General features: G+C 58.2%; 356 protein-coding genes, 8 tRNA genes, 2 rRNA genes and 8 pseudogenes (2 of these 374 running past the window's edge). 160 read left to right on the top strand and 214 right to left on the bottom strand.

The genetic code is table 11. From position 1 onward, the window contains the following. From msrP to AC1MEW_RS08200, 5 genes are all read right to left on the bottom strand, one after another. Positions 1-353, bottom strand: the 5' end (the start) of a protein-coding gene (gene msrP, locus AC1MEW_RS08220) for a protein-methionine-sulfoxide reductase catalytic subunit MsrP (protein WP_480425992.1). Its footprint begins 661 nt before the window's first position; only the first 353 of its 1014 coding nucleotides appear in the window; the start codon lies at positions 351-353; its stop codon lies beyond the left edge, outside the window. Positions 354-411: 58 nt separating this feature from the next. Further along, a complete protein-coding gene (gene pssA, locus AC1MEW_RS08215) occupies positions 412-1266 on the bottom strand; it encodes a CDP-diacylglycerol--serine O-phosphatidyltransferase (RefSeq protein WP_201198011.1) in 855 nt (284 codons plus the stop codon). 145 nt (positions 1267-1411) lie between these two features. Beyond that, positions 1412-2428, bottom strand: a complete 1017-nt coding sequence (gene ilvC / locus AC1MEW_RS08210; protein ID WP_007948647.1) for a ketol-acid reductoisomerase — start codon at positions 2426-2428, stop codon at positions 1412-1414. Between the two features lie 48 nt (positions 2429-2476). Beyond that, positions 2477-2968 (bottom strand): acetolactate synthase small subunit, encoded by a 492-nt coding sequence (ilvN, locus tag AC1MEW_RS08205; RefSeq protein ID WP_003176102.1) that lies wholly within the window; start codon positions 2966-2968, stop codon positions 2477-2479. Between the two features lie 2 nt (positions 2969-2970). After that, positions 2971-4695 carry an acetolactate synthase 3 large subunit gene (locus tag AC1MEW_RS08200; protein ID WP_201198012.1) on the bottom strand — a complete coding sequence of 575 codons (1725 nt, stop codon included), beginning with the start codon at positions 4693-4695 and terminating at the stop codon, positions 2971-2973. A gap of 401 nt (positions 4696-5096) precedes the next feature. On the opposite strand from AC1MEW_RS08200, the gene AC1MEW_RS08195 reads away from it, so the two are divergent. Beyond that, entirely contained in the window at positions 5097-5519 is a 423-nt protein-coding gene (locus tag AC1MEW_RS08195; protein WP_201255802.1) for a DUF4124 domain-containing protein, read from the top strand. 21 nt (positions 5520-5540) lie between these two features. Here AC1MEW_RS08195 and AC1MEW_RS08190 read toward each other — a convergent pair whose 3' ends face one another. From AC1MEW_RS08190 to mrcB, 3 genes are read right to left on the bottom strand one after another with little or no spacing between them, the layout of a single operon-like run. Continuing rightward, the gene (locus AC1MEW_RS08190; RefSeq protein WP_322269660.1) at positions 5541-5876 is read right to left on the bottom strand and encodes a YqcC family protein; all 336 of its coding nucleotides are present in this window, start codon (positions 5874-5876) and stop codon (positions 5541-5543) included. Continuing rightward, on the bottom strand, positions 5876-6613 hold the full coding sequence (locus AC1MEW_RS08185; protein WP_323570331.1) for a tetratricopeptide repeat protein: 738 nt from the start codon (positions 6611-6613) through the stop codon (positions 5876-5878). Before AC1MEW_RS08185 ends, AC1MEW_RS08190 begins: the two co-directional genes overlap by 1 nt. A gap of 16 nt (positions 6614-6629) precedes the next feature. Further along, positions 6630-8954, bottom strand: a complete 2325-nt coding sequence (gene mrcB / locus AC1MEW_RS08180; RefSeq protein ID WP_323570330.1) for a penicillin-binding protein 1B — start codon at positions 8952-8954, stop codon at positions 6630-6632. A gap of 117 nt (positions 8955-9071) precedes the next feature. On the opposite strand from mrcB, the gene AC1MEW_RS08175 reads away from it, so the two are divergent. The 4 genes from AC1MEW_RS08175 to AC1MEW_RS08160 all read left to right on the top strand — a co-directional run bounded on the left by AC1MEW_RS08175 (position 9072) and on the right by AC1MEW_RS08160 (position 12466). After that, positions 9072-10628, top strand: coding sequence for an AAA family ATPase (locus tag AC1MEW_RS08175; protein WP_201198017.1), 1557 nt, complete (start codon positions 9072-9074; stop codon positions 10626-10628). Between the two features lie 90 nt (positions 10629-10718). After that, positions 10719-11063 (top strand): pentapeptide repeat-containing protein, encoded by a 345-nt coding sequence (locus tag AC1MEW_RS08170; protein WP_201198018.1) that lies wholly within the window; start codon positions 10719-10721, stop codon positions 11061-11063. Positions 11064-11376: 313 nt separating this feature from the next. Then, entirely contained in the window at positions 11377-11649 is a 273-nt protein-coding gene (locus AC1MEW_RS08165) for a TfoX/Sxy family protein (RefSeq protein WP_007971093.1), read from the top strand. A gap of 16 nt (positions 11650-11665) precedes the next feature. Then, positions 11666-12466, top strand: a complete 801-nt coding sequence (locus AC1MEW_RS08160) for a Crp/Fnr family transcriptional regulator (RefSeq protein WP_201255800.1) — start codon at positions 11666-11668, stop codon at positions 12464-12466. Positions 12467-12690: 224 nt separating this feature from the next. On the opposite strand, the gene AC1MEW_RS08155 is transcribed toward AC1MEW_RS08160, so the two are convergent. The 4 genes from AC1MEW_RS08155 to AC1MEW_RS08140 are packed head-to-tail and all read right to left on the bottom strand — an operon-like array spanning position 12691 to position 16237. Beyond that, positions 12691-13542 (bottom strand): ChaN family lipoprotein, encoded by an 852-nt coding sequence (locus AC1MEW_RS08155; RefSeq protein ID WP_480425986.1) that lies wholly within the window; start codon positions 13540-13542, stop codon positions 12691-12693. A 21-nt stretch (positions 13543-13563) separates the two neighbouring features. Further along, on the bottom strand, positions 13564-14331 hold the full coding sequence (locus AC1MEW_RS08150; RefSeq protein ID WP_322269666.1) for a heme ABC transporter ATP-binding protein: 768 nt from the start codon (positions 14329-14331) through the stop codon (positions 13564-13566). Beyond that, entirely contained in the window at positions 14331-15314 is a 984-nt protein-coding gene (locus AC1MEW_RS08145; RefSeq protein ID WP_201205030.1) for a FecCD family ABC transporter permease, read from the bottom strand. The genes AC1MEW_RS08150 and AC1MEW_RS08145 overlap by 1 nt, the downstream gene beginning before the upstream one ends. 50 nt (positions 15315-15364) lie before the next feature. Beyond that, positions 15365-16237: a heme/hemin ABC transporter substrate-binding protein gene (locus AC1MEW_RS08140; RefSeq protein WP_480425983.1), complete on the bottom strand. Its 873-nt coding sequence runs from the start codon at positions 16235-16237 to the stop codon at positions 15365-15367. 164 nt (positions 16238-16401) lie between these two features. On the opposite strand from AC1MEW_RS08140, the gene AC1MEW_RS08135 reads away from it, so the two are divergent. Beyond that, positions 16402-16719 carry a Rieske (2Fe-2S) protein gene (locus tag AC1MEW_RS08135; protein ID WP_201198022.1) on the top strand — a complete coding sequence of 106 codons (318 nt, stop codon included), beginning with the start codon at positions 16402-16404 and terminating at the stop codon, positions 16717-16719. On the opposite strand, the gene sfsA is transcribed toward AC1MEW_RS08135, so the two are convergent. Next, on the bottom strand, positions 16716-17429 hold the full coding sequence (sfsA, locus tag AC1MEW_RS08130; RefSeq protein ID WP_201198023.1) for a DNA/RNA nuclease SfsA: 714 nt from the start codon (positions 17427-17429) through the stop codon (positions 16716-16718). The genes AC1MEW_RS08135 and sfsA overlap by 4 nt on opposite strands. After that, on the bottom strand, positions 17429-18601 hold the full coding sequence (locus AC1MEW_RS08125) for a pyridoxal phosphate-dependent aminotransferase (RefSeq protein WP_201198024.1): 1173 nt from the start codon (positions 18599-18601) through the stop codon (positions 17429-17431). The genes sfsA and AC1MEW_RS08125 overlap by 1 nt, the downstream gene beginning before the upstream one ends. Before the next feature lie 332 nt (positions 18602-18933). Between AC1MEW_RS08125 and dksA the strand changes: the two genes are divergently transcribed. The 16 genes from dksA to AC1MEW_RS08045 all read left to right on the top strand — a co-directional run bounded on the left by dksA (position 18934) and on the right by AC1MEW_RS08045 (position 39935). Next, entirely contained in the window at positions 18934-19377 is a 444-nt protein-coding gene (gene dksA / locus AC1MEW_RS08120; protein ID WP_008153293.1) for an RNA polymerase-binding protein DksA, read from the top strand. A 113-nt stretch (positions 19378-19490) separates the two neighbouring features. Next, the gene (gluQRS, locus tag AC1MEW_RS08115; RefSeq protein WP_201198025.1) at positions 19491-20378 is read left to right on the top strand and encodes a tRNA glutamyl-Q(34) synthetase GluQRS; all 888 of its coding nucleotides are present in this window, start codon (positions 19491-19493) and stop codon (positions 20376-20378) included. A gap of 77 nt (positions 20379-20455) precedes the next feature. Then, positions 20456-20632: a hypothetical protein gene (locus AC1MEW_RS08110; RefSeq protein WP_003176118.1), complete on the top strand. Its 177-nt coding sequence runs from the start codon at positions 20456-20458 to the stop codon at positions 20630-20632. Continuing rightward, positions 20616-23570: a sensor histidine kinase gene (locus AC1MEW_RS08105; protein ID WP_201198026.1), complete on the top strand. Its 2955-nt coding sequence runs from the start codon at positions 20616-20618 to the stop codon at positions 23568-23570. Before AC1MEW_RS08110 ends, AC1MEW_RS08105 begins: the two co-directional genes overlap by 17 nt. A gap of 22 nt (positions 23571-23592) precedes the next feature. Next, on the top strand, positions 23593-25026 hold the full coding sequence (locus AC1MEW_RS08100) for a sigma-54-dependent transcriptional regulator (protein ID WP_201198027.1): 1434 nt from the start codon (positions 23593-23595) through the stop codon (positions 25024-25026). Positions 25027-25762: 736 nt separating this feature from the next. Next, positions 25763-27163 carry a polynucleotide adenylyltransferase PcnB gene (locus tag AC1MEW_RS08095; protein ID WP_201198028.1) on the top strand — a complete coding sequence of 467 codons (1401 nt, stop codon included), beginning with the start codon at positions 25763-25765 and terminating at the stop codon, positions 27161-27163. Between the two features lie 3 nt (positions 27164-27166). Further along, positions 27167-27652 carry a 2-amino-4-hydroxy-6-hydroxymethyldihydropteridine diphosphokinase gene (folK, locus tag AC1MEW_RS08090; protein ID WP_201255797.1) on the top strand — a complete coding sequence of 162 codons (486 nt, stop codon included), beginning with the start codon at positions 27167-27169 and terminating at the stop codon, positions 27650-27652. 379 nt (positions 27653-28031) lie between these two features. After that, the gene (gene panB, locus AC1MEW_RS08085; protein ID WP_201198030.1) at positions 28032-28832 is read left to right on the top strand and encodes a 3-methyl-2-oxobutanoate hydroxymethyltransferase; all 801 of its coding nucleotides are present in this window, start codon (positions 28032-28034) and stop codon (positions 28830-28832) included. Further along, positions 28829-29689, top strand: a complete 861-nt coding sequence (panC, locus tag AC1MEW_RS08080; protein WP_201198031.1) for a pantoate--beta-alanine ligase — start codon at positions 28829-28831, stop codon at positions 29687-29689. The genes panB and panC overlap by 4 nt, the downstream gene beginning before the upstream one ends. Before the next feature lie 196 nt (positions 29690-29885). Beyond that, positions 29886-30266: an aspartate 1-decarboxylase gene (gene panD / locus AC1MEW_RS08075; protein WP_201194633.1), complete on the top strand. Its 381-nt coding sequence runs from the start codon at positions 29886-29888 to the stop codon at positions 30264-30266. Positions 30267-30673: 407 nt separating this feature from the next. Then, positions 30674-32338 (top strand): glucose-6-phosphate isomerase, encoded by a 1665-nt coding sequence (gene pgi / locus AC1MEW_RS08070; protein WP_201198032.1) that lies wholly within the window; start codon positions 30674-30676, stop codon positions 32336-32338. A gap of 172 nt (positions 32339-32510) precedes the next feature. Beyond that, entirely contained in the window at positions 32511-34448 is a 1938-nt protein-coding gene (gene acs, locus AC1MEW_RS08065; protein ID WP_480425977.1) for an acetate--CoA ligase, read from the top strand. A 50-nt stretch (positions 34449-34498) separates the two neighbouring features. Continuing rightward, the gene (locus AC1MEW_RS08060) at positions 34499-35371 is read left to right on the top strand and encodes an oxygenase MpaB family protein (protein ID WP_480425975.1); all 873 of its coding nucleotides are present in this window, start codon (positions 34499-34501) and stop codon (positions 35369-35371) included. A 189-nt stretch (positions 35372-35560) separates the two neighbouring features. Further along, a complete protein-coding gene (locus AC1MEW_RS08055) occupies positions 35561-36577 on the top strand; it encodes a class I SAM-dependent rRNA methyltransferase (protein ID WP_480425973.1) in 1017 nt (338 codons plus the stop codon). A 119-nt stretch (positions 36578-36696) separates the two neighbouring features. Further along, a complete protein-coding gene (locus tag AC1MEW_RS08050) occupies positions 36697-39639 on the top strand; it encodes a DUF748 domain-containing protein (protein WP_480425971.1) in 2943 nt (980 codons plus the stop codon). After that, complete coding sequence (locus AC1MEW_RS08045; protein WP_201198037.1) at positions 39639-39935, top strand: DUF2845 domain-containing protein; 297 nt, start codon at positions 39639-39641, stop codon at positions 39933-39935. Before AC1MEW_RS08050 ends, AC1MEW_RS08045 begins: the two co-directional genes overlap by 1 nt. A 194-nt stretch (positions 39936-40129) precedes the next feature. On the opposite strand, the gene AC1MEW_RS08040 is transcribed toward AC1MEW_RS08045, so the two are convergent. Both AC1MEW_RS08040 and AC1MEW_RS08035 read right to left on the bottom strand, forming a co-directional pair. Then, positions 40130-40483: a BON domain-containing protein gene (locus tag AC1MEW_RS08040; protein ID WP_201198038.1), complete on the bottom strand. Its 354-nt coding sequence runs from the start codon at positions 40481-40483 to the stop codon at positions 40130-40132. Between the two features lie 356 nt (positions 40484-40839). Next, complete coding sequence (locus AC1MEW_RS08035; protein WP_480425968.1) at positions 40840-41256, bottom strand: pilin; 417 nt, start codon at positions 41254-41256, stop codon at positions 40840-40842. A gap of 225 nt (positions 41257-41481) precedes the next feature. Here AC1MEW_RS08035 and pilB point away from each other — a divergent pair, with 225 nt between their 5' ends. The 5 genes from pilB to yacG are packed head-to-tail and all read left to right on the top strand — an operon-like array spanning position 41482 to position 46093. Beyond that, positions 41482-43182, top strand: a complete 1701-nt coding sequence (pilB, locus tag AC1MEW_RS08030) for a type IV-A pilus assembly ATPase PilB (protein ID WP_201198040.1) — start codon at positions 41482-41484, stop codon at positions 43180-43182. A 2-nt stretch (positions 43183-43184) separates the two neighbouring features. Further along, on the top strand, positions 43185-44402 hold the full coding sequence (locus AC1MEW_RS08025; RefSeq protein WP_201198041.1) for a type II secretion system F family protein: 1218 nt from the start codon (positions 43185-43187) through the stop codon (positions 44400-44402). 1 nt (position 44403) lies between these two features. After that, positions 44404-45276, top strand: a complete 873-nt coding sequence (locus AC1MEW_RS08020; RefSeq protein WP_480425966.1) for a prepilin peptidase — start codon at positions 44404-44406, stop codon at positions 45274-45276. Continuing rightward, positions 45273-45896, top strand: a complete 624-nt coding sequence (gene coaE, locus AC1MEW_RS08015; protein ID WP_480425964.1) for a dephospho-CoA kinase — start codon at positions 45273-45275, stop codon at positions 45894-45896. Before AC1MEW_RS08020 ends, coaE begins: the two co-directional genes overlap by 4 nt. Continuing rightward, positions 45893-46093: a DNA gyrase inhibitor YacG gene (gene yacG / locus AC1MEW_RS08010; RefSeq protein ID WP_201194621.1), complete on the top strand. Its 201-nt coding sequence runs from the start codon at positions 45893-45895 to the stop codon at positions 46091-46093. The genes coaE and yacG overlap by 4 nt, the downstream gene beginning before the upstream one ends. A 22-nt stretch (positions 46094-46115) precedes the next feature. On the opposite strand, the gene AC1MEW_RS08005 is transcribed toward yacG, so the two are convergent. The 3 genes from AC1MEW_RS08005 to AC1MEW_RS07995 all read right to left on the bottom strand — a co-directional run bounded on the left by AC1MEW_RS08005 (position 46116) and on the right by AC1MEW_RS07995 (position 47548). Continuing rightward, positions 46116-46331, bottom strand: a complete 216-nt coding sequence (locus AC1MEW_RS08005) for a hypothetical protein (RefSeq protein ID WP_201198044.1) — start codon at positions 46329-46331, stop codon at positions 46116-46118. Between the two features lie 63 nt (positions 46332-46394). Next, a complete protein-coding gene (locus tag AC1MEW_RS08000; RefSeq protein ID WP_201255795.1) occupies positions 46395-47084 on the bottom strand; it encodes an energy-coupling factor ABC transporter permease in 690 nt (229 codons plus the stop codon). Continuing rightward, positions 47081-47548 (bottom strand): FAD/FMN-containing dehydrogenase, encoded by a 468-nt coding sequence (locus AC1MEW_RS07995; RefSeq protein ID WP_480425961.1) that lies wholly within the window; start codon positions 47546-47548, stop codon positions 47081-47083. Before AC1MEW_RS07995 ends, AC1MEW_RS08000 begins: the two co-directional genes overlap by 4 nt. 487 nt (positions 47549-48035) lie before the next feature. Here AC1MEW_RS07995 and AC1MEW_RS07990 point away from each other — a divergent pair, with 487 nt between their 5' ends. The 12 genes from AC1MEW_RS07990 to AC1MEW_RS07935 all read left to right on the top strand — a co-directional run bounded on the left by AC1MEW_RS07990 (position 48036) and on the right by AC1MEW_RS07935 (position 59625). Beyond that, a complete protein-coding gene (locus tag AC1MEW_RS07990; RefSeq protein WP_242486279.1) occupies positions 48036-48782 on the top strand; it encodes a methyltransferase domain-containing protein in 747 nt (248 codons plus the stop codon). A 13-nt stretch (positions 48783-48795) separates the two neighbouring features. Next, positions 48796-49713, top strand: coding sequence for a class I SAM-dependent methyltransferase (locus AC1MEW_RS07985; protein ID WP_347340448.1), 918 nt, complete (start codon positions 48796-48798; stop codon positions 49711-49713). Then, positions 49710-50855 (top strand): M50 family metallopeptidase, encoded by a 1146-nt coding sequence (locus AC1MEW_RS07980; RefSeq protein ID WP_480425958.1) that lies wholly within the window; start codon positions 49710-49712, stop codon positions 50853-50855. The genes AC1MEW_RS07985 and AC1MEW_RS07980 overlap by 4 nt, the downstream gene beginning before the upstream one ends. 10 nt (positions 50856-50865) lie before the next feature. Beyond that, positions 50866-51021 (top strand): 3-thiaglutamate biosynthesis pearlin carrier peptide TglA, encoded by a 156-nt coding sequence (gene tglA, locus AC1MEW_RS07975; RefSeq protein WP_201255792.1) that lies wholly within the window; start codon positions 50866-50868, stop codon positions 51019-51021. Positions 51022-51085: 64 nt separating this feature from the next. Then, the gene (locus tag AC1MEW_RS07970; RefSeq protein ID WP_480425956.1) at positions 51086-52000 is read left to right on the top strand and encodes an MbnB/TglH/ChrH family RiPP precursor modification enzyme; all 915 of its coding nucleotides are present in this window, start codon (positions 51086-51088) and stop codon (positions 51998-52000) included. Continuing rightward, the gene (locus tag AC1MEW_RS07965; RefSeq protein WP_201255790.1) at positions 51990-52796 is read left to right on the top strand and encodes a hypothetical protein; all 807 of its coding nucleotides are present in this window, start codon (positions 51990-51992) and stop codon (positions 52794-52796) included. The genes AC1MEW_RS07970 and AC1MEW_RS07965 overlap by 11 nt, the downstream gene beginning before the upstream one ends. 3 nt (positions 52797-52799) lie before the next feature. Then, a complete protein-coding gene (locus AC1MEW_RS07960) occupies positions 52800-55241 on the top strand; it encodes a lantibiotic dehydratase (RefSeq protein WP_480425954.1) in 2442 nt (813 codons plus the stop codon). Then, the gene (locus AC1MEW_RS07955; RefSeq protein ID WP_201255788.1) at positions 55238-56518 is read left to right on the top strand and encodes an MFS transporter; all 1281 of its coding nucleotides are present in this window, start codon (positions 55238-55240) and stop codon (positions 56516-56518) included. The genes AC1MEW_RS07960 and AC1MEW_RS07955 overlap by 4 nt, the downstream gene beginning before the upstream one ends. A 367-nt stretch (positions 56519-56885) precedes the next feature. After that, positions 56886-57512, top strand: coding sequence for a DUF1780 domain-containing protein (locus tag AC1MEW_RS07950; RefSeq protein ID WP_008154887.1), 627 nt, complete (start codon positions 56886-56888; stop codon positions 57510-57512). Next, positions 57509-58036 carry an MOSC domain-containing protein gene (locus tag AC1MEW_RS07945; protein WP_480425951.1) on the top strand — a complete coding sequence of 176 codons (528 nt, stop codon included), beginning with the start codon at positions 57509-57511 and terminating at the stop codon, positions 58034-58036. Before AC1MEW_RS07950 ends, AC1MEW_RS07945 begins: the two co-directional genes overlap by 4 nt. Before the next feature lie 56 nt (positions 58037-58092). Continuing rightward, positions 58093-58266 carry a DUF3094 domain-containing protein gene (locus tag AC1MEW_RS07940; RefSeq protein ID WP_007938396.1) on the top strand — a complete coding sequence of 58 codons (174 nt, stop codon included), beginning with the start codon at positions 58093-58095 and terminating at the stop codon, positions 58264-58266. A gap of 60 nt (positions 58267-58326) precedes the next feature. Then, on the top strand, positions 58327-59625 hold the full coding sequence (locus AC1MEW_RS07935) for an NAD(P)/FAD-dependent oxidoreductase (RefSeq protein ID WP_323570325.1): 1299 nt from the start codon (positions 58327-58329) through the stop codon (positions 59623-59625). Between the two features lie 150 nt (positions 59626-59775). Here the strand turns inward: AC1MEW_RS07935 and AC1MEW_RS07930 are convergent, their stop codons facing one another. The 8 genes from AC1MEW_RS07930 to rluD form a co-directional block, all read right to left on the bottom strand. Then, positions 59776-61401 (bottom strand): methyl-accepting chemotaxis protein, encoded by a 1626-nt coding sequence (locus AC1MEW_RS07930; RefSeq protein ID WP_201198047.1) that lies wholly within the window; start codon positions 61399-61401, stop codon positions 59776-59778. 151 nt (positions 61402-61552) lie between these two features. Further along, a tRNA-Pro gene (locus tag AC1MEW_RS07925) sits at positions 61553-61629 on the bottom strand. Positions 61630-61726: 97 nt separating this feature from the next. Next, positions 61727-61802 (bottom strand) — tRNA-Lys (locus tag AC1MEW_RS07920). 5 nt (positions 61803-61807) lie between these two features. After that, a tRNA-Pro gene (locus AC1MEW_RS07915) sits at positions 61808-61884 on the bottom strand. A gap of 9 nt (positions 61885-61893) precedes the next feature. Continuing rightward, positions 61894-61969: transfer RNA gene (locus AC1MEW_RS07910), tRNA-Asn, on the bottom strand. A 298-nt stretch (positions 61970-62267) separates the two neighbouring features. Next, on the bottom strand, positions 62268-64832 hold the full coding sequence (gene clpB / locus AC1MEW_RS07905; RefSeq protein WP_201198048.1) for an ATP-dependent chaperone ClpB: 2565 nt from the start codon (positions 64830-64832) through the stop codon (positions 62268-62270). Positions 64833-64963: 131 nt separating this feature from the next. Continuing rightward, positions 64964-65689 (bottom strand): peptidoglycan editing factor PgeF, encoded by a 726-nt coding sequence (pgeF, locus tag AC1MEW_RS07900; protein ID WP_480425947.1) that lies wholly within the window; start codon positions 65687-65689, stop codon positions 64964-64966. Next, positions 65686-66648, bottom strand: coding sequence for a 23S rRNA pseudouridine(1911/1915/1917) synthase RluD (gene rluD / locus AC1MEW_RS07895; RefSeq protein ID WP_201198050.1), 963 nt, complete (start codon positions 66646-66648; stop codon positions 65686-65688). Before rluD ends, pgeF begins: the two co-directional genes overlap by 4 nt. A 151-nt stretch (positions 66649-66799) precedes the next feature. Here rluD and AC1MEW_RS07890 point away from each other — a divergent pair, with 151 nt between their 5' ends. The 4 genes from AC1MEW_RS07890 (at position 66800) to AC1MEW_RS07875 (ending at position 71116) form a co-directional block, all read left to right on the top strand. Further along, positions 66800-67822 (top strand): outer membrane protein assembly factor BamD, encoded by a 1023-nt coding sequence (locus AC1MEW_RS07890; RefSeq protein WP_201198051.1) that lies wholly within the window; start codon positions 66800-66802, stop codon positions 67820-67822. A gap of 138 nt (positions 67823-67960) precedes the next feature. Continuing rightward, a complete protein-coding gene (locus tag AC1MEW_RS07885) occupies positions 67961-68194 on the top strand; it encodes a PP0621 family protein (RefSeq protein WP_201255787.1) in 234 nt (77 codons plus the stop codon). Beyond that, on the top strand, positions 68184-69773 hold the full coding sequence (locus AC1MEW_RS07880; protein ID WP_480425944.1) for a sensor histidine kinase: 1590 nt from the start codon (positions 68184-68186) through the stop codon (positions 69771-69773). The genes AC1MEW_RS07885 and AC1MEW_RS07880 overlap by 11 nt, the downstream gene beginning before the upstream one ends. 2 nt (positions 69774-69775) lie before the next feature. Then, entirely contained in the window at positions 69776-71116 is a 1341-nt protein-coding gene (locus AC1MEW_RS07875; RefSeq protein ID WP_480425942.1) for a sigma-54-dependent transcriptional regulator, read from the top strand. A gap of 130 nt (positions 71117-71246) precedes the next feature. On the opposite strand, the gene thiO is transcribed toward AC1MEW_RS07875, so the two are convergent. Genes thiO through AC1MEW_RS07840 form a run of 7 tightly spaced genes read right to left on the bottom strand, consistent with a single transcriptional unit; the run spans position 71247 to position 78041 of the window. Beyond that, a complete protein-coding gene (gene thiO, locus AC1MEW_RS07870; RefSeq protein WP_201198055.1) occupies positions 71247-72347 on the bottom strand; it encodes a glycine oxidase ThiO in 1101 nt (366 codons plus the stop codon). Between the two features lie 56 nt (positions 72348-72403). Then, positions 72404-72805 carry a type IV pilin protein gene (locus tag AC1MEW_RS07865; RefSeq protein ID WP_201198056.1) on the bottom strand — a complete coding sequence of 134 codons (402 nt, stop codon included), beginning with the start codon at positions 72803-72805 and terminating at the stop codon, positions 72404-72406. Between the two features lie 15 nt (positions 72806-72820). Further along, the gene (locus tag AC1MEW_RS07860; protein ID WP_480425939.1) at positions 72821-75931 is read right to left on the bottom strand and encodes a pilus assembly protein; all 3111 of its coding nucleotides are present in this window, start codon (positions 75929-75931) and stop codon (positions 72821-72823) included. Next, a complete protein-coding gene (locus AC1MEW_RS07855) occupies positions 75918-76400 on the bottom strand; it encodes a pilus assembly PilX family protein (RefSeq protein ID WP_322269687.1) in 483 nt (160 codons plus the stop codon). The genes AC1MEW_RS07860 and AC1MEW_RS07855 overlap by 14 nt, the downstream gene beginning before the upstream one ends. 11 nt (positions 76401-76411) lie before the next feature. After that, positions 76412-77125: a PilW family protein gene (locus AC1MEW_RS07850; protein ID WP_201198059.1), complete on the bottom strand. Its 714-nt coding sequence runs from the start codon at positions 77123-77125 to the stop codon at positions 76412-76414. Then, positions 77122-77571 carry a type IV pilus modification protein PilV gene (pilV, locus tag AC1MEW_RS07845; protein WP_201198060.1) on the bottom strand — a complete coding sequence of 150 codons (450 nt, stop codon included), beginning with the start codon at positions 77569-77571 and terminating at the stop codon, positions 77122-77124. Before pilV ends, AC1MEW_RS07850 begins: the two co-directional genes overlap by 4 nt. Beyond that, positions 77568-78041 carry a GspH/FimT family pseudopilin gene (locus AC1MEW_RS07840; protein ID WP_201198061.1) on the bottom strand — a complete coding sequence of 158 codons (474 nt, stop codon included), beginning with the start codon at positions 78039-78041 and terminating at the stop codon, positions 77568-77570. Before AC1MEW_RS07840 ends, pilV begins: the two co-directional genes overlap by 4 nt. Before the next feature lie 129 nt (positions 78042-78170). Between AC1MEW_RS07840 and AC1MEW_RS07835 the strand changes: the two genes are divergently transcribed. After that, positions 78171-78728, top strand: coding sequence for a GspH/FimT family pseudopilin (locus AC1MEW_RS07835; protein ID WP_201255785.1), 558 nt, complete (start codon positions 78171-78173; stop codon positions 78726-78728). On the opposite strand, the gene ispH is transcribed toward AC1MEW_RS07835, so the two are convergent. From ispH to murJ, 6 genes are all read right to left on the bottom strand, one after another. Next, the gene (gene ispH, locus AC1MEW_RS07830) at positions 78697-79644 is read right to left on the bottom strand and encodes a 4-hydroxy-3-methylbut-2-enyl diphosphate reductase (protein ID WP_201255784.1); all 948 of its coding nucleotides are present in this window, start codon (positions 79642-79644) and stop codon (positions 78697-78699) included. The genes AC1MEW_RS07835 and ispH overlap by 32 nt on opposite strands. Before the next feature lie 236 nt (positions 79645-79880). After that, positions 79881-80318, bottom strand: coding sequence for an FKBP-type peptidyl-prolyl cis-trans isomerase (gene fkpB / locus AC1MEW_RS07825; protein WP_201194680.1), 438 nt, complete (start codon positions 80316-80318; stop codon positions 79881-79883). A 7-nt stretch (positions 80319-80325) separates the two neighbouring features. Then, positions 80326-80838 carry a signal peptidase II gene (gene lspA, locus AC1MEW_RS07820; protein ID WP_054051366.1) on the bottom strand — a complete coding sequence of 171 codons (513 nt, stop codon included), beginning with the start codon at positions 80836-80838 and terminating at the stop codon, positions 80326-80328. Next, positions 80831-83662, bottom strand: a complete 2832-nt coding sequence (gene ileS, locus AC1MEW_RS07815) for an isoleucine--tRNA ligase (protein ID WP_201255783.1) — start codon at positions 83660-83662, stop codon at positions 80831-80833. Before ileS ends, lspA begins: the two co-directional genes overlap by 8 nt. Further along, on the bottom strand, positions 83663-84613 hold the full coding sequence (ribF, locus tag AC1MEW_RS07810) for a bifunctional riboflavin kinase/FAD synthetase (RefSeq protein ID WP_201198065.1): 951 nt from the start codon (positions 84611-84613) through the stop codon (positions 83663-83665). A gap of 129 nt (positions 84614-84742) precedes the next feature. Then, positions 84743-86281, bottom strand: coding sequence for a murein biosynthesis integral membrane protein MurJ (gene murJ / locus AC1MEW_RS07805; RefSeq protein ID WP_322269694.1), 1539 nt, complete (start codon positions 86279-86281; stop codon positions 84743-84745). A gap of 252 nt (positions 86282-86533) precedes the next feature. Here murJ and rpsT point away from each other — a divergent pair, with 252 nt between their 5' ends. Further along, a complete protein-coding gene (gene rpsT / locus AC1MEW_RS07800; protein WP_008154937.1) occupies positions 86534-86812 on the top strand; it encodes a 30S ribosomal protein S20 in 279 nt (92 codons plus the stop codon). Positions 86813-86996: 184 nt separating this feature from the next. Here the strand turns inward: rpsT and AC1MEW_RS07795 are convergent, their stop codons facing one another. From AC1MEW_RS07795 to rplU, 5 genes are all read right to left on the bottom strand, one after another. Then, positions 86997-87461, bottom strand: a complete 465-nt coding sequence (locus tag AC1MEW_RS07795; RefSeq protein WP_480425934.1) for a CreA family protein — start codon at positions 87459-87461, stop codon at positions 86997-86999. Positions 87462-87473: 12 nt separating this feature from the next. Further along, the gene (gene proB / locus AC1MEW_RS07790; protein WP_201205034.1) at positions 87474-88592 is read right to left on the bottom strand and encodes a glutamate 5-kinase; all 1119 of its coding nucleotides are present in this window, start codon (positions 88590-88592) and stop codon (positions 87474-87476) included. 124 nt (positions 88593-88716) lie between these two features. Beyond that, a complete protein-coding gene (gene cgtA / locus AC1MEW_RS07785; RefSeq protein WP_201198068.1) occupies positions 88717-89940 on the bottom strand; it encodes an Obg family GTPase CgtA in 1224 nt (407 codons plus the stop codon). A 195-nt stretch (positions 89941-90135) separates the two neighbouring features. Further along, positions 90136-90411, bottom strand: coding sequence for a 50S ribosomal protein L27 (gene rpmA / locus AC1MEW_RS07780; RefSeq protein WP_046048788.1), 276 nt, complete (start codon positions 90409-90411; stop codon positions 90136-90138). Between the two features lie 34 nt (positions 90412-90445). After that, positions 90446-90760, bottom strand: coding sequence for a 50S ribosomal protein L21 (rplU, locus tag AC1MEW_RS07775; RefSeq protein ID WP_201198069.1), 315 nt, complete (start codon positions 90758-90760; stop codon positions 90446-90448). Positions 90761-91000: 240 nt separating this feature from the next. Here rplU and AC1MEW_RS07770 point away from each other — a divergent pair, with 240 nt between their 5' ends. The 3 genes from AC1MEW_RS07770 to AC1MEW_RS07760 all read left to right on the top strand — a co-directional run bounded on the left by AC1MEW_RS07770 (position 91001) and on the right by AC1MEW_RS07760 (position 92942). Further along, positions 91001-91969, top strand: coding sequence for a polyprenyl synthetase family protein (locus AC1MEW_RS07770; protein WP_201198070.1), 969 nt, complete (start codon positions 91001-91003; stop codon positions 91967-91969). Positions 91970-92136: 167 nt separating this feature from the next. After that, entirely contained in the window at positions 92137-92478 is a 342-nt protein-coding gene (locus AC1MEW_RS07765; RefSeq protein WP_201198071.1) for a zinc ribbon domain-containing protein YjdM, read from the top strand. A gap of 206 nt (positions 92479-92684) precedes the next feature. Continuing rightward, a complete protein-coding gene (locus AC1MEW_RS07760) occupies positions 92685-92942 on the top strand; it encodes a PA4570 family protein (protein WP_201198072.1) in 258 nt (85 codons plus the stop codon). Positions 92943-93058: 116 nt separating this feature from the next. On the opposite strand, the gene bamJ is transcribed toward AC1MEW_RS07760, so the two are convergent. The 3 genes from bamJ to AC1MEW_RS07745 all read right to left on the bottom strand — a co-directional run bounded on the left by bamJ (position 93059) and on the right by AC1MEW_RS07745 (position 94840). Beyond that, positions 93059-93676 (bottom strand): BamJ family beta-barrel-assembly machinery protein, encoded by a 618-nt coding sequence (bamJ, locus tag AC1MEW_RS07755; protein WP_201198073.1) that lies wholly within the window; start codon positions 93674-93676, stop codon positions 93059-93061. Positions 93677-93796: 120 nt separating this feature from the next. Further along, on the bottom strand, positions 93797-94108 hold the full coding sequence (locus tag AC1MEW_RS07750; protein ID WP_201198074.1) for a DUF6482 family protein: 312 nt from the start codon (positions 94106-94108) through the stop codon (positions 93797-93799). 243 nt (positions 94109-94351) lie between these two features. Further along, positions 94352-94840 (bottom strand): TIGR00645 family protein, encoded by a 489-nt coding sequence (locus AC1MEW_RS07745; RefSeq protein ID WP_201198075.1) that lies wholly within the window; start codon positions 94838-94840, stop codon positions 94352-94354. Positions 94841-95000: 160 nt separating this feature from the next. Here AC1MEW_RS07745 and AC1MEW_RS07740 point away from each other — a divergent pair, with 160 nt between their 5' ends. Continuing rightward, positions 95001-96830: a hypothetical protein gene (locus tag AC1MEW_RS07740; protein ID WP_201255782.1), complete on the top strand. Its 1830-nt coding sequence runs from the start codon at positions 95001-95003 to the stop codon at positions 96828-96830. A gap of 6 nt (positions 96831-96836) precedes the next feature. Here AC1MEW_RS07740 and AC1MEW_RS07735 read toward each other — a convergent pair whose 3' ends face one another. Both AC1MEW_RS07735 and AC1MEW_RS07730 read right to left on the bottom strand, forming a co-directional pair. Beyond that, complete coding sequence (locus tag AC1MEW_RS07735) at positions 96837-97166, bottom strand: PA4575 family protein (protein ID WP_201194570.1); 330 nt, start codon at positions 97164-97166, stop codon at positions 96837-96839. Between the two features lie 341 nt (positions 97167-97507). Beyond that, positions 97508-99946, bottom strand: a complete 2439-nt coding sequence (locus AC1MEW_RS07730; protein ID WP_322269698.1) for a Lon protease family protein — start codon at positions 99944-99946, stop codon at positions 97508-97510. 279 nt (positions 99947-100225) lie between these two features. On the opposite strand from AC1MEW_RS07730, the gene AC1MEW_RS07725 reads away from it, so the two are divergent. The 5 genes from AC1MEW_RS07725 (at position 100226) to AC1MEW_RS07705 (ending at position 104081) form a co-directional block, all read left to right on the top strand. Beyond that, on the top strand, positions 100226-100714 hold the full coding sequence (locus tag AC1MEW_RS07725) for a DUF3015 domain-containing protein (protein WP_201198079.1): 489 nt from the start codon (positions 100226-100228) through the stop codon (positions 100712-100714). 93 nt (positions 100715-100807) lie between these two features. Further along, the gene (locus AC1MEW_RS07720; RefSeq protein ID WP_323570239.1) at positions 100808-102661 is read left to right on the top strand and encodes an Lnb N-terminal periplasmic domain-containing protein; all 1854 of its coding nucleotides are present in this window, start codon (positions 100808-100810) and stop codon (positions 102659-102661) included. Between the two features lie 113 nt (positions 102662-102774). Further along, positions 102775-103080 (top strand): chorismate mutase, encoded by a 306-nt coding sequence (locus AC1MEW_RS07715; protein WP_322269700.1) that lies wholly within the window; start codon positions 102775-102777, stop codon positions 103078-103080. A gap of 79 nt (positions 103081-103159) precedes the next feature. Further along, positions 103160-103516 carry a hypothetical protein gene (locus AC1MEW_RS07710; protein ID WP_201256700.1) on the top strand — a complete coding sequence of 119 codons (357 nt, stop codon included), beginning with the start codon at positions 103160-103162 and terminating at the stop codon, positions 103514-103516. A gap of 70 nt (positions 103517-103586) precedes the next feature. Beyond that, entirely contained in the window at positions 103587-104081 is a 495-nt protein-coding gene (locus AC1MEW_RS07705; RefSeq protein ID WP_201256699.1) for a GreA/GreB family elongation factor, read from the top strand. Positions 104082-104185: 104 nt separating this feature from the next. Here the strand turns inward: AC1MEW_RS07705 and ettA are convergent, their stop codons facing one another. Then, positions 104186-105850 (bottom strand): energy-dependent translational throttle protein EttA, encoded by a 1665-nt coding sequence (ettA, locus tag AC1MEW_RS07700; RefSeq protein ID WP_201198083.1) that lies wholly within the window; start codon positions 105848-105850, stop codon positions 104186-104188. 286 nt (positions 105851-106136) lie between these two features. Between ettA and AC1MEW_RS07695 the strand changes: the two genes are divergently transcribed. Both AC1MEW_RS07695 and glyA read left to right on the top strand, forming a co-directional pair. Next, positions 106137-109985 (top strand): sensor domain-containing protein, encoded by a 3849-nt coding sequence (locus tag AC1MEW_RS07695; protein WP_201256698.1) that lies wholly within the window; start codon positions 106137-106139, stop codon positions 109983-109985. Positions 109986-110246: 261 nt separating this feature from the next. Then, the gene (gene glyA / locus AC1MEW_RS07690) at positions 110247-111500 is read left to right on the top strand and encodes a serine hydroxymethyltransferase (protein WP_123509173.1); all 1254 of its coding nucleotides are present in this window, start codon (positions 110247-110249) and stop codon (positions 111498-111500) included. Between the two features lie 8 nt (positions 111501-111508). On the opposite strand, the gene AC1MEW_RS07685 is transcribed toward glyA, so the two are convergent. After that, on the bottom strand, positions 111509-111631 hold the full coding sequence (locus tag AC1MEW_RS07685; protein ID WP_480425924.1) for a hypothetical protein: 123 nt from the start codon (positions 111629-111631) through the stop codon (positions 111509-111511). 148 nt (positions 111632-111779) lie between these two features. Here AC1MEW_RS07685 and AC1MEW_RS07680 point away from each other — a divergent pair, with 148 nt between their 5' ends. From AC1MEW_RS07680 to AC1MEW_RS07670, 3 genes are all read left to right on the top strand, one after another. Beyond that, entirely contained in the window at positions 111780-113093 is a 1314-nt protein-coding gene (locus tag AC1MEW_RS07680) for a C4-dicarboxylate transporter DctA (RefSeq protein WP_201198085.1), read from the top strand. 67 nt (positions 113094-113160) lie between these two features. Further along, complete coding sequence (locus tag AC1MEW_RS07675) at positions 113161-113865, top strand: FadR/GntR family transcriptional regulator (RefSeq protein WP_201256697.1); 705 nt, start codon at positions 113161-113163, stop codon at positions 113863-113865. Between the two features lie 24 nt (positions 113866-113889). Beyond that, the gene (locus AC1MEW_RS07670) at positions 113890-114579 is read left to right on the top strand and encodes a GntR family transcriptional regulator (RefSeq protein WP_201256696.1); all 690 of its coding nucleotides are present in this window, start codon (positions 113890-113892) and stop codon (positions 114577-114579) included. Positions 114580-114677: 98 nt separating this feature from the next. Here the strand turns inward: AC1MEW_RS07670 and yjiA are convergent, their stop codons facing one another. From yjiA to AC1MEW_RS07655, 3 genes are all read right to left on the bottom strand, one after another. Further along, positions 114678-115649 carry a GTPase gene (gene yjiA / locus AC1MEW_RS07665; protein WP_201198087.1) on the bottom strand — a complete coding sequence of 324 codons (972 nt, stop codon included), beginning with the start codon at positions 115647-115649 and terminating at the stop codon, positions 114678-114680. 163 nt (positions 115650-115812) lie between these two features. Next, a complete protein-coding gene (locus tag AC1MEW_RS07660; RefSeq protein WP_007895266.1) occupies positions 115813-116010 on the bottom strand; it encodes a YbdD/YjiX family protein in 198 nt (65 codons plus the stop codon). A 15-nt stretch (positions 116011-116025) separates the two neighbouring features. After that, a complete protein-coding gene (locus AC1MEW_RS07655) occupies positions 116026-118092 on the bottom strand; it encodes a carbon starvation CstA family protein (protein WP_323570238.1) in 2067 nt (688 codons plus the stop codon). Between the two features lie 159 nt (positions 118093-118251). Between AC1MEW_RS07655 and AC1MEW_RS07650 the strand changes: the two genes are divergently transcribed. Beyond that, entirely contained in the window at positions 118252-118620 is a 369-nt protein-coding gene (locus tag AC1MEW_RS07650; RefSeq protein WP_322269706.1) for a PilZ domain-containing protein, read from the top strand. 124 nt (positions 118621-118744) lie between these two features. Here AC1MEW_RS07650 and radA read toward each other — a convergent pair whose 3' ends face one another. From radA to AC1MEW_RS07635, 3 genes are read right to left on the bottom strand one after another with little or no spacing between them, the layout of a single operon-like run. Continuing rightward, positions 118745-120112 carry a DNA repair protein RadA gene (gene radA / locus AC1MEW_RS07645; RefSeq protein ID WP_123404825.1) on the bottom strand — a complete coding sequence of 456 codons (1368 nt, stop codon included), beginning with the start codon at positions 120110-120112 and terminating at the stop codon, positions 118745-118747. Between the two features lie 45 nt (positions 120113-120157). Next, positions 120158-120712 carry an ankyrin repeat domain-containing protein gene (locus AC1MEW_RS07640; protein ID WP_201198090.1) on the bottom strand — a complete coding sequence of 185 codons (555 nt, stop codon included), beginning with the start codon at positions 120710-120712 and terminating at the stop codon, positions 120158-120160. Between the two features lie 60 nt (positions 120713-120772). Then, positions 120773-122314, bottom strand: a complete 1542-nt coding sequence (locus AC1MEW_RS07635) for a catalase (RefSeq protein ID WP_322269708.1) — start codon at positions 122312-122314, stop codon at positions 120773-120775. 287 nt (positions 122315-122601) lie between these two features. Between AC1MEW_RS07635 and mscL the strand changes: the two genes are divergently transcribed. Beyond that, complete coding sequence (gene mscL, locus AC1MEW_RS07630) at positions 122602-123015, top strand: large-conductance mechanosensitive channel protein MscL (RefSeq protein WP_201198092.1); 414 nt, start codon at positions 122602-122604, stop codon at positions 123013-123015. A 45-nt stretch (positions 123016-123060) separates the two neighbouring features. On the opposite strand, the gene AC1MEW_RS07625 is transcribed toward mscL, so the two are convergent. Further along, positions 123061-123837 (bottom strand): ferredoxin--NADP reductase, encoded by a 777-nt coding sequence (locus AC1MEW_RS07625; RefSeq protein WP_201198093.1) that lies wholly within the window; start codon positions 123835-123837, stop codon positions 123061-123063. A gap of 336 nt (positions 123838-124173) precedes the next feature. On the opposite strand from AC1MEW_RS07625, the gene AC1MEW_RS07620 reads away from it, so the two are divergent. Both AC1MEW_RS07620 and AC1MEW_RS07615 read left to right on the top strand, forming a co-directional pair. Next, the gene (locus AC1MEW_RS07620; protein WP_201256620.1) at positions 124174-124887 is read left to right on the top strand and encodes an autoinducer binding domain-containing protein; all 714 of its coding nucleotides are present in this window, start codon (positions 124174-124176) and stop codon (positions 124885-124887) included. A gap of 174 nt (positions 124888-125061) precedes the next feature. Beyond that, complete coding sequence (locus AC1MEW_RS07615; RefSeq protein ID WP_201256619.1) at positions 125062-126186, top strand: methyltransferase; 1125 nt, start codon at positions 125062-125064, stop codon at positions 126184-126186. 78 nt (positions 126187-126264) lie between these two features. On the opposite strand, the gene AC1MEW_RS07610 is transcribed toward AC1MEW_RS07615, so the two are convergent. The 3 genes from AC1MEW_RS07610 to AC1MEW_RS07600 all read right to left on the bottom strand — a co-directional run bounded on the left by AC1MEW_RS07610 (position 126265) and on the right by AC1MEW_RS07600 (position 128958). After that, complete coding sequence (locus tag AC1MEW_RS07610) at positions 126265-126432, bottom strand: DUF2474 domain-containing protein (protein ID WP_201198096.1); 168 nt, start codon at positions 126430-126432, stop codon at positions 126265-126267. Positions 126433-126508: 76 nt separating this feature from the next. Further along, complete coding sequence (gene cydB, locus AC1MEW_RS07605) at positions 126509-127516, bottom strand: cytochrome d ubiquinol oxidase subunit II (protein ID WP_201198097.1); 1008 nt, start codon at positions 127514-127516, stop codon at positions 126509-126511. Between the two features lie 2 nt (positions 127517-127518). After that, entirely contained in the window at positions 127519-128958 is a 1440-nt protein-coding gene (locus tag AC1MEW_RS07600) for a cytochrome ubiquinol oxidase subunit I (RefSeq protein WP_480425918.1), read from the bottom strand. Positions 128959-129511: 553 nt separating this feature from the next. On the opposite strand from AC1MEW_RS07600, the gene AC1MEW_RS07595 reads away from it, so the two are divergent. The 3 genes from AC1MEW_RS07595 (at position 129512) to AC1MEW_RS07585 (ending at position 131455) form a co-directional block, all read left to right on the top strand. Beyond that, positions 129512-130750 carry an MFS transporter gene (locus AC1MEW_RS07595; protein ID WP_480425916.1) on the top strand — a complete coding sequence of 413 codons (1239 nt, stop codon included), beginning with the start codon at positions 129512-129514 and terminating at the stop codon, positions 130748-130750. A 124-nt stretch (positions 130751-130874) separates the two neighbouring features. Then, on the top strand, positions 130875-131153 hold the full coding sequence (locus AC1MEW_RS07590) for a type II toxin-antitoxin system RelE/ParE family toxin (RefSeq protein WP_201256618.1): 279 nt from the start codon (positions 130875-130877) through the stop codon (positions 131151-131153). A 14-nt stretch (positions 131154-131167) separates the two neighbouring features. Beyond that, positions 131168-131455 (top strand): HigA family addiction module antitoxin, encoded by a 288-nt coding sequence (locus AC1MEW_RS07585; RefSeq protein ID WP_201256617.1) that lies wholly within the window; start codon positions 131168-131170, stop codon positions 131453-131455. A gap of 6 nt (positions 131456-131461) precedes the next feature. On the opposite strand, the gene AC1MEW_RS07580 is transcribed toward AC1MEW_RS07585, so the two are convergent. Both AC1MEW_RS07580 and AC1MEW_RS07575 read right to left on the bottom strand, forming a co-directional pair. Further along, positions 131462-132013, bottom strand: a complete 552-nt coding sequence (locus AC1MEW_RS07580) for a DJ-1 family glyoxalase III (RefSeq protein WP_480425913.1) — start codon at positions 132011-132013, stop codon at positions 131462-131464. Between the two features lie 67 nt (positions 132014-132080). Then, positions 132081-132539: a DUF4879 domain-containing protein gene (locus tag AC1MEW_RS07575; protein ID WP_201256615.1), complete on the bottom strand. Its 459-nt coding sequence runs from the start codon at positions 132537-132539 to the stop codon at positions 132081-132083. A gap of 206 nt (positions 132540-132745) precedes the next feature. On the opposite strand from AC1MEW_RS07575, the gene AC1MEW_RS07570 reads away from it, so the two are divergent. Both AC1MEW_RS07570 and trmA read left to right on the top strand, forming a co-directional pair. Then, positions 132746-134041 carry an NCS2 family permease gene (locus AC1MEW_RS07570; RefSeq protein WP_480425910.1) on the top strand — a complete coding sequence of 432 codons (1296 nt, stop codon included), beginning with the start codon at positions 132746-132748 and terminating at the stop codon, positions 134039-134041. Beyond that, positions 134038-135117: a tRNA (uridine(54)-C5)-methyltransferase TrmA gene (gene trmA / locus AC1MEW_RS07565; protein ID WP_201198103.1), complete on the top strand. Its 1080-nt coding sequence runs from the start codon at positions 134038-134040 to the stop codon at positions 135115-135117. Before AC1MEW_RS07570 ends, trmA begins: the two co-directional genes overlap by 4 nt. A gap of 57 nt (positions 135118-135174) precedes the next feature. On the opposite strand, the gene AC1MEW_RS07560 is transcribed toward trmA, so the two are convergent. Further along, entirely contained in the window at positions 135175-135621 is a 447-nt protein-coding gene (locus AC1MEW_RS07560; RefSeq protein WP_322269713.1) for a DUF2442 domain-containing protein, read from the bottom strand. Next, entirely contained in the window at positions 135618-136046 is a 429-nt protein-coding gene (locus AC1MEW_RS07555) for a DUF4160 domain-containing protein (RefSeq protein WP_480425907.1), read from the bottom strand. Before AC1MEW_RS07555 ends, AC1MEW_RS07560 begins: the two co-directional genes overlap by 4 nt. 240 nt (positions 136047-136286) lie before the next feature. Between AC1MEW_RS07555 and AC1MEW_RS07550 the strand changes: the two genes are divergently transcribed. The 3 genes from AC1MEW_RS07550 to AC1MEW_RS07540 all read left to right on the top strand — a co-directional run bounded on the left by AC1MEW_RS07550 (position 136287) and on the right by AC1MEW_RS07540 (position 138674). Next, positions 136287-137198 (top strand): LysR family transcriptional regulator, encoded by a 912-nt coding sequence (locus tag AC1MEW_RS07550; RefSeq protein WP_480425905.1) that lies wholly within the window; start codon positions 136287-136289, stop codon positions 137196-137198. A 175-nt stretch (positions 137199-137373) separates the two neighbouring features. Beyond that, entirely contained in the window at positions 137374-137814 is a 441-nt protein-coding gene (gene aroQ, locus AC1MEW_RS07545) for a type II 3-dehydroquinate dehydratase (protein WP_201198106.1), read from the top strand. 5 nt (positions 137815-137819) lie between these two features. After that, on the top strand, positions 137820-138674 hold the full coding sequence (locus AC1MEW_RS07540) for a shikimate dehydrogenase (protein WP_323570236.1): 855 nt from the start codon (positions 137820-137822) through the stop codon (positions 138672-138674). Positions 138675-138729: 55 nt separating this feature from the next. Here the strand turns inward: AC1MEW_RS07540 and AC1MEW_RS07535 are convergent, their stop codons facing one another. Then, complete coding sequence (locus AC1MEW_RS07535) at positions 138730-139407, bottom strand: TetR/AcrR family transcriptional regulator (RefSeq protein WP_201198108.1); 678 nt, start codon at positions 139405-139407, stop codon at positions 138730-138732. Between the two features lie 102 nt (positions 139408-139509). Further along, positions 139510-141411: a 3-dehydroshikimate dehydratase QuiC gene (gene quiC, locus AC1MEW_RS07530; protein ID WP_480425902.1), complete on the bottom strand. Its 1902-nt coding sequence runs from the start codon at positions 141409-141411 to the stop codon at positions 139510-139512. A gap of 328 nt (positions 141412-141739) precedes the next feature. Here quiC and AC1MEW_RS07525 point away from each other — a divergent pair, with 328 nt between their 5' ends. Continuing rightward, positions 141740-143056, top strand: a complete 1317-nt coding sequence (locus AC1MEW_RS07525; RefSeq protein WP_480427197.1) for an MFS transporter — start codon at positions 141740-141742, stop codon at positions 143054-143056. Positions 143057-143176: 120 nt separating this feature from the next. On the opposite strand, the gene AC1MEW_RS07520 is transcribed toward AC1MEW_RS07525, so the two are convergent. Both AC1MEW_RS07520 and AC1MEW_RS07515 read right to left on the bottom strand, forming a co-directional pair. Next, a complete protein-coding gene (locus AC1MEW_RS07520) occupies positions 143177-144055 on the bottom strand; it encodes a DMT family transporter (protein ID WP_201256611.1) in 879 nt (292 codons plus the stop codon). Between the two features lie 228 nt (positions 144056-144283). Then, positions 144284-145060: an IclR family transcriptional regulator gene (locus AC1MEW_RS07515; RefSeq protein ID WP_480425900.1), complete on the bottom strand. Its 777-nt coding sequence runs from the start codon at positions 145058-145060 to the stop codon at positions 144284-144286. 272 nt (positions 145061-145332) lie between these two features. On the opposite strand from AC1MEW_RS07515, the pseudogene AC1MEW_RS07510 reads away from it, so the two are divergent. The 3 genes and pseudogenes from AC1MEW_RS07510 to AC1MEW_RS07500 all read left to right on the top strand — a co-directional run. Next, positions 145333-145512, top strand: a pseudogene (locus AC1MEW_RS07510) (aldo/keto reductase); the annotation flags it as partial. Between the two features lie 214 nt (positions 145513-145726). After that, on the top strand, positions 145727-146626 hold the full coding sequence (gene ypfJ, locus AC1MEW_RS07505) for a KPN_02809 family neutral zinc metallopeptidase (RefSeq protein WP_201198117.1): 900 nt from the start codon (positions 145727-145729) through the stop codon (positions 146624-146626). Continuing rightward, positions 146627-147586 (top strand): alpha/beta hydrolase, encoded by a 960-nt coding sequence (locus AC1MEW_RS07500; RefSeq protein WP_201256608.1) that lies wholly within the window; start codon positions 146627-146629, stop codon positions 147584-147586. Positions 147587-147701: 115 nt separating this feature from the next. On the opposite strand, the gene AC1MEW_RS07495 is transcribed toward AC1MEW_RS07500, so the two are convergent. The 3 genes from AC1MEW_RS07495 to AC1MEW_RS07485 all read right to left on the bottom strand — a co-directional run bounded on the left by AC1MEW_RS07495 (position 147702) and on the right by AC1MEW_RS07485 (position 149835). Further along, entirely contained in the window at positions 147702-148295 is a 594-nt protein-coding gene (locus AC1MEW_RS07495; RefSeq protein ID WP_201198119.1) for an HAD family hydrolase, read from the bottom strand. Continuing rightward, positions 148292-149161, bottom strand: a complete 870-nt coding sequence (gene tesB / locus AC1MEW_RS07490) for an acyl-CoA thioesterase II (protein WP_201198120.1) — start codon at positions 149159-149161, stop codon at positions 148292-148294. Before tesB ends, AC1MEW_RS07495 begins: the two co-directional genes overlap by 4 nt. A 104-nt stretch (positions 149162-149265) precedes the next feature. Then, positions 149266-149835, bottom strand: a complete 570-nt coding sequence (locus tag AC1MEW_RS07485; RefSeq protein ID WP_201198121.1) for a GNAT family N-acetyltransferase — start codon at positions 149833-149835, stop codon at positions 149266-149268. 86 nt (positions 149836-149921) lie between these two features. Here AC1MEW_RS07485 and AC1MEW_RS07480 point away from each other — a divergent pair, with 86 nt between their 5' ends. Together AC1MEW_RS07480 and AC1MEW_RS07475 are read left to right on the top strand one after the other, a co-directional pair. Continuing rightward, positions 149922-150842, top strand: a complete 921-nt coding sequence (locus tag AC1MEW_RS07480; RefSeq protein ID WP_201198122.1) for a histone deacetylase family protein — start codon at positions 149922-149924, stop codon at positions 150840-150842. Positions 150843-151125: 283 nt separating this feature from the next. Beyond that, a complete protein-coding gene (locus tag AC1MEW_RS07475) occupies positions 151126-152367 on the top strand; it encodes a TIGR03862 family flavoprotein (RefSeq protein ID WP_480425896.1) in 1242 nt (413 codons plus the stop codon). Positions 152368-152502: 135 nt separating this feature from the next. Here AC1MEW_RS07475 and rhlE1 read toward each other — a convergent pair whose 3' ends face one another. Together rhlE1 and yedA are read right to left on the bottom strand one after the other, a co-directional pair. Further along, on the bottom strand, positions 152503-153837 hold the full coding sequence (rhlE1, locus tag AC1MEW_RS07470) for an RNA helicase RhlE1 (RefSeq protein WP_201256606.1): 1335 nt from the start codon (positions 153835-153837) through the stop codon (positions 152503-152505). A 65-nt stretch (positions 153838-153902) separates the two neighbouring features. Then, positions 153903-154829 (bottom strand): drug/metabolite exporter YedA, encoded by a 927-nt coding sequence (gene yedA / locus AC1MEW_RS07465; protein ID WP_201198125.1) that lies wholly within the window; start codon positions 154827-154829, stop codon positions 153903-153905. A gap of 165 nt (positions 154830-154994) precedes the next feature. Between yedA and AC1MEW_RS07460 the strand changes: the two genes are divergently transcribed. Next, positions 154995-155447: an Lrp/AsnC family transcriptional regulator gene (locus tag AC1MEW_RS07460; RefSeq protein ID WP_201256605.1), complete on the top strand. Its 453-nt coding sequence runs from the start codon at positions 154995-154997 to the stop codon at positions 155445-155447. A gap of 123 nt (positions 155448-155570) precedes the next feature. On the opposite strand, the gene AC1MEW_RS07455 is transcribed toward AC1MEW_RS07460, so the two are convergent. The 3 genes from AC1MEW_RS07455 to AC1MEW_RS07445 all read right to left on the bottom strand — a co-directional run bounded on the left by AC1MEW_RS07455 (position 155571) and on the right by AC1MEW_RS07445 (position 157604). Next, positions 155571-156182, bottom strand: coding sequence for a 3'-5' exonuclease (locus AC1MEW_RS07455; RefSeq protein WP_054052626.1), 612 nt, complete (start codon positions 156180-156182; stop codon positions 155571-155573). Positions 156183-156204: 22 nt separating this feature from the next. Further along, a complete protein-coding gene (locus AC1MEW_RS07450) occupies positions 156205-156684 on the bottom strand; it encodes a LabA-like NYN domain-containing protein (RefSeq protein ID WP_201198127.1) in 480 nt (159 codons plus the stop codon). A 137-nt stretch (positions 156685-156821) separates the two neighbouring features. Continuing rightward, positions 156822-157604, bottom strand: coding sequence for a DUF2076 domain-containing protein (locus AC1MEW_RS07445; protein WP_480425892.1), 783 nt, complete (start codon positions 157602-157604; stop codon positions 156822-156824). Between the two features lie 177 nt (positions 157605-157781). On the opposite strand from AC1MEW_RS07445, the gene AC1MEW_RS07440 reads away from it, so the two are divergent. Both AC1MEW_RS07440 and AC1MEW_RS07435 read left to right on the top strand, forming a co-directional pair. Beyond that, entirely contained in the window at positions 157782-158456 is a 675-nt protein-coding gene (locus tag AC1MEW_RS07440) for a YciC family protein (RefSeq protein ID WP_480425890.1), read from the top strand. A gap of 73 nt (positions 158457-158529) precedes the next feature. Then, positions 158530-159609, top strand: coding sequence for an endonuclease/exonuclease/phosphatase family protein (locus AC1MEW_RS07435; RefSeq protein WP_201256603.1), 1080 nt, complete (start codon positions 158530-158532; stop codon positions 159607-159609). 74 nt (positions 159610-159683) lie between these two features. Here AC1MEW_RS07435 and AC1MEW_RS07430 read toward each other — a convergent pair whose 3' ends face one another. The 5 genes from AC1MEW_RS07430 to AC1MEW_RS07410 all read right to left on the bottom strand — a co-directional run bounded on the left by AC1MEW_RS07430 (position 159684) and on the right by AC1MEW_RS07410 (position 165598). Then, positions 159684-160517 (bottom strand): ABC transporter ATP-binding protein, encoded by an 834-nt coding sequence (locus AC1MEW_RS07430; RefSeq protein ID WP_480425888.1) that lies wholly within the window; start codon positions 160515-160517, stop codon positions 159684-159686. Further along, positions 160505-161308, bottom strand: a complete 804-nt coding sequence (locus AC1MEW_RS07425) for an ABC transporter permease (RefSeq protein ID WP_201191962.1) — start codon at positions 161306-161308, stop codon at positions 160505-160507. The genes AC1MEW_RS07430 and AC1MEW_RS07425 overlap by 13 nt, the downstream gene beginning before the upstream one ends. Positions 161309-161317: 9 nt before the next feature. After that, positions 161318-162304, bottom strand: a complete 987-nt coding sequence (locus AC1MEW_RS07420) for an ABC transporter substrate-binding protein (RefSeq protein WP_322269728.1) — start codon at positions 162302-162304, stop codon at positions 161318-161320. A gap of 397 nt (positions 162305-162701) precedes the next feature. Continuing rightward, complete coding sequence (locus AC1MEW_RS07415; protein ID WP_201256601.1) at positions 162702-164072, bottom strand: aspartate aminotransferase family protein; 1371 nt, start codon at positions 164070-164072, stop codon at positions 162702-162704. 32 nt (positions 164073-164104) lie between these two features. Continuing rightward, positions 164105-165598, bottom strand: coding sequence for an aldehyde dehydrogenase (locus tag AC1MEW_RS07410; protein ID WP_480425885.1), 1494 nt, complete (start codon positions 165596-165598; stop codon positions 164105-164107). 228 nt (positions 165599-165826) lie between these two features. Between AC1MEW_RS07410 and AC1MEW_RS07405 the strand changes: the two genes are divergently transcribed. Continuing rightward, the gene (locus tag AC1MEW_RS07405) at positions 165827-166756 is read left to right on the top strand and encodes a LysR family transcriptional regulator (protein ID WP_322269729.1); all 930 of its coding nucleotides are present in this window, start codon (positions 165827-165829) and stop codon (positions 166754-166756) included. A 77-nt stretch (positions 166757-166833) separates the two neighbouring features. On the opposite strand, the gene AC1MEW_RS07400 is transcribed toward AC1MEW_RS07405, so the two are convergent. Both AC1MEW_RS07400 and hrpB (AC1MEW_RS07395) read right to left on the bottom strand, forming a co-directional pair. Then, positions 166834-167805: an IS110 family RNA-guided transposase gene (locus tag AC1MEW_RS07400; protein ID WP_480423023.1), complete on the bottom strand. Its 972-nt coding sequence runs from the start codon at positions 167803-167805 to the stop codon at positions 166834-166836. Positions 167806-168074: 269 nt separating this feature from the next. Then, positions 168075-170225: pseudogene (hrpB, locus tag AC1MEW_RS07395) on the bottom strand (ATP-dependent helicase HrpB); the annotation flags it as partial. A gap of 68 nt (positions 170226-170293) precedes the next feature. Here hrpB (AC1MEW_RS07395) and AC1MEW_RS07390 point away from each other — a divergent pair. From AC1MEW_RS07390 to AC1MEW_RS07375, 4 genes are read left to right on the top strand one after another with little or no spacing between them, the layout of a single operon-like run. After that, complete coding sequence (locus AC1MEW_RS07390) at positions 170294-172654, top strand: hypothetical protein (protein WP_480425882.1); 2361 nt, start codon at positions 170294-170296, stop codon at positions 172652-172654. After that, positions 172638-174740 (top strand): integrase, encoded by a 2103-nt coding sequence (locus tag AC1MEW_RS07385; RefSeq protein ID WP_480425880.1) that lies wholly within the window; start codon positions 172638-172640, stop codon positions 174738-174740. Before AC1MEW_RS07390 ends, AC1MEW_RS07385 begins: the two co-directional genes overlap by 17 nt. Further along, the gene (locus AC1MEW_RS07380; protein ID WP_480425878.1) at positions 174737-175363 is read left to right on the top strand and encodes a hypothetical protein; all 627 of its coding nucleotides are present in this window, start codon (positions 174737-174739) and stop codon (positions 175361-175363) included. Before AC1MEW_RS07385 ends, AC1MEW_RS07380 begins: the two co-directional genes overlap by 4 nt. Next, positions 175341-176804: a tyrosine-type recombinase/integrase gene (locus AC1MEW_RS07375; protein ID WP_480425876.1), complete on the top strand. Its 1464-nt coding sequence runs from the start codon at positions 175341-175343 to the stop codon at positions 176802-176804. The genes AC1MEW_RS07380 and AC1MEW_RS07375 overlap by 23 nt, the downstream gene beginning before the upstream one ends. A gap of 494 nt (positions 176805-177298) precedes the next feature. On the opposite strand, the gene AC1MEW_RS07370 is transcribed toward AC1MEW_RS07375, so the two are convergent. The 5 genes from AC1MEW_RS07370 to AC1MEW_RS07350 form a co-directional block, all read right to left on the bottom strand. Continuing rightward, positions 177299-178330, bottom strand: coding sequence for a serine/threonine-protein kinase (locus AC1MEW_RS07370; RefSeq protein ID WP_480425874.1), 1032 nt, complete (start codon positions 178328-178330; stop codon positions 177299-177301). Then, positions 178327-178785, bottom strand: coding sequence for a hypothetical protein (locus AC1MEW_RS07365; RefSeq protein WP_480425871.1), 459 nt, complete (start codon positions 178783-178785; stop codon positions 178327-178329). The genes AC1MEW_RS07370 and AC1MEW_RS07365 overlap by 4 nt, the downstream gene beginning before the upstream one ends. Before the next feature lie 312 nt (positions 178786-179097). Beyond that, positions 179098-179649 (bottom strand): hypothetical protein, encoded by a 552-nt coding sequence (locus tag AC1MEW_RS07360; protein ID WP_480425869.1) that lies wholly within the window; start codon positions 179647-179649, stop codon positions 179098-179100. 21 nt (positions 179650-179670) lie between these two features. Next, complete coding sequence (locus AC1MEW_RS07355; RefSeq protein WP_480425867.1) at positions 179671-179976, bottom strand: DUF7693 family protein; 306 nt, start codon at positions 179974-179976, stop codon at positions 179671-179673. A gap of 128 nt (positions 179977-180104) precedes the next feature. Further along, complete coding sequence (locus AC1MEW_RS07350; protein ID WP_480425865.1) at positions 180105-180830, bottom strand: hypothetical protein; 726 nt, start codon at positions 180828-180830, stop codon at positions 180105-180107. A 644-nt stretch (positions 180831-181474) separates the two neighbouring features. Here AC1MEW_RS07350 and AC1MEW_RS07345 point away from each other — a divergent pair. After that, complete coding sequence (locus AC1MEW_RS07345; RefSeq protein ID WP_480425863.1) at positions 181475-181702, top strand: AbrB/MazE/SpoVT family DNA-binding domain-containing protein; 228 nt, start codon at positions 181475-181477, stop codon at positions 181700-181702. A gap of 134 nt (positions 181703-181836) precedes the next feature. On the opposite strand, the gene AC1MEW_RS07340 is transcribed toward AC1MEW_RS07345, so the two are convergent. Further along, a complete protein-coding gene (locus AC1MEW_RS07340; protein ID WP_480425861.1) occupies positions 181837-182067 on the bottom strand; it encodes an AbrB/MazE/SpoVT family DNA-binding domain-containing protein in 231 nt (76 codons plus the stop codon). A 251-nt stretch (positions 182068-182318) separates the two neighbouring features. Between AC1MEW_RS07340 and AC1MEW_RS07335 the strand changes: the two genes are divergently transcribed. Beyond that, positions 182319-183014 (top strand): 3'-5' exonuclease, encoded by a 696-nt coding sequence (locus AC1MEW_RS07335; protein WP_480425859.1) that lies wholly within the window; start codon positions 182319-182321, stop codon positions 183012-183014. A gap of 376 nt (positions 183015-183390) precedes the next feature. On the opposite strand, the gene AC1MEW_RS07330 is transcribed toward AC1MEW_RS07335, so the two are convergent. Together AC1MEW_RS07330 and AC1MEW_RS07325 are read right to left on the bottom strand one after the other, a co-directional pair. Then, entirely contained in the window at positions 183391-184083 is a 693-nt protein-coding gene (locus AC1MEW_RS07330; protein ID WP_480425858.1) for a hypothetical protein, read from the bottom strand. A 10-nt stretch (positions 184084-184093) separates the two neighbouring features. Beyond that, positions 184094-184840: a hypothetical protein gene (locus tag AC1MEW_RS07325; protein WP_480425856.1), complete on the bottom strand. Its 747-nt coding sequence runs from the start codon at positions 184838-184840 to the stop codon at positions 184094-184096. 851 nt (positions 184841-185691) lie between these two features. Here AC1MEW_RS07325 and AC1MEW_RS07320 point away from each other — a divergent pair. The 3 genes and pseudogenes from AC1MEW_RS07320 to AC1MEW_RS07310 all read left to right on the top strand — a co-directional run bounded on the left by AC1MEW_RS07320 (position 185692) and on the right by AC1MEW_RS07310 (position 189502). Beyond that, positions 185692-186633: a LysR substrate-binding domain-containing protein gene (locus AC1MEW_RS07320; protein ID WP_480425854.1), complete on the top strand. Its 942-nt coding sequence runs from the start codon at positions 185692-185694 to the stop codon at positions 186631-186633. A gap of 80 nt (positions 186634-186713) precedes the next feature. Continuing rightward, positions 186714-188264, top strand: a complete 1551-nt coding sequence (locus AC1MEW_RS07315; RefSeq protein WP_480425852.1) for an EAL domain-containing protein — start codon at positions 186714-186716, stop codon at positions 188262-188264. Positions 188265-188649: 385 nt separating this feature from the next. Then, positions 188650-189502 (top strand): annotated as a pseudogene (locus AC1MEW_RS07310) (IS5 family transposase). A gap of 20 nt (positions 189503-189522) precedes the next feature. On the opposite strand, the pseudogene AC1MEW_RS07305 reads toward AC1MEW_RS07310, so the two are convergent. Then, a pseudogene (locus AC1MEW_RS07305) lies at positions 189523-189821 on the bottom strand (transposase); the annotation flags it as partial. A gap of 1024 nt (positions 189822-190845) precedes the next feature. Between AC1MEW_RS07305 and AC1MEW_RS07300 the strand changes: the two are divergent. After that, positions 190846-193413, top strand: coding sequence for an autotransporter outer membrane beta-barrel domain-containing protein (locus tag AC1MEW_RS07300; protein ID WP_480425850.1), 2568 nt, complete (start codon positions 190846-190848; stop codon positions 193411-193413). Positions 193414-193557: 144 nt separating this feature from the next. Then, positions 193558-194414 (top strand): annotated as a pseudogene (locus AC1MEW_RS07295) (IS5 family transposase). Positions 194415-194465: 51 nt separating this feature from the next. Here AC1MEW_RS07295 and AC1MEW_RS07290 read toward each other — a convergent pair. From AC1MEW_RS07290 to AC1MEW_RS07280, 3 genes are all read right to left on the bottom strand, one after another. Continuing rightward, positions 194466-194831, bottom strand: coding sequence for a histone-like nucleoid-structuring protein, MvaT/MvaU family (locus tag AC1MEW_RS07290; protein WP_480425848.1), 366 nt, complete (start codon positions 194829-194831; stop codon positions 194466-194468). A gap of 257 nt (positions 194832-195088) precedes the next feature. Then, complete coding sequence (locus AC1MEW_RS07285; RefSeq protein ID WP_480425846.1) at positions 195089-195691, bottom strand: hypothetical protein; 603 nt, start codon at positions 195689-195691, stop codon at positions 195089-195091. A gap of 116 nt (positions 195692-195807) precedes the next feature. Continuing rightward, entirely contained in the window at positions 195808-196107 is a 300-nt protein-coding gene (locus AC1MEW_RS07280) for a hypothetical protein (RefSeq protein WP_480425844.1), read from the bottom strand. 285 nt (positions 196108-196392) lie between these two features. Between AC1MEW_RS07280 and AC1MEW_RS07275 the strand changes: the two genes are divergently transcribed. Then, positions 196393-197612 (top strand): IS3 family transposase gene (locus AC1MEW_RS07275; RefSeq protein WP_480425842.1). Its coding sequence is split into 2 segments (ribosomal slippage): positions 196393-196738 and positions 196738-197612, totalling 1221 coding nucleotides; the frame shifts between segments, so codons are not numbered across the junction. 157 nt (positions 197613-197769) lie between these two features. Here the strand turns inward: AC1MEW_RS07275 and AC1MEW_RS07270 are convergent. From AC1MEW_RS07270 to AC1MEW_RS07250, 5 genes are all read right to left on the bottom strand, one after another. Next, a complete protein-coding gene (locus AC1MEW_RS07270; RefSeq protein ID WP_480425840.1) occupies positions 197770-197997 on the bottom strand; it encodes a hypothetical protein in 228 nt (75 codons plus the stop codon). Positions 197998-198049: 52 nt separating this feature from the next. Then, positions 198050-198451, bottom strand: coding sequence for a DUF6957 family protein (locus tag AC1MEW_RS07265; RefSeq protein WP_480425838.1), 402 nt, complete (start codon positions 198449-198451; stop codon positions 198050-198052). A 65-nt stretch (positions 198452-198516) separates the two neighbouring features. Further along, complete coding sequence (locus tag AC1MEW_RS07260) at positions 198517-199245, bottom strand: metallophosphoesterase family protein (RefSeq protein ID WP_480425836.1); 729 nt, start codon at positions 199243-199245, stop codon at positions 198517-198519. 15 nt (positions 199246-199260) lie between these two features. After that, positions 199261-199653: a hypothetical protein gene (locus tag AC1MEW_RS07255; RefSeq protein WP_480425834.1), complete on the bottom strand. Its 393-nt coding sequence runs from the start codon at positions 199651-199653 to the stop codon at positions 199261-199263. 209 nt (positions 199654-199862) lie between these two features. Beyond that, positions 199863-200411, bottom strand: coding sequence for a hypothetical protein (locus AC1MEW_RS07250; protein ID WP_480425832.1), 549 nt, complete (start codon positions 200409-200411; stop codon positions 199863-199865). A gap of 386 nt (positions 200412-200797) precedes the next feature. On the opposite strand from AC1MEW_RS07250, the gene AC1MEW_RS07245 reads away from it, so the two are divergent. Beyond that, positions 200798-201187, top strand: a complete 390-nt coding sequence (locus AC1MEW_RS07245; protein ID WP_480425830.1) for a hypothetical protein — start codon at positions 200798-200800, stop codon at positions 201185-201187. A 116-nt stretch (positions 201188-201303) separates the two neighbouring features. Here AC1MEW_RS07245 and hrpB (AC1MEW_RS07240) read toward each other — a convergent pair whose 3' ends face one another. From hrpB (AC1MEW_RS07240) to AC1MEW_RS07225, 4 genes and pseudogenes are all read right to left on the bottom strand, one after another. Beyond that, positions 201304-203838, bottom strand: a complete 2535-nt coding sequence (gene hrpB, locus AC1MEW_RS07240; protein ID WP_480425828.1) for an ATP-dependent helicase HrpB — start codon at positions 203836-203838, stop codon at positions 201304-201306. A gap of 99 nt (positions 203839-203937) precedes the next feature. Next, positions 203938-204360, bottom strand: coding sequence for a hypothetical protein (locus AC1MEW_RS07235; protein ID WP_480425826.1), 423 nt, complete (start codon positions 204358-204360; stop codon positions 203938-203940). Positions 204361-204412: 52 nt separating this feature from the next. Continuing rightward, entirely contained in the window at positions 204413-204700 is a 288-nt protein-coding gene (locus tag AC1MEW_RS07230; protein WP_480425824.1) for a hypothetical protein, read from the bottom strand. 459 nt (positions 204701-205159) lie between these two features. Then, a pseudogene (locus tag AC1MEW_RS07225) lies at positions 205160-205552 on the bottom strand (DEAD/DEAH box helicase); the annotation flags it as partial. Between the two features lie 361 nt (positions 205553-205913). Between AC1MEW_RS07225 and AC1MEW_RS07220 the strand changes: the two are divergent. Both AC1MEW_RS07220 and AC1MEW_RS07215 read left to right on the top strand, forming a co-directional pair. Then, on the top strand, positions 205914-206333 hold the full coding sequence (locus AC1MEW_RS07220) for a polyribonucleotide nucleotidyltransferase (RefSeq protein WP_201198132.1): 420 nt from the start codon (positions 205914-205916) through the stop codon (positions 206331-206333). Between the two features lie 29 nt (positions 206334-206362). After that, positions 206363-207256, top strand: coding sequence for a cation diffusion facilitator family transporter (locus AC1MEW_RS07215; protein ID WP_201256597.1), 894 nt, complete (start codon positions 206363-206365; stop codon positions 207254-207256). On the opposite strand, the gene AC1MEW_RS07210 is transcribed toward AC1MEW_RS07215, so the two are convergent. Next, positions 207253-208338, bottom strand: a complete 1086-nt coding sequence (locus AC1MEW_RS07210; protein WP_480425821.1) for a DUF6515 family protein — start codon at positions 208336-208338, stop codon at positions 207253-207255. The two genes, AC1MEW_RS07215 and AC1MEW_RS07210, sit on opposite strands and share 4 nt — an antisense overlap. A gap of 415 nt (positions 208339-208753) precedes the next feature. Between AC1MEW_RS07210 and AC1MEW_RS07205 the strand changes: the two genes are divergently transcribed. Both AC1MEW_RS07205 and AC1MEW_RS07200 read left to right on the top strand, forming a co-directional pair. Then, complete coding sequence (locus AC1MEW_RS07205; RefSeq protein WP_007937367.1) at positions 208754-209233, top strand: Lrp/AsnC family transcriptional regulator; 480 nt, start codon at positions 208754-208756, stop codon at positions 209231-209233. 182 nt (positions 209234-209415) lie between these two features. Next, on the top strand, positions 209416-209622 hold the full coding sequence (locus AC1MEW_RS07200) for a DUF2788 domain-containing protein (protein WP_201191946.1): 207 nt from the start codon (positions 209416-209418) through the stop codon (positions 209620-209622). Here AC1MEW_RS07200 and AC1MEW_RS07195 read toward each other — a convergent pair. The 4 genes from AC1MEW_RS07195 to AC1MEW_RS07180 all read right to left on the bottom strand — a co-directional run bounded on the left by AC1MEW_RS07195 (position 209617) and on the right by AC1MEW_RS07180 (position 216116). After that, on the bottom strand, positions 209617-210258 hold the full coding sequence (locus AC1MEW_RS07195) for a pseudouridine synthase (RefSeq protein ID WP_480425818.1): 642 nt from the start codon (positions 210256-210258) through the stop codon (positions 209617-209619). The two genes, AC1MEW_RS07200 and AC1MEW_RS07195, sit on opposite strands and share 6 nt — an antisense overlap. A gap of 75 nt (positions 210259-210333) precedes the next feature. Continuing rightward, positions 210334-211833 (bottom strand): AMP nucleosidase, encoded by a 1500-nt coding sequence (amn, locus tag AC1MEW_RS07190; RefSeq protein WP_201191944.1) that lies wholly within the window; start codon positions 211831-211833, stop codon positions 210334-210336. A 179-nt stretch (positions 211834-212012) separates the two neighbouring features. Beyond that, positions 212013-213659 carry an acyl-CoA dehydrogenase family protein gene (locus AC1MEW_RS07185; RefSeq protein ID WP_201256678.1) on the bottom strand — a complete coding sequence of 549 codons (1647 nt, stop codon included), beginning with the start codon at positions 213657-213659 and terminating at the stop codon, positions 212013-212015. Between the two features lie 72 nt (positions 213660-213731). Then, the gene (locus tag AC1MEW_RS07180) at positions 213732-216116 is read right to left on the bottom strand and encodes a 7TM diverse intracellular signaling domain-containing protein (protein WP_480425816.1); all 2385 of its coding nucleotides are present in this window, start codon (positions 216114-216116) and stop codon (positions 213732-213734) included. Between the two features lie 370 nt (positions 216117-216486). Between AC1MEW_RS07180 and AC1MEW_RS07175 the strand changes: the two genes are divergently transcribed. The 4 genes from AC1MEW_RS07175 to AC1MEW_RS07160 all read left to right on the top strand — a co-directional run bounded on the left by AC1MEW_RS07175 (position 216487) and on the right by AC1MEW_RS07160 (position 220034). Beyond that, positions 216487-217284: a hydroxymethylpyrimidine/phosphomethylpyrimidine kinase gene (locus tag AC1MEW_RS07175; protein ID WP_415771602.1), complete on the top strand. Its 798-nt coding sequence runs from the start codon at positions 216487-216489 to the stop codon at positions 217282-217284. Positions 217285-217316: 32 nt separating this feature from the next. Further along, the gene (thiE, locus tag AC1MEW_RS07170; RefSeq protein WP_201198138.1) at positions 217317-217940 is read left to right on the top strand and encodes a thiamine phosphate synthase; all 624 of its coding nucleotides are present in this window, start codon (positions 217317-217319) and stop codon (positions 217938-217940) included. Positions 217941-217971: 31 nt separating this feature from the next. Beyond that, the gene (hemL, locus tag AC1MEW_RS07165) at positions 217972-219255 is read left to right on the top strand and encodes a glutamate-1-semialdehyde 2,1-aminomutase (RefSeq protein ID WP_480425813.1); all 1284 of its coding nucleotides are present in this window, start codon (positions 217972-217974) and stop codon (positions 219253-219255) included. Between the two features lie 224 nt (positions 219256-219479). Then, positions 219480-220034 (top strand): tetratricopeptide repeat protein, encoded by a 555-nt coding sequence (locus AC1MEW_RS07160; protein ID WP_201198140.1) that lies wholly within the window; start codon positions 219480-219482, stop codon positions 220032-220034. Positions 220035-220213: 179 nt separating this feature from the next. Here the strand turns inward: AC1MEW_RS07160 and AC1MEW_RS07155 are convergent, their stop codons facing one another. Then, positions 220214-220543, bottom strand: coding sequence for a DUF1820 family protein (locus AC1MEW_RS07155; protein WP_007894425.1), 330 nt, complete (start codon positions 220541-220543; stop codon positions 220214-220216). Positions 220544-220678: 135 nt separating this feature from the next. On the opposite strand from AC1MEW_RS07155, the gene miaB reads away from it, so the two are divergent. From miaB to lnt, 5 genes are all read left to right on the top strand, one after another. Next, positions 220679-222007 carry a tRNA (N6-isopentenyl adenosine(37)-C2)-methylthiotransferase MiaB gene (gene miaB / locus AC1MEW_RS07150; RefSeq protein ID WP_322219108.1) on the top strand — a complete coding sequence of 443 codons (1329 nt, stop codon included), beginning with the start codon at positions 220679-220681 and terminating at the stop codon, positions 222005-222007. A 206-nt stretch (positions 222008-222213) separates the two neighbouring features. Further along, positions 222214-223218 carry a PhoH family protein gene (locus AC1MEW_RS07145; protein ID WP_201198142.1) on the top strand — a complete coding sequence of 335 codons (1005 nt, stop codon included), beginning with the start codon at positions 222214-222216 and terminating at the stop codon, positions 223216-223218. Further along, complete coding sequence (gene ybeY, locus AC1MEW_RS07140; protein ID WP_201198143.1) at positions 223211-223705, top strand: rRNA maturation RNase YbeY; 495 nt, start codon at positions 223211-223213, stop codon at positions 223703-223705. The genes AC1MEW_RS07145 and ybeY overlap by 8 nt, the downstream gene beginning before the upstream one ends. Positions 223706-223710: 5 nt before the next feature. Then, positions 223711-224550: an HlyC/CorC family transporter gene (locus AC1MEW_RS07135; RefSeq protein ID WP_027924283.1), complete on the top strand. Its 840-nt coding sequence runs from the start codon at positions 223711-223713 to the stop codon at positions 224548-224550. 14 nt (positions 224551-224564) lie between these two features. Continuing rightward, positions 224565-226088 (top strand): apolipoprotein N-acyltransferase, encoded by a 1524-nt coding sequence (gene lnt / locus AC1MEW_RS07130; protein ID WP_480425809.1) that lies wholly within the window; start codon positions 224565-224567, stop codon positions 226086-226088. A 129-nt stretch (positions 226089-226217) separates the two neighbouring features. On the opposite strand, the gene AC1MEW_RS07125 is transcribed toward lnt, so the two are convergent. Both AC1MEW_RS07125 and AC1MEW_RS07120 read right to left on the bottom strand, forming a co-directional pair. Next, on the bottom strand, positions 226218-226979 hold the full coding sequence (locus tag AC1MEW_RS07125; protein ID WP_201198145.1) for a YdcF family protein: 762 nt from the start codon (positions 226977-226979) through the stop codon (positions 226218-226220). 106 nt (positions 226980-227085) lie between these two features. Next, entirely contained in the window at positions 227086-227406 is a 321-nt protein-coding gene (locus AC1MEW_RS07120) for a hypothetical protein (protein ID WP_201198146.1), read from the bottom strand. Between the two features lie 281 nt (positions 227407-227687). Between AC1MEW_RS07120 and leuS the strand changes: the two genes are divergently transcribed. The 5 genes from leuS (at position 227688) to AC1MEW_RS07095 (ending at position 233806) form a co-directional block, all read left to right on the top strand. Beyond that, positions 227688-230294, top strand: a complete 2607-nt coding sequence (gene leuS / locus AC1MEW_RS07115; protein WP_323570299.1) for a leucine--tRNA ligase — start codon at positions 227688-227690, stop codon at positions 230292-230294. 87 nt (positions 230295-230381) lie between these two features. Further along, positions 230382-230987: an LPS-assembly lipoprotein LptE gene (locus tag AC1MEW_RS07110; protein WP_201198148.1), complete on the top strand. Its 606-nt coding sequence runs from the start codon at positions 230382-230384 to the stop codon at positions 230985-230987. A 39-nt stretch (positions 230988-231026) separates the two neighbouring features. Continuing rightward, the gene (gene holA / locus AC1MEW_RS07105; RefSeq protein ID WP_201205038.1) at positions 231027-232064 is read left to right on the top strand and encodes a DNA polymerase III subunit delta; all 1038 of its coding nucleotides are present in this window, start codon (positions 231027-231029) and stop codon (positions 232062-232064) included. A gap of 193 nt (positions 232065-232257) precedes the next feature. Continuing rightward, complete coding sequence (gene arfA / locus AC1MEW_RS07100; RefSeq protein WP_056744572.1) at positions 232258-232422, top strand: alternative ribosome rescue factor ArfA; 165 nt, start codon at positions 232258-232260, stop codon at positions 232420-232422. 61 nt (positions 232423-232483) lie between these two features. Then, positions 232484-233806: a lytic murein transglycosylase gene (locus AC1MEW_RS07095; protein ID WP_480425805.1), complete on the top strand. Its 1323-nt coding sequence runs from the start codon at positions 232484-232486 to the stop codon at positions 233804-233806. Positions 233807-233899: 93 nt separating this feature from the next. On the opposite strand, the gene AC1MEW_RS07090 is transcribed toward AC1MEW_RS07095, so the two are convergent. The 13 genes from AC1MEW_RS07090 to AC1MEW_RS07030 all read right to left on the bottom strand — a co-directional run bounded on the left by AC1MEW_RS07090 (position 233900) and on the right by AC1MEW_RS07030 (position 246495). Beyond that, positions 233900-234850, bottom strand: a complete 951-nt coding sequence (locus AC1MEW_RS07090) for a S66 peptidase family protein (RefSeq protein WP_480425803.1) — start codon at positions 234848-234850, stop codon at positions 233900-233902. 175 nt (positions 234851-235025) lie between these two features. Further along, complete coding sequence (gene lipA / locus AC1MEW_RS07085; protein WP_131063091.1) at positions 235026-236051, bottom strand: lipoyl synthase; 1026 nt, start codon at positions 236049-236051, stop codon at positions 235026-235028. 1 nt (position 236052) lies between these two features. Beyond that, entirely contained in the window at positions 236053-236700 is a 648-nt protein-coding gene (lipB, locus tag AC1MEW_RS07080) for a lipoyl(octanoyl) transferase LipB (protein WP_201198151.1), read from the bottom strand. Beyond that, positions 236700-236975: a DUF493 domain-containing protein gene (locus AC1MEW_RS07075; protein WP_201191917.1), complete on the bottom strand. Its 276-nt coding sequence runs from the start codon at positions 236973-236975 to the stop codon at positions 236700-236702. Before AC1MEW_RS07075 ends, lipB begins: the two co-directional genes overlap by 1 nt. Positions 236976-237061: 86 nt before the next feature. Continuing rightward, positions 237062-238219, bottom strand: a complete 1158-nt coding sequence (locus AC1MEW_RS07070) for a D-alanyl-D-alanine carboxypeptidase family protein (protein WP_201198153.1) — start codon at positions 238217-238219, stop codon at positions 237062-237064. Between the two features lie 185 nt (positions 238220-238404). Next, positions 238405-239418: a septal ring lytic transglycosylase RlpA family protein gene (locus AC1MEW_RS07065; RefSeq protein WP_201198154.1), complete on the bottom strand. Its 1014-nt coding sequence runs from the start codon at positions 239416-239418 to the stop codon at positions 238405-238407. Further along, entirely contained in the window at positions 239418-240428 is a 1011-nt protein-coding gene (gene mltB / locus AC1MEW_RS07060; protein ID WP_201191913.1) for a lytic murein transglycosylase B, read from the bottom strand. Before mltB ends, AC1MEW_RS07065 begins: the two co-directional genes overlap by 1 nt. Before the next feature lie 17 nt (positions 240429-240445). Continuing rightward, complete coding sequence (gene rodA / locus AC1MEW_RS07055) at positions 240446-241549, bottom strand: rod shape-determining protein RodA (protein ID WP_201205042.1); 1104 nt, start codon at positions 241547-241549, stop codon at positions 240446-240448. A 31-nt stretch (positions 241550-241580) separates the two neighbouring features. Beyond that, positions 241581-243476 (bottom strand): penicillin-binding protein 2, encoded by a 1896-nt coding sequence (mrdA, locus tag AC1MEW_RS07050; protein WP_201198155.1) that lies wholly within the window; start codon positions 243474-243476, stop codon positions 241581-241583. A gap of 10 nt (positions 243477-243486) precedes the next feature. Continuing rightward, the gene (gene rlmH / locus AC1MEW_RS07045) at positions 243487-243954 is read right to left on the bottom strand and encodes a 23S rRNA (pseudouridine(1915)-N(3))-methyltransferase RlmH (RefSeq protein WP_003185785.1); all 468 of its coding nucleotides are present in this window, start codon (positions 243952-243954) and stop codon (positions 243487-243489) included. Between the two features lie 9 nt (positions 243955-243963). Next, a complete protein-coding gene (gene rsfS, locus AC1MEW_RS07040; protein ID WP_131063098.1) occupies positions 243964-244458 on the bottom strand; it encodes a ribosome silencing factor in 495 nt (164 codons plus the stop codon). 74 nt (positions 244459-244532) lie between these two features. Then, positions 244533-245222: a nicotinate-nucleotide adenylyltransferase gene (gene nadD, locus AC1MEW_RS07035; RefSeq protein ID WP_201198156.1), complete on the bottom strand. Its 690-nt coding sequence runs from the start codon at positions 245220-245222 to the stop codon at positions 244533-244535. A gap of 1 nt (position 245223) precedes the next feature. Further along, a complete protein-coding gene (locus tag AC1MEW_RS07030; protein WP_480425798.1) occupies positions 245224-246495 on the bottom strand; it encodes a glutamate-5-semialdehyde dehydrogenase in 1272 nt (423 codons plus the stop codon). Between the two features lie 188 nt (positions 246496-246683). Between AC1MEW_RS07030 and AC1MEW_RS07025 the strand changes: the two genes are divergently transcribed. Both AC1MEW_RS07025 and AC1MEW_RS07020 read left to right on the top strand, forming a co-directional pair. Next, positions 246684-247379, top strand: a complete 696-nt coding sequence (locus tag AC1MEW_RS07025; protein WP_480425796.1) for a DNA-3-methyladenine glycosylase — start codon at positions 246684-246686, stop codon at positions 247377-247379. A gap of 141 nt (positions 247380-247520) precedes the next feature. Next, a complete protein-coding gene (locus tag AC1MEW_RS07020; RefSeq protein WP_480425794.1) occupies positions 247521-248837 on the top strand; it encodes a bifunctional DedA family/phosphatase PAP2 family protein in 1317 nt (438 codons plus the stop codon). A gap of 101 nt (positions 248838-248938) precedes the next feature. Here AC1MEW_RS07020 and AC1MEW_RS07015 read toward each other — a convergent pair whose 3' ends face one another. The 3 genes from AC1MEW_RS07015 to AC1MEW_RS07005 are packed head-to-tail and all read right to left on the bottom strand — an operon-like array spanning position 248939 to position 250615. Further along, positions 248939-249529, bottom strand: coding sequence for an LON peptidase substrate-binding domain-containing protein (locus tag AC1MEW_RS07015; protein ID WP_480425793.1), 591 nt, complete (start codon positions 249527-249529; stop codon positions 248939-248941). A 10-nt stretch (positions 249530-249539) separates the two neighbouring features. Beyond that, positions 249540-250256 carry an LrgB family protein gene (locus AC1MEW_RS07010; protein WP_201191900.1) on the bottom strand — a complete coding sequence of 239 codons (717 nt, stop codon included), beginning with the start codon at positions 250254-250256 and terminating at the stop codon, positions 249540-249542. Continuing rightward, positions 250253-250615 (bottom strand): CidA/LrgA family protein, encoded by a 363-nt coding sequence (locus AC1MEW_RS07005; protein WP_201191898.1) that lies wholly within the window; start codon positions 250613-250615, stop codon positions 250253-250255. The genes AC1MEW_RS07010 and AC1MEW_RS07005 overlap by 4 nt, the downstream gene beginning before the upstream one ends. A 196-nt stretch (positions 250616-250811) precedes the next feature. On the opposite strand from AC1MEW_RS07005, the gene AC1MEW_RS07000 reads away from it, so the two are divergent. The 3 genes from AC1MEW_RS07000 (at position 250812) to AC1MEW_RS06990 (ending at position 253766) form a co-directional block, all read left to right on the top strand. After that, a complete protein-coding gene (locus tag AC1MEW_RS07000; RefSeq protein ID WP_201198161.1) occupies positions 250812-251267 on the top strand; it encodes a MaoC family dehydratase in 456 nt (151 codons plus the stop codon). A 111-nt stretch (positions 251268-251378) separates the two neighbouring features. Continuing rightward, positions 251379-253097, top strand: coding sequence for a C13 family peptidase (locus AC1MEW_RS06995; protein WP_201255362.1), 1719 nt, complete (start codon positions 251379-251381; stop codon positions 253095-253097). A gap of 27 nt (positions 253098-253124) precedes the next feature. Then, on the top strand, positions 253125-253766 hold the full coding sequence (locus tag AC1MEW_RS06990) for an oxidoreductase (RefSeq protein WP_201198163.1): 642 nt from the start codon (positions 253125-253127) through the stop codon (positions 253764-253766). 72 nt (positions 253767-253838) lie between these two features. Here AC1MEW_RS06990 and AC1MEW_RS06985 read toward each other — a convergent pair whose 3' ends face one another. The 5 genes from AC1MEW_RS06985 to AC1MEW_RS06965 form a co-directional block, all read right to left on the bottom strand. Then, positions 253839-254810 (bottom strand): IS110 family RNA-guided transposase, encoded by a 972-nt coding sequence (locus tag AC1MEW_RS06985; RefSeq protein WP_480423023.1) that lies wholly within the window; start codon positions 254808-254810, stop codon positions 253839-253841. A 275-nt stretch (positions 254811-255085) separates the two neighbouring features. After that, positions 255086-255370 (bottom strand): YceK/YidQ family lipoprotein, encoded by a 285-nt coding sequence (locus tag AC1MEW_RS06980; protein ID WP_201198164.1) that lies wholly within the window; start codon positions 255368-255370, stop codon positions 255086-255088. Further along, positions 255363-255995: a flavin prenyltransferase UbiX gene (gene ubiX, locus AC1MEW_RS06975; RefSeq protein ID WP_201198165.1), complete on the bottom strand. Its 633-nt coding sequence runs from the start codon at positions 255993-255995 to the stop codon at positions 255363-255365. The genes AC1MEW_RS06980 and ubiX overlap by 8 nt, the downstream gene beginning before the upstream one ends. Continuing rightward, positions 255992-257341, bottom strand: coding sequence for a UDP-N-acetylmuramate:L-alanyl-gamma-D-glutamyl-meso-diaminopimelate ligase (gene mpl / locus AC1MEW_RS06970; RefSeq protein ID WP_201198166.1), 1350 nt, complete (start codon positions 257339-257341; stop codon positions 255992-255994). Before mpl ends, ubiX begins: the two co-directional genes overlap by 4 nt. Positions 257342-257561: 220 nt before the next feature. Then, positions 257562-259475, bottom strand: coding sequence for a sigma-54-dependent Fis family transcriptional regulator (locus AC1MEW_RS06965; RefSeq protein WP_480425788.1), 1914 nt, complete (start codon positions 259473-259475; stop codon positions 257562-257564). Positions 259476-259946: 471 nt separating this feature from the next. Between AC1MEW_RS06965 and exaC the strand changes: the two genes are divergently transcribed. From exaC to darG, 14 genes and pseudogenes are all read left to right on the top strand, one after another. Continuing rightward, on the top strand, positions 259947-261467 hold the full coding sequence (exaC, locus tag AC1MEW_RS06960; RefSeq protein ID WP_201191888.1) for an acetaldehyde dehydrogenase ExaC: 1521 nt from the start codon (positions 259947-259949) through the stop codon (positions 261465-261467). Positions 261468-261764: 297 nt separating this feature from the next. Beyond that, a complete protein-coding gene (gene eat, locus AC1MEW_RS06955; RefSeq protein ID WP_201198169.1) occupies positions 261765-263135 on the top strand; it encodes an ethanolamine permease in 1371 nt (456 codons plus the stop codon). Positions 263136-263353: 218 nt separating this feature from the next. Further along, a complete protein-coding gene (locus AC1MEW_RS06950; RefSeq protein ID WP_322269749.1) occupies positions 263354-264748 on the top strand; it encodes an ethanolamine ammonia-lyase subunit EutB in 1395 nt (464 codons plus the stop codon). Between the two features lie 8 nt (positions 264749-264756). Further along, positions 264757-265581, top strand: a complete 825-nt coding sequence (gene eutC / locus AC1MEW_RS06945; protein WP_201198171.1) for an ethanolamine ammonia-lyase subunit EutC — start codon at positions 264757-264759, stop codon at positions 265579-265581. Between the two features lie 116 nt (positions 265582-265697). Further along, on the top strand, positions 265698-266159 hold the full coding sequence (locus AC1MEW_RS06940) for a GNAT family N-acetyltransferase (protein WP_201198172.1): 462 nt from the start codon (positions 265698-265700) through the stop codon (positions 266157-266159). 349 nt (positions 266160-266508) lie between these two features. Beyond that, positions 266509-267165, top strand: coding sequence for a DedA family protein (locus AC1MEW_RS06935; RefSeq protein WP_201198173.1), 657 nt, complete (start codon positions 266509-266511; stop codon positions 267163-267165). Positions 267166-267171: 6 nt separating this feature from the next. Beyond that, positions 267172-267984, top strand: a complete 813-nt coding sequence (locus AC1MEW_RS06930) for a M90 family metallopeptidase (protein ID WP_201198174.1) — start codon at positions 267172-267174, stop codon at positions 267982-267984. 113 nt (positions 267985-268097) lie between these two features. After that, positions 268098-268625, top strand: coding sequence for an inorganic diphosphatase (ppa, locus tag AC1MEW_RS06925; protein ID WP_008153565.1), 528 nt, complete (start codon positions 268098-268100; stop codon positions 268623-268625). Positions 268626-268852: 227 nt separating this feature from the next. Next, positions 268853-269599 carry a S24 family peptidase gene (locus tag AC1MEW_RS06920; RefSeq protein ID WP_201256079.1) on the top strand — a complete coding sequence of 249 codons (747 nt, stop codon included), beginning with the start codon at positions 268853-268855 and terminating at the stop codon, positions 269597-269599. 653 nt (positions 269600-270252) lie between these two features. Then, positions 270253-270462 (top strand): annotated as a pseudogene (locus AC1MEW_RS06915) (winged helix-turn-helix domain-containing protein); the annotation flags it as partial. 117 nt (positions 270463-270579) lie between these two features. Then, positions 270580-271172 (top strand): annotated as a pseudogene (locus AC1MEW_RS06910) (restriction endonuclease). Positions 271173-271336: 164 nt separating this feature from the next. Continuing rightward, positions 271337-271918, top strand: coding sequence for a DarT ssDNA thymidine ADP-ribosyltransferase family protein (locus AC1MEW_RS06905; protein WP_480425783.1), 582 nt, complete (start codon positions 271337-271339; stop codon positions 271916-271918). Beyond that, positions 271915-272559 carry a type II toxin-antitoxin system toxin DNA ADP-ribosyl transferase DarT gene (gene darT, locus AC1MEW_RS06900; RefSeq protein ID WP_480425781.1) on the top strand — a complete coding sequence of 215 codons (645 nt, stop codon included), beginning with the start codon at positions 271915-271917 and terminating at the stop codon, positions 272557-272559. The genes AC1MEW_RS06905 and darT overlap by 4 nt, the downstream gene beginning before the upstream one ends. Next, positions 272556-273641, top strand: a complete 1086-nt coding sequence (darG, locus tag AC1MEW_RS06895; RefSeq protein WP_480425779.1) for a type II toxin-antitoxin system antitoxin DNA ADP-ribosyl glycohydrolase DarG — start codon at positions 272556-272558, stop codon at positions 273639-273641. Before darT ends, darG begins: the two co-directional genes overlap by 4 nt. Before the next feature lie 245 nt (positions 273642-273886). Here darG and AC1MEW_RS06890 read toward each other — a convergent pair whose 3' ends face one another. Genes AC1MEW_RS06890 through AC1MEW_RS06865 form a run of 6 tightly spaced genes read right to left on the bottom strand, consistent with a single transcriptional unit; the run spans position 273887 to position 284100 of the window. Then, the gene (locus tag AC1MEW_RS06890) at positions 273887-274702 is read right to left on the bottom strand and encodes a YfaP family protein (RefSeq protein WP_201198184.1); all 816 of its coding nucleotides are present in this window, start codon (positions 274700-274702) and stop codon (positions 273887-273889) included. Positions 274703-274705: 3 nt separating this feature from the next. Beyond that, on the bottom strand, positions 274706-276325 hold the full coding sequence (locus AC1MEW_RS06885) for a DUF2300 domain-containing protein (RefSeq protein WP_480425776.1): 1620 nt from the start codon (positions 276323-276325) through the stop codon (positions 274706-274708). A gap of 1 nt (position 276326) precedes the next feature. Beyond that, positions 276327-280901 (bottom strand): alpha-2-macroglobulin family protein, encoded by a 4575-nt coding sequence (locus AC1MEW_RS06880; RefSeq protein WP_480427193.1) that lies wholly within the window; start codon positions 280899-280901, stop codon positions 276327-276329. Then, complete coding sequence (locus AC1MEW_RS06875; RefSeq protein ID WP_201198186.1) at positions 280898-281548, bottom strand: DUF1175 domain-containing protein; 651 nt, start codon at positions 281546-281548, stop codon at positions 280898-280900. The genes AC1MEW_RS06880 and AC1MEW_RS06875 overlap by 4 nt, the downstream gene beginning before the upstream one ends. Further along, positions 281533-283257 (bottom strand): DUF2138 domain-containing protein, encoded by a 1725-nt coding sequence (locus AC1MEW_RS06870; RefSeq protein ID WP_480425774.1) that lies wholly within the window; start codon positions 283255-283257, stop codon positions 281533-281535. The genes AC1MEW_RS06875 and AC1MEW_RS06870 overlap by 16 nt, the downstream gene beginning before the upstream one ends. Before the next feature lie 51 nt (positions 283258-283308). After that, the gene (locus tag AC1MEW_RS06865) at positions 283309-284100 is read right to left on the bottom strand and encodes a YfaP family protein (RefSeq protein ID WP_201198188.1); all 792 of its coding nucleotides are present in this window, start codon (positions 284098-284100) and stop codon (positions 283309-283311) included. A 529-nt stretch (positions 284101-284629) separates the two neighbouring features. On the opposite strand from AC1MEW_RS06865, the gene AC1MEW_RS06860 reads away from it, so the two are divergent. The 4 genes from AC1MEW_RS06860 (at position 284630) to AC1MEW_RS06845 (ending at position 289787) form a co-directional block, all read left to right on the top strand. Next, the gene (locus AC1MEW_RS06860; protein ID WP_056743654.1) at positions 284630-284872 is read left to right on the top strand and encodes an exodeoxyribonuclease VII small subunit; all 243 of its coding nucleotides are present in this window, start codon (positions 284630-284632) and stop codon (positions 284870-284872) included. Then, the gene (locus tag AC1MEW_RS06855; protein WP_201198190.1) at positions 284869-285756 is read left to right on the top strand and encodes a polyprenyl synthetase family protein; all 888 of its coding nucleotides are present in this window, start codon (positions 284869-284871) and stop codon (positions 285754-285756) included. Before AC1MEW_RS06860 ends, AC1MEW_RS06855 begins: the two co-directional genes overlap by 4 nt. 91 nt (positions 285757-285847) lie before the next feature. Next, complete coding sequence (gene dxs / locus AC1MEW_RS06850; protein ID WP_201198191.1) at positions 285848-287746, top strand: 1-deoxy-D-xylulose-5-phosphate synthase; 1899 nt, start codon at positions 285848-285850, stop codon at positions 287744-287746. Between the two features lie 157 nt (positions 287747-287903). Then, complete coding sequence (locus tag AC1MEW_RS06845; protein WP_480425771.1) at positions 287904-289787, top strand: TonB-dependent receptor domain-containing protein; 1884 nt, start codon at positions 287904-287906, stop codon at positions 289785-289787. A gap of 150 nt (positions 289788-289937) precedes the next feature. Here AC1MEW_RS06845 and AC1MEW_RS06840 read toward each other — a convergent pair whose 3' ends face one another. The 12 genes from AC1MEW_RS06840 to nrdR form a co-directional block, all read right to left on the bottom strand. Beyond that, the gene (locus tag AC1MEW_RS06840; protein ID WP_480425769.1) at positions 289938-290738 is read right to left on the bottom strand and encodes a cobalamin-binding protein; all 801 of its coding nucleotides are present in this window, start codon (positions 290736-290738) and stop codon (positions 289938-289940) included. After that, positions 290738-291157, bottom strand: a complete 420-nt coding sequence (locus tag AC1MEW_RS06835) for an MFS transporter (protein WP_201198194.1) — start codon at positions 291155-291157, stop codon at positions 290738-290740. The genes AC1MEW_RS06840 and AC1MEW_RS06835 overlap by 1 nt, the downstream gene beginning before the upstream one ends. Then, positions 291154-291771 carry a GTP cyclohydrolase II gene (ribA, locus tag AC1MEW_RS06830; protein ID WP_201198195.1) on the bottom strand — a complete coding sequence of 206 codons (618 nt, stop codon included), beginning with the start codon at positions 291769-291771 and terminating at the stop codon, positions 291154-291156. Before ribA ends, AC1MEW_RS06835 begins: the two co-directional genes overlap by 4 nt. Before the next feature lie 252 nt (positions 291772-292023). Next, positions 292024-292758, bottom strand: coding sequence for a substrate-binding periplasmic protein (locus AC1MEW_RS06825; RefSeq protein WP_480425766.1), 735 nt, complete (start codon positions 292756-292758; stop codon positions 292024-292026). Between the two features lie 22 nt (positions 292759-292780). Further along, positions 292781-293284: a phosphatidylglycerophosphatase A family protein gene (locus AC1MEW_RS06820; RefSeq protein WP_201198197.1), complete on the bottom strand. Its 504-nt coding sequence runs from the start codon at positions 293282-293284 to the stop codon at positions 292781-292783. Beyond that, positions 293281-294246: a thiamine-phosphate kinase gene (gene thiL / locus AC1MEW_RS06815; protein ID WP_480425764.1), complete on the bottom strand. Its 966-nt coding sequence runs from the start codon at positions 294244-294246 to the stop codon at positions 293281-293283. Before thiL ends, AC1MEW_RS06820 begins: the two co-directional genes overlap by 4 nt. Positions 294247-294272: 26 nt before the next feature. After that, positions 294273-294773 carry a transcription antitermination factor NusB gene (gene nusB / locus AC1MEW_RS06810; RefSeq protein WP_007944234.1) on the bottom strand — a complete coding sequence of 167 codons (501 nt, stop codon included), beginning with the start codon at positions 294771-294773 and terminating at the stop codon, positions 294273-294275. After that, complete coding sequence (gene ribH, locus AC1MEW_RS06805; RefSeq protein WP_003185938.1) at positions 294770-295246, bottom strand: 6,7-dimethyl-8-ribityllumazine synthase; 477 nt, start codon at positions 295244-295246, stop codon at positions 294770-294772. Before ribH ends, nusB begins: the two co-directional genes overlap by 4 nt. Positions 295247-295337: 91 nt before the next feature. Continuing rightward, a complete protein-coding gene (gene ribBA, locus AC1MEW_RS06800; protein WP_123509922.1) occupies positions 295338-296429 on the bottom strand; it encodes a bifunctional 3,4-dihydroxy-2-butanone-4-phosphate synthase/GTP cyclohydrolase II in 1092 nt (363 codons plus the stop codon). 16 nt (positions 296430-296445) lie between these two features. Beyond that, positions 296446-297108: a riboflavin synthase gene (locus AC1MEW_RS06795; protein ID WP_201198199.1), complete on the bottom strand. Its 663-nt coding sequence runs from the start codon at positions 297106-297108 to the stop codon at positions 296446-296448. 46 nt (positions 297109-297154) lie between these two features. Beyond that, positions 297155-298288 carry a bifunctional diaminohydroxyphosphoribosylaminopyrimidine deaminase/5-amino-6-(5-phosphoribosylamino)uracil reductase RibD gene (gene ribD, locus AC1MEW_RS06790; RefSeq protein ID WP_201198200.1) on the bottom strand — a complete coding sequence of 378 codons (1134 nt, stop codon included), beginning with the start codon at positions 298286-298288 and terminating at the stop codon, positions 297155-297157. Continuing rightward, a complete protein-coding gene (nrdR, locus tag AC1MEW_RS06785) occupies positions 298285-298749 on the bottom strand; it encodes a transcriptional regulator NrdR (RefSeq protein ID WP_003228656.1) in 465 nt (154 codons plus the stop codon). Before nrdR ends, ribD begins: the two co-directional genes overlap by 4 nt. A gap of 117 nt (positions 298750-298866) precedes the next feature. Between nrdR and AC1MEW_RS06780 the strand changes: the two genes are divergently transcribed. From AC1MEW_RS06780 to trxA, 3 genes are all read left to right on the top strand, one after another. Next, positions 298867-299331 (top strand): hypothetical protein, encoded by a 465-nt coding sequence (locus tag AC1MEW_RS06780; RefSeq protein WP_201198201.1) that lies wholly within the window; start codon positions 298867-298869, stop codon positions 299329-299331. Continuing rightward, a complete protein-coding gene (locus AC1MEW_RS06775; RefSeq protein ID WP_201198202.1) occupies positions 299328-299984 on the top strand; it encodes a class I SAM-dependent methyltransferase in 657 nt (218 codons plus the stop codon). The genes AC1MEW_RS06780 and AC1MEW_RS06775 overlap by 4 nt, the downstream gene beginning before the upstream one ends. 197 nt (positions 299985-300181) lie before the next feature. Next, positions 300182-301054, top strand: a complete 873-nt coding sequence (gene trxA / locus AC1MEW_RS06770) for a thioredoxin (RefSeq protein ID WP_149660947.1) — start codon at positions 300182-300184, stop codon at positions 301052-301054. A 30-nt stretch (positions 301055-301084) separates the two neighbouring features. Here the strand turns inward: trxA and AC1MEW_RS06765 are convergent, their stop codons facing one another. Continuing rightward, positions 301085-301435: a hypothetical protein gene (locus tag AC1MEW_RS06765; RefSeq protein WP_201198203.1), complete on the bottom strand. Its 351-nt coding sequence runs from the start codon at positions 301433-301435 to the stop codon at positions 301085-301087. 135 nt (positions 301436-301570) lie between these two features. On the opposite strand from AC1MEW_RS06765, the gene AC1MEW_RS06760 reads away from it, so the two are divergent. From AC1MEW_RS06760 to AC1MEW_RS06740, 5 genes are all read left to right on the top strand, one after another. Next, on the top strand, positions 301571-302161 hold the full coding sequence (locus AC1MEW_RS06760; RefSeq protein ID WP_480425759.1) for a DUF2796 domain-containing protein: 591 nt from the start codon (positions 301571-301573) through the stop codon (positions 302159-302161). 156 nt (positions 302162-302317) lie between these two features. Further along, positions 302318-303028, top strand: coding sequence for an ABC transporter ATP-binding protein (locus AC1MEW_RS06755; RefSeq protein WP_201198205.1), 711 nt, complete (start codon positions 302318-302320; stop codon positions 303026-303028). 1 nt (position 303029) lies between these two features. Further along, a complete protein-coding gene (locus AC1MEW_RS06750) occupies positions 303030-304295 on the top strand; it encodes an ABC transporter permease (RefSeq protein WP_201191833.1) in 1266 nt (421 codons plus the stop codon). An 11-nt stretch (positions 304296-304306) separates the two neighbouring features. Next, positions 304307-304819, top strand: a complete 513-nt coding sequence (locus tag AC1MEW_RS06745; protein WP_322269770.1) for a DUF3299 domain-containing protein — start codon at positions 304307-304309, stop codon at positions 304817-304819. 233 nt (positions 304820-305052) lie between these two features. Then, positions 305053-305751, top strand: coding sequence for an OmpW/AlkL family protein (locus tag AC1MEW_RS06740; protein WP_201198207.1), 699 nt, complete (start codon positions 305053-305055; stop codon positions 305749-305751). Between the two features lie 205 nt (positions 305752-305956). On the opposite strand, the gene AC1MEW_RS06735 is transcribed toward AC1MEW_RS06740, so the two are convergent. Together AC1MEW_RS06735 and AC1MEW_RS06730 are read right to left on the bottom strand one after the other, a co-directional pair. Further along, positions 305957-306886: an NAD-dependent epimerase/dehydratase family protein gene (locus AC1MEW_RS06735; RefSeq protein WP_201256267.1), complete on the bottom strand. Its 930-nt coding sequence runs from the start codon at positions 306884-306886 to the stop codon at positions 305957-305959. Next, positions 306879-307763 (bottom strand): sugar nucleotide-binding protein, encoded by an 885-nt coding sequence (locus AC1MEW_RS06730; protein ID WP_201198209.1) that lies wholly within the window; start codon positions 307761-307763, stop codon positions 306879-306881. The genes AC1MEW_RS06735 and AC1MEW_RS06730 overlap by 8 nt, the downstream gene beginning before the upstream one ends. Positions 307764-308109: 346 nt before the next feature. Here AC1MEW_RS06730 and AC1MEW_RS06725 point away from each other — a divergent pair, with 346 nt between their 5' ends. Then, on the top strand, positions 308110-312426 hold the full coding sequence (locus AC1MEW_RS06725) for a DEAD/DEAH box helicase (protein WP_480425755.1): 4317 nt from the start codon (positions 308110-308112) through the stop codon (positions 312424-312426). Between the two features lie 135 nt (positions 312427-312561). Here AC1MEW_RS06725 and AC1MEW_RS06720 read toward each other — a convergent pair whose 3' ends face one another. Continuing rightward, positions 312562-314688: a mechanosensitive ion channel family protein gene (locus AC1MEW_RS06720; RefSeq protein ID WP_480425753.1), complete on the bottom strand. Its 2127-nt coding sequence runs from the start codon at positions 314686-314688 to the stop codon at positions 312562-312564. A gap of 310 nt (positions 314689-314998) precedes the next feature. Between AC1MEW_RS06720 and AC1MEW_RS06715 the strand changes: the two genes are divergently transcribed. The 5 genes from AC1MEW_RS06715 to AC1MEW_RS06695 all read left to right on the top strand — a co-directional run bounded on the left by AC1MEW_RS06715 (position 314999) and on the right by AC1MEW_RS06695 (position 320396). Continuing rightward, on the top strand, positions 314999-316201 hold the full coding sequence (locus AC1MEW_RS06715) for an MFS transporter (RefSeq protein WP_480425751.1): 1203 nt from the start codon (positions 314999-315001) through the stop codon (positions 316199-316201). Positions 316202-316413: 212 nt separating this feature from the next. Continuing rightward, a complete protein-coding gene (locus tag AC1MEW_RS06710) occupies positions 316414-317340 on the top strand; it encodes a DUF72 domain-containing protein (protein WP_201198212.1) in 927 nt (308 codons plus the stop codon). Beyond that, positions 317337-318134 (top strand): endonuclease/exonuclease/phosphatase family protein, encoded by a 798-nt coding sequence (locus tag AC1MEW_RS06705; RefSeq protein WP_480425748.1) that lies wholly within the window; start codon positions 317337-317339, stop codon positions 318132-318134. The genes AC1MEW_RS06710 and AC1MEW_RS06705 overlap by 4 nt, the downstream gene beginning before the upstream one ends. Continuing rightward, entirely contained in the window at positions 318131-319423 is a 1293-nt protein-coding gene (gene clsB / locus AC1MEW_RS06700) for a cardiolipin synthase ClsB (protein WP_322269774.1), read from the top strand. Before AC1MEW_RS06705 ends, clsB begins: the two co-directional genes overlap by 4 nt. Further along, positions 319410-320396 (top strand): lysylphosphatidylglycerol synthase domain-containing protein, encoded by a 987-nt coding sequence (locus tag AC1MEW_RS06695; RefSeq protein WP_201255378.1) that lies wholly within the window; start codon positions 319410-319412, stop codon positions 320394-320396. Before clsB ends, AC1MEW_RS06695 begins: the two co-directional genes overlap by 14 nt. A 111-nt stretch (positions 320397-320507) precedes the next feature. Here the strand turns inward: AC1MEW_RS06695 and AC1MEW_RS06690 are convergent, their stop codons facing one another. From AC1MEW_RS06690 to AC1MEW_RS06680, 3 genes are all read right to left on the bottom strand, one after another. Then, on the bottom strand, positions 320508-321266 hold the full coding sequence (locus AC1MEW_RS06690; RefSeq protein ID WP_201198216.1) for an alpha/beta hydrolase family protein: 759 nt from the start codon (positions 321264-321266) through the stop codon (positions 320508-320510). Then, positions 321256-322365 (bottom strand): DUF3182 family protein, encoded by a 1110-nt coding sequence (locus AC1MEW_RS06685; RefSeq protein WP_480425745.1) that lies wholly within the window; start codon positions 322363-322365, stop codon positions 321256-321258. Before AC1MEW_RS06685 ends, AC1MEW_RS06690 begins: the two co-directional genes overlap by 11 nt. A 318-nt stretch (positions 322366-322683) precedes the next feature. Next, on the bottom strand, positions 322684-323679 hold the full coding sequence (locus AC1MEW_RS06680; RefSeq protein WP_201255377.1) for a GlxA family transcriptional regulator: 996 nt from the start codon (positions 323677-323679) through the stop codon (positions 322684-322686). A gap of 101 nt (positions 323680-323780) precedes the next feature. Between AC1MEW_RS06680 and AC1MEW_RS06675 the strand changes: the two genes are divergently transcribed. The 10 genes from AC1MEW_RS06675 (at position 323781) to AC1MEW_RS06630 (ending at position 333116) form a co-directional block, all read left to right on the top strand. Continuing rightward, a complete protein-coding gene (locus AC1MEW_RS06675) occupies positions 323781-324335 on the top strand; it encodes a cysteine hydrolase family protein (protein ID WP_201255376.1) in 555 nt (184 codons plus the stop codon). Positions 324336-324609: 274 nt separating this feature from the next. After that, positions 324610-325191 (top strand): YjfI family protein, encoded by a 582-nt coding sequence (locus AC1MEW_RS06670; RefSeq protein ID WP_201198220.1) that lies wholly within the window; start codon positions 324610-324612, stop codon positions 325189-325191. Positions 325192-325215: 24 nt separating this feature from the next. Continuing rightward, complete coding sequence (locus AC1MEW_RS06665; protein WP_201255374.1) at positions 325216-325914, top strand: PspA/IM30 family protein; 699 nt, start codon at positions 325216-325218, stop codon at positions 325912-325914. A 163-nt stretch (positions 325915-326077) separates the two neighbouring features. Next, positions 326078-326641: a rhomboid family intramembrane serine protease gene (locus AC1MEW_RS06660; RefSeq protein WP_480425742.1), complete on the top strand. Its 564-nt coding sequence runs from the start codon at positions 326078-326080 to the stop codon at positions 326639-326641. Between the two features lie 72 nt (positions 326642-326713). After that, the gene (locus tag AC1MEW_RS06655) at positions 326714-327748 is read left to right on the top strand and encodes an ion channel (RefSeq protein WP_480425740.1); all 1035 of its coding nucleotides are present in this window, start codon (positions 326714-326716) and stop codon (positions 327746-327748) included. Further along, positions 327735-328409 carry a DUF2491 family protein gene (locus AC1MEW_RS06650; protein ID WP_480425738.1) on the top strand — a complete coding sequence of 225 codons (675 nt, stop codon included), beginning with the start codon at positions 327735-327737 and terminating at the stop codon, positions 328407-328409. Before AC1MEW_RS06655 ends, AC1MEW_RS06650 begins: the two co-directional genes overlap by 14 nt. Before the next feature lie 14 nt (positions 328410-328423). Beyond that, entirely contained in the window at positions 328424-328852 is a 429-nt protein-coding gene (locus AC1MEW_RS06645; RefSeq protein ID WP_201255370.1) for a DUF350 domain-containing protein, read from the top strand. A gap of 19 nt (positions 328853-328871) precedes the next feature. After that, positions 328872-329606, top strand: a complete 735-nt coding sequence (locus tag AC1MEW_RS06640; RefSeq protein WP_201255369.1) for a DUF1190 domain-containing protein — start codon at positions 328872-328874, stop codon at positions 329604-329606. Positions 329607-329618: 12 nt separating this feature from the next. Beyond that, complete coding sequence (locus AC1MEW_RS06635) at positions 329619-330776, top strand: glutathionylspermidine synthase family protein (RefSeq protein ID WP_480425736.1); 1158 nt, start codon at positions 329619-329621, stop codon at positions 330774-330776. 135 nt (positions 330777-330911) lie between these two features. After that, the gene (locus AC1MEW_RS06630) at positions 330912-333116 is read left to right on the top strand and encodes an OsmC domain/YcaO domain-containing protein (protein ID WP_322269780.1); all 2205 of its coding nucleotides are present in this window, start codon (positions 330912-330914) and stop codon (positions 333114-333116) included. Between the two features lie 69 nt (positions 333117-333185). Here the strand turns inward: AC1MEW_RS06630 and AC1MEW_RS06625 are convergent, their stop codons facing one another. Together AC1MEW_RS06625 and AC1MEW_RS06620 are read right to left on the bottom strand one after the other, a co-directional pair. Continuing rightward, positions 333186-333713 carry a single-stranded DNA-binding protein gene (locus tag AC1MEW_RS06625; RefSeq protein ID WP_010467282.1) on the bottom strand — a complete coding sequence of 176 codons (528 nt, stop codon included), beginning with the start codon at positions 333711-333713 and terminating at the stop codon, positions 333186-333188. 9 nt (positions 333714-333722) lie between these two features. Next, the gene (locus AC1MEW_RS06620; protein ID WP_201190756.1) at positions 333723-335120 is read right to left on the bottom strand and encodes an MFS transporter; all 1398 of its coding nucleotides are present in this window, start codon (positions 335118-335120) and stop codon (positions 333723-333725) included. Positions 335121-335311: 191 nt separating this feature from the next. Between AC1MEW_RS06620 and uvrA the strand changes: the two genes are divergently transcribed. Next, complete coding sequence (gene uvrA, locus AC1MEW_RS06615; protein ID WP_201198226.1) at positions 335312-338146, top strand: excinuclease ABC subunit UvrA; 2835 nt, start codon at positions 335312-335314, stop codon at positions 338144-338146. Between the two features lie 140 nt (positions 338147-338286). Here uvrA and bfr read toward each other — a convergent pair whose 3' ends face one another. The 52 genes from bfr to AC1MEW_RS06355 form a co-directional block, all read right to left on the bottom strand. Next, positions 338287-338751 carry a bacterioferritin gene (bfr, locus tag AC1MEW_RS06610; RefSeq protein ID WP_123359019.1) on the bottom strand — a complete coding sequence of 155 codons (465 nt, stop codon included), beginning with the start codon at positions 338749-338751 and terminating at the stop codon, positions 338287-338289. 155 nt (positions 338752-338906) lie between these two features. After that, a complete protein-coding gene (locus tag AC1MEW_RS06605) occupies positions 338907-340355 on the bottom strand; it encodes a catalase (RefSeq protein ID WP_201255366.1) in 1449 nt (482 codons plus the stop codon). 242 nt (positions 340356-340597) lie between these two features. Further along, positions 340598-340984 carry a 50S ribosomal protein L17 gene (rplQ, locus tag AC1MEW_RS06600; protein ID WP_201190750.1) on the bottom strand — a complete coding sequence of 129 codons (387 nt, stop codon included), beginning with the start codon at positions 340982-340984 and terminating at the stop codon, positions 340598-340600. 42 nt (positions 340985-341026) lie between these two features. Next, the gene (locus AC1MEW_RS06595) at positions 341027-342028 is read right to left on the bottom strand and encodes a DNA-directed RNA polymerase subunit alpha (protein WP_003186012.1); all 1002 of its coding nucleotides are present in this window, start codon (positions 342026-342028) and stop codon (positions 341027-341029) included. A gap of 22 nt (positions 342029-342050) precedes the next feature. Next, complete coding sequence (gene rpsD, locus AC1MEW_RS06590) at positions 342051-342671, bottom strand: 30S ribosomal protein S4 (protein WP_003210056.1); 621 nt, start codon at positions 342669-342671, stop codon at positions 342051-342053. A gap of 18 nt (positions 342672-342689) precedes the next feature. Further along, on the bottom strand, positions 342690-343079 hold the full coding sequence (gene rpsK / locus AC1MEW_RS06585) for a 30S ribosomal protein S11 (protein ID WP_002555466.1): 390 nt from the start codon (positions 343077-343079) through the stop codon (positions 342690-342692). 30 nt (positions 343080-343109) lie between these two features. Next, entirely contained in the window at positions 343110-343466 is a 357-nt protein-coding gene (rpsM, locus tag AC1MEW_RS06580) for a 30S ribosomal protein S13 (protein ID WP_003186020.1), read from the bottom strand. A gap of 130 nt (positions 343467-343596) precedes the next feature. Further along, complete coding sequence (gene rpmJ / locus AC1MEW_RS06575) at positions 343597-343713, bottom strand: 50S ribosomal protein L36 (protein ID WP_002555468.1); 117 nt, start codon at positions 343711-343713, stop codon at positions 343597-343599. Between the two features lie 27 nt (positions 343714-343740). Beyond that, the gene (secY, locus tag AC1MEW_RS06570; RefSeq protein ID WP_003228718.1) at positions 343741-345069 is read right to left on the bottom strand and encodes a preprotein translocase subunit SecY; all 1329 of its coding nucleotides are present in this window, start codon (positions 345067-345069) and stop codon (positions 343741-343743) included. Continuing rightward, entirely contained in the window at positions 345070-345507 is a 438-nt protein-coding gene (rplO, locus tag AC1MEW_RS06565) for a 50S ribosomal protein L15 (RefSeq protein ID WP_007896782.1), read from the bottom strand. A gap of 3 nt (positions 345508-345510) precedes the next feature. Continuing rightward, positions 345511-345687 carry a 50S ribosomal protein L30 gene (gene rpmD / locus AC1MEW_RS06560; RefSeq protein WP_003186033.1) on the bottom strand — a complete coding sequence of 59 codons (177 nt, stop codon included), beginning with the start codon at positions 345685-345687 and terminating at the stop codon, positions 345511-345513. 2 nt (positions 345688-345689) lie between these two features. Continuing rightward, positions 345690-346190 (bottom strand): 30S ribosomal protein S5, encoded by a 501-nt coding sequence (rpsE, locus tag AC1MEW_RS06555; RefSeq protein WP_003186035.1) that lies wholly within the window; start codon positions 346188-346190, stop codon positions 345690-345692. A gap of 3 nt (positions 346191-346193) precedes the next feature. Next, a complete protein-coding gene (gene rplR / locus AC1MEW_RS06550) occupies positions 346194-346544 on the bottom strand; it encodes a 50S ribosomal protein L18 (RefSeq protein WP_003186037.1) in 351 nt (116 codons plus the stop codon). Between the two features lie 10 nt (positions 346545-346554). Then, a complete protein-coding gene (gene rplF / locus AC1MEW_RS06545) occupies positions 346555-347088 on the bottom strand; it encodes a 50S ribosomal protein L6 (RefSeq protein ID WP_003176412.1) in 534 nt (177 codons plus the stop codon). Between the two features lie 12 nt (positions 347089-347100). Then, positions 347101-347493: a 30S ribosomal protein S8 gene (rpsH, locus tag AC1MEW_RS06540; protein WP_003186040.1), complete on the bottom strand. Its 393-nt coding sequence runs from the start codon at positions 347491-347493 to the stop codon at positions 347101-347103. A gap of 208 nt (positions 347494-347701) precedes the next feature. Continuing rightward, entirely contained in the window at positions 347702-348007 is a 306-nt protein-coding gene (gene rpsN, locus AC1MEW_RS06535) for a 30S ribosomal protein S14 (RefSeq protein ID WP_003176414.1), read from the bottom strand. A gap of 13 nt (positions 348008-348020) precedes the next feature. Beyond that, on the bottom strand, positions 348021-348560 hold the full coding sequence (gene rplE, locus AC1MEW_RS06530; RefSeq protein ID WP_003176415.1) for a 50S ribosomal protein L5: 540 nt from the start codon (positions 348558-348560) through the stop codon (positions 348021-348023). 20 nt (positions 348561-348580) lie between these two features. After that, positions 348581-348895, bottom strand: a complete 315-nt coding sequence (rplX, locus tag AC1MEW_RS06525; RefSeq protein ID WP_003176416.1) for a 50S ribosomal protein L24 — start codon at positions 348893-348895, stop codon at positions 348581-348583. 11 nt (positions 348896-348906) lie between these two features. Next, positions 348907-349275, bottom strand: a complete 369-nt coding sequence (gene rplN, locus AC1MEW_RS06520; protein ID WP_002555479.1) for a 50S ribosomal protein L14 — start codon at positions 349273-349275, stop codon at positions 348907-348909. A 23-nt stretch (positions 349276-349298) separates the two neighbouring features. Beyond that, positions 349299-349565 carry a 30S ribosomal protein S17 gene (gene rpsQ, locus AC1MEW_RS06515; protein ID WP_003176419.1) on the bottom strand — a complete coding sequence of 89 codons (267 nt, stop codon included), beginning with the start codon at positions 349563-349565 and terminating at the stop codon, positions 349299-349301. Positions 349566-349567: 2 nt separating this feature from the next. Continuing rightward, entirely contained in the window at positions 349568-349759 is a 192-nt protein-coding gene (rpmC, locus tag AC1MEW_RS06510; protein WP_008030901.1) for a 50S ribosomal protein L29, read from the bottom strand. Further along, on the bottom strand, positions 349759-350172 hold the full coding sequence (gene rplP, locus AC1MEW_RS06505) for a 50S ribosomal protein L16 (protein WP_045057467.1): 414 nt from the start codon (positions 350170-350172) through the stop codon (positions 349759-349761). The genes rpmC and rplP overlap by 1 nt, the downstream gene beginning before the upstream one ends. 12 nt (positions 350173-350184) lie before the next feature. Next, the gene (gene rpsC / locus AC1MEW_RS06500) at positions 350185-350871 is read right to left on the bottom strand and encodes a 30S ribosomal protein S3 (protein ID WP_003176422.1); all 687 of its coding nucleotides are present in this window, start codon (positions 350869-350871) and stop codon (positions 350185-350187) included. Positions 350872-350884: 13 nt separating this feature from the next. Further along, positions 350885-351217 (bottom strand): 50S ribosomal protein L22, encoded by a 333-nt coding sequence (gene rplV, locus AC1MEW_RS06495; protein ID WP_003210077.1) that lies wholly within the window; start codon positions 351215-351217, stop codon positions 350885-350887. A gap of 13 nt (positions 351218-351230) precedes the next feature. After that, positions 351231-351506, bottom strand: a complete 276-nt coding sequence (rpsS, locus tag AC1MEW_RS06490; RefSeq protein WP_002555486.1) for a 30S ribosomal protein S19 — start codon at positions 351504-351506, stop codon at positions 351231-351233. Between the two features lie 16 nt (positions 351507-351522). Further along, positions 351523-352347: a 50S ribosomal protein L2 gene (gene rplB / locus AC1MEW_RS06485; RefSeq protein WP_201190748.1), complete on the bottom strand. Its 825-nt coding sequence runs from the start codon at positions 352345-352347 to the stop codon at positions 351523-351525. Positions 352348-352361: 14 nt separating this feature from the next. Next, positions 352362-352661, bottom strand: coding sequence for a 50S ribosomal protein L23 (gene rplW, locus AC1MEW_RS06480; RefSeq protein ID WP_002555488.1), 300 nt, complete (start codon positions 352659-352661; stop codon positions 352362-352364). Next, on the bottom strand, positions 352658-353260 hold the full coding sequence (rplD, locus tag AC1MEW_RS06475) for a 50S ribosomal protein L4 (RefSeq protein ID WP_007896707.1): 603 nt from the start codon (positions 353258-353260) through the stop codon (positions 352658-352660). Before rplD ends, rplW begins: the two co-directional genes overlap by 4 nt. A gap of 12 nt (positions 353261-353272) precedes the next feature. Beyond that, entirely contained in the window at positions 353273-353908 is a 636-nt protein-coding gene (rplC, locus tag AC1MEW_RS06470; RefSeq protein WP_003186059.1) for a 50S ribosomal protein L3, read from the bottom strand. An 80-nt stretch (positions 353909-353988) separates the two neighbouring features. Continuing rightward, entirely contained in the window at positions 353989-354300 is a 312-nt protein-coding gene (gene rpsJ, locus AC1MEW_RS06465) for a 30S ribosomal protein S10 (RefSeq protein WP_003186070.1), read from the bottom strand. A 141-nt stretch (positions 354301-354441) separates the two neighbouring features. Beyond that, entirely contained in the window at positions 354442-355635 is a 1194-nt protein-coding gene (gene tuf / locus AC1MEW_RS06460) for an elongation factor Tu (RefSeq protein WP_201190746.1), read from the bottom strand. Between the two features lie 30 nt (positions 355636-355665). Continuing rightward, the gene (fusA, locus tag AC1MEW_RS06455; protein WP_201190744.1) at positions 355666-357771 is read right to left on the bottom strand and encodes an elongation factor G; all 2106 of its coding nucleotides are present in this window, start codon (positions 357769-357771) and stop codon (positions 355666-355668) included. Positions 357772-357801: 30 nt separating this feature from the next. Then, positions 357802-358272 carry a 30S ribosomal protein S7 gene (gene rpsG, locus AC1MEW_RS06450; protein ID WP_002555493.1) on the bottom strand — a complete coding sequence of 157 codons (471 nt, stop codon included), beginning with the start codon at positions 358270-358272 and terminating at the stop codon, positions 357802-357804. 118 nt (positions 358273-358390) lie between these two features. Then, positions 358391-358762, bottom strand: coding sequence for a 30S ribosomal protein S12 (rpsL, locus tag AC1MEW_RS06445; RefSeq protein ID WP_002555494.1), 372 nt, complete (start codon positions 358760-358762; stop codon positions 358391-358393). Between the two features lie 216 nt (positions 358763-358978). Further along, a complete protein-coding gene (rpoC, locus tag AC1MEW_RS06440; protein ID WP_201190742.1) occupies positions 358979-363178 on the bottom strand; it encodes a DNA-directed RNA polymerase subunit beta' in 4200 nt (1399 codons plus the stop codon). 64 nt (positions 363179-363242) lie between these two features. Continuing rightward, positions 363243-367316: a DNA-directed RNA polymerase subunit beta gene (rpoB, locus tag AC1MEW_RS06435; RefSeq protein ID WP_201198229.1), complete on the bottom strand. Its 4074-nt coding sequence runs from the start codon at positions 367314-367316 to the stop codon at positions 363243-363245. Positions 367317-367535: 219 nt separating this feature from the next. Beyond that, positions 367536-367901, bottom strand: a complete 366-nt coding sequence (gene rplL, locus AC1MEW_RS06430) for a 50S ribosomal protein L7/L12 (RefSeq protein ID WP_008145490.1) — start codon at positions 367899-367901, stop codon at positions 367536-367538. A gap of 80 nt (positions 367902-367981) precedes the next feature. Further along, positions 367982-368482 (bottom strand): 50S ribosomal protein L10, encoded by a 501-nt coding sequence (gene rplJ, locus AC1MEW_RS06425; RefSeq protein ID WP_010467255.1) that lies wholly within the window; start codon positions 368480-368482, stop codon positions 367982-367984. Positions 368483-368680: 198 nt separating this feature from the next. Further along, positions 368681-369376, bottom strand: a complete 696-nt coding sequence (gene rplA / locus AC1MEW_RS06420; protein ID WP_128872506.1) for a 50S ribosomal protein L1 — start codon at positions 369374-369376, stop codon at positions 368681-368683. Beyond that, the gene (gene rplK, locus AC1MEW_RS06415; RefSeq protein WP_042561349.1) at positions 369376-369807 is read right to left on the bottom strand and encodes a 50S ribosomal protein L11; all 432 of its coding nucleotides are present in this window, start codon (positions 369805-369807) and stop codon (positions 369376-369378) included. Before rplK ends, rplA begins: the two co-directional genes overlap by 1 nt. A gap of 117 nt (positions 369808-369924) precedes the next feature. Next, positions 369925-370458, bottom strand: a complete 534-nt coding sequence (nusG, locus tag AC1MEW_RS06410) for a transcription termination/antitermination protein NusG (RefSeq protein ID WP_054052239.1) — start codon at positions 370456-370458, stop codon at positions 369925-369927. A gap of 9 nt (positions 370459-370467) precedes the next feature. Continuing rightward, the gene (secE, locus tag AC1MEW_RS06405) at positions 370468-370836 is read right to left on the bottom strand and encodes a preprotein translocase subunit SecE (protein ID WP_008145488.1); all 369 of its coding nucleotides are present in this window, start codon (positions 370834-370836) and stop codon (positions 370468-370470) included. Between the two features lie 45 nt (positions 370837-370881). Further along, positions 370882-370957 (bottom strand) — tRNA-Trp (locus AC1MEW_RS06400). A gap of 53 nt (positions 370958-371010) precedes the next feature. Continuing rightward, positions 371011-372204, bottom strand: a complete 1194-nt coding sequence (tuf, locus tag AC1MEW_RS06395; protein ID WP_007896619.1) for an elongation factor Tu — start codon at positions 372202-372204, stop codon at positions 371011-371013. 84 nt (positions 372205-372288) lie between these two features. After that, a tRNA-Thr gene (locus AC1MEW_RS06390) sits at positions 372289-372364 on the bottom strand. 26 nt (positions 372365-372390) lie between these two features. Next, a tRNA-Gly gene (locus AC1MEW_RS06385) sits at positions 372391-372464 on the bottom strand. A 24-nt stretch (positions 372465-372488) separates the two neighbouring features. After that, a tRNA-Tyr gene (locus tag AC1MEW_RS06380) sits at positions 372489-372573 on the bottom strand. Between the two features lie 143 nt (positions 372574-372716). Then, entirely contained in the window at positions 372717-373157 is a 441-nt protein-coding gene (locus tag AC1MEW_RS06375) for a hypothetical protein (RefSeq protein ID WP_201255365.1), read from the bottom strand. Positions 373158-373165: 8 nt separating this feature from the next. Beyond that, positions 373166-373915, bottom strand: coding sequence for a pantothenate kinase (locus tag AC1MEW_RS06370; RefSeq protein ID WP_480425727.1), 750 nt, complete (start codon positions 373913-373915; stop codon positions 373166-373168). Next, on the bottom strand, positions 373905-374864 hold the full coding sequence (gene birA, locus AC1MEW_RS06365; RefSeq protein ID WP_323570335.1) for a bifunctional biotin--[acetyl-CoA-carboxylase] ligase/biotin operon repressor BirA: 960 nt from the start codon (positions 374862-374864) through the stop codon (positions 373905-373907). The genes AC1MEW_RS06370 and birA overlap by 11 nt, the downstream gene beginning before the upstream one ends. Before the next feature lie 136 nt (positions 374865-375000). After that, positions 375001-375116 (bottom strand): 5S ribosomal RNA (gene rrf / locus AC1MEW_RS06360). A 173-nt stretch (positions 375117-375289) separates the two neighbouring features. Further along, positions 375290-377500 (bottom strand): 23S ribosomal RNA (locus tag AC1MEW_RS06355) (it continues 681 nt past the right edge of the window).

Here is a 377500-nt window from a genome sequence, read left to right as displayed (position 1 = left end):
CATGGCTCGGTCTTCAGCGCGCCAGCATTGGCCGCCGGATCACCTTTGTCAGTGCCGAACTCATAGAAGTTGTTGTAGTGGGTTGCATCCTTGAACGGTGTGATCGCTTCATCCTTGACGTTGACCGCCCCCCACTTTGTAGAAGGAAGCTTTTCGGCGAACCAGGACGGCGCCTTGCCAGGCTCGACGTCGGCGTAGCGCGCAGCATCGCCAGCATTGGCCCATCGAGGAAGGCTGCTCACGGCCAAGCCGGCCACGGCAGCACCGAGCACATTGCGACGAGAGAGATAGAGGGATTCAGGCGTCACGTCCGACTCATGACAGTCAGACGCTTTGGGGAATTTGATCAGCATGGCTACTCCGCAGCATTGGAGGACAGATGCACCAATAGACTGCGGAGTATGAGGGAAATTACACGTTTTTATTCCGACGAAGACGTAACAGGTATTGAACCGGGCCTGAGGCCGCATACCCGAGGAACACCAGCAACAGAATGCGCGGCGGATCACTGAATACAACGGCAAACACCAACACCACGGCAAGGATCGCCACAAAAGGCACACGCCCTTTCAAGTCCAGCTCTTTGAAGCTGTTGTACTTGATGTTGCTGACCATCAACATACCGGCGGCCGCCACCATCAGCGCCACCAGAAACGACATCTTGGAACCCTGGATGCCGTAATCGCTGAATGCCCAGACGATCCCAGCAACAACACCCGCCGCCGCCGGACTGGCCAGGCCAATGAAGTAGCGCTTGTCCGCCGTACCAACCTGGGTATTGAACCGGGCCAGACGCAACGCCGCGCCCGCCACATAGATGAAGGCAACCATCCAGCCGACCTTGCCCATGTCACCCAGGGCCCAGCCGAATGCCAACAATGCCGGTGCGACACCAAAGGCGACCATGTCCGACAACGAGTCGTACTCGGCACCGAAAGCGCTCTGGGTATTGGTCATCCGCGCAACCCGACCGTCCAGACCATCGAGCACCATGGCGACGAAAATCGCGATGGCGGCGAACGCAAAATACTTGCTGGCACTGACCGAGTCACCGGCGCTCAATGCAGCCTGTGCACTCATCGAGTTGATGATGGAATAGAACCCCGCGAACAGATTCGCAGTGGTGAAAAGATTCGGCAGAAGATAGATACCACGATGCCGGACTTTACGACCTTCAGCGTCATGCCCTTCTTCGATGTGCTCATCGATGGGCAGTAGACTTTCGGCGTCAGGAGCCTGGTTTGGCTCTTCGGGACGTTCGCTCATGGACATTACCTTGCAACAGGATGGAAAGTTTTCGACAGGTGTCTGGGACGACAGTTCGGCCACAAACGATGCAGCTTTATACCAGAACCGGTGACCCAAACGAAAAAACGCGGCCTAGGCCGCGTTTCTCGTACAAGCGTGCGACTTAGTTTTTGGCTTTGTCGACGATCTTGTTGGCACCGATCCACGGCATCATGGAGCGCAGTTGCTCGCCGATGATTTCGATACCGTGAGCGGCGTTGTTACGACGCTTGGCGGTCATCGAAGGATAGCCGGTAGCGCCTTCGCTGATGAACATCTTGGCGTATTCGCCGTCCTGAATACGTTTCAGGGCGTTACGCATAGCCTGACGGGATTCGGCGTTGATCACTTCCGGACCAGTCACGTACTCGCCGTATTCAGCGTTGTTGGAGATCGAGTAGTTCATGTTGGCGATACCGCCTTCGTACATGAGGTCAACGATCAGCTTCAGTTCGTGCAGGCATTCGAAGTAGGCCATTTCCGGCGCATAGCCAGCTTCAACCAGGGTTTCGAAACCGGCTTTAACCAGTTCAACGGTACCGCCGCACAGTACGGCTTGTTCGCCGAACAGGTCGGTTTCGGTCTCGTCCTTGAAAGTGGTTTCGATGATGCCGGTACGACCGCCACCAACGCCAGCAGCGTAGGACAGCGCAACGTTTTTGGCGTTGCCCGAAGCATCCTGGTAGATAGCGATCAGGTCAGGAATACCGCCGCCCTTTACGAACTCGGAACGTACGGTGTGGCCCGGTGCTTTCGGCGCGATCATGATCACGTCGAGGTCAGCGCGCGGAACAACCTGGTTGTAGTGGATCGCGAAGCCGTGGGAGAAGGCCAGGGTGGCGCCTTTCTTGATGTTCGGCTCGATTTCGTTCTTGTACAAAGCAGACTGGAACTCGTCCGGGGTCAGGATCATGACCAGGTCGGCAGCCGCAACAGCGGAAGCAACGTCAGTCACTTTCAGGCCGTGAGCTTCGGCTTTGGCAACAGTGGCCGAACCTTTACGCAGGCCGACAGTAACGTCAACGCCGGAGTCTTTCAGGTTGCACGCTTGAGCGTGGCCCTGGGAACCGTAACCGATGATGGCAACTTTCTTGCCCTGGATGATCGACAGGTCGCAGTCTTTTTCGTAATAAACTTTCATGAAATTCCCCTATATATCCAGGCCGTTCAGGCCATTCGCTAATTTGGTTTAGATGCTGAGTACTTTGTCGCCGCGGGCGATACCGGTTACGCCGCTACGGACGGTTTCCAGAATCGAGGCGGTGCCGATGGACTGAATGAAGCTGTCGAGCTTGTCGCTGGTACCGGTCAATTGAACGGTATACACGCTGGCGCTGACATCTACGATCTGCCCACGGTAAATATCGGTAGTGCGCTTGATCTCGGCGCGCTGGGCGCCGGTGGCCTTGACCTTGACCAGCATCAGTTCGCGCTCGATGTGAGCACTCTCCGACAGGTCGACCAATTTGACCACTTCAATCAGCTTGTTCAGGTTCTTGGTGATCTGCTCGATAACTTCATCGTGGCCGACAGTGGTCAACGTCAGGCGCGACAGGGTCGGGTCTTCGGTTGGTGCCACAGTCAGGCTTTCGATGTTGTAGTTGCGCTGCGAGAACAGGCCGACTACACGAGACAGAGCGCCCGGTTCGTTTTCCAGAAGCAAGGAAATAATGTGCCGCATGATTAAGTACGCTCCGTCTTGCTCAGCCACATATCGCGCATGGAGCCGTCTTTGATCTGCATCGGGTAGACGTGCTCGCTGGTGTCGACCGAAATATCGAGCACCACCAGGCGATCCTTCATGGCAAACGCTTCCTCCATCTTCGACTTCAATTCTTTCGAGTCGGTGATGCGCATGCCTACGTGACCATAGGCCTCTGCCAGCTTGACGAAGTCAGGCAACGACTCCATGTAGGAATGCGAGTGACGACTGCCATAGCTCATGTCTTGCCACTGGCGAACCATACCCAGAACACCGTTGTTCAGGATGACGATTTTGACCGGCAAACCGTATTGCAGACAGGTGGACAGTTCCTGAATGTTCATCTGGATACTGCCCTCGCCTGTCACGCAGACGACGTCGGCATCCGGGAAGCTCAACTTGATACCCATGGCCGCCGGGAAACCGAAGCCCATGGTGCCCAGGCCACCGGAGTTGATCCAGCGGTTAGGCTTGTCGAACTTGTAGTACTGCGCCGCGAACATTTGATGCTGACCCACGTCGGAGGCTACAAAGGCATCGCCCTTGGTCACTTCGCACAGGGTTTCGACCACGGTTTGCGGCTTGATGATGCTGCCGTCGCCCTTGTCGTAAGGGAACAGGCCGCGGTCACCGCGCCACTCGTCAACTTGCTTCCACCAACTGGCAACGGACTCCTTGTTCGGGGTCTCGCCGATTTCCTTGAGGATCGCGACCATTTCGGTCAGGACGCTCTCGACCGGACCAACGATAGGCACGTCGGCCTTGATGGTCTTGGAGATCGAAGCCGGGTCGATGTCGATGTGAATGATCTTGGCATTCGGGCAGAACTTCGCCGGGCCGTTGATCACACGGTCATCGAAACGTGCGCCGACTGCCAGGATCACGTCAGCATGGTGCATCGCCAGGTTGGCGGTGTAGCTACCGTGCATGCCGAGCATGCCGATGAACTGACGGTCGGTGCCAGGGTAGGCACCCAAACCCATCAGGGTATTGGTCACTGGCAGGTTGAGCATCTTCGCCAATTCGGTCAGCGGCGCGGAGCCGCCACCCAGAATCACGCCGCCGCCGGCGTACATCACCGGACGCTTGGCCGCCAGGAGCATTTCTGCTGCCTTGCGAATTTGCCCGGAGTGACCGCGAACGGCTGGGCTGTAGGAACGCAGCTTGGCTTTTTTCGGGAAGATGTATTCGAACTTCTCGGCCGGGTTGGTCATGTCTTTCGGAATATCGACAACGACCGGACCAGGACGACCGGATTGCGCCAGGTAGAACGCCTTCTTCATGACTTCCGGGATTTCCGAAGCGTGCTTGATCATGAAGCTGTGCTTCACGATCGGCCGGGAGATACCGATCATGTCGGTTTCCTGGAACGCGTCGGTACCTACCATGTTGCTAGGCACCTGGCCGGAAATGACCACCATCGGAATGGAGTCCATGTAGGCCGTGGCAATACCGGTGATGGCGTTGGTTGCGCCCGGGCCGGAAGTCACCAGTACCACACCGGCTTTACCGGTGGCACGGGCATAACCGTCAGCCATATGGGTCGCAGCCTGTTCGTGACGAACCAGGATGTGGGTCACTTCCGGTTCTTTGAACAGGGCATCGTAGACATGAAGAAGAGCACCGCCCGGGTACCCGTAGATATATTTGACGCCTTCGTCACGCAAAAAGCGGACGAGCATCTCACCGCCAGATAAAAGCTCCACGTTGTTCACCTCTAAAACGCCAGAATACCGTCCACACACAAGGGGACGGGTCTTAATAGGTTTACTTCTCGGCAGAGCATGAGCGACGGTGGTCGCCGACTACGTCAGCACTGACTGAGCAAGTATTGGGATCGTCCCAAGTGTTGCGGGCCTTTCCCACCCAGCGCGAGGTAACGCGTTGCGGGTGTAACAGGTCGGCGCGGGTATGCGCCTCATGATCTACCGAGTGGGTCTGCTTCTGGCAGTCCCTCTACAGCGGACTTTGGATTCTTCTGTTTCGTCCTCTGCAAGTCAAGCCGTCTATGTGCTTTATTGTGAGTAAGCACATGAGAACGCAAGAAAAAACCCGTAAACCGCAAGTGTGTTAGCTTCAATTGCGCAACTTATGACAAGGAAATGGCATGCGAACGTTCTTCTTCACCGCCAGTCTGCTGATCACCCTGAGCCCTTTGTGCATGGCGGCTCAGATCTACAAGTGGGTGGATGCCCAAGGGGTGACCCACTTCGATGCCCAGCCACCTCAAGGACAGCAAACCACCACCGTGGTCACGCCCGCTCCGCCTGTCGGCAAACCCACCGCACCCGCACGCAGTAGCGCCATTGGCGATCAACAGGCCATCGATAAGACAGTGAAAAAGCAGGTCGCCGAGCAGCAAGCCCAGCTCAAGACATTCTGCGAGCAGGCTCGAACGAACCTCGCTCAACTGCAGAACAACCCGCGACTACGGGAGGATGTCGACGGCGAGATGCGCCGCCTGACTGACGAACAACGTCAGGAGCGCACCACCGAAGCACAAAAACAAATTACGCAGAACTGCCAGTAACCACCCTACAAGGGATCGGCATTAGCGGGAGGCAACGATCAGTTGATCGAACTCTTTGAGCAGGACCTGCAGATACCGATCCTTGCCCTGGATATTGCGGGAGGCAAAGACCATTTCGGCCATTTCCTGAATCCCTGACGCATTGGGCAACGGCAGATCCTGTTCGAGGATCACTTTCATGCGCGGCAAGAAGATCCATTGCAGCCATTGCTCAAAGTCCAGGGTGTCGACCGAGAACGGCTCGACACTGGACAGTGCTTCAGCACTGGGCGAGACCTCGTCCCACCAGCCCTGAATCCGCAGCTCACGTTCGATCAGCAGCAACTGCTCGGCAATTTTCGGGAAACGTGCATCCATCACAGCGCAACCTTGGCCTTCTGACGGGCCAGTGTGGCGCCAGCGGTATCACCCTGCTTTTCACGAGCTTGAGCGATCAGTTCCCACAGGTTGGCCTGCAGATCCGGACGGCCACTGGCAAAGGTCAGACCACGACGAGCGAACTGCTCGGCTTGTGGTGCATCGCCTTGAGCCATACGCACCTGCGCCAGACGATAAAGCACTTGCGGCTCACGCGGAGCTACTCGCTGGGCGCGCTCCAGGCTGGAGGACGCACCGTTGAGGTCGCCACTGGCCTGTTGCTGTTGAGCGGTAGTCAGAAGAGCCAATACCGGCCCATCCAGTTGCTCGTCGGCAGACAAGCCGCCACCGGTGCTTGCCGACGGAATCCCGCTCGGGGTCGATGGCATGCTGTAGCTGCCCTGATTGATTGGCGCGGACTGAACCGGCGAGGTATCAATCGGACCCGGCGTGATCGGGCCCGGCGTGATCGGCGAAGTGCTGATCGGGGCCGAAGTCACGGCGCCACCACCCGGTACCATCACCACTACGCCGCTATCACCTTGCGGGATGGCCTGGGGCTGACCTTGCACCGGACGTTTTACTGTCGTCTTGCGGAAACCGCCATTCGCCTGAATCCGCTCACTGTTAGATACAGCGCTGCCGGAGTCCACAACCGGAATCGAACCGCGCTGTACGGTGGAGCAACCGCTGAGCAAAGCCACGGCGGTAACCGCTGGAATCAACCACTTATTCACTTGAAACCCTCTTTGCTTAATTCATCCAGCCCTTGACCCAATCCATCACCGTTTCACCGGAAGCAGGGGCTTGACCACCACAAGCGGCGCCGGGAGGCGGTTCACTGCCGCGAATATACGGCATCTGCACCGCACCTGGGCAGTTGGCATCAGAGCCTTGCCCGGTGCGCGAATCTACCCAGGCCTGAACAATGTTGTCCGGCTGCGGCATGTCCAGCGGCAGCGGATCGGCCTTGCGCATGAAACTGGTCCAGACCTGCAACGCACCGGTAGCGCCGGTGAACGGTGTCTTGCCGTTATCGTCGCGACCCAGCCAGACCACCGCCAGCAGATCCTGACTGAAACCGGCGAACCAGCTGTCCCGCGAATCGTTACTGGTACCGGTCTTGCCCGCCAGCGTCAGGGTTTTGGGCAGCACGTTATAAACCGAGCTACCGGTACCTTCACGCATGACGCGCTGCATGGCGCTCTGGATCAGGAAAATAGAGGCCGGATCGAAACGCTGCTGAATCTGGAACGGATAACGTTTAAGTGGCTCGCCTTCGGCAGTCAGCACGCTGCGAATCCCGCGCATCGGCGTATTGAACCCGCCGTTGGCCAGGGTCTGATACATGGTTGCCACTTCCATCGGCGTCAGACCACCCGCGCCCAACAGCATCGACGGGAACGCCGGGAACTCTCGACTCACGCCCAGGCGCGCCAGGGTCTTGAGGACGTTCGGTACACCCAGCTCCAACCCGAGACGCGCAGTCGACAGGTTGTAGGAATGCGCCAACCCTTGATACAGGAACACCGTGCCGTGGGAACGTCGGTCATAATTCTGTGGTTTCCAGACCTGACCGTCTGCGCCTTTCACCGAGAAGGATTCATCCGATAGCCAACTGGTCAAGGTGTACTGGCTTGGTTTCTCAAGAGCAGTCAGATAAACCGCAGGCTTGATCAACGAGCCGATCGGGCGTACCGCATCCAAGGCACGGTTGAAACCGGCAAAACTCGCCTGACGGCTGCCGATCATGGCCTGGACTTCGCCGGTTTCCGGATTGGTCACGACCATGGCCGCTTCGACATCATCCGAACCTTTGCGCCCGGCCAGTCGTTTAAAGGTGTCGTTGACCGAGGCTTCGGCCTTCATCTGCAGGATCGGGTCGAAACTGGTGAAAATCCGCAGGCCTTCTTCGGTCAAGTCTTCGTCGCGATAGTCTTCACGTAACTGACGCTTAACCAGATCGATAAAGCCCGGGAACGAACTGTCCGCCAGTTTGCCGCGAGTCGTCACGCCCAGCGGCATGGCCTTCGCGGCAGCGACTTGTTCGGCAGTAGCAACGCCTTGTTGCTCAAGCACATCAAGCACCAGGTTGCGCCGCTCAAGCGCCCGCTCCGGGTTGCGACGCGGGTTGTAATAGGACGGCCCCTTGACCATGCCCACCAGCAACGCGACTTGATGCAGTTTCAGTTCGGACAACGGCTGCCCGAAGAAGAACTGACTGGCCAGGCCGAAACCGTGCACCGCTCGCTGGCCATCCTGACCGACGAACACTTCGTTGAGGTAAGCCTCAAGAATGTCCTGTTTGCTGTAATGCAGCTCAAGCAACATCGCCATCATGGCTTCGGTGAGTTTGCGGGTCAGGCTGCGTTCGCTGGTCAGGTAGAAGTTTTTGACCAACTGCTGCGTCAGCGTGCTGCCACCCTGGGTCATCTTGCCGCCAGAGGTGTTGACCCAAATAGCTCGGGCAATCGATTTGGGAGACACACCCCAGTGGCTGTAATAATCCCGATCTTCCACCGCGACCAGGGTGTCGAGCAGGTACGGCGGAACCTGATCGAGCTTGATCAGAATGCGGTCTTCGAGGTTTTTCGGGTAAATCCCGCCGATCATCAGCGGTTCCAGCCGCACCACAGAAAGCTTCGAACCGTTGGTCGCCGAGAGTTCGGCCACATAGTCACCGGAGAACCGCACCCGTACGGGCTGGGGCTTCTCCATACCTTCATAAAATTGGAAGCCACGGGTGTTCAAGTCGACGGTATTGCCGCTGACCGCTGCTGCGCCGGGACCGTTGCTCACAGCTTCGCGCCGGTAGCCCAAGGCGTCGAGTTCGGTGAGGAAGTCGTCCTTGCTCAGCTTCTGGCCGGTAAACAGCTCCAGCGGGCGCGCATACACCTTGGCCGGAATGGTCCAGCGCTTGCCGGAAAACTTCTCCTGAACGATGGCGTCCAGATAAACCGCGAACCCGGCAAGCACGACAAGGCCGACCAGGCTGAGTTTAAGGGCCCAGCCCAGCCAGGGGCGCAGGCCGCTGGACGGTGGTTTTTTTTTGCTGCGAGGGGATCGAGTACGAGTCATGGCGGCGGATTATACGCACTTTATTCATACTCAACAGGAGCCTGCCAAGGTTTGCGTCCGGCGGAGTTGCGGCCATAATGGCGACCTTGAATTTCCCCCGACTCTGAAGGATCGCCTGTGAGCCAGTCCCTGATCGCCGCCCTGCAAAACCCGGCCCTCTACCCGCATCCCGTCGATGGGTTCCAGGTTATCGAGACCCATATCTCCTGGGTCATCCTCACGGGTCCCTTTGCTTATAAAGTGAAGAAACCGGTGAACTTCGGCTTCCTCGACTTCACCAACCTCGATGCTCGCGAACATTTCTGCGGTGAAGAACTACGCCTGAACCAGCGTCTGACCAATGATTTGTATCTTGAAGTGTTGCCGATCACCGGCAGTGCCGAAGCCCCACAACTGGGCGGTGACGGCCCGGTTGTCGAATACGCGCTGAAAATGCGCCAGTTCCCGCAAAGCCAATTGCTCAGCACCCTGCAAGCCAACGGCGAACTGACCACCGCGCACATCGACGAGATGGCCGCGCAAATTGCGCAGTTCCACCTCACTGCGCCGAAAGTACCTGCCGAACACGAAGCAGGCACCCCGGACAGCGTCATGGCACCGGTACGCCAGAACTTCGAACAGATCCGCCCGTTCCTCAGCGACAAGGCTGATCTGTTGCAACTCGACGCCCTGCAAGCCTGGGCCGAAAGCAGCTTCGAGCGTCTGAAGCCGCTGTTTGCCCAACGCAAGGCCGACGGTTTCATTCGCGAATGCCACGGTGACATTCACCTGGGCAACGCCACCGTGATCGACGGCAAGGTCGTGATCTTCGACTGCATCGAGTTCAACGAGCCGTTCCGCTTCACCGACGTCTACGCTGACACCGGCTTCCTGGCAATGGACCTGGAAGACCGCGGCCTTAAGAGCCTGGCGCGCCGTTTCATCAGCCAGTACCTGGAACTGACCGGCGACTATCAGGGCCTTGAGCTGCTCAACTTCTATAAAGCCTACCGTGCACTGGTTCGCGCCAAGGTCAGCCTGTTCAGCATGCCGGCCGAGGCCGATCCGGTGCAGCGCGCCACCACCCTGCGCCAGTACCGCAACTACGCCAACCTGGCGGAAAGCTACAGCACCATTCCTTCCCGCTTCATGGCCATCACCCACGGCGTTTCCGCTGTCGGTAAAAGCCGTGTGGCCATGCGTCTGGTGGAAGCACTGGGTGCCATTCGCCTGCGTTCCGACGTAGAACGCAAACGTCTGTTCGGCGAGCAGACCGTGCCGAACGATCCACAGGCCGGCATTTATAGTGCTGACGCCAGCTCAGCGACCTACACCCGCCTGCATGAAATCGCTGACGTAATCCTGCGTGCCGGTTTCCCGGTGGTGATCGATGCCACCTACCTCAAGCGCGACCAGCGTGACGGCGCGGCAAAAATTGCTGAAGCGACCGGCGCACCCTTCCTGATTCTGGATTGCAACGCACCGCAAGCCGTAATCGAGAGCTGGCTGGCCCTGCGTCAGGCAGACAAAAAGGATCCGTCCGACGCCAATCTGGCCGTTATCGCCGACCAGCAAGGCACCCGCGAAGCACTGACGCCGGCCGAGATTCTCTGCAGCAAGCGTGTTCAGACCAATGAGAGCGGGACCCTGGACGCTGTCGTGGCGCAGATTCGCCAGCGCCTGCCGGGCTTGTAAGAAATTTTTCAGCCGTGGAGCCTTCGCTGGCTTCACGGCTGTCAAATAGTGGCACTATACTGGCGTCATAAAACCAACAGGTGATTTGACATGAGCCAGCCGAAACTTCTCGACACCCCGCTTTATGCCTTGCTGCACAAAGACGACATCACAGGCTTCAACAAGCAACGCCCCCTCGATGGCCCGATTGACATGGTCAGTGGCGATTTCCGTGGTCTTGATCTGCGTGAGCTGAACGCCGATGGCATCGACTTCACCGATGCGTACTTCCGTTCCGCCGACTTGCGTGGCATCGACTTCCGCAATGCCTCGCTGGAAGGTGCAAGCCTGGCCCATGCGCAAATCTCCGGCGCCTACTTCCCAACAGAGCTGAGTGCCGACGAAATCCTGATGTCGATGAATTTCGGGACACGCCTGCGCTATCGCACCCGCTAACATCCGCATCGCCTACCTGACACGACACGCCCCCCTGTGGGAGCGGGCTTGCTCGCGAAAGCGGTTTAACCTTCAACATTCATGTCGACTGACACTACGTCTTCGCGAACAAGTCGAATCGTCGCACCGCCGCTCCCCACAGTTATTTGCGCTGCCCTCCTCTACTGCATTCGCAGCCCCTTCGAACGCTTCAGGACCTTGCCTCTTAGAAGCGTTTGCGTCGAAACCGACCAAACAATCACGCTTTTCCTACTGATGGCTACACTCCTCAAAGGCTCGCCCACGCACCGTTCGGCCGTCGCAAGGAGGCTTGATGAATGATGAACTGCAACACCTGAAGAATCTTGGCAAGACGTCAGCGCAGTGGCTGCATGCCGTGGGCATCCACAGCGCCTCGGACTTGCGTCGCCTGGGGGCGGTGGATGCTTATCGGGCCGTGCGTACGCGTGGGTTCCGGGCGTCCAAGGTGTTGCTGTATGCAATTGAAGGCGCCCTGATGGACGTGCACTGGAACGACATCCCCGCTGAACGCAAGGAAGCGCTGAACAAACAACTGGAAGCCATTTCTTCACGCCACAAGAATTGAACAGGCGCCCATCGCCATGTACTTGCTCGGGGAACAACCGGCTTACGCCGACACACTGATCAATCGACTGCAAAACATTCCCGCCCGGTTGCTGAACGGTTTATCGCCCTGCGGCCCGGCGCTGGAGTTTTCGGCCGTCGACGACCTCGCCACGCTATTGCCCGGCAATCAGTTGTTCCTGTTGGACAACGGTTTGCTACATGGCTGCGTCGACAACCGAGCCTTGTTCTATTTGCATGAAGGCGATCTGGTCGGCCTGCGCCAAGGCGTTGAACTGCCACATTGCCGCTTGCGTAGCGATGGTCCGCTGTCCTTGATTCCCTACCTGCGATCCGAGGTTTTTCAGCACATCTATGCCGATTCGCAGCGTTCGGAGTTGTTCCTGCAATATCTGGTCGGCCAGACCGCCCTGCTATCCGACGCGGTTGCCCACCTGAAACAACCGGAATTTCGTAGCACCAACGGCTTTCAGCGCGTTGCCGCCGGCGAAGTACTGATTCAGCAGGGCGACGAGGCAGACCATGTATTCGTCATCATCGAAGGCCATGCCGAAGCGTTTGTCGACGGGCATAAAGTCGGCGATGTGCCCAAGGATGAGATTTTCGGTGCCATGGCGGTGTTCACTGGCGAGAAGCGCAACGCCAGTGTGATCACCAGCGAACCGAGCACGGTAATGTTGATTCCCAAGGATCAGTTTCTGAGCCTGACCCAAAGCAATCCGAAGATTTCCCACAGCCTGATCGAGAGCATGGCGCGGCGCATTGACTTGCTGAACAAGCAGATTACCCAGTTGAGTTCACTTAAAAATCCAGGCTAAACCCAACGATTACAGGGCCTGCTGGCTGATTGAAAATAAATGAGAAAACAGCGGTTGACTTGGTAATGAGAATCGCTATGATTATCACAACTGGTCGCGAGACTGGTCGATTTTCTGAAAAGCCCTTGGTTCGGACTCTCAGATTATCTCCTCATCAGGCTAATCACGGTTATTTGACCCGGCTCTTGCCGGGTCTTTTTTTGCCTGTAGAAAAGTCGCCGACGCTACTTGCCCATCTGCTTACGCATCTCTTCGCAATAATCCGGTGCCGGCGTGGCGGGCGTGTACCAGACGTAATCAGCCATCGCCAACGTGACCTCACTGCCCTGCTGCGCCAGCATCAGCACGGTTGGCGCTTCGGGTTCGCCCAAATCCAGTATATGAAGCGGTACACCGACATCCTTGCGCGCATGATACGCACCGGCAAACAGCAGCGAAGGCTCGGGGGCGACACGTAAACGCTCAGCCATTCGCCGGTCACGTTGCTGCTGCACCGCCAGCATTGCTGGCATTTGGGATTTTGGAAGCAGTCCGCAATGGGAGCCGCTGATTTGCGCCAGTAACTCGTCCTTGACCGAAGGTGCGTTAGAACGCGAACCGCTCAACCCAGGCGGCTGGGCATAAAAGGCACGGACTTCGTTGTCACTCAGATTGGCCGCCAGCAGTGGATAAGGCTGTCCCAGGGCGAAACGCACTATCGGCCCATACAAATCCCAGTCCCAACCCGACTGCCAGGCCAACGCGCCAGGCAAGTCGATCGGCGGTGTTGAAGCATTGCGCACGTCATCGACGCGCAGTTGTTGATCCGGCGTGAGCATTTCCAACAGCAGACTGCCTTGGGGACGTCTCTGCCCCAGCGTCTGGAGCAGCCACAATTGCAGTTGATGGTGATCGCGATTGTCATGCTGCTCGCCGACGATCACCCGCTCAGGCTTGGCCAGCCGTGCGACCAATTCTGGTGCCGTCAGTGACTGGCCCGTGCGCAAGTCAACAATCCGGCCGGTGATCGGTGGTGGTGCCGAAACGTGCTGACAAGCACTCAGCAGAAGTACGGCCAGCAGCAAAATCCCACGCATGCTCTCACCTCGATGAACGACTCAGCGGGCGATGATCAGCGGATGCCCACGCTCCGGGTGCGGCTGCACCAATACTTCCAGCCCGAACACCGCTTTGAGCGACTCCGGACGCAGCACCTGCTCTGGTGTATCCAGCGCCACCGGGCGCCCGCCTTCGAGCAGCAACAGACGATCACAATAACGCGCCGCCAGGTTCAGATCATGCAGGATCACCAACACCGCGGCACCGCGATCAGCAAACTCGCGCACAGCCTGCAACGTGGTGTGCTGATGCAGTGGATCGAGCATCGAGGTCGGCTCATCAAGCAGTAAGGTCTGCCCCGCCTCGCCGGGCCAGAGCTGCGCCAGCACCCGGGCCAGATGCACTCGCTGACGTTCGCCGCCGGACAGCGCCAGGTAACTGCGACCGCTCAAATGCCCGGCATCGGCGGCGCCCAACGCGGCGGCAACAATTTCGTCATCGCGCACCCGACCGCTTTGATAAGGCAAACGCCCCATGCCGACCACTTCCTCGACACGAAAGCCGAAGTCGAGGGTCGACACTTGCGGTAGTACCGCCAATCGCTGCGCTCGCTGGGCACCCGTGCAGTGGCTCAGCTCACGCTCATCGAGCCAGACGCGTCCTTCGTCAGGACGCAATTCACCGCACAACGCGCCGAGCAAGGTGCTCTTGCCAGCACCGTTCGGCCCCAGCACACCGAGGACTTCACCCGGCTTGAGTTCCAGTGTGATGTCCGTCAGCACCGTTTTGCTGCCTCGGCGGATCTTCAGGTTTTCTGTGCGCAACATCAGGCACGCCTCCTGAGCAGCAGAATCAGAAAGAACGGCGCGCCAATGAACGCCGTGACAATACCAATCGGCAACTCGGCCGGCGCCAGGGCCAGTCTCGCCACCAGGTCAGCGAACAACAACAGACTCGCCCCCGCCAGCACCGAGGCCGGTAACAGCACCCGATGATCAGGACCGGCCAGCAGCCGCACCAGATGCGGCACCACCAGCCCGACAAACCCGATCATCCCTGCTGCCGCCACCGCCGCGCCGACACCCAGCGCGGTGCAGAACACCAGTTCACGCTTGAGCCCTTCGACATCAATGCCCAGGTGACCGGCCTCCGACTCGCCCAGCAACAATGCATTCAAGGCCTTGGCCCTGCGCGGCAACCACAGCGCCACACCAGCCGTCACCAGCAGCAATGGCCAGAGCCGCGAATAACTGGCGCCGTTGAGGCTGCCCAGGTTCCAGAAAGTCAGCGTGCGCAGGGTCGCATCGTCCGCCAGATAGGTGAACAAACCCACCGCCGAACCGGCCAGCGCCGTTAACGCAATACCGGCCAGCAGCATGGTCGCGACGTTGGTTTGCCCGTTACGCCGGCCGAGTCGATACACCAGCGCGGTCACGCCGAGCCCGCCAAGAAACGCGCACAACGACAAAAGATAAGGCCCGAAGGACTCGGGCAAGCCGCCAAACGCCGAACCACCGACAATCGCAATCGCCGCGCCCAGTGCGGCGCCGCTGGAAACACCGACCAGCCCCGGATCGGCCAATGGGTTGCGAAACAGACCCTGCATTGCCACGCCAGACAAGGCCAGCACACCGCCCACCGCCAAACCGAGCAGGGTTCGCGGCAGGCGAATCTGCCCAAGAATCAGTTCAGCCTGCTCCAGACCGTCCGGGGCAATCGGCACACCGATCAACCGCAGCGCCGCACGCAACGTGTCGAGCAACGGCAAGCTCACCGGCCCCAGCGCCAACGACAGCCAGATCGCCAGCAAACACAGCAGACTCAAGCCAATAAACAGTGTGCGGGGTTTAACCAAAGTGGTCATTGGTCACTCGCGCCGAGATATAAACCGTCAGACAACTTTTTCAGCGCCTCGGGCAACCGCGGTCCGAGCCCGCCCACCAGTAAAGTTGGATCGAGTTCCATCACGCGGCCGTCCTTCGCGGCACGGGTCGAGGACAAGATGGGGTTTTCCTTGAACAATGCTGCGCGGGCCGCATCGCCGGTCAGCGCACGATCGGCGAACACCAGCACTTCAGGGTTCAGGCTGGCCAAGGACTCGTTGGAAAAAGGTTTATAACCGGTATGCGTCGCCAAGTTGTGGCCGCCGGCCTGTTGCAGCAACCAATCGGCGGCGGTGTCCTTGCCGGCGATCATTGGATTGCCGCCCGCATGGCCGAGCAACAACAGCACACCCGGCGATTTCTGTTTGAGCTGCGCCTCGGTGATCCGGAGCTTTTGCTGATCCAGTTTCTGTTGATACGCCAGGAATGCCTGGGTCGCCTGGTCTTCTGCGCCGAGCAACTTGCCCAGATGCTGCAAGTTGCCCTGCAAGGCAGGCAAATCCGGCTGAGCCGAGAACAATTCGACCTGAACACCGGCACTGCGAATCTGCGAAAGCACCGGCGGTGGACCCATTTCTTCGGTGCCGATGAGCATCTGCGGGCGTAAGCTCAAGATGCCTTCCGCCGACAATTGCCGCTGATAGCCAATGCTCGGCAGGGCCTTCAAAGAATCCGGATGCTGACTGGTGGTATCGACGCCCACCAGTTTTGACTCGCCACCCAAGGCACTCACCCACTCCGACAAGGCGCCACCGGCACTCACCCATCGCTGCGGCAGTTCGGCCGCTGCCGCCTGGTGGCTGACGATGAGTCCGACACACAAGGCGACAACGCGGGTACTCAGACGCATAAACGGCTTCCTTAAAGGGTTTTCCCGGGCATCAACCTGACAGGCCAAGTATCCTCGACATCCGGCAAGCGCCCCCATGGGCGGGCGGCCATTTGATAATTGTTTGCATTTGCGCGTCAAGTCCGGACATATCCAGTCACGAACCGCGACACTTGAGGATAGACATGAAGTTTCTTTGCCAGGGCCTGGAGTTGGCCGATGCCAGCAGCCGCGGTTTCGACATCGACGGCCAGAAGCTCTTCGCCGTGCGCCGGGGTGGTCAGGTTTACGTCTACATCAACCGCTGCCCGCACCGTGGCGTGGGGCTGGAATGGAAACCCGACCAGTTTCTGGACCCCAGCAACAGCCTGATCCAGTGCGCCACCCACGGCGCACTGTTTCTTATCGAGGACGGCGAATGCGTCGCCGGCCCCTGCGCGGGGCAATCCCTGACCGTCGTTCCCAGCCGCGAAGACGCGCAAGGGATCTGGATCAGCCTTTAACCGTTGAGCAATACGTCCAGACGCCGGTCAACCAGCATCTCTTCGTGGCTGATACGCACGCCATAAGCCAGCACCTCAACGCCGCACGCCACCGCTTCACGCAACGCGGCGGCGTAGGCCGAATCGATTTCTTCTGCCGGACGCACGGCGTCGATGCCGCTGAGATTGACGCAATACAACTGCACCGCGCGAATCCCGTCCCGGGCCAGATGCGCCAGTTCCCGCAAATGCTTGGCCCCGCGCTGGGTCACCGCATCGGGAAACGCCGCCACTGGCGTACCGTCAAAGCCCAAAGTGACACTTTTGACTTCCACGTACGCCGGCCCGTTCGGGTAATCGAGACGGAAATCGATGCGGCTGTTTTCCTGCCCATAGGCCACTTCGCGTTTCAGCTCGGTAAAACCGTTCAACTCAGTGATCACGCCGGCACGCAACGCCTCTTCGATCAAGCCATTGGCTCGCCCGGTGTTCACGCAAAACAACCGCCCTTGCGGGGTTTCACCGATTTCCCAGGTGCCGGGTAATTTGCGCTTCGGGTCGTTGGAGCGGCTGAACCAGACCTGCCCGCCCTCGACCTGGCAATTGAGCATCGAGCCGGTGTTCGGGCAGTGAATCGTCAGCAACTCGCCGCTAACGGTTTCGATATCGGCGAGAAAACGCTTGTAACGACGGATCAGACGACCTTCTTCAAGGGGAGGATGAAAACGCATCAGCCTTGCCAGCTCTTCAAGCCGCGAGCGATCCGTTCCACCGCTTCCTGCAAGCGCGGCAGGCTTTGGGTGTAGGCAAACCGCACGTGATGCCCGGCCTGATAACGCCCGAAGTCCAGGCCCGGGGTAATCGCCACGTGCTCGGTTTCGAGGAAGTGTCGGCAGAACGCGAAGGCATCACCGCCGAACTGGCTGATATCGGCGTACAAGTAGAACGCGCCCTCAGGTTCCACGGCGATGCCAAAACCGAGCTCACGCAAGGCCGGCAAGAGGAAGTCGCGACGACGACCGAATTCGGCGCGGCGCTCTTCCAGAATGCTGATGGTCGCCGGTTCGAAGCAGGCCAACGCGGCGTACTGGGCCATGCTCGGGGCGCTGATGTAGAGGTTCTGGGCGAGCTTTTCCAGTTCGCCGACCGCTGCTTGCGGCGCCACCAGCCAACCGAGGCGCCAGCCGGTCATGCCGAAATACTTGGAAAAACTGTTCAGGACAAAGGCGCTGTCATCGACTTCCAGCACGCTGGCCGCGTCGGTGCCGTAGGTCAGGCCGTGGTAGATCTCGTCCACCACCAGATGGCCGTGGCGCTGCTTGATCGCAGCCGACAGCCCGGCCAGCTCATCGCGGGTCAGGATGGTCCCGGTCGGATTGGCCGGCGAAGCCACCAGGGCGCCGACGCTGTCATGGTCCCAATGCCGCGCCACCAGGTCCGGGGTCAGCTGATAACGCACGTCCGGACCGACAGGAACAAGCTGCGCCGCGCCTTCCACCAGCCGCAGGAAGTGCCGGTTGCACGGGTAGCCCGGGTCCGCCAGCAGCCAGTGTTTGCCTGGGTCGACCAGCAAAGCGCTGGCCAGCAGCAACGCGCCGGAACCGCCCGGCGTCACCAGAATTCGCTGTGGATCGATGTTCAGCCCGTAACGCTGCTGATAAAAGCCCGAAATGGCCTCGCGCAGTTCGGGAATGCCCCGTGCCGCGGTGTAACGGGTCTTGCCCGCCGTCAGCGCAGCCTGGCCGGCCTGGATGATCGGCTCGGCGGTGGTGAAGTCCGGCTCGCCGATTTCCAGGTGGATCACGTCGTGACCGGCAGCCTGCAGTTCATTGGCCCGCGCCAGCAGCGCCATGACATGGAACGGTTCAATCGCACGACTGCGGGCACTGTAGGACTGAGCCATTAGCCTTCCTTCAACGGGTAAAAGAATCGATTCTACCCAACCACTGGAACGAGCGAGAACCTAAAGCGGTCAGAGCCGTTATAACTCTGGCCTGAACGACTCAAGCGTGCGCGCCAGGTTTGACTAAAATCAATATTTGATCAGGTCTCCATCACCACCAGACAAGGCTTTGCAATCATTTGCAAGCACCGCGGGTCACCCCCTCGACATCCGGGAGTAGCGCGGCCCGATTTGATCTGGTAAGTTCGCCCGCTTGCAGCCGCAGGGCCGGCAGGTGTCGGTGATGGAGCAATCCTGCGCAATGGATTACAAGAGTAGAGGCGGTCTATTTCATGTCCACCCAAGCAAAGCAACAACAAAACCAGTCGATCAGCGGCTTCGAACCCTACAAAGAAGTAAAGGGCGAAGAGTACATGGGCAAGCCCATGCGCGCTCACTTCACCAAGATCCTGAATAAGTGGAAACAGGACTTGATGCAGGAAGTCGACCGTACGGTTGATCACATGAAAGACGAAGCGGCCAACTTCCCTGACCCGGCAGATCGTGCCAGCCAGGAAGAAGAATTCAGCCTTGAATTGCGCGCCCGTGATCGTGAGCGCAAGTTGATCAAGAAGATCGACAAAACGCTGCAATTGATCGAAGACGAAGAATATGGCTGGTGCGAGTCCTGCGGCGTCGAGATTGGCGTCAAGCGACTGGAAGCCCGCCCTACCGCCGACATGTGCGTTGACTGCAAGACCCTGGCGGAAATCAAGGAAAAGCAAGTCGGCAAGTAATCTCGACTTGAACGAAAAACGGAGCGTGCGAACGCTCCGTTTTTGTTTCTGAAATTCGGCACAGCACCGAACCCTGTGGATCGCGCACGATCAGACGACGTACCATCGCCCTCATGAATGTCTCTCCCTACATCGGCCGTTTCGCCCCCACGCCCAGCGGCCACTTGCACTTCGGTTCGCTGGTCGCTGCACTCGCTTCGTACCTCGACGCCCGTTCTGTGGGTGGCCGCTGGCTGATGCGCATGGAAGACCTCGACCCACCTCGGGAAGAACCCGGCGCCCAAGCCGCGATCCTCAACGCGCTGGAACGCTATGGTTTCGAGTGGGATGGTGAACTGGTTCGTCAAAGCGACAGGCACGACGCCTATGCCGAAGTGCTCAATCGTCTGTTCAGTCATGGCCTGGCCTACGCTTGCACCTGTTCACGCAAACAATTGGAGCCGTATCACGGCATCTATCCGGGCCTGTGCCGCAATGCCGGGCATGGCGCTGAAGACGCGGCCATCCGCCTGCGGGTGCCGGAGCTCGAATACCATTTCATCGACCGGGTGCAAGGCGAGTTCCGCCAGCACCTGGGTCGGGATGTCGGCGATTTCGTGATTCGCCGCCGCGACGGGCTCTATGCCTATCAACTGGCCGTGGTGCTCGATGATGCCTGGCAAGGCATCACCGACATCGTGCGCGGCGCCGACTTGCTCGACTCGACACCACGCCAGCTCTACCTGCAAGAACTGCTCGGCCTGCGGCAACCGCGTTACCTGCACGTGCCGCTGATTACTCAGCCGGACGGTAACAAGCTCGGCAAATCCTACCGTTCGCCGCCATTGGCCGACGATCAGGCCACGCCACTGTTACTGCGGGCATTACGCGCGCTGGGGCAAAATCCGGGCAGCGAACTGGCTTACGCCACGCCTCGGGAAGTACTGAATTGGGGCATCGCCCACTGGGATGCCGCAAAGATCCCGCGCACACTGACCCTGCCCGAAGCGCAACTGCAGTGATGGCACTTGCAGTAGCGCCGCCATCCGTTACCATCGCCGCACGTTTTCGGGCACGCGCCTAAAAAAGAGAGGCCGGGATGTACATCTATCGCTTGGTCCTGCTTTTGGTAGTGGGGATTTATCTGTTCTCCCCGGCCATCATGGATTGGTGGATCGACGCCACTGGCGCCTGGTATCGCCCTTATCTGCTCTGGCTGATTCTGATCGTCGTGACCTTCATCCTGCAGAGCCAAAAAGATGCCGATGAGCTTTAGCCTGACCCAGATGATCCTGATCAGCGCCGCGTACCTGGCGGTGCTGTTCGGCGTCGCCTGGATCAGCGAACGGGGCATGATCCCCCGGGCGATCATTCGCCACCCGCTGACTTACACCCTGTCGCTGGGGGTTTACGCCAGTGCGTGGGCGTTCTACGGCACCGTGGGCCTGGCCTATCAGTACGGCTACGGCTTTCTATCGAGCTACCTCGGGGTGTCCGGCGCATTTTTGCTGGCGCCGGTGTTGCTGTATCCGATCCTGAAGATCACTCGCACCTATCAACTGTCGTCACTGGCGGACTTGTTCGCCTTCCGCTTCCGCAGCACCTGGGCCGGCGCGCTGACGACGATCTTCATGCTGATCGGCGTCCTGCCGTTGCTGGCGTTGCAGATTCAAGCGGTGGCCGACTCCATCGGCATTCTCACTCGCGAACCGGTGCAACACCGCGTGGCCCTGAGTTTCTGCGCACTGATTACCCTGTTCACGATCTTCTTCGGCTCGCGCCACATTGCGACCCGGGAGAAACACGAAGGCCTGGTATTCGCGATTGCCTTCGAGTCGGTGATCAAGCTGATCGCCATCGGCGGCGTTGGCCTTTATGCGTTGTACGGCGTGTTCGACGGCCCGCAACAGCTGGAAGTCTGGCTGTTGCAAAACCAGACCGCCCTCGCCGCCCTGCACACGCCTTTGCAGGAAGGCCCGTGGCGTACGCTGCTTTTGGTGTTCTTCGCTTCGGCGATTGTGATGCCGCACATGTATCACATGACGTTTACCGAAAACCTCAACCCGCGCTCACTGGTCAGTGCGAGCTGGGGCTTGCCGCTGTTCCTGCTGCTGATGAGCCTGGCCGTGCCGCTGATTCTCTGGGCCGGACTGAAACTGGGCGCTACAACGAGCCCGGAATATTTCACCCTCGGTGTCGGCATCGCCGCCAATAACAAGGCCTTGGCGCTGTTGGCTTATGTCGGCGGTTTATCGGCGTCCAGCGGGCTGATCATTGTTACCACCCTGGCGTTGTCCGGGATGGCGCTCAACCATTTGGTGCTGCCGCTGTATCAGCCGCCGGCCGAAGGCAACATCTACCGTTGGCTGAAGTGGACCCGCCGGGCGCTGATTGTCGCGATCATCATGGCCGGCTACGGCTTCTACTTGCTGTTGGGCGCCGAGCAAGACCTGGCCAACCTCGGCATCGTCGCCTTCGTCGCCACTTTGCAATTCCTGCCGGGCGTACTGTCGGTCCTGTACTGGCCGACCGCCAACCGCCGCGGCTTCATCGCCGGTTTGCTGGCGGGGATCCTGGTGTGGATGGTGACCATGCTGATGCCGCTGGTAGGCAATCTGCAGGGTTTCTACATTCCACTGCTGAACATGATCTACGTGCTCGACGACACCAGTTGGCACATGGCGGCGATTGCCTCGCTGGCCGCCAACGTGCTGATGTTTACGCTGATCTCGCTGTTCACCAACGCCAGCCCGGAAGAGGCCAGCGCCGCCGAAGCCTGCGCCGTGGACAACGTCCGTCGCCCGCAACGCCGGGAACTGCACGCGGCTTCGCCACAAGAGTTCGCCACGCAACTGGCCAAACCCCTGGGCGCCAAGGCTGCGCAAAAAGAAGTCGAACAGGCCCTGCGCGATCTCTATTTGCCATTCGACGAACGCCGACCGTACGCCTTGCGTCGTTTGCGTGACCGGATCGAAGCCAACCTTTCCGGCCTGATGGGGCCGAGCGTCGCCCAGGACATGGTCGAAACCTTCCTGCCTTATAAGGCCGGCGGCGAAAACTACGTCACCGAAGACATCCACTTCATTGAAAGCCGTCTCGAGGATTACCACTCGCGCCTCACCGGCCTGGCGGCTGAACTCGATGCCCTGCGCCGCTACCACCGTCAGACCTTGCAGGAACTGCCGATGGGCGTCTGTTCCCTGGCCAAGGATCAAGAGATCCTGATGTGGAACAAAGCCATGGAGGAGTTGACCGGGATTGCCGCGCAGCGCGTGGTCGGTTCGCGCCTGAGCACCATTGGCGATCCGTGGAAAGAATTGCTGCAAGGCTTCATCAACCTGCCAGACGAACACTTGCACAAACAGCACCTGGCACTCGATGGCCAGACCCGCTGGCTGAACCTGCACAAAGCGGCGATCGACGAACCGCTGGCACCGGGCAACAGTGGCCTGGTGCTGCTGGTGGAAGATTTGACCGAAACCCAGATGCTTGAAGACAAACTGGTCCATTCTGAGCGGCTGGCGAGCATTGGCCGACTGGCGGCCGGGGTGGCCCATGAAATCGGCAACCCGATCACCGGTATCGCCTGCCTGGCGCAGAACCTGCGCGAAGAGCGCGAAGAAGACGCCGAACTGACGGAAATCAGCGGGCAGATTCTGGAGCAGACCAAACGCGTGTCGCGCATCGTCCAGTCGTTGATGAGCTTCGCCCACGCGGGTAGCCATCAGCACAGCGACGAGCCCGTCTGTCTGGCGGAAGTCGCGCAGGATGCCATCGGCCTGCTGGCCCTGAACCGGCGCAATTTCGAAGTCCAGTTCTACAACCTGTGCGACCCCGATCACTGGGTCGAAGGCGATCCCCAGCGGCTCGCCCAGGTGTTGATCAACCTGCTCTCAAACGCCCGCGACGCCTCGCCGCCACACAGCGCGGTACGGGTCAAAAGCGAAGCCGGCGAACACACGGTCGATCTGATCGTGGAAGACGAAGGCAGCGGTATTCCGAAGAACATCATGGATAGATTGTTCGAACCTTTCTTCACCACCAAGGATCCTGGCGAAGGCACCGGTCTGGGCCTTGCACTGGTCTATTCCATCGTTGAAGAGCATTATGGACAAATCACCATCGACAGCCCGGCTGATGTTCAAAGCCAACGCGGCACCCGTATTCGGGTGACTTTGCCGCGTCATGTCGAAGCGACGTCCGCTGTGAACTGAGACCGTCGAGAGTATCGAATCAATGCCGCACATTTTGATCGTCGAAGACGAAACAATTATCCGCTCCGCCTTGCGCCGCCTGCTGGAACGTAATCAGTACCAGGTCAGCGAAGCCGGATCCGTGCAGGAAGCACAAGAGCGTTTCAGCATTCCCACGTTTGACCTGATCGTCAGTGACCTGCGCCTGCCTGGCGCGCCGGGCACTGAACTGATCAAGCTCGGTCAGGGCACTCCGGTGCTGATCATGACCAGTTACGCCAGCCTGCGTTCGGCCGTCGATTCCATGAAGATGGGCGCGGTGGACTACATCGCCAAGCCTTTCGATCACGACGAAATGCTCCAGGCTGTTGCGCGCATCCTGCGTGATCGCCAGTCGGCGCCAGCCGCGGGTGAACCGGTGGTCGGCAAAGCCGCCAACGGTGCCGCGAAACCGGGCGTCGATAACAGCAACGGCGAGATCGGCATCATCGGCTCCTGCCCACCGATGCAGGACCTGTACAGCAAGATCCGCAAAGTCGCGCCCACCGATTCCAACGTCCTGATCCAGGGCGAGTCCGGCACCGGTAAAGAACTGGTGGCTCGCGCCCTGCACAACCTCTCCAAACGCGCCAAGGCACCGATGATTTCGGTGAACTGCGCCGCCATTCCGGAAAGCCTGATCGAGTCCGAGCTGTTCGGCCACGAAAAAGGTGCGTTCACTGGCGCCAGCGCCGGGCGTGCCGGGCTGGTCGAAGCGGCGGACGGCGGTACCTTGTTCCTCGATGAAATCGGCGAACTGCCACTCGAAGCCCAGGCTCGCTTGTTGCGCGTGCTACAGGAAGGCGAAATTCGCCGGGTCGGTTCGGTGCAATCGCAGAAAGTCGATGTACGCCTGATTGCCGCGACTCACCGGGACCTCAAGAGCCTGGCGAAAATCGGCCAGTTCCGTGAAGACCTTTATTACCGTCTCCACGTGATTGCATTGAAACTGCCGGCCCTGCGCGAGCGCGGTGCCGACGTCAACGAAATCGCCAATGCGTTCCTGGCGCGGCAGAGCGCGCGGGTCAACCGCACCGATCTGAAGTTTGCCCCGGATGCCGAGCAGGCGATTCGTCATTACACCTGGCCGGGTAACGTCCGCGAGCTGGAAAATGCTGTCGAACGTGCGGTGATTCTGTGCGAGAGCCCGGAAATCTCCGCCGAGTTGCTGGGCATCGACATCGAACTGAGCGATCTGGACGACGACGATTTCATCGGCCTGGCCCCGCAACAGGGCAGCGCCGCTAACGCCAGCCACGAGCCGACCGAAGACCTGTCACTGGAAGACTACTTCCAGCACTTCGTCCTCGAGCATCAGGACCACATGACCGAAACCGAACTGGCCCGCAAGCTCGGGGTCAGCCGCAAGTGCCTGTGGGAACGCCGTCAACGCCTGGGCATTCCACGGCGCAAGACCGGGGTGGCCAGCGAGAGCTGAACGTCACCTGTCAGGTGTGCGGGTAACACGTGACATTGTGAAAAAACTGTTACCGCAGCTTTTTCACGTAACAGAAGCCGGGGCTTACGGTAACGAAGCCCCGGTTTTTTTTGGCCCTGAAAAACCTCACCAAGCAGCCTAACCCCTTGTTTTGCTAGGCTTCGCAAAAGTTGGCACGCACCCTGCTATATGTTTAGTACAAGAACAATAACAAGCAATGCACAAGACAATAAAAATAAGACGAATCGACTCACGCACAATAAAAACAAGACGGCGAGAGGCGCAGCTAACTGATTCTTTTGGAGAGGCGTTGTATTTGGGGCGTGCCCCACGACCAGGCCGAGAACAACAAAAACTGTCCTAAGACAGAGCCTGAACTGGTTGGATCGCAAGATCACTGCAACACAGCGACCAAAGCAATCCGTTTGCTCTTGGCTCCCGATTGGGAGGGTCATGAAGGAAAATCTTCATGACGAGGGCACTTAACAAAAACAAAAAGCCCGAAACCAATAATAAAAATAGAGCATGCAACTACTTCTTGGGGAGCTTCGGCTCCCCTTGTAGTTTCTGCGATTTCTGAAAAGCCCACGCCAGAGCCTTCGCTTCAAGGCCTCGGAGCAATCCTCATCAGGCTGGCGCAGCTTCCTACACCATCCCCCGACTAAATGCTAGAATCCCGGCCCATCATGCGGTCATTCTTCGTTATGGCCGAACATTCCTTCAAACAGTGCATCCCATGCTGAAGAAGTTGTTCCAGTCATTCCGTTCTCCCAAGCGTCATACGCAACACATCCGTAGTACGCCTGAAGTGCTCAACAGCGGCCAACATTCGCTGCAGAAGGCACAATTCAGCCGTTACGCGGTGAACATCGTCGAACGCCTGCAGAACGCCGGTTATCAGGCTTACCTGGTCGGCGGCTGTGTGCGTGACATGTTGCTCGGCATCACGCCAAAAGATTTCGACGTCGCCACCAGCGCCACTCCTGAACAGGTACGTGCCGAATTCCGCAATGCGCGGATCATCGGTCGTCGCTTCAAACTGGTGCACATCCACTTTGGTCGCGAAATCATTGAAGTCGCGACGTTCCGCGCCAATCACCCGCAAAACGATGAGGAGGAAGACAGCAACCAGTCCTCCCGCAACGAGAGCGGGCGCATTCTGCGCGACAACGTCTACGGCACTCTGGAAGAAGACGCGCAACGCCGCGACTTCACCATCAACGCGCTGTATTACGATCCGGTCAGCGAACGCATTCTCGACTACGCCAACGGCGTACACGACATCCGCAATCACCTGATCCGCCTGATCGGCGACCCACAGCAACGCTACCAGGAAGACCCGGTACGGATGCTGCGGGCCGTGCGTTTTGCCGCCAAGCTGAATTTCGGTATCGAAAAACACAGCGCCGCGCCGATCCGCGATCTGGCACCGATGCTGCGCGAGATTCCGTCGGCCCGTCTGTTCGAAGAAGTGCTCAAGCTGTTCCTCTCCGGCCACGCCGCGGACACCTTTGAGATGCTGGTCGACTTGCAGTTGTTCGATCCACTGTTCCCGGCCAGCGCCGAAGCCTTGGAATACAACCCGACGTACACCCACACGTTGATCAGTGAAGCACTGATCAACACCGACCTGCGGATCAAGCAGAACAAACCGGTCACCCCGGCGTTCCTGTTTGCTGCACTGCTGTGGCCGGCCCTGCCGGGCCGTGTACTGCGTCTGCAAGAGCGCGGCATGCCGCCGATTCCGGCGATGCAGGAAGCGGCTCACGAGTTGATTGCCGAACAGTGCCAGCGCATTGCGATCCCAAAACGCTTCACCATGCCGATCCGCGAGATCTGGGACATGCAGGAGCGTCTGCCACGCCGTAGCGGCAAGCGCGCCGACCTGTTGCTGGACAACCCGCGATTCCGCGCCGGTTACGACTTCCTGCTGCTGCGTGAAAGCGCTGGCGAGCAGACCGACGGCCTGGGCGAATGGTGGACGGATTATCAGGACGCTAACGACAGCGAACGTCGCGACATGATCCGTGACCTGAGCGGCAAGGATGACGGCACCGGTGCGCCACGCAAGCGTCGTCGCAGCGGCGGCGCCAAGCGCAAACGCGCGGCCGGCGCTCCGAGCACCACGAGCGAGTAATCCATGGAACGCATCTACATCGGCATGGGCAGCAATCTAGCTGACCCCGCCGAACAATTGCGCAGCGCCGTCGAAGCGCTGGCGCAGTTGCCGCAGACCGAACTGGTCGGGGTTTCCGCGTTTTATCAAAGCGACTCATTGCTGCCCGGCCAACCGCGCTACACCAACGCGGTTGCCGCGCTGCACAGCACGCTCGCGCCGCTGGAGCTGCTCGATGCGCTGCAAGCCATCGAGAATGGCCAGGGTCGCGAACGTCTTGAACGTTGGGGGCCACGCACGCTGGATCTCGACATCGTGCTGTTCGGCGATCGCCTGATCGACGAACCTCGCCTCAAAGTCCCCCACTACCACCTGCAAGAGCGAGCCTTCGTCCTGTATCCACTGGCCGAACTGGCGCCTGCGGATCTGCGGTTGGCGGATGGCCGCGCGCTGACCGAGTTGCTGGCGGCGTGCCCGTTTGTCGGGCTGGAACGCCTCTCCAAAAACTGACGAAAAATACCCTGTGGGAGCGGGCTTGCTCGCGAATGCGGTGTGTCATTCAGCATCTATGTTGACTGACCCACCGTATTCGCGAGCAAGCCCGCTCCCACATTGGTTTTGTGTTGTTCATGAGATTCGCGGCGCACCCGCGCTAGCTGAATCGCATCAGTTACCCCGGTAACACCCCAACCGTAACAACGCGGTAACACACACAATTGACTTCCCGAGTCCTCCTCACGACTATAGGCGTCCCGCTGCCGCCAACGCGGCGCTAAAGGGCGCAATCCAGGCCTTATAAGCACGACAAAAGACCGTGCGCCTGAGTAAATGAAGAATCACGCGCGTTACTCGCAGTAGTTTCCATAGCGCCTGAACGAGGATTTTTTACATGCCAGCCATCACCCTGACCACGCTCCAGAGCCTCAAGCAGAAAGGTGAAAAAATCACCATGCTGACCTGCTATGACGCGACCTTCGCCCACGCCTGCAACGAGGCCGGTGTTGAAGTGCTGCTGGTGGGCGACTCCCTCGGCATGGTTTTGCAAGGTCACGACAGCACCCTGCCGGTGACCACTGCGGAAATGGCCTACCACGTGGCTGCCGTCAAACGCGGTAACTCCGACGCCCTGATCCTCGCCGACCTGCCGTTCATGGCCAACGCCACCCTTGAACAAACCATGATCAACAGTGCCACGCTGATGCAGGCCGGCGCCCACATGATCAAGGTCGAAGGTGCCTTGTGGCTGGCGGACTCCATCCGCCTGCTCGCCGAGCGCGGCGTGCCGGTGTGCGCCCACATGGGTCTGACCCCGCAGGCGGTGAACATCCTGGGCGGTTACAAAGTCCAGGGCCGCAGCGAGAACCAGGCACGGCAGATGCGTGCTGACGCCATCGCACTGGAGCAGGCCGGCGCCGCCATGCTGTTGCTTGAATGTGTACCGAGCGAACTGGCCCAGGAAATCACCCAAGCCGTGGGTATTCCGGTGATCGGTATCGGCGCCGGTAGCGCCACCGATGGCCAGGTACTGGTACTGCACGACATGCTGGGCCTGTCCATCACTGGCCGCGTGCCGAAGTTCGTAAAGAACTTCATGGCCGGTCAAGTCAGCATTCAAGCGGCGCTGAGCGCTTACGTCACTGAAGTCAAAGCGACGACTTTCCCTGGCATCGAACATGGATTCTCTGCATGAACACCGTAAAAACCGTCCGCGAACTGCGGGCCGCCGTGGCCCGTGCCCGCGGTGAAGGCAAGCGCATCGCCTTCGTACCGACCATGGGCAACCTGCACAGCGGTCACGTCGCACTGATTACCAAAGCCTCCCAACGGGCGGACTTCGTGGTCGCGAGCATTTTTGTCAACCCGCTGCAATTCGGCGCTGGCGAAGACCTCGACAAGTACCCACGCACGTTGACGGCCGATCAGGAAAAACTGCTCCAGGCCGGCTGCCACCTGCTGTTCGCCCCAACCGTCGAAGAAATGTACCCCGACGGCATGGCCGGCCAGACCCGTGTCAGCGTTCCGCAACTGTCCGAAGGCTTGTGCGGCGCCAGCCGTCCTGGGCACTTCGAGGGCGTGGCGACGGTGGTCAGCAAACTGTTCAACATGGTTCAGCCGGACCTGGCGATCTTCGGCCAGAAAGACTTCCAGCAACTGGCGGTGATTCGCGCGCTGGTGCACGACTTGAACATGCCGATCCAGATCATCGGCGAGCCGACCGTAAGGGCTGCCGATGGCCTGGCCCTGTCGTCGCGCAATGGCTTTCTCAATGAAGAACAGCGAGCGATTGCGCCAGTGGTGTATCGCACGCTGTCGTCGATGGCCGACGCCATTAAACAGGGTGATCGCGATTACCCGGCGCTGATCGACTCGCAGATTAAACAGCTCGAAGCGGCTGGCTTGCGGGCCGATTACCTGGAAATCCGCCATGCGCTGACCTTGCGTCAGGCCACTGCGCAAGATCGGGATCTGGTGATTCTGGTGGCGGCGTTCCTCGGGACTACGCGGTTGATCGACAACCTGCACCTGAACCTCGACGCGCCAGCCTAAACACCGCAATACCCCTGTGGGAGCGGGCTTACTCGCGAATGCGCTGGGTCATTCAGCATTGATGTTGGCTGACCCAGCGCATTCGCGAGCAAGCCCGCTCCCACATTTGATCTGCGGCGATTTCCACATCGTATTGATGCCCCTCAAGCCTTCGGGCAAACTGCCCGCCGTTCGATTCCGACCTGGGAAAACACTCATGCACGCCATCATGCTCAAAGCCAAGCTGCACCGCGCCGAAGTCACTCACGCAGTACTCGATTACGAAGGCTCTTGCGCCATTGATGGCGAATGGCTGGACCTGTCCGGCATCCGTGAATACGAACAGATCCAGATCTACAACATCGACAACGGTGAACGCTTCACCACCTACGCGATTCGTGGTGAAGAAGGTTCCGGCATGATCTCGGTCAACGGCGCCGCGGCGCACAAGGCCAAGGTTGGCGATCGGGTCATCATTTGCGCTTACGCTCACTACAGCGAGGCCGAACTGCTCAACTTCAAACCGCGCATGCTTTACATGGCGCCGGGCAATGAACTGAGCCACACCAGCAATGCCATTCCGGTCCAGGTCGCCTGATAACACCCAGTTAAGCGTGAAGCTGAACCTGTGGCGAGGGAGCTTGCTCCCGTTGGGCTGCGAAGCGGCCCCTCTCTCTACCTGAAAAGCAGGGGACTGCTGCGCAGTCCAGCGGGAGCAAGCTCCCTCGCCACAGGTTACTGATCGCTCGCTCGATCTCTTAACTGACCCGCATTACCCTTGGGAGCATTCCGTTTGTCGGGGCGTTTCCTGTTTCAATGTTAAAAAAGTACAGAAAACGAGTCATACAAAGCGAAGACAGATCCACACGCGAGGTTTACTGTTACCGCCCTGCGCTATTTAATCGTCTCCAAGCAGATTGACCGGACGTAACCCACCCTGTGGTCGGGACATTCCGGGATCTTCAATGTCTTAAAGGCAGTTCAAGTAAAAGGAAAACCGCAGCGATGGCGTATTACCGCACTCCTCACGACGTTACCGCTCTGCCCGCCTGGCAAGCGTTGAAAGACCACCGCCAAGCCATGCAGGATTTCAGCATGCGCGAGGCCTTCAATGCCGACCCGCAGCGCTTTACTCAATTCACCCTCAGCAGCTGCGGTCTGTTTCTCGATTATTCGAAGAACCTGATCACCGCCGAGACCCGTAACCTGCTGGTGGGCCTGGCCAACGAAGTCGATCTCAAGGGCGCTATCAAAGCGCTGTTCGACGGCGAAATCGTCAACTCCTCCGAAGGTCGACCAGCGCTGCACACCGCTTTGCGCCGCCCAGTGGGCGACAAGTTGTCGGTCAACGGCGTCAACGTGATGCCTGAAGTGCACAAAGTGCTGAACCAGATCACCGACCTCGTGGGCCGCATCCACGATGGACTGTGGCGCGGTTACACCGAGAAGCCGATCACTGACGTGGTGAACATCGGCATCGGTGGCTCGTTCCTCGGCCCTGAACTGGTGTCCGAAGCGCTGCTGTCCTACGCCCAGAAAGGCGTGCGTTGCCACTACCTGGCAAACATCGACGGCAGTGAGTTCCACGAACTGACCATGAAGCTGCGCGCCGAGACCACGCTGTTCATCGTCTCGTCGAAATCCTTCAACACCCTCGAAACCCTGAAGAACGCTCAGGCCGCACGTGCCTGGTACCTGGCGCAGGGTGGTTCGGAAGCCGAGCTGTATCGTCACTTCATTGCGGTGTCGAGCAACAATGCCGCCGCCGTGGCCTTCGGTATCCGCGAAGAAAACATCTTCCCGATGTGGGACTGGGTCGGCGGGCGTTACTCGCTGTGGTCGGCCATCGGGTTGCCGATTGCCCTGGCCATCGGCATGTCGAACTTCAAGGAACTGCTGTCCGGTGCCTACACCATGGACCAGCATTTCCAGAGCGCACCGTTCGAACAGAACATGCCGGTACTGCTGGCGTTGCTCGGTGTCTGGTACGGCAACTTCTGGGGCGCGCAAAGCCACGCGATCCTGCCGTACGACCACTACCTGCGTAACATCACCAAGCACTTGCAACAGCTGGACATGGAATCCAACGGCAAGAGCGTGCGTCAGGACGGCACCCCGGTGTCTACCGATACGGGCCCGGTCATCTGGGGCGGCGTCGGCTGCAACGGTCAGCACGCTTATCACCAGTTGCTGCACCAAGGCACCCAACTGATTCCGGCTGACTTCATCGTGCCGATTGTCAGCTTCAACCCGGTGTCCGATCACCACCAGTGGCTGTACGCCAACTGCCTGTCCCAAAGCCAGGCACTGATGCTCGGCAAGACCCGCGCCGAGGCCGAAGCCGAGTTGCGTGACAAGGGCATGGCCGAAGACGAAGTACAGAAGCTTGCACCGCACAAGGTGATCCCGGGCAACCGCCCGAGCAACACCATGGTGGTCGAGCGCATCAGCCCGCGTCGTCTCGGCGCACTGGTGGCGCTGTACGAACACAAAGTTTTCGTGCAAAGCGTGGTCTGGGGCATCAACGCCTTCGACCAGTGGGGCGTGGAGCTGGGCAAAGAGCTGGGCAAAGGCGTCTACAACCGCCTGGTCGGCAGCGAAGAAACCCCGGCTGACGATGCTTCGACCCAAGGCCTGATCAACTACTTCCGCGGTCGTCACCGCGGCTAACCCTGTGGGAGCGGGCTTGCTCGCGAATGCGGCGGGTCATTCAGCTTAAACGTTGACTGACACACCGACTTCGCGAGCAAGCCCGCTCCCACATTGGTTTTGTGTCTGGCTTGAACCCTTTCGTCTCTCGGCGCATCTTTATCTTGTCGCAAAACAAGAATAAGGAACCGTCATGTTCGATATCAGCACGTTCCCCAAAGCCGATGCCGTGCGCCGGGCTGCCCAATTGAGTCAGGACGACTACCAGCGCCTGTACCGACAATCCATCGAACACCCCAGCACCTTCTGGGCCGAACAGGCCACGCGCTTTCTCGACTGGAGCAAACCGTGGCAAACCGTCCAGCGCTATGACCTGAAAACCGGTGAAGCGAGCTGGTTCGCCGGGGGCCAGTTGAACGTCAGTTACAACTGCATTGACCGTCACCTGGAAAAACGGGGCGATCAGACCGCAATCATTTGGGAAGGTGACGACCCGGTCGAATCCGCCCAGATCACCTACAAAAAACTCCATCACAACGTCTGCCGCCTGGCCAACGTACTGAAAAGCCGTGGCGTGAAGAAAGGCGATCGGGTGTGCATCTACATGCCGATGATCCCCGAAGCTGCCTACGCGATGCTCGCCTGCGCGCGCATCGGTGCCGTGCATTCGGTGGTGTTCGGCGGTTTTTCTCCAGACTCCGTGCGCGACCGCATTCTCGACGCCGACTGCCGCACCGTGATCACCGCCGATGAAGGCGTGCGTGGCGGTAAATTCGTGCCGCTCAAAGCGAACGTCGACAAGGCTCTGCAAAGTTGCCCGGACGTCAGCACCGTGATCGTGGTCGAGCGCACCCAGGGTGACGTGAACTGGGTCGAAGGCCGTGACCTCTGGTATCACCAGGCCCTGCGCGACGTCAGCGACGATTGCCCGCCCGAACCGATGGACGCTGAAGACCCGCTGTTCATCCTCTACACCTCCGGCAGCACCGGCAAACCAAAAGGGGTGTTGCACACCACCGGCGGCTACCTGCTGCAAGCGGCGATGACCTTCAAGTACGTGCTCGACTACCGCGACGGCGAAGTCTTCTGGTGCACCGCCGATATCGGCTGGGTCACCGGCCACAGTTACATCGTCTACGGGCCGTTGGCCAACGGCGCGACCACGCTGATCTTCGAAGGCGTGCCGAGCTACCCGAGCAGCTCGCGCTTCTGGCAGGTCATCGATAAACACCACGTGAATATCTTCTACACCGCGCCGACGGCCCTGCGCTCGCTGATGCGTGAAGGCCCCGAACCGTTGAAGGAAACGTCGCGCCAGAGCCTCAGATTACTCGGCAGTGTCGGAGAGCCGATCAACCCGGAAGCGTGGGATTGGTACTTCAACGTGGTCGGTGAGCAACGCTGCCCGATTGTCGACACCTGGTGGCAGACCGAAACCGGCGGCATCATGCTCAGCCCGCTGGTCAGCGCCCAACGAATCAAACCGGGCTGCGCCACCCAACCGATGTTTGGCGTACAACCGGTATTGCTCGACGAGCACGGCAAGGAAATCAAAGGCGCCGGCAGCGGCGTGCTGGCGATCAAATCCAGCTGGCCGGCACAGATTCGCAGCGTCTACGGCGACCCGAAACGCATGGTCGAAACCTACTTCAAACCCTACCCCGGCTACTACTTCACCGGCGACGGCGCGCGACGCGACGAGGACGGCGACTACTGGATCACCGGGCGTATAGACGATGTGATCAACGTGTCCGGGCACCGCATCGGCACCGCCGAAGTGGAAAGCGCCCTGGTGCTGCACGACAGCATCGCCGAGGCGGCGGTGGTCGGTTACCCCCACGACCTCAAGGGCCAGGGCATCTATGCTTTTGTCACGCCCATGAACGGCGTCGAGCCCAACGACGAACTGAAGAAAGACCTGCTGGCTCACGTCAGCAAGGAAATCGGCAGCTTCGCCAAGCCAGACCTGATTCAATGGGCGCCAGCCTTGCCGAAAACCCGTTCGGGCAAGATCATGCGGCGGATTCTGCGCAAGATTGCCTGTAATGAGCTGGACAGTTTGGGCGATACCTCGACACTCGCTGACCCAAGCGTGGTGCAGGGCCTGATCGATAAGCGGCTGAACACATAACCCTAGCGCGGCCACTAATGGCCGCGCCTTTTTTCCACCACTGAGTCGCCATGGAATTCATCCGTACCCGCATCGAAACCCAGCTCATGAGCTTGACCGGTCTGTCCTTGGGCAAGCTCGATCTGGAGAACCCAAAGGGCGATCCCGGGCTGTTCGGCCCCGACTCGGTGAGTTGGCAAGTTCATGGCGATTTCAGCAGCATGCTGATCGGCGGCATCAGTGCGCTGATGCTGCAAGCCCTGCATCCGCTGGCCCTGGCCGGGGTCTGGGACCACTCGAATTTTCGCGAAGACATGATCGGCCGATTGCGCCGCACCAGTCAGTTCATCGCCGGGACCACGTTCGGTTCGCGCAAGGACGCCGACTGGCTGATCGAGAAAGTCCGGACCATTCACCTGCAAGTGGTCGGCACCGCACCGGATGGTCGGCCTTACGCCGCCAGCGATCCGGATTTGCTGACGTGGGTGCACGTGGCCGAAGTCAGCAACTTCCTTGCTGCGCATTTGCGTTACCGCAACCCGAACCTGTCCCTGGCGGATCAGGACCGTTACTACGGCGAAATCGCGCTGGTTGCTGAACGACTCGGGGCTCGTGACGTGCCGCGCAACCGTAAGGAAATGGCCGAGTACCTTGAGCGAATCCGCCCACAATTACTGTGCGATGAACGCAGTCGTGAAGTCCTGCGATTGCTGTTGAACGCGCCCTCCCCCAGCCGCCTGGCCAAACCGTTTGGCGGTTTGATGATGCAGGCCGGGATCGACCTGCTGCCGGACTGGGCCAGTGACATGCTCGGCGTCAGCCAGAGCCCGCTGCAACGCAAACTGATCCGCGCCAGCGTCAAACGCAGTGCGCCGATGCTGCGCTGGGCCATGCGCAATGGCTCAGTGCAGCGGGCCAAGCGGCGGATGGGGTTGTTGAACTAACCGCTAACCTTGTGGCGAGGGGGCTTGCCCCCGTTGGGCTGCGAAGCGGCCCCAAAATATAGAGTGTTACTAAAATTTTGCCAGTGCTGCGCACTGGAACGGGGGCAAGCCCCCTCGCCACAGGATGCACCTCGTCCACACCAAGCTGTTAAACTCCCGCGCCAAATTCCCTCCTGCAAGGCGCCCAGCATGTCTTCCTTGATTCAGGCGCTGCGCGCCGCCCTCGACCATCGCCAGGACCTGCTTGCCGAACTGCATCAGCAGGGCACCGATTGCTATCGCTTGTTCCATGGCAGCCAGGAAGGCGCCGGCGGCCTGACCATCGACCGTTACGGCCCACAATTGCTGGTGCAAAGTTTTCACCAGTCGCTGGAACGCGATGACTTGCTGCAACTGCACGAAACGATCAATCAACAACTGGGCCTCGACACCCTGCTGGTTTACAACGACCGCTCCCGGGGCAATTCGCGCATCGACCGCGAAGACACCGTCTACCGCGCCGACGAAGCCGCCCTGCAAGACCTGGTCGGCCACGAATGGGGCCTCAACTATCGGGTTCGCGGCCGTCACGCCGGGCAGGACCCACTGCTGTTCCTCGACCTGCGCAACACCCGCGGCTGGGTCAAGGAGCACAGCAAAAACAAAAGCGTACTGAACCTGTTTGCCTACACCTGCGGCGTCGGCCTGAGTGCGGCGGCGGGTGGCGCGAGCGAGATCTGCAACCTGGACTTTGCCGAGGGCAACCTGGCCGTCGGCCGCGAAAACGGTCTGCTCAACCCGCAGTTACCAACCATGGAATTCACCCAGTCCGATTACTTCCCGGCGATCCGTCAATTGGCCGGCCTGCCGATCAGTCAGCGTCGCGGGCAGAAACTGCCTAGCTATCAACGCCTGGAACAACGTCAGTACGATCTGGTACTGCTTGATCCTCCGGCCTGGGCCAAGAGCGCGTTCGGCACCGTCGACCTGCTGCGCGACTATCAGAGCCTGCTCAAGCCGGCACTGCTGACCACCGCCGACAACGGCGTGCTGATCTGCTGCAACAACCTGGCAAAAGTCAGCATGGACGACTGGCGCGACCAGGTCCTGCGGTGTGCGGAGAAAGCCGGGCGGCCGGTGCGAGAGTGGTCGGTGATGACACCGGGCGGCGACTTCCCGTCGATGGATCAGCAGCCACCGCTGAAAACCCTGATCCTGCAACTCTGATCCTTCAGGAAAAAGTTCCTGCAAAAGAATCTGAACAATCCTGAATAGCGGCAAGTACTTCTGAACCGAAAACGCGTGCCATACTCCAAGGCACTCCGATCAGACAAATGAAGCCGCACATGCCCAAAGGATTGATTCGCGCTATCGGCGCCTTGCTGACTGCCCTGGCCCTCTACAGCCTGCTGGGGTTTCTGATTTTGCCGGGCATCGCCTTGCGGATCGCCAACCAGCAACTGGCCAACTACGCCACGATGCCCGCGCATATTCAGCGGATCGAACTCAACCCTTTCAGCCTTGAAGTCACTCTGTGGGGCCTGGTCATCGGTGAACCGGGCAAGGAACAGGTCGGCTTTGAACGTCTGTACGCCAACCTGCAGATCGACAGTCTTTGGACCAAGGCTCTGCACTTGTCCGATATCGAACTGGACAAACCCAAGACCGAAATCCTTTTCGGCAAGGACGGCAAACTCAATCTGCTCGGTCTGTTCAAACTACCCGCCAGCGAACCGACCCCGGCCGATCCGAACGCCAAGCCGTTTCCGCTGCGGGTAGAGCGAATCAAACTGGCCGGCGGCTATGTACACTTCCAGGATGCGCGCCCAAGCGAGCCCATCGAATTCCTTTACGACAAACTCGATTTCGAGCTGAATAACCTCAGCACCCTGCCCGATGATAATGCCGACATGACCCTGGTCGCGGCCGGCCCGGAAGGCGGGAAAATCGACTGGAGCGGCAATTTCAGTCTGATCCCGATCGCCTCCGAAGGTAAGTTGAAAGTCACCGACGGCCAGATGAAAGTCTGGTGGCCATACGTACGCGATGCGCTGCCGCTGGCACTGCAGAACGGCGTCCTGAATCTGAGCACCGACTACAAGCTCAACCTGGACAAGGGAACCGAACTGCTGCTGAGCAACGTTGTGGTCAGCGTCGCGCCTTTTGCTATCAACGCGCCGGACGGTCGGCCGCTGGTGAAACTCGAACGCCTGGACGTCAGTGACACCACCGTGGACCTGGCCAAGCAGCAAGTCGTCGTCGGCAAGATCCGCAGCAACAAACTCGAAACCTGGGCGGCCCTGGAAGCCGATGGCCAACTGGACTGGCAGAAACTGTTCGCCAGCCAGCCGTCCAAGGCAGCGGTAAAAGCTAAAGCCGAACCGACAAGCACTCCAGCAGCAGCCGATTCACCCAAACCTGAACCGGCGCCACCGAGCAAACCTTGGCAGGTGCTGCTCAAAGACGTGCAACTGCGCGACTACCAAGTGCATCTGGCCGACCGCAAAGCACAACCGGCGGTGGCGCTGGAAGTCGGCCCGCTGAACCTGGATTTGCAGAACTTCGATAGCCTCAATGGCTCGCCTTTCAACCTCAAGCTCGACACCGGCGTGGGCAAGCAAGGCAAGATCACGGCCGACGGCCAGGTCAATCTGGCGCCGGTCAGTGCCAAGCTGAAAGTGCAAACCAAAGACATCGACCTGCGAGTCGCCCAGTCCTACATCACCCCATTCATTCGCCTGGAACTGCGCAGCGGCATGCTCGGCAGTGACCTGGCAGTGGACCTGAAAAGCACCGATCCACTGGCGTTCAGCGTGACCGGGCGGGCCCAGGTCGATCAACTGCACACCCTCGACACCCTGAAGACCCGCGACTTCCTCAAGTGGCAGCAACTGGTGCTCGAAGGCCTGAACTATCAGCACGGCAACAGCCTGTCGATCGACAAGGTCAACCTGTTCCAGCCCTATGTGCGTTTCATGATCAACGATGACCGCACCACCAACATCGATGACTTGCTGATTCCGCAACCCGCCGATTCCGGTGCAAAAAGTGCTGCGGCCAAACCGGCGGCCAGCAAAGACAAGCCGATGGGCATTCATGTCGGTGGCATTGCCATCAATGACGGCTCGGCGAACTTCGCCGACTTCAGCCTGACCCCGAACTTCGCCACTGCCGTTCAAGAGCTCAACGGAGCGATCGGCACCATCGACAGCCGTCAGGCGAAACCCGCGAGTGTCGACGTCAAGGGCAAGGTCGATCGCTATGCGCCGGTGACCATCAAGGGTGCGGTCAATCCGTTCGACCCGATGGCCAGCCTCGACATTGCCACCAGTTTCAAACGTGTTGAGCTGACCACCCTGACGCCTTACTCCGGCAAGTTCGCCGGCTACCGCATCCGCAAGGGCCGGCTCAATCTCGACCTGCATTACCTGATCACCAAGGGCCAACTGAAGGCCGAAAACAAGGTCGTGGTCGAACAACTGCAACTGGGCGAGAAAGTCGACAGCCCGGACGCCACGAGCCTGCCGCTGAAACTGGCGATCGCTTTGCTCAAGGACGTCGACGGCAAGATTTCCATCGAGTTACCGGTGACCGGCGACCTGAACAACCCGCAGTTCAGTGTGATGCCAATTGTCTGGCAGACCCTGCGTAACCTGATCGTGAAGGCGGCCGCCGCGCCGTTCAAACTGATTGGCGGGTTGATCAGTGGTGGCGGTTCGGAAGACCTCGGTACCGTGTCGTTTGCACCCGGCTCCAGTGACCTGAGCAAGGACGCCGAAGCGTCACTGATCAAACTCTCCGGCGCGCTCAAGGAACGTCCGGCCCTGCGCCTGGAAATCGAAGGCACCGCTGCGCAGAGCAGCGATGGTCCGTTGATTGCCGAGCAACGACTGGAACGCGAATACCAGTACAACTACTACAAAATGCTCCAGCGTCGCGGCGACAAAGTCCCGGCCCAGGCGTCCTTGCTGCAAGTGCCGGATGGCGAGAAAGGTCCGCTGCTGGAAGGGATTTACCGCACACGCCTCAAGACCCAACCGCCGGCTGAATGGAAGGACCTTGGCAAGGAAGAACGCACCGCCAAAATGCGCGCCGACGTGATCAAGTTCTGGAGTTCCAGCGACGTGCTGCTGCGTCAACTGGGCCAGGAACGGGCCAGCAGCATCAAGGACTTCCTGGTGGACAAGGCGCAAATGGCCGACGACCGCGTGTACTTCATCGACGCCAACCTGGGTGAAGCGCAAAGTGACGGTCGGGTGATTACACCACTGCACCTGGACGCCGAGTGATGATCAGACCATTGCTGATCGGCCTGGCCCTGGCGATGGCTGCCAGTCAGGCCAGCGCAGCCGATACCCTGCGCTGTGGCAGTCAATTGGTCAGTGTGGGGGACAGGTCCGGCGAGGTGCTGCAAAAGTGTGGCGAACCGGTCAGCCGCGATCTGCTGGGCTACAAAAAAAGCGCCAACCGACGGGAAGAGTTTCAGGTCGAGGAATGGACCTACGGACCGAATGGCGGGATGTATCAGTACCTGCGGTTTGAGGGTAATCGATTGAGAGCGATCAGCAGCAAACGCGGTAACTGAAGATCAAAAGATCGTCCGAAGGCTGCGATCTTTTGCTTTTGCGACGCTCACAATAGAACAGGCCTGCGACACGAATGTCGCAGGCCTGTAATGACCACATCCTTGTGGCCGTTCGCATGAACTCTCAGATGCGGCAGACGTATTGCTCGGCCCGCCTACCGCGCCCTCTCCCAGTCCAGGCGAGAAGTCTTGCCTTACTCGGCTTTCAGGCCGTCAGCGGAAACCGCTTTGACGCCTTTGATTTTCTTGGTGATGGCAACAGCGGTGGTCTTCTGAGCTGCGGTAACGGCTACAGTCGACGACAGCGATACAACGCCTTTGTTGGTTTCAACTTTGATGTCGGTGCCTGGAATGCCTTTTTCGGTGACCAGGTCGCTTTTGACTTTGGTAGTGATCCAGGTATCGGACGTAGCGCCTTCAGCCTTGGTCATTTCACCGGCCGCCAGAGTCATCGGGGCTTGAGTGGTGGTGGTCTGAGCGAATGCAGCGTTGGCCATGGTCAGGGTCAGCGCGGTTGCAGTAGCAGCAGCGATAGCGAACTTCTTCATACGAGTAACTCCTGTTTTTCTAGAAAGTCTGCTGCATGTCTTCTCAGCAGGGTTACTGGGTATATTGCGAACGCTGTGCCAACGTCGAATAACAAATTAACTTTATATAAATCAACAAGTTATAAAAACAGGCTATTTTCGCAATCATGCAAAATGCATGAAGATGAAATTCTGTACATGCAACTTGCCGGTTTTATCGCAGGCCTAAGGCCATGAATTGTCGAGAGTTTCCCTGCCTGCGTAACGACCGCGAAAAAAGGTTGAACCCATTACGCTCTTTTTGAGTAATCGCCTGGTCAGCAGACAAAAAAATACCCCGCCGTTGAGGGCGGGGTACGGGTCCGGCAAAGCGAGAATCAAGCGCCAGGGCAGCTCGGGGTCGAGTACATGACCAGAGCTGTGGTTGCACAACTCCAACCTGTGGTCGCACTGCGCGACAAGGTGATGACCTTACTCAATACAGGTGCAGGGGCATTAAGCAGTGTGCAAGTAATGGTGCCAGCGCCAGTGGCTACAGTGCCCGTCACAGCCAGCGTGCAGTTCTGTGTGGCCGCTAGACTGTTCGTTACGTTGGCTAGCGTCGGATCCACAGAACCTGCATTCATCACGTCCTCATAAGCCACTTTGAGCGCCGAAATTTCCGCGATCCCGGCGGTCACCTTGGCCCGCGCCTGGTACTTGGTATAAGCCGGCAACGCAAACGTCGCCAGAATCCCGATGATCGCCACCACGATCAACAGCTCGATCAGGGTAAAACCTTTTTGAGTGTTCATAGACAAGCTCCATGCATGAGTCGGAATCTCATGATCTGAATAAGCCCCAGCACGCTCCATGCCAAACCTGCCGGGCCCTGCCCACAGGGCGCGGCGTGACAACAACGCCCTCTCCTACCCCCGGTAACCGCACTATCTGACACTTTTTGTCACCTGAACGCCGCTGGTTTCGCTGCATCCCTTGACTAGGCTATAAGTCATGAACTGTCTGCGTCCGGTATCCCCATGAACGACATCGCCCTTAGCGGCCTGGCCAAGCAATTGGTGCTGGCCGAACTGCTCACTGACAAAAGCGCGCAACAGGCGTATCAGCAAGCCCAACGCAATCGCATTTCCCTGGTCAGTTATCTGGTCCAGAACAAACTGGTGAGAAGCAGGCAAGTGGCGGAGATCGCCTCGGAACATTTCGGCATGGCCCTGCTGGACCTCAACTGCCTCGACAAGGAAACCCAGCCCAAAGGCCTGGTCAGCGAAAAACTGGTCCGCCAGCATCACGCCCTGCCCCTCTGGCGACGTGGCAATAAACTGTTCGTGGGGATTTCCGACCCGACCAATCACCAGGCGATCAACGACATCCAGTTCAGCACCGGGCTGAGCACCGAAGCAATTCTGGTCGAGGACGACAAGCTCAGCGACGCCATCGAGAAATTCTTCGACACCCACGCCACCGGCCTCGAAGAGATGGCCGACGTTGATCTTGATGGAGTGGAAGTCGAATCGTTCGACGACAGGCATCAGGACTCCATCGCCGGGCAAGATGCGGATGATGCGCCGGTGGTGCGTTTCGTCCACAAGATGTTGCTCGATGCGATCAAGAGCGGCTCTTCCGACTTGCACTTCGAGCCCTACGAAAAAACCTACCGCGTACGGATGCGCACCGACGGCATTCTGCGCGAAGTCGCCAAGCCACCGATTCAACTGGCCGGCCGGATCGCCGCCAGGCTGAAAGTCATGGCCAGCCTCGACATTTCCGAACGGCGGCGCCCTCAGGACGGGCGGATCAAGATGCGCCTGTCCAAGACCAAGTCCATCGACTTCCGGGTAAACACCCTGCCGACCCTGTGGGGCGAAAAAGTGGTGATCCGGATTCTCGACCCGTCCAGCGCCCAAATGGGCATCGACGCCCTCGGCTACGAACCTGACCAGAAAGCCCTGTTCATGGCCGCCCTCAAGCAGCCACAAGGGATGATTCTGGTCACCGGCCCCACCGGCTCGGGCAAAACCGTGTCGCTCTACACCGGGCTGAATATCCTCAACACCGTGGACATCAACATATCCACCGCCGAAGACCCGGTGGAGATCAACATGGAAGGCATCAACCAGGTGAACGTCAATCCCAAGCAGGGACTGGATTTCGCCCAGGCGTTGCGCTCGTTCCTGCGTCAGGACCCGGACGTGATCATGGTCGGCGAGATTCGCGACCTGGAAACCGCAGAAATAGCGATCAAGGCTGCTCAGACCGGCCACTTGGTACTGTCGACCCTGCACACCAATAGCGCCGCGGAAACCCTGACTCGCCTGCACAACATGGGCATTCCGGGTTTCAACATCGCCACCTCGGTCAGCCTGATCATCGCCCAGCGCCTGGCGCGCAAACTGTGCAGCCATTGCAAGACAGCCATCGAAATACCCCGGGAAACGCTGATCAAGGAAGGCTTCCCCGAGGAACGCATCGGCTCGTTCACGATCTATGAGCCGGTCGGTTGCGATCTCTGCAACAACGGCTACAAAGGACGAATCGGGATCTATGAAGTGGTGAAAAACACACCAGAACTGCAACGGCTGATCATGGCCGAAGGCAACTCCCTGGAAATCGAGATTCAGATGCGCAAGGACGGCTTCAACGACCTGCGTACTTCGGGCCTGATCAAGGCCATGCAAGGCATCACCAGCCTGGAAGAAATCAACCGGGTCACCAAGGACTGAACATGGCGGTCAAGGCAGCAAAAATCAGCGTGTACGCCTGGGAAGGCACGGACAAGAAAGGCACGAAAATGACCGGCGAACTGAGCGGTCAGAACCCGGCACTGATCAAGGCGCAGCTGCGCAAGCAAGGCATCAATCCGGGCAAGATACGCAAAAAATCCGCCTCGATTTTCAACTTCGGCAAACGCATCAAGGCTCAGGACATTTCGCTGTTCACTCGACAGATGGCGACCATGATGAAGGCCGGCGTGCCGCTGTTGCAGTCGTTCGACATCATCGGCGAAGGCTTCGAAAACCCGGCCATGCGCAAGCTGGTGGACGAGGTGAAACAAGAAGTCGCGGCGGGCAACAGCTTCGCGGCATCGCTGCGCAAGAAGCCGCAATATTTCGATGAGTTGTACTGCAACCTGGTGGACGCCGGTGAACAGGCCGGCGCCCTGGATACATTGCTGGACCGGGTGGCCACCTATAAGGAAAAGAGCGAAAGCCTCAAGGCCAAGATCAAGAAAGCCATGACGTATCCACTGGCCGTGGTGTTCGTCGCGATCATCGTCACCGGCATTCTGCTGGTCAAAGTGGTGCCGCAATTCAAAACGGTGTTCGCCGGGTTTGGCGCCGAACTGCCGTCCTTCACCCTGATGGTGATCGGCCTGTCGGAGTTCATGCAGGAGTGGTGGTGGCTGATCCTCGGCGCATTGGTCGTGGCGATCTACGGCGTGCGTCGCGCCTTCAAAAAGTCTCAGGTTTTTCGCGACCGGATGGACACCTGGCTGTTGAAACTGCCATTGGTGGGCACGCTGATGTACAAGTCCGCCGTAGCCCGTTACGCGCGCACGCTGTCGACCACGTTCGCCGCCGGCGTACCACTGGTAGATGCCCTGGAATCGGTGGCCGGCGCAACCGGCAATATCGTGTTCAAACGCGCGGTGTTGCGCATCAGGCAGGACGTGTCGACCGGCATGCAGCTGAATTTCGCCATGCGCACTTCCGGCATCTTCCCGAACATGGCGATCCAGATGGCCGCCATTGGCGAAGAGTCCGGCGCCCTGGACGACATGCTCGACAAGGTCGCCAGTTTTTACGAGGACGAAGTGGACAACATGGTCGACAACCTCACCAGCCTGATGGAGCCGTTCATCATGGTGGTGCTGGGGGTTATCGTCGGCGGGCTGGTGATTGCCATGTACCTGCCCATCTTCCAACTCGGCTCAGCGGTCTGACATGCCTTTGAATGAATACCTGAGTCTCTATCCGTTGGCCTTCGTGATCACTGCCCTGATACTCGGCCTGGTGATCGGCAGCTTCCTCAACGTGGTGATCTGGCGCCTGCCGAAAATGCTCGAGCGGGAATGGCGAATGCAAGCCCACGATGTATTGGGCCTGCCCGGCGAAACGCCCCTGCCGACCTACAACCTGATGCTGCCCCACTCTCAGTGCCCGCACTGCGCCCACAGAATCCGTGCCTGGGAAAACATCCCGGTGCTCAGCTATCTGTTTTTGCGTGGCCGTTGCTCGAACTGCGCAACACCGATCAGCAAGCGCTACCCGCTGACCGAACTGGCCTGCGGTATGCTTTCGGCATTTATCGCCTGGCATTTCGGTTTCGGCTGGCCTGCCTGTCTGGTGCTGGTGTTGACTTGGGGCCTGCTGGCCATGAGCCTGATCGATGCCGAACATCAACTGTTGCCCGATGTGTTGGTGCTGCCACTGTTGTGGCTGGGACTGATCGTCAACAGCTTCGACCTGTTCGTGCCGCTGCACGATGCCTTGTGGGGCGCAGTGGCCGGCTATATGGCGCTGTGGTCGGTGTTCTGGCTGTTCAAGCTGATCACCGGCAAGGATGGCATCGGGCACGGGGACTTCAAGTTGCTGGCGATGCTGGGGGCCTGGGGCGGTTGGCAGATCCTGCCGCTGACGATCCTGTTGTCATCCTTGGTGGGCGCCATTCTCGGGGTGATTTTGTTGCGCCTGCGGGACGCGAAAACCTCGACGCCGATCCCCTTTGGTCCCTATCTGGCAATTGCCGGCTGGATTGCCTTGCTCTGGGGTGGTCAAATAACCGACTTCTATTGGCAGTTTGTCGGTTTTAAATGAATACCCCCGTGGAAAAACCCTGGATTCTCGGCCTGACCGGCGGCATCGGCAGCGGTAAAAGCGCGGCCGCCCAGCACTTTATCGACTTGGGCGTGCACGTGATCGATGCCGATCACGCCGCACGCTGGGTGGTGGAACCGGGGCGCCCGGCTCTGGCGAAGATCGCCGAGCACTTCGGCCCCGGCGTGCTGCAAGCCGACGGGCAACTGGATCGCGGCGCACTGCGCAAGCTGATCTTCGAAGTCCCGGAAGAACGCCGCTGGCTCGAAGCGCTGCTGCATCCGCTGATCGCCGAGGAAATCGTTAATCATCTGGCCAAGGCACAATCGCCTTACGCGATTCTGGTGTCGCCGCTGTTGATCGAGTCCGGGCAGTACGCCATGACCCAACGGGTTTTAGTGATCGACGCCCCGGAACAACTGCAGATCAAACGCACACTGCAGCGTGATCAGACCAGCGAGCAACAGGTTCAGGCGATCCTCAAGGCCCAGTCCAACAGGCAGGATCGCGTGAGCCATGCCGACGATGTGGTGGTCAATGACCGCGACCTCGCCTGGCTGCACAGTGAGGTCGAACGCCTGCATCACTTTTACCTAACTTTGCGTGGAGGCCAGTCATGAGCCAACCCCCTGTCGTCACCTGCCCAACTTGCGGTGCCCCTGTTGAATGGAGCGCCACCAGCACGTTCCGGCCTTTCTGTTCGGACCGTTGCAAACTAATTGACCTGGGTGCCTGGGCGTCGGAAGAACACAAGATTCCGGTCAGCCCGGATGCCGAGGACGACCTGTTCAGCGAAGACTTCGAGCCGCGTCACTGAACCGAGTCTTTATCCTCAAAAGTCAGGGCCGCATAAAACCGTAGTCCTGGCCTTCATCGAGGTTCTCTGCGAGAAACTGCAACTCATCCGCCAGATCCTCGACACTGCGCACCGCCTTGCTCTGTTGCACCACCGCGCTGAGCAAGGCGCGCAGGCTCAACCCCGGATCAAACCCCACTTCCTGCGCCGCATCCAGACTGTGACGCAACTCCTGCCTTGCCCACTCGTAGACACTCATTTCGATGCTCCTGTAGGTTTCCCGAAGCATGGAAGCGTCAGTGATTGAGGGATTTGATGTGGATCAAGACTTGGGGTCGTCGTCTTTCCACGGTGCCGAAAGGTAGCGGGTGCGATTGAACGTCTCCAGCCATTCGGGGCAAAACACCACCAATGCGCTGATCACCATGCCGTTGATGAATGCCTCGGGAAAGATGATCAGCCACAGATAGCCGATGAAGTCTTCCAGCCAGTACGGCATGGCAAAAATTTCGTCGAACCACAGCAACCAGAGCCCCACCAGCAGACAGAGCAATGCCGACAGCGCCGCCGCAAAGAAACCGGAAACGAAGATATACACAAAGGGATTACGCGGTTGCGCCCGCTCCACCAAGATCGCGCAGCACTCGGTGACCAGAACCGGAAGCAGAATCAGCAGCGAGCCATTCACCCCGACAGCCACCAAATCCTGTCGCCCAAGCAGCACCAGCCCCAGTTGCGCGACCAATCCACCGACAATCGCCAGCGGCCAGTCCAACAAGAGCGTCACCGCCGTCATGCCGATAAAGTGATACGACACGCCGGTATCAAAATCCCGTCGCACCAACCACAGCATAAACAGCGCGAACACCGTGCCAAACAGCAAATGCTGCCGACGCCGGTCGGAGAATAACTCGACCCACGGAGCGCGGCAGATCGCCCAAATCACCACGGGCACATAAATCAGCCAGCCGACTGTCAGGCTCTGCGGTGACAGCAGCTCGGCGCTTATCATGGCCGGACCTTCTCCAGCGCCTCACGCAATTGCGCAGTGCTAGCGTATTCGTGCTGCTCAACCAATTGACCGTCCTTGAGCTGTAACCACAGCACGTTATCCACAGCCCCGGGGTAGCGCGGCGCCACGCGGCCATCACGGTCAAGCATGACCCGATAGGCGTAGCCGCGCATGGCAGGCACGGCGAACATTTTTGCAATCAGCCGAGGCATGCGCTGGATGTCAGCGACGAATACTGTGTGTCGCGCCTCCAGAAACCCCTTGGGCTGACCTTGTAACGCGGCATCAGCCAGTTTCGCGGCGTTCATGCTGCGTGCCACCAGCAACGTCTGCGTCTGGTTGTCGAGGCTGTAGGCCTGATCGAACTGATCGAGCAGGGTCCAGGGTGCCAATCGCTCGCCTACCTCCAGCGCCTGGGCCAGAAGAGGCAGAAGACTGAGCAGTAACACCGGCCAATATTTCACGTCATTCCCTTAGTTGAGGCGCACACGCGCAGCGACTGCCAGTCTACATCGACCGTTTCGCATGCCTAGTCCGCGGCCCAAAGCAGCTACCGATTAAAGGGGCCGGAGAGTGTGTACCGTCGCGCGTGTATTAAAAGCTCGCTACAACATGACATTGCCTTGAATGGCCCCCTTGGAGCCGATAGACAATAGGGTCAGATCAAGTCCGGTTTCTTGCCAGGTTTGAATAAGCCTGTTTCCGGTGGCGTCTGTGACCTGGCTCTCGTTTTATCGAGTCGTTTTGCGTCAGAACTCCGGCGCCAAAGCAGAATTGCACAATTTCGCGTTTTATCACGGATTCGCGCACTGAATTGGTGCATATAAAGTAGTTATTTCCCGTAGAAAAATGATGACACACTAATTAAGACTGGATATTCTCTCGTCGAGAAGAAAGGAATCTCGTTGCACTAACGTGCTCTCATTGTGATTGGACAAGGATGTGACATACATGTCTTCCCAAATGACTTCGCCTGCCACTCTCTACGAAACCGTCGGTGACGGCGTAGAATCCAGTAATGCCTCATGGAGTTTCGGAGGCGCGACCCCGCAGCACTTTGACTCGCATGTATCGAAGTCCGTACCTAAATATAAGGATGGACACGACATTGTGCTGTCGCTCAGCGACTTTTTTGTAAAGAGCGATAGCATCTGCTACGAACTTGGTAGTTCAACCGGCACCCTTACTCGGCAGCTTGCACAGCGCCACTGCGCCTCGGCGAAGTGGGTGGGCATTGATGTAGAAGATGCCATGACCCGTAAGGCGAATGAGCTCTTGAGTGCATCACCGCAGCACAACGTCAGCTTCATTACCGACGATATCCTGACCTTTCCCTACGAAAAAAGCGATCTGATAGTTGCTTACTACACTATCCAGTTTGTGCACCCGCGTATTCGCCAAGCCTTGTTCGATCGTATCTACGAGTCCTTGAACTGGGGCGGCACTTTTATCATGTTTGAAAAAGTACGTGGCCCAGATGCACGTTTTCAAGACATCCTCAGTAGCCTATATGTAGATTATAAGCGCGACCAAGGTTATAACGCCGATGAAATCCTGGCGAAAACCAGAAGTTTGAAAGGTGTACTTGAACCTTTCTCCACGGCTGGCAATATCGACATGTTATCCCGGGCCGGCTTCAAGGATATAACCAGTATATTCAAGTATATTTGCTTTGAAGGTTTCTTCTGCATCAAGTGACCGGGATGTCATCGTGAATACAACTATAGAACAACAGTATTTGCAACTTCTGCAAATGCCTGAGACATTTCGCGCGCAGAAAATGAATTGTGAACTGTGCAATTCCAAAGAGCATTGGGTTTTGCTGGAGAGTGTCCAGGGCCCCGGTGACCAGGCGATGGCATTGCCGGTGCTCGGTTGCCAGGATTGTGGGCATATTTTCCAGCAATACCGCTTCGATGAAGCCTTCTACAGCGCTTACTACGACAAATTCTACCGCCTGAGCCTGTTCGGCAATACGGAACCGGAGCGCGCCTTCTTTCTCGACCAGGTACGCCGTGGCGAACACCTGTGTCGCTACTTGCAAGATGTGCTTCCCGCCAAAGGCAAAATGCTTGATGTCGGTTGTTCCGCCGGCGGCCTGATGATTCCCTTCGCTAAGCGGGGCTGGACAGTAAGAGGCAATGACCCCGATAGGGCCTATGTGGAATACGGCAAAAATATCGGCCTGGACATCGACCTGGTGGGTGCCGAACGTATGAGCCCCAGTGGTGATTACAACCTGATCATCATCAATGGTTCGCTGGAACATGTTCATGACGTCAACCAAGTCATGCAACTTTGCCGACAGGCCAGTGCCGAGGACGGGTTGCTGTTGATTGAAGGTCGCGCGCTGGGCTATGGCATCGAGCAAGGGTTTCTAACCCATAACCATCGCCGTTACCTGAGTGCCAGCAGCATCGAGTACTTGATGTGCCTGCATGGCTGGGAACCGATCCGGACCACCCATGAGCCCGTGTGCGGGCCGACTCGGCCGGGAGCGGTGTTCGTGCTGGGGCGCGCTTGTGCCCAGCCTGCCACCGAACACCTCGAAAGCATTAAGGCCCAGGGTCGCAAGGCGCTTCAGGAGTCTTATATGCCCAGCCTGCACGCGTTGCGAGCCCGCGCATGAGTGCCTCGGCCTGTGTCCTCGAAAAATCGAGCACCCAAGTCCATTCCTGCTTCAGGGATGACCTGGTCGTGACCCCGCCGCCAGCCGATTCGGGGGCGGGGCGCTACAACCTCTACGACCCTCGTAATGATATTGGCTTTGAACTGGGCCGGGCCGAGTACTCACTCGCTTTGCTCTTCGATGGCCAGCGAAGCCAGCAAGACATTGCCGACGCCGCCCTTGCGCAGCATCGAATCAAGGTCAGCCCTGAGAAGCTTGCGCAGTTCGAGCGCAAGCTGCTCCACCTGAAACTGCTGAGCAGCGAGCAAACCGATCATAAAAAGGACCTGCGCGACCCCGCCACGGGCATCACCTACGGTCCGCTAAAAGAGCATCTGCTGATTAATCTGGTGAAAACTGACCCGCAGCGATTGCTCGATCATATTTACCGGTGGGCGCCCTGGTGCTGTCGCGCGGCATTCATTTTGCCGTTGCTGGCCCTCGCCCTGGCGAGCTTCGTGTACCTGGGCGCGCACTTCGACACGTTCATGGCCGATGCGGGCGAGACCTATATCCACAGTTACCGCTGGTTGCTCTGGCACTTCCCGGTCATTTTGACATCCATCGCCCTTCACGAATTGGGGCACGCGATGGCCTGTCGTCACTATGGGGTCAAGGTCAACGATTTCGGCATCGGCATCTACGTGTTGCTGGCCACCGGTTGGGTACGTCCGGTGCAGTCGCAATGGTCGCAGCTGCCGCTCAACCAGCGGGTGATCACCATCCTGGCAGGTCCCTTGGTCAGCCTGCTTTATGCCGGAGTGGGCATAGCCCTGTGGGCAATGTTCCGTGATACCCAAGGGGGTTTACCGGCGCTTTTTGTGGTGATGATCGTGGCATCGTTCATTTCCCTCGTACCGACGCTGCTGCCCATCTTCAATGGCGACACATACCTGGCGATTACCGAAGTGCTCGGGCAACCACGCCTGCGTCAGCGCGCTTTCAACCATGTAAAGCGCCATTGGCGCACCGCGCCGCTGGAAACGGTTCCCCCTGCATTGCGCAGGCTCTACTGGGGCACATTCCTGTTGACCTGCCTGGGCTGGGTAGTCGCCTGGTGCTTCACCGCAGCCACCTTGATTCGCCTTTTCAACCACCCATAAGGACAGTGTCATGACTCAATCTACAGTGACCCCGGCTATCGCCAACACGGATGAACTCACCACCGAATCCACCACCAACGTCGCACCGCAAGCCCTCAACGAAACGGCGTTCGAGGAGTTCGACCTCGACGATATCGAAATCATCGAAAGCAAAGTTTTCGCCTGATCGCATCGCGCTTCCTCGGCGTTACGTCGAGGGAGCCGTCCTCTTTCTCTGACTGGGCAACCACATGGCTCATTTCGTTAAGCCCGAACCGATTGGTGTGGGTATCCAGTACAACCCCGAGATTCTCGACTGGTTTCCATTTGAGGACATCGAAGTCGATGTGCTGGAAATCCTTCTCGACAACATCATGGCCCCCATGGATGGCCCGCAGATTATCAGGCCCGCAGCCCAGGCGATGATCAATCGGCTGGCGGAGAAGTTCACCTTGCTGGCGCATTCCAATTACGGTTGCGACTTCGGTTTCAGCCCTCTCGAAGAAACCGCCGCCGTGCAACGCCATGTGCCCTTGGCCAAGATGTTGAACAGCCCATGGGTTGCCAACCATTGTTTTTATGGCGACAACTCCTGGCTGGATATCTGGAGCAGCCCACTGCAGTTTTCCAATGCCGAGGTGCTCCGTTGCGCCGAACGCGCGAAGACGTTGCAGGCCCGTTACGGAATGCCGCTGGCCCATGAAAACGCCGCCTATTACCTGCAATGCCCGGGCGCGGAAATGCGTGAAGCCGAGTTCCTGGCCAGGCTCGTGCAGCAGTCCGGAACCTTCTTGCACCTGGACTTGCACAACATCTACACCAATCACTTGAACCTGAAAAATTTCGACTTGCGCGACTACCTCGACACCTTGCCATTGGACAAGGTGATCTCGGTGCATCTGGCGGGCGGCAGCTGGCACGAAGGGCTTTACCACGACTGGCATGACTCGTGTGTGCCCGAACCTGTCTGGGATCTATACGAGGATCTGATGTCCCGCACCCAGCCTTCGGCGATCATCCTGGAATACCAGGGGCAGGCCCACCATGCGCTCACACGCGTGATGGACGCCAACGACGAACACATGATCGTCAGCGATGTGCGGCGCGCACAGAAAATCTGGAATCACTACACAACACCGGTAAAGGAACTGACGCATGGATGCTGAGCAGGTCTGGAAGCTGTGGCGACGCCTGCTTCGCGATGAAACACTGCAGCAGCAGTTGTACGACGCTCAGGGCGCGACGCAATGGCTGGAACATTTTCCCGATGACGAGCGGGCGATTCTGCAGGCCTATGCCAGTCAGTTTGAGCGGGTGAAATGGTTCGTCGAGAACTATCAGTTCCGCCTGGTCAATTCGTTTATCAATGCGCTGGAAACCGGTGCCCCGCTGACGTTGCGCGCACTGCTCAACATCGGGCTGGATCTGCCGGCATTGTCCAAGGCCTTTTTGCGCCAACAAAATTGGTTCGATTACGGGCCACGGGTTTATGGCTATTGCGATGCGGCGCTGGGCTTTATGCTCGAACGCCAGGAACTCGCGCCCTACCCGCAAATCCGTGACCTGATGGGGCTTGAGCGCGAATGTGTGCGCCTCTACACCGGATTGGTGGAAATCAGCGCCGTCGTGCCCGGCCATTATCAGCGCACTGATGGTGCGCGCATTTACCAGAGCCGCTATGCGCTGTCGCACTGGTTGCGGGATAAAAGCCTGCTGGGGCGCAGCAGCCCGGAAGAAACCAGCCAACACATCCTGGTGTATTTGCCCAACCCCGAGGCCCGCCACAAATTCACGCTCATCAGCCCGCGCGCGGCGCACCTGTATCGATGCCTGGAGCAACCGCAGTCGCTCGTCACCTTGATGCAGATGCTGAGTTGCGCCGACGCCGCGCAACCCAGCGGCGAAGACCTGGCATTGCTCGGTAAATTGCAACAACTCAACGCCATCAGGATGCCGGTCTAGAATATGGAAAGCTCACAGTACTTCTGGCTGCGCTCGACCGGTTTTCCCATTCACCACTTGACGGATCTGGGCCGGTTCGCCGACCTGCCATCGTGCCGCGTCTTTGAACAAGACTTCCGCTCATTGCAGGCGTTGAAGGCAACGCTGCTTGAGGAGGCCAACTCGCACTCGCCCCAGGCCTGCCGCAAACTTATCCGCAAACTCAACGAGCACCAAGTCCTGCAACTTTCTGACCTGCCGCAAGTACTGCGCGAGTCATTGGCCGAGCCTTTGCAGCACTGGAACGGTTTATTGAAGCGGACTGCGGCACGTGAAGAGGCCGCCCAGGAATATGACGCCTACCTGGAAAGTGCCCGCCAAGGGCTGATCGACTTCCTGGATGACGACGCGGTGGCCGAGGCCTTGTTCATATCCAACCCCTCGGCGATGACACGCATCAGTGAGCTGGTCCGGGATCGGTACAGCAGAAACGATACCCGCAAAAAGCAGAAGCTGCGTTTGGGCTGGAGTTACGCGCAACGTTTTTGCGCCAAGAACGATACCTCGAGTTTTTTCGGACCTTTGGCCTGGGGCCGGTTCGATGCCCACCAGACTGACAATGTACGTCTGACCCAGGGTGACAGGGCGTGGATCAAGGAGCGCCACACCTTCTTCGAGAATTGGGTGGTGCAGCGACTGGTCGAACAGATCAACCGGCAATGTCCAGACACCGACCGCATGCCGTTGCAGCTCAATACCGGTTGCTATCTGCAAGGACAGGTCCTGTTCATGCCGATCGGCAAAAGCCAGCGCCTCAACCCGCAAACCGCGCAGGTACTGCAGTACATCAGCGACCAACAGGGGCGGGAACCGACTTTTGCCGGGATATCGAGCGTCTGTGCCGACGTCGCGCCCGGCACGTTGCACGATCTGCTGGAACACCTGATAAGCAAACGGATCGTGCGCCGAGGCTGGCAAATATCGCCTCGCGAGCGCAACCCCATCGTGCGGCTGCAGCGCTGCCTGACCAACGCGGGAGTCTGCGCTGAGTTCGGCCAGAGCTGGCAATCGCGCCTTGAAGTATTGGAAGGCTTACGCCGTGATTATGCCCACGGCGACCTGCTGCGCCGGACCGAATGCCTGGAGAGCTTGAACCAAGTGCTCGGAGAGGCCGGGGTCGACCTCAGCCGGGAAACCGGCGCCATGTATATCGGCCGTTATCCGGTGTACGAAGATTGTTCGAGAAACCTGGACATCAGCCTCGGCCAAGCAATGCTCAGCCAGGTCAACGAAGAGCTGGCGCCGCTGATGCACATCAATCAGTGGCTGATCAAAGCCATCGCGCATCAGCTCAATGAAGCGTTCATTGAAGTCTGGGAGCAGCGCCAGGCTGCCAGTCCCGATCAGCCTGTAGATTTTCTCGACCTGCTCAACACCCTTGCACCTCTGTTGCCGGCACTTGAAGCGCGCCTCATCCTCGACCTCGATCAGCGCCTGGAAACAGCCTGGACGCAACTGCTGCAGGACTTCCCAGCCCCCGAGGTGCAACTGTGTGCGGGCGACATCGAACGCCTGATCGCCCTGTTGAACGTCGATCTGGATGTCGCCGGCTTCGAGGTCTTTGGCAGCGACTATCACTCTCCGGACATCCTGCTTTCCAGTGCGTCGGTGGCGGCGTTCAATCGCGGCGACTACGAAATCATCGTGGGTGAAGTGCATCCGGCAGTCCATACGCTGAGCCAGCCCGTTGCCGCGCCATTCGGACCGTTCAATATTCAGATAAACCAACAGGTAGAGGCGATTTTCCAACGCCCTCGTCTGGTGCTGGCGGACTCGCCCGACAGTTACCAACGTTCGCACATCGACTGGCCGTTACAGCCCACGTACCTGCAATTGGTGCTGCCTTCGGGTGGCGGTTGTGTCGCGCCGAACCAGCAATTTGCCGCAGGCAGGGCAAAAGTGCTGCGGGTGGAGGGGCGCCTACAGGTGGTGGATGCCCTGGGGCAGTTCAGTGAAGACTTGCTGTGCGTGTATTCCACCCCAATGCATCGGCTGGGCTTCGCCCTGGCCGGCAGCGCAGTGGCCAAACACGAGCGCCGACGTATCTGGTTGGGCCGCACCCTCTACAAGCGCGCCTCCTGGCTGTTCGCCAGCGACTGTCTGCCCGAGCCGAAGGGCTCGGTCGACGAGCTTGAACACACACTGCAATGGCGTGCCTGGGCCGCCGATCACGGCTTGCCCCGTTATGCCTTCGTCAAAATCGATACCGAACCCAAACCGTTGTTTCTCGACTTCGACAACCCGTTGTCCTTCGACGGCATCACCAACGCGTTGAAGAACGCCGGTCAGGTGAAGTTCTCGGAAATGCGGCCGCGCCCCGATGAGCTTTGGCTTGAAGAAGAGCGGGGGCGTTTCTGCTGTGAAATACGCACAACCTTTTCCACATGCGAGGCTCTTCCAACATGAGCAATGAGAATATAGGTTCTTGCGCCAAGGCCGATCAGGAAGTCAAACACACATTTTTATACTTGTTTTTGACCATATTCGTCCCCTTTGGCCTCGGGCATTTTGTGTCTTACCTGTTTCGTACTGTCAACGCCTTGATCTACGTGGATCTGGAACGGGAACTGCACCTGCCCGCCAGCAGCCTGGGCCTGCTGACCGGCGTGTACTTTCTGACTTTCGCCGCGGCGCAGATTCCGCTGGGCGTCATGCTCGACCGCTACGGTCCGCGCAGCGTGCAGGCCCCCATGCTGCTGTTCGCTGTATTGGGCTCGCTGATTTTCAGCTTCTCCCATACCGAACTGGGTCTGATTATTGGTCGCGGCCTGATCGGCCTGGGTGTTGCCGGTTCGCTGATGAGTGCGATCAAGGCGTGCGCCATCTGGCTGCCGGTCGAACGCCTGCCGCTGAGTACGGCGTGCCTGTTATCGGTAGGCGGCCTGGGTGCCATGGCGTCCACCACGCCGTTGCATGAACTGCTCAAGTGGATCTCATGGCGTGAAGCATTTTTGATTCTGGCGCTGCTGACTTTGTTCGTCTGCGTGGTCATTCATCTCAGCGTGCCGCGCACCTACAAACCCAAACACACCACTCTCGCCGAAATGTCCAAGGCCGTGGGGACGCTTTACTCCTCCTGGGTATTCTGGCGACTGGCGTTGTACTCGGTGTTTGCCCATGCGATCTACATGTCGGTGCTGTCGCTTTGGATGGGACCGTGGCTACGCGATGTCGCCCAGTTGAACGAGTCCAGCATGGCCAATACCTTGCTCTGGGGCACCGTGGCGATGGTGGCAGGCTCGCTGGCCTTCGGCTCGATCACCGACTACCTGCGGCGCTTTGGCGTGCAGCCGATCATGGTGTGCGGCGCCGGGGTTTCGATCTTCATCGTATTTCAATCGCTGATGATCAGCGGACTGCCTGTATCGCCGCTGCTGATTGCTATGGGTTTCAGCTTCTTCGGTACCTCCACCACCATGAACTACGCGATCGTGGCTCAGTCGGTATCGCCTGAACTGGCCGGGCGGGTCAGTTCGTCGTTCAATCTGGTGGTGTTCGTGCTGGCGTTCGTCCTGCAGTGGTTGATGGGGGAAATTCTGAACCTGTGGCCGGCAACCGGGCAAGGGCACCCCGTGGAGGCTTATCAGTGGTCGCTGGGAGTGATGATTGCGTTGCAGATACCGGGGGTGTTGTTGTGGCTGAGTTTTAAACCGTGGGAACTGAAAACAGCGGCGGCGCGATAAAACCAAGACTGTCAGGTCGTTTTCGCTCAGCACCCGTCAGTTAACCAGCGGCAAAAACCTGTCAGCCGCGCTCCGTATGAGCTAGCAAGATATGTCTCTGAAGGGCGGCGGCGCCAGGAGGTGCCACCCCCTTCATACACGACCAGGCAACCAAGCTCGGAGAAAGTTGCTCGCGTGTAAATGAACCACACATTCCTCCAGACGATCGAGGGTAATAATCCCTCAATGATCTGAGGCTCCCAGGAAGAATCGAGCCAATTGCTTCCTAAGCCCCACCTCGCGCAGAGCCCTGAAAATCACGACAGCCTTTTTCTCTTGTGAAAGACTTTATTTATTAAGATCACATTTGAACGCTAAGCTTGGGCCTATGGATGACTCAGATTATTTACGCCTGCTGACCATCGCGGCCGAGCAAGCCAACGCGTTCCTGTCCAATGCCCGCAAATGGGAGCGTGAGCGTTGGGTCTGTCAACGCCTGCTGCAAGGCTTGAACATTCCCTATCGCGCCGACGAATTCGCCCCGGCCGGCGAGCCACCGGACGTGTTGTTTCGGGACGCCAGTTTCGAGGTGTTCTTCGTGCTCGACGAAGGCCGGCGCCTCAACGACGAATGGCGCGACGAACTGCAACGTCGGCGCAGCGCGTTTTCCCTGAGTTCGCTGGTGCGCCGCGAGGCCAAGCCCCGGCGCATTCCGGCCAATGAGTTCTTGCTGAGACTGGCGCCGACCTTGCGCAAAAAAGCCCACAACTACAAAGAACGCGGGATGGACTTGGGGGAGCTCGATATCATCGCCTTCGCCAGTCTCAAGCGCGAAGTGCTGGACCTGAACAGCCATTTCCCGCCACCCACCGAATACCTGCGCCAAGGCTGGCGCTCGTTATCGCTGGTCGGCCCGACGTTCGCCCGCGTGCTCTTTGCCCATCCGGATGCCCCGGATTTCCTGCGCAGCAACTTGGGACGCAGCATCGTCTTCGACGTCGGGATCAGCCTTTGAGCCCGTTGCAGAAATTGATTGCCGAAGTGCCGCAACAAGGTCGCGTGCGCTGGATCGGTGTGCGCCCGGAACCTCACGTGCCGATGATCGAACTGGATGCCGTGGAAGCGCGACTTGAGGCAGGTCTGACCGGTGATCGCGCCCGTCCCGGAGTACGCAATGCGCGGCAAGTGACGCTGATTCAGTGGGAACATCTGGCTGTGATCAGTTCGCTGATGGGACGCCCGGACGAAAAACCGGTGCTGCCTGATGAATTGCGGCGCAACCTCGCTATCAGCGGTATTAACCTGTTCAGCCTCAAGGGACGTCGCTTCAAAATCGGCCAGGCGATTTTCGAAACCACCGGCTGGTGCCAACCTTGCGCACGTCTTCAAAACAACCTCGGCCCCGGGACATTTCAGGCCGTTCGCGGCCATGGCGGAATCACCGCCCGAGTGATACAAAGTGGAATCATTCGACTGGACGATACGGTGAGTGTCGAGCCCATCCCGGACAGCGGCTATGCTCCGTTCAACGTTCGTTAAATCTGCCTGTAGCTTCTACACATTCAGCAACGTCTACTCCCCTGACGAGGCCTAATATGACCAGCCGCCTGAACCCCGACGACCAGAAGCATGTCGAAGAGTACCTGCACTTGTCCCAACACCAAGTCGAGCGCCGGCCTTTCAGGCCGTGGATGCTCCTGGTGGTGGTGCTGGCAGTGACCATTGGTTTGGGCCTGTTGAGCCGACTGATCAGTTACCTGACGCTATGAGCTGCCTCGCGCTCGCTCGGGTAATCGCACCGATTTCTTTTAGCCTTGCGAGATATCCCCATGACTCATCGTATTGTTATCGTTGGCGGCGGCGCCGGCGGTCTGGAGTTGGCTACCCGTCTGGGTAAGACTCTGGGCAAGCGCGGCACGGCCAGTGTGATGCTGGTCGACGCGAACCTGACCCACATATGGAAACCGCTGTTGCACGAAGTGGCGGCAGGGTCGCTGAACTCATCCGAAGACGAACTCAACTATGTTGCCCAAGCGAAATGGAACCACTTCGAGTTCCAGCTGGGGCGCATGAGCGGGCTTGATCGCGCACAGAAAAAAATCCAGCTGGCCGCCACCTACGACGACGCCGGCGTGGAACTGGTGCCGGCCCGTGAACTGGGCTACGACTCGCTGGTGATTGCCGTCGGCAGTACCACCAACGATTTCGGCACCCAGGGCGCAGCGCAGCACTGCCTGTTCCTCGACACCCGCAAACAGGCCGAGCGTTTTCATCAGCAATTGCTCAACCATTACCTGCGCGCCCATGCCGGGCAAACCGATGTCGAGGAGCAAATCAGCGTGGCCATCGTTGGCGCCGGGGCCACTGGCGTCGAGCTGGCGGCAGAACTGCACAACGCCGCCCATGAATTGGCAGCCTACGGTCTGGACCGGATCAAACCGGAAAACATGCACATCACCCTGATCGAAGCCGGGCCACGGGTGCTGCCAGCCTTGCCGGAACGTATCGGCGGGCCTGTGCATAAAACCCTGGAGAAACTCGGGGTCAACGTCATGACCAATGCGGCCGTCAGTGAAGTCACCGCCGACAGCCTGATCACTGCCGATGGCAAAGTGATCAACGCCAGCCTGAAAGTCTGGGCCGCCGGGATTCGTGCACCGGGTTTCCTGAAGGACATCGATGGCCTGGAAACCAACCGCATCAACCAGCTGCAAGTGCTGCCGACCCTGCAAACCAGCCGCGACGAGAACATCTTCGCCTTCGGTGACTGCGCCGCTTGCCCGCAACCGGGCACCGACCGCAACGTACCGCCACGGGCCCAGGCTGCGCATCAACAGGCGTCGTTGCTGGCCAAATCCCTGAAGCTGCGGATCGAAGGCAAAGCATTGCCGGAGTACAAGTACACCGATTACGGCTCGCTGATCTCGCTGTCGCGTTTTTCGGCTGTGGGTAACTTGATGGGCAACCTCACCGGCAGCGTGATGCTGGAAGGCTGGCTGGCGCGGATGTTTTACGTGTCGTTGTACCGGATGCATCAGATGGCGTTGTATGGCGCGTTTCGGACGGCGATGTTGATGCTCGGTAGCAAGATTGGGCGCGGGACTGAGCCGCGGCTGAAACTGCACTAATATTTTCGGCGCTGGTTAGGACCTCTTCGCGGGCAAGCCTCGCTCCTACATTGGATCTGCGTCGCGCACAAAATGTGCGACCAACAAAGATCAATTGTGGGAGCGTGGCTTGCCCGCGATGCATTCACCTCGGTTTAACCTGCCTTTCGTTTACACCCGAAAGCGTTGCACCATGCCTTGCAGTGCATTGGCCAGTTTGGACAGTTCATGGCTGGAGGCGCTGGTCTGATCGGCGCCAGCGGCAGAGCGCACCGACAGGTCACGGATATTCACCAGGTTGCGATCAACTTCCCGCGCGACTTGCGCTTGCTCTTCGGCCGCACTGGCGATCACCAGGTTTCGTTCGTGAATCTCGTGCACCGAGGTAGTGATAGTCTGCAAGGCCTCGCCGGCACGCTCGGCCAACACCAACGTGCTGGCTGCCCGAGAAGCGCTGGCTTGCATGGAGTCGAGCGCCAGGCTCGACCCGCTGCGCATGCCCTGAACCATTTGCTCGATCTCCTGGGTCGACTGCTGCGTGCGATGCGCCAGTGCCCGCACTTCATCTGCGACCACCGCAAAACCGCGACCACTCTCCCCCGCGCGCGCTGCTTCAATCGCAGCGTTGAGCGCCAACAGGTTGGTTTGCTCAGCGATGGCCCGAATCACGTCCAGCACCTTGCCGATGTCCTGGGACTGATTGGCCAACGACTGCACCAGTTCGCCGGTGTGTTGTACATCGCTGGCGAGGGCGCTGATGGCGCTGGCGGTTTCGCTGACTCGCTCCTGGCCCAGATGCGCCGACTCGCTGGACTGGCGTGTGGCGTCAGACGTCGACACCGCATTGCGCGCGACTTCCTCCACGGCAGTGGTCATCTCATTGACTGCGGTGGCAGCCTGCTCGATCTCGTTGTTCTGCTGTTGCAGGCCTTGGGTGCTGTCGAGAGTCACTGCGTTCAATTCATCGGCCGCCGTGGCCAGTTGGGTGGCCGAACCGCTGATGCCTTGCAGGGTTTCGCGCAGGTTCTGCTGCATGGTCGCCAGCGCCTTGAGCAAGCGGCTGACTTCATCGTTGCCATGGGTCTGGATCGGGTTGGTGAGATCGCCTCGGGCCACGTTTTCTGCGGCATTCAAGGCTTCGTTCAGGGGGCGCACGATGCTGCGAGTCAGCAACATCGCCAAACCGACGGTGGCCAGCGCCGCCAGGGCGATGAACAGGCTGACGATCGTCCGCGATGTTTCGTAGTGCGCTGCAGAATTCTGGCTTTCGGCGGCGACTTGTTTAGCGAACAGATCTGCCAAGTCATTGAGCTGTTTGCCGGAACCATCGACCACGGTCTTCATGTCCACCAGCAGCAGCTTGGTCAACTCATCGTGACGACCTTGTTCGGCCAAGGTGAACGACTGGGCGATGCCCGAGCGGTAAGCGGCGAAGGTGCTTTTGAATTGGTCATACAACTGCTTGCCTTCAGCGGTGTTGACCAATTTGTCATAGGCGGCAATCTTGTCGCTCAGCTCCTTGTCCCGGGTGTCCATCTGGCTGCGGTATTGCGCGATGTTCTTCGGATCCTGGTCCAGGGCCATGCGCAGGGAAATGGTGCGAATGCGCAGCATGATCTCGCGAATCTCGTCGCCGCCACGGATGCTCGGCAGCCACTGGCTTTCCACCGCCACCTCGCTGTCACGAATGCTCGACATCTGCCCCAGTGCAAATACCCCGAGCAATGCCACCAGCACCGCAATCAAGGCAAAACCCAGCGCTGCACGAGGGGCAATATTCAGCTGACGAAGAAACATAACGAGCGCCTTTTCTTTTTATGGGCGGGAGGGAAGCGCTGTTTGCGCTCCGATGGCTCGTTATCGGCAAGTTGTACGACGACTTGAAGCGTATTCACTTTTTCAAAGACAAAAAAAATCCCCGTATCTTTCGATACGAGGATTTTTAATATGGTCGGGGTAAGGGGATTCGAACTCCTGACATCCTGCTCCCAAAGCAGGCGCGCTACCGGACTGCGCTATACCCCGGTAAAAAAAAGGCGACCTCTCAGTCGCCTTCTTCTTCGATCAGCGCTTTTGGCCTCTGATCTTAAGATCTGATCCCAGCGTTAACTGGTTTCAAAAATGGTGGGTCGTGTGGGATTCGAACCTACGACCAATTGGTTAAAAGCCAACTGCTCTACCAACTGAGCTAACGACCCAAAAATGGTCGGGGTAAGGGGATTCGAACTCCTGACATCCTGCTCCCAAAGCAGGCGCGCTACCGGACTGCGCTATACCCCGGTTTGAAATTGGCTCCGTGACCAGGACTCGAACCTGGGACCCAATGATTAACAGTCATTTGCTCTACCGACTGAGCTATCACGGAACTACATATTTCAATTTACAACGGTGAAGCTTGCTGCATCTCTTCGACCCGTTCGCATCGCTGCGTTCGTGTGTCTGAGGCGCGCTATTCTACAATCTTAAGCACCTCTGTCAACCCCCTAAATTGCATTCAAGTTAATGATTTGCAACTTATTTCAGATTTCTGCTTGGGGAGCAGAAACCCTTCCGGGTGACTTACTGCGGGGCGCACTTTACAAGCCTTTTCCTTAGAGTTCAACAGCCTGGCGAAAAAAAGGCCTCGCAATGCGAGGCCTTCTTTATTTCACTGGCATTACGGCTCAGGAGAAAACGATTTCGTCGTTTTCTACAATGCCGACAGCCGTCTCGCCCGGCAGGAAACGACCGGACAGAATCAACTGCGCCAACGGGTTCTCGATCCAGCGCTGGATCGCTCGTTTGAGCGGCCGTGCGCCATAGACCGGGTCGTAACCCACTGCGATCAACTTATCCATCGCCTCAGGGCTGAGCTCCAGTTTCAGCTCACGCTCGGTCAGGCGACTGCGCAGACGACCCAACTGGATCTCGGTGATGCCCGCAATCTGATCCCGCGCCAACGGTTCAAAGATCACCACTTCGTCGACTCGGTTGATGAACTCCGGCCGGAAGTGCGTGGAAATCGCATCCATCACTGCCGCGCGCTGGGCTTCACGATCACCGACCAACTCCTGGATCTGTACCGAGCCCAGGTTTGAGGTCATGACGATCACGGTGTTTTTGAAATCCACCGTGCGGCCATGGCTATCCGTCAGTCGGCCGTCTTCCAGCACTTGCAGCAAGATGTTGAAGACGTCCGGGTGGGCCTTCTCGACCTCGTCCAGGAGGATTACCGAGTAAGGCTTGCGACGCACCGCCTCAGTCAGGTAACCGCCCTCTTCATAGCCTACGTAGCCTGGTGGCGCACCAATCAGTCGAGCCACGGAATGTTTCTCCATGAACTCGGACATATCGATGCGAATCATCGCCTCTTCAGTATCAAAGAGGAATTCGGCCAGCGCCTTGCACAGCTCGGTCTTACCGACCCCGGTCGGGCCGAGGAACATGAACGAACCACTCGGGCGATTCGGGTCGGACAACCCGGCACGGGAACGCCGCACCGCATTGGAGACCGCGATCACCGCTTCGTCCTGGCCGATCACACGTTGGTGCAACAGGCTTTCCATCTTCATCAGCTTGTCGCGCTCGCCTTCGAGCATTTTCGACACCGGAATGCCGGTCCACTTCGACACGACTTCAGCGATCTCTTCTTCGGTCACCTTGCTGCGCAGCAACTGGTTTTCGCTTTTGCCGTGCTGGTCGACCATTTGCAGGCTGCGCTCCAAGTCCGGGATAACCCCGTATTGCAGCTCGGCCATGCGGTTCAAGTCGCCTTTGCGGCGGGCAGCTTCCAGCTCCTGACGGGACTGTTCGATTTTCTGCTGGATCTGCGCCGAGCCTTGGACTTCGGCTTTTTCCGCGTTCCAGATTTCTTCGAGGTCCGAATACTCACGTTCCAGGCGAACGATTTCTACCTGGAGTTTTTCCAGGCGTTTAATCGCCGCTTCGTCGCTTTCTTTCTTCAGCGCCTGGGATTCCACCTTCAGTTGAATCAGACGACGCTCCAGACGGTCGAGCACTTCCGGCTTGGAATCGATCTCCATGCGGATACGGCTGGCAGCCTCGTCGATCAGGTCGATGGCCTTGTCCGGCAACTGACGGTCAGTGATGTAGCGATGGCTGAGCTTGGCCGCCGCGATGATCGCGCCGTCGGTGATCGCTACCTTGTGGTGAACCTCATACCGCTCTTTCAAGCCCCGCAAGATAGCAATGGTGTCTTCTTCACTCGGCTCTTCCACCAATACTTTCTGGAAGCGCCGCTCGAGGGCCGCGTCCTTCTCTATATATTGGCGGTACTCGTTGAGCGTGGTCGCGCCGACGCAGTGCAGTTCGCCGCGAGCCAATGCCGGTTTGAGCATGTTGCCGGCATCCATCGAGCCTTCGCCTTTACCGGCGCCGACCATGGTGTGCAGTTCGTCGATGAACAGAATGATCTGCCCTTCCTGCTTCGACAGCTCATTGAGCAGGGATTTGAGGCGTTCTTCGAACTCGCCGCGATACTTGGCACCAGCAATCAGCGCGCCCATGTCCAGGGACAACAGACGTTTGCCTTTGAGACCATCCGGCACTTCGCCGTTGATGATCCGTTGGGCCAGGCCTTCGGCGATGGCGGTTTTACCCACGCCAGGCTCACCGATCAGCACCGGGTTGTTCTTGGTACGGCGCTGCAGAACCTGAATGGTCCGGCGAATTTCGTCGTCACGGCCAATCACCGGATCGAGCTTGCCTTCTTCGGCGCGCTTGGTCAGGTCGACGGTGTACTTATCCAGCGCCTGACGCGACTCTTCGTGGTTGGCGTCGTTAACCGCTTCGCCGCCACGCAGGTTGTTGATCGCGTTTTCCAGGGCTTTCTTGCTCACGCCTTGGCCGAGCAGCAGTTTGCCGAGCTTGTTGTTGTCGTCCATGGCGGCGAGCAACACCAGTTCGCTGGAGATGAACTGATCACCCTTCTGCTGGGCCAGGCGATCGGCCTGGTTGAGCAGACGCGCCAAATCTTGCGACATGTTCACGTCGCCGGTCGGGTTCTGGATTTTCGGCAGTTGGTCGAGCTCTTTGGTCAGCTCTTTGCGCAGGCTGTTGACGTCAAAGCCGACTTGCATCAACAGGGGTTTGATCGAACCACCCTGTTGTTCAAGCATCGCTTGCATCAAGTGCGCCGGTTCAATGCCTGGATGATCGAGGCCGACGGCCAGGGATTGGGCGTCGGATAGAGCTAACTGCAATTTGCTGGTTAAACGGTCTATACGCATGGGTCACCTTCCTTTTGAGCAGGCCGGACCTAAAAAACCATCCTGAGTGAAGAAACCTGCCAGATACCTCACTAGATGCGGTCGATTCTGGGAGTTTCAAGCGTCATACGGTTGATGTAGATCAGGGAAGCTTAGTCTTCGAGCCAGATCAAAGAGGCAAACCGACCAGTGTGTGGACTGCGGCGGTAAGAAAAGAAGCGTGGATCGGTCACGGTGCAGAAACCGCCACCATAAACAGCGGTGACGCCACGAGCGGCCAGACGCAAACGCGCGAGCTGATAGATGTCGGCCATGAACTTGCCGGCGTTCTGACTCGGAACGAAGGCTTTAGCAGCCTCAGGCAGTTGCTGGATGAAGACTTCCCGTACTTCGGGGCCGACTTCAAAGGCTTGCGGGCCTATGGCCGGGCCGAGCCAGACCAGCACCTCATGCGGTGCCACGGCCAGACTGTCGAGGGTCGCCTCCAGCACACCCGCCGCCAGCCCGCGCCAGCCGGCATGGGCCGCCGCGACGCGAGTGCCGGCACGGTCGCAAAACAGTGCGGGCAGGCAATCCGCCGTCATCGCCGTGCAGGCGATACCGGGCGTCGCCGTCCAACTGGCGTCGGCAGTGGCTACCAGACCTGGGTCAGCATGGGACACAGCAATGCCGTGAACCTGCTGTAACCAGGCCGGTTGAATAGAGAAATGATCGGTGAGGCGACGGCGATTTTCGGCCACAGCGTCTGGGCTGTCGTCGACGTGATCGCCGAGGTTGAGGCTGTCGAACGGCGCCAGACTGACGCCGCCCGCACGGGTGGTCACACAGGCTTTCACCCCGGCAGGCGCAGGCCAGTCGGGAATCAGCCAGTCGCTCATCCGATGAACGCCTCACGGTCTTGCTTGAGCAGGGTCAGCAACCAGACGAAATCGTCCGGAAGTGGCGATTCCCAGCTCATGCGTTTACCGGTCGTCGGATGATCCAGCTCCAGGAACCGCGCATGCAGTGCCTGACGTGGAAACGCCTTCAACGATTCGACCATGGTCACACTGGCTGCCGGCGGGATACGGAAACGACCGCCGTAGGCAGGATCTCCGACCAACGGGAAGTTGATGTGAGACATATGCACACGAATCTGGTGCGTACGACCGGTTTCCAGCTTCACCCGCACGTGAGTGTGGGAGCGGAAACGCTCGAGCACGCGGTAGTGGCTGACGGCTTGCTTGCCACCTTCCATCACCGCCATGCGCTGGCGTTGCTGGCCGTGACGACCGATCGGCGCGTTGATTTTGCCGCCGGCGGTAACCACGCCGATCACGATGCACTCGTAGATCCGGCTGACGCTGCGACTCTGCAACTGTGTTACCAGCTGCGTCTGCGCTTGAATGGTCTTGGCCACCACCATCAGACCAGTGGTGTCCTTGTCCAGGCGATGCACGATACCGGCGCGGGGCACATTGATAATGTCCGGCACGTGGTGCAGCAAGGCGTTGAGCAAGGTGCCGTCAGCGTGACCGGCAGCCGGATGCACCACCAGACCCGCAGGTTTGTTGATCACCAGGATGTCGTCATCTTCATAGACGATGTCCAGCTCAATGTCCTGAGCGATCCATTCGCCCTGAGCTTCCTGCTCGGCGGTTAGCTCAAGAATGGCGCCACCATGAACGATGTCTCGCGGGCGGATAACCGCCCCATCCACAGTCAGGCGGCCGTCTTTGATCCAGGCGGAAAGGCGCGAGCGCGAGTGCTCAGCGAATAATTGTGCGGCGACTTGATCGAGGCGTTGGCCGCCCAATTCGGACGGCACCTCTGCGCGAAGTTCAATTTTATCGGACATGCTCAGACTAGGCGTCGGCACAGCCTTTGGTTTCGGCTGCGCGCTTGTGGTTAAATACGGCGTCTTTTGCCCCGATGCTATTCAAAGGGGCGCTCATCATAACAGGACGGCCCCGCCCAAGACAGCGGCCGTCATAGGGACGCAAGCCGCCATGCAAGTGAAACACCTGCTGCTGATCGCCATCCTCGCATTGACCGCTGCTTGCTCATCGAAGGAAGTCGTAGACGAAAACCTTAGCGAAGTCGAGCTGTACCAGCAGGCTCAGAAAGATCTGGATAACAGTAGCTACACCAGTGCCACAGCCAAGCTGAAGGCCCTGGAGTCGCGTTATCCGTTCGGGCGCTACGCTGATCAGGCTCAACTCGAGCTCATCTACGCCAACTACAAAAACGCCGAACCTGAGGCTGCCAAGTCTGCCGCCGAGCGTTTTATTCGTTTGCACCCACAGCATCCGAACGTGGATTACGCGTATTACCTCAAGGGTCTGACCTCCTTCGACCAGGACGTCGGCCTGCTGGCGCGCTTCCTGCCGCTGGACATGACCAAGCGTGACCCGGGCGCTGCCCGCGACTCGTACAACGAGTTCGCCCAGCTGACCAGCCGCTACCCGAACAGCCGCTACTCGCCGGATGCCAAGCAGCGCATGATTTATCTGCGCAACCTGCTGGCCTCCTACGAGATTCACGTTGCCGACTACTACCTGACTCGTCAGGCCTACGTCGCCGCCGCGAACCGTGGTCGTTATGTCGTGGAGAACTTCCAGGAAACCCCTTCGGTCGGTGACGGCCTGGCGGTGATGGTCGAGTCCTACCAGCGTCTGCACCTGGACGAACTGGCCAACACCAGCCTCGAAACCCTGAAGCTCAACTACCCGAACCACCCAAGCCTGGTGGACGGTCAGTTCAAGCCATCGGTAGCCGAAGCGGACAACCGTTCGTGGCTGAGCAAGGCGACCCTGGGCCTGATCGAATCCCGTCCGCCGCTGCCACCGGGCGAAACCCGCGCCAACCAGGACGTGCAGAAGCAGTTCCAGGACGCGAAAGATTCGATTCCTAGCGAGCTCAAGCCTAAAGATGGCAACGGCGAAGTGATCCAGGAAGAACAACACGAAGCGGAAGGCAACAACAGCGACCGTTCGTGGTTCAGCTACATGACCTTTGGTGTGTTCGACTAACACCTATGGTTACGCAAAAAGGGAGACTTTCGAGTCTCCCTTTTTTATGGCCCTTTTTTTTGTGAAGCGCTTATTACGCTGTGCGCCCGCCATGTCCTTGGCTAAACTGCCTGATCATCATTCATAAAGCAGCCCGCCATGCTTCGTTTACTGTTCTGGATCGCCCTGATTGCCGCTGCGGTATGGTTCTGGCGCAAGTTCAAAAGCCCGGCGTCTGCCGCTCGGCCCAACGCCGAACTGGAAGCTGCACCGATGGTTCGCTGCGCCCACTGCGGCGTGCACCTGCCTCGCGACCGTGCGCTGAGTCTTCAACAACAGTGGTATTGCAGCCAGGCTCACCTCGAGCAAGGCCCGGGCTCCAGTGATCGCTGAGGCTTCCAGCCCCGGCAGCAAACAAGCCCAGCGACTGCTGCGCCTCTATCATCTCTACCGTTTAAGTATCGGCATCACCTTGGTGCTGTTGATCTCCAGCAACATGGACAACCAGTTGCTGACGCTCGCCAATAACGACCTGCTGCGCAGTGGCAGCTGGTTGTACCTGGTACTGAATATTCTGCTGGTGGTGTTCCTGGAGAATACCCGCCGTCCCGGGCAGTTGTTCAGCCTGGCCCTGGCCGATGTATTGCTGCTGTGCGGCCTGTTCTACGCTGCCGGCGGTGCGGCCAGCGCCATTGGCAATTTGCTGATCGTGTCCGTGGCCATCGGCAACACCCTGTTGCGCGGGCGTATTGGCTTGCTGATCGCCGCAGTCGCGGCCATTGGCATTGTCGGTTTGAGCTTCCTGCTGAGTTTCAGCCGCCCCACCAGCCCCAACGACTACCTGCAAGCCGGCACGCTTGGCGCCCTGTGCTTTGCCGCGGCATTGCTGGTGCAAGGTCTGATCCGACGTCTGGAGGTCAGCGAACACCTGGCCGAGCAGCGGGCCAGCGAAGTGGTCGGCCTTGAAGCCCTGAACGCGCTGATTTTGCAACGTATGCGCACCGGCATCCTGGTGCTCGATGACCAGCGGCGGGTGCAACTGGCCAACCACAGCGCCCGGTCCCAACTGGGCCAGGACCACCTCGACGGCGAGTTGATCGATGATTATTCACCGACCTTGGTCGAACGCCTGCAACTGTGGTTCAACAACCCGACCTTGCGACCCCAAAGTCTGAAAATCGCCAGTTCCGGCCTCGAGCTGCAACCAAGCTTCATTGCCCTGGACCAAAGCCCCCATCATCAGACCTTGGTCTTTCTCGAAGACCTCGCCCAGATCTCCCAGCAGGCCCAGCAACTGAAACTCGCCGCCCTGGGTCGCCTGACCGCCGGTATCGCCCACGAGATCCGTAATCCGCTGGGCGCCATCAGTCATGCCGCACAGTTGCTGCAGGAATCCGAGGAACTGAACGGCGCGGATAGACGTCTGACCCAGATTATTCAAGACCACTCTCAGCGAATGAATCGGGTTATCGAAAACGTCCTGCAACTGTCCCGCCGTCAGCAAACCACGCCGCAACGGCTCGATCTGAAGCCGTGGCTTGCGCGGTTCGTCGCCGAAGCCCGCGAGACCGCGACCGAACGCCAGACCATTCACCTGCGCATCGGCGCCGGCCATGTCACAACGCTGATGGACACGAATCAACTGTCCCAGATACTCGACAATTTGTTGCGCAATGGCTGGCGTCACAGCGCCCTGATTCATAAACAGGCAGAGGTCTGGCTTGAGTTGTTTGTCGACCCCGACAGCCAGTTGCCGGTCCTCGAGGTGCAGGACAATGGCCCCGGCGTGGCGCCGGACCAGCAGGCGCACTTGTTCGAACCCTTCTTCACCACCAGCAGCCAGGGCACTGGCCTGGGGCTTTATCTGTCCCGTGAGCTGTGCGAAAGCAACCAGGCGCGCCTAGACTTCAAACCACGCCAAGGCGGCGGCTGCTTTCGCATCACCTTTGCACACGGACGGAAACAAAGTTGAACATGAGCCCACGGCAAAAAGTCCTGATCGTCGACGACGAACCGGATATCCGCGAACTCCTGGAAATCACCCTGGGACGGATGAAACTCGACACTTTCAGTGCCCGCAACCTTGGCGAAGCCCAAGCCCTGCTGGCCCGGGAGTCATTCGACCTGTGCCTGACCGACATGCGCCTGCCGGACGGCACTGGTCTGGAACTGGTGCAGCACATCCAGCAACGTTACGCCCAAGTGCCGGTGGCGATGATCACCGCCTACGGCAGCCTGGAAACCGCCATCAACGCCCTCAAGGCTGGTGCCTTCGACTTTCTGACCAAACCGGTGGACCTGACCCGGCTCCGGGAACTGGTCACCATTGCCCTGCGCCTGCCCGCACCCGGTGGCACCAGTACCGCCATCGATCGACGATTGCTCGGCGATTCGTTGCCCATGCGCAGCCTGCGTAAACAAATCGACAAGCTGGCCCGCAGCCAGGCACCGGTGTACATCAGCGGTGAATCCGGCAGCGGCAAGGAACTGGTCGCTCGTCTGATTCACGAACAAGGCCCGCGCGCCAATCGTCCCTTCGTCCCGGTCAACTGCGGGGCGATACCGTCGGAATTGATGGAAAGCGAATTTTTTGGCCATCGCAAAGGCAGTTTCAGCGGCGCCATCGAAGACAAACCAGGCCTGTTCCAGGCAGCCCATGGCGGCACTCTGTTCCTCGATGAAGTGGCTGATTTACCGCTGGCGATGCAGGTCAAACTGCTGCGGGCGATTCAGGAGAAAGCCGTGCGCAGCGTCGGCGGCCAGCAGGAAACCGTGGTCGATGTACGCATCCTTTGCGCCACCCATAAAGACCTCGACGCCGAAGTCAGTGCCGAACGTTTTCGTCAGGATTTGTATTATCGGCTCAACGTGATCGAGTTGCGGGTGCCGCCCCTGCGTGAACGCCGGGACGATATCGAGACACTCGCCAGCCATGTACTCAAGCGCCTGGCGGCCGGCACCGGCCAACCCGCGACAAAACTCCACCCGCTAGCCCTTGATGCGCTGAAAAGCTACCGCTTCCCAGGCAACGTGCGGGAACTGGAGAACATGCTCGAACGCGCCCACACCTTGTGCGAGAACAAACAGATCGAAGCCAGCGACTTGCGCCTGGCCGACGGTAACTGCGCTGCCGAAGCCGGCGTGCCGGACCTGACCCGGATCGACAATCTGGAAGATTATCTGGAAAACGTCGAACGCAAACTCATCCTCCAGGCGCTGGAAGAAACCCGCTGGAACCGCACGGCGGCGGCGCAGCGGCTGAATCTGTCGTTTCGGTCGATGCGCTACAGGCTGAAGAAACTCGGTTTGGATTGAGGGCCCCTTCGCGAGCAAGCCCGCTCCCACTTTGATCTCCAGTGTTCACAAATAATATGTTCACCGAAGTTCCAATGTGGGAGCGGGCTTGCTCGCGAATGCGATCTGACAGTCGACAAAGATCCTGCGACTAGATCCGCCCAACCGGCGCATACGGTGCCGGATCAATGATCGGCGCCCTGCCCAGCATCACATCCGCAAACAACTGACACGACGCCGGTGCCAGCACCAGCCCATTGCGATAATGCCCGCAATTGAGCCAGAGCCCGTCAAACCCTGGCACCCGGCCAATGTAGGGAATGCCTTCTGGCGAACCCGGCCGCAACCCGGCCCAGTGGCCCACCACCTCGGCATCCGCCAGCGCCGGAATCAACTCCACGGCCGAGGCTTTCAGGCTTTCCAGCGCCGATTCGGTCGGGGTCTTGTCGTATCCTTCGTGCTCCAGCGTACTGCCGATCAGGATATGCCCATCGCGTCGCGGAATAGCATATCGCCCCTTGGCCAGCACCATGCTCGGCAGGAAGTCCGCCGCGCATTTGTAGAGAATCATCTGGCCTTTGACCGGCTCGACCGGGAGCTCCAGGCCAAGGCTTTTGAGCAAGTCGCCGCTCCAGGCTCCGGCCGTCAGCACCACCTGATCACCATAAATCGCACCCGTTGATGTCTGCACCCCGACCACCGCATCGCCTTCACGGATAAACCCGCTGACTTCGCACTGCTCATGGATCGTCACGTTCGGCAGCGCCACCAGCGCCGCTTTCAAGGACTTCACCAGCCGTGGGTTGCGCACATTGGCCACATCGGCCATGTAGATCGCCCGGGAAAAACCGCTACCCAAGACAGGCACAGCGTCATGAGCCGCCGAGATATCCACAGCCCGTAGCGGACGATTTTCCCGCTTGGCCCAGGCCAGCGCTTCGGCCTCGTCGTCCAGGTCCAGCCAGTACAGCCCGGTTGTGTGCACTTCGGGGTCGACACCGGTGGCGGCAAAAAGCCTTTCACCCAGCTGTGGATAGAAATCCTGGGACCAGTGAGCCAACGCAGTAACCGCCGGGCTGTAGCGCCACGGATAGAGCGGCGAAACGATGCCACCCCCGGCCCACGATGACTCCTGGCCGACGTTCGAGCGATCCAGCAGCACAACGCTCTGTACTTCGGACGCGAGATTGAATGCGGTCAGCAGGCCGATCACCCCGCCGCCGACAATCACCACTTGCTGTTGCCTGCTCATGTTCTGATCCAACCGTTCAATAGACAGAGGGCGCAAGAGGCACCCGAAAAAGAAACTCAGCGACCCCAGCAATCCTTGGTGACCAGCCCGGCCTGGGCGTTGACCATGCCTCTGACGCCGGTACTGGTGATGGTGAAATCGCCGCACTTGTCAGTAGCCATGGCCGCGCCGACCTTGCGCACAGCCGTCACGAGGAAGGTCTGATCGGTGATGGTCGGTGTAATGGTGTAGTAGTCGTTACCCGCGCTCAGGCCTGTGACGTTGGTGTAAACGTTATTTTTTGAATAGAACCGCTCAAGAATCTGCGCTTGATCGGAAAGCAGCCCGACCACGTCGGCGCGACGGCCCTTTTTCACGTATTCGGTGAAGCTCGGATAGCCAATGGTGGCGATTATCCCGATGATCGCAATCACGATCATGATTTCGATCAGGGTAAAACCTCGGTTGGATCTGCGCATTGCCTCAACTCTCACTTACTGTATTTGTCGCCACATGATGCGACGGCTGCCGCCACCGCCGGGTTTCTCCACAAGGGAGGTGATGCCGCCGCTGGAGTCGTTCACGATCTTGCGGGACGCATTGTTGACGACCGCGTTCAGCGTTGGAATACCACCGGTGAAAATCACCCCGCTGGAAATCGCATCGTTGCTGTCGACCACCCCGTCACCATTGGTGTCGAGCACTGCGTAGTTGAGCATCTTACCGCTGAATGCATCCAGTTCGACCAGTTTGCCGGTGCCGAAACTGGCGCAAGGGTCGGTGGTATCCACGCTGGCCGTGGTGAACACGATCCGACCAGCCACCAGACTGGCCTGATTGATCACCCGCTCACCCGTCAGCACGTTGTTGTAAACCAGCGGCAGGTACCAGCCCTGCTCCGCCGGGTAAGTCGTTTCATTCTGAGTCGTGGTGATGAACTGCCCGCCGGTGCTGCTGGTGGTCACTCCGGTCACCGCCTGTGCCTGCAAACTCGACACGGTCAGTTGACCAGCGCCGCCATTGGCATCCCAGACTGCGTAAAAGGCCTGGAGATCCTTACTGGTCTTGTCGGTGGTCTCGTTGAATTTGCCGGTGCCGAAAAACACTTCCTTGCCGCCCAGGGAGTTGTCCGCCAGCAGCGGTTGCGCGGTAATCGGCTGAGTGGTGCCACCGGGAGTCGTGAACAACGGCTTGCCGGAAAAGGCCACGCCCCAGGTGTCGGTCGTCGCGCCGCTCAGGTCGAACTTCCACATGCGCCCTTTCAAGTCGCCGCCATAAGCGGCCTGCACCACGTTCTGCGAGTTGACCTTGAGCTTCACCGACGACAAGCCGTTGGTGGTTTCGGTACTGTCGATGACGATTTTCTTGATCAGCGAACCGTCACGAACATCCACCACATACAACGCCGCGACACCGGAATTGCTCCCATAACCATTGGAGATGAATGCCGCCCAGCGCCCATCGGCCAAGCGTGCCACTTCGGGGCGGGCATAGGCATAACCCAGGTCATTGAAAACGTTTGCCGTGTTCGCAGTGGTCGGCGCACTGATTTCCCACAACGCATTGAATACATTGCCCGCCGAGGCATCGAACAACTGCACGGCGTAGAACGTCTTGCCACCGGCCCCTACACCGCCAAGGGCCAGGGTTTTCCAGGCGCTGTTGAGTTGCATATCGAACACGCCGACCTGACCATCGACCAGAAACTTGTGGCTCACCCCGTTGATGTAGGCGGGATCGGCGATGTAGTGCAACGATGGCAACACACTCGAAGGCATATAGGCAAAACGTCGGGCGCCGTTGGCCGCGTTGATAACGTTGAGGAAGCCGTTGTTGGCATTGACCACCAGGCTGGCGCTCATGTTGGCCGCTTTGGTTGCCAGGTAGGCGGTGTAAGTGGAGTCGCCCACCAGGTCCGAAGCGGTTTGGTCTGTGGGCGAAGCCAGTGCCAGCGGCGAGTTGATGATGTCTCCCAGTAGCACCGTGCGTACTTTCAGCCCGGTCTTGTTGGTGCCCTTGCTCCATTCCACCAGATCATTGCCGACGATGCCGGTCGGCAGGCTCAAGCCGAGTGACGTTTGCTGGGCCGGGGAAAAGTTGCTGTAGGCCAGGGTAATCACAGCGTTGGTAAGGCTGTTCCAGGACTGGTAGATCGGGGCCGTAGCGCCAGGCACGATGACCGTGTCGGTGGTCCATAACACCGCTGCGGTGTTCACCGAACCGCTAGTGGTGAAACCATAGGACTTGATCGTCCCGCGCCAGTCCTTGGGGTCGTACGTGGTCTGGTAGTAACTCGAACCGCTGGCCAGCGTGCTGCTGCTGGTGACACCACTCCCGCCGGATCCAGCCTTGGAGGTGATGTTACTCAGGGCAGAAGACAACGCCGCGTTGAGGCCGGCAGCGTCGTTAGCCTGGTAATACAAGCCTTGGCCGTAAGCCGCTGCATCCGACAACATCTGGTTGGACGAGGTGAATCCGACGGTATAGGTGTTCATGTTCTGCTTTGGGAAATCCGCGGAATTCCAGGCCTTGCCCGCCAGATCCGTACCGGTCGAACGCATGTCGATGTCGAAGGCGAACTTGGCGATATCGTCCAGATACAGCGTATCGCCCTCGTTGTCGCCATTGAGGTTGTTGCCGTCATTGTTGATCCCGTCCCAGTTCGGCAAACGGCTGCTGCCCAGAGGGTCGTTGGTCGGGAACGTGCGGTCGTAAGTCGGCAAGCCATCGGTGATCACCACGCCGTAATTCTTTTGGCAGCGGTACTGGATCGGGCTGGTGTAGGTTGTCGGCGTCGAGTTGTAGTACGGCGTCATGCCACGAAAGTAACGGGTGATTTCGTAGTAGGTTTCGGCCAATGGCGTGTTGGCGATGGCGCTCAAGTTGTTGATGGCTGAGATCAAGTTGTTGTAATTGTTGTCAGCTTGAGACTGGGTGACGCTGCCGGTGACGACCGCCAGATCGCTGATGGAACGTGCGATATATCCGCCGTTTGCAGGGCTGTTGCCGGTAGGCGGATTGAAGGTCGACAAACCGATACGCAAGCCCCGGTTACTGGTCACCAATGCCGTGGAAACGTTGCGCGCAACGTTGACTCGATAGTCGTTGGGAATCGAACCGTTAGTGAAGTCACGGTTGCTGCCGTTCGCCAGGCCCACCAGATAAGAAAGGTAGTCGCCGGTATATCGGGTGTTGCCATTACCGACAGGGTCCGGAAGCTTGATGCATTGAGGGGTCAGGCTGTTGTTGTAAAAGGCGTAGGCATTGCTGGAGCAACCGGACTGGGGAAGGCTTGAAAGAAAGATCGAATCACCGACGATATCGCTTCCGCTAAAACATAACCCCAGGAACAAATTACACTGCCTGGCCGGCGTTCGGCCCGTCACTGTCGGATCAAATCCCGCCGCATAGATGATAGTGTTCATGCTCCCCGAATCGTCGATGAGCAGCATGACATTCGGCGGCACGGCGGCGGCGCTCAACAGTGGTGAATCCGATGGCGTGAAGGCATAGGCCGGCGCCGCCAGGTACAAGGCCAATAAGGCGCCGCAAACCACTTGCGCCCATCGTCGGCTCCAGCGACCTCGAGCATCAATACTTGGCATAGACGCTCTCCACCACACTGCGAATGTTGTTACCCACGATGCCCACCGCCGTGACCCGATACAGCGTCGCCGAGGTGTTGCTCGGCACATTGATGGCCGTCAGCGTGGTGCCGATGTTCTGCACCCCATAAAAACCGCCGCCGGCGGCGATCCAATTGACCCCCGACGTGGAGTTGAGCCCGGCACCGGTCACCGTTGAGGATTCAGCCGGCGGCGCGCATTGAGCCGTGGAGCCGCACACTGCCAGCGTATAGGTTGCCAGTTGCACCGCGCTTTCGCCGATGCGCAAGTTCATCTCGGCCAGTTGAAAGGATTGATTGCGCAGGGTCACGCTGCCGGCCATTTTTTCCTGGAGGGTCGCGTTTTGCATCGATGAAATTCCGATCAACGTCAGCAGCAACAGAAACACCAGGCTGATCAACAAGGCCATTCCCTGTTGGTCTTTTTGCATTTTTGTCAGGGTTCTCATCCGGCACTCACCTACTGAAGCCGGTTGCGCAAAGCGGCAACCACGTTGAAAGTTTGATTGCGCACGCGGTTGTTGGGATCGGTCAGGGTCAAGGTCAGGCGAACACTGCGGATCAGCGCGGGGTTGGCCGGGTTGCTGCTGTAACTGGAGGCCCCCACGTCAGTGGTGCTGGTGGCGACACCGAACGACACGTTGAATGCGCTGACGTTGTTGACCAGCACCGCCTGGGTCGGCGTGCCGCTGCCGACGCCCATCAACAGTTGGTTGTTGCTGAAGCTGTAAATCAACCGGCGAATCGGGAAAGCCATTTGCCCGGAGGCCGGTGCCCGCACGCCCGTGTAGGCCGACGCACTGTTTCGACAGTCGGAAACTACCGTCCAGGTCGGCGTCCCGCCGTTACCACCCACATCTGCCGTGACCAGCGTGAGCTTGAGATTGGTGTTGTCCCAACTGATCGGCGCTAACTGACTGGCATTGAAATCACCCGCCGAACTGGCGTCAGTGACAGTCGTCAGGCAACCGAACATACCGACCCCGCGGATTTCCTGAATCATCTTGCTCAATACAAACCGCGCATCTTCCTGCATGCCGGCCGCGGTGTTCTGGCTGACGTAGGTGTTTTTGGCCGAGATGAAAATCTGCGCCACACCCAGCACCACGATCAGGCTCAGTATCAGCGCAATCATCAATTCGATCAGGCCAAAGCCTCGGCTGTAATGTTTCATGGTGTCGTCACCGGGTCGGCGGTGGCGCGACTGGTCAGAACGAAACTGCGACGCGTGTTGGCGACATTAGCGGCTCGCGAGTCATCCCAGGTGATGGTGATGGTGTACACCCGCAGATTCAGCGTAACGCTGCCAGTGGCGCTCGCACCGCCGAAGTTGACGATGTTGGTGGTGAAATCGTAGAGATCCTGATCCCGGGCAACGCTCAGGTTGCCCGACGTCGGAGGCGTGACGGTATAGTCGGCGCCGGAGTTGGCGCGGATGCGGTCCATCATGTCGTAGGCGATAAAACTCGCCTGGCTGGTCATTCGCGAGCTGTCGGTGTACTTGAGCGCGTTCAACTGAACCGCCGCCGCCCCCAACAACCCCACCGTCAGAATCAGCAACGCGACCAGTACCTCGATCAGCGTCATGCCCTCCTGAGCACCCTTGCTCCGTTCCCTCATCCGCAACTTCCACCCAGTAGAATCCGTCCGTTCAAGCACACATTCAGCGTCCTGCTCTGCGCCCCCAACACATAACTGATCACCACCGCCGAGGACGGTGCCGACAAACCGCCCAGATTGTTGAAATCGATGGTGGTCACTCCTGAGGTTAGCGTCAGAGTCGCACCGCTGCTCATCGCCGGAACAACCCGCAATACATTGGCCGGTGTGCCAGTACTGTCGTAGACCGTCAGTTCCCCGGTCCAGACACTGCCACCCGCCGTTGGGCGCAGCCGCGTAGTAATGCCCCGGTCGATGGCCTCCAGCCGTGCGTAATTGAGCCCTCGCTGCAAGTCGCCGATCTCGGTATCGGCCCGGGTGCCTTGCACCGAACGGGTAAACATCGGCACGGCCATCGTGATCAGGATCAGAAAAACCGCGAGGGTGATCAGCACCTCGACCAGCGTGAAACCTTTTGTACGATGATCCATCGGTGCCCTCCGTTGCCGTCGGCTATACCTGCCCTTACACGCTAGAACATTCGACCGGCAGATGTACGGTTGTTTTGCCATTACTCGCGCAAGGATTGCGCGAACGCAGCATTCCACGGAGGGAAATACATGCATCAGCAAGGTTTCAGCCTGATCGAACTGCTTATGGGACTGGCAATTGCCGGGATTGTTCTATTGCTGGTCAGTCCGGCGTTTGCGGCGCTTACCGAATCGAATCATCGTGAGCAGGCCGCGCAATCACTTATCAGCGGCATACGCAACGCCCGGACCGCAGCCCTCACACACAACCAGAACGTGGTGATTTACGGTATCAACGGCGATTGGAGTCAGGGTTGGCGGATCATTCTGGACATCAGTGGCAAGGGGCCTGAGGACAGCAGCAATCCGCTGCTGGTCGAGCGTGCGAGTGACGCTCGGGTGCCGATTGTCGGCAACTGGCATGTTGAAAAGTTTGTACGCTTCAGCCCTCTAGGCCAACCGTTGATGCCGGGCAGGGCCTTTCAAGCAGGGACATTGCACCTCTGCGCAGCCCGCGAACCCATCAGTCACCTACAGGTGGTGATGGCCGCGACTGGTCGCGTCCGCCTGAGCAGCCACAAGGCTGAACAGGCGTTATGTCCCGGGGGCAAAAGCCTTAAAGCAAAGAGCGCACGCGCAACTCTTTAGGCATGGAGAAGGTGATGTTCTCCTCGCGGCCGGCCAGTTCATCGGCACCGGTAGCGCCCCAGGCCTGCAACTGCTGGATCACGCCACGCACCAACACTTCAGGTGCGGAGGCACCAGCGGTGATGCCGATGCGCTCGACGCCGTCGAACCAGCTCTTTTGCAGGTCTTCGGCACCGTCGATCAGGTAGGCCGGTGTAGACATGCGCTCGGCCAGTTCACGCAAGCGATTGGAGTTGGAGCTGTTCGGGCTACCGACCACCAATACCACGTCGCACTCGTCGGCCAGTTGTTTGACCGCGTCCTGACGGTTTTGCGTGGCGTAACAGATGTCGTCCTTGCGTGGACCTCCGATGGCCGGGAAACGCAAGCGCAGGGCATCAATGACGCGACTGGTGTCGTCCATGGACAACGTGGTCTGGGTCACAAACGCCAGTTTCTCGGGATTGTGTACTTGCAACGCAGCGACGTCTTTCTCGTCTTCAACCAGGTAGATCGCGCCGCCATTGCTGCCGTCGTACTGGCCCATGGTGCCTTCGACTTCCGGGTGACCGGCATGGCCGATCAGGATGCATTCACGACCGTCACGGCTGTAGCGTGCGACTTCAATGTGCACCTTGGTCACCAGCGGGCAGGTGGCATCGAACACTTTCAGGCCACGGCCGGAGGCTTCGGTACGCACAGCCTGGGAAACGCCGTGGGCACTGAAGATCACGATGACGTCGTCCGGCACCTGATCCAGTTCTTCGACAAAGATTGCCCCGCGGTTACGCAGGTCTTCGACGACGAATTTATTGTGGACCACTTCGTGGCGCACATAGATTGGCGGCCCGAAGACTTCCAGGGCGCGGTTGACGATTTCGATCGCCCGGTCCACGCCGGCGCAGAAGCCACGGGGGTTGGCGAGTTTGATTTGCATGCTGTGCCTCGTGTCTTGCGCGCAAGAAATAGCGAAAACAGTGAAAAACTTGATGTGGGAGCGAGCTTGTTGTGGCGAGGGGGCTTGCCCCCGTCCGATTGCGCAGCAATCGTAAACCAGCCACTACGGACTCATTCAGAATCGCGTCGGCTGGTTTCAGGGGCGCTTCGCACCCCAACGGGGGCAAGCCCCCTCGCCACACAAACCCGCTCCCACACTAGACCGTGTTCGGTCAGTTACAGCGATTTGACGTCGAAGATCTCGACTTCAAAGGTCAATGTCTTGCCAGCCAGCGGGTGGTTGAAGTCGATGGTCACTTGCTCGTCATCGAAGGTTTTCACCACACCGGGCAGCTCAGTATTGGCCGCATCGTTGAAGATCACCAGCAAACCCGGCGACAGCTCCATGTCCTTGAACTGCGAACGCGGGATGATCTGTACGTTTTGCGGGTTAGGCTGACCAAAGGCGTTTTCCGGCGCAATCGTCAGCGTCCGCTTATCGCCAGCCTTGAAGCCGAACAGGGCCGCTTCGAAACCTGGCAGCAGGTTACCGTCGCCGACCTTGAAGGTCGCCGGGGCTTTGTCGAAGGTGCTGTCGACGGTGTCGCCGTTCTCCAGGCGCAGTGCAAAGTGCAAGGTGACTTCCGTGTTCTGGCGGATGCGTTGCTCAGCCAATACCTGTTCAGTCATGAACGGTTTCTCCGGTCTTCTTACTTTTGAACATGTCCAGCGCGAGCATCACTGCCCCGACGCTGATGGCGCTATCAGCAAAGTTGAACGCCGGGAAATACCAGCGGTTCTGCCAATGCACCAGAATGAAGTCGATCACATGGCCCAGGGCAATGCGGTCATACAGGTTGCCCAACGCGCCACCCAGCACCAGCGCCAAGGCGATAGCCAGCCAGGTTTCGTTGCGGCCCAGGCGTTTAAGCCAGACCACCAGCACCGCACTGACCACGACGGCGATCAGCGCAAACAACCAGCGCTGCCAGCCAGAGCTGTCGGCCAGGAAGCTGAACGCCGCGCCGGTGTTGTAGGCCAGGGTCCAGCTGAACAAATCGGGGATCACCACGATTTGCTGATACATCTCGAGCTTGCCTTCAAAGTAGAACTTGCTGGCCTGGTCAATGACCAGGACCAGCAGGCTCAACCAGAGCCAGCTCAGCCGTCCGAAACGGCCAGCCGCGTTAGGCATAATGACGAACCTCGCCAGCGCCGCTGATGTTGTCGACGCAACGACCGCAGATTTCCGGATGTTCCGGGTTCACGCCGACGTCTTCACGGCAGTGCCAGCAACGGGCGCACTTGGCGAAGGCCGACTTGACGATTTTCAGCTTCAAGCCGCTGACTTCGGTGACTACCGCGTCTTCTGGCGCCTGAACAAAAGGCGCAACGCTGGCGGTCGACGTGATCAGTACAAAGCGCAGTTCGTTGCTCAGCTTGGCCAGGTCGGCGCTCAGCGCCTCCTCGGCGAACAGCGTCACTTCGGCTTGCAGGTTGCCACCGACAGCTTTCGCTGCACGCTGGATTTCCATTTCCTTGTTGACCGCGACCTTCACCGCCATGATCCGCTCCCAGTAGGCGCGGCCCAGTTCAACGTTGTCCGGCAGCTCGGTCAGGCCTTCGTACCAGGTGTTGAGCATCACCGATTCGTTACGCTCGCCCGGCAGGTATTCCCACAGTTCGTCGGCGGTGAACGCCAGGATCGGCGCGATCCAGCGCACCAGCGCTTCGCTGATGTGGTACAGCGCGGTTTGCGCCGAACGGCGGGCCTTGCTGTTGGCGCCAGTGGTGTACTGACGGTCCTTGATGATGTCGAGGTAGAACCCGCCCAACTCCTGCACGCAGAAGTTGTGGATCTTGGAGTAGACGTTCCAGAAGCGGTATTCACCGTAGTGCTCTTGCAACTCACGTTGCAGCAGCAAGGTGCGGTCCACGGCCCAACGGTCCAGCGCCAGCATTTCTTCGGCCGGCAGGATGTCGGTGGCCGGGTTGAAACCGGTCAGGTTCGAGAGCAGGAAGCGCGCAGTGTTACGGATACGCCGGTAGGCGTCCGCACTGCGTTGCAGGATCTGGTCGGAAACCGCCATTTCACCCGAGTAATCGGTGGAAGCGACCCACAGACGCATGATGTCGGCGCCCAGAGTGTCGTTGACCTTTTGCGGCGCGATCACGTTGCCCAAGGACTTGGACATCTTGCGGCCCGACTCATCCACGGTGAAACCGTGGGTCAGCAGCTCGCGGTACGGCGCGTGGTTGTCGATGGCGCAACCGGTCAACAGCGACGAGTGGAACCAGCCGCGGTGTTGATCCGAGCCTTCCAGGTACAGGTCGGCACGCGGGCCGGTCTCGTGGCCCATCGGGTGCGAACCGCGCAGGACGTGCCAATGCGTGGTGCCCGAATCGAACCAGACGTCCAGGGTGTCGCTGATTTTGTCGTACAGCGGCGCTTCGTCACCGAGCAGCTCGGCAGCGTCCATCTTGAACCAGGCTTCGATGCCTTCGACTTCAACTCGCTTGGCGACTTCTTCCATCAGCTCGGCGGTACGTGGGTGCAGTTCGCCGCTTTCCTTATTCAGGAAGAACGGGATCGGTACGCCCCAGTTGCGCTGACGGGAGATGCACCAGTCCGGACGGTTGGCGATCATCGAGTGCAGGCGCGCCTGGCCCCAGGCCGGAACGAACTTGGTTTCTTCGATGGCTTTGATCGCCCGCTTGCGCAGGGTTTCGCCGGAAGTCGGCTCTTTGTCCATGCCGATGAACCACTGCGCGGTGGCGCGGTAGATCAGCGGGGTCTTGTGACGCCAGCAGTGCATGTAGCTGTGTTCGATGATGGTGGTGTGCAGCAGCGCACCGACTTCGGTCAGCTTGTCGACGATGGCCGGGTTGGCTTTCCAGATGAACTGGCCGCCAAAGAACTCCAGCGACGTCGCGTACACGCCGTTGCTTTGTACCGGGTTGAGGATGTCGTCGTTGACCATGCCATACGCTTTGCAGGTCACGAAGTCGTCCACGCCGTAGGCCGGTGCGGAGTGAACCACGCCGGTGCCAGCGCCCAGCTCAACGTACTCGGCCAGGTAAACCGGCGACAAGCGATCGTAGAACGGGTGACGGAAGTTGATCAGCTCCAGCTCTTTACCGGTGGTGGTCGCGATGACCGAACCTTCCAGGCTGTAACGGGCCAGGCACGACTCGACCAGCTCTTCAGCCAGTACCAGCAGTTTGTCGCCGACATCGACCAGGGCGTAGTTGAATTCCGGGTGGACGTTCAGCGCCTGGTTGGCCGGGATAGTCCACGGGGTGGTGGTCCAGATCACGATCGAAGCAGGCTTGGCCAGCGACGGCAGACCGAAAGCGGCAGCCAGTTTGGCTTCGTCGGCAATCGGGAAGGCTACGTCGATGGTCGAAGACTTTTTGTTCTCGTACTCGACTTCCGCTTCAGCCAGGGCCGAACCGCAGTCAAAGCACCAGTTCACAGGCTTGAGGCCCTTGAACACGAAACCGCCCTTGACGATTTCGGCGAGTGCGCGGATTTCACCAGCCTCGTTTTTGAAGTCCATGGTCTTGTACGGGTTGGCGAAATCGCCCAACACGCCCAGACGGATGAATTCGGACTTCTGGCCTTCGATCTGCTCGGTGGCGTAGGCACGGCACAGTTCGCGGGTTTTGTCCGCGCCCAGGTTTTTGCCGTGGGTCACTTCGACTTTGTGCTCGATCGGCAGGCCGTGGCAGTCCCAGCCCGGAACATAAGGCGCGTCGAAACCCGAAAGGGTCTTCGAGCGGATGATCATGTCCTTGAGAATCTTGTTCAGCGCATGACCGATGTGAATCGTGCCGTTGGCGTACGGAGGACCGTCGTGAAGCACGAACTTCGGACGATCCTTGCCAATTTCGCGCAACTTACCGTACAGGCCAATGCTGTCCCAGCGCTGCAGAATCTGCGGTTCGCGCTGGGGCAGGCCGGCCTTCATTGGGAAGGCGGTGTCCGGAAGGTTTAGCGTGGCTTTATAGTCGGTCATTTAAGGCTCTTCATTAGCGATTGGCGCTAGGTGCGACAGGGCACGGGCGGCGGCGACATCCGCATTGATCGCCGTCTTAAGCGCCTCCAGAGAGGCGAAACGCTGCTCTTCACGCAGCTTGTGGTGGAAAACCACCGTCAAACGCCGGTCATACAGATCGCCGGCAAAATCTAAAAGATGCACTTCGAGGTGGGCTTTGCCATCACCTTGGACCGTTGGCCGCACGCCGATGTTGGCGACGCCTGGCCAGGTCTTGCCGTCGATGTCGACGTTGACCAGGTAAACTCCGGTCAGCGGCACGCGACGGCGCTTGAGTTGTATGTTGGCAGTTGGCGTACCGAGTTGGCGCGCCAGCTTCTGGCCATGCAGGACGCGCCCGGCAATCCGGAACGGACGACCGAGCAAGCGTTCGGCCAAGGCAAAATCGGCAGCGGCCAGGGCATTACGCACCTGGGTGCTGCTGACGCGAATACCGTCCAGCTCGACGGTTTGCGCAGCCTCGACGGTAAACCCCTGCAGGACGCCGGCCTGTTGCAGGAAATCGAAATCCCCTACCCGATCACAGCCAAAACGGAAGTCGTCACCGACCTCCAAATGCTGCACGCCCAGACCGTCTACCAGAATCGTATCGACGAATTCGCTGGCGCTGAGTTTGCTCAGGCGCTGGTTGAACGCCAGGCACAAGACCCGGTCGACCCCTTCGTCGGCCAACAGCTGCAGTTTGTCCCGCAACCGGGCCAGACGGGCCGGGGCCGTGTCTGGGGCGAAGAATTCCCGCGGCTGCGGCTCAAAAATCACCACGCAGCTGGGTACGTTCAACTCGAGCGCGCGTTCACGCAGCCGGGCCAGGATAGCCTGGTGACCACGGTGAACACCGTCAAAGTTGCCAATAGTGGCGACACAGCCCCGATGCTGGGGGCGCAGATTGTGGAGGCCTCGAACCAGCTGCATAACGCGCTTCTTGCTCATAAAGTGGTCGATTATAACCACACCCGGCGGCCGACGACAGGCAACACCGTAACCCAAAGTGATCGAGCCGACAAAACTGCCGGCCCGCCCGTGTTTATCGAGGTAAAGACCTCAGCTCAACGCCTTGCGATTGAAGTCGCGCAAACGGAAGCCCATCAACAGCAACATGCCGAAATAGGACACCATGCCTGCCACCACCAAGGCGCCCAGACGCAGGAAACGCTCAAGCATATGCCCCTGATCCCAGGCCGGCATGAAATGCATTCCGGCCAGCAATACCGCGGACATCACCAGCACAGCAATCACCAGCTTAAGGCCGAACTTCCCCCAGCCCGGTTGCGGTTGGTACATCTGTTGTTTGCGCAGTTGATAGAACAACAAACTGGCGTTAATGCAGGCACCAACACTGATAGCCAGTGCCAGGCCGGCATGGGCCAGTGGACCGATCAACACCAGGTTGAACAGCTGGGTAACAATGAGGGTGAAAATCGCGATTTTCACCGGTGTGCGGATGTTTTGTTGCGCATAAAAGCCCGGCGCCAGCACTTTGATCACGATAATCCCGAGCAAACCGACCGAATAAGCGATCAACGCCCGCTGGGTCATCGATGCATCAAACGCGCTGAACTGGCCGTACTGGAACAACGAAACGGTCAGCGGCTCCGCCAGAATCCCCAGTGCCAGGGAGCACGGCAACACCAGCACGAAGCACAGGCGTAGGCCCCAATCGAGGATTCGCGAATACTCGTGGCGATCCTTGCTTGCGTAAGTCTTGGCCAGGGTCGGCAGCAGAATCGTGCCCAACGCCACGCCCAGCACGCCGGACGGCAACTCCATCAAGCGGTCGGCGTAATACATCCACGATACAGAGCCGGCTACCAGGAACGAGGCGAAGATGGTGTTGATGATCAGGGAAATCTGACTGACGGAAACCCCAAGAATCGCCGGCAACATTTGCTTCATTACCCGCCAGACGCCGGTGTCGCGCAGATTCAGCCGCGGCAACACCAGCATGCCGATCTTTTTCAGATGCGGCAGTTGATAGAGCAGTTGCGCCAGGCCACCGACCAGCACCGCCCAGCCCAGGGCCATGACCGGCGGGTTGAAGTACGGCGTCAGGAACACCGAAAAGATGATCATGCTGACGTTCAGCAGCGTCGGCACGAAGGCCGGCACCGAGAAACGGTTATAGGTATTGAGGATCGCCCCGGCCAATGAGGACAGGGAGATCAATAAGATGTAGGGAAAAGTCACCCGCAACAGGCTGGACGTCAGTTCGAATTTTTCCGGTGTATCGGTGAAACCCGGCGCCGTGGCCCAGATAACCCAGGGTGCGGCGATCATGCCCAGCGCCGTCACCAGCGCCAGCACCAACGTCAGCAGGCCCGAGACGTAGGCAATAAAGGTTCGCGTCGCCTCTTCGCCTTTCTGGCTCTTGTATTCGGCAAGAATCGGCACGAATGCCTGGGAAAACGCCCCTTCGGCGAAGATCCGCCGCAACAGATTGGGCAGTTTAAAGGCGATAAAGAAGGCGTCGGTCGCCATCCCAGCACCAAATGTACGTGCGATGAGCGTGTCACGAACGAACCCCAGAACCCGGGAAAGCATCGTGATAGAGCTGACGGCGGCTAACGATTTGAGCAGATTCATTGAAAGAGTTTGTGCCTGTCGATAAACAGCAGGCGAACAAAGCGCCTACTTATGCGATACTCCGCGCCGCAGCAGCACAGAGCCAAAGCTCGCGAGTTTACAGGTCAAGCGCCGGAAATAAATATCCCGCCTCTTTATACCTACCACTTAGCGGAACGTCTCAACCGCCCTTGACAAGACATCAACTCATCGGCATGATTCGCGGCCTATTTTGTTTGCTATTTCCTAAAAAGTCTTTCGAGGAGCTCGACGGTGGCCAACACACCTTCCGCCAAAAAACGTGCAAAACAGGCTGAGAAGCGTCGCAGCCACAACGCCAGCCTGCGTTCCATGGTTCGTACCTACATCAAGAATGTAGTTAAGGCCATCGACGCAAAAGACGCTGAAAAAGCTCAAGCTGCTTACGTTCTGGCCGTGCCAGTTATCGACCGTATGGCCGATAAAGGCATCATCCACAAGAACAAGGCTGCTCGTCATAAGAGCCGCCTGAACGGTCACGTCAAGGCTCTGAACCTTGCTGTTGCCGCATAAGCGATAAGCTTGTTAAAAAACCGACCCTAGGGTCGGTTTTTTATTGCCTGCGATTTAGCAAATCCAGCACAAAAAATGTGGGAGCGGGCTTGCTCGCGAAGGCGGCGCATCAGTCGACATCTGCATTGACTGACACACGGCTTTCGCGAGCAAGCCCGCTCCCACATTCTGGATCTGCGCTAACTTATTGAGCGTGAGCCCATGGCAAGATCGGAATCGCCGTCACCGCATTCTGCGGGCTACCCTCGATCAAACGATCGCTATAGACCAGGTACACCAGCGTATTGCGCTTCTTGTCGAGGAACCGCACCACCTGCATGGTCTTGAAGACCAGCGAAGTGCGCTCCTTGAACACCTCTTCACCATCCTTCAGCTCGCCTTTGAAGCTGATCGGCCCGACTTGGCGGCAAGCCAAGGACGCTTCAGCGCGATCTTCAGCCAGACCCAAGCCACCCTTCACGCCGCCCGTCTTGGCGCGCGACAAGTAGCAGGTCACGCCATCGACCTTCGGATCATCGAAAGCCTCGACGACGATGCGGTCATTCGGGCCGACAAACTTGAACACCGTCGACACCTGACCAATTTCCTCGGCCGAGGCCAGCAGCGGCATTGCCAACAGCAGACCCAACAATCCTTTTGCCACGCGCATTGAGATATTCCTTCAGACCAGAATCAGGTTATCGCGGTGAACCAGCTCTGGCTCCGCCATGTAACCCAATAAACCGACAATCGCCTCAGACGACTGACCGATGATTTTTTGTGCCTCAAGGGCGCTGTAGTTAGCGAGACCACGAGCAATTTCGCGACCGTCTGGCGCCACACACACCACCATTTCTCCACGACGGAAACTGCCCTGGACCAGCTTGACACCCACCGGCAGCAAACTTTTATTGCCCTTGGACAATGCCGTTACCGCACCCTCATCCAGCACGAGGGTGCCACGGGTTTGCAGATGCCCGGCCAGCCACTGCTTACGCGCCGCCAGCAAGCCGCGCTCAGGCGACAGCAGGGTGCCGATGCGCTCGCCAGCCTTGAGACGATCCAGCACGCGATCAATGCGCCCACCGACGATGATGGTGTGCGCACCGGAACGTGCCGCCAGGCGCGCAGCACGCAATTTGGTCTGCATGCCGCCACGACCCAGCGCACCACCGGTACCACCCGCCACTGCATCCAGCGCCGGATCATCAGCGCGCGCTTCGTAAATCAGCTTGGCGCCAGGGTTGTTACGCGGATCAGCGTCGAACATCCCGTCACGATCGGTCAGGATCACCAGCAAGTCAGCCTCGACCAGGTTGGCCACCAGCGCCGCCAGCGTGTCGTTGTCGCCGAAACGAATTTCGTCGGTGACCACGGTGTCGTTCTCGTTGATCACCGGAATGACCTTGAGTTCGACCAGCGCGCGCAAGGTACTACGGGCGTTCAGGTAGCGCTTGCGGTCGGACAGGTCGTCGTGCGTCAGGAGAATCTGCGCGGTATGCCGGCCATGCTCGGCAAAGCTCGACTCCCAGGCCTGCACCAACCCCATCTGACCGATGGCGGCAGCCGCCTGCAACTCGTGCATTGCACTGGGTCGTACGGTCCAGCCCAGCCGACTCATGCCAGCAGCCACCGCCCCGGAGGACACCAGCACCAGCTCGACGCCCGCCTCATGCAAGGCCACCATCTGTTCAACCCAGACACCCATTGCCGCGCGATCCAGGCCCTTGCCGTCCGCCGTCAGCAAAGCGCTGCCGATCTTCACGACCCAACGCTGCGCACCTGTCACCTTGCTCCGCATCATCTTCAACCTTAGTTTGAGGACAGCGCGACCCAGCGCTGCCCATAACGTTATTCGGTGACTACCGATTTCCAGATACTAAAACGCCGCTCCAGAGAGCGGCGTTTAAGTTTATCGCAACGAATCAGTCACGCACGTAAATGATTTCCGGACCGTCTTCGTCATCCACATCTTCTTCGTCCCAATCATCGTCGCCGATGTCATGGACCGACTTCACGCCGGTGCGGCGCAGGGCACGCTGGTCATCCAGGGCCTGCAACTGAGCACGGGCTTCGTCTTCGATGCGCTGATCGAGGTCTGCCAACTCTTCTTTGTAGGCCGGGTCGTTCGCCAGGCGATCAGCACGATCTTCCATGTATCGCATGATGTCGTGGCACAGACGCTCGGTACCGAGCTTGGAGATGGCCGAGATCACGTAGACCGGACCGGTCCATTCCAGGCGATCAACGATCTCCTTGACGCGTTCATCGTGCTCTTCTTCAAGGATCTGGTCGCACTTGTTCAGCACCAACCAACGATCACGCTCAGCCAGGGACGGGCTGAACTTGGTCAGTTCGCTGACGATGACTTCAGCAGCATCTGGTGCGCTGGCGTCATCGAGTGGCGCCATGTCCACGAGGTGCAACAGCAGGCGGGTACGCGACAAGTGCTTGAGGAAGCGAATCCCCAGGCCCGCGCCGTCGGAAGCCCCTTCGATCAGCCCCGGAATATCCGCGACCACGAAGCTTTTCCAGCGATCGACAGAAACCACGCCCAGGTTCGGCACCAACGTGGTGAACGGGTAGTCAGCGACTTTCGGCTTGGCGGCCGACACCGAACGGATAAAGGTACTTTTACCAGCGTTCGGCAAGCCCAGCAGGCCAACGTCGGCCAACACTTTCATTTCCAGCTTGAGATCACGCGCCTCACCCGGCTTACCCGGAGTGGTCTGACGCGGAGCACGGTTGGTACTGGATTTGAAACGGGTGTTACCCAGACCGTGCCAGCCGCCATGAGCCACCAACAGACGTTGGCCGGCCTTGGTCAGGTCGCCAATGACTTCCTGAGTGGCGGAGTCGATAACGGTCGTGCCCACTGGAACGCGCAGTACCAGCTCTTCACCTTTTTTACCGGTGCAGTCGGTGCTACCGCCGTTGGAACCGCGCTCGGCATCGAAGTGCCGGGTATAACGGTAGTCCACCAGGGTGTTGAGGTTTTCGTCGGCGATCATGTAGACCGAGCCGCCATCACCACCGTCACCGCCGTTCGGACCACCGTTCTCAATGAATTTTTCGCGACGGAAGCTCATGCAACCGTTGCCGCCGTCGCCGGCCTTTACTCGAATAGATACTTCATCAACAAACTTCATAACAAAACGCCTCTCGTCATACGGACGAGCCGAAAAACACTAAGACATAAGACTCTTGCAAAAATGAGCGCAGCGACCTCAAGCAACTACCGCAAATCCAGCTGCTTTCGCCCATCACAAACAGCTTTGCAAGAGACTCACCCCACAAACGAAAAAGCCCCGTCGCGAGACAGGGCTTTTCCAGCATCTACGTAATTATGCCGCGACGACTGCAGTCTTCGGGACAATGCTCACGTAACGGCGGTTGAAAGCGCCTTTTACTTCAAACTTGATCACGCCGTCGATTTTAGCGAACAGAGTGTGATCTTTACCCATGCCAACACCGTAACCGGCGTGGAATTGGGTGCCGCGCTGACGCACGATGATGTTGCCCGGAATGATAACCTGGCCGCCATACATCTTCACGCCAAGGCGTTTGGCTTCTGAGTCGCGACCGTTACGGGTACTACCACCAGCTTTTTTGTGTGCCATGAGTCAATTCTCCTAGTGAGGAATTAGGCTGAAATTAAGCCTGAATACCGGTGATTTTGATCTCGGTGTACCACTGGCGGTGGCCCATACGCTTCATGTGGTGCTTACGACGACGGAACTTGATGATGCGGATTTTATCGTGACGACCTTGGGAAATCACTTCAGCCACAACGGTAGCGCCTGCAACAACTGGAGCGCCGATGTTCACGTCATCGCCATCGGCGACCAACAGAACGCGATCAAAAGTAACGGATTCGCCGGTAGCGATTTCCAGTTTTTCGATCTTCAGGTATTCACCTGGGGCGACCTTGTATTGCTTGCCACCAGTAACAATTACTGCGTACGACATGGTATTTCTCCGATAATCCTGCTCACCCAGCTCTTTATAAGAAGAGGTATTGGCTGGCATGGCTGCATAGGGCTGGAAGGCCTGATTGCAATTGCGTAAGGCAGGTGCTGCCCAGGAAGTTCAGGGTGCGCGATTGTACGCAAGCTGCCGAAGTGTTGCAAGAGGCCGTCCATCGCGCCTTGACAGGTCCGGACGTGGGTCCTAGCATGCCGCGCAACCCTTCTGGAGCAACTGTCGCTGATGCAACCCCAAGCTTTCTACCGCGCGGTGGCGGACGATTTTAGCGCCGTCGACGGCATCATCAAGAAGCAGCTGACTTCCCGAGTGCCGCTGGTATCGAAAATCGGCGACTACATTACCTCGGCCGGCGGTAAACGCCTGCGTCCTCTACTAGTGTTGCTGTGTGGCAAGGCCCTGGGTCGCGAAGGCGATGACTTGCGCCTGCTGGCCGCCACTATCGAGTTCCTGCACACCGCCACCCTGCTGCATGACGACGTGGTCGACATGTCCGGCATGCGCCGTGGCCGTTCGACCGCCAACGCCATGTGGGGCAACGCCCCAAGCGTGCTGGTCGGCGACTTCCTGTATTCGCGCTCCTTCGAAATGATGGTCGAACTGGGCTCCATGCAAGTCATGAAGATCCTTTCGCAAGCCACGCGGATCATCGCCGAAGGCGAAGTGCTGCAGCTGTCGAAGATCCGTGACGCCAGCACCACCGAAGAAACCTACATGGAAGTCATCCGCGGCAAAACCGCGATGCTCTTCGAAGCTTCGACCCACAGCGCAGCAGCCCTGTGCGAAGCCACCCCGGAACAGAGCGAAGCGCTGCGCACCTTCGGTGATCACCTGGGCGTAGCCTTCCAATTGGTCGACGACCTGCTGGATTACAAAGGTGATGCGGAAACCCTGGGCAAGAACGTCGGTGACGATCTGGCCGAAGGCAAGCCGACCCTGCCGCTGATCTACACCATGCGCGAAGGCACACCCGAGCAGGCTGCACTGGTACGCCAGGCGATCCAGAAAGGTGGCATCGAAGACCTGGAAAGTATCCGCGGGGCCGTTGAAGCTTCCGGTTCGCTGGAATACACCGCGCAACTGGCCCGTGATTACGTGGCCCGTGCAATCAAATGCCTCGACGCCCTGCCGGCCAGCGAATATCGCGATGCGCTGGTCGAGTTGAGCGAGTTTGCGGTAGCCCGCACGCACTGATTGCAACCACAGCAAGATCAAAAGATCGCAGCCTTCGGCAGCTCCTACAGGGTACACATTCCCATGCAGGAGCTGCCGAAGGCAGCGATCTTTTGCTGTTAGCCCCCTCCCCATAGAAACCCTATACAATGTGCGACTTTTAGCGATCCTCAAACCAAGGAGCCTTAGTGAGCACGTTGCCACCCTGCCCGAAATGCAATTCCGAATACACCTACGAAGACGGCGCACAACTGATCTGCCCGGAGTGCGCCCACGAATGGACCGCCGGCGGTGAAGCTGAAGTGGGGTCCGATGACACCGTGAAGAAGGATTCGGTGGGCAATGTCCTGCAAGACGGCGACACCATCACCGTGATCAAAGACCTCAAGGTCAAGGGCACCTCCCTGGTGGTCAAGGTCGGCACCAAGGTCAAGAACATCCGCCTGTGCGATGGCGACCATGACATCGACTGCAAGATCGACGGCATCGGCCCGATGAAGCTCAAATCCGAGTTCGTCAGAAAAGTCTGATTCTGCTGTCTTCCATCCCGCGCCCGGCGTGGGATGGTGCTTCGCCCTCCCCCGCTTCGCCCAGCAATCCCTCGCAGTAGCCAAACGCCAGTCGTTTTGACCCTACGCAATCTTTACCCATAAAAAAACACAAGCCGCCAATAGGCCCTTGCTATTTCATTAATAAGAATTATTCTCATTGAAACCAATCAATGGAGATGAGACCCATGACTTATTTGATCGATGCCTGGCTGGACCGCCCACACCCTTACCTCAGGATCCTGCATCGGGAAACCGGGGAAGTTTGTGCGGTACTTGAAGAAGAAGCCTTGAACGAGTTGCAGGATCAGGGTGACCTGGACGTCAGTGGCTTGAGTTCCAGCGAGCCGGTAGTGCTCAAGGAACTGGTGCGTAATCTGTTTCTGTTCTGCTATGCCCGGGCGTTGCGCCCGACCAATGAACTGCACCATAAGCTCGAAATATGAGTAACGCTAAAAACCCTGTAGGAGCGAAGCTTGCTCGCGAACCAGGCAACTCGGTTCCAACTTGAAACCGGGTTGATGCCTTCGCGGGCAAGCCTCGCTCCTACAGGATCACGGTCTTACAGAACGTCGAGCAGCTCGACGTCGAATACCAGTACGCTGTGCGGCGCAATGCTGCCAACGCCTTGAGCGCCGTAAGCCAGTTCGCTCGGCACGTACAGACGCCATTTGCTACCGGCGTTCATCAGTTGCAGGGCTTCGGTCCAGCCAGCGATCACGCCGCCAACCGGGAATTCTGCAGGCTCGCCGCGCTCGTAGGAGCTGTCGAACACAGTGCCGTCGATCAGGGTGCCGTGGTAGTGAGTGCGCACTTGATCTTCACGGGTCGGCTTGGCGCCTTCACCTTGAGTCAGTACTTCGAATTGCAGGCCGGAAGCCAGAGTGGTGATGCCGTCACGCTTGGCGTTTTCAGCCAGGAATGCCAGGCCTTCGCCAGCAGCGGCTTCAGCTTTGGCAGCCGCTTCGGCTTGCATGATCTCGCGGATCACTTTGAAGCTGGCGGACATTTCTTCCTGACCCACACGGCTTGGCTTGCCGGCGAACGCGTCAGTCAGGCCAGCCAGGATCGAATCCAGGTTAACGCCCGGTGGCGGGTTGTCGCGCAGTTGGTCGCCCAACTGACGGCCGATACCGTAGCTGACGCGAGTTTCGTCGGTGGACAGATTTACTTCGGACATGACACTGCTCCGCTGTGCGGACAGCCCTGGAACGTGCCGTGCGTGCACAGCGCATCCCGGAGCGCCCGGAACCAAAAGGGCGAGCAGACTAGCACAGATGCCGTGGCATTGATGAGGGCGTCAGTGCTGCCATGTACTACGAAAGGCGATCGGCACCTTCAGGCTTTCCTGCACACTGTCGCCGAGCCCGCACATTTCGTCGTGAACCGAAGTGTGCACAAGGTTGAACTGTACGGCGGGACAGGCGTGGAGCACTTCGCGGGCATGCTCGACCGAACGCAGGTGAAACATCTGGCCGCGGGCATCACTCAGCGGATACGCCGCGCCATGCATGCGCGCCTCCAGCAGGTAGATCCCGCCTTCCAGTGAGATCAGGTTCAGCTCATCGACCTTCCCGGCGATCGCGTAGGCATTCAATTCTTGCAAGTTCATGAGCGCACCTCAAACAGTGGCGGACCAAGATACTTACAGGGATAGGCTTCGGCGCATCAAAGTACAAGCACAAACGAAACCGCTTGTCTGGTTTGACGAAGAACCTGTGGCGAGCGAGCTTGCTCGCGCTCGGCTGCGCAGCAGTCGTCGATGCTGCGAGGGAAAAGACTGGAGATAAAGCGGGGCCGCTTCGCAGCCCAACGGGAGCAAGCTCCCTCGCCACAGGGAGCGCTCCTGGCAAGATCAGTGCTTGGTCAGCTTATCCAGATAACCCATCGCAAACGCCGACACCACGAAGGTCATGTGAATGATCACGTACCACTTCAGATGCTCGGGATCGACGTTCTTGGCGTCCATGAAAATCCGCAACAGGTGGATCGACGAAATCGCCACGATCGAGGCGGCCACTTTCATCTTCAGCGAAGACGAATCCATGGTGCCCAACCAGTTGAGTTTCTCTTTGCCCTCGTCAATGTCCAGTTCGGACACGAAGTTCTCATAGCCGGAGATCATCACCATCACCAGCAAGCCGCCCACCAGCGCCATGTCGATCAACGACAGCAGCACCAGGATCAAGTCCGATTCCGCCATCGAGAAGACGTTGGGGATGACATGGAAGACTTCCTGGAAAAACTTCAACGCCAGCGCCAACAAGCCCAGGGACAAACCGAAGTAGATCGGCGCCAGCAGCCAGCGGGAGGCGTACATTGCATTTTCGATAAAGCGTTCCATTGAATCTCACACAAGGGCTGGTAAATGGCGGCGAGTATAACAGCCGCCCATTACACCCAGAAACCGCCCAAAAATCCGCAACCTGCGCGTGTATGACGAAGTTTTTCTGCTAGTGTCCAAACCAATGACAGATTAGCGATACCGGACAGGAAGACAGGAAATGGATGTGCGATTACCTTTAACGAGTGCCGTTTTTGGCGTGCTGCTACTGCTCAACGGCTGCTCACCCGCCGATGAAAAAAAGACCGTCAGCCTCGAAGAAAGGACCGCGCAATTCGAGAAATCCCTGGATGCCATTGCGGATCAGAAGCTCAAGGACGCCCTCGCTGACCTCGGCGGCTCGCTGCTGTTGCTTGAACGTGCAGAACTGAAGCTCAAGGCCAAACCGATTGAGACCGAGTATGGCGATGACGCCATGCTCCTGCTCAAACACTACCCAACCCCTCAGGCGCTGGTCGATACCTACCTCAATGGCCTGTTTGTGCTGCGTAAAACCTCAAGCTCCGATTACCTGACCGATCTGTCGCCAGTGTTCCCTTTCAGCTTCACCATGCCTGCGCAGTTCCCTTTCCCCCACGGGCTGGAATGGCAGTCAGTAACCCTTAGCAACAAAAAAGTGATCCCTTTCCAGCCCGAATGGTCGGAAACCGATCCGGGCATTCAGCTCAGCCCCTCGAGTTCAAACGTCGATAATCCGGACGATCTGACGGTGACCTACCCTTTCATCGAAGGTCTGGAGGTCGACAACAAAAAACAACCGCAACCGTTGATGCTCAAAGGCAAAGCTGAAGTGATCGCCCCTCACCGGGTGTTCACGGTAGCACTGACGAAAAAGGATCTGGGCAAGGCCCACGTCGACGACAACATCAGCGTGACGTTGCTCAGCCTCGACAAAAACGTGGCAGAGCTTGAAGTGAGCAACTCCGCGCCGCTGATACCGGAAGTCCGCGAAACCCCGCTCAACCCGCTGATCGTCCAGGCCAAGGATACGACCGGAGGCTTTCTGACCCACTCGGGATCGATCAACGAAAGCGCCGCGCAAATAGCGTTCTACGAAAAACAGTTGGGGGAGATGCAGGCGCAAACGGTCTGGAGCGACACGTTCGAAAAACAGCTCAAGGATGAACAGCAAGCCTTCGAACAACAACAAACCCATCATTACACCCGGGTTTACTTCAACGGTAACGTCGACACGCTGGAGGTCAGCGTGCTCGACTTCTCGGCCGCCACGGTAACCCGCAGGGACCTGCAACTGCCTGTCCTCAGGTTTGACCCGAACACCACGGAGAAAACCATCCAGCCACTGTCCGTGCCGGTAGTGGTGTATGACGATCAGGCTGCGACCTGGCTCAAGGGCGCGGCGCTGACCGAGGAACAACTGCAGAAGAACGTCAGCATCACTCAGTCGGTGGATGATTCAAGTGCTGCGCGGATTGAGTTCGAGCACATCCGCACCTTCAATGACGAATTGCTCGGCACCTCCTTCAGCCCAGGTGACAGCCCGGTCACGTTCTTTACCGCGGGCGATAACGGCAAGCGCGATGAACCGATCGAACTGCCGCCAGAGGCTTACCAGGTTGACCCGTTGCGCGGCACGATCACCTACGACCTGAACCTGTTTCCGGAAACCCCGGCCTTCGCGGTTGGCTCCATGCCGCTGTTCCTGGCCACGGTCGAACAGAAAACCCTCGACGCACACCAACTGCCCAAGGGCCTGGAGCTCAAAGGCAACGCGCTGGTGGTCGACCTGAAGGTTTTCCCCGCGCAGGACTGGCGCTTTTTCGCCAAGGACGACAGCGGTAACTATCTGAAGGAGATTCTTTCGGTCAGTCATGACGCGAGCGCAGAAGGCCCCGCGCTATTCGGCGTGCATTACTTCTATGGCCAGCCCACTCGGCTGGAAAGCTACCAGCGCACCAACCTCACCACCGTGGAATATGGTTTCGAGGTCAAACTGGACAAGACCGAGACGCCCAACCCTGTCCAATAACCGCACTCAATGGTCGAAGCCGCCCAGGCTGCGACAACGGCCGCCGTTGATTTCCCGCAACTGGGCTTGCAGGTGCAGGCACCAGATTTGTGGGTCATCGGCCAGCTCGTAGCCATGTAGCGTCAGGCTTTCAACGATGGTGTCGAGGATGGATTCAGCCACGAATGGGCCATGGAACGGGCCTTGGGCCTTGATGGCTGATGGCTGTTCGCCGGCCATTCCGGCGGCGAAGAGTAAGGTCCACATACCCGTATCTCCCGCCAATGGGCGGATGGCGCACTCGATACGGGTCACAAGACCCAGGCATTGACGGGTGAGGCAGAGGTTGCGCGACATGGCGGCGACCCTCGGTAGATCCGGTATTCAGCCCCCATGGGAAGGCTGTTTCGATCCAGTGATTACTGTCCTTATCCTTGAGCTGAGAATAGAGGAAAAGTTCGCTTTGCAAGCAAAGCGAAACCAGAAGGCGCCGAATGGTCATTGTGTGAATATTGACGCCAGACTGATGGCACTTCTTCGGCAAATCACCAACCCACCGTAGGAGCGAGGCTTGCCCGCGAAGAACGATAACGCGGTCATTCAGGTAAACCGCGTCGCGGCCTTCGCGGGCAAGCCTCGCACCTACAGGGGATCTATGTCGAGATCGTTCCCACGCGAGTGGGAACGGTCCTGGAGGGTCACGCTGGTTTTGTTTCGGCCAACGCCTCCAGCGCGATTTCCTTCTCGGCCTCTTTGAGGTCTTCCTCGCTGATCATTTCCGCGATCACCCGCAAGCGCTCCACCACCCGCGCGTTGACGCTGCCTTCAGGGAACTGGCCATCGGCATCCGGCGCGCCGGCCGGCTCGCCCACCAACAGGCTCAGCGCCTCGTCAGCCTGACGCACGGCGTAGACATGGAACTGCCCCGCCCGCACCGCCGACAGCACTTTCTCGTCGAGCATCAGCGTCGCCACGTTGGCCTGCGGAATGATCGCCCCTTGCTCACCCGTCAGCCCGCGAGCTTCGCAGAGGCGGAAGAAGCCTTCGATCTTCTCGTTGACCCCGCCGACCGCCTGAACTTCACCGAACTGGTTAATCGAACCGGTGATGGCAAAGCACTGTTTGAGCGGGGTTTTCGACAAAGCCGAGATCAGCGTGCACGCCTCGCCCAGCGACGCACTGTCGCCATCGACGTAGCCGTAGGATTGCTCCAGCGCGATGCTCGCAGAAATCGCCAGCGGGAATTCCTGGGCGTAACGACTGCCCAGATACCCGGTCAGAATCATCACACCCTTGGAGTGAATCGGCTGGCCAAGGTTGACCTCGCGCTCGATGTCGACAATGCCGCTGCCCCCGGGATACACCGTGGCAGAAATCCGCGCCGGCACACCGAACGCCGAATCACCGACCTCCAGCACTGTCAGCCCGTTGCACTTGCCAACCGCCGCGCCAGTGGTGTCGATCAGGATGATCCCCGCCAGCATGTCGTCGAGAATCCGCGCCGAGACGCGCCCGGTGCGGGTCGCCTTGGCCTTTAGCGCACGTTCGATATGACCGGCGTCGGTCATGTCGTCACCCGCCAGGTCACGGATGAAATCCGCCTCGCTGACCAGTTGGAACAGATCGCCGATACGCGCCGACAAACGCCCCTGGTGTTCCGCCAGGCGAGCGCTGTAGGTCGCCAGACGCGCCACCGCATCCGCGGTTAACGGCGCCATGCCTTCTTCGGAGGTACGGGTTTTCAGCAACTGGGCAAACTGCTCCAGGCTCTCATCGACCATCGGGATGTCTTCGTCGAAGTCCACCAGGACGCGGAACATCTCCTGGAAGTCCGGATCGAGGTCCTGCAGCGTGTAGTAGAGCTGCCGGGCGCCGATGATGATGACTTTGACCTGCAACGGAATGTGTTGCGGGGTCAGGGTCACGGTGGCCAGGCGACCCAGCTCACCCAGCGGCGATTCCATTTTCAGCTTGCGCGATTGCAGGGCGCGCTTGAGCGCATCCCACACGAACGGCTCGCTGAGCATTTTTTCCGCTTCAAGAATCAGGAAACCGCCATTGGCGCGATGCAAGGCACCCGGGCGCAACTGGCGATAGGTGGTGTAGAGCGCGCCTTGATCGGTGCTGTATTCGATACGGCCGAACAGGTTTTCGTAGGTCGGATGCGGTTCGAACACCACCGGTGCGCCGCCGCTGGAGGAATGACCAACCACCAGGCTCGGGGCGTATTGCTCTTCCAGCAGTTTTCGGGCGACGGCATCAGTCTTGCTGTCGTCCACCAGTTGCTCGACCACGGTTTTCAGCAGGTAAACCTGCATGGCTTGCAGGTAACCGCACACCGCGGCGTTCTCGGCGTATTTCTCCGACAACGGCGACAGCATAGGCTGCAAGGCCAGGGTGATGGTTTCTTCGTTGAGCTGGCGCAGTTGATTGCTCGACTCGCGCTTCCATTGCGGCAGGCTGGCGAGCTCTTCATTGAGGCGCTCTTCCAGCCACGAAATATCGACGTGGAAACGCTCGCGATCGACTTCCGGCAACTGGGCGAATTCGGCTTCATCCAGTGCCTTGCCTTCGCTCATCGGGGTGAAAGCGATGTTGGTGCTGTCGCGGTAAAGCGCGACTTCCTTCTCCAGCGCCAGGCGCTCGATCACGTCCAGGGCACGGTCGTAGCGCTGGTTGAAAGCGCGGTCGATCGCGCTTTTCTTCTGCTGGTAAGACGGGTGCTCGAAGACCGCCGGAAAGGTCGCCAGCAGGTTGTCGATCAAGCCGTTGATATCACCGATGAAAGCACCGGCAGTGCCCGATGGCAATTCCAGGGCGCGGGGTTCGCGCGGCTCATCGAAATTATTGACGTAGACCCAGTCCGCCGGAGTCTGCAGGCGCTTGCCTTCGGCCTTCAGGTAGCGTTTGACGAACGAGAACCGGCCAGTACCGGGCTCGCCCATGACGAATACGTTGTAACCGGGGCGTGGCATGGCCACACCGAACTGCAAGGCTTCGACCGCACGTTCCTGGCCGAGTACACCGCGGAAGGGCTCCAGATCATTGGTGGTAGAGAAGCTGAACTGTTCAGCGGAAAACGGACGGGTCAGCGCTTCGGGCGCTAGACGCAAGCTGGCAGCAACAGGATCAGGCATCGGGCTTCCTTACATCAGGCGGGGCAGATAGCGGCATTCTGGCGCTGCCATACCCGACTGGCAAGGCGCGCCTCAAGCCAAAGCATAGACAACTCGCCATTCCCAAGCGGGGCGGGCGCAAATCAATGTTCGCGGGGAATGATTTGCAAAAAATCACGGAACCCCTGGATCGTGCCTAAACTCCAAACTGCGCGGCTGGAACTAAATAACCGGCCCACTGACGTCGAGATGACGCCAGAACCCCTTGTCCATTGGTATGCACACAAAGAGAACTCAGCTATGAAACGGATTCTTCTCGGTACTCTCTTCACCGTCGTATCCCTCAACGCCATGGCTCAGGCGCCAGGCGGCCCGGATTGCGGTTGGGGCAACATGCTGTTCGAAGGGCAGCGTGGCACCCCGGCGCATTTCCTGGCATCCACCACCAACGGCACCTCCGGTAACGCGACGTTCGGTATGACGTCCGGTACCAACGGTTGCGCCACCAATGCGTCGCTGACCTATGGCGGCAAATCCTGGTTTGCCATGAATGGCATGATGAACGAGCTGTCCGAAGACATGGCTAAAGGTCAGGGCGAAGCGCTGACCACTTATGCCGTGGTACTGGGCGTGGCGCCGGAAGACCGTGCGCACTTCGCCGCCGTGACTCACGAGCATTTCCAGCAAATCTTCAGCAAGGCTGACGTGACCGCTGACGACGTGCATACCAACACCCTGGCCGTTCTGAAGAACGATCCGCGTCTGGCCAAGTACGCGACTCAAGCTTAAGCTCGACCCGACCGCTCCTTTCGGGGAGCGGCTTTTGTTTTTTGGACCTAGCCCTCTTTGGGTCTTTGTTTCTTTCGACTTAAGTTGCCCACTATGCTCAAACGCCTTGCCTGGCTGGCGCTCTGTGTCTGCGCCCCGCTGTCCGCCGCGCCACACATCGACGATCAACGTTTGCAGCAACTGGCCAATGACCCTTTCTGGATTTCCCTGGGCCATTACGAAACCGCCAAGCTCGGTGGCTGGCGCAGCTATGTCAGCGACAAGAAGTTCTTCCTCGCCCCCGACGGTAACGAACACCCGGACCGCGAACTGGCGGCGACGGTCCAGGCGCTCTACGCCCCGGCCACTGCCGGTGAAAAGCACGCCCAATGCGTCTACCCGGCCCGGACTCGCTGGCTCAAGGCACAGCTCAACCTGACCGACCTACCGACGCTGGACTGCACTGAATTCAAGCAATGGTTCAAGGACGTCGCGCCCCATAGCACGGTGATGATTTTCCCGGCGGCTTACCTCAACAGTCCGTCCTCGATGTTTGGCCACACCTTGCTGCGCATCGACCAGGCTGACGTGCAAAGCGACCACACCGCCCTGCTCAGTTACGCGATCAACTTCGGCGCCTACATCGAAGGTTCGGACAACAGCATCCTCTATGCCTGGAAGGGCTTGATGGGCGGCTATCCCGGTTTGTTTGCGCTGGTGCCTTATCAGGAAAAACTCTCGGAATACCGCAGCCTGGAGAACCGCGACCTGTGGGAATACCGGCTGAACCTGACCCAGGAAGAAACCGAGCGCATGGTCGAGCACGTCTGGGAGCTGAAGCAGATCCAGTTCGACTATTTCTTCTTCGACGAAAACTGCTCCTATCGCCTGCTGGAACTGTTGCAAGTGGCGCGGCCGAGCTTGCGGTTGACCGAACAATTCCCACTGACTGCAATCCCGACCGATACCGTCAAAGCGGTGAAAGAAGCCGGTTTGGTGGAGTCCATTCAATATCGTCCGTCACGCGAAAGAGAATTGCTGAGCCGCGCCGAGCCGTTGAATCCTGAAGAACAGCAATGGGTGCTAAAAGTCAGCGCCGATCAGAAGCAATTGCAGGCACCCGCATTCAAGGCTCAACCGCGCGAACGCCAAGCGCTGATCATCGATGCGGCTTACCGCTTGGAACGCTACCGCGCCAACGGCCAGGAGCGCGACCCTGAACGTTCGCAGCGCAGTTTCGAACTGCTGCGGGCGATCAACCAGAACCCGGCACCGGAACTGGACATCCCACGCCCCGGCCTGCCCGAGGACGGCCATGAGTCCCGCACCTGGCAGGCTGGCCTCGGCACCCGGGGCGACAAGGCGTTCGGCGAATACGGTTTGCGCATGGCCTATCACGACCTCAACGACAACGCCGAGAGCTTTCCGCTGGGCGCGCAAATTGAAATCCTGCAAATGAAACTGCGCCAGTACGAAGGCAATCACTGGCAATTGCAGCAACTGGATCTGGCGACTATTCGCTCACTGACGCCGCGCAACGAGCTGTTGCAGCCGCTGTCGTGGCAGGTCACTGGCGGCCTGGAACGCGTGCCGGGCAAACATGACGATGAAACCCTGGTCAGCCACGTCAATGGCGGCGCCGGCGGCACCTGGCAACTGGGTCAAGACGTGCTCGGTTTTGCGCTGGGCACCGTGCGCATCGAACACAACAACGACTTCGCCGGGTTTGTCGCCCCGGCGGCCGGCTTCAACAGCGGCGTGTTGTGGAAGAACCCGCTGGGTAATTTCAGCCTGGAAACCAAGGGTGATTTCTTCACCAACGGCGAAGTGCGCCGTAGCCTGAGTCTGAATCAGCAGTGGGAATTGTCGCGCAACCTGGGTCTGCGCCTGAGCGCCCAGCGCGAATTCAGCCACCTCGCCTCGCCCGAAAATGAAGTGATGCTTGAGGTGAAGTGGTATCACTACTAGATCAAAAGATCGCAGCCTTCGGCAGCGCCTACATTTGATCGCGTACACCTGTAGGAGCTGCCGAAGGCTGCGATCTTTTGATTCTGAACATTCCCATATGGAGCTCAACCAACATGGCTGTTACCTGCAATTCCCTCGAAGACGTTCGCCAAAACATTGATCGGCTGGATGGCCAGATCGTCACGCTACTGGCCGAGCGCGGCGCCTACGTGGCGCAAGCCGCTCGCTTCAAGAAAGACAGCGACGCGGTAAAAGCACCCGCCAGGGTCGAGCAGGTCATCGTCAAGGTTCGGGCATTGGCCGAAGCCACAGGCGCGAATCCCGAAGTCACCGAACAGGTTTACCGCGCCATGATCGCCGCGTTCATCGAACAGGAGCTGTCCGAACATGCCCGCCTGGCGGCGACGCCAACGGATTAATCACAGCCCTTTCACAAACGTCTGACGAATCGACTTCTAGACTTCTCTGTATAGGCCGTCGAAAGGCCGGGAGTCTGAAATGTGGCGTTGTGTAGGTGTGCTTGGGGTGTTGCTGTTGTGCGCGGGTTGCCAGTCGACTCATGAAGAGCTGATCGCCAAGGGTTACCCGCCGGCATTCGCCGATGGCTTCGATGACGGTTGCGTCAGTGGCCGTCAGGCTGGCGGGGCGATGACCGGTGAATTCCGTAAAAACGTGCCGCGCTACCTCAAGGACAAGCAGTACGCCGACGGCTGGAGCGATGGCTTCCGCCAGTGCCAGGCGATGCTGGAAAACAAGGATCGCGAGGACTACCGCAGCCACTATTGGGATGAGCGCGAAAGAGCCTGGCAGCAGCAGAAAGATCAGGACGCCGCGCGAGCCTTTCGCTCGCAATAGGTCGCTGGCAGACATTCGTCGAAACTAAAACCCTGCGAGCATGGCCCAAACCCTATAACGGGAGAAAACCATGAGCCGTGCCTTCGTCAATGAAGATAACGCCGCCGCGCAAGCCGACCAGCCAGTGGAACGGCAGGTCAGCGCGCAGCCCAACTACGTCACCCCGGCAGGGCTGGCCCTGCTTCAGGTGAAACTCGCCGAGGTACAAAACCTGCTCGATGAACAGAGTGCAAAGGGCGAACTGGCCGATAAACAGCGCCAGGCCGACCTTGAGCGTGACTGGCGGTATTTTAATCAACGCCTGCAAAGCGCCCAGGTTGTCGTTGCGGCCTCCTCCACCGACAAAGTGCAGATTGGCGCTTGGGTGACGTTTGCTGATGAACAAGGCAACGAGCAGCGTGTGCAGTTGGTGGGCGAGGATCAGGCAGATGCTGGCAGCGGACTGATCAATTGGGGATCGCCGTTGGGGCGGGCGTTGCTGAGTGCGCAGGTCGGGGATGAAGTGCTGTGGAAGCGGCCGGCGGGGGATTTGTTGATTGAGGTTTTGGGCATAGAAGTCGGGTGATTGTGAGGACGCCTTCGCGAGCAAGCCCGCACCTCGGTCTTACTGAAAAACCATAAAAAAACGGAGCCCCTGAAGGCTCCGTTTTTCATGCAACCAACCCGATATCAGGCCAGTTTCTTGTGCCGTACACGGTGCGGCTGGGCAGCCGCTTCGCCGAGACGCTTCTTGCGATCAGCTTCGTACTCGGTGTAGTTACCTTCGAAGAAGATGGCTTGCGAGTCGTCTTCGTACGCCAGGATGTGAGTCGCGACGCGGTCAAGGAACCACCGATCGTGAGAGATCACAATGGCGGCGCCCGGGAAGTCCAGCAGGGCTTCTTCCAGGGAACGCAGGGTTTCAACGTCGAGGTCGTTGGACGGTTCGTCGAGCAGCAGGACGTTGCCGCCCTCTTTCAGGGTCAGGGCCAGGTGCAAGCGACCGCGCTCACCACCGGACAGGTCCTTGACGAACTTCTGCTGATCGCCGCCCTTGAAGTTGAAGCGACCGACGTAGGTACGCGACGGAATCTCGTAGTTGCCGATGCGGATCTGGTCGGAACCGTCGGAGATTTGCTGGAACACAGTCTTGCTGCCGTCCAGGTCTTCGCGACTCTGATCGACGCAGGCCAGTTGCACGGTTTCGCCGACTTCGATGGTGCCCGAATCCGGCGTTTCCTTGCCCATCAGCATGCGGAACAGGGTCGACTTACCAGCACCGTTACCGCCGATCACGCCAACGATGGCGCCTTTAGGCATGGAGAACGACAGGTTGTCGATCAACACGCGATCGCCGTAGCCCTTGCTGACGTTCTTGAACTCGATGACCTTGTCACCCAGGCGCGGACCGGCCGGGATGTAGATCTCGTTGGTTTCGCTGCGCTTCTGGAATTCCTGCGATTGCATTTCTTCGAAGCGTTGCAGACGAGCCTTGGATTTGGACTGGCGGGCCTTGGCGCCTTGGCGCACCCACTCCAGTTCTTCCTTCATGGCTTTTTCATGGGCCGACTGCTGCTTGGATTCGGCAGCCAGACGATTGGACTTGGCTTCAAGCCAACCCGAATAGTTGCCCTCGTACGGGATACCGGCGCCGCGGTCGAGTTCGAGAATCCAGCCAGCGACGTTGTCCAGGAAGTAACGGTCGTGCGTGATCGCTACCACGGTGCCCGGGAAGTCGTGCAGGAAGTGTTCCAGCCAGGCGACGGAATCGGCGTCCAAGTGGTTGGTTGGTTCGTCGAGCAGCAGCATGTCAGGGGCAGACAGCAGCAGGCGGCACAGGGCCACACGACGCTTTTCACCACCGGACAGGAATTCGACCTTGGCATCCCATGCCGGCAGACGCAGCGCATCGGCGGCGACTTCCAGTTGGCGATCCAGGTTGTGACCGTCGCTGGCTTGCAGGATGGCTTCGAGCTTGGCCTGTTCGGCGGCCAGTTTGTCGAAGTCGGCATCTTCTTCAGCGTAAGCCGCGTAGACCTCGTCCAGGCGCGCCTGAGCGTTCTTGATTACGCTGACCGCTTCCTCGACCACTTCACGCACGGTCTTGGTCGGATCCAGGATCGGCTCTTGCGGCAGGTAGCCGATGTTCAGGTCCGGCATTGGACGGGCTTCGCCCTCGAATTCGGTATCAACGCCGGCCATGATTTTCAACAGCGTGGACTTACCCGAACCGTTGAGGCCGAGTACGCCGATTTTGGCGCCGGGGAAGAACGACAGCGAAATGTTTTTCAGGATTTCCCGCTTCGGCGGAACAACTTTGCCCAGCCGATGCATGGTGAAGACGTATTGAGCCATGGAGAACCTTGGGTCAGTGACAGATGAATGATCAGAGCGCAGGCGATGCCCGGGCCAGGCTGTGCGCGTCGTCCGCCAGATGGGTATCGAGGCGTGCGCGCTGAAAAAGCCTGAGTCTAGGAGCTGGAACGCTCCCGCGTAACCGGCAAAGCTACCTGAATGATGAAAGGCAGTCCAGCCGCGAGGGGCTGGCACTTAGCCACAACACAAGGCATGCTAGCCGCCCTCCGGGCGTCCGGCTTATAGTGCACGTCGCGCCAATCCAGCCAAACCGCAGGATTTCAGTTTGTCTAATGTCACGCCGCCTCTTTCTACCCGTGCACCGGCTGCCGCGCTCGGCTCCCCCCTGCGCGGAACCCTGAAGGGCGCGCTGGCGACACTCGTGCTGTTGCTGCTCGCGCTGCTGCTCTGGCAGTTGCTGGATCAGCTTACGCAAACCCAGAAAAACCAGCGCCAGTACACCATCGACTACACCGCCGACCTCGCCTCCCAAGTCAGCCTGAACATGGCGCTGAACGCGCAGATCGCGCTCAATCTGCTACCGATCATCGAGCAACCGCAATCAGCCGACGAACAGCAGGCATTGCTGCGCAAAGTGCAGCAATCGCTACCCGACCTGCGCAGTCTGGCGCTACTGAGCCCGTCCGGCAAAATTCTCAGCGACAGCGCCACCGACAGCCAGGACGCCGATTACCTCAGCGATCTGGTACGCCGCAGCCGTTCGCAAGCCCACTATTTCAGCAACGCTGACGATGGCTCGGTGGTGCACTTGCTGCTGCATCAAGCCAGCGGCAGCAGTCGCGGTTATTGGGCCTTGCGCCTGACGCCGACGTTTTTCTCCTCGCTGACCAAACAGGGCGAAGCCGGCATCCGGCCGCTATGGCTGGTAGAGAACCGCATCAATCATCAAATCATCAGTCGCGACGAAGCGCTGCCCTCCGCCAAACCGGGCGCACTGAGCGACGATGATCTGGCCAACAGCGTGCTAGCCGTGCCGCTGAGCAGCAGTGACTGGCAACTGCGCGGGTTGTTCGACCGCCAACAGGTGCTCGAACAACTGCTGCCGGCGTTCATCGGTAAATGCCTGCTGGGCCTGGCTTTCTCACTGCTACCGTTTATCGCGCTGTTGAGCATGCGTCGTCGTCAGCGTCAGCTGCATGAGGGGCGCCGGCGCTATCAGGATATTTTCGATGGCACCGGCGTGGCGCTTTGCGTGCTCGATCTGTCCGGGCTGAAAAACTTTTTCGACAAGACCCAAATCAGCAGCAGCGAACAACTGAAGACCTGGCTCGACGTCCCGGAACAGCGCCAGCAACTGCTACAAGAGTTGCGCATCACCGAGGTCAACCAGGTCGCTCTGCAACTGCTTAATGTCAATTCTTGCGAGCAGGCCTGGAAACTGCTGATCGATGGTTGTCCGCAGGACTGCACCGCTATCGGTAACCAAGTGATCGAGGCGGTACACAACCAGCAGAAACAACTCGAACTGGAAATCAAACTCCAGGACACCAACGGCCGCGACCAGCACTTGTGGCTGGTTCTGCGCCTGCCGGAAGAGCAGCACGACTACAAAGCAGTGATTCTGAGCATCAATGACATCACCAGTCGCAAGCTCGTCGAGCTCTCGCTGCTGGAGCGTGAAGGCTTCTGGTCCGATGTCGTGCGCACCGTACCGGATCACCTGTACGTGCAGGACGTGATCAGCCAGCGGATGATCTTCAGTAACCACCACCTGGGTCAGACGCTGGGCTACAACCGGACCGAACTGCACCAGATGGGTGAGTACTTCTGGGAAATCCTCCTGCACCCCGAAGATGCCGATTATTACCACCGATCACGCCAGACCCAGCGCCACGCCGGTTACTCGCAGTTGCTGCAATGCCAACTGCGCTTCCGTCATCGCAACGGTAATTGGCGGCGTTTCGACATTCGCGAACAAGCTCTCGCTCGGGATAGAAACGATCAGGTCACGCGGATCATCGGCGTGGCCAAGGACATCACCGAGCAGATCGAGGCCAGCGAATCCTTGCGCGACAGCGAGCAGCGCTACCGCATGCTCGCCGAAAGCATCAGTGATGTGATTTTCTCCACCGACAACAAGCTGTCGCTCAATTACGTCAGCCCGTCGGTGCAAGCGGTGCTCGGCTATGACGTCGACTGGATTTTCCAGAACGGCTGGCAATCGACCATCGCCAACCCGCAACAACTGACCGGCATCTATAGCCTGATGGACCGGGTCAGCAAAGCCCTGGATAAACCTGATCAACTGACGTTGTTGCGCAGTCAGGTGAAGACCCAGTTGTTCCTGTTCGACTGCCTGCGGGCCGACGGGCGCAAGATCCCGATCGAGCTGCGATTGGTGCTGGTCTGGGATGAACACGGTGCGTTCGAAGGTGTGCTCGGGGTCGGTCGTGACATCAGCCAGCAGCGTCGTGCCGAGAAAGACCTGCGCATGGCGGCCACGGTATTCGAACATTCGACCTCGGCGATCCTGATCACCGACCCGGCCGGTTACATCGTCCAGGCCAACGAGGCGTTCAGTCGCGTCAGCGGTTATGCGGTGTCGCAGGTCCTCGACCAGTTGCCGAACATGTTGACCGTCGACGATCAACAAGAAGCCCACCTGCGTTATGTGCTCAAGCAACTGCATCAGCACAGCACCTGGGAAGGCGAAGTCTGGCTCAAACGCCGCAATGGCGAACATTACCCGGCGTGGGTAGGCATTACGGCGGTGCTCGACGACGAAGGCGACCTGGCCAGCTACGTGTGCTTCTTCAGCGACATCAGCGAGCGCAAGGCCAGCGAACAGCGGATTCATCGCCTGGCCTATTACGACGCCCTGACCCACCTGCCCAACCGCACGCTGTTCCAGGATCGCCTGCACACCGCGCTGCAATCGGCCGAGCGGCAGAAGTCGTGGGTGGTGCTGATGTTCCTCGACCTCGACCGCTTCAAACCGATCAACGACTCCCTGGGCCACGCCGCCGGCGACCGCATGCTCAAGGAGATGGCCACGCGCCTGCTCGGTTGCGTCGACGATGACGACACCGTGGCGCGAATGGGCGGTGATGAGTTCACCTTGCTGCTGCAACCGCGCATCAACCGTGAAGTGGCGCTGAACCGGGCCATTCATGTGGCTGAACAGATTCTCGCCAGCCTGGTGAAACCGTTTGTGCTGGAAGGTCGCGAGTTCTTCGTCACCGCCAGTATCGGTATTGCCCTGAGCCCGCAGGACGGCAATGAACTCAGTCAGTTAATGAAGAACGCCGACACCGCGATGTACCACGCCAAGGAGCGCGGCAAGAACAACTTCCAGTTCTATCAAGCGGACATGAACGCCAGCGCCCTCGAACGCCTGGAACTGGAAAGCGATCTGCGTCATGCCCTGGAGCAGGACGAATTCGTGCTGTATTACCAGCCGCAGTTCAGCGGCGACGGCAAACGCCTGACCGGCGCCGAAGCCCTGCTGCGCTGGCGCCATCCGCGTCGCGGGCTGGTGCCGCCGGGGGATTTCATTCCAGTGCTCGAAGAGCTTGGCCTGGTGGTGGATGTCGGCGACTGGGTGATCAGCGAGGCCTGTCGCCAGCTCAAGACCTGGCATCAGGCCAAGGTACGAGTACCGAAAGTCTCGGTGAACATCTCGGCACGGCAGTTCTCCGATGGTCAGCTCGGCACGCGGATCGCCAACATCCTCAAGGAAACCGGCCTGCCGCCGGCGTGCCTGGAGCTGGAACTGACCGAAAGTATCCTGATGCGCGAAGTCAGCGAGGCGATGCAGATTCTCGCCGGGCTGAAAAACCTTGGCTTGAGCATCGCGGTCGATGACTTCGGCACCGGTTATTCATCGCTCAACTACCTCAAGCAATTCCCGATCGACGTGCTGAAAATCGACCGCACCTTCGTCGACGGCCTGCCGTCGGGCGAGCAGGATGCGCAGATTGCCCGGGCGATCATCGCCATGGCCCACAGCCTGAACCTGGCAGTGATCGCCGAGGGCGTGGAAACCCACGAGCAACTCGACTTCTTGCGTGAGCATGGGTGCGATGAGGTTCAAGGGTATCTGTTTGGGCGGCCGATGCCGGCGAGCCGGTTTGAGGCGCAGTTCAGCAATGATGCGCTGTTCATGTTCGATTGATTGAGGGCCGTTGTGGCGAGGGGGCTTGCCCCCGTTCGGCTGCGAAGCAGTCGCAAAACCTGTTTGCACAGTTTGACCGGGGAAATGCCGGGGCCGCTTCGCGACCCAACGGGGGCAAGCTCCCTCGCCACAGGCCAGCACAATCACCGCTGATCCCGTCATGAACGCCACTTGTCTGCGACATGATGTCCTTTCATATGCCATCTAAAACCTGATGGGTTAGAATGCCCCCCTTTTCTGCCCCGATCCTTGAGGACCGCCATGTTCAGCCGTGATTTGACTATTGCCAAGTACGACGCCGATCTCTTTGCCGCCATGGAGCAAGAAGCTCAGCGCCAGGAAGAACATATTGAGCTGATCGCTTCGGAAAACTACACCAGCCCTGCGGTGATGGAAGCTCAAGGCTCGGTACTGACCAACAAGTACGCCGAAGGCTACCCAGGCAAGCGCTACTACGGTGGTTGCGAGTTCGTCGACGTGGTTGAGCAACTGGCCATCGACCGTGCAAAAGAACTGTTCGGCGCTGATTACGCCAACGTTCAGCCGCACGCTGGCTCCCAAGCCAACAGCGCCGTTTACCTGGCCCTGCTGCAAGCCGGCGACACCATCCTGGGCATGAGCCTGGCCCACGGCGGTCACCTGACCCACGGTGCCAGCGTTTCGTCCTCCGGCAAGCTGTACAACGCCGTTCAGTACGGTATCGATGCCAACGGCCTGATCGACTACGACGAAGTCGAGCGCCTGGCTGTTGAGCACAAGCCAAAAATGATCGTGGCCGGTTTCTCTGCTTACTCGCAGATTCTGGATTTCCCACGTTTCCGCGAAATCGCTGACAAGGTTGGCGCCTACCTGTTCGTCGACATGGCCCACGTGGCCGGTCTGGTCGCCGCTGGCGTCTATCCGAACCCGGTGCCTTTCGCTGACGTCGTGACCACCACCACGCACAAGACCCTGCGCGGTCCACGTGGCGGCCTGATCCTGGCTCGCGCCAACGCCGACATCGAGAAAAAGCTGAACTCCGCGGTATTCCCGGGCGCCCAGGGTGGCCCGCTGGAGCACGTGATCGCCGCTAAAGCGATCTGCTTCAAAGAAGCACTGCAGCCTGAGTTCAAGACCTACCAGCAACAAGTGGTGAAGAACGCCAAGGCCATGGCCGGCGTGTTCATCGAGCGCGGTTTCGACGTGGTCTCGGGCGGTACTGAAAACCACCTGTTCCTGCTGTCGCTGATCAAGCAGGAAATCTCCGGTAAAGACGCCGATGCCGCTCTGGGCAAGGCTTTCATCACCGTGAACAAGAACTCCGTGCCAAACGATCCACGCTCCCCGTTCGTGACCTCCGGTCTGCGTTTCGGTACTCCGGCTGTGACCACTCGCGGCTTCAAGGAAGCAGAGTGCAAAGAGCTGGCCGGCTGGATCTGCGACATCCTGGCTGACCTGAACAACGAAGCGGTGATCGACGCCGTTCGTGAGAAGGTCAAGACCATCTGCAAGAAACTGCCGGTATACGGCGCTTAATTGCACCGCTAAATCGCAGCTGTAAAAAAACCGGTCAGTGATGGCCGGTTTTTTTTCGCCTGTAGAAAGATCAAAAGATCGCAGCCTTCGGCAGCTCCTAAGCGGCGCTGGCCGCTGGTCAGACCGGTCATGCCGATTTCACTCTTTTTACTTGTCATCTGGAAAAAACCGAGCGTAGACTGCGCCTGCACTGGACATACCGGTAAGACCACAATAATTAAGTCCTGAATCTGATGCGCTCAAGCGTTGGCAGCCAGGACACCGACCAGGATTCCTCTCATGCTCAGATGGTGCTCGCGTTCAATCTTCCTCCAAGTGGTTCTCGGACTGGTGCTCGGCATCATCTGTGGGCTGACCCTTCCCGAATACTCCGCACAGCTCAAACCGCTGGGCGACGGTTTTATCAAACTGATCAAGATGCTCATTGGCCTGATCGTGTTCTGCGTGGTGGTCAGCGGCATCAGCGGTGCGGGCGATCTGAAGAAGGTCGGGCGCATCGGTCTCAAGTCGGTCATCTACTTTGAAGTGCTGACCACCATCGCCCTGCTGATTGGCCTGCTGTTCGCTTTCAGTACCGGCATCGGCAGCGGCGCGAACATTCATCTGGAACAACTTTCCGCCGCCGACATGGGCGACATCGCCCAGCGTGGCCAGCAGATGCACACCACCACGCAATTCCTGATGGACCTGATCCCGACGTCGGTGATCGGTGCTTTTGCCGACAACAACATCCTCCAGGTCCTGCTGTTCTCGGTGCTGTTCGGCAGCGCCCTGAACCTGGTCGGCGAAGCGGCCTCGGGTATTTCCCGGCTGATCAACGAACTCAGCCACGTGATCTTCCGCATCATGGGCATGATCGTGCGTCTGGCGCCGATCGGCGTGTTCGGCGCCATCGCCTTCACTACCAGCAAATATGGCCTGGATTCGCTGCAACACTTGGGCAGCCTTGTCGGCTTGTTTTACCTGACCTGCGCCGCGTTCGTGTCGCTGATTCTCGGCCTGGTGATGCGCCTTTCCGGCCTGCGGATGTGGCCGCTGCTCAAGTACCTGCGTGAAGAATTGTTGATTGTCATGGGCACCGCCTCTTCCGATGCCGTGCTGCCGCAGATCATGCGCAAGCTTGAGCACCTGGGCATCGGCAGCTCGACGGTCGGGCTGGTGATTCCAACCGGTTACTCCTTTAACCTCGACGGTTTCTCGATCTACCTGACCCTGGCCATCGTCTTCATCGCCAACGCCACCGGCACGCCGCTGGCCATGACCGACCTGCTGACGATTCTGCTGGTGTCGTTGATTACCTCCAAAGGTGCCCACGGCATCCCCGGTTCGGCGCTGGTGATTCTCGCCGCCACATTGACCGCGATCCCGGCCATTCCGGTGGTCGGTCTGGTGCTGGTGCTGGCGGTGGACTGGTTCATGGGCATCGGCCGGGCGCTGACCAACCTGATCGGCAACTGCGTCGCCACCGTGGCCATTGCTCGCTGGGAAAAGGACATCGATATCCAACGGGCAAACAAAGTGCTTTCCGGTCAGGTGGGTTATACCTTCCAGCCGAGAAAACCGGTCGTCCCGCCCCATCAACAAGAATTCTGAATAATCGCAGTGCCTGCCTACGGGCAGGCACGGTTATCAAACGTTTTAGAGGCTCATGGAGCGAACAGTGATCACCACATCGACCGTCGTAACCTCAGTAGTAGAAAAACTTCGGGCCGCTCTGGCCCGTGGCCAGTGGCGCTCCGGCGACATGTTGCCGGGCCAGCGCGAACTGGCCGAACAACTGGGCATCAGCCGCCCGAGCCTGCGCGAAGCGGTGATCGTGCTGGAAACCCTCGGGCTGGTGCGCTCCATGCCGGGTAAAGGCGTAGTGGTGCTGGAAGCCAATCTCAGCGACAGCCAAAGCCACGACAGCGCAGTGGCCGGCGCAAGCCTGGAGGACGTGCTGCAACTGCGCTACACGCTCGAACCGTTCATCGTCGGCCTGGTGGCGCAATCGATCAGCAGCAAGGAAGTCGGGCAACTGCGCCTGACCCTGATGGACATGCGCGAAGCCCTGGAGGCCAACGACAGTGAAGCCGGGGTCAGCGCCTACATCGCGTTCCACGAAGAATTGTTCACCCTGACCTCGAACCCGATCTTCCAGAGTGTGGTGCAACAGACCAGCAACGCTCTCAAGCAAAGTGCCGAAGTGCTGCGCAACTCGCCAGAGCATTTGGCCGAACGCCTTGAAGAAAACGAAGCCGTGGTGCGGGCGATCCGCAGCAAGAACAGCGCCCAGGCCAGCGCCGAAATGCGTCGGCACATCCTTCGGGAAGGTCAGCGCATGGGCATTGAACTGAATATCCCGGACGACAACCTCGGCAGTTGAACCTCTTCGAACTGGAGACTGGCCATGAACAGCTTCGCCTCAGCGCAAACACTCACCGCCCTGCCCTTTCCTCACCGGGTGGACGATCTCTATTCGCGGGTCTTCGACGCCATTCTCGAACAACGCATTGATGCCGACAGTCGCTTTACCGAGGAAAGCCTGGCGCAGATGTTCAACGCCAGGCGCAGTGAGATTCGTGGCGTGTTGACTCGACTGTCCCATGAGCAAATCGTTGTCCTTCGGGCGAATCATCGGCCCCGGGTTGCAGCGCTCGACAGCGAACAAACCCGGCAGATGTTGCATGCACGGCGGTTGACCGAAATCACGCTGGTGCGACTGGCCTGCCAGCAACCCCGTCCGCAAGATTTGAAACGTCTGGGTACGTTGATCGACAGCGAGCGCCACTGTATCGCGCGTGCTCCAGCAATCCGGTTATCGGGGGAGTTTCATTTGCAATTGGCTCAAATGGCGGGGAATGCACCGTTGGCGCATTTTCTGGGAAGCCTGGTGCCGCTGACTTCGTTGGCGATTGCGCAAGTTGATGGGGATTTGGAGGGTTATTGCGTTTGGCAGGTGCATCAGGGGATTTTGGAAGCTGTGGAGCGTAGGGATGCTGTGAAGGCTGAGACGTTGCTGAGCAGGCATCTGGATTATTTGGAAATGGCATTGCTGAACCGGGAACCGACATTCATCAAAAATCGTGTCGCGGGTTAAATCGCTATCGCGAGCAAGCTCGCTCCCACAGGGGAATGCATTTCAAATGTGGGAGCGAGCTTGCTCGCGATAGGGCCATAGCAGACGCCGACAATGCATCAGATTGCGGCAACCCGCTCAAACCCCGCACGAATCTTCTCTTCCGGCAAATCATCGGCAATAAACACAATTACGCTTTCCCGCGCCTCGCCCTCCGCCCATTCGGTGTCCCAATCGAAGCCGTACAACTTCAGCACACCCTGAAACACCATCCGCCGTGGCTCACCAGCGATGTTCAACACACCCTTGTAGCGCAGCAGTTGCTTGCCATGGTCTTCCAGCAGTTCGTTCATGAACTCGCTGAGCTTGTCGATATCCAGCGGCTTGTCGGTGCGCAGTACCAGGCTGGAAATCCGATCAATCGACGGCGCCTTGCTCACCGGCCGCAGGCTCACACCGCCCCCGAGATCCGCGTTGAGATTGAAACCGCGCACGTCGAGCAATTCGGCCAGGTCGATCTTCCCGTGCTCAACGACGCGAATCGGCGCACGGCGGTTGATGCGGGTCAGGCGTTCGCTGAGGGCGTTGAAAGTCGCCTCATCCACCAAATCCCGTTTACTCACCAGCAGGCGATCGGCGAAACCGATCTGCGCCTGGGCGATGGTCTGGGTCAGGTGAGTGTCAGCGTGGGCGGCGTCCACCAAAGTGATGATGCCGTCGAGAAGGTAGCGCTCGCGCAGGTCTTCATCGATGAAGAAGGTTTGCGCCACCGGGGCTGGGTCGGCCAGGCCGGTGCATTCGATCACCAGTCGGTCGAAAGCGATTTCACCGCTGTCCAGGCGTTCGAGCAACAGGTACAGGGCCTTGGTCAGGTCTGTGTGAATGGTGCAGCAGACGCAGCCGTTGGACAGCGTCATCACTTGCACCGGCTCATCGCCCAATAATTGGGTGTCGATGCCAGCGTCGCTGAATTCGTTTTCGATCACGGCGATTTTCAGCCCGTGCTCGGCTTTGAGCAGGTGGCGCAACAGCGTGGTTTTACCAGCGCCGAGGAAGCCGCTGAGGATCGTGACCGGGATGGGAGAGGACAACTGGAACCTCCTGCTTCAGACAATTTAAAAAACAACACAAAAACAAATGTGGGAGCGAACTTGCTCGCGATGGCGGCTCCACAGTCAACAGAGATGCTGACTGTCAGACCGCTATCGCGAGCAAGCTCGCTCCCACAGGGATTACGTCAACCCGGCTGTTGAATCAACAGCACTTCGGCCCACCCTTGCCACCGTAACGCGCTTCCTGACGTTCCCGAAAGAACATCTCGTAGCTCATCACCGGTTTGTCCGGGTGTTTGGTTTGCATATGCTCGACGTAATTGTCGTAGTCGGGCATGCCGACCATCAGGCGTGCGGCCTGACCGAGGTATTTACCGAGGCGACTCAGGTCATTGAACATGTTGGCAATCCTCGATTACGCGTCCGGCACAGCCTGGAACGGCGATTCTTTATCCGTACGTTCTTTGCTGCCCCAGGCCGAAATACCGACCTTGAGCGCATAGAACAGGATGCTGAACACCACGAACAGGAACAGCGCTGTCAGCGTTGCGTTGGTGTAGGCATTCCAGATCACGTGTTGCATCTGATTGATGTCCTTGGCCGGCGCGAGGATCTGACCGTTGGCCAATGCATCGCTGTATTTCTTGGCCAGAGACAGGAAGCCGATCGCCGGGTTGGCGTCGAACAACTTGATGAAACCGGCGGTGGTGGTGCAAATCAGCAACCACGCGGCCGGCAACAAGGTGACCCAGATGTAGCGTTGGCGTTTCATTTTGATCAGGACGACGGTGGCGAGCATCAGCGCGATGCCGGCGAGCATCTGGTTGGAGATACCGAACAGCGGCCACAAGGTGTTGATGCCACCGAGCGGATCGATCACGCCTTGATAAAGCAAGTAACCCCACATCGCCACGCAACCGGCAGTCGCGATCAGGTTGGCGGTCCAGGATTCCGTTCGTTTGAGCGCCGGAACGAAGGAGCCGAGCAAATCCTGAAGCATGAAGCGTCCGGCCCGCGTGCCGGCGTCGACGGCGGTCAGGATGAACAACGCTTCGAACAGAATCGCGAAGTGGTACCAGAACGCCATGGTGTTTTCACCCGGCAGAATGTTGTGCAGGATCTGCGCAATACCAACCGCCAGGGTCGGCGCACCGCCGGCACGAGCCAGCACGGTGGTTTCACCGATGTCCCTGGCCACCGCTTGCAGCGCTTCCGGGGTAATTGCAAAACCCCAACTGCTGACGGTTTGCGCCACTTGCACCACATCACCGCCGACGATGGCCGCCGGGCTGTTCATGGCGAAGTACACGCCCGGCTCGATCACCGAGGCAGCGACAATGGCCATGATGGCAACGAAGGATTCCATCAACATGCCGCCATAACCGATATAGCGGGCATGGCCTTCACTGGCGAGCAATTTCGGCGTGGTGCCGGAAGCGATCAGCGCGTGGAAACCCGAAACCGCGCCACAGGCAATGGTGATGAACAGGAACGGAAACAACCCGCCCTTCCACACCGGCCCGGTGCCGTCGATGAACTGGGTCAGTGCCGGCATTTTCAGGTCGGGCATGGTGATCAGGATGCCGATCGCCAGCGCAATGATGGTGCCGATCTTGAGGAACGTGGACAGGTAATCACGCGGTGCCAGAATCAGCCACACCGGCAGCACCGCCGCGACGAAACCATAACCAATCAGCATCCAGGTGATCTGGATCCCGGTGAAGCTGAAGACCTTGGCCCACACCGGATCCGCAGCGATCTGCCCACCCAGCCAGATCGAGCCCAGCAGCAGAAGCACACCGACGACGGAGATTTCACCAATGCGGCCCGGACGGATGTAGCGCATGTACACGCCCATGAACATCGCGATCGGGATGGTCGCCATTACCGTGAAAATACCCCAAGGGCTTTCGGCCAGGGCTTTCACCACGATCAGCGCCAGCACTGCGAGGATGATGATCATGATCAGGAAGCAGCCGAACAGCGCGATGGTGCCGGGAATACGGCCCATTTCTTCACGGACCATGTCGCCCAGGGAACGACCGTTACGGCGGGTGGACATGAACAGGACCATGAAGTCCTGAACCGCACCGGCCAGCACCACGCCGGCAATCAGCCACAGCGTGCCGGGCAGGTAACCCATCTGCGCTGCCAGGACCGGACCGACCAAAGGCCCGGCACCAGCGATGGCTGCAAAGTGGTGACCGAAGAGGATGTGTTTATTGGTCGGGACGTAGTCCAGACCATCATTGTTGAGCACGGCGGGGGTGGCCCGGCGCGGATCGAGTTGCATCACATTGTTGGCGATGAACAGGCTGTAGTAACGATAGGCAACCAGATAAATGGCCACGGCAGCGACCACAATCCATAAGGCGTTGATCGGCTCGCCTCGGCGCAATGCCACTACGCCAAGGGCGCACGCTCCTACGATTGCCAGCAGCAGCCAGGGTAAATGGCGTAGCAGGCTATTATTATTTTTCATTTTTTATTCCAGCCAGGGTGGACAAGAAAGACAGCCACCCCGAGTTTAGCTCTCCTGACGGCAAAGACCATACCCCGACATTGGTCTAGCGCATGCTCTGCGCTGGCAGCCCGTGGCGATGCAGGTCTATAGTCAGCGAACCTTTATGAGGATTGCGCCATGAGCGACCACCCTGCCAATCGCCGCCGCTTCAAACGTATTGCGTTCGATGCCCGAACCGAGCTGCGCCAGGACGAATACATCTGGCAGGTGAAGTTGATTGATCTGTCGCTCAAGGGGCTGCTGGTCGAGAAGCCCGAGCCGTGGCTGGGCAATCGGGAGCATCACTTTTGCGTCGATATTCATCTGACGCCTGAAGTCGCGATCAAGATGGATGTGATGCTGACCCACGATGACCATGGCCAATTGGGCTTCGTCTGCAAACACATCAGCCTGGAATCCATCGAGCGCTTGCGGCGGTTGATTGAATTCAACCTGGGCGATCCCGAGGAACTGGAACGTGAGCTGGGTGCGCTGATCGAAATCTGAAAGCTGGCACTGTACCCAATGTGGGAGCGGGCTTGCTCGCGAATGCGGTGTATCAGTCAGCATTGATGTCGACTGACACACCGCATTCGCGAGCAAGCCCGCTCCCACAGGGGGGGTTGGTGTTTTATTCGAACAACGCGTCGAGCGCCTGCTCGAGGCGGGTCACGGCAATAATCTGCAACCCCGGCGGTGCTTCTTTCGGTGCGTTGCCTTTGGGCACGATGGCGCGCTTGAAGCCGTGCTTTGCAGCCTCTTTCAGGCGTTCCTGACCGCTCGGTACCGGACGCACTTCACCTGACAAACCGACTTCGCCAAACACCAGCAGATCATGGGGCAGCGGTTTGTTACGCAGGCTCGACATCACCGCCGCCATCAGCGCCAGGTCAGAGGCGGTTTCCAGCACTTTGACCCCGCCGACCACGTTGAGGAACACATCCTGATCGTGGGTCGGAATGCCGCCGTGACGGTGCAGCACTGCCAGCAACATCGCCAACCGGTTCTGGTCCAGCCCCAGAGTAACCCGACGTGGATTCGCCAGATGACTGTCATCGACCAGCGCCTGCACTTCAACCAGCATTGGCCGGGTACCTTCCCACGTCGCCATGACCACACTGCCCGGGACTTCTTCCTGAGCACGGGTGAGAAAAATCGCCGAGGGGTTGGAGACTTCTTTCAGACCCTTGTCAGTCATGCCGAATACGCCCAGCTCGTTCACCGCGCCGAAACGGTTTTTCACCGCCCGCAGCAGACGCAACCGACCATCCGACTCGCCTTCGAAATACAGCACGGTATCAACCATGTGTTCCAAGACCCGCGGACCGGCCAATGCGCCTTCCTTGGTAACGTGGCCCACCAGGAAAATCGCCGTGCCGCTTTGCTTGGCATAGCGCACCAGCAACGCCGCACTTTCGCGAACCTGGGAAACGCCACCCGGCGCCGATTGCAGTTGCTCGGTGAAAATCGTCTGGATCGAGTCGATCACCATGACCTTGGGCTTTTCCTGCCGGGCCGTGGCGATGATGGTTTCGATGCAGGTTTCGGTCATCACCCGCAGTTTGTCTTGGGGTAAGCCGAGGCGACGGGCGCGCATGGCCACTTGCTGCTGGGATTCTTCACCGGTGACGTACAGCGCCGGCATGCTCTTGGCGAGGTTACACAAGGTTTGCAACAGAATGGTCGACTTGCCGATGCCAGGATCACCGCCAATCAACACCACCGAGCCGTCCACCAGGCCTCCGCCCAAGACCCGATCGAGTTCACTGGAGGCTGTGGAAAAACGCGGTATCTCTTCGACGCTGACTTCCGCCAGGGTCCTGATCTGCGCCTGCTGGCCGGTCCAGCCGGTGCGACCGCTAGGCGCCGCAGCGCCGCCGCTCTCGACCATGGTTTCAGTCAGTGTATTCCAGGCCCCGCACTCGCCGCACTGGCCAGCCCACTTGGGGAAGGTTGAGCCGCACTCGGTGCAGCCGTACATGCGCTTGGCCTTGGCCATCTGAACTCCCGGCAAAAACCGCGATGATAGCTCAGCTGGACCGGATCAGCGCGGCACCGCGTTGCGGATTTCACCACTGGCCAGACGCGCGGCGCTGTTACCCAGCGGATCTTCGGCGTTGAGGTCGGCCCCCTTGGCCTTGAGCGCATCCAGCAGCTCGACACGGTTGAATAACCCGGCGTACATCGCTGCAGTCTGGCCAGCGCCGTTACGCTGATCGGGACTGCAATTGGCCGCCAGCAGGGTTCGGGCGATCTGCACTTCGCCTTTGAAGATGGCGCCCATCAATGCCGTGTTGCCACGTTGGTCCTGAGCGCAGGCATCGGCGCCAGCCGCCAGCAAGCGGTCCACAGCGGCGGTCTGGCCGTGATAGGCCGCCAGAATCAGCGCGGTGTAACCCTTGCTGTCGCGTGTATCGAGGGAGTAACCGGCCTCGATAAAGGTATTGAGCATCGGTACATCGCCACGACGGGCGGCATCGAAGTAGTAATCCTGCAATTGGGTTTTCAATACGGCAGGGTCTTTCGAGACCTCTGCCGTCGGCCCGGCAAACACACTGAACGACAGTGCTGCCAGAAACAGGGAGAGATAGAAACGCATGGGAAGGCTCCTTGGTCAGACGGGACCTCGAATGAGGCCCCGCTTTTCAGGCAAACAAGATCAGTCGACCAATTTGGCCGCCAGTGCCTTGACCCGAGCCAGGTCACCCTTGGCGACCTTGGTCACGCCGGTCCCGTATTCCGGGTCGGCCTTATAGAGGAAGGACAGCATGATGTGCTTGCTCTCGTCGTCCGTGCTGGCCAGCGAGCCGCCGAAGCTGTCGATCAGGTCCTGGCGCTCCTTCTCGCTGAACGAGCGATACAGATCGCCGGCCTGCTTGAAGTTCTGCTCATGCTGGATCTTCGCCTGCTGGGTGCTACCCGACAGGGCCGACTGGCTATAGCGGGCGGTTTGCGGTTCTTCACGGGGCAGCAATCGGCTTGGCTGATAGTTCACACCGGTGCTGCTGGCACCGCTGTTCATGGCGCCATCCTGATTACCGTTGTTCACGGCAACCTTTGGCGCATTGATCGGCAGTTGCAGCGCATTAGGCCCAAGACGATACATTTGCGTATCGGCATACGAGAACACTCGACCTTGTAACAAACGATCTTCCGAAGGCTCTATTCCGGGAACCAGATTGGCCGGTGCCATGGCAACTTGTTCGGTTTCCTGGAATACATTGGCCGGATTACGGTTCAACACCATTTGTCCTACTTTTCGTTCAGGAATACCTGGCCAGATTTTGGTGGCATCCAAAGGATCGAAATCAAACTTGTACAGATCTTGCGGATTTATAACTTGGATGTACAAGTCCCACTTTGGAAAGTCACCCTTATTGATATGAGTGACCAAGTCATTTGTCATATGACTGTAGTCTTGACCTTGAACTTTGGTGACCGCTTTCGGATCGAGATTATTAATCCCCTGTAAACTTTTCCAGTGGAATTTCACGTAGTGCACTTCGCCTTTGGCATTCACCAACTTGTAGGCGTGCACACCGTTACCATCCATCTCCCGATAACTGGCCGGTGTTCCCGAGTTGGAATACAACTCGGTCAGTGTGCGGGTGGCTTCCGGGACATGGGAGAAGAAGTCAAAACGACGAGAATCGTCATCAAGGTTGGTGCGCGGGTCCGGTTTGAAGGCATGGACCATGTCCGGAAACTTGATGGCGTCTCGGATGAAAAAGGTCGGGAAGTTGTTGCCCACCAGGTCCCAGTTGCCGTCTGCGGTGTAGAACTTGGTGGCGAAACCACGTGGGTCGCGCAGGGTTTCCGGGGAATGGTTGCCATGCACCACCGCCGAGAAGCGCACAAACACTGGCGTGCTCTGGCCGCCGGCGAAGACTTTGGCCTTGGTCAGATCGCTGACGTCGTCCGTCACGGTGAACGTGCCATGGGCGCCGGTACCACGGGCGTGCACCACACGCTCGGGAATCCGTTCACGGTCGAAACGCTGGAGTTTCTGGATCAGTTGCACGTCTTGCAGCAGCACTGGGCCTGTGGCGCCGGCGGTTTGCGAGTTCTGGTTGTCACCGACGGCGGCGCCGTTATCGCGGGTCAGGGTCGCGGCACTCACGGAAAAGGACAGCACGCTGGCGGTCAAAACGCCCAAGGCGCGGCGATGGGGAAAAGCCCCAAGGCCAAGGGAAGTTGTCATAGGAGTTTCCTCTGATTTTATAAAGCGCATCCAGGTGCGCTCAACAGAGGCTAGTGACCGACAGCCCAAAACCTAAATAGAAATGCCAAACCGGGGCGATAGCGAAAAGGTGCTGGAAAGCCCGGTCTAGAGCGGGTAAACCGCGCGCGAATGATGGCCTTTTGTAAACTTTCTGCCAATAAGGAGGTCGATAGCAGGCAAGTCATGTAAGCAGTTGTGTCGAGCAGGATGTGTTTTGCTGATTTACACTGCGCTCACCAACCTCATCTGTAACAAGGAAATAACCTATGGGCGTGCTTAACGAGTTCAAGGCCTTCGCGGTCAAAGGCAATGTGGTCGACATGGCCGTCGGTATCATCATCGGCGCAGCCTTCGGCAAGATCGTCTCGTCGTTCGTCGGCGATGTGGTCATGCCGCCTATTGGCCTGCTGATCGGTGGGGTGGATTTCAGTGATTTGGCCATTACCCTCAAGGCTGCTAATGGCAGCGTACCCGCGGTGGTGATGGCGTACGGCAAATTCATCCAGAGCATGATCGACTTCGTGATCGTCGCGTTCGCGATCTTCATGGGCGTCAAAGCCATCAACCGTCTGAAGCGCGAAGAGGCCGTAGCACCAACCCTGCCGCCGGTTCCGACCAAGGAAGAAGAGCTGCTGAGCGAGATCCGCGATCTGCTCAAGGCTCAGAACACTCGGCCTTGAAGGCTGTATTGCACTAAAAAACGGCGCCTTCGGGGCGCCGTTTTTTTACCAGTAGTTCTCTACTGCCACCTGCCCCGGTCGTCGGCTGAGGCTCAGGTTCATGTCACGCTGTTTGAGCAATTTGCGGGTGTCATCGATCATCTGTGGATTGCCGCAGATCATTACTCGCGAGTGCTCGGGCGTCAGTTCCAGCCCCGCCGCCCGCTCCAGTTCGCCATTTTCTATCAGGGTGGTGATCCGTCCATTCAGCACGCCCGCAGGCTGCTCGCGCGTGACTGTGGGGATAAAACGCAGTTTGTGGGCATATTCGGCCAGGTAGTCACGCTGCGCCAGCCCCGCGATCAGAGCCTGATAGGCCAGTTCACGACCTTCGCGCGCGCTGTACACCAGAATAATTCGCTCGAATTTTTCCCACACCTCGAAATCCTGCAGGATCGACAAGAACGGTGCCACGCCTGTGCCGGTGGATAGCAACCAGAGATCACGACCATCGACGAAACGATCCAGGGTCAGATAGCCCGTGGCCTGTCGCTCCACCATCAACGTGTCGCCCACTTCCAGACGGCTCAACTCGCTGGTGAATTCCCCGCCGGGCACGACAATGGAAAAGAACTCCAGAAATTCGTCATGGGGCGAAGAGACCATGGAATAGGCGCGCCACACCGTGCTGCCATCGGGCTTGGTGACGCCTAATCGAGCGAATTGCCCGGCACGAAATCGAAAGCCCGCGTCTCGGGTTGTGCGCAGGGTAAAGAGACTCGGGGTCAGGGACTGGACGTCGAGCAGGGTCTGGCGCGTGAATTTTTCTGCGCTGGCGGTCATGGGGCACTCCATCAACAGGAGCGGCCAGTGTCCCGCAAAGCAGACGACTTAAACACTGGCAGTTTGTAGTGGCTTTAGACAACGATTCCTATTTATACCTAACAACTACCAACTAACAATATCAATTATGAAAAATATTTCATGTTCTTACATATCACCCTCAATCCTAAAACCGTCACACCAACGTTACACGGACTAAGAACTTGTTATTCACTTGACGGCGTAATCAATACCGAAAAAATCAAAGCACTTTAGTAGGAATCATCCTACACTCCGGACGTGCCGGATCTTGGATCCATTGAGCACCCCAGCGAAACCGTATACGGAGGATCTGAAATGGAAATGTGGAAGGAGTCACAATTAACGCAACTGTCTTACACTAAAGAAATCGATGTCGCCTACCAGATCTCACTTAATTTCATTAAGAATCTTGGGTTCAAATTCTGTTCTTTTTCAATAACTTCTAAAACACTTGGAACTCACGACTACACCCTGAGCCGGAACAATTTCCCCCATGACTGGAATACGCAATATGAACAAAACAAATTTAGCGCAATAGACCCGATAGTGGCCCACTGCAATCATTCAATGTTGCCGATTTTATGGACCGAGGACGTCTACTCCAAGACCCCGTGGTTATGGCAAGCCTTGCAACAACAAGGACTGCAGTACGGCTGGTCACAATCAATCCATGATGAGGACAACGGGTTGTACAGCATGCTGAGTCTGGCCAGAAGCCACTGCCCGATCACCGCCTATGAACTGTATGAAAACCTGGGCTTCACGGTTTTTATCAGCCGCCACCTGCACGCACTGGCGACCCAAACCCTGACGAAAAAAGCACCAAAGCCCAGCATGCCGCATTTATCCCCCCGAGAAGTCGAGGTGTTGAAGCTGTCTGCCGATGGCAAGACCGCTTACGAGATTTCCAGAATTCTCAGCCTGAGCGAGCGCACTGTGAATTTCCATGTGCACAGCGCTATCCAGAAACTGGGAGTTTGCAACAAGATTGCTGCGGTGATTGCAGCAGCCAGGGCCGGAGCTATCTGAAACCACCCGCGGCAAGAAAACCTGCGAGTAATCCAAACGAAAAAAACGTACCATTTGCGATCCTTCCTGAGTGTCGACGTGTGAAACTTCACGCCGCAGTCCACTCGGCAGGCCCGCCCGCCACAACGCCCCTGGGCCGCGGGACATCCGTTGATTATCCAGAGCCCCCGCCCCATGCCCTTGCTCGAAACAGCCTTCGCCCAACTCGACCTGATCCGCCAGCCCGAACAGCAGAACGAACCGCTGCAAGCGTTTGATGCCGCCGACGAATACCTGCTCAATCATCTGGCCGAGGAACAACCGACGGCGGATGTTCGAGTGCTGGTGCTCAACGACAGTTTTGGCGCACTGGCGGCTAGTTTGGGAGGCAAGGTTCAGGTCACCAGCAGCAGCGACTCGTTCCTCGCATTTCAAGGGTTGGAAAAGAATCTGATCCGCAATGGCCAGGCGTTCGACGCGGTGCCCAGCGTGCCGGCCAATGAAGCGTTCGTCGGGCCGTTTGACCGGGTGTTGATCCGGGTGCCGAAAACCCTCGCGTTGCTGGAAGAGCAATTGATTCGCCTGCAAGGCCAACTGGCGCCGGGTGCCCAGGTGATTGCAGCGGCGATGGTCAAACACCTGCCTCGCGCCGCCGGGGACTTGCTGGAGCGCTACATCGGCCCGGTCCAGGCCTCATTGGCGGTGAAGAAAGCCCGGCTGTTGATCGCGACCCCAGAAGCCAAAGCGCCCTCCGTCTCGCCCTACCCGTCCCGCTACCTGCTCGACGAGCCGGCAATCGAACTGCTCAACCACGCCAACGTGTTTTGTCGCGAAGGGCTGGATATCGGCACGCGAGCGTTTCTGCCGCATCTGCCGAAAAACCTCGGCGCGGCGCGAGTGGCCGATCTCGGTTGCGGTAACGGCGTGCTGGCCATCGCCAGCGCCCTGCAAAACCCCGAAGCTCACTACACGCTGGTGGACGAATCGTTCATGGCGGTGCAATCGGCCAGCGAAAACTGGCGCGCGGCACTGGGTGCACGCGATGTGATCGTGCGGGCTGGCGATGGCCTGGCCGGGCAGGAACCGCAGTCCCTGGACGTCGTGCTGTGCAATCCGCCGTTTCACCAGCAGCAAGTGGTTGGCGACTTTCTGGCTTGGCGGATGTTCCAGCAGGCTCGCGAGGCGCTGGTGGTCGGCGGCGCGTTGTACATCGTCGGCAATCGTCACCTGGGTTATCACAGCAAGCTCGCGCGGTTGTTCCGCGGCGTCGAGCAAGTGGCGGCCACACCGAAATTCGTGATCCTCAAGGCCCGTAAATAACGCGGGCTAAAAAAAACCCTCCATCAGGAGGGTTATGAATCCGTGCCGCAAGGCAACGGGATGGGAATCTCGGGTGTTTCAGTGAGTGGTCAAGCCTGCGGCGTTCATGAACATCCGCATCAGGCTGGCCGCGATGAACAGCACCACGACGCTGCCGGTCCAGATCATTGCCAGCCATCCGAGCCGCTGCCACAGCGGCTTTTTTTCGGCCTGTTCAATGTCGTGCAGGGTAGGTTTTGTGGACATGTCTCAATCCTCTCTTGAAGTTGATGGCGCCGGTGAGGACGCCATCGCGAGCAAGTTTTGCTCCTACAGGGTGGGGCTAGTGGTAACCATCTTCATGGGTGACCTTGCCGCGGAACACGTAGTAGCTCCAGAAGGTGTAGCCCAGGATGAACGGAATGATGAACAGCGTACCCACCAGCATGAAGCCCTGGCTTTGCGGCGGTGCGGCGGCGTCCCAGATCGAGATCGACGGCGGCACGATGTTTGGCCACAGGCTGATGCCCAAGCCGCTGTAACCGAGGAAGATCAACACCAGGGTCAGCAGGAACGGTGTGTAGTGCGCATTGCGGGCCACCGCGCGGATCAGACCGTACATGGTCACCAATACCAGGATCGGCACCGGCAGGAACCAGAACAGGTTCGGCAGCGTAAACCAGCGTGCCGCGATCTCGGCATGGGCCAGCGGGGTCCAGATGCTGATGATACCGATCACCGCCAATACTACGAACGCCAACGGCCGCGCCAGGTTGTGCATCTGTTCTTGTAACTTGCCTTCGGTTTTCATGATCAGCCAAGTGCAGCCAAGCAGTGCGTAAGCCACCACCAGCGCCAGGCCGCAGAACAGGGTGAACGGCGTCAGCCAATCCAGTGAACCGCCGGCGAACTGGCGATTGACCACTGGAATGCCATCAATGAATGCACCCAACGCCACACCCTGGAAGAAGGTCGCCGTGATGGAACCACCGATAAAGGCCTTGTCCCAGAGGTGGCGCTTGTCGTCCTTGGCCTTGAAGCGGAACTCGAACGCCACACCGCGGAAGATCAGCCCGATCAGCATCAGGATCAACGGCAGGTACAACGCCGACAGCACCACCGAATAGGCCAGAGGAAAGGCGCCGAACAATGCCGCGCCGCCCAGTACCAGCCAGGTTTCGTTACCGTCCCAGACGGGTGCGACGGTGTTCATCATCACGTCACGGTCAGTCTTGCCCGGGATGAACGGGAAGAGAATCCCGATCCCCAGGTCGAAACCGTCCATGACCACGTACATCATGATGCCGAAGATGATGATCACGGCCCAGATCAGCGGAAGATCGATACCCATGTTCAAATCTCCTTGGTCAGGCTGGGGCTGTGATCACTGTCGCCGTTATCGTCAGCGGCGGACAGCGGACGGGACGGCGTGCGTTTCTGGCCAGGACCACCGTCGTTGGTTTCCTTGCCTTCGTCGATCTTCGGCCCTTTGCGCACCAGGCGCATCATGTAGCCGAGGCCGGCGCCGAACAGCGCGAAATACACCACAACGAACAGCACCAGCGTGATGCTCATCTGCACGAAGCTGTGATTGGAGGACGCATCGGCCGTGCGCATCAACCCGTAGACCACCCACGGCTGACGACCGATTTCAGTGGTGAACCAACCGGCGAGAATCGCGATCAGGCCAGACGGGCCCATCCACAACGCCAGGTAAAGGAACGGACGCGAGGTATACAGCTTGTCGCGCTTGCGCAGCCACAGGCTCCACAAACCGGTGAAGATCATCAGGAAGCCCAGGCCGACCATGACCCGGAACGACCAGAAAACGATGGTCGAATTCGGCCGGTCTTCAGGCGGGAAGTCCTTGAGCGCCGGCACCTGTTTGTTCAGGGAGTGCGTCAGGATCAGGCTGCCCAGGTATGGAATTTCTACGGCAAACTTGGTCTTCTCGGCTTTCATGTCCGGCCAGCCGAACAGGATCAGCGGGGTCGGTTCATTACCGACGTTTTCCCAGTGACCTTCGATTGCCGCGATTTTCGCCGGCTGATGCTCAAGGGTATTGAGACCGTGGAAGTCGCCAATGACCGCCTGGATCGGCGCCACAATCAATGCCATCCACATGGCCATCGAGAGCATGGTGCGAATCGCCGGGTTGTCTTTGCCGCGCAGCAAGTGCCACGCCGCCGAGGAACCGACGAAGAATGCTGTCGCTACAAATGCTGCCGTGGCCATGTGCATCAGGCGGTACGGGAACGACGGGTTGAAGATCACCGCCAGCCAGTCCACCGGAATCACTCGACCGTCGATGATTTCAAAGCCTTGTGGCGTCTGCATCCAGCTGTTGGACGCGAGAATCCAGAAGGTTGAGATCAGCGTGCCAATGGCCACCATGACGGTGGAGAAAAAGTGCAGGTTGCGCCCGACCTTGTTCCAGCCGAACAGCATGACGCCGAGGAAACCGGCTTCGAGGAAGAAGGCTGTGAGCACTTCATAGGTCAGCAGCGGCCCGGTGACAGCACCGGCGAAGTCCGAGAAACGGCTCCAGTTGGTGCCGAACTGATAGGCCATGACCAGCCCGGAGACCACGCCCATGCCGAAGTTCACGGCAAAGATCTTCGACCAGAAGTGGTACAGATCGCGGTAGGTGTCGTTGTGGGTTTTCAGCCACAGGCCTTCGAGTACCGCCAGGTAACTCGCCAGGCCAATGGTGATGGCCGGGAACAGGATGTGGAACGAGATGGTGAACGCGAACTGCATCCGGGCGAGATCAAGCGCCTCCAAACCGAACATAAGTCTTCCTCTGTCAGGTAATACAGGCTGAAGGGCTTGTGACCCTGCACCCACTCTGCCCCCACGGATATGGAGTGTGGCGAATTCCAATTCGTTCTTTTTTTAAAATCATCACAACGTAGGGAGTCTCGCCGTTTGGCCGCCGGATCAATTCCATGAGGGGTATTGATCTGGATCAAGCAACGTTAAAAGAGTAGTCCCATTTTTGACGATAGACGGTGTGGTCTTTTGACGCGTGACAGGTTGCCTCATAACGTTGGTAATCAGTCGCAACACATTCCCTGAATTGAGAATGCTTACTGTGGCGAGGGGGCTTGCCCCCGTTCGGCTGCGCAGCAGTCGCAAACTGATTGATGCGGTTTTGCCAATAGGAATGAGGTGTCAGGATTTAGGGCCGCTTCGCAGCCCAACGGGGGCAAGCCCCCTCGCCACAGGGAAACAACGCTGTGTTTTGGAGATCGATGTCTAGCTACCTAAAATTTTTGTCAGCGTAACTTCTTGTTACAGCTTGGTGATAACCTCGACCTTCCCCTCGCTCAAGACCTGCCTTCAGATGCCCAGCCAAGCGCCCCTGCTGTTACGCCATCACCGTCCTTTCATTGCGTTCTGGCTGGCACGGGTATTTACCGCCAGCGGTTTTCAGATGCTGACAGTGGCGATCGGCTGGAATCTGTATCAATTGACCGGCAGTGTGCTGGACCTGGGCCTGGTGGGTTTGGTCGAGTTCGCCCCGCGGGTGCTGTTCATGCTGCACACCGGGCATGTTGCGGACCGCTATGACCGGCGCAAGGTCGCGGCGATCTGCCAGTTCCTGCAAGCCTTGATCGCCCTGTCCCTGGCCATTGGCAGCGCCACTGATCACGTCACACGGGAGATGATCTTCATCCTTGCGTTCCTGCTCGGTGCCGCCCGGTCCTTCGAGATGCCGACCACTCAGGCCCTGCTGCCGAGCATCGTGCCCAGCGCGTTGTTCCCTCGGGCCGTGGCCGCCGCACAATCGGCGCAACAATCGGCCACCATCGTCGCGCCAGCACTCGGCGGTTTGCTTTACGCCTTCGGCAGCGTCTGGGTCTATGGCCCAACGGTGGTTCTGTACCTCATCGCCTGCTCGTTGATGCTCAACCTGCCAGCCCGGCAAACGCCGCTGAACAAGGGCAAGGCGACGATGGATTCGCTGCTGGCCGGTATCCGCTTCATTCGCGGTCGCCCGGACATCCTCGGGGCGATTTCCCTGGACCTGTTCGCCGTGCTGCTGGGTGGCGCTACGGCGCTGCTGCCGGTGTTTGCCAAAGATATTCTGCTGACCGGCCCCTGGGGCCTGGGCCTGCTACGCTCGGCGCCAGCGGTGGGAGCGTTGTTGATGTCACTGTTCCTGGCGCGATTTGCCGTGGAGCGTAAGGTCGGGCGCGTGATGTTCACCGCCGTGGGCATCTTCGGCGTCGCGACCATCGCCTTCGGCCTGTCCACCTCGTTCTGGTTTTCCCTGGCGGTGCTGGTGGTGCTGGGCGCGGCGGACATGATCAGCATGGTGATCCGCGCCTCCTTCGTGCAACTGGAAACCCCGGACGAAATGCGCGGCCGGGTCAGCGCCGTAAACGGACTGTTCATCGGCGCTTCAAACCAGTTGGGCGAATTCGAATCCGGCCTGACCGCCCACTGGTTCGGCACCGTGCCCGCCGTGGTCATGGGCGGCATCGGCACGCTGGTGGTGACCGGGACCTGGATCAAACTGTTCCCGACCCTGGCCAACCGCGACCGCATGCACATGGCGGTGGAAGAGGCGAAGGTTTAAGGCGGTTACTTCCAGGAGCAAGGGAGGTCCCGCACCCGCCTGGCGGCACAAAGCATAAATTTGCCGACCAAGTGCGATACATAGATACCGCATCAAGTGTAATGTATCGCCTTACACCTCCTCCATGATCAAATCCTTTCAGCACAAAGGCCTTCGAGGCTTCTATGAAACAGGTTCGACTCGTGGGATTCGCGCAGACCATGCGAAACGTTTGTCTCGAATGTTGCAGTTCATGGACCGCGCAATGACGCCTGGCGATCTCGACCTTCCTGGATGGCGGTTACACCCGCTCAAGGGAGAATTGGCCGAGTATTGGTCATTGAGTGTCTCGGGTAACTGGCGGGTGATTTTTCGTTTTATTGGCTCGGATATCGAACTGGTCGATTATCTGGACTATCACTGACAGGAGGCAGGACCATGCCCATGCACAATCCGCCACACCCTGGCGAAACACTATTGCGGGATGTTTTACCCGAGCTTGGCATCAGCGTCACTGAATTGGCTCGCCATCTGGGATTTGCGCGGCCACATCTTTCCAGGGTGCTACATGCCCATGCACCGATCAGTCCGGACCTGGCGGTACGTCTAGAGCGGGCAGGCATCGGCAAAGCCAGAATGTGGCTAGGCGTTCAAACGGACTATGACCTCTGGCAAGCGGAACATCGTGAGCAGCCGGCCATCGAGCCTATTGCTGTCCACGCCTGACCTGCGCTAAACCAACAATTCCCCCGCCACCGCCGCTCTCGTGGCCTTACCGCAAAGTTGCTCCACCAGTGCCAGCGCAAAGGGCAACGCGGCGCCCGAGCCTTGGGCGGTGATGCAATTGCCGTCCACCACCACGGGTTGATCGACGAAGGTGCAGCCCGACAGTTGATTGCTGACCGTGGGCAAACAGGTCATACGCCGCTGACGCAAAACACCAAAGGCTTGCAGCGCCAGCGCCGGCGCTTCTGCGATGCCGGCGAACAGGCGCCCGGCGGCAGCCTGATCCTTGATCAGTTGTTCCAGGGGTTGATGGGCCGCCAGATGTTGCGCGCCCACGGCACCGCCGGGCAGGACGATCAGGTCGAACGGCTGGGCCAGCAAATCCACCAGCATTGCATCGGCGGTCACGCGGGTGCCACGGGCACAGGTGAGCATGCGTCGGCCTTCGATGCTGGCCACCACCACTTCGACCTTGGCGCGGCGCAGCACGTCGACCAGGGTCACGCATTGCAGGTCATCGATGCCCTCGGCGAGGGTAATCAGAGCTCTAAAGGTCATGGGCACAGTCCACAGGAGGGTCCTTAAAGCTTAGTCAGCTTTAAGGACCCTTGTTCGCGCCTGGTCGTTACTTGATGTAAAGCTGCGTCGATACCGTGTTGCCCGGTGCGTTGATCGAGGTGTTGCTGAAGGTGAACGTCCCTTCCTGCTTGTCGCCCAGGTCATAGATGTAGAGCTTGCCGACGATCCTCGTCTGAGTGCTGGTGCATTGCGTCGGATTGCCATTGGCGTAGGCGCAGACGTTGGCTTGTACACCGCCGACGCTGAAACCGTCGATCCCGACCGTGGGCACTCGCCCGTAGCCCATCTCCAGCACATAGACCTTGATGTTCGCGCCGCCGTGATCACAGGTCGTGCGCTCTTGCCCGGCAGAAATATTTTCAATCCCGCAGGTGGCTGACTGGACCTTAAGTACATGAACGCTGGTCAACGGCGGTGCCGACGCTGCCAGAACGGTGGGCGCACTGGCCAGCAACGCGAAAAACAGACCCCACGACCGAACAATTTTGCGCTTGATGCGATCCATTACGACTCCCCCAAAACAGGCGCGCAGTATGGCTCACTTCGCTTAACGGCAAAACATCGCCGACGATCGCAGCCATTACCCCACACGGCTGGTATGATGCGCGGCTTTTTCCGACCCACAGAAAATTCCCGGGCGCCTAGGGCGGTCTGTGCTTTGCTGTTGAGGTCGATACATTCACGGCGCACTGCGCGCCACGGGGAGCAGACATGCTGGAAAGGCTGTTTCAACTCAAGGCACACAACACCAACGTGCGCACCGAGATTCTTGCGGGCGTCACGACCTTCCTGGCCATGGCCTACATTCTGTTCGTCAACCCGAGCATCCTCGGCGAGACTGGCATGGACAAAGGCGCGGTGTTTGTCGCCACCTGCCTGGCCGCTGCCATCGGCTCGACGGTGATGGGCCTGATCGCCAACTACCCGATCGCGCTCGCGCCGGGCATGGGCCTGAACGCGTTCTTCACTTACACCGTGGTCCTGCACATGGGCCATACCTGGCAAGTGGCGCTGGGGGCGGTGTTTATCTCGGCGGTGCTGTTCTTCCTGCTGTCGATCTTCCGCATCCGTGAATGGATCATCAACAGCATCCCGTTGCCCCTGCGCTCGGCGATTGCCGCCGGTATCGGTCTGTTCCTGGCACTGATCGCCCTGCACAACGCCGGCATCGTGGTCAGCAACCCGGCAACCATGGTCGGCCTAGGTGACTTGAAACAACCGGCACCGATCCTCGCGACCCTGGGTTTTGCCCTGATCGTTGCCCTCGAAGCCCTGAAGGTTCGCGGCGCGGTACTGATCGGCATCCTGGTCGTGACCGTCGCCTCCATCGCACTGGGCGTCACCCCGTTCGGCGGCGTGATGTCGATGCCACCTTCGCTGGCCCCGACGTTCCTGCAACTGGACATCAAGGGCGCACTGGACATCGGCCTGGTCAGCGTGATTTTTGCCTTCCTGTTCGTCGACCTGTTCGACAACTCTGGCACGCTGATCGGAGTTGCCAAACGCGCCGGCCTGATGGGCAAGGACGGCCACATGCCGAAGATGGGTCGCGCACTGATCGCTGACAGCACCGCAGCCATGGCCGGTTCGCTGCTGGGCACTTCGACCACCACCAGCTACATCGAATCCGCAGCCGGCGTCAGTGCCGGTGGCCGCACCGGCCTGACCGCCGTCGTGGTCGCAATCCTGTTCCTGCTGGCGCTGTTCTTCTCGCCATTGGCCGCCAGCATTCCGGCGTTTGCCACCGCTCCGGCACTGCTGTTCGTCGCCGTACTGATGACATCCGGCCTGGCCGAAATAGACTGGGACGACATCACCGTCGCCGCACCGGTCGTGGTCACCGCCCTGGCGATGCCGTTCACCTATTCCATCGCCAACGGCATCGCCTTCGGTTTCATTTCCTGGTCCGTGATCAAGTTGCTGTCGGGGCGCGCTCGTGAGCTGAACCCGGCGCTGGTGATTCTGTCGATTCTGTTTGTGATCAAGTTGGGTTGGTTCAACGCATGACTTTTGATTCCCAGGCCTACGCCGCTCAGCTCGAAGAAAAGGTCACGCGTTTGCGTGACCTGCTGGCCCCGTTTGGCGCGCCAGAACCTGCAGTATTCGACTCGCCACTGAAGAACTTCCGCCTGCGCGCGGAGTTTCGCCTGTGGCGCGAAGGCGGCGAGCGTCACTACGCGATGTTTTCCCAGGAAGACAAGCGCACGCCGATCCTGATCGAAGAGTTCCCGATTGCCAGCCTGCGCATCAATGAATTGATGCCGCAACTCAAAGCCGCGTGGAAAGCCAGCGCGGCCCTGAGCCACAAGCTGTTCCAGGTGGAGTTCCTGACCACCCTGGCCGGTGATGCGATGATCACGCTGTGTTACCACCGCCCGCTGGACGAGCACTGGCACACCGCCGCGTCGAAGCTGGCGGCGGACTTGAACGTCAGCATCATCGGTCGCTCCAAGGGCAAGCGCGAAGTCATCGGCCAGGATTACGTGGTCGAGCAGATGGAAGTCGGCGGTCGCACCTTCAGTTACCGTCAGCCGGAAGGCGCGTTCACCCAGCCTAACGGCACCGTGAACCAGAAGATGCTCAACTGGGCTTATGACGCTCTCGGCGATCGCACTGACGATTTGCTGGAGTTGTATTGCGGTAACGGCAACTTCACCCTGCCGCTCGCCACTCGCGTGCGTAAAGTGCTGGCCACCGAAATCAGCAAAGCCTCGGTCAATGCTGCGTTGAGCAACCTCAGCGAAAACGCTGTGGATAACGTCACTTTGGTGCGCTTGTCCGCCGAAGAGCTGACCGAAGCCTTGAACGAAGTGCGGCCGTTCCGACGCCTGCACGGCATCGACCTCAAGAGCTACGAATTCGGCAGCGTGTTTGTCGACCCGCCGCGCGCCGGCATGGACCCGGACACCTGCGAACTGACCCGACGCTTCGACAACATCCTCTACATCTCCTGCAACCCGGAAACCCTGGCGGCCAACATCGCCCAGTTGCACGACACACACCGCATTACCCAATGCGCGATGTTCGACCAGTTTCCGTGGACGCATCACATGGAATCCGGGGTGTTGTTGACCCGCCGTTGATAGCAGGTGCCAGATACAAATCAGCCGTCTTGATGACGGCTTTTTTGTGGGTGCTGCTTATTGGACAACTTCGACCTTGCGCGGGCGGCCACCCTTTTTGCCGTTGGCCCGGGCGGCCTCGGCCTTGGCGGCGCTGCTCTGGCGACCATTGCGCGAGGAAATGACCGAGGCCGCCATGTTCATCAGGGGCTTGCTGGCTGAAATCATCCCGGCGATGGAGACGTGCAGGTCCTTTTCCTCATGGCAGAGTGCAGTGCCAGAAAAACCAACGGTCAGACTGGCAAAATCCTCGGGCTCAAAACCATCGAACTCCGGAAAGAGCTTCACAGGTAACAACACGCCAGTGCCATCCTCGAAGCTGACCGTCAGGCACGCATCCTGAAACGTTACCGCCGTCGCCTGCAAACCACTTTTGTGGCGAAGTCGCCCCCGCACAATAGCCTCGTCCAGTACTGCTTCAGTCACGGGCCGATCCACCAGCATCTTTGGCTGAATCGTTTTCATAATTCGATCTCCACGCCCTCCGGAGCTCCCACCAGCGCCAGCAGGGTCTTGTTCTTCTCGGGCTCGTAACAGGCCGAGCCAATCATGTAGGTCGTGCTGGTGATCCTTTTCATCACCACGATTTCGTTGGTCTGCCAGTCCCACAATTGATTGTCGAGGCAGGCCGTTTGCAACTTGTCCCACCAGATACCGCGTGCACGACGCAAGTGAGCGGGTTGTCTGAGCGCATGACGCAATTCCTCCAGCACCGCCTCGGGCGGCCGTTGCAATTGAGGTACCACATCCCAAAGCTCGACACTGTTGTGCCAGAAGCTGAATTTGAAGCGTGCACTCCAGGTGCCGGCGTCCACATGCGCATGCGGTGGACAGTGCTCATCGCGCAACATGATTACCGCTGACAACCCGTTGTAGTTGAATAATTTCATGCTAACCCATCCGTTAGGTTAATGAGTCGAATGACTCGACATTCCCTATGAATTCGACAATTGGTGCTGACTCCCCAAATCAATCACCTGAGCTTGAGACTAGCTTTCGAGACCGCGACCGCCCTGCCCCTTACGCCGGAAAATAGTAAGCAATCCTTTCGTGATAACGGTTGTATTGATGCGCTGGCATTTGATAAATACAGAGCCAGACTCTTCATTTGATCCCCGGCGTAATCAATCATGCAGCGGTATTTCGACGATCTTCAGTTGGGCAGCATCGAACTGTTTTGCCTCGCGGCCGAAGCCGGCAGCTTTACCGCCGCCGCGTTGGTGGCCGGGGTGACGCCGGCGGCCGTGAGCCGTTCGGTGTCGCGGATGGAGGAACGCCTGGGCGTGCGGTTGTTCGCCCGAACCACTCGCAGCGTCAAGTTGACCGACAGTGGTCGGCGTTATTACGAGGAATGCCGTCAGGCGCTGGCGCAATTGGTTGAAGCTCAACGCGAGGTCATGGGCCAGCAGCAGGAACCGTCCGGCACCTTGCGTATCAGTATTCCTACGACTTATGGCCATCACCGGATCTTGCCGTTGCTACCGGCGTTTCGTGCGCGCTTTCCGGCGGTGAAGGTCGAGGCGCATATCAGCAATCGCAACATCGATTTCGTCGGCGAAGGCTATGACATGGCGATCCGCGTGCGGGCGATTCCGGATTCCGGTTTGATTGCCAGGCACCTGGAAGACGCGGCGCTGGTGATGATCGCCAGTCCCGGTTACCTGAAGCGCGCGGGCGTGCCACAAACGCTGGGTGATCTCCAACAGCACGAATGCATTCAATACGAATTGCCCAGCAGTGGCCGACGGATTGCCTGGTTGTTCAACGGCAATGGCGTGCCGCAGGAGATTCTCGCCGAGGGAAGCCTCAGTTGTTCTGACGATGTGTTGGGGGGCGTGACCCTGGCGAAGCACGGTGCGGGGTTGTTTCAGACCTATCGCTTTATTGTCGAAAACGAGTTGGCCGACGGCTCGCTAGTGGAAGTGCTCAAGCCTTATAGCGGACGTTCGCGGCCCTTCACCCTGCTCTATCCGCAGAGCCGGCATGTGCCGTTGCGGTTGAGGGCTTTCATCGATTTTCTGGTTGAGCATTTGCCGCGTTAAAAGATCGCACCTGTAGGAGCTGCCGAAGGCTTCGATCTTTTTCTTATGTCCGATCACCGCCCACAAAAGCCCGTCACACGACCTCTTCATTTGACCAAAGTAACCGACTAGTACAATTTATCTCCACAGGCTGAAACTGACAGCCATGCCAAAAATAATAAGTGGAGAGTCACCCATGCCCCCTATCGTTCTGGTGCTCAACGGCCCGAACCTGAACCTGCTTGGCACCCGTGAACCGGCGATCTATGGCCACGAAACCCTGGCCGACATTTCCGCGTTGTGCGGTCGTGCGGCCGAGGAGTTCGGCCTGGCGGTGGAGTTTCGCCAGACCAACCACGAAGGCGAATTGCTCGACTGGATTCACGCTGCCCGCGGCCGCTGCGCCGGGATTATCATCAACCCGGCGGCATGGACGCACACCTCGGTGGCGATTCGCGACGCCTTGGTGGCCAGCGAACTACCGGTGATCGAAGTTCACCTGTCCAACGTCCACGCCCGCGAACCGTTCCGTCACCACTCCTTTGTCTCGGCCATCGCCACGGCTGTTATGGCAGGTTTCGGCAGCCACGGTTATCGCTTGGCGCTGGAGCATTTCAGCCAACGTTTGAAGGGATAAGCGCCATGACACAGAACACCGTGGTACTCGCCGGTCTGATCGGCGCTGGCATCCAGGCCTCTCGCACGCCGGCGCTGCACGAACATGAAGGCGATGCCCAAGGACTGCGTTACCTCTATCGCTTGATCGACCTTGACCAACTGAAGCTTGATTTCAACGCCCTGCCCGACCTGCTGATGGCCGCCGAGCGTATGAACTTTACCGGGCTGAACATCACCTTTCCGTGCAAGCAGGCCATCATTCCGTTACTCGACGAATTGTCTGCGGAAGCCCGAGGCATTGGCGCGGTCAACACGGTGGTGCTCAAGGACGGCAAACGCATCGGCCACAACACCGATTGCCTGGGATTTGCCGAAGGTTTTCGCCGGGGGTTGAAGGACGTCGCCCGTGAACGTGTCGTCCAAATGGGCGCCGGTGGCGCGGGCGCGGCGGTGGCTCACGCGCTACTGAGCGAAGGCGTCCGGCAATTGAGCATTTTCGACGTGGATGACAGCCGGGCGCAGGCGCTGGCGAACAACCTCAATCAGCATTTCGGTGCAAGGCGGGCGGTGGCAGGGCACGATCTGGCGAGCACCCTGGCCGTGGCCGACGGCCTGGTGAATACCACGCCCATGGGCATGAAAAAACTGCCAGGCACGCCAGTGCCGGTGGAGCTGTTGAGAGCTGAAATGTGGGTGGCGGAGATCGTTTACTTCCCGCTGGAAACCGAACTGCTGCGCAGCGCCCGCGCCTTGGGTTGCCGGACGCTGGATGGCGGCAACATGGCGGTGTTTCAGGCGGTGAAGGCGTTTGAATTGTTCAGTGGTGTGGTGCCGGATGCGCAGCGGATGCTGGCGCACTTTCAAAGCATGAATGGGTGATAGATCGGAAGGGGCTGCTTCGCAGCCCAGCGGGAGCAAGCTCCCTCGCCACAGGTCAGGCCTGCAGGTATCGCAAAACCGACTCGCAAATCATCTCCCGATGACGCTGTTTGACGCTTTCATCCGGCAGATCAATCTGAAAAATCTCACCAAACGTATGGCGGTTCGACACGCGATAGAAGCAGAACGAGCTGATCAACAAATGCACGTCGAGCGCATTGACGCCGGAACGAAAAACACCCGCTTCAGCCCCGCGAAGCAAAATCTCGCCCAGTGAATCAAGAATGGTGTTGTTCATCGCCTTGATCGCATCGGAGCGCTTCACGTATTCGGCGTTGTGAATGTTTTCAATGCTGACGATCCGCACGAAATCGACGTTGCGATCATGGTGATCAAAGGTGAACTCCACCAGTCGGCGAATCGCCTCCACCGGCGCCAGTTCGGCCAGGTGCAGACGGTTTTCCGTGCTGCGGATATCCCCGTAAAGCTTTTCCAGCACCTCGATATAGAGCTGTTCCTTACTGCCGAAGTAGTAATAGATCATGCGCTTGGAGGTGTGGATACGCTCGGCGATTGCATCGACGCGAGCGCCGGAAAGTCCTTGCTGGACGAACTCGACAATCGCTTCTTGAAGGATGTTTTCGCGGGTCTTTTCCGGGTTGTTCTTGCGACTCTTGCGAGGCTCGACAAGCGGTTCGTCGGTGGCAACGGGGAGTTCTGAAGTTATTGTCATTGCGGGCTCACGGCCATTACTGCACAAGCTGGCGATTATGGGCCGCGCCGCACAGTGAAGGAAGCCGCACGGCTGCGGTTTAACGCCATGTTTACGATTTTCCTACAACTTTGCCTGACGTACGGCACCACTTCGGGATTTTGCCATCGCAGCCAGACGCACCGCGACGTTGGCTGCACCGTAACCGGCGTAGCCATTTTTGCGCTGAATGATCTCGAAGAAGAACCGCCCTTCGAATGGCTCGGTGTACACATGGAACAACTCGCCACCTTGGGCATCACGGTCGTAGAGCACGTTGAAGTAGGCCAGTTCGCTGAGGAACTCGTCGTCAAAATCGAACCGCGCGGCGAGGTCGTCGTAGTAGTTGAGCGGGATATCCAGCAGCGGCACGCCCGCCTCTTTCGCGCGGCTGACTTCGGCAAAGATGTCGTCGCAATCGAAGGCAATGTGATGCACCCCGGAACCGCGATAACTCGACAGTGCGTGTGAGATCGCGGTGTTGCGGTTCTCGGAAATGTTCAGCGGCAAGCGGATCGAACTGTCACGGCTACGCAGCGCCCGGCTCTTCACCAAGCCGTACGGATCGGGCAGCACCACTTCGTCGTCTGCCTCAAAATCCAGCAGGCTTTTATAGAACAGCACCCAACTGTCGAGGCTGTCCGCCGGCAACGCCATCGCCATGTGATCGATGCGCTTGAGGCCGCCGCTGGCCGTCGCCACTGGTTGCAGATTGAAATCGGTGCCGTAGACATCGGCCTCCTCGTCCACCAGATAAATCAGGCTACCGTCCGGTGCGCGCACCGCCGCCAGCTCAAGTTCGTTGGGGCCGACCAGCCCGCGATAGGGCTGGCCCTTGTAGGCCACGGCACGCGCCAGGGCACTGGCGCTGTCCTTGACCCGCACTGCCGTTGCGCATAACGACGGGCCGTGGGCTTCGAAAAAGCTGTGGGCGAAGGAGTACGGTTCGGAGTTGAGGATCAGGTTGATATCGCCCTGGCGTAACAGGCTGACGCTCTTGGAGCGATGTTGCCCGGCCTTGACGAAACCCAGCCGCTCCAGCCAGTGCGAAAGCTTGGCGCCGAGGCTTTCATCTACCGCAAACTCAAGAAACTCGATGCCGTTGTACTCGCTGGCCTTGGGGGTCTCGAACAGGATATCGACGTTGGCCACAGGCTTGGCTTCCTGGGCCAGACGCTGGCGGGTTTTCTCTTCCAGGTACAGCAACGAGCGCAAACCGTCGGCGGCGTTAGCCCGTGGCGGCGCGGCGCGAAAGCCGTCGTTGAAGATCTCCAGCGACAGCGGCCCGGTGTAGCCACTCTTGATAATCGGTGCGAGGAAACCTGCCAGATCAAATTCGCCCTGGCCGGGGAAACAGCGGAAATGCCGACTCCACTCCAACACATCCATGGCCAGGATCGGCGCGTCGGCCATTTGCACGAAGAAAATCTTGTCGCCCGGAATCTCGGCGATGGCGCTCGGATCGCCCTTGAGCGAGAGCGTGTGAAAGCTGTCCAGCAACACACCGAGGCTCGGGTGATCAGCTTGGCGAACGATGTTCCACACCTGTTGATAAGTATTAACGTGACGGCCCCAAGCCAGGGCTTCGTAACCGATTCGCAAGCCACGAGCACCGGCCCGCTCGGCCAGCAAACGCAAGTCATCCACCAGGATGTGTTCATCGCCGAGGGAGTCAGCCGAAGCGTTGCTGCAGACCAGCACCAGATCGGTGCCGAGTTCCTGCATCAGGTCGAACTTGCGTTCTGCCCGTTCCAGATTGCGCGGCAAACGATCGCGGCGGCAACCTTCGAAATCCCGGAAGGGTTGAAACAGCGTGATGGCGATCCCGAGATCGGCGCACATCTGTTTAATTTCACGGGGACTGCCGTCGTAGTAGAGAAGGTCATTCTCGAAAATCTCCACCCCGTCAAACCCGGCGGCGGCGATGGCTTCAAGTTTTTCCGGCAGGGTACCGCTCAAGGAAACAGTGGCAATGGAACGCTGCATATATCGACTCCCGGTGGGTGGAGATCATCTTGTTAGAGGCATTGCACGCGCTGCTATCTGTAGGAGCTCCTACAGGGATCGCGTTTTTCTTGGGGTAAATTATTGGCTGCAGTATCCCGCACAGCAATTTAAAGTGTACTACCCGGTTAGTTTTGCGGGCGATTATCGAACACAATGGCCCTTGGCGAATTGACGACTTTTCGTCCACTGCCCAACATCTGCTGCACATTGAGACCGGTCACAAACCATCGGTCTCGGTTACCAAAGACCTAGAACACCACATAAAAATAATCGGGTGGCCTACATGACTCCTTCTCAAAGCTCTCCCATGGAGCGTTCCTCCATGACTCCTGCCAGCAGCGGCATCGGCGACAAGATCCGCGGCGCCATGGCGGTCGGCAAAACCCGTTGGGGCATGCTGGCGCTGGTATTTTTCGCCACCACTCTGAACTACATCGACCGCGCCGCACTGGGCGTCATGCAACCGATCCTGGCCAAGGAAATGAGCTGGACGGCGATGGACTACGCCAACATCAACTTCTGGTTTCAGGTCGGCTACGCCATTGGCTTCGTGCTGCAAGGCCGGTTGATCGACCGGGTCGGCGTCAAGCGCGTGTTCTTCTGCGCGGTACTGCTCTGGAGCCTGGCCACCGGCGCCCATGGCCTGGCCACGTCGGCCGCAGGCTTCATGGTCTGTAGGTTTATTCTTGGTTTGACCGAGGCGGCGAACTACCCGGCCTGTGTGAAAACCACCCGGTTGTGGTTCCCGGCGGGCGAGCGCGCCGTGGCCACCGGCATCTTCAACGCCGGGACCAACGTCGGCGCGATGTTCACGCCGATGCTGTTGCCGCTGATTCTTCACGCGTGGGGCTGGCAAGCGGCGTTCCTGTGCATGTCGGCACTGGGCGGGATCTGGTTGGTGTTCTGGGGTTTGAAGTACTTCAACCCTGAAGATCACCCGAGCGTTAAACAGTCGGAACTGGATTACATCCAGAAGGAAGTCGAGCCGGAACAATCCCGCGTCCCGTTCTCGAAAATCCTGCGCATGCGTGGCACCTGGGCCTTCGCCCTCGCCTACTCGATGACCGCGCCGGTGTTCTGGTTTTACCTTTACTGGCTGCCACCGTTCCTCAATCAGCAATACAACCTGGGCATCAACGTGACCCAGATGGGCATCCCGCTGATCATCATTTACCTGACGGCGGACTTCGGCAGCGTCGGTGGCGGGATTCTGTCCTCTTTCCTGATCGGCCGTGGAGTCAACCCGATCAAGGCGCGACTGATGTCGATGTTCCTGTTCGCCTGCTGCATCATCGGCGTGATCATGGCGGCGGGTTCCAACAACTTGTGGGTCGCGGTGTTCGCCATCTCCCTGGCCATTGGTGCGCACCAGGCCTGGACTGCGAACATCTGGAGCCTGGTGATGGACTACACGCCCAAACACATGATGAGCACGGTGTTCGGCTTCGGCGGCATGTGCGCGGCCATCGGCGGCATGTTCATGACGCAGTTGGTCGGGCACATCCTGACGGTGACCAACAACAACTACACGGTGCTGTTCACCATGATTCCGGCGATGTACTTCATCGCGCTGATCTGGATGTACTTCATGGCACCGCGCAAGATTCCTGCCGTTACCGACTAAAACACGAGACACACCCTGTGGGAGCGGGCTTGCTCGCGATGACGATCTACCAGTCGATATCTATGCTGACTGATACACCACCATCGCGAGCAAGCTCGCTCCCACAGTTCGTTCAGCGCTTTACCGGCGACTCTGCTGCCACGCAGCCGCCAACCCGCTGCAACAAATCACCGCGATCCCGACCACCGTGGTCAGGGTCGGCGTGTGAGAAAACAGCAGCCAGCCCAGCAGCCCGGCAAACACAATCTGACAATAACCAAACGGCGCCAGCAATGCCGGTGCGGCGTAACGGAACGCCTGGGTCAGGAACAAATGCGCGGTCATCCCGCAGCTCCCCAGCGCCAGCATCAACAACCCATGACCGAGGCTTGGCAACTGCCAGAAGAACGGCACCAGCGCGCTCATCACCAGGGTGTTGCACAACCCGGCGAAGAAGTTGCTGGTGGTCGGGCTGTCGATCTGGCTGAGCTTGCGAGTGAGCAACTGATAGAAGCAGAAAAACATCGCCGAGCAGAACGGCAACAACACCGCCGGGGTGAACAGTTCGCCGCCGGGGTGGATGATGATCAGCACGCCGATAAAACCGCAAATCACCGCGATCCATTGGCCACGGGTGACGTGCTCCTTGAGCAGCGGCACCGACAGCGCAGTGACCAACACCGGCGCAAGAAAGTTGACTGCCGTGGCTTCGGCCAGGGGTATGTACAACAAACCAGTGGTGAAAAACAGGCTGGTACCCAGCAGACACAACGCCCGCGCCAACTGCAGCAATGGTCGTTTGGTGCGTAGGACACGCAACCCGGATTGCGGCAGAAAAATCCCGGCCATCAACAAGGTGTGAACCAGATATCGGGCCCAGACCACCATGATGATCGGGTAGAACCCGGAGAGGTATTTCGACAACGCGTCATGGCTGGAAAACAGGAAGGTCGCGGCAACGATCAGCAAAATCCCCTTGAAGGGTTTGTTTACACCGGAGAGTGGGGTGCTGATGGTCATGGCAATCCTTTGGAAATCTAATTCCAATAATTTAGAACCTGGTTCCATATTCTCACAGAAGAGAACGTGAATAGTGTTCGAACAGCGCACAGCTTTATCAGGTCCTACGCAGATCAAATGTGGGAGCGGGCTTGCTCGCGAAAGCGGTGCAACAGTCACCACAACCGCTGAATATTAAGCCGCCTTCGCGAGCAAGCCCGCTCCCACCCTGGATCTGTGTGGTTTGACCTAACTGAACAACTCCGACGCCAGACTCGCCGCCGACAACTCCTCGGCAAACGTCAACAACAGCGGCGCCAGCTCATGCAACCGTGCACCCGGCATTCGCGCGCTCGGCCCGGCAACGCTAAGCACACCGATCACCCGCCCATCGCCCGGATGTCGTACCACCGCCGCAATCGCCGAAGTGCCCACCGCCGAGCTTTCCTCGACCCAGGCATAACCCTGCTCGCGCGCCAGGCGCAGGCGCTCAAGCAATTCAATATTGGAGCGTGGCGCATTCGGCCCCAGATCCTTGGGTCGCTCCGCCCCTTGGCGCTCCACCAGCGACAACGCCTCGGCATCGCTCATGCAGGCCAGCCACGCGTGGCCGGACGCGGTGTAAAACAGCGGTGCATCGCGCCCCATGTCCGGGTCATAACGCAGCCCGGATCGAGCGCCCTGGGATTTGGCGATCCAGGTCTGGCGCTCACCTTCAATCACCCCCAGACGCACCAGCTCGCCGGTTTCCTGCGCCAGGCGATCCAGCACTGGCTGGACAATATCCGCCCCGCTGCTCGACAAATAACGGAACCCCATCGCCACCAGTTTGGTCGACAGGTGATAGCGCAAGGTGTCCTGATTCTGCCGCACATAACCCAGCCGAATCAGCTCGGCGAGCAGGCGATGGGTCGCGCTTTTCGGGATATCCAGTTGCTCCGCCAACGTCTGCATCGGCAGGCCACGCGGGTCGCTGGTGAGGCTTTCCAGCACACTGAAAACTCGTTCGATCTGACTGCCGGCCATGGGAGGCTCCCAACACAATTTGTCCGATTCTAGAAGACAACCTCCCGGATGCGAAATCTGGAACTCGCTGTCCGATAACCGCCCGTTTTAAAGCCTGATTGCTTGTTGAAGATCATAAGGACCCTATATTTTTTTTAATTAGATTCTAAAAGCATCATTCATGGAGGGAGAGCGATCATGCAGCGCATCGTTAACGCACACGGTTTGAACATGCCCAAACTCGGGCTCGACACCTCGCCGATGCTCGATGAAGAATGCACCCGCGCCGTGGAAAATGGCTGCTCGATCAGCCTAACGTCGCGGCGATCCCCAAGGCCAATCAACTGGCCAACCTGCAAGCCCTCGACATCACACTCGATGACGAAGACCGCAAGCTGATCGCCTGTTTGTCCAAGCGTGAACGTCAGGTCAATCCGGACTTTGCGCCCGTGTGGGACGCGTTCGACCAGTAACCCGCCGAGACAGGCATTCGCCCACCCGACAAATACCCGGCGGCTGACGGAATTTGCCGGGTTATTCACGCTCAATACAACGCTGTAGCTTTCCCGGTAACGTTAAATGCGTTGCCGGAATGCTACCGTGCGCGGCAAAAGATGGACGACCGGACTGGCGCCACACCTACACACCAACAACACTCTTCACCACGAACAACACGAGGATTCCCACATGCTATGGAAAAAAGGCCGACGCAGCGACAACGTGGTCGATGCCCGTGGTGATGATGTCGGTGGTGGCGGTGGTGGCGGCGGAATGCGCTTTGGTGGTGGCAAGGGCTTGAGTCTGACGGCGATCCTGTTGATCGTCGGGATTGGCTGGATTACCGGCCAGGATCCGTTGCAGATCCTCGGACAACTGACTGGGCAAATGACCGAACAATCGGCGCCGGCCACAACTCAGACTCGCAAGGCGCCACCGGCCAATGACGAACAGGCCGAATTCGTGCGCTCGATCCTCGGTGATACCGAGGACACCTGGGGCCAGATTTTCCAGCAGGCCGGCAAGCAATATAAGAACCCGACCCTGGTGCTGTTCAGCAACCGCGTGAACTCGGCGTGCGGCCTGGCGACTTCGGCGACCGGTCCGTTCTACTGCCCGGCCGATCAGAAGGTTTATCTGGACATGGCGTTCTTCCAGGAAATGTCGCAACGCTTCTCCGCTGCGGGCGACTTCGCTCAGGCCTACGTGATCGCTCATGAAGTCGGACACCATGTTCAGACGTTGCTCGGCGTTTCCGCGAAAATTCAGGCGGCTCGCCAACAAGGCCGGCAGATGGAAGGCGATGGTGGTTTACTGGTGCGCCAGGAGCTTCAGGCCGATTGCCTGGCCGGGGTCTGGGCCAACAATGCTCAGAAACGTCTGAACTGGCTGGAGCCCGGTGACATCGAGGAAGCCTTGAACGCCGCCAATGCCATTGGCGACGACCGCTTGCAACAGCAAAGTCAGGGCCGCGTGGTCCCGGACTCGTTTACTCATGGCACGTCAGCGCAAAGGGTGCGCTGGTTCAAAACCGGTTTCGCCCAAGGCCAGGTTGGCCAGTGCGATACCTTTGCGGCGAAAAACCTGTAAATGCATAGATGGCTGCTGGTTCTGTTGATCGCCTGCGCAACTGCCCAGGCTGACGAGCACGGGGTAAAAGAGATCAGCCCCGGGCGCCTACTCTTGAAAGAAGGTGAGATGGCAGTGGGCCTTGGCCCGGCGCCGGCGAAAATCGAACGGGTGCTGATCATCATCCATGGTCGATTGCGCAACGCTGAAACCTACCGCCGCAGCGGCGAGAAGGCGGCTGAAGCGGCTGGCCAAAGCGCGACGACGCTGGTGATCGCTCCGCAATTTCTCAATGAAACCGACATCGTTCGCCACCCGCTGCCGGACAGCGTATTGCGCTGGCATGGCAATGACTGGATGGCCGGCGGGTTATCCACAGGCCCGTTTCCGGTGAGTTCCTACGCGGCACTCGACCAAATCATCGAGCGGATCAGCGATCGCCGACAATTTCCGGACGTGAAGCAAATCGTCGTCGCCGGTCACTCCGGTGGTGGCCAGGTTGTTCAGCGTTATGCGCTGCTGGCGCACGATCAACCGGCGCTCGCCGCCGCCGGCGTAAAGATTCGCTACGTGGTGGCCAACCCGTCGTCCTATGCCTACTTCAATGAGCAGCGACCGGTGGCATTCACTCATGCACAGTGCCCCGGTTTCAATCGCTGGAAGTATGGTCTGACGGACATGCCGATCTATGCCGGTGGGCAAACGGCTTCGCAGCTTGAAGGCAGTTACATCAAGCGTGATGTGATTTATCTGCTCGGCCAGCAGGACACTGACCCGCAGCATCCGGCGCTCGACAAAGGCTGCGAAGCTGAGGCTCAAGGGGCTTATCGGCTGATTCGCGGACACAACTTTTTCGACTATTTGCTGCGGCGCAATCCACAAGGGGTGAATCAGCGATTGGTCGAAGTGCCCGGGGTTGGGCATGACGGGGATGGGATGTTTACGTCCCCGGAGGGGCAGAAGGTTTTGTTCAGTCAGTAAAGGTTGTGTCGCCTGATCTGGCGCCATCGCGAGCAGGCTCGCTCCCACAGGGGAACCGCATCTCAATGTGGGAGCGAGCCTGCTCGCGATGGCGATTAAACTGACAACAAACTACTCAAGCGAAAAGCATCTGCCGCAACTCAACACAATCCTGCGCATGCCAATCCGCCAACTCCGGCCACGGGTTCTCAGGCAGATTCACCAGCACCGTCTGCGTGCCCGCCGCTCGACCGCAATCCAGGTCGAAGCGGTAATCCCCGACCATCACCATCTCGCTCGCCGGCACGCTCCAGGCTTCAGCCAACTTCAGCAAACCACCGGGATGCGGCTTCGGCGGCGCTTCGTCACGGCCCAGCACGTCCTCGACCGCGAAGCAGTCGGCCAAGCCGATTGCCTCCAGCGTCACATGGGCCAATTCCCGTGCGTTACGAGTAAGGATGCCGAGGCGATAACCGCGCCCGGCCAGTTCCCGCACCAGTTCCACGGCACCCGGTGCCGGCTTCGAACCCAACGCCAAGTCCCGTTCATGCTCCAGCAACCACGCATGTTTGGCGGCGGCTTCTTCGGCTGGCAGTGCGGCGAGGTGGGTCAGGATGTCGTCCTCAGGCGGGATCGCCAGCGCCACGCGAATTGCCGCGAAGTCATGCACGGCCACCGTCAGGGTGCCGTCCATGTCGAACACCCAGTGCCGCACCTCGGCCAGGCTCATGCCCAATCCTTGCGATGGCGAATCAGGCCTTCCTGAGTCACCGAAGCCACCAGTTGCCCGGCGCGATTGAACACGCTGCCACGGGAGAACCCGCGGGAATTGCCGGCCCACGGGCTGTCCATGGCATAGAGCAACCAGTCATCGGCACGCAGGTCCGAATGAAACCACAACGCGTGGTCAAGGCTGGCGACCTGCATGTCTTTCTGCCAGACCGATTTGCCATGAGGCAGCAGTGAAGTGGTCAGCAGTCCGAAGTCCGAGGCGTAGGCCAGCAGGTATTTGTGCAGCGCCGGCGAATCGGCCAAGGCACCATCAGCACGAAACCACACATACTTGATCGGGTCAGACGCTTGCGGGTTGTAGGGATCTGTCTCGGTCACCGGGCGGAATTCGATCGGTTTCGGGCACAGCAGTTTTTCGCGCATGTGTTCCGGAATCAAGTGCGCGCGTTGCTGGGCAAGCTCCAGTTCCGACGGCAGGTTTTCCGGGCCGACCACTTGTGGCATTTCAGTCTGGTGCTGGAAGCCTTCTTCGTCGTACTGGAAGGACGCGCTGCAGGTGAAAATCGGATTGCCCTTCTGGATCGCCGTCACCCGACGAGTGCTGAAACTGCCGCCGTCGCGAACCCGATCAACCTGATACACCACAGGCAACTTGGCATCGCCCGGACGCAGGAAATAACCGTGCATCGAGTGCACATGCCGCGTTTCTTCAACGGTCTGACTGGCCGCCGACAGGGACTGGCCGAGCACCTGGCCGCCGAACAACTGACGGAAACCCAGATCCTGGCTGCGGCCACGGAACAGGTTTTCTTCAATCGGTTCCAGGGTCAGCAGGTCTACCAGATCTTCCAACACTTGGCTCATTCAGGCTCTCCTCACACAACGCAATGCCGCGCAGTCTTGGCTGCGGCGGTCGACTCAGTTAATGGCTCACGCCAATGGCGGCCATTGTAAACGTCCGTGCCTGCTTATCCATGCAAGGTTTGCAGCCATTGCTCACGGGTGATGCGGTACAACACATGGTGACGCAGCGGATGATCGACCGCGAGCCTCGGGTGCTCAAAGTCATCGGCTGACTCATGGTGCATTCCGATGGCCTGCATGACTTTCTCCGACGGCAAATTGGTTTGCGTGGTGAAGGCCACGACTTCCTTCAGCGCCAACCGGTCAAAGCCACAGCGCAGAGCGGTCCACGCGGCCTCACTGGCGTAACCCAACCCCCAATGCTCGCGGGCCAGGCGCCAGCCGATCTCGATGGCCGGCACAAACGGCGCATCGAAGTTAACCTCCGCCAGCCCGGTAAACCCGATGAACTGGCCGGTATCCTTGCGCTCCAGCGCCCAGAGACCGAAACCGTGCTCGGCAAAATGCCCGCGAATCCGCCCGATCAGCGAAGCACTTTCCAGTCGACTCAACGGCGCCGGGAAATAACGCATCACCTGTGGATCGGCACACATCGCCGCAAACTCCGGCAAATCCTCATCGCGCCATTGCCTGAGCAGCAGTCGTGCGCTTTCGAGTTCCAGTATCGGCTCCATCGTGCTCCTCCAATTCCATGCTCCGAGTCTACATCGCTGGTAGGATCCTTCACTGATTCCTACAGGCCTTCCTAGATAAATCTGCCATGCCCCTGCCGTTGATCTACCACGAAGACTACAGCCCCGAGTTCCCGGCGGAGCACCGCTTCCCGATGGACAAGTTTCGCCTGCTGCGCGATCACCTGGTGGACAGCGGCCTGACCCGGGACGCCGATTTGCTGCGTCCTGAGCTCTGTCCTGCCGAGATTCTGGCCCTCGCTCATGACCCTGCGTATATCGAACGCTATATGAGCGGCGAGTTGTCCCGCGAAGACCAGCGGCGGCTCGGCCTGCCGTGGAATGAAGCCCTGGCCCGGCGCACGGTGCGGGCGGTTGGCGGTTCATTGCTGGCGGCCGAACAAGCACTCGAACACGGACTGGCTTGTCACCTGGCCGGCGGCACCCACCACGCTCACTACGACTACCCGGCGGGGTTCTGCATCTTCAATGACCTGGCGGTGATCAGCCATTACCTGCTGGAAAGCGGTCGGGTGAATCGGGTACTGATCTTCGATTGCGACGTACACCAGGGCGACGGGACTGCACGGATTCTGCACAACACCCCGGACGCGGTGACCGTTTCCCTGCACTGCGAGAAGAATTTTCCTGCACGCAAGGCCGAAAGTGACTGGGACATTCCACTGCCCAAGGGCATGGGCGATGCCGATTACTTGAAGGTGGTGGACGACGCGCTCAACTATTTGCTGCCGCTCTACCAACCCGATCTGGTGCTGTATGACGCCGGGGTGGATGTGCATAAGGATGACGCACTGGGTTACCTGAAGCTGACAGACGAAGGCGTCGCCGCCCGCGATGAAAGCGTGATGCGCCACTGCCTGGGCCGGGACATTCCGGTGGTCGGGGTGATCGGCGGCGGCTACAGCAAGGACCGCCAGGCCCTGGCCCGCCGCCACGGCATCCTCCATCACAGCGCGCAACGGGTCTGGCAGTCATCAGGTTGTCACTGAGTTGTGGATGCTTTACCCACAATGCCTGTGGAACTGCCTGTGGATAACCTGAGTGAAAGCGCCTACAGGCCTTGCTGCACATAGCCTACAAAGGACTGGTTGTTTTTTAACCACCCTTTTACAAACACCACAGAACCCATGTGGGAGCGGGCTTGCTCGCGAAAGCGATGTATCAGGCAACATTGATGTCGACTGACACTCCCTCTTCGCGAGCAAGCCCGCTCCCACCCTGATTTGTGCTGATAGAATGCGCGGCTTATCCAGCCATACCGCAGCGCATTCCATGACCCAATCCTCCCCAGCCCTCCCCCCTCACGTTGCCATCATCGGCGGCGGCCCCGCCGGCCTGATGGCCGCTGAGGTGCTGAGCCAGGCCGGGATCAAGGTCGACCTGTACGACGGCATGCCTTCGGTGGGGCGAAAATTCCTGCTGGCCGGCGTCGGCGGCATGAACATCACTCACTCCGAAGACTACCCGGCGTTCCTCTCGCGCTACGCCGAACGGGCACCGCAGATTGCACCACTGCTGCGGTCATTCGGCGCCGATGCGTTGTGCCAATGGATTCATGACCTGGGCATCGAAACCTTTGTCGGCAGCTCCGGCCGGGTATTTCCTACGGACATGAAAGCCGCGCCCCTGCTGCGCGCCTGGCTCAAACGCCTGCGGGACAGTGGCGTAGTTATCCACACCCGCCACCGCTGGCTGGGTTGGAATGCCGATGGCAGCCTGAAAGTGTCCAGCCCCGAAGGTGAAAAAACCTTAACAACCGACGCAACCTTGTTAGCCCTCGGCGGCGGCAGTTGGTCGCGCCTCGGTTCGGACGGCGCCTGGATGCTGCCACTTGAACAGCACGGCGTAGGACTGGCGCCGTTGCAACCGAGCAATTGCGGCTTCGAGGTGCAGGACTGGAGCGAATTGATGGTCAGCAAATTCGCCGGCGCGCCGCTGAAAAATATCGCCATCGGCCTCAATGACGACATCCCGCGCCTCGGCGAGTGCGTGATCACCGCCACGGGCATTGAGGGCAGTTTGATCTACGCCCTGTCGGCACCGATCCGTGAAGCCATCAATCTGCATGGCTCGGCGACTGTTCATATCGACCTATTGCCGGGCCGACCTGTGGATAAAGTTGAGGCTGCGCTGAGCAAACCGCGCGGTTCACGCTCGATGTCCAAACACTTGCACAGTCAGTTGGGTCTTGATGGCGTCAAAGCGGCGCTGTTGCGCGAACTGACCGGCGCAGAATCCTTTGCCGATCCGGCATTGCTGGCAAAAGCGATCAAGGCATTGCCACTGACGCTGGTGAAAACCCGTCCATTGGACGAAGCCATCAGCAGTGCGGGCGGCGTGAAGTTCGAGTCGATGGATGAGCGCTTGATGCTCAAGCAGCTGCCTGGGGTGTTCTGCGCGGGCGAAATGCTGGACTGGGAAGCGCCGACGGGCGGCTATTTGCTGACGGGGTGTTTTGCCAGTGGGCGGGCGGCGGGGTTGGGGATGGTGGAGTGGTTGAAGCGTGAGGGTTGAGGACCGCAGCGCACCCTTCGCGAGCAAGCCCGCTCCCACATGGGATCTCGAGTGTTCACAAATAATGTGTTCACAGCAGATCCCATGTGGGAGCGAGCTTGCTCGCGATGGCGGCCTAACAGACGCCGCGTGTAATCAAGGCTTCTTCTTACGCGGCCCAGTGTTAAACACCGGCACTTTTCGCACAGGCTTGAGCGAAGGTTCCACCGCCGAAGCATCCCCGCTCTCAACCCATTTACCGAGGTTGCGCTTGCTGCCACCGGAGGTCTTTGGCTTCTTCGGTTTTTTCGGTTTCTTCACCACCTGACCACTGGAATCAGTATCCGGCACCCGATGTTCAGGCTCGAAATCCTGCTCCATCTGGCGCGTCAGGGTCTGACGGGTCAGCATCTCAATGGCGGACAGCTGATTCACTTCATCCGCGCACACCAGGGAAATTGCCTCACCGGTGGCACCCGCACGACCGGTGCGGCCGATACGGTGGATGTAGTCCTCAGCCACGATCGGCAGGTCGAAGTTGACCACCATCGGCAGATCTTCGATATCCAGACCACGGGCCGCAACGTCGGTCGCCACCAGAATCTGTATTTCGCTGGCCTTGAAACGATCCAGCGCGCGCTGACGGGTCGCCTGGGGTTTGTCGCCGTGAATGCCGTCGGCATTGATGCCCAGGCCCTGAAGTTTTTCCACCAGCGCGTCCACGCCATTGCGGGTTTTGGCGAACACCAGCACCTGTTTCCACTTGCCCTTGCGCAGCAAGTGAATGAACAGCTCCGGCTTACGCTTCTTGTCCACCACCACAACCCATTGCTTGACGGTGTTCGCCGCCACGTTGCGCGGGCTGACTTCGATGCTCAGCGGGTCGTTGAGCATTTGCCCGGCCAGCAAGCGGATCGCGTCGGAGAAGGTCGCGGAGAACAACAGCGTTTGACGTTGCTTCGGCAGCACGCGGTAAATGTTCCCCAGCTCTTCGGAGAAGCCCAGATCGAGCATGCGATCGGCTTCGTCCAGGATCAGCGTTTGCAGCTGATTGAACTTGAGGGCCTTCTGGCGATACAGGTCGAGCAAACGACCCGGAGTCGCCACCAGCACATCAACCCCTTTGCGCAGCTTCATCATCTGCGGGTTGATGCTGACGCCGCCGTACACCGCGTAAGTACTCAACGGCAGGTTCTCGGCGTACTGGCGCACGGCTTCGTGAACCTGTTCGGCCAGTTCGCGGGTCGGCACCAGGATCAGTGCACGCACCGAGTTGGAGGCCACTTTCGGCCCTTCCATGGCCAGCAACTGCAGCAGCGGCAGCGCGAAACCGGCGGTCTTGCCGGTGCCGGTCTGGGCCGCAGCCATCAGGTCGCGACCGGCCAGCACCGCCGGAATGGCTTGCGCCTGGACCGGCGTAGGTGTCTGGTAGCCGAGCGTCTCGAGAGAGCGCAGCAAGGGTTCGATCAGGCCAAGGGAGGCGAAAGTCATGGGATTACCGTAGGAAAATTCAGCGCGGTTGTGCAAAACGAGTGTGCAATGGCGCGCAGTTTACCCTAATTCACACGGGATTCTGTCGGTGCCACCACCGCAGGTCGTTCCGGGCGCCGACGCCATTGTGGCAAGCCGATCAAGACTACGGCGCTGATGATCACCGCCATGGCAATCGCTTCCTCGATACCGATGGTCTCGCCAACAAACACGATGCCCAGCAACACCGCCACCGCCGGGTTGACGTAGGCATAACTGGTGGCCGCCGCTGGACGTACGTGCTTCAACAAATACATGTAGGCGTTGAAGGCAATGATCGAACCGAAACCGATCAAGTAGGCCAGCGCCAACCAGCCTTCGACCGGCGGCACACTGTCCAGACGCTCACCACTCAGCGCACTGCCGATCAACAACACCACGCCACCCACCAGCATTTCCGCAGCACTGGCCATCGCGCCCTGGGGCAACGGCAAGTGTTTGCTCCACACCGAGCCGAAAGCCCAGGCTGCGGCGGCGAACACCAGCAACATCGCGCCCAACGGGCTCGATTGCAGGTTGGAGCCGAGGTTGAGCATGGCGATGCCGACCAACCCGAGCACAATCCCGGCCCATTCGAGACGGGTATTACGTGCGCCCCAGAAATAGCCGCACAGCAGAGTAAACAAAGGCACCGTCGCCACCGCCAGCGCGGCAACACCGGAGGCCACCCCGCTATGCTCGGCCATGCTCACCGCACCGTTACCGAAACTGAGCAGCAAAATGCCGATCATGCCCGCCGCTTTCCACTGCGCCCAGGTCGGTGCCGGGGCCCCGCGCCAGCGCAGGAACGCATACATCAACGATCCGGCAATCACAAAGCGAATACCGCCGAGCATCAACGGCGGCCAGTACTGCACGCCAATGCGAATGACCAGATAGGTCGAGCCCCAAATCACGTACAACGCGAAAAAAGCAGCGATCAACGGTAAGGGGAAGCGACGTAAGCCAGGCATTGGGCAGCTCTCAGGCAAGAGAAGGAGAGCAGATATTCTAGAAAGGCCAACGGCTAAAAATAAGCTACAAAACCTGTTTATCGCGCCGGTACACTTTTCAAAACACGGAGATCACCGCTATAAACCGTGTATTCGAAAGTCATGTCATTTTCAGGAATTCCCACGATGGACAAGTACGACCGCATGCTCCTCAGCGCCCTGTTGGAAAACGGTCGAGCGTCCTACGCCGAACTGGCGCGCAAGGTGAACCTGTCCGCCCCGGCCGTGGCCGAGCGCGTGGCCAAACTTGAGTCCTGCGGGGTGATCACCGGTTATCAGGCCAAGGTCGACCTGTCGAAAATCGGCCTGCCGATCCAGTGCGTCATCGAATTGCGGCTAAACCAGCACGGCAATCAGAAAACCTACGACGAACTGATCAAAATCCCGCAACTGACCGAGTGTCACCGGGTGACGGGGGATCCGTGCGTGATCATGCAAGCGGCGGTGGGGTCGATGCCGGAGTTGGAGGCGTTGATTAATCGGGTGGCGAAATTTGGGTTTAGCAAGACGTCGATTGTGTTGTCGAGCGCGATAGAGCGGCGGGTGCCGTTGGGGCAGTTGGACGGAAAGCAGGCCTGAAGTTGCAGGAGACCCAATGTGGGAGCGGGCTTGCTCGCGAAAGCGTCGGCACATCCAACCTCGATGTGACTGACAGGCCGCTTTCGCGAGCAAGCCCGCTCCCACAGGGGATTTGCGGTGTCGTCAGAACCCGCGATGGCGCTTGAGATGTTCGTTGATCTTCGCCGCCGGCACTTTCTGCAAGCTGACCAGCAAATCATGGGACAACTCCCGCAACCCGTGCTGCTGCCGCAGTTGCTCAGCCAAGTGCGTCGTCAGGTTCGCCGCCATCTCGGCATCCGCCATCGCCCGGTGAGCCTTGCCGGTATTAGGCAGGCTGGCGAAAGTGGTGAGCGTCCCGAGTTTGTGATTCGGCGCCGCCGGCATCAGACGCCGGGCCAGTAACAGTGAGCAGGCAAAGTTCTGCAACCGTGTGCGTTTGATCCGCCCCAGTTCAAAGTCCCAGAACTTCTGGTCGAACGCGGCGTTGTGCGCCAGCAGCGGCGTAATGCCGACGAACTCGTTCACCTCGTTCATCACCTGCTCGGCCGACGGTGCGGTGCGCAGCATGGCGTTGCTGATGCCAGTGAGTTGTTCGATGAACGCCGGTACGCGCACGCCGGCGTTCATCAGGCTCTGGTAACGCTCGACGATGCGCCCCTGTTCAAGGATCACCACGGCGATTTCCGTGGCCCGGCAGCTACTGCTTGGGGAGATCCCGGTGGTTTCAAAGTCGATGACTGCTATGCGTTCCAAACCTGTTTCAACTCCGTAAAAATCAATTCTTGAGCAGCAACGCGCCTTCGATTGGCACGTAGCGGCTGGCGGCGCGGATCAGCGAGTTCGCGGTCAGGCCCGGCACGCCGTAAGCCACGGCTTGTACGCCGTGCTTGCTGATGATGCGATCCAGCAGCATGTCGAAATCACCATCGCCGGAAGCCAGCACCACTTCGTCGACATGATCGGCGGCGTCCATGATGTCGAGGGTAATACCTACGTCCCAGTCGCCCTTGGCCGAGCCGTCGCTGCGCTGGATGTAAGGCTTGAGCTTCACGATGAAGCCCAGGTTGCGCAGGATCTGCTGGAACTGCTGCTGCTTGCTGTCACCACGATCGATGGCGTAGGCATACGCCTCGACAATCTCGCCCTGTTTACTGATATCTGCCCACAGCGCGGCATAGTTGAAGTGGCAACCATAAGCCTGACGCACGGTGTAATAGAGGTTTTGGACATCGGCAAACACTGCGATTTTTTTCACCGTGCATCCTCATGAGCGCACAAGCGCGCGGGCAGGATCAGGCCCCAGGCCCGAAAAGTTGCCCAGTATGCCAGCCTGAAGGATTGTTCCGCGAATAATCGGCCCGGGGCGTTTGCGCGCCCCGGACGAATGGTGGGTCAGACGAAGGAGTCGTCGTCATCACCGCCGAAGAACGATGAGTCGTCATCGTTGTTGTAGTCGGTGTCGCTAAGGTCGCCCTGATCGTTGGAGTCGTTGCCGGCCATGCGCTGGTCATTGCCCCGGTCATTACCGCTTTGATCATTGACCTGGGCCGGTTCTTCCTTGATGACTTCGACGATTTGCTGCGGCTGCTGATTGCTGTGGAACATACTGCTGATGCCTTCTGCCAGCATCACACCACCGGCCACGCCAGCCGCGGTTTTCAGCGCGCCACCGAGGAAGCCGCTACCTACCGGTGCCTGTTGTTGCGGCGCGTAGTTTTGCTGTGGCGCGCCGTAGTTCTGTTGCGGTGCACCGAAGTTCTGCTGTGGCGGCTGCGAATTGAGCGATGGCCGCGCCGGTTCACGCCAGCCGCCGGTCGACGGGGGTGCGCTTTGGGTTGGCGCAGGCTGCGGATCGCGGGAGCCGCCGCCGAAGATGCTCGACAGGAAGCCACCACTGGCCGGTGCCGGAGCGCTCGCCTGGGCCTTGGCCTGTTGCAGTTCGTCCTGCAATTGCTGGATTTGCTGGGTCTGTTGCTTGTTCTGTTCGTCGAGGCTCTTGATGGCAGCCTCTTGCACCAGAATCGCCTGGGTCATGAAATAGCCCGCGGCGGGCTGGCGAGTCAGGTGTTCCTTGATCCGCGCCTCGGCTTGAGCGTCGCGCGGGGCTGAATCCGTTTCGGCCTGTTGCAGCCGGGAAAACAGTCCATCGATCAGGGTTTGTTCTTCGCTGTTCATGGCGACCTCGTAGATTGCCGGGAATATCGTCTTCCTCATCCACGATGGACAAGGTGCCTACCAGTTATGGGGCTGATACAGGATGTTTCAATAGCCTTTACCTAACGTTTACGTTTGCGCCCCCCGACGCTTCATCGGTTAAAGTGTGGGACTGCTTTTAACCTGCGATACCGACTGATGAATCCGTTCGATGTGCTGCGTGACTCCTTGTACTTCTTCAAGCGCAATCTGGGCCAGATCGTGCAGCTGTGCCTGCCGCTGGTGATTCTTGAGGCGTTCTTGCAACAATTGGTGGACAACACCGCCAGCCCGGACGGTTTCCCCGGTTACAGCGTGGTCGTCGGTTTACTGGTGTATCCACTGTATACCGCCGCGCTGATCCTGTTTCTCGACGCCCGCAGCCGTGGCGAATCGCCGCGCATCCGCGACCTGCTGGCGATGTCCGCCACGTTGTGGCCACGCTTTGCCCTGCTCACCGCGCTCAACACCTTGTTGATCCTGATCGGCCTGTCGCTGTATTTCCTGCCGGGCCTGTGGCTGATGGTGACGCTGGCCTTCGCCGAATACTTGCTGGTGCTGCGCGGTATGGCGCCGCTGGCGGCGATGAAAGAAAGCCTGCGCCTGACCCGCGGCCATTTCCTGCGCATTCTGGTGTGCATCCTCTGTGTAATGGGGCCGTTGTGGGTGCTCAAGGGCGCCAGCTACGCGGTCTATCCCGAACCGCAGAACCCGGCAATCGCCCTGCTGATCGACAGCGTCCACAGCTTCCTGCAACTGTTCACCAGCGTGGTGCTGTTCCGCCTGTTTATGCTGATTGGCGAAGTGCCTGACAAAAACGACAGACCTGCCTGACCGCTCTACCCTTGGGCGCGGCCCTCGCTCTCGGGTATGCTCGGGTCATCTTTGTAACGCTATAAGCCGAGCCATGACCCGTCTACTGCGCTACACCCTGCTGGGCCTGTTTGCTTTCGTTGGCCTGATCGGCCTGCTGATCTACAGCGTGACCTGGCGACCCGACGCCAAGGAAGTGCTGCCGGTCAGTTGCAACGCCAAGGCGCCGACCCTGGTGCCCGGTCAAGCCTTGAAGGTGATGACCTGGAACGTTCAGTACCTGGCGGGTAAACGCTACGTGTTCTGGAACGACCTGGCCCAGGGTGACGACGAAAGCCCCACGCTCGAAGACATGGCCTTCAGCCTCGATGAAGTGGCGCGGGTGATTCGTGACGAGCAACCGGACGTCGTGCTGCTGCAAGAACTCGATGACGGCGCCAAGGCCAGCGACTATCAGAATCAGGTCAAACTCTTGCAGGAACGGGTCGCCGACCTGTACCCCTGCAACGCCCACGCCTTCGACTGGAAGGCCGACTTTGTGCCAGATCCGCATATCTTCGGCAGCGTCGGCCGGCAACTCGCCACCCTGAGCCGCTTCCAGATCGGACATGCCGAGCGCCTGCAATTGCCGGTGGCACCCGCCAACGTCATCAGCCGTCAGTTCAAACCGAAAAACGCTTTGCTGGTGGCGTATCTGCCGTTGAGCGATGGCGGGCAGATCGCGGTGCTCAATACCCACCTGGACCGCGTCCGCCAGCCCGACGACACCTTGCAAGCCCAAGTGACAGCGGTGGCCAAGGTCCTCGACAAATACGAAAGCCGCGGCACACCGTGGCTGATTGGCGGCGACTTCAATCTGTTGCCGCTGGGCCAATACCGACGCCTGCCCGCCGAGCAACGTACGCCCTACTCCGCCGACAGCGCATTGCATGTGCTGTGGGACAAATACCCGATGATCCCGACCAACAACGAAGCCAGCGGTGCTGATCGGGCGCAATGGCTGACCCATTACCCGAACGATCCCGGCTTGAACGGCCCGGACCGGACGGTCGACTACCTGTTTTACAGCCCGCGGATCAAACGGGTCGAGGCAACGGTGCGCCAGGACGATACATTGCGGATCTCCGATCATTTGCCGGTGATCGCAAAATTCCTGTTGCCGGCCGCCCCGTAGCAGCCAAGGTTGCTTGCGATGGATGCCTGCCCGGCAACATTCATGTCGACTGAACAAGCTCGGTGCCTACAGACTCAATGCTCCTCCAACTCGTCATGCAGCAATCCGAAGATCCTGCGTTTCATGTCGATGAACGAGCGTTCCATCACCATGTCGAGGGTCCGTGGCCGCTCAATCGGCACGTCCAGAATCTGCTTGATCCGCCCGGGCCTGGCGCCCATGACGTAGACCCGGTCGCCGAGCAGAATCGCCTCGTCGATATCATGGGTCACAAACAATACCGTCTTCTTGCTGTTGCCCCACACTCGCAGCAGCAGTTGCTGCATTTGCAGGCGCGTCTGGCTGTCGAGGGCACCGAAAGGTTCGTCCATCAGCAGGATTTGCGGATCGTTGGCCAAGGCCCGGGCAATCGCGACCCGCTGCATCATGCCGCCGGAGAGTTGCTTGGCGTAGTTGTCGGCGAACCCGGCGAGCCCGACTTCATTGACGTAGTAGTCGACAATTTCCTTGCGCTGCGCCGCCGGCATGCCGCGACGCTTGAGGCCGAACTCGACGTTCTGGCGCACGGTCAACCACGGGAACAGCGTATAGCTCTGGAACACCATGCCGCGATCGGCGCCCGGCCCCTCTACTTGCTGGCCACCCACGTAGATTTCGCCCGAGGTCGGTTCGGCGAGGCCGGCGGTGAGGTACAAAAGGCTCGACTTGCCGCAGCCCGACGGCCCCACCAGCACGGCGAATTGTTGGTCCGGAACTTCGAAGGACACCTGCTCCAACGCGGTAAAGACACCGCCATCGGGCTTTTTATAGCGCAGGCTGACCTTGTCCACCTGCAGCCGTGGGGCGCCTTGCGCCGGGGCAGCCTGGGGCGCGACGAAACGTGGGTTGACGGCGGTTACTGAGCCCATGCGGCGATCCTCAGACGTAGGAAGCGGAACAATTGATCGGTGACCAGGCCCAGCAGGCCGATGATCGCGATTGCCAGAAAGATCACATCCACCTGAAAGCCGCGCATGGCCTTGAGGCTCAGATAGCCCAGGCCACTGGAAGCGGCGACCAGTTCGGCGACCACCAGGTAAGTCCAGGCCCAGCCCATGGTGACGCGCAAGGTGTCGAGCACACCCGGCAGCGAGGCCGGGGCGATCACATGCAGCACCGCATCGCGCCGATTTGAACCCAGTGTGTAGGACGCGTTGATCAGGTCTTTGGAGATGCCTTTGGACACGTCCGCAATCATCACCAATTGCTGGAAGAACACACCGAAGATAATCACCGAGACCCGCTGCTCCAGACCGATGCCGATCCACAGGATGAAGAGCGGCACAAACGAGGTCACCGGCAGGTAGCGAATGAAATTGACCATCGGTTCAAGGAACGCCTGGACGATACGAAAGCTGCCCATCAGCAACCCCAGCGGCACGGCCACCAGCGATGACACGATAAAACCGACCATCACCACCTCGACACTGGCCCAAACGTGCACCCCGAGGGTACCGTCGCGGCCCAGGCGCACGGCGGCCTCGACCACCGCGCCTGGTGTCGGCAGAAACATGCCCGGCACTACGCCGCCGTAGGACAACCCGGCCCACAGGCCGACCAACAACACCCAGGCCAGGCCGCTGGCGCTCCAGACCAACTGCACCGGCAAGCTGGTCTTGGGCGTGATGCAGCGGCTCAGCCATGAATTGCGCTTGAACATGCGGACCTCCTAGAGCGGGCTGACGAAGCGGTTGTCGATCAGGTCGTCATTGCTGACGTTGTAGGGCTTGCCCTGCAATTCGCTGGCGGTTTCATTAGCCAGTTTGATCAACGGTGCGCTGTCCCCCGGCTTGCCCGGCGCGCCGAACAGTTTTTCGCTCATGGCTTGATCGTAGAAGCGCACGCCTTGAGCGGCCGCCGCCAATTCCTTCGGATCGGCCAGGTAGCCACCGACGCCCTTGGCCATGATTTTGTAGGCTTCTTCCGGATGCTCACGGGTGTACTTGACCGCTTTGTACAGACCGGCCACCAACGCTTTCACGTCTTCTGGCTGCTTTTCGATGACCGAGCAGTTGAGCGCCACCACATCGACAATCACCCCAGGCGTACTGCTGCTGTCGATCAGCACCTTGCCCTGCTGCTTGCTGCGGACCATCGACAGATGCGGCTCCCACGTCACGGCGGCCGGTACGCGACCGGCGATAAATGCAGTGGCGGCGTCATCGGCGGTCATGTTCTGCACGGTGATGTCGCTCATTTTCATGCCGTTCTTTTTCAGCAGGTAAGACAGCCAAAACTGCGAAGTCGAACCTTCGTTCACGGCCACGGCCTGACCCTTCAGCTCCTGAAGACTCTTGACGTCCTTGCCGACCAGAACACCATCACCACCATGGCTATCATCCAGCGCGGCGACGGCCTTGAAGCAGAACTGCGGACGGTACTTGAGCACTTCGTCGATGGTCGATGCCGAACCTGACAACTCCCCCGAGGCCTGGGCGGCCATGTACATCGAGGCCTCCTCGACGACGGGCAACTCGACGGTCAGACCGTTTTCCTTGAAGTAGCCCAGGTCTTGGGCGAGGTAGAGGGTGCCGTAGCCGACCCACGTGGTATGGCCGATGGAAAGGGTACCGGCCTGGGCGCTGGTGGCGACCGTCGCGGCGATGGCGGTGACCGCCAGTGGGTGAGCGAAGCGGGTAAGCAAGGACTTGATCATGGAGCACTCCCAAAGCTGTTGATTTAGTTTTGTAATGGGTAGTACGGCCAGTGGCCTTGAAGCGTTAACAACGTGTGGTCTCTGATGGACCCTTCGGTGGTCAGCGTTTGGCTGACTGGCGAGGTCGATGTTGGCTCAGTGCGGGGATAAGGAAAATTAGGAAATATGTCGCTGCGAATGATGAAAAAGCTCTGTAGCGCGCACTGCAAAAGGGCGCTGTAGGCGGGGATGCACAGGGAGGGTGCCAACTGTTAGAAAAGGGGTGAATCGGCTATCGCATTCGCGAGCAAGCCCGCTCCCACACAGGACAGATGTCGATCACAGAAATTGCGTTCGACACCGGCCAAATGTGGGAGCGGGCTTGCTCGCGAAGAGGCCCCAAGGCCATGCGATGGTTTTAGAGCCGGCCGTATTCCTGCGCCGTACGATCCAGCGCGCGCAAGGTTTTGCCGACCAATTCATCAACCTCTTCACGGCTGGCAATCAATGCCGGCGCCATGATCATCCGCCCCAGTGTCGAGCGAATAATCACGCCCTCTTCGAAGCCGATCGTGCGGCAGCGCCAGGCCATGTCGTTTTCATTGGCGAAACGCTTGCGGCTGGCCTTGTCCTCGGCCAATTGCAGCGCCGCGACCATGCCCACGCCCTGGATATCGCCCACCAGCGGATGGTTGCCGAACACCTCGCGCAAGCACTGTTGCAGATAAGGTCCGATGTCATCCTTGACCCTCGCGACCACGCCTTCATCGCGCAGCGCCTTGAGGTTGGCAATCGCCACCGCCGCCGCCACCGGGTGCCCGGAATAGGTCAGGCCGTGGGCAAACACCCCGCCCTGCTCCACCAGTACCGAGGCTATTTTCTTCGACAGGATCAACCCGCCCATCGGGATATAGCCAGAGGTCAGCCCCTTGGCAATAGACAAGGTGTCCGGCTCAAAACCAAAGTGCTCATGAGCGAACCATTCTCCGGTGCGGCCAAAGCCTCCGATCACTTCGTCGGCACACAACAGCACATCGTACTTGCGACAAATGCGCTGGATCTCCGGCCAGTAGCTTTCTGGCGGAAAGATCATGCCGCCGGCGCCCTGGAACGGTTCAGCAATGAACCCTGCGACCTTGTCCGCGCCCAGTTCGAGAATCTTCGTTTCCAGCTGCTGCGCCGCCCGCAGGCCAAATTCGCTCGGGGTCAGGTTGCCCTCGTGGGCGAAATAGTACGGCTCATCGATGTGTTCAATGTCCGGAATCATGCCACCCATTTCGTGCATGAATTTCATTCCGCCCAGCGCCGTCGCGGCCAAGGTCGAGCCGTGGTAACCGTTCCAGCGACCAATCATGATTTTCTTTTCGGGCTTGCCGAGCACCTGCCAGTAGCGGCGCACGGTACGGATCAGCACCTCGTTGGCTTCGGAGCCGGAGTTGGTGTAGATCGCGTGGCTGTAGTGCCCCGGCAGCAGGCTGAACAGCAGCTCCGACAGCTCGATCACCTGCGGGTGGGTGGTGTGGAAAAACATGTTGTAGTACGGCAACTGCTCCAGCTGCCGAGTCGCGGCAGCGGCCAGGTCCTTGCGGCCGTAACCGAGGTTGGTGCACCACAGCCCGGACATGCCGTCGAGGTAACGTCGACCGTCGTTGTCCCACAGGTGCAGGCGCTCGCCACGGACCATCACCCGGGGGCCTTCGTCATTGAGTGCCTTCTGATCGACGAATGCGTGGATGTGGTGCGCAGCGTCGGCGGCCTGGTAGTCGCGGGTTTCACGTGGTGTGGTCATCGCCTGTTCTCCATTTTTATTATGAGCGGCTGTTATGAGCGCAGCTGAAACCAGGTGGTCTTCAACTGGGTGTATTTATCGAATGAATGCAGCGACAAGTCACGGCCGAAACCGGACTGTTTGCCACCACCGAAAGGCACCGTCACATCCAGCGCATCGACGCTGTTGACCGACACCGTGCCAGCGCGCAGTCGGCGCGCCACACGATGGGCGCGATTGAGGTCGTCGGTCCACAGCGACGCGGCCAAGGCATAGACACTGTCGTTCGCCAGTTGCAAGGCGTGGGCCTCGTCATCGAATGCAGTGACGGCCAACACCGGGCCGAATACTTCATCGCGAAATAACGGCATATCCGGGCGCACGCCGGTAAAAATGGTCGGCTGGATGAAGTTGTCACTGCCGTTGAAGATCGACTGCCGGCCACCGCAGACTTTGGTCGCACCCAAGTGTTCGGCGTTCTGGATGAACCGCATGATGCGTGCAGTCTGACGGCTATCGACAATGGCCCCGGCGCAGCTCGCCGGGTCCAGCGGATCGCCCGGTTGCCAGCGCTCGGCCTGTACCTTGAGGCGTTCGACGAATTCATCGTGAATCGAACGCTCCACCAACAGTCGCGAGTTGGCCGAGCAGACTTCGCCCTGATTGAAAAAGATACCGAACGCGGCTTTTTGCGCGGCCAGGTCCAGATCCTGGCAATCGGCGAACACCAGGTTGGCACTCTTGCCGCCGCACTCCAGCCATACCTGTTTCAGGTTCGATTGCGCCGAGTACTGCATGAAGTACTTGCCGACTTCAGTGGACCCGGTGAAGACCAGGCAATCAACGTCCGGGTGCAAACCGAGCGCTTTGCCGGTCTGCTCGCCAAGCCCCGGCAGTACGTTCAGCACTCCCGGCGGCAGGCCGGCTTCCAGCGCCAGCGCGGCCAGGCGCAGGGCGGAAAACGGTGATTGCTCGGCGGGCTTGAGAATCACCGAATTACCGGCGGCGAGGGCCGGCGCGAGTTTCCAGGCGGCCATGTCCAGCGGAAAGTTCCACGGCACCACCGCAGCGACCACGCCCAAGGGTTCGCGAGTGATGGTCGCCAACACGTTTTGCGCACTGGGGGCGATCTGGTCGTAGAGTTTGTCGAGGCTTTCGGCGTACCAGCGAAACACCCCGGCGGCGCCCGGCACGTCGATGTTGTAGGCGTCCATCACCGGTTTACCCATGTTCAGCGAGTCGAGCAGCGCCAGTTCTTCGCGGTGGGTCATGATCAGGTCCGCGAGGCGCAGCAGCACTTGCTTGCGCTCGGCCGGCGAACGCGCCGACCAACTGCCGGCCTCGAACACTTGCCGCGCATTGCTGACGGCTGCGTCCACCTCTTCATCGCCGCAAGCGGCCACGTTGGCCAGGCACTGTTCGGTCGCCGGGTTGATCACCGCGAACGTCTGTCCCGACTGCGCCCAACGGGGTTTACCGTCGATCACAGCCTGGTCGGGAAACTGCAGCGCAGCGGCTTTATTTTGCCAATATGCAAGCTCGAACACGTTCAGATGCTCCATGGGCTTTTTTTGTGTGTGGATGGTGGCCCAGGACTGTGTCCAGTAAAAATAGTAAAAATATCTTCGCAGACGATGAAAAAACTAGGCAGCGAATCTCCCCCAGTCGAACCGCATGTGGTTATTGTTCAAGCATAAAAACACCGTCGTCAGAACGGATGCGGGCGGCGCGCAAATTGCCTGGATGTCGAGTTCATCCAACCCCCGAGGTTTGCCGTGGCTGCCTACAACCTGCGTCAATTGAAGTATTTCATCACCACCGTCGAGTGCGGCAGCGTCGCCGAGGCCTCTCGTAAGCTGTATATCGCCCAGCCGGCGATCTCCACGGCGATCAAAGGCCTGGAAGACAGCTTCGGCGTGCAACTGCTGATCCGTCATCACGCCCAGGGCGTGTCCTTGACCCCCAGCGGCGCGCGCTTCTACCGCAAGGCCCAGGAATTGCTGCGCATGGCCAAGGAGTTCGAACAGAACGCCTTGGCCGACAACGACGTGGTGGCCGGGCAAATCGATATCGGCTGCTTTGAAACCGTCGCACCGCTGTACCTGCCACAGTTGATTGCCGGGTTCTCGGCGCTGTATCCGGGGGTGGGCATCCGCATCCGCGACGGCGAGCAACAAGAGTTGGTGCAAGGCCTGACCTCGGGCACCTTTGACCTGGCGATTCTGTATGAACACGACCTCGATGCGACTATCCAAACCGAACCCTTGATGCCGGCGCAGCGGCCTTATGCATTGCTGCCGGCCGACCATCGCTTTGCTCAGCTCAAGCAAGTATCGCTGCGCGATCTATGTCTGGAACCGATGATTCTGCTGGACGTGCAACCGAGCCGGACTTACTTCGTGAGCCTGTTCGAAGAGCTGGGCCTGACGCCACGGATTGCCTTCAGCTCACCGTCGATCGAGATGGTCCGGGGGATGGTCGGGCAAGGGTTCGGCTTCTCGATCCTGGTCACGCGGCCGCATTCGGAGTGCACCTATGACGGCCAGAAAGTGGTGTGCGTGGACATCGTCGAAGACGTCACCGGCTCCGGGCTGGTGGCGGCGTGGTTGAAGCGCGGGCAGTTGACCAAACCCGCGCAATTGTTTGCCGATTATTGCCGGGAGCAGTTGACTGCCAAGGCTGAAGGATCTGCTTCGGCCTCGTGACTCTTAAGATCAAAAGATCGCAGCCTTCGGCAGCTCCTACATTGGAATGCGATCCCCTGTAGATACCGTCTTGAATCTCACCGAGCAAGCGCAAATTCAGGGTCATATGGCTGGCCCGATTTGAGCACTGCGTAAACGTAATGCAGCAGCTTGCGCATGGCAGCACAGATGATCTGCTTGGGGGCCTTGCCGTTGGCCTTCAGGCGATCTTTCATGGCGATTATTGCTTTGTTGTGTTGCAACGCGACCAAGCCCGGCATGTATAGGCCTGCGCGCAAGCGCGCTGAGCCGATCTTCGAGATCGGGCTGCGGCCCTTGAGGAGCCCTGATTCCTGGAGTTCTGGATTCAGGCCAGCAGCCGCGACAAGTTTTCGAGGGTCGTCGTACTTGCGCAGGTCGCCCAGCTCAGCCAGCAACCGCTCAAGCGTTTTCTCGCCAATGCCGTCGATGGTCACGACCAAGTCGCGCATCTGGCGCATGTCGGGGTCGTCATCGATATGTTTTTTGATCGCCTTGTGGGTTTCAACGATTTCTTTTTCGATGTGGCCAATCACCGAGTTGATCGACTCTTTGACCTTTTCGTCGGACACGTCCAGACGATTACGCTCCATTTGCTCCATCTCTTGAAGGTCATCCAGGCGACGAACCATGGCCTTCAGTTGGCGGAACTTCAGCGGTTCCGGAGCCCAAAGCTTGAGCTTTTCATTTTTTTCTTTAGCGAAGTCGGCGATCAGCTTGGCATCACTCTTGTCGGTTTTGATCCGACGTAACTCGCTGCCCGCATACGCGTGAGTCGTGGCCGGATTCACCACGCAGACCCGATAACCCTTGTTGTAGACGAACTCGGCGAGCTCCAGATGATAGACACTGGTCGCTTCCATCACGATCAGGGTCGAAGGCTCGGCCTGCTTCTGCAACCAAACTTCAAACTCTTTGAAACCCTTGGAATTGTTAGCCAGTTTGGCCTTGGTTTTATGCTTGCCATTTGGCAGATGTGTAGCGATATCAAAGGTGTTTTTAGCGACATCGACGCCGACGAAACTGGACATAACACTCTCCCAATCAGATCAATTGCGATCATCACTGCACTCTGTCCGACCTTGCGAATGCGGGCTCTAGCCAGAGGCGGGCCCAAGATACCGTTCGAACTATACGAGTGAGTGCGGAGGGTTGGAGCACGATCTACGTCACAGGCAAAAAGCCTAAGGAGCTGCACGGCTTCCAGGTCCCTCCCTCGATGATCAGTCGAGAACTATCGCTCCTGACGGAGCAATAGTCGAGATACAAGGAGCTGCCGAAGGCTGCGATCCTTTGATCTTCAGCTTTTACGCGGTTTGATCCTAGCGGTGGCTTCGGCCACCAACGGATCATCCGGCCAGTAATGCTTCGGATAACGCCCCTTCAAATCCTTCTTCACCTCGGCATAGGTGCTGCGCCAGAAGTTGGCCAGGTCCTGGGTGACCTGCACCGGCCGCCGCGCCGGGGATAACAGATGCAGTTTGACCACCTGCCGGCCGCCAGCGATGCGCGGGGTTTCGGCCAGGCCGAACAGTTCCTGCAAACGCACCGCCAGAATCGGTGGATGCTCGCTGTAATCCAGCCGAATCGATGAACCGGACGGTACGCTCAGATGATGCGGCGCCAGCTCATCGAGCCGTTGCGGCAATGGCCACGGCAATTGGTTATGGACGATGCTCGACAGGTCGAGATTGCCGAAGTGACTGAGCCGCGAGACCTTGCCCAGGTACGGCATCAACCAGTGTTCAAGGTTCTTGAGCAACGCGGCGTCGCTGACATCCGGCCATTCGCTCTCACCTTTACTGCCCAGGTCCAACTGCCGCAACAACGCCACCCGCGCCTGCCACTGACGCAGCTCCGGGGTCCACGGCAACAGTTCCAGACCTTTGCGCCGCACCAGATTGACCAACGCCTGGCTGCGGGCGGTTTCGTCGAGGCCGGTCAAGGGCTCGCGACTGAGGATCAACTCGCCGACCTTGCGCTGACGCTCGGCCCGCAACACGCCTTCGCGCTCGTCCCAATCCAGTTGATCGACGCAGCGTACTTGCTCGGCCAGGACTGAATCGAACAACGCCGGATCGAAATCCGCCGCCAGGTATATTCGCTCTTCACGCTGGCCCTGACGGCTGCCCAGATCGGCGATCACCAGCCAAGGCTGTTTCATCAAACTGTCGGCCTCGGCGAACAACGCCGCCCGGCCATTGGCCAGACGATATTCCGCGCCACCGGGCCGCCGCTGTTGCGCGACTCGATCCGGATAAGCCAGCGCCAACAGCGCACCGAGCCAACGCGGGTGATCGGGATCGCTGACCAGCTCCGACGCTTTGCCGCGCAAGTAGCCGCGATACTGCCGTGCGAGTTGCCGGGCTCGTTGCACACCGCCCTGAGCACCGCGTGCGGCTCGTTCTTCGCCGGATAACAGCACCAATCGGCTGTGCAGATCCGCTCCGGCGCCGCGCAAGATATCCCGCTCGCCGAGCAGGGCCGCGACATCGCAAGCCATGTCGGCCAGCCCTAGCGCCTGACCGCGCAACAGCAAATGCCCGATCCGTGGATGCGCCGGCAGTTCGGCCATGGCCTGGCCGTGTCGGGTCAGCGCTTCGCCGTCGAGTGCGCCGAGGCGCTCCAGCAGATCCTGAGCCTGTGCATAAGCCGCTGCCGGCGGCACGTCGAGCCACACCAATTGCCCAGGCTTTACGCCCCAACGCCCCAATTGCAAGGCCAGGCCGGCAAGGTCTGCCGAGAGAATTTCCGCACTGGCGTAGGCCGCCAGTTGTTCATGCTGATCCTGCGACCACAGGCGATAACACACGCCCGGCTCCAACCGCCCGGCCCGGCCGGCGCGCTGAGTGGCGCTGGCGCGGGAGATGCGCTGGGTGTCGAGGCGAGTCATGCCGCTGCCGGGGTCGAAACGCGGGACCCGCGCCAACCCGGCATCGATGACGACGCGCACGCCGTCGATGGTCAGGCTGGTCTCGGCGATGTTGGTGGCCAGCACCACTTTGCGAAAGCCTGCAGGTGCCGGATCAATCGCGGCGCGTTGCGCGGCCAGATCGAGTTCACCGTGCAACGGACAAAGCAAAATCTGCGTGCTCGCACCCAAGGCATCCGCCAACTGTTGATGCACCCGACGGATTTCCGCCTGCCCCGGCAAGAACACCAGCACGCTGCCGGTTTCGTCATTCAAGGCTTCGAGGATGGTTTGCACCAGACGCGGCTCGATGAATTCACCGGGCTGGAACGGCCGGCCCCAGTGCATCACCACCGGATACATCCGGCCTTCGCTGCGCAGGATCGGCGCGTCATCGAGCAACCCGGCCAGGCGTTCGCCTTCCAGCGTCGCGGACATCAAGAGGATTTTCAGCGGCTGGTCTTCGCGAAACAGCTCCCGGCCATTAAGACTCAGGGCCAGTGCGAGATCGGCATCAAGACTACGCTCCAGCATTTTGTCATTTACATTATCTTATCAAAATTGTCAGAATATAGATATCACGCGCCTTACAGACGAGCAAAAGCCTCATGGGAAATCTGACAATTCTCAAAGGATCGCTAGCTCTTGCGAACTATCCTTTCACTACGCTGCCCCCAGATGTCCTTGAGCTCATGCACCGCTCCTACGAGCCGATCGCGCTCGCCGGCATGGGCCAACTGACCAAGATTTTCGACGCCTACTGCAACATCACCAACAGCCCTATCACCTACCTCGGCCTCTCCTCTCCATCCTTCGAACGCACCGTCCGAGGCTTCCTGGGGGCGCTGTACGACCCCACGTTCATTGACGTCACCCGCCCGCTGTGCAGCAGCTACGCACGCGAGTTCGTCAGGATGCTGCGCGAGATGGCGAAAGAGATTCCGCTGCTCCACACTTTCGAAGGAACTGGGGGACGAGACGGCTGGCCCAAGTTCAACGCGAAGTACTGGACATCAATCAAAGACAATCTTGATCCACAAGCTGTCCGGTTCTGGAACGGTTGGGCAGTCAATTACATGAACGACAAGGTTGCTTATTTATCTCTAGCTAATGTATGGATTTCGCACGGGCCTGATTTCGCAGAAGAAATCTATAAATGTATGCGCCAGCATTTCCTCAAGATGCGGCGCCCAAGAAGCTCTGAATTCAACGCATTCTTGAACTTTATTTCTGAGCGAGCGGAAGCTTGGCCCGTCGAGACCTTTCAGGATCCGATCCAAATCAAGCGCGTCTTTCTAGCGTATATGCTCAATTACTTCACAGAACACCACGAGCGCGGAAATGACATCCCGACAGCGACTAAGTCGTTCGCTGCGATGATCCAACTAGTTGACTCGACGATGCTTGCATCTGGCGTTTGGGTGAAACCCTATGCCAGCGCACTCCCTAAGCCGGCAGTTCAACATACGGCAGGCATTGACACTAACAACAAGAAAAACGCTAAGGGCGAATTAATTAAAGTTAAATTGATTACTGAGATCCCTTATCACCTCACAGACACTCAGGCAATCGAGCTAATTTTCAAAAGCATCAAAGCTGACAGTAATGCCTTATACAGGTGGGCAAATAAAAAAGCTTGGAATACATCCAACGCTCAGAAGTCGCGCGACAGACTCGCGAAGCTGGGAAACCCCGAAAAAGTTATTTATGCCACATACGCGCAACCCGAAGACGTCAAGCCTGAAGACGTGTGCGCTGCTTTCAATGAACACGGCTTCGGCTACGTCCACAAAGACTTCTCCAAACGGTTCGGAAAAGTCATAAACCGTGATCTGCTGAACAGCTTTTTACAAGTACCCTCAGCTAACGAACTTTACCCATTCAAGATCCTTCTAGTGCATGAATACCCGTGCATTACTCAATCGTTCTTGGACAACTTTGAGCTCTATGACAAGAAAGGTGATCTGACCGGTTTCATCAAGCTGGACGGCTACTACCAGCTTACTGGGTACAAAGACCGAAAAGGTGGGGAAAACAGTGAAATCAAAATCAAGCTGAGACCTCGCGACGCAGTTCGAGTGAGGCAGATAATTAGGAGCACGCAACCATTGCGTGACTATCTACGCACCGAGGGTGATGACGCATGGCGGCAACTTTTCATTCAGTGCTCGCGGGGACTCACGCGTCCCAAAAAGATGTCGCCCACGAACTGGAACTCCGGAACGCTCGAGACTAGGTATCAACATCTAGCTGGCGAGTTCGCCGAATTCATTGACATGCCAAAGAAGGAAATCGAAGAATTCATCTGTCGGATCTCGGTCACTTCTCTGAGAGCGACGCGAGCAGTGCTGCTGTACATCGAAAATAACAGCCTGACCGAGACCGCTGCCGCATTGGGGCACACTAACGTCTCGCCTGATCTCCTGAGCAGCTACCTGCCCGAGCCGATTCTGGCCTTTTTCCAGACGAGGTGGATCAGGGCGTTCCAGCGAGGGATCATCTGCCATGCGATGAAAGACAGCAAATACCTGCTGAAAGTATCAAACTTCCAGACGATGGAAGAGCTGCATCAGTTCTTGAAGAACAATGCGCTTAAAGACATCCCAGAGGCTATGCGCGACCCAGAAGGCTATCGCGATGCCCGCAACCGCACAAATCAAGAAACTACGAACAAGAAGAACAAGAAAAACAACAAACCAGCAGCAAATGACGGCAGCGCTGACCGGGTGATGATCTCCGTCGACGTAGGCATTCTCACGGCCCTCCTCTCACTTGAAGAAGCGGTCAGGAAGTCAAAGCGTCAGGACGATATCTGCGCCAAAGCACTGTACTGGGCCAAATTGACCAAACTGCTCGTCAACGATATCACCGAAGGTTACGAGTTCGACCTGCAAGACTACCTGGCTACTGCCAAAACCCAGATTGACGCTAGCCAAATGGAGAGCCTGATTTATGCTGCTGCCGCCTGAGCTCAAATTCCTGACCCCACTTCTGAACTCCCCACGCGAGGAGTACAAAACGGCGCCCTGGCTGCTTAGCGACTTCGATGCGCCAAAGTGGCAGTACTCGTTCGGCTACAAGAAGAGCCCCAAAGAGCTTGACTGGGAAATCACGCTGGCTGACGGCAGTTCGCTGATTGATGCGAAGAACCATGAATTATATCAGGGGTTCAAATACTTCCTGACGTCGAGCACGCGACGCGATTTCGACATGGGTACGACCAATGAGCTCGAAGGCCAGCAGGCAAAGCAGTTCAGCAGAGCATGCCAGATCATCGATTATCTGTTGATCAATGATGAACGCTACCAGCTATCCACATACGGCTTGGCAGGCCTGACGGGCGGTAATCTCATTGAGCTACTTGAAACGATTTCGAAAACGCCCTCGAGTGCAGAATCGATCTACAACTGGTCGGTGACTCTGCGAGAGTACTGCCACAGCATCCTGAAAGACACGAGTGAAATGGAAATTCTCAGTGTGCTCAGGGAGCGCCCGCAGCTGCTCATCATCACTAACGAGCAAAAGGATGATGACGAGTTAGGTATCCCGCACGACCTGATTCCACCCATCCGTGCAGCGCTACTCATCCGGGGGCTATATGGCACCCCACAGGTCGAATATGGCCATCAGCCCAACACCATCAGGCTCTCCGGCATTCTTTATCCCCAGGTTCTCTGGGGAAAAAACCAGTTCAAGCCCGTCCACATGATCCTTGGGTTTAACGATGACACGTCACTATTCACGCGTGAGTACCCAGGAATTCCAACCAATACCGGTGCGCTCGAGTTGATGCGTGACCAGACCTATTTCGCCTACCGAAGCTCCGTGTATAACCTCGGCACGCTGCACGAGATCGGCCTGGCAGCACCTACCTTCAAAGCTCTGAGAGAGGCCGATAGCTTCACGCCTGAGCTTGGCACCAAAGGCCGGTTCCGGACGGTGCCATCAGACCTGGTGTTCACGTCCCTGCGTAACGCGATCGAGCTGCACATTGAGCATGGTTCGGAGATCATCAAAGGCTTCTGCAGAATCGCGATCGAGTGCCAGAAACGAGGCGTTAACCCTTCCACGCTTTCTGAAGCTGAGGTCAGACATATCATTGGCCCCTACTTGGTCAACCTCGGGGTGTCGCGCCTCTCTTTGAGCGCAAGGATCATCGACACAAAGACTCTGCGGGAGTCGATCAAAGGCAAAAAGGAGGAGTACTATTCGAACCTACGGTCAAACGTCGGCCTGTACGACCTTCTTGCGGTGTATGTCGGAGGCATCCAGCTCACCATTGGCATACTGATGGCCAGACGCGTCAGCGAGCTGTACTCGTTGAAGGCTGACCGATGCTTGGACGAAACCGAGGAATGGCTACTGTTCGGTAACGGCAAGAGCACTAGACATCTGTTCGGCCTGCGTCGTTCGGAAGCTCGCCCAATCGAGCCAGTCGCTGTGAACATGATCAAAAATCTAATTAAGATGCAGAAGGTTTTGCTGAAAATCGGCTATATCAAGTGCTACAAAACTCTCTTTGCATTGCCACAAATGCGCGGAACTCGCGAGTTCATCGACTCAAGTAATACCGCCTACAATCGCAACCTAGACATCTTCTGTGATTACTTTGAAACACCCGTGAACGATCAAGGTCAGCGTTGGTATCTTCGTCAACACCAGATGCGCCGGTTCTTCGCAATGCTTTTCTTCTATTGTGGGAGTTTCTCAAGCCTCGACACCCTACGCTGGATGCTAGGTCACGCGAACCTACAGCACGTCTATAATTACATCACCGAAAGTACGGATGGTGCGTTGCTTAACTCAGCAGGCGCCCAGTTTGCAGCAGAAAACATTCACTTGGGAAATACCGAGAACTTCACTGTGTTAGCTGAGATGATAAAGGAACAATATGGCACTGATGATTTTGGTTTGATTCCGAGCTCGGAACTAGAAGACTATATCACCGGCAAGATCAATGAAGGGATGGTCGAGATCACGCCTGAGTTCTTTACCGATGCCACCGGTGAACACATGAAAGTCGTCGCACGCCTCAAATACGGAGAAGCAGCATGACAGATCGCCCTGCACGTGGCGAAGTAGCCAGGGCGGGAGTGTTGGCTCTTGAGCGCCTCCTGGCCCAGGTAATCACGAAGCCGAGCGATTTCGTTGAAGATACTGAGCTGCGGAGCGCCCTCAAAAGCCAAGCCGGCTTGGCTTCGCTCGATCGCATTGTGAGTGCTGGTAGCGAGCCGGGCATCAACACGTTCCCGACCAGTCTCAATACGCTGAAGAAATACAGCGATGAGTGCCTGGCTGGTGGCTTTAGTAGTCTCAACGCTCTGCGAACCAAAGCGATCGAGGCATTTGAGCGGGAGGAACGCAAGAAGGCGAAGAGCAATAAGCGCACCAAGGTTGGGCTGAGCCTTAAGGTCGAGGATGTTGAGGCGGAGCTTGAGATGCTGCGCCAGACGAATTACCTACTGTTGCGTGCGCTACAGGAGGCGATCGGACAAATCCAGGACATCCGTGTTGCCAAGGATCTGAAGATTCTCGAGAAGTGGTCTTCAGATGCGATTGCTACGCTCCTATCGATAACAAGCCTGTGCATTCCCCCATTCAACCTCACTGAAACACGGCTGCCGAAGGCTACATCCACTACAGTGACTGACATCAATGACTACCGCAAAAAAGACTAATGAGCGGTCAACGCACAAGCTCTATAGTTTGCTGGGCGAGTTTCAAACGTTCAGTCACTATTCTGTCGGGCGCACCAATTTGCGGGATGCGACGAACATCCCATTTATGAGCTGGCCCAATGGTTCTCCGTGCATTATCGGAAACCTTTACATGCTCAGCCTATTCAACAGAAAAGGTCGCGGATCCAGGCGCGGTCTTTCTCGTTCAGGTCAGGACGGCGGCAGCATGGGGGACTATGCAGCAAAACTAAGTCAACTGCTGCGTCGATGCTACCATGATCAAATTGATCCGATAATGCTATCTGATGGAGATTTCAGCGACTATATAACTGAGTTACGCGAAGAAACGTCACCACGAAACCCTAGCGTCCCGAAACGAACTGAAGGCACGATTTCCGAGATAGGTCGTGTCTGGCTAGATTTTTTAGGCTTTATAGGTCGCCTGCATGGATATCCAGATTTTGTTGCACCCGAAGGCAGGATACGTGCGATAGAGCGAACCTATGACATAGTGGACAGCTTCGGCCGAAAGACACGCCGTACATACCTGGTACATCATTCATTTGGCCCCCCATCGCGAAAGAAGAAAAGAAACCCGATTACAGTTGAGCAGATAGCACTGCTCAAAGACACTGCCCGAAAAGCTAAATCGTCTGCATTCGTAAAAGTGAGGCGGTCATTGCTTATCGATCTTCTTACAGACACCGGAGCACGTCGTTCAGAAATAGAACAAGTCACAATTGATGATATTAAAGCCGCAAAGAAGCTTGAGAAAAACCCTACTCTACGACTCACCACGCTAAAGCAGGGCGAACTTAGCTTTAGGGAAGTACCCGTCCTACCTACGCTACTACATCTCCTGAACAATTATATCGAGAGGCAGCGTAGTGACATCATGAAGAAAAAGTACAAAGATGGACAAGACCACCGAATGTTCTTCGTCTCCGACAGGACTGGACGCCCGTTAAAAAGCAAAACTTTATACAACGAAATCAAGAACCTAAAAACAGCTTCAGGAATTGAGACACCGATCTTCCCACATATGTTTCGGCACCGTTTCATTACAAAACTTTTCATTGATCTAATTCGGACGCACCAAGTTACGAACGAAGACGAATTCCGGCGCAATCTCCTAAATACTGAGATTTTCAAAGCCGAGGTAACCCAGTGGACTGGACACTTAGACCCAGATTCGATTAACGACTATCTGCATTTGGCCTTGGCTGCCTCCGCAGACTACGCGGATACCGTCAACACTGTTCACATGCAGCGCGCCATGGATGCCTATTTCGAACGAGAAGCGGAGCTTACGCGGCGCTTGGAGGATGGCCTGACTGTGGCTGAGTACGCGAAGGAGTTGAAGCTCCTGAAGGAATTGGTGAAGAAGGACTTTGAGGTTGCTCGGACTCGAGAGGCATCAATTAAAAGTAAGCACCTCTGAGTGAAGGGTTGGTGACTGCCAGCCCTCCATCCTCCCGTTCCGGCAGTGCGCCTCGAGTCGCCCGCCCGCCCCCCCCCCCCCCGCCTAGATGAACCACTTTGTGTCCGTAGCAGCGACATACCCATGGCATGGACTACAGCGCAGTCGACAGCCACCCTCCAGCTGCTAGGCCATTCACAAACCGCGCTCAGAAGCAGTATGAATCACCCTCCTAACAGACCACCCTTAGCGTTGGGCAGTGAGCCTAGATGGCCGACGATCGATTAGGGAAGGGTTAGGACGATGCAGAGGACGCCGGAGAGAGGCCCACACGGAAAAATCGCGCAGGCTTGGGGAGCTATCGGCCGTGATAGATGATCTTCGAATCGCCCACAAGGTCTTCGACATTCACCAGAGGAACAGACGAACGAGCGCGACCAGAGCTCGTCTGGCTACGTCCTGTGGAAATCTGAGATCTGGTCAGGTAACCGTCCCCATCTTTCCTGCCTGCCGGCTTACCATTTGGATGACATGAGGATTTCATGAATCCGCTCCGGTGTTACGTTGTCTTCGCAGAATTCGGCCTTCTTGCGATATGCCTTCCCAGCCGTTTTCTTCTGGGCGATACACTTGCCATTATCGGCTACCTCTACCAAAAGGCCCGCGCCATCCGACGAAATGCTTTCCCAGCGCTGAACGTTATCAGCAGTTGTAAAGCGCCAATCGAGGCCTACATCGTCGATGGACGACAGATCATTCAGTAGATCCATTACTGATTGATAGCGCGAGTTAGGGTCGTACCTCAAGCACTTCTTGATGATGTTCTTGAGTTTTTTCGGCACATGACGAGGAATTTGCGCCAAATCCGGATAGGTTTCCAGGCGCTGAGCACGCGCCAATTCGGCACCAGTCGCGAAAGCTCCTAGCTGCTGCTGCAGGGAGTCCAGCCCCACCAGCAAACGGTATAAGGTCAAGCCCACCTGATAGATGTCTGCGCTGTTGTTGAAATCACGGGTCAGCGCGCTTTCGGGTGGTAGATGGAAGCGATATGTAGCTTCAGGTGTGGCATATCCATCGATGTCCATATTCTTGGCAAAGCCAAAATCTGACAGCAGAGCTTCATCGGTGTCGGAGATCAAGATGTTGTCTGGCTTGATGTCGAAATGGAGCAGCCCCTTGGAGTGAATGTTGTTGAGACCGCTCAGGAACTGGATGGCGTAGCGTATTAGCTGCCTACAGGTCAGGTCTTCTTCCTCAGCAACCTGGTGCAGCGATCCTCTGCTGTAGTACGGCATGGCGATGTAGATGTGCTGGGCGTCTTTGCAGGCGTACAGCACCTGCACAACGTAGGGGTGGATGCTCTTGTACAGCAGCTGGGCCTCGAGCAAGAAACGCTCTTCGTTGAAGCCATCGGTCTTCACCTGCTTGATCACGAGCTCGGCATCCAAGTGCTCGTCATGGACGACATACACCTCAGAGTTCTCGCCGTTTTCGCCGATGCGCTGCTGCTTTCTGAACGACACCTGAGCCGCTTGGTACGGAATCATCGGGTCGCTCCTACAGCAACGAGGATGGCCTCACGAACTGCGGCAGCCCTACCAGGTGGCCAGCCCTCAACGCCCTCGAGCTCGGACTCACATTTTACGATCGAGGCGAATTCTGTCGCGGTGATACCCAGTCGGGCGCCAATGCTGGTTTTGCGCCCCACGAAATAGCCTTTGATGCTGCTGCTTGCGAACGACTCCATGAATACAGCCTCCAGATACAGCCGATCAGCGTCCTGATTCTGCGAGTTGCCCTCCGCAACCCGGATGCCAGCTACGTCCACTTGATACTCTCGAAGGATGTCGAGGATGCTGTGACGAGCAAATTTGAGCTGTTCTGGCTTGTTCAGGATTTGCGGGATGATCAATGATTCCACGTTTAAAATTTGCTTCGCTTCATCGTCGTAGATGACGAACGTCGCCTTTTTAGGCTCAGCGCGTATTCCGAGTGATCGCATGGCGCTCCCTGCGTGTAAAAATGTTCAGTAGTCGGTTGGAGCCCGAACACTAGCATCAGTTTGCCGGCAGTCACCATACTCCCAAGGTAGCCCGGCGGTGCATGCCCCTCAGATTGCCATGATCGGCGACTCGCCTCCCTGTGACCGTGATGAGCCTCGGGCAGTTGGCATCCGGGGCTTTCACCTTGAACGCGCCGGTACGGGCCCAATCTGAGTACAGTTCGCGAGGCTAGTCGCCGACCAAGCCGAAGTCCGCACCGACTTCAGATAGCCCTTCCTGCCCATCAGTAAGGCCAGCTCCCTCCCCGCCCCTCAGGGCCTTTTCGCAAATTTGCAGTAGGCGTTGAAATCTCCCCGCGGATAGATATGAAAGCTGGCAAGCTTGTTCTCATAACCCACCAGTTCCAGTAACCCGTTTCTGACCGTGATATGAATTGGTGGTAAGGAAACCGCCTGACCAAACACATTGATGCTTTTCCTCTCCATCGCGTCAAACTCTTTGAAGCGGTACCTTTGATTTCGAAACTGGCTGACCTCCTCTTCATCCATCGTCGATGCACTTCGAATTGGGAACTTGATGCTTTCGAGAGGCTTGGAGTATCCGTCAATGGCATCTACGCAGTTTTGTAACTCAACGTAGCCTTCATCCGTTAGGCCACGGGTTAAGTCATCCCTTCCCCCGACCGTCATGGCAAGCTGTACGTTTTCCTTGGCGTTTACCTGGAAGACGGTTCCGTGGTGGGGATCGTACCTTGTGATGACATCGAAGCGCGGGTCAGTCTGCGAAAGGACTTGCGCAGTTGCCGTATGGGCATTCTGAATCGCCGTTGGCAGGAAGCTCTTTGGCATTCCGGTCAGGGCCATGGCCAGAAGATCAGGCGCGTCTTAAGTATCTGCTCGAACCTGGCGCTCCGAATCAGTGAGAAGGCTCACAGGCTCTTCAGACGCGCTATCCCAGGTCAAAAAAACTTCGCTCCGGCCATCAGGCGCAATTGCTGCCTCGCAGTAATCAAGCGCATCGCAGTCGTTGTAAAAACTGATCTGCCAAGTATCGAACCGAAAGGGCACGATGCCGGCGTAGGCCTCATCCCAGGTCAGTGAGGGCATGCCAAGCTCAACTGCTAGCTGACCTGAAATGACTTTCCGCAGTACCTCACACACTTCATGGCCTGGGATTTTTGGGCCAGCCATCATTGAGCACCCCGCTGTGATCTTAGAGCCATGGGCCCGGCGCGATCTTATCCATCAGCTGCAGCAGCACGGTTGCTACTACCTGAACTAAAACATCCAAAAAAAGCTCAGCGATAATTTTCAACATGTTAGCCCCCAGGCTGTGATTGCAGTTCATCCAAGACCGAAGCAGGCGCAGTAGTAGTAGGTTTTTTCCTAGCGGCCTTTGGTAGCTTTGGTGGCTTTACTGGTGTTGGTTTCGGGGCCCCTTCAGCCTCTGCTTTAGCTTTTGCGGCAGCCTCTTCGGCATCAGCTTTTTCTTTCGCAGCAGCCTCTTGAAGAGCCCAAAACGCCCTGATTTCAGCGATATCGTTGCTCCCGCCGATATCTGCCAAGCGCTCAAGAAACCTCGAGTAGAGATCATCAGTAAGCAGATTTAATCGGTGCAATTTTTCCACTGCCACGTTCGGATTCAACAACAGCACATAGTGAAATTCACCGGACGAACCTTTTTTCGTGGTGATGAAATCGTACTTTTTCAGGATCTTCATACGCCGGCGCCAGGTGTCTACTGCACGTGCACCTGTAAAGCCGGCCTCTGCTGCGAAGGCGGCCTGGTTCTCAACGATTAAAAAAGGGTGATCGGGGGAGCGTGCCCACAGGCAAAAAAGGGTATGTCCAGCAGGGTGCCCTTTGATTTCGTTTAATACCTGCATGGCAATCGGCAAGGTACGCGGAATGGTGCTGTAACCATGGTTCCTATTCCGGCGCCATACCCACTCCTCCGGGAAGCCTGGAAAATGGACATCCATGATGGCCGCAGCCTTCTCAGCCATTTTCATGGCCCTTGCTTTGGTCTGTTTGACGTTTGTCATATCGGTCTCGGTGTTAAGTAGTTGATGGGGCCAATATCCTCCACACCGAGACAAAAAACCAACCGTCTTTTAGCACTTTTTAGCGCAATTTCATGTCACTAATAGCGTGTCTTTGTATATATGTAGCTTGTCTGTATAGACAATCTCACATACATGAATGACGGCTGTTCAGCGCATTTTTACATGAAGATCCTCAATGGCTGTTGGGCTATAACCTATTTTGGTGTGCTCCTGTGCTCCGTGTACTCACGTTCTCGTGTACTCCCGTGCTGTGGGTGTGATTCCAAAGAGAGGGGCCCCAAGGGCCCCAATACACCTAAAAACCATCCATATTTTTTTGGGCTTTGTTCGAGCGTTTGATATGAAAAGCATCGATATAAAGCTGATTTTTCAAGCGTGGGCCTGCAGTCAGAATGCAGCCGTTCTTCAGCAGGTAAAGCTCAAGGGCCCTGAGAGCCTCTCTAGGCCACCGAGGGAATGGATGTCACAGCAGCCAAGAATTTGGCTTATCGGGCGCCTGGGAGATCTACAGCTCGTAAGCGGGGGTATTTGAAGGGATTGGTGCAGTGTCGGATGCACACCCGACTCATCAATGCCCATAAACGGCGAGTCCCGCTCGGAGACCACACGAGAGAAAGCCACCTTTGAAAGTCATCATCGAAGAATGGGATGGTGACGGGGCGATCCGGATTCCCGATGAGGCGTTGCAGGAGCTCGAGCTTGATGTTGGCTACACCGTGTATTTGATCGAGGAGTTTGTCGGCAATACGCGCTGCCTTGTCCTATCGAAAACGCCACAAATCGCGGATCGAATAGACGAGCTCACTGAAGCCTGGAGTAGCGGACAGCCAGGCAACGTCGAGGCGAAATAAAGCAGTCATTCGACGAGCCGGGCCTTAGGCCCGAAAACGCGATAGCAACAACCCATCTCAGAATCCGCCTTGGAATGAAGCGCGAGAAAAACCTCAGCAAGCCTTTCTCCCAGTGAAACGCTATCGACGAGCATTTACTCCTTCAGCGCAAAAACTGGGTTCATGTCATCAATACTCACGATGACCTTCGGTTTGCGAATCATGCCCTTCAGTCGCTCAACGGAATACGTTGCTGCCACCATGGCGAACTGGCCATTATCCAGATCGACGAATTCGACCTCATCTCCTGGTTGCAGGCCTAGAGCAGCCCGTACCTGGACAGGGATGGTGATTTGGCCTTTAGAATTCACAGTGGCAGTAGCCATGAGGATACCTATGCGATTGGGCACTTAAATGATAGCCGAGCGGTGCGGTAGGCTATAACGTGAAGACGTGAGGGCGAGCCGGGCTTAAGCCCGAAGGAGCGATAGCCAAAGAAGCTTTAGCTCCGAAGCCCAACAAATCACCTAGCCTCCGCCGGAACAGAAGCAGCACGCCCTCTAACAACTCCGTCAGAGCGTGGCTGTATGCACGTGTCGATGTACCTTGGACAGATCAAAGCTAGGACATCCATGTCATGAGCATTCAAGCAAAGCTTCTTCACCTTCAATCCATCCAAAACCTGCTCGCGCCATACCGCTATCTGTATTGCGTAGACCTTGAGGCAACCTGTGATGAGGTCGGTGAGTCGGAATCACCAAGGCAGTTAGCAGTCGTCCCCGCCCAGATGGAAACGATTGAAATCGGTCTGGTGGTGTTCGATCTGGAAACCCTTGAGATCGTCGATGAATTCCAGCGCTTCGTCCGGCCTCAAATCAATCCCATCCTCACCGACTTTTGCAAAAAGCTCACATCCATCCAACAAACGGACGTCGACAGTGCAGGAACCTATGTGGAGGTTGGCAAGGAGCTAGGAGCGTTTATTGCGCGATATCCAAACGCTGCTTGGGCATCTTGGGGTGACTATGATGCAACCCAGCTTGAGCGCGATGCTGGCTTAGCTGCCTGCCCTTCCCTGCTCGAAGGCTTGCCACATTTCAATGCCAGAAAATGGCATGCCGGCTTATATGACGATCGACCTAAATCACTTAAGCAAACAGTAGAGTGGTTGGGCTTGGTTTGGACGGGTACCTATCACACTCCGATGGAGCGATTTTTTGGAAGTCTGAAGTCAGAGTGGGTGCCTGAAGCAGGTTACAGCTCCGAGTATGAAGCCCGAGTTGATTTGCAGCGCTACGTGACGCTTTACAACAACGTCAGGCTCAATAGCTAAAACGACTACCGGTCGCCGGTCGCTATGGAGAAAATGGCGGCCTGAAAAACCGTAACTGGTGTCCAGAATTACTTGACAAGTTCATAAAAGTGATTTCGGAGACTCGAGAGAAAACGGCGCCTTAGCCGCTGATGAAGCCAAGGCGCTGCTCACTCATTGTGAGTGGTGTTAGTCCTCTATTAAACGCCTCCGAGCGATCTCATAGTAGTTCCTGTTCATATTACCGGTTAGATGCCGGCTGGCTAGCTCCGCTACACAATGTTCAACATCTGTGCGGCCCAGCCCCCCCCCTGTTCCTGTACATGAATCAGATGGATGACGAGAGCGCATGGCAGCTGCATGTAGTACCGCTAAGCGGGAGCCGGCCAGTTTCAGTTCAATTAATAACGGTGGGCGAAATTATACATAGCTCCAATTTGCCTCCCGTTGGCGTCCTTACTGTTGAGCCCGCGACTGTAAGTCTCACGTTATTATTCCCTGCAGGAGGCTGAAAAAATGTATGTAACGCACCTCCACTTAAAGGGTCAGTCAGATGGGTACCATCATTTAATATCACCCGGTGAATTTTATACACCCCAGTGGCGAGGTCACCGGTATGACGCAGCGCAATGCGTAAGCGATTTGGCGTCCCACGGTTAAGAATGGATAATTCCAGAGCGTCCAGCCCATTTGGAAAGGCACCTGGTGACACGTGGTAAAGGTAGTCTAACGCTTCTCCTGGTAGCATCGTCGGAGACGGTGCAACACGAGAATTACTACCATAGTTGTTGGTAATAAGTATAGGGAACCCCGTTAGGTTCCTAATCCTGACGGTCAAAGTTTTCAAGACAGGCGTCGGGGCTCTTGTGTTGACCCCTCCAATGACTGACATTACGCCTGATGCCAAGCCAAGGAAAATCCCCATAATAGTGAAGAAACCCTGCGTCTCTACCTCGCTTACGTTTAACTGGTTGGCCCCATTTTGTTGATAGGCCAACGCTTGTTGTGCGACCTGTTCGGCATTCGCGAAACTGTTGCCTACTGTTTGGATGCCAGGCTGTTCGCTTTCAATTACAGATTCGTCGTTCATGTATCGCTCCTTAAAAACGAATACCATTCGGAGTGAATGTAATAGTACTACCCATGAAGTGACCGGCCTGGTTCGCCGGTGCCACGGTTGTCATGCATATTCCAAATGATGGGAGTGTGCTTTGGACTCCGCCTCGGTAACCAACATACTGAAAATTTTCTCGAGGCACGGAAAGACGCGTTCCACCAATTAAAACCTCGCGGAGGTGAAGTCGCACATCTCGGCTAAACGAAAGCCGCATATCCAAGGCTTGAATTTGATTGGATGGCCGTCCAGCGATAATCCATGGGTCAGTAGTAATGACAGCGAAATTTATAGTTTGAATATGGTCAGCATTCGCGAATTGCGGGTTGAACGCTATTCGCATACATGCGACCTCCCCAGGGAATATAGGCCCCGGTGATTCAAAGAATTGGTGCCCCTCAGGCATACCTATTCCGCCATGAGGAATTAAAATAACGTTTGCGTCGTTCCTAAAAATAAGCGTTTGAGATACAAATGTAGAACCCTGTGGTGATTCCATACCAAGGACATCACCTGCTGTGCTCAGCGTAGTTCCAAGTAGCTCTAACGCTTTCCCTAACCATCTGGTAGCTGATGCCGTGCCAATGCCACTTCGATCAATCAACCACTCCTGATGAGTGTACCCTTGCTGGACTTCAACAGCAGCCTTGTCCGAGGTCAAGTGGTAAAGCTGCGTTGAACTCGGTACTACCCCATCTCCGTCTTTCTGAACGACTTCTTTATTAGAGTTCATGTGTCACTCCTGTGGAAACATCTGTTGACCATCTGTCATCGCACATAATCAATGAAATTGCGTGTCGCAAATTATAGTCCATCGCCTTACACCATCAAAGCAAGTCAAATAATCTTACCCTGAGCAAAAAAAACTCACATCAACGTACTCAACAAACATGTGGACTCTACCAACGCAAGCAATCTAATATTGAAAGAACAACACCGCTGAAAATCTAGAGCCATGAAACTTCAATTAAATACTTACAACATATACGACAGACATAATTAGTAACCTAATTACGTACCCATCCAGTGTGACCTGTCGGTAGGTAAATCCGTCCACCTCTGCACACCCTTCTTATTTTTCAACTTTTTTTATAGGTCAACATTACAACTCTGCGCCACCTAAAAAATAAGTAGCGCCGCAGACCAAACAAAAAAATAATTTACATACAAGGCATCATAAAAATGAAATCACGATACGCATCTGGCTGCCGCAAATAAACCTTCGAAACTACCAACCATATTCCTATATGGCGACATATAACTTGCATGCCAATACCATTAAAGCCATCTATTCAATATAAACCAACCTTTACCAAGCATAAGAGATGCAAAGAGAGCATCTAACCCCCGCACAACTAAAACTGGAATAAACATGATACCCACAGAATATAAAAATTACTATCCGCCATTCCCTCTCCTATACACACGCCAAGCTCCGACCAGTCTTAGATCTATAGATGTTATAGCGAAACTGTATTTTGGCACCATTTTATTGGGATTACGATTCCAGTGTAAAAACTAACAGGAGCCTCTTAATCATTGCAACCACAACCAGAATGAATTCTATATTAGAGGGATCTACTGATGTTTACAAAATTCCCACTCACAGCACTTCGCACATTTGAGTCTGCGGCCAGGCTTGGTAGTTTCAAAGCTGCCGCTAAAGAGCTTTCTGTCACCGCCTCTGCTGTTTCATTTCAGGTTAAATCGTTGGAGGGCTGGGTTGGCACTCTAATGTTCGATAGATCGCCCCAAGGAGTTACACTAACTCCCATTGGAAAAACACTTTACACTAACATTCATCAATCTTTTGCTGACATTAATCAGCACTTAAACTCACTTAGACCCACTCCTAACCCAAGCACTTTAACACTATCTACAACCCCAGCTTTTGCTGCTTTATGGCTTATACCAAGATTAGGGTCATTCTATCGAGAACATCCTGACATCCAGGTCAGAGTCGTAACAAATAAAGAGTTTATTGACCTAAATAGAAATTCAGCAATAGACATTGCTATCAGAGGCCTTTTAAGAGAGCACTCAGATATATATCAGCTTCAATTAATGGAGGAGAGCTTTGGTGCATATATAAACCCGCTTGAAATATACCCTTCATCGAACACACACATCGAACTTATAAACGTGAGATGGAGTGATGTGATCCCCCCCCCTATGGACTGGGATTTATGGTGTGCAGCTGCTGGACATAAAGAATGGCTAGAGCATGCAATTTTTAGAGACTATGACGATGAACACCATGCACTTCAAGCCGCTATTTCTGGCTACGGGATGGTATTAGCCAGTGATGTTCTCGCCGCTGATAGCGTATCACAAGGCTTATTGAAACCTTATAAACCTCACGTAAAACTACCGGGAGCGCGATATGTTGCCATATGTGTACCTGGAAGACAGCGACTTCCAACACTTAGCGTTTTTTTTAATTGGCTTCTTCATGAAACACTCCATAAAAAAACCTCACTTATACAGAACATGACGCCTAAACTGTTCATGGCGCGTCCAATTTAAATTTAATATAAATTAAAATCCAACTTACACCTAACTATCCATTGCAGAGCAATAATAAAAACGCTACAAGGCAGACTCCAATGACCAAAAAACTCACTCTCTTCAGCCTTCAAAAAAAACTCAAAATCCCCGTCGCATCTTTAGCCACTCTCCTCGCATTTATTTCTTATGTGGAATATCAAGCCCATGAATATGCAAACTTAGAGACCGAGAGTACTGCACGCGTAATAGTGAATCAAATCGAAGTGATACTTGACCAGTTTCAAGAATCAATTAGCGAGCATACATTGCCCCCCCAACTTCCATGTGACACATGGGCCAAACAAGCTCGTATCGCGCCTTATTTACGCTCAGTCTATCTTGCAAAGGATGGATGGCTCTACTGCTCAACTGCAACAGGGATAATTCACGCACCATTGAATTTACTTATCGATGTAAAAAGCTCAAGCAACAATACTTCCTCCTTAAGTACCGGCACCCCATTTGCACCGACTAAACATGCACTCATATACTATCACGCGATCAATAATACTTCCGGGGCCGTTGCCATTATTGAAAGCCGCTATCTATTAGACTTGTTGCAATACCCATCCAAGCCTAGCGATGACCCTCTTAGCTTACGCTTAGTTGAATTGAAATCAAACAGCTTAGCCCCCCCAATTAAAAACAATGGGGAATCACGAAAAATAGTAGTAAAATCATCACGCTACCCAATTAGTGTAAGTACCTATCAGAATCCCTTGTCTGTAATAACTTATCGTTTGAAACTTACAATCCTATGGCTACCCTGGGCATTAGTACTGGGGGTTCCTATTTCAATTCTTGCATATCGATCTTTGAAAAAACGTAGGGGTATTCACGCCGAACTACAACTCGCCCTAGCACAAAATGAGTTCTTCGTATGTTACCAGCCCATCATTAACTCAAACTCAGGAAAATGCACTGGCGTGGAAGCTTTACTTCGCTGGAAACATCCTATACACGGGCTCATCAGCCCTGATCTATTTATCGCACAAGCAGAATCATGCGGTATGATTATAGAGCTAACGCACCGGCTGTTCAGCTGTGTACGACGTGACCTAAGCCGAGCGATTCTCCCTGCCAAGTTTCATGTCGGCCTCAACATTGCTTCAGAGCACTTCAACCTGCCTACATTGCTAGACGATTTAATCTCCTTACGCTCATCACTTTGCAGTCTCGACCCAATAATAGTCGTGGAGATTACCGAACGACAAATAGTTACTCAAGATGAGGTTACGCAAGAGATGATGACTTCTTTGCGACGCTCCGGAGTTGAGCTCGCTATTGATGACTTTGGCACTGGCCAAAGCTCTCTCGCTTACTTACAGCGGTTCGATGTCGACTACCTAAAAATTGATAAATATTTTGTTTCGACAATTGGTCAAGTGTCGGTTAACTCGCCAGTTCTTGACAGCATCATTGATCTAGCTAAGCGACTTGAGTTAAAGCTAATAGCAGAGGGAGTGGAAAATAAGACGCAAGCTGACTATCTGAAGGAGCGAGGCGTTAATTATTTGCAAGGATACTTATTCGCAAAGCCAATGATTTTTGTGGATTTTGAAAAGTGGCTTAGAATGCAGAGCTCTATACCATCAATAGCAGTTGAGTAATTAAACCATTACGTGTAAACCGTACAAAAAATAGCTATCCATACGTCAATTTGTCACTTCTAATGTTTATATACGGCCATACCAGCCTTTGAGCACGATGTATTTTTTTCTCTTAGTCTACAGAAAATTGATTTCAAAAACACTAGGCAACTGGAGATCCAAATCAACACATTTCAAGATACGGAACCTATACAGATACTATTTTTGCTGCGCCCATAAACCCCTATTTTTTACTGCGCTTGAATTCATTTCAAGTACAGCGTCATAAACATTATTCTTCACCTATCTAGCACTAGGCTCTGTACGAAATCATCTGAAACACATTTGAACCCAGCAAGCGTCGGGACTCAATGAAGTTCGCCCCCGATCAAGGCAGGAGCCCACGATGGCCAAATGGTACGAGCCCCCCGACGCAGCCTGGGACGTGGTTGCAGACATCTTCAGTGAACCCCGCCGTAACGGACGCCCACGGGCAGATGATCGTCTGATGCTCAACGGCGTGCTCTGGGTACTCTACTCGGGCGCTGCTTGGCGTGACATGCCCGAGCACTTCGGCCCATGGTCGACGTCTATCAGCGCTTTCGTGATTGGCGCAATTGGGGGACGTTCTACCAGATGTTTGAGCGGCTTCACATCAGGTTGAACGAGCTAGGGTTAATCGGTCTGGAGACCTGGATGATTGACTCCACGACGGTATGCGCAACCCGGGCGTCTTCTGGTGCCAGGAAAAAAGGGGGCCTGAAGAACCGCAAAACCATGCACTCGGACGTAGCCGGGGCGGCCTGACGACCAAGATCCACATGTTGTGCGATGCCAATGGCGTACCGCTAAACTTTCTACTGTCAAGTGGGCAAGCCAGCGACATCACCTATGCGCAACCGTTGCTGGATAACGCTTACATCCCGCGTTTGCGCGGCCGCCCCCGCAAGCGCTGTCGTTGGTTGCTGGCCGATAAGGGCTATGACGCCGAAGCGTTGCGTCGCTACTGCGACCGCTATCGGATGCAGCCGGTAATCCCGCTACGCACGATGAAGCGCAAACCCAAGCCGGGATTACCGAGACTGTTTGATCGCCCCAAGTTCCGGCAGCGCAACATCATCGAACGCATGTTCAGCTGGCTGAAGGAGAACCGCCGCATCGTTACGCGCTTCGACAAACTCGCAAAAAGTTATGCGGCGATGGTCTCGCTGGCTTGTGCCATGCGCTGTTTGAGACAGTACTTTTCGTACAAAGCCTAGGGCGTAGTCTTGCAGTTCTCCGCATTAGAAGAGGCCCGGGTTACGCGTACCGCCGTGGAGTCAATCATCCAGATCTCCAGACCGATTAACCCTAGCTCGTTCAACCTGATGTGAAGCCGCTCAAACATCTGGTAGAACGTCCCCCAATTGCGCCAATCACGAAAGCGCTGATAGACGTCGACCATGGGCCGAAGTGCTCGGGCATGTCACGCCAAGCAGCGCCCGAGTAGAGTACCCAGAGCACGCCGTTGAGCATCAGACGATCATCTGCCCGTGGGCGTCCGTTACGGCGGGGTTCACTGAAGATGTCTGCAACCACGTCTCAGGCTGCGTCGGGGAGCTCGTACCATTTGGCCATCGTGGGCTCCTGCCTTGATCGGGGGCGAACTTCATTGAGTCCCGACGCTTGCTGGGTTCAAATGTGTTTCAGATGATTTCGCATAGAATCTAGTATTCTCACCAATTCCGAAAGTTATTTTCAGAGACCCTCAAACTTGATGGAGATCACCGAAATATTTTGTAGTGTCATATTTTGCATTAAATAGAGCCAACCGTGATGAGCCAAACATGTAATACTGTCGCTGATTTAATGGCGGTTAAATAGTGCTATCGCACTGCCAGCAATGCGAAGTTTAACTTAGGTCAGGATTAATAATTTTGAAATCTCAAACACCAACGATTACCTCGATGATGTCCCTTGCCATACTCGTCATCCTGGTTTGTCCGCCATTGTAAAGTACTCCTTAATCGCTAGGGCTAGCTAACTCGAATTATATTCATACGGTCTATGAGTCACGTGCCGGCAGCGATACACCAAGATAAAGACTGTACAGAAACCATAATTTTTGAATAAACCAATCTCCCGCGCGCTCCGGCAATCAAGTAGTGAACAGCGCTGGTTCCCCGTGAAAACTGGCACCGAATGTATGGTACCGATCGCTTACTGGCACGACGGTATTTCTATGTAATGCAAGCGTTGCTCTTGGGTTTTTTTGATGGAGGGGGCTATCTGTGTGTCCGGCTATCACTATCAGAGATACACGATATCAACCCACAAGCTCGAAGGCGCAGGGAAAATTGCAACATTTCCAGCAGAATGTGATTGATCATACTACCCTGATAGAGCATCACAGGTTAGCGTTTAGATATTCATGCAGCGTTCTTTAATACAGCAGGACTATTTTCAATGTGATTGATGCTTGAGGTACGCTCACATTAATTCATTTCTCATGAAGTACTCAACTGAGATTTAAAGTGATAGCTGAATGTTATCACTATAAAGAATTACAGTCGAATAGCGACCTAATGAATACTACCCCAACAAACAAACTTGAAGGTGCATCATGATAAAAACCAAAAAATCAAGATTGTCGATATCTATATCAACAGTCCTTTTCTTAACAAACTCCCCTGCGATTAACGCTACAGTTTTTACGGGCGTTAATGCGACTAGCAATCAATCATTAGCTATTAGCAGTGGTGATTCCGTAGTTTACACTCCTAATTTTGGCAATGCGGTTTCTGCAAATGGCAATAACTCATTAGTTACTGCTACTGATACAACTATCAATACCTTGGGAAACACCAATAACGCTGTTAATGCATTCAATGGAGGAGTAGTAAATTTAAATAATGTTAAAATCAATGTGAGCGGTGTGTCTTCTTTCGGCCTGACAGCTCAAAGTGGTGGTATTGTCAATGCCGATAATGTGACTATCAATACTTTGGGTGAGAATAGCTCAGGTATTCATGGTGCTGGTGGGATCTTGAACTTAAACAATTTCAACATTAACACATCAGGTGTTAAGGCGTATGGATTGGTCAGTGATATTTCTGGTAGCATTATCAGCTTTTCTCATGGGGATATAAAAACACTGGGTGATCTGTCGTCCGGCATTAGTGCTTCTAATGGTACTGTCGACGTTAGAAACACTACAGTTGAAACATTTGGCGAACAGGCTAGAGGAGTAAACATTAGTGGCGGCGCTAGCATTACAGCTGATAATTTAAATATAATCACCCATGGTGATAATCGTTCGGATGGTGTTGTATCCTCAGGAACATTTACAGGGAGCAACATTAATATTCGTACCGAAGGACTAAATTCATACGCTATCACGATGACTGAGTTTGGTAAGCTCGACATTTCAAATGCTAAAATATCGTCTAACGGCTCAGCAATAAACTTCACGTCACAACCAACCATGTCAGGTGCAATTTCCGAGTTTAAAGATGCAAATATAACTGCAGACCAAAATATAATTATTGCTGGGAATTCGATAGGCTATGTTTCTTTGGCTAACACGGTAGCTAAGAGCGCCACTAACAAATTTGCTAGCGCGAATAACAATGCCGTGCTAGATATCGTGGCAAAAGACAATACGCTGATTGCTGGTAGTCTTGCTGCAGACTCAACCAGCAATATCTCACTATCGCTTCAGAATAATAGTCACTGGTCTGGTTACTCCCAAAACGCAACCAGTATATCTTTAGATAATTCAAGCTCTTGGGTGTTGACTGGAAACTCTGATGTTAACAACTTAGTTAACGCTGGCGTAGTGAGTCTTAACGGCGCGCCCGGGACTGTACTGACAGTCACAGGTGATTATATTGGAAATAACGGTTTACTGAATTTCAATACGGTGCTGAATGACGATGCCTCGGCAACCGATAAACTGGTGGTGAACGGTAATACCTCGGGCACCACATTGGTGAGAGTGACTAATGTCGGCGGTAGCGGTATGGCTACCCTGAACGGTATTGAGCTGATACAAGTTAACGGTATATCTGACGGTGACTTTGTTAAGAACGGTCGTATTGTGGCTGGAGCTTATGACTACTCGTTGGTGCGAGGCACAGATGCGAACGCCAGTAACTGGTATCTGACCAATGAGCTCATTCCTAATCCAGAGCCCGGTCAGCCACCCTCTCCACTGATTGAGCGCCCGGAAGCTGGGGCGTATACGGCTAACATGGCAGCAGCGAACAATATGTTTGTGACGCGCTTGCATGATCGGTTAGGGGAAACCCAGTATATCGACTCGCTAACTGGCGAGCAGAAAGTCACAAGTATGTGGCTTCGTAATGAGGGGGGGTATAACCGCTCGCGCGATGCCAGCGGTCAGTTGAGCACACAGGCAAACCGCTATGTGATGCAACTGGGTAGCGATATTGCGCAGTGGAGCAATAACGGCATGGATCGTTTCCACCTGGGTGTGATGGCTGGTTACGGCAGTAGTAAGAGTAGAACGGATTCTAAGTTTTCTGATTATAACTCCAAAGGGACGACCGACGGTTACAGTGTTGGTGTATACGGCACCTGGTACGCCAATGAAGCTGATAAGTCTGGCATGTATATAGATGGCTGGGCACAATATAGCTGGTTCAACAATACCGTTGATGGTCAGGACTTGGCGTCTGAAAAATATAAATCCAAGGGTGTTACTACCTCAATTGAAAGCGGTTATACGTTTAAAGCTGGGGAGAATGCGGCCAACAGCGCCACTTACTTTATCCAGCCTAAAGCGCAAATTACTTGGATGGGTGTGAAGGCGGATGACCATAAAGAAGTCAACGGTACCAATGTATCGGGTGAAGGCGATGGTAATATTCAGACTCGTTTGGGGGTGAAAGCCTTTATGAAGGGCTACAGCGATCAAGATAAAGGCAAAGAGCGTGTGTTCCAGCCGTTTGTCGAAGCTAACTGGATCCACAACACCAAGGACTTTGGTACCACGCTGGATAACACCACTGTGAAGCAGGACGGCACTGCTAACATCGGCGAGTTGAAAGTCGGTGTGGAAGGTCAGATTAATAAAAAAGTGAATCTCTGGGGTAATGTGGCTCAACAAATTGGTAGTAAACGTTACAGCGATACTGGCGCGACGCTAGGGATTAAGTATAACTTTTAAGATTAATAGATAGAAAGGCAGCTTATTAGTTTTTTGCACAGGGTCAGTTACGCTAAACAGGCAAAGGCTGCAGCGTCGACAACATAGTCTGGGCTCTGTGCGAAATCATCTGAAACTGCCCCCCATCAAAGACAGGAGCCCACGATGGCCAAACAGTACGAGCTCCCCGACGCAGCCTGGGACGTGGTTGCAGACATCTTCAGTGAACCCCGCCGTAACGGACGCCCACGGGCAGATGATCGGCTGATGCTTAACGGCGTGCTCTAGGTACTCTGCTCGGGCGCTGCTTGCCGCGACATGCCCGAGCGCTTCGGCCCATGGTCGACGGTCTATCAGCGCTTTCGTGACTGGCGCAATCGCGGGATATTCGACCAAATGCTTAAACGGCTTCACATCAAGTTGAACGAGCTGGGGTTAATCGATCTGGAGACCTGGATGATTGACTCCACCGCGGTACACGCAACCCGAGCCTCTTCCGGCGACGGAAAAAAGGGGGGCCTGAAAAACCGCTAGACCATGCACTGGGTCGCAGTCGTGGCGGCCTCACGACCAAGATTCATATGCTCTGCGATTCGAACGGAATCCCTCTGTGTTTCAACCTGTCAGGCGGACAGGCCAGCGATATCGCTCATGCGCAGCCGTTGCTTGATCAGATTCAAATTCCAAGTAGTCAGAGGGGACTACCTCGCAAGTGCTGTCGCTGGCTATTGGCGGACAAGGGATACGATGCTGAACACCTTCGGCGCTATTGCGACCGCTACCGGATGCAGCCGGTGATTCCCTTGCGCACCATGAAGCGCAAGCCAAAGCCCGGCCTGCCAAGACTATTCGATAGGCCCAAGTACCGGCAGCGCAACTTCATTGAGCGCATGTTCGGTTGGCTGAAAGAGAATCGAAGGATCGGTACGCGCTACGACAAGCTGGCGAAAAGTTTTGGCGCAATGGTCTCACTGGCTTGCACCATGCGGTGTTTGCGACATTACTTTTCGTACACTGCCTAGATAGCGTCAGCAAAAAGGGCGCGTAAACGCCCTTTTGTACTCAAATCAAAATTACTTGCTCAGCCAAGACTCGACAGTGTCGGAGCAGTGTTCAGCTTTCCATTCTTTAAGCCCCTTGTGGTTGCCACCTTTGGTTTCGATGATTTCACCAGTGTGAGGATTTTTGTAGATCTTCACCTGGCGAGGCTTACGAGTGCCGGCTTTGGACTCAACAGCTGGTGCGCGACGACCGGCCCTTGGATCGAGCAAATTGATCACGTTCTGCAAGCTGTATCCATATTGCGCAAGCAACGCACGCAGCTTCGATTCGAATTCAATTTCTTTCTTGAGCCCAACATCTCCCTTCAGGGCTTCGAGAGCTTGAAGCTGTTCGGCAAGGTGTTTTTCGAGCTGGCGGAATTCTGCGAGTTTGGACATGGAATAATCTCAAGGTCATTAGTTGACTAACAGTACATGAATACAGATATTTGAATCAGGTGTTTTTGGCAGACTTCCGTTACTGCCTGCCGATGTAAAAGGACGCCTGATCAACGATCTCATGAATACGTGTGGTGCCGTCAACGCTGTTAAAGCCCAAACGATCCCGAGCAATAGTCGGCAGCAAGGGCAAAGGCCGCACTTCGGCAGCGAGGCCTACTGCACTGGCATGGCAGTAGGTACACCCTCAACAAGTATCAGGTTGCACATACTCCTTTTGTGTACTCCTGATTAATCTGCGCCTTAGGCTTTGTTGCTAAAAACACTGCAGTCCAAAGCTGTTCCGCTAGCCACTGTGCTTCACTTCGGCTGAGACTCCAGCTGACCCAACCAAAACACATTAAGACGTTTTGGCCATCTAGCCTGATCTGAAAATCATAGATAGGCTTTTCGCCGCCCATAAATTCCACCATCGGCTCGGGATCGAGCAGGGCTCCTTTAATTAAGAAATTTCTACCAGTCATCACAACTTGGAGCAGATCAGATGTTTCCTGTGATCCCAACGACTCATGGCGCTCAATGAGAACAGTCCAATGATCATGAGTTGTTTGGATATTAGACTTATCCGATTTTGGGTGATTGTGGTCAAACGAGTTGAGTACCGCTTTGATTAGACCAGACGCTATCTCATAAGCTTGCCGTGTGGTGAAGCATGCTTTGAAGTCGTCGAGGACTACACGTATGAGTCGAGACGGGGTGAGTTTGACCGTCGCACGAAAATGCTCGTCTGTGCCCGGAAAACTGAAAAATTCAGAGGCCTTGAAAGTGAGGCGGGATTTCAAACGGTCATTGTCGCTCATAGCACTCTCGAAAAATTGGCTTACTAAATCCAATTCGGCTCAATTCCAACAAACCTTTAACAGGTTCAAAAAAATTACGAGATGAGGCGCTTCATTTGTAAATGGACGCGGGACTGTCAGTCGTCTCCCCAAGGATCAAATTTCGCTCCGTACTTGGCATGTAAGGCGCGATTTCGTTTGATCTGCCAGATCCACGGATCGTAGTCATCAGGCAACGCGGCGAGTTTGGCGCTGATGACCATTTGCACGTTTTCCTCACGCAACAAGCGGCGAGTCAAATCGCGGCATTCGCCGAGCGTAGTAGCGCCAAGTGCGACATGATTTTCCTTCACATACAGGTCGGTCATACCCACTCGCATATGACCGTACTCTTTCACGTCATCGGGGTAAATGTCTTCCAAGCTGAGGTGCCCCATACCGTGCTCCTAGGGTAAAAAACTGTCGTTGGAAAATACTTTTCGCACCCTTCTACTGATGTAACGGGGGGGGCAAAGGGATTGGCGTGGGTCATCGATGAAATCGCCCCTGCGCGCCAGCGCCTTCAAAAGCCAGGTAGTCAAAGGTGATTTAGCGTGCGCATGACAATCGCCACGTTGGTGCGTTGCTGAATTTACACCTCAGTAACGCTCACTGAACGAGCCCCATGAAAGACAGGACACCGTTTCCCCCTTACGATAAGGGATAGGCAAACGGTTATGTTTATGACTAACAGCAACGATAAGAATGGGGAGCTTTTGGGCCAGGAGCGGCGGCGCCGCTGGAGCCCAGAGCAAAAGCTGGCCATGGTTCGCGAGAGCCTTGAGCCAGGGCAAAGTGTGTCGGTCGTCGCTCGGCGCAACGGCATCAATGCCAACCAGTTATTCCTGTGGCGCAAGCTGTATCAGGACGGCAGCCTGTCGGCGGTCAGCGCGGGCGAAGCCGTGGTGCCGGCCTCCGAGCTGAGCGATGCGCTCAAGCAGATCCGTGAACTGCAACGGATGCTGGGCAAAAAAACGATGGAAGCGGAAATCCTCAAAGAAGCCGTGGAGATCGCCCGGTCGCGAAAATGGATTGCGCACTCATCCTTGTTGCCGGGGGACGACCAGTGAAGCTGGTCAGCGAATGTCTCGGTGTGGCGCGCTCGCAATTAACGGTTCGAATCAAGCAATCGGTATCGCCCAAGACACGGCGAAGCAGACCTGTGAACGACGCTGAGTTGGTGGCCGAAATCCAGCAACAGGTCAGCGAACTGCCCAGCTATGGCTACCGTCGAGTCTGGGGATTGCTGCGTCGCGTCCGTGAAACCCAGTTGCTACCCGCGATCAACGTGAAGCGGGTTTACCGGGTGATGCGTGATCACAACCTGCTGCTTGAACGCCGGATCAAACAACCCGGCGTGCCGCGTCGGCACGAAGGCCGTATTGCGGTGCAAACCAGCGATACGCGTTGGTGCTCGGACGGCTTTGAATTCCGTTGCGAGGACGGCGCTAAACTGAGCGTGACCTTCGCCCTGGACTGCTGTGATCGCGAAGCCATCGGCTGGGTCGCCAGCCCAACCGGGTACAGCGGCGATGACATCCGCGACTTGATGTTGGAAAGCGTGGAGAAGCGCTTCGGTGATCAGCTGCCTGCAACGCCGGTGCAGTGGCTCAGCGATAACGGTTCGGCCTACACCGCCGAACAGACGCGCCTGTTTGCTCGACAGATCGGCTTGCAGCCGGTGACCACACCGGTGCGTAGCCCACAGAGTAATGGCATGGCAGAGAGCTTCGTGAAGACGATCAAGCGTGATTACGTGGCGCACATGCCCAAGCCGGATCGAGAAACGGCGCTGCGTAACTTGGCAATTGCCTTCGAACATTACAACGAGCAGCATCCGCACAGCGCCTTGAACTACCGTTCACCGAGGGAGTTCAGGCGCTTGGCAGTGGCATCAATTTAACGGGGAGTTGGTGTCCGGTTTTGAAGGGGCAAGTCCACTCACCTGTCTGAAGAAACTCACCAAAACTCTTCCGTCCGACACCTCGCAGGAAACTGCCTAGGACGTAGTTGCCACTTTGAGTTTCAAGAAGCCAGAAACGCCCCTCTTTCCATACCTTCTAAATTTTCCCTGTCCGAAGAAGGCCGCCATCTGCTGGGCGAAAAGCGTCACCTTGCTCAACGTGATCGAAGGACACGCCATGGCATGCGTCATTTGCGATGAAGGCATCGCTGATGAACGCAGTGACCGGTACCGAATACCTTCGGATGCTTGCTCGCCCGAGGCGGCACAGCTGAAAGTCGGTCAATGCTTTGCTATGAAATTCGACTTCGATGATTTCAGACATCCCGAAAATGCTCCAAAACGAATCCAGATAATTTGCCGGCGCGTTTCACGCGTCAGGCCGACATTGAAAAAGCTGCACCCACAGTGGCCTCTTTCCTCAGTCCTGGCCCGAGGAGGAGATAGACCGTACCTTTGGTTTCAAACATGCAGCCTTCAGCGAAGGATTTTCCGAAATTGCTGCGTACCCACATGCCGGGCTGAAACCGATTTCGACTATCAAAAACGACTTCATGCGCGAACAAAGTCGCGGGCAGTAGACCTAGCCCAATGACCTTTTCTCTCTCAACGGGATTAACCGTTAGGTCGATAAAAATCCACTGCTTAACTACACAGAACGCTTTGCCGGGGAACGTGTTTGCTGCCAAAGAGATTAGGTCTTCTTGTGAGCCTTCCCAGCCAGCAACCTCTTCCCCGGCGCCGTAAAAAAGTTGCGAGATTTCATCTAAAGTCACCATCGAAAAACTCCTTCTCGTTGAGCGCGGGCAGTAAAGCGAGCGTGGCCACTGACCTATCAAAGCAATCAAAGATCAATCAACAAATCAGGATCAAAGCCAGTGCTCTGCCCTGGATAACCTCTTGGGTTGGAGACCACGCGGCACCCACTTTGGGTAAATCTGGCTGCTATGTGGGTGTGCCCGGAGACCCACAGATCGGACTTGCCCACGAGCTCCGGCCAGTCATTGGCATAAGCAGCGATCAAGTGCGCGGGAAGATCATCACCGACGTGATCTAACATCGGCGCATGGTGCGTAACTACGACGGTTTTGCCATCGAACGGCTTGTCCAGCTCCTGTGTGAGCCAGGCATATGCTGCTTTGGATTTAGCGATCACGTCATCGGGACGGAGGCGCCGGTATCTCTCATCTGTTCTGATGACGGTGAAGTCGTTCATACAATCCCAGGCGACTCGTTTCGCGGCAGTAACGTCTCCAGTCGAGGAGTAATCTGTCCAGGCTGTAGTGACCAGAAACCTAGTTTGATTCAGGATCAAGACTTCGTTTTCGAGGACGTGAACATGTGCAGCTGCGGCATCCTTCATTTTTCGAAGCGTGTGCTCGATGTGGCCACCGTAGTACTCATGATTTCCGCAGACGTAGATCACCGGGCACTGGAAGACTTCGTTAGCCCACTTCACCCCGCGTGATTTGATATCAATGTCGCCGGCGAGGATGACTACGTCAGCGTCGCTTAGCGTGGGATCGAACCGAGCGAACTCGAGGTGCAGATCTGAATAGATTTGAAGCTTCATTGGAAAGACCTTTCCTCAGTGACCCACGCATTCTTGATCAGGTGATTGGGTATCAGTCGCCTCGTAGATTATCCGAGAGTCTCTGAGCAATGCGGCATCAGTCAGGCCATCAAACGAACTGTAGATCTTTCCGCCCTCGACTTGATGAAGCATGACGCACTCACCTCTCATGTCGTTACCGATGAGCAGGCGAATAAGCTTTTCCATACGCTCTGACGGGCTTCCATTAAGGCTCGGTGCCGTTACCACCTGAACCTCTCCAACCAAGCAGGTGGAGCTCTGCAGAGCAAGTAGGTCGGACAGTGAGGAGGCATCGGTTGGCATCAGCTTTTTAGTGCGGGACTCTTTACCTGCAATTAAGCGAAAGGTGACGTGATACCAGGGATCAAGCGATTCCCTTTCGACCATTCGCCATCCGGCTCGGCCGTTCCCGAATAGCCCGGGGAAGCCCAGCGAGCAGGACTCGTCAGACATAAACATTATAGTTACTCACTCTTCGTACGCGCATTCGCAGCACCTTCTTGAGGTGCACTTCGATGTGCTTAAACTTGCAGTGCATCCGCAATAAACTTTCGCCAAAGGTTATACGTTTGCAGACGACGTTTTTCATCGAGAAATCAGGAGCCGAAGGCACGCTGCTTTACTGATGTATAACGCTGTAAATCTCCTCGACTCCAGCTATCCAAATTTCCTAGCCTCAAGAAAATCATGAGTGAAAGCGCACAAAAAGCTACCGCTGCGACGACTCCTACTTGGATAGATAGTGTCTCCATGGCAGGCCCTGCTTCGCGCACGTTTCCGTTATGAATAATGAGCAGCGGGATGAACAGTAAAATCCACGATGCGAACCAGGCTAAAAACCCAAAACAAACCGGACGAATAGTTAAGCTGTAGATTTTTTGAAATAGAGTATTACGCATTGAATGCCGCTCACCGGCCGCATTTTCAATACACACAATCATCAAAGCTTTTCTCAAACCGATGGCAAGGTACCAAACGCGGTTTGTAGATCCCTTGCCTATACCTGTTAGGTATTCATAGGTTTTTTCGTCCATCACCAATCGACTGGCTTGGCGGTCGTTAATCGTTGCTGAGTACACAGTCTTAGCAGAGGTGTTTTTGGCAATATTAGTAATCACGCAATCTGAATAAAAAAACTTAGGCACAAGAATTCCTTGATCAAGTCAGTATCAGTTCAGTTGTCAGCCATGACACCGGCTTGGCCCCCAGCGCACCGGGGTCATCGCTATCATCGGCGTGTGCTTGGCTCGATCCTGAGTCAACCTGCATGGCAATAAACCGTATATGTTGCTGTCGAGCACCATTCGGGTTGGACGGGCACGTCATCGCCGTCTCACTGCTGTGAGCAACTACAAGACAACGGATGACGAGCATAAACCATTATGCGCAGTATAGTCCATGGAATGGTTTTGTTCGATGTGGCTATATCCTCGTCTTTGGGGATTAGTCAATGTCGCTACGAGAGCCTCTGGCAGCCGCCCTTCGCCTACTCAGAGTTTCTCAGGGTCTTTCACAGGAAGACCTCCACAACGTGGCCGATGCTAAGCACATCCATAATCTTGAGCACGGCAAGACCGGCATTTCCCTTGAGATGCTCGAGAGCCTCACGCTCGCTCTCGGCACTAGTCCCATAGCGTTGATCGCGCTTGCCACCAAATTCCAAAATGGCCAGTCAAAATCCGCTTTACTTGCAGATTTGGATAGCGAGCTCACACGACTGGAACCGGGCATCACTGATGGTATGCATGCGGAGTTTCAAGATGGGAAACTGATCACCCACCCCGCAGGTAAGCGCACCTCAAAAGCGAAGATCGACGCTGTGCTCGAATGCAAGACAGAGGGTATGAGCCGGAAGCAAGCATCGGAGAAACTCGGAATTCCACAGTCGACCGTAAATCGTTTGTGGAAGCTGACCACGTAATGATCTATCCCAAGAAATTGAACGCTGCATGAGCGAGGCCGTGATGCTGAGGTTGTCACGATTAATCAACCTCCACCGAGGCTTGAGCCATCAGGCTCGGTGTACCCATCGGCTATCTAGGTACCTCGCGGCTTAGCCCTAGCGGTGGCTTCCGCAATCAAGGGGTCATCAGGCCAAAAATGCTTGGGGTATCTACCTTTGAGGTCTTTCTTAACTTCGTCATACGTCGACTTCCAGAAGTTTGCTAAGTCCTGGGTGACTTGCACAGGACGTCGCGCTGGCGATAACAAATGGAGCTTGAGTACCTGCCGCCCGTTGGCAATTCGCGGTGTGTCTGCAAGGCCAAACAACTCCTGGAGTCTCACAGCCAATATGGGAGGCCGCTCGCTGTAGTCGATTCGAATATTCGATCCAGACGGTACCGAAACCGTCTGGGGCGCCTGGGAATCAAGCTGCTGCGGAAGAGGCCAGAGCAGAAGGTTGCGCAGGACGGACGATAAGTCGAGCTGGCCAAAATGACTGAGGCGAGTGACTTTACCGACATATGGCCCCAACCACTCTGCCAGCGACTGCAGCAATGCCTCATCACGTAGGTCGGGCCACTCGCTTCGGTTTCCCGACTCTTCATCCAATATGCGCAGCAGCTCCACCCTCGCCTGCCACTGGCGAAGCTCGGGCGTCCAGGGCAAAAGCTCCAAACCCTTACGACGAACAAAGTTAAGCAACGCCTGTACACGAGCCTCATCGCCCAGGTTGGCCAGTTGTGCGCGGGACAAAATCAACTCCCCTACTTTAACTTGCCGCTCAGCACGCAAAGCACCTTCCCGCTCATCCCAGTCGAGCTCGTCCACCTGGGTAACCTGTTCTTTCAGGACAGTCTCGAACAATGCTTCGTCCAAGTCGGCCGCGAGGTAGATTCGCTCTTCCCGCTGCCCCTGTCGGCTACCCAAGTCAGCGATCACCAGCCACGAATGCTTCATCAGGGCGTCGGTCTCGGTGAACATCGCCGCACGACCATTCGCCAAACGATACTCAGCCCCGCCAGCGCGGCGCTGTTGCGCTACCCGATCGGGATAGGCCAAGGCCAGCAGGCAGCCCACCCATTGAGGGTGGTTTGAATCAGCGACTGGCTGCGATGCTTGGCCGCGCAAGAATGACCGATATTGCCTAGCGAGTTGCTTAGCGCGTTGGGCCCCCCCTTGCTCGCCGCGCTGTGCTCTCTGCTCACCAGACATGATGGCCAAACGGCTGTGAAGGTCTGCTCCACCACCACGCTGAATATCGCGCTCGCCGAGCAACGCTGCAATGTTACACGCCGTCTCAGTCAGACCCAGCTCGTGACCTCGCAACAGGAGATGAGCAATCCGTGGATGACTCGGCAGCTCTGCCATAGCTTGCCCGTGCTTTGTCAGTTGCCCATCTGGTTGCAACGCGCCAAGGCGCCGAAGCAAATCGCTCGCTTGGGAGTAAGCAGCTGCGGGAGGAGCATCAAGCCACTTCAGGTCACCCGGCTGCACGCCCCACTTCGTCAATTGGAGAGCTAAGCCTGTGAGATCTGCCTGCTGAATTTCAGGTGAACTGAAAGCGGGAATCTGATCATGCTGGGCTTCAGACCAGAGTCGATAGCACACACCTGGCTCGATTCGGCCTGCTCGACCAGCGCGCTGAGTTGCACTTGCTTTGGATATGCGTTGAGTGTCCAAGCGGGTCATACTGCTGCGAGGGTCGAAGCGAGGAACCCGCTCAAGTCCTGCATCGATAACGACACGTACACCGTCGATGGTGATACTCGTCTCAGCGATGTTCGTTGCCAGTACTACCTTCCGCTTTCCTGGTGGGGCGGGATCAATCGCAGCCCGCTGCTGATTCAGGTCGAGCTCGCCGTGAAGAGGGCAAAGAAGTACGTCAGGCTTAAGGGATGGATAGTTGCTCAGAGCCTCTTCCAAGCCCGTCACGACTCGACGAATCTCCGCTTGGCCTGGAAGGAAGACCAGCACGCTGCCGGTCTGTTCAGCGAGCGCATCCAAGCACGCGCTGATGACTCGCGGCTCGATGTACTCACCCGGCTGTTGCGGCTTGCTCCAGATCGTCTCAACCGGAAACATCCGGCCCTCGCTGGTCACGATTGGAGCATCATCAAGCAAGCGCGATAGCCTCTCCCCTTCAAGTGTTGCCGACATCAGCAGCACCTTCAGTGGTGCATCATCGCGGAAGAGCTCGCGGCCATTGAGAGTCAGAGCTAGGGCCAGATCCGCATCCAAATTTCGGAGGTGGAATTCATCGAAGATCACCAAGCCGACACCTTCGAGAGAAGGATCGCTCTGCAGACGGCGCGCCAGGATCCCCTCTGTCACCACCTCAATTCGCGTCTTCGGCCCGACCTTACTATCCAGGCGAATGCGATACCCAACGGTCTCACCGACGTTCTCACCAAGCTCACTGGCCATTCGCTCCGCAGCTGCGCGCGCTGCAAGCCGTCGTGGCTCGAGCATGATAATCGTCTGCCCTTGCAGCCAAGGTTCGTCGAGCAAAGCGAGTGGGACGCGCGTCGTCTTACCGGCACCTGGCGGCGCTTGGAGCACCACTTCATCTCGTTTGTGGAGGGCTTCAAGAAGAGCCGGCAACGCGGCATTGATCGGCAACGAACTCATGTGTACTCCTGCGACATGCGGGGCAGTATACAAAGGTTCGTCGGGGGACGGCTCTGTGTAGCAGATAGCTGGCCAAACCGGCCAACTACCCGCCATTCTTCAGTTGCTGAAGAAGCCTTTAGCCACATCCAGAATTCCGCCCGAAACAAACAAACCAATAATGATCTGCTTATGCTCGGCGAAGAAACTCCACTCATTCAGTCCTAAGCCTACCCCGAGAAGAAGGCTCGTAATGAGCATGTATCGCCAAGTTGGAGCGAAGATCTTGATGAGATTTGCAACCGAAGTGTGCTTGATGAATTCATCGACATGCTCATTGTAAGCACGCCCCAGAATGACAGCAGTCGCAAGCAGAGCACCGGCCAACCCAAGTGCCATCCACTGGGTTAGCGGAACAAAAAACAACGCGCCACTCCCCACAAAGAGCCATTTACCAAGCGTGGCGAGCTTCTGGCTGTAATCCTGCGCGACCTGCTCAAACCACCACGGCATACGCGGATCGAAAAAAGGAGCATCCAACATGCACTTCTCCACAGATCTCATTACTGTCGTAAAAAGGTACTAGCTAGCTGACTTACCAGCGCACATCAGCCTTCACCGCCTTGTAAAGGTCAACCTGCGAGGTCACGGTACTGAGTTGAGGGGCTTGGAGAGCATTTTCGGCAGCATGAACGTTCGCCGTCCCGGTCTTTCCATGGTCATTCATCAAAGTCTGAATGAAGTCCGCAACCTCATAGCCTTCATCCTTGTCGACCTTGGCACGATCAGCGGGGCCAGCGTATGTCCCATCACCTTTATCGCGCTTCCAGGTGTATTTATATTTCTGTTGCTGCAGATCCGTACGTTTCACCGTGTACGTCATGGCATGCCTCCTAGGTATCTACCCACATAGCGACCCTCCTTGGAAGTCTTCGGCGTGGAGCAAAGACGGCCATAGTAGCCGTCGCGCTTGGCAACTGACCACCACATGTTGCAAGGCCTTCGTCAGGGGTAATTTTTCGCTTGCGTACCGTTGGCCCGGCTTGGGGCGAAGCCAACTGAATAGCATTCGAACCTGAGATCAGTCAGTAACCGTCGGCTGCAGTGGTGCTTCCTGCTCGTCCAATGGTTTCGAGGGGCTTTGGGGTGATCAAGGTCTACGCGGGTGGGTGGACTGGGTTTGAGATCGTGGCACCTACCGGGGGTGGAATGTAGTGCCGCACCGAGGTTGCTTTTCTGATGGGTACATAGTGAAGAAGGCCCAGGGAGATTACCTGGAAGCAGGTTAGCGGAAGGAAGAAAATGCCCTGTATTTTGACAAGAAACTAGGTATTTTCAGTGAAAGTGACAAAACGTGGAATTCATCGAAGATCAGCAGACCGACGCCATCCAGCGCCGGATCATCCTGCAAGCGCCGGGTGAGAATGCCTTCGGTGACCACTTCGATCCGGGTATTGGGGCCGACTTTGCTGTCGAGGCGAATGCGATAGCCAACAGTTTCCCCGACCTTCTCGCCCAACTCACTGGCCAGGCGCTCCGCCGCTGCCCGCGCCGCCAGCCGGCGCGGTTCGAGCATCAGAATGGTCTGCCCGGCCAGCCACGGCTCGTGGAGCAAGGCCAACGGCACGCGGGTGGTTTTACCGGCGCCGGGCGGTGCTTCGAGCACGGCTTCATGGCGTGTCGCCAAGGCTTCACGCAGGGCGGGTAAAACTTCATCAATCGGCAAAGAAATCATGCTGGCTCCCCAGGGCGTGCCCACAGTAAATTGCGAGTCGCGTTGAAACTGTGGTCGTGCCAGGCAAGGCGCGGGATGCAGACATGGGTCGTTTCCTTGCCAAGTCCCGCAACGCAGCATGGCGCGTCCACAATTTCAGCCCGGAGGGCCGAACCCCGATAACATCCATTAGCCGTTACGCGTTGTCGATCTGGAAAAAACAACATCAATCCTCAACTATTCCAGTAGGGGTAAGACGCGGCCGTAATTTACTGTGGGCACGCCCTGCCGGGCCGAGTATAACGGCGAACTGCCAGGCGTTTGTCGCGGTCTTAATTCATAACAACGACGCTTCGTTTCTAGATGACTCAGGAGATTTCATATGCGTATCCCCTTTCGCCTGATTGGCGGTGTACTGGTCGCCACCCTGCTGACCCAGGTGACCGCCTGCGGTTCGATTTTCTACCCTGACCGTCGTGGTCAGATCGACGGCAAAGTCGACCCGGCCATCGCCGTCCTCGATGCCGTGGGTTTGCTGTTCTACATCATCCCCGGCCTGGTCGCGTTTGCCGTGGACTTCGCCACTGGCGCGATTTACTTCGAGCCGGGCAAGACCGCTCAAGTGGCGCCGGAAAAACTCAAGGAAGCGATTGGTGCTGACGGCAAGGTCGATAACCACAAGTTGCAGACCATTCTCGAAACTGAACTGGGCCGCAGCTTCCCGCTGGACGATCCACGCCTGATCCAACACAAGGGCAGCACCCAGCAACTGGCCATGTTCGGCCTGCAACCTGCCGCGTAACCCGTGCACTTAAAGGAAAAGCCGTTCCCATGACCACCAGCCTTGAACATGCTCGCCTGCTGCGGTTGGCGACCCGCGCCTCCGTGGCTGTCGCCTGTACGCTGATTGTTGCCAAAGGCATTGCCTGGTGGCTGAGCGGTTCGGTGAGCATGCTCGCCGGGCTGACCGACTCGGCGCTCGACGGCATCACCTCGCTGCTCAACTTGCTGGCGGTGCATTACGCCCTGCGCCCGGCCGATGACGATCATCGTTACGGCCACGGCAAGGCCGAATCGCTGTCGGGCATGGCCCAGGCGCTGTTTATTGGTGGCAGTGCGGTGTTGATTGCATTGCAGGCGATTGATCGGCTCAAGCATCCGGAACCGGTCGGCGCACCGTGGCTCAGCATCGGGGTGATCGTCTTTTCCCTCGCGCTGACCCTGGCGTTGCTGATGCTGCAACATCGGGTAATCAAGGAAACCGGCTCCAACGCTGTGCGCGCTGACTCCCTGCATTACCGGTCGGACATGATGCTCAACGGCAGCATTCTGGTGGCACTGGTGCTGGCCGGGTTCGGCTGGAATCAACTGGATGCCTGGTTTGGCCTGGGGATTGCCGGGTACATCCTCTGGAGTGCGGTGCAGATCGCCCGGGAAAGTTTTGCGGTGCTGATGGATGAAGAGCTGCCGACGGATGTCAGCCAGCACATGCTTGAACTGGCTTGCGGGGTACCGGGTGTTTTGGGAGCGCATGACCTGCGCACGCGGATTTCCGGCAATCACTGGTTTGTGCAACTGCACCTGGAACTGCCGGGAGAGCTGACCCTGTCAGTCGCCCACGGCATCAGCGATCAAGCCGCCGATGCGATTCACGCCGCTTACCCGCGAGCCGAAGTGCTGGTACACGCCGACCCGCAGGAAGTGGTAATAGCCGCGAAGGCTTAGAAGCTCACCTGATAACCGCGACTGCTCAAGCAGTTGCCCTCAGCCTGGCGGTAGGCTTGCACCACCGCCGGGTCGGGTTGGTAGGTGGCGGTCTGAGGGTTGAAACGACTCTGCTGCACTGCGTACTGAGCGCACTCGTAACCGTCCTGAGCGACCTGTTGCGGCGACTGGCCGTTGGCGGGATAAGCCGTCACGTCAATGCCACTGCTGGCCGGTTGCGGTTGCGGTTGCGGCTCCGGCGCGCCAACGGGCGGTTCGACCACGACATAATCCTGGGTACTTTCTTCGTAGGCGTAGTAAGAACCCGCCGCGAGGAACAGCAGCGCCCCGCCGATCCAGACTTCACGGGCGTAATCGGGCATGTAGTGCACACGAATCCCGCGAGGCGGCTGCACCACCACATAACGCGGACCTTGCGGGCGATACCAGTAGCCGCCAGAGAAGAAGTAATCCTGGCCACGGTAAGGCACGCGGAAGTTACGATCCGGGAAGCGGTCGATCATATGACCAGGACGATACTGCGGTCCTGGCCCCCAGCCATTACCGTGCCCATCCGGGCGACCTTCCCAACGATGATCATTGGGATGTGAGCCCTGATTGCCGGCCTGCCAGTGCTGGTTGTTATCGTTGCGTCGCGGGATGTCCTGATTGTAACCACGCTGGGGTTCCTGGGTCTGGCGCACGGTGTCTGGCCGGCCCTGGATCGGCAAGTTATTGGCCGGTGGTGGCGCCGGTCGACCCTGTACGTTTTGAGGCTGGCGGTTTTGCCATTGGCCGCCGTTCTGGTTCTGCCCGTTGTGTTCGAACTGTCGGCTGTTCTCACCCCGAATGACTTCGTTGTTCTGCGGCCGCGGCTGATTCTGCTGCGGAACGTTTTGCGGATGCGGCTGATTATTCTGTTGCGGGGTGTTCTGCGGGCGTGGCTGGTTGTTGCCGCCATGGCCCTGGTCATTTCGCTCATGGTCTCGCCCGTGCGGTACGTTATCGGGACCATGATTTTGCGGCTCATCGGCGAGCGATTGCGCAGTGACACTTACACACAGCAAACCAACACCGGCCAAACGCCAGATGTGCGACTTCATGCTTTTCCTCACTGCGGGTTAGGGCCTGTACGTAAGACTGAAAAACCACAGGCCGGTTCTGCGACAGGTTATCAGTCGCGCAACTTATTTCGCAGGCAATAAAAAAGGGAGACCCGTCGGCCTCCCTTTGAGAACTTCGTCCGTGCTCAACGCTTTTGACGTTGGCTCACCTCACGCCGTCTTCTGGACAGTGTGTAGCTCGGAGGCCGGCACATCCCCGGTGGGGGTGGCGGCCGCGGCAGGCCTGATTGGGCGAGCCGTTGTGGACTGTTTGTCCGAGCAGTGATTCTGGTAATAAGAATAGGCTTGGGCCACCGGCAGGGGATTGCGAAGATTGCTCAAACAAACATCACTTGCGCAATTTTTAACCCTGGATAGATAATCTTCCGCAATAGTTATGACAAAGGCCTGATTGATGAGCAAACTCGACCGATACGACCTGAGCATTTTGGCGGAACTGCAGCGTGACGCGCGCATCTCCAACCAGGAACTGGCCGAACGCATCGGCCTGTCGCCTTCACCGTGCTCGCGCCGGGTCAAACAGCTGGAAGACGACGGCTACATCTCCCGCCAGGTCGCCTTGCTGGACCGCAAGATGCTCGGCTTGAGTCTGACGGCCTATGTGTTGATCGGCATGGACCGCCACACGCCCGAGCGTTTTGAAAATTTCGAAGCGGCGATTCGAACGCTGCCGCAGGTGCTGGAATGCAGCCTGGTGACCGGGATGGATGCCGACTATCAGCTTAAGGTGGTGGTGCCGGACATGGACCACTATCAGAAACTGCTGCTGGGGCATTTGACCCGGATTGAAGGCGTGACCAGTGTGCGGTCGAGTTTTGTGTTGAACCAGGTGTTGAACAGTACCGAGTTGCCGTTGACTCATTTGCGCAGCTGAGGACGCCTTCGCGGGCAAGCCTCGCTCCTACAGGATGACTGATCGTTCCCACGCAGAGCATGGGAACGATCACTATGCGGCGACCAATAACCGCGGCACACCGACGCAGGTCAATGCGGCGTCAATCTGCCATGGCGTATACTCGCCCCGCCCTTTTAGCCCGCCCGCGCTGGAGATGTTCGATGGATCCTGCAGTATTCGAAGAGTGGATGATGACCGGACTGGTCACCATTCTGATCATTTTCATGGGTTTCATCGTCTGGGATCTGGCGAAAAAATCCAAGGCCGGCAAATTCGGCACCTTCATTCTGTTCTTCGTGCTGGGCCTGGGGATTCTCGCGTTCATCATCAAAAGCGTGGTCATCGCCTACATCGAAAGCTCGTCATAAACGCGCTGGCACTTCCTTCCACTGGCCCTGATCGAGCCCTTCGATCGTCCAGTCGCCAATTTTGACTCGCACCAGGCGCAATGTCGGTAAGCCGACCGCAGCAGTCATGCGTCGTACCTGACGGTTGCGACCTTCACGAATCACCAACTCCAGCCAACTGGTCGGCACGCTTTTGCGAAAACGCACCGGCGGGTTGCGCGGCCACAGTGCTGGCTCTTCAAGCTGCCGCGCTTGGGCGGGCAAGGTCATGCCGTCGTTCAGCTCGACGCCATCGCGCAAGCGCTGCAACTGCTCGGCGCTCGGCTCGCCTTCCACTTGCACCCAATAGGTCTTGGCCAGTTTGTGTTTCGGGTCGGCGATCCGCGCTTGAAGCTGGCCGTCGTTGGTCAGCAGCAGCAAACCTTCGCTGTCGCGGTCCAGCCGCCCGGCCGGGTAGATCCCCGGAATCTCGATGAAATCCTTGAGCGTCGCCCGCCCCTCGCCGTCGCTGAATTGCGTCAGCACATCGAACGGTTTATTGAACAGAATCAGTTTCGGCTCGGCCGGCGGCGCTTTGGCGACTCGGCGCGGGGCTGAAGTGGTTGGCGCAGGCTTCACGCCAGGACGGCGGGAAACGGGACGTTGAGGACGAGACATGGGGAAAGGAGCATCTAACGGTCAGGGCTCACTATGCTAGTGGCCTGACCGCCAAATGACCATGACAACTCTCTATCAGCGGAACGGCGGCTCGTCGAAGCTGCGCAGTTTGCGCGAGTGCAACGAGTTGAGTTCGGTGCGCAACAAGTCCACCGCCTCGATGCCGATTTTCAAGTGCTGGCTGACCGCGCGCTCATAGAAGGCGTTGGCCGAACCCGGCAGCTTGATTTCGCTGTGCAAAGGTTTGTCCGAGACACAGAGCAACGTGCCATATGGCACCCGCAAACGATAACCTTGCGCGGCGATGGTGCCGCTTTCCATGTCCACCGCCACGGCGCGGGACAGGTTGATCAACGGACGTTCCTGAGCCCAGCGCAGTTCCCAGTTACGGTCGTCGTAGGTCAGCACGGTGCCGGTGCGCAGGCGTTTTTTCAGTTCGTCGCCCTTCTCGCCAGTGATGTTGGCCGCCGCTTGCTGCAACGCCATCTGCACTTCAGCCAGGGCCGGGATCGGAATGTTCGGCGGCACAACCCGGTCGAGAATCCCGTCGCGGCGCATATAGGCGTGAGCCAGCACGTAGTCACCAATGGTCTGCGACTGACGCAAACCGCCGCAGTGGCCGATCATCAGCCAGCAATGCGGACGCAGCACCGCCAGGTGATCGGTGATGTTCTTGGCGTTGGACGGGCCGACGCCGATGTTCACCAGGGTCACACCGTGGCCATCGCTGGCGATCAGGTGATAGGCCGGCATTTGGTATCGGTGCCAGACCACGCCCGCCGCAATCGCGGAGGCTTCGCCGTGGTCCATGCTCTTTTCAATGATCACGTTGCCCGGCAAGACCATGCGCACAAAACGCGGGTCGCTGCGCAACTGTTCCAGACCATGGACGATGAACTGATCGACGTAGCGGTGGTAGTTGGTCAGCAGAATCCAAGGCTGCACATGGCGCCAGTCGCTACCGGTGTAATGCACCAGTCGGCGTAGGGAGAAGTCCACCCGTGCCGCATCGAACAAGGCCAGCGGCAGCGGATCGGTGTTTTCCCAGTCGTACAAGCCATCGGCGATGCCGTCGGTGGCGGCGGACAGGTCGGTACTCGGGAATACTCGCGCCAGCGTGGCAGCGGTGACGCCGGAACCGGCCAGCTCATCGCCCTGCTCGACCACGTACGGATACGGAATGTTCTGCTGACTGACGCCGACTTCGACCGTGACGGTGAAGTCGTGCATCAACGGCACCAGCTGTTCCAGCAGGTATTTACGGAACGCCGCAGGATGGGTGACGGTGACGCTGTAAGTCCCCGGCAACTGAACCTTGGCGTAGGCGCGAGTGGTCTGAGGGACTTCACCCTGGCAGAGGTAGGTCAAACGCAGTTCGGGATAACGAAACATCGCACGCTGTTCGGCGTCCGGTTCGACACGATCCTTGAGGTAACGCTTGAGCGCCTGGCTCAGCGCAGAAGTAGCCTGCTCATGCAGGGCGGCGAGCCGGTCAACGGCTTGTTCGGCGGTTTGAACAACAATAAACGCTTCGGTCACGATCAGCTTCCTGTGTTCTGACTTGCAGACCTTCATCTTGCCTGCATCGTCGCGTCACGGGAACAGTGGCGTGTTGATACACAAATGCCGTGATCACCGAATATCAAATGTGGGAGCGGGCTTGCTCGCGAAAGCGGTGTGTCAGTCGACATTGATATGACTGACACGGCCCCTTCGCGAGCAAGCCCGTTCCCACATGGGTTCATGTGTGTTGATTACTGGTTAGGGGTCGAGCGCGCGACGATCGCCTCCACATCCAGCCCCCTCGGCAACGCGCCATACACCCGCCCGGCCGAACCCAGCCGACTGGCAATAAACCCATCGCTGACCACCGCATTCCCCGCCTCCAGCAACAACTTGGCCTGAAGCCCCAACGCAATATCTTCGGTCAGCTGCCGCGCACGGTATTGAATGTCACTGGTGTCCTTGAATGCTGCCTGCAACTGGCTGATGTGCGCAGCCAAACGTTTGTCGCCATGCCCATCGCCCAACTCGCTGAACAGCACATCCAGCACCCCCGGTTCTTTCGACAAGGCCCGCAGCACGTCGAGACACTGCACGTTGCCGGAACCTTCCCACGTCGAATTCACCGGCGCCTCACGGTACAACCGCGGCAGGATGCTTTCTTCGACATAACCGGCGCCGCCCATGCATTCAGCGGCTTCGTTGATCATTCCGGGTGCGCGTTTGCAGATCCAGTACTTGCCCACCGCCGTCACCAGCCGGGCGAATTTTGCTTCATGGCTGTCATCCAGATGATCCAGCGCCTTGCCCATACGCAGGCTGAGCGCGAGGGCGGCTTCGCTTTCCAGGGCCAGATCCGCCAGCACGTTCTGCATCAACGGTTGTTCGCTGAGCAGTTTTCCGCCGACCGTGCGGTGGGCGCAGTGATGGCTGGCCTGGGTCAGCGCCTGGCGCATCAGCGCGCTGGAACCGACCATGCAATCGAAGCGGGTCATGGCAACCATTTCGATAATGGTCGGAACACCCCGGCCTTCTTCGCCGACCATCCACGCCAGCGCGCCACGGAACTCCACTTCGCTGGAGGCATTGGAGCAATTGCCGAGTTTGTTCTTCAGGCGCTGGATGTAGAACTGATTGCGCGTGTCGTCCGGGCGATGGCGCGGCAACAAGAAACAGGTCAAGCCCTTGTCGGTCTGGGCCAGGGTCAGGAAGGCATCGCACATCGGCGCCGAACAGAACCACTTGTGCCCCACCAGCTCATACGCCTGGCCCGGACCGCTGGCGCCAACCGGATAGGCCTTGGTGGTGTTGGCCCGCACGTCGGTACCGCCCTGTTTCTCGGTCATGGCCATGCCGATGGTGACGCCGGCCTTGTGGGCCATGCCAACGTTGCGCGGGTCGTATTCGGTGGCGAGGATTTTCGGCAGCCATTGCTTGGCCAGATCCGGTTGCAGGCGCATCGCCGGCACACTGGCGAACGTCATGGTCAGCGGGCAACCACTGCCGGCCTCGGCCTGGCTGTGCAGGTAACTCATGGCGGCGCGAGCGACGTGGGCGCCGGACTGCGGATCAGTCCAGGGCAACGAGGTCAAACCGTGCTCGATCGCCGTGCGCATCAGTTCGTGATAGGCCGGGTGAAACTCCACCAGGTCGATGCGATGACCGTAGCGATCATGGCTGACAAACACCGGTTTGTTCTGATTGGCCAGGAACCCCGCTTCCATCAGCGGACCGCCGGCCAGCGCACCGTACGCATCGATCCGCGACTCGGCCCAACCGGCCCCAAAACGTCGCGACCACTCCTGCAACGGCAGGTCAATGCGGTACAGGTTGGTGCCGTCCAGCGACGGCGGCTGGTTGGTGACTTCGTGGGTTTCGGCGAACTGATGCAGGTTCATGACGGGGCTCCTTTGGTCAGCCAGGATTTCAGTTAAGCACCGCCCCCCGGCCGAACAAAGTGTCATATCTGCCTAAATGTCGGCGCTTTCACCTTGTTTCGGACAGAGTACCCGACGATAGAGCGCTGCCTGCAAATCCTCGAATTTCACCGGTTTGCTCAGGTAATCGATCACGACGCCACTCGGGCAGCGTTCCCGATCAACGCTCAAGGCGACCATGAACACCGGCAATTCGTCGCAGCCCGGCAAAGCACGGATCTGGCAGCAAAGCGATGCGCCGTCCTGAGCCGGCAACTGGCAATCGAGCACCACGGCATCAAAGGTTTCACGCTGCAAATGGTCGAGTGCGGCCATGCTGCTGTCGGCGGATCGCACCCGGAACCCAAGCTTGAGCAACATGCCGCGCATTACCAATTGATTGATGCTGTTGTCATCGACCAGCAGCACCGTGCAATCCTGAGGCAGGCGCAAACGCGGGAAGTCCCGGGGCATCAAAGGCACAGGCGTGCGCTCCACCACCGGCAACTCGACTTCGACGTCCAACTGGAAGCGACTGCCGCGCCCCGGCTCGGAACGGTGAGTCAGGCGTCCGCCGAGCAATTCGATCAGTTGCCGACAGATCGCCAGGCCAACGCCCAGGCCACCGTATTCGCGGGTCATCGAGCCGTCGAGCTGGAAGAAACGCTGATACATCGTCGCCTCCCCAAAATCGGTAAAGCCAATCCCGGTGTCGATCACCGCAAAGGACAGGGCCAGCCGCCCCTGATCCGTCGTCTTGCCCGTCACCCGCAGCGCAACCCCGCCGACCCGAGTGAATTTGATCGCGTTGTCCAGCAGGCATTCCAGGCACTGCGCCAGTTTGCTGCTGTCGCCAAGCAGGCGATCAGGCAGCCCCGGCGTCACCTCGGCCTTGAAGTCCAGCGACTTGCTCGACGCATTGCCCTCGAACTGCGTACGCAAGGTCTCGATCACGCCGCGCAAGCTGAACGTTTGCGGGTAAACCTTGAGTTTGCCGGCCTGCAACTCGGTCAGGGTGAGGATGCCGTTGACCATGCGCATCATGTCCCGCGCCGAACCGGCGGCGGTTTGCTGGTATTGCTCCAGCTCCGGGTCCATCTCGACGGTTTGCATCAGTTCCAGCGAACCGATCACGCCGTTCATGGGCGTGCGCAACTCGTGGGTCAGGGTCGCCAGGAATTCGTCCTTGAGCTTGTTACTGCGGGCCAGTTGCTGGTTAAGCACTTCGAGCTTCTGTCCGGCATCGAACAGCGTTTGCGCTTGTTGCTCGCGCATGGCGTTGATCCGGTCGGCCAGCGCCAGGGACAGCAGCGCCACTTCGATGGCCGAACCGATCTGGCTGGCGTACATGGTCAGGAATGTATTTGGCAGGTAGCCCAGCACCATCAGCGTATTAATGACGCCACCAAGCAAAAACGCCGACCAGGCGATGATGAAATAGCGCGCTACACGCAGGCCACGTACCCAGGCGAAGATCCCTGCGGCAAAAATCACCACGGTAAACAGCAGCGCCAGGGTAGTCGCCAAGCGCAGGGCCAGGGCGTAACTGGTCATCAGCGACAACCCGACCACCACCGCACCAAACGCAATCAAGCCCAACAGCAGCCGATCCAGCCAGCGACTGTGTTGCGCGGTTTGCAGGAAACTGCGGGCGAACTGGCTGCCGAACAACCCGGCACAGCCGATAAAAAACGGCGTGGCGGCGTTGGCCCACCAGGGATTGTTCGGCCAGAAATACTCCACCGCCGCGCCATTCACTGACAGTTGGTAAAAACCAAACGAGGCTATATAGAAGATGTAATACAGGTAACTGGTGTCGCGCACGCTGAGAAAGATAAACAGGTTGTAGACCACCATCCCCAGCAACACACCGTAGATCAGGCCCAACACATACAGGCGCAAGGGCTGCTCTTCGAGGTACGCGGTGCTCGACCACAACGTCACTGGCGCCTGGATCGAGCCTTCGCTTTGCAGGCGCAGATACGCCGTTTGCGCTTGCTCGGGTTTGAAATCCAGACTGAACAGATAGTTGTTTTGACGGATCTCGCGACTGTCGAACGGAAGTTGATCCCCGGTACGGCGAATCAACTGATACACGCCCGTGGCATCCGGCAGGTACAGATCAAGATGATCGAGGGGTGGATAGGCCAGTTCCAGCAGCCAGGTCCGTTGCGCGTCCGGGTTGGTCGGGCGGTACTGCAGGTCGATTTTCAGCCAGAACACCGAACGCGAGTAGCCGGCGTTGAGGGTGGCTTTATCGTGGGTTTTGAAGTTTCCGGCGGCGGCTTGCGCACGGACGTCGGCAATGGTCGCCTGACCGCCCGCGTCTTCGTACACCTGCATGGTTCGACCCAGGGGAAGGCTCTGGGTGAATTCGTCAAATTCAACGGCGCTCGCCAGGAGGGGCAAGCACAACAGCAACATCAGCAAATAGCGCATTTAAGCCCCAGCGTGGCCTGTCCGGTTGTGTCAGGAAGCCCCCCATTCCTTTTGAGTAGACGTAAAACCGGTATTACCTGTTATTGGTTTGGATCCACTCTAGCATAGCCGTTGATGGCCATTGAGTACCATTGAAATTTTTACAGTAGAGGCTCTAGAACGGGCGTTTCAGCGCTATGCATTGAGATAGAGCTGTTTGCCTGGTCAGAATGTGACAAAAAGATCGCAGCCTTCGGCAGCTCCTACAGTTTCTGGCCTGCTCACAACTTGTGCAGGAGCGGGCGAAGCCTGCGATCTTTTGAACTTTCGACAACACACGCCGATGTCCGCACGCACCGAAAAAACATGTTTGGTGGTAAGCTCGCGCACCATGAATATCTACAGCTCTCGCCCCGTTGTCCTCTGTCTCTCCGGCCACGACCCAAGTGGTGGCGCCGGCTTGCAGGCAGATATCGAAGCCCTGCTCGCTCAGGGTTGTCATGCGGCCCCGGCCGTCACTGCCCTGACCGTGCAAGACACAGTCAACGTCACGGACTTCCGCGTCCTCGACCGTGAGTGGGTGTTGGCCCAGGCCAATGCCGTGCTCAACGACTCCGAAGTCGCGGCCGTGAAACTGGGCATGCTCGGTTCCCTGGAAATGGTCGACACCGTGGTCGAACTGCTCTCGGCGCACCCGCACTTGCCGGTGGTCTGTGACCCGGTGCTGCGCGCCGGTGGCGGCGGACGCCTGGGCAAGGACGAAGTCGGCTACGCCATGCGCGAACGGCTGCTGCCGCTCTCGATCATCGCCACCCCTAACCTTCCCGAAGCCCGTATCCTCGCCGAACTGCCCGAAGGCACCGCGGACGAATGCGCTGAAAAACTCCTGCCCTTCGTCAAACACCTGCTGATCACCGGCGGTCACGGCGACGAACACGAAATCCACAATCGCCTGTACAGCCGCGACGGTCGCCGCGAAACCTTCACCTGCCAGCGTTTGCCCGGCAGTTATCACGGTTCCGGCTGCACCCTGGCCAGCGCCTTGGCCGGTCGTCTGGCCCTGGGCGAAAACCTCGCCAGCGCCGTGCAGACCGCGCTTAACTACACATGGCGCACCCTGCGTGATGCCGAACAACTGGGCAAAGGCCAGTTCGTGCCGCGTCGCCTGCCGCTGGATTTCTGTTCGTAACTTTCGATGCGTAAAGCGCAGAGGCTTGTCCGATGAAACTACGTGGCCTATACGCCATTACCGACAGCCAGTTGCTGGCCGGTAAATTTCTCGAGTACGTGGAGGCGGCGCTGGAAGGCGGCGTCACCCTGCTGCAGTATCGCGACAAGAGCAGCGACGAGGCCCGCCGTCTGCGCGAGGCCGAAGCCCTGCGCGACTTGTGTGATCGCTACAAAACCCAGCTGATCATCAACGACGACGCCGAATTGGCCGCACGCCTGAACGTCGGCGTGCACCTGGGCCAGACCGATGGCCCGCTGACCCCGGCCCGCGCGTTGCTCGGTCGCCAGGCCATCATCGGCTCGACTTGCCACGCGCAACTCGAACTCGCCGAGCAAGCAGCAAAGGAAGGCGCCAGTTACGTTGCCTTCGGCCGCTTCTTCAACTCCAACACCAAACCCGGCGCACCGACCTGCAGCCTCGACCTGCTCGACCAGGCCCGCAGCAAACTGCACCTGCCAATCTGCGCGATTGGCGGCATCACCCTGGAAAACGCCGCGCCGCTGGTGGCCCACGGGGTCGACCTGCTGGCGGTGGTCCACGGCCTGTTCGGCGCCGAGAGCACGGCTGAAGTGACCCGCCGCGCCCGCGCCTTTAACGAACTGCTTTCTATTTAAGTAGCTTAAAATCTGATTTGAGAGCCCGATCATGTCTCGTTCCGAAACCCTGTTTGCCAATGCCCAGAAACACATTCCCGGTGGCGTGAACTCGCCGGTTCGCGCGTTCAAGAGCGTTGGCGGCACGCCGTTGTTCTTCAAACACGCCGAAGGCGCCTACGTCACCGACGAAGACGACAAGCGTTATGTGGATTACGTCGGTTCCTGGGGGCCGATGATTCTCGGCCACAGCCACCCGGACGTGCTGGACGCGGTGCGTAAACAGCTGGAACACGGTCTGTCCTACGGCGCCCCGACCGCGATGGAAACCGAGATGGCAGACCTGGTCTGCTCGATCGTGCCGTCGATGGAAATGGTGCGCATGGTCAGCTCGGGCACCGAAGCGACCATGAGTGCAATTCGCCTGGCCCGTGGTTTCACCGGCCGCGACGACATCATCAAGTTCGAAGGCTGCTACCACGGTCACTCCGACAGCCTGCTGGTCAAGGCTGGTTCCGGCCTGCTGACCCAAGGCGTACCGAGCTCCGCCGGTGTACCGGCAGACTTTGCCAAACACACCCTGACCCTGCCGTTCAACGACATCGACGCCGTCGAAGCCATGCTCGCCGAAGTTGGCCAGAACGTGGCCTGCATCATCGTCGAGCCAGTGGCCGGCAACATGAACTGCGTGCCACCAGCACCGGGTTTCCTCGAAGGCCTGCGCACGTTGTGCGACAAGCACGGCGTGGTGCTGATCTTCGACGAAGTGATGACCGGGTTCCGTGTAGCACTTGGCGGTGCCCAGGCGCACTTCGGCGTGACGCCGGACCTGAGCACCTTCGGCAAGATCATCGGTGGCGGCATGCCGGTTGGCTGCTTCGGCGGCAAGCGCGAAATCATGTCGCACATCGCGCCACTGGGCCCGGTGTATCAGGCAGGCACCTTGTCGGGTAACCCGCTGGCCATGGCCGCCGGCCTGACCACCCTGCGCCTGATCAGCCGTCCGGGTTTCCACGCAGAACTGAGCGACTACACCAGCCGCCTCCTCGACGGCCTGCAGCAGCGTGCCGATGCCGCGGGCATTCCTTTCGTGACCACTCAGGCGGGCGGGATGTTCGGCCTGTACTTCAGCGGCGCTGACGACATCGTGACCTTCGATGACGTGATGTCCAGCGACGCCAATCTGTTCAAACGCTTCTTCCACTTGATGCTGGAAGGCGGCGTGTACCTGGCGCCGAGCGCTTTCGAAGCCGGTTTCACCTCGATCGCCCACGGCGAAACCGAGTTGAAACTGACGCTGGATGCCGCCGAGCGAGCATTCGCCGCACTGAAATAACGCTGTGCCGCTGACGTTGGCGATTGCCAGCGTCAGCTTTTACCTACATCCCTGCGTCTTTTCCTACTCTTGTGCCAATAATCTCCCGCAAAGTGGGCGATATATTCCCCGCGCAGCAGAAAAACGAGTAAAGACTTTGTAAGGTTGGCCCTGCTTATTTCATAATGCGCGCTTATTGGATCCCTCGACGGGTCCGCGCGCCCTTCAGAGGTAAGTCGATTCTCATGAACCGCACCGGCCGCACCCTTGCATTGGGCTGCCTGTTGCTCCTTCAGCCCCTGCTCGCGCTCGCACAAGCAGGCGGCAACTCGTTGTTGATCCCAGCAATGGGTCGCTGCACCCTCAATACTCAGTCGCAAGACCTGACACAAGCGCTCGCCGCCTGCCAGAAAGCGTCGGATGAAGGGGATGCTCAAGCGCAATACGAGTTGGGTGAGTTCTACTACAACGGCAAAAGCGCCCCGCGCGACCTCAATAAAGCCTTGGCCTTTTTCGAGAAAGCCTCGCTGCAAGGCCACGCCCAGGCGCAATTCAAACTCGGCACCATGTTTTTCCACGGCGAAGGCGTGCCGGCCAATAATGTTCAGGCGTATATCGTGCTGAAAATGGCCGCGGTTAATGGCGCAGAAGATGCGCTGGACACCGCCGACGAAGTCGCCGAGAAGATGCCGCGCGAAGATCTGGAAGTGGCTACCCAAGTGCTGGGGCAAATCTTCCGTAAATACCTGATGGAATTGCAAAGCGCCGATGGGCGTACGCCGTTCTCGCCGCTGCCCTGAATCAAAGACGGACACCTGTGGCGAGGGGGCTTGCCCCCGTTCGACTGCGCAGCAGCCGTAAAGTCAGCAGATGCGGTCTGTCAGGAAGGTAGTAGTGGCTGATTTCAGGGCCGCTCCGCAGCCCAACGGGGGCAAGCCCCCTCACCACAACAACCTCCTCTAGCCACTCAACCTGTTTCCTACTTCTCAGGCATCGGCATCGGAAACGGCATCACATTGCCGACCGCGCCGCGGGCTTCGCTGATTTTCGGCGTACCGAGGCGCTCGACTTCGTCGATGCGCACGATCGAATGCATCGGCACAAAACTGCGCACCACGCCCTCGAACTGAGCCTTGAGCTTCTCTTCGCTCGGATCGACGACCACTTGCGTGCGCTCGCCAAAGACGAACTCTTCCACTTCCAGGAAGCCCCACAGATCACTTTGATAGATCTGCTTGGCATACATTTCGTACACCTGGCCCTGATTGAGGAAAATCACCTTGTAGATTGGGGCTTCACGTTTGGTCATGGTGGGCGGGCAACACATTGGGGGATAAAAATGAGGGCGCGAACTATAGCATAGCCACCGGACGCACAGCGGTAGGAACCTTGGGACATGTTCCCTATAATGCGCGGTTCTTTGAATCACGTGATGACTCTTTCCATGGCCAAGAAGCTTTACATCGAAACCCACGGTTGCCAGATGAACGAGTACGACAGCTCGCGCATGGTCGATCTGCTGGGTGAACATCAGGCCCTGGAAGTCACCGCGCGCGCTGAAGACGCCGACGTCATCCTGCTCAACACCTGCTCGATCCGCGAACGCGCCCAGGACCGGGTGTACTCCCAACTGGGTCGCTGGCGCGAACTGAAACTGGCCAACCCGGACATGGTAATCGCCGTCGGCGGTTGCGTTGCCAGCCAGGAAGGCGCGGCGATCCGTGATCGCGCGCCGTATGTTGACGTGGTGTTCGGCCCGCAAACCCTGCACCGCCTGCCGGAAATGATCGACGCCGCCCGCGCCACCAAGCTGCCGCAAGTGGACGTCTCGTTCCCGGAAATCGAAAAATTCGACCACTTGCCCGAGCCGCGCGTTGATGGCCCGAGCGCTTATGTGTCGGTCATGGAAGGCTGCAGCAAGTACTGCACGTTCTGCGTGGTGCCGTACACCCGCGGTGAAGAAGTCAGCCGCCCGTTCGACGACGTCATCGCCGAGATCATTCACCTGGCCGAAAACGGCGTGCGTGAAGTGACCCTGCTGGGGCAGAACGTCAACGGCTATCGCGGCACCACTCACGACGGTCGCCTGGCGGATCTCGCCGAGCTGATCCGCGTAGTGGCCGCCGTCGATGGCATCGACCGGATTCGCTATACCACCTCGCACCCGCTGGAATTCTCCGACAGCCTGATCCAGGCCCACGCCGACGTACCTGAGCTGGTCAAACACCTGCACTTGCCGGTGCAGTCGGGCTCGGACCGGATCCTCTCGGCAATGAAGCGCAACCACACCGCGCTGGAATACAAATCCAAACTGCGCAAGCTGCGGGCCGCCGTGCCGGGCATCTGCATCAGCTCGGACTTCATCGTTGGCTTCCCGGGCGAGACCGAGAAAGACTTCGAACAAACCATGAAGCTGATCGAAGACGTCGGTTTCGACTTCTCCTACTCGTTCGTTTACAGCCAGCGCCCGGGCACTCCGGCGGCAGACCTGGCCGACGAGACGCCGGAAGCGCTGAAAAAAGAACGTTTGAACGCGTTGCAACATCGCCTGAACCAGCAGGGTTTCGAGATCAGCCGACAAATGGTTGGCTCGACCCAGCGCATTTTGGTCACCGATTATTCGAAAAAAGACCCTGGCGAGCTGCAAGGCCGGACCGAGAATAACCGTATCGTCAACTTCCGCTGCGACAATCCAACCCTGATTGGCCAGTTCGCCGACGTGCACATTGATGCCGCACAGCCGCACTCGTTGCGGGGCTCGCTAATCCAGTAACACCGCATGACCTGTAGGAGCGAAGCTTGCTCGCGAAGGCGGCATGACAGACAACTCATCTGTTGAATGTCAGTCAGCCTTCGCGGGCAAGTCTCGCTCCGACGAGATCGGTGTTTGGGCCTGGGTTATTTAAGAGCTTTCGCACCCAGCCCACTGGCGTTATCCTTGATTTCATCTTAATTGCCCCAGGGCGGCTAAATACGACCTTGAACGCACCCATCGAACCACATCGCTTTATCCTCGAGCCCTTTGAGGCTCGCCGCTTCGCCAATCTGTGCGGGCAATTCGACGAGCATCTGCGCTTGATCGAACAGCGCCTGACCATCGAGATCCGCAATCGCGGAAACCAGTTCGAACTGATCGGCGAACCCAAGCACACCACCTCCGCGGAAAATCTGATCCGCCGCCTGTACCGGGAAACCAAAGGTTCAGAGCTGTCGCCGGATACGGTTCACCTGTTCCTGCAGGAATCCGCCGTCGAGGAAATGGACAACATCTCCCCCGCCGAACCCTCCGTGGCCCTGCGCACCAAAAAAGGCATGATTCGCCCTCGTGGCTTGAATCAGTTGCGCTACGTGAAGGAAATCCTCGGTAACGACATCAATTTCGGCATCGGCCCGGCCGGTACCGGCAAGACCTATCTGGCCGTTGCCTGCGCGGTAGACGCGCTGGAACGCGAACAGATTCGCCGCATCCTGCTGGTGCGCCCGGCAGTTGAAGCAGGCGAAAAGCTCGGCTTCCTGCCCGGCGACCTGTCGCAGAAGATCGACCCGTACCTGCGTCCGCTGTACGACGCACTCTACGAAATGCTCGGCTTCGAATACGTGGCCAAGCTGATCGAACGTCAGGTGATCGAAGTCGCGCCGCTGGCCTACATGCGCGGCCGTACGCTGAACAACAGCTTCATCATCCTCGACGAAAGCCAGAACACCACCGTCGAGCAGATGAAGATGTTCCTGACCCGCATCGGCTTCGGCTCAACCGCGGTCATTACCGGTGACATCACCCAGGTCGACCTGCCGAAAGGCACCAAGTCCGGACTGCACCATGTGATCGAAGTGCTCAAAGACGTGCCGGGCATCAGCTTCACCCACTTCAAACCCAAAGACGTCGTGCGCCATCCGCTGGTGCAACGCATTGTCGAAGCCTACGAGCGCTTCGAAAATCGCGTCGCCGAAGAAACACCAAAGGACAAACGCCACGATGCTTGAGCTTGATCTGCAACTGGCCACCGAAGCGCCTGCCCCAAGCGAAGCCGAGTTCCGCCAATGGTGCGAACTGGCCCTGCGCCAGCGTACTGCCGACTCCGAAATGACCATCCGCTTGGTCGATGAAGAAGAAGCCCGCGAACTGAACTTCACCTGGCGGCAGAAAGACTACGCCACCAATGTTTTGTCATTCCCGGCCGATGTTCCCGACGAGTTTCTCGATATTCCACTGCTGGGCGATCTGGTGATCTGCGTGGCGGTGGTCGAGCGCGAAGCCGCGGAGCAAGGCAAGGAACTGAAAGCCCACTGGGCACATCTGGTCATTCACGGCTGCTTGCATCTGCTTGGTTACGACCATATAGATGATGACGAAGCCGAAGAAATGGAAGCACTGGAACGAACGTTGCTTGCAGAGTTGGGCTATCCCGACCCTTATGCGGACGACGAAACCGAAACATCCCCTATCGTTACAACAAAGGATTCAGAGTAATCGCTATGAGCGAAGATCGATCGAGCAACGGGCAGAAGTCATGGCTGGGTAAGCTCACCCAGGCTTTTGCCCACGAGCCGAAGAACCGCCAGGAGCTGCTGGAGCTGCTGCGCGACGCACACCAAAACAAACTGCTGGACAGCGAAGCGCTGGCCATCGTCGAAGGCGCCATTCAGGTAGCTGACTTGCAAGTACGGGACATCATGGTCCCGCGCTCGCAAATGGTCAGCATCAAGGCGACCCAGACACCCCGCGAGTTCCTGCCCGCCGTGGTCGACTCGGCCCACTCCCGCTACCCGGTGATCGGCGAAAGCCACGATGACGTGATGGGCGTGTTGCTGGCCAAGGACTTGCTGCCGTTGATCCTCAAGGAGAACGGCGACAGCTTCAACATCAAGGACCTGCTGCGCCCGGCCACTTTCGTGCCGGAGTCCAAGCGCCTGAATGTGCTGCTGCGTGAGTTCCGCGCCAACCACAACCACATGGCCATCGTCATTGACGAATACGGCGGCGTGGCCGGTCTGGTGACCATCGAAGACGTGCTGGAACAAATCGTCGGCGACATCGAAGACGAGCATGACGTCGAAGAAGACAGCTACATCAAGCCACTGCCAAGCGGTGACTTCCTGATCAAGGCGCTGACGCCGATCGAGAACTTCAACGAGTTCTTCGACAGCGAGTTCTCCGACGACGAGTTCGATACTGTTGGCGGCCTGGTGATGAGCGCGTTCGGGCATTTGCCAAAACGCAATGAAATCACTGAAATCGGCCCGTATCGCTTCCGCATCTTGAACGCTGACAGCCGTCGGATTCATTTGCTGCGCCTGACACCCATTGCCCGGTAACTCTAAGGATTGAAATGCACCGTCTGACCCGTCCCGGCTGGCCCGGTAATCTGCTGGCCGTGTTGGCCGGTGCAATCACCACCCTGGCGTTGGCGCCGTACGATATCTGGCCGCTAGCCTTGGTTGCGGTCGGGCTCTTCTATGCTGGTTTGCGTGAACTGACCCCGCGTCAGGCCTTGGGTCGTGGCTGGTGTTTCGGTTTCGGTTTGTTTGGCGCCGGCACTAGCTGGATCTACTACAGCATCCACCACTTCGGCGGCGCTTCGGTGTTGCTGGCCGGTTTCCTGATGCTGATCTTCACCGCGGCGATTGCCTGGTTCTTCGCCCTGCCCGCCTGGCTTTGGGCGCGCTGGCTGCGCCGTAACGAAGCACCGCTGGCCGACGCCTTGGCGTTTGCCGCGTTGTGGGTCGGTCAGGAAGCGTTTCGTGGCTGGTTTCTCACCGGTTTCCCGTGGCTCTATTCCGGTTACAGCCAGCTCAACGGCCCACTGGCCGGGCTCGCGCCAGTGGGCGGAATGTGGCTGGTGTCCTTCGTTCTGGCGCTGACTGCCGCACTGATCTGGAACGCTCCACGCCTGGTTCGCGCGGGTCGCAAGGGCTTCATCGCCGCTGGCGTCGTGCTGCTGGCGGGTCCATGGGTGGCGGGTATCGCACTCAAGGAACACGCCTGGACCAGTCCGGCCGGCCCGGCGCTGAGTGTCGCGGCAATCCAGGGCAACATCGAACAAAGCATGAAGTGGGACCCGGCGCAGGTTAATTCGCAATTGGCGCTGTACCGCGACATGAGCTTCAGCTCCAAACGCGTCGACCTGCTGATCTGGCCGGAAACTGCGGTTCCGGTGCTCAAGGAGTCCGCCGAGGGCTACTTGAACATGATGGGGAATTTCGCCGCCGAGCGTAAAACCGCACTGATTACCGGCGTACCGATCCGCCAGGAAGTCCGTCATGAGAAGCGCTTCTTCAACGGTATCACCGTGGTCGGCGAAGGCGATGGCACTTACCTCAAGCAAAAACTCGTGCCGTTTGGAGAATACGTTCCGCTGCAGGACTTGCTGCGCGGGCTGATCGCGTTCTTCGACCTGCCGATGTCGGACTTTGCCCGTGGCCCGGCCGACCAGCCGCTGCTGCAAGCCAAGGGTTATCAGATCGCGCCGTTCATTTGCTATGAAGTGGTCTATCCAGAATTCGCCGCCAGCCTCGCCGCTCGCAGCGATTTGCTGCTGACCATCAGCAACGACACCTGGTTCGGCACCTCCATCGGCCCGCTGCAACACTTGCAGATGGCGCAGATGCGCGCGCTTGAGGCTGGCCGCTGGATGATCCGGGCCACCAACAACGGCGTGACCGGTTTGATTAACCCTTACGGGCAGATCACCGCGCAGATTCCGCAGTTCGAACGCGGGATTCTGTATGGCGAAGTGGTGCCGATGCACAACCTGACGCCCTACCTGGAATGGCGTTCGTGGCCGTTGATTATTCTGTGTGTGTTGTTGTTTGGCTGGGCGCTGTTGGCTAGCCGGATTGCCAAGACTGTCTGAACTGTGGCGAGGGGGCTTGCCCCCGTTGGGCTGCGGAGCGGCCCCCGGCATTCGTTCAGTCAGACCGCGCTAGCAGGTTTTACGACTGCTTCGCAGCCGAACGGGGGCAAGCCCCCTCGCCACAGTGGTTTAGCGGTAGAAAATCGAATACCCGATCTGCCCCACCGCCTCATTCAACAACTGCCCGGATTGCCAAATCGACTTGAACTCCGGCATCCAGCCACCCAACGGCCGGGCATTGTCCACGCCTAGAAACCCCACCGGCGCCGGCACCACTTCAAATCCCGCCTGCTTGAAACTCCAGACTGCCCGCGGCATGTGCCAGGCCTGAGTCACCACGACCACGCGTTTGACGCCCTGCGGCAACAGCACCTCGGCACTGAACTGCGCATTTTCCCAAGTCGTGCGACTACGCCCTTCCTGCCAACGCACCGTCACGCCGAAATCATCGAGCAACGAATCGGCCATCAATTTGGCTTCCGTCGGTGGCGTGCCGTAGTGCAATCCGCCGCTGGTCAGGATCGGCAGGCCGGAGGCCTTGGCCAGTCGCGCAGCATAACGCTGGCGTTCCAGGCCGACGCCGGTCGGCTGATCGGCGCCCCAGGCCAAATCGCCCCGCTCACGCCCCGAGCCCAGCACAACGATCGCATCGGCGCGCTGAGCCAGGGTTGCCCATTCATTGAGCGCCAGCGCCGGCTCCCGCTCCAAAGCCTTGGCGCTCCATTGCACCACCACCGGCAAGCTCATCAGCCAGAACCCGCCGAGCCCCAGCGCAAAGCACAATCCGGCCAGTCGCGGCCGTGAGCGGCGCAACCACCAGGCAAGCGCCAGCAGCAGCAAAAGAATGCCGGGAGGCAACAGAAGTTGTTTCACGAAATAACGAAAAGGCATCGAGCATCTCCAGAGATGCCCGAAGCCTAAGTGGGTTGACGCAATGCGACAACTAATGCGGAAGGACTATGCTTTAAAAAACCATAGGTCATGGCTTCAAGTGCCCTTACTTGAACTGCAGAGACCGAACCTTTACCGCGTCCCTGCCGGGTGTTTTGTCCTTGAGCCAGATGATCTTGGCCGAACGTGGTGCGTCGAGTTGCTTCACTGCTTCTGACAAGCATCCGTGTGTTTCACGTTCACTGCGATCCAGATACGCCTTGACCAATGCAAACTCTGCGGGACTCAGGCCTCGCAACTCCAGCTCCAGGGGACGTTCATCACGCAACCGACCGGCGGTTTTCGCCGCGTCCAGGGCCATTCCCAGACGATCGATCAGTCGTTCATACAGCTCCGGTTTTGTAACTTTACGTTGTGACTCAACCATCCCTCACCTCATTGAAGATAAGACTCACTCCCCAATTAGGAGCTTAGCTTCCATGAACAAACCGGCTGAACCCTGCGACCAACGGCCCTCGCAGCAGGTTTGGAGCCAACTTTTGCATGTAATCAGGGTTTCCCTCGATAGAGTGCGGTCATGTATGCTACGGCGCTTCCTGTAACTCCACTTCCAGCTCGTCTGGACACCGAACCGCCGATTTGGCGAGATCACCGTCCAGCGTTGCATTGAAGAGGATTAGGCCACCCCTATTCAGTTCAAAAGTAGCCATGCACGAACAATATCAGCCCCGTGAAATCGAAGCCGCCGCCCAGTCGTTCTGGGACGAGCAAAAGTCCTTTGAAGTCAGTGAACAGCCAGGCAAGGAGACTTTCTACTGCCTGTCGATGTTCCCTTACCCCAGCGGCAAGCTACACATGGGGCACGTGCGCAACTACACCATCGGCGACGTGATCTCCCGCTACCAGCGCATGCAAGGCAAGAACGTCCTGCAACCCATGGGTTGGGACGCCTTCGGCATGCCGGCAGAAAACGCCGCGATGAAGAACAACGTAGCGCCCGCCAAGTGGACCTACGAAAACATCGCCTACATGAAAACCCAGCTGCGCAGCCTGGGCCTGGCGGTGGACTGGTCCCGCGAGGTGACTACCTGCAAGCCTGATTACTACCGCTGGGAACAATGGCTGTTCACTCGCCTGTTCGAAAAAGGCGTGATCTATCGCAAAAACGGCACCGTGAACTGGGACCCGGTCGATCAGACCGTCCTGGCTAACGAACAGGTGATCGACGGTCGCGGCTGGCGCTCCGGCGCGCTGATCGAAAAGCGCGAAATCCCGATGTACTACTTCAAGATCACCGCTTATGCGGATGAGTTGCTGTCGAGCCTCGACGACTTGCCGGGCTGGCCTGAACAGGTCAAGACCATGCAGCGCAACTGGATCGGCAAATCCCGCGGTATGGAAGTGCAGTTCCCGTACAACGTCGATTCCATCGGCGAAAGCGGCGTACTGAAAGTCTTCACCACCCGTCCGGACACCCTGATGGGCGCGACCTACGTTGCCGTGGCCGCCGAACACCACTTGGCCGCCTTGGCCGCGCAGAACAACCCTGAGCTGCAAGCGTTCATCGCTGAATGCAAGGGCGGCAGCGTTGCTGAAGCCGACGTCGCCACCCAAGAGAAAAAAGGCCTGCCGACCTCGCTGTTCGTCGAGCACCCGCTGACCGGTGAGAAGCTCCCGGTGTGGGTCGCCAACTACGTACTCATGCATTACGGCGATGGCGCGGTAATGGCGGTTCCGGCGCACGATGAGCGCGATTTCGAATTCGCCACCAAGTACAACTTGCCGATCAAATCCGTGGTGCGCACCAGCTCCGGCGACACCAACCCGTCGCCATGGCAAGACGCTTACGGCGAACACGGCACGCTGATCAACTCCGGCGAGTTCGACGGCCTCGACTTCGAAGGCGCCTTCGATGCCATGGAAGTTGCGCTGATCAAGAAAGAACTCGGTGCCTCGCGCACCCAGTTCCGTCTGCGCGACTGGGGCATCAGCCGTCAGCGCTACTGGGGCTGCCCGATCCCGATCATCCACTGCGACACCTGCGGTGATGTGCCGGTCCCGGAAGATCAACTGCCCGTCGTACTGCCGGAAGACGTCGTTCCGGATGGCGCCGGTTCGCCACTGGCACGCATGCCTGAGTTTTACGAGTGCACTTGCCCGAAATGCGGCCAGCCTGCCAAGCGTGAAACCGACACCATGGACACCTTCGTCGAGTCCTCGTGGTACTACGCCCGTTACGCCTCGCCGCACTATGAAGGCGGTTTGGTCGAGAAATCGGCGGCCGACCACTGGTTGCCGGTGGATCAGTACATCGGCGGTATCGAACACGCGATTCTTCACCTGCTTTATGCGCGCTTCTTCCACAAGCTGATGCGCGACGAAGGCCTGGTGAGCTCCAACGAGCCGTTCAAGAACTTGCTGACCCAAGGCATGGTGATCGCCGAGACTTACTATCGTCGCGAAGCCAATGGTGCCTACACCTGGTTCAACCCGGCGGACGTAGAACTTGAGCGTGACAGCAAGGCCAAGGTCATTAGCGCCAAACTGATCTCCGACGGCCTGCCGGTGGAAATCGGTGGCACCGAGAAGATGGCCAAGTCGAAGAACAACGGCGTCGACCCACAGTCGATGATTGACCAGTTCGGTGCAGACACCTGCCGCCTGTTCATGATGTTCGCTTCGCCACCAGACATGAGCGCGGAATGGTCCGACTCCGGCGTCGAGGGTTCGCACCGCTTCCTCAAGCGCGTCTGGCGTCTGGCTCAAGCGCACGTCACTCAGGGTCTGCCGGGCAAACTTGACGTCGCCAGCCTGAACGACGAGCAGAAAGCCGTTCGCCGCTCGATCCACCTGGCCATCAAACAAGCCAGCCAGGACGTCGGCCAGCACCACAAATTCAACACCGCCATCGCCCAAGTGATGACGCTGATGAACGTGCTGGAAAAAGCCCCGCAAGGCACCGAACAGGATCGCGCGCTGCTTCAAGAAGGCCTGGAAACCGTGACCTTGCTGCTGGCTCCAATCACGCCGCACATCAGCCATGAGTTGTGGAATCAGCTGGGTCACGCCGATCCTGTGATCGACGCCGGCTGGCCGGTGCAAGATGACAGCGCTTTGGTACAGGACAGCCTGATACTGGTCATCCAGGTCAACGGCAAACTGCGCGGCCAGATCGAAATGCCGGCCAGCGCCACCCGCGAAGAAGTCGAAGCCGCCGCACGGGCCAATGAAAACGTGCTGCGCTTCGTCGATGGCCTGACTATTCGTAAAGTGATTGTAGTGCCCGGGAAACTGGTCAATATCGTCGCCAGCTAATTGGATCAGGCGCCAGGTGAGCCTGGCGCCGCGTAAAACCTTTCGGGCCGCACGGTCGGCCCACATGGTTTCAAGGGGAGCAACAAGATGATCAAACGCAACTTGCTGGTGATGGGCCTCGCAGTCCTGTTGAGCGCCTGCGGTTTCCAGCTGCGCGGCACCGGCACTACCGAACTGGCGATCAAGGAACTCGACGTGAGCGCCCGCAACGCTTACGGCGAAACCGTGACGCAACTGCGCCAAGTGCTGCAGAGCAGCGGCGTCAAGGTCTACACCGGAGCACCGTATAAGCTGATTCTGACGGATGAGCAGGAAAACCAGCGCATCCTCAGTTATGCCGGTGCCGGCCGTACAGGTGAGTACCAGGTGACCACGGTGCTGAACTACGAAATCCGTGGTGAGCACGATCTGACACTGAAGAGCGACAAGCTCGAAGTTGAGAAGATCTTCATTCACGACGGCAACAACCTGGTGGGTTCCGACCAGGAAGCCAACACTGCCCGCGTAGAAACCCGTCGCGAACTGGTTCAGCGCATGATCCTGCGCCTGCAACAGATCACCCCGGCTCAGCTGGATCAGTTGCAAGCGACCGCGAATGCACGTGCCAAGGCTGACGCCGATGCACTGCAAGCCGCGCAGAAGGCTGAAGCGGAAACCCCGCGTCAGTCGCCCGTCGAAATCCCGCAGCAGTAAGACTTACGGGGCGCTCAGGCGCCCCGTTTGCCCTCTCTTATGAAACTCGCCCCCGCCCAACTCGCCAAACACCTGCAAGGCGCCCTTGCGCCGGTCTACGTCATCAGTGGCGATGACCCACTGTTGTGCCAGGAGGCAGCCGACGCCATCCGCGCGGCTGCTCGTCAGCAGGGTTTTGATGAACGCCAGGTCTTCGCCGCCGACGCCAGTTTCGACTGGGGTACGTTGTTGCAGGCCGGTGCCAGCATGTCGTTGTTCGCTGAAAAGCGTCTTCTGGAACTTCGCCTGCCGTCAGGCAAGCCGGGTGACAAAGGCGCCGCCGCGTTTATCGAATACTGTGGGCGCCCGGCCGAAGACACCGTACTGCTGATCAGCTTGCCCAAGCTCGATGGCGCCGCCCAGAAAACCAAGTGGGGCAAGGCGCTGGTTGAAGGTTCACAGACCCAGTTCTTGCAGATTTGGCCGGTGGATGCCAACCAGTTGCCGAGCTGGATTCGCCAGCGGTTGTCCCAGGCCGGGTTGTCTGCCAGCCAGGACGCTGTCGAACTGATCGCCGCACGGGTCGAGGGCAACCTGTTGGCCGCGGCCCAGGAAATCGAAAAGCTCAAGCTGATGGCCGAGGGTGGCCAGATCACCGTCGAAACCGTGCAGGCTGCCGTCGCCGACAGTGCACGCTTTGACGTGTTCGGCCTGACCGACGCGATTCTCAACGGCGAAGCCGCCCACGCCTTGCGCATGCTCGAAGGGCTGCGTGGTGAAGGCGTCGAACCCCCGGTCATTCTCTGGGCCCTGGCCCGTGAACTGCGCTTGCTGGCCAGCCTGGCGCTGCAATACAGCCAGGGCGTGCCGCTGGACAAAGCGTTCAGTTCGGCCCGACCACCGGTCTGGGACAAACGCAAACCACTGATGAGCAAAGCCCTGCAACGCTACTCCGCGCAACGCTGGGCGCAGTTGTTGCTGGAAGCGCAGCGCATTGATGCGCAAATCAAAGGCCAGGCCGCCGGTTCGCCGTGGATGAGTTTGAGTCGGTTGTCGTTGTTGATGGCCGGGCAGAGATTGTCGTTGCCGGCCGAGTAAGATCAAAAGCAAGATCAAGAGATCGCAGCCTTCGGCAGCTCCTACAGGTATACAAGTTCCCAAGGAGCTGCCGAAGGCTGCGATTTTTTGATCTTTCTTCCTACAAAACTCACATCCATCTGCCCTATAGACAGAACCCAAACTTCGGCAGATTATTTCCCCCGCAAAACCCACCTACCTGTGAGATTTCATCATGAGCAAAAAGCCATCCAAGCATGGCCCCAACAAGGCCAAATCCATCATCGCCCAGCCACTGTTCCGCAGCCGTCAGGAACCCGCCGGCAAGGGCAAAGGCAGCTACCGCCGCGAAGCCTTCCAGTCTAATAGCTGGGAGGCTTCTTACTTTCTGGCCGCTTAAAGCAGAACACCCCTTCTACATGTTAAGGTCTGCATCTGATTCGTATTCCCTGGACCTGTGCATGCCCCTTCGTCTTTCCCGTCGTTGGCACCTTCGCCAATTGATTGCTGCCTCCAGCCTCATACTGCTTGTCGCCTGCGCGGAAAAACCGACCGCCGCCGACGCCCAACCGCTTCAGACTCTCCCCGTCACAACGGCTCCTGCGGTCATACCGCCAGTCGTGCCGACAGGCGAAGACCTCGACATCCAGCCGACGCAGACCTTCGCTGAATGGCAGGCCGGTTTCCGCAAGGACGCCCTGGCCGCCGGCATCCGCGCCGATCTGTTCGACCGCGTGTTCGCCAATGTCAGCTTCGACGAAAGCGTCATCCGCGCCGACCGCAGCCAACCGGAATTCTCCCGCCCGGTGTGGGAATACCTCGACGGTGCGCTGTCGCCGTTGCGGGTTCGCAAAGGTCAGGCCTTGGTCGGCCAGTACGCCGATATCCTGCAAAGCATCGAACAGCGTTATGGCGTTGATCGCCAGGCACTCGTTGCGGTCTGGGGCATGGAGAGTAACTTCGGGCAGTTCCAGGGCACCAAGTCGGTGATCAACTCCCTGGCGACCCTGGCCTATGAAGGACGACGCCCGGGCTTTGCTCATGCGCAGTTGATTGCGGCCCTGCAAATCCTGCAACAGGGCGATATCACGCCGGAGAAAATGCTTGGTTCCTGGGCCGGCGCCATGGGCCAGACCCAATTCATTCCGACTACTTACAACACCCACGCCGTGGATTTCGATGGCGACGGTCGCCGCGACATCTGGGGCAGCCCGGCCGATGCCCTGGCCTCGACCGCGCACTACCTGCAAAGCTCCGGCTGGCAGAAAGGCCAGCCGTGGGGCTTCGAAGTGCAACTGGCTGGCGGCTTCAACTATGCCTTGGCCGACGGCGCCATCCGCAAAAGCGTCGCCGAATGGCTGCAAATGGGCGTGACCCTGCCCAATGGCGAACAGGTCCCGGCCGGCGCTGAACACCTGTCTGCCGCCCTGTTGTTGCCGGCGGGCTATCGCGGCCCGGCGTTCCTGATCCTCGACAACTTCCGGGCGATCCTGAAGTACAACAACTCGTCGTCGTACGCCTTGGCGGTGAGCCTGTTGTCGGAGCGTTTCCACGGCGCCGGCCTGATCAGCGGCACCTGGCCGAAAGATGATTTGCCGCTGAGTCGAAGCGAGCGGATCGAACTGCAAAACCTGCTGAGCGCCCAGAACTACGAGGCCGGCAACGCCGATGGCATCATTGGCGCCAACACCCGCAAGGCGATCCGTAGCGCCCAACAGTCGTTTGGCTGGCCGGCGGATGGGTATCCGACGCACAAGTTGCTGGAAGGTTTGCGCAGCCGCTAAAAGCTTCGCGGGCAAGCCTCGCTCCTACAGGGTTATGTAACTCCTGTAGGAGCGAGGCTTGCCCGCGAAGACTGACTAACTGGCAACCGCGTTCTAACGCCTGACCACCACATCCTGCTCCAACACCAACACCTTATTCCCCGCATCCAGCCGCACCAACGCCCCCATCGGCAACGTCAGGTTCGGCTCACAATGCCCGCTACGCCAACCGGCCAGTACCGGAATCCGCAGCGGCTCGAAGGTTTGCTTGAGCAGCAATGCCAGCGCAGCGGCGTCAACCCCCGCCACATCCCCGACCAGAACCCCGCGCAATTTGTGCAGCGTGCCCGCCAGGCGCAATTGCGTCAGCAGCCGGTCAATGCGGTACAGCGGCTCGTTGACGTCCTCGACGAACAGAATCACACCCTCTGCATCCATTTCGTATGGCGTGCCCATGATCGAGGCAATCATCGACAGATTGCCGCCCAGCAAGCGCCCATGAGCGATGCCAGGCTCGATAGTGGTCAACGGGTAGGCCACCGGGTGGGACAACACGCTACCCGCCTTCACCTGCCCGCGCAGCATGCTGAAGAACGACGACTCGGTCGGCTGCTGCTTGTCGCCCAGCAGGTCGGCGTTGAGCAGCGGACCATGAAAGGTCACGAAACCTGCGTAACGACTGATCGCCACGTGCAGCGCGGTGATGTCGCTGTAGCCGATAAAGGGCTTGGCATTGGCACGCAACAAGTCGAAGTCGATGCGATCCAGCAAGCGCGGCGTACCGTAACCGCCGCGCAGGCAAATAATCGCGTCGACCTCGGTGTCGGCGAAGGCACCGTGCAGGTCATTGAGCCGCACATCGTCACTGCCAGCCAGGTAGCCGTCTTTCTCGTAAACGCCGGGGAATACCCGCAGCGAATAGCCTCGGGCGCGCATCCATTGCAGCGCCCTTTCAGTGTCCAGCGGCGCGGGACCAGCGGGCGCAATCACGCCGATCACCCCTTCCGACGGCAAGGCCGGTACAGGTGCGTGAGGAAAAAGGGTATGGGTCGGTCGAACGGTCATCCATGAATCTCCCTGCGTTAAAACTTCTGCACACAGTAGTCAGGAACGGGAACAAACAGAAGAGGGTCAGTTGCGCCGCGCATTGCAGGAAAAGCCTCTGCTGGACGTAGGCAAGGCAAAAAAACGCCCGCAAGGCCTGAAAAGCCATGCGGGCGTTTTTTGTGTCATCGGCAAATCACAAGGACGACATCAGCTCGGCTTTAACCAGCTTCGCCTGCTCGTCGGCATGGTACGAGGAACGTACCAACGGGCCGGAAGCCACGTTCTTGAAGCCCATCTTGTAACCTTCCTCGGCGAACCAGGCGAACACGTCCGGGTGCACAAAGCGCTGCACCGGCAAGTGGCTGCGGGACGGTTGCAGGTACTGGCCGAGGGTCAGCATGTCGATGTCGTGTTCGCGCATGCGCTTCATGACTTCGATGACTTCTTCGTCGGTCTCGCCCAGGCCCAGCATCAAGCCGGATTTGGTCGGAATGTGCGGCATCATCTGCTTGAAGCGTTGCAGCAGGGTCAGCGACCACTGGTAATCCGAACCCGGACGCGCAGCCTTGTACAGGCGCGGCACGGTTTCCAGGTTGTGGTTGAACACATCTGGTGGCTCGGCGGCGGTGATTTCCAGCGCCACGTCCATGCGCCCACGGTAATCCGGGACCAGGGTTTCGAGCTGCACGTTCGGCGACAGCTTGCGGATCTCGCGGATGCAATCGGCAAAGTGCTGGGCACCGCCGTCACGCAGGTCATCGCGGTCCACCGAAGTGATTACGACGTACTTGAGTTTCAGGTCGGCAATGGCGATGGCCAGGCTTTCAGGTTCGTTGACGTCCAATGGTTTCGGACGACCGTGGCCGACGTCGCAGAACGGACAGCGACGGGTGCAGATGTCGCCCATGATCATGAAGGTCGCGGTGCCGCCGGAGAAGCACTCGCCCAGGTTCGGGCAGGACGCTTCTTCGCAGACGCTGTGCAGCTTGTGTTTGCGCAGCAAGGCCTTGATGCGGTCGACTTCCGGGGAAACCGGGATGCGCACGCGAATCCAGTCAGGCTTCTTCGGCAGTTCGGTGGTCGGAATGATCTTTACCGGGATGCGTGCAACCTTCTCGGCGCCGCGCAGCTTGACGCCGGCTTCAACCTTGGCACGCGGGGCCGGGCGCTCGGTAACATCCAGCGTCGGGATCATGGTTTGCACTGCATCAGTAGTCATATCAGTCGATTCCGCCCGTGAGGGTCGTCTGCTCAGCATAGTCGAGGTGTTTGACGAGCTGCGCGCGCAGCCGGGCACTTACCTCGGCAAATTCAATCGATCCTGCGTGATCGCTCAGCTGGGTCATCGCCAGCCCGGCGTAGCCGCAGGGATTAATCCGTCGAAACGGTTCCAGGTTCATGTCCACGTTCAGGGCCAGGCCATGAAAGGAACAACCGTGGCGGATCCGCAGACCCAGAGAAGCGATTTTCGCCCCGTCGACGTAGACGCCCGGCGCGTCTGGCTTGGCTGCAGCAGTAACGCCATAGCTGGCCAGCAACTCGATCAGGCAAAGCTCCATGCGGGTGACCAGGTCACGCACGCCGAAACCCAGTTTGCGCACATCCAGCAACAGGTAAGCCACCAATTGGCCTGGGCCGTGATAAGTCACCTGACCACCGCGATCAACCTGCACCACCGGGATATCTCCCGGCAGCAACAGGTGCTCGGCCTTGCCGGCCTGGCCCTGGGTGAACACCGGCGGGTGTTCCACCAGCCAGATCTCGTCCGCAGCATCAGTGCCGCGTTCGTTGGTAAAGCGTTGCATGGCATGCCAGACCGGCTCGTAAGCCATCTGGCCGAGCTCACGAAAGCCCAGCGTGCCAGACATCACAACACCATGTGTACGAAACCGGTAGCCCGAAGCTCGCTGTTGATGTCGTACAGCTGGTCTTGACCGGTGGCGATGATGTGCAACTGGATGGTGGTGTACTTGCCGTTGCTGCTTTGGCGTTCGTCCACACGCTCATCGTTGACCGTCGCGTGTTTCTTGACGATGTCGATGATCTTTTGCTTGATGTCGACAATGGTGTCGCCGATCACTTTGATCGGGTAGTCATTGGCGGGAAATTCGATCTTTGGCGCCTTTACTTCTGTGTCTGTCATGGCGTAACGGCCTCGTAAGCGTAAGCCGTGGCAACGAACATGGCCCCGCTCCGGATGGGAACGGGGCCATGCTGGTCCACACTAATTCAGTTGAACAAGCCGTAGAAGAATAGACGGATGCTATCCCACATGCGGCGGAAGATACCACCTTCGTCGACCGCGTCCAGAGCGATCAGGTCAGCGCTGTGCACTACCTTGTCGTCCAGTTTCACTTCGACTTTACCGATCACGTCGCCCTTGGCGATTGGCGCAACCAGTTGCGGGTTCATGGTCATGCTGGCGGCGAGCTTTTTCAGCTGGCCTTTTGGCAGGGTCATGGTCAGGTCTTCAGCCAGGCCGGCCTTGACTTGATTGGTGGTGCCTTTCCAGACCGGGGCCTGAGCCAGCTCGGCGCCTTTCTGATAGAAGGTCTGGGTTTCGAAGAAGCGGAAACCGTAAGTCAGCAGCTTTTGCGTTTCGGAAGCACGAGCCACTTCGCTGTTGGTGCCGAACACCACGGCGATCAGGCGCATGCCATCACGTACAGCCGAAGACACCATGCAGTAGCCGGCTTCCTCGGTGTGACCGGTTTTCAGACCATCAACGGTCTTGTCGCGCCACAGCAGCAAGTTGCGGTTAGGCTGCTTGATGCCGTTCCAGAAGAACTCTTTCTGCGAGTAGATCGCATAGTGAGCCGGGTCTTCGTGGATGATCGCGCGAGCCAGGATTGCCATGTCATGAGCTGTCGAGTAGTGCTCAGGGTTCGGCAGGCCGGTCGGGTTCATGAAGTGGGTGTTGGACATGCCCAGATCAGCGACCGTTTTGTTCATCAGGTCGGCGAACGCGTCTTCGCTACCGGCGATGTGCTCGGAGAGCGCAACACTGGCGTCGTTACCCGACTGAATGATGATGCCGTGCAGCAGGTCGCTGACAGTGACCTGCGAGCCGACCTTGATGAACATCCGCGAACCGCCGGTACGCCAGGCGTTTTCGCTGACGGTCACCGGATCGTTTTCGCCGATCTGGCCGCGACGGATTTCCAGGGTCGCAATGTACGCGGTCATCAGCTTGGTCAAGCTGGCTGGCGGCAGACGCTGGTCACCGTTGTTCTCAACCAGCACGTTGCCGCTGCTGGCATCCATGAGCACATAGGCTTTAGCGGCCAGTTGTGGTGGCGACGGCATCATCTCGACCGCGAAGGCGGCTGGCGAGATGAGCAGCGGGACTAGAAGGCACAGGCGTTTGGCAAAGGTGGTGATGTTCATCCGTCTCTCGAAATCGCTAATGGAAACTTACCCTAAGGGGCAAAACTAATCAGACAGCTTTCTAACGAGCTGTCGCGTGTTCAGTTGCTCACTCTGTAACCCTTGCCGGGCTTTTGTTCTTCAACGAGCCAACAACCAGGTTCACCCCCCAAACCGCAAGCGAACCCTCAATCTAGTACTGCGTGTTACTCGGCGGTGACCAGGCTCGGTGAACCGAGATTGGCCATTCGCACGCTGTTCTGCACTTGCTGGATCTCACCCTGAGAACCGATCGGCCCCATGCGCACCCGATGCAGTGTCTGTTGGTTGCGCACGATCGAGCTGATGAACACCGGAGCGCTCACCATCCCGCTGAGCTTCGATCTCAGGAGTTCTGCAGCGTCCGGGTTGGCGAACGCGCCCACCTGCAGATACTGGCCAGAGGCTGGTACAGAAGCGTTTTTTTTTGCAGCGATTTGCACAGGCACAGTGTCCGACGCGTGTTGCTGCGGCGGTGGCGTCCACTGCTCGACAGTCCCCGCAGAGGCGGTAATCGTCGGCGCGGCATTTTGCGCTACTTGAGGCTCATTGAGCATCAAAGGCGCCGGACGGCCCTTGGCAGCCCACCACTCTTGCGGATCAATCCCTTCAACCTTGACCCGCGCGGTACCGATTTCGGCATAACCGAGCTTCTTGGCGGCAGCGTAGGACAGGTCGATGATGCGGTCCGAATAGAACGGCCCACGGTCATTGACCCGCAGAATCACGCTCTTGTTGTTGTCCAGGTTGGTCACCCGAACGTAACTTGGCAGCGGTAAGGTCTTGTGGGCGGCACTCATGCCGTACAGGTCATACACTTCGCCGTTGGCGGTGTTCTGACCGTGGAACTTGGTGCCGTACCAGGAAGCTGTGCCGGAAGCGACGTAGCGCTTGGAATCGCTCAACGGGAAGTAAGTCTTGCCCAGCACCGTGTACGGGTTGGCCTTGTAGGCGCCTGTGTGCAGGGTTGGCGTGGCATCCGGGATGCGCGAAACATCGACATCCCACCATGGCGCGCCATCTTTGTGGGCGCGGTTGACATCCAGCCCCGGCATGGCGCGCACGGCGGTTCCAGAGGACTTCTGAGTCGGCGCGCGGCTCGTCGAACAACTGGCGAGCAGCACCGCCAACGCGGCGAATGCCATCAGCTTCAGGGGTTTTTTAATAGGCAATGCCCGCATTACTTGACGCCCCGTGCTTGGACCAGCTGTTCAGACAGTTGATGTACGGCCATGGCGTACATCACGCTGCGGTTATAACGCGTGATCGCGTAAAAATTCTTCAGGCCCATCCAGTATTCAGGGCCATTGTCACCTTCCAGGCGGAAAGCGGTGACCGGCATATCGTCGCGCAGCGCATCATGACTCGACCACCCCAGCGCCCGCAACTCCCCGACGGTTTTTGTCGGCTCGATGCCGGTGGTCAAACCGTCGTCGACCTGATCGCCACGCACGTCGGCGCGGCTGACCACAGGCTCACCGGCCACCCAGCCGTGGCGCTTGAAGTAACTGGCGACGCTGCCAATGGCATCGTCCGGGTTGGTCCAGATATTAATGTGGCCGTCACCGTCAAAGTCCACCGCATAAGCGCGAAAACTGCTTGGCATGAACTGCGGCAAGCCCATGGCACCGGCGTAGGAGCCTTTGAGGGTCAACGGATCAACCTGCTCTTCCCGGGCCAGTAGCAGGAATTCACGCAATTCCTTGCGGAAAAACTCGGCACGGGGAGGATAGTCGAAACCCAGGGTCGACAACGCGTCGATCACCCGGTAATTGCCGGTATTGCGGCCGAAAAAGGTTTCAACGCCGATGATCGAGACAATCACCTGGGCTGGCACACCGTATTCCTGTTCGGCACGGGCCAGTACCGCCTCGTGCTGACGCCAGAAGTCCACACCACGGGCGATGCGCGCGTCGGTGATGAACATCGGGCGATATTCTTTCCACTGTTTAACCCGTTCGGCGGGTTTGGAGATGGCGTCCAGGATTGCCTGCTTGCGTTCGGCTTCACGGAACACAGCCATCAGCTGTTCACCGGCAAAGCCGTAGTCGCGGGTCATTTCACCGACGAATTCGGCCACCTGGGGTGAGCCTTCGTAATCGCCGGCCCGCGTTTGTTCCGCGGTACCAAGGATGCCTACCAGGCCGACCCACGGCGCGTATCGAGTCGCCCAGCCACGCATTGCTTGCATTGAAATCTTCACCTTATTCAAACCTGTGCGATCCACTTACGATGGGTATGGATCGACATCAAAACCCCAAACGCTGACAGCAACGTCACCAGCGAAGTTCCTCCGTAGCTAATGAACGGCAACGGCACCCCCACAACCGGCAACAGGCCACTGACCATACCGATGTTGACGAAAACGTAAACAAAAAACGTCATGGTCAGGCTACCGGCCAGCAATTTGCCGAATAAAGTCTGGGCCTGGGCGGTAATCACCAGGCCGCGACCGATCAACAACAGGTAAATCAGCAACAGCGCACAAATGCCCACCAGGCCGAATTCCTCACCCAGTACCGCAATAATGAAGTCCGTGTGGCTTTCCGGCAGGAAGTCCAGGTGCGACTGAGTACCCAGCAGCCAGCCCTTGCCGAATACGCCGCCGGAACCAATGGCGGCCTTGGACTGAATGATGTTCCAGCCAGTGCCCAGCGGATCGCTTTCCGGGTCGAGGAAGGTCAGGATTCGCTGCTTCTGGTAGTCGTGCATGATGAAGAACCACATCGCCACCGCCACCGGCACCGCCGCGGCGATCACGCTGAGAATCCAGCGCCAGCGCAGACCACCCATGAACAGGACGAATGCGCCGCCAGCAAGGATCAGCAGCGAAGTGCCGAGGTCTGGCTGACGCACGATCAGGATGAACGGCAACCCGATCAGAAACAGACTGACGCCCACATGCTTGAGTTGTGGCGGCAAAGTACGCTTGGAGAGATACCAGGCGATAGTTGCCGGCATCAGGATCTTCATGAATTCCGACGGCTGGAAGCGAATCACCCCGGGAATGTTGATCCAGCGCGTGGCGCCCATGGCGTTGTGGCCCATGACGTCCACCACCACCAGCAACAGCACGCCCAGTACATAACCGATCGGCACCCAACGGGCCATGAACCGCGGTTCGAACTGGGCAATCACGACCATCGACACCAAACCAATGCCGAACGAAGTGGCTTGCTTGGCCAGCAGGTCCCAGCTCTTGCCACTGGCCGAATACAGCACGAACAGGCTGCCGGCGGCGAGGGTCAGCAGCAGGATCAGCAACGGGCCGTCAATGTGCATGCGTTGCAGCAGCGTCGCACGGCGACGCATCACGTCCTCGCTGGAGAGGATGCGATCGAAATTACTCTTCACGGGCCGTAGCCTCCGCGCTGATAGGGCCGGCGTATTCCGGTTTGAGTCGGCCATCCTGGTCCAGGAGCCAGGCATCCATCACTTGTCGCACCACGGGCGCCGCGACGCCAGAACCGGACTCGCCGTTCTCGACCATCACCGACACCACGATTTTCGGGTTATCTGCTGGCGCAAAACCGACGAACAAGGCGTGGTCGCGGTGACGCTCCTGAACCTTGGAGCGGTCGTACTTCTCGCCCTGCTTGATTGCGACCACCTGGGCCGTACCGCTTTTGCCGGCGATCCGGTATTGCGAACCAATGGCCGCTTTACGCGCGGTACCGCGAGCACCGTGCATCACTTGCTGCATGCCGTGGTTGACCTTGGTCCAGTCGGACGGGTCGCGCAGGACGATGTCCGGCATCGGGTTCTCATCCTTCGGCCGCTCGCCCTCGACAGTCTTGGCCAGGTGCGGACGGTTCCAGATACCTTTGTTGGCGACCAGCGCCGTGGCCTGGGCCAGTTGCAGCGGCGTGGATTGCATGTAGCCCTGGCCGATCCCCAGAATCAGGGTTTCGCCCGGGAACCAGGCCTGGCGTCGGGTCGCCCGCTTCCACTCGCGGGACGGCATCAGCCCCGGGGACTCTTCGAACATGTCCAGCGAGACCTTTTGGCCAATGCCGAACTTGCCCAGGTAGGAGGACAACCGGTCGATGCCGAGCTTGTGGGCCAGGTCATAGAAGTAGGTGTCGTTGGAACGCATGATCGCCGTGTCCAGATCCACGTAGCCGTCGCCGGTACGGTTCCAGTTGCGGTATTTGTGATCGTAGTTGGGCAGCATGTAGTAGCCGGGGTCGAAGACCCGGGTCGAGGCCGTGACCACCCCCGAATCCAGACCGGCAATCGCCACTGCGGGCTTGATCGTCGAGCCCGGTGGGTACAGGCCGCGCAGCACGCGGTTGAACAGCGGCCGGTCGAGGGAATCGCGCAACTCGGCGTAAGCCTTGAAACTGATGCCGGTCACGAACAGGTTCGGGTCGAAACTCGGCTGACTGACCATGGCCAGGACTTCGCCGGTATTGGGGTCCAACGCCACCACGGCACCACGGCGACCACCGAGCGCCGTTTCAGCGGCTTCCTGCAATTTGATGTCCAGGCTCAGGACGATGTCCTTGCCGGGAATCGGATCGGTACGCTTGAGTACGCGCAATACGCGGCCCCGAGCGTTGGTCTCGACTTCTTCGTAACCCACCTGGCCATGCAGCTCGGGCTCGTAAAAGCGCTCGATGCCGGTTTTGCCAATTTGATGAGTACCGCTGTAACCCACCGGGTCCAGAGTTTTGAGCTCTTTCTCGTTGATCCGCCCCATGTAGCCCACGGAGTGCGCAAAGTGCGCGCCCTGCGGGTAATGCCGCACCAACTGCGCGACCACTTCCACACCCGGCAGCCGGAACTGGTTCACCGCGATCCGGGCGATCTGCTCTTCGGTCAGCTCAAACAGAATTGGCACCGGCTCGAACGGCCGGCGCCCCTGCTTCATGCGCTTCTCGAAGATCACCCGATCCTCGGGGGTCAGTTCCAGCACCTGGACGATCACGTCGAGCACTTGCTGCCAGTCGCCGGAGCGCTCGCGGGTCATGCTCAGGCTGAAGCTGGGCCGGTTATCGGCCACCACCACGCCATTACGGTCGTAGATCAACCCGCGAGTCGGCGGAATCGGCTGCACGTGGACGCGGTTGTTTTCCGACAGGGTCGAGTGGTACTCATATTGGATGACCTGCAGGAAATACAGCCGCGCGATCAACACACAGATCAGCGCCACCACCGCAATTGCCCCGAACACGACGCGGCCACGCACCAGACGGGCGTCTTTTTCGTGGTCCTTGATGCGGATCGGCTGGGGCATGAGGGCAGAGCTACTTGTGGTAAGGGTGGCCGGACAGCACTGTCCAGGCACGATACAACTGTTCGCCGATCAGAATCCGCACCAGCGGGTGCGGCAACGTCAACGGCGACAACGACCAGCGCTGATCCGCCCGGGCACAGACTTCCGGCGCCAGCCCTTCGGGGCCACCGACCATGAAGTTCACCGTGCGAGAGTCCAGCCGCCAGCGATCGAGTTCGACCGCCAGTTGCTCGGTACTCCAGGGCTTGCCGTGGACTTCGAGGGTGACAATCCGCTCGTTCGGCCCGACCTTGGCCAGCATGGCTTCGCCTTCCTGACGGATGAAGCGCGCCACGTCGGCGTTCTTGCCACGGGTGTTGAGCGGTATTTCCACCAGTTCCAGCGCCAGCTCGGACGGAAGACGCTTGGCATATTCATGCCAGCCTTCTTCCACCCACTTGGGCATGCGTGAACCGACGGCGATCAGTCGCAGTCGCACAGCGGTCCCTTACTGCTGGTCTTTGTTGAGCTTGATGAAATGCTCGTGGGTGTTTTCCGGGCTGTGGTGAGCCGCGTTCAGAGCACGGCTCTGTTCGGCGCCGGACCACAGACGCTCCAGGTCGTAAAACTGGCGAGCCGAAGCGGTCATCATGTGCACGATGACGTCGTCCATATCCAGCAGAACCCAGTCGCTGTCGCCCTTGCCTTCTTCACCCAGTGGCTTGACGCCCAGGGCTTTGACCGCTTCGCGGACCTTGTCCAGCATCGCGCCGATCTGGCGGTTGGAGGTACCGGTGGCGATGATCATGTAGTCAGTGATGCTCTGCTTTTCACGAACGTCGATGACCTGGATGTCCTGGCCTTTAACGTCTTCCAGGGCTGCTACGGCAACCTTGACCAGCTCATCACCCTTCAGGGGCTCGGTGGTGAGAACCGGCTCAGGCAGCGGGGCGCTCTTGAACGTGCCTTTGCGCTTTACTTTAGTTACGTCTTTGTTCGTCATATAAAACTCGTTTTGCTCGTATGTTCGGGCGTTTCAATACACGTCATTTCGTGCCTTGAAACATGCCCTTTTTTTCAGTTCGACGCACGGTAGAGACCGTGCGCATCGATGTAGGCCAGGACCGCGTCGGGCACCAGGAAACGTACCGACTTACCGCTGGCCAGCAGTTGACGGATCTGGGTGGCGGATACCGCGAGCGGTGTCTGCCAGACGAATGCAATCTGTCCGCTCGGCCCTTTTAGGGCCAGCGGGTCGCTCACCGAGCGTGCCGCCAACAGATTGCGCAAGGCATCCGGCGGTTCGCTGTCGGCATCCGGGCGTTGCAGCACCAGGATGTGGCAATGCTGGAGCAACTCTTCCCAGCGGTGCCAAGTGGGCAGGCCGCAAAATGCGTCCCAGCCCAAAAGTAGAAAAACCTGGGTCTCAGCGGCCATTTCGGCGCGCATCAATTCCAGGGTATCGATAGTGTAGGACGGTTTGTCCCGCTGCAATTCACGGGCGTCCACCACCAACGGTGCCACACCGGCCACCGCGCACTCGACCATCGCCAGACGGTCCTGCGCCGACACCTGTGGCGTGTCCCGATGCGGCGGTCTGGCACTGGGTGTCAGACGCAGTTCATCGAGGCCCAACGATTCGGCGACTTCCAGTGCACCGCGCAAATGGCCGATGTGCACCGGGTCGAAGGTTCCGCCCAGCACGCCAATGCGTCGAGGCTCAGCCTCGCCGGCAGTGACCGGGGCTGACGGGTCGAGATCGCCCAAGTCAGACCGACTCCTGTCCGCGCAACTGGCCGTCGCCGACCACGATGTACTTCTCGCAGGTCAGACCTTCGAGGCCCACCGGGCCGCGGGCGTGCAGCTTATCAGTAGAAATGCCAATCTCGGCACCCAATCCGTATTCAAAGCCATCGGCGAAGCAGGTCGGCGTGTTGATCATCACCGACGACGAGTCGACTTCAGCCACGAAACGCCGGGTGTCAGCGAGGTTTTCACTGACGATCGAATCGGTGTGGTGAGAGCCGTACTTGTTGATGTGCTCGATGGCCTGATCCAAACCGTCGACCACGCGGATCGACAGAATCGGCGCCAGGTACTCGGTGTTCCAGTCTTCTTCAGTCGCGGCAACGGCCTCGATGATCGACCGGGTGCGTTCGCAACCGCGCAGTTCAACGCCTTTTTCGCGGAACTGTGCAGCCATCGACGGCAGGAAATCTTTGGCAACGCTTTGATCAACCAGCAAGGTTTCCATCGCGCCGCAGATGCCATAGCGGTAAGTCTTGGCATTGAAGGCGATGCGCTGGGCTTTCGGCAGGTCGGCGTGGGCACTGACGTAGACGTGGCAGATGCCGTCCAGATGCTTGATCACCGGCACACGAGCATCGCGGCTAACCCGTTCGATCAAGCCTTTGCCGCCGCGCGGCACGATCACGTCAACGTATTCAGGCATGGTGATCAGTGCGCCAACGGCTGCACGGTCAGTGGTTTCGACCACTTGCACCACGGCGGCTGGCAGATCGGCCTCGGCCAGGCCGCGCTGGATGCAGGCGGCAATGGCACGGTTGGAATGAATCGCTTCGGAACCGCCACGCAGGATGGTCGCGTTGCCGGACTTCAGGCACAGGCTGGCGGCATCGATGGTCACGTTCGGGCGGGACTCGTAGATGATCCCGATCACGCCCAGCGGCACACGCATCTTGCCGACCTGGATACCGGACGGGCGAAGGCTCATGTCGCGGATCGCGCCGACCGGGTCCGGCAGCGCCGCGACCTGGCGCAGGCCAATGATCATGCCGTCGATCCGTGCCGGGGTCAGCGCCAGGCGTTCCAGCAAGGCAGGCTCAAGACCGTTGGCGCGACCTGCGGCCAAATCCAGCTCATTGGCCGCCGTCAGCTCGCCGCGTGCAGCATCCAGCGCATTGGCAGCAGCCTGCAAGGCGCGGTTTTTCTGCGCAGTGCTGGCACGGCCGATGATGCGCGACGCTTCACGGGCAGCGCGACCCAGGCGGGTCATGTAGTCGAGGACGGACTCAGTCATGGTCGGGAGTGGTCTTTGCTGGATTTTGGAAAAGAGTAAAGCGGCAGATTATAGCTGTCGCGTCTCTGGACTAACAGCGGTGACGGGCGGATGGTCGAAATGGAGGGCAATTTGCCGACGTTCAGCCGTGATTAAGCTGCAAATTGTTATCATCGCGACTCAATCAGCCCTGATAAACGCCGTTCATCATGTCCAACCTGACTGTTCGCGCCGCCCTTTCAGCCCTGCCTACGGCGCTCCCGGACGGGTTTTTCGACCGTGACGCGCAAACTCTGGCCCGGGATTTACTCGGTAAAGTCATCCGTCATCGTGTCGGCGACCTGTGGCTCAGCGCCCGGATCATCGAGACTGAAGCGTATTACTGCGAAGAAAAAGGCAGTCACGCCTCCCTTGGCCACACAGAAAAGCGTAAGGCTTTGTTTCTGGATGGCGGCCACATCTATATGTATTACGCCCGGGGCGGCGATTCGCTGAACTTCAGCGCCCAAGGGCCGGGCAATGCGGTGCTGATCAAATCCGCTTATCCGTGGGTCGATGAATTGAGCGGGCCAGCGAGTCTGGCGCAGATGCTGGTGAACAATCCCGACGCCCAAGGCCGCCCTCGCCCCTCGCAAAAACTCTGCGCCGGGCAAACATTGCTGTGCAAGTCCCTGGGTTTGAAGGTGCCGGTCTGGGACGCCAAGCGCTTTGATCATGAAGTGCTGCTGGTGCAAGACGTCGGCCCGGCCCCCGCCCATATCATTCAAACCACTCGCCTGGGCATTCCCCACGGACGTGACGAACATCTGATGTACCGCTTCATTGATGCGGCTTATGCGCCGTATTGCACGCGGAACCCGCTGCGACGGGGACAGGTCGAAGGTCGCGATTATTTTTTGTTGTGAACACAATCTCCCTGTAGGAGCTGCCGAAGGCTGCGATCTTTTGATTTTGATCTTTTCAATACCGCAGAAAATCAAGATCAAAAGATCGCAGCCTTCGGCAGCTCCTACGCAGGGGTCAATTTGTAAAGTGGAGTTGTAGGTATGGGCCCATGGCTCGATAGCATCACCGGTTGGTTGACGGTCAATCCGCAGTGGCTGGCCGCCGCGGTGTTCATAGTGGCCTGCGTGGAATGCCTGGCGATTGCCGGGCTGATCGTGCCCGGTACCGTTTTGCTGTTTGCCATCGCGGTGCTGGCCGGCAGCGGCGCGCTGCCGCTCGGCGAAACACTATTGCTGGGTTTTCTCGGTGGTTTGTTCGGTGACATGGTTTCGTACTTTCTTGGGCGACATTTCCACCAGAACATTCGCCGCCTGCCGGGCTTGCGTCATCACCCGGAATGGATCTCCGGGGCCGAGTCTTATTTCCAGCGGTATGGCATCGCCAGCTTGTTAGTCGGGCGCTTCATCGGGCCGTTGCGGCCAATGCTGCCGATGGTCGCCGGGATGTTCGACATGCCCTTCCCGCGCTTTATCGCCGTCAGCCTGCTGGCCGCTGCGGGATGGAGCGTTGCCTACCTGCTGCCCGGCTGGGCCACAGGCGCGGCGATTCGCCTGCCATTACCGGAAGGCTTCTGGCCAGAAGCGGGGATCGTCGCCGGCAGCATTGCGGTCATGATCGGCTTGAGTGTCACCAGTAGCCTGCGTCGCCATCGCCACGCCAGCGCCTTCATTGCCAGCCTGGGCCTGGTGATTCTGCTCGGGCTGTTTTTCGGCTACCCGCACCTGAGCGCGCTCGATCAAGGCTTGATGACTCTGGTGCAAGAACACCGCAGCCCGATGATGGATGAGGTGGCCGTCATCTTCACGCTGCTCGGCGAGTTCCGAAATATGCTGGTGTTCAGCGCCCTGCTGACCGGCCTGCTGTTGCTGACACGGCAATGGCGTCAGGCGATTTTCGTTGGCGGCGCACTGTTGTGTACGGCGATTGGCAACACCGTGACCAAGCACTTTTTCGCCCGCCTGCGCCCGGAAGTGCTGACCGATCCACTGACCAGTTACAGCATGCCCAGCGGCCACGCCTCCGGCTCCTTCGCGTTGTTTCTGGCGCTCGGAGTTCTGGCTGGACGCGGACAACCACCACGAATGCGCCTGACCTGGCTGTTGCTGGGCTGCATGCCGGCGCTGGCAATTGCTATGTCGCGGGTGTACCTGGGCGCGCATTGGCCGACCGATGTACTGGCCGGCGCAATGCTGGCGGCGTGTGTCTGTGCGGCGAGCCTGTGGCTGAGTCAACGCCAGACACCACTCAACCCAATGCCACCTAAAGTCTGGTGGCTGGTGTTGCCGTCGATGCTGGCGTTGTTTGCGTTCTTTGCTTTACGGCATTTGCCGCATGCGATGTTGCGGTATGCCTATTAACGCGAGCCTTTAAAGATCAAAAGATCGCAGCCTTCGGCAGCTCCTACAGGGTGAACACATATCCCGTGTAGGAGCTGCCGCAGGCTGCGATCTTTTAGGGTTCAAGCAAACAGTTCGCCCTGCAACTCATCCAGCAACGCCTGAATCGCATCCAGCCGTTGCTGCGGGTCATCGAGTTGCAGCAGGTCAATCTTGTCCACTTCCGCAAACGGCAGCAGATACGCCAATTGATTGGCCAGTGACTGTTGCCCGGTTGCTTCAGTGCCCATGTTCAGCGCCTCGACCATCGGGTGTTCGGCCAAGGCCTTGAGCAGCGCAACCAGGTCAGCGTCTTCATCCTGCAACGGTTGCTCAGGTTCGTCTTCCAGCCACTCGACGTCGGCGACAGTCAGGTGATCGCGCTGGATCTCGGTGTGCAGGACATTGAAACGCCGGCCACCCTGCACCCGAATCCCCAACAGGCCGTTGTCCTGCTGTTTGAAGTCGGTGATCAATGCTTCACAGCCCACCAGCGCATAACCCGCCGGGGCGATACCGACTTCTTCGCCGTCCAGGATGCACACCACACCGAAGCCGCCGCCTTGTTTCATGCAGCGGCTGATCATGTCCAGGTAGCGCGCCTCGAAGATCTGCAAATCGAGGATGCAACCTGGGAACAGCACCGTGTTCAGCGGGAAAAGCGGCAGATTCATAGACATTTCCTTACACCACCATCGACACCGCCAACGGTAGGAACACCGCCGTGGCCACGCCCATCAGACTCATCGCCAGCGCCGCGAAGGCACCGCATTCTTCACTTTCCTGCAAGGCCACCGAAGTGCCGACCGCGTGGGCGGTCATGCCCAGGGCCATGCCGCGAGCCTCAGGGCTATGGACACCGAGCCGGGTCAAAAGACTCGGGCCGAAAATCGCACCGATCACGCCGGTAATCAACACGAACACCGCTGCCAGTGCCGCGACACCACCAATCTGCTCGGCCACCAGCATCGCAATCGGCGAGGTCACGGATTTCGGTGCCATGGTCATCAGGATCATATGTTCGGCACCAAACCACCAGCCCAGCAACACACCCATGCCCGTGGCGACCACGCCACCTATCACCAGCGTAGTAAAAATCGGCCAGAACAACTGCCGAATCCGTCGCAGATTCAAGTACAGCGGCACCGCCAACGCAACCGTGGCAGGGCCGAGCAGGATGCTGAGAATCTCGGTGCTCTTGCGGTACTCGGCGTAGGTCAGGCCGCAGCCCACCAGCACGCCGATCACCAGCACCATCGAGACCAGTACCGGTTGCAGGAAGATCCAGCGGGTTTTCTCGAACGCCGCGAGCACCAGTTGATAAGCGCCCAGCGTAATGCCGATGCCAAACAGCGGATGGTGAATCACCGAATCCAGGGCACCTTGCCAATCGAGGATCATTGGCCGTCTCCGCGATGGGCGTGGCGTTTGATCAGGCGCTGCATCAGCACCCCGACGAAGGCCATGGATAGCACCAACGACAACACCAGTGCGCCGGCGATGGCCCAGAAGTCTGCGGCAATGTCCTTGGCATAAACCATCACGCCCACCGCCGGCGGCACCAGCAGCAACGGCAGGTAACGCAGCAAACTGCCCGCGGCCAGGTTCAGCGGCTCGCCGACTTCGCCACGAATAATCAGGAACACCAGCAACAGCAGCAGGCCGATAATAGGTCCCGGCAGCACCGGCAAAAACAGGTGGTTGATGGCTGTGCCCAGCAATTGGAACAGCACCAGCCAGGTCAGGCCACGTAACAACATCCAGCATCTCCCGCAACGCTCGCCCCACAAAGCAGGGGCCGGGCATTATAAGCACGCCGACGCTATAGACCGGCATTCGCCAAAAGCATGGTCAGTTGACCGGAGCAATTTGTCATGTTGATCTAAAGTAGTAAGCCGGGAGGTCAAATCCCCCCACCTCAAAACTATAAAACCGATGAAACCAAGGAGAGTCTCAATGCCCTATGTTCCTGTTGCAGAGCTCAAAGATTATGTCGGCAAGGAACTTGGACGTTCCGAATGGCTCACCATCGATCAGGAGCGCATCAACCTGTTCGCCGAAGCCACAGGGGATTATCAGTTCATTCACGTCGACCCGGTCAAAGCCGCGAAAACCCCATTCGGCAGCACCATTGCCCACGGTTTCCTGTCGCTGTCGCTGATGCCCAAACTGATGGAAGACATCCTGATCCTGCCGGAAGGCGTGAAAATGGTGGTCAACTATGGCCTGGACAGCGTGCGCTTCATCCAGCCGGTGAAAGTCAATTCACGGGTACGGCTCAAGGTCGACATGAACGAAGTCACCGAGAAGAAACCCGGACAATGGCTGCTCAAGGCCACCGCAACACTGGAAATAGAAGGCTCGGACAAACCGGCGTACATCGCCGAACCGCTGTCCCTCTGTTTCGTATAAAGCCTCTGGATGCGAAGCAGCTCATGCTGTTTCGCGACTCTATTTATTCCCTCGCTATATAAGGTCGCATAGCTGCGGCATACTCGGTCGCCTAACTGCCCGGATCCCGCTATGCGCTCACTTGCACCCCTCGCTTTGACCCTGTTGCTCACCGCTTGTGGCGATGGCGAATCGCTGCTATCCCCTGACGCCCGACTGCCGGATGGCGGACGCTATCGCGGAGACTTGGTCAATGGGTTGCTGCAAGGCCAGGGCCGCATCGACTACCCGAACGGCAGTTGGTACGCCGGCCAGTTCGACAAGGGCCAATGGCATGGCCAGGGCGAGTGGCACGGCAGCAACGGCGAGGTGTATCGCGGGCAGTTCCAGCAAGGGCTCTTCGACGGCCAGGGCACGCTGACCACCAATGGCAGCAGCTACAGCGGCGGCTTCAAACTCGGCCGGCGCGACGGCGAAGGCACCCTCAAAGAAAACGGCATGACTTACCGCGGTGAGTTCAAGGCCGATCAGTATTCAGGGCTCGGCCGTCTCGAACTCGAGGACGGCAGCTCGTATCAAGGCCAGTTCGCCCATGGCAAGCCCAACGGCGAAGGCCAGCGTGGAGATGCCAGCGGCAATCAGTTCAGCGGGCATTTTGTCGACGGCCAGCTGGAAGGCAACGGCACCTTCAACAGCGCCGACGGTGATATCTACGTCGGTGCCTTCAAAGACAACCAGCTCAACGGTAAGGGGCGCTACGAGAACGCCGATGGCGATGTCTGGATCGGTCAGTTCAAGGAAGGCGTGCTCAACGGCAAAGGCGAGCTGATCGGCACCGACGGCAGCCATTACATCGGCCAGTTCAGCGATTGGCGCTTCACCGGCCCGGGCCGCTTGAACCTGGCCGACGGCAGTTTCTACGTCGGCGGATTCGACGCTGACAGCTATCAAGGTCGCGGCACCCTGGTGCTGACCGACGGTACCGTCATCAGCGGCACCTGGATCAACGGCCAACGCGTCCGTGACGCCGACGGCAAGTTGTTGCCCGACACCCTTGAGCTCGGCTTGCTGGCCCAGGGCCGCTTGCTCGACGAAGCGCTAGCCAACGTGCCTGCCTCGACCCCGGCGGTTGAGCTGTACAGCCTGACGCTCGGCGGCGACGGCAAGCAGAGCGTATTCCTGCGCGAATCCGACTACGTCGCCAACATGCTCGCCAGCCGCTTCGGCGCCTACGGCCAGATCCGCCTGGTCAACCATCGCGATCACCTCACCGACCGGCCGATGGCCACCCGGGAAAACCTGCGCCGCGCTGCCCTGACCCTGGCCGAACGCAGTGGCCCGGAAGACCTGATATTCATCTACCTGACCAGCCACGGCACCAGCGAACACGAACTGGTACTCGACCAGCCACGAATGGAGCTGGCCGACCTGCCGGCCGACGAACTGGCTGCGGTCCTCGCGCCCCTGAAGAATCGCGACAAGATCATCGTGATTTCATCCTGCTATTCCGGCGGCTTCATTCCGGCGTTGAAAGACGAACGAACCCTGATCATGACGGCCTCGCGGGCTGACCGGGTGTCCTTCGGTTGCTCGGAAGAAGCCAACTTCACCTACTTCGGCGACGCGCTGTTCGCTCAGGCGCTGAACCAGACCGACGACCTGGAGCAAGCCTTCAAACTGGCCAAGGCCACCGTTGCCGAGCGCGAGCTGGCGGACAATTTCGAAGCCTCTGAACCGCAGATCTGGGCGCCGAAAACCGTGCTCGCACACTGGCAATTGCTGCGCAAACAACAAGCGCGAAAAGCATTACAAAGTGCTGCTATCAGCAGCAAGGACGCCAAGAGCAACTAAGCTGAATAGTATCAAGGGGGAAACACTATGTACTTGACGCCTCAGCATGTCTTGCTTGCCGGAGCTACTGGCCTAACCGGCGAACGTTTGCTCGATCGCCTGCTCAATGAGCCAACGATTACGCGGGTCCTGGCACCGTCACGCCGGCCACTGGCCGAGCACCCTCACCTGGAAAACCCGGTCGGCGACCCGGCGGTGTTTCTGCCGCAACTGAACGGTCGCGTCGACATCGCCTACTGCTGCCTCGGCACCACAATCAAACAGGCCGGCACCGAGCAGGCGTTTCGCGCGGTGGACCTGGACATGGTAGTGGCGTTCGCCAAGCGCGCACGGGAAATGGGCGCCCGACACCTGATCGTGATCAGCGCCTTGGGTGCTGATCCAAAATCCTCGGTTTTCTACAATCGGGTCAAAGGCGAAATGGAACAAGCCTTGCGCGCGCAAGACTGGCCGCAGTTGACCATTTGCCGCCCTTCCCTACTGCTGGGTGAGCGCCTCGAACCGCGGCTGGCCGAGCAATTCGCCGGGCCGTTGTCGCGATTGATTCCCGGCAAATACCGCGGCATCGAAGCCTGCCAACTGGCCCGCGCCATGTGGCGACTGGCGCTGGAAGAGCAGGATGGCGTGCGGGTGGTTGAGTCGGATGAGCTGCGTAAATTAGGTAAATAAGATCAAAAGATCGCAGCCTTCGGCAGCTCCTACAGGGTGAACACATATCCCATGTAGATACCGTCTTGAATCTCACCGAGCAAGCGCAAATTCAGGGTCATATGGCTGGCCCGATTTGAGCACTGCGTAAACGTAATGCAGCAGCTTGCGCATGGCAGCACAGATGATCTGCTTGGGGGCCTTGCCGTTGGCCTTCAGGCGATCTTTCATGGCGATTATTGCTTTGTTGTGTTGCAACGCGACCAAGCCCGGCATGTATAGGCCTGCGCGCAAGCGCGCTGAGCCGATCTTCGAGATCGGGCTGCGGCCCTTGAGGAGCCCTGATTCCTGGAGTTCTGGATTCAGGCCAGCAGCCGCGACAAGTTTTCGAGGGTCGTCGTACTTGCGCAGGTCGCCCAGCTCAGCCAGCAACCGCTCAAGCGTTTTCTCGCCAATGCCGTCGATGGTCACGACCAAGTCGCGCATCTGGCGCATGTCGGGGTCGTCATCGATATGTTTTTTGATCGCCTTGTGGGTTTCAACGATTTCTTTTTCGATGTGGCCAATCACCGAGTTGATCGACTCTTTGACCTTTTCGTCGGACACGTCCAGACGATTACGCTCCATTTGCTCCATCTCTTGAAGGTCATCCAGGCGACGAACCATGGCCTTCAGTTGGCGGAACTTCAGCGGTTCCGGAGCCCAAAGCTTGAGCTTTTCATTTTTTTCTTTAGCGAAGTCGGCGATCAGCTTGGCATCACTCTTGTCGGTTTTGATCCGACGTAACTCGCTGCCCGCATACGCGTGAGTCGTGGCCGGATTCACCACGCAGACCCGATAACCCTTGTTGTAGACGAACTCGGCGAGCTCCAGATGATAGACACTGGTCGCTTCCATCACGATCAGGGTCGAAGGCTCGGCCTGCTTCTGCAACCAAACTTCAAACTCTTTGAAACCCTTGGAATTGTTAGCCAGTTTGGCCTTGGTTTTATGCTTGCCATTTGGCAGATGTGTAGCGATATCAAAGGTGTTTTTAGCGACATCGACGCCGACGAAACTGGACATAACACTCTCCCAATCAGATCAATTGCGATCATCACTGCACTCTGTCCGACCTTGCGAATGCGGGCTCTAGCCAGAGGCGGGCCCAAGATACCGTTCGAACTATACGAGTGAGTGCGGAGGGTTGGAGCACGATCTACGTCACAGGCAAAAAGCCTAAGGAGCTGCACGGCTTCCAGGTCCCTCCCTCGATGATCAGTCGAGAACTATCGCTCCTGACGGAGCAATAGTCGAGATACAAGGAGCTGTCGAAGGCTGCGATCTTTTGCTTTGGCTTTTTACAACCCGCCCGTCGCCTGGAACCCAACCCCAATCACCGTCAACACCGACAACGGCAACAGCAAGGTGTCGAGCAACGCGCTGGCCGGCAGGTCGACATTGGGATAACTCGGGGCTTCGGCACCGAAACGATCCTTGGCGCAACAACCGCCGTTCATCGCATACAAATCCAGCCGCGTCCCCGAATACACCACCGGCGCACCCGGCTGCGCGGCATTCAGGGTACGAGCGGTGGCGCAACCGGTCAGTTGCAACGCCAGCAACACCATCAGCAGCTTATTCATCGCTGCTCAAATGATGCTCGCCCCAACGCGGCAGCATGTCCTGAGGAATGTTCAACAGATTGAGAATCCGCGCGACGACGAAGTCGATCAGGTCGTCGATGGTCTGTGGCTGATGATAGAAACCCGGCGACGCCGGCATAATCGTCACGCCCATGTTCGACAACTTGAGCATGTGCTCCAGATGAATGCTCGAGTACGGCGCCTCACGCGGCACCAGAATCAATTGGCGGCGCTCCTTCAAGGTCACGTCGGCGGCCCGCTCGATCAGGTTGTTGCAGGCACCGGTCGCGATAGCCGACAAAGTCCCCGTCGAGCACGGCACCACCACCATCGCCGCTGGCGCACCGGAGCCCGAGGCCACCGGCGACATCCAGTCTTCCTTGCCGTACACCTTGATTTGCCCGGCGGCAGCCCCGGTGTACTCGGTGAGGAAGGCCTGCATGGTCTGCGGCTTGGGCGGCAGCGTCACGTCAGTCTCGGTGGCCATCACCAGTTGCGCAGCCTTGGAGATCAGAAAGTGCACCTCCCGGTCCTCGCGCACCAGGCAATCAAGCAGGCGCAAGCCGTACTGGGCGCCGGAAGCACCGGTCATCGCCAGCGTAATGCGCTCCGGGCCGTTGTTCATTGCAGCGCCTCGGCGAGTTTGCCATGCAGGCCGCCGAAGCCGCCGTTGCTCATGATCACCACGTGGGTGCCGGGCTGGGCCTGGCTTTTCACACGTTCGATGATGCCTTCGAGTGAGTCGCTGACAATCGATGGCACGGTGCACAGTGCCGCCGTCCCCGCCAGGTCCCAGCCGAGGTTCGCCGGTGCGTACCAGATCACCTGATCGGCATCGACCACGCTTTCCGGCAAACCGTCACGGTGCGCGCCGAGCTTCATGGAGTTGGAGCGCGGTTCGATGATCGCGATCAACGGCGCATCGCCAATGTGTTTGCGCAGACCATCGAGCGTGGTGGCAATGGCAGTCGGGTGGTGCGCGAAGTCATCGTAAATGGTGATACCACGGACTTCCGCGACTTTCTCCATCCGGCGCTTCACGCTTTTGAACGCACTCAGCGCCGCAATGCCCATGGACGGCACCACGCCGACATGGCGGGCCGCCGCCAAGGTCGCCAAGGCGTTGGCGACGTTGTGCTGGCCGGTCATGTCCCACTCGACCACGCCTTGGGCGACGCCTTCGAACATCACTTCAAACTTGGAACCGTCTTCGCTCAGCAGTTTGACCTGCCACTGACCGCCGGCACCGGTGGTTTGCACCGGGGTCCAGCAGCCCATTTCGATCACGCGCTTCAGCGCCGGCTCGGTGGTCGGATGGATCACCAGGCCTTCGCTCGGGATGGTCCGCACCAAATGGTGGAACTGCCGCTCGATGGCTGGCAGATCGGGGAAGATGTCCGCGTGATCGAACTCAAGATTGTTCAGGATCGCCGTGCGTGGGCGGTAGTGAACGAACTTGGAGCGCTTATCGAAGAACGCGCTGTCGTATTCGTCGGCTTCGATCACGAAGAACGGTGTGCCACCCAAACGAGCGGACACCGAGAAATTCTGCGGCACGCCCCCGATCAGGAAACCCGGGCTCATGCCCGCGTGCTCCAGTACCCAGGCAAGCATGCTGCTGGTGGTGGTCTTGCCGTGAGTGCCGGCAACGGCCAGCACCCAGCGACCTTGCAGCACGTGATCCGCCAGCCATTGCGGGCCGGAAACGTAGGGCAGGCCTTTGTTCAGTACGTACTCGACGGCCGGGTTGCCACGAGACATGGCGTTGCCAATCACCACCAGATCCGGTGCCGGATCGAGTTGGGCGGGATCGTAGCCTTGGGTCAACTGAATGCCCTGAGCCTCAAGCTGAGTACTCATCGGCGGATAGACGTTGGCATCGGAGCCGGTCACGTGATGGCCCAGCTCTTTGGCCAGAACCGCCATCGAACCCATGAAAGTGCCGCAGATACCCAGAATATGAATGTGCATAGTCGACCTCGTAAAACATGGCCGCAGGTTAGCGTAGGGTAGGAAAAATCGCACTCTTTAGCTGAGACCGGTATGCACTTCTGTGGCGAGGGAGCTTGCTCCCGCTCGGCTGCGCAGCAGTCGTAAACCTGAGTTCGCGATGTGTCTGATACACCGCAGTTGCAGGTTTTGGGGCCGCTGCGCAGCCCAGCGGGAGCAAGCTCCCTCGCCACAAAAGCCTTTAGCGGGCTATGCCGTGCTTACGCAATTTGCGATAAAGGGTATTGCGGCTGACACCAAGCTGTTCAGCCGTATGCGTCATATGCCAGCGCGTCTGCTCCAACGCATTGAGCAACGCCAGCCGCTCGGCATCCTCCAGCGGATGCTCCGACGACTCTTCAACCACCAACGCAACCGCCGGCCGGGCCTGGCGAATCATCGCCGGCAAATCCTCCAGCCCGACTCGCCCGCCATCACACAATGCCGCCAGCGTGCGCAGTACATTGCGCAACTGCCGCACGTTGCCTGGCCAAGCAAAAGCGAGCAAGGCCTGACGCGCCGGCTGGTCAATCAACACGGTTTCCCCGCCAGCCTCTTCCGCCAGCAAGAAATCCAGCAACTGGGATTTATCGCTGCGCTCACGCAACGCCGGCAACGCCACTTCCAGGCCATTGAGCCGGTAGTACAAATCCTCGCGGAAGCTGCCGTCCTGCACCCGATCCAGCAAATTCCGGTGGGTAGCGCTGATAATTCTGACGTTGACCGACTCCGGTTCACCGCCAATCGGCACCACTTGGCGATCTTCCAGCACCCTTAATAGCCGGGTCTGCAAGGCCAGCGGCATGTCGCCGATTTCATCAAGGAACAACGTGCCGCCATCGGCCTGCTGCAACTTGCCGCGCATGCCTTCCTTGCGTGCACCGGTGAAGCTGCCGCCGCGATAGCCGAACAGCTCGCTTTCGATCAGGCTTTCGGGGATGGCCGCGCAGTTGAGGGCGACAAAGGATTTTTCGGCCCGCTGGCTGGCCTGGTGCACCGCTTTGGCAAAGGCTTCCTTGCCGGAACCGGTTTCGCCGTTGATCAGCAGCGGCACGTCTCGTTCGAACACCCGCAGGGCCTTGCGGAAATCTTCTTGCAACGCGGCATCGCCCAGGCAGATACCGGACAAGCGCGGACGCTCGGCAATCACCGGACGCTGTACCACCGGCACCGGAATACTGCGCGGCTGACCGCGCAACACGGCAAACAGACTGCGTCCGTCACGGGTGCGCAACGGCCAACTGGCGCTGGCATTCACGCTCGCGCGGCCGAGCAACTCATCCAGCGAGCAATCGAAAAACGCTTCCACCGGTTTACCCAGCAATCCGCCGCGTATGTGCCCGAGCAAGTTCAACGCACTCTGGTTGACCGCACTGATCCGCCCTTCGCCATCGAACGCCAACAGCCCTTCACTGAACAGCCCGACGGACTCAGCTTGCAAGTGAAAACGCAGCAACCATTGATTGTCGAAGTAACGCAGGAAATAACAGCTCTCGATCATCTTCGCCGAGAGATTGACCAGCGCCATGGTGTGGAACTGGCTCTGGCGCGAGACTTCATGGCGCGCGGAAGATACGTCGAGCACTGCCAGCAGTTCGCCATGCGGGTCGAACACCGGGCTTGCCGAGCAGGTCAGGCCGGTGTGGCGACCGCGGAAGTGTTCATCCTGGTGAATGGTCAGGGACTGACGCTCCACCAGGCAGGTGCCGATGCCGTTGGTGCCTTCGCAGGCTTCGCTCCAGTCGGCGCCAAGCCAGAGCCCGGCGCGCTCGAAAATCTTCCGTTCGGCGGGGGCAGTGACGCAATTGAGGATCACCCCACGGGCGTCGGTCAGCAGCACCGCGTGGCCGGCGCCCGAAAGTTGCTGATGCAGACTGGTCATTTCGTTGCCGGCAATCTGCAGCACTTGCTGCAAGCGTTCACGGCTTTCCAGCACCCGGCCATGTTCCAGCACCGTCGGCGCAATCGTCAGGGCCGGGTCGAGGTGATAATCCTCAAGACAGCGCAGCCAGGAACGGGCAATCGACGGATCGCTGCCAGGGCCGTACAGGTGCGATTTGCCCTGGGTAACGGTCAGGACTTGCTGGGCATGGCGACTCAAATGGTTGTCGTGCATTTCTTATTATTCCCCGAAAGGTTTGCTGCTTCTGCATAGCAACTGCCAAACACTGCACCTGTGGCGAGGGGGCTTGCCCCCGTTCGGCTGCGCAGCAGTCGTAAATCCTGAGCACGCGGTGTAACAGGTAAATCGAGGTGGCTGGTTTTGGGGCCGCTTCGCAGCCCAACGGGGGTAAACCCCCTCGCCACAAGGAAGACCTGCATGGCGATTTGAGGCCCAGCATCCTCCAGCCTCCATTGCTTTGCAATGCTGGCAAGACCACCCAGTCACAGCCTGTGCCACAAGCGGTACAAACTGTCACCCAGGCTGTACCGAAACCGTCACAGACGCCGCCCGCTTGTCCGACATAAACCGCGCAAGGCCTTGATTTGCCTGACCTGCAAGGCAGTGGCCCAACCTTTGCTCTACGCTTATAACAAGCGCACATGCGCTCTCCCTTATAAGCACAAAAGCCAAGGAGAAATCACCATGCGTTACGCTCACCCCGGTACTGAAGGCGCTATCGTTTCGTTCAAGAGCAAATACGGTAACTACATCGGCGGCGAGTTCGTCGCGCCTGTTAAAGGTCAGTACTTCACCAATACCTCGCCAGTGAATGGCCAACCGATTGCCGAATTCCCACGCTCCACGGCCGAAGACATCGATAAAGCCCTGGACGCTGCCCACGCCGCTGCCGATGCCTGGGGCGCCACGTCCGCCCAGGCGCGCTCGCTGGTGCTGCTGAAAATTGCCGACCGCATCGAGCAGAACCTGGAACTGTTGGCGATCACCGAATCCTGGGACAACGGCAAAGCCGTTCGCGAAACCCTCAACGCTGACATCCCGCTGGCGGCGGATCACTTCCGCTACTTCGCCGGTTGCATCCGCGCCCAGGAAGGCAGCGCTGCCGAAATCGACGGCAACACCGTGGCTTATCACATCCATGAACCGCTGGGCGTGGTCGGGCAGATCATCCCGTGGAACTTCCCGATCCTGATGGCTGCCTGGAAACTCGCTCCGGCCCTGGCCGCCGGTAACTGTGTGGTGCTCAAGCCTGCCGAGCAAACCCCGCTGGGCATCACCGTGCTGATGGAACTGATCGGCGACCTGCTGCCGCCCGGCGTGCTCAACGTGGTGCAAGGGTTCGGCAAAGAAGCCGGCGAAGCCCTGGCCACCAGCAAGCGCATCGCCAAGATCGCCTTCACCGGCTCGACCCCGGTTGGCTCGCACATCATGCACGCAGCTGCCGAAAACATTATTCCGTCCACCGTGGAGCTCGGTGGCAAGTCTCCGAACATCTTCTTCGCCGACATCATGCAAGCCGAACCGACCTTCATCGAAAAAGCCGCTGAAGGCCTGGTACTGGCGTTCTTCAACCAGGGCGAAGTCTGCACCTGCCCGTCCCGCGCACTGGTTCAGGAGTCGATCTACGACGACTTCATGAAAGTCGTGATGAAGAAAGTCCTGTCGATCAAACGTGGTGACCCGCTGGACACCGACACCATGGTCGGCGCCCAGGCGTCCGAGCAGCAATTCGACAAAATCCTTTCATACCTGGAAATCGCCAAGGGCGAAGGCGCCGAGCTGCTGACCGGCGGCAAGGTGGAAAAACTCGAGGGCAACCTGGCGACCGGGTATTACATCCAGCCGACCCTGCTCAAGGGCACCAATAAAATGCGTGTGTTCCAGGAAGAAATCTTTGGCCCGGTGGTGAGCATCACCACGTTCAAGGACGAAGCCGAAGCCCTGGCCATCGCCAACGACACCGAGTTCGGCCTCGGTGCCGGCCTCTGGACCCGCGACATCAACCGCGCCTACCGCATGGGCCGCGCCATCAAGGCCGGTCGTGTGTGGACCAACTGCTATCACCTGTACCCGGCGCATGCCGCGTTCGGTGGTTACAAAAAGTCCGGCGTCGGCCGTGAAACCCACAAAATGATGCTCGATCACTATCAGCAGACCAAAAACCTGCTGGTGAGCTACGACATCAATCCGTTGGGCTTCTTCTAAAAACCGAGGGCGACACAGAGGTTTCTGTGTCGCCCTTCAAATAGCTTTCGCGAGCAAGCCCGCTCCCACATTGGATTTGTGATGCATTCACATAGGTGGGCCGGCATAAGTCCCCTGTGGGAGCGGGCTTGCTCGCGAAGGCGTTCCCAGCAACACACCCGAACATCGCCCTGCCGCTCTGGCACGGGCTTTGCGTGCCCGCTCCACAGATAAACCGCTGCGTGAACAGCGTTGATCAACCCAAACTGCCACACCCGAAAGTCCAACAGATCAAACAATAAAAAATAGAGAGGACTTATGACTTCGACGACACAGCTCAAACCCACACTCGGCACCCTGCACTTATGGGGCATTGCCGTCGGCCTGGTGATTTCCGGCGAGTACTTCGGCTGGAGTTACGGCTGGGGCACCGCAGGCACCTTGGGTTTTCTCGTCACCGCGTTGATGGTGGCGACGATGTACACCTGCTTCATCTTCAGCTTCACCGAACTGACCACCGCAATTCCCCACGCTGGCGGGCCGTTTGCCTACAGCCGGCGGGCGTTTGGTGAGAAAGGCGGATTGATCGCCGGCATCGCCACCCTGATCGAGTTCGTCTTTGCGCCGCCGGCGATTGCCATGGCCATCGGCGCTTATCTCAACGTGCAATACCCGGATCTGGACCCGAAAATTGCGGCGGTTGGCGCCTATTTCGTGTTCATGGGCCTGAACATTCTCGGCGTCAGCATTGCCGCGACGTTTGAACTGGTGGTCACCGTGCTCGCGGTTGCCGAACTGCTGGTGTTCATGGGCGTGGTCGCGCCAGGCTTCAGCTTCAGCAATTTCGTGCTCAACGGCTGGTCGGGCTCCAACGAATTCACCATCGCCTCGATCCCCGGCATCTTTGCGGCGATCCCCTTTGCGATCTGGTTTTTCCTCGCCATTGAAGGCGCGGCCATGGCGGCCGAGGAAGCCAAAGACCCGAAACGGACGATTCCCAAGGCCTACGTCAGCGGCATTCTGACCCTGGTGTTCCTGGCCATCGGCGTGATGGTAATGGCGGGCGGCGTAGGCGATTGGCGTCAACTGGCGAACATCAACGACCCACTGCCTCAGGCGATGAAAGCCGTGGTTGGTAACAATTCGAGCTGGATGCACATGCTGGTCTGGATCGGTCTGTTCGGTCTGGTGGCGAGTTTCCACGGGATCATCCTCGGCTACTCGCGGCAGTTCTTCGCCCTGGCCCGGGCCGGTTACCTGCCTAAAGGCCTGGCCAAACTCTCGCGCTTCCAGACTCCGCACCGGGCGATCCTGGCCGGCGGCGTCATCGGCATCGCCGCTATCTACAGCGACGGCCTGGTCAATCTACAAGGCATGACCCTGACGGCAGCGATGATCACCATGTCGGTATTCGGCGCCATCGTGATGTACATCATCAGTATGCTGAGCCTGTTCAAACTGCGTAAAACCGAGCCGAACCTGGAACGCACCTTCCGCGCGCCGGGCTACCCGATCGTGCCGGGGATTGCGCTGTTCCTGGCGGTGGTTTGCTTGGTGGCGATGGCGTGGTTCAACACGGTGATTGGCCTGGTTTTCCTTGGTTTCATGGCCGCCGGTTACCTGTATTTCCAACTGACCGCCAAGCAGCGCTCCGACGCACCGGCGGACGCTATGCTCACAGGTAACTGAGTTGCACCGGCGCCGGGCTTAGTGCCCGGCGCCTGCCACATCGAAGTGCACCGAGATCCAATGTGGGAGCGGGCTTGCTCGCGAAGGCGGTCTGACATGCACCATTGATGTCGACTGAGCCACCGCTTTCGCGAGCAAGTCGAATCGTCGCACCGCCGCTCCCACAGGAGTTCGGTGGTGTTTTTGAGTTATCCACAGATTCAGGAGGACCCCGTCCCATGGCCGCATTTGCCCATTCCGTCGGCGCCCAGACTTATCGCTTCGAGAGCCTCAAGGAAGTCATGGCCAAGGCCAGCCCGGCGCGCTCCGGGGACTTTCTGGCCGGCGTTGCCGCGCTCAATGATGGCGAGCGTGTGGCCGCGCAAATGGCCCTGGCTGACATTCCGCTGAGCCACTTCCTACAGGAAGTACTGATTCCTTACGAGGCCGATGAAGTCACCCGACTGATCATCGACACCCACGATAAACAAGCTTTTGCCGTGGTCAGCCACCTGACCGTCGGTGGCTTTCGCGACTGGCTGCTGAGCGACGCCGCCGACGAGCTGAGCCTGCGCGCCCTGGCTCCCGGCCTGACCCCGGAAATGGCCGCCGCCGTGTCGAAGATCATGCGCGTACAGGACCTGGTGCTGGTGGCGCAAAAAATCCGCGTAATCACCCAGTTCCGCGGCACGATGGGCTTGCGTGGCCGCTTGTCTACACGCCTGCAACCCAATCACCCGACTGACGAACCGGCCGGGATCGCCGCGAGCATTCTCGACGGTTTGCTGTACGGCAACGGCGACGCGATGATCGGCATCAACCCGGCCACCGACAGCATCGCCTCGATCTGCGCCATGCTGGAAATGCTCGACGCGATCATCCAGCGCTACGACATTCCGACTCAGGCTTGCGTGCTGACCCACGTCACTACCTCCATCGAGGCGGTGAACCGTGGGGTGCCGCTGGACCTGGTGTTCCAGTCGATCGCCGGCACCGAAGCGGCCAACGCCAGTTTCGGTATCAACCTGAACGTATTGCAGGAAGGCTACGACGCCGGTTTGAGCCTGAATCGCGGCACCCTCGGGCAAAACCTGATGTATTTCGAAACCGGCCAGGGCAGCGCCCTGTCAGCCAACGCCCACCACGGCATCGATCAACAGACCTGCGAGACTCGAGCCTACGCCGTGGCGCGCCATTTCAAGCCGTTTCTGGTGAACACCGTCGTAGGATTTATCGGCCCGGAATACCTCTACAACGGCAAACAGATCATCCGCGCCGGCCTCGAAGACCACTTCTGCGGCAAGCTATTGGGCGTGCCGATGGGTTGCGACATTTGCTACACCAACCATGCCGAAGCCGACCAGGACGACATGGACACCCTGCTGACCCTGCTGGGCGTGGCCGGGATCAACTTCATCATGGGCATCCCCGGCTCCGACGACATCATGCTCAACTACCAGACCACTTCGTTCCACGACGCCCTCTACGCTCGGCAAACCCTGGGTTTGAAACCGGCGCCAGAGTTTGAACAGTGGTTGGCCAAAATGGGCATCTTCACCCAGGCCGACGGCAAGGTTCACTTCGGTAACAACCTGCCGCCGGCCTTCCGCCAGGCCTTGGCGCAATTGGGATGAGTGTTGATATGGATAAACCACCCGTCGATCCACAGAACCCTTGGCTGGAACTGCGTCGCCTGACCCCGGCGCGCATTGCCCTGGGCCGCACCGGCACCAGCATGCCGACCAGCGCACAGCTGGATTTCCAGTACGCCCACGCCCAGGCGCGGGACGCGGTGCATTTGCCGTTTGACCATGCAGGGCTGGGGGCGCAACTGGCCGAACGCGGCCGGGAGAGTGTGCTGCTGCATAGCGCGGCCACAGACCGGAACAGTTATTTGCAGCGCCCTGACCTGGGGCGCAAGTTGAGCGATGAATCGGCGCAGACCTTACGTGACTATGCCTCGGCCCACCCCGGCGGCGTGGATTTGGTGATTGTGGTCGCCGATGGCTTGTCGGCATTGGCCGTTCATCGCCATACCGTGCCCTTTCTGACGCGCATGGAAGAACAGGCAGCAGCGGATGGTTGGTCCGTTTCACCGGTGATTCTGGTGGAACAGGGCCGAGTGGCCGTGGCTGACGAGGTCGGTGAACTGCTGGGCGCGAAAATGGTGGTGATCCTGATCGGTGAACGTCCGGGACTCAGCTCGCCTGATAGCCTGGGTTTATATTTCACCTACAATCCTAAGGTCGGTCTCACGGATGCCTACCGCAATTGCATCTCCAACGTGCGGCTCGAAGGCCTCAGTTACGGCATGGCGGCACACCGCTTGCTGTATTTGATGCGCGAAGCCTGTCGGCGGCAGTTGTCGGGGGTCAATCTGAAGGACGAAGCCCAGGTTCAGACACTGGAGTCGGACGCAGGTGCGGACATGAAGGGAAATTTCCTACTCAGTCCGCCGGATGCCTGAACCGTTTCCGCATTGCGTTTCTGCTGCACTTTCAGGCAGGATCGAAACACGGCTGCCCGAGTAGCAAATTGCCGTCAGAGCACGTGAAGACAGCCACTTGAAGACGAGACCAATCAATGCGGATTATTCAAGCGACCCTCGAACACCTGGACCTCCTGACTCCGCTGTTCGTCAAATATCGTGAGTTTTATGGCTCCCTTCCGTATCCGGACTCGTCCCGTGCGTTCCTCGAAAAACGCCTGCGTCGCAAGGAATCGGTGATCTACCTGGCCTTGTCCGATGACGACAACGCCAAACTGATGGGTTTCTGTCAGTTGTATCCGAGCTTTTCTTCGCTATCGCTCAAACGCGTGTGGATCCTCAACGACATCTACGTCGCCGAAGACGCGCGCCGCCAACTGGTTGCCGATAACCTGATTCGCACCGCGAAGAAAATGGCCAAGGAAACCAATGCCGTGCGGATGCGTGTTTCCACCAGCAGCAATAATGAAGTTGCGCAGAAGACCTACGAGTCGATCGGGTTCAAGGAAGACACCGAATTCAAGAACTACGTGTTGCCGATTAGCGACGAATTATAACGGAGCTATGGCGGCAAGCTCTTGTGGCGAGGGAGCTTGCTCCCGTTCGGCTGCGCAGCAGTCGTGAAATCAGCCACTGTAAATCTCCCTAACTACCGCAAACTCAGGCTTTGGGAGTGCTTCGCCCTCCAGCGGGAGCAAGCTCCCTCGCCACAAGGGTTTGTGCGCAGTCTGTCGGACTCTGATTTATTCGTGACATCCCCCGCTACAATCTCGACGCGCTTTTCACTTTCCCCCCCGTATAATCCCGAGCTTCCCGGCTTGTAAGAAAAACTACACCCGCTTGTAGCCTTACACGAAGTCATCCGCACAGGTCTGCTGAGTCGGACCATCACCACAGGTGCCATCCATGGATTTCAACCCGATCGACCTTATCCTGCATCTCGATGTGTACCTCGACATGCTGGTAACCAATTACGGTCCATGGATTTACGCGATTCTGTTCCTGGTGATCTTCTGCGAAACCGGCCTGGTGGTAATGCCATTCCTGCCGGGCGACTCCCTGCTCTTCATCGCTGGCGCCGTGGCGGCCGGCGGCGGCATGGACCCGGTGTTGCTGGGCGGCCTGCTGATGCTGGCGGCGATCCTCGGCGATAGCACCAACTATGTGATCGGACGAACGGCAGGCGAAAAGCTCTTCAGCAACCCGAACTCGAAAATCTTCCGTCGCGACTATCTGCAACAGACTCACGACTTCTACGACAAGCATGGCGGCAAAACCGTGACCCTGGCGCGCTTCCTGCCGATCATTCGCACCTTTGCACCGTTCGTCGCCGGTGTGGCGAAGATGCCTTACCCGCGATTCTTCGGCTTCAGCGTACTGGGCACGATTTTCTGGGTCGGCGGCCTGGTGACCCTCGGTTACTTCTTCGGCAACGTACCGTTCATCAAGAAAAACCTGTCGCTGCTGGTCGTGGGCATCATCCTGCTGTCGCTGGTACCGATGATCATCGGCATCGTGCGCAGCCGCTTCGGCGGTTCGAGCTCCAAAGCCGAAACCCGCTGACCGTCCATGTGGTCCCTGAGCGCCTGGCGGCGCCAGCGCACCCTGGCCAAACACCCGATTGCCGACGACATGTGGCAACGGGTGCGCCATCACTTGAGCTTCCTTGACGGCCTCAGCGCCGCCGAAGACCAGTGGTTGCGTGAAGCCAGCGTGCTGTTCCTCGATGAAAAACACCTGACCACCCTCCCTGGCGTCGAACTTCATCAAGAGCAACGCCTGTTGCTCGCCGCTCAAGCGCAATTGCCCCTGCTAAACCTCGGCGACTTGAACTGGTATCAGGGCTTCCATGAAATCGTCCTCTACCCCGACGACTTCCTCAGCCCCCAGCGCCATCGCGATGCCAGCGGCGTCGAACACGAATGGAATGGCGAACACAGCGGCGAAGCCTGGCAGCAAGGCCCGATCATTCTCGCCTGGCCTGGCGTCATGGCCAGCGGCGGCTGGGAAGGCTATAACCTGGTGATCCACGAACTGGCGCACAAACTCGACATGCTCCACGGTGACGCCAACGGCCTGCCGCCACTGCACCCGGACATGCGCGTCAGCGACTGGGCCAAGGTCATGCAACACGCCTACGACGACCTGAACCGGCAACTTGACCGCAATCCAGGCATCGAAACCGTCATCGACCCCTACGCCGCCGAGAACCCGGCGGAGTTCTTCGCCGTCACCAGCGAATACTTCTTCAGCGCCCCGGATTTGCTGCACGAGGCTTATCCACAGGTCTACGAGCAGTTGAAGCTTTTCTATCGGCAGGATCCTTTGGACAGGTTGCGGCAACTTCAGGCGCATGACCCGGTCTATCAGGCACACGACTAAGGTCTCTACGACCTCTGGTACATGGCGTCGACGGCAGAATATGCCTATAATCGCCGCCACTTTTTGGTCAATCCGGCCAAGTGTTTTTGGTCAACTAACGGGGGCACCGCCCAATGAGCTACAGCAAGATTCCGGCTGGCAAAGACCTGCCGAACGACATCTACGTCGCGATCGAGATTCCGGCCAACCACGCGCCGATCAAATACGAAATCGACAAAGACAGCGATTGCCTGTTCGTTGACCGTTTCATGGCCACCCCGATGTTCTACCCGGCCAACTACGGTTTCATCCCTAACACCCTGGCTGACGACGGTGATCCCCTCGACGTGCTGGTTGTGACCCCTTACCCGGTTGCTCCAGGTTCGGTCATCCGCGCCCGCCCAATCGGCATCCTGCACATGACCGACGATGGCGGCGGCGATGCCAAAGTCATCGCAGTCCCACACGACAAGCTGTCCCAGCTGTACGTCGACGTGAAAGAGTGCAGCGACCTGCCACCGCTGCTGATCCAGCAGATCGAGCACTTCTTCGCGAACTACAAAGACCTCGAAAAAGGCAAATGGGTGAAGATCGAAGGTTGGGGCGACTCAGAAGCCGCTCGCACCGAGATCATGAAGTCGGTTGCTGCCTATAAAGGCTAAGACGCCATGGGCCTTGCGCCTTTGACGACTTGAAAAAACCCCGGTTGAGCCGGGGTTTTTTGTGGGCGTGGATAAGGTTTTTAAACGCTAGGTTTAACAAATCTGACGTTTGGTTTTTTCTTGTTTAATTCGAGCGTAAGACGTCTTACATCCGGTCGTAAAATTCCCGCGCAATTTGAACAGGTGGTTTATTCAAACCCCCATTCCACGCCAGTAGACTCGCGTTTATGAAAAAGAACACGAGCGGTCCACGATTCAAAGCACTCCTGGAAGAGGCGAAGATCACGACAACGGGATTCGCCGCTTTCTGGGACACAGAACCACAAAACGTCCACAACTGGTACACCCGAGGTGTGCCCGCCTACCGCATGGAAGAGGTGGCGAGAATACTGTCCGTCAACAGCCACTGGCTCAAAACCGGCGAAGGCCCACAAGACCTCTCCCCGCTGCGCGTAGTCGACGAATCCGGCAACACCTTCGACGCCCAGGCCATTCGCGGCATCTACACCGTCATCGAGCCCATCGACGTCGAACTGCCCTTTTACAAAGAAACCACCAAAGCCCCCGGCTCCAACCAAACCCACGTCATCGAAGACCCCGACCAATCCATCCGCCTGCCCCGCAGCCACCTCGACGCCCTGGAAATCAACCCCAACGACGCCATCTGCACCCGCATGATCGGCAACAGCATGGGCGAGAAAATAGAAGACGGCTCAACCCTGGCGATTGATCGCGGGCTGACGCAGATAATTGATGGGGAGATTTATGCCATCGAGCACGACGGGATGCTGCGGATCAAATACCTGCACCGAATGCCGGGGAATGCGTTGCGGTTGCGCAGTCACAACAAGGCGGAGTATCCGGATGAGATCTTCCGGGCCGAGCAAATCGAAGATCAGAACATCAGGATCATGGGCTGGGTGTTTTGGTGGTCGACGCTGAACAAGCGACGGCCGGCGGTGCCGTTCCTATAACGCATGAGATCCACTGTGGCGAGGGGGTTTACCCCCGTTCGGCTGCGCAGCAATCGCAAACCAGGCAAACGCGGTATGCCTGCGAAATGGAGTCGCCTTGTTTGGGGGACGCTCCGCGCCCCAACGGGGGCAAGCCCCCCCGCCACAGGGTTGATGCAAGTCACTGACAACGCTCTAATCCGCACACCACACTGGGAATTCCCCAAAAAAATCAGTATGCTGCGCCCCACATTTGCGCATCACCCGCCCCGCGGCTCTGATCGCACCGACAAGGCAGATCACTATCTCGCCAAGTCCCACAGCCGGACGCAAGATCCGGGTGTACGTTTTGAAGGCTGGCGCGGTTTACCAAAAATGAACCAAGCCAGTCCCCGAGAAGCCGGCCACAAGCCGGCTTTTTAATGTCTGGAAGAAAGTGCCGCTTAACTATTAGCGAAATAGCTGAGCATCCCATGCTGATCTAAGTTATCAGCCAACGGTAAATTCCGAGCGGGCGCAGTCTTCGTACTCGAACCTCCTCAATACATGGTTGCTTACGTTTTCTCTGCACGAACGGCTCTCTAGTGAGCCGGCACGGGAGTTGCCGGACTGATCACTGATTTATACTCGCCCGCCAATCAGCACAAAACCGTAGCCATCACAGGGAAGCGTCCATGTCCGTTCCAACTTACGATCAGTTCATCGAGCCCATCCTGCGGTTTCTCGCCACGAAACCCGATGGAGTCCCCGCTCGGGATGCCTATGAAGCTGCAGCAAAAATTTTGCAACTGACTTTAGAGCAGCGTGAAGAGCTGATCGCCAGTGGGCAGACGACCTATAAGAACAGAGCGGGCTGGGCACACGATCGGCTCAAGCGTGCCGGCCTTTCCAGCAGCGCCAAACGCGGGTATTGGAAATTGACTGATGCGGGTGTGGCCTACGCCAAGGAGCATCCAGCCCCTCTGCCGGCTGATGAAGTGGAGCATTTAGCCATTGGCTATATGAATGTGAAGCTGAAGGTTGCACCTGACGCGGCACCGCTTGATGACGAAACTCCTGTTGAACCTGACGTCACCTCCGCCACCGCCAGCCCGGATGATCGGCTAGAACAAGCCCTCCAGGAATTGCGCGACGCTACAGCGGCTGACCTTTTGGATAATTTGTTGCAGGTTAGCCCCAACCGCTTCGAAGTGATCGTGCTGGATGTGCTTCATCGCCTGGGTTATGGCGCCAGTCGCAATGACCTGCAGCGTGTCGGTGGCTCTGGGGATGCCGGCATCGACGGCATCATCTCGCTCGACAAACTGGGATTGGAGAAGGTTTACGTTCAAGCCAAGCGCTGGCAAAACACGGTAGGCCGCCCTGAGCTTCAGGCTTTCTACGGTGCACTCGCCGGGCAAAAGCCAAACGTGGGGTGTTCATCACAACCTCCGGTTTCACGGCACACGCTGTCGACTTCGCTAAATCGGTGGACGGGATTGTGTTGGTGGATGGCACACGACTGGTGCGTCTGATGATGGACCATGAGGTGGGTGTTACATCGCGACTGTTGCGGTTACCGACGTTGGATCGTGATTATTTTGACGAAGAGTGAGAGAAGGGTTTTGGGCAAACCGGCCATTCCCCTGCAACGCTTGTGACTTAAGGTGATGGCACACTAGAATCACGAAGTACGCCCGACTTGGAAGGTCGCGGTTAACGCGCAGAAGAGATAGGGCTAAAGCGGGTTAGATAGTTGTGCAGGTCAAGGAGACCACGATGCCAGACGTCAGAAATATCAAGGAACAAAAGCTTCTATACCACCTCACTTCGGTTGAAAACCTGGATGGCATTTTTCAGGGAGGCCTAAAGCCTCGCGCTGATCTCACCGACTTTAAAGATGTAGCTGACAGTGAGATTCTGAAGAAGCGTAAAGCCCTTGAGCTTGACAGCTATGTGCCCTTTCACTGGTTCGCTGCAAATCCATTTGACGGAAGTGTGCAACGTAACAACCCTGAGGTGAAATTCGTCCTGATCTCCGTTTACAGGTCCATTGCGAAACAAAACGGTTGGAAAGTCATTCCTCGCCACCCTCTAGCAAACGATTCAATTCAGCTACTCGATTACGACGAGGGTTTCGAAGCCATCGAGTGGGAGGTCATGAACAGTCGGGAGTATCACGACGCGCACTGCAAAAGCATCTGCATGGCGGAATGCTTGGCGCCTGGCGTTGTGAAACCAAACGCTTTCTTCAAAATCTTCTCTCCTAACGAGGAGGTCGAAGCACTCTGCGTGGCTAAAATGCGCGAGGCCGGTGTTAATGTACTCACCGGCGCGAATCAGAGAATGTTTTATCAATGAACTACACCAGTCTGAATCCAGAGAAGGCTCTGATTTGGCGTATCGTCCACCTCGATAACCTGCCTTGGATTCTGGACAACGGTCTGCATTGCGCCAGCTCGGACGTGCAGGCACCGCAGTATGTGAATATTGGCAACTCTGACTTGATAGACAAGCGCCGCAATCGTTGTGTTCCTATTGCTCCAGCGGGCGTATTGGCCGACTACGTACCTTTCTATTTCACACCCTTCTCTGTGATGATGAAAAACATTCACTCCGGGTGGAGTGTTCAGCAGCGCAGCAATGACGAGATCGTGATTCTGGTCTCCAGCCTGTACCGCGTCGAACAGCTTGGCCTACCGTTTGTCTTCACAAACGCACATGCCTACCCGGATTGGACAGACTATTACAGCGATCTGGCGAATCTCGGCGAGATCGATTGGTCTATTCTTCAACGACGCGACTTCAAACGTGATCCTGATGACCCTCGAAAAATGGAGCGTTATCAGGCCGAAGCGCTGATTCACCATCACCTACCGATTACAGGACTCCTTGGCATCATGTGCTACAACGATGCAATGAAAGAACACATAGAGCAGGACGTGGCCGCTAGAGGCCTGACGTTATCTGTTCATGCGCGTCCGGGATGGTATTTCCAATGATCAGATTTACCCAAGGCAACCTTCTGGAAGCCAAAACCGAAGCCCTCGTCAACACGGTGAATACCGTAGGCGTGATGGGCAAAGGTATCGCGTTGATGTTCAAAGAGCGCTTTGCGGAGAACTATCGTCTGTATTCAGCGGCCTGCAAGGCTTGCGAGGTAGAGACGGGCAAGGTTCACGTAACGGCAGTCAATGAACTCGACGGCCCTCGCTGGATCGTAAATTTCCCTACCAAACGTCACTGGCGATCGCCTTCGCAGATGGCATGGATAACAGAAGGTTTACACGATCTGCGTCGCTTCCTGATTGAAAACGACGTGAAGTCAGTAGCTGTTCCACCGCTAGGTGCCGGTAACGGTGGTTTGAAATGGCCAGAGGTTCGCGAACAGATTGTTGATGTCTTGAGTGATCTGGATGTCGATGTACTGGTTTTTGAACCTTCCAACCAGTATCTGAATGTAGCCAAGCGTAGCGGTGTGGAAAAGCTCACCCCTGCTCGCGCCCTCATCGCCGAACTGGTCCGACGCTACTGGGTTTTAGGTATGGAATGCAGCCTGCTTGAGATTCAGAAGCTAGCCTGGTTTCTGGAGCGTGCGATTGAGAAGCTGCCAGACACCAAAAACCCGCTGGATCTTAAGTTCGTTGCTCATAAATACGGGCCGTATGCCAATCGGCTGGAACATCTGCTCAATAACCTGGATGGCAGCTATCTGCATTGCGACAAGCGCATCAGTGATGCGGGTATCAGCGATGTGATCTGGTTTGACCAAGAGCGCAAAGCCTTTTTGCAAACCTACCTCAAGACCGAGGCCAAGGAGTTTTCCCAAGCCTTGGAGCGCACTGCCGAGTTGATCGACGGCTTTGAGTCGCCATTCGGCATGGAATTGTTGGCGACGGTCGATTGGTTGCTAAGTCAGGAGGGAGTATCCCCGACTGTTCCTGCTGTGCGTGAAGCATTGAAGCATTGGGATGGAGGAGCTGGCGCTGCCGCTCGCAAGAGCAGGCTGTTTGACGACTCGGCACTCGACATTGCACTCAAACGCCTGACATCCAGTAGTTTTAAGCCTGAAATGGCTGCCTGAAAACATCACTACCGACGATGATTGTCCAACAATCGTTGGACAGTTAGAGAACGGCTTGTAGCACCTCAGCGAGTAAAGGTCTGCGTGGATCATCTCGACTGTTCAGCCGCCAAATTAGACGACGCCTGAACACTCCGAAATTGGTCAGCAGCCTGCTGACCGATTCTGTCTGCCTTCATTCAAGCAATTGGGCAGCAAGCTGCTGCCCAATTCAATTGTGCAAGAGCTACTTGCACAATCCCCCCTCACGGATAACTAAACGCCCTAACCAACGTCAACTCCCCCACCGCCCGCATCGGCACCACAAACGTCTCCATCTTCTCGTTCGGCGTCCCTTCCTCCGTAATCACCGTCACCTGCGCAGTCGTCAGCGGCTGAACCGCGTCCGCCTGACCTTCGTCATCGCTGCGATACCCGCCGCCAAAGTAGTTCACATAGATCAAATATTGACCTTTGATCGGCGCCGGCATGGAGAAGATTTCAGGGCCATACCCCGTGGTGACATCGACGTCGAGCGCCGCGCCGTTAGGTGCCACGCGATCGCCGTACCAGATGTGCGCACCATCCGGCGTCACAAGGTGCAAATCCAAATCCGTGTTGTCGCTGTCCCACGACAACAACACCCGCAACTTGGCCGGCGTAGCTCCGCCACTGGCGCGTAGAAACTGCGTGCGATGCCGCTGCTGGCCATCCGGGCTACGAACTTCAACACTGTTGCTGCCATTCGGAAACGAGTACGGCCGATCAAAGCGTCCAGAGGCGTCGATTTTCAACGGCATGCTGATGCCGTTAACGATCAATCGGCCAGGCTCACCCGTCTTGGGTGTGGCTTTTATCTGGCCGCTGATGCGCGCGGTATTGGCCTGGCCGACCGGTGTGTTTACCGAGGAAGCGGGATAGTTAACCGTCTGGCGGTAGTTTTCGCCTTCGCCTTCAACTGCGCCAGTGCGCCAGCCGCCGACGGGGGTGTCGAGTGTGACGGCGGCGTCGGCGGCGAAGGTCGTCGGCAGTACGCAGAAGGAGCAGAGGAACAGGAAGACCTGTGGATAACTGAGTTTCATGGCCTATTCCAGCAAGAGGTGACGGGCGAGCCCTTCGATGTAGGTTTCATCCTGGCCGTTCGGGTGTGCTTCGAAGGCCAGGTGCAGGTATTCGTGGGTCAGGTCGAGGCGGTCTTGCAGTGACTGCACGCCGCGCACGTAGATGCGTTGGCGTTCGCGGTCGACAAAAGGCCGGCCGAAGGCGAGGCGGCAGACGGCGAAGGTGCTGATTTCGTTGTAGCCGACTTCGTTTTCGAGGCGTTGGCGCCAGCCGCGGCGCTGGTTGAGCAGCCAGTCTTGCGCGGCGGGCAACGCTTCGCAGGAAGCAACCGGGTTGTCCCAGCGGCTGAGGCTGGCGCGCGGGTAGGCGTGCAGCAGGATGGCGTCGTAGCGTTGGCCGGCGTTGGCTTGTTCGACGGCTTGCTGCCAGGAGAGTTTGTCCGGGCCCGGCTGGTCGGAGTGATACGTGACGGTGCTGCCGGCCAGGACGAGGTCGCTGGTCCACGCCGCGATGTTGCGCGATTCTGAGGTGGCCGGGCGTGGGGCGACGCGTTGGCGGCTACTGCTGTCGTCGATGCTCAGGCAGTCGCCGTTGCGGGTGGCGTTTTGCAGCAGGTAGGTTCTGATTGCGATGGCCAGTGCTTTGGCGGCCTCAACAGGTTCGGACTTGGCTTCTCGTTGCAGGACGCGGGCGACGTATTCTTCGCGATCAAGGCGCGCAACAAGCTTGTCTTTCAGCAGAAAGAGTTCGCCGTCGCTGTGGATATCCAGTTGATTGCCGCTGGCGAATTCGACGCGATAGTTGCCTTGCAACGGCCCGGAGTCAGCAACCCGATCCCCCGCCAAAACGCGGCTGATCGGATAACGTGAAAACAGCCCCACCTCAACACAACGCCCCGCATCCAATGGCCAATCCACCGGCAACACCGAAGCCAACGCCCCACCGTAATTACGCAAAACCATCTGACTGGTCCCACGTCCACCGGCCCAGATCGGCGATCCATCCACCGTCCAACCGGCAAACCCGCCCTGACGCGACGTAGGATCCTGATCGCCCAACCAGCTCCAGGTTTTCACCCGCAACCGGCCGCCGAGTTCACCCACGACGTTACCGTCAGCGGCGTTCAACACCACGTCCAGCAACACCCGCCGCGCTTGATCCTGCGCCGGCAGCACGGCCAGCACCTTGAGCAATTCAGCGACTGAAACTCGGGTGGAAGGCTGCAACGATGGCAAGTTCAGCAACCACTCCGGTGCCTGCCTTAACTGCCAATATGCCCGCCACTCAGCACCAGCAATGCCCAATCGCGCAGGTTCAAAGTACAACCCGCAAGACTTCACCAACGCCTGATCACGGCCAATCTTGCCGCCAGCCGTGCAGCAATAAACTTCTTCCTTCGACTGCCCGCGACATTCATAGGGCGATTCATGGGCGCCGGTATCCACCAGCCAGCCATAAACAAACAACTTCCACAGACTACCCAGTGGCGTTTGCAAAGAGTCAGGCAACGGTTCGCGGGAAATCAATTGAGTCCGGCTCAACGACAGCAATTCCCCCTTGAAGCCCAGCCGCAGCGGTTCGTCCTGCGCCGTCGCCAGCGCAGGGATCAAACACAGCAGCAGCCAGACCAGAGGCCTAGTCATGTCAGTTGACCGTGACCTGGCCAAGCGCCGGTTTCTGTTCCTGAGCCTGATGCTGTGGCGCGTAGATCTGAGTGAAACGCACCGGCGGCAAGTTGAACTGGCCTTTCTGCGAGAAGCGCACCAAGTGACGTACGCGCAATTCGCCGCTCAAGGCGTCCACGGGAATCGAGTAAGCCATCTGACCTGGCTCGAAACGCGCCTTCTCCAGCGCTGTCGGTTCGGTGCCGGCCTTGCCCATCAACTTGATGCCCCAGGTGGTGCGTTCAACGTCAGCGCCCGGCGGCAGCGGCACTTCGATCATGCCGTAGCGCAGTGGCTTCGGCGCTTTGCTGGTGATGATCACTTCGTCCAGGTACAGGCTGTCGCTGGACAACGGCTTGGTGCCGACCGCTTCAAGTTTGAATTCGAACGCTTCGTCACCCGGCACCAAACGCGACAGACGACGGGTGATGGTCACAGCCATCGGGTCGATTGCCGGTTGTTTGGTCTGGTAGCTCAGCGCGGCGCGTAGCGGACGTTCCTGGGTCCCGGTCAGCGACAACGCTGCCGGCACCGGCGTAGCGCCCTGCCATGTCCAATACATCTCACCGGTATCACCGTAGCGTTTCTTCCAGCCTTCACCCGGTGCCAGGGCGATGGTCGGCGAAGCTTGCTCGATACTGCGTTGCAACCAGCTCAACGCCAACGCGCGTTCGAGGGTCGATTGCTGTGGCAGCAGACGTTGCAACAACGCTTGCGCGTGAGCCTGATCGAAAGCTTGCAGCGACAGGTTCAGCGCTTCGGCAAACGGCTGCGAACTGACCGCCAACCGTTGCTGCGCATCCGCCAGTTGACGATTAAACGCGTCCGGCAGAGTGACCTTGGACTGGCGCGCCAGCGATGCAGTCAATGCCCGCGCCGCCGCCAACCCCAGCGCCGAATCCGGATCGCTCATGACGATGCTGTCTTCGCCATCGTCCATCAGGTTTGCGGCATTGCCGTCGCCGGCCTTCGCCAGGTCATCCATCAAACCGCTGAGCAAGGTGTTCACCGGCAATTGCATCTGCTTGGCGAACGACAGGATCAGTGCCCGCTGCAACAGCGGTGTGTTTTTGGCCTGCTTCGAATAAACCTCCAACACCCGCTGCCAGTGCTCCGGCGGCAAGCTCAGTTCCAGCGCTTTGCTGGCGTACCAGTCGGCGTAATAGGCGTAAGCGGTGAGGAATGCATCCGGCTCACCGTCCTGTCCCCACCAAGTGAAACTCGCCGAAGGCCCGGCCATTTGCACCAGCCGCAGACGGCTGTTTTGCATGATCAGGCGCAAGCGATCGCGAACCTGTGGATTCGACGAAAGCGATGGATAGGCAATGCTCAGTGGCAACAAACGGCTGGCGGTTTGCTCGACGCCGCCGTACGGATAGCTCAGCAAATCATCAAGTGCCGAACGGAACAGCGCTTGCGCACTGTCATCCAGGCGCAGGCGAATATCCGTCGCATCCGCCGGCAAGGTCAGCGCTGTGTCACCGCTGAGCGCGTCCACTACTTGGCTCTGAGTCACCTGCCAACCTTCACCAGTCGCGGTCAGGCGCACAGCCAGGGCATCGGCGGTTTTACCGTCCTGCACCAGTTCTGCGGTCCAGTCGCCGCTCGCCAATGCAAACGCTGGCAACGCGATGTAGTTGATGCCGTTGTTCAGGGTTACCGGCACACGCTGATCGGCGCCACCGTAATGAATCACCAACTCAGCCTTGACCGGTTTCTCGGCCTGACTGAACGCGAACACACCGAGATCCGGTTTGTCGCCGGTACGGAATTTGGTCGGGCCGCTCCACTTCAGGTACAGCGGCTTTTCCGAACGAACGAATTGCTTCTTCTGCCCGACCTGGCCGTCATCGGCGATGGCCCGGGCGGTGATGCGCCAGCGGGTCAGCGAGTCCGGCATTTTGAAGGTGAAGCGGGTTTTGCCGTTGGCGTCGGTCACCAGTTCTGGCTGCCATGCGGCGGTGTCGACGTCTTCACGACGCGGGCGCTCCAGCACTTTCACGCCCCGTTCGCTGCGGTTGGCTTTGCCCGGTGCGCCCGGGCTGCCCGGCAACGCAACGTCATAGCTGATGAACGACAGGCTGGCGCTGGTGCGCACGTTGTTGCGGCGCGGGTGATAGAAGAACTGGTCGATGGTCGGCGCGACTTCCGGTTGCAGCGCGTAGATCATTTCGTCCACGACACTGACCGTCAGGTGCGCCGGAATTGGCTTGCCGGCGAACTGAGTGGTCAGGTCAACCGACACCGTATCGCCCGGCTGATAGGTCTCTTTATCGGTAGCAATCGCCACGTCAATCTGCGGCGTAATCACCTTGATGCCGGCGTTCTGGAAGCTGTACTGACCGCCCTTGGTGTAGAGCACGGAGAAGGTCAGGTTCGGTGCGAAGTTATCCTTCACCGGAATCCGCGCGCGGTATTGAGTCTCGCTGAGTTTTTCCATCTTCAGCCAGTCGCCGCCCTTGGACAGCAGCGCCGTGGCCTCGACCTTGTCCCGCTCCAGCGACAGCAGTGCATCGCTGACCGGTTCCGGGAACGTGATCAACGCCAGGGCTTCGTCGCCAGCCTTGTACTCGGGTTTGTCGAGGACAATTTCCACTGTGCCCGGCACGGCTTTGACGCCATCGCCGGTGACCGAATGACCGGTGGCGCCAACCACGCGGCCATGGTCATCCTTCAAGGTCAGGTTGTAAGTACCCGCACGGTCGAAAGCGATACTGAACCCTTTGTCTTTCGCAGTGAGTTTGCCGTCGCCAGTGGTCTGGTCTTCCAGACGAACCCAGCTGTAGCTGCTCGGGGTGACGGCTTTGCTCTGCTCGCCGCCACCTTCATTGGCGTAGCTGAAAGCAACCTTGTCGCCCACCGCACTGAACCGTTGCGGTGCGCTCAAGCGGAAGCTGGCGGCGCCACGGTCGATGAGAATTTCCTTGGTGGTCTTGACCCGATACGCCGCGCCATCGCTGGCGAACACGGTGAGCATGTAGCGGCTCGGTTTGTCGGCGGCCGGCAGGTCAAGGGTCGCGTTGCCCTTGGAATCGGTGGTCAGTTCGGTGCTGGTCAGCTCGATCGGGAATTGCCCGAGGTATTGCAGCTCGTTGTCGACCATCGACAGTTGCTGGGCGCGCAGGCTCAGGGTCAACTTGGCGTCGGCCACCGGTTTGCCATCCGGGTACAGCAGCACCAGACTGCCCTTCACCGGTTCGCCGGTGCGGTAGTCCTGTTTGGCCAGATTCAGCGAGATTTCGAAGTGCGGCTTGATGTATTCGGCGACTCGGAAGGCACTGCTGTAGGCCTGATCCTTGTAGCTGAAACGCAGCTCATAACCACCCGCCACCGCGTTGTCCGGCAACTGGAAACGACCTTGAGTACCTGACTTGGAATCGAGCTTCAGCGCCAATGACTGCAGCGCCGTACCGGTGGCATCGAGCACGGTTACGTTGACGTCGGCAGCGGTCGGTGCCACGGAATCCCGGGCGTTCTTGAACTCGCGACCGACGATTTTCAGCGACACCCAATCCCCCGGCCGGTACAGCGGTCGGTCGGTGAAGGCATAGAGTTTGGTGTCGTAGATTTCGCTGTCGTAATAGAAGTTCTCGGAGACGAAAACACCGCCCTCTTCGTCTTCACCGATCACGAACGAACGCTCGGGGCTGACGTGTTTCAACCGCAGCAAACCGTCGGTGTCGGTGGCGCCGCTGCTCATCACACCCAGGCCATCGGTCCACAGCACGTTGACCTTCGGCACCGAACTGCCTTCGTGTTTGCGCGCAGCCCACACCACCAATTCATCACCGGCAATCTTGCTTACGGCCACGGTGTTGGAGACAAAGACCATGGTCGTCGCGCGGTACTTGCCGATCAGCGCTTCCACCAGATACAGACCCGGTTTCAGATGACCCAACGGGATGTACACGTTACCCGGTGCAACGCTGACGAATTCACTGGAAGAACCGGCCAGGTTCACGCCGGCGGGCGGCTGGATCGGTTTGGCTTCCCACAGCGGATAACGGAATTGACTGACAACTGGCAAGCCCGGAATCAGTGCGAATTGTGGCTGAGCGTCGTAAGGCGTTGGCGCGGCAATCGCGGTGCCCATCTTCAGCTCAGGCACTTCTTCGGTGACTTGTTGACGGGACTCGTAGGAAAACGCCCGTTGCATCACGCGACGAGATTTGCGGTACCAGTTGTCCCACAGGTACGCGAGGGTGTTCGACAGGCCTTCGCCCTTGAACTGGCCGTCACTGACCACGCGGTGCAGGTTCTTCTGACGCTTGAGGAAATCCAGCGGCTTGTCGATGCGATAGACGCGAATGTCGGCGCCGCCATAAGGCTCCATGCGGAACCGGCGATAGTCGCGGCCCGGCGCTTCGAGGCGAACCATCGCCTGTTCGTCGCTGGCGAAGCTGCTGTCGGCCAGCAGGAAAAAGCTTTCACCGGCCACCGGCGTGTAACCGCTTGGCTCGACGGTGTCTTCGGCGTTGACCACCGACAAGGGCAGCACCAGGGCCAATAACAATGGCAGTTTTGAGCAGAAGCGCAGCATGCGGGCACCGATCATTGGGAGAGAAAGTTCAGTCGATAGACGCCGATGAAGTTGGGGTTGGCTGCGTCGGGTATCCATCGGGTGTCCTTCCATGTCATGAGTTGCTGCAGGCTCGCGGATCGCATGCCGTTGTCAGTAGGGGTGGTGGTACCGGTGTGATAGGCAATGTAACGGCCCATCCAGATCATCAGGTGCTGGTCGTCGCCCTGATCGAAAAACATCAGGTCGCCGGGCCGGGCCAGCGCCACGTCTCGACCGACCAGATGGCTGTTGAACTGAATCAGTTTGATCGCGTTGACGTACGGCCCGACCTTGCCGCCGCCCTGCTGCCATTGCTGGGCGAGACCGCGCTGGGCCTCGCTCAGTTGCAGTTCCGGCGGCAGGTAGCGGTTGGACAGGCCATTGCTGCGCAGCCATTTGTCGTCATGGACTTTCAGCGCTTCGTTGGCGGCGAAACGCACCAGGCCGGCGCAGTCCTGCTGAAACCAGCGCGGGCTCGGGCCTTGGGTCAGTTGTTCCTGGGCGATGCGCACGAACCAGGCGCGAAACACCTGGGATTGCTGCACGTCGAGCGGCGGCGCCTCATTGGCAAATGCCCGACTGCCGAGCAGCATCGCCAGCAGGCCGAGGCCTCGGATAAGTGCTGTCACAGGGCTTTCCATTCCAGCGGCAGCCACTGCCAGTGGCCGTCCGGCTCACTGCCCTTGGGCAAGGTCAGCGCGTATTTGCCGTAACCGCCGAGCTTGCGCAGTTTCGGGATCAGGTAGGTTTGCGCGGCGTTGTAGAACACCGGTTCCATGTCCTGCGGCAGGCTGTCGAGGGTTTCCTGTTGCATCAACTGCGCCATGGAATCCGGGCCGAAGTAGACCGGCATCAGCAGGTCTTTGGGCAACACATCGGCCAGCGGCGGGAAGCGTTTGTCGAGAGTGCCGAGGGCCTTATCGACCAGTTTGTCGTCGAGCGAGAACAGCAGCGTCGAACCGTGACGGGCCAGGCTGACTTTCATGAACGCCTTGCCGGTGATCGCGTCCGGGTTCTCGGCATCCTTGGCCGCGTACGGGCCGAAGTTGGAGCTGACCTGACGCTGCCACTGATGGGTTTCGCCTTCCTGCTTCTCGACCACCGGGAACGCGTGCTCATCGACCTTACCTTCGTAGGCGCCGACCATCGAGCCGAACAGGTTACCGAGGTCGCCGTCGAGTTTGGCGCTGTCCTTGTCGTTCAGGCTGGCCACCAGCAGCGGCGTGTACAGCCGCGAATCGGCGTACCAGCACAGGCCCGCCGCGCCGGCCACGTGTTCGGTCAGGGCTTCGGCGACTTTTTCTTCCGCGCCAAGTTTTACCAGCAGCGGTTTCTGTTGTTCAGCCGCCAGCGGCAAGGCTACGCAGGCACTGGCGCCCATCGGCATGGCTTGCCAGATCGGTTTGAAATCGAAGTCTGGCTGGTTATCCAGTTCGTCCATGGCGAGGAAGCTGTGCCAGCCCTTGTCGTCCATGTCGAAACGCAGGCCAGCGAAGTTCGGGATAAAGCGCTGATAACCCATGGCCAGAACGCTGGAATTGACCGACAGGCGTTGCTTCACCTCAGGCAAGCGCGGTTGCAGGCCGAAGGCTTCGGGGAACAGTTTTTGGCCCCCGAGCAGTGCTTCTAGCGCCTGAGTCGAGACCATGCCCGGTTCATCGACCGGACCATGGCCGCCTTCGTACAGCTTGGCCGGGTTCGACAGCACCACCAGTTTGTCGCCATGGGAGGCGAACAGCAGTGCCTTGGTGGCGTTGTAGGTCAGTTGATAGAGCGCGACGTCGTCGGCGCCGACTTTCACATCGCCGACTTTGGTCAGTTGCGTATCGTCCAATGCCACTTTTGCCAGCGGCTCCAGCACCTTGGCCAGGCCACCGCGATCCATCACCAACAAGAAGTCTTTCAGGCGACCATCCGCCCCACGCCACAGCGCCACATCGGCCGGCTGATCGAAGAGCTGCTCGATCAGGCTGTCCTGCAACTTCAGGTCATGTTCGTAAATGATCCGCCGCAAGCTGCCGATCAAACCGAGACGATCCACATGGGCTTCGTAATAGAAGACGAAATCTTCGGTCAGGGTTTCCTTGAGGAACGGCACCGCCAGCAAGTCCTTGGGCAATTGGCTCAGGGAACTGGTTTCCAGCAGGCCGTCCGGGCGGCTCATGCCCAGTTTGTCACTGGCCAACGCCGCCAGCGGCACTTTGGGTTTGTGCATGAACCAGCCCAACCCGCCCGCGACACCCGCCACCAGGCACAGCCCGACCAGCACGGCCGGCCAACGCCGGGAAGATTTGGCAGCCGGTGCGTCAGCGGCCGGGGGAACGGCAGGGGAAATCGTGTTATCGCTCATGTTCACGCTCATGTTCCCAAAGCTCAGCAATTCATCCGTGGAGCGGGATGCTTAATAGTTGAAAGTCTTGACCAGCAACAGGTCACCGATGGCCCGCAGGGGCACGATGAATGTCTCGCGTTTTTCGTCGACGGTGTTTTCGTTGAGCACCAGGTTGATCTGCGAGGTAATCACCTCGTTCTGGTTACTGTGCTCATCGAAGTTATAGCCTTCACTGCCGAAGTTGCCCCAATAGTTCACATAAACCAGATAGGTGCCATGCAGCGGCGCGGTCATGGTGAACATTTCCGGGCCGGGGCCATCGACGCCGTCCGGGTCCAGACCGCCGCCGTTGGTCAACGCCGTGTGGGCGAAGAACGCGTGCTGGCCGTCGGGAGTAATGATGTGCAGGTCGAGTTCGGCTTTTGGATCATCCCAGCCCAACACCACGCGAATCCGCGCCGGAGTGCGCAGGTTGTTGGCTTCATAGAATTGAACGCGCTTGAGGGACTTACCCTCGGCACTGCGCACTTCGACGCTGTTGGAACCGGCGCCAAACGCATACGGCCGGGCGAAACGCCCTTCGTCGTCGGTATACAGATTCAGCGGATTGCCGTTGACCGCCAGAGTGTGCGGCCCGCGCTGGGTGCCGATGGCCTTGAGCTGGCCTTCGATCATCGTGCGATTGCGCTGCACACCCCGGTCGATGGGCGGTGTGGGATAGGCGACTTGAGGGTTTTCACTGCGATCGAGCAAGCCGTTATAACGCCAGCCGCCCACCGGTTCCGATAACTCGGCCGTTGGCTCGGCCCAGGCAGCGCAGGCCCAGACCAGCGTTATCAGCAGTGAAAGAAACCAACGCATGTGACGCCTCCTGCCATGCATAACGAAACCTTGCGCCCGATCCTCGGCGCGTTACAGATCAAAAAACTGCGTTTCGTCAGAAAGACCCGTGACTATTGGGTCGTAGAAGGCGCGAAGGTTAGCGATTTGGCGGTTTTTTAACAATCAGATACATCTTAATTTGTGGTGAGATTCACGGTGATTGTTGGGTGTGAGCCGAATAGAGCGGCTATTCGGCTCACGAAATGAGCCGAATAATTCCTCTCCCCTCTAGAAGCGACATCACTTTGTGGCGAGGGGGCTCGCCCCCGTTCGGCTGCGAAGCAGTCGCAAATCGCTGAAAGCGGTATGCCTGAAGAGTCGCGGTGTCTGGATTTGGGGTCGCTTCGCAACCCAACGGGGGCTAGCCCCCTCGCCACAGGTAAGCGCTCCATCCACAGAGGCGCGTTCACTCCCACAAGTCAGTGGCCGAAACACCCCCGCTCATTTGCCCATAACCCCCATGTCTGCTAGTGTCGCGCCGGTTTAACGTCAACCGGAAATAGCCGCCATGGCCCGCAAAAAAGCTGCACTGGATTTCGAACAATCCCTCGCTGACCTGCAAACACTGGTCGAGCGACTGGAGAACGGCGAGTTGTCGCTGGAAGACTCGCTGACGGCTTTCGAGCAAGGCATCGGTCTGACCCGCGATTGCCAGGCAGCGCTGGCCCAGGCCGAGCAAAAGGTTCAAGTGCTGCTCGAGCGTGATGGCGAGCTGGCCGAGGAACCCTTCGAAGCGGATCAGCCAGAATGATTGAAGCGTATTCGGCGACCAGCCAGGCCCGAGTCAATGCGGCGCTGGACACCCTGTTCACCGCGCCAGGCCCGGAACTCGCACGCCTCTATGAAGCCATGCGCTACAGCGTGATGAATGGCGGCAAGCGTGTGCGTCCATTGCTGGCTTACGCCGCGTGCGAAGCGCTGGGTGGCAAGGCGGAGCAAGCCAACGGCGCAGCCTGTGCGGTGGAGCTGATCCATGCGTATTCGCTGGTGCACGACGATTTGCCGGCCATGGACGACGACGATCTGCGTCGTGGCCAGCCGACCACTCACAAGAAATTCGATGAAGCCTGCGCAATCCTCGCCGGTGACGGCTTGCAGAGCCTGGCCTTCAGCGCCCTGCTCGACCCGCGCCTGAGCACCCTGGATGCGCAAATCAGCTTGCAGATGGTCAGCGCCCTGGCGTTGGCGGCAGGCCCGGCGGGCATGGTCGGCGGTCAAGCCATCGACCTTGGTTCGGTCGGCCTCAAGCTTGATCAAAAAGCCCTCGAATACATGCACCGGCACAAGACCGGCGCGCTGATCGAGGTCAGCGTCAAACTCGGCGCCCTGGCCAGTGGTCGGGCCGAAAAAGACGAACTCAAGTCCTTGCAGACTTATGCACAGGCGATTGGCCTGGCGTTCCAGGTCCAGGACGACATTCTGGACGTTGAAAGCGATACCGAAACCCTCGGCAAACGCCAGGGTGCCGACATTGCCCGGGATAAGCCGACTTACCCGGCGCTGCTCGGTCTCGACGCCGCCAAGGCCTACGCCCTGGAACTGCGTGATCAAGCCCTGCATGCGCTGCGACCGTTTGACGCGGCCGCCGAGCCGCTGCGCGACCTGGCCCGCTATATCGTCGAACGCCGCAGCTGACAGCGTATCCGCCAAAAAATAGCAACGCGTGGGCAGGGGGCGATGCATCAGGTAAACTGCCGCCTCTTCTATACCTATAACGATTCGCCTGATGCCCACGACGTTTCATGAGATTCCCCGCAAGCGCCCGACCACGCCCTTGCTCGACCGCGCCAACACGCCGGACGGCCTGCGCCGGTTAGGCGAAGCCGAGCTGGAAACCCTTGCTGATGAGTTGCGCCTGGAATTGCTCTACACGGTCGGTCAGACCGGCGGGCATTTCGGTGCCGGCCTGGGCGTTATCGAGCTGACTATCGCGTTGCATTACGTCTTCGACACCCCGGACGACCGGCTGGTGTGGGACGTGGGTCATCAGGCCTATCCGCACAAAATCCTCACCGGCCGTCGCGAGCGCATGGGCACCCTGCGCCAAAAGGACGGCATCGCTGCCTTCCCGCGTCGTTCCGAGAGCGAGTACGACACCTTTGGCGTCGGCCACTCCAGCACCTCGATCAGTGCAGCGCTGGGCATGGCAATTGCCGCCCGCCTGCAAAACAGTGATCGCAAGGCGATTGCCGTGATCGGCGACGGCGCACTAACCGCCGGCATGGCGTTCGAGGCGTTGAACCACGCGCCCGAAGTCAACGCCAACATGCTGGTGATCCTGAACGACAACGACATGTCGATTTCGCGCAACGTCGGTGGCTTGTCGAATTACCTGGCGAAAATCCTTTCCAGCCGCACTTACGCAAGCATGCGTGAAGGCAGCAAAAAGGTCCTGTCGCGCCTGCCCGGCGCCTGGGAAATTGCCCGTCGTACTGAAGAATACGCCAAAGGCATGCTGGTTCCGGGCACGCTGTTCGAAGAGCTCGGCTGGAACTACATCGGCCCAATCGATGGCCACGACCTGCCAACCCTGATCGCCACCCTGCGCAACATGCGCGATCTGAAAGGCCCGCAGTTCCTGCACGTCGTCACCAAGAAAGGCAAAGGCTTCGCCCCGGCGGAAGTCGACCCGATCGGTTACCACGCCATCACCAAACTCGAACCGCTGAACGCGCCGGCCGCTGCGCCGAAGAAAGCCAGCGGGCCGAAGTATTCCGGTGTGTTCGGCGAGTGGCTGTGCGACATGGCCGCCGCTGATCCGCGCCTGGTCGGGATCACCCCGGCGATGAAGGAAGGCTCCGACTTGGTGGCGTTCAGCGAACGCTTCCCGCTGCGCTATTTCGACGTGGCGATTGCCGAGCAGCACGCCGTCACCTTCGCCGCCGGCATGGCCTGCGAAGGCGCGAAACCGGTCGTGGCGATCTATTCGACATTCCTGCAACGCGGCTACGACCAACTGATCCATGACGTCGCGGTGCAAAACCTCGACGTGTTGTTCGCCATCGACCGCGCCGGTCTGGTGGGCGAAGACGGCCCGACCCACGCCGGCAGTTTCGACCTGTCGTTCCTGCGCTGCATCCCCGGCATGCTGGTGATGACCCCGAGCGACGAAAACGAACTGCGCAAAATGCTCACCACCGGTCACCTGTACAACGGCCCGGCGGCGGTGCGTTACCCACGTGGCAACGGCCCGAACGCGACCATCGAGAAAGACCTGCAACCGATCGAAATCGGCAAGGGTGTGGTTCGCCGTCAGGGCAGCAAAGTCGCCCTGCTGGTGTTCGGCGTGCAACTGGCCGAAGCGCTGAAAGTCGCCGAGACGCTGGATGCGACCGTGGTCGATATGCGTTTCGTCAAACCGCTCGACGAAGCACTGGTTCGTGAAATTGCCGGTAGCCATGAGTTGCTGGTGACCATCGAAGAGAACGCGATCATGGGCGGCGCCGGTGGCGCGGTCAGTGAGTTCCTCGCCCGGGAAAACATCCTCAAGTCGATGCTGCACCTGGGCTTGCCGGACAGCTACGTCGAGCACGCCAAGCCTGCGCAGATGCTGGCTGAGTGCGGGCTGGATGAAGCAGGGATTGAATCTTCAATTCGTCAGCGCCTGCAACTGCTCAACATCTAAACGCAAAACCCTGTGGGAGCGGGCTTGCTCGCGAAAGCGGACGGTCAGTCGACTTAAATGTTGATTGATCCACCGCCTTCGCGAGCAAGCCCGCTCCCACATTGGTTTTGAGCAACCTTCAAATGTGTGTTCGCTGCAGATTGCCAATGGACTGCCAATGAAACTCTCCCGCCTCGCTTTAACGCTGACGCTCCTGCCGGCCGGCCAACTCCTGGCCAACACCTTCGAACGCGACCAAGCCCTGAAGCTCCCCGATGTGTTGATCAGCGCCAACCGCCAGGTCGAAGCACGCAACGACAGCAGCGCCGCCAACACGGTGTTCACCCGCGAAGACATCGACCGTCTGCAACCGGACAGCGTTACCGATCTGCTGCGTCGGGTGCCGGGTGTGCAGGTCGGGCAAACCGGCGGGCGCGGCAGCTTGCCGGGGATTTACATTCGCGGCACCAAGTCGGCCCAAACGCTGGTGCTGGTGGACGGCCAGCGCATCGGCAGTTCCACGTCTGGCGACAGCAACCTGCAACACATCAACATCGAACAAGTCGAGCGCGTTGAAGTGCTGCGCGGCTCCCGCTCGGTGATTTATGGTAGCGATGCGATAGGCGGGGTGATTCAGATTTTCACCCGTCGCGGTGGTGAACAAGGCCTGCAACCGCGCCTGCACATAGGATTCGGCAGCAACCAGACGTGGGAGCGCAGCCTTGGGCTGTCCGGTGGCGATGAGAAAACCCGTTTCAACCTCGGCGCCAGCCTCGATGAAACCGCCGGGATCAATCGCACCCACGAGTCGTATCCCAGCGACAGTGATCACGACGAGTACCGCAACAAATCGGTGAGTTTGAGCCTGAGTCATGCGCTGACCGATGACATCGAAATCGGCGCCAACCTGCTGGATAACACCGGTAAAAGCGAGTTCGACAACCCGTTCGGTCGCTTCGACACGACCACCTTCAAATCCGTCCAGCAGCAGCCTTACAGCGATTTCGACGTCAGTAGCGTCAGCAGTTACGTCGACGCGCGGGTCAATGATCGGTGGAAAACCCGCGTCGAGTTCGGCCACAGCGAAAACAGCGAGAAGACCCTCGACAAGCTCAGCGACGAACGCATGGTGTTCAACACTTACCGCGACTCGGTGAACTGGCAGAACGACCTGACGCTCAACGAGCGCAATAGCCTGATCCTCGGCGGCGACTGGTACGAAGACCGGATCAACAGCAGCACGCCGTTTGACGAGGACAGTCGCTGGAACCGCGCGGCGTTTATCCAGCATCGCTATCAGGCGGACAGTTTCTCCACGGAACTGGGCCTGCGTCGTGATCAGAATCAACAGTTCGGCGGCCAAAACAGTTGGAGCGGCACGTTCACCCTGCCGTTGAATCCGGATAACGACGTGCTGCTGACCTACAGCGAAGGCTTCCGCGCACCGACTTTCAACGATCTGTATTACCCGGACTTCAGCAATCCAGACTTGAAGCCTGAAACCTCGAAAAGCTATGAACTGCAATGGCGCAGTCAACTGACCGAGGCCAGCCGACTGGAAGCATCGCTGTACCGAACGAACCTGGAAGACGCGATTATCTTCGGCAGCAACAACCGCCCGCAGAACGTTGCTTCGGCACGCATCAACGGTTTCGAAGCAGCGCTAAAGCAGGAACTGTTCGGCTGGCAGAGCAACCTCGGCGTGTCGATCATCGACCCGCGAGATCGCGACAGTGGTCACACCCTGGCCCGTCGTGCCCGGCGAACATTGAGCCTGGATCTGGATCGACAGTTCGATCGACTGAGCCTCGGCGCCAGTTGGCAGGCGGTCAGCGCCAGCTACGACGATGAGAACAATCAGCAGCCGTTGGGCGGCTATGCGTTGCTTGGGTTGCGAAGTAGCTGGGCGTTGAATCGGGAAGTGAAGCTTGATTTGAAGGTGGATAACCTGCTCGACAAGGGTTACAGCCGGGCGTTGTATAGCTATGACGGCAGTCAGTATGGGTATCGCGAGGAAGGTCGGGCGTGGATGTTTGGGGTGACCTGGACGCCGGAAATCTAAAGGCCAACTCGCTCAATTGTGGCGAGGGGGCTTGCCCCCGTTGGGCTGCGAAGCGGCCCCAATCCAGCCACCATGTTTTGTCAGACACACCGCATCAACCTGATTGCGACTGCTGCGCAGCCGAACGGGGGCAAGCCCCCTCGCCACAGGTTATTGGTCCGGCGCGATGATTTGGCACAATTTGGCCGTCGCCTCGATCATCTGCCCACTCGGCCGCTCCAGGCCTTTATCCGTCACCAACAACAATTGCCCGCGAGCCACCGCCGCCACCTGCGGCCACGCCTTCCAGGCATCGAGCTGCGCCTGATCACCGGCCAGAATCACCTCGGGATTGCGCTGCAGCACCGCCTCCACGCTCACCTGCGGCGCTGGCAATGTCAGGTCGGCAAACACATTGCGCGCACCGCACACTTCAAGCGCATCGCTGATGATCTGCCCACCGCCGACGGTGTACAACGGCCGATCCCAGACTTGATAGAACACCTGCAACGGCTTGTCCCGTCGATAGCGTTGGCGCAGGTTATCCAGCTTTTGCCGCAGGTCCGCCGCTAACTTCACGCCCCGCTCCGGCCGGCCGAGCTGTGTGGCGATGGATTCAATCTGCGCGGTGAGTTGTCCGAGGTTATGCGGTTCGGCGACGTAGGTAGGAATGTTCAACCGCTTGAGCTGTTCACGCTGGGCCGGGCCGACGCTGCCGGGCCAGAGCAACAGCAGATCGGGCTTGAGGCTGAGCAATCGCTCCATGTCCAACTGACCGTAGCGGCCAACGGAGGGCAGATTTTTGAGTTCAGCAGGACGTTCACCGGCATCCAGCACACCGACCAACAGGTCTGCCGAACCCAGTTCAACCACGATTTCAGATAGTGACGGCGCCAGGCTGACCACCCGCTCGACCGCAGCCGCCGAGCCACTGACGGCGAGCAGCAACACCGCCAGCCAATGACGAAGCATCAGCCGAGTTGACGCGGAATACGGTAGAGGTAGAACAGCACCGTGGTCGACAGCGCCAGCAGCACCAGTGGCACCGCTTCGAGACCGACGAACACCGCTAGCGCACCGATCCACGCCGGCAGGCCGGCAGCCAGGAACGCCGTGCGACGCTTGGCGGCCAAGGTAATCCAGGCAGCAGGTTCTTCAGGGGTGTCGAGGGCTTTCTGGGTGGCGATCAGCGCATGTTTATAGCCACTGAAGAACTTCAGGCTGACAAACATCGAGGCCACACCGGCGATAAACAACGGCATCGCCAGCACCGGCAGGATCGCCTCGCTCTGGCCAAACACGCCGTTGATCACGAACAGCGGCAACAAGGCCAGCGCCAGGTATTGCCACCAGCTGAACGACAGTCGGCGCCGAACCTGGCCGCGGGTCACGCCCGATCTGCCTCGCCCTGATGCTCGTTGCCCATCATGTGGTCGAGCTTTTTGGCCTTGGTGGCCAGGTAGAGTTTGTTGTGCGGGTTGTGCCCGGTGTGCAGCGGCACGCGCTCGGCGACCACGATACCCATGTCGGTCAAGGCTTTGACCTTGCGTGGGTTGTTGGTCATCAGACGCAGGGATTTCACGCCCAGGTGCTGAAGCATCGGCAGGCACATGGCGTAGTCACGCTGGTCGGCGGCAAAGCCCAGACGCTCGTTGGCTTCAACGGTGTCGGCGCCGCCGTCCTGCAACTCGTAAGCGCGGATTTTGTTCAGCAGGCCAATGCCACGACCTTCCTGACGCAAGTACAGCAACACGCCACGGCCTTCGCGGGCGATGGCCTGCAACGCTGCTTCAAGCTGAGAGCCGCAGTCGCAACGCTGGCTGAACAAGGCATCGCCGGTCAGGCATTCGGAGTGCAAGCGGCCGAGCACCGGCGCACCGTCATCGAACTCACCCAGACTGAGCACCACGTGCTCTCGGCCATTTTCTTCATCGAGAAAGCCGTGCATGGTGAATTGCGCAAAAGGCGTTGGCAGCTTGGAAGCGGCGACAAAAACGACAGGCACCGGTGTGCTCCTGATCAATAAGTACTGGAGATTCGCAGACGCGGCATTGTAACAGCAGGTTCTAACCGACGCTTAGGCTGAATTATGGGGCATAACGATCAAAAAGTTTGATCACTGCGTCAACAACACCATTTCCCTGTGGGAGCGGCGGTGCGACGATTCGACTTGCTCGCGAATGCGGTGGATCAGCCTGCATCAATGTTGACTGACCCACCGCATTCGCGAGCAAGCCCGCTCCCACATTGACCGTGTTCAGTCAGTGCCAAACGGATACGGCTGTTTCCACTTGGCGAAGACCGGTTTCAACTGGCCGCTTTTCACCAGCCGTTCCATGCGCTGGTCGAACAACGCCATCAACGCGCGGGCCTTGGGGTTGTCGGCAAAACACAGGAACAATGGCAACTCGGCGATGTGGGTTCGACGAAACTGCGACGGATCCTTGGCCCGGGCGACCATGTAATCGACTTCGGTCAGCGCATCAATGTAATAGTCGGCGCGGTTGTGGGTCAGCATCGACAGGATTCCGGTGCGCCGCACCACTTCGTTGAAGCGGTGAATGTTCGGCAGGTAATCCTGATACTTGTAGCCGCGAACCCAGGCCAGTCGATAGTTGCCCAGGGTGTCGAGGGTCGGCGCCGGATTGCTCGCCAGGCCCAAGGCATAGATGTGATCGGTGTCGAAGTTCCAGTGCGGATAGAGCAGATCGCTGATTTCATCCCGATAGGAACCGACACAGGCGTCCACTTCGCCCCGCTGGGCCAAGCCCACGGCGCGCGTGTAAGGTTCGGTGCGGATGTCCAGCTTGACACCCGCCGGCTCGAAGATCGCCCGCAGCAGATCCCAGCCCAGGCCGTGGCCGTCAGCAGCGGTGTAGTCTTCCCAGTCTTCGCTGGCCAGATGAATCACGGACGGCGTCGGCGCGACATCCCCCGCCTGGGCGAGTGAGCAAAACATCGCGAAAACCACCATCAACCAGCGTCGAGCCATCCCTAGTTCCCCGGTTTGCCACTCAGGCAAAAAGCCAAACCAGACCCTGCATCCCCAGCCATGCAAAGACCCCGGCCAATACGTCATCGAGCATGATCCCGACGCCGCCATGCACGTGGCGGTCGATCCAGCGAATCGGCCACGGTTTGAGGATGTCGAAGAAGCGGAACAACAAGAACCCTGCCAGCAACCAGTACCAACCTTGCGGCACCAGCCACAGGGTGATCCACATCCCGACCATCTCGTCCCAGACGATGCCTTCGTGATCATGTACTCGCAAATCGTCGGCCACTTTGCCGCACAGCCAGAAGCCGAACAGCATGGTGATGCCGAGCATCAGCCAGTAACCCCAGTCGGGCAACATCTGCCACAACGGAATAAAGGGTAGCGCAACTAACGACCCCCAGGTGCCCGGTGCTTTTGGCAAGGTGCCCGAGCCGAAGCCGAACGCCAGGAAATGCCACGGATTACGCCAGACCGAAGGCGGTACGAATTCCGCCGGGGTCTGTTTGGGATGATCTGTCACGGTGTCTCCCGAAAATGTTGATAGCCCCGGGTTTGCGGGGTGATGTCTTGTCCATCGGCGTCCAGCAGCACAACGCCCTGCCCGGTCACGACCTGGCCGACCACTTGGATCGGCCAACCGTCGGCCAGCAGTCGGGGCAATTCGACGGGCGGCAAAGTAAAGGCCAGCACGTAGTCGTCACCACCGCTCAGGGCCGCGTCTTCAGCGCCCGATTGACCGAGGAACGCCACTAACGCCGTCGATACAGGCAGCTTACTCCGCTCAACCTGAATGCCGACCTTCGACGCGAGCGCAATATGCCCACAATCGGCGAGCAGGCCGTCGGAGATGTCCAGCGCCGAGGTAGCTTTGCCGCGCAACGCCTGACCGAGGGCCAGTTGCGGTTGCGGCGCCCAGTAATGGGCCAGCAACGGATCGGCGATGGCCGCTTCAGTAGTCCGCTGACCAAGCACCAGCGGCAAGGCCCCGGCGGCATTGCCCAGCTCACCGCCGACACACAGCAAGTCGCCCGGCTGCGCGCCACTGCGGGTCAACGCCTTGCCGACCGGCACACGGCCAAACACGGTCATCGTCAGGCTCAACGGCCCACAAGTGGTGTCGCCACCCACCAGCGCCACGCCACAGCTCTGCGCCATGACGTTCAAACCACGGGCGTAGGCGTCCAGCCAATCGGCGGTCACCGTCGGCAACGTCAGGGCAAGGGTAAAGGCAATGGGAGTGGCGCCCATGGCGGCCAGGTCACTGACCGCTACAGCCAGCGAGCGCTGACCGAGCAAAAACGGGTCGCAAGGATCTGCGAAATGCACACCGGCAACGAGGGTGTCGGTGGAAATCGCCAACTGTTCCCCGGAGGGAACAGCCAGCAAGGCGCAGTCGTCGCCGATCCCAAGGGCAACGCCCTCGCCGCCCTGCGCACAAGGCGCGGCGGCGAAGAAATTGCGGATCAGCTCAAACTCGCCCATGGCATTTCCAAGCACTGATCAAAGGATCAGCGCTTGAACGCCTTCACTTCAGCTTCACGCAGACGCGGGGCCAGCTTGTCGAGTACACCGTTGACGAACTTGTGGCCGTCGGTGGAACCGAAGACTTTCGCCAGCTCGATACCTTCGTTGATCACAACGCGGTACGGCACGTCGACACGCTTGATCAGCTCCCAGGTCGACAGGCGCAGAACGGCCAGTTCAACCGGGTCCAGCTCTTCGATCGTAATGTCCAGGCACGGGGCCAGGGCAGTATCGATCTCGGTGCGGTGCGCCGGAACGCCGTGCAGGATGTCGTGGAAGTAGGCGGCATCGACATCGCTGAAATCGTTATCGACCCGAAACTGCGCTTCGATCTCGTTCAGCGATTGCTTGGCCATGTGCCATTGATACAGCGCTTGAGTCGCGAGCTGACGGGCTTCGCGACGCTTGACGCTTTTCGATGGCTTGCCGGCATCCGCAGGCTTTGGATCGCGCGGGTTGAAACGATCACTTTCGTCGCTAATCACTTGGCCTCCAACTGCGCCAGCAGGCTGACCATTTCCAGAGCGGACAGGGCAGCTTCAGCACCTTTGTTACCGGCCTTGGTGCCGGAACGTTCGATGGCTTGCTCGATGGAATCAACGGTCAGGACGCCGAAAGCGACCGGTACGCCGAACTCCATGGACACCTGGGCCAGGCCCTTGGTGCATTCGCCAGCCACGTATTCGAAGTGCGGAGTACCGCCACGAATGACCGCGCCCAGGGCGATGATTGCCGCGTACTCGCCCTTCTGAGCGACTTTCTGCGCAACCAGCGGAATTTCGAAGGCGCCAGGCGCACGGATGATGGTGATGTCGCTTTCGCTCACGCCATGGCGAACCAGGGCATCAACTGCACCGCTAACCAGGCTTTCAACGACGAAGCTGTTGAAACGGCCCACTACCAAAGCGTAGCGGCCTTTAGGGGCGATGAAGGTACCTTCGATGGTCTTCAGGGTCATTCGTTAGATCTCTTAAAGAGCCGGGACGCGTTTTCTACGCGTCCCTCAGTGATGTGTTAACCGCGAATCAAGGACTGGAAACACCCAGTCATTATTCGGAGGGCACGTATTCTACAACTTCCAGATCGAAACCGGATATCGCATTAAATTTCATTGGCGCACTCATCAGGCGCATTTTGCGCACGCCCAGGTCCCGAAGGATCTGCGAACCGGCACCGACGATGCTGTAGGTGGTCGGTTTTTTCGCCGGTACGTGTTCCGCGGTTTCGCGGATGTGTGCCAGCAACACGTCGCCATCGAGCGGGTGACCGAGCAATAGCACCACGCCGCTACCGGCCTCGGCGACCGCAGCCATGGCGGCGCGCAGGCTCCAGCGGCCCGGTTGCTTGACCATCAGCAGGTCGCGCAACGGGTCCATGTTGTGCACCCGGACCAGGGTCGGTTCTTCAGCGCACACGGTGCCCAGGGTCAGGGCCATGTGCACGTCGCCTTCCACGGAATCACGATAGGTCACCAGGTTGAATTGGCCCAGTTCGCTGTCCAGTGGCTGCTCGGCAATCCGCTGAACGGTACGTTCGTGGATCATCCGGTAGTGAATCAGGTCGGCGATGGTGCCGATCTTGATGTTGTGTTCGGCAGCAAAGGTTTCCAGTTCAGCGCGACGGGACATGGTGCCGTCGTCGTTCATCACTTCGCAGATCACACCGCTCGGCTCGAAACCGGCCATGCGCGCCAGGTCGCAGGCCGCTTCAGTGTGGCCGGCGCGAGCAAGGGTGCCGCCGGGTTGGGCCATCAACGGGAAGATGTGGCCCGGGCTGACGATGTCTTCAGCCTTGGCGTCCTTGGCGGCAGCGGCCTGCACGGTGCGGGCGCGGTCGGCGGCGGAGATGCCGGTGGTCACGCCGGTCGTGGCTTCGATCGACACGGTGAACTTGGTGCCAAAACCGGAACCGTTGCGCGGCGCCATCAACGGCAGCTTCAGCAGTTCGCAGCGCTCGCGACTCATCGGCATGCAGATCAGGCCACGGGCGTGCTTGGCCATGAAGTTGATGTGTTCAGGCTTGCAGCACTCGGCGGCCATGATCAGGTCGCCTTCGTTCTCGCGATCTTCGTCATCCATGAGGATGACCATCTTGCCTTGGCGGATATCTTCAACCAGTTCTTCGATGCTATTGAGCGCCACAAGGCACCCCCTTGAGTCAGGATTTGAGGTAGCCGTTGGCGGCCAGAAAGCTTTCGGTGATGTTACTGGAGCTTGGCTCTGCGGCCTTGTCGCCCAACAACAGGCGCTCCAGATAACGTGCCAGCAAGTCCACTTCCAGATTCACCCGGCGACCTGGCTGGTAAGACGCCATGATGGTTTCGCTCAGGGTGTGGGGAATGATCGTCAGCAAGAACTCGGCGCCATCGACTGCGTTCACGGTCAGGCTGGTGCCATCGACGGTGATCGAGCCTTTATGGGCGATGTACTTGGCGAGGTCTTTCGGCGCGCGGATGCGGAATTCCACTGCGCGAGCATTTTCTGTACGGGCAACCACTTCGCCCACGCCATCGACGTGACCGCTGACCAGGTGCCCACCCAGACGTGTGGTCGGGGTCAGGGCTTTTTCCAGGTTGACCGGGCTGCCGCTTTTCAGGTCGTTCATGGCGGTGCAGTCGAGGGTTTCGCGGCTGACGTCTGCCGCAAAGCCATTGCCTGGCAGTTCAACTGCGGTCAGGCATACGCCGTTGACCGCGATGCTGTCGCCCAGTTTGACGTCGCTCAGGTCGAGCTTGCCGGTTTCTACGTATACCCGCACATCTCCGCCTTTTGGGGTCAATGCACGAATACTGCCGATGGATTCGATGATGCCGGTAAACATGGAGTCCTCCTCGAGAACAAGGCTGTCGCGTGGCGCAAGCCGGGAATTATACGCTCGCTGCTGGCACAGGTATGGCGATGACTCGCCAGTCATCGCCAACCGCGCGAATTTCGATGATTTTGAGCTCGGGCGCATCCTTCATTTGCGCGAGCGGCCAGTCCAGCAATGGGCGCGCGGACGAGCCTAAAAATTTGCCGGCAATAAAGATCTGGAATTCATCCACCAGACCTTGCTGGGCAAACGCGCCGGCCAGACGCGGGCCGGCTTCGACCAAGACTTCATTGACCCCACGATGGGCGAGTTCGACCAGCAATTTGCGCAAGTCGACCAAGCCATCGTCGCCGGCCACGATCAGGCATTCCGGGCCGTTGGCATATTGCTCTTCGATGGCCATGCAGGTGGCGACCAGCGCCGGGCCAGCCTTGAAGAACGGCGCATCCAGCGGCACGCGCAAACGGCCGTCGATCAGCACACGCAGCGGCGGACGGCTCATGGCCAACGCGGTTTGTTCAGCGTCCAGACCCAGTTCAGCGGCACGCACGGTCAACCGCGCATTGTCCGCCAGCACCGTGTCGGCGCCGGTCAGCACCACGCTGGCCTGGGCACGCAGGCGTTGTACCGCCGAACGGGCGGCCGGGCCGGTGATCCATTGGCTTTCGCCGCTTTCCATCGCCGTGCGACCGTCCAGGCTCATGGCCAACTTGACCCGCACGAACGGCAAGCCGTGTTCCATGCGCTTGAGGAAGCCTTCGTTGAGCTTGCGCGCTTCGCCTTCCAGCACACCGCTTTCGGTAGCAATACCGGCCTGGGCCAATCGCGCCATGCCGCGACCGGCGACCGACGGGTTAGGGTCCTGCATCGATGCAACTACACGGGCGACACCGGCGTTCACCAGCGCATCGGCGCAGGGCGGCGTGTGACCATGGTGGCTGCAAGGTTCGAGGGTTACGTATGCAGTGGCGCCGCGAGCCTTATCGCCAGCAGCGCGCAAGGCGTGGACTTCGGCGTGAGGTTCGCCGGTGCGCACGTGCCAGCCTTCGCCGACAATCTGCCCGTCCCGCACGATCACGCAGCCCACCCGAGGGTTTGGGTGAGTCGTGTAGTGACCTTTGCGCGCCAGTTCCAGCGCGCGGGCCATGTAATGGGCGTCGAGGATGGCTTGTTCTGGGGAGGTGGTCATTCTTTCACCGGCTCACGGGCCAGGCGATCGATCTCTTCGCGGAACTCGTTGAGGTCCTGAAAGCGCCGATACACGGAGGCGAAGCGAATGTAGGCGACTTCGTCGAGCTTTTGCAGCTCGGCCATCACCAGTTCACCGACCACGAGGGATTTGACCTCGCGTTCGCCGGTGGCGCGCAGTTTGTGTTTGATGTGCACCAGCGACGATTCGAGGCGTTCGACACTCACCGGACGCTTCTCCAGCGCCCGCTGCATACCGGCGCGCAGTTTTTCTTCGTCGAACGGCTGACGGCTGCCGTCGGTTTTGATCAGGCGCGGCAACACCAGTTCGGCGGTCTCGAACGTCGTGAAACGTTCGCCGCAGGCCAGGCATTCACGCCGGCGGCGCACCTGTTCGCCCTCGGCGACCAGACGCGAGTCGATGACCTTGGTGTCGTTGGCACCGCAGAAGGGACAGTGCATGGTGGCAGGCAACAAAAAAAGGGAGGGCCATGGTAGCGCATCCCGGTGGCAAGACAAGCCATAGGGTTTGCGGTATACAGACGAGCTATTATGGATGTCACCTTGCTGGAGCCTTAAATGTCCCTAAGACCGCTCGTCCTGCTCAGTATTTTAAGCCTGCTGGTGGCCTGCGGCAGCAATGCACCCAAGCCCCAGCCACCGACGCCGGGCCCCGCGCCGCAACAGGCGCAGAAAAAAGCCAAGGAGTCGGCTGACCTCGGCCCACTGCCCGCTTTTCAGCGTGAACTGAGCGGCACCCTGCAAGGCGTGCCGGCCGGTGCCGAAGTTGAGCTGGCGTTGCTGGTGATCGACGACAAATCCCGTCCGCAACAGTTGCTGGCCAGCTCCAGCCTGATCGGTACCAACCAAGTGCTGCCGTTTCGCCTGCGTTTCAATCCGGAATCCTTCCCGGTCGGCGCTCGCGTTGAACTACGTGGCCGCGCCAGCCAGTCCGGTCAGTTGATATTGCACTTGCCGGCCGTGCGCGTTGAGCAAGCCACCACCCAGGCCTTGGGCCAGCTGCAATTCGTCAAAGCACCATGATTGCACCGCTCGACCTGCAACAGGCATTGGGTGAACTGCTCGGTGACGCACAGCTTGTTGCTTGTGAGTTGCCGGACACTGACTTGAAGCTTTGGCTGATCGACGGCGACAACATGGATCGCGCCTTCAGCCCCGAAGAAACCCGGCGGATTCTGCACGAGCCGCCGTACTGGAGTTTCTGCTGGGCCAGCGGCTTGGCGGTGGCGCGTTATCTCGCTGAGTTTCCTGAGTGGGTCAAAGGCAAACGGGTGCTGGATTTCGGCGCCGGTTCCGGCGTGGCGGGGATTGCCGCCGTGAAAGCCGGGGCGCTGGAAGTGGTGGCCTGTGACCTGGACCCACTGGCGATTGCCGCGTGTCGGGCGAATGCTGAACTCAATGATGTGGAGCTCAATTACTCGGCGGATTTCTTTGCCGAGGCGGATCGGTTTGATCTGATTCTCGTCGCCGACGTGCTGTATGACCGGGCGAATCTGCCGCTACTCGATGAGTTTTTGAGTCGTGGCCAGGAAGCGTTGGTCGCGGATTCGCGGGTGAGGGATTTTCGTCATCCGTTGTACCGGCGCATCGAGATGCTCGAGGCCATGACCTTGCCGGACCTGGCCGAGCCCGAAGAGTTTCGGCATGTGAGCCTTTACCATGCGCGGCGCGGCTAGAAGCATCGCGAGCAAGCTCGCTCCCACAGTTGTTTTGTGTCGATCACAAAATCCTCGTTCGCCACAATTCCAATGTGGGAGCGAGCTTGCTCGCGATAACGTCCTGTCAGCCAATACCTCTCCAACAGCCACCCCGCTTCCGGCCAGCCCCCACCAAGCCGTATAGTTGCCTCATTCACGCTTCCAAGAGATCCCCCATGAGTCAGGAAACGCCGTACATCTTCGACGCCACGACTGCTGATTTCGACCAGTCGGTGATCGAGAACTCTTTTCACAAACCGGTGCTGGTGGATTTCTGGGCCGAATGGTGTGCGCCATGCAAGGCGCTGATGCCGATGCTGCAAACCATCGCCGAGAGTTATCAGGGCGAGTTGCTGCTGGCCAAGGTCAATTGCGACGTCGAGCCGGACATCGTCTCGCGCTTCGGCATTCGCAGCCTGCCGACCGTGGTGCTGTTCAAGGACGGTCAACCGGTGGACGGTTTTGCTGGTGCGCAACCGGAATCCGCCGTCCGCGCGATGCTTGAACCGCACGTACAAATGCCGCCGCCGGCCGCTGCCGATCCGTTCGAACAGGCTCAGGCGTTGTTCGACGAAGGTCGTTTCGCCGACGCCGAAGCCATCCTCAAGGTGCTGCTGGGCGAAGACAATACCAACGCGAAAGCGCTGATCCTTTATGCGCGTTGCCTCACCGAGCGCGGTGAATTGGGTGAAGCGCAAACCGTGCTCGACGCGGTCAAGACCGATGAGCACAAAGCCGCCCTGGCCGGCGCCAAGGCGCAGATCCAATTCCTGGGTCAGGCCAAGGATTTGCCGGATGCCGCCGACCTGAAAGCGCGCCTGGCGAAAAACCCGCAGGACGATGAAGCGGTCTATCAACTGGCGATCCAGCAACTCGCTCGCCAGCAATACGAGCCGGCGCTGGATTCGCTGCTGAAGCTGTTCATCCGCAACCGCAGCTACAGCGAAGGCTTGCCGCACAAGACCTTGCTGCAGGTGTTCGAATTGCTGGGCAACGATCACCCATTGGTGACCACGTACCGCCGCAAGTTGTTTGCCGCGCTGTATTAAAGATCAAAAGATCGCAGCCTTCGGCAGCTCCTACGCTGGCTCGCGCCAGCTATAGAGCGGCGTATCCCCGCCGCTCACTACTTTCACATCCGCACAATGACGCAAGCGCACTAGCAAGCGTTTGCCCGAGGCCGCGCTGCCGGTCAGTCCTTCCAGTTGTTCCAGCAAATCCGGCCCGCTCAATTGCCCGGCCTTGCGCAGCAGGTCCTTGGCAATTTGCCACAGCGCCTCATCCTGGTTCACTGGTTTGGCTGCAGGGGCGCTGGCCTCTTCGGTTTTGCTCACCTGCAACTGCGCGCCGAGCCGTGCCCAGTCGCTATCGTCCAGCTCCAGGGTCAAATCCACCGGCCAGTCGCCGATGCTTCCGCGTATTCGCAACATAGGTCTGCTCCTGCACATTTCTGACATGCATGCTCCCATGGGTCTTGTGCAACGCCAAGCGGACGGTCAAACTCTCCGCACTTTCGTTATAAGATTACATAACAAACTCTTCACTTTACTTTCCGGAGACCCGCCATGCGTCGTCTGCTGCTCGCTCTGCCGTTTGCCCTGTTGCCGCTGGCCGTTGCTCATGCTGCCAATGAACCTGAACACGGCAGCCTCGGCGCCCATGAACATGGCGTCGGTCGCCTGAACGCGGCGCTGGACGGCCAGACCCTGGAGCTGGAGCTGGAAAGCCCGGCGATGAACCTGGTGGGCTTCGAACACGCCGCCACCACTGACACCGACAAAGCCAAAGTCGCCGCCGCCCGTGCACGCCTGGAAAACCCGCTGGTGCTGTTCAACCTGCCTGCAGCGGCCGGTTGCAAGGTCGCGACCCAGGAACTGGAAAGCCCGCTGTTCGGCGACAAGCCTGACGCCGACGATCATGACGACGATGACCACGCCGAAGCGGACAAGGACGGTCACGAGCATCACCATGACCACAGCGAAATCCACGCCCACTACCAATTCAGCTGCTCGGCACCTGGCGCGCTGAAGACCCTGGACCTGGCGACGATCTTCAATACCTTCCCGGCGACCCAGAAAATTCAGGTACAACTGATCGGCCCGAGCGGCCAGCAAGGCGTTGAAGTGACGGCGAAGGCTGCATCGCTCAACTTCTGATCAACCCCCGCCCCTTGTAGGAGCGAGGCTTGCCCGCGAAGAGGCCGTCACATTCAGCAGAGATGTCGACTGTAAGATCGCTTTCGCGGGCAAGCCTCGCTCCTACAGGGATCGGGGTTGTAGCTGTAATCAAGACAAACCCATGAAATCGGCGCTATGACCCAAGCACTCATCGAACTGTCCGACCTGGGCTTCAGTTGGCCCGGTCACCCGCCGCTGCTGGATATCCCGGCCTTTCGCCTGGAAGCCGGGGAAACCCTGTTCCTCAAGGGCCCCAGCGGCAGTGGCAAGACCACCCTGCTCGGCCTGCTCGGCGGTGTGCAGAAGCCCGATCGTGGCAGCATCCGTTTGCTCGGCCAGGAACTGACCGAGCTCGGTGCCGGCGCCCGTGACCGTTTCCGCGTCGATCACACCGGCTACATCTTCCAGCAGTTCAACTTGCTGCCGTTCCTCTCGGTGCGCGAGAACGTCGAGTTGCCCTGCCACTTCTCCAAGCTGCGCGCCGAACGGGCGAAACAGCGCCACGGCAGCGTCGATCAAGCGGCGGCCACCCTCCTCGCTCATTTGGGCTTGAAGGATGAAAGCATCCTCAGCCGCCGCGCCGATTCGTTGTCCATCGGCCAGCAACAACGGGTCGCCGCCGCACGGGCGTTGATCGGTCAGCCGGAACTGGTGATCGCCGACGAACCGACCTCGGCCCTGGACTATGACGCTCGCGAGAACTTCATTCGCCTGTTGTTCGCCGAATGCCGAGAAGCCGGGTCGAGCCTGTTGTTCGTCAGCCACGACCAGAGCCTCGCGCCGCTGTTCGATCGCAACCTGTCGCTGGCCGAGCTTAATCGCGCCGCCACCCCGTTCGAGGTCTGAGATGTATTTGTTTCGTCTAGCCCTGGCCAGCCTGGCTAACCGCCGCTTCACCGCGATCCTCACCGCGTTCGCCATCGCCCTGTCGGTCTGCCTGCTTTTAGCCGTTGAACGTGTGCGCACTGAAGCCAAGGCCAGTTTCGCCAGCACCATCAGCGGCACCGACCTGATCGTCGGCGCCCGCTCCGGTTCGGTGAACCTGTTGCTGTACTCGGTGTTTCGCATCGGCAACGCCACCAACAACATCCGTTGGGACAGCTTCGAACACTTCGCCAACAACCCGAAAGTGAAGTGGGCGATCCCGATGTCTCTCGGCGATTCCCATCGCGGTTATCGGGTAATGGGCACCACCGAGGCGTACTTCGAGCATTATCAGTACGGCCATCAGCAACACCTGGAACTGGCCGATGGCCGGGCTTTCGCCACCGACCCGTTTGAAGTGGTGCTCGGCGCCGAAGTGGCGGATGCGTTGCACTACAAACTCGGCGACAAACTGGTGCTGGCCCACGGCGTGGCCGTGATCAGCCTGGTCAAGCACGACGACAAGCCATTCACCGTGGTCGGCATTCTCAAACGCACCGGCACCCCGGTGGACCGCACGTTGCACATTAGCCTCGGCGGGATGGAAGCGATCCATATCGACTGGCACAACGGCGTGCCCGCGCAGGGCAAAGGCCGGATCAGTGCCGACCAGGCGCGCAACATGGACCTGACACCGCAAGCGATCACCGCGTTCATGCTCGGTCTCAACAGCAAGATTTCGACCTTCGCGGTCCAGCGTGAAATCAACGAATTCCTTGGCGAACCGATGCTGGCGATCCTGCCGGGCGTTGCATTGCAGGAGCTGTGGAGTTTGATGAGCACGGCGGAGAAAGCCCTGTTCGTGGTCTCGTTGTTTGTGGTGTTGACCGGGTTGATCGGCATGCTCACGGCGATTCTCACCAGCCTCAATGAACGGCGGCGCGAGATGGCGATTCTGCGTTCGGTGGGTGCACGGCCATGGCACATCGCAACGCTGTTGGTACTGGAGGCGTTTGCCCTGGCGTTGTCCGGAGTGATTGCCGGCGTGGCGTTGTTGTATGTGTGCATCGCGGCGGCGCAAGGTTATGTGCAGGCCAATTACGGCTTGTACTTGCCACTGTCATGGCCGAGCGAATATGAATGGACGTTGCTCGGTGGCATCCTGATCGCCGCGCTGCTGATGGGCAGCGTGCCGGCCTGGCGTGCGTATCGCCAATCGTTGGCCGATGGCCTGTCGATCCGTTTATGAGGACGTTAAAGATGCCCCGCGCTCTGTTCGCGCTGTTGATGCTGGTCGCCCTGCCGCTGTGGGCGGCCGAGCCGAAGGATTTGACCTGGCAGGAAATGATCCCGCCGGACGCCCCGGCGGAAGTGCCGAACATGACGCCGCTGCATGATCTGTCACAGATGAGCAGCGCGCTTGAATCGGCCCCGGCCGCCAAGCAGGATTTGCCCAATGCGCCGGTGGTGAAAAGCCTCGATGGCAAGAAGATCCGACTGCCGGGTTATATCGTGCCGCTGGAAGTGAGCGAAGAAGGTCGCACCACGGAGTTCTTGCTGGTGCCGTATTTCGGCGCCTGCATCCACGTGCCGCCACCGCCGTCGAACCAGATCGTGCATGTGAAAAGCGAGGTCGGTGTGAAGCTCGATGAGCTGTATCAGCCGTACTGGATCGAAGGTTCTTTGCAGGTAAAGGCGTCCAGCAGCGAATTGGCGGATGCCGGGTATCAGATGAATGCCGACAAGATTTATGTGTATGAATTGCCGGAGTGAATCCGGTAGTCATGTTGTGTTGGATAGATAGCCATCGCGAGCAAGCTCGCTCCCACATTGGATCTGTGCATTGACACAAATCCCCTGTGGGAGCGAGCTTGCTCGCGATGAGACCCTCAAAGGTTCCACGAAAACTGGACCCATCACTGTTTCATTGAGCTGAATCAAAAGACCGTATCAGATGGCTCTTTACCATTGGACATCGAACATTTTCAACGTCCTTTGGAGCCCCCATGAACAAGTCCTTGCTCAGCGCTTCGCTGTTTGCCCTCGCGCTCGCAGCCCCGCTCGCCCACGCCTTCGACGCTGGCGACATCATCGTTCGCGCCGGTGCAATCACCGTCAACCCGAAAGCCAGCAGCTCCAGCGTCAAGGTCGATCAAGGCCCATTGGCCGGTACCAACCTGGGTGGTAAGGCCACCATGGACAGCGACACACAGTTGGGCCTGAACTTCGCGTACATGGTCACCAACAATGTCGGTATCGAGCTGCTCGCCGCCTCGCCGTTCGAGCATGACGTGAACCTCAAAGGCACCGGCCTGGGCGCGGCCAACGGCAAGCTCGGCACCCTCAAACACCTGCCACCGACCCTGAGCGTTGTTTACTACCCGCTCGACAACAAGTCGGCCTTCCAGCCGTATGTGGGCGCGGGTATCAACTACACCTGGATCTACGACGAAAAGCTCAGCAACGAAGCGCAAGCCAACGGGTTCAGCAACTTCAAGGCTAAAAACTCCTGGGGCATGGCGTTCCAGGTCGGGGCTGACTACATGCTCACCGACAACATCATGCTCAACGCCCAGATGCGCTACATCGACATCAACACCCGTGCGACCGTGGAAAACGACGCCGTGGCGCCAGGCACTCGGGCCAAGGTCAATGTGGATGTGGACCCGTTCGTGTACATGGTTGGCCTGGGCTACAAGTTCTAAACCCCGATTTGTGGTGAAAGCTAAGACTGTGGCGAGGGGGCTTGCCCCCGTTTGACTGCGCAGCAGTCACCATCAGTTTTGGGGCCGCTTCGCAGCCCAACGGGGGCAAGCCCCCCCGCCACAAGTTCATCGCCTGCCAAGGCGGTGATGTTCGAGCAATAAAAAAGGCGCCTCAACAGGCGCCTTTTTCATGGCCGCGAAAAACTTAGCGACCCAACAACCGTGCCAAGCCAACGCTCATCGGGGTCTGCGCCGGATAAGTAAACCGCTCCAACAAACGCCGGTTGTTCGCCCGCGAGTGACGGATGTCACCAGAACGCGCCGGACCATAACTTACCGGCGGCAACTCACCGACCACCTGGCCAAGCGCTTCCAGCATCTGCTTGAGCGTGGTGGCCTGATTCCAGCCGACGTTGACCGCTCCAACTTCGATCTGTGGTTTCTCGATCGCCTGCACCAGCAAATCGACCAGATCTTCAACGTAAACAAAATCCCGCGTCTGCTCACCATCACCGAACACGGTGATCGGCAGGCCTTTCTGCGCACGCTCGCTGAAAATGCTGATCACCCCGGAATACGGCGAGGACGGGTCCTGGCGTGGGCCGAAGATGTTGAAGAAGCGGAACACTACCGGCTCCAGGCCATGCTGGCGGCGGTAGAAATCGAAGTAGTACTCGCCAGCCAATTTGTCCGAGGCGTACGGCGTCAGCGGCGCCTTGGCGGTGTCTTCGTCAATCGACTCACCTTCACCGTTGTTGCCGTAAACCGCCGCGCTGGAGGCAAACAACACCCGTTTTACGCCGGCCTGACGCATGGCCTCGCAGACATTCAGGGTGCCGATGAAATTGCTCTGGTGAGTCTTCACCGGATCGTCCACCGACGCCTGCACCGAGGCCACGGCGGCCAAGTGCGCGACAGCACTGCAACCGATCATCGAGCGGGCGACCAATGCCGCGTCGGCGACGTCGCCAACAATCAGTTCGACCTTGGGGTTGTCCAGCGGCAGGTTAGTGCGTTTGCCGGTGGACAGGTCATCGAGAATCCGCACCGAATGGCCTTGGGCAAGCAAGGCATCAGTGAGGTGCGAACCAATGAAACCGGCGCCGCCGGTGATTAAAACAGGGCCGTCAGCCATGGCGATAAAACCTATCCAGTAAGCCCGGGAGCGCCGCGCGCCAGGCGCGGGGCTTGATCCCGAAGGTGTGCAGAATTTTCTTGCAGGCCAGCACCGCGTGTTGCGGTTCTTCGGCAGCGTCGGGCCGCGCAGCGTGTGCCTGGGCGGTCGGCGCTTCGATGGCCAGTTCGTGCAGGTTGCGTGCTTCGGTGATGATCGCCTGCCCTAATGCCAGCGGCGTGGTCGCCTCATGTCCGGCGTAATGATAGGTGCCCCACAGCGGCGCTGCACAATCGAGTTGCTTGAGCACTGAAATGATCACCCGAGCCGCATCGTCCACCGGCGTCGGATTACCCCGGCGATCGTCGGCCATCAGCAGCTCTTCAGGCGTCTCGGCCCGGGCGAGGAAACGCCCGAGGGTGCCGTCGGGGCTGTCGTCGAGCAGCCAGCCGAAGCGCAACAACACGTGTTGCGGGCAAGTGGCACGCACGCTTTGCTCGATCCGCCACAAGGCCTGACCGCGCAGGCCCAGGGGCACCGGCTCGTCTTTTTCGCTGTAGGCCGTGGCCCGCGAGCCGTCAAACACTCGATAGCTCGAAGGCTGCAGCAGCACGATGTTGTGGTGCTGGCACAGTTCGGCCAGGCGCTCGACCGCGCGTTCTTGCCCGGCCAGACGCTGTTCACTGACCGTCTCCGCCTGGAACCAGTCGAAATAGTAGGCGAGATTGATCAGCGCGTCCGGACGGGTGTCGTCGAGCAGTTGCGTCAGGCTCGCGGCATCCCAGCCGTCTTGTGGTGGGCGGGGGGCGAGGAAACCGATGTCTTCCTCCGCACCGAGGCGAATCAGCGCCTGCCCAAGGGCATTTCCGCCGCCCAGTAACATAAGGCGCATTCGCATAGAGTCAGCAGGCCCAGTCTGATTGGAACGATGGCTGTATCGACAGCGCCGGCAGGCGATGTCGTCGATAGTTGCCGGAATCGTTGCATTTTGCGGGTTTAGTGCGCAACCGTCATCCGTAAAGTGTAGATCGCCGGAATTCGCTGCGCCTCTGTGGCGAGGGGGTTTGCCCCCGCTGGGCTGCGAAGCGGCCCCAAAAACAGGCAACCGCATTTTATCTGACGCGCCGCGTCGGCAGATTTTACGACTGCTGCGCAGCCGAGCGGGGGCAAGCCCCCTCGCCACAGGGATACCGGTCGGCTCCCAAGACTTGCATCTTCCCCACCCCGCCCGCATAAATTACTGCATGAACCTGCCCATCCCCGCAGACAGTGCCCTGGCTGGCTTTCACCCTGCCGTCAGTGCCTGGTTCAGCAAGACCTTCCCGACGGTCACCGCCGCCCAGGCTCGGGCGTGGCCGTTGATTCGCCAACGCCGTTCGACCTTGATCGCTGCGCCCACCGGTTCCGGCAAAACCCTGACCGCGTTCCTCGCCGTGCTCGACGATCTGGTTCACCAAGGGCTAGAGAACAACGGCAAGCTGCCGGACCAAACCCTGGTGGTCTACGTTTCGCCGCTCAAGGCGCTGTCCAACGACATACAGATCAACCTGCAAAACCCGCTGGCCGGCATCACCGAGCAATTGCGCGTGATGGGCCTGCCCCAATTGCAGATCAACACCGCTGTGCGTACCGGCGACACCCCGCAAAAAGATCGCTCGGCGATGCGCAAGACCGCGCCGCACATTCTGGTGACCACCCCGGAATCCCTTTACGTGCTGCTCGGTTCCGATTCCGGCCGAAAAATGCTCGGCACCACGCGCACGGTCATCGTCGACGAAATCCACGCCATCGCCGCGAGTAAACGCGGCAGCCACTTGGCGCTGAGCCTGGAGCGCTTGCAGGCGCTCTGCCCGCAACCACTGATGCGTATCGGCCTGTCTGCCACGCAAAAACCCATCGAAGCGGTCTCGCGCTTTCTCGTCGGCCGCGACCGGCCCTGCGAAATCATCGACATCGGCCACGCCCGCCCAAGGGACCTGGGCATCGAAGTGCCGCCAGTGCCGCTCTCGGCAGTGATGGCCAACGATGTTTGGGAATTGGTTTACGACCGTCTCGCCACCCTCGCTCGTGAACACCGCACCACGCTGATTTTCGTCAACACCCGGCGCCTGGCCGAACGCCTGAGCCGGCACTTGAGCGAACGTTTGGGCAAGGACGCCGTGGCCGCGCACCACGGCAGCCTGGCCAAGGAGTTTCGCCTCGACGCCGAACAACGGCTCAAACGCGGCGAGCTGCAAGTGCTGATCGCCACGGCCTCGTTGGAGTTGGGGATTGATATCGGCGATGTCGATCTGGTCTGTCAGATCGCCTCGCCGCGTTCGATTGCAGGCTTTCTGCAACGGGTCGGTCGATCCGGGCACCAGGTCGGCGGCACGCCCAAGGGCCGGTTGTTCGCCACTACCCGCGATGACTTGATCGAGTGCGCCGCGCTGCTCGACTGCGTGCGCCGGGGCGAACTCGACACGTTGCTGATCCCCGTGGCGCCGCTGGACGTGCTGGCGCAGCAGATCATCGCCGAGGTCAGTTGCCAGGAATGGCAGGAGCAGCCGCTGCTGGAAATGTTCCGCCATGCCTCGCCCTACGCCAACCTCGACGAAAAACACTATCAAGCGCTGCTGCAGATGCTTGCCGAGGGCTACAACGGTCGCCAGGGCATCCGTAGCGCTTATCTGCATCGCGACGCCGTGAGCCGCACCCTGCGCGGACGCCGTGGCGCCAAACTGACCGCCGTCACCAGTGGCGGGACGATTCCGGACAACGCCGACTACAGCGTGCTGCTGGAGCCCCAAGGGCTGAACATCGGCAGTGTCAACGAAGACTTCGCGGTGGAAAGTATCGCCGGCGACGTCTTCCAACTCGGCAACACGTCCTATCGAATCCTGCGGGTGGAAACCGGCAAGGTCCGGGTCGAAGACGCCCAAGGCCAGCCGCCGACGATTCCGTTCTGGCTCGGAGAAGCGCCGGGGCGCAGCGCGGAGTTGTCGTTTGCCGTGGCGCGCCTGCAAGCGCAACTCGATGAACTGCTCGGCGCCACCCCCGGCAATTTGCAGCCAGCGCTCGACTGGCTGACCGAAACCCTCGGCCTGAACCTGGCCAGCGCCGATCAACTGGTGGATTACCTCGCTCGCGCACGCCTGACGTTGGGCGCCCTGCCGTCTCAGGACACGCTGCTGATGGAGCGGTTTTTCGACGAGTCCGGCGGCACCCAACTGATCATCCACACCCCGTTTGGCAGCCGAATCAACCGCGCCTGGGGCCTGGCCCTGCGCAAGCGTTTTTGCCGCACCTTCAACTTTGAATTGCAGGCTGCCGCCAGTGAAGACGCCATCGTCCTGTCGCTGTCCACCAGCCACAGCTTTGAACTTGATGACGTCTGGCGCTACCTGCACAGCAACAGCGCCGAGCACCTCCTGATTCAAGCGGTGCTCGAAGCACCGTTGTTCGGCGTGCGCTGGCGCTGGAATGCCGGGGTGGCGTTGGCGCTGCCGCGTTATAGCGGCGGACGCAAAGTCCCGCCGCAGATCCAGCGGATGAAAAGCGAAGACCTGATCGCCAACGTGTTTCCCGATCAGATCGCTTGCGTCGAAAATCTTGCGGGCGAACGGGAGATTCCCGACCATCCGCTGGTGGAACAAACCCTCGACGATTGCCTGCACGAAGCCATGGACACCGAAGGCTGGCTGACACTGTTACGGCGTATGGAACGGGGCGAAATCCGCCTGATCAGCCGCGATTTGCCGGCGCCCTCGCCGCTAGCGGCAGAAATTCTCAGCGCCCGACCCTACACCTTTCTCGACGATGCGCCGCTGGAGGAACGCCGCACCCAAGCGGTGCTCAACCGGCGCTGGAGCGACCCGCAATCCACCGATGACCTCGGCGCACTGGATGCCGAAGCGATTCAAGCCGTACGCGATGAAGCCTGGCCAGCGCCCACTGGCATCGATGAAATGCATGAGGCGTTGATGAGCCTGGCGTGCATCAGCGATGCCGAAGCTAAAGCCAACCCTCATTGGCTCGATTGGCTGAATGCCCTGGCCGACAGTGGCCGCGCCAGCCGTTTGCAGATCAATGCCGGGCAATCGTTGTGGTTGGCGCTGGAGCGGTTGACCTGCCTGCGGGCGATTTATCCACAGGCGATTTTGCTGCCGCCGCTGGAAGCGTTGCCCGGTTTCGATGAAGTCTGGGAAACCGATGAAGCGGTGCTGGAAGTGATCCGTGCGCGGCTCAGTGCGTTTGGGCCGTTACCGCTGAACGCGATTGCCGAACCGCTGGGCTTACCGGCGACTCAGGTCACTCAAGCCCTGGCGCAACTGGAGCGCGAAGGCTATGTGCTGCGCGGGCAATTCAGCCCCGGCGCCGACATTGAGGAATGGTGCGAACGGCATCTGCTGGCGCGGATTCATCGCTACACGGTCAAGCGTCTGCGCCGGGAAATCGAGCCGGTGGCGTTGCAGGATTTCATGCGGTTTCTGTTCGACTGGCAGCATTTGTCCAGCGCTACACAAGGTCAGGGCAGTGCAGTGTTGCCGGCGATCATTGGTCAATTCGAAGGCTACCCCGCTGCCGCTTCAGCCTGGGACAGCGACATTCTGCCGGCGCGGCTCAAGGACTATTCGGCGAGTTGGCTGGATGACCTGTGCCGCAGCGGCAAACTGGTGTGGACACGCCTGACCGCCCGCAACAAGAGCGCCAGCACGGCGCTGCGCAGTACGCCGATTCTGCTGTTGCCGCGCAGTCAGGTCGGGTTGTGGAGCGGGCTGACCGAACAGACGCCGATCAGCGAGTTATCACCCAAAACGCAAAAGGTCTTCGAGGCGCTGAGCCAGCACGGCGCATTGTTTTTCGATGAGCTGATTCATGAAGCGCACCTGCTGCGCACCGAGCTGGAAATCGCCTTGCAGGAACTGGTGGGCGCCGGATTGGTGAATGCCGACAGCTTCGCCGGGCTGCGGGCACTGATCACCCCCGCGAGCAAACGCCAGCAACGCAGCAGCCGACGTGGGCGCGGAGCGTTTGTCGGCGGCATGGACGATGCCGGGCGCTGGGCCTTGTTGCGACGCGGGCCGCCGGCGCCGGTTGTGGATAACAAACGCCCGGCGCCGACACCCGCCGATACGCTGGAACATATCGCCATGACCTTGCTCCGGCGCTACGGCGTGGTGTTCTGGCGCTTGCTTGAGCGTGAGGCGGACTGGTTGCCGAGCTGGCGCGAATTGCTGCGCACCTTCCATCGGCTGGAAGCTCGCGGGGAGATTCGTGGCGGGCGGTTTGTCAGTGGTTTGGCGGGGGAACAGTTTGCATTGCCCGAGGCGATTCCGTTGTTGCGCGAAGTTCGGCGTCGGCCCCATGACGGGAGTTTGATAGCGGTGTGCGGGGTTGATCCGTTGAACCTTGCAGGGACGTTGCTGCCGGGAGTGAAAGTGCCGGCGCTGGCGAGTAATCGGTTGGTGTATCGAGATGGGTTGCCGGTGGCAGCGGAGATTGCCGGCAAGCAGGTTTTTTGGTTGGAGCTGGAGCAGCAGGCATCTGCCGAATTACATAGCAAACTCATCCGACATTGAGGTTGGCTGGGCAGGCCTCTTCGCGAGCAAGCCCGCTCCCACAGGGGATGTGTGTCGGTTACAAAGCTTCGGTCCGACATCGATCCACTGTGGGAGCGGGCTTGCTCGCGAAGGGGCCATCAGCACCAACCCACATCATTGAGTACGAGGCTGATCCGGCAACAACACCGGCGAATTGTCCGGCGCCGGCCCCTCTTCTTCCACTTCATCCATCCCACGCTTCGGAATAAAAACCTGCTGTGGATAAGTCTGCGCGAAATGCACCCACGGGCTGTTATCCACAAGCTTTTTCAGCCGCTGGTTAAACGCCCGGCTCACCGCATATTGCCCGCCCGAAACGGTGCGGAACTGCGCCGTCAGCACCACGCCGTTAAGGTCCATCTTATCGACGCCAAACACATCGAGCGGCCCTTGCAGGTTGTACTTGAGAAACGCGTCGTCACGGATCGAATCCCCCGCTTCGCGGATCAGCTCAATGGCCTTGTCCACGTCAGTGTCGTAGGTGAACTGCACCGAGAAAAACGCATAGGCAAACTGCCGCGATTGGTTGGTCACAGCCTTGATCTGGCCGAACGGTACCGAGTGCACAAAACCCTTGCCGTCCCGTAGGCGCAAGGTGCGGATGGTCAGGCCTTCGACGGTGCCGGCGTGGCCGGAGTCGAGTACCACCCAATCGCCGATCGACAGCGTGTCTTCGATGATGATGAACAACCCGGTGATCACGTCCTGGACCAGTTGCTGCGAGCCGAAACCGATGGCCAAACCGACCACACCGGCACCGGCCAGCAGGGGTGCGACGTTGATCCCCAGATTGGCCATGGTGGTGATCGCACAGATCACCACCAGGATGATTTTGACCGCGTTGCGCAGCAGCGGCAGGATGGTTTTTACCCGCGTACTCGGTTGGCGCGCCGCGCGTTTGCTGACCGGTGGTTTCAACGCTTCCTGAATCGCCGTGTCCATTACCACCCACAGCAGCCAAGTCACCAGGAAGATCAGACCGATGCTGCTCAGCGAATTACTGATTGCCCGGCCTATGGAATTTTCCTCTGCGAATTCGAACAGCGACACGCCCCAGATTCGCCCAAGAATCTCGATGAACGCTACCGCCATGACGATCCGCAGCAGCGCGTGCAGCAAGCTGAGAAAGCGTTCCTTGTAGGCGCTGCTGCGCTGGATTTTTTCGACTTTCCGGGATTTGAACAGGTGCTGGAAAATCGTGCTCAGGAACACCGTGGCAATCAGCAATATCGTGGTGAACAACGCACAGCGCAGGACTTTTTGATTGTCCTCGCCGACGCCGATCAGATTGATCGCCGAGACCATCACCATCAACAGAATCGGCCAGTACCAGAGCCCGGAAAAGATCCGCAGGGATTCTTGCAGCGACGGTTGTTTGAGCCGTTGGGCCAACGGGCGGTTGCGGATCAGATGCGCCACCGGACGTCTTAGACGGATGACCAGATAACCGAAGATGATCGAGGCAAACAACCCGGTAAACACTGCGACGCTGCTGGTGATATTGCCACCCAGTTGCCGGGCGATCTGCGGACTGGTCAAGGCATCGCTAAGCGCTGCGAGGAAGCCGATCAGGAACAGTGGTTTGGGGCCGTAGTCACGAATGATCTGCACCGCTGGGCGCTTGTGGCCGGTGTTGAACATGACGATCACGCAGAGCAGCATCGAGGTCGAGAAAATGCCGCTGCTGGTGGCGTAGGCAAAACACAGCGCCAGTGCTCGGCCGGCCGAGGCAGGCAGGAAGTGGCTGACATAAAGGGTCAGTGGCAGGCTGGCGATCGCCGGTAGCGTGTATGGCATCAAATAGCCGAGCAAGTCCTGGCTGCGTTGGCGGGTGCGCAGCCAGTGACCCTGGACCAGGCGCTTGGCCGCGAGGCCGCCGAGGACCGTGAGCAAGGCAAAGGTGCCGAGCCAGACGCCGGACAGCATCAGGAAATCGCCGGCCACACTCCAGCCGGAACGCGTCGAGGGCTGGTTGACCAGTTTGTCGACTTCATCGGCCGCCCGATCGGCCCGCAGGCGCCATGCGTCCACCAGGTTTTCGTTGAGGTCGAGTTTGTCCTGCACGTCGTCGATGCTGGAACTGATGGCCCCGAGCAGCCCGCCCTGGACCAGCGGCTCAGGCTTGGCCGGTGCTTGTGCGGTAGCAGCAGCGGGAATGCCCGGCAGCGTGGCGGCTTCGAGCTCACCGCTGCCCAGAATCAGCAGCGCCCCCAGCAGTATCGCGGTCTTGATCTTGAACAAAACGCGGAGCTCCTTGAAAAGGGTCTGTAAGGAACTGATCGGGAAATGGCGGGCAAGTTCGGTTTTGACCGCGAGATAGCAGTCACCGCAGTTCCCATGTGGGAGCGGGCTTGCTCGCGAAAGCGGTCATTCATTCAACATTGATGCTGACTGACCCAACGCTTTCGCGAGCAAGCCCGCTCCCACAGGGTCTGTGTTGCCTGGTCGATCTTTGCGCACCAGGCAAATATCAAATGCCTACCCCTGTATTTTTCCGCACAACCCAAACCCCGACACTGCGCTCCATCAATCACCCACCGGAGTTGCAGTCATGCCCATTGCCTTGCTCGCGCTGACCCTCAGCGCCTTTGCCATCGGGACGACCGAGTTCGTCATCGTTGGCCTGTTACCTACCATTGGCGCCGACCTCGGTGTCAGCCTGCCGTCCGCCGGCCTGTTGGTCAGCCTCTACGCCCTGGGTGTCGCCATCGGCGCCCCGGTGCTGACCGCCCTCACCGGCAAAGTCCCACGCAAATTGCTGCTGTTGTCGCTGATGGTGCTGTTCACCCTCGGCAACCTGCTGGCTTGGAAAGCGCCGAGCTACGAATCGCTGATCATCGCGCGGATCGTCACCGGCCTGGCCCACGGGGTGTTTTTCTCGATTGGCTCGACCATCGCCACCAGCCTGGTGCCGAAAGAAAAAGCCGCCAGCGCGATCGCCATCATGTTCACCGGCCTGACCGTGGCGCTGGTCACTGGCGTGCCTTTGGGGACCTTCATCGGTCAACATTTCGGCTGGCGTGAAACCTTCCTCGCCGTGTCGGCGTTGGGTGTGATCGCGTTTATCGGCAGCCTGATCTACGTGCCGAAAAACATCGCCCATAGCAAACCCGCCTCGCTGTTGCAGCAATTGCAGGTGCTCAAACAGCCACGCCTGTTGTTGGTGTACGCCATGACCGCGGTCGGTTACGGCGGCTCGTTCATTGCCTTCACCTTCCTGGCACCGATTCTTCAAGACATCTCCGGTTTCAGCGCCAGCACCGTCAGCCTGGTGTTGCTGGTGTACGGCATCTCGGTGGCGGTCGGTAACATCTGGGGCGGCAAACTGGCAGACAAACGTGGCCCGATCAGCGCCCTGAAAATCATCTTCGCCCTGCTCGCTGCGGTGTTGTTTGTGTTGACCTTCACTGCCGGCAATCCATGGCTGGCGCTCGCTACCGTGCTGGTCTGGGGCGCGGTCGCGTTCGGCAACGTGCCGGGGTTGCAGGTGTATGTGGTGCGTCAGGCCGAGCATCACACCCCGCATGCGGTGGACGTGGCTTCCGGGCTGAACATCGCAGCGTTCAACCTCGGGATTGCCGGGGGAGCGTGGGGTGGTGGTTTGATCGTCGCGAATATGGGGCTGATTCACACCGCGTGGATTGGTGGGCTGGTGGTGTTGGTGGCCCTGGCGTTGACGATGTGGAGTGGGCGTCTTGATGGGTTGGGTCCGGTCTACGCCGAAAGCACAACGCGCATCGTCGTCGGTCACTAAACCCTGTGGGAGCGCGCTTGCTCGCGAATACGGTGGATCAGTCAGCATTAATGTTGCCTGACACACTGCTTTCGCGAGCAAGCCCGCTCCCACAGTTGATCGAGGGTGATCCTCCAAGTGTTTACCGTCTGTAGTCCCGTCGAAACTTTCTGGTTTGCCCGGCAGTCATCCAAAGACAACGGCAGTAAGAGGGTCATTCGACGGGAGGGCACATGGCGGCGATTCATATCGGAATTTCAGGCTGGCGCTACACACCGTGGCGCGGGGGCTTCTACCCGAAGGGGTTGACCCAAAAGCGCGAATTGCAATTCGCCTCGCGGGCCGTCAACAGCATCGAAATCAATGGATCGTTCTACGCCCTGCAACGGCCCGAACGTTATGCCCTGTGGTACAGCGAAACCCCGCCGGGCTTCGTCTTCAGCGTCAAGGCCCCGCGTTTTATCACTCACATCAAACGCCTGCGGGACATCCATAAACCCCTGGCGAATTTCTTCGCCTCCGGGGTGCTGGAGCTCAAGGAAAAACTCGGCCCGATCCTCTGGCAATTCCCGCCCAGTTTCAAATTCGACGCCGAGTTGTTTGAACATTTCCTCGAACAACTGCCCCACAACACCGAGCAGGCCGCCACCCTCGCCCGTCAGCATGATTCGCACTTGCACGGCCACGCCAGCCTGAAGGCCCACGGGAAAAAGCCGCTGCGCCACGCCGTGGAAATTCGCAACGAGAGCTTCGTCGACCCGGCCTTCATTCGCCTGCTCAAGCGCTACAACGCTGCCCTGGTGATCGCCGACACCGCCGGCAAATGGCCGTACCGCGAAGACCTCACCAGCGATTTCGTCTACCTGCGGCTGCACGGTGCCGAAGAGCTCTACGCCAGCGGCTACACGCCCCAGGCGCTGAAACATTGGGGCGACCGGATCGACGCCTGGAATCACGGCCAGCAACCGAGCGACCCACACTTGATCGCGCCAAGACAAAAGCCCAAGGCGCGCAAATCCCGGGAAGTGTTCTGCTACTTCGATAACGACATCAAAGTCCGCGCGCCCTTCGACGCCCGCAGCCTGCTGGAGCGTTTCCATCTCGACAAAGACCTCGCCACCCGCCCCGGCGAACCTGCTGCCGAAGGCGTGCTGCCATGAGCATTTCCGAACCGGTCGGCGTCACCGACGAGCAGCAATCCATCATCGCTACCGTACGCCGGTTTACCGTGCTGACGGTCAACACTCACAAGGGCTTCACCGCGTTCAACCGGCGCTTCATCCTGCCCGAGCTGCGTGAAGCGGTGCGCAGTGTGTCCGCCGACGTGGTGTTTTTGCAGGAAGTCCACGGCACCCACGAACAGCATCCCCAGCGCTACAGCAACTGGCCGATGATGCCGCAATACGAATTCCTCGCCGACACGCTGTGGCCGCAGTTCGCCTATGGCCGCAACGCGGTGTACCCGGCGGGCGATCACGGCAATGCGTTGCTGTCGAAATTCCAGATCATCCGCCACGACAACCTCGACGTGTCCATCAGCGGTCACGAAAACCGTGGCTTGCTGCATTGCGTGCTGCGCCTGCCCGGTGACGGCCAGGAAGTACACGCCATTTGTGTGCACCTCGGGCTGCATGAAGCGCACCGCACGGAGCAACTGAAGCTGCTGGCCCGGCGCATCGCAGAGCTGCCAGGCGATGCGCCGGTGATCGTCGCGGGCGACTTCAATGACTGGCGCCAACGGGCCGATACCGTGCTCAAACTCTGTGGCTTGCGCGAAGTCTTCGCCGAACACCAGGGCAAACCGGCCCGCAGTTTTCCGGCGCGCTGGCCGGTATTGCGCCTGGACCGCATCTACGTGCGCAACCTCAAGGCCAGCCGTCCGCAAGTGCTGGCGGCGCGGCCCTGGTCACATCTTTCCGACCATGCCCCGCTGTCGGTGGAGATCGAGCTATGAACAATCCCTCGATGGAAAAAGCCACTGCGGAACAGATTTCCGCGCCGCCGCGGGGCGAGCCGGCGGCGGTCGACGTTGTCTACGGCTGGCACGGGAACAACCGGGTCGAACTGCTGGAAAATGGTGAGGCGTACTTTCCACGAGTGTTTGAGGCGTTGCGCCAGGCCCAGACTGAAATCCTGCTGGAGACCTTCATTCTGTTCGAGGACAAGGTCGGCAATGAGCTTCAGCAGATTCTGATTGAAGCGGCCGGGCGTGGCGTGCGCACCACCGTCAGCCTCGACGGCTTTGGTTGCGGCGAGTTGAGCACTGGTTTCCTCGCCGACCTGAACAAGGCCGGCGTGCATATCCAGATGTTCGACCCGGCGCCCAAGCATCTGGGCATCCGCACCAATTGGTTCCGGCGCTTGCACCGCAAGATTGTGGTGGTCGACGGCACGATTGCGTTCCTTGGCGGGATCAACTTTTCCGCCGACCATTTGGCCGATTTCGGCCCCGAGGCCAAGCAGGATTTTGCCGTTGAAGTACAAGGCCCGGCGGTGGCGGACATTCATCACTTCGCGCTTCTGCAAAGTGGTCGCCCGGCCCGGGCCAAGTATTGGTGGCAACGGCGCAAGCAACGGCGTGCGGAACTGGCATTCAACGACCATGACGGTCAGGTTCGGCTGGTCTACCGCGACAACGGCGACCATCGCACCGACATCGAGGAGGTTTACCGGCAAGTGTTGCGCAGTGCTCAGCGCCGCGTCGTGATCGCCAACGCCTACTTCTTTCCCGGTTTTCGTCTGCTGCGCGAGATCCGCAATGCCGCGCGCCGTGGCGTCGATGTGCGGCTGATTCTGCAAGGTCAGCCAGACATGCTGGTGGCGAAGATTGCCGCGCACATGACCTACGACTATTTGCTCAAGGCCGGCGTGCAGATTCACGAATATGGCGACCGCCCGTTGCACGGCAAAGTCGCACTGGTGGACGAGGACTGGAGCACGGTTGGTTCGAGCAACCTCGACCCGTTGAGCCTGTCGATGAACCTGGAAGCCAATGTGTTGATCCGCGATCGCGCGTTCAACCGCGAACTGTTCAAGCGCCTTGAAGATTTGAGTAATAACCACTGCAAAGCCATATCCCCGGACAGCGCCCCGCGCGGGCGGGTCTGGCACATGACCGTCGGTTTTCTGGTGTTTCACTTCCTGCGGCATTTTCCGGCATGGGCCGGGTGGCTGCCGGCGCACAAGCCACGCTTGAAACCCTTCATCCATCGGGCCGGGAGCGACAGCCATGAGCCGCGCTGAAGCGCACGCCGCCGCCCACGCCGAGCGCCAAAACAAGTCCCGTTGGAGTCGCTGGAAAACGCCGCTGACGGTGCTGTTTTTCCTCGCGCTGATCGTGCTGTTCACGATGCTCGCCCAGCGTATCGAATGGAACGAAGTGTTCGACACCCTGGCCGATTTCAAGGTGCGCACGCTGATCATCGCCTCAGGGCTGACGCTGTTGAGCTTTCTGGTTTACGCCTGTTTCGATCTGATCGGCCGCACCTACATTCGCCAGGACCTGACCTGGAAACAGATCTTGCCGGTGGGGATCATCAGCTACGCCTTCAACCTCAACCTGAGTGCCTGGGTCGGCGGCATCGCCATGCGTTATCGACTGTATTCGCGGCTCGGGGTGAGCAAAGGCAACATCGCGAAAATCCTCGGCTTGAGCCTGGCGACCAATTGGTTTGGCTACATGGTGATTGCCGGCGCAGTGTTCAGCAGCGGTCTGGTGCGAATGCCGCCGGGCTGGAAGTTGAGCAGTGATGCGTTGCAAGACGTCGGGGTTTTATTGTTGGTGGTGAGCGCGGGGTATCTGGCGGCGTGCCAGTTTTCCAAGCGGCGGGAATGGGCGATTCGCGGGGTGGAAATTAATCTGCCGTCGCTGCGCATGGCGGTGCTGCAACTGGCGCTTGGGGCGCTGAACTGGTCGTTGATGGCGGCGGTGATTTTCACTCTGCTGCCGAGCAAGCTCGACTATCCGCTGGTGCTGGGGGTGTTGTTGATCAGTGCGATTGCCGGGGTCATTACGCACATTCCGGCGGGGCTTGGGGTGCTGGAGGCGGTGTTTGTGGCGCTGCTGCAACATGAGGCATCGCGCGGGAGTCTGGTAGCGGGGTTGCTGGCTTATCGGGCGATTTATTTCATTTTGCCGTTGTTGATTACGCTGGTGATGTATTTGGTGGTGGAGGCCAAGGCGAAGGCGTTGCGGATTGAGAAGAAGCCTTCTTGAGACGTGTGGTGAAGCGAATGCCGCCTTCGCGAGCAAGCCCGTTCCCACATTTGATCGCGGTCTAATGTGGGAGCGGGCTTGCTCGCGAATGATCGTGAGACCACCACACATTCAACTGGATTGAATAATGCTCAACCGCTCACCCACCACCATTTCCGTAATCCAGTCCACCAGGATCGAGGTGTAGGCCTGTTGCGAAATGGGGTCGCTGAGGGCGTGATCGGCGCCGTCGATGATGCGGTGAGTCAGCGAATGAGTCTGCTGGCACGCCGCCCGATAACTCATGATGGTCGCGTGAGGGATGTGGTCGTCGGTCTCCGATTCGACCAACAACACATCCCCGGTAAACGCCGCGCAGGCATGCAGCGCCCGATTGTTGTCGGCGTGCACCAGAGTGCTGCGGTAATCGAGCAAATCCACCTTATCCAGATCGCGCTTGGGCGTGTGCCATTGTTCGTCGCGATACAGCGCCGGCACCCGCAGCGCCAGCCAGCGCACCGGGCGCAACGAGGTGAGAATCGCAGCCAGATAACCACCGTAACTGGTGCCCACCACCGCAATCGCCGAGGTGTCGAGGGCCGGGTGTGCGAGCAAGCGGTCATAGGCTGCTAGCAGGTCACGCAGGTTGTCATCGCGGGTCACTTTCGACAACGAAATGCCAGTGCCACCGGTATGCCCGCGCAGGTCGAATGTCAAACAGACGCAACCCAAACCGGCGATGCCTTTAGCCCGCTCCAGGTCCCGCTCCTGACTGCCGCCCCAGCCGTGCACAAATAGCACGCCCGGGACTTTCGATTTGGGACTGAGCACGTGCCCGACCATTTGTTCGCCGTCAATGTCGATTCCAATGGTTTCGCTTCTAGCCGTCATAGGATTTAACCGTTACGTACTTGAGAAGAAAGTCGCCGTTTTCCGCCGGGCCGCGATACACCTCGATGGCGTCCGCCGGCAGCGGCTGGTCGATGTAGGTCTCCACCGAAGACACGCAAATCGCGGGCATCCCAGGGTCGTTGACGAAACTCTGCAACGCCGCGACTTCGGCGCTGCTGGCACCGCCCATGCGCCAGGATTGTTCGAGCACGCCGCTGCGCTGCTTGCCGTTACTGTCCAGGCCTTGGGCGATGTCGTAGTTGCGTCGCGAGGCGTAGAAACCGGGATAGGCTTCGTCGGCGGCACTGTCGAACACCTGGGCTTGCTGGATCGCCAACCGCACATCGTCGGGCAATTCCAGTTTCAGTAAGTCTTCGTAGTAGCCCTGCACCACCAGCAGGTTGGAACCACCATAGACCTGCTCGCCCTGACTGTCCTCGGTCAAGTATTGATCACCGCAGTAGCTCAACACTTTATCGCCGATGAACGCCTGGCCGACGCTGTGGGTGACGACCTTTTGCAGATCCTGCTCCAACACTACGCCTTCGGTGAAGAGCTGTTCGGCGTCGGGCCGGGCGAGGATGGCGTCGAACTGGTCGAGGCTCTTGATCACTTCCTGACCACGCCCGGCGCAGGCGTGAATCGGCTTGAGGCGGATCGGCCCGCTGTAGAGCAAGTGCTCCGCCGCCGGCCGGGCGTCCTCAAGGGAAAATACGCTGAGACCATCGAGCACGACACTGCGCACCCGCTCGGAAAACAGCGGCGACCAGCCTTGCGGCGCATGAGCCAACCTATTGAGCAAACCGTGGCTGATGGCTTTGGTGCAGATGAAGTCATGGTCGACGTAGCCGCCCCACAAATCTTCGGGTCCTTTGACGCCCAATTGCTGAGCGGCCGCCGCGCCCACCAGCGTCTGGGTTGGTAGCAGGTAAAGATCACGACCACTGTGGAGTTCGAGGTCGTAGCTGCCGCCGTACTTGAGCCCGAGGATCTGCGCCAGCCAACGGGCCAGCGCACGATTGGTTTCGACTTCGTGCAACGGGGCTTGCGGTCGCACGGAATGGGCAACGACCAGTTTTTTGCGATTTGTTGGGGTCATGCGTCCCCCTCAATCTGCGCTTGATGAATGTAACTGGAGGGGTGCAGAGATCAGGCCAACGGTGGCTGAGGGCAAACGGCTTTCAAATCAGTCGCTTGCTCAAACGGTGATGGCGTTGAGCCTGTTTGATTCTGCACGAAGGCCTTCAAGACTCCGGCATTTTGCACGACCGGAGCCTTACACAAATCCAATGTGGGAGCGGCGGTACGACGATTCGACTTGCTCGCGAAGGCGATGTGTCAGGCAACATTTATATTGACTGACACGACGCCTTCGCGAGCAAGCCCGCTCCCACAGTTTGATCTGCGCTGATGTTTGCTACCGGGCCACAGCGACAGGCGGTGTCACCCCAAACCGAGCCCGATAATCACTCGGCGCCAGCCCGGTGATTTTCTTGAACGTGGCGCGAAACGCGCTCGGGTCCTGATAGCCCACCGTCCAGGCGATGTGGTCGATGGTGCCGTTGGTGAATTCGAGCATTTCCCGGGCCTTGCCGACCCGCAGGTGCTGGCAATACTCGGTGGGCTTCAACCCGGTCGCCGCACGGAATCGACGCAGGAAGGTGCGCTCTTCCAGCCCGGCCCGCTCGGCCATCGCCGTCAGCGACACATCGGTCGCGCCGGTGCTTTGCAGCCAATGCTGGACCTTGAGAATCGACGCATCGCCATGGCTGAGAATCGGCGCAAAGTTACTGCCGCATTGGCTGGCACTGTCGCTGTGCTCCACCACCAGAAACCGCGCGGTGCTGGCGGCGATGCTCGGCCCGAGCAAGCGGTCGACCATACGCAGACCCAACTCGGACCAGGCCATCAGCCCAGCGGTGGTGATCAGGTCACCGTCATCGACGATGGGCGTATCGGCCTTGAGCTTGATCGCCGGGTAGCGTTCGGCGAAGGTTTTAGCCGAGGTCCAATGGGTCGTGGCGCTGCGCCCGTCGAGCAGGCCACTTTCGGCCAGCAGGATCGAGCCCACGCAAACGCCGCCCAGCGTTGCCCCTTGCGCATGTTGCTGACGAATCCAGCGGATCAGCCCTTGGGGTGCCTGACTCTCGGAAAACCCGCCAATCGACGGCGGGATCATCACCGCCACCAACGCCTTGTCCGGGCCGGGATGGCTGTCATACACCCGCTCGGGCGCCTGATCACCCTCGACCCGCCAATGACTGACTCGCAGCACCGGCAACTGCGCCGCCTGATGCTCGGCGGCGATCCGGTTGGCGACCCCGAACAGGTCCGTCAACCCATGCACCGCCGCCATCTGCGCGCCGGGATAGATCAGCACGCCCAGTTCGGCGACTGCCCTTTCTACGCCCATTGTCAGTTTTCCCCCTTCTATTGTCGGTGCGGCCAATCCTCGGAGAGTCGGTGAGCGCCAATACTTCATTCCACGCCCACACACACTTCGAGGAAACACCCATGGCCAAGCAAGCGCTCATCGTAGTCGATATCCAGAACGACTACTTCCCCCACGGCAAGTGGCCTCTGGTCGGTGCCGACGCTGCGGCGGACAACGCCGCCCGGATCATTCAGGCCTTCCGCGATGCCGGTGATTCGGTGGTGCACATCCGCCACGAGTTCACCTCCGACGACGCGCCGTTCTTCACCCCGGGCTCCGAAGGCGCGAAGCTGCACCCCAAAGTCCTCAACCGCGCCGACGAGCCGGTGGTGCTCAAGCACTTCGTCAATTCGTTCCGCGAAACCGATCTGGAAGCCATCCTTGATGAGCAAGGCATCGAGAACCTGGTGATCGTCGGCAGCATGAGCCACATGTGCGTCGATGGCGTTACTCGTGCAGCCGCCGACCTTGGCTACACCGTGACGGTGATTCACGACGCCTGCGCCACCCGCGACCTGGAGTTCAATGGCTTTACGGTTCCAGCGGCTCATGTTCACGCCGCTTTTATGTCGTCTCTGGGTTTCGCCTATGCCAGCGTGGTCTCCGCTGACGAATTCATCGCCGCCAGCCACTAACGCGCCCCTCTGAAACAACTCGAAAAACAAAAGGCCCGCAGCGTTCTCGCGCTGCGGGCCTTTGCGTTTTGGTTCATCAAAAAAACTCACGCGTGAGCTATTGAGAGGTGCAAAAAATCACTGTAGTGTTTCTCACGCGTGAGATTTTCACAACGGAGTCACCAGTATGAAAAGCCGCTCTCCATCAGGTCCGCCTGCCGAGCCTGTTACCGATACAGCGAGCCGCAAGGGAGAGCGCTCGAAACCGTCCGCGAAAAAACCGTCGAGCTTTTATATGAAGCAGATGCGTGCGGGCCTGGGTGCTGCCGGTTATGTGAAACACGAGACTTGGGTGCTTCCCGAAAACCGAAGCCTGCTCAAGCAGATGGAGAAACAGCTACGCCAACCGATTCTGGCTGGCTCATTCATGTCGGAGAATTACATGAGCGCAGGTACTAACTGGAACATCGACCGCCTCTTCAGCGCCTTCCAGGCCCTTGATGAAGTGGTTTCGAACGACATCACTCTGTCCCTCGTCCAGGGCTCCGAGTCGAGCATCAAGCTGGAAATGAACGACTTCGGTGGCTTGCCAATTTACATCGCAGTCGTGGGCGAGCAGATCATCGTCGACACCGTGCTGGTGGACGTCGAGACGATCAAGGACGTACCGGCCTTCAACGATGCCGTCCTGCGCAGCCGTGAGTTGTTCCCGTTGTCCTCGATCGGTATCGAGTCGATGCCCAACGGGCAGGTCGTCTACAACATGTTCGGCGCGCTCAGCTCCGATTCGAGCCTGACCAACGTCGTGACCGAGGTCAAAACCCTCGTCGACAATGTGCAGCGCGCCAGCGAAGCCTTTGAACGTTTCTTCCATTAATTTTTCAGGAACAGGGAATATCCAATGACACAGTCCATCTGGAGCAAATTGTTCACCGCGCTGCGTGGCGGTGCCACCGAAGTCGGCGAATCCATCGTCGACCAACAGGCCCTGCGCATCCTCGACCAGGAAATTCGCGATGCTGACAGCGCCCTGGCCAACGCCAAGCGCGAGCTGGTCACCATCATGGCCAAGCACAAACTGTCGGCTGACCGCGTGGCCGAGTACAACGCCAAGATCAAGGACCTGGAAACCAAGGCCATGGCCGCGATCCAGGCCAACCGTGAAGACCTGGCGATGGAAGTGGCTGAAGCCATTTCGACCCTGACCAATGAACTCGATGTTGAACAAAAGCAGGCCACCGAATTCGGCGGTTACGCAGACAACATGCGCAAAGACATCACCAAGGCCGAAAGCCGCATCAAAAGCCTGCGCCAGCAAGTGGACATGGCCAAGGCCCGCGAAAGCGTACAGAAAGCCCAGGTCAGCGCTTCGATCGCCAGTGGCGGCGCCAACGGCAAGCTCGAAACCGCCGTCGGTACACTGAACCGCCTGCAGGCCAAGCAGCAGCAACGCGCTGCTGAACTCGAAGCCCAGGACGAACTGGCCGACGCTTCGACCGGCACTGACCTGGAGCGCAAACTGCGCGAAGCCGGCATTACCCCGGATTCGGGCAGCGCCAACGCGATCCTCGATCGCCTGAAGAAGAAATCGGCTGAGTAACACGGCCCTGCGCTGATGCCTGGCGCATAACCTGTGGGAGCGGGCTTGCTCGCGAAGACGGAATGCCAGTCGACACCAATGTTGCCTGACACACCGCTTTCGCGAGCAAGCCCGCTCCCACATGGATTGCGGTGTTTAGTTTTCTTTCGAGTCGAGGTCAAGGATGGATGCCGTGAAGGGTTTCAAGACAATTGCCGGCGTGGCGATCTTCATGGTCGCGTTGCAAGTGCTCAACGCCGTGACCGGCTACAGCCTTGTAGCTTTTGGCCTGGTCCCGAGAACACTGCACGGGCTGGTCGGCATCATCACTTCGCCTTTTATCCACGCCTCCTTCGCGCACTTGAGCGCCAACCTGATTCCCTTTTTGATCCTCGGCACCCTGGTCATCGTCGAAGGCTTCAACCGATTCTTGGCCGTCAGCGCGATCATCATCGGGCTGGACGGTTTGCTGGTCTGGCTATTCGGGTTTTCCGGATCACACATCGGCGCCAGCGGTTGGGTATTCGGGCTGTGGGCGTACATTCTGTCCCGCGCCTGGTTCCAGCACAGCTGGGGTAACTTGATCACGGCCGGTGTGGTTGCCTTGTTGTATGGCGGCCTGGTCTTTGGCTTCCTGCCGCGTCAGGGGATTTCCTTCGAAGGCCATATCGCCGGGGCATTTGCAGGGTTTATTGCAGCCAAAGTACTTCTCTCGGCGCCCGGCAACAGGTTTAATGCCGCCCGGTAAAGGCAATAGAACGTTCAGGGTTCGGGCCTGCGCATTGCCAGGAACGAGTCATCCCACGGAGTCAGGGACGTAATGTCGATTTTTCTTTTATTACGCGTGTATGCCGCGTCCTTCTTCCACCGATTCGGCTGGGCAGGACTTGCGATTGCCTTGGGCGTACACCTGAGCACGGCCTGGCTTGGCCTGGTGCTTCTGGGCGAACAACACCTCACCGCCCCCGCCACGTTTACCTACTTCTACCTCACCACCACACTCACTGTCGGCTATGGCGATCTTGCGCCACAGACGTCGGCGGGACGCATTTTCGTGGCTACCTGGGTCATGCTCGGGGGCATTGCGCTGCTGACGGCAGCCATCGGCAAAACCACCAGCAGCGTTATCGATGTATGGAGAAAAGGCATGAAGGGCAAAGGCGATTTCACCGGCAAGGTTGGCCATACGGTTCTTATTGGCTGGGCGGGTTCGTCCAGCGAACGGGTCATTGAGCTGTTGCTTCAGGATGAAACCTCCAACGACAACCTGATCGTCATTTGCGATTGCGACCTTGAAGAAAACCCCATGCCGGGCAAAGCCGCGTACATCAAAGGTGAAAGCCTGTCCTCTGCGGCACTGTTATTACGCGCCGGCGTTCCCGGCGCCGAGCGCGTTCTGGTGCGCACCCATTCCGACGACCTGACCCTGGCCACGGTGCTGGCGGTCAATCAGTTGAAACCTGTCGGTCATGTGGTCGCCCACTTCAATGAAAGCGAAATCGCCGCGCTGGCCAGCTCTTACGCGCCCAGCCTGGAATGCACCTCAAGCATGGCCATCGAGATGCTGGTGCGCGCGTCGCAGGACCCAGGCTCATCCGTGGTCATCAACGAGTTACTGTGCGTGGGCCAAGGCGCCACCCAGTACCTGATGAAACTGCCGCAAAACTATGTGGCGACCTTCGGCGATCTGTACGCGCAAATGAAAGAACGCCACAACGCAACCCTCATCGGCTATCGCGCCAAGGGTGCGCAACAACCTTCGATCAACCCGCCCAGTGCCACGCGCATTGAGGGCGGCGAACTCTTCTACATCGCCTCCACTCGCCTCAAGGAAATCTCCAATGGGATGGTTTAAACAGTTAATGGGGCTTGAGGCCCCGGCCCCGACGAACTCGCAGTGGACCGCCAATGACAGTCCGCAAGTTCTCGGCCCTCTAGGTCTGGCACAGGGTAAAGGTGTGATGTTCGACACCACCCTGAGATTACTGCTCGACGAAAAAACCACCGTGACCATTCCGGTAGCCTCCCAGCAGATCTGGAGCGTCGGCACTGTCGATCTCGGGCAGTCGACCTGGCTGTCGCGCTACTACATGAACGACGAAGACTACTGGCTGCAAGTGCACACCACCGGCGACGTCGCCGGGCAGGTCGAGTCGGTGATTCTGTTCAATTACCTCAGCTACGTGACCATCAACAGCGAAGCCGAGTTGAGCCGACTGGCCGGCCCTCAAAGCCTGATCGGGCTGCCGACCTACACCCATAACGGCATCGAATACACCCGCGAGTGGGGCACCGAGAACGGCCAGACGGAATTGGTCCCGCTCAGCGAGCGCGTCGTCAACCCGGACGAGTCCTACACCATTGAGCACCGCTCGATGCTGTATGCCCGCGAAACCGGCCTGACCGATCGGCGCGAGTTGTTGCTGTTTTCCGTGGAGGAAGACGCAGAAGGCACCATCAGCCTGAGCACCTCGCTGGGTATTTCGCTGTACACAACCGATCTGAACATTCTTTAAAAAGGAAGATTCCCATGCTTGAAGCGCTCTCCATCTCCCTGAACAAGGCCGCCGTGGTCGGGTTTGTTTTGTACATCCTCGGTGCCGCCGTGCTGTTCGCGCTGTTCCAATTCGTCTACACCCGCATCACACCGCACAAAGAATTCGAACTGATCCGTTCGGGCAACGTTGCGGCTGCAATTGCCCTGGGTGGCGCGATCATCGGCTTCGCTATTCCGGCCAGCAATGTGATTGCCTACTCGATCAGCATCCTCGACTTCGTGGTCTGGGCGGTGATCGCAGCCTTCGTCCAGTTGCTGGCATTCCTGATGACCAGCCTGGTGCTCAAAGGCACTTCCGAGCGCATCCGCAAAGGTGAAGTCGCTGCCGGCATCTATGTCGCAGCGGTAGCCATCAGCGTCGGCATGCTGAACGCCGCGTGCATGACTCCTTCCCAGAACTGATCGCGCCACGGAGATTGTGATGAAACGAAGCAAGTACGTTCAGCTCTCGCTGGCCGCGTCGGTCGCCATGGCGATCTCAGGCTGCGGGCCGACGGAAAAAACCTACGAGATACACAAGAAGTACAACTTCCAGTCTGTTCAGCAGTGCGCGGATGAAAAGCTCCCGGTCGACATCTGTTCCGACGCCTACATGAAGGCCATGGCCCAGCATCGAAGCATTGCGCCGGTGTACGACAACCAGGCCGATTGCGACGCCGACTTTGTCGCCGACTGGTGCCAGCAGGATTCCGCCGGCAAGTTCATCCCCAAGCTCGGCGGTTTCGAGCTGAGCGCCGATGGCGAGGTGACACAGGCCGAAGTAGACGCGGCCAAGGCCAGACTCCCCGCGTCGGAAGCCAGCGCCGCAAACTCGGGCTCGGGCTTCTCCGGCAGCAGCCTGCTGACCGGGCTGCTGATCGGCAACATGCTCAGCAACAACCGCAACAGCTACTACTCCGAGCCGGTCTACCGCTATCGCGATGATCGCGGTAGCTACTCAAACTCAACGCTCAGTCAGCGCGTCTCGTCAGGCTCGACCTTCAACCGGTCGAATCAGGCGCGGTACGGCAGCAGTAGCAGTTACACCGACAGCATCACCCGCAGCAAGCCGGTGTCCGTTGCATCGTCCACCTCCCGCGGCGGCTTCGGCAGCCAGGCCAGCGCACGCAGTGGCTGGGGTGGATCGGGCAAGAGTTCTGGCGGTTCGAGCAGCTAAGGGAACATAGCCATGAAGAAAATCCTCTGCGCAGAGCGTCATGACTGGAAACAGACCGCCGAAAATCTCGGTTTTATGTTCCATACCATCGACGACGAACCCTATTGGGACGAGAGCGCGTACTACCAGTTCACGCTCAAACAGATCGAGAACGATCTCGAAGACCCGACCACCGAGCTTCATGACATGTGCATGGACCTGGTGGCCCGCGTGGTGCAGAGCGAGGAACTGTTGGAGCGCCTGAGCATTCCCGCACCGTTCTTCGACCTGGTGCGCACTTCATGGCTCGAAGGCCACCCGCACTTGTATGGACGGATGGACTTCTCCTACAACGGCACCGGGCCGGCCAAGTTGCTGGAACTCAACTACGACACGCCGACCAGCCTGTATGAGGCGTCGGCGTTTCAGTGGGGCTGGCTGGAGCAGTGCATCGAACGCGGTCTGCTGCCCAAGCATGCCGACCAGTTCAACAGTATCGACACCAAGCTGCATCAGGCCTTTGCTCAACTGCAGCTCACGCAACCGTTCTACTTCGCCTCGATGAAAGACTCGCTTGAAGACAAAGGCACCACCGACTACCTGCGCCTGATCGCGGAAAAGGTCGGCATCGAATCACGCCACATCGATCTCGAAGACATTGGCCTCACCAGTGATGGCCGTTTCGTCGACCTCGAAGATCGCTGGATTCCACACCTGTTCAAACTGCACGCCTGGGAGTTCATCTTCCACGAACCCTTCGGCGCGGCGATTGCCCAGAGCGATACGCAGTTTTTCGAGCCAGCCTGGAAATCGATCATCTCCAACAAAGGCATCCTGCCGCTGCTGTGGGAATTCAACAAAGGTCACCCGAACCTGCTCGCGGCGCACCTTGATACCGATCCAAGCAAAGCGGTGCCCAAAGGTTGGGTGCGCAAGCCGTACTTCTCCCGGGAAGGCGCCAACATCGAGTTGCAAACTGCCGACGGTCTGATCGTGAAAGAGGACGGCCCCTACACCGACGCGCCGTTTATCCTTCAGGAATTCGCCCCGTTGCCGAAGTTTGGCGACAGCTTTACGTTGGTCGGCTCGTGGGTGATTGGCGACCAGGCGGCCGGCATTGGCGTGCGGGAAGACAACAGTTTGATCACCAAGGATTCAAGCCGGTTTTTGCCGCATTTGATCCTTGATTGATCAATCCTTCGCCTACAAAACGGCCCGGTGCCATGTATCGGGCTTTAGGGTGAAACTAGACAACGACAAGACTTACGACTGAAAAGCCGGATAATGGCAGCCAATTCGTCTAGCCCGTTATTCTGGTAATCCCCCATGGAAATCAAGGTCAACTTTCTCGACAACCTTCGGCTTGAAGCAAAGTTCGATGACTTCACAGTCGTGGCCGATCAGCCTATCCGCTACAAGGGCGATGGCTCGGCACCTGGTCCGTTCGATTACTTTCTCGCTTCATCGGCTTTGTGTGCGGCTTATTTCGTGAAGTTGTACTGCGACACTCGCAGTATTCCTACCGAAAACATCCGCCTGTCGCAGAACAACATTGTTGATCCGGAAAACCGCTACAACCAGATTTTCAAGATTCAGGTCGAGCTGCCTGCGGACATCTCCGACAAGGACCGCCAGGGCATCCTGCGTTCCATCGACCGCTGCACCGTGAAAAAAGTGGTGCAAGCCGGGCCTGAGTTTGTGATCGAAGAAGTGGAAAACCTCGACGCCGACGCCCAGGCGTTGTTGATGCCTGCTTCCAATTCAGCGGCGGGCACCTATATCGCGGGCAAAGATCTGCCGCTGGAGCAGACCATTGCCAATATGTCAGCCATTCTGGCTGACCTGGGCATGAAGATTGAAATCGCTTCGTGGCGCAATATCGTTCCCAATGTATGGTCGCTGCACATCCGCGACGCGCACTCGCCGATGTGTTTCACCAATGGCAAGGGCGCGACCAAAGAAGGCGCGTTGGCGTCGGCGCTGGGCGAGTTTATCGAGCGTCTGAACTGCAACTTCTTCTACAACGACCAGTTCTGGGGCGAAGACATCGCCAATGCGGCGTTTGTGCACTATCCGGACGAACGTTGGTTCAAGCCTGGCCGTAAAGATGCACTGCCCGCCGAAATTCTCGACGAGTACTGCCTGAAGATTTACAACCGCGACGGCGAGCTGCGTGGCTCCCACCTGATCGATACCAACTCGGGCAATGAGGAACGCGGCATCTGCTCGCTGCCGTACGTGCGCCAGTCGGACGGCGCGGTGGTGTATTTCCCGTCCAACCTGATCGAGAACCTGTTCCTGAGCAACGGCATGAGTGCCGGTAACACGCTGGCCGAAGCCCAAGTGCAGTGCCTGTCGGAGATCTTCGAGCGCGCGGTAAAACGCGAAATCATCGAAGGCGAATTTGCACTGCCGGATGTGCCGGCCGATGTGCTGGCGAAGTATCCCGGGATACTGGCCGGTATTCAGGCGCTGGAAGAGCAAGGGTTCCCGGTGTTGGTGAAAGATGCGTCCTTGGGCGGTGAATTCCCGGTGATGTGCGTCACGCTGATGAACCCGCGTACCGGCGGTGTGTTCGCCTCGTTCGGCGCGCACCCGAGCCTGGAAGTGGCGCTGGAACGCAGCCTGACCGAATTGTTGCAGGGCCGCAGTTTCGAAGGCCTCAACGACCTGCCTCAGCCGACTTTTGAAGGTCATGCGGTGACCGAGCCAAATAACTTCGTCGAGCACTTTATCGACTCCAGCGGCGTGGTGTCGTGGCGCTTCTTCAGTGCCAAATCGGATTACGAATTCGTGGAGTGGGACTTCTCCGGCCAGGGTGAAAACTCGAATGCCGAGGAAGCCGCAACCTTGTTCGGCATTCTCAAAGGCATGGGCAAGGAAGTGTACATGGCCGTCTACGAGCATATCGGCGCCAAGGCGTGCCGCATCCTCGTGCCGGACTATTCGGAAATCTATCCCGCTGATGACCTGATCTGGGATAACACCAACAAAGCGCTGTTCTTCCGCGCCGATATCCTGAACCTGCATCGCCTGGAGGAAAGCGAACTGCAAGCGCTGGTTGAACGTCTGGTGGAAAGTGAGCTGGACGACTACACCGACATCACCAGCTTGATCGGCATCGAATTTGACGACAATACGGCTTGGGGTCAGCTGACAATCCTGGAGTTGAAGCTGCTGATTTATCTCGCGTTGCAGCAATTTGAAGAGGCGAAAGAGGCGGTAGAAATGTTCCTGCAGTACAACGACAACACGGTTGAGCGTGGTTTGTTCTACCAGGCGGTCAATGTGGTGCTGGAGATGAAGCTGGACGAAGACCTGGAACTGGAAGACTACGAGGCCAATTTCCGCCGGATGTTTGGCACCGAGCGCACGGATGCAGCGATCGGATCGGTGGACGGCAGCGTACGCTTCTATGGCTTGACGCCGACCAGCATGAAGCTGGAGGGGCTCGACCGGCACCTGCGGTTGATCGATAGCTACAAGAAACTGCACTCGGCACGGGCCAATGTGACCACGTTGCCCCGTTAACAGCGCCAACAAAAAAGCGAAGCCAGATGGCTTCGCTTTTTTTGTTTACGGTTCTGAAAAAGCTGCGGATCAGAACGGGATATCGTCATCAAAGCTGTCGAAATCCGGAGCCGGTTGCGGCGCTGCCTGCTGTGGAGGCGGAGCCTGACGCGACTGTTGCGGTGCCGACTGCTGCGGACGTGGCGCCTGCTGACGTGGGGCCGGGGCGGACTGCTGGTAGTTATTGCCCCCGCCTTGCTGATCGCCCTGCTGTGGACGGCCGCCCAGCAGTTGCATGGTGCCTTGCATGTCGACCACGATTTCAGTGGTGTAACGCTTGATACCGTCTTTTTCCCACTCGCGGGTTTGCAGTTTGCCTTCGATGTAGACCTGCGAACCTTTACGCAGGTATTCACCGGCGATTTCGGCAACCTTGCCGAACATCGATACACGGTGCCATTCGGTCTTCTCGACCTTCTGACCGGTTTGCTTGTCGGTCCATTGTTCGCTGGTCGCCAGACTCAGGTTGGTCACGGCGTTACCGTTAGGCAAGTAGCGAACTTCGGGATCCTGGCCGCAAGTACCGACCAATATGACTTTGTTAACCCCACGGGCCATAACGTTCTCCTAGGCTACGCACGCTTCCCCGGCCGGGTTGTTCACCAGGCGCTCAAGGGTGGTGCGATCCAATAGTTCTGTGTCCAATTTGATGTAAATCGCCGCTTCGTCTGCAACGATCACTGCATCTGTTACCCCTACGACGGCCTTCAGGCGCTCAACCAGACCCGCTTCGCGGATCGCCTCGGGCGACAGCGGCAAGCGCAGACTCGTCACGTAGGGAGGTTCGCGCATGGTAACAGCAAAGGCCAACCAGAGGGCAGCCAGGCCAGCGCATCCGAGGAAGACAACCGACAAACCGCCATGCTGGAACATCCAGCCGCCGAGGATCCCGCCCAGCGCCGAACCGAGGAACTGGCTGGTGGAATAAACCCCCATCGCAGTGCCCTTCCCGCCCGCTGGTGAAACCTTGCTGATCAGCGATGGCAAGGAAGCTTCCAGCAGATTGAACGCGGTGAAGAACACCACCGTACCAATCACCAGAGCTCGCAAGGTGTCGCCGAACTGCCAGAAGAATAGCTCAGTGAGCATCAGCGTCGTCACGGCGCCCAATAAAACTCGTTTCATTTTGCGTTTCTTCTCGCCGTAGATAATGAACGGGATCATGGCGAAGAAGGAGATCAGCAGCGCGGTCAGGTACACCCACCAGTGCTGCTCTTTGGGCAGCCCGGCTTTTTCGACCAGAGCCAGGGGCAATGCAACGAAGCTCGACATCAACATCGCATGTAACACAAAAATGCCGAGGTCCAGGCGCAGCAGGTCCGGGTGCTTGAGTGTCGGGATCAGCGCCTGGCGCGCAACGCCGGACTCACGGTGCTGCAACGGGCCGGTGGCGCGCGGCACCATGAACATCACGATCACGATGCCGAACAGCGCCATGCCGCCGGTGGCGAGGAACAAGCCAGACAGACCGAACGCACGGGTCAGCAACGGTCCTACAACCATGGCGACCGCGAACGACAGACCAATTGTCATGCCGATCATGGCCATGGCTTTGGTCCGATGCTGTTCCCGGGTCAGGTCTGACAGCAGCGCCATGACCGCCGCGGAAATCGCCCCGGCGCCTTGCAGCACTCGACCGGCGATGACGCCCCAGATCGAATCGGCATTGGCCGCCAGCACGCTACCCAGGGCGAAAACGATCAGCCCCAGATAAATGACCGGACGCCGGCCGATACGATCGGAAATGAAACCGAACGGAATCTGAAAAATCGCCTGGGTCAGGCCATAAGCGCCAATCGCCAGCCCTATAAGGGCCGGGGTCGCTCCAGCCAGGTCCATCCCATAGGTCGCCAGAACCGGCAACACCATGAACATGCCAAGCATACGGAAGGCGAACACCAGGGCCAGACCGCTTGCTGCGCGGGTCTCACTGCCACTCATGCGTTCGCTGTGGGGATCGTGCATGGAAAAACCTCATGTGAACCGGCGGCGATTCTACCAGTCCCATCGATTGACGGGGTATATCGCGACGCTATGACGCGCATAGATGACGCACTCTTCATGTAAGCCTGTGCAACCCGCATTTGATAGTGTGCATCCATCCAGTATTTGGCCGTATACTCCTACGTTTTCGACGCCCGCCGAGCGAGGCCACTTTGGACAAGATCCTGATTCGTGGGGCCCGAACCCACAACCTGAAGAACATCGACCTGACCCTGCCACGGGACAAACTGATCGTCATCACCGGCCTGTCCGGATCCGGCAAGTCGTCCCTGGCTTTCGACACGCTGTACGCCGAAGGCCAGCGCCGCTACGTCGAGTCCCTGTCGGCCTATGCCCGGCAGTTCCTGTCGATGATGGAAAAGCCTGACGTCGACACCATTGAAGGCCTGTCGCCGGCGATCTCCATCGAACAGAAGTCGACCTCGCATAACCCGCGCTCGACGGTCGGCACCATCACCGAAATCTACGACTACCTGCGCCTGCTGTACGCCCGCGTTGGTATCCCGCGCTGCCCGGATCACGACATTCCACTGGAAGCGCAGACTGTCAGCCAGATGGTCGACCTGGTCCTCGCGCAACCGGAAGGCAGCAAGCTGATGCTGCTGGCGCCGGTGATTCGCGAGCGTAAAGGCGAGCATCTATCGGTTTTCGAAGAACTGCGCGCCCAAGGTTTCGTTCGGGCCCGGGTCAACGGCCGGCTCTGCGAACTGGACGAATTACCGAAGCTGGATAAACAGAAGAAGCATTCGATTGATGTGGTGGTCGACCGCTTCAAGGTCCGCGCCGACTTGCAACAGCGTCTGGCGGAGTCCTTCGAGACCGCGCTGAAGCTGGCGGACGGTATCGCACTGGTCGCACCGATGGACGACGAGCCGGGCGAAGAGATGATCTTCTCCGCACGCTTCGCCTGCCCGATCTGCGGCCATGCGATCAGCGAGCTGGAACCCAAGCTCTTCTCCTTCAACAACCCGGCCGGCGCCTGCCCGACTTGCGATGGCCTGGGCGTTAAGCAGTTCTTCGACATCAAGCGACTGGTCAATGGCGAACTGACCCTGGCCGAAGGCGCGATACGTGGCTGGGACCGGCGCAACGTCTATTACTTCCAGATGCTCGGGTCGTTGGCGTCCCACTACAAGTTCAGCCTGGAAGTGCCGTTCAACGACCTGCCGGCCGATCAACAGAAATTCATCCTGCACGGCAGCGGTTCGCAGAACGTCGACTTTAAATACCTGAACGACCGTGGCGACATCGTCAAACGCTCGCACCCGTTCGAAGGCATCGTGCCGAACCTGGAACGTCGCTACCGCGAAACCGAGTCCGCCTCGGTACGCGAAGAGCTGGCCAAATTCCTCAGCACCCAGCCTTGCCCGGATTGCCGTGGCACCCGACTGCGTCGCGAGGCGCGGCACGTTTGGGTCGGCGAGAAGACCTTGCCGGCAGTGACCAATCTGCCCATCGGCGATGCCTGTGAGTATTTCGGCGTGCTGAAGCTGACTGGCCGACGTGGCGAAATTGCCGACAAGATTCTCAAGGAAATCCGCGAGCGTCTGCAGTTCCTGGTTAACGTCGGTCTCGACTATCTGTCGCTGGATCGCAGTGCCGACACGTTGTCCGGCGGTGAAGCCCAGCGTATTCGCTTGGCCAGCCAGATTGGTGCGGGCCTGGTGGGGGTTCTGTACATCCTTGACGAACCGTCGATTGGCCTGCACCAGCGGGACAACGATCGCTTGCTCGGTACCCTCAAGCACCTGCGAGACATCGGTAACACGGTGATTGTGGTTGAGCACGACGAAGATGCGATTCGTCTGGCCGACTACGTGGTGGACATCGGCCCTGGTGCCGGCGTGCATGGCGGGCACATTGTCGCCGAAGGGACTCCAGCTGAAGTCATGGCTCACCCGGACTCGCTGACCGGCAAGTATTTGTCAGGCCGCGTGAAAATCGCAGTGCCGGCAAAACGTACACCGCGTAACAAAAAGATGACCTTGTCGCTCAAGGGCGCTCGCGGCAACAACCTGCGCAATGTCGATCTGGAAATCCCGTTGGGTCTGTTGACCTGCGTGACCGGTGTATCCGGCTCAGGCAAATCGACGCTGATCAACAACACGCTGTTTCCGCTGAGCGCCACGGCACTCAACGGCGCCACGACGCTTGAAGCTGCCGCTCACGACAGCATCAAGGGCCTGGAACATCTGGATAAAGTTGTAGATATCGACCAGAGCCCGATTGGTCGTACTCCCCGCTCCAACCCGGCGACCTACACCGGATTGTTCACACCGATTCGCGAACTGTTTGCCGGCGTGCCTGAGTCCCGCTCCCGTGGTTACGGCCCGGGGCGTTTCTCCTTCAACGTGAAGGGCGGGCGTTGCGAGGCTTGCCAGGGCGATGGCCTGATCAAGGTGGAAATGCACTTCCTGCCGGACATCTATGTCCCGTGCGACGTCTGCAAGAGCAAGCGCTACAACCGCGAAACGCTGGAGATCAAGTACAAGGGCAAGAACATCCACGAAACCCTCGAGATGACGATCGAGGAAGCCCGGGTGTTCTTCGATGCGGTTCCGGCGCTGGCGCGCAAGCTGCAGACGCTGATGGACGTCGGTCTGTCGTACATCAAGCTTGGGCAATCGGCGACCACGCTGTCCGGTGGTGAAGCCCAGCGGGTGAAACTGTCCCGCGAGCTGTCCAAACGCGATACCGGCAAGACCCTGTATATCCTCGACGAGCCGACCACGGGCCTGCACTTCGCGGATATCCAGCAACTGCTCGACGTACTGCATCGCCTGCGCGACCACGGCAACACCGTGGTGGTGATCGAGCACAACCTGGACGTGATCAAGACTGCGGACTGGTTGGTTGACCTGGGGCCGGAAGGCGGCTCCAAAGGCGGGCAGATCATTGCCGTCGGTACGCCGGAAGAAGTCTCGGAGATGAAGCAGTCTCACACCGGCTTCTACCTCAAGCCGCTGCTGGCTCGCGACAAGGCCTGATTCAGGCCCATGAAAAAGCCCCTGTCACTTTATCGGTGACAGGGGCTTTTTTGTTTCTTGCCTCTGTAGGAGCAAAGCTTGCTCGCGATGGCGATCTAAAAGACGCCAACGCCGGCAAGCCATGCTCCTGCAAAGCAGGATCAGAACTGCGATTGCAGATAATTCTCCAGACCGATCAATTTGATCAGACCCAGCTGCTTCTCCAGCCAGTAGGTGTGATCTTCTTCGGTATCGGCCAGTTGAATACGCAGGATCTCGCGGCTGACGTAGTCCTTGTGCAGCTCGCAGAGCTCGATGCCCTTGCAGAGTGCGGCACGGACTTTGTATTCCAGTCGCAGGTCGGCAGCGAGCATATCAGGCACTGTGGTGCCGACATCCAGGTCGTCCGGACGCATGCGTGGCGTGCCTTCGAGCATCAGGATGCGACGCATCAGGGCGTCAGCGTGCTGCGCCTCTTCTTCCATCTCGTGGTTGATACGTTCGTAGAGCTCGGTGAAACCCCAGTCCTCGTACATCCGCGAATGGATGAAATATTGATCACGCGCCGCCAGTTCGCCGGTCAGCAACGTGTTGAGGTAATCGATTACGTCTGGGTGGCCTTGCATCGCCCTACATCTCCCTGCTTGAAAGTCCGTAGTTTGAACCAAGGCGACTGATTGGTCACTCCGTTTACGCGATAAAAGCGAAGATACTCTGAGAAAAGTGGTTTAAATAACGCAAAAACCGCCCAAATGAGGGCGGTTCTGCTTATCGTTTAGACTTAGTTAAGCTGTACGCCCAACGCCTTTGCGATTGCTTCTCCATATGCCGAGTCAGCCCTGAAGAAGTGCTGCAGTTGACGGTCAACCACATCGCTGGAAACCCCAGCCATGGCGCCGGCAATGTTGTTGACCAGCAGGGTTTTCTGCTCATCACTCATCAGGCGGAACAGCGCGCCGGCGTGGCTGTAGTAATCGGTGTCTTCGCGGTGATCGTAACGATCAGCCGCACCGCTCAAGGCCAGCGCAGGCTCGGCGTAGCGCGGGGCTTGTTTCGGCGACTCTACGTAGCTGTTCGGCTCGTAATTGGGCGTTGCACCACCGTTGCTGCCGAACGCCATGGAACCATCACGCTGATAGCTGTTGACCTGATTACGCGGAGCATTCACCGGCAGCTGCTGGTGGTTGGTGCCAACACGGTAGCGGTGAGCATCAGCGTAAGCGAACACACGACCTTGCAGCATGCGATCCGGCGACAGCCCCACACCCGGGACCATGTTGCTTGGGCCAAATGCAGCCTGCTCCACTTCAGCAAAGTAATTCTGCGGATTGCGGTTGAGCTCCAGTTCACCCACTTCGATCAGCGGGAACTCTTTCTGCGACCAGGTCTTGGTCACGTCGAACGGGTTCTCGTAGTGTGCCGAGGCCTGGGCCTCGGTCATGATCTGAATGCACACGCGCCATTTGGGGAAATCACCGCGTTCGATCGCACCGAACAGATCCCGCTGAGCATAATCCGGATCGGTACCGGCCAAGCGTGCCGCGTCTGCCGGCGCCAGGTTCTTGATCCCCTGCTGGGTCTTGTAGTGCCATTTCACCCAATGACGCTCACCCTTGGCGCTGATCAGACTGTAGGTGTGGCTGCCGAAGCCGTGCATGTGACGGTAGCCGTCAGGGATGCCGCGATCCGAGAACAAGATGGTGACTTGGTGCAGCGCCTCAGGAGAGTGCGACCAGAAGTCCCACATCATTTGTGCGCTTTTCAGATTGCTTTGCGGCAGGCGTTTCTGGGTGTGGATAAAGTCCGGGAATTTCAGTGGATCGCGAATGAAGAACACTGGCGTGTTGTTACCAACGATGTCCCAGTTGCCTTCTTCGGTATAAAACTTCAGCGCAAAACCACGTGGATCGCGTTCGGTATCAGCCGAACCACGCTCGCCACCAACGGTCGAAAACCGCAGGAACGTCGGCGTTTGCTTGCCAACGGACTCGAACAGCTTGGCGCTGGTGTACTCGGTGATGTCACGGGTAACAGTGAACGTACCGTAAGCACCCGAGCCTTTGGCGTGGACGCGACGCTCAGGGATGTTTTCACGGTTGAAGTGGGCAAGCTTCTCGATCAGGTGAAAATCGTCGAGCAGCAGCGGGCCGCGAGGGCCGGCGGAACGGGAATTCTGGTTGTCGGCGACAGGAGCGCCACTGGCGGTCGTAAGCGTTTTGTTTTGGCTCATGCGATCTTCTTCCTCTGTCAGTTTTGGAACTGCCGGCTAATCGGCTTGGGACGGAGTATTGACCATTGATCAGGAAGGCTACAAATTCATTAACTTGTAGAGATCAATAGAAAAATACTACCAACGAAACCCGTTCGCATCATGACGGCATGAGCCGCAGGGAAGCTTGTATAAACAGCGCTTTTCTTACAGGCACAAAAAAACCGGGCACTAGGCCCGGTTCTTCGTTTCAGACTGACGTCTTACTCAGCGGATACAGCTTCACCGCCAACTGGACGATCAACCAACTCAACGTACGCCATAGGCGCGTTGTCACCAGTGCGGAAGCCGCACTTGAGGATGCGCAGGTAGCCACCCTCACGGGTAGCGTAACGCTTGCCCAGGTCGTTGAAGAGCTTACCAACGATAGCTTTCGAACGAGTACGGTCGAAAACCAGACGGCGGTTAGCCAGGCTGTCTGTCTTGGCCAAAGTGATCAGCGGCTCAGCAACGCGACGCAGTTCTTTAGCTTTCGGCAGTGTAGTTTTGATCAGCTCGTGCTCGAACAGCGACACTGCCATGTTTTGAAACATGGCCTTGCGGTGCGAGCTAGTGCGGCTCAGGTGACGACCACTTTTACGATGACGCATGGTTCATTCCTTACCAAACACAACGTTCGGTGATTACGACGATCAGGCAGTCGCCTTGTCGTCCTTCTTAAGACTTGCAGGCGGCCAGTTGTCGAGGCGCATGCCGAGGGACAGACCGCGGGAGGCCAGAACGTCCTTGATTTCAGTCAAGGATTTCTTGCCAAGGTTCGGAGTCTTCAACAGCTCTACTTCGGTACGCTGAATCAGGTCACCGATGTAGTAGATGTTTTCCGCCTTAAGGCAGTTAGCCGAACGTACAGTCAGTTCCAGATCGTCAACCGGGCGAAGCAGGATCGGATCGATCTCGTCTTCCTGCTCGACAACCACTGGCTCACTATCACCTTTGAGGTCCACGAACGCAGCCAACTGCTGTTGCAGGATGGTTGCAGCGCGACGGATAGCCTCTTCAGGATCCAGAGTACCGTTGGTTTCCAGATCAATAACCAGCTTGTCCAGGTTAGTACGCTGTTCGACACGGGCGTTTTCCACCACGTATGCGATACGGCGAACCGGGCTGAACGAAGAGTCAAGCTGCAAGCGACCGATGCTGCGGCTTTCGTCTTCATCGCTCTGACGCGAGTCTGCCGGTTCATAACCACGACCACGAGCTACGGTGAGCTTCATGTTCAGGGCGCCGTTAGACGCCAGGTTAGCGATTACGTGATCGGGGTTAACGATCTCGACATCATGATCCAGCTGAATATCGGCAGCGGTAACCACCCCCGAACCCTTCTTCGACAAGGTCAGCGTAACTTCGTCACGGCCGTGCAGCTTGATAGCCAGACCTTTAAGGTTCAACAGGATTTCAATTACGTCTTCCTGTACACCTTCGATGGCGCTGTACTCGTGGAGCACACCGTCAATCTCGGCCTCGACTACTGCACAGCCGGGCATTGAGGACAACAAGATGCGTCGCAGCGCGTTGCCCAGGGTGTGGCCGAAACCACGCTCGAGAGGCTCGAGAGTGATCTTGGCGCGGGTTGGACTGACAACCTGCACATCAATATGGCGGGGTGTCAGGAACTCATTTACCGAAATCTGCATGGATGCACCTATTTTCTAGCCCTTACTTGGAGTAGAGCTCGACAATCAGGCTTTCGTTGATGTCGGCGGACAGATCACTGCGAGCAGGAACGTTCTTGAAAACGCCCGACTTCTTCTCAGTGTCTACTTCTACCCATTCTACGCGGCCACGTTGGGCACACAGATCGAGAGCTTGGACAATGCGAAGTTGGTTCTTTGCTTTCTCGCGAATCGCGACCACGTCACCAGCACGAACCTGGTACGACGGCACGTTTACGGTTTGACCGTTAACGCTTACGGATTTGTGCGATACCAGCTGACGGGATTCGGCACGAGTAGAGCCAAAACCCATACGGTATACAACGTTGTCCAGACGGCATTCGAGCAGCTGCAACAGGTTTTCGCCAGTTGCGCCTTTCTTGCCAGCAGCTTCTTTGTAGTAGCCGCTGAATTGACGCTCGAGAACGCCGTAGATACGACGGACCTTCTGCTTTTCACGCAGTTGGGTGCCGTAATCGGACTGGCGACCGCGGCGTTGGCCGTGGATACCAGGTGCTGCTTCGATGTTGCACTTCGATTCGATCGCGCGCACGCCGCTCTTCAGAAAGAGATCGGTGCCTTCACGACGAGCCAGTTTGCATTTTGGACCAATGTAACGAGCCATTCTTTACAATCTCCTGGATTACACGCGGCGCTTCTTCGGCGGACGGCACCCGTTGTGCGGGATTGGCGTCACGTCGGTGATGCTGGCGATCTTGTAGCCACAGCCGTTCAAAGCGCGGACTGCGGATTCACGACCTGGGCCTGGACCTTTGACGTTTACGTCGAGGTTTTTCAGACCGTATTCCAGCGCAGCTTGACCAGCACGTTCAGCAGCTACTTGAGCAGCAAACGGCGTGGACTTGCGAGAACCGCGGAAACCCGAACCACCGGAGGTAGCCCAAGAAAGCGCGTTACCTTGACGGTCGGTGATGGTCACGATTGTGTTGTTAAAAGACGCATGGATGTGGGCGATGCCATCAACCACTGTCTTTTTGACTTTTTTACGAGGACGAGCAGCAGGTTTAGCCATGATTAATTTCCTGTCGATTCGCTGGGGCGATTACTTGCGGATCGGCTTACGCGGACCTTTACGGGTACGCGCGTTAGTCTTGGTACGCTGACCGCGCACTGGAAGACCACGACGATGACGCAGACCGCGATAGCAACCGAGGTCCATCAAACGCTTGATTTTCATGTTGATTTCGCGACGCAGGTCACCTTCAGTGGTGAACTTCGCCACTTCGCCACGCAGCTGTTCAATCTGCTCGTCGCTCAGATCTTTGATCTTTGCGGCTGGGTTTACCCCAGTCACTGCACAGATCTTCTGTGCAGTAGTGCGACCAACACCATAGATGTAGGTCAGCGAGATAACAGTATGCTTGTTATCTGGAATGTTAACGCCTGCAATACGGGCCATTCAGTGGGACTCCAATTGACAGCTACCTACGCCCCGGAAGCCAAGAAATAGGGCGCGAGATAATATCGCTGTAATAACAAATAATCAACCCGGCAGCGCACTAGCTGCCGGGCTTGAAGCACAATCACACTCAGCCTTGGCGCTGTTTGTGACGCGGTTCCGCGCTGCAAATTACTCGAACAACACCTTCGCGGCGAATAATTTTGCAGTTACGGCACAGCTTTTTCACCGATGCACGAACTTTCATCACCAACTCCTCGAACCTTATGGGTACTCAGCGCAACATGCCGCTGCCGTAACCCTTCAGGTTGGCTTTCTTCATCAGGGATTCGTACTGGTGCGAAACGAGGTGCGATTGTACTTGGGACATGAAGTCCATCACAACCACGACGACGATCAGCAACGAGGTCCCGCCAAGGTAGAACGGTACGTTTGCTGCAACCACCAGGAACTGGGGCAGCAAGCACACGGCCGTCATGTAAAGAGCACCGAACATGGTCAAACGAGTCAGAACGCCATCAATATAGCGCGCAGACTGCTCGCCTGGACGGATACCCGGAATAAAGGCACCGGACTTCTTCAGGTTTTCCGCTACGTCTTTCGGATTGAACATCAACGCCGTATAGAAGAAGCAGAAGAAAATAATCCCTGCACTAAACAGCAGAATATTCAACGGCTGACCAGGAGCGATCGACTGCGAGATGTCCTGCAACCAGCCCATACCTTCAGACTGACCGAACCAGGCACCCAACGAAGCCGGGAACAGCAAAATGCTGCTCGCGAAAATAGCCGGAATAACACCGGCCATGTTCACCTTCAGCGGCAAGTGGCTAGTCTGCGCAGCGAAGACCTTGCGGCCCTGCTGACGCTTGGCGTAGTGAACAGCAATACGACGCTGACCACGCTCAATGAACACCACGAAACCGATAATCGCTACTGCCAGCAAACCGATGGCAACCAGGGCGAAGATGTTGATATCACCCTGACGTGCAGACTCGAAAGACTGCCCGATCGCTCTCGGAAGACCGGCGACGATACCCGAAAAAATCAACATCGAGATACCGTTGCCAACACCACGCTCAGTAATCTGCTCACCCAGCCACATCATGAACATCGCACCAGCCACAAAAGTGGATACCGCGACGAAATGGAAGCCAAAGTCACCAGTGAACGCAACGCCCTGCCCCGCCAGACCAATGGACATGCCAATAGCCTGAACCAGAGCGAGGACGACAGTGCCGTAGCGGGTGTACTGGCTGATCTTGCGACGGCCAGCTTCACCTTCCTTCTTCAACTGCTCCAGCTGCGGGCTGACGGCGGTCATCAGTTGCATGATGATCGATGCCGAAATGTACGGCATGATCCCCAGTGCAAAGATGCTCATCCGTTCCAGCGCGCCGCCGGAAAACATGTTGAACAAGCTAAGAATGGTCCCCTCATTCTGTCGAAACAGGTCCGCGAGTCGGTCCGGGTTAATACCTGGAACCGGGATGTGTGCGCCTATTCGGTAGACGATAATCGCCAGGAACAGAAAACGCAGACGAGCCCAGAGTTCAGACATACCGCCTTTGCCGAGCGCAGAGAGAGCACCTTGCTTAGCCATTTATTCCTCGAACTTGCCGCCAGCTGCTTCGATAGCCGCACGCGCACCTTTGGTGGCGCCGATTCCCTTTCCGATGGTGACAGCGCGAGTAACTTCGCCGGACAGCATGATTTTCACACGCTGTACGTTGACGTTAATAACGTTGGCATCTTTCAGGGACTGCACGGTGACGATGTCGCCTTCCACTTTGGCCAGCTCGGACAGACGCACTTCTGCGCGGTCCATGGCTTTCAAGGAAACGAAACCGAATTTCGGCAGGCGACGATGCAGCGGCTGTTGACCGCCTTCAAAGCCTGGAGCAATGGTGCCACCGGAGCGGGAGGACTGACCTTTGTGGCCACGGCCACCGGTCTTGCCCAAACCACTACCGATACCACGGCCCGGACGATGCTTTTCGCGACGGGAACCCGGCGCTGGACTCAGATCATTGAGTTTCATCGATTAACCCTCGACACGCAGCATGTAGTAAGCCTTGTTGATCATCCCGCGATTCTCGGGAGTATCAAGTACTTCTACAGTGTGACCGATGCGACGCAGACCCAGACCCTTAACGCACAGTTTGTGGTTAGGGATGCGGCCGGTCATGCTTTTGATCAGCGTAACTTTAACGGTAGCCATGATCAGAAGATCTCCTTGACGCTTTTGCCACGCTTGGCGGCAATGGATTCAGGAGATTGCATAGCTTTCAAACCTTTGAAAGTGGCGTGAACCACGTTTACCGGGTTAGTCGAGCCGTAGCACTTGGCCAGAACGTTCTGAACGCCAGCAACTTCGAGGACAGCACGCATAGCGCCGCCAGCGATGATACCGGTACCTTCAGAAGCAGGCTGCATGTACACCTTCGAAGCACCATGAGCGGACTTCATTGCGTACTGCAGAGTGGTGCCGTTCAGATCAACTTGGATCATGTTGCGACGAGCAGCTTCCATTGCCTTCTGGATCGCGGCAGGCACTTCACGTGACTTGCCACGGCCGAAGCCAACACGCCCTTTACCATCACCAACCACGGTCAACGCGGTGAAAGTGAAGATACGGCCGCCTTTAACGGTTTTGGCTACGCGGTTAACTTGAACCAGCTTCTCAATGTAGCCTTCGTCGCGCTTTTGGTCGTTATTTGACATAACTTAGAACTCCAGCCCAGCTTCACGAGCAGCATCAGCCAGCGCCTTGACGCGACCGTGGTACTTGAAGCCAGAGCGGTCGAAAGCCACCTGCGAGACGCCAGCGGCTTTAGCACGCGTAGCGACCAGCTGGCCAACCTTAGTGGCCGCGTCGATGTTGCCAGTGGCGCCATCACGCAGTTCTTTATCCAAAGTCGAGGCAGATGCCAGGACTTTGTTGCCGTCGGCCGAAATGACCTGGGCGTAGATGTGCTGCGACGAGCGGAACACGCAGAGACGCACGACTTCGAGTTCGTGCATTTTCAGGCGTGCTTTGCGAGCGCGACGCAGTCGAGTAACTTTTTTGTCGGTCATTTGCTATGCCCTACTTCTTCTTGGCTTCTTTACGACGGACGACTTCGTCCGCGTAGCGCACACCTTTACCTTTGTAAGGTTCTGGTGGACGGAAGTCGCGGATCTCGGCGGCCACTTGACCTACCAGCTGCTTATCGATGCCCTTAATCAGGATATCGGTCTGGCTAGGAGTCTCAGCGGTGATGCCTTCCGGCAGTTCGTAATCCACTGGGTGCGAGAAGCCAAGAGCCAGGTTCAGCACTGTGCCTTTTGCTTGCGCTTTGTAACCAACACCGACCAGCTGGAGCTTGCGCTCGAAGCCTTGGCTTACGCCTTGGACCATGTTGTTTACCAACGCACGAGTGGTACCGGCCATTGCGCGAGTTTGTTGATCGCCATTGCGAGCAGCGAAACGCAGCTCACCAGCTTCTTCAACGATCTCAACGGACGAATGGATGTTCAGTTCGAGAGTGCCCTTGGCACCCTTCACCGAAAGCTGTTGGCCTGCGAATTTGACTTCGACACCGGCTGGCAGCTTAACGGGGTTCTTAGCGACGCGTGACATGCTTATCCCCCCTTAGAACACAGTGCAAAGAACTTCGCCGCCGACACCGGCAGCGCGCGCAGCACGATCCGTCATCACACCTTTGTTGGTGGAGACGATAGACACACCGAGACCGCCACGAACTTTTGGCAGATCATCGACGGACTTGTACTGACGCAGGCCTGGACGGCTAACGCGCTTCACTTCCTCGATGACCGGACGGCCTTCGAAGTACTTCAGCTCGATGGACAGCAGTGGTTTGATTTCGCTGCTGATCTGATAACCCGCAATGTAACCTTCGTCCTTCAGGACTTTGGCAACAGCTACCTTCAAAGTAGAAGATGGCATGCTTACGACGGACTTTTCAGCCATCTGGGCATTACGGATTCGAGTTAGCATGTCCGCTAACGGGTCCTGCATACTCATGGGCTAGACGCTCCTAATACAAAAAAATAAGCCTTGCGGCTACTACCTTCGCCGAGAAACTCCGCACGTAAAAAGCACGGGCTCAGGCGAGCCGGGTATTCTAGACACACCCCACAAATGAATCAAGCCCCAAAAGGGGCTTGATTCAAGTTCAAGGTCACCGATGGTCAGGATCTTGCAATCCTGAACACCGAGACTTTGACAGTGCTTACCAGCTGGCTTTAACCAGACCAGGTACGTCACCACGCATTGCAGCTTCACGCAGTTTGTTACGGCCGAGGCCGAACTTGCGGTAAACGCCGTGTGGACGACCGGTCAGGCGGCAGCGGTTACGCATGCGCGAAGCGCTTGCGTCACGTGGCTGCTTCTGCAGAGCTACTGTAGCTTCCCAACGCGCTTCTGGACTTGCGTTCAGATCAACGATGATAGCTTTCAGTGCTGCACGCTTCTTGGCGTACTTGGCAACCGTGAGCTGACGCTTCAGCTCGCGGTTTTTCATGCTCATCTTGGCCATTTTCCTACTCCAATCAGTTGCGGAACGGGAATTTGAAAGCACGCAGCAGCGCGCGACCTTCATCATCGTTCTTGGCAGTGGTGGTCAGGGTAATGTCCAGACCGCGGAGAGCATCGATCTTGTCGTAGTCGATTTCCGGGAAGATGATCTGCTCTTTAACGCCCATGCTGTAGTTACCACGACCATCAAAGGACTTGGCATTCAGGCCGCGGAAGTCGCGGACCCGAGGCAGGGAGATCGACAGCAGACGATCCAGGAACTCGTACATACGCTCACGGCGCAGGGTCACTTTGACGCCGATCGGCCAACCTTCACGGACTTTAAAGCCAGCGATGGATTTCCGAGCGTAAGTCACAACAACTTTCTGACCGGTGATCTTTTCCAGGTCGGCAACAGCGTGCTCGATGACTTTTTTGTCACCGACCGCTTCGCCCAGACCCATGTTCAGGGTGATCTTTGTAACGCGTGGAACTTCCATCACGTTCGAAAGCTTAAGTTCTTCCTTAAGCTTCGGTGCGATTTCCTTCCAGTAAATCTCTTTTAGTCGTGCCATGGTCTTCTACCTAGCAGTGTTCAAGCATCAACCGCTTTTTGGGTCGACTTGAAGACACGAATTTTCTTGCCGTCTTCTACTTTGAAACCAACGCGATCAGCCTTGTTGGTTTCGCCGTTGAAAATGGCGACGTTAGAAGCGTCCAGTGGAGCTTCTTTTTCGACGATACCGCCTTGTACGCCCGACATCGGGTTAGGCTTGGTATGACGCTTAACCAGGTTCAGACCACCAATAACCAGACGGTTATTAGCGAGAACCTTAAGCACCTTACCGCGCTTACCTTTGTCTTTGCCGGCGATCACGATGATCTCGTCGTCACGACGAATCTTTTGCATGTCGGATCTCCTTACAGCACTTCTGGGGCGAGCGAGACGATCTTCATGAACTTCTCAGTACGAAGTTCACGGGTCACTGGCCCAAAGATACGGGTGCCGATCGGCTCTTGCTTGTTGTTCAGAAGAACAGCAGCGTTGCCATCAAAGCGGATAATGGAGCCATCAGCACGGCGTACGCCGTGACGAGTGCGGACTACAACAGCAGTCATCACTTGGCCTTTTTTCACTTTACCGCGAGGAATTGCTTCCTTCACGGTAACTTTGATGATGTCACCGATACCAGCGTAACGACGATGGGAGCCACCCAGCACCTTGATGCACATAACGCGGCGAGCGCCGCTGTTATCGGCCACATCGAGCATGGATTGAGTCTGAATCATATAATTTCTCCGACCCCTAGTCCTTAGACTTCCACAGCGCGTTCGAGAACATCAACCAGCGCCCAAGACTTGGTCTTGGCCAGCGGACGAGTTTCACGAATAGTGACTTTGTCGCCGATGTGGCACTGATTGGTTTCGTCGTGCGCGTGCAGCTTAGTCGAACGCTTAACGTATTTACCGTAGATCGGGTGCTTTACGCGACGCTCGATCAGAACGGTGATGGTCTTGTCCATTTTGTCGCTGACAACACGGCCAGTCAGCGTACGGACGGTTTTTTCGGCTTCAGCCATGATTACTTACCTGCCTGCTGTTTGAGCACAGTCTTCACGCGAGCGATGTCACGCTTAACTTGCCGGAGCAGGTGAGACTGCCCCAACTGGCCAGTTGCTTTCTGCATGCGCAGATTGAACTGGTCGCGCAGCAGGCCGAGCAGTTGCTCGTTAAGCTGCGGCGCGTCTTTTTCACGAAGTTCATTCGCTTTCATCACATCACCGTCCGTTTAACAAAGGCGGTGGCGAGCGGCAGCTTTGCAGCAGCCAGGGCAAAAGCCTCACGCGCCAGCTCTTCAGTAACACCCTCGATTTCATACAGGACTTTGCCTGGCTGAATCTGGGCAACCCAGTACTCCACACTACCCTTACCTTTACCCATCCGAACTTCGAGGGGCTTTTTGGAGATAGGCTTGTCCGGGAATACACGGATCCAGATCTTGCCGCCACGTTTAACGTGACGGGTCAGTGCACGACGCGCTGACTCGATCTGACGAGCGGTGAGACGACCACGAGCTACAGACTTCAGCGCATATTCGCCGAAGCTGACTTTGCTACCGCGCTGAGCCAAGCCACGGTTGTGGCCAGTCATCTGCTTGCGGAACTTCGTACGCTTTGGTTGCAACATTTGGCGTACCCCTTACTTAGCAGCTTTTTTACGAGGCGCTGGTGCTTGTGGTTTCAGTTCTTCTTGGCGACCACCAATTACTTCGCCTTTGAAGATCCAAACCTTTACACCGATCACACCATAAGTGGTGTGAGCTTCGTAGTTGGCATAGTCGATGTCGGCACGCAGGGTGTGCAGTGGCACACGACCTTCGCGATACCATTCAGTACGTGCGATTTCAGCACCGCCGAGACGACCGCTCACTTGGATTTTGATGCCTTTGGCACCAATGCGCATGGCGTTCTGTACAGCGCGCTTCATAGCGCGGCGGAACATTACGCGACGCTCCAGCTGCTGAGCTACGCTCTGCGCAACCAACATACCGTCGAGTTCCGGCTTGCGGATTTCTTCGATATTGATGTGCACAGGCACACCCATTTGCTTGGTCAGGTCCTGACGCAGTTTCTCAACATCTTCACCTTTCTTCCCGATAACGATACCTGGACGAGCGGTGTGGATGGTGATACGTGCAGTTTGGGCCGGACGATGGATATCGATACGGCTTACGGACGCGCTTTTTAGTTTGTCTTGGAGATACTCGCGCACCTTCAGATCAGCGAACAAATAGTCCGCATAAGTCCGACCGTCTGCGTACCAGACGGAGGTGTGCTCCTTGACGATTCCCAGGCGAATGCCAATGGGATGTACTTTCTGACCCATCTCTTCGACTCCGTTACTTGTCAGCAACCTTGACAGTGATATGGCAAGACCGCTTGACGATGCGATCAGCACGGCCTTTGGCACGTGGCATGATTCGCTTCAGCGAACGCCCTTCGTTGACGAAAACGGTGCTGACTTTAAGGTCATCAACGTCTGCGCCTTCGTTGTGCTCGGCGTTGGCTACGGCCGACTCCAGCACTTTCTTGATGATCTCGGCGGCTTTCTTACTGCTGAAAGCCAACAGGTTGAGCGCTTCGCCCACCTTCTTCCCGCGGATCTGGTCGGCGACCAAGCGGGCTTTCTGGGCGGAGATTCGAGCGCCCGACAACTTAGCGGCTACTTCCATCGTTCCTTACCCCTTAACGCTTGGCTTTCTTGTCTGCCACGTGCCCACGATATGTGCGGGTACCGGCAAACTCGCCTAGTTTGTGGCCGACCATGTCTTCGTTCACGAGAACTGGAACATGTTGACGACCGTTATGCACAGCAATGGTCAAACCGACCATTTGTGGCAGGATCATGGAACGGCGCGACCAGGTTTTCACTGGTTTGCGATCGTTCTTTTCCGCCGCCACTTCGATCTTCTTCAGTAGGTGAAGATCAATAAAAGGACCTTTTTTCAGAGAACGTGGCACTGTCGTATCCCTCTATTTACTTGCGACGACGGACGATCATTTTGTCGGTACGCTTATTACCACGAGTCTTCGCGCCCTTAGTCGGGAAGCCCCATGGCGATACCGGATGACGACCACCAGAGGTACGACCTTCACCACCACCATGTGGGTGGTCAACCGGGTTCATGGCAACACCACGAACGGTTGGGCGAACGCCACGCCAGCGTTTGGCACCAGCTTTACCCAGCGAACGCAGGCTGTGCTCGGAGTTCGAGACTTCACCCAGGGTCGCGCGGCATTCAGCCAGCACTTTACGCATCTCACCAGAACGCAGACGCAGGGTCACGTAGACACCTTCACGAGCGATCAGCTGAGCCGAAGCACCAGCGGAACGAGCGATTTGCGCGCCTTTACCTGGCTTCAATTCGATGCCGTGTACGGTGCTACCAACTGGAATGTTACGCAGTTGCAGAGCGTTGCCCGGCTTGATCGGTGCCAAAGCACCTGCGATCAGCTGGTCACCAGCACTCACGCCTTTAGGGGCGATGATGTAGCGACGCTCGCCATCTGCGTACAGCAGCAGAGCGATGTGAGCAGTACGGTTTGGATCGTATTCAATACGCTCGACAGTGGCAACGATGCCATCTTTGTCGTTGCGACGGAAATCGACCAGACGATAATGCTGCTTATGGCCACCACCGATGTGACGAGTGGTAATACGACCATTGTTGTTACGACCACCAGTCTTCGATTTTTTCTCGAGCAGCGGTGCGTGAGGAGCGCCTTTATGCAGCTCCTGGTTGACCACCTTGACCACAAAACGGCGGCCAGGGGAAGTCGGTTTGCATTTAACGATTGCCATGATGCACCCCTTCCTTACTCAGCACTGCTGCTGAAATCGAGATCTTGGCCTGGCTGAAGGGAGATAACTGCCTTCTTCCAGTCATTACGCTTGCCCAGACCGCGAGCAGTGCGCTTGCTCTTACCCAGAACATTCAGGGTAGTAACACGCTCTACTTTCACGCTGAACAGGCTTTCGACGGCCTTCTTGATTTCCAGCTTGGTTGCGTCAGTTGCAACCTTGAAAACGAACTGGCCTTTCTTGTCAGCCAGAACCGTAGCCTTTTCGGAAACGTGCGGGCCAAGCAGAACTTTAAATACGCGTTCCTGGTTCATCCCAGCAGCTCCTCGAATTTCTTCACGGCCGACACGGTGATCAACACCTTGTCGTATGCGATCAGACTAACTGGATCGGAACCTTGAACGTCACGTACATCAACGTGTGGCAGGTTACGAGCAGCCAGGTACAGGTTCTGATCAACCACTTCAGACACGATCAAGACGTCAGTCAGGCCCATGCCAGTCAGTTTGTTCAGCAGATCTTTGGTCTTCGGTGCATCAACAGCGAAGTCCTGAACCACAACCAGACGATCAGTACGCACCAGCTCAGCAAGGATGGAACGCATTGCTGCGCGATACATCTTCTTGTTCAGCTTCTGGGTGTGATCCTGAGGACGAGCTGCGAAAGTGGTACCGCCGCCACGCCAGATTGGGCTACGGATAGTACCGGCACGAGCACGGCCAGTACCTTTCTGACGCCAAGGGCGCTTACCGCCACCACGAACGTCGGAACGGGTCTTTTGCTGCTTGCTACCTTGACGGCCGCCGGCCATGTAGGCCACGACTGCTTGGTGAACCAGCGTCTCGTTGAATTCGCCGCCAAATGTCAGTTCGGAAACTTCGATCGCTTGAGCGTCATTTACATTTAATTGCATGTCAGCTTCCCCTTAACCGCGAGCCTTGGCTGCTGGACGTACAACCAAGTTGCCGCCAGTAGCGCCAGGAACAGCACCCTTGACCAACAACAGATTGCGTTCAGCGTCCACGCGCACTACTTCCAGGGACTGCACGGTCACGCGCTCAGCGCCCATATGACCGGACATTTTTTTGCCCTTGAATACACGACCAGGAGTCTGGCACTGGCCGATAGAGCCTGGAACGCGGTGGGACACGGAGTTACCGTGGGTATTATCTTGCCCGCGGAAGTTCCAACGCTTGATCGTACCCTGGAAGCCTTTACCCTTGGACTGACCGGTTACATCAACCAGTTGACCAGCGGCGAAGATTTCAGCGTTGATCAGATCGCCGGCCTGGTACTCGCCTTCTTCAAGACGGAATTCCATTACGGTACGACCAGCGGCAACGTTCGCTTTAGCGAAGTGGCCAGCTTGAGCAGCTGTAACACGCGAAGCACGACGCTCGCCTACAGTGACTTGCACTGCACGATAGCCATCGGTCTCTTCAGTTTTGAACTGGGTGACGCGATTCGGTTCGATCTCAATGACCGTGACCGGAATGGAGACACCTTCTTCGGTGAAAATACGGGTCATACCGCATTTACGACCGACTACACCAATAGTCATGTTGTAAACCTCATGAGTGTACGGGGCTTTCACCCGCTATGGCCGCCCATTTCAGAGCGTTACACGACTAAGACCGAGTCTTAGCCGAGGCTGATCTGCACTTCCACACCGGCCGCAAGATCAAGCTTCATAAGAGCATCAACGGTTTTATCCGTTGGCTGGACGATGTCCAGAACGCGCTTATGAGTACGGATCTCGTACTGGTCGCGCGCGTCTTTGTTGACGTGCGGGGAGACCAGAACGGTGAACCGCTCTTTACGGGTAGGCAGTGGAATTGGACCACGCACTTGAGCACCAGTACGTTTCGCGGTTTCCACGATTTCCTGGGTGGATTGGTCGATCAGGCGATGGTCAAAAGCCTTCAACCTGATACGGATTTGCTGATTTTGCATTGGATTTCAGACTCCGGCTGCTATTCCCAGCGAGCGCAATACGCCCGTTAAAAGGAGGCGCAATTCTATAGACGGGTTTCTACAGTGTCAACCCAATAAAAAAGCCCCCGCTAGGCGGGGGCTTTTTCAAGTCATCACTTATTAAGCGATGATTTTGGCTACGACGCCAGCGCCGACGGTACGACCGCCTTCACGAATAGCGAAACGCAGACCATCTTCCATTGCGATGGTTTTGATCAGGGTGACAACCATTTTGATGTTGTCGCCTGGCATTACCATTTCAACGCCTTCCGGCAGTTCGCAGTTACCGGTCACGTCAGTGGTCCGGAAGTAGAACTGTGGACGGTAGCCTTTGAAGAACGGAGTGTGGCGACCGCCTTCTTCTTTGCTCAACACGTACACTTCAGCTTCGAAGGTAGTGTGCGGCTTAACCGAACCTGGCTTGACCAGAACCTGGCCACGCTCAACGTCGTCACGCTTGGTGCCGCGCAGCAGCACGCCGCAGTTCTCGCCAGCACGACCTTCGTCGAGCAGCTTACGGAACATTTCAACGCCGGTGCAGGTGGTGACAACAGTGTCACGCAGGCCAACGATTTCCAGCGAATCCTGAACCTTGACGATACCGCGCTCGATACGGCCAGTTACAACAGTACCGCGACCGGAGATCGAGAATACGTCTTCGATTGGCATCAGGAACGGCTTGTCGATAACACGAACTGGATCTGGGATGTAGCTGTCCAGAGTCTCAACCAGTTTACGAACGGCAGTGGTGCCCATTTCGTTGTCGTCTTGGCCGTTCAGAGCCATCAGAGCCGAACCGATGATGATCGGAGTGTCGTCGCCCGGGAAGTCGTAAGTGCTCAGCAGATCGCGCACTTCCATCTCAACCAGTTCCAGCAGCTCAGCGTCGTCAACCATGTCAGCCTTGTTCAGGAAGACAACGATGTACGGAACGCCAACCTGACGGGACAACAGGATGTGCTCACGAGTTTGCGGCATCGGACCATCAGCGGCCGAGCAAACCAGAATAGCGCCGTCCATCTGAGCAGCACCGGTGATCATGTTCTTCACATAGTCAGCGTGACCTGGGCAGTCAACGTGAGCGTAGTGACGGATCAACGAGTTGTATTCAACGTGTGCGGTGTTGATGGTGATACCACGAGCCTTTTCTTCCGGTGCGCTGTCGATTTTATCGAAAGCAACAACGGCCGAACCGAAAACTTCGGAGCAGACGCGAGTCAGAGCAGCAGTCAGCGTGGTTTTACCGTGGTCAACGTGACCGATGGTGCCAACGTTAACGTGCGGGAGATCACGTACAAATTTTTCTTTAGCCACGACAATTAACTCCTTGCCTAAAGGGCTGAATCAGCCTTGTTTTTTGGTAACAGTTTCGACGATATGCGACGGAGCTGTATTGTATTTTTTGAATTCCATAGAGTAGCTTGCGCGACCTTGGGACATGGAACGGACGTCGGTCGCATAACCGAACATCTCACCCAACGGAACCTCGGCACGAATCACTTTGCCGGAAACCGTATCTTCCATACCCAGGATCATGCCGCGACGACGGTTAAGGTCGCCCATCACGTCACCCATATAGTCTTCAGGCGTAACAACCTCTACCGCCATGATCGGCTCAAGCAACTCACCACCGCCCTTCTGGGCCAGTTGCTTGGTCGCCATGGAAGCAGCCACCTTGAACGCCATCTCGTTGGAGTCGACGTCGTGGTAAGAACCATCAAAAACGGTAGCCTTCAGGCCGATCAGCGGATAGCCGGCAACAACACCGTTCTTCATCTGCTCTTCGATACCCTTCTGGATAGCCGGAATGTATTCCTTAGGAACCACACCACCCACTACTTCGTTCACGAATTGCAGACCTTCCTGACCTTCGTCAGCAGGAGCAAAACGAATCCAGCAGTGACCGAACTGGCCACGACCGCCGGATTGACGAACGAACTTACCTTCGATTTCGCAGTTCTTCGTGATGCGCTCACGATAGGAAACCTGAGGCTTACCGATGTTGGCTTCGACGTTGAACTCACGGCGCATCCGGTCAACCAGGATGTCCAGGTGCAGCTCGCCCATGCCGGAGATGATCGTTTGACCAGTCTCTTCATCAGTCTTAACGCGGAAAGATGGATCTTCCTGAGCAAGCTTGCCCAGAGCGATACCCATTTTTTCCTGGTCATCCTTGGTCTTAGGCTCAACGGCAACCGAGATAACCGGCTCCGGGAAGTCCATACGAACCAGAATGATTGGCTTGTCAGCGGTGCACAAAGTTTCACCTGTGGTGACGTCCTTCATGCCGATCAAGGCCGCGATGTCGCCAGCGCGCACTTCCTTGATTTCTTCACGGGCGTTTGCGTGCATTTGCACCATACGACCCACGCGCTCTTTCTTGCCTTTAACCGAGTTGATCACGCCGTCGCCGGAGCTCAACACGCCCGAGTAAACTCGAACGAAGGTCAAAGTACCCACGAATGGGTCAGTAGCGATCTTGAACGCCAGAGCCGAGAACGGCTCGCTGTCGTCTGCATGACGCTCCAATTCGATAGTCTCGTCATCCGGGTCAGTACCCTTGATGGCAGGAATGTCGACTGGGGCCGGCAGGAAGTCGATAACAGCGTCAAGAACCAGGGGAACACCCTTGTTCTTGAAGGAAGAACCGCAGACAGCCAAGACGATCTCACCAGCGATGGTACGCTGACGCAGAGCGGCCTTGATTTCCGGGATGGTGATTTCCTCACCCTCCAGGTACTTGTCCATCAGCTCTTCGCTGGCTTCGGCTGCAGCCTGAACCATGTTGTCACGCCACTCTTCAGCCAATTCCAGCAGCTCTGCAGGAATAGCTTCGCGACGTGGAACAGTGCCCTTGTCAGCATCGTTCCAGTAAACAGCTTCCATGTTGATCAGATCGATCTGACCCTGGAAGTTGTCTTCGGAACCGATTGCCAACTGGATTGGCACCGGGGTGTGACCCAGACGCTGCTTGATCTGACCGATCACGCGCAGGAAGTTCGCACCAGCACGGTCCATCTTGTTAACGTAAACAAGACGTGGAACGCCGTACTTGTTGGCTTGACGCCATACGGTTTCCGACTGAGGCTCAACACCCGAAGTGCCGCAGAACACAACGACAGCGCCGTCGAGTACGCGCAGGGAACGCTCAACTTCAATAGTGAAGTCAACGTGGCCCGGGGTATCGATGACGTTGAAGCGGTACTTATCAGCGTACTGCTTCTCGGAACCCTGCCAGAAGGTGGTAATAGCAGCAGAAGTAATGGTAATACCACGCTCCTGCTCCTGCACCATCCAGTCGGTGGTCGCGGCGCCGTCATGCACCTCGCCCATCTTGTGGCTTTTGCCAGTGTAAAAAAGGACGCGCTCGGTGGTGGTGGTTTTACCAGCATCCACGTGAGCAACGATACCAATGTTACGGTAGCGGTTAATCGGTGTAGTACGAGCCATAAAGCCCTCGCAAAATTAGTGACGCTAAAATTAGAAGCGGTAGTGCGAGAAAGCCTTGTTGGCTTCAGCCATACGGTGCACGTCTTCACGCTTCTTAACTGCAGCACCTTTACCTTCAGCAGCATCCAACAGCTCGCCAGCCAAACGCAGAGCCATAGACTTCTCGCCGCGCTTGCGGGCGAAGTCTACCAACCAGCGCATTGCCAGGGCGTTACGACGGGACGGGCGAACTTCGACCGGAACCTGGTAAGTAGCACCGCCTACACGGCGCGACTTCACTTCGACCAGCGGAGCGATGGCGTCGAGAGCTTTCTCGAAGATTTCCAGGGGATCGCTGTTCTTGCGTTCTTTAACCTTTTCCAGCGCGCCATAAACGATACGTTCGGCAACGGCTTTCTTGCCGCTTTCCATAACGTGGTTCATGAACTTGGCCAGGATTTGGCTTCCGTATTTTGGATCGTCAAGCACTTCGCGCTTGGCTGCTACGCGTCTTCTTGGCATGGATAAGCCCTCAAACGGTCTTCAGGTTCGCTCGGAATCGGTCCCCTTTCGGGACGCCTCCGACCTTACTCTTATCGACTCAGAAAAATAGAAAATCAGTTTTTACAAAAAGCCGCTACTACTTAGGCTTCTTGGTACCGTACTTCGAACGACCCTGGTTACGACCTTTAACGCCGGAAGTATCCAAAGAACCGCGTACGGTGTGGTAACGAACACCTGGCAAGTCTTTTACACGACCGCCGCGGATCAGTACCACGCTGTGCTCTTGCAGGTTGTGGCCTTCACCGCCGATGTACGAGGAAACCTCGAAACCGTTGGTCAGACGCACACGGCATACTTTACGCAGTGCCGAGTTAGGTTTTTTCGGCGTGGTGGTATACACACGGGTGCATACGCCACGACGTTGCGGGCAGTTCTGCAGCGCAGGCACGTCGGATTTCTCGACGATACGCTTACGCGGCTGACGTACCAGCTGGTTGATAGTTGCCATCTACTAGCTCCACTGTTGTCTTGCGACGCTATTGTCTTGCAAGAAAAGCAAAATGGCAGGAACGAATTCCCGCCAAATTTAGGGGTACAAGAGTCTAAAGAGGATCTTGTCCCCAGTCAAGGCAAGGCCCCGACCTCTCCGCTCATCCAACCTCGACAAATTGTCTCGATTCGATGAACGGAGCGGCCGGGGCCCCACGCTTATTTACTACAGAACTCAGTTACCGCTCGAGTTCAATGCTTCGGTCAGTGCAGCTTCCACTTCACTGGCGCTTACACGCAACGGTTTGTCAGCTTCACGGCGACGCTTGCGCTCGCTGTGATAAGCCAGACCGGTACCCGCCGGGATCAGACGACCCACGACTACGTTTTCTTTCAGGCCGCGCAGGTAATCGCGCTTGCCGGTTACCGCCGCCTCGGTCAGTACGCGAGTGGTTTCCTGGAAGGAAGCCGCCGAGATGAACGATTCGGTGGACAACGACGCCTTGGTGATACCCAACAGCACGCGAGTGAACTTGGAAACGAATTTCTCGTCGCCCGCCAGACGCTCGTTTTCTACCAGAACGTGAGTCAATTCCATCTGGTCGCCCTTGATGAAAGTGGAATCGCCGGATTCAGCGATTTCAACTTTACGCAGCATCTGACGCAGGATGGTCTCGATGTGCTTATCGTTGATCTTCACGCCTTGCAGACGATAAACGTCCTGGATCTCGTTCACGATGTACTTGGCCAACGCACTCACACCCAGCAGTCGCAGGATGTCGTGTGGATCGCTTGGGCCGTCGGAGATAACTTCGCCGCGGTTTACCTGTTCGCCTTCGAAGACGTTCAGGTGACGCCACTTCGGAATCAGCTCTTCGTACGGATCGCTACCGTCGTTCGGGGTAATGACCAGACGGCGCTTGCCCTTGGTCTCTTTACCGAACGCGATGGTGCCGCTGACTTCAGCCAGAATCGAGGCCTCTTTCGGACGACGGGCTTCGAACAAGTCGGCAACACGCGGCAGACCACCGGTGATGTCGCGAGTTTTCGAAGTTTCTTGCGGGATACGGGCGATAACATCACCGATCGCAACCTGCACACCATCCGCTACACCAACCAGGGCGTTAGCCGGCAGGAAGTACTGGGCCGGTACGTCGGTACCTGGCAGCAGCAGATCCTTGCCATCGACACCGACCATCTTAACGGCTGGACGAATGTCTTTACCGGCAGCTGGACGGTCTTTGGCGTCGAGTACTTCAATGTTGGTCATACCGGTCAATTCGTCAGTCTGACGCTTGATCGTGATGCCTTCTTCCATACCCACGTAGGTCACGGTACCTTTCATTTCGGTAACGATTGGGTGAGTGTGCGGATCCCACTTGGCCACGATTGCGCCAGCGTCGACCTTGTCACCTTCTTTAACCGAAATCACAGCACCGTACGGCAGCTTGTAACGCTCGCGCTCACGACCGAAGTCATCAGCGATTGCCAGCTCACCGGAACGGGACACAGCAACCAGGCAACCATCCACTCGCTCAACGTGCTTCAGGTTGTGCAGGCGGACGGTACCGCCATTCTTCACCTGAACGCTGTCAGCAGCAGAGGTCCGGCTTGCCGCACCACCGATGTGGAACGTACGCATGGTCAGCTGGGTACCCGGCTCACCGATGGACTGGGCAGCGATAACGCCGACCGCTTCACCGATGTTCACCTGGTGACCACGAGCCAAATCACGGCCGTAGCACTTGGCGCAAATGCCGTAGCGGGTTTCACAGCTGATCGGCGAACGCACGATCACTTCATCGATGCTGTTCAGCTCGATGAACTCGACCCACTTCTCGTCTACCAGAGTACCAGCAGGAACGATGATTTCTTCGGTACCTGGCTTGTACACGTCACGGGCAATAACACGACCCAATACGCGCTCACCCAACGGCTCAACAACGTCACCGCCTTCAATGTGCGGAGTCATTACCAGGCCATGTTCGGTGCCGCAATCGATCTCGGTCACAACCAGATCCTGCGCCACGTCTACCAGACGACGAGTCAGGTAACCGGAGTTCGCAGTTTTCAACGCGGTATCCGCCAAACCTTTACGAGCACCGTGAGTGGAGATGAAGTACTGAAGTACGCTCAAACCTTCACGGAAGTTCGCAGTAATCGGCGTTTCGATGATGGAACCGTCCGGCTTGGCCATCAGGCCACGCATACCGGCGAGCTGACGGATCTGCGCAGCAGAACCCCGTGCGCCCGAGTCGGCCATCATGTACATCGAGTTGAAAGATTCTTGGTCGACTTCGACGCCATGACGGTCGATGACTTTCTCTTTCGAGAGGTTGGCCATCATCGCCTTGGAAACTTCGTCGTTCGCCTTGGACCAAAGGTCGATCACTTTGTTGTACTTCTCGCCCTGGGTTACCAGGCCGGAGGCGTACTGACTTTCGATCTCTTTCACTTCATCAGTGGCAGCACTGATGATGCGGGCTTTTTCATCCGGGATAACGAAGTCGTTAACGCCGATGGAAACGCCGGAAATGGTCGAATAGGCAAAACCGGTGTACATCAACTGGTCAGCGAAGATCACGGTCTCTTTCAAACCAACCACGCGGTAGCACTGGTTGATCAGCTTGGAGATCGCCTTTTTCTTCATCGGCTGGTTGACGACATCGTACGACAGGCCAGGTGGAACAACCTGGAACAACAACGCACGGCCGACAGTGGTGTCGACGATACGGGTGTTCTTGACGCTGCCGCCATCACGATCGTTAACGGTTTCGTTGATCCGCACTTTGACTTTAGCGTGCAGTGCGGCTTCGCCGGCACGGAACACACGGTCAACTTCTTGCAGATCCGCGAACACACGACCTTCGCCCTTGGCGTTGATCGCTTCACGAGTCATGTAGTACAGACCCAATACAACGTCCTGCGACGGAACGATGATTGGCTCACCGTTGGCTGGCGACAGAATGTTGTTGGTCGACATCATCAACGCACGCGCTTCCAACTGGGCTTCCAGTGTCAGCGGTACGTGCACGGCCATTTGGTCGCCGTCGAAGTCGGCGTTGTACGCAGCACAGACCAACGGGTGCAGCTGGATAGCTTTACCTTCGATCAGTACTGGTTCAAACGCCTGGATACCCAGACGGTGAAGGGTCGGTGCACGGTTGAGGAGAACCGGGTGTTCACGGATCACTTCAGCGAGAACGTCCCAAACTTCCGGCAGCTCGCGCTCAACCATCTTCTTGGCAGCTTTGATGGTGGTAGCGAGACCACGCATTTCCAGCTTGCCGAAAATGAACGGCTTGAACAGCTCGAGAGCCATTTTCTTCGGCAGACCGCACTGGTGCAGACGCAGGGTCGGACCTACGGTAATTACCGAACGACCGGAGTAGTCAACACGCTTACCGAGCAAGTTCTGACGGAAACGACCTTGCTTACCCTTGATCATGTCAGCCAGGGATTTCAGAGGACGCTTGTTGGAACCAGTGATAGCGCGGCCACGACGACCGTTGTCGAGCAGCGCATCGACGGCTTCCTGCAACATACGCTTTTCGTTACGCACGATGATGTCCGGAGCGGACAGATCGAGCAGACGCTTCAAGCGGTTGTTACGGTTGATCACTCGACGATACAGATCGTTGAGGTCGGAAGTCGCGAAGCGACCGCCATCCAGCGGGACCAGTGGACGCAGATCTGGCGGCAGAACCGGCAGAACGGTCAGCACCATCCATTCTGGAAGGTTGCCGGAACCCTGGAAGGCTTCCATCAACTTCAGACGCTTGGACAGCTTCTTGATTTTGGTTTCGGAGTTGGTTTGCGGAATTTCTTCACGCAGACGGCCAATCTCGTGTTCCAGATCGATAGCGTGCAGCAGTTCACGGACAGCTTCGGCACCCATGCGGGCATCGAAATCGTCGCCAAACTCTTCCAGCGCTTCGAAGTACTGCTCGTCGTTCAGCAGCTGACCTTTTTCAAGGGTGGTCATGCCTGGATCGATAACGACATAGCTCTCGAAGTAGAGAACGCGTTCGATATCACGCAGGGTCATGTCCATCAGCAAGCCGATACGCGACGGCAGCGATTTCAGGAACCAGATGTGGGCAACTGGCGAGGCCAGTTCGATGTGCGCCATGCGCTCACGACGAACTTTTGCCAGCGCGACTTCAACGCCGCACTTCTCGCAGATCACACCACGGTGCTTCAAGCGCTTGTACTTACCGCACAGGCACTCGTAATCCTTTACCGGGCCAAAGATCTTGGCGCAGAACAGGCCGTCACGCTCAGGTTTGAACGTACGGTAGTTGATGGTTTCCGGCTTTTTAACTTCACCGAACGACCACGAACGGATCATCTCAGGCGATGCCAATCCAATACGGATGGCGTCGAACTCTTCGACTTGACCCTGGTTTTTCAGCAAATTCAGTAGGTCTTTCAAGGCCTTTCCTCCTGGCGGAGCAGAGAGCGGGCAATCCTGCCCCGCTCTCGATTCGCGTCACGTGTTATTCGGTTTCCAGATCGATATCGATGCCGAGGGAACGAATTTCCTTGATCAACACGTTGAAAGACTCGGGCATGCCCGGCTCCATACGGTGATCGCCGTCCACGATGTTTTTGTACATCTTGGTCCGGCCGTTCACATCGTCCGACTTCACTGTGAGCATTTCTTGCAGAGTGTAAGCAGCACCGTATGCTTCCAGTGCCCAGACCTCCATCTCCCCGAAACGCTGACCACCGAACTGTGCCTTACCACCCAGCGGCTGCTGGGTAACCAGGCTGTACGAACCGGTAGAACGAGCGTGCATCTTGTCGTCTACCAAGTGGTTCAGCTTCAGCATGTACATGTAGCCAACAGTAACCGGGCGCTCGAACTTGTTGCCGGTACGGCCGTCGGTCAGCTGCATCTGGCCGCTTTCTGGCAGGTCTGCCAGTTTCAGCATGGCCTTGATTTCGCTTTCCTTGGCGCCGTCGAACACTGGAGTGGCCATTGGAACGCCGCCACGCAGGTTCTTCGCCAGATCCAGGATTTCCTGGTCGGAGAAGCTATCCAGATCTTCGTTACGACCGCCGATCTGGTTGTAGATCTCGTCGAGGAATTTACGAAGCTCAGCGACTTTGCGCTGCTCTTCGATCATCCGGTTGATCTTCTCGCCCAGACCTTTAGCCGCGAGGCCGAGGTGAGTTTCAAGGATCTGACCAACGTTCATACGCGAAGGTACGCCCAACGGGTTGAGGACGACGTCGACCGGAGTGCCATTGGCATCGTGCGGCATGTCTTCAACCGGCATGATCACGGAGACCACACCTTTGTTACCGTGACGACCGGCCATCTTGTCGCCCGGCTGGATGCGGCGACGGATTGCCAGGTAAACCTTGACGATTTTCAGCACGCCCGGAGCCAGGTCATCGCCCTGCTGCAGCTTGCGCTTCTTGTCTTCGAACTTGTCGTCCAGCAGACGGCGACGATCAACGATGTAGGCCTGGGCCTTCTCGAGCTGCTCGTTCAGAGCATCTTCAGCCATGCGCAGTTTGAACCACTGACCATGCTCAAGACCGTCGAGAACTTCGTCGGTGATGTCCTGACCTTTCTTCAGACCAGCGCCGCCTTCGGCTTTGTGGCCGACCAGGGCGGAACGCAGACGTTCGAAAGTTGCGCCTTCAACGATACGGAACTCTTCGTTCAGATCCTTGCGGATCTCGTCGAGCTGAGTCTTCTCGATCGACAGTGCACGAGCATCACGCTCAACGCCGTCGCGGGTGAAGACCTGTACGTCGATGACGGTACCCTTGGTGCCGGTAGGCACACGCAGGGAGGTGTCTTTAACGTCGCTGGCTTTTTCACCGAAGATTGCACGCAACAGCTTCTCTTCCGGAGTCAGTTGGGTCTCGCCTTTCGGAGTGACCTTACCAACCAGGATGTCGCCTGCGCCAACTTCAGCACCTACGTAAACGATACCGGCTTCGTCCAGCTTGTTCAGTGCAGCTTCACCCACGTTCGGGATGTCTGCAGTGATTTCCTCTGGCCCAAGCTTGGTGTCACGTGCCACACAGGTCAGTTCCTGAATGTGGATCGTGGTGAAGCGATCTTCTTGAACAACTCGTTCCGACAGGCAGATGGAGTCTTCGAAGTTGTAACCGTTCCAGGCCATGAACGCGATGCGCATGTTCTGACCCAGTGCCAGCTCACCCATATCGGTGGACGGACCGTCAGCCATGATGTCGCTACGCTGAACCCGATCACCTTTACGCACCAGCGGACGCTGGTTGATGCAGGTGTTCTGGTTGGAGCGGGTGTATTTGGTCAGGTTGTAGATGTCGACACCAGCTTCACCGGTCTCAACTTCATCATCAGCAACACGAACCACGATACGGCTGGCATCAACGGAGTCGATCACGCCGCCACGACGAGCCACGACGCAAACGCCGGAGTCACGAGCTACGTTACGCTCCATGCCGGTACCGACCAGCGGCTTGTCAGCGCGCAGGGTTGGTACAGCTTGACGCTGCATGTTCGAACCCATCAACGCACGGTTGGCGTCATCGTGCTCGAGGAACGGGATCAGCGACGCTGCAACCGAAACTACCTGCTTCGGCGATACGTCCATCAAGGTGACGTCTTCCGGCGCCTTGACGGTGAACTCGTTCAAGTGACGAACAGCTACCAGTTCGTCGATCAGCATCTTCTTGTCGTTCATCGTGGCCGAAGCCTGAGCGATCACGTGATCAGCTTCTTCGATGGCGGACAGGAAGACGATCTCGTCGGTGACCAGAGCGTCTTTCACCACACGGTACGGGCTTTCGAGGAAGCCGTACTGGTTGGTGCGCGCATAGGCGGCCAAGGAGTTGATCAGACCGATGTTCGGACCTTCCGGCGTTTCAATCGGGCATACACGACCGTAGTGAGTCGGGTGTACGTCACGAACTTCAAAGCCAGCACGCTCACGAGTCAAACCGCCAGGGCCGAGTGCAGAAACACGACGCTTGTGGGTGATCTCGGACAACGGGTTGTTCTGGTCCATGAACTGGGAAAGCTGGCTGGAACCGAAGAACTCTTTCACCGCCGCAGCCACTGGCTTGGCGTTGATCAGGTCTTGCGGCATCAGGCCTTCGCTTTCAGCCATCGACAGACGCTCTTTGACCGCACGCTCAACACGTACCAGGCCAACGCGGAACTGGTTCTCGGCCATTTCGCCTACGCAGCGAACACGACGGTTACCCAGGTGGTCGATGTCATCGACGATGCCTTTACCGTTACGGATGTCGACCAGAGTCTTCAGAACCGCGACGATGTCTTCTTTGCACAACACGCCCGAACCTTCGATCTCGGTACGACCGATACGACGGTTGAACTTCATCCGGCCGACCGCAGACAGGTCATAGCGCTCAGGGCTGAAGAACAGGTTGTTGAACAGAGTCTCGGCAGCGTCTTTGGTTGGCGGCTCGCCTGGACGCATCATGCGATAGATCTCGACCAGCGCTTCCAATTGGTTGCTGGTGGAGTCGATCTTCAAAGTGTCGGAGACGAACGGACCGCAGTCGATATCGTTGGTGTACAGAGTTTCGATACGAACAACCTGGGACTTGGCGATTTTTGCCAGGATCTCGGTGTTCAGCTCGGTATTGCACTCTGCCAGGATTTCGCCGGTTGCCGGATGCACGATGACCTTGGCGGTAGTACGACCCAGGACGTAGTCCAGAGGCATGACCAGCTCTTTGATCCCGGCTTTTTCCAGCTGGTTAATGTGGCGAGCGGTAATACGACGACCCTGCTCGACAATAACCTTGCCCTTGTCATCGACGATATCGATAGCGGCAATTTCACCACGCAGGCGCTGAGGCACCAATTCCAGGCTGATGCTTTCGCCCTGCACGTGGAATACGTTGGTGGTATAGAACGCGTCGAGCACTTCTTCAGTGGTATAGCCGAGCGCGCGCAGCAGTACCGATGCAGGCAGCTTGCGACGACGGTCGATACGCACGAACACGCAGTCTTTCGGGTCGAACTCGAAGTCCAACCACGAACCGCGGTAAGGAATGATGCGCGCGGAGTACAGCAGTTTACCGGAGCTGTGCGTCTTGCCACGGTCGTGGTCGAAGAACACGCCCGGGGAACGGTGCAACTGGGAAACGATTACACGCTCGGTACCGTTGATTACGAAGGTACCGTTCTCAGTCATCAGGGGGATTTCACCCATGTAGACTTCTTGCTCTTTGATGTCCTTGATCGCTTTGTTCGACGATTCTTTGTCGAAAATGATCAGGCGCACTTTTACCCGCAAAGGTACGGCGTAAGTTACACCGCGCAATACGCATTCTTTGACATCAAATGCCGGCTCGCCCAAGCGATAACCGACGTACTCCAGCGCAGCATTGCCGGAGTAGCTGATGATCGGGAAAACGGATTTGAAGGCCGCATGCAGGCCCACGTCGCGGAACTGATCTTTAGTCGCTCCCGCTTGCAAGAATTCACGATACGAATCCAGCTGGATGGCCAGGAGGTACGGCACATCCATGACGTCCGGCAACTTGCTAAAGTCCTTGCGGATACGTTTTTTCTCAGTATATGAGTAAGCCATCAGCGTTCCCCAGCTTGGTCACCTGCTTGTTTGGCCCCTCCCGACGGGAGCAGCCAGAAAATCGTGCAAACCCCATGGTTTGCTCCACCGCATCGGGTGGTTACAGCTCGTTATCAGCACCGACCCAGTCGGCTGCCAGTAACGGAAAAAGGCCGGTGGCAAGAGCCACCAGCCATCAGCCTTTCGCTTAACGCTCGGGCTGGAGGTGCAAGTCGATGCTTACTTCAGCTCGACTTTAGCGCCTGCTTCTTCCAGAGTGGCTTTGGCTTTGTCAGCTGCGTCTTTCGAAACAGCTTCCAGAACCACGCCAGGAGCGCCGTCAACTACAGCCTTGGCTTCTTTCAAGCCCAGACCGGTCAGTTCACGTACTGCCTTGATCACGTTAACTTTCTTCTCGCCAGCTTCCAGCAGCATGACGTTGAATTCAGTTTGTTCTTCAACAACAGCAGCGACAGCAGCTGGACCAGCGGAAGCAGCGGCAGCGGAAACGCCGAACTTCTCTTCCATGGCCTTGATCAGCTCAACGATTTCCAGAACGGATTTTTCGCCGATTGCTTCGATGATTTGGTCGTTAGTCAGAGACATGACTATAAATTCCTGTATTGGGGTGACAGCCTACGCGGCCATCGAAATAAACAATAAACGCTGAAAGGAGTGGCTCAGCCTTAGGCTGCAGCAGCTTCTTTCTGGTCGCGAAGAGCCGCCAGAGTACGAGCCAATTTGCTGGTAGCGCCTTGAATCACGCTCATCAGCTGGGAAATGGCTTCGTCACGGGTCGGCAGGCTTGCCAGTACGTCGATCTGGTTAGCTGCGAGGAACTTGCCCTCGAACGCAGCTGCCTTGATCTCGAACTTATCCTGACCTTTGGCAAACTCTTTGAAGATGCGGGCAGCAGCGCCCGGATGTTCTTTGGAGAATGCAATCAAGGTCGGGCCAGTGAACACGTCGTTGAGCACGTCATATTGAGTGCCAGCAACGGCGCGCTTGAGCAGGGTGTTACGTACAACGCGTACGTAAACGCCAGCTTCACGAGCCTCTTTACGGAGTCCGGTCATAGCGCCTACTGTCACGCCGCGGGCATCAGCCACAACAGCAGACAGAGCAACTTGGGCAGCCTTGTTGACTTCAGCGACGATGGCCTTCTTGTCTTCAAGTTTAATTGCCACGGGAAAAACTCCTGCTTGTTACCGTTTCATCCAACCGGGGCCGGATGTCGTTTTGGTGTCTGATTCGGTAAGGAACCGGGAGCACCATCTGCGTAGGCTTGAGGTTTAAGACTTGCGTCGCCTACGGTCTTGGATAGCCCCCGCCAGGCAGGGACCCCAATTTTTCAATTGGCGCAATCGCTTGCGCCAATTTTTGTCTTACGCTTCCAGCGAACCTTGGTCGATGACCAGGCCCGGGCCCATGGTGGTGCTCAGGGTAATGCGCTTGACATAAATGCCTTTCGAGGAAGCCGGCTTGATACGCTTCAGATCAGAGATCAGCGCTTCAACGTTTTCCTTCAGCTTGACGGCATCAAAGCCGACTTTGCCAACGGAGGTGTGAATGATGCCGTTTTTGTCGGTGCGATAACGAACCTGACCAGCCTTGGCGTTTTTAACCGCGGTAGCTACGTCCGGGGTTACGGTGCCGACTTTAGGGTTAGGCATCAGGCCACGTGGACCGAGGATCTGACCCAACTGACCCACAACGCGCATTGCATCCGGGGATGCGATAACTACGTCATAGTTCAGGTCGCCGCCTTTCATTTCGGCAGCCAGGTCGTCCATACCTACACGGTCAGCGCCGGCAGCCAGAGCGGCCTCAGCAGCTGGACCCTGGGTGAACACAGCAACGCGAACAGTCTTGCCAGTGCCGTGTGGCAGCACAGTAGCGCTACGAACAACCTGGTCGGATTTACGCGGGTCAACACCCAGGTTTACAGCAACGTCAAACGACTCGCTGAACTTGACAGTCGACAACTCAGCCAGCAGAGCAGCAGCGTCTACAAAGTTGTAGGACTTGCCTGCTTCGATTTTGCCGGCGATAGCCTTTTGACGCTTGGTCAACTTAGCCATTACACACCCTCCACGTTAAGGCCCATGCTACGAGCAGAACCGGCGATAGTACGCACGGCCGCGTCCATATCAGCTGCAGTCAGATCCGCGTTTTTGGTTTTCGCGATTTCTTCCAGCTGAGCACGGGTAACGGTGCCAACCTTAACGGTGTTCGGACGAGCGGAACCGCTAGTCAGACCAGCAGCTTTCTTCAGCAGAACCGAAGCAGGCGTGGATTTGGTTTCGAAAGTGAAGCTACGGTCGCTGTAGACAGTGATGATCACTGGAGTCGGCAGACCTGCTTCAATACCCTGAGTACGGGCGTTGAAAGCCTTGCAGAATTCCATGATGTTCACGCCGTGCTGACCCAGAGCAGGACCAACAGGTGGGCTTGGGTTAGCCTGAGCGGCCTTCACTTGCAGCTTGATGTAAGCGGTAATCTTCTTGGCCATGAGGCACTCCAATTACGGGTTCGAACGCCTCGAAAGGCTCCCCGGTTACTTGCGCGTTTATCCCAGTGACGACAAAACCCCACAGCCTAGGGCTGTGGGGTTGGGATGCTTGTTCGGCTAGACCTTTTCGACCTGGCTGAACTCTAGCTCTACCGGAGTAGAGCGGCCGAAAATGAGCACTGCCACTTGGATCCGGCTCTTTTCGTAGTTAACTTCTTCAACCGTGCCGGTAAAATCAGCAAACGGTCCGTCGTTGACACGCACCGACTCACCTGGCTCGAAGAGCGTCTTCGGCTTCGGCTTGTCGCTACCATCAGCAACACGACGCAGAATCGCTTCTGCCTCTTTATCTGTGATTGGCGCTGGCTTATCAGCAGTACCGCCGATAAAACCCATCACCCGAGGAGTATCCTTGACCAAGTGCCAAGTCCCCTCATTCATGTCCATCTGAACCAGCACGTAACCTGGGAAGAACTTGCGCTCGCTTTTGCGTTTCTGGCCATTACGCATTTCAACCACTTCTTCAGTGGGAACCAGAATTTCGCCGAAGCCATCTTCCATGCCAGCCAGCTTTACGCGCTCCAACAACGAGCGCATGACATGCTTCTCGTAACCGGAGTAAGCATGCACAACGTACCAACGCTTAGCCACGGGACACCCTTAGCCGACAATCAAGGAAACAAGCCAGCCGAGGAGGGAATCAAGCCCCCACAACAGCAACGCCATAACCAGAACAACAGCCACAACAATCAACGTGGTCTGCGTGGTTTCTTGGCGAGTTGGCCATACGACTTTACGAATCTCGGTGCGAGCTTCCTTAACCAGTACAAAGAAAGACTTGCCCTTGACAGTCTGCAGGCCTACAAAGGCAGCTACAGCAGCAATGGCGAGCAAAGCAAGTACGCGGTACAGGATCGGCGAAGCAGAGTAATACTGATTGCCAACAACGCCAACAACCACCAAAGCGACTACTACTAGCCACTTGAGCAGATCGAAGCGAGAGCCTTGAGCTTCAGCTTTAGGAGTCATCTATGAAGATCCTGTGAAAAGAAAGCCAGACACACCAAGTGAATCTGGCAGGTCAGGAGGGAATCGAACCCCCAACCTACGGTTTTGGAGACCGTCGCTCTGCCAATTGAGCTACTGACCTAAAACAAAATCAGGCCGACCATTATGCCGGCCCGAAAAAGACATTACAACAATTTACTCGATGACTTTGGCTACGACACCAGCGCCGACGGTACGACCGCCCTCACGGATAGCGAAACGAAGACCATCTTCCATCGCGATGGTTTTGATCAGGGTGACAGTCATTTGAACGTTGTCACCCGGCATCACCATCTCAACACCTTCTGGCAATTCACAGTTACCAGTCACATCCGTAGTACGGAAGTAAAACTGCGGACGGTAACCCTTGAAGAATGGCGTGTGACGACCACCCTCTTCCTTGCTCAGAACATAAACCTCTGCTGTGAACTTGGTGTGAGGCTTGACAGTACCCGGCTTGACCAAAACCTGGCCACGCTCAACATCATCACGCTTGGTACCACGAAGCAAAACACCGCAGTTCTCGCCAGCACGACCTTCGTCGAGCAGCTTGCGGAACATTTCAACACCAGTACAAGTAGTTTTGACAGTGTCACGAAGACCAACAATCTCAACTTCTTCCTGAATGCGGACAATGCCACGCTCAACACGACCAGTCACAACAGTACCGCGACCGGAGATCGAGAAAACATCCTCGATCGGCATCAGGAACGGCTTATCAATAGCACGCTCAGGCTGCGGAATGTAGCTATCCAGAGTCTCAACCAACTTCTTGACGGCAGTCGTGCCCATCTCGTTGTCGTCTTGACCGTTCAACGCCATCAGCGCAGAACCAATGATGATCGGAGTGTCATCACCTGGGAAATCATAAGTACTCAGCAGATCGCGCACTTCCATCTCAACCAGCTCCAGCAGCTCTGCATCATCAACCATGTCAGCCTTGTTCAGGAAGACAACGATGTACGGAACGCCAACCTGGCGAGACAAAAGGATGTGCTCACGAGTTTGCGGCATCGGACCATCAGCGGCCGAGCAAACCAGAATCGCACCATCCATCTGAGCAGCACCGGTAATCATGTTTTTTACGTAGTCGGCGTGACCTGGACAGTCAACGTGTGCGTAGTGACGCACGGCCGAATCATACTCAACGTGAGCGGTGTTGATGGTGATACCACGAGCTTTTTCTTCTGGGGCGCTATCGATCTTGTCGAAGTCGACCTTTGCCGAACCGAAAACCTCGGAGCAGACACGGGTCAGCGCAGCGGTCAAAGTAGTTTTACCGTGGTCGACGTGACCAATGGTGCCTACGTTAACGTGCGGCTTATTACGTTCGAACTTTTCCTTAGCCATCGAAGCAACTCCCAGCAGAAGAATTGAGCAAGTAACATCAGCCATTAAAACAAAGGCAGATATTTTCATATCTGCCTTGTTATATGGAGCTCTTGAGCGGATTTGAACCGCTGACCTCACCCTTACCAAGGGTGTGCTCTACCAACTGAGCTACAAGAGCGCAACACTGTGCAGGACCTGCAAACTTGGAGCGGGTAGCGGGAATCGAACCCGCATCATCAGCTTGGAAGGCTGAGGTTCTACCACTAAACTATACCCGCGGAGCTTGCAGCTCTCGCTAAAAATGGTGGAGGGGGAAGGATTCGAACCTTCGAAGTCGTAGACGTCAGATTTACAGTCTGATCCCTTTGGCCGCTCGGGAACCCCTCCTAAGCGAGCCAGCATTCTATATCATGCCAGCCTTCTGTCAAGCATTTTCTCATTAAAAACCTGAGGTTAGCTGCGTTGACACCGCTTTTGCACTGTTTACCGTTAAAGGTGTTCACTGCGAAGCGGGCGCCATTCTATGCAAACTATTCGACGGGTGCAACCCCCTCGCACTGCATTATTTTATGTTTTAACTCATTGAATTCTTTGGAAAGGTTTTGCAGTTTCGAGTCATCCAGTAAACGCCGGCCTTCGGGTGCAACACGAAGCCAAAATCCCCCTGATTCAGGGGAGTCCTTTGGCAAGGACTGAACCCTTATATCCATACCGCTCAACCGGCGCTCGATAGCCTGTGCTGTCTCCTGTCGAGCAACGCCTCCGACATAGAGACAATCAGTATCCCCCTGGAGGGGCTTTGCCTTATCTCGAGCGGATTCAGTCGTCTCACTTAACAGGCGAATGTCCTGCTGAGAACCTCGATACAAGCTCAAAGGCGTCACATCCTTCGCACGAAGGGGCGCCTCTTGTTGATGCCAGACGTAATAAAACACATTGAGCACAAGTAACAGCAGAAACAACCAACGCATAAGAAACCTCAGGGCAAAGGACAAGCCATAGCCAAGCCTACAAACACCAGATCGGGAACCACCCTGGCCTCAGGCACGATCGCGGAGACTAGGTCGGCATCACCACCAGTGAGAAATACAGTAAAACTTTCCCCCAAATAGCTACGCGCCAACTGTAGCTGCGTCAGGACAAATCCTCTGAGCATCAAGGAGCAACCCCTTTCAACAGCTTCAACGGTTGTGCGACCAGGTACAAGACTTTCCAGCGCTCGCTCAGCCGCAACATCCCCGTAGCGAATCCGACGCGTATGGGTGCGCAGCTGGTTGCGCATCAAAGGCATTCCGGGACAAATGAACCCGCCTAAATGCTCTCCATCGCGAGCTATAAAGTCCGCCGTGACAGCCGTACCGAAATCCAGCACGAGGCATGCGCCGGAGGCGAGATGAAACCCTCCAAGCATCGCTAGCCAGCGGTCGAGACCAAGCTTTTCGTGATCTTCGTACCCGTTACGAACCCCAGACATCTCGCGAGCGGGCGCAGCGCATGTCACAGACACCCCAAAAGCCCCTGTCAAAATGGAGATCAGGCTGGTGGTTTCTTCAGCAGTCCTGACACTTACCAATCGACAATGCCTGAGAGCCGACACACCAAATTTTTTCAGACCCTCCAACAATGCGAGATCCGAGTCGACGACCCCTTCTGCAACTACGAGCCGGACGTCCGCGCCGAGTACTCGCCACTTGATAAAGCTGTTGCCACAATCGAGCTCAAGAATCATCACGCAACCTCAAACTGAGCTCGCCACCGCTAAATACTTTTTCCACACCATCCACCTTCAAGCGCAGAGCACCCTGACTATCGATACCTACTACAACGCCATCTATCTGGTTAACGCCTGCGATCAAAGAGACGGCTCGCCCTTGCCATAGATGGTTCTGCTCCCACTCAGCATGAATGGCGGAAAAACCACCGCGCTGATGACGCCCCAGGTAATCCTGTAGCACCAATCCAAGCTCTTTCACCAAGCGATTACGATCAAATACCCGGCCAGATTCAAGACGCATGGAGGTCCACTGCTGATCAACCTCATCGGCCGCCTGCATGTTTACATTGATTCCAACCCCCAACACCACATGACACACATCAGCGGGATCCCCCACCAACTCGAGCAGTATGCCGGCGATCTTTTTTTGGCCAACAAGAAGATCATTAGGCCACTTCAACCCCACACCCGCGACGCCCTGCTCCCGCAAGGCGCGCATCACCGCAAGCCCCACCACCAAGCTCAAACCTTCCAGCTGCCGCATTCCACCTTCAATGCGCAGCACCAGGCTGTAATAAAGGTTTTCTGCAAATGGACTCACCCATTTTCGCCCCCGCCTACCGCGCCCGGCAGTCTGTCGCTCTGCAAGCACTAGGAAAGGCGCAGCCTGCCCTCGCTCGATAGCACGCAAGGCTTCTGCATTAGTAGAGTCAATAGAATCGAAGACTTCGACAGGCCAACCACAGGCAGACGACTTGCCATTTATCTCAGCGGGATCAAGCAGCATCAATGGAGCAGCCAATTGATAGCCACGACCACGCACAGCATGGATAGGCAAGCCCAACTCAGCCTCTAAATGCTGAAGTTGCTTCCATACAGCACTACGACTGATACCCAGGGCAACACCCAAGGCCTGACCTGAATGGAATCGACCATCCTTTAGAAGCTTTAACAACGTCAGCATGCAAGTCTCGCCTCACAATGAGGCCCGAATAATAGCCATGCCCCGAGCCGTTGCATAGAAACCATAGAGGTCGGATTTTTCTTCGGGCAAAACAAAACCCCTACCTGCATACGCAGATAGGGGTTTCGGAATTTAATCTTGACGATGACCTACTCTCACATGGGGAAACCCCACACTACCATCGGCGATGCATCGTTTCACTGCTGAGTTCGGGATGGGATCAGGTGGTTCCAATGCTCTATGGTCGTCAAGAAATTCGGTAGCCAGGTCGTTCTCCTTGCGGAGTACGCTCCAGCGAATGGGTATGTGATAGATCGTGGTGTTTTGTGAGTGCCTCGAACTTTCGGTTCGTTTCGTCTTCACACACCGCAATCTGGTGCTCTTTCGCTTTTCAGCTCGAAGCAAGCAAATTGCTTGGGTGTTATATGGTCAAGCCTCACGGGCAATTAGTATTGGTTAGCTCAACGCCTCACAGCGCTTACACACCCAACCTATCAACGTCGTAGTCTTCGACGGCCCTTCAGGGGACTCAAGGTCCCAGTGAGATCTCATCTTGAGGCTAGTTTCCCGCTTAGATGCTTTCAGCGGTTATCTATTCCGAACATAGCTACCCGGCAATGCCACTGGCGTGACAACCGGAACACCAGAGGTTCGTCCACTCCGGTCCTCTCGTACTAGGAGCAGCCCCTCTCAAATCTCAAACGTCCACGGCAGATAGGGACCGAACTGTCTCACGACGTTCTAAACCCAGCTCGCGTACCACTTTAAATGGCGAACAGCCATACCCTTGGGACCGGCTTCAGCCCCAGGATGTGATGAGCCGACATCGAGGTGCCAAACACCGCCGTCGATATGAACTCTTGGGCGGTATCAGCCTGTTATCCCCGGAGTACCTTTTATCCGTTGAGCGATGGCCCTTCCATACAGAACCACCGGATCACTAAGACCTACTTTCGTACCTGCTCGACGTGTCTGTCTCGCAGTCAAGCGCGCTTTTGCCTTTATACTCTACGACCGATTTCCGACCGGTCTGAGCGCACCTTCGTACTCCTCCGTTACTCTTTAGGAGGAGACCGCCCCAGTCAAACTACCCACCATACACTGTCCTCGATCCGGATAACGGACCTGAGTTAGAACCTCAAAGTTGCCAGGGTGGTATTTCAAGGTTGGCTCCACGCGAACTGGCGTCCACGCTTCAAAGCCTCCCACCTATCCTACACAAGCAAATTCAAAGTCCAGTGCAAAGCTATAGTAAAGGTTCACGGGGTCTTTCCGTCTAGCCGCGGATACACTGCATCTTCACAGCGATTTCAATTTCACTGAGTCTCGGGTGGAGACAGCGCCGCCATCGTTACGCCATTCGTGCAGGTCGGAACTTACCCGACAAGGAATTTCGCTACCTTAGGACCGTTATAGTTACGGCCGCCGTTTACCGGGGCTTCGATCAAGAGCTTCGCGTTAGCTAACCCCATCAATTAACCTTCCGGCACCGGGCAGGCGTCACACCCTATACGTCCACTTTCGTGTTTGCAGAGTGCTGTGTTTTTAATAAACAGTCGCAGCGGCCTGGTATCTTCGACCGGCATGGGCTTACGCAGTAAATGCTTCACCCTCACCGGCGCACCTTCTCCCGAAGTTACGGTGCCATTTTGCCTAGTTCCTTCACCCGAGTTCTCTCAAGCGCCTTGGTATTCTCTACCCAACCACCTGTGTCGGTTTGGGGTACGGTTCCTGGTTACCTGAAGCTTAGAAGCTTTTCTTGGAAGCATGGCATCAACCACTTCGTGTTCTAAAAGAACACTCGTCATCAGCTCTCGGCCTTAGAATCCCGGATTTACCTAAGATTCCAGCCTACCACCTTAAACTTGGACAACCAACGCCAAGCTGGCCTAGCCTTCTCCGTCCCTCCATCGCAATAACCAGAAGTACAGGAATATTAACCTGTTTTCCATCGACTACGCTTTTCAGCCTCGCCTTAGGGACCGACTAACCCTGCGTCGATTAACGTTGCGCAGGAAACCTTGGTCTTTCGGCGTGGGTGTTTTTCACACCCATTGTCGTTACTCATGTCAGCATTCGCACTTCTGATACCTCCAGCAAGCTTCTCAACTCACCTTCACAGGCTTACAGAACGCTCCTCTACCGCATCACCTAAGTGATACCCGTAGCTTCGGTGTATGGTTTGAGCCCCGTTACATCTTCCGCGCAGGCCGACTCGACTAGTGAGCTATTACGCTTTCTTTAAAGGGTGGCTGCTTCTAAGCCAACCTCCTAGCTGTCTAAGCCTTCCCACATCGTTTCCCACTTAACCATAACTTTGGGACCTTAGCTGACGGTCTGGGTTGTTTCCCTTTTCACGACGGACGTTAGCACCCGCCGTGTGTCTCCCATGCTCGGCACTTGTAGGTATTCGGAGTTTGCATCGGTTTGGTAAGTCGGGATGACCCCCTAGCCGAAACAGTGCTCTACCCCCTACAGTGATACATGAGGCGCTACCTAAATAGCTTTCGAGGAGAACCAGCTATCTCCGAGCTTGATTAGCCTTTCACTCCGATCCACAGGTCATCCGCTAACTTTTCAACGGTAGTCGGTTCGGTCCTCCAGTTAGTGTTACCCAACCTTCAACCTGCCCATGG

It is taken from the genome of Pseudomonas sp. ASL4 (assembly GCF_056680395.1).
Note: the sequence above shows the minus strand (reverse complement) of the source record. Positions and strands in the feature narration are given on the sequence as shown.

Bases quoted from the DNA above. Each gene is read 5' to 3' on its own strand.
- pssA (WP_201198011.1), bottom strand. From the start codon at position 1,266: ATGAGCGAACGTCCCGAAGAGCCAAACCAGGCTCCTGACGCCGAAAGT.
- ilvC (WP_007948647.1), bottom strand. From the start codon at position 2,428: ATGAAAGTTTATTACGAAAAAGACTGCGACCTGTCGATCATCCAGGGC.
- ilvN (WP_003176102.1), bottom strand. From the start codon at position 2,968: ATGCGGCACATTATTTCCTTGCTTCTGGAAAACGAACCGGGCGCTCTG.
- AC1MEW_RS08195 (WP_201255802.1), top strand. From the start codon at position 5,097: ATGCGAACGTTCTTCTTCACCGCCAGTCTGCTGATCACCCTGAGCCCT.
- AC1MEW_RS08190 (WP_322269660.1), bottom strand. From the start codon at position 5,876: ATGGATGCACGTTTCCCGAAAATTGCCGAGCAGTTGCTGCTGATCGAA.
- mrcB (WP_323570330.1), bottom strand. From the start codon at position 8,954: ATGACTCGTACTCGATCCCCTCGCAGCAAAAAAAAACCACCGTCCAGC.
- AC1MEW_RS08170 (WP_201198018.1), top strand. From the start codon at position 10,719: ATGAGCCAGCCGAAACTTCTCGACACCCCGCTTTATGCCTTGCTGCAC.
- AC1MEW_RS08165 (WP_007971093.1), top strand. From the start codon at position 11,377: ATGAATGATGAACTGCAACACCTGAAGAATCTTGGCAAGACGTCAGCG.
- AC1MEW_RS08160 (WP_201255800.1), top strand. From the start codon at position 11,666: ATGTACTTGCTCGGGGAACAACCGGCTTACGCCGACACACTGATCAAT.
- AC1MEW_RS08155 (WP_480425986.1), bottom strand. From the start codon at position 13,542: ATGCGTGGGATTTTGCTGCTGGCCGTACTTCTGCTGAGTGCTTGTCAG.
- AC1MEW_RS08150 (WP_322269666.1), bottom strand. From the start codon at position 14,331: ATGTTGCGCACAGAAAACCTGAAGATCCGCCGAGGCAGCAAAACGGTG.
- AC1MEW_RS08140 (WP_480425983.1), bottom strand. From the start codon at position 16,237: ATGCGTCTGAGTACCCGCGTTGTCGCCTTGTGTGTCGGACTCATCGTC.
- AC1MEW_RS08135 (WP_201198022.1), top strand. From the start codon at position 16,402: ATGAAGTTTCTTTGCCAGGGCCTGGAGTTGGCCGATGCCAGCAGCCGC.
- sfsA (WP_201198023.1), bottom strand. From the start codon at position 17,429: ATGCGTTTTCATCCTCCCCTTGAAGAAGGTCGTCTGATCCGTCGTTAC.
- AC1MEW_RS08125 (WP_201198024.1), bottom strand. From the start codon at position 18,601: ATGGCTCAGTCCTACAGTGCCCGCAGTCGTGCGATTGAACCGTTCCAT.
- dksA (WP_008153293.1), top strand. From the start codon at position 18,934: ATGTCCACCCAAGCAAAGCAACAACAAAACCAGTCGATCAGCGGCTTC.
- gluQRS (WP_201198025.1), top strand. From the start codon at position 19,491: ATGAATGTCTCTCCCTACATCGGCCGTTTCGCCCCCACGCCCAGCGGC.
- AC1MEW_RS08110 (WP_003176118.1), top strand. From the start codon at position 20,456: ATGTACATCTATCGCTTGGTCCTGCTTTTGGTAGTGGGGATTTATCTG.
- AC1MEW_RS08105 (WP_201198026.1), top strand. From the start codon at position 20,616: ATGCCGATGAGCTTTAGCCTGACCCAGATGATCCTGATCAGCGCCGCG.
- AC1MEW_RS08100 (WP_201198027.1), top strand. From the start codon at position 23,593: ATGCCGCACATTTTGATCGTCGAAGACGAAACAATTATCCGCTCCGCC.
- AC1MEW_RS08095 (WP_201198028.1), top strand. From the start codon at position 25,763: ATGCTGAAGAAGTTGTTCCAGTCATTCCGTTCTCCCAAGCGTCATACG.
- folK (WP_201255797.1), top strand. From the start codon at position 27,167: ATGGAACGCATCTACATCGGCATGGGCAGCAATCTAGCTGACCCCGCC.
- panB (WP_201198030.1), top strand. From the start codon at position 28,032: ATGCCAGCCATCACCCTGACCACGCTCCAGAGCCTCAAGCAGAAAGGT.
- panC (WP_201198031.1), top strand. From the start codon at position 28,829: ATGAACACCGTAAAAACCGTCCGCGAACTGCGGGCCGCCGTGGCCCGT.
- panD (WP_201194633.1), top strand. From the start codon at position 29,886: ATGCACGCCATCATGCTCAAAGCCAAGCTGCACCGCGCCGAAGTCACT.
- pgi (WP_201198032.1), top strand. From the start codon at position 30,674: ATGGCGTATTACCGCACTCCTCACGACGTTACCGCTCTGCCCGCCTGG.
- acs (WP_480425977.1), top strand. From the start codon at position 32,511: ATGTTCGATATCAGCACGTTCCCCAAAGCCGATGCCGTGCGCCGGGCT.
- AC1MEW_RS08060 (WP_480425975.1), top strand. From the start codon at position 34,499: ATGGAATTCATCCGTACCCGCATCGAAACCCAGCTCATGAGCTTGACC.
- AC1MEW_RS08055 (WP_480425973.1), top strand. From the start codon at position 35,561: ATGTCTTCCTTGATTCAGGCGCTGCGCGCCGCCCTCGACCATCGCCAG.
- AC1MEW_RS08050 (WP_480425971.1), top strand. From the start codon at position 36,697: ATGCCCAAAGGATTGATTCGCGCTATCGGCGCCTTGCTGACTGCCCTG.
- AC1MEW_RS08045 (WP_201198037.1), top strand. From the start codon at position 39,639: ATGATCAGACCATTGCTGATCGGCCTGGCCCTGGCGATGGCTGCCAGT.
- AC1MEW_RS08040 (WP_201198038.1), bottom strand. From the start codon at position 40,483: ATGAAGAAGTTCGCTATCGCTGCTGCTACTGCAACCGCGCTGACCCTG.
- AC1MEW_RS08035 (WP_480425968.1), bottom strand. From the start codon at position 41,256: ATGAACACTCAAAAAGGTTTTACCCTGATCGAGCTGTTGATCGTGGTG.
- pilB (WP_201198040.1), top strand. From the start codon at position 41,482: ATGAACGACATCGCCCTTAGCGGCCTGGCCAAGCAATTGGTGCTGGCC.
- AC1MEW_RS08025 (WP_201198041.1), top strand. From the start codon at position 43,185: ATGGCGGTCAAGGCAGCAAAAATCAGCGTGTACGCCTGGGAAGGCACG.
- AC1MEW_RS08020 (WP_480425966.1), top strand. From the start codon at position 44,404: ATGCCTTTGAATGAATACCTGAGTCTCTATCCGTTGGCCTTCGTGATC.
- coaE (WP_480425964.1), top strand. From the start codon at position 45,273: ATGAATACCCCCGTGGAAAAACCCTGGATTCTCGGCCTGACCGGCGGC.
- yacG (WP_201194621.1), top strand. From the start codon at position 45,893: ATGAGCCAACCCCCTGTCGTCACCTGCCCAACTTGCGGTGCCCCTGTT.
- AC1MEW_RS08005 (WP_201198044.1), bottom strand. From the start codon at position 46,331: ATGAGTGTCTACGAGTGGGCAAGGCAGGAGTTGCGTCACAGTCTGGAT.
- AC1MEW_RS08000 (WP_201255795.1), bottom strand. From the start codon at position 47,084: ATGATAAGCGCCGAGCTGCTGTCACCGCAGAGCCTGACAGTCGGCTGG.
- AC1MEW_RS07990 (WP_242486279.1), top strand. From the start codon at position 48,036: ATGTCTTCCCAAATGACTTCGCCTGCCACTCTCTACGAAACCGTCGGT.
- AC1MEW_RS07980 (WP_480425958.1), top strand. From the start codon at position 49,710: ATGAGTGCCTCGGCCTGTGTCCTCGAAAAATCGAGCACCCAAGTCCAT.
- tglA (WP_201255792.1), top strand. From the start codon at position 50,866: ATGACTCAATCTACAGTGACCCCGGCTATCGCCAACACGGATGAACTC.
- AC1MEW_RS07970 (WP_480425956.1), top strand. From the start codon at position 51,086: ATGGCTCATTTCGTTAAGCCCGAACCGATTGGTGTGGGTATCCAGTAC.
- AC1MEW_RS07965 (WP_201255790.1), top strand. From the start codon at position 51,990: ATGGATGCTGAGCAGGTCTGGAAGCTGTGGCGACGCCTGCTTCGCGAT.
- AC1MEW_RS07960 (WP_480425954.1), top strand. From the start codon at position 52,800: ATGGAAAGCTCACAGTACTTCTGGCTGCGCTCGACCGGTTTTCCCATT.
- AC1MEW_RS07955 (WP_201255788.1), top strand. From the start codon at position 55,238: ATGAGCAATGAGAATATAGGTTCTTGCGCCAAGGCCGATCAGGAAGTC.
- AC1MEW_RS07950 (WP_008154887.1), top strand. From the start codon at position 56,886: ATGGATGACTCAGATTATTTACGCCTGCTGACCATCGCGGCCGAGCAA.
- AC1MEW_RS07940 (WP_007938396.1), top strand. From the start codon at position 58,093: ATGACCAGCCGCCTGAACCCCGACGACCAGAAGCATGTCGAAGAGTAC.
- AC1MEW_RS07935 (WP_323570325.1), top strand. From the start codon at position 58,327: ATGACTCATCGTATTGTTATCGTTGGCGGCGGCGCCGGCGGTCTGGAG.
- AC1MEW_RS07930 (WP_201198047.1), bottom strand. From the start codon at position 61,401: ATGTTTCTTCGTCAGCTGAATATTGCCCCTCGTGCAGCGCTGGGTTTT.
- clpB (WP_201198048.1), bottom strand. From the start codon at position 64,832: ATGCGTATAGACCGTTTAACCAGCAAATTGCAGTTAGCTCTATCCGAC.
- pgeF (WP_480425947.1), bottom strand. From the start codon at position 65,689: ATGAGCGACTGGCTGATTCCCGACTGGCCTGCGCCTGCCGGGGTGAAA.
- rluD (WP_201198050.1), bottom strand. From the start codon at position 66,648: ATGTCCGATAAAATTGAACTTCGCGCAGAGGTGCCGTCCGAATTGGGC.
- AC1MEW_RS07890 (WP_201198051.1), top strand. From the start codon at position 66,800: ATGCAAGTGAAACACCTGCTGCTGATCGCCATCCTCGCATTGACCGCT.
- AC1MEW_RS07885 (WP_201255787.1), top strand. From the start codon at position 67,961: ATGCTTCGTTTACTGTTCTGGATCGCCCTGATTGCCGCTGCGGTATGG.
- AC1MEW_RS07875 (WP_480425942.1), top strand. From the start codon at position 69,776: ATGAGCCCACGGCAAAAAGTCCTGATCGTCGACGACGAACCGGATATC.
- thiO (WP_201198055.1), bottom strand. From the start codon at position 72,347: ATGAGCAGGCAACAGCAAGTGGTGATTGTCGGCGGCGGGGTGATCGGC.
- AC1MEW_RS07865 (WP_201198056.1), bottom strand. From the start codon at position 72,805: ATGCGCAGATCCAACCGAGGTTTTACCCTGATCGAAATCATGATCGTG.
- AC1MEW_RS07860 (WP_480425939.1), bottom strand. From the start codon at position 75,931: ATGCCAAGTATTGATGCTCGAGGTCGCTGGAGCCGACGATGGGCGCAA.
- AC1MEW_RS07855 (WP_322269687.1), bottom strand. From the start codon at position 76,400: ATGAGAACCCTGACAAAAATGCAAAAAGACCAACAGGGAATGGCCTTG.
- AC1MEW_RS07850 (WP_201198059.1), bottom strand. From the start codon at position 77,125: ATGAAACATTACAGCCGAGGCTTTGGCCTGATCGAATTGATGATTGCG.
- pilV (WP_201198060.1), bottom strand. From the start codon at position 77,571: ATGAGGGAACGGAGCAAGGGTGCTCAGGAGGGCATGACGCTGATCGAG.
- AC1MEW_RS07840 (WP_201198061.1), bottom strand. From the start codon at position 78,041: ATGGATCATCGTACAAAAGGTTTCACGCTGGTCGAGGTGCTGATCACC.
- AC1MEW_RS07835 (WP_201255785.1), top strand. From the start codon at position 78,171: ATGCATCAGCAAGGTTTCAGCCTGATCGAACTGCTTATGGGACTGGCA.
- ispH (WP_201255784.1), bottom strand. From the start codon at position 79,644: ATGCAAATCAAACTCGCCAACCCCCGTGGCTTCTGCGCCGGCGTGGAC.
- lspA (WP_054051366.1), bottom strand. From the start codon at position 80,838: ATGCCTAACGCGGCTGGCCGTTTCGGACGGCTGAGCTGGCTCTGGTTG.
- ileS (WP_201255783.1), bottom strand. From the start codon at position 83,662: ATGACCGACTATAAAGCCACGCTAAACCTTCCGGACACCGCCTTCCCA.
- ribF (WP_201198065.1), bottom strand. From the start codon at position 84,613: ATGCAGCTGGTTCGAGGCCTCCACAATCTGCGCCCCCAGCATCGGGGC.
- murJ (WP_322269694.1), bottom strand. From the start codon at position 86,281: ATGAATCTGCTCAAATCGTTAGCCGCCGTCAGCTCTATCACGATGCTT.
- AC1MEW_RS07795 (WP_480425934.1), bottom strand. From the start codon at position 87,461: ATGCGCGTGGCAAAAGGATTGTTGGGTCTGCTGTTGGCAATGCCGCTG.
- proB (WP_201205034.1), bottom strand. From the start codon at position 88,592: ATGCGGAGCAAGGTGACAGGTGCGCAGCGTTGGGTCGTGAAGATCGGC.
- cgtA (WP_201198068.1), bottom strand. From the start codon at position 89,940: ATGAAGTTTGTTGATGAAGTATCTATTCGAGTAAAGGCCGGCGACGGC.
- rpmA (WP_046048788.1), bottom strand. From the start codon at position 90,411: ATGGCACACAAAAAAGCTGGTGGTAGTACCCGTAACGGTCGCGACTCA.
- rplU (WP_201198069.1), bottom strand. From the start codon at position 90,760: ATGTCGTACGCAGTAATTGTTACTGGTGGCAAGCAATACAAGGTCGCC.
- AC1MEW_RS07770 (WP_201198070.1), top strand. From the start codon at position 91,001: ATGCAACCCCAAGCTTTCTACCGCGCGGTGGCGGACGATTTTAGCGCC.
- AC1MEW_RS07760 (WP_201198072.1), top strand. From the start codon at position 92,685: ATGACTTATTTGATCGATGCCTGGCTGGACCGCCCACACCCTTACCTC.
- bamJ (WP_201198073.1), bottom strand. From the start codon at position 93,676: ATGTCCGAAGTAAATCTGTCCACCGACGAAACTCGCGTCAGCTACGGT.
- AC1MEW_RS07750 (WP_201198074.1), bottom strand. From the start codon at position 94,108: ATGAACTTGCAAGAATTGAATGCCTACGCGATCGCCGGGAAGGTCGAT.
- AC1MEW_RS07745 (WP_201198075.1), bottom strand. From the start codon at position 94,840: ATGGAACGCTTTATCGAAAATGCAATGTACGCCTCCCGCTGGCTGCTG.
- AC1MEW_RS07740 (WP_201255782.1), top strand. From the start codon at position 95,001: ATGGATGTGCGATTACCTTTAACGAGTGCCGTTTTTGGCGTGCTGCTA.
- AC1MEW_RS07735 (WP_201194570.1), bottom strand. From the start codon at position 97,166: ATGTCGCGCAACCTCTGCCTCACCCGTCAATGCCTGGGTCTTGTGACC.
- AC1MEW_RS07730 (WP_322269698.1), bottom strand. From the start codon at position 99,946: ATGCCTGATCCTGTTGCTGCCAGCTTGCGTCTAGCGCCCGAAGCGCTG.
- AC1MEW_RS07725 (WP_201198079.1), top strand. From the start codon at position 100,226: ATGAAACGGATTCTTCTCGGTACTCTCTTCACCGTCGTATCCCTCAAC.
- AC1MEW_RS07720 (WP_323570239.1), top strand. From the start codon at position 100,808: ATGCTCAAACGCCTTGCCTGGCTGGCGCTCTGTGTCTGCGCCCCGCTG.
- AC1MEW_RS07715 (WP_322269700.1), top strand. From the start codon at position 102,775: ATGGCTGTTACCTGCAATTCCCTCGAAGACGTTCGCCAAAACATTGAT.
- AC1MEW_RS07710 (WP_201256700.1), top strand. From the start codon at position 103,160: ATGTGGCGTTGTGTAGGTGTGCTTGGGGTGTTGCTGTTGTGCGCGGGT.
- AC1MEW_RS07705 (WP_201256699.1), top strand. From the start codon at position 103,587: ATGAGCCGTGCCTTCGTCAATGAAGATAACGCCGCCGCGCAAGCCGAC.
- ettA (WP_201198083.1), bottom strand. From the start codon at position 105,850: ATGGCTCAATACGTCTTCACCATGCATCGGCTGGGCAAAGTTGTTCCG.
- glyA (WP_123509173.1), top strand. From the start codon at position 110,247: ATGTTCAGCCGTGATTTGACTATTGCCAAGTACGACGCCGATCTCTTT.
- AC1MEW_RS07685 (WP_480425924.1), bottom strand. From the start codon at position 111,631: ATGACCGGTCTGACCAGCGGCCAGCGCCGCTTAGGAGCTGCCGAAGGC.
- AC1MEW_RS07680 (WP_201198085.1), top strand. From the start codon at position 111,780: ATGCTCAGATGGTGCTCGCGTTCAATCTTCCTCCAAGTGGTTCTCGGA.
- AC1MEW_RS07670 (WP_201256696.1), top strand. From the start codon at position 113,890: ATGAACAGCTTCGCCTCAGCGCAAACACTCACCGCCCTGCCCTTTCCT.
- AC1MEW_RS07660 (WP_007895266.1), bottom strand. From the start codon at position 116,010: ATGTTCAATGACCTGAGTCGCCTCGGTAAATACCTCGGTCAGGCCGCA.
- AC1MEW_RS07655 (WP_323570238.1), bottom strand. From the start codon at position 118,092: ATGAAAAATAATAATAGCCTGCTACGCCATTTACCCTGGCTGCTGCTG.
- AC1MEW_RS07650 (WP_322269706.1), top strand. From the start codon at position 118,252: ATGAGCGACCACCCTGCCAATCGCCGCCGCTTCAAACGTATTGCGTTC.
- radA (WP_123404825.1), bottom strand. From the start codon at position 120,112: ATGGCCAAGGCCAAGCGCATGTACGGCTGCACCGAGTGCGGCTCAACC.
- AC1MEW_RS07640 (WP_201198090.1), bottom strand. From the start codon at position 120,712: ATGCGTTTCTATCTCTCCCTGTTTCTGGCAGCACTGTCGTTCAGTGTG.
- AC1MEW_RS07635 (WP_322269708.1), bottom strand. From the start codon at position 122,314: ATGACAACTTCCCTTGGCCTTGGGGCTTTTCCCCATCGCCGCGCCTTG.
- mscL (WP_201198092.1), top strand. From the start codon at position 122,602: ATGGGCGTGCTTAACGAGTTCAAGGCCTTCGCGGTCAAAGGCAATGTG.
- AC1MEW_RS07625 (WP_201198093.1), bottom strand. From the start codon at position 123,837: ATGACCGCCAGCGCAGAAAAATTCACGCGCCAGACCCTGCTCGACGTC.
- AC1MEW_RS07620 (WP_201256620.1), top strand. From the start codon at position 124,174: ATGGAAATGTGGAAGGAGTCACAATTAACGCAACTGTCTTACACTAAA.
- AC1MEW_RS07615 (WP_201256619.1), top strand. From the start codon at position 125,062: ATGCCCTTGCTCGAAACAGCCTTCGCCCAACTCGACCTGATCCGCCAG.
- AC1MEW_RS07610 (WP_201198096.1), bottom strand. From the start codon at position 126,432: ATGTCCACAAAACCTACCCTGCACGACATTGAACAGGCCGAAAAAAAG.
- cydB (WP_201198097.1), bottom strand. From the start codon at position 127,516: ATGGGTATCGATCTTCCGCTGATCTGGGCCGTGATCATCATCTTCGGC.
- AC1MEW_RS07600 (WP_480425918.1), bottom strand. From the start codon at position 128,958: ATGTTCGGTTTGGAGGCGCTTGATCTCGCCCGGATGCAGTTCGCGTTC.
- AC1MEW_RS07595 (WP_480425916.1), top strand. From the start codon at position 129,512: ATGCCCAGCCAAGCGCCCCTGCTGTTACGCCATCACCGTCCTTTCATT.
- AC1MEW_RS07590 (WP_201256618.1), top strand. From the start codon at position 130,875: ATGATCAAATCCTTTCAGCACAAAGGCCTTCGAGGCTTCTATGAAACA.
- AC1MEW_RS07585 (WP_201256617.1), top strand. From the start codon at position 131,168: ATGCCCATGCACAATCCGCCACACCCTGGCGAAACACTATTGCGGGAT.
- AC1MEW_RS07580 (WP_480425913.1), bottom strand. From the start codon at position 132,013: ATGACCTTTAGAGCTCTGATTACCCTCGCCGAGGGCATCGATGACCTG.
- AC1MEW_RS07575 (WP_201256615.1), bottom strand. From the start codon at position 132,539: ATGGATCGCATCAAGCGCAAAATTGTTCGGTCGTGGGGTCTGTTTTTC.
- AC1MEW_RS07570 (WP_480425910.1), top strand. From the start codon at position 132,746: ATGCTGGAAAGGCTGTTTCAACTCAAGGCACACAACACCAACGTGCGC.
- trmA (WP_201198103.1), top strand. From the start codon at position 134,038: ATGACTTTTGATTCCCAGGCCTACGCCGCTCAGCTCGAAGAAAAGGTC.
- AC1MEW_RS07560 (WP_322269713.1), bottom strand. From the start codon at position 135,621: ATGAAAACGATTCAGCCAAAGATGCTGGTGGATCGGCCCGTGACTGAA.
- AC1MEW_RS07555 (WP_480425907.1), bottom strand. From the start codon at position 136,046: ATGAAATTATTCAACTACAACGGGTTGTCAGCGGTAATCATGTTGCGC.
- AC1MEW_RS07550 (WP_480425905.1), top strand. From the start codon at position 136,287: ATGCAGCGGTATTTCGACGATCTTCAGTTGGGCAGCATCGAACTGTTT.
- aroQ (WP_201198106.1), top strand. From the start codon at position 137,374: ATGCCCCCTATCGTTCTGGTGCTCAACGGCCCGAACCTGAACCTGCTT.
- AC1MEW_RS07540 (WP_323570236.1), top strand. From the start codon at position 137,820: ATGACACAGAACACCGTGGTACTCGCCGGTCTGATCGGCGCTGGCATC.
- AC1MEW_RS07535 (WP_201198108.1), bottom strand. From the start codon at position 139,407: ATGACAATAACTTCAGAACTCCCCGTTGCCACCGACGAACCGCTTGTC.
- quiC (WP_480425902.1), bottom strand. From the start codon at position 141,411: ATGCAGCGTTCCATTGCCACTGTTTCCTTGAGCGGTACCCTGCCGGAA.
- AC1MEW_RS07525 (WP_480427197.1), top strand. From the start codon at position 141,740: ATGGAGCGTTCCTCCATGACTCCTGCCAGCAGCGGCATCGGCGACAAG.
- AC1MEW_RS07520 (WP_201256611.1), bottom strand. From the start codon at position 144,055: ATGACCATCAGCACCCCACTCTCCGGTGTAAACAAACCCTTCAAGGGG.
- AC1MEW_RS07515 (WP_480425900.1), bottom strand. From the start codon at position 145,060: ATGGCCGGCAGTCAGATCGAACGAGTTTTCAGTGTGCTGGAAAGCCTC.
- ypfJ (WP_201198117.1), top strand. From the start codon at position 145,727: ATGCTATGGAAAAAAGGCCGACGCAGCGACAACGTGGTCGATGCCCGT.
- AC1MEW_RS07500 (WP_201256608.1), top strand. From the start codon at position 146,627: ATGCATAGATGGCTGCTGGTTCTGTTGATCGCCTGCGCAACTGCCCAG.
- AC1MEW_RS07495 (WP_201198119.1), bottom strand. From the start codon at position 148,295: ATGAGCCTGGCCGAGGTGCGGCACTGGGTGTTCGACATGGACGGCACC.
- tesB (WP_201198120.1), bottom strand. From the start codon at position 149,161: ATGAGCCAAGTGTTGGAAGATCTGGTAGACCTGCTGACCCTGGAACCG.
- AC1MEW_RS07485 (WP_201198121.1), bottom strand. From the start codon at position 149,835: ATGGAGCCGATACTGGAACTCGAAAGCGCACGACTGCTGCTCAGGCAA.
- AC1MEW_RS07480 (WP_201198122.1), top strand. From the start codon at position 149,922: ATGCCCCTGCCGTTGATCTACCACGAAGACTACAGCCCCGAGTTCCCG.
- AC1MEW_RS07475 (WP_480425896.1), top strand. From the start codon at position 151,126: ATGACCCAATCCTCCCCAGCCCTCCCCCCTCACGTTGCCATCATCGGC.
- rhlE1 (WP_201256606.1), bottom strand. From the start codon at position 153,837: ATGACTTTCGCCTCCCTTGGCCTGATCGAACCCTTGCTGCGCTCTCTC.
- yedA (WP_201198125.1), bottom strand. From the start codon at position 154,829: ATGCCTGGCTTACGTCGCTTCCCCTTACCGTTGATCGCTGCTTTTTTC.
- AC1MEW_RS07460 (WP_201256605.1), top strand. From the start codon at position 154,995: ATGGACAAGTACGACCGCATGCTCCTCAGCGCCCTGTTGGAAAACGGT.
- AC1MEW_RS07445 (WP_480425892.1), bottom strand. From the start codon at position 157,604: ATGAACAGCGAAGAACAAACCCTGATCGATGGACTGTTTTCCCGGCTG.
- AC1MEW_RS07440 (WP_480425890.1), top strand. From the start codon at position 157,782: ATGAATCCGTTCGATGTGCTGCGTGACTCCTTGTACTTCTTCAAGCGC.
- AC1MEW_RS07435 (WP_201256603.1), top strand. From the start codon at position 158,530: ATGACCCGTCTACTGCGCTACACCCTGCTGGGCCTGTTTGCTTTCGTT.
- AC1MEW_RS07430 (WP_480425888.1), bottom strand. From the start codon at position 160,517: ATGGGCTCAGTAACCGCCGTCAACCCACGTTTCGTCGCGCCCCAGGCT.
- AC1MEW_RS07425 (WP_201191962.1), bottom strand. From the start codon at position 161,308: ATGTTCAAGCGCAATTCATGGCTGAGCCGCTGCATCACGCCCAAGACC.
- AC1MEW_RS07420 (WP_322269728.1), bottom strand. From the start codon at position 162,304: ATGATCAAGTCCTTGCTTACCCGCTTCGCTCACCCACTGGCGGTCACC.
- AC1MEW_RS07415 (WP_201256601.1), bottom strand. From the start codon at position 164,072: ATGACCACACCACGTGAAACCCGCGACTACCAGGCCGCCGACGCTGCG.
- AC1MEW_RS07400 (WP_480423023.1), bottom strand. From the start codon at position 167,805: ATGTCCAGTTTCGTCGGCGTCGATGTCGCTAAAAACACCTTTGATATC.
- AC1MEW_RS07390 (WP_480425882.1), top strand. From the start codon at position 170,294: ATGGGAAATCTGACAATTCTCAAAGGATCGCTAGCTCTTGCGAACTAT.
- AC1MEW_RS07385 (WP_480425880.1), top strand. From the start codon at position 172,638: ATGCTGCTGCCGCCTGAGCTCAAATTCCTGACCCCACTTCTGAACTCC.
- AC1MEW_RS07380 (WP_480425878.1), top strand. From the start codon at position 174,737: ATGACAGATCGCCCTGCACGTGGCGAAGTAGCCAGGGCGGGAGTGTTG.
- AC1MEW_RS07375 (WP_480425876.1), top strand. From the start codon at position 175,341: ATGACTACCGCAAAAAAGACTAATGAGCGGTCAACGCACAAGCTCTAT.
- AC1MEW_RS07370 (WP_480425874.1), bottom strand. From the start codon at position 178,330: ATGATTCCGTACCAAGCGGCTCAGGTGTCGTTCAGAAAGCAGCAGCGC.
- AC1MEW_RS07365 (WP_480425871.1), bottom strand. From the start codon at position 178,785: ATGCGATCACTCGGAATACGCGCTGAGCCTAAAAAGGCGACGTTCGTC.
- AC1MEW_RS07360 (WP_480425869.1), bottom strand. From the start codon at position 179,649: ATGGCCCTGACCGGAATGCCAAAGAGCTTCCTGCCAACGGCGATTCAG.
- AC1MEW_RS07355 (WP_480425867.1), bottom strand. From the start codon at position 179,976: ATGGCTGGCCCAAAAATCCCAGGCCATGAAGTGTGTGAGGTACTGCGG.
- AC1MEW_RS07350 (WP_480425865.1), bottom strand. From the start codon at position 180,830: ATGACAAACGTCAAACAGACCAAAGCAAGGGCCATGAAAATGGCTGAG.
- AC1MEW_RS07340 (WP_480425861.1), bottom strand. From the start codon at position 182,067: ATGGCTACTGCCACTGTGAATTCTAAAGGCCAAATCACCATCCCTGTC.
- AC1MEW_RS07335 (WP_480425859.1), top strand. From the start codon at position 182,319: ATGAGCATTCAAGCAAAGCTTCTTCACCTTCAATCCATCCAAAACCTG.
- AC1MEW_RS07330 (WP_480425858.1), bottom strand. From the start codon at position 184,083: ATGAACGACGAATCTGTAATTGAAAGCGAACAGCCTGGCATCCAAACA.
- AC1MEW_RS07325 (WP_480425856.1), bottom strand. From the start codon at position 184,840: ATGAACTCTAATAAAGAAGTCGTTCAGAAAGACGGAGATGGGGTAGTA.
- AC1MEW_RS07320 (WP_480425854.1), top strand. From the start codon at position 185,692: ATGTTTACAAAATTCCCACTCACAGCACTTCGCACATTTGAGTCTGCG.
- AC1MEW_RS07315 (WP_480425852.1), top strand. From the start codon at position 186,714: ATGACCAAAAAACTCACTCTCTTCAGCCTTCAAAAAAAACTCAAAATC.
- AC1MEW_RS07300 (WP_480425850.1), top strand. From the start codon at position 190,846: ATGATAAAAACCAAAAAATCAAGATTGTCGATATCTATATCAACAGTC.
- AC1MEW_RS07290 (WP_480425848.1), bottom strand. From the start codon at position 194,831: ATGTCCAAACTCGCAGAATTCCGCCAGCTCGAAAAACACCTTGCCGAA.
- AC1MEW_RS07285 (WP_480425846.1), bottom strand. From the start codon at position 195,691: ATGAGCGACAATGACCGTTTGAAATCCCGCCTCACTTTCAAGGCCTCT.
- AC1MEW_RS07280 (WP_480425844.1), bottom strand. From the start codon at position 196,107: ATGGGGCACCTCAGCTTGGAAGACATTTACCCCGATGACGTGAAAGAG.
- AC1MEW_RS07270 (WP_480425840.1), bottom strand. From the start codon at position 197,997: ATGTCTGAAATCATCGAAGTCGAATTTCATAGCAAAGCATTGACCGAC.
- AC1MEW_RS07265 (WP_480425838.1), bottom strand. From the start codon at position 198,451: ATGGTGACTTTAGATGAAATCTCGCAACTTTTTTACGGCGCCGGGGAA.
- AC1MEW_RS07260 (WP_480425836.1), bottom strand. From the start codon at position 199,245: ATGAAGCTTCAAATCTATTCAGATCTGCACCTCGAGTTCGCTCGGTTC.
- AC1MEW_RS07255 (WP_480425834.1), bottom strand. From the start codon at position 199,653: ATGGTCGAAAGGGAATCGCTTGATCCCTGGTATCACGTCACCTTTCGC.
- hrpB (WP_480425828.1), bottom strand. From the start codon at position 203,838: ATGAGTTCGTTGCCGATCAATGCCGCGTTGCCGGCTCTTCTTGAAGCC.
- AC1MEW_RS07235 (WP_480425826.1), bottom strand. From the start codon at position 204,360: ATGTTGGATGCTCCTTTTTTCGATCCGCGTATGCCGTGGTGGTTTGAG.
- AC1MEW_RS07230 (WP_480425824.1), bottom strand. From the start codon at position 204,700: ATGACGTACACGGTGAAACGTACGGATCTGCAGCAACAGAAATATAAA.
- AC1MEW_RS07220 (WP_201198132.1), top strand. From the start codon at position 205,914: ATGCGTATCCCCTTTCGCCTGATTGGCGGTGTACTGGTCGCCACCCTG.
- AC1MEW_RS07215 (WP_201256597.1), top strand. From the start codon at position 206,363: ATGACCACCAGCCTTGAACATGCTCGCCTGCTGCGGTTGGCGACCCGC.
- AC1MEW_RS07210 (WP_480425821.1), bottom strand. From the start codon at position 208,338: ATGAAGTCGCACATCTGGCGTTTGGCCGGTGTTGGTTTGCTGTGTGTA.
- AC1MEW_RS07205 (WP_007937367.1), top strand. From the start codon at position 208,754: ATGAGCAAACTCGACCGATACGACCTGAGCATTTTGGCGGAACTGCAG.
- AC1MEW_RS07200 (WP_201191946.1), top strand. From the start codon at position 209,416: ATGGATCCTGCAGTATTCGAAGAGTGGATGATGACCGGACTGGTCACC.
- AC1MEW_RS07195 (WP_480425818.1), bottom strand. From the start codon at position 210,258: ATGTCTCGTCCTCAACGTCCCGTTTCCCGCCGTCCTGGCGTGAAGCCT.
- amn (WP_201191944.1), bottom strand. From the start codon at position 211,833: ATGAAGGTCTGCAAGTCAGAACACAGGAAGCTGATCGTGACCGAAGCG.
- AC1MEW_RS07185 (WP_201256678.1), bottom strand. From the start codon at position 213,659: ATGAACCTGCATCAGTTCGCCGAAACCCACGAAGTCACCAACCAGCCG.
- AC1MEW_RS07180 (WP_480425816.1), bottom strand. From the start codon at position 216,116: ATGCGCTATTTGCTGATGTTGCTGTTGTGCTTGCCCCTCCTGGCGAGC.
- AC1MEW_RS07175 (WP_415771602.1), top strand. From the start codon at position 216,487: ATGAATATCTACAGCTCTCGCCCCGTTGTCCTCTGTCTCTCCGGCCAC.
- thiE (WP_201198138.1), top strand. From the start codon at position 217,317: ATGAAACTACGTGGCCTATACGCCATTACCGACAGCCAGTTGCTGGCC.
- hemL (WP_480425813.1), top strand. From the start codon at position 217,972: ATGTCTCGTTCCGAAACCCTGTTTGCCAATGCCCAGAAACACATTCCC.
- AC1MEW_RS07160 (WP_201198140.1), top strand. From the start codon at position 219,480: ATGAACCGCACCGGCCGCACCCTTGCATTGGGCTGCCTGTTGCTCCTT.
- AC1MEW_RS07155 (WP_007894425.1), bottom strand. From the start codon at position 220,543: ATGACCAAACGTGAAGCCCCAATCTACAAGGTGATTTTCCTCAATCAG.
- miaB (WP_322219108.1), top strand. From the start codon at position 220,679: ATGGCCAAGAAGCTTTACATCGAAACCCACGGTTGCCAGATGAACGAG.
- ybeY (WP_201198143.1), top strand. From the start codon at position 223,211: ATGCTTGAGCTTGATCTGCAACTGGCCACCGAAGCGCCTGCCCCAAGC.
- AC1MEW_RS07135 (WP_027924283.1), top strand. From the start codon at position 223,711: ATGAGCGAAGATCGATCGAGCAACGGGCAGAAGTCATGGCTGGGTAAG.
- lnt (WP_480425809.1), top strand. From the start codon at position 224,565: ATGCACCGTCTGACCCGTCCCGGCTGGCCCGGTAATCTGCTGGCCGTG.
- AC1MEW_RS07125 (WP_201198145.1), bottom strand. From the start codon at position 226,979: ATGCCTTTTCGTTATTTCGTGAAACAACTTCTGTTGCCTCCCGGCATT.
- AC1MEW_RS07120 (WP_201198146.1), bottom strand. From the start codon at position 227,406: ATGGTTGAGTCACAACGTAAAGTTACAAAACCGGAGCTGTATGAACGA.
- leuS (WP_323570299.1), top strand. From the start codon at position 227,688: ATGCACGAACAATATCAGCCCCGTGAAATCGAAGCCGCCGCCCAGTCG.
- AC1MEW_RS07110 (WP_201198148.1), top strand. From the start codon at position 230,382: ATGATCAAACGCAACTTGCTGGTGATGGGCCTCGCAGTCCTGTTGAGC.
- holA (WP_201205038.1), top strand. From the start codon at position 231,027: ATGAAACTCGCCCCCGCCCAACTCGCCAAACACCTGCAAGGCGCCCTT.
- arfA (WP_056744572.1), top strand. From the start codon at position 232,258: ATGAGCAAAAAGCCATCCAAGCATGGCCCCAACAAGGCCAAATCCATC.
- AC1MEW_RS07095 (WP_480425805.1), top strand. From the start codon at position 232,484: ATGCCCCTTCGTCTTTCCCGTCGTTGGCACCTTCGCCAATTGATTGCT.
- AC1MEW_RS07090 (WP_480425803.1), bottom strand. From the start codon at position 234,850: ATGACCGTTCGACCGACCCATACCCTTTTTCCTCACGCACCTGTACCG.
- lipA (WP_131063091.1), bottom strand. From the start codon at position 236,051: ATGACTACTGATGCAGTGCAAACCATGATCCCGACGCTGGATGTTACC.
- lipB (WP_201198151.1), bottom strand. From the start codon at position 236,700: ATGTCTGGCACGCTGGGCTTTCGTGAGCTCGGCCAGATGGCTTACGAG.
- AC1MEW_RS07075 (WP_201191917.1), bottom strand. From the start codon at position 236,975: ATGACAGACACAGAAGTAAAGGCGCCAAAGATCGAATTTCCCGCCAAT.
- AC1MEW_RS07070 (WP_201198153.1), bottom strand. From the start codon at position 238,219: ATGAACATCACCACCTTTGCCAAACGCCTGTGCCTTCTAGTCCCGCTG.
- AC1MEW_RS07065 (WP_201198154.1), bottom strand. From the start codon at position 239,418: ATGCGGGCATTGCCTATTAAAAAACCCCTGAAGCTGATGGCATTCGCC.
- mltB (WP_201191913.1), bottom strand. From the start codon at position 240,428: ATGCAAGCAATGCGTGGCTGGGCGACTCGATACGCGCCGTGGGTCGGC.
- rodA (WP_201205042.1), bottom strand. From the start codon at position 241,549: ATGCGTCGCCGTGCGACGCTGCTGCAACGCATGCACATTGACGGCCCG.
- mrdA (WP_201198155.1), bottom strand. From the start codon at position 243,476: ATGCCCCAGCCGATCCGCATCAAGGACCACGAAAAAGACGCCCGTCTG.
- rsfS (WP_131063098.1), bottom strand. From the start codon at position 244,458: ATGACGAACAAAGACGTAACTAAAGTAAAGCGCAAAGGCACGTTCAAG.
- AC1MEW_RS07030 (WP_480425798.1), bottom strand. From the start codon at position 246,495: ATGACTGAGTCCGTCCTCGACTACATGACCCGCCTGGGTCGCGCTGCC.
- AC1MEW_RS07025 (WP_480425796.1), top strand. From the start codon at position 246,684: ATGTCCAACCTGACTGTTCGCGCCGCCCTTTCAGCCCTGCCTACGGCG.
- AC1MEW_RS07020 (WP_480425794.1), top strand. From the start codon at position 247,521: ATGGGCCCATGGCTCGATAGCATCACCGGTTGGTTGACGGTCAATCCG.
- AC1MEW_RS07015 (WP_480425793.1), bottom strand. From the start codon at position 249,529: ATGAATCTGCCGCTTTTCCCGCTGAACACGGTGCTGTTCCCAGGTTGC.
- AC1MEW_RS07010 (WP_201191900.1), bottom strand. From the start codon at position 250,256: ATGATCCTCGATTGGCAAGGTGCCCTGGATTCGGTGATTCACCATCCG.
- AC1MEW_RS07005 (WP_201191898.1), bottom strand. From the start codon at position 250,615: ATGTTGTTACGTGGCCTGACCTGGCTGGTGCTGTTCCAATTGCTGGGC.
- AC1MEW_RS07000 (WP_201198161.1), top strand. From the start codon at position 250,812: ATGCCCTATGTTCCTGTTGCAGAGCTCAAAGATTATGTCGGCAAGGAA.
- AC1MEW_RS06995 (WP_201255362.1), top strand. From the start codon at position 251,379: ATGCGCTCACTTGCACCCCTCGCTTTGACCCTGTTGCTCACCGCTTGT.
- AC1MEW_RS06990 (WP_201198163.1), top strand. From the start codon at position 253,125: ATGTACTTGACGCCTCAGCATGTCTTGCTTGCCGGAGCTACTGGCCTA.
- AC1MEW_RS06985 (WP_480423023.1), bottom strand. From the start codon at position 254,810: ATGTCCAGTTTCGTCGGCGTCGATGTCGCTAAAAACACCTTTGATATC.
- AC1MEW_RS06980 (WP_201198164.1), bottom strand. From the start codon at position 255,370: ATGAATAAGCTGCTGATGGTGTTGCTGGCGTTGCAACTGACCGGTTGC.
- ubiX (WP_201198165.1), bottom strand. From the start codon at position 255,995: ATGAACAACGGCCCGGAGCGCATTACGCTGGCGATGACCGGTGCTTCC.
- mpl (WP_201198166.1), bottom strand. From the start codon at position 257,341: ATGCACATTCATATTCTGGGTATCTGCGGCACTTTCATGGGTTCGATG.
- AC1MEW_RS06965 (WP_480425788.1), bottom strand. From the start codon at position 259,475: ATGCACGACAACCATTTGAGTCGCCATGCCCAGCAAGTCCTGACCGTT.
- exaC (WP_201191888.1), top strand. From the start codon at position 259,947: ATGCGTTACGCTCACCCCGGTACTGAAGGCGCTATCGTTTCGTTCAAG.
- eat (WP_201198169.1), top strand. From the start codon at position 261,765: ATGACTTCGACGACACAGCTCAAACCCACACTCGGCACCCTGCACTTA.
- AC1MEW_RS06950 (WP_322269749.1), top strand. From the start codon at position 263,354: ATGGCCGCATTTGCCCATTCCGTCGGCGCCCAGACTTATCGCTTCGAG.
- eutC (WP_201198171.1), top strand. From the start codon at position 264,757: ATGGATAAACCACCCGTCGATCCACAGAACCCTTGGCTGGAACTGCGT.
- AC1MEW_RS06940 (WP_201198172.1), top strand. From the start codon at position 265,698: ATGCGGATTATTCAAGCGACCCTCGAACACCTGGACCTCCTGACTCCG.
- AC1MEW_RS06935 (WP_201198173.1), top strand. From the start codon at position 266,509: ATGGATTTCAACCCGATCGACCTTATCCTGCATCTCGATGTGTACCTC.
- AC1MEW_RS06930 (WP_201198174.1), top strand. From the start codon at position 267,172: ATGTGGTCCCTGAGCGCCTGGCGGCGCCAGCGCACCCTGGCCAAACAC.
- ppa (WP_008153565.1), top strand. From the start codon at position 268,098: ATGAGCTACAGCAAGATTCCGGCTGGCAAAGACCTGCCGAACGACATC.
- AC1MEW_RS06920 (WP_201256079.1), top strand. From the start codon at position 268,853: ATGAAAAAGAACACGAGCGGTCCACGATTCAAAGCACTCCTGGAAGAG.
- AC1MEW_RS06905 (WP_480425783.1), top strand. From the start codon at position 271,337: ATGCCAGACGTCAGAAATATCAAGGAACAAAAGCTTCTATACCACCTC.
- darT (WP_480425781.1), top strand. From the start codon at position 271,915: ATGAACTACACCAGTCTGAATCCAGAGAAGGCTCTGATTTGGCGTATC.
- darG (WP_480425779.1), top strand. From the start codon at position 272,556: ATGATCAGATTTACCCAAGGCAACCTTCTGGAAGCCAAAACCGAAGCC.
- AC1MEW_RS06890 (WP_201198184.1), bottom strand. From the start codon at position 274,702: ATGAAACTCAGTTATCCACAGGTCTTCCTGTTCCTCTGCTCCTTCTGC.
- AC1MEW_RS06885 (WP_480425776.1), bottom strand. From the start codon at position 276,325: ATGACTAGGCCTCTGGTCTGGCTGCTGCTGTGTTTGATCCCTGCGCTG.
- AC1MEW_RS06880 (WP_480427193.1), bottom strand. From the start codon at position 280,901: ATGATCGGTGCCCGCATGCTGCGCTTCTGCTCAAAACTGCCATTGTTA.
- AC1MEW_RS06875 (WP_201198186.1), bottom strand. From the start codon at position 281,548: ATGGAAAGCCCTGTGACAGCACTTATCCGAGGCCTCGGCCTGCTGGCG.
- AC1MEW_RS06870 (WP_480425774.1), bottom strand. From the start codon at position 283,257: ATGAGCGATAACACGATTTCCCCTGCCGTTCCCCCGGCCGCTGACGCA.
- AC1MEW_RS06865 (WP_201198188.1), bottom strand. From the start codon at position 284,100: ATGCGTTGGTTTCTTTCACTGCTGATAACGCTGGTCTGGGCCTGCGCT.
- AC1MEW_RS06860 (WP_056743654.1), top strand. From the start codon at position 284,630: ATGGCCCGCAAAAAAGCTGCACTGGATTTCGAACAATCCCTCGCTGAC.
- AC1MEW_RS06855 (WP_201198190.1), top strand. From the start codon at position 284,869: ATGATTGAAGCGTATTCGGCGACCAGCCAGGCCCGAGTCAATGCGGCG.
- dxs (WP_201198191.1), top strand. From the start codon at position 285,848: ATGCCCACGACGTTTCATGAGATTCCCCGCAAGCGCCCGACCACGCCC.
- AC1MEW_RS06845 (WP_480425771.1), top strand. From the start codon at position 287,904: ATGAAACTCTCCCGCCTCGCTTTAACGCTGACGCTCCTGCCGGCCGGC.
- AC1MEW_RS06840 (WP_480425769.1), bottom strand. From the start codon at position 290,738: ATGCTTCGTCATTGGCTGGCGGTGTTGCTGCTCGCCGTCAGTGGCTCG.
- AC1MEW_RS06825 (WP_480425766.1), bottom strand. From the start codon at position 292,758: ATGGCTCGACGCTGGTTGATGGTGGTTTTCGCGATGTTTTGCTCACTC.
- thiL (WP_480425764.1), bottom strand. From the start codon at position 294,246: ATGGGCGAGTTTGAGCTGATCCGCAATTTCTTCGCCGCCGCGCCTTGT.
- ribH (WP_003185938.1), bottom strand. From the start codon at position 295,246: ATGACCCTGAAGACCATCGAAGGTACCTTCATCGCCCCTAAAGGCCGC.
- AC1MEW_RS06795 (WP_201198199.1), bottom strand. From the start codon at position 297,108: ATGTTTACCGGCATCATCGAATCCATCGGCAGTATTCGTGCATTGACC.
- ribD (WP_201198200.1), bottom strand. From the start codon at position 298,288: ATGACCACCTCCCCAGAACAAGCCATCCTCGACGCCCATTACATGGCC.
- nrdR (WP_003228656.1), bottom strand. From the start codon at position 298,749: ATGCACTGTCCCTTCTGCGGTGCCAACGACACCAAGGTCATCGACTCG.
- AC1MEW_RS06780 (WP_201198201.1), top strand. From the start codon at position 298,867: ATGTCCCTAAGACCGCTCGTCCTGCTCAGTATTTTAAGCCTGCTGGTG.
- AC1MEW_RS06775 (WP_201198202.1), top strand. From the start codon at position 299,328: ATGATTGCACCGCTCGACCTGCAACAGGCATTGGGTGAACTGCTCGGT.
- trxA (WP_149660947.1), top strand. From the start codon at position 300,182: ATGAGTCAGGAAACGCCGTACATCTTCGACGCCACGACTGCTGATTTC.
- AC1MEW_RS06765 (WP_201198203.1), bottom strand. From the start codon at position 301,435: ATGTTGCGAATACGCGGAAGCATCGGCGACTGGCCGGTGGATTTGACC.
- AC1MEW_RS06760 (WP_480425759.1), top strand. From the start codon at position 301,571: ATGCGTCGTCTGCTGCTCGCTCTGCCGTTTGCCCTGTTGCCGCTGGCC.
- AC1MEW_RS06755 (WP_201198205.1), top strand. From the start codon at position 302,318: ATGACCCAAGCACTCATCGAACTGTCCGACCTGGGCTTCAGTTGGCCC.
- AC1MEW_RS06750 (WP_201191833.1), top strand. From the start codon at position 303,030: ATGTATTTGTTTCGTCTAGCCCTGGCCAGCCTGGCTAACCGCCGCTTC.
- AC1MEW_RS06745 (WP_322269770.1), top strand. From the start codon at position 304,307: ATGCCCCGCGCTCTGTTCGCGCTGTTGATGCTGGTCGCCCTGCCGCTG.
- AC1MEW_RS06740 (WP_201198207.1), top strand. From the start codon at position 305,053: ATGAACAAGTCCTTGCTCAGCGCTTCGCTGTTTGCCCTCGCGCTCGCA.
- AC1MEW_RS06735 (WP_201256267.1), bottom strand. From the start codon at position 306,886: ATGGCTGACGGCCCTGTTTTAATCACCGGCGGCGCCGGTTTCATTGGT.
- AC1MEW_RS06730 (WP_201198209.1), bottom strand. From the start codon at position 307,763: ATGCGAATGCGCCTTATGTTACTGGGCGGCGGAAATGCCCTTGGGCAG.
- AC1MEW_RS06725 (WP_480425755.1), top strand. From the start codon at position 308,110: ATGAACCTGCCCATCCCCGCAGACAGTGCCCTGGCTGGCTTTCACCCT.
- AC1MEW_RS06715 (WP_480425751.1), top strand. From the start codon at position 314,999: ATGCCCATTGCCTTGCTCGCGCTGACCCTCAGCGCCTTTGCCATCGGG.
- AC1MEW_RS06710 (WP_201198212.1), top strand. From the start codon at position 316,414: ATGGCGGCGATTCATATCGGAATTTCAGGCTGGCGCTACACACCGTGG.
- AC1MEW_RS06705 (WP_480425748.1), top strand. From the start codon at position 317,337: ATGAGCATTTCCGAACCGGTCGGCGTCACCGACGAGCAGCAATCCATC.
- clsB (WP_322269774.1), top strand. From the start codon at position 318,131: ATGAACAATCCCTCGATGGAAAAAGCCACTGCGGAACAGATTTCCGCG.
- AC1MEW_RS06695 (WP_201255378.1), top strand. From the start codon at position 319,410: ATGAGCCGCGCTGAAGCGCACGCCGCCGCCCACGCCGAGCGCCAAAAC.
- AC1MEW_RS06690 (WP_201198216.1), bottom strand. From the start codon at position 321,266: ATGACGGCTAGAAGCGAAACCATTGGAATCGACATTGACGGCGAACAA.
- AC1MEW_RS06685 (WP_480425745.1), bottom strand. From the start codon at position 322,365: ATGACCCCAACAAATCGCAAAAAACTGGTCGTTGCCCATTCCGTGCGA.
- AC1MEW_RS06680 (WP_201255377.1), bottom strand. From the start codon at position 323,679: ATGGGCGTAGAAAGGGCAGTCGCCGAACTGGGCGTGCTGATCTATCCC.
- AC1MEW_RS06675 (WP_201255376.1), top strand. From the start codon at position 323,781: ATGGCCAAGCAAGCGCTCATCGTAGTCGATATCCAGAACGACTACTTC.
- AC1MEW_RS06670 (WP_201198220.1), top strand. From the start codon at position 324,610: ATGAAGCAGATGCGTGCGGGCCTGGGTGCTGCCGGTTATGTGAAACAC.
- AC1MEW_RS06665 (WP_201255374.1), top strand. From the start codon at position 325,216: ATGACACAGTCCATCTGGAGCAAATTGTTCACCGCGCTGCGTGGCGGT.
- AC1MEW_RS06660 (WP_480425742.1), top strand. From the start codon at position 326,078: ATGGATGCCGTGAAGGGTTTCAAGACAATTGCCGGCGTGGCGATCTTC.
- AC1MEW_RS06655 (WP_480425740.1), top strand. From the start codon at position 326,714: ATGTCGATTTTTCTTTTATTACGCGTGTATGCCGCGTCCTTCTTCCAC.
- AC1MEW_RS06650 (WP_480425738.1), top strand. From the start codon at position 327,735: ATGGGATGGTTTAAACAGTTAATGGGGCTTGAGGCCCCGGCCCCGACG.
- AC1MEW_RS06645 (WP_201255370.1), top strand. From the start codon at position 328,424: ATGCTTGAAGCGCTCTCCATCTCCCTGAACAAGGCCGCCGTGGTCGGG.
- AC1MEW_RS06640 (WP_201255369.1), top strand. From the start codon at position 328,872: ATGAAACGAAGCAAGTACGTTCAGCTCTCGCTGGCCGCGTCGGTCGCC.
- AC1MEW_RS06635 (WP_480425736.1), top strand. From the start codon at position 329,619: ATGAAGAAAATCCTCTGCGCAGAGCGTCATGACTGGAAACAGACCGCC.
- AC1MEW_RS06630 (WP_322269780.1), top strand. From the start codon at position 330,912: ATGGAAATCAAGGTCAACTTTCTCGACAACCTTCGGCTTGAAGCAAAG.
- AC1MEW_RS06625 (WP_010467282.1), bottom strand. From the start codon at position 333,713: ATGGCCCGTGGGGTTAACAAAGTCATATTGGTCGGTACTTGCGGCCAG.
- AC1MEW_RS06620 (WP_201190756.1), bottom strand. From the start codon at position 335,120: ATGCACGATCCCCACAGCGAACGCATGAGTGGCAGTGAGACCCGCGCA.
- bfr (WP_123359019.1), bottom strand. From the start codon at position 338,751: ATGCAAGGCCACCCAGACGTAATCGATTACCTCAACACGTTGCTGACC.
- AC1MEW_RS06605 (WP_201255366.1), bottom strand. From the start codon at position 340,355: ATGAGCCAAAACAAAACGCTTACGACCGCCAGTGGCGCTCCTGTCGCC.
- rplQ (WP_201190750.1), bottom strand. From the start codon at position 340,984: ATGCGTCATCGTAAAAGTGGTCGTCACCTGAGCCGCACTAGCTCGCAC.
- AC1MEW_RS06595 (WP_003186012.1), bottom strand. From the start codon at position 342,028: ATGCAGATTTCGGTAAATGAGTTCCTGACACCCCGCCATATTGATGTG.
- rpsD (WP_003210056.1), bottom strand. From the start codon at position 342,671: ATGGCTCGTTACATTGGTCCAAAATGCAAACTGGCTCGTCGTGAAGGC.
- rpsK (WP_002555466.1), bottom strand. From the start codon at position 343,079: ATGGCTAAACCTGCTGCTCGTCCTCGTAAAAAAGTCAAAAAGACAGTG.
- rpsM (WP_003186020.1), bottom strand. From the start codon at position 343,466: ATGGCCCGTATTGCAGGCGTTAACATTCCAGATAACAAGCATACTGTT.
- rpmJ (WP_002555468.1), bottom strand. From the start codon at position 343,713: ATGAAAGTTCGTGCATCGGTGAAAAAGCTGTGCCGTAACTGCAAAATT.
- secY (WP_003228718.1), bottom strand. From the start codon at position 345,069: ATGGCTAAGCAAGGTGCTCTCTCTGCGCTCGGCAAAGGCGGTATGTCT.
- rplO (WP_007896782.1), bottom strand. From the start codon at position 345,507: ATGAAACTCAATGATCTGAGTCCAGCGCCGGGTTCCCGTCGCGAAAAG.
- rpmD (WP_003186033.1), bottom strand. From the start codon at position 345,687: ATGGCTACCGTTAAAGTTACGCTGATCAAAAGCATGACCGGCCGCATC.
- rpsE (WP_003186035.1), bottom strand. From the start codon at position 346,190: ATGTCAAATAACGACCAAAAGCGCGACGAAGGCTACATTGAGAAGCTG.
- rplR (WP_003186037.1), bottom strand. From the start codon at position 346,544: ATGACCGACAAAAAAGTTACTCGACTGCGTCGCGCTCGCAAAGCACGC.
- rplF (WP_003176412.1), bottom strand. From the start codon at position 347,088: ATGTCACGCGTCGCTAAGAACCCCGTTAAGCTGCCAGCCGGTGTCGAA.
- rpsH (WP_003186040.1), bottom strand. From the start codon at position 347,493: ATGAGTATGCAGGACCCGTTAGCGGACATGCTAACTCGAATCCGTAAT.
- rpsN (WP_003176414.1), bottom strand. From the start codon at position 348,007: ATGGCCAAGATGAGCATGAAAAACCGCGAGCTGAAGCGTCAGCTCACG.
- rplE (WP_003176415.1), bottom strand. From the start codon at position 348,560: ATGGCACGACTAAAAGAGATTTACTGGAAGGAAATCGCACCGAAGCTT.
- rplX (WP_003176416.1), bottom strand. From the start codon at position 348,895: ATGCAAAAGATTCGTCGTGACGACGAGATCATCGTGATCGCCGGCAAA.
- rplN (WP_002555479.1), bottom strand. From the start codon at position 349,275: ATGATTCAGACTCAATCCATGCTCGATGTGGCCGATAACAGCGGCGCT.
- rpsQ (WP_003176419.1), bottom strand. From the start codon at position 349,565: ATGGCTGAAGCCGAAAAAACCGTCCGTACGCTGACTGGCCGTGTTGTC.
- rpmC (WP_008030901.1), bottom strand. From the start codon at position 349,759: ATGAAAGCGAATGAACTTCGTGAAAAAGACGCGCCGCAGCTTAACGAG.
- rplP (WP_045057467.1), bottom strand. From the start codon at position 350,172: ATGTTGCAACCAAAGCGTACGAAGTTCCGCAAGCAGATGACTGGCCAC.
- rpsC (WP_003176422.1), bottom strand. From the start codon at position 350,871: ATGGGTCAGAAAGTACATCCCATTGGCATTCGCCTGGGAATCGTCAAG.
- rplV (WP_003210077.1), bottom strand. From the start codon at position 351,217: ATGGAAGTAGCCGCTAAGTTGTCGGGCGCTCGAATCTCCGCCCAGAAA.
- rplB (WP_201190748.1), bottom strand. From the start codon at position 352,347: ATGGCAATCGTTAAATGCAAACCGACTTCCCCTGGCCGCCGTTTTGTG.
- rplW (WP_002555488.1), bottom strand. From the start codon at position 352,661: ATGAACCAGGAACGCGTATTTAAAGTTCTGCTTGGCCCGCACGTTTCC.
- rplD (WP_007896707.1), bottom strand. From the start codon at position 353,260: ATGCAATTAAATGTAAATGACGCTCAAGCGATCGAAGTTTCCGAACTG.
- rplC (WP_003186059.1), bottom strand. From the start codon at position 353,908: ATGACTATTGGTGTAGTCGGTCGTAAATGCGGTATGACCCGTATTTTC.
- rpsJ (WP_003186070.1), bottom strand. From the start codon at position 354,300: ATGCAAAATCAGCAAATCCGTATCAGGTTGAAGGCTTTTGACCATCGC.
- fusA (WP_201190744.1), bottom strand. From the start codon at position 357,771: ATGGCTCGTACTACACCGATTAACCGCTACCGTAACATTGGTATCGTT.
- rpsG (WP_002555493.1), bottom strand. From the start codon at position 358,272: ATGCCAAGAAGACGCGTAGCAGCCAAGCGCGAAGTGCTTGACGATCCA.
- rpsL (WP_002555494.1), bottom strand. From the start codon at position 358,762: ATGGCAACTATCAACCAGCTGGTACGTCAGCCGCGTAAGCGTATCGTC.
- rpoB (WP_201198229.1), bottom strand. From the start codon at position 367,316: ATGGCTTACTCATATACTGAGAAAAAACGTATCCGCAAGGACTTTAGC.
- rplL (WP_008145490.1), bottom strand. From the start codon at position 367,901: ATGTCTCTGACTAACGACCAAATCATCGAAGCAATCGGCGAAAAATCC.
- rplA (WP_128872506.1), bottom strand. From the start codon at position 369,376: ATGGCTAAGTTGACCAAGCGTCAAAAGGCTATCGCCGGCAAAATCGAA.
- rplK (WP_042561349.1), bottom strand. From the start codon at position 369,807: ATGGCCAAGAAGATTACCGCTTACATCAAGCTGCAAGTGAAGGCCGCT.
- secE (WP_008145488.1), bottom strand. From the start codon at position 370,836: ATGACTCCTAAAGCTGAAGCTCAAGGCTCTCGCTTCGATCTGCTCAAG.
- tuf (WP_007896619.1), bottom strand. From the start codon at position 372,204: ATGGCTAAGGAAAAGTTCGAACGTAATAAGCCGCACGTTAACGTAGGC.
- AC1MEW_RS06375 (WP_201255365.1), bottom strand. From the start codon at position 373,157: ATGCGTTGGTTGTTTCTGCTGTTACTTGTGCTCAATGTGTTTTATTAC.
- AC1MEW_RS06370 (WP_480425727.1), bottom strand. From the start codon at position 373,915: ATGATTCTTGAGCTCGATTGTGGCAACAGCTTTATCAAGTGGCGAGTA.
- birA (WP_323570335.1), bottom strand. From the start codon at position 374,864: ATGCTGACGTTGTTAAAGCTTCTAAAGGATGGTCGATTCCATTCAGGT.